This is a genomic window from Sphingomonas oleivorans (genome assembly GCF_003050615.1).
Lineage (GTDB): Bacteria > Pseudomonadota > Alphaproteobacteria > Sphingomonadales > Sphingomonadaceae > Sphingomonas_H > Sphingomonas_H oleivorans.
This window is the reverse complement of the sequence record NZ_NWBU01000010.1, coordinates 115,343-573,368: the sequence shown is the minus strand read 5'-3', so window position 1 is coordinate 573,368 and position 458,026 is coordinate 115,343. Positions and strand designations below refer to the sequence as shown.

At 65.5% G+C, this 458,026-nt stretch carries 402 protein-coding genes, 6 tRNA genes, 1 pseudogene and 1 riboswitch (2 of these 410 cut by a window edge); of the genes and pseudogenes, 211 read left to right on the top strand and 198 right to left on the bottom strand.

Going from position 1 to position 458,026, the window contains the following annotated elements:
• The 4 genes from CLG96_RS13965 to eno all read right to left on the bottom strand — a co-directional run.
• Positions 1–1,249, bottom strand: partial view of a pyruvate dehydrogenase complex E1 component subunit beta gene (locus tag CLG96_RS13965; RefSeq protein ID WP_107968555.1) — the 5' portion only. Its footprint begins 110 nt before the window's first position; 1,249 of the gene's 1,359 nt are visible here — the first part of the coding sequence; its start codon is at positions 1,247–1,249; the stop codon falls past the left edge of the window.
• Between the two features lie 38 nt (positions 1,250–1,287).
• A complete protein-coding gene (pdhA, locus tag CLG96_RS13960) occupies positions 1,288–2,361 on the bottom strand; it encodes a pyruvate dehydrogenase (acetyl-transferring) E1 component subunit alpha (RefSeq protein ID WP_107968554.1) in 1,074 nt (357 codons plus the stop codon).
• A gap of 87 nt (positions 2,362–2,448) precedes the next feature.
• Positions 2,449–2,850 (bottom strand): FtsB family cell division protein, encoded by a 402-nt coding sequence (locus tag CLG96_RS13955; RefSeq protein ID WP_107968553.1) that lies wholly within the window; start codon positions 2,848–2,850, stop codon positions 2,449–2,451.
• A gap of 6 nt (positions 2,851–2,856) precedes the next feature.
• Complete coding sequence (gene eno / locus CLG96_RS13950; RefSeq protein WP_107968552.1) at positions 2,857–4,140, bottom strand: phosphopyruvate hydratase; 1,284 nt, start codon at positions 4,138–4,140, stop codon at positions 2,857–2,859.
• 157 nt (positions 4,141–4,297) lie between these two features.
• Between eno and CLG96_RS13945 the strand changes: the two genes are divergently transcribed.
• The 6 genes from CLG96_RS13945 to CLG96_RS13920 all read left to right on the top strand — a co-directional run bounded on the left by CLG96_RS13945 (position 4,298) and on the right by CLG96_RS13920 (position 7,116).
• Positions 4,298–4,858 carry a hypothetical protein gene (locus CLG96_RS13945; RefSeq protein WP_107968551.1) on the top strand — a complete coding sequence of 187 codons (561 nt, stop codon included), beginning with the start codon at positions 4,298–4,300 and terminating at the stop codon, positions 4,856–4,858.
• A gap of 11 nt (positions 4,859–4,869) precedes the next feature.
• Entirely contained in the window at positions 4,870–5,217 is a 348-nt protein-coding gene (locus CLG96_RS13940; protein WP_133175404.1) for a phage holin family protein, read from the top strand.
• Positions 5,214–5,576, top strand: a complete 363-nt coding sequence (locus tag CLG96_RS13935) for a DUF3618 domain-containing protein (RefSeq protein WP_107968549.1) — start codon at positions 5,214–5,216, stop codon at positions 5,574–5,576. Before CLG96_RS13940 ends, CLG96_RS13935 begins: the two co-directional genes overlap by 4 nt.
• Complete coding sequence (locus CLG96_RS13930; protein WP_107968548.1) at positions 5,573–6,037, top strand: hypothetical protein; 465 nt, start codon at positions 5,573–5,575, stop codon at positions 6,035–6,037. Before CLG96_RS13935 ends, CLG96_RS13930 begins: the two co-directional genes overlap by 4 nt.
• 126 nt (positions 6,038–6,163) lie before the next feature.
• Positions 6,164–6,766: an MlaC/ttg2D family ABC transporter substrate-binding protein gene (locus CLG96_RS13925; RefSeq protein ID WP_243395781.1), complete on the top strand. Its 603-nt coding sequence runs from the start codon at positions 6,164–6,166 to the stop codon at positions 6,764–6,766.
• A gap of 104 nt (positions 6,767–6,870) precedes the next feature.
• Complete coding sequence (locus CLG96_RS13920; RefSeq protein ID WP_107968547.1) at positions 6,871–7,116, top strand: DUF4170 domain-containing protein; 246 nt, start codon at positions 6,871–6,873, stop codon at positions 7,114–7,116.
• Here the strand turns inward: CLG96_RS13920 and CLG96_RS13915 are convergent.
• The 4 genes from CLG96_RS13915 to carA form a co-directional block, all read right to left on the bottom strand.
• On the bottom strand, positions 7,101–7,727 hold the full coding sequence (locus CLG96_RS13915) for a rhomboid family intramembrane serine protease (protein WP_107968546.1): 627 nt from the start codon (positions 7,725–7,727) through the stop codon (positions 7,101–7,103). The two genes, CLG96_RS13920 and CLG96_RS13915, sit on opposite strands and share 16 nt — an antisense overlap.
• A 27-nt stretch (positions 7,728–7,754) precedes the next feature.
• Positions 7,755–8,231, bottom strand: coding sequence for a transcription elongation factor GreA (greA, locus tag CLG96_RS13910; protein WP_107968545.1), 477 nt, complete (start codon positions 8,229–8,231; stop codon positions 7,755–7,757).
• An 84-nt stretch (positions 8,232–8,315) separates the two neighbouring features.
• Positions 8,316–11,648 (bottom strand): carbamoyl-phosphate synthase large subunit, encoded by a 3,333-nt coding sequence (gene carB / locus CLG96_RS13905; RefSeq protein WP_107968544.1) that lies wholly within the window; start codon positions 11,646–11,648, stop codon positions 8,316–8,318.
• Positions 11,649–11,717: 69 nt separating this feature from the next.
• A complete protein-coding gene (carA, locus tag CLG96_RS13900; protein ID WP_107968811.1) occupies positions 11,718–12,890 on the bottom strand; it encodes a glutamine-hydrolyzing carbamoyl-phosphate synthase small subunit in 1,173 nt (390 codons plus the stop codon).
• 139 nt (positions 12,891–13,029) lie between these two features.
• Between carA and CLG96_RS13895 the strand changes: the two genes are divergently transcribed.
• The 5 genes from CLG96_RS13895 to CLG96_RS13875 all read left to right on the top strand — a co-directional run bounded on the left by CLG96_RS13895 (position 13,030) and on the right by CLG96_RS13875 (position 19,387).
• Positions 13,030–13,485, top strand: coding sequence for a GatB/YqeY domain-containing protein (locus CLG96_RS13895; protein WP_107968543.1), 456 nt, complete (start codon positions 13,030–13,032; stop codon positions 13,483–13,485).
• A gap of 96 nt (positions 13,486–13,581) precedes the next feature.
• Positions 13,582–15,423 (top strand): DNA primase, encoded by a 1,842-nt coding sequence (gene dnaG, locus CLG96_RS13890; RefSeq protein WP_107968542.1) that lies wholly within the window; start codon positions 13,582–13,584, stop codon positions 15,421–15,423.
• A gap of 16 nt (positions 15,424–15,439) precedes the next feature.
• A complete protein-coding gene (gene rpoD / locus CLG96_RS13885; protein ID WP_107968541.1) occupies positions 15,440–17,464 on the top strand; it encodes an RNA polymerase sigma factor RpoD in 2,025 nt (674 codons plus the stop codon).
• Between the two features lie 219 nt (positions 17,465–17,683).
• Positions 17,684–18,325 (top strand): DUF6975 family protein, encoded by a 642-nt coding sequence (locus CLG96_RS13880; RefSeq protein ID WP_243395779.1) that lies wholly within the window; start codon positions 17,684–17,686, stop codon positions 18,323–18,325.
• Positions 18,326–18,445: 120 nt separating this feature from the next.
• The gene (locus CLG96_RS13875; RefSeq protein WP_107968540.1) at positions 18,446–19,387 is read left to right on the top strand and encodes a DMT family transporter; all 942 of its coding nucleotides are present in this window, start codon (positions 18,446–18,448) and stop codon (positions 19,385–19,387) included.
• Here CLG96_RS13875 and CLG96_RS13870 read toward each other — a convergent pair.
• Positions 19,323–20,408 (bottom strand): anhydro-N-acetylmuramic acid kinase, encoded by a 1,086-nt coding sequence (locus CLG96_RS13870; RefSeq protein WP_165799662.1) that lies wholly within the window; start codon positions 20,406–20,408, stop codon positions 19,323–19,325. The two genes, CLG96_RS13875 and CLG96_RS13870, sit on opposite strands and share 65 nt — an antisense overlap.
• Before the next feature lie 56 nt (positions 20,409–20,464).
• On the opposite strand from CLG96_RS13870, the gene tyrS reads away from it, so the two are divergent.
• The gene (tyrS, locus tag CLG96_RS13865) at positions 20,465–21,691 is read left to right on the top strand and encodes a tyrosine--tRNA ligase (RefSeq protein WP_107968538.1); all 1,227 of its coding nucleotides are present in this window, start codon (positions 20,465–20,467) and stop codon (positions 21,689–21,691) included.
• Positions 21,692–21,736: 45 nt separating this feature from the next.
• On the opposite strand, the gene mdoH is transcribed toward tyrS, so the two are convergent.
• From mdoH to recG, 3 genes are all read right to left on the bottom strand, one after another.
• Positions 21,737–23,626, bottom strand: coding sequence for a glucans biosynthesis glucosyltransferase MdoH (mdoH, locus tag CLG96_RS13860; RefSeq protein WP_107968537.1), 1,890 nt, complete (start codon positions 23,624–23,626; stop codon positions 21,737–21,739).
• Positions 23,623–25,185 (bottom strand): OpgD/OpgG family glucan biosynthesis protein, encoded by a 1,563-nt coding sequence (locus CLG96_RS13855; protein WP_165799652.1) that lies wholly within the window; start codon positions 25,183–25,185, stop codon positions 23,623–23,625. Before CLG96_RS13855 ends, mdoH begins: the two co-directional genes overlap by 4 nt.
• Positions 25,186–25,326: 141 nt before the next feature.
• Entirely contained in the window at positions 25,327–27,387 is a 2,061-nt protein-coding gene (gene recG / locus CLG96_RS13850; protein WP_107968535.1) for an ATP-dependent DNA helicase RecG, read from the bottom strand.
• Between the two features lie 90 nt (positions 27,388–27,477).
• Here recG and CLG96_RS13845 point away from each other — a divergent pair, with 90 nt between their 5' ends.
• Entirely contained in the window at positions 27,478–27,744 is a 267-nt protein-coding gene (locus tag CLG96_RS13845) for an FAD assembly factor SdhE (RefSeq protein WP_107968534.1), read from the top strand.
• A gap of 21 nt (positions 27,745–27,765) precedes the next feature.
• A complete protein-coding gene (gene mfd, locus CLG96_RS13840; RefSeq protein WP_107968533.1) occupies positions 27,766–31,224 on the top strand; it encodes a transcription-repair coupling factor in 3,459 nt (1,152 codons plus the stop codon).
• A gap of 46 nt (positions 31,225–31,270) precedes the next feature.
• Here mfd and CLG96_RS13835 read toward each other — a convergent pair whose 3' ends face one another.
• Positions 31,271–32,083: an EAL domain-containing protein gene (locus CLG96_RS13835; protein ID WP_423828202.1), complete on the bottom strand. Its 813-nt coding sequence runs from the start codon at positions 32,081–32,083 to the stop codon at positions 31,271–31,273.
• A gap of 112 nt (positions 32,084–32,195) precedes the next feature.
• Between CLG96_RS13835 and moaA the strand changes: the two genes are divergently transcribed.
• The 6 genes from moaA (at position 32,196) to CLG96_RS13805 (ending at position 38,227) form a co-directional block, all read left to right on the top strand.
• Positions 32,196–33,215 carry a GTP 3',8-cyclase MoaA gene (moaA, locus tag CLG96_RS13830; protein ID WP_107968531.1) on the top strand — a complete coding sequence of 340 codons (1,020 nt, stop codon included), beginning with the start codon at positions 32,196–32,198 and terminating at the stop codon, positions 33,213–33,215.
• Positions 33,212–33,988, top strand: coding sequence for an NAD kinase (locus tag CLG96_RS13825; protein ID WP_107968530.1), 777 nt, complete (start codon positions 33,212–33,214; stop codon positions 33,986–33,988). Before moaA ends, CLG96_RS13825 begins: the two co-directional genes overlap by 4 nt.
• Positions 33,989–34,085: 97 nt before the next feature.
• Positions 34,086–34,160, top strand: a tRNA-Asn gene (locus CLG96_RS13820).
• Between the two features lie 123 nt (positions 34,161–34,283).
• Complete coding sequence (locus CLG96_RS13815; RefSeq protein ID WP_243395790.1) at positions 34,284–34,577, top strand: TrbC/VirB2 family type IV secretion system protein; 294 nt, start codon at positions 34,284–34,286, stop codon at positions 34,575–34,577.
• Positions 34,578–34,693: 116 nt separating this feature from the next.
• Positions 34,694–37,000 carry an MMPL family transporter gene (locus CLG96_RS13810; protein WP_207796693.1) on the top strand — a complete coding sequence of 769 codons (2,307 nt, stop codon included), beginning with the start codon at positions 34,694–34,696 and terminating at the stop codon, positions 36,998–37,000.
• Positions 37,001–37,393: 393 nt separating this feature from the next.
• Positions 37,394–38,227 (top strand): Cof-type HAD-IIB family hydrolase, encoded by an 834-nt coding sequence (locus CLG96_RS13805; RefSeq protein WP_107968528.1) that lies wholly within the window; start codon positions 37,394–37,396, stop codon positions 38,225–38,227.
• Positions 38,228–38,319: 92 nt separating this feature from the next.
• On the opposite strand, the gene CLG96_RS13800 is transcribed toward CLG96_RS13805, so the two are convergent.
• On the bottom strand, positions 38,320–38,616 hold the full coding sequence (locus CLG96_RS13800) for a putative quinol monooxygenase (protein WP_165799651.1): 297 nt from the start codon (positions 38,614–38,616) through the stop codon (positions 38,320–38,322).
• A gap of 113 nt (positions 38,617–38,729) precedes the next feature.
• Between CLG96_RS13800 and CLG96_RS13795 the strand changes: the two genes are divergently transcribed.
• Positions 38,730–39,263, top strand: a complete 534-nt coding sequence (locus tag CLG96_RS13795; RefSeq protein ID WP_107968526.1) for a VOC family protein — start codon at positions 38,730–38,732, stop codon at positions 39,261–39,263.
• On the top strand, positions 39,260–39,622 hold the full coding sequence (locus tag CLG96_RS13790; protein ID WP_107968525.1) for an EthD domain-containing protein: 363 nt from the start codon (positions 39,260–39,262) through the stop codon (positions 39,620–39,622). Before CLG96_RS13795 ends, CLG96_RS13790 begins: the two co-directional genes overlap by 4 nt.
• A gap of 96 nt (positions 39,623–39,718) precedes the next feature.
• On the opposite strand, the gene CLG96_RS13785 is transcribed toward CLG96_RS13790, so the two are convergent.
• Entirely contained in the window at positions 39,719–41,086 is a 1,368-nt protein-coding gene (locus CLG96_RS13785; protein WP_207796692.1) for a sugar porter family MFS transporter, read from the bottom strand.
• 677 nt (positions 41,087–41,763) lie between these two features.
• On the opposite strand from CLG96_RS13785, the gene CLG96_RS13780 reads away from it, so the two are divergent.
• Positions 41,764–44,184 carry a TonB-dependent receptor gene (locus CLG96_RS13780; RefSeq protein ID WP_207796691.1) on the top strand — a complete coding sequence of 807 codons (2,421 nt, stop codon included), beginning with the start codon at positions 41,764–41,766 and terminating at the stop codon, positions 44,182–44,184.
• A gap of 55 nt (positions 44,185–44,239) precedes the next feature.
• Positions 44,240–45,664, top strand: a complete 1,425-nt coding sequence (locus CLG96_RS13775; RefSeq protein ID WP_107968523.1) for a sulfatase family protein — start codon at positions 44,240–44,242, stop codon at positions 45,662–45,664.
• Between the two features lie 38 nt (positions 45,665–45,702).
• Here the strand turns inward: CLG96_RS13775 and CLG96_RS13770 are convergent, their stop codons facing one another.
• From CLG96_RS13770 to CLG96_RS13760, 3 genes are all read right to left on the bottom strand, one after another.
• Complete coding sequence (locus CLG96_RS13770; RefSeq protein WP_107968522.1) at positions 45,703–46,671, bottom strand: ABC transporter substrate-binding protein; 969 nt, start codon at positions 46,669–46,671, stop codon at positions 45,703–45,705.
• The gene (locus CLG96_RS13765; RefSeq protein WP_107968521.1) at positions 46,646–49,201 is read right to left on the bottom strand and encodes a TonB-dependent receptor plug domain-containing protein; all 2,556 of its coding nucleotides are present in this window, start codon (positions 49,199–49,201) and stop codon (positions 46,646–46,648) included. Before CLG96_RS13765 ends, CLG96_RS13770 begins: the two co-directional genes overlap by 26 nt.
• Before the next feature lie 341 nt (positions 49,202–49,542).
• Complete coding sequence (locus tag CLG96_RS13760) at positions 49,543–50,592, bottom strand: SDR family oxidoreductase (RefSeq protein WP_107968520.1); 1,050 nt, start codon at positions 50,590–50,592, stop codon at positions 49,543–49,545.
• A 103-nt stretch (positions 50,593–50,695) separates the two neighbouring features.
• Here CLG96_RS13760 and CLG96_RS13755 point away from each other — a divergent pair, with 103 nt between their 5' ends.
• Positions 50,696–51,586, top strand: a complete 891-nt coding sequence (locus CLG96_RS13755; protein WP_107968519.1) for a LysR family transcriptional regulator — start codon at positions 50,696–50,698, stop codon at positions 51,584–51,586.
• 9 nt (positions 51,587–51,595) lie between these two features.
• Here CLG96_RS13755 and CLG96_RS13750 read toward each other — a convergent pair whose 3' ends face one another.
• Positions 51,596–52,189 (bottom strand): TetR/AcrR family transcriptional regulator, encoded by a 594-nt coding sequence (locus tag CLG96_RS13750; RefSeq protein ID WP_107968518.1) that lies wholly within the window; start codon positions 52,187–52,189, stop codon positions 51,596–51,598.
• 88 nt (positions 52,190–52,277) lie between these two features.
• On the opposite strand from CLG96_RS13750, the gene CLG96_RS13745 reads away from it, so the two are divergent.
• A complete protein-coding gene (locus CLG96_RS13745) occupies positions 52,278–53,303 on the top strand; it encodes an SDR family oxidoreductase (protein ID WP_107968803.1) in 1,026 nt (341 codons plus the stop codon).
• A 153-nt stretch (positions 53,304–53,456) separates the two neighbouring features.
• On the opposite strand, the gene CLG96_RS13740 is transcribed toward CLG96_RS13745, so the two are convergent.
• Positions 53,457–54,389: a LysR family transcriptional regulator gene (locus tag CLG96_RS13740; protein WP_107968517.1), complete on the bottom strand. Its 933-nt coding sequence runs from the start codon at positions 54,387–54,389 to the stop codon at positions 53,457–53,459.
• A 92-nt stretch (positions 54,390–54,481) separates the two neighbouring features.
• Between CLG96_RS13740 and CLG96_RS13735 the strand changes: the two genes are divergently transcribed.
• Positions 54,482–55,498: a zinc-dependent alcohol dehydrogenase family protein gene (locus CLG96_RS13735; RefSeq protein WP_107968516.1), complete on the top strand. Its 1,017-nt coding sequence runs from the start codon at positions 54,482–54,484 to the stop codon at positions 55,496–55,498.
• A 98-nt stretch (positions 55,499–55,596) separates the two neighbouring features.
• Here CLG96_RS13735 and CLG96_RS13730 read toward each other — a convergent pair whose 3' ends face one another.
• From CLG96_RS13730 to aspS, 3 genes are all read right to left on the bottom strand, one after another.
• Complete coding sequence (locus CLG96_RS13730) at positions 55,597–55,797, bottom strand: DUF5818 domain-containing protein (protein WP_107968801.1); 201 nt, start codon at positions 55,795–55,797, stop codon at positions 55,597–55,599.
• 71 nt (positions 55,798–55,868) lie between these two features.
• Positions 55,869–56,651: a polyphosphate kinase 2 family protein gene (locus CLG96_RS13725; RefSeq protein ID WP_107968515.1), complete on the bottom strand. Its 783-nt coding sequence runs from the start codon at positions 56,649–56,651 to the stop codon at positions 55,869–55,871.
• 49 nt (positions 56,652–56,700) lie between these two features.
• On the bottom strand, positions 56,701–58,479 hold the full coding sequence (gene aspS, locus CLG96_RS13720; RefSeq protein WP_107968799.1) for an aspartate--tRNA ligase: 1,779 nt from the start codon (positions 58,477–58,479) through the stop codon (positions 56,701–56,703).
• A 98-nt stretch (positions 58,480–58,577) separates the two neighbouring features.
• On the opposite strand from aspS, the gene rnd reads away from it, so the two are divergent.
• Both rnd and CLG96_RS13710 read left to right on the top strand, forming a co-directional pair.
• Positions 58,578–59,750 (top strand): ribonuclease D, encoded by a 1,173-nt coding sequence (gene rnd, locus CLG96_RS13715; protein ID WP_107968514.1) that lies wholly within the window; start codon positions 58,578–58,580, stop codon positions 59,748–59,750.
• A gap of 5 nt (positions 59,751–59,755) precedes the next feature.
• Positions 59,756–60,070 carry an I78 family peptidase inhibitor gene (locus CLG96_RS13710; RefSeq protein ID WP_107968513.1) on the top strand — a complete coding sequence of 105 codons (315 nt, stop codon included), beginning with the start codon at positions 59,756–59,758 and terminating at the stop codon, positions 60,068–60,070.
• 26 nt (positions 60,071–60,096) lie between these two features.
• Here CLG96_RS13710 and CLG96_RS13705 read toward each other — a convergent pair whose 3' ends face one another.
• The 4 genes from CLG96_RS13705 to CLG96_RS13690 all read right to left on the bottom strand — a co-directional run bounded on the left by CLG96_RS13705 (position 60,097) and on the right by CLG96_RS13690 (position 65,746).
• Positions 60,097–61,596: a Ppx/GppA family phosphatase gene (locus tag CLG96_RS13705; protein WP_107968512.1), complete on the bottom strand. Its 1,500-nt coding sequence runs from the start codon at positions 61,594–61,596 to the stop codon at positions 60,097–60,099.
• A 79-nt stretch (positions 61,597–61,675) separates the two neighbouring features.
• Positions 61,676–63,859, bottom strand: coding sequence for an RNA degradosome polyphosphate kinase (locus CLG96_RS13700; RefSeq protein WP_107968511.1), 2,184 nt, complete (start codon positions 63,857–63,859; stop codon positions 61,676–61,678).
• Between the two features lie 10 nt (positions 63,860–63,869).
• Positions 63,870–64,490 (bottom strand): HdaA/DnaA family protein, encoded by a 621-nt coding sequence (locus tag CLG96_RS13695; protein ID WP_107968510.1) that lies wholly within the window; start codon positions 64,488–64,490, stop codon positions 63,870–63,872.
• Positions 64,487–65,746 carry a heavy-metal-associated domain-containing protein gene (locus CLG96_RS13690; protein ID WP_243395778.1) on the bottom strand — a complete coding sequence of 420 codons (1,260 nt, stop codon included), beginning with the start codon at positions 65,744–65,746 and terminating at the stop codon, positions 64,487–64,489. The genes CLG96_RS13695 and CLG96_RS13690 overlap by 4 nt, the downstream gene beginning before the upstream one ends.
• 60 nt (positions 65,747–65,806) lie before the next feature.
• Here CLG96_RS13690 and purM point away from each other — a divergent pair, with 60 nt between their 5' ends.
• From purM to CLG96_RS13675, 3 genes and pseudogenes are all read left to right on the top strand, one after another.
• Positions 65,807–66,913, top strand: a complete 1,107-nt coding sequence (gene purM / locus CLG96_RS13685) for a phosphoribosylformylglycinamidine cyclo-ligase (RefSeq protein WP_107968509.1) — start codon at positions 65,807–65,809, stop codon at positions 66,911–66,913.
• Positions 66,906–67,852: pseudogene (gene purN / locus CLG96_RS19365) on the top strand (phosphoribosylglycinamide formyltransferase). Before purM ends, purN begins: the two are co-directional and overlap by 8 nt.
• A gap of 43 nt (positions 67,853–67,895) precedes the next feature.
• Complete coding sequence (locus tag CLG96_RS13675) at positions 67,896–68,543, top strand: hypothetical protein (RefSeq protein WP_107968508.1); 648 nt, start codon at positions 67,896–67,898, stop codon at positions 68,541–68,543.
• A 60-nt stretch (positions 68,544–68,603) separates the two neighbouring features.
• Here the strand turns inward: CLG96_RS13675 and ndk are convergent, their stop codons facing one another.
• The 3 genes from ndk to CLG96_RS13660 form a co-directional block, all read right to left on the bottom strand.
• Complete coding sequence (gene ndk, locus CLG96_RS13670; protein WP_107968507.1) at positions 68,604–69,026, bottom strand: nucleoside-diphosphate kinase; 423 nt, start codon at positions 69,024–69,026, stop codon at positions 68,604–68,606.
• 95 nt (positions 69,027–69,121) lie between these two features.
• Positions 69,122–69,559: a DNA polymerase III subunit chi gene (locus tag CLG96_RS13665; protein ID WP_107968795.1), complete on the bottom strand. Its 438-nt coding sequence runs from the start codon at positions 69,557–69,559 to the stop codon at positions 69,122–69,124.
• Positions 69,560–69,645: 86 nt separating this feature from the next.
• Positions 69,646–71,133 carry a leucyl aminopeptidase gene (locus CLG96_RS13660; RefSeq protein ID WP_107968793.1) on the bottom strand — a complete coding sequence of 496 codons (1,488 nt, stop codon included), beginning with the start codon at positions 71,131–71,133 and terminating at the stop codon, positions 69,646–69,648.
• Positions 71,134–71,313: 180 nt separating this feature from the next.
• Here CLG96_RS13660 and CLG96_RS13655 point away from each other — a divergent pair, with 180 nt between their 5' ends.
• From CLG96_RS13655 to rsmA, 4 genes are all read left to right on the top strand, one after another.
• Positions 71,314–73,545 (top strand): LPS-assembly protein LptD, encoded by a 2,232-nt coding sequence (locus tag CLG96_RS13655; RefSeq protein ID WP_207796708.1) that lies wholly within the window; start codon positions 71,314–71,316, stop codon positions 73,543–73,545.
• A gap of 80 nt (positions 73,546–73,625) precedes the next feature.
• The gene (locus CLG96_RS13650) at positions 73,626–74,957 is read left to right on the top strand and encodes a peptidylprolyl isomerase (RefSeq protein WP_107968505.1); all 1,332 of its coding nucleotides are present in this window, start codon (positions 73,626–73,628) and stop codon (positions 74,955–74,957) included.
• 7 nt (positions 74,958–74,964) lie between these two features.
• Positions 74,965–75,981, top strand: a complete 1,017-nt coding sequence (pdxA, locus tag CLG96_RS13645) for a 4-hydroxythreonine-4-phosphate dehydrogenase PdxA (RefSeq protein WP_243395777.1) — start codon at positions 74,965–74,967, stop codon at positions 75,979–75,981.
• Positions 75,978–76,826, top strand: coding sequence for a 16S rRNA (adenine(1518)-N(6)/adenine(1519)-N(6))-dimethyltransferase RsmA (gene rsmA, locus CLG96_RS13640; RefSeq protein ID WP_107968503.1), 849 nt, complete (start codon positions 75,978–75,980; stop codon positions 76,824–76,826). Before pdxA ends, rsmA begins: the two co-directional genes overlap by 4 nt.
• 39 nt (positions 76,827–76,865) lie before the next feature.
• On the opposite strand, the gene CLG96_RS13635 is transcribed toward rsmA, so the two are convergent.
• The 5 genes from CLG96_RS13635 to CLG96_RS13615 form a co-directional block, all read right to left on the bottom strand.
• A complete protein-coding gene (locus CLG96_RS13635; RefSeq protein ID WP_107968502.1) occupies positions 76,866–77,381 on the bottom strand; it encodes a tetratricopeptide repeat protein in 516 nt (171 codons plus the stop codon).
• A gap of 35 nt (positions 77,382–77,416) precedes the next feature.
• Positions 77,417–78,598, bottom strand: a complete 1,182-nt coding sequence (locus CLG96_RS13630; RefSeq protein WP_107968501.1) for an RsmB/NOP family class I SAM-dependent RNA methyltransferase — start codon at positions 78,596–78,598, stop codon at positions 77,417–77,419.
• 46 nt (positions 78,599–78,644) lie between these two features.
• Positions 78,645–80,105, bottom strand: coding sequence for an IMP dehydrogenase (gene guaB, locus CLG96_RS13625; RefSeq protein WP_107968500.1), 1,461 nt, complete (start codon positions 80,103–80,105; stop codon positions 78,645–78,647).
• A gap of 61 nt (positions 80,106–80,166) precedes the next feature.
• Entirely contained in the window at positions 80,167–81,654 is a 1,488-nt protein-coding gene (locus CLG96_RS13620; RefSeq protein WP_133175402.1) for a M28 family peptidase, read from the bottom strand.
• Positions 81,655–81,775: 121 nt separating this feature from the next.
• Positions 81,776–83,362, bottom strand: coding sequence for a phosphoenolpyruvate carboxykinase (locus tag CLG96_RS13615; protein WP_207796707.1), 1,587 nt, complete (start codon positions 83,360–83,362; stop codon positions 81,776–81,778).
• Positions 83,363–83,606: 244 nt separating this feature from the next.
• Between CLG96_RS13615 and CLG96_RS13610 the strand changes: the two genes are divergently transcribed.
• From CLG96_RS13610 to CLG96_RS13580, 7 genes are all read left to right on the top strand, one after another.
• Positions 83,607–84,317 carry a response regulator transcription factor gene (locus CLG96_RS13610; RefSeq protein WP_107968497.1) on the top strand — a complete coding sequence of 237 codons (711 nt, stop codon included), beginning with the start codon at positions 83,607–83,609 and terminating at the stop codon, positions 84,315–84,317.
• The gene (locus tag CLG96_RS13605) at positions 84,286–85,857 is read left to right on the top strand and encodes a sensor histidine kinase (RefSeq protein ID WP_107968496.1); all 1,572 of its coding nucleotides are present in this window, start codon (positions 84,286–84,288) and stop codon (positions 85,855–85,857) included. The genes CLG96_RS13610 and CLG96_RS13605 overlap by 32 nt, the downstream gene beginning before the upstream one ends.
• Positions 85,854–86,306, top strand: a complete 453-nt coding sequence (locus tag CLG96_RS13600; protein WP_107968495.1) for an HPr kinase/phosphorylase — start codon at positions 85,854–85,856, stop codon at positions 86,304–86,306. Before CLG96_RS13605 ends, CLG96_RS13600 begins: the two co-directional genes overlap by 4 nt.
• Positions 86,303–87,256, top strand: coding sequence for an RNase adapter RapZ (rapZ, locus tag CLG96_RS13595; protein ID WP_107968494.1), 954 nt, complete (start codon positions 86,303–86,305; stop codon positions 87,254–87,256). The genes CLG96_RS13600 and rapZ overlap by 4 nt, the downstream gene beginning before the upstream one ends.
• A 4-nt stretch (positions 87,257–87,260) precedes the next feature.
• A complete protein-coding gene (locus tag CLG96_RS13590; protein WP_107968493.1) occupies positions 87,261–87,668 on the top strand; it encodes a PTS sugar transporter subunit IIA in 408 nt (135 codons plus the stop codon).
• Positions 87,665–87,937, top strand: a complete 273-nt coding sequence (locus CLG96_RS13585; protein WP_107968492.1) for an HPr family phosphocarrier protein — start codon at positions 87,665–87,667, stop codon at positions 87,935–87,937. Before CLG96_RS13590 ends, CLG96_RS13585 begins: the two co-directional genes overlap by 4 nt.
• A gap of 80 nt (positions 87,938–88,017) precedes the next feature.
• Positions 88,018–88,821: a TrmH family RNA methyltransferase gene (locus tag CLG96_RS13580; RefSeq protein ID WP_107968491.1), complete on the top strand. Its 804-nt coding sequence runs from the start codon at positions 88,018–88,020 to the stop codon at positions 88,819–88,821.
• Between the two features lie 50 nt (positions 88,822–88,871).
• Here CLG96_RS13580 and CLG96_RS13575 read toward each other — a convergent pair whose 3' ends face one another.
• Positions 88,872–89,300 carry a hypothetical protein gene (locus CLG96_RS13575; RefSeq protein WP_107968490.1) on the bottom strand — a complete coding sequence of 143 codons (429 nt, stop codon included), beginning with the start codon at positions 89,298–89,300 and terminating at the stop codon, positions 88,872–88,874.
• Between the two features lie 89 nt (positions 89,301–89,389).
• Positions 89,390–90,799: a DNA recombination protein RmuC gene (locus CLG96_RS13570; RefSeq protein ID WP_107968489.1), complete on the bottom strand. Its 1,410-nt coding sequence runs from the start codon at positions 90,797–90,799 to the stop codon at positions 89,390–89,392.
• 201 nt (positions 90,800–91,000) lie between these two features.
• Between CLG96_RS13570 and CLG96_RS13565 the strand changes: the two genes are divergently transcribed.
• The gene (locus tag CLG96_RS13565; protein WP_107968791.1) at positions 91,001–91,390 is read left to right on the top strand and encodes a four-helix bundle copper-binding protein; all 390 of its coding nucleotides are present in this window, start codon (positions 91,001–91,003) and stop codon (positions 91,388–91,390) included.
• A gap of 53 nt (positions 91,391–91,443) precedes the next feature.
• On the opposite strand, the gene def is transcribed toward CLG96_RS13565, so the two are convergent.
• Positions 91,444–91,977 carry a peptide deformylase gene (def, locus tag CLG96_RS13560; protein ID WP_107968488.1) on the bottom strand — a complete coding sequence of 178 codons (534 nt, stop codon included), beginning with the start codon at positions 91,975–91,977 and terminating at the stop codon, positions 91,444–91,446.
• A 70-nt stretch (positions 91,978–92,047) separates the two neighbouring features.
• On the bottom strand, positions 92,048–92,644 hold the full coding sequence (recR, locus tag CLG96_RS13555; protein ID WP_107968487.1) for a recombination mediator RecR: 597 nt from the start codon (positions 92,642–92,644) through the stop codon (positions 92,048–92,050).
• Between the two features lie 53 nt (positions 92,645–92,697).
• On the opposite strand from recR, the gene fmt reads away from it, so the two are divergent.
• Both fmt and truA read left to right on the top strand, forming a co-directional pair.
• Entirely contained in the window at positions 92,698–93,603 is a 906-nt protein-coding gene (gene fmt, locus CLG96_RS13550) for a methionyl-tRNA formyltransferase (RefSeq protein ID WP_107968486.1), read from the top strand.
• Positions 93,600–94,337, top strand: a complete 738-nt coding sequence (truA, locus tag CLG96_RS13545) for a tRNA pseudouridine(38-40) synthase TruA (RefSeq protein WP_107968485.1) — start codon at positions 93,600–93,602, stop codon at positions 94,335–94,337. The genes fmt and truA overlap by 4 nt, the downstream gene beginning before the upstream one ends.
• Before the next feature lie 7 nt (positions 94,338–94,344).
• Here the strand turns inward: truA and trxB are convergent, their stop codons facing one another.
• Both trxB and CLG96_RS13535 read right to left on the bottom strand, forming a co-directional pair.
• Positions 94,345–95,319, bottom strand: coding sequence for a thioredoxin-disulfide reductase (gene trxB / locus CLG96_RS13540; protein ID WP_107968484.1), 975 nt, complete (start codon positions 95,317–95,319; stop codon positions 94,345–94,347).
• A gap of 141 nt (positions 95,320–95,460) precedes the next feature.
• Positions 95,461–95,537, bottom strand: a tRNA-Met gene (locus CLG96_RS13535).
• A gap of 135 nt (positions 95,538–95,672) precedes the next feature.
• On the opposite strand from CLG96_RS13535, the gene CLG96_RS13530 reads away from it, so the two are divergent.
• Positions 95,673–96,908, top strand: a complete 1,236-nt coding sequence (locus CLG96_RS13530) for an NAD(P)/FAD-dependent oxidoreductase (RefSeq protein ID WP_423828201.1) — start codon at positions 95,673–95,675, stop codon at positions 96,906–96,908.
• A 66-nt stretch (positions 96,909–96,974) separates the two neighbouring features.
• Complete coding sequence (locus tag CLG96_RS13525) at positions 96,975–97,382, top strand: DUF3775 domain-containing protein (protein WP_107968482.1); 408 nt, start codon at positions 96,975–96,977, stop codon at positions 97,380–97,382.
• A gap of 14 nt (positions 97,383–97,396) precedes the next feature.
• Here CLG96_RS13525 and CLG96_RS13520 read toward each other — a convergent pair whose 3' ends face one another.
• The 4 genes from CLG96_RS13520 to CLG96_RS13505 all read right to left on the bottom strand — a co-directional run bounded on the left by CLG96_RS13520 (position 97,397) and on the right by CLG96_RS13505 (position 101,088).
• Positions 97,397–97,918 (bottom strand): 2'-5' RNA ligase family protein, encoded by a 522-nt coding sequence (locus CLG96_RS13520; RefSeq protein WP_243395776.1) that lies wholly within the window; start codon positions 97,916–97,918, stop codon positions 97,397–97,399.
• Positions 97,905–98,495 (bottom strand): PRC-barrel domain-containing protein, encoded by a 591-nt coding sequence (locus tag CLG96_RS13515; RefSeq protein WP_107968480.1) that lies wholly within the window; start codon positions 98,493–98,495, stop codon positions 97,905–97,907. The genes CLG96_RS13520 and CLG96_RS13515 overlap by 14 nt, the downstream gene beginning before the upstream one ends.
• A 93-nt stretch (positions 98,496–98,588) precedes the next feature.
• Positions 98,589–99,158, bottom strand: coding sequence for a nucleotidyltransferase family protein (locus CLG96_RS13510; RefSeq protein WP_107968479.1), 570 nt, complete (start codon positions 99,156–99,158; stop codon positions 98,589–98,591).
• A 7-nt stretch (positions 99,159–99,165) separates the two neighbouring features.
• Positions 99,166–101,088 (bottom strand): potassium transporter Kup, encoded by a 1,923-nt coding sequence (locus CLG96_RS13505; protein ID WP_207796690.1) that lies wholly within the window; start codon positions 101,086–101,088, stop codon positions 99,166–99,168.
• Between the two features lie 193 nt (positions 101,089–101,281).
• Between CLG96_RS13505 and ald the strand changes: the two genes are divergently transcribed.
• Positions 101,282–102,376, top strand: a complete 1,095-nt coding sequence (gene ald, locus CLG96_RS13500) for an alanine dehydrogenase (RefSeq protein ID WP_107968478.1) — start codon at positions 101,282–101,284, stop codon at positions 102,374–102,376.
• Between the two features lie 72 nt (positions 102,377–102,448).
• On the opposite strand, the gene CLG96_RS13495 is transcribed toward ald, so the two are convergent.
• The 8 genes from CLG96_RS13495 to ccmC all read right to left on the bottom strand — a co-directional run bounded on the left by CLG96_RS13495 (position 102,449) and on the right by ccmC (position 107,885).
• Entirely contained in the window at positions 102,449–103,039 is a 591-nt protein-coding gene (locus tag CLG96_RS13495; RefSeq protein WP_107968477.1) for an outer membrane protein, read from the bottom strand.
• A 103-nt stretch (positions 103,040–103,142) separates the two neighbouring features.
• On the bottom strand, positions 103,143–103,772 hold the full coding sequence (locus tag CLG96_RS13490) for a tetratricopeptide repeat protein (RefSeq protein ID WP_207796689.1): 630 nt from the start codon (positions 103,770–103,772) through the stop codon (positions 103,143–103,145).
• Positions 103,772–104,167, bottom strand: coding sequence for a cytochrome c-type biogenesis protein (locus CLG96_RS13485; protein ID WP_107968476.1), 396 nt, complete (start codon positions 104,165–104,167; stop codon positions 103,772–103,774). Before CLG96_RS13485 ends, CLG96_RS13490 begins: the two co-directional genes overlap by 1 nt.
• Positions 104,164–104,691 carry a DsbE family thiol:disulfide interchange protein gene (locus CLG96_RS13480; protein WP_107968475.1) on the bottom strand — a complete coding sequence of 176 codons (528 nt, stop codon included), beginning with the start codon at positions 104,689–104,691 and terminating at the stop codon, positions 104,164–104,166. The genes CLG96_RS13485 and CLG96_RS13480 overlap by 4 nt, the downstream gene beginning before the upstream one ends.
• The gene (locus CLG96_RS13475; protein WP_107968474.1) at positions 104,688–106,610 is read right to left on the bottom strand and encodes a heme lyase CcmF/NrfE family subunit; all 1,923 of its coding nucleotides are present in this window, start codon (positions 106,608–106,610) and stop codon (positions 104,688–104,690) included. Before CLG96_RS13475 ends, CLG96_RS13480 begins: the two co-directional genes overlap by 4 nt.
• Positions 106,607–107,041 carry a cytochrome c maturation protein CcmE gene (gene ccmE, locus CLG96_RS13470; RefSeq protein WP_107968473.1) on the bottom strand — a complete coding sequence of 145 codons (435 nt, stop codon included), beginning with the start codon at positions 107,039–107,041 and terminating at the stop codon, positions 106,607–106,609. The genes CLG96_RS13475 and ccmE overlap by 4 nt, the downstream gene beginning before the upstream one ends.
• Positions 107,038–107,169 (bottom strand): hypothetical protein, encoded by a 132-nt coding sequence (locus CLG96_RS19335; RefSeq protein WP_279330672.1) that lies wholly within the window; start codon positions 107,167–107,169, stop codon positions 107,038–107,040. Before CLG96_RS19335 ends, ccmE begins: the two co-directional genes overlap by 4 nt.
• Positions 107,166–107,885 (bottom strand): heme ABC transporter permease CcmC, encoded by a 720-nt coding sequence (ccmC, locus tag CLG96_RS13465; RefSeq protein ID WP_107968472.1) that lies wholly within the window; start codon positions 107,883–107,885, stop codon positions 107,166–107,168. The genes CLG96_RS19335 and ccmC overlap by 4 nt, the downstream gene beginning before the upstream one ends.
• Before the next feature lie 135 nt (positions 107,886–108,020).
• Between ccmC and CLG96_RS13460 the strand changes: the two genes are divergently transcribed.
• Entirely contained in the window at positions 108,021–108,953 is a 933-nt protein-coding gene (locus CLG96_RS13460) for a DMT family transporter (RefSeq protein ID WP_243395775.1), read from the top strand.
• 21 nt (positions 108,954–108,974) lie between these two features.
• On the opposite strand, the gene CLG96_RS13455 is transcribed toward CLG96_RS13460, so the two are convergent.
• Together CLG96_RS13455 and CLG96_RS13450 are read right to left on the bottom strand one after the other, a co-directional pair.
• Positions 108,975–110,024 (bottom strand): Glu/Leu/Phe/Val family dehydrogenase, encoded by a 1,050-nt coding sequence (locus CLG96_RS13455; RefSeq protein WP_107968470.1) that lies wholly within the window; start codon positions 110,022–110,024, stop codon positions 108,975–108,977.
• A 98-nt stretch (positions 110,025–110,122) separates the two neighbouring features.
• Positions 110,123–110,199, bottom strand: a tRNA-His gene (locus tag CLG96_RS13450).
• 229 nt (positions 110,200–110,428) lie between these two features.
• Here CLG96_RS13450 and CLG96_RS13445 point away from each other — a divergent pair.
• The 6 genes from CLG96_RS13445 to CLG96_RS13420 all read left to right on the top strand — a co-directional run bounded on the left by CLG96_RS13445 (position 110,429) and on the right by CLG96_RS13420 (position 115,077).
• Positions 110,429–110,707: a TFIIB-type zinc ribbon-containing protein gene (locus tag CLG96_RS13445; protein WP_207796688.1), complete on the top strand. Its 279-nt coding sequence runs from the start codon at positions 110,429–110,431 to the stop codon at positions 110,705–110,707.
• A 61-nt stretch (positions 110,708–110,768) separates the two neighbouring features.
• Positions 110,769–111,182, top strand: a complete 414-nt coding sequence (locus CLG96_RS13440) for an RrF2 family transcriptional regulator (RefSeq protein ID WP_107968468.1) — start codon at positions 110,769–110,771, stop codon at positions 111,180–111,182.
• An 80-nt stretch (positions 111,183–111,262) separates the two neighbouring features.
• A complete protein-coding gene (locus CLG96_RS13435) occupies positions 111,263–112,285 on the top strand; it encodes a sulfate ABC transporter substrate-binding protein (protein WP_165799648.1) in 1,023 nt (340 codons plus the stop codon).
• Between the two features lie 10 nt (positions 112,286–112,295).
• Positions 112,296–113,183 (top strand): sulfate ABC transporter permease subunit CysT, encoded by an 888-nt coding sequence (gene cysT, locus CLG96_RS13430; protein ID WP_243395774.1) that lies wholly within the window; start codon positions 112,296–112,298, stop codon positions 113,181–113,183.
• The gene (gene cysW, locus CLG96_RS13425; protein ID WP_107968465.1) at positions 113,183–114,031 is read left to right on the top strand and encodes a sulfate ABC transporter permease subunit CysW; all 849 of its coding nucleotides are present in this window, start codon (positions 113,183–113,185) and stop codon (positions 114,029–114,031) included. The genes cysT and cysW overlap by 1 nt, the downstream gene beginning before the upstream one ends.
• On the top strand, positions 114,031–115,077 hold the full coding sequence (locus CLG96_RS13420) for a sulfate/molybdate ABC transporter ATP-binding protein (RefSeq protein WP_107968464.1): 1,047 nt from the start codon (positions 114,031–114,033) through the stop codon (positions 115,075–115,077). The genes cysW and CLG96_RS13420 overlap by 1 nt, the downstream gene beginning before the upstream one ends.
• Positions 115,078–115,115: 38 nt before the next feature.
• On the opposite strand, the gene CLG96_RS13415 is transcribed toward CLG96_RS13420, so the two are convergent.
• The 4 genes from CLG96_RS13415 to lon form a co-directional block, all read right to left on the bottom strand.
• The gene (locus tag CLG96_RS13415) at positions 115,116–116,420 is read right to left on the bottom strand and encodes a polysaccharide pyruvyl transferase family protein (RefSeq protein ID WP_165799646.1); all 1,305 of its coding nucleotides are present in this window, start codon (positions 116,418–116,420) and stop codon (positions 115,116–115,118) included.
• 341 nt (positions 116,421–116,761) lie between these two features.
• A tRNA-Val gene (locus CLG96_RS13410) sits at positions 116,762–116,836 on the bottom strand.
• A gap of 150 nt (positions 116,837–116,986) precedes the next feature.
• Complete coding sequence (locus CLG96_RS13405) at positions 116,987–117,259, bottom strand: HU family DNA-binding protein (RefSeq protein ID WP_107968462.1); 273 nt, start codon at positions 117,257–117,259, stop codon at positions 116,987–116,989.
• A gap of 169 nt (positions 117,260–117,428) precedes the next feature.
• The gene (lon, locus tag CLG96_RS13400; protein WP_107968461.1) at positions 117,429–119,840 is read right to left on the bottom strand and encodes an endopeptidase La; all 2,412 of its coding nucleotides are present in this window, start codon (positions 119,838–119,840) and stop codon (positions 117,429–117,431) included.
• A gap of 164 nt (positions 119,841–120,004) precedes the next feature.
• Between lon and opgC the strand changes: the two genes are divergently transcribed.
• On the top strand, positions 120,005–121,171 hold the full coding sequence (gene opgC / locus CLG96_RS13395; protein ID WP_243395773.1) for an OpgC domain-containing protein: 1,167 nt from the start codon (positions 120,005–120,007) through the stop codon (positions 121,169–121,171).
• Between the two features lie 145 nt (positions 121,172–121,316).
• On the opposite strand, the gene clpX is transcribed toward opgC, so the two are convergent.
• From clpX to CLG96_RS13370, 5 genes are all read right to left on the bottom strand, one after another.
• Positions 121,317–122,588 (bottom strand): ATP-dependent Clp protease ATP-binding subunit ClpX, encoded by a 1,272-nt coding sequence (clpX, locus tag CLG96_RS13390; RefSeq protein ID WP_107968460.1) that lies wholly within the window; start codon positions 122,586–122,588, stop codon positions 121,317–121,319.
• 111 nt (positions 122,589–122,699) lie between these two features.
• Positions 122,700–123,353 (bottom strand): ATP-dependent Clp endopeptidase proteolytic subunit ClpP, encoded by a 654-nt coding sequence (clpP, locus tag CLG96_RS13385; RefSeq protein WP_107968459.1) that lies wholly within the window; start codon positions 123,351–123,353, stop codon positions 122,700–122,702.
• A gap of 122 nt (positions 123,354–123,475) precedes the next feature.
• Positions 123,476–124,447: a glycosyltransferase family 2 protein gene (locus CLG96_RS13380; RefSeq protein WP_107968458.1), complete on the bottom strand. Its 972-nt coding sequence runs from the start codon at positions 124,445–124,447 to the stop codon at positions 123,476–123,478.
• Between the two features lies 1 nt (position 124,448).
• Positions 124,449–126,044, bottom strand: a complete 1,596-nt coding sequence (gene tig, locus CLG96_RS13375; RefSeq protein ID WP_107968457.1) for a trigger factor — start codon at positions 126,042–126,044, stop codon at positions 124,449–124,451.
• Positions 126,045–126,102: 58 nt separating this feature from the next.
• Positions 126,103–126,187: transfer RNA gene (locus CLG96_RS13370), tRNA-Leu, on the bottom strand.
• Positions 126,188–126,305: 118 nt separating this feature from the next.
• On the opposite strand from CLG96_RS13370, the gene CLG96_RS13365 reads away from it, so the two are divergent.
• Positions 126,306–126,551 carry a hypothetical protein gene (locus CLG96_RS13365; protein WP_107968456.1) on the top strand — a complete coding sequence of 82 codons (246 nt, stop codon included), beginning with the start codon at positions 126,306–126,308 and terminating at the stop codon, positions 126,549–126,551.
• A gap of 40 nt (positions 126,552–126,591) precedes the next feature.
• On the opposite strand, the gene gatB is transcribed toward CLG96_RS13365, so the two are convergent.
• The 3 genes from gatB to gatC are packed head-to-tail and all read right to left on the bottom strand — an operon-like array spanning position 126,592 to position 129,846.
• Positions 126,592–128,076 carry an Asp-tRNA(Asn)/Glu-tRNA(Gln) amidotransferase subunit GatB gene (gatB, locus tag CLG96_RS13360; protein ID WP_107968455.1) on the bottom strand — a complete coding sequence of 495 codons (1,485 nt, stop codon included), beginning with the start codon at positions 128,074–128,076 and terminating at the stop codon, positions 126,592–126,594.
• 1 nt (position 128,077) lies between these two features.
• Positions 128,078–129,559, bottom strand: a complete 1,482-nt coding sequence (gene gatA / locus CLG96_RS13355) for an Asp-tRNA(Asn)/Glu-tRNA(Gln) amidotransferase subunit GatA (RefSeq protein ID WP_107968454.1) — start codon at positions 129,557–129,559, stop codon at positions 128,078–128,080.
• Positions 129,559–129,846, bottom strand: a complete 288-nt coding sequence (gene gatC, locus CLG96_RS13350; RefSeq protein ID WP_107968453.1) for an Asp-tRNA(Asn)/Glu-tRNA(Gln) amidotransferase subunit GatC — start codon at positions 129,844–129,846, stop codon at positions 129,559–129,561. Before gatC ends, gatA begins: the two co-directional genes overlap by 1 nt.
• Positions 129,847–130,028: 182 nt before the next feature.
• On the opposite strand from gatC, the gene CLG96_RS13345 reads away from it, so the two are divergent.
• The 5 genes from CLG96_RS13345 to CLG96_RS13325 all read left to right on the top strand — a co-directional run bounded on the left by CLG96_RS13345 (position 130,029) and on the right by CLG96_RS13325 (position 134,990).
• Positions 130,029–131,099, top strand: coding sequence for a DUF3089 domain-containing protein (locus CLG96_RS13345; RefSeq protein WP_207796687.1), 1,071 nt, complete (start codon positions 130,029–130,031; stop codon positions 131,097–131,099).
• Positions 131,096–131,560: a Holliday junction resolvase RuvX gene (ruvX, locus tag CLG96_RS13340; protein ID WP_107968451.1), complete on the top strand. Its 465-nt coding sequence runs from the start codon at positions 131,096–131,098 to the stop codon at positions 131,558–131,560. Before CLG96_RS13345 ends, ruvX begins: the two co-directional genes overlap by 4 nt.
• A 78-nt stretch (positions 131,561–131,638) precedes the next feature.
• A complete protein-coding gene (locus CLG96_RS13335) occupies positions 131,639–132,631 on the top strand; it encodes an aspartate carbamoyltransferase catalytic subunit (protein WP_107968450.1) in 993 nt (330 codons plus the stop codon).
• On the top strand, positions 132,628–133,851 hold the full coding sequence (locus CLG96_RS13330; RefSeq protein WP_107968449.1) for a dihydroorotase: 1,224 nt from the start codon (positions 132,628–132,630) through the stop codon (positions 133,849–133,851). Before CLG96_RS13335 ends, CLG96_RS13330 begins: the two co-directional genes overlap by 4 nt.
• Positions 133,852–133,952: 101 nt before the next feature.
• The gene (locus tag CLG96_RS13325) at positions 133,953–134,990 is read left to right on the top strand and encodes an SPOR domain-containing protein (protein ID WP_243395772.1); all 1,038 of its coding nucleotides are present in this window, start codon (positions 133,953–133,955) and stop codon (positions 134,988–134,990) included.
• Positions 134,991–135,108: 118 nt separating this feature from the next.
• Here the strand turns inward: CLG96_RS13325 and serB are convergent, their stop codons facing one another.
• Entirely contained in the window at positions 135,109–135,990 is an 882-nt protein-coding gene (serB, locus tag CLG96_RS13320; protein WP_107968448.1) for a phosphoserine phosphatase SerB, read from the bottom strand.
• Between serB and miaA the strand changes: the two genes are divergently transcribed.
• The 7 genes from miaA to CLG96_RS13285 all read left to right on the top strand — a co-directional run bounded on the left by miaA (position 135,983) and on the right by CLG96_RS13285 (position 143,462).
• A complete protein-coding gene (gene miaA, locus CLG96_RS13315) occupies positions 135,983–136,933 on the top strand; it encodes a tRNA (adenosine(37)-N6)-dimethylallyltransferase MiaA (protein WP_107968781.1) in 951 nt (316 codons plus the stop codon). The two genes, serB and miaA, sit on opposite strands and share 8 nt — an antisense overlap.
• Before the next feature lie 80 nt (positions 136,934–137,013).
• On the top strand, positions 137,014–138,774 hold the full coding sequence (locus tag CLG96_RS13310) for an acetolactate synthase 3 large subunit (RefSeq protein WP_107968447.1): 1,761 nt from the start codon (positions 137,014–137,016) through the stop codon (positions 138,772–138,774).
• Positions 138,775–138,870: 96 nt separating this feature from the next.
• A complete protein-coding gene (gene ilvN / locus CLG96_RS13305) occupies positions 138,871–139,386 on the top strand; it encodes an acetolactate synthase small subunit (protein WP_107968446.1) in 516 nt (171 codons plus the stop codon).
• A 111-nt stretch (positions 139,387–139,497) separates the two neighbouring features.
• Complete coding sequence (gene ilvC / locus CLG96_RS13300; protein WP_107968445.1) at positions 139,498–140,517, top strand: ketol-acid reductoisomerase; 1,020 nt, start codon at positions 139,498–139,500, stop codon at positions 140,515–140,517.
• Positions 140,518–140,613: 96 nt separating this feature from the next.
• Positions 140,614–141,237 (top strand): YceI family protein, encoded by a 624-nt coding sequence (locus CLG96_RS13295; protein WP_107968444.1) that lies wholly within the window; start codon positions 140,614–140,616, stop codon positions 141,235–141,237.
• 266 nt (positions 141,238–141,503) lie between these two features.
• Positions 141,504–143,042, top strand: coding sequence for a 2-isopropylmalate synthase (locus tag CLG96_RS13290; RefSeq protein WP_107968443.1), 1,539 nt, complete (start codon positions 141,504–141,506; stop codon positions 143,040–143,042).
• A 138-nt stretch (positions 143,043–143,180) separates the two neighbouring features.
• Positions 143,181–143,462 carry a hypothetical protein gene (locus tag CLG96_RS13285; protein WP_107968442.1) on the top strand — a complete coding sequence of 94 codons (282 nt, stop codon included), beginning with the start codon at positions 143,181–143,183 and terminating at the stop codon, positions 143,460–143,462.
• Between the two features lie 55 nt (positions 143,463–143,517).
• Here the strand turns inward: CLG96_RS13285 and CLG96_RS13280 are convergent, their stop codons facing one another.
• From CLG96_RS13280 to mutL, 4 genes are all read right to left on the bottom strand, one after another.
• Positions 143,518–144,801, bottom strand: a complete 1,284-nt coding sequence (locus CLG96_RS13280; RefSeq protein ID WP_107968441.1) for an aspartyl/asparaginyl beta-hydroxylase domain-containing protein — start codon at positions 144,799–144,801, stop codon at positions 143,518–143,520.
• 101 nt (positions 144,802–144,902) lie between these two features.
• Positions 144,903–145,328 carry an energy transducer TonB family protein gene (locus CLG96_RS13275; RefSeq protein ID WP_165799645.1) on the bottom strand — a complete coding sequence of 142 codons (426 nt, stop codon included), beginning with the start codon at positions 145,326–145,328 and terminating at the stop codon, positions 144,903–144,905.
• Between the two features lie 433 nt (positions 145,329–145,761).
• A complete protein-coding gene (locus CLG96_RS19330; protein WP_107968779.1) occupies positions 145,762–146,046 on the bottom strand; it encodes a response regulator transcription factor in 285 nt (94 codons plus the stop codon).
• A 419-nt stretch (positions 146,047–146,465) separates the two neighbouring features.
• Positions 146,466–148,244: a DNA mismatch repair endonuclease MutL gene (gene mutL / locus CLG96_RS13265; protein WP_107968439.1), complete on the bottom strand. Its 1,779-nt coding sequence runs from the start codon at positions 148,242–148,244 to the stop codon at positions 146,466–146,468.
• A 111-nt stretch (positions 148,245–148,355) separates the two neighbouring features.
• Here mutL and CLG96_RS13260 point away from each other — a divergent pair, with 111 nt between their 5' ends.
• The 6 genes from CLG96_RS13260 to CLG96_RS13235 all read left to right on the top strand — a co-directional run bounded on the left by CLG96_RS13260 (position 148,356) and on the right by CLG96_RS13235 (position 154,107).
• Positions 148,356–149,396, top strand: coding sequence for a rod shape-determining protein (locus CLG96_RS13260; RefSeq protein WP_107968438.1), 1,041 nt, complete (start codon positions 148,356–148,358; stop codon positions 149,394–149,396).
• Positions 149,397–149,415: 19 nt separating this feature from the next.
• Complete coding sequence (gene mreC, locus CLG96_RS13255; protein ID WP_107968437.1) at positions 149,416–150,300, top strand: rod shape-determining protein MreC; 885 nt, start codon at positions 149,416–149,418, stop codon at positions 150,298–150,300.
• Positions 150,297–150,809: a rod shape-determining protein MreD gene (locus CLG96_RS13250; RefSeq protein ID WP_107968436.1), complete on the top strand. Its 513-nt coding sequence runs from the start codon at positions 150,297–150,299 to the stop codon at positions 150,807–150,809. The genes mreC and CLG96_RS13250 overlap by 4 nt, the downstream gene beginning before the upstream one ends.
• Positions 150,810–150,820: 11 nt before the next feature.
• Complete coding sequence (gene mrdA, locus CLG96_RS13245) at positions 150,821–152,833, top strand: penicillin-binding protein 2 (RefSeq protein WP_107968777.1); 2,013 nt, start codon at positions 150,821–150,823, stop codon at positions 152,831–152,833.
• On the top strand, positions 152,830–153,936 hold the full coding sequence (rodA, locus tag CLG96_RS13240; protein ID WP_107968435.1) for a rod shape-determining protein RodA: 1,107 nt from the start codon (positions 152,830–152,832) through the stop codon (positions 153,934–153,936). The genes mrdA and rodA overlap by 4 nt, the downstream gene beginning before the upstream one ends.
• A 95-nt stretch (positions 153,937–154,031) precedes the next feature.
• Positions 154,032–154,107 (top strand) — tRNA-Lys (locus CLG96_RS13235).
• Between the two features lie 113 nt (positions 154,108–154,220).
• Here CLG96_RS13235 and CLG96_RS13230 read toward each other — a convergent pair.
• Positions 154,221–154,874, bottom strand: a complete 654-nt coding sequence (locus CLG96_RS13230) for a cation efflux transmembrane domain-containing protein (protein ID WP_107968434.1) — start codon at positions 154,872–154,874, stop codon at positions 154,221–154,223.
• Positions 154,875–154,943: 69 nt separating this feature from the next.
• On the opposite strand from CLG96_RS13230, the gene CLG96_RS13225 reads away from it, so the two are divergent.
• From CLG96_RS13225 to CLG96_RS13195, 7 genes are all read left to right on the top strand, one after another.
• On the top strand, positions 154,944–155,339 hold the full coding sequence (locus CLG96_RS13225) for a MerR family transcriptional regulator (protein ID WP_107968433.1): 396 nt from the start codon (positions 154,944–154,946) through the stop codon (positions 155,337–155,339).
• A 62-nt stretch (positions 155,340–155,401) separates the two neighbouring features.
• Positions 155,402–155,773, top strand: coding sequence for a hypothetical protein (locus CLG96_RS13220; protein WP_243395769.1), 372 nt, complete (start codon positions 155,402–155,404; stop codon positions 155,771–155,773).
• A gap of 70 nt (positions 155,774–155,843) precedes the next feature.
• Positions 155,844–156,110 (top strand): hypothetical protein, encoded by a 267-nt coding sequence (locus tag CLG96_RS13215; protein WP_107968431.1) that lies wholly within the window; start codon positions 155,844–155,846, stop codon positions 156,108–156,110.
• A 138-nt stretch (positions 156,111–156,248) separates the two neighbouring features.
• Positions 156,249–157,493 (top strand): TolC family protein, encoded by a 1,245-nt coding sequence (locus tag CLG96_RS13210; protein WP_107968430.1) that lies wholly within the window; start codon positions 156,249–156,251, stop codon positions 157,491–157,493.
• The gene (locus tag CLG96_RS13205; RefSeq protein WP_243395768.1) at positions 157,490–158,725 is read left to right on the top strand and encodes an efflux RND transporter periplasmic adaptor subunit; all 1,236 of its coding nucleotides are present in this window, start codon (positions 157,490–157,492) and stop codon (positions 158,723–158,725) included. Before CLG96_RS13210 ends, CLG96_RS13205 begins: the two co-directional genes overlap by 4 nt.
• On the top strand, positions 158,722–161,856 hold the full coding sequence (locus tag CLG96_RS13200) for an efflux RND transporter permease subunit (RefSeq protein ID WP_107968429.1): 3,135 nt from the start codon (positions 158,722–158,724) through the stop codon (positions 161,854–161,856). The genes CLG96_RS13205 and CLG96_RS13200 overlap by 4 nt, the downstream gene beginning before the upstream one ends.
• Entirely contained in the window at positions 161,853–162,227 is a 375-nt protein-coding gene (locus tag CLG96_RS13195) for a copper-binding protein (protein WP_243395767.1), read from the top strand. The genes CLG96_RS13200 and CLG96_RS13195 overlap by 4 nt, the downstream gene beginning before the upstream one ends.
• Before the next feature lie 242 nt (positions 162,228–162,469).
• On the opposite strand, the gene CLG96_RS13190 is transcribed toward CLG96_RS13195, so the two are convergent.
• The 4 genes from CLG96_RS13190 to CLG96_RS13175 are packed head-to-tail and all read right to left on the bottom strand — an operon-like array spanning position 162,470 to position 167,849.
• Complete coding sequence (locus tag CLG96_RS13190; protein WP_107968428.1) at positions 162,470–163,309, bottom strand: ComEC/Rec2 family competence protein; 840 nt, start codon at positions 163,307–163,309, stop codon at positions 162,470–162,472.
• Positions 163,296–164,537: a patatin-like phospholipase family protein gene (locus tag CLG96_RS13185; RefSeq protein ID WP_107968427.1), complete on the bottom strand. Its 1,242-nt coding sequence runs from the start codon at positions 164,535–164,537 to the stop codon at positions 163,296–163,298. Before CLG96_RS13185 ends, CLG96_RS13190 begins: the two co-directional genes overlap by 14 nt.
• The gene (locus CLG96_RS13180; protein WP_107968426.1) at positions 164,530–166,743 is read right to left on the bottom strand and encodes a Mov34/MPN/PAD-1 family protein; all 2,214 of its coding nucleotides are present in this window, start codon (positions 166,741–166,743) and stop codon (positions 164,530–164,532) included. Before CLG96_RS13180 ends, CLG96_RS13185 begins: the two co-directional genes overlap by 8 nt.
• Complete coding sequence (locus CLG96_RS13175) at positions 166,743–167,849, bottom strand: ComEC/Rec2 family competence protein (protein WP_107968425.1); 1,107 nt, start codon at positions 167,847–167,849, stop codon at positions 166,743–166,745. The genes CLG96_RS13180 and CLG96_RS13175 overlap by 1 nt, the downstream gene beginning before the upstream one ends.
• Positions 167,850–167,972: 123 nt before the next feature.
• Between CLG96_RS13175 and CLG96_RS13170 the strand changes: the two genes are divergently transcribed.
• Positions 167,973–168,887, top strand: a complete 915-nt coding sequence (locus tag CLG96_RS13170) for a BrxR family helix-turn-helix transcriptional regulator (RefSeq protein ID WP_107968424.1) — start codon at positions 167,973–167,975, stop codon at positions 168,885–168,887.
• Between the two features lie 173 nt (positions 168,888–169,060).
• On the opposite strand, the gene CLG96_RS13165 is transcribed toward CLG96_RS13170, so the two are convergent.
• A complete protein-coding gene (locus CLG96_RS13165; RefSeq protein ID WP_107968423.1) occupies positions 169,061–169,294 on the bottom strand; it encodes an AlpA family transcriptional regulator in 234 nt (77 codons plus the stop codon).
• Between the two features lie 50 nt (positions 169,295–169,344).
• Complete coding sequence (locus CLG96_RS13160; protein WP_107968422.1) at positions 169,345–169,806, bottom strand: transcriptional regulator; 462 nt, start codon at positions 169,804–169,806, stop codon at positions 169,345–169,347.
• 347 nt (positions 169,807–170,153) lie between these two features.
• Between CLG96_RS13160 and CLG96_RS13155 the strand changes: the two genes are divergently transcribed.
• Genes CLG96_RS13155 through CLG96_RS13070 form a run of 18 tightly spaced genes read left to right on the top strand, consistent with a single transcriptional unit; the run spans position 170,154 to position 188,140 of the window.
• Positions 170,154–170,483, top strand: coding sequence for a hypothetical protein (locus CLG96_RS13155; protein WP_107968421.1), 330 nt, complete (start codon positions 170,154–170,156; stop codon positions 170,481–170,483).
• A gap of 27 nt (positions 170,484–170,510) precedes the next feature.
• A complete protein-coding gene (gene traL, locus CLG96_RS13150; RefSeq protein ID WP_107968420.1) occupies positions 170,511–170,798 on the top strand; it encodes a type IV conjugative transfer system protein TraL in 288 nt (95 codons plus the stop codon).
• Between the two features lie 12 nt (positions 170,799–170,810).
• Complete coding sequence (locus tag CLG96_RS13145; RefSeq protein ID WP_107968419.1) at positions 170,811–171,383, top strand: type IV conjugative transfer system protein TraE; 573 nt, start codon at positions 170,811–170,813, stop codon at positions 171,381–171,383.
• Complete coding sequence (locus tag CLG96_RS13140) at positions 171,383–172,135, top strand: type-F conjugative transfer system secretin TraK (RefSeq protein WP_107968418.1); 753 nt, start codon at positions 171,383–171,385, stop codon at positions 172,133–172,135. The genes CLG96_RS13145 and CLG96_RS13140 overlap by 1 nt, the downstream gene beginning before the upstream one ends.
• On the top strand, positions 172,128–173,465 hold the full coding sequence (locus CLG96_RS13135; protein WP_107968417.1) for a TraB/TrbI/VirB10 family type IV secretion system protein: 1,338 nt from the start codon (positions 172,128–172,130) through the stop codon (positions 173,463–173,465). The genes CLG96_RS13140 and CLG96_RS13135 overlap by 8 nt, the downstream gene beginning before the upstream one ends.
• Positions 173,462–174,343, top strand: coding sequence for a DsbC family protein (locus CLG96_RS13130; protein WP_107968416.1), 882 nt, complete (start codon positions 173,462–173,464; stop codon positions 174,341–174,343). The genes CLG96_RS13135 and CLG96_RS13130 overlap by 4 nt, the downstream gene beginning before the upstream one ends.
• Positions 174,336–175,130, top strand: coding sequence for a conjugal transfer protein TraV (locus tag CLG96_RS13125; protein ID WP_107968415.1), 795 nt, complete (start codon positions 174,336–174,338; stop codon positions 175,128–175,130). The genes CLG96_RS13130 and CLG96_RS13125 overlap by 8 nt, the downstream gene beginning before the upstream one ends.
• Positions 175,130–177,676 carry a type IV secretion system protein TraC gene (traC, locus tag CLG96_RS13120; protein ID WP_107968414.1) on the top strand — a complete coding sequence of 849 codons (2,547 nt, stop codon included), beginning with the start codon at positions 175,130–175,132 and terminating at the stop codon, positions 177,674–177,676. Before CLG96_RS13125 ends, traC begins: the two co-directional genes overlap by 1 nt.
• Before the next feature lie 33 nt (positions 177,677–177,709).
• A complete protein-coding gene (locus tag CLG96_RS13115) occupies positions 177,710–178,105 on the top strand; it encodes a hypothetical protein (RefSeq protein WP_107968413.1) in 396 nt (131 codons plus the stop codon).
• Complete coding sequence (locus CLG96_RS13110) at positions 178,102–178,509, top strand: type-F conjugative transfer system protein TrbI (protein ID WP_107968412.1); 408 nt, start codon at positions 178,102–178,104, stop codon at positions 178,507–178,509. Before CLG96_RS13115 ends, CLG96_RS13110 begins: the two co-directional genes overlap by 4 nt.
• Entirely contained in the window at positions 178,496–179,020 is a 525-nt protein-coding gene (locus tag CLG96_RS13105; protein WP_107968411.1) for a S26 family signal peptidase, read from the top strand. The genes CLG96_RS13110 and CLG96_RS13105 overlap by 14 nt, the downstream gene beginning before the upstream one ends.
• Positions 179,021–179,022: 2 nt before the next feature.
• Positions 179,023–179,664 (top strand): type-F conjugative transfer system protein TraW, encoded by a 642-nt coding sequence (gene traW / locus CLG96_RS13100; protein WP_107968410.1) that lies wholly within the window; start codon positions 179,023–179,025, stop codon positions 179,662–179,664.
• A 59-nt stretch (positions 179,665–179,723) separates the two neighbouring features.
• On the top strand, positions 179,724–180,689 hold the full coding sequence (gene traU / locus CLG96_RS13095) for a conjugal transfer pilus assembly protein TraU (RefSeq protein ID WP_423828206.1): 966 nt from the start codon (positions 179,724–179,726) through the stop codon (positions 180,687–180,689).
• Positions 180,686–181,450 carry a type-F conjugative transfer system pilin assembly protein TrbC gene (trbC, locus tag CLG96_RS13090; protein WP_107968408.1) on the top strand — a complete coding sequence of 255 codons (765 nt, stop codon included), beginning with the start codon at positions 180,686–180,688 and terminating at the stop codon, positions 181,448–181,450. The genes traU and trbC overlap by 4 nt, the downstream gene beginning before the upstream one ends.
• Positions 181,451–181,464: 14 nt before the next feature.
• A complete protein-coding gene (locus CLG96_RS13085; protein ID WP_107968407.1) occupies positions 181,465–183,159 on the top strand; it encodes a conjugal transfer protein TraN in 1,695 nt (564 codons plus the stop codon).
• Complete coding sequence (locus CLG96_RS13080; protein WP_107968406.1) at positions 183,140–183,976, top strand: conjugal transfer protein TraF; 837 nt, start codon at positions 183,140–183,142, stop codon at positions 183,974–183,976. Before CLG96_RS13085 ends, CLG96_RS13080 begins: the two co-directional genes overlap by 20 nt.
• 1 nt (position 183,977) lies before the next feature.
• Complete coding sequence (locus tag CLG96_RS13075; RefSeq protein ID WP_107968405.1) at positions 183,978–185,402, top strand: conjugal transfer protein TraH; 1,425 nt, start codon at positions 183,978–183,980, stop codon at positions 185,400–185,402.
• A 35-nt stretch (positions 185,403–185,437) separates the two neighbouring features.
• On the top strand, positions 185,438–188,140 hold the full coding sequence (locus CLG96_RS13070) for a conjugal transfer protein TraG N-terminal domain-containing protein (RefSeq protein ID WP_107968404.1): 2,703 nt from the start codon (positions 185,438–185,440) through the stop codon (positions 188,138–188,140).
• A 4-nt stretch (positions 188,141–188,144) separates the two neighbouring features.
• Here CLG96_RS13070 and CLG96_RS13065 read toward each other — a convergent pair whose 3' ends face one another.
• From CLG96_RS13065 to CLG96_RS13020, 10 genes are all read right to left on the bottom strand, one after another.
• A complete protein-coding gene (locus CLG96_RS13065; protein ID WP_107968403.1) occupies positions 188,145–188,375 on the bottom strand; it encodes a hypothetical protein in 231 nt (76 codons plus the stop codon).
• 100 nt (positions 188,376–188,475) lie between these two features.
• Entirely contained in the window at positions 188,476–191,211 is a 2,736-nt protein-coding gene (locus CLG96_RS13060; RefSeq protein WP_165799644.1) for a DEAD/DEAH box helicase, read from the bottom strand.
• A complete protein-coding gene (locus tag CLG96_RS13055) occupies positions 191,150–198,358 on the bottom strand; it encodes a sacsin N-terminal ATP-binding-like domain-containing protein (protein WP_133175400.1) in 7,209 nt (2,402 codons plus the stop codon). The genes CLG96_RS13060 and CLG96_RS13055 overlap by 62 nt, the downstream gene beginning before the upstream one ends.
• Positions 198,359–198,421: 63 nt before the next feature.
• Complete coding sequence (brxL, locus tag CLG96_RS13050; protein WP_107968400.1) at positions 198,422–200,509, bottom strand: BREX system Lon protease-like protein BrxL; 2,088 nt, start codon at positions 200,507–200,509, stop codon at positions 198,422–198,424.
• Positions 200,510–200,520: 11 nt separating this feature from the next.
• Positions 200,521–203,028 (bottom strand): BREX-1 system phosphatase PglZ type A, encoded by a 2,508-nt coding sequence (gene pglZ, locus CLG96_RS13045; protein ID WP_107968399.1) that lies wholly within the window; start codon positions 203,026–203,028, stop codon positions 200,521–200,523.
• Positions 203,029–203,030: 2 nt separating this feature from the next.
• The gene (gene pglX, locus CLG96_RS13040) at positions 203,031–206,537 is read right to left on the bottom strand and encodes a BREX-1 system adenine-specific DNA-methyltransferase PglX (protein WP_107968398.1); all 3,507 of its coding nucleotides are present in this window, start codon (positions 206,535–206,537) and stop codon (positions 203,031–203,033) included.
• Positions 206,537–210,097, bottom strand: a complete 3,561-nt coding sequence (gene brxC, locus CLG96_RS13035) for a BREX system P-loop protein BrxC (protein WP_107968397.1) — start codon at positions 210,095–210,097, stop codon at positions 206,537–206,539. Before brxC ends, pglX begins: the two co-directional genes overlap by 1 nt.
• Positions 210,098–210,106: 9 nt before the next feature.
• Positions 210,107–210,718: a DUF1788 domain-containing protein gene (locus CLG96_RS13030; protein ID WP_107968396.1), complete on the bottom strand. Its 612-nt coding sequence runs from the start codon at positions 210,716–210,718 to the stop codon at positions 210,107–210,109.
• Positions 210,718–211,341, bottom strand: coding sequence for a DUF1819 family protein (locus CLG96_RS13025; RefSeq protein ID WP_243395766.1), 624 nt, complete (start codon positions 211,339–211,341; stop codon positions 210,718–210,720). The genes CLG96_RS13030 and CLG96_RS13025 overlap by 1 nt, the downstream gene beginning before the upstream one ends.
• Complete coding sequence (locus CLG96_RS13020; RefSeq protein WP_107968395.1) at positions 211,338–212,210, bottom strand: BrxR family helix-turn-helix transcriptional regulator; 873 nt, start codon at positions 212,208–212,210, stop codon at positions 211,338–211,340. Before CLG96_RS13020 ends, CLG96_RS13025 begins: the two co-directional genes overlap by 4 nt.
• A gap of 409 nt (positions 212,211–212,619) precedes the next feature.
• On the opposite strand from CLG96_RS13020, the gene CLG96_RS13010 reads away from it, so the two are divergent.
• The 4 genes from CLG96_RS13010 to CLG96_RS12995 are packed head-to-tail and all read left to right on the top strand — an operon-like array spanning position 212,620 to position 214,199.
• Complete coding sequence (locus tag CLG96_RS13010) at positions 212,620–213,264, top strand: S24 family peptidase (RefSeq protein WP_107968769.1); 645 nt, start codon at positions 212,620–212,622, stop codon at positions 213,262–213,264.
• 13 nt (positions 213,265–213,277) lie between these two features.
• Entirely contained in the window at positions 213,278–213,703 is a 426-nt protein-coding gene (locus CLG96_RS13005; RefSeq protein WP_207796686.1) for a thermonuclease family protein, read from the top strand.
• On the top strand, positions 213,694–214,002 hold the full coding sequence (locus CLG96_RS19195) for a DUF5818 domain-containing protein (protein ID WP_243395765.1): 309 nt from the start codon (positions 213,694–213,696) through the stop codon (positions 214,000–214,002). Before CLG96_RS13005 ends, CLG96_RS19195 begins: the two co-directional genes overlap by 10 nt.
• Positions 214,002–214,199 carry a DUF6961 family protein gene (locus CLG96_RS12995; RefSeq protein WP_107968392.1) on the top strand — a complete coding sequence of 66 codons (198 nt, stop codon included), beginning with the start codon at positions 214,002–214,004 and terminating at the stop codon, positions 214,197–214,199. Before CLG96_RS19195 ends, CLG96_RS12995 begins: the two co-directional genes overlap by 1 nt.
• A 24-nt stretch (positions 214,200–214,223) precedes the next feature.
• Here CLG96_RS12995 and CLG96_RS12990 read toward each other — a convergent pair whose 3' ends face one another.
• From CLG96_RS12990 to CLG96_RS12975, 4 genes are all read right to left on the bottom strand, one after another.
• The gene (locus CLG96_RS12990; RefSeq protein WP_107968391.1) at positions 214,224–214,463 is read right to left on the bottom strand and encodes a hypothetical protein; all 240 of its coding nucleotides are present in this window, start codon (positions 214,461–214,463) and stop codon (positions 214,224–214,226) included.
• Positions 214,464–214,532: 69 nt separating this feature from the next.
• The gene (gene mobF, locus CLG96_RS12985; protein ID WP_107968765.1) at positions 214,533–217,457 is read right to left on the bottom strand and encodes a MobF family relaxase; all 2,925 of its coding nucleotides are present in this window, start codon (positions 217,455–217,457) and stop codon (positions 214,533–214,535) included.
• A 37-nt stretch (positions 217,458–217,494) separates the two neighbouring features.
• Positions 217,495–219,864: a type IV secretion system DNA-binding domain-containing protein gene (locus CLG96_RS12980; RefSeq protein WP_107968390.1), complete on the bottom strand. Its 2,370-nt coding sequence runs from the start codon at positions 219,862–219,864 to the stop codon at positions 217,495–217,497.
• Positions 219,861–220,187, bottom strand: a complete 327-nt coding sequence (locus CLG96_RS12975; RefSeq protein ID WP_107968763.1) for a hypothetical protein — start codon at positions 220,185–220,187, stop codon at positions 219,861–219,863. The genes CLG96_RS12980 and CLG96_RS12975 overlap by 4 nt, the downstream gene beginning before the upstream one ends.
• A 450-nt stretch (positions 220,188–220,637) precedes the next feature.
• Between CLG96_RS12975 and CLG96_RS12970 the strand changes: the two genes are divergently transcribed.
• Entirely contained in the window at positions 220,638–220,832 is a 195-nt protein-coding gene (locus CLG96_RS12970) for a hypothetical protein (protein WP_107968389.1), read from the top strand.
• Positions 220,833–220,913: 81 nt separating this feature from the next.
• Here the strand turns inward: CLG96_RS12970 and CLG96_RS12965 are convergent, their stop codons facing one another.
• Positions 220,914–221,150 carry a hypothetical protein gene (locus tag CLG96_RS12965; RefSeq protein WP_107968388.1) on the bottom strand — a complete coding sequence of 79 codons (237 nt, stop codon included), beginning with the start codon at positions 221,148–221,150 and terminating at the stop codon, positions 220,914–220,916.
• A gap of 322 nt (positions 221,151–221,472) precedes the next feature.
• Between CLG96_RS12965 and CLG96_RS12960 the strand changes: the two genes are divergently transcribed.
• Complete coding sequence (locus CLG96_RS12960) at positions 221,473–221,703, top strand: DUF6437 family protein (protein WP_100865750.1); 231 nt, start codon at positions 221,473–221,475, stop codon at positions 221,701–221,703.
• A gap of 116 nt (positions 221,704–221,819) precedes the next feature.
• On the opposite strand, the gene CLG96_RS12955 is transcribed toward CLG96_RS12960, so the two are convergent.
• The 9 genes from CLG96_RS12955 to CLG96_RS12915 form a co-directional block, all read right to left on the bottom strand.
• A complete protein-coding gene (locus tag CLG96_RS12955) occupies positions 221,820–222,212 on the bottom strand; it encodes a single-stranded DNA-binding protein (RefSeq protein ID WP_107968387.1) in 393 nt (130 codons plus the stop codon).
• Positions 222,213–222,612: 400 nt separating this feature from the next.
• The gene (locus CLG96_RS12950) at positions 222,613–223,131 is read right to left on the bottom strand and encodes a hypothetical protein (RefSeq protein WP_107968386.1); all 519 of its coding nucleotides are present in this window, start codon (positions 223,129–223,131) and stop codon (positions 222,613–222,615) included.
• Positions 223,132–223,209: 78 nt separating this feature from the next.
• On the bottom strand, positions 223,210–223,479 hold the full coding sequence (locus CLG96_RS12945; protein ID WP_107968385.1) for a DUF5983 family protein: 270 nt from the start codon (positions 223,477–223,479) through the stop codon (positions 223,210–223,212).
• Positions 223,476–223,883, bottom strand: coding sequence for a DUF6915 family protein (locus CLG96_RS12940; protein WP_107968384.1), 408 nt, complete (start codon positions 223,881–223,883; stop codon positions 223,476–223,478). The genes CLG96_RS12945 and CLG96_RS12940 overlap by 4 nt, the downstream gene beginning before the upstream one ends.
• Positions 223,884–223,894: 11 nt before the next feature.
• Positions 223,895–224,371 carry a DUF6878 family protein gene (locus tag CLG96_RS12935; RefSeq protein ID WP_107968383.1) on the bottom strand — a complete coding sequence of 159 codons (477 nt, stop codon included), beginning with the start codon at positions 224,369–224,371 and terminating at the stop codon, positions 223,895–223,897.
• Positions 224,372–224,498: 127 nt separating this feature from the next.
• On the bottom strand, positions 224,499–225,452 hold the full coding sequence (locus CLG96_RS12930) for a DUF2493 domain-containing protein (RefSeq protein ID WP_107968382.1): 954 nt from the start codon (positions 225,450–225,452) through the stop codon (positions 224,499–224,501).
• Between the two features lie 295 nt (positions 225,453–225,747).
• A complete protein-coding gene (locus CLG96_RS12925) occupies positions 225,748–226,170 on the bottom strand; it encodes a hypothetical protein (protein WP_107968381.1) in 423 nt (140 codons plus the stop codon).
• 11 nt (positions 226,171–226,181) lie between these two features.
• Positions 226,182–227,120, bottom strand: coding sequence for an ArdC family protein (locus tag CLG96_RS12920; protein ID WP_107968380.1), 939 nt, complete (start codon positions 227,118–227,120; stop codon positions 226,182–226,184).
• Between the two features lie 154 nt (positions 227,121–227,274).
• Complete coding sequence (locus CLG96_RS12915; protein ID WP_107968379.1) at positions 227,275–229,284, bottom strand: ParB/RepB/Spo0J family partition protein; 2,010 nt, start codon at positions 229,282–229,284, stop codon at positions 227,275–227,277.
• Between the two features lie 456 nt (positions 229,285–229,740).
• Here CLG96_RS12915 and CLG96_RS12910 point away from each other — a divergent pair, with 456 nt between their 5' ends.
• Positions 229,741–231,483 carry a hypothetical protein gene (locus CLG96_RS12910; RefSeq protein WP_107968378.1) on the top strand — a complete coding sequence of 581 codons (1,743 nt, stop codon included), beginning with the start codon at positions 229,741–229,743 and terminating at the stop codon, positions 231,481–231,483.
• Between the two features lie 37 nt (positions 231,484–231,520).
• On the opposite strand, the gene CLG96_RS12905 is transcribed toward CLG96_RS12910, so the two are convergent.
• The 5 genes from CLG96_RS12905 to CLG96_RS12885 form a co-directional block, all read right to left on the bottom strand.
• Complete coding sequence (locus CLG96_RS12905) at positions 231,521–234,013, bottom strand: hypothetical protein (protein ID WP_133175399.1); 2,493 nt, start codon at positions 234,011–234,013, stop codon at positions 231,521–231,523.
• Between the two features lie 341 nt (positions 234,014–234,354).
• The gene (locus CLG96_RS12900) at positions 234,355–235,074 is read right to left on the bottom strand and encodes an RES family NAD+ phosphorylase (RefSeq protein WP_107968376.1); all 720 of its coding nucleotides are present in this window, start codon (positions 235,072–235,074) and stop codon (positions 234,355–234,357) included.
• Complete coding sequence (locus tag CLG96_RS12895) at positions 235,071–235,484, bottom strand: MbcA/ParS/Xre antitoxin family protein (protein ID WP_107968375.1); 414 nt, start codon at positions 235,482–235,484, stop codon at positions 235,071–235,073. Before CLG96_RS12895 ends, CLG96_RS12900 begins: the two co-directional genes overlap by 4 nt.
• A gap of 61 nt (positions 235,485–235,545) precedes the next feature.
• Positions 235,546–239,778 (bottom strand): strawberry notch-like NTP hydrolase domain-containing protein, encoded by a 4,233-nt coding sequence (locus CLG96_RS12890; protein WP_107968374.1) that lies wholly within the window; start codon positions 239,776–239,778, stop codon positions 235,546–235,548.
• A gap of 76 nt (positions 239,779–239,854) precedes the next feature.
• A complete protein-coding gene (locus CLG96_RS12885) occupies positions 239,855–240,751 on the bottom strand; it encodes a DUF7146 domain-containing protein (protein ID WP_107968373.1) in 897 nt (298 codons plus the stop codon).
• Between the two features lie 127 nt (positions 240,752–240,878).
• Here CLG96_RS12885 and CLG96_RS12880 point away from each other — a divergent pair, with 127 nt between their 5' ends.
• Together CLG96_RS12880 and CLG96_RS19360 are read left to right on the top strand one after the other, a co-directional pair.
• Positions 240,879–241,529 (top strand): lytic transglycosylase domain-containing protein, encoded by a 651-nt coding sequence (locus CLG96_RS12880; RefSeq protein ID WP_107968372.1) that lies wholly within the window; start codon positions 240,879–240,881, stop codon positions 241,527–241,529.
• Positions 241,432–241,752 (top strand): DUF5818 domain-containing protein, encoded by a 321-nt coding sequence (locus CLG96_RS19360; RefSeq protein WP_341476953.1) that lies wholly within the window; start codon positions 241,432–241,434, stop codon positions 241,750–241,752. Before CLG96_RS12880 ends, CLG96_RS19360 begins: the two co-directional genes overlap by 98 nt.
• On the opposite strand, the gene CLG96_RS12870 is transcribed toward CLG96_RS19360, so the two are convergent.
• A complete protein-coding gene (locus tag CLG96_RS12870) occupies positions 241,740–243,011 on the bottom strand; it encodes a tyrosine-type recombinase/integrase (RefSeq protein WP_100865734.1) in 1,272 nt (423 codons plus the stop codon). The two genes, CLG96_RS19360 and CLG96_RS12870, sit on opposite strands and share 13 nt — an antisense overlap.
• Positions 243,012–243,520: 509 nt before the next feature.
• Between CLG96_RS12870 and CLG96_RS12865 the strand changes: the two genes are divergently transcribed.
• Positions 243,521–243,928, top strand: a complete 408-nt coding sequence (locus CLG96_RS12865; RefSeq protein WP_107968370.1) for a PRC-barrel domain-containing protein — start codon at positions 243,521–243,523, stop codon at positions 243,926–243,928.
• Between the two features lie 380 nt (positions 243,929–244,308).
• Entirely contained in the window at positions 244,309–244,614 is a 306-nt protein-coding gene (locus tag CLG96_RS12860; protein WP_107968369.1) for an alkylphosphonate utilization protein, read from the top strand.
• Between the two features lie 94 nt (positions 244,615–244,708).
• Here the strand turns inward: CLG96_RS12860 and CLG96_RS12855 are convergent, their stop codons facing one another.
• Positions 244,709–245,950, bottom strand: coding sequence for an MFS transporter (locus tag CLG96_RS12855; protein WP_107968368.1), 1,242 nt, complete (start codon positions 245,948–245,950; stop codon positions 244,709–244,711).
• A gap of 114 nt (positions 245,951–246,064) precedes the next feature.
• Between CLG96_RS12855 and CLG96_RS12850 the strand changes: the two genes are divergently transcribed.
• Positions 246,065–246,523: a winged helix-turn-helix transcriptional regulator gene (locus CLG96_RS12850; RefSeq protein ID WP_107968367.1), complete on the top strand. Its 459-nt coding sequence runs from the start codon at positions 246,065–246,067 to the stop codon at positions 246,521–246,523.
• Between the two features lie 128 nt (positions 246,524–246,651).
• Positions 246,652–247,998: a pyridoxal phosphate-dependent decarboxylase family protein gene (locus tag CLG96_RS12845; protein ID WP_107968761.1), complete on the top strand. Its 1,347-nt coding sequence runs from the start codon at positions 246,652–246,654 to the stop codon at positions 247,996–247,998.
• Positions 247,999–248,161: 163 nt separating this feature from the next.
• Here CLG96_RS12845 and CLG96_RS12840 read toward each other — a convergent pair whose 3' ends face one another.
• Positions 248,162–249,067, bottom strand: a complete 906-nt coding sequence (locus tag CLG96_RS12840; protein WP_107968366.1) for a LysR family transcriptional regulator — start codon at positions 249,065–249,067, stop codon at positions 248,162–248,164.
• Between the two features lie 107 nt (positions 249,068–249,174).
• Here CLG96_RS12840 and CLG96_RS12835 point away from each other — a divergent pair, with 107 nt between their 5' ends.
• Both CLG96_RS12835 and CLG96_RS12830 read left to right on the top strand, forming a co-directional pair.
• Complete coding sequence (locus tag CLG96_RS12835) at positions 249,175–249,915, top strand: SDR family oxidoreductase (protein WP_107968365.1); 741 nt, start codon at positions 249,175–249,177, stop codon at positions 249,913–249,915.
• 78 nt (positions 249,916–249,993) lie between these two features.
• Positions 249,994–250,893, top strand: a complete 900-nt coding sequence (locus tag CLG96_RS12830) for an SDR family oxidoreductase (RefSeq protein ID WP_107968364.1) — start codon at positions 249,994–249,996, stop codon at positions 250,891–250,893.
• A 90-nt stretch (positions 250,894–250,983) separates the two neighbouring features.
• Here CLG96_RS12830 and CLG96_RS12825 read toward each other — a convergent pair whose 3' ends face one another.
• A complete protein-coding gene (locus CLG96_RS12825) occupies positions 250,984–252,528 on the bottom strand; it encodes an ABC transporter substrate-binding protein (protein ID WP_165799642.1) in 1,545 nt (514 codons plus the stop codon).
• Between the two features lie 341 nt (positions 252,529–252,869).
• Between CLG96_RS12825 and CLG96_RS18800 the strand changes: the two genes are divergently transcribed.
• The 3 genes from CLG96_RS18800 (at position 252,870) to CLG96_RS12815 (ending at position 256,362) form a co-directional block, all read left to right on the top strand.
• Positions 252,870–253,025: a hypothetical protein gene (locus tag CLG96_RS18800; protein WP_165799641.1), complete on the top strand. Its 156-nt coding sequence runs from the start codon at positions 252,870–252,872 to the stop codon at positions 253,023–253,025.
• 195 nt (positions 253,026–253,220) lie between these two features.
• On the top strand, positions 253,221–255,329 hold the full coding sequence (locus tag CLG96_RS12820) for a TonB-dependent siderophore receptor (RefSeq protein WP_107968362.1): 2,109 nt from the start codon (positions 253,221–253,223) through the stop codon (positions 255,327–255,329).
• 106 nt (positions 255,330–255,435) lie between these two features.
• A complete protein-coding gene (locus CLG96_RS12815; protein ID WP_107968361.1) occupies positions 255,436–256,362 on the top strand; it encodes a 2-hydroxyacid dehydrogenase in 927 nt (308 codons plus the stop codon).
• A gap of 64 nt (positions 256,363–256,426) precedes the next feature.
• Here the strand turns inward: CLG96_RS12815 and CLG96_RS12810 are convergent, their stop codons facing one another.
• The 8 genes from CLG96_RS12810 to CLG96_RS12775 all read right to left on the bottom strand — a co-directional run bounded on the left by CLG96_RS12810 (position 256,427) and on the right by CLG96_RS12775 (position 265,684).
• Positions 256,427–257,032: a hypothetical protein gene (locus tag CLG96_RS12810; RefSeq protein ID WP_107968360.1), complete on the bottom strand. Its 606-nt coding sequence runs from the start codon at positions 257,030–257,032 to the stop codon at positions 256,427–256,429.
• On the bottom strand, positions 257,029–257,754 hold the full coding sequence (locus CLG96_RS12805; RefSeq protein ID WP_107968759.1) for a HupE/UreJ family protein: 726 nt from the start codon (positions 257,752–257,754) through the stop codon (positions 257,029–257,031). Before CLG96_RS12805 ends, CLG96_RS12810 begins: the two co-directional genes overlap by 4 nt.
• A 62-nt stretch (positions 257,755–257,816) precedes the next feature.
• On the bottom strand, positions 257,817–258,197 hold the full coding sequence (locus CLG96_RS12800; RefSeq protein WP_107968359.1) for a hypothetical protein: 381 nt from the start codon (positions 258,195–258,197) through the stop codon (positions 257,817–257,819).
• Between the two features lie 34 nt (positions 258,198–258,231).
• A complete protein-coding gene (locus CLG96_RS12795) occupies positions 258,232–258,969 on the bottom strand; it encodes a DUF4198 domain-containing protein (protein ID WP_107968358.1) in 738 nt (245 codons plus the stop codon).
• Positions 258,970–259,234: 265 nt separating this feature from the next.
• Positions 259,235–261,550 (bottom strand): TonB-dependent receptor, encoded by a 2,316-nt coding sequence (locus tag CLG96_RS12790; protein WP_107968357.1) that lies wholly within the window; start codon positions 261,548–261,550, stop codon positions 259,235–259,237.
• A gap of 99 nt (positions 261,551–261,649) precedes the next feature.
• A complete protein-coding gene (locus CLG96_RS12785) occupies positions 261,650–263,212 on the bottom strand; it encodes a sulfatase family protein (RefSeq protein ID WP_107968356.1) in 1,563 nt (520 codons plus the stop codon).
• An 18-nt stretch (positions 263,213–263,230) separates the two neighbouring features.
• Complete coding sequence (locus tag CLG96_RS12780; RefSeq protein WP_107968355.1) at positions 263,231–264,487, bottom strand: MFS transporter; 1,257 nt, start codon at positions 264,485–264,487, stop codon at positions 263,231–263,233.
• A gap of 135 nt (positions 264,488–264,622) precedes the next feature.
• On the bottom strand, positions 264,623–265,684 hold the full coding sequence (locus CLG96_RS12775; RefSeq protein ID WP_107968354.1) for an LLM class flavin-dependent oxidoreductase: 1,062 nt from the start codon (positions 265,682–265,684) through the stop codon (positions 264,623–264,625).
• Positions 265,685–265,852: 168 nt separating this feature from the next.
• On the opposite strand from CLG96_RS12775, the gene CLG96_RS12770 reads away from it, so the two are divergent.
• Positions 265,853–266,938: a Gfo/Idh/MocA family protein gene (locus CLG96_RS12770; protein ID WP_207796685.1), complete on the top strand. Its 1,086-nt coding sequence runs from the start codon at positions 265,853–265,855 to the stop codon at positions 266,936–266,938.
• A 5-nt stretch (positions 266,939–266,943) separates the two neighbouring features.
• On the opposite strand, the gene CLG96_RS12765 is transcribed toward CLG96_RS12770, so the two are convergent.
• The gene (locus tag CLG96_RS12765) at positions 266,944–267,198 is read right to left on the bottom strand and encodes a hypothetical protein (RefSeq protein ID WP_107968755.1); all 255 of its coding nucleotides are present in this window, start codon (positions 267,196–267,198) and stop codon (positions 266,944–266,946) included.
• A gap of 227 nt (positions 267,199–267,425) precedes the next feature.
• Here CLG96_RS12765 and CLG96_RS12760 point away from each other — a divergent pair, with 227 nt between their 5' ends.
• On the top strand, positions 267,426–267,785 hold the full coding sequence (locus CLG96_RS12760; protein ID WP_107968353.1) for a DUF5335 family protein: 360 nt from the start codon (positions 267,426–267,428) through the stop codon (positions 267,783–267,785).
• A 55-nt stretch (positions 267,786–267,840) separates the two neighbouring features.
• Here the strand turns inward: CLG96_RS12760 and CLG96_RS12755 are convergent, their stop codons facing one another.
• From CLG96_RS12755 to CLG96_RS12745, 3 genes are all read right to left on the bottom strand, one after another.
• Positions 267,841–269,064, bottom strand: a complete 1,224-nt coding sequence (locus CLG96_RS12755; RefSeq protein WP_107968352.1) for a dipeptidase — start codon at positions 269,062–269,064, stop codon at positions 267,841–267,843.
• Positions 269,064–271,412 carry a TonB-dependent receptor domain-containing protein gene (locus CLG96_RS12750; RefSeq protein ID WP_107968351.1) on the bottom strand — a complete coding sequence of 783 codons (2,349 nt, stop codon included), beginning with the start codon at positions 271,410–271,412 and terminating at the stop codon, positions 269,064–269,066. Before CLG96_RS12750 ends, CLG96_RS12755 begins: the two co-directional genes overlap by 1 nt.
• Before the next feature lie 219 nt (positions 271,413–271,631).
• Complete coding sequence (locus CLG96_RS12745; protein WP_120308480.1) at positions 271,632–273,224, bottom strand: flavin monoamine oxidase family protein; 1,593 nt, start codon at positions 273,222–273,224, stop codon at positions 271,632–271,634.
• Positions 273,225–273,500: 276 nt separating this feature from the next.
• On the opposite strand from CLG96_RS12745, the gene CLG96_RS12740 reads away from it, so the two are divergent.
• Entirely contained in the window at positions 273,501–274,811 is a 1,311-nt protein-coding gene (locus tag CLG96_RS12740) for an MFS transporter (protein WP_107968349.1), read from the top strand.
• A gap of 22 nt (positions 274,812–274,833) precedes the next feature.
• Here CLG96_RS12740 and CLG96_RS12735 read toward each other — a convergent pair whose 3' ends face one another.
• Positions 274,834–276,306 (bottom strand): AMP-binding protein, encoded by a 1,473-nt coding sequence (locus CLG96_RS12735; RefSeq protein ID WP_107968348.1) that lies wholly within the window; start codon positions 276,304–276,306, stop codon positions 274,834–274,836.
• A complete protein-coding gene (locus CLG96_RS12730) occupies positions 276,303–276,905 on the bottom strand; it encodes a TetR/AcrR family transcriptional regulator (protein ID WP_107968347.1) in 603 nt (200 codons plus the stop codon). Before CLG96_RS12730 ends, CLG96_RS12735 begins: the two co-directional genes overlap by 4 nt.
• Before the next feature lie 144 nt (positions 276,906–277,049).
• Between CLG96_RS12730 and CLG96_RS12725 the strand changes: the two genes are divergently transcribed.
• From CLG96_RS12725 to CLG96_RS12715, 3 genes are all read left to right on the top strand, one after another.
• Positions 277,050–277,874 (top strand): alpha/beta fold hydrolase, encoded by an 825-nt coding sequence (locus CLG96_RS12725; RefSeq protein ID WP_107968346.1) that lies wholly within the window; start codon positions 277,050–277,052, stop codon positions 277,872–277,874.
• 12 nt (positions 277,875–277,886) lie between these two features.
• Positions 277,887–280,133, top strand: a complete 2,247-nt coding sequence (locus CLG96_RS12720) for a TonB-dependent receptor (RefSeq protein ID WP_107968345.1) — start codon at positions 277,887–277,889, stop codon at positions 280,131–280,133.
• A gap of 179 nt (positions 280,134–280,312) precedes the next feature.
• On the top strand, positions 280,313–281,527 hold the full coding sequence (locus tag CLG96_RS12715) for a spinster family MFS transporter (RefSeq protein WP_207796704.1): 1,215 nt from the start codon (positions 280,313–280,315) through the stop codon (positions 281,525–281,527).
• Here the strand turns inward: CLG96_RS12715 and CLG96_RS12710 are convergent, their stop codons facing one another.
• Both CLG96_RS12710 and CLG96_RS12705 read right to left on the bottom strand, forming a co-directional pair.
• Complete coding sequence (locus tag CLG96_RS12710) at positions 281,528–281,986, bottom strand: opioid growth factor receptor-related protein (protein WP_165799640.1); 459 nt, start codon at positions 281,984–281,986, stop codon at positions 281,528–281,530.
• An 81-nt stretch (positions 281,987–282,067) separates the two neighbouring features.
• The gene (locus tag CLG96_RS12705; protein WP_243395764.1) at positions 282,068–285,343 is read right to left on the bottom strand and encodes a TonB-dependent receptor; all 3,276 of its coding nucleotides are present in this window, start codon (positions 285,341–285,343) and stop codon (positions 282,068–282,070) included.
• Positions 285,344–285,563: 220 nt separating this feature from the next.
• Between CLG96_RS12705 and CLG96_RS12700 the strand changes: the two genes are divergently transcribed.
• The 5 genes from CLG96_RS12700 (at position 285,564) to CLG96_RS12680 (ending at position 290,370) form a co-directional block, all read left to right on the top strand.
• Complete coding sequence (locus CLG96_RS12700) at positions 285,564–286,241, top strand: DUF969 domain-containing protein (RefSeq protein ID WP_107968341.1); 678 nt, start codon at positions 285,564–285,566, stop codon at positions 286,239–286,241.
• Positions 286,238–287,176: a DUF979 domain-containing protein gene (locus CLG96_RS12695; RefSeq protein ID WP_107968340.1), complete on the top strand. Its 939-nt coding sequence runs from the start codon at positions 286,238–286,240 to the stop codon at positions 287,174–287,176. Before CLG96_RS12700 ends, CLG96_RS12695 begins: the two co-directional genes overlap by 4 nt.
• A complete protein-coding gene (locus CLG96_RS12690; RefSeq protein ID WP_107968339.1) occupies positions 287,173–288,174 on the top strand; it encodes a DUF2891 domain-containing protein in 1,002 nt (333 codons plus the stop codon). Before CLG96_RS12695 ends, CLG96_RS12690 begins: the two co-directional genes overlap by 4 nt.
• Positions 288,175–288,237: 63 nt before the next feature.
• Positions 288,238–289,344: a DNA polymerase IV gene (gene dinB, locus CLG96_RS12685; protein WP_107968338.1), complete on the top strand. Its 1,107-nt coding sequence runs from the start codon at positions 288,238–288,240 to the stop codon at positions 289,342–289,344.
• Between the two features lie 105 nt (positions 289,345–289,449).
• On the top strand, positions 289,450–290,370 hold the full coding sequence (locus tag CLG96_RS12680; protein WP_107968753.1) for a pirin family protein: 921 nt from the start codon (positions 289,450–289,452) through the stop codon (positions 290,368–290,370).
• Positions 290,371–290,393: 23 nt separating this feature from the next.
• Here CLG96_RS12680 and CLG96_RS12675 read toward each other — a convergent pair whose 3' ends face one another.
• Positions 290,394–291,110, bottom strand: a complete 717-nt coding sequence (locus CLG96_RS12675) for a glutathione binding-like protein (protein ID WP_107968337.1) — start codon at positions 291,108–291,110, stop codon at positions 290,394–290,396.
• 107 nt (positions 291,111–291,217) lie between these two features.
• Between CLG96_RS12675 and argE the strand changes: the two genes are divergently transcribed.
• Together argE and CLG96_RS12665 are read left to right on the top strand one after the other, a co-directional pair.
• Positions 291,218–292,375 (top strand): acetylornithine deacetylase, encoded by a 1,158-nt coding sequence (gene argE / locus CLG96_RS12670; RefSeq protein WP_107968336.1) that lies wholly within the window; start codon positions 291,218–291,220, stop codon positions 292,373–292,375.
• A gap of 75 nt (positions 292,376–292,450) precedes the next feature.
• Positions 292,451–294,106, top strand: a complete 1,656-nt coding sequence (locus CLG96_RS12665) for a M28 family metallopeptidase (RefSeq protein ID WP_207796703.1) — start codon at positions 292,451–292,453, stop codon at positions 294,104–294,106.
• A 205-nt stretch (positions 294,107–294,311) separates the two neighbouring features.
• On the opposite strand, the gene CLG96_RS12660 is transcribed toward CLG96_RS12665, so the two are convergent.
• The 4 genes from CLG96_RS12660 to CLG96_RS12645 all read right to left on the bottom strand — a co-directional run bounded on the left by CLG96_RS12660 (position 294,312) and on the right by CLG96_RS12645 (position 300,757).
• The gene (locus CLG96_RS12660) at positions 294,312–295,736 is read right to left on the bottom strand and encodes an efflux transporter outer membrane subunit (RefSeq protein ID WP_107968335.1); all 1,425 of its coding nucleotides are present in this window, start codon (positions 295,734–295,736) and stop codon (positions 294,312–294,314) included.
• An 11-nt stretch (positions 295,737–295,747) separates the two neighbouring features.
• On the bottom strand, positions 295,748–298,921 hold the full coding sequence (locus CLG96_RS12655) for an efflux RND transporter permease subunit (protein ID WP_107968334.1): 3,174 nt from the start codon (positions 298,919–298,921) through the stop codon (positions 295,748–295,750).
• A gap of 114 nt (positions 298,922–299,035) precedes the next feature.
• Positions 299,036–300,295, bottom strand: a complete 1,260-nt coding sequence (locus CLG96_RS12650) for an efflux RND transporter periplasmic adaptor subunit (RefSeq protein ID WP_480935823.1) — start codon at positions 300,293–300,295, stop codon at positions 299,036–299,038.
• Positions 300,296–300,322: 27 nt separating this feature from the next.
• Complete coding sequence (locus CLG96_RS12645) at positions 300,323–300,757, bottom strand: hypothetical protein (RefSeq protein WP_133175398.1); 435 nt, start codon at positions 300,755–300,757, stop codon at positions 300,323–300,325.
• A 153-nt stretch (positions 300,758–300,910) separates the two neighbouring features.
• On the opposite strand from CLG96_RS12645, the gene CLG96_RS12640 reads away from it, so the two are divergent.
• The 3 genes from CLG96_RS12640 (at position 300,911) to CLG96_RS12630 (ending at position 304,144) form a co-directional block, all read left to right on the top strand.
• Entirely contained in the window at positions 300,911–301,501 is a 591-nt protein-coding gene (locus CLG96_RS12640; RefSeq protein WP_107968748.1) for a TetR/AcrR family transcriptional regulator, read from the top strand.
• Positions 301,502–301,523: 22 nt separating this feature from the next.
• Positions 301,524–302,798, top strand: a complete 1,275-nt coding sequence (locus CLG96_RS12635) for an MFS transporter (RefSeq protein WP_107968331.1) — start codon at positions 301,524–301,526, stop codon at positions 302,796–302,798.
• Between the two features lie 68 nt (positions 302,799–302,866).
• A complete protein-coding gene (locus CLG96_RS12630; protein WP_107968330.1) occupies positions 302,867–304,144 on the top strand; it encodes an MFS transporter in 1,278 nt (425 codons plus the stop codon).
• On the opposite strand, the gene CLG96_RS12625 is transcribed toward CLG96_RS12630, so the two are convergent.
• Positions 304,101–305,003 carry an FkbM family methyltransferase gene (locus CLG96_RS12625; RefSeq protein ID WP_207796684.1) on the bottom strand — a complete coding sequence of 301 codons (903 nt, stop codon included), beginning with the start codon at positions 305,001–305,003 and terminating at the stop codon, positions 304,101–304,103. The genes CLG96_RS12630 and CLG96_RS12625 overlap by 44 nt on opposite strands.
• 60 nt (positions 305,004–305,063) lie before the next feature.
• On the bottom strand, positions 305,064–306,422 hold the full coding sequence (locus CLG96_RS12620; protein ID WP_165799639.1) for a lipopolysaccharide biosynthesis protein: 1,359 nt from the start codon (positions 306,420–306,422) through the stop codon (positions 305,064–305,066).
• A gap of 234 nt (positions 306,423–306,656) precedes the next feature.
• Between CLG96_RS12620 and CLG96_RS12615 the strand changes: the two genes are divergently transcribed.
• The 4 genes from CLG96_RS12615 to CLG96_RS12600 are packed head-to-tail and all read left to right on the top strand — an operon-like array spanning position 306,657 to position 311,570.
• Complete coding sequence (locus tag CLG96_RS12615; RefSeq protein WP_165799638.1) at positions 306,657–308,702, top strand: GumC family protein; 2,046 nt, start codon at positions 306,657–306,659, stop codon at positions 308,700–308,702.
• A complete protein-coding gene (locus CLG96_RS12610; RefSeq protein ID WP_107968328.1) occupies positions 308,693–309,418 on the top strand; it encodes a polysaccharide biosynthesis/export family protein in 726 nt (241 codons plus the stop codon). Before CLG96_RS12615 ends, CLG96_RS12610 begins: the two co-directional genes overlap by 10 nt.
• Entirely contained in the window at positions 309,418–310,215 is a 798-nt protein-coding gene (locus CLG96_RS12605; RefSeq protein ID WP_107968327.1) for a WecB/TagA/CpsF family glycosyltransferase, read from the top strand. The genes CLG96_RS12610 and CLG96_RS12605 overlap by 1 nt, the downstream gene beginning before the upstream one ends.
• Positions 310,212–311,570 carry a hypothetical protein gene (locus CLG96_RS12600; protein WP_107968326.1) on the top strand — a complete coding sequence of 453 codons (1,359 nt, stop codon included), beginning with the start codon at positions 310,212–310,214 and terminating at the stop codon, positions 311,568–311,570. Before CLG96_RS12605 ends, CLG96_RS12600 begins: the two co-directional genes overlap by 4 nt.
• Here CLG96_RS12600 and CLG96_RS12595 read toward each other — a convergent pair.
• The 6 genes from CLG96_RS12595 to CLG96_RS12570 form a co-directional block, all read right to left on the bottom strand.
• Entirely contained in the window at positions 311,542–312,255 is a 714-nt protein-coding gene (locus tag CLG96_RS12595) for an SIMPL domain-containing protein (RefSeq protein WP_107968325.1), read from the bottom strand. The genes CLG96_RS12600 and CLG96_RS12595 overlap by 29 nt on opposite strands.
• 51 nt (positions 312,256–312,306) lie before the next feature.
• Positions 312,307–313,878 carry an aminomethyl-transferring glycine dehydrogenase subunit GcvPB gene (gene gcvPB, locus CLG96_RS12590; protein ID WP_107968324.1) on the bottom strand — a complete coding sequence of 524 codons (1,572 nt, stop codon included), beginning with the start codon at positions 313,876–313,878 and terminating at the stop codon, positions 312,307–312,309.
• Positions 313,875–315,242: an aminomethyl-transferring glycine dehydrogenase subunit GcvPA gene (gcvPA, locus tag CLG96_RS12585; protein ID WP_107968323.1), complete on the bottom strand. Its 1,368-nt coding sequence runs from the start codon at positions 315,240–315,242 to the stop codon at positions 313,875–313,877. The genes gcvPB and gcvPA overlap by 4 nt, the downstream gene beginning before the upstream one ends.
• Positions 315,243–315,281: 39 nt before the next feature.
• Positions 315,282–315,653, bottom strand: coding sequence for a glycine cleavage system protein GcvH (gene gcvH, locus CLG96_RS12580; protein ID WP_107968322.1), 372 nt, complete (start codon positions 315,651–315,653; stop codon positions 315,282–315,284).
• Positions 315,650–316,762: a glycine cleavage system aminomethyltransferase GcvT gene (gene gcvT, locus CLG96_RS12575; protein ID WP_107968321.1), complete on the bottom strand. Its 1,113-nt coding sequence runs from the start codon at positions 316,760–316,762 to the stop codon at positions 315,650–315,652. Before gcvT ends, gcvH begins: the two co-directional genes overlap by 4 nt.
• Positions 316,763–316,953: 191 nt before the next feature.
• Positions 316,954–317,044: riboswitch (glycine riboswitch) on the bottom strand.
• Between the two features lie 121 nt (positions 317,045–317,165).
• Positions 317,166–317,825 carry a hypothetical protein gene (locus CLG96_RS12570; protein WP_107968320.1) on the bottom strand — a complete coding sequence of 220 codons (660 nt, stop codon included), beginning with the start codon at positions 317,823–317,825 and terminating at the stop codon, positions 317,166–317,168.
• Positions 317,826–317,936: 111 nt separating this feature from the next.
• Here CLG96_RS12570 and ispH point away from each other — a divergent pair, with 111 nt between their 5' ends.
• The 3 genes from ispH (at position 317,937) to rnhA (ending at position 320,429) form a co-directional block, all read left to right on the top strand.
• The gene (ispH, locus tag CLG96_RS12565) at positions 317,937–318,893 is read left to right on the top strand and encodes a 4-hydroxy-3-methylbut-2-enyl diphosphate reductase (protein WP_107968742.1); all 957 of its coding nucleotides are present in this window, start codon (positions 317,937–317,939) and stop codon (positions 318,891–318,893) included.
• 115 nt (positions 318,894–319,008) lie between these two features.
• Positions 319,009–319,968 (top strand): homoserine kinase, encoded by a 960-nt coding sequence (thrB, locus tag CLG96_RS12560; RefSeq protein WP_107968319.1) that lies wholly within the window; start codon positions 319,009–319,011, stop codon positions 319,966–319,968.
• Complete coding sequence (gene rnhA, locus CLG96_RS12555) at positions 319,965–320,429, top strand: ribonuclease HI (protein ID WP_107968318.1); 465 nt, start codon at positions 319,965–319,967, stop codon at positions 320,427–320,429. Before thrB ends, rnhA begins: the two co-directional genes overlap by 4 nt.
• A 21-nt stretch (positions 320,430–320,450) precedes the next feature.
• On the opposite strand, the gene CLG96_RS12550 is transcribed toward rnhA, so the two are convergent.
• The 6 genes from CLG96_RS12550 to CLG96_RS12525 form a co-directional block, all read right to left on the bottom strand.
• Positions 320,451–321,239, bottom strand: coding sequence for an SDR family NAD(P)-dependent oxidoreductase (locus CLG96_RS12550; RefSeq protein ID WP_107968740.1), 789 nt, complete (start codon positions 321,237–321,239; stop codon positions 320,451–320,453).
• A 105-nt stretch (positions 321,240–321,344) separates the two neighbouring features.
• Entirely contained in the window at positions 321,345–321,731 is a 387-nt protein-coding gene (locus CLG96_RS12545) for a glycine zipper 2TM domain-containing protein (RefSeq protein ID WP_107968317.1), read from the bottom strand.
• Between the two features lie 105 nt (positions 321,732–321,836).
• Positions 321,837–322,958, bottom strand: coding sequence for an NAD(P)/FAD-dependent oxidoreductase (locus CLG96_RS12540; RefSeq protein ID WP_243395763.1), 1,122 nt, complete (start codon positions 322,956–322,958; stop codon positions 321,837–321,839).
• Positions 322,959–323,038: 80 nt separating this feature from the next.
• A complete protein-coding gene (gene ppdK / locus CLG96_RS12535; protein ID WP_107968315.1) occupies positions 323,039–325,747 on the bottom strand; it encodes a pyruvate, phosphate dikinase in 2,709 nt (902 codons plus the stop codon).
• 3 nt (positions 325,748–325,750) lie between these two features.
• Positions 325,751–327,805, bottom strand: a complete 2,055-nt coding sequence (gene glyS / locus CLG96_RS12530) for a glycine--tRNA ligase subunit beta (protein WP_107968314.1) — start codon at positions 327,803–327,805, stop codon at positions 325,751–325,753.
• A gap of 2 nt (positions 327,806–327,807) precedes the next feature.
• Positions 327,808–328,686 carry a glycine--tRNA ligase subunit alpha gene (locus tag CLG96_RS12525; protein ID WP_107968313.1) on the bottom strand — a complete coding sequence of 293 codons (879 nt, stop codon included), beginning with the start codon at positions 328,684–328,686 and terminating at the stop codon, positions 327,808–327,810.
• Between the two features lie 111 nt (positions 328,687–328,797).
• Between CLG96_RS12525 and CLG96_RS12520 the strand changes: the two genes are divergently transcribed.
• The 4 genes from CLG96_RS12520 (at position 328,798) to ychF (ending at position 332,214) form a co-directional block, all read left to right on the top strand.
• A complete protein-coding gene (locus CLG96_RS12520) occupies positions 328,798–329,679 on the top strand; it encodes a TraB/GumN family protein (protein ID WP_107968312.1) in 882 nt (293 codons plus the stop codon).
• Between the two features lie 127 nt (positions 329,680–329,806).
• Complete coding sequence (locus CLG96_RS12515) at positions 329,807–330,427, top strand: 50S ribosomal protein L25/general stress protein Ctc (protein ID WP_107968311.1); 621 nt, start codon at positions 329,807–329,809, stop codon at positions 330,425–330,427.
• Between the two features lie 69 nt (positions 330,428–330,496).
• Positions 330,497–331,069, top strand: coding sequence for an aminoacyl-tRNA hydrolase (pth, locus tag CLG96_RS12510; RefSeq protein WP_107968310.1), 573 nt, complete (start codon positions 330,497–330,499; stop codon positions 331,067–331,069).
• A 44-nt stretch (positions 331,070–331,113) separates the two neighbouring features.
• Entirely contained in the window at positions 331,114–332,214 is a 1,101-nt protein-coding gene (gene ychF / locus CLG96_RS12505) for a redox-regulated ATPase YchF (protein WP_107968309.1), read from the top strand.
• 49 nt (positions 332,215–332,263) lie between these two features.
• On the opposite strand, the gene CLG96_RS12500 is transcribed toward ychF, so the two are convergent.
• Entirely contained in the window at positions 332,264–332,920 is a 657-nt protein-coding gene (locus CLG96_RS12500) for an arylesterase (RefSeq protein WP_243395762.1), read from the bottom strand.
• Between the two features lie 17 nt (positions 332,921–332,937).
• Between CLG96_RS12500 and CLG96_RS12495 the strand changes: the two genes are divergently transcribed.
• Both CLG96_RS12495 and CLG96_RS12490 read left to right on the top strand, forming a co-directional pair.
• A complete protein-coding gene (locus tag CLG96_RS12495) occupies positions 332,938–333,651 on the top strand; it encodes an ABC transporter ATP-binding protein (RefSeq protein WP_107968308.1) in 714 nt (237 codons plus the stop codon).
• Between the two features lie 2 nt (positions 333,652–333,653).
• Complete coding sequence (locus tag CLG96_RS12490; protein WP_107968307.1) at positions 333,654–336,176, top strand: ABC transporter permease; 2,523 nt, start codon at positions 333,654–333,656, stop codon at positions 336,174–336,176.
• 42 nt (positions 336,177–336,218) lie between these two features.
• Here the strand turns inward: CLG96_RS12490 and CLG96_RS12485 are convergent, their stop codons facing one another.
• Positions 336,219–337,802, bottom strand: coding sequence for a peptide chain release factor 3 (locus CLG96_RS12485; protein ID WP_107968306.1), 1,584 nt, complete (start codon positions 337,800–337,802; stop codon positions 336,219–336,221).
• Positions 337,803–337,910: 108 nt separating this feature from the next.
• Here CLG96_RS12485 and CLG96_RS12480 point away from each other — a divergent pair, with 108 nt between their 5' ends.
• From CLG96_RS12480 to CLG96_RS12470, 3 genes are all read left to right on the top strand, one after another.
• Positions 337,911–339,104, top strand: coding sequence for a BaiN/RdsA family NAD(P)/FAD-dependent oxidoreductase (locus CLG96_RS12480; protein WP_107968305.1), 1,194 nt, complete (start codon positions 337,911–337,913; stop codon positions 339,102–339,104).
• A gap of 90 nt (positions 339,105–339,194) precedes the next feature.
• Positions 339,195–340,883 carry a DEAD/DEAH box helicase gene (locus tag CLG96_RS12475; protein ID WP_107968304.1) on the top strand — a complete coding sequence of 563 codons (1,689 nt, stop codon included), beginning with the start codon at positions 339,195–339,197 and terminating at the stop codon, positions 340,881–340,883.
• Positions 340,876–341,352 carry a YaiI/YqxD family protein gene (locus tag CLG96_RS12470; protein WP_243395761.1) on the top strand — a complete coding sequence of 159 codons (477 nt, stop codon included), beginning with the start codon at positions 340,876–340,878 and terminating at the stop codon, positions 341,350–341,352. Before CLG96_RS12475 ends, CLG96_RS12470 begins: the two co-directional genes overlap by 8 nt.
• Positions 341,353–341,361: 9 nt before the next feature.
• On the opposite strand, the gene CLG96_RS12465 is transcribed toward CLG96_RS12470, so the two are convergent.
• Together CLG96_RS12465 and CLG96_RS12460 are read right to left on the bottom strand one after the other, a co-directional pair.
• The gene (locus CLG96_RS12465) at positions 341,362–343,236 is read right to left on the bottom strand and encodes an ABC-F family ATP-binding cassette domain-containing protein (RefSeq protein WP_107968303.1); all 1,875 of its coding nucleotides are present in this window, start codon (positions 343,234–343,236) and stop codon (positions 341,362–341,364) included.
• Positions 343,230–344,111 (bottom strand): ROK family protein, encoded by an 882-nt coding sequence (locus CLG96_RS12460; protein WP_107968734.1) that lies wholly within the window; start codon positions 344,109–344,111, stop codon positions 343,230–343,232. Before CLG96_RS12460 ends, CLG96_RS12465 begins: the two co-directional genes overlap by 7 nt.
• 182 nt (positions 344,112–344,293) lie before the next feature.
• Here CLG96_RS12460 and CLG96_RS12455 point away from each other — a divergent pair, with 182 nt between their 5' ends.
• The gene (locus CLG96_RS12455; RefSeq protein ID WP_207796682.1) at positions 344,294–345,262 is read left to right on the top strand and encodes a bile acid:sodium symporter; all 969 of its coding nucleotides are present in this window, start codon (positions 344,294–344,296) and stop codon (positions 345,260–345,262) included.
• Between the two features lie 101 nt (positions 345,263–345,363).
• Positions 345,364–347,301 carry an acetate--CoA ligase gene (gene acs, locus CLG96_RS12450; protein WP_107968302.1) on the top strand — a complete coding sequence of 646 codons (1,938 nt, stop codon included), beginning with the start codon at positions 345,364–345,366 and terminating at the stop codon, positions 347,299–347,301.
• A gap of 91 nt (positions 347,302–347,392) precedes the next feature.
• On the opposite strand, the gene CLG96_RS12445 is transcribed toward acs, so the two are convergent.
• On the bottom strand, positions 347,393–347,863 hold the full coding sequence (locus CLG96_RS12445) for a periplasmic heavy metal sensor (protein WP_107968301.1): 471 nt from the start codon (positions 347,861–347,863) through the stop codon (positions 347,393–347,395).
• A 36-nt stretch (positions 347,864–347,899) separates the two neighbouring features.
• Positions 347,900–348,802: a histone deacetylase family protein gene (locus tag CLG96_RS12440; RefSeq protein ID WP_107968300.1), complete on the bottom strand. Its 903-nt coding sequence runs from the start codon at positions 348,800–348,802 to the stop codon at positions 347,900–347,902.
• A 51-nt stretch (positions 348,803–348,853) separates the two neighbouring features.
• Between CLG96_RS12440 and CLG96_RS12435 the strand changes: the two genes are divergently transcribed.
• Genes CLG96_RS12435 through CLG96_RS12410 form a run of 6 tightly spaced genes read left to right on the top strand, consistent with a single transcriptional unit; the run spans position 348,854 to position 354,789 of the window.
• Positions 348,854–349,843 (top strand): alpha/beta hydrolase, encoded by a 990-nt coding sequence (locus tag CLG96_RS12435; RefSeq protein WP_107968299.1) that lies wholly within the window; start codon positions 348,854–348,856, stop codon positions 349,841–349,843.
• Between the two features lie 9 nt (positions 349,844–349,852).
• Complete coding sequence (locus tag CLG96_RS12430; RefSeq protein WP_107968298.1) at positions 349,853–350,326, top strand: RNA pyrophosphohydrolase; 474 nt, start codon at positions 349,853–349,855, stop codon at positions 350,324–350,326.
• 20 nt (positions 350,327–350,346) lie between these two features.
• On the top strand, positions 350,347–351,258 hold the full coding sequence (locus CLG96_RS12425; RefSeq protein WP_107968297.1) for a DUF481 domain-containing protein: 912 nt from the start codon (positions 350,347–350,349) through the stop codon (positions 351,256–351,258).
• A 52-nt stretch (positions 351,259–351,310) separates the two neighbouring features.
• Positions 351,311–352,519, top strand: coding sequence for a hydrolase (locus tag CLG96_RS12420; protein WP_107968296.1), 1,209 nt, complete (start codon positions 351,311–351,313; stop codon positions 352,517–352,519).
• Positions 352,516–353,529 carry an arginine N-succinyltransferase gene (locus CLG96_RS12415; RefSeq protein ID WP_107968295.1) on the top strand — a complete coding sequence of 338 codons (1,014 nt, stop codon included), beginning with the start codon at positions 352,516–352,518 and terminating at the stop codon, positions 353,527–353,529. The genes CLG96_RS12420 and CLG96_RS12415 overlap by 4 nt, the downstream gene beginning before the upstream one ends.
• 6 nt (positions 353,530–353,535) lie before the next feature.
• The gene (locus CLG96_RS12410; RefSeq protein WP_107968294.1) at positions 353,536–354,789 is read left to right on the top strand and encodes an N-succinylarginine dihydrolase; all 1,254 of its coding nucleotides are present in this window, start codon (positions 353,536–353,538) and stop codon (positions 354,787–354,789) included.
• Positions 354,790–354,795: 6 nt separating this feature from the next.
• On the opposite strand, the gene CLG96_RS12405 is transcribed toward CLG96_RS12410, so the two are convergent.
• Complete coding sequence (locus CLG96_RS12405) at positions 354,796–355,356, bottom strand: hemerythrin domain-containing protein (protein WP_107968293.1); 561 nt, start codon at positions 355,354–355,356, stop codon at positions 354,796–354,798.
• Positions 355,357–355,726: 370 nt separating this feature from the next.
• Between CLG96_RS12405 and CLG96_RS12400 the strand changes: the two genes are divergently transcribed.
• From CLG96_RS12400 to CLG96_RS12390, 3 genes are all read left to right on the top strand, one after another.
• On the top strand, positions 355,727–356,275 hold the full coding sequence (locus CLG96_RS12400) for a DUF4142 domain-containing protein (RefSeq protein WP_243395760.1): 549 nt from the start codon (positions 355,727–355,729) through the stop codon (positions 356,273–356,275).
• Between the two features lie 88 nt (positions 356,276–356,363).
• Positions 356,364–356,588 carry a hypothetical protein gene (locus tag CLG96_RS12395; protein WP_107968292.1) on the top strand — a complete coding sequence of 75 codons (225 nt, stop codon included), beginning with the start codon at positions 356,364–356,366 and terminating at the stop codon, positions 356,586–356,588.
• Between the two features lie 94 nt (positions 356,589–356,682).
• Positions 356,683–358,854 (top strand): primosomal protein N', encoded by a 2,172-nt coding sequence (locus CLG96_RS12390; RefSeq protein ID WP_107968291.1) that lies wholly within the window; start codon positions 356,683–356,685, stop codon positions 358,852–358,854.
• 44 nt (positions 358,855–358,898) lie between these two features.
• Here CLG96_RS12390 and ada read toward each other — a convergent pair whose 3' ends face one another.
• On the bottom strand, positions 358,899–359,936 hold the full coding sequence (ada, locus tag CLG96_RS12385; protein WP_107968729.1) for a bifunctional DNA-binding transcriptional regulator/O6-methylguanine-DNA methyltransferase Ada: 1,038 nt from the start codon (positions 359,934–359,936) through the stop codon (positions 358,899–358,901).
• 216 nt (positions 359,937–360,152) lie between these two features.
• On the opposite strand from ada, the gene CLG96_RS12380 reads away from it, so the two are divergent.
• The 6 genes from CLG96_RS12380 (at position 360,153) to CLG96_RS12355 (ending at position 365,196) form a co-directional block, all read left to right on the top strand.
• Positions 360,153–360,707: a F0F1 ATP synthase subunit delta gene (locus CLG96_RS12380; protein ID WP_107968727.1), complete on the top strand. Its 555-nt coding sequence runs from the start codon at positions 360,153–360,155 to the stop codon at positions 360,705–360,707.
• A 2-nt stretch (positions 360,708–360,709) separates the two neighbouring features.
• Entirely contained in the window at positions 360,710–362,239 is a 1,530-nt protein-coding gene (gene atpA / locus CLG96_RS12375) for a F0F1 ATP synthase subunit alpha (RefSeq protein WP_107968290.1), read from the top strand.
• Positions 362,240–362,361: 122 nt separating this feature from the next.
• Entirely contained in the window at positions 362,362–363,243 is an 882-nt protein-coding gene (locus tag CLG96_RS12370; RefSeq protein WP_107968289.1) for a F0F1 ATP synthase subunit gamma, read from the top strand.
• Positions 363,244–363,269: 26 nt separating this feature from the next.
• Entirely contained in the window at positions 363,270–364,733 is a 1,464-nt protein-coding gene (gene atpD, locus CLG96_RS12365; protein WP_107968288.1) for a F0F1 ATP synthase subunit beta, read from the top strand.
• Complete coding sequence (locus CLG96_RS12360; RefSeq protein ID WP_107968287.1) at positions 364,733–364,924, top strand: glutathione S-transferase; 192 nt, start codon at positions 364,733–364,735, stop codon at positions 364,922–364,924. The genes atpD and CLG96_RS12360 overlap by 1 nt, the downstream gene beginning before the upstream one ends.
• A 5-nt stretch (positions 364,925–364,929) precedes the next feature.
• Complete coding sequence (locus CLG96_RS12355; protein ID WP_107968286.1) at positions 364,930–365,196, top strand: ATP synthase F1 subunit epsilon; 267 nt, start codon at positions 364,930–364,932, stop codon at positions 365,194–365,196.
• A gap of 174 nt (positions 365,197–365,370) precedes the next feature.
• Here the strand turns inward: CLG96_RS12355 and CLG96_RS12350 are convergent, their stop codons facing one another.
• Complete coding sequence (locus CLG96_RS12350) at positions 365,371–365,538, bottom strand: hypothetical protein (protein ID WP_165799637.1); 168 nt, start codon at positions 365,536–365,538, stop codon at positions 365,371–365,373.
• 76 nt (positions 365,539–365,614) lie between these two features.
• Here CLG96_RS12350 and CLG96_RS12345 point away from each other — a divergent pair, with 76 nt between their 5' ends.
• From CLG96_RS12345 to CLG96_RS12335, 3 genes are all read left to right on the top strand, one after another.
• Complete coding sequence (locus CLG96_RS12345) at positions 365,615–366,457, top strand: class I SAM-dependent methyltransferase (RefSeq protein ID WP_107968284.1); 843 nt, start codon at positions 365,615–365,617, stop codon at positions 366,455–366,457.
• A 70-nt stretch (positions 366,458–366,527) separates the two neighbouring features.
• Complete coding sequence (locus CLG96_RS12340) at positions 366,528–366,875, top strand: GntR family transcriptional regulator (protein WP_107968283.1); 348 nt, start codon at positions 366,528–366,530, stop codon at positions 366,873–366,875.
• 61 nt (positions 366,876–366,936) lie between these two features.
• A complete protein-coding gene (locus CLG96_RS12335; protein ID WP_107968282.1) occupies positions 366,937–367,899 on the top strand; it encodes an L-threonylcarbamoyladenylate synthase in 963 nt (320 codons plus the stop codon).
• On the opposite strand, the gene msrA is transcribed toward CLG96_RS12335, so the two are convergent.
• Complete coding sequence (gene msrA, locus CLG96_RS12330) at positions 367,894–368,448, bottom strand: peptide-methionine (S)-S-oxide reductase MsrA (protein WP_107968281.1); 555 nt, start codon at positions 368,446–368,448, stop codon at positions 367,894–367,896. The two genes, CLG96_RS12335 and msrA, sit on opposite strands and share 6 nt — an antisense overlap.
• A gap of 157 nt (positions 368,449–368,605) precedes the next feature.
• Here msrA and CLG96_RS12325 point away from each other — a divergent pair, with 157 nt between their 5' ends.
• A complete protein-coding gene (locus tag CLG96_RS12325; RefSeq protein WP_107968280.1) occupies positions 368,606–369,595 on the top strand; it encodes a family 8 glycosyl hydrolase in 990 nt (329 codons plus the stop codon).
• A gap of 53 nt (positions 369,596–369,648) precedes the next feature.
• Positions 369,649–370,962 (top strand): UDP-glucose dehydrogenase family protein, encoded by a 1,314-nt coding sequence (locus CLG96_RS12320; RefSeq protein WP_107968279.1) that lies wholly within the window; start codon positions 369,649–369,651, stop codon positions 370,960–370,962.
• A gap of 211 nt (positions 370,963–371,173) precedes the next feature.
• Here CLG96_RS12320 and CLG96_RS12315 read toward each other — a convergent pair whose 3' ends face one another.
• Positions 371,174–371,380: a TOBE domain-containing protein gene (locus CLG96_RS12315; RefSeq protein WP_107968278.1), complete on the bottom strand. Its 207-nt coding sequence runs from the start codon at positions 371,378–371,380 to the stop codon at positions 371,174–371,176.
• A gap of 256 nt (positions 371,381–371,636) precedes the next feature.
• Between CLG96_RS12315 and CLG96_RS12310 the strand changes: the two genes are divergently transcribed.
• Positions 371,637–373,493: a DUF885 domain-containing protein gene (locus CLG96_RS12310; RefSeq protein WP_107968277.1), complete on the top strand. Its 1,857-nt coding sequence runs from the start codon at positions 371,637–371,639 to the stop codon at positions 373,491–373,493.
• Between the two features lie 13 nt (positions 373,494–373,506).
• On the opposite strand, the gene CLG96_RS12305 is transcribed toward CLG96_RS12310, so the two are convergent.
• Positions 373,507–374,448 (bottom strand): LysR family transcriptional regulator, encoded by a 942-nt coding sequence (locus tag CLG96_RS12305; RefSeq protein WP_207796681.1) that lies wholly within the window; start codon positions 374,446–374,448, stop codon positions 373,507–373,509.
• An 84-nt stretch (positions 374,449–374,532) separates the two neighbouring features.
• Between CLG96_RS12305 and CLG96_RS12300 the strand changes: the two genes are divergently transcribed.
• Entirely contained in the window at positions 374,533–375,153 is a 621-nt protein-coding gene (locus CLG96_RS12300; RefSeq protein ID WP_107968276.1) for an FMN-dependent NADH-azoreductase, read from the top strand.
• A 171-nt stretch (positions 375,154–375,324) separates the two neighbouring features.
• Here the strand turns inward: CLG96_RS12300 and CLG96_RS12295 are convergent, their stop codons facing one another.
• Positions 375,325–376,641, bottom strand: a complete 1,317-nt coding sequence (locus CLG96_RS12295; protein WP_107968275.1) for an NAD(P)/FAD-dependent oxidoreductase — start codon at positions 376,639–376,641, stop codon at positions 375,325–375,327.
• A 169-nt stretch (positions 376,642–376,810) separates the two neighbouring features.
• On the opposite strand from CLG96_RS12295, the gene CLG96_RS12290 reads away from it, so the two are divergent.
• From CLG96_RS12290 to CLG96_RS12265, 6 genes are all read left to right on the top strand, one after another.
• On the top strand, positions 376,811–377,212 hold the full coding sequence (locus tag CLG96_RS12290) for a hypothetical protein (protein ID WP_107968274.1): 402 nt from the start codon (positions 376,811–376,813) through the stop codon (positions 377,210–377,212).
• 32 nt (positions 377,213–377,244) lie between these two features.
• Complete coding sequence (locus CLG96_RS12285) at positions 377,245–377,442, top strand: hypothetical protein (RefSeq protein WP_107968273.1); 198 nt, start codon at positions 377,245–377,247, stop codon at positions 377,440–377,442.
• A gap of 28 nt (positions 377,443–377,470) precedes the next feature.
• Positions 377,471–377,896, top strand: a complete 426-nt coding sequence (locus CLG96_RS12280; RefSeq protein WP_107968272.1) for an OsmC family protein — start codon at positions 377,471–377,473, stop codon at positions 377,894–377,896.
• A gap of 40 nt (positions 377,897–377,936) precedes the next feature.
• Positions 377,937–378,323 carry an OsmC family protein gene (locus tag CLG96_RS12275; protein ID WP_107968271.1) on the top strand — a complete coding sequence of 129 codons (387 nt, stop codon included), beginning with the start codon at positions 377,937–377,939 and terminating at the stop codon, positions 378,321–378,323.
• Positions 378,324–378,342: 19 nt separating this feature from the next.
• Complete coding sequence (locus tag CLG96_RS12270) at positions 378,343–379,593, top strand: bifunctional alpha/beta hydrolase/OsmC family protein (protein ID WP_107968723.1); 1,251 nt, start codon at positions 378,343–378,345, stop codon at positions 379,591–379,593.
• A 71-nt stretch (positions 379,594–379,664) separates the two neighbouring features.
• Positions 379,665–380,909, top strand: a complete 1,245-nt coding sequence (locus CLG96_RS12265) for a multidrug effflux MFS transporter (protein ID WP_207796680.1) — start codon at positions 379,665–379,667, stop codon at positions 380,907–380,909.
• 20 nt (positions 380,910–380,929) lie between these two features.
• Here the strand turns inward: CLG96_RS12265 and CLG96_RS12260 are convergent, their stop codons facing one another.
• Both CLG96_RS12260 and CLG96_RS12255 read right to left on the bottom strand, forming a co-directional pair.
• Complete coding sequence (locus tag CLG96_RS12260) at positions 380,930–385,093, bottom strand: translocation/assembly module TamB domain-containing protein (RefSeq protein ID WP_107968270.1); 4,164 nt, start codon at positions 385,091–385,093, stop codon at positions 380,930–380,932.
• Complete coding sequence (locus CLG96_RS12255) at positions 385,093–387,084, bottom strand: autotransporter assembly complex protein TamA (RefSeq protein ID WP_107968719.1); 1,992 nt, start codon at positions 387,082–387,084, stop codon at positions 385,093–385,095. The genes CLG96_RS12260 and CLG96_RS12255 overlap by 1 nt, the downstream gene beginning before the upstream one ends.
• 149 nt (positions 387,085–387,233) lie before the next feature.
• Here CLG96_RS12255 and CLG96_RS12250 point away from each other — a divergent pair, with 149 nt between their 5' ends.
• Positions 387,234–387,416, top strand: a complete 183-nt coding sequence (locus CLG96_RS12250) for a hypothetical protein (RefSeq protein WP_107968717.1) — start codon at positions 387,234–387,236, stop codon at positions 387,414–387,416.
• 10 nt (positions 387,417–387,426) lie between these two features.
• Here CLG96_RS12250 and CLG96_RS12245 read toward each other — a convergent pair whose 3' ends face one another.
• Positions 387,427–388,113: a S24 family peptidase gene (locus tag CLG96_RS12245; RefSeq protein WP_107968269.1), complete on the bottom strand. Its 687-nt coding sequence runs from the start codon at positions 388,111–388,113 to the stop codon at positions 387,427–387,429.
• A gap of 90 nt (positions 388,114–388,203) precedes the next feature.
• Between CLG96_RS12245 and CLG96_RS12240 the strand changes: the two genes are divergently transcribed.
• Together CLG96_RS12240 and CLG96_RS12235 are read left to right on the top strand one after the other, a co-directional pair.
• The gene (locus tag CLG96_RS12240) at positions 388,204–388,404 is read left to right on the top strand and encodes a hypothetical protein (protein ID WP_107968268.1); all 201 of its coding nucleotides are present in this window, start codon (positions 388,204–388,206) and stop codon (positions 388,402–388,404) included.
• On the top strand, positions 388,404–388,688 hold the full coding sequence (locus CLG96_RS12235; RefSeq protein WP_107968267.1) for a hypothetical protein: 285 nt from the start codon (positions 388,404–388,406) through the stop codon (positions 388,686–388,688). Before CLG96_RS12240 ends, CLG96_RS12235 begins: the two co-directional genes overlap by 1 nt.
• An 18-nt stretch (positions 388,689–388,706) precedes the next feature.
• On the opposite strand, the gene CLG96_RS12230 is transcribed toward CLG96_RS12235, so the two are convergent.
• Complete coding sequence (locus CLG96_RS12230) at positions 388,707–389,294, bottom strand: type 1 glutamine amidotransferase domain-containing protein (RefSeq protein WP_107968266.1); 588 nt, start codon at positions 389,292–389,294, stop codon at positions 388,707–388,709.
• A gap of 124 nt (positions 389,295–389,418) precedes the next feature.
• On the opposite strand from CLG96_RS12230, the gene CLG96_RS12225 reads away from it, so the two are divergent.
• Positions 389,419–390,441, top strand: coding sequence for a DNA topoisomerase IB (locus CLG96_RS12225; protein ID WP_107968265.1), 1,023 nt, complete (start codon positions 389,419–389,421; stop codon positions 390,439–390,441).
• A gap of 5 nt (positions 390,442–390,446) precedes the next feature.
• Positions 390,447–391,622, top strand: coding sequence for a mechanosensitive ion channel family protein (locus CLG96_RS12220; RefSeq protein WP_107968264.1), 1,176 nt, complete (start codon positions 390,447–390,449; stop codon positions 391,620–391,622).
• Between the two features lie 52 nt (positions 391,623–391,674).
• Here CLG96_RS12220 and CLG96_RS12215 read toward each other — a convergent pair whose 3' ends face one another.
• The 3 genes from CLG96_RS12215 to CLG96_RS12205 form a co-directional block, all read right to left on the bottom strand.
• Entirely contained in the window at positions 391,675–394,692 is a 3,018-nt protein-coding gene (locus CLG96_RS12215; protein WP_107968263.1) for an L-glutamate gamma-semialdehyde dehydrogenase, read from the bottom strand.
• Between the two features lie 104 nt (positions 394,693–394,796).
• Positions 394,797–395,780, bottom strand: a complete 984-nt coding sequence (dgcA, locus tag CLG96_RS12210; RefSeq protein WP_107968262.1) for an N-acetyl-D-Glu racemase DgcA — start codon at positions 395,778–395,780, stop codon at positions 394,797–394,799.
• Positions 395,777–397,039, bottom strand: a complete 1,263-nt coding sequence (locus tag CLG96_RS12205) for a polyhydroxyalkanoate depolymerase (RefSeq protein WP_107968261.1) — start codon at positions 397,037–397,039, stop codon at positions 395,777–395,779. The genes dgcA and CLG96_RS12205 overlap by 4 nt, the downstream gene beginning before the upstream one ends.
• A 124-nt stretch (positions 397,040–397,163) precedes the next feature.
• On the opposite strand from CLG96_RS12205, the gene CLG96_RS12200 reads away from it, so the two are divergent.
• Positions 397,164–398,945, top strand: coding sequence for an ABC transporter transmembrane domain-containing protein (locus tag CLG96_RS12200; protein WP_107968260.1), 1,782 nt, complete (start codon positions 397,164–397,166; stop codon positions 398,943–398,945).
• Between the two features lie 24 nt (positions 398,946–398,969).
• On the opposite strand, the gene ligA is transcribed toward CLG96_RS12200, so the two are convergent.
• The 5 genes from ligA to CLG96_RS12175 all read right to left on the bottom strand — a co-directional run bounded on the left by ligA (position 398,970) and on the right by CLG96_RS12175 (position 406,235).
• Positions 398,970–401,069, bottom strand: a complete 2,100-nt coding sequence (ligA, locus tag CLG96_RS12195) for an NAD-dependent DNA ligase LigA (protein ID WP_107968259.1) — start codon at positions 401,067–401,069, stop codon at positions 398,970–398,972.
• 29 nt (positions 401,070–401,098) lie between these two features.
• Positions 401,099–402,760 carry a DNA repair protein RecN gene (recN, locus tag CLG96_RS12190; RefSeq protein WP_107968258.1) on the bottom strand — a complete coding sequence of 554 codons (1,662 nt, stop codon included), beginning with the start codon at positions 402,758–402,760 and terminating at the stop codon, positions 401,099–401,101.
• Positions 402,761–402,936: 176 nt separating this feature from the next.
• Complete coding sequence (locus CLG96_RS12185) at positions 402,937–403,638, bottom strand: glutamine amidotransferase (protein ID WP_107968257.1); 702 nt, start codon at positions 403,636–403,638, stop codon at positions 402,937–402,939.
• 168 nt (positions 403,639–403,806) lie between these two features.
• Positions 403,807–405,210, bottom strand: a complete 1,404-nt coding sequence (locus tag CLG96_RS12180; protein WP_107968256.1) for an NAD(P)H-dependent flavin oxidoreductase — start codon at positions 405,208–405,210, stop codon at positions 403,807–403,809.
• A 146-nt stretch (positions 405,211–405,356) separates the two neighbouring features.
• On the bottom strand, positions 405,357–406,235 hold the full coding sequence (locus CLG96_RS12175; protein WP_107968255.1) for an alpha/beta fold hydrolase: 879 nt from the start codon (positions 406,233–406,235) through the stop codon (positions 405,357–405,359).
• A gap of 55 nt (positions 406,236–406,290) precedes the next feature.
• On the opposite strand from CLG96_RS12175, the gene CLG96_RS12170 reads away from it, so the two are divergent.
• The 6 genes from CLG96_RS12170 to CLG96_RS12145 all read left to right on the top strand — a co-directional run bounded on the left by CLG96_RS12170 (position 406,291) and on the right by CLG96_RS12145 (position 411,723).
• Positions 406,291–407,691 (top strand): protein adenylyltransferase SelO family protein, encoded by a 1,401-nt coding sequence (locus tag CLG96_RS12170; RefSeq protein ID WP_107968254.1) that lies wholly within the window; start codon positions 406,291–406,293, stop codon positions 407,689–407,691.
• A gap of 114 nt (positions 407,692–407,805) precedes the next feature.
• Positions 407,806–408,594, top strand: a complete 789-nt coding sequence (gene cobA / locus CLG96_RS12165; RefSeq protein WP_107968253.1) for a uroporphyrinogen-III C-methyltransferase — start codon at positions 407,806–407,808, stop codon at positions 408,592–408,594.
• A 26-nt stretch (positions 408,595–408,620) separates the two neighbouring features.
• Positions 408,621–408,917, top strand: coding sequence for a DUF2849 domain-containing protein (locus CLG96_RS12160; RefSeq protein ID WP_107968715.1), 297 nt, complete (start codon positions 408,621–408,623; stop codon positions 408,915–408,917).
• A complete protein-coding gene (locus CLG96_RS12155; RefSeq protein ID WP_107968252.1) occupies positions 408,917–410,551 on the top strand; it encodes a nitrite/sulfite reductase in 1,635 nt (544 codons plus the stop codon). Before CLG96_RS12160 ends, CLG96_RS12155 begins: the two co-directional genes overlap by 1 nt.
• Complete coding sequence (locus CLG96_RS12150) at positions 410,544–410,969, top strand: DUF934 domain-containing protein (RefSeq protein ID WP_107968251.1); 426 nt, start codon at positions 410,544–410,546, stop codon at positions 410,967–410,969. The genes CLG96_RS12155 and CLG96_RS12150 overlap by 8 nt, the downstream gene beginning before the upstream one ends.
• Positions 410,962–411,723 (top strand): phosphoadenylyl-sulfate reductase, encoded by a 762-nt coding sequence (locus CLG96_RS12145; RefSeq protein WP_107968250.1) that lies wholly within the window; start codon positions 410,962–410,964, stop codon positions 411,721–411,723. Before CLG96_RS12150 ends, CLG96_RS12145 begins: the two co-directional genes overlap by 8 nt.
• Positions 411,724–411,917: 194 nt before the next feature.
• On the opposite strand, the gene CLG96_RS12140 is transcribed toward CLG96_RS12145, so the two are convergent.
• Positions 411,918–413,423, bottom strand: coding sequence for a replicative DNA helicase (locus CLG96_RS12140; protein WP_107968713.1), 1,506 nt, complete (start codon positions 413,421–413,423; stop codon positions 411,918–411,920).
• 170 nt (positions 413,424–413,593) lie between these two features.
• Here CLG96_RS12140 and CLG96_RS12135 point away from each other — a divergent pair, with 170 nt between their 5' ends.
• The 5 genes from CLG96_RS12135 (at position 413,594) to CLG96_RS12115 (ending at position 418,527) form a co-directional block, all read left to right on the top strand.
• Entirely contained in the window at positions 413,594–414,076 is a 483-nt protein-coding gene (locus CLG96_RS12135; RefSeq protein ID WP_107968249.1) for a UPF0262 family protein, read from the top strand.
• 10 nt (positions 414,077–414,086) lie between these two features.
• Entirely contained in the window at positions 414,087–414,539 is a 453-nt protein-coding gene (locus CLG96_RS12130) for a cytidine deaminase (RefSeq protein ID WP_107968248.1), read from the top strand.
• A gap of 90 nt (positions 414,540–414,629) precedes the next feature.
• Positions 414,630–415,184, top strand: coding sequence for a dCTP deaminase (dcd, locus tag CLG96_RS12125; protein WP_107968247.1), 555 nt, complete (start codon positions 414,630–414,632; stop codon positions 415,182–415,184).
• Between the two features lie 76 nt (positions 415,185–415,260).
• A complete protein-coding gene (locus tag CLG96_RS12120) occupies positions 415,261–416,568 on the top strand; it encodes an Nramp family divalent metal transporter (RefSeq protein WP_243395759.1) in 1,308 nt (435 codons plus the stop codon).
• Positions 416,569–416,871: 303 nt separating this feature from the next.
• A complete protein-coding gene (locus tag CLG96_RS12115; RefSeq protein ID WP_107968246.1) occupies positions 416,872–418,527 on the top strand; it encodes an ArnT family glycosyltransferase in 1,656 nt (551 codons plus the stop codon).
• A 66-nt stretch (positions 418,528–418,593) separates the two neighbouring features.
• Here the strand turns inward: CLG96_RS12115 and CLG96_RS12110 are convergent, their stop codons facing one another.
• Positions 418,594–420,861: a ribonuclease R family protein gene (locus CLG96_RS12110; protein ID WP_107968245.1), complete on the bottom strand. Its 2,268-nt coding sequence runs from the start codon at positions 420,859–420,861 to the stop codon at positions 418,594–418,596.
• A 106-nt stretch (positions 420,862–420,967) separates the two neighbouring features.
• Between CLG96_RS12110 and CLG96_RS12105 the strand changes: the two genes are divergently transcribed.
• Entirely contained in the window at positions 420,968–421,573 is a 606-nt protein-coding gene (locus CLG96_RS12105) for an NADPH-dependent FMN reductase (RefSeq protein ID WP_107968244.1), read from the top strand.
• A gap of 36 nt (positions 421,574–421,609) precedes the next feature.
• Here the strand turns inward: CLG96_RS12105 and CLG96_RS12100 are convergent, their stop codons facing one another.
• A complete protein-coding gene (locus tag CLG96_RS12100; RefSeq protein ID WP_107968243.1) occupies positions 421,610–422,584 on the bottom strand; it encodes a cation diffusion facilitator family transporter in 975 nt (324 codons plus the stop codon).
• A gap of 39 nt (positions 422,585–422,623) precedes the next feature.
• Between CLG96_RS12100 and CLG96_RS12095 the strand changes: the two genes are divergently transcribed.
• A complete protein-coding gene (locus tag CLG96_RS12095) occupies positions 422,624–422,950 on the top strand; it encodes a YnfA family protein (RefSeq protein WP_107968242.1) in 327 nt (108 codons plus the stop codon).
• A gap of 10 nt (positions 422,951–422,960) precedes the next feature.
• Here the strand turns inward: CLG96_RS12095 and CLG96_RS12090 are convergent, their stop codons facing one another.
• The 3 genes from CLG96_RS12090 to proS are packed head-to-tail and all read right to left on the bottom strand — an operon-like array spanning position 422,961 to position 426,233.
• Positions 422,961–423,632: an ABC transporter ATP-binding protein gene (locus CLG96_RS12090; protein ID WP_107968709.1), complete on the bottom strand. Its 672-nt coding sequence runs from the start codon at positions 423,630–423,632 to the stop codon at positions 422,961–422,963.
• Positions 423,633–423,639: 7 nt separating this feature from the next.
• Complete coding sequence (locus CLG96_RS12085) at positions 423,640–424,890, bottom strand: lipoprotein-releasing ABC transporter permease subunit (RefSeq protein ID WP_107968241.1); 1,251 nt, start codon at positions 424,888–424,890, stop codon at positions 423,640–423,642.
• Positions 424,891–424,910: 20 nt separating this feature from the next.
• Positions 424,911–426,233: a proline--tRNA ligase gene (gene proS, locus CLG96_RS12080; protein WP_107968240.1), complete on the bottom strand. Its 1,323-nt coding sequence runs from the start codon at positions 426,231–426,233 to the stop codon at positions 424,911–424,913.
• A gap of 425 nt (positions 426,234–426,658) precedes the next feature.
• Here proS and CLG96_RS12075 point away from each other — a divergent pair, with 425 nt between their 5' ends.
• Positions 426,659–427,852, top strand: coding sequence for a GGDEF domain-containing protein (locus CLG96_RS12075; RefSeq protein ID WP_107968239.1), 1,194 nt, complete (start codon positions 426,659–426,661; stop codon positions 427,850–427,852).
• Between the two features lie 293 nt (positions 427,853–428,145).
• Here the strand turns inward: CLG96_RS12075 and CLG96_RS12070 are convergent, their stop codons facing one another.
• The 3 genes from CLG96_RS12070 to tpiA form a co-directional block, all read right to left on the bottom strand.
• Entirely contained in the window at positions 428,146–429,780 is a 1,635-nt protein-coding gene (locus tag CLG96_RS12070; RefSeq protein WP_107968238.1) for a CTP synthase, read from the bottom strand.
• Between the two features lie 167 nt (positions 429,781–429,947).
• Positions 429,948–430,283: a preprotein translocase subunit SecG gene (gene secG, locus CLG96_RS12065; protein WP_107968237.1), complete on the bottom strand. Its 336-nt coding sequence runs from the start codon at positions 430,281–430,283 to the stop codon at positions 429,948–429,950.
• Between the two features lie 120 nt (positions 430,284–430,403).
• On the bottom strand, positions 430,404–431,156 hold the full coding sequence (gene tpiA, locus CLG96_RS12060) for a triose-phosphate isomerase (RefSeq protein WP_107968236.1): 753 nt from the start codon (positions 431,154–431,156) through the stop codon (positions 430,404–430,406).
• A gap of 146 nt (positions 431,157–431,302) precedes the next feature.
• On the opposite strand from tpiA, the gene CLG96_RS12055 reads away from it, so the two are divergent.
• Genes CLG96_RS12055 through trpD form a run of 5 tightly spaced genes read left to right on the top strand, consistent with a single transcriptional unit; the run spans position 431,303 to position 437,355 of the window.
• Positions 431,303–433,237 (top strand): peptidylprolyl isomerase, encoded by a 1,935-nt coding sequence (locus CLG96_RS12055; RefSeq protein WP_107968235.1) that lies wholly within the window; start codon positions 431,303–431,305, stop codon positions 433,235–433,237.
• A gap of 13 nt (positions 433,238–433,250) precedes the next feature.
• On the top strand, positions 433,251–434,762 hold the full coding sequence (gene trpE, locus CLG96_RS12050) for an anthranilate synthase component I (protein WP_107968234.1): 1,512 nt from the start codon (positions 433,251–433,253) through the stop codon (positions 434,760–434,762).
• Between the two features lie 9 nt (positions 434,763–434,771).
• Positions 434,772–435,755 (top strand): AEC family transporter, encoded by a 984-nt coding sequence (locus tag CLG96_RS12045; protein ID WP_107968233.1) that lies wholly within the window; start codon positions 434,772–434,774, stop codon positions 435,753–435,755.
• Positions 435,752–436,363 carry an anthranilate synthase component II gene (locus CLG96_RS12040; RefSeq protein ID WP_107968232.1) on the top strand — a complete coding sequence of 204 codons (612 nt, stop codon included), beginning with the start codon at positions 435,752–435,754 and terminating at the stop codon, positions 436,361–436,363. Before CLG96_RS12045 ends, CLG96_RS12040 begins: the two co-directional genes overlap by 4 nt.
• Entirely contained in the window at positions 436,360–437,355 is a 996-nt protein-coding gene (gene trpD, locus CLG96_RS12035) for an anthranilate phosphoribosyltransferase (RefSeq protein WP_107968231.1), read from the top strand. Before CLG96_RS12040 ends, trpD begins: the two co-directional genes overlap by 4 nt.
• 28 nt (positions 437,356–437,383) lie before the next feature.
• Here trpD and CLG96_RS12030 read toward each other — a convergent pair whose 3' ends face one another.
• From CLG96_RS12030 to CLG96_RS11980, 11 genes are all read right to left on the bottom strand, one after another.
• Entirely contained in the window at positions 437,384–437,809 is a 426-nt protein-coding gene (locus tag CLG96_RS12030; RefSeq protein ID WP_107968230.1) for an anthrone oxygenase family protein, read from the bottom strand.
• A gap of 81 nt (positions 437,810–437,890) precedes the next feature.
• On the bottom strand, positions 437,891–439,486 hold the full coding sequence (locus CLG96_RS12025) for a PAS domain-containing sensor histidine kinase (protein WP_107968229.1): 1,596 nt from the start codon (positions 439,484–439,486) through the stop codon (positions 437,891–437,893).
• 206 nt (positions 439,487–439,692) lie between these two features.
• A complete protein-coding gene (locus CLG96_RS12020) occupies positions 439,693–440,319 on the bottom strand; it encodes a molybdenum ABC transporter ATP-binding protein (protein ID WP_107968228.1) in 627 nt (208 codons plus the stop codon).
• A complete protein-coding gene (gene modB / locus CLG96_RS12015; protein ID WP_107968227.1) occupies positions 440,309–441,013 on the bottom strand; it encodes a molybdate ABC transporter permease subunit in 705 nt (234 codons plus the stop codon). The genes CLG96_RS12020 and modB overlap by 11 nt, the downstream gene beginning before the upstream one ends.
• 6 nt (positions 441,014–441,019) lie before the next feature.
• A complete protein-coding gene (gene modA / locus CLG96_RS12010) occupies positions 441,020–441,814 on the bottom strand; it encodes a molybdate ABC transporter substrate-binding protein (RefSeq protein WP_107968226.1) in 795 nt (264 codons plus the stop codon).
• A gap of 28 nt (positions 441,815–441,842) precedes the next feature.
• Positions 441,843–442,208 (bottom strand): winged helix-turn-helix domain-containing protein, encoded by a 366-nt coding sequence (locus tag CLG96_RS12005; RefSeq protein ID WP_107968707.1) that lies wholly within the window; start codon positions 442,206–442,208, stop codon positions 441,843–441,845.
• A 10-nt stretch (positions 442,209–442,218) separates the two neighbouring features.
• The gene (gene thiD / locus CLG96_RS12000) at positions 442,219–443,013 is read right to left on the bottom strand and encodes a bifunctional hydroxymethylpyrimidine kinase/phosphomethylpyrimidine kinase (RefSeq protein ID WP_107968705.1); all 795 of its coding nucleotides are present in this window, start codon (positions 443,011–443,013) and stop codon (positions 442,219–442,221) included.
• Positions 443,010–444,347, bottom strand: coding sequence for a phosphoglucosamine mutase (gene glmM / locus CLG96_RS11995; RefSeq protein ID WP_107968703.1), 1,338 nt, complete (start codon positions 444,345–444,347; stop codon positions 443,010–443,012). Before glmM ends, thiD begins: the two co-directional genes overlap by 4 nt.
• 110 nt (positions 444,348–444,457) lie before the next feature.
• Positions 444,458–444,913, bottom strand: a complete 456-nt coding sequence (locus CLG96_RS11990; protein ID WP_133175396.1) for a hypothetical protein — start codon at positions 444,911–444,913, stop codon at positions 444,458–444,460.
• Positions 444,910–445,416, bottom strand: coding sequence for a hypothetical protein (locus CLG96_RS11985; protein ID WP_107968224.1), 507 nt, complete (start codon positions 445,414–445,416; stop codon positions 444,910–444,912). Before CLG96_RS11985 ends, CLG96_RS11990 begins: the two co-directional genes overlap by 4 nt.
• Entirely contained in the window at positions 445,413–445,979 is a 567-nt protein-coding gene (locus tag CLG96_RS11980) for a hypothetical protein (RefSeq protein ID WP_107968223.1), read from the bottom strand. The genes CLG96_RS11985 and CLG96_RS11980 overlap by 4 nt, the downstream gene beginning before the upstream one ends.
• Before the next feature lie 208 nt (positions 445,980–446,187).
• On the opposite strand from CLG96_RS11980, the gene CLG96_RS11975 reads away from it, so the two are divergent.
• Positions 446,188–448,674 (top strand): PhoX family protein, encoded by a 2,487-nt coding sequence (locus CLG96_RS11975; protein ID WP_107968222.1) that lies wholly within the window; start codon positions 446,188–446,190, stop codon positions 448,672–448,674.
• 163 nt (positions 448,675–448,837) lie between these two features.
• On the opposite strand, the gene CLG96_RS11970 is transcribed toward CLG96_RS11975, so the two are convergent.
• The 3 genes from CLG96_RS11970 to CLG96_RS11960 are packed head-to-tail and all read right to left on the bottom strand — an operon-like array spanning position 448,838 to position 453,134.
• The gene (locus CLG96_RS11970; protein ID WP_107968221.1) at positions 448,838–450,127 is read right to left on the bottom strand and encodes an amidohydrolase family protein; all 1,290 of its coding nucleotides are present in this window, start codon (positions 450,125–450,127) and stop codon (positions 448,838–448,840) included.
• On the bottom strand, positions 450,124–451,527 hold the full coding sequence (locus CLG96_RS11965; protein ID WP_107968220.1) for an amidohydrolase: 1,404 nt from the start codon (positions 451,525–451,527) through the stop codon (positions 450,124–450,126). The genes CLG96_RS11970 and CLG96_RS11965 overlap by 4 nt, the downstream gene beginning before the upstream one ends.
• 23 nt (positions 451,528–451,550) lie before the next feature.
• Positions 451,551–453,134, bottom strand: a complete 1,584-nt coding sequence (locus tag CLG96_RS11960; RefSeq protein WP_107968701.1) for a peptide MFS transporter — start codon at positions 453,132–453,134, stop codon at positions 451,551–451,553.
• A gap of 129 nt (positions 453,135–453,263) precedes the next feature.
• Between CLG96_RS11960 and CLG96_RS11955 the strand changes: the two genes are divergently transcribed.
• The gene (locus CLG96_RS11955) at positions 453,264–453,845 is read left to right on the top strand and encodes a nitroreductase family protein (protein ID WP_107968699.1); all 582 of its coding nucleotides are present in this window, start codon (positions 453,264–453,266) and stop codon (positions 453,843–453,845) included.
• Between the two features lie 82 nt (positions 453,846–453,927).
• On the opposite strand, the gene phaR is transcribed toward CLG96_RS11955, so the two are convergent.
• Positions 453,928–454,500 carry a polyhydroxyalkanoate synthesis repressor PhaR gene (phaR, locus tag CLG96_RS11950; RefSeq protein ID WP_107968219.1) on the bottom strand — a complete coding sequence of 191 codons (573 nt, stop codon included), beginning with the start codon at positions 454,498–454,500 and terminating at the stop codon, positions 453,928–453,930.
• 127 nt (positions 454,501–454,627) lie between these two features.
• Here phaR and CLG96_RS11945 point away from each other — a divergent pair, with 127 nt between their 5' ends.
• Both CLG96_RS11945 and CLG96_RS11940 read left to right on the top strand, forming a co-directional pair.
• Positions 454,628–455,575, top strand: a complete 948-nt coding sequence (locus CLG96_RS11945) for an alpha/beta fold hydrolase (protein ID WP_243395757.1) — start codon at positions 454,628–454,630, stop codon at positions 455,573–455,575.
• A 70-nt stretch (positions 455,576–455,645) separates the two neighbouring features.
• A complete protein-coding gene (locus CLG96_RS11940) occupies positions 455,646–456,821 on the top strand; it encodes an acetyl-CoA C-acetyltransferase (protein WP_107968217.1) in 1,176 nt (391 codons plus the stop codon).
• Positions 456,822–456,901: 80 nt separating this feature from the next.
• Here CLG96_RS11940 and CLG96_RS11935 read toward each other — a convergent pair whose 3' ends face one another.
• Positions 456,902–457,447, bottom strand: coding sequence for a peroxiredoxin (locus tag CLG96_RS11935; protein ID WP_107968216.1), 546 nt, complete (start codon positions 457,445–457,447; stop codon positions 456,902–456,904).
• Positions 457,448–457,487: 40 nt separating this feature from the next.
• On the bottom strand, positions 457,488–458,026 hold the 3' portion of the coding sequence (locus CLG96_RS11930; protein WP_107968215.1) for an ABC transporter ATP-binding protein. Its footprint extends 223 nt past the window's final position; the window shows 539 of its 762 coding nt (coding positions 224–762); its start codon lies beyond the right edge, outside the window; its stop codon occupies positions 457,488–457,490.

Sequence of the window (458,026 nt, the reverse complement as noted above, 5' to 3'; positions counted from 1 at the left end):
GAAGCACCGGGGCGTCGAGATCATCGAAACCCTCCTCCATCGCGATCGCCGCGATTTCGGACGCGATCGAGCAGGTCGGCCAGCCTTCCTCGACGACGACCAGACGGTTCGTCTTGGCGAGGCTCTTGAGCACCGTCGCCTTGTCGAGCGGGCGCAGCGTGCGCAGATCGATCACCTCGGCATCGATGCCTTCCTCGGCGAGCCGGTTCGCGGCATCGAGCGAAACGCCCACGCCGATCGAATAGCTGACGATCGTCACATCCTTGCCGGGGCGGGCGATACGCGCCTTGCCGATCGGAAGAACATAATCCTCCTTGGTCGGCACGTCGAAGCTCTGCCCGTAGAGCAGCTCATTTTCGAGGAACACGACCGGATCGGGCGAGCGGATCGCGGCCTTGAGCAGGCCCTTGGCATCCGCCGCCGAATAAGGCGCGATCACGATCAGGCCAGGCACGGCGGCATACCAGGGGCCGTAATTCTGGCTGTGCTGCGCGCCGACGCGCGCCGCGGCGCCATTGGGCCCGCGGAACACGATCGGGCAGCGCATCTGGCCGCCGGACATATAATTGGTCTTGGCCGCCGAATTGATGATGTGGTCAATCGCCTGCATGGCGAAGTTGAACGTCATGAATTCGATGATCGGCCGGAGACCGCCCATCGCGGCGCCCGTGCCGATGCCGGCGAAGCCATATTCGGTGATCGGCGTGTCGATCACGCGCTTGTCGCCAAATTCGTCGAGCAGGCCCTGGGTGACCTTATAGGCGCCCTGATATTGCGCCACTTCCTCGCCCATCACGAAGACGCGCTCGTCCGCGCGCATCTCCTCGGCCATGGCGTCGCGCAGCGCTTCGCGCACGGTCTGCCGGATGGTCTCGCCTTCCTCGGCGTCCTCGACCACTTCTTCGACCTTCTCCACCACGGCCGCCACCGGCGCGACCGGCACCTCCTTGGGTGCAGTGACGGGCTCGGCCGGGATCGGCTTCGCCGCGGCAGGCTCCGCGGCTTCGCCGTCGCCCGCGATCAGCGCGATGACGGTGCCGACCTTCACATTGTCGGTGCCCTCCGGGATGACGATCTGGGAAACCGTACCTTCGTCGACGGCCTCGAATTCCATCGTCGCCTTGTCGGTTTCGATCTCGGCGAGCACGTCGCCGGACTTCACCTCATCGCCTTCCTTGACGAGCCATTTCGAAAGCGTGCCTTCCTCCATCGTCGGAGACAAGGCGGGCATCTTGAGTTCTACGGGCATGGATCTGCTCGACTTTCCTGGCAATGGCCGTCAGGCGATCAATAGGTGCCGACGAGAACGTCGGTGTAAAGCTCGGACAAGGCCGGCTCGGGCGACTGTTCGGCAAAGTCCGCGGACTCGGCGACGTCCTTGCGGATCGCCTTATCGAGCGCCTTCAGCTCGTCCTCGGTCACGCCGAGCGCCTCCAGCTCCTTCTTGAGCTGGTCGATCGGATCGGACTTGTCGCGCACCGACTGGACCTCGTCGCGCGAGCGATATTTCGCCGGATCGGACATGGAATGGCCGCGATAGCGATAGGTCTTGAGCTCGAGCAGCACCGGCCCCTTGCCGGCGCGGACCCATTCGAGCGCCGCCTCGGCCGCGCCGCGCACCGCGAGCACGTCCATCCCGTCCACCTGGAAACCGGGGATGCGGAAGCTCTCGCCACGACGATAGAGCTGATCCTCGGAGGAGGCACGGTTGACGCTGGTGCCCATGGCATATTGGTTGTTCTCGATCACGAAGATGATCGGGAGCTTCCACAGCTCGGCCATGTTGAAGGATTCGTAGACCTGGCCCTGGTTCGCAGCACCATCTCCGAAATAGGCGAGGCAAACGCCGCCATCCCCGGAATATTTATGCTTGAAGGCGAGGCCCGCGCCGAGCGACACCTGCGCGCCGACGATGCCATGGCCGCCATAAAAGCCATGCTCCACCGAGAACATGTGCATCGAGCCGCCCTTGCCGCGCGAGATGCCTGCCTCTCGGCCGGTGAGCTCGGCCATGATCACCCGGGGATCGATGCCGTAGGCGAGCATATGGCCATGATCGCGATAACCGGTGATGACCGAGTCCCTGCCGATCTGGAGCGCCGACTGCAGGCCGACGGCAACCGCCTCCTGGCCGATATAGAGGTGGCAGAAGCCGCCGATGAGGCCTAGCCCGTAAAGCTGCCCGGCCTTCTCCTCGAAGCGGCGGATCAGCAGCATCTGGCGATAGAATTCGAGCAGCTCTTCCTTGCTGCCCTGATAGCGCCCGGGTTCGGCGGGGCGTTCCCGATTGGGAAGGACGGCGAGCGCCGCATTATTAGGTGCTGTATTTTGCTTGGTACGGGGCTGTGCTGATCTGGCCAAGGTGACAGGCCTCCTTGTCGATTATGCTATGTGCGTTGATATAGCCACCGCGGATGCGATCCGGCAACGGCCACGTTAATACCTTGGTCAGTTTCGGGGGATGATCACCTCATCCGGCCGCACCTGACCCGTCTCACGCCGCACCAGTTCGTCCGCGAAATCGGGATCGACTCGGCGCGGATCGAGCAATGCGGCATGATGCGCCAACCGGTCGCGCTCGGCCTGAATCGTCCTGAGCTCGACGGTGCGCCTGGCGATTGCCTTCTGATAGTCGCCGAGCGACAATAATCCGTTGGGCCCCAGCAGCGCGAATCCCGCAAAATGGGCGATCACGAGCAGCGCCAGCGCAGGCGGCAGCGCGGAGCGGATCAGGGAGGCTGTGGAGCGACGATTCACGAGAACCAAGGAATCACCAAAAAACCACGAGTGCAAGGGAATTTCTGGCGACGACGCGATGTCGTGCGCGCCCCGGCCGAAACCGGGGCGCATGTCCGGTCAGAGCCCGACGTTGAATGCCGATCGACCCGCATAGCGCGCGATCGGCCCCAGTTCCTCCTCGATGCGGATGAGCTGGTTATATTTTGCGAGCCGGTCGGAGCGCGCGAGGCTGCCCGTCTTGATCTGCCCGCAATTGGTAGCGACGGCGAGGTCGGCGATGGTCGCATCCTCGGTCTCACCCGAACGGTGCGACATCACCGCCGTATAGCCCGCACGCTGCGCGGTGGCGACCGCCTCCAGCGTCTCGGAAAGCGTGCCGATCTGGTTGACCTTCACCAGCAGCGAATTGGCGAGGCCATCGGCAATGCCCTGGCGCAGCCGGGCCGGATTGGTGACGAACAGATCGTCGCCGACGAGCTGGACCTTGCCGCCGATCCGCTCGGTCAGCGTCTTCCAGCCGGCGAAATCATCCTCCGCCATGCCATCCTCGATCGAGACGATCGGATAGCGCGCGGCGAGATCGGCCAGATAGGCGGCCATTTCGTCGGGCGAGAGCGTGCGCCCCTCGCCTTCCAGATGATAGGCGCCGTCCTTGAAGAATTCGGTCGAGGCGCAGTCGAGCGCGAGCAGCACTTCCTCGCCCGGCTTGTATCCAGCGGCCTGGACCGACTCCATGATGAAGTCGAGCGCGGCCGGCGCGCTGGCGAGATTCGGCGCGAAGCCGCCCTCGTCGCCCACCGCGGTCGCCAGCCCCTTGTCGTGCAGCTTCTTCTTGAGCGTGTGGAAGATTTCGGAGCCCATGCGGACGGCGTCGAACAGGCTGTCCGCGCCCACCGGCATGATCATGAATTCCTGGAAGTCGATCGGATTGTCGGCATGGGCCCCGCCATTGATGATGTTCATCATCGGCACGGGCAGGACATGCGCGGACACGCCGCCGACATAGCGATAGAGCGGCAGGCTGCGCGCATCGGCCGCGGCGCGGGCGACCGCGAGGCTCACGCCCAGAATCGCATTGGCGCCGAGACGAGCCTTGTTGGGCGTGCCGTCCAGCTCGATCATGCGCGCGTCGATCTCGCCCTGATCCTCGGCCTCGAGGCCCAGCACCGCCTCGGAAATCTCGCCATTGACGGCATCGACCGCCTTGGAAACGCCCTTGCCGAGCCAGCGCGTCTTGTCGCCGTCGCGCAGCTCGACTGCTTCATAGGCGCCGGTCGATGCGCCGGACGGCACGGCGGCGCGGCCGAAGCTGCCATCCTCCAGGGTGACGTCCACCTCCACCGTCGGGTTGCCCCGGCTATCGATGATCTGGCGCGCGTGAACGTCAACGATCGCGGTCATAATTCCCCCCTTTTTGGGTTTCGCGGGTGACAGAATGTTTCGGGGCTCTATCCCTGCCGATAGCGTTACGCAATAATCCCGGCACGGCGATGGAACGCTTCCCCCGCAAGGGAGGTTGTTCCTTGTCCCCAAATCGTTTCTGCGGGAGATCGAACCCATGGCCCAATCTGATGAACCGCTGCCCGACGGCACCGACCATGTCGTAAACGGCGCCGGCGTGCGCAGTTCTGAGCCCGATCCGACGGGTGAGGCGGCCTCCGCCGGCGAGGGCGGCGCGCGCGAGAAGATCCGCGCAAAATTCGGGGAGAAGGCGGCCGATCTCAAGAGCCAGGCCGCCGACAAGGCGCGCGTCTATGCGCTTCAGGGCAAGGAAAAGGCGAGCAGCACGCTCGACGACGTGGTCAAGCTGGTGGACGATGCCGCCGCCGCGATCGACGAGAAGATCGGCCCGCAATATGGCGACTATGCCCGCCGCGCCTCCACTTCCATCGCCGGCTTCACCGAAACGCTGCGCGGCAAGGATGTCGACGAACTGTTCGACGATGCGCGCGAATTGGTGCGTAAAAGTCCGGCCGTAGCAATCGGCGCGGCCGCGGCGCTCGGCTTCGTCGTCGCCCGTATCATCAAGGCCGGCATGCCCGAGGCGGCTCCGTCCGAAAAACCCGACGGCAAGGCGCCGACGCTCGCCGCCAACGATCCCATCGTCCCGGTATCCTGACCTTGGACGTCATGGGGGAAAATGAGCAGCCCGAAGGGCTGCGCGACCTGTTCGCCGACGCGATCGACAGCGGCCGCACGCTCGTGCGTGCGGAAATCGCTTATTATCGGGCGAGCGCGCTGGCCAAGGTCGATCATGCCCGGCTGCCGCTGATCCTGCTCGTCGCGGCGGTGCTGATCATCCAGGCATCGCTCACCGCCCTGTTCGTGGGCCTGGGATTCGCCCTCGCCTTCCGCTTCGGCCCGTTCGGTGGGGGAATTGTCGCGGCGCTGCTCGGGCTGGCGCTCGCCGGGATATTGGCCCTGATCGCGAAGCGCCGCTTCGCCGCGGGATCGGCCATAGGGGACAAGAAGCGATGAACGACAATGACAGCAAGGCGCTTCGCGCCCGCGCGGAGGCCGACAGTGCGCGCACGCGGCTCGCCGGAACGCTGCATGAGATTCAGCAGCGGCTGAAACCCGGCACGCTCGCCGCAAATGCCTGGGACAGCCTGCGTGACAGCGGCACGACGCTCGCCGGCGAGACGGTGGGCCTCGTTCGCAAGCGCCCGCTCGCCACCGCGGGCCTCGTTGCCGGAGTCGCAGCCTTCTTCGCGCGAAAGCCACTGCTACGGCTCCTCTCGAATCGGCGGGCGATAGCGACGGGCGATGACAGCCTACCCGCCGAAACGCTGCCGGGAAGAAGCCACGGCATGCAGCATATAGGAGATAGATCATGACCAACCGGGTGACCGAGACGGCCGAACGCGCCACTTCCGCCGCAAGCGAGAAGCTGGGCACCGCTTATTCAGCCACGAAAGAGAAGACCGGCGCAACGCTCGATTCGGCACGGGCCCGCCTGTCGTCGGCGGCAGAGAGGACCGCATCGGGCATAGACAGCAACCCGGTGGCGGCGGTGATCGGCGGGTTGGCGGTCGGCGCGATCACCGGCGCGCTGCTGCCCCGCACGACGAAGGAGAAGGCGTTGCTGGGTCCGGTCGGCACACGGGTGAACGAGACTGCACGGGCCGCCGCCGCCGCCGCGCGCAGCGAGGGTGAGAAGAAGCTGGACGAGCTTGGTATCAATCGCGCGACGGCGCAGGAGCAGGCCAGAAAGCTCTTCTCAACCCTGTCCGAAGCCGCCGGCACGGCCGGGAGCGCCGCGCTCCACGCCGCTCGCGAGTCCAGGACAGCGCGCTGAAGCCGTCCTGCTTGTTCAAATCTTGTTAAGCGCATCCGGCGCAACCCGCCGCGCTGGGCCATCGTCTCGTCGCGCCGTCGCAGGCACGATATAGGGCCGGGCCATGACTGCCATGGAGAGATTGTCTTGACGTTCAGCCCCCGTCCCCTGCTCACTGCCGCAGCGCTCGTTCTGGCCGGCGTCGCGGCCCCGATGCTGGCGAGCCCCGCCGCGGCCGCGATCAATAATCAGGATCCCAGCAAATTCATCGAAACGCTGTCGAACGACGGATTCGCGGTGCTGCGCAACGGCAGCCGGGCTTCGGCCAAGGCGCAGTTCCGTACGATGCTTGCCCAGCATTTCGCGGTGGACGCGATCGGCGACCGGCTGATCCGCCGCTGGCTGCCCACCATCTCGCCGCAGCAGAAGGCGGCCTATAAGGCGGCTTTCCCCAATTATATCGTCGGCACCTATGCCGATCGCCTGTTCGAATATGCCGATGCCGATCTGCGTGTCGTGCGCGCCATGCCTCTCGGCGGCGGCGTGGAGGTGACGACGCAGGTGCTGAAGCCGGGCCAGCAGCCGGTGGTCGCGATCTGGTCGGTGGCCAAGGCCGGCAGCGGTTATAAAGTGACCAATCTCAAGGTCGCCGGCATCAATCTCGCCATCGCCCAGGCGGCGGATTTCGATGCGATCGTGCAGCGCAAGGGCTTCGACGCGCTCGTCGCGCAGATGAAGGCGCGGGGCTGAGCGCCAGACCGCGCCGAACCTACGAAAAAATGTTCCGGCCGGGCTGGTGTCGCCACTCCGGCCGGCGCATTTAGGGCCGCATTGCCAATGACAGGACTAGCCGGATGAGCAAGCTGCATCTCGTCTTCGGAGGGCGCGTGAAGGATCCCCGCACCCTCAATTTCGTCGATCTCACCAATCTCGACGTGGTTGGCTTCTACGATAATTATGCCGAGGCCGAGAAAGCATGGCGGGGTGCGGCGCAACGCACCGTGGACGATGCCGAGATGAAATATGTCGTGGTCCATCTCCACCGTCTGCTCCAGCCCGATCTGGAGCCCGACCTGACGGCCGTTCAGGCCCGGCGGTAACGCCAGAGCAGCAATGGCCGGGCCATCAGCAGCCCGGCCAGGAAGCCGCCAATATGGGCGGCGACCGCAATCGCCGCGCCGCTCTGGGCAGTGGCAAAGCCGACCAGCAATTGCACCCCGATCCAGCCGGCGGCGAGCCAGGCGATATGGAGCAGGCGGGCAAGCCCAGCATGGGCCACCGCCGGCCGCCGGCCGTAAAGCAGCGAATAAGCGCCGACCACAGCCGATATTGCGCCGCTCGCGCCCACCATCGGCACCGCCGATCCCGGATCGACCAGAAATTGCGCCGCCGCCGCGGCATAGGCGCCCGTCCCATAAAGGGCGATCACCCCCCTTGCGCCGAGCACGCCCTCGGTTGCCCTGCCGGCGAACCCCAGCACCGCCATGTTGAACAGCAGATGGAGCGCGCCAGCATGAAGCAGCGTCGCCGTCAGCGGGGTGAGCCAGATCGGAACCGCCCCGATCACCTGAACGGCGCCCGAGACCCGGCCGGGAATGAACCCGCCGGCCAGCGCCGCCAGTTCCCTATAGCCCGTCGTCGAGATCAGCAGCCAGACGACCGTGCTGGCGGCTACGAGCGCGATCGAGGCGCGCGGAGACGGCGATCGCATCGCTACTGGCCGAAAACGGTCAGGGCGTCAGATGAATTCGATCTGGGACACCACATAATAGCGATCGCCCGACGGCACCGTGACCTCGATCTCGTCATCCACCTTGCGGCCGATGAGCGCGCGGCCGAGCGGGCTGTTATAGGAAATCCGCCCGGACTTGGCGTCCGCCTCGGTCTGGCCGACGATCTGATATTTCACCGGATTGTCGTCCTCGTCGAGCAGGTGGACAGTCGCGCCGAACACCACCTTGTCGCCCGACAGCGTCGAAGGATCGATCACCACCGCGCGCGACAGCTTGTCCTCGATGTCGGCGATCATCGCCTCGATCTGGCCCTGGCGCTCCTTGGCGGCATGATATTCGGCATTTTCGGAAAGGTCGCCATGGGCGCGCGCTTCCTCGATCGCATCGATCACCTCGGGCCGTTCGGCTTTCAGCCGCGCCAGCTCGTCGGTGAGCATCCTCTGCCCTTCCGCCAGCATCGGCAGCTTGTCGACGGTTGCCATCCCCAAAAAACCTTTCGTCAAAAAGACGGACCCCAAGCGACCTCTCTGCGGAGAGGCCGCCCGCACCAATCCAAAATGTCGGGATCAGCCGTGCGAGGGAGAATAATATGACTGCAAGGCCCGCACTTCAAGCGGTCGTGTGCCCAGCGCGGCGATCGCCTGCACCGCAGCGACGCTTGCCGCCGCGGTCGTGAAGTAAGGCACCTTGTGCGCCAGCGCGGACGCGCGGATCGATTCCGAATCCTTCAGCGACTGCCAGCCTTCGGTGGTGTTGAAGATCAGCGCTATGTCGCCATCCTTGATCCGGTCGACGATGTGCGGCCGGCCCTGCGCAACCTTGTTCACCGTCTCCACTTCCAGCCCGCGCTCGCGCATATATTCGGCGGTTCCGCTGGTGGCGATGACGGTGAAGCCCAGCCCGATGAGGTCGCGCACTGCCGGCAGGACGACGCCCTTGTCGCTATCCTTCACCGATATGAAGACGATGCCGGAGGAAGGCAGGACGGTGCCCGCGCCGAGCTGTGCCTTGGCGAATGCGGTGGCGAAATCCCGGTCGATCCCCATCACTTCGCCGGTCGACTTCATCTCCGGTGACAGGACCGGATCGACCCCCGGAAATCTTCCCCAGGGGAAAACCGCTTCCTTCACCGCGATATGATCGACGTCGAGATCGATCTTCGGCAGTTCGGCCAGCTTCTCGCCCGCCATCACACGTGCCGCGATCTTCGCGATCGGGCTGCCGATCGCCTTGGCGACGAAGGGCACGGTGCGGCTGGCGCGGGGATTGACCTCGATCAGATAGACCTGCCCGTCCTTCACCGCGAACTGGATATTCATCAGCCCGCGCACGTTCAGCGCGCGCGCCAGCGCCTCGGTCTGCTTCTCGATCTCGGCGACGGTCTCGCGCGGCAAGCTGTAGGGCGGCAGCGAACAGGCGCTGTCGCCCGAATGGACGCCCGCCTCCTCGATATGCTGCAGCACGCCGGCCACCACCACATCGGTTCCGTCGCAGATCGCATCGACGTCCACCTCGACCGCGTCGCGCAGATATTGATCGATCAGGACGGGGCTGTCGCCCGAGACCTGCACCGCCGTCGCAATATAGGTTTCGAGCTGGGCCGGCGTCTCGACAATCTCCATCGCCCTTCCGCCCAGAACGTAGGAAGGGCGCATAAGTACCGGATATCCCACGCGTTCTGCGACAACCAGCGCCTCTTCCCGGCTGCGCGCTATGCCGTTTGCCGGCTGCCTCAGGTCCAGGCGGGAAACGAGCGCCGCGAAGCGCTCGCGATCCTCGGCCAGATCGATCGCATCGGGGCTGGTGCCCAGGATCGGGATACCCGCCTTCTCCAACTCGGCCGCCAACTTGAGCGGCGTCTGCCCGCCAAACTGGACGATTACGCCGACGAGCGTGCCCTTGGATTGTTCGACATGCAGGATTTCCAGCACGTCCTCGGTGGTCAGTGGCTCGAAATAGAGCCGGTCGGACGTGTCATAATCGGTCGAGACGGTCTCGGGATTGCAGTTGACCATGATCGTCTCATAACCCGCATCGCCGAGCGCGAAGCAGGCATGGCAGCAGCAATAGTCGAACTCGATACCCTGCCCGATCCGGTTCGGCCCGCCACCCAGGATCACGATCTTCTTTCGATCGGATGGCTGCGCCTCATTTTCGGGCTCGCCGAAAGCCGGCGCCTCATAGGTCGAATACATATAGGGCGTCTTCGCCTCGAATTCGGCTGCGCAGGTGTCGATCCGCTTGAAGACGGGGCGTACGCCCAGCCGATGGCGCAGTGCGCGCACCTCGGCCTCGGTCACGCCGCCGGTCATGGCGACCAGCGTGTCATGGATGATGCCGCGGCCCCGCGCCTGCTCGCGATCCAGCCCCCGCAGATTGGCCGAACGCAGCGCCAGCCAGGCGAGACGCTTGTCCGAAAAGCCCATTGCCTTCAGCCGGCGCAGGCCGGCCGCGTCGCGGGGCAGCCCGTCGCGCGAGACCTGCTCCTCGGCCGCCACGATCTCGGCCAGCCGCTCCAGAAACCAGGGATCATATTTGGCGATCCGGTGAATCTCGTCGACGGTGAAGCCCTCGCGCAGCGCCTGGGCAGCGACGAGCAGCCGGTCGGGCGTCGGCTCGGCAAGCGCGGCCTCGATCTCCGCGCGCGGCGCGCCAGCCAGCGCATCGACGCGGTTGAGCCCGGCAAGGCCCGTCTCCAGCCCGCGCAGCGCCTTTTGCAGGCTTTCATGGAAATTCCGACCGATCGCCATCACTTCGCCGACGCTCTTCATCGCCGTCGAGAGGTGATTGGCGGCGCCCTTGAACTTCTCGAAGGCGAAACGCGGGATCTTCGTCACGACATAATCGATCGTCGGCTCGAAGCTGGCGGGCGTCGCGCCGGTAATGTCATTGTCGATCTCGTCGAGCGTATAACCCACCGCCAGCTTGGCCGCGACCTTGGCGATCGGGAAGCCGGTGGCCTTGGACGCAAGCGCGGACGAACGCGACACGCGCGGGTTCATCTCGATCACGACCAGCCGGCCATCCTTCGGATTGACTGCGAACTGTACGTTCGAACCGCCTGTTTCCACGCCGATTTCACGCAGCACCGCGATCGACGCGTTGCGCATGATCTGATATTCCTTGTCGGTCAGCGTCAGCGCGGGAGCGACGGTGATGCTGTCGCCGGTATGCACGCCCATCGGATCGATATTCTCGATCGAGCAGATGATGATGGCATTGTCGTTCCTGTCACGGACGACCTCCATCTCATATTCTTTCCAGCCGAGCACCGACTCCTCGATCAGCACCTCGGTCGTGGGCGAGGCATCGAGCCCGCCGGTCACGATCTGGATGAATTCCTCGCGATTATAGGCGATGCCGCCGCCCGTACCGCCCATGGTGAAGCTCGGCCGGATGATCGCGGGCAGCCCGACATGGTCGAGCGCCTTCAGCGCCTCGTCCAGGCTGTGCGCCACGTCCGAGCGCGGGCTTTCCAGCCCGATCTTGTCCATCGCCTGCCGGAATTTCAGCCGGTCCTCGGCCTTGTCGATCGCCTCGGCGTCCGCGCCGATCATGACGCAGCCATATTTTTCCAGCGTCCCGTCCCGCGCGAGCGCCAGCGCCGTGTTCAGCGCGGTCTGCCCGCCCATCGTCGGCAGGACGGCATCGGGCCGCTCCTTCTCGATGATCTTGGCGACGATCTCGGGCGTGATCGGCTCGACATAGGTGGCGTCGGCCATGTCCGGATCGGTCATGATCGTCGCCGGGTTCGAGTTGACGAGGATGATGCGATAGCCTTCCTCGCGCAGCGCCTTGCACGCCTGCGTCCCCGAATAATCGAACTCGCACGCCTGACCGATGATGATCGGCCCCGCGCCGATGATGAGGATGGAGGAAATGTCGGTGCGTTTGGGCATGGTTTCAGGCCATCATCATTGGCCCCTCTCCCCGGCTGGGAAGAAGGTGCGAGGAACAAGGAAGCGCCATCAGGCCGCGGGCTTGAGCTGGGCCACGAACTGCTCGAACAGATAATGGCTGTCCTGCGGGCCGGGGCTGGCTTCGGGATGGTACTGGACGGAGAAAGCGGGCTTGTCGGTGAGGCGCAGGCCCGCAAGGCTGCCGTCGAACAGCGAGACGTGCGTCGGCTCGGCATTGGCGGGCAGGCTTTCGGCGTCCACCGCGAAGCCATGGTTCATGGACGTGATCTCGACCCGGCCATCCCCGGCGCGCTTCACGGGATGGTTCGCGCCGCGATGGCCCTGGTGCATCTTGTAGGTCCGGGCGCCGATCGCGAGGCCCAGCAACTGGTGGCCGAGGCAGATGCCGAAGAGCGGCGTGCCGACCTCGAGCAGCTTCTGGATCACGGGCACCGCATATTCGCCCGTCGCCGCCGGATCGCCGGGGCCGTTGGACAGGAACACGCCGTCGGGCCCATGCGCCATCACCTCCTCGAAGGTCGCGGTCGCGGGCACCACCGTCACGCGCGCGCCGGCGGCGACGAGATTGCGCAGGATGTTGCGCTTCAGGCCATAGTCGATCGCGACGACATGCGGGCCCTCCGGATTGGCCGAATGGGTGGCGTATCCCTGGCCCAGCGTCCAGAGGCCGTCATCCCACTTATAGCTCTGCGTCGCGGAGACCTCCTTGGCGAGGTCCATTCCCTCCAGGCCCGGCCATGCGCGCGCCTTCTCGATCAGCGCGGGAATGTCGAACTCGCCCTTGGGCGAATGGGCGATCACGCCGTTGGGCGCGCCCTGGATACGGATCGCGCGGGTGAGAGCGCGGGTGTCGACACCGGCCAGCCCGATCCGCCCATTGCTGCGCAGCCAGGCATCGAAATTCTGGGTGGAGCGGAAATTGGAGGGATCGGTCACATCCTCGCGCACGATGCAGCCCAGCGCATGCGGGTTGATCGCCTCGATATCCTCGGGGTTGGCGCCGACATTGCCGATATGCGGAAAGGTGAAGGTCACGATCTGCCCCGCATAGGAGGGATCGGTCATCACCTCCTGATAGCCGGTCATCGCGGTGTTGAAGCAGACCTCGCCGACGGCCTCGCCCTGGGCGCCGAAGCCCCGGCCCCAGATCAGCGAGCCATCCGCCAATACCAACACCCCGGTCGCTCCTTCGGGTGGACGCGCAGGGGTAATGTCGGCCACGGTCGGGCTCTCCTCTTGGTTCGTCGGAAGCTGGGTAAACGGCGGCGTCACTAGGTGGAGGGGCTGGCCGGGTCAATCTATTAAAAAAATATGGGCGGAGCTATTCTGTTCGCTTTCCCGGACCACCTGCCGAGGCTCCATGATTCGAGACGATATCAAGACGGCGCTCGTCGCCGCAATGAAGGCGCGCGACGCCGAGACGACTGCCGCCATCCGCCTGATCCAGGCCGCGATCAAGAATCGCGATATCGAGCTGCGCACCGCGACCGCCGCCGTCGACGACGATGTGCTGGTAACGGAAGTGCTGCAGAAGATGATCAAGCAGCGCCGCGAATCGATCGAAATGTATGAAAAGGGCGGCCGGCAGGAGCTGGCGGATGCGGAGCGGACGGAAGTCGCCGTGATCGAGCGCTTCCTGCCCGCGCAGATGAGCGAGGAGGAGGCCAAGGCCGCGATCGACGCGATCGCCACCGAGCTCGGCGCCGCCTCGGTCAAGGATATGGGCCGCGTCATGGCCGCGCTGAAGGAACGCCACGCCGGATCGATGGACATGGGCAAGGCGAGCGCGCTGGTGAAGGCCCGGCTGGCGGGCTGACCCGGCTTGCCTTTTCCGGCGGGCTGACCCGCCATGCGCTTTCATGTAGAGTATAATGTGCGTGCCTGATTCGCACCCAGCCAGAGGGCCCGCATCATTCTTCTCGCCCCCGCCTTTCTAGACGAGCTGCGCAATCGCACGCTGCTCTCGGCGCTGATCGGAAAATCCGTGAAGCTGCAGAAGGCAGGGCGCGAATATAAGGCCTGCTGCCCCTTCCATCAGGAAAAGTCGCCCAGCTTCTACGTCAATGACGAGAAGGGCTTCTATCACTGCTTCGGCTGCAGCGCGCATGGCGATGCGATCCGCTTCCTGACGGAGGCCAAGGGCCTGCCCTTCATGGATGCGGTGAAGGAACTGGCGAGTGCGGCCGGCATGCAGCTCCCCGCCCCCGACCGGCTCGCGGCCGAGAAGGCCGAGCGCGCCGCCGGGCTGCATGACGTGACGGAGGCCGCCGCCGCCTGGTTCACGACGCAGCTCGACGGCCTCAATGGCGGCGAGGCGCGCCTCTATCTCGAACGACGCGGCATCACCGCCGAGACCGCGCGCGCCTTCCGCATCGGCTTCGCTCCGGACGGGCGCAACCGTCTCGCGCCCGCTCTGCCCCATATCGACAAGGACAAGCTCGTCGAGGCGGGCCTGCTGATCCAGCCCGAGGGCGAGGGCCAGCCTTATGACCGCTTCCGCGGCCGGCTGATGATCCCGATCCGCGACCAGCGCGGCCGGGTGATCGCCTTTGGCGGGCGCATATTGGGCGCGGGCGAGCCCAAATATCTGAACTCGCCCGAAACCCCGCTGTTCGACAAGGGCCGCACCCTCTTCAATCTCGATCGCGCCGCACCCGCCAGCCGCAAGGCGGAGCGGATCATCGTCGTCGAGGGCTATCTCGACGTGATCGCGCTCGATCAGGCGGGGATCAGCGAGGTCGTCGCCCCGCTCGGCACCGCGCTCACCGAGGCGCAGCTCGAGCGGCTGTGGCGGCTCGCCGACGTGCCGATCCTCTGCTTCGACGGCGACAAGGCCGGGCAGAAGGCGGCGGTCCGCGCCGCGATCCGCGCGCTGCCCCTCGTCCAGCCCGGCCGCACGCTGCGTTTCGCGCTTCTCCCCGACGGGCAGGATCCGGACGATCTGGTCCGGTCCGGCGGCATCAAGGCGTTCGAGAAACTGCTGTCCGCTGCCATCTCGCTCGACGAGCTGATCTGGAACCATGAGCTGGCCGAATCCGGCCCGCTCGACACGCCGGAGGACCGCGCCGGCCTCGGCAAGCGGCTGCGCGATCATGCGCGCCTCATCTCCGACGATTTCCTCCAGAAACAATATCTGGGGGAATTCAACCGCAGGCTTTACGAACATTTCGATGCGCTGCGCGAGGGCCGCCGCGCGGCTCCGGCCCGGCGCAAGGCTGCCGTTGCGCCGATCCCGATCGAGCTTCGCCGCATCGCGGAACATGGCATCGATCGCGCGATGACCGCGCCCTCGATCCTCTATGGCCTTGCCCATCATCCGGGCATGATCGCGCGCCATGCCGAGACGTTCGGCCGTATGATCTTCGTCGATCTGGATCAGAAGCAGGCGCAGAAGACGATGCTGGAAAGCGCGCTCACCGTGTCGCCGCTTGACACGGAGCGACTCGAAACCATCTTAAAGCAGGAAGGCCAGGCGCCGTTTTTGGCCAAGGCGAAACGGTCGAACCATATTGCCTTTTCCTTCCTGCGCAGCAATGCGGATCGGGAACGGGCGGAACATGATCTTGGCGCAGTCATCGAGCAACTCGCGGCAGCATCGGAGATCAAGCTGGATCGAGCCGCCGTGGCCAGGCGTCTCGGCGACGTGACCGACACGGCGACCTTCGAGGAGCTTCTCAGGCTCCACGAGGAAGAGCGGAAATTAATGGGCGAATATGCCGCGCGTTCGTTGGGCGAAGATAGCGCGGCACATTAAGGATCAAGGTTAGCAGATGGCGAAGACGAACATGGGCGATGCGACGGAGAAGACGGACGGCGGCGATGCACCGCTGATCGATCTCAACGAAGCCTCCCTCAAGAAGCTGATCGCCCGCGCCAAGAAGCGCGGCTACATCACCATCGATCAGCTCAACGACGCGCTGCCCCAGGATCAGATGTCGTCCGAGCAGATCGAGGACGTCATGTCCGCGCTCAACGAGATGGGTGTGAACGTCGTCGAGAATGAGGATGCGGGCGAAGATGAGCAGGCGCAAGAGGATGACAGCGCCGACGAGGTAAGCGGCGACGAAGGCGAATCGGGCACCGTCCTCACCACCGTCGCCAAGAAGGAGACGGTCGATCGCACCGACGATCCCGTCCGCATGTATCTGCGCGAGATGGGCGCGGTGGAGCTTCTCTCCCGCGAGGGCGAGATTGCGATCGCCAAGCGCATCGAGGCCGGCCGCGACACGATGATCCTCGGCCTGTGCGAAAGCCCGATCACCTTCAACGCGATCATCGACTGGTCGACCGCGCTCAACGAGGGCACGATCCAGCTTCGCGAGATTCTCGATCTCGATGCCATGGTCTCCAAGGGCCCGACCGCCGAGCAGGTCGAGAGCGAGGAAGACGATAATGGCGAGATTTCCGAGCGGAGCGCCGGTCCATCCTTCAAGGATGAGGACGAGCCCGAGGAAGCGTCCGCCGACGAGGAGGATGAGCTGACCGAGCGGCGCGCGCCGCGTCCGTCCGACGATGAGGATGAGGACAACACCCTCTCGCTCGCCGCGATGGAGGAGCTGCTCAAGCCCGCCGCGATCGAGAAGTTCGCGATGATCACCTCGCTCTACGAGAAATTCTCGAAGGTCCAGGCGTCGCGCATCGCAGCGCTCGGCGTGGGCGATGATTTTCCGGCGGCCGACGAAGCCAAATATCAGAAGCTGCGCGAGGATCTCACCGCCGAGGTGGAGAGCGTCCAGTTCCACGGCGCCAAGATCGAATATCTGGTCGATCAACTCTATGCCTTCAACCGGCGCCTGACCACGCTGGGCGGCCAGATGCTGCGCCTTGCCGAGCGCCACAAAGTGCCGCGCAAATCCTTCCTCGAAGCCTATGTCGATCATGAGATGGAGGAAGGCTGGCTCGATCGGGTCGCCGGCATCGACAAGAAATGGGCCGCATTCGCCGCGGCCGAGGGCCGTGCCGTCGAGCGCATCCGCGCCGAGATCGGCGAGATCGCGCAGGCCACCGGCATGTCGCTCGGCGAGTTCCGCCGCATCGTGAACATGGTGCAGAAGGGCGAGCGCGAGGCGCGGATCGCGAAGAAGGAGATGGTGGAGGCCAATCTCCGCCTCGTCATCTCGATCGCGAAAAAATATACCAATCGCGGCCTTCAGTTCCTGGATCTCATCCAGGAAGGCAATATCGGCCTGATGAAGGCGGTCGATAAGTTCGAATATCGCCGCGGCTACAAGTTCAGCACCTATGCCACCTGGTGGATTCGTCAGGCGATCACCCGCTCGATCGCGGATCAGGCGCGCACCATCCGCATCCCGGTCCATATGATCGAGACGATCAACAAGCTGGTGCGCACCGGCCGCCAGTTCCTCCACGAGCATGGCCGCGAGGCCACGCCCGAGGATCTGGCCGAGCGTCTGTCCATGCCGCTCGAAAAGGTCCGCAAGGTGATGAAGATCGCCAAGGAGCCGATCAGCCTCGAAACGCCGATCGGCGACGAGGAGGACAGCCATCTGGGCGACTTCATCGAGGATAAGAACGCCATCATCCCCGTGGATGCGGCGATCCAGTCCAACCTGAAGGAAACGGTGACGCGCGTGCTGGCGTCGCTCACGCCGCGCGAAGAGCGCGTGCTGCGCATGCGCTTCGGCATCGGCATGAACACCGATCACACGCTGGAGGAAGTCGGCCAGCAATTTTCGGTGACGCGCGAACGCATCCGCCAGATCGAGGCGAAGGCGCTCCGCAAGCTCAAGCATCCCTCGCGCTCACGCAAGATGCGGAGCTTCCTCGACCAATAACCTCCCGTCGCCCCGGCAAAGGCCGGGGCCCATGCCTCTCTCCACGAGCGACAAGCTCCATGGAGAGAGGCATGGGCCGCGCGCAAAATCCCGACGCCTCGTCAACCATCCCTTTACGTGCCCGGATGTAAGGATTCGCCACGGATCGGTTCGTGGGGAGACAGTGCTCCCCGCCGGTCGATGGAGGTTGTAATGGCGTCGAGCGCAGTTGATACGAAAATGACCGGAATATCCGAGGCGCTCTCCCTGCTCGTCGCCCGGGACGGCAGCAAGCCCCGCCATCTCGAGATAAATCGCGCCGCCGACGTGCTCGGCAAGGCTGCCCGCGATCTGGCGGACGCCGCCCATTATCTGTGCATGCTCCATGGCCGCCGCCCCGGGCTGACCGATCTGGCGGCCAACCGGACGGAATCGCCCGATGCACATAATTGGCTGATGACCGTCTCGGCCGGCTTCGAGCATGAGCGCGCCTATCTCGCCCGCCTCACCGTTGCCGCGGGCCCCGTGCCCGCGACGCCTGGCCAGGCAGCCACCGATGCCGCAGTGCTCGGCCAGCGTCAGGCGCTTGAAATGCTCTTCCGCTCGGATCGACGCGGCTGCGCGCTCGGCGCCGCGCTGGGGCTGGTGCTGGACTGGCATGCCGTCCGCCCGCTGCTCGATGCGGTCGCCAAGCGTTTCGACGTGCGTGTCCCACCGATGATCCTGCCCGATACGATCTCGGCGACGGAGCTGGCGGAGCGGATCGCCGACACGCCCACGATCGAACGCGCCATGCTGTTCGGCGCGGCACAGATTCTCGCCCAGCATCGCGGCTTGTGGAACCTGCTGGAGGCACGCCGCGCCGCCCGCGAGCAACTTTAAGCACCATCTCGGGCGTTCGCCGACGCGGCGGGGCATTCCGCCGCGCTTCCTTTCGGCTATGAGCATGAAGAGCCGGACGGCCCCCGTCCGCGCCGCCATTCCATGGATTCGTGCCGCCCGATGAACAACGGTGTCCTTCTGGCCTTCCTGTCCTACAGCGCGTTCGCGCTCAGCGATGCTTCGGTGAAGCTTCTTGAAGGCACGCTCGATCCTTTCCAGGTCGCCTTCACGGGCGCGCTGCTGGGGCTGGCCGTGCTGCCCTTCATCCGACGGCCCGAAGATCGCTATGGCGACGTCTTCGCCACGTCGCGGCGCGATCTATGGCTGCTGCGCGCCGGCGCCGCCATGGTGGGAACGGTCTGCAGCGTGATCGCCTTCACCACTTTGCCCATGCCCGAGGCGTTCGTCCTGATCTTCCTGATGCCGCTGTTCGTCACCATCCTGTCCGTCCTCTTCCTCAAGGAACAGGTCGGCCCTTGGCGCTGGACGGCGGTGGTGCTTGGCTTTCTGGGCGTGCTCGTCGTGCTCCGGCCCGGCTTTCGCGATCTGCATGGCGGGCATCTCGCCGCCTTCGCCTGCGGCCTCGCAAGTGCCGCATCGGTCGTGGCGCTTCGCCATGCCCGTGTGAGCGACAAGCCCATTTCCCTTTTCGGCTCGGGCCTCGTCGGGTCGCTGGTCGGCAATGGCATTCTCATGCTGCCGGGCCTCGTCTTGCCCGACGGCAGGCAGATCATCTTCCTGCTCGGCTATGGCCTGCTCGCAGCACTCGGCCAGATGCTGCTGATCCTCGCCGCCCAGCGCGCGCCCGCAAGCCAGATCGCGCCGCCCCAATATAGCCAGATGGTCTGGGCGGTGGCGCTCAGCTATCTGCTCTTCGATCAGCCGGTGGACGTCGCCACCTTCATCGGCATCGCGATCATCATCGGCGCGGGGCTGCTCACCTGGGCGCGGGAACGGATCCGCTTCACTCGGATGGGAACGATGTGGCGTGGCCCGTTCAGGGCCGGTGGATATTCCCGCCCGCCAGCGGCGTCGCCACCCCCGTCGTACCCGGAAAGCTGATCGGCAGCCCCTCCAGCGTCCGCACCGCCATATAGGCGAAGCCCTGCGCCTCGGTCGCATCGCCGTCCCAGCCCAGCGCCTCGATCGGCTCCGCTTCCACGCCGCAGGCGCGCGACAGCATCGCCATCAGCGTCGCATTATGCCGCCCCCCGCCCGCGACGATCAGCCGCTTCGCCGGTTCCGGCAGCAGCTTGAGCCCCCGCGCCACGCTTTCCGCGGTAAAGGCCGTCAGCGTCGCCGCCCCGTCCGCCGGGGCGAGGCCCCTCACCGGCTCCAGCCCGAAATCCGCCCGGTCGAGCGACTTGGGCGGCGGCGCGTCGAACCAGCTATTGTCCAGCATCCGCGCCAGCACCGTGCGATCCACCGTCCCCGTCGCGGCGAACGCCCCCCCTGCATCGAAGCGCGCGCCCGTGCGCTCCGCCATCCAGTCGTCGATCAGCGCATTGGCCGGCCCCGTGTCGAAGGCGACGATCGCATCCCCCTCGCCGATCCAGCTCACATTCCCAACCCCGCCGAGGTTGAGCACCGCCACCGGCCTGGGCAGCCTCTCGGTCAAGGCGCGATGATAGACGGGGATCAGCGGCGCGCCCTGCCCGCCTGCAGCCACGTCCGCGATGCGGAACTGATCGACGACCATGATGCCCAGCGCCGTCGCCATCCCCGCTCCGTCGCCGATCTGCCAGGTCCATCCCCGATCGGGCCGGTGCGCGATCGTCTGGCCATGGAAACCCACCACGCCGATATCCGCCGCCGCCACGCCCGCTTGCGCCAGCAGCCGCTCCACCGCCGCGACATGAAGATGCGTCAGCATGGCCTCCGCCGCCCGGATCGTCGCATCCGCGCCCGGCCGCTCCATCCCCAGCGCGATCCGCGCCGCCTGCGCCAACAAGGCGCGCGTGGCATCGTCATAGGCATCCGAGCGGAAGGCGATCGGGCGCACCAGCGCCTGCCCGTCCGTCTCGATCAGCGCCGCATCGATCCCGTCGAGCGACGTGCCGGACATCAGCCCGACCGCCAACATGCTACCCATGCGCCCTACCCCATGCTAAGCGCGCGTCCCTCAATTAAGATGGCGCCATGACCGAATATCGATCCGATCTCCTCCGCCTACTCGATCAGCGCGGCTACATCCATCAGGTGACAGACCCGACAGCGCTCGATGCGCTGGCGTGCGAACAGGTCATTCCCGCCTATATCGGCTTCGATCCCACCGCGCCCTCGCTCCATGTCGGCAGCCTCGTCCAGATCATGATGCTCCGCCGGCTGCAGCAGGCGGGCCACAAGCCCGTCGTGCTGATGGGCGGCGGCACCGGCAAGATCGGCGATCCGAGCTTCAAGGACGAAGCGCGCAAGCTGATGACGGAAGAAATGATCGCGGCCAATGTCGCCTCGATCCGGCGCATCTTCGAACGTTTCCTCACCTTCGGCGAAGGGCCCACCGACGCGGTGATGCTCGACAATGCCGAATGGCTCGACCAACTCGAATATATCCCCTTCCTGCGCGATATCGGCCAGCATTTCTCGATCAACCGCATGCTGAGCTTCGATTCGGTGAAGCTCAGGCTGGATCGCGAACAGTCGCTCAGCTTCCTCGAATTCAACTATATGATCCTCCAGGGCTATGATTTCCTGGAGCTGTCGCGCCGCGCCGGCGTGCGGCTGCAGATGGGCGGATCGGATCAGTGGGGCAATATCGTCAACGGTATCGAGCTCACCCGCCGCAAGGACGGCCTCGAGGTGTTCGGCCTCACCACGCCGCTGCTCACCACGGCGGACGGGGTGAAGATGGGCAAGACCGTCTCGGGCGCGGTCTGGCTCCACGAGGATCAGCTTCCTGCTTATGATTATTGGCAATATTGGCGGAATACGGACGATCGCGACGTCATCCGCTTCCTGAAGCTCTTCACCGATCTTCCGCTCGACGAGATTGCGCGGCTGGAGACATTGGGCGGTGCGGAGATCAACGAGGCCAAGAAGCTGCTCGCCAATCTCGCCACCGCCATATGTCGCGGCGAGGATGCCGCGCGCGATGCGGCCGAAACCGCGCGCCGCACCTTCGAGGAAGGCGCCGTCGGCGAAGGGCTGCCCACGCTGTCCGTGCCCGAAGGGAGGATCGCGATCGTCGATGCGCTGGTCGGTCTCGGCCTCGTCGCGTCGAAGGGCGAGGCCCGCCGCCTGATCAAGGGCGGCGGCGCGCGCGTGGATGGCGAGAAAGTGTCGGACGAGGCGCTGGCCGTTCCCGTCGCCGAGGCTCCGGTCCGCATCTCCGCCGGCAAGAAGTCGCACGGCGTCCTGACGCGATAAAATCCCAGTCATTGCCCCTGCGTAGGCAGGGGCAATGACTGGGCCTCAAGCCATCCGATCGCCGCGCGCTGGCCGGCCGCTGATCCGCCGCCACAGCGCCTGCACCAGTGCTGCGGGCGAGAGCGGCTGTTCCGGCTCGCGGATCCGCAGCGCCGTCAGCTCCTCCGGCGTCACGAACAGCCCGTTGCGCGCCAGCTCCAGCCCCAGGTCGCGCCGCGCGCTGAGCATCGCCAGGAAAGGCGCGCCGATCAGCCCCGTCGCCACCGGCGCGATCCACATCAGCGAATGATTGGCCACCAGCGTGCCCAGCAGCAGCAGCACGCCCATCACCACATGCGTCCGATAGAAACGCCAGGCTTCGCTGAAGGACAAGGCCGCTACATCGCGCCGCTGCGCCTTCCATCCCGCCGTCCGCCCGCGCAATATGTCGAACAACATCATTGTTTGCGTCATCATCACCATCGGCGCCATCACGACGGCGAAGGGGATCTCGATCACGACGCTCGCCAGGATCCGCTCCGCACCGCCGAAGCGCGCGCGCCGGTTCGCGTCCATCAAGGTCCAGACGACCGACATCAGCTTCGGCCCGAACAGCAAGATAAGCGTGAAGCTGAACACCCAGGACAATTCCGGCGCGCTGATCCAGGCGCCGCTCTCGCCCGATTGCTGGATCACCCCCGCAATCAGCAGCATCAGCCACAGCGGCGAGGTCAGATAGGCGGACGCGCCCATCAGCAGTTGCAGCCGGTTCACCCAATGAAAGCCCTTGGCGTCGAGCAGGCGCAGATGCTGGAGATTGCCCTGACACCAGCGCCGGTCGCGGATCGCATGATCGATCGGCGAGGGAGGGAATTCCTCGAAACTCTCCTCCAGCTCGACCATATGCACCGCCCAGCCGCGCCGCCGCAGCATCGCCGCCTCGACCAGATCGTGGCTCAATATCGCGCCGCCCAGCGGCTCGCGCCCCGGCAGCGAAGGCAGCGCGCAGCATTGAGCGAATGCGTTCACGCGGATGATCGCATTATGCCCCCAGAAGCTCGCTTCGGAGCCCGACCACCACATCAGCCCGGCAGATGAGACGGGGCTGTAAAGACGCGCCGCAAATTGCTGCCACCGCGCGAAAAGCGTGCGGCATCCCGCGACCACGGGCATGGTCTGGAGCAGCGCCACGCCGGGGTTGCGCTCCATCGCCAGCGCCAGCCGCGCCATCGTCCGCCCACCCATCAGGCTGTCGGCGTCGAGCACGATCATATTTTCGTAAGCGCCGCCGAAACGGCCGATCCATTCGGCGATATTGCCGGGCTTGCGGCCGATATTGGCTGCGCGCAGCCGGTAATAGAGCGGCACCGCGCTTTCTTCGCGCAGCGCTCGATAGCCGGCATATTCCGCCCGGCGGATCAGCGGCTCGGTGCTGTCGCTCAGGATGAAGATGTCGAAACGGTCGGCGCAGCCGATCGCCTCGATCGATCGCATCATCTCGCGCAGCCGCGCCATCACGCCGCCCGCTTCCTCATTATGGATCGGCATCAGCACGGCGGTGCGCTGCGCGGGCTTGCCCCCTTCCGGCACCGGCAGTGTCTCATGCCCCTGTCCGGACAGCAGGCAGAGGAAGCCGGCCAGCGCCGAGGCGAAGGAAAAGGCGATCCAGCCGAACAGCGGCAGGAACAGCGCGATCAGCGTCATCTCGCGGAGCGTGAGCCCCTCATGCGCGGCGACGCCCGCGGTCGAGAAAAAGGCGATCAACGTGACCAGCAGCGTCGCTGCGATCAGCACCAGCCGGCGTCCCTCAATGTCCTGCGGCGAGGTGCGTGGAACGGGCACCGCCGGTGGGCTCGCGGCGAAGGACTGATCCGGCATGGCCAGCGGCACTTCGGACGGCAGGTCCGGACGCGATGGGATCCGACGGTTCGAAGCGAAAGGCACAGCAGCGGTCATGCGGTCCACCGGGTCAGCCAGTTTTCGGAAATGGATTGGCCGCCACGCTCCAGCATCAGCCGCAGTTCGGCCGCGCCGGAGGCCGGGGGCGCCAACTCGAAGCTCGCGCGCACCGCTTCCGCGCCAGCCCCGCCGCTGATCGCCTGAAGCCGCACGGGGGAAAGCACGCCCGCGCTCGTCGCTGCAACGGCGCGGATATCGGTCAGATCGCGCAAATTATCCCCCCGCTCGAAATCGATCGCATAATGGCGCCTGCCGTCCGGATGACTTCCGGCAAAGCTCGCGCCGGTCCTGGTCGCGACAACCCGGGCCGGCGGATTTGGTGTCGGGCTCCGATCGGTCCAATGGAGCCGGTAGCGCAGGCGCACCTCGTGGCCTGCCGTCCAGGGTTGCTCGGGCCGCCAGAAGGCGACGATATTGTCCGTCGTCTCATTGTCCGTAGGCAGTTCCAACAATTGGACGGTGCCGGCGCCCCAGGGCTCCAACGGTTCCACCCACAGGCTCGGCCGCTTCTCATATTGCACTTCCGCGTCGCTGAAATCCCTGAAGGAGCGGGCGCGTTGCATCAGTCCGAAGCCCCGTGGATTCACGTCCGCAAAAGCGCTCACCGTTACTTGCGTGGGGTTGGCGAGTGGCCGCCACAGCCGGTCGCCCGCGCCCGTCCACATCTCCAGCCCGTCCGAATCATGCACCGCCGGCCGGAAATCGTCGAAGCGGCGGCGGCTGCCGGGGCCGAACATGAACATGCTGCTCATCGGCGCGACACCCGCCACGCTGATCTCGTTCCGGGGATAGAGCCGCGCGTCGATATCGAAGGTCGTCGCCTGCCCCGTGCGGATCGTCATATGATAGGCGCCGGCGATGCTCGGACCGTCGAGCAGCGCATGAAGGATAACGGCGCCGCCGTCGCGCGACCGTTCCAGCCAGAAGCTGCGGAACAGCGGGAATTGCTCGGCCGGCCCGCCGCTGCCGATCGCGAGGCCACGCGCGGACAGGCCGTAAAGCTGGTTGCGGCCCAGGCTGCGGAAATAGCTCGCGCCCTGGAACACGGCGATCTCGTCGAACACGTCGGGACTGTTGATCGGCCCAAGGAAGCGCACGCCCGAAAAACCCAGCTCGGGGTCGCGCGGCATCGGCCGGTCGGGCGGATAGCTGAACTGCTTCGCATCGAAGCCGATCGGCCGCGCACGTCCATTCTCCACCGAAAACAGCGTCACGCGATCCAGGAAATATCCGCCCCGCATCATCGGTTCGGCAACGACCCGCCCGCCTTTCCACAGCAGATTCGCCCGGTCGAAGCGCAGCATGCGATATTCGTCATAGCTGAGATTGGTCATCTCCGGCGGCAGGCTTTTCGTCGGCGGCACATAGGGTTTGGCCGCCAGCGCGCGCGCCAGCCGGTCGACATTGTCAGGCGAGAAAGACTTGGCCTCGCCCAGCGGCAATCCCTGCGCACGCGCGGCAGAGGGGCCGAGCAGACCCAGTGCCGCGGCCGCAAGCAACAATTCCCGCCGGTCAAGTCCCGCGCGGTCGGATTCCTCGCCCAACGGCTGCACCACGTTGATCTGTTTCCTTTGATTGCGAAATATTTCAACTGTGAAATCATTTTCTAGCTGAACACAAGCTGTCCGGGCAGCCGAAATCGCCGCCGGACGGGATTCGGACGCGATGGGCCGAGCCCTTTTCTATCATCTTTGCTGTCAGCCGGATCGGAGCAGGCCTACCGCCGCATCCCGTTCGAATAGATAAAGCGCGGTCCGCGCCGCCACGCCGCGCGGCCCCTCCAGCCCGCCGTCGCGATCGACCAGCAGCCGCGCATCCGCCGTCGCCACCTCGATCAGCGCGGCCGTCCGCTCGGGCGAGGCGAGGCGGAACTGCGCCTCGCCGGACTGGCGCGTGCCCAATATCTCGCCCGCGCCCCGCAGCCGGAGATCCTCCTCCGCGATGCGGAAGCCGTCATTGGTCTCGCGCAGCAGAGCGAGCCGCGCGCGTGCCGTCTCGCCCAGCATGGGTCCGCGCAGCAGCAGGCAGATGGATCGCTGGTCGCCCCGTCCTACCCGTCCGCGCAGCTGATGGAGCTGGGCAAGGCCGAAGCGTTCCGCCCCCTCGACAATCATCAGCGTCGCATTGGGCACGTCCACGCCCACCTCGATCACCGTCGTCGCCACCAGCACGGCCGTCTCGCCACGCTGGAAGGCGGCCATCACCGCATCCTTTTCCGGCCCCTTCATCCGCCCATGAACGAGGCCCACCTTGTCGCCGAAGCGCGCCTTGAGCGCCGCCGCCCGCGCCTCCGCCGCCGCCTGGTCCGAAAGCTCGCTTTCCTCCACCAAGGGGCATACCCAATAGGCTTGCGCGCCCCTGCCGATATGCCGCCCGAGCGCGTCGACCACCTCATCGACCCGCTCGACCGACATCACCCGCGTCTCGATCGGCTGGCGCCCCGGCGGCATCTCGTCCAGCCGGCTGACATCCATCTCGCCATATCGGCTGAGCGTCAGCGTGCGCGGGATCGGCGTCGCGGTCATGGCGAGGAGATGCGGCGTGCGCTCCGCCTTGCTCGCCAGCATCATCCGTTGCGCGACGCCGAAGCGATGCTGCTCGTCGACCACGGCAAGCCCCAGATTGCGGTAGCTCACCCCTTCCTGGAAGATGGCGTGCGTGCCGACCAATATGTCGATCGATCCGTCGGCGAGCCCCATCAGTGTCGCCTCGCGCGCGCGGCCCTTGTCCCGCCCGGTCAGGATCGCGATCGAGACGGGCAGGCCCGCGAGCGTGCGGCCCAGCGTCTCATAATGCTGCCGCGCCAATATCTCGGTGGGCGCCAGCAGCGCGCCCTGCGCGCCCGCCTCCACCGCCGTCAGCAACGCCATCGTCGCCACCAGCGTCTTGCCCGCGCCGACATCGCCCTGGAGCAGCCTGAGCATCGGCGCCGGCTGGGCAAGATCGCCCTCTATCTCCGCGATCGCCCGCGCCTGCGCCCCCGTCGGCGCATAAGGCAGCCTCAGCCTTTCCCGCAGCCGCCCGTCGCCCCTGAGCGGCACGCCGCGCCTCCGCCGCGAGGAGGCCCGCACGAGCATCAGCGCCAATTGATTGGCGAACACCTCGTCATAGGCCAGCCGCTCGCACGCCTTCTCGTCCGCCGGATCGGCATGGACGCGCGTCAGCGCCTCGCGCCAGCCCGGCCAGCCGCGCGCCGCGATCAGGCTCGGCTCGATCCATTCGCCAAGCTCGGGCGCGCGCTCCAGCGCCTGCTGCGCCAATTGCCCCATCCGCTTGTTGCTCAGGCCCTCGGACAGCGCATAGACCGGCTCGCGCGCCGGCAGTGCGGCGGCTTCCTCGGGCGTCATCACGTCCGGATGGACGATCTGGAGCCATTGGTCATATTGCTCCAGCTTGCCCGATATGGCGCGCGCCTCGCCCAGCGGCAGCAGCTTCTTCACCCATCCCGAATTGCCGCCGAAGAAGACGAGGCTCAGCATATTGCCGTCCACATCCCTCGCCTGCACTCGGGCTGGGCTGCGCGCGCCCCCGCCGAAACGATAGTCGGTCGGCGTCACCACCGTTGTGATGATGCGGCCGATATCGGCCTGGTCGACCGTCTCGGCCCGTTTCCGATCGATCCACGACACGGGCAAATGAAAGACTATGTCCACCGCGCGCAGCAGCCCCAGCCGCTTGAGCGGCTTGGCAAGCCCCGGCCCGATGCCTTTCAGCACCTCGACTTCGGCGAACAGTGGATTGAGAATATCGGGACGCATAGCTAGATCGGCCGACATATAGCCCAGCCGACCGGCGCCGCCAGCGCCTGCCGGCCGATTTGCATTGTCCGGCCCGGATTGGAATTATCGATGGATCGCGAGACCCGCCTCAAACGCCTGCGCTTCCGCGCCTGGCATCGCGGAACGAAGGAAGCGGATCTGCTGATCGGCGGCTATTTCGATCAGGAATCCACCCGCTGGAGCGATGCGGAGATGGACTGGTTCGAAGCGCTCCTGTCCGAGGAGGATGTGGAGATCATGGCCTGGGCGCTCGGCACCATGGTCGTCCCGCCACGCTGGGAAGGCCCGATGATGCAGCGCCTGCGCACGCTCGACTATATTCCGATCGAACGCTGACCTGTTCCGCTGCATAGCCAAATGCCCGATCTCAATCGCATCCTGAAGGCCGATCGCCCGCTCACGCTTGCGGGCACGCCGGCCGGCTTCCTCCCCTGGCTGATGGCCGATCTCGCCCGCGCGGCGAAGGGCCGTGCCGTCTTCGTCGCCGCCGACGAGCAGGCGATGCGCGGGCTGGCCGATGCCGCCGCCTATTTCGCGCCCGAACTGGCGGTGATCCAGTTCCCCGCCTGGGATTGCCTGCCCTATGATCGCGCCTCGCCCTCGCTCCGCTCCACCTCGGAACGGCTGGCCGCGCTCCACACGCTCCAGAAGAAGCCGAAGGGCCCCGAGCTCCTCGTCACCACGATCAACGCCGTCACGCAGCGCACGCTCACCCCCTTCCGCATCCGCCAGCTCGCCGCCACGCTCGCCCCCGGCGAGCGGATCGACCGCGACGCGCTGGCCGAGCTGCTTCAGGCGAACGGCTATGTCCGCACCGATACGGTCGCGGATTCGGGCGAATATGCGGTGCGCGGCGGCATCGTCGATCTCTTCCCCGCCGGCGAAAGCCTGGCACTCCGCCTCGATTTCTTCGGCGACGAGATTGAAAGCGTCCGCCAGTTCGATCCGCAGGACCAGCGCACCGTCGGCCGCATCGAAGGCTTCACCCTCCTTCCCGCCTCCGAAGCGCTGCTCGATCCGGACGGAATAAAGCGCTTCCGCGGCCGCTATCGCGAGCATTTCGGCGCGACCGCGACAGGCGATCCGCTCTATCAGGCGATTTCGGAGGGGCGCCGCCTCGCCGGCATGGAACATTGGCTTCCCTTGCTGGAGGATCGGCTCGCCACCCTGTTCGATCATCTCTCGCCCGACGACATCATCGTCCGCGATTCGGGCACGGTCGGCGCGGCGGAAGCGCGGTTCGAGGCGATCGCCGACTATCATGGCAATCGCGTCCGCGCGAAATCGGCCGATCCGGGCAGCTACCGCCCGATCGAGCCGAAACTTCTTTATCTCGATCCGGCCGATTGGGAGACGGTCGTCGCCGATCGCCCGCTCCACATCACCACGCCATTCCACGAGCCCGAAAGCGCCTCCGTCCTCGATTTCGCGGTGGACGGCCCGCGCGATTTCGCGCCCGAACGGGCACAGGGCGTCAACATCTATGACGCGGTGGTCGATCATGTCCACGATCTGGGGCGGAGCGGCCGCAAGATCGTGCTGGCCAGCTATTCCGTCGGCGCGCGCGATCGTTTCCGCGGCCTGCTGATCGATCATGGTCTCGATCGCGCCATGCTGGCGGACAGCTGGCAGGATGCGCTCGGCAGCGCCTTCCAGCCCGGCTCGACCGCGCTTGCCGTCTTGCCGCTCGATCATGGCTTCACCACGCCCGACGTGGCGATGCTCACCGAGCAGGACATGCTCGGCGACCGTCTCGTCCGCCGCACCAGGCGCAAGAAATCCGCCGACGCCTTCCTTGCCGAGCTCGCCACGCTCAGCCCGGGCGATCTCGTCGTCCATAGCGATCATGGCATCGGCCGCTATGAGGGGCTGACCTCCATCCCCGTCGGCCAGTCCCCGCACGACTGCGTCGCGCTCACTTATTCAGGCGGCGACAAACTCTACGTCCCCGTCGAGAATATCGACGTCCTCTCCCGCTACGGCTCGGACGAGGGCGCCACGCTCGACAAGCTCGGCGGCGTCGCCTGGCAGGCGCGCAAGAGCCGGATGAAGGAGCGTATCCGCGAGATAGCGGGCGAGCTGATCGCCACCGCCGCCGAACGCGCGCTCCGCCCTGCCGAAGTCGCCCAGCCCGATGGCGGCTATAATGAATTCGTCGCCCGCTTCCCCTATCAGGAGACGGACGATCAGGATCGCGCCATCGGCGACGTGATCGAGGATCTGGGCCAGGGCCGGCCGATGGACCGGCTCGTCTGCGGCGATGTCGGCTTCGGCAAGACGGAAGTGGCGCTGCGTGCCGCGTTCGTCGCCGCCATGTCCGGCATGCAGGTCGCCATCGTTTGTCCCACGACGCTGCTCGCGCGCCAGCATTTCACCAATTTTGTCGAACGCTTCCAGGGCTTCCCCCTGAATGTCGGCCGCCTCTCCCGCCTCGTTCCCGCCGCCGAGGCGAAACGCACCAAGGATGGCCTCGCCGACGGCGCGATCGACGTGGTGGTCGGCACGCATGCGATCCTCGCCAAGGGTATCGAGTTCAAGCGGCTCGGCCTCGTCATCGTCGATGAGGAGCAGCGCTTCGGCGTCACCCACAAGGAAAGGCTGAAGGCGCTCAAGACCGACGTCCATATGCTGACGCTCACCGCCACGCCCATCCCGCGCACGCTGCAAATGGCGATGTCGGGCCTGCGCGAGCTGTCGGTCATCCAGACGCCCCCGGTCGATCGGCTGGCGGTGCGCACCTATGTCGCCCCCTGGGATCCGGTCGTGGTGCGCGAGGCGCTGCTGCGCGAACATTATCGCGGCGGCCAGAGCTTCTTCGTGACCCCGCGCATCAAGGACCTGCCCGATATCGAGGAGTTCCTGCGCAAGGAAGTGCCCGAGATCCGCTATGTCATCGCCCATGGCCAGATGGCGCCGTCGGAGGTCGAAGAGCGCATGTCCGCCTTCTACGACAAGAAGTTCGACGTGCTCGTCTCCACCACCATCGTCGAAAGCGGGCTCGACATTCCCAGTGCCAACACGCTGATCGTCAATCGCGCGGACAAGTTCGGCCTCGCCCAGCTCTACCAGATCCGCGGCCGCGTCGGCCGGTCCAAGACGCGCGCCTATGCCTATTTCACCACCTCGGATCGCAAGATCACCGAGACGGCGGAAAAGCGGCTCCACATCCTCCAGAATCTCGACACGCTCGGCGCCGGCTTCCAGCTCGCCAGCCATGATCTCGACATTCGCGGCGCCGGCAATCTGCTCGGCGACGAGCAGTCGGGCCATATCAAGGAAGTGGGCTTCGAACTCTACCAGTCGATGCTGGAGGAGGCGATCCTCGAGGCCAAGGCCGGTGGGCTGAAGAACGCGGGCCCACGCGAATCCTTCTCGCCGCAGATCAATGTGGATGCGCCGATCCTGCTGCCGGAGGAATATGTCCCCGATCTCGATCTGCGCATGGGCCTCTATCGCCGCATGAACGAGCTGGAGAATAAGCGCGAGATCGAGGCCTTCGCCGCCGAGCTGATCGACCGTTTCGGGCCGCTCCCCGATCCGACGCAGAATCTGCTTTCGGTGATCGAGACCAAGCTCAACTGCCGCAAGGCGCATGTCGCTAAGCTCGATCTCGGCCCGCGCGGCGCGCTCGTCGGCTTCCATAATGATCAGTTCCCGGATCTTCCGGGCCTGATCGCCTATGTCGAGCGGCTGAAGGGCACCGCCAAGCTCCGCCCGGACAGCAAGCTCGTCATCCAGCGCCCCTGGCCCGACCCCAAGGCCCGCCTCCACGGCGCGCTGCAACTCTCCAAGGGCCTGGCGAAGATATTGAGCTAGCCCGATATTGATCACCGTCGCCCCTGCGAAGGCAGGGATGACGGAGTTAATCTCGGACGGAAACCCCCGCCAGCACCAGCCGCTCCAGCTCCGCCTCGCCCACCGGCGGGGCGCATAGATAACCTTGATAATAATCGCATCCCGCCCTGGCGAGCTCGTCGCGCTGCGCCTCGGTCTCCACTCCCTCGGCGATCACGCGCAATCCAAGCGACCGCGCCATCTCGATCACGCCCAGCACCACGATCCTGTCCCGCGCCGAACCGACTATGTCCTGCGTCAGCCGCCGGTCGATCTTGAGATAGTCGAGCGGCAACGCCTTCAGATAGGCGAGGCTCGAATAGCCCGTCCCGAAATCGTCGATCGCGATGCGGAAGCCGTCGCGTCGCAGTGCCGCCAGCAGCATCGCCGCCGCATCCAGTTCCTCGATCATCTCGCTTTCGGTGATCTCCACCGTCACGCGCGACCGATCCAATCCGCTCTCCGCCGTCATTGCGGCGAAGCGTCCGGCGAAATCCGGCCGGGCAAGATCGGATGCGGTGACGTTCACCGCGATGCCCAGCGTGGCGAGCGCTTCCGGCCAGTGCCCTGCACGCCGCAGCGCCTTTTCCTGCACATGCGCGGAAAGCTGCGACAGATGATCGGATCGCGCGGCGGCGGCGAAGAGGGGATGCGCGCCCAGTTCCCCCAAAATCGGGTGATGCCAGCGCGCAAGCGCCTCCACGCCCACGATCCGCCCGCTCGCGATGCTCACCTGCGGCTGGAACAGCAGCTCTATCTCATCCTGCTCCAGCGCATGGCGCAGATCGCTCTCCAGCCGGCTCTCCACCGTGCGCCACGCGATATTACCTCGATCGATCAAGCCTACTCTCCCTCCGCCATGCCAAGAGGCTATTGGGCTCGGCGGGGAAGACAATCCGGATCCTCCTGGGGGTAGGCTTGCCCTGTCGCGGTCGCCATCCTAGCTTGTAGCCATGGCAGGCGCCCTTTTTCCCGCACGCAACACGTTGACGGACGGTTTCGGCCGGCGGATCAGCTATCTGCGCATCTCGGTCACGGATCGGTGCGATCTTCGCTGTCGCTATTGCATGGCGGAGGCGATGACCTTCCTGCCCAAAAGCGCGGTGCTTTCGCTGGAGGAGATTTCCGCGCTCGCCGACGCCTTCATCGCCCGCGGCGTGCGCAAGATCCGGCTTACCGGCGGGGAGCCGCTGGTGCGGCGCGGCGTGCCCGATCTTGCCCGCATGATCGGCCGCCATCTCGAAACCGGCGCGCTCGACGAGCTCACGCTCACCACCAACGGCACCCAGCTCGATCGCCAGGCCCAGGCGCTTTACGATGCCGGCGTGCGGCGCATCAATGTCAGCCTCGATAGCCGCGATCCCGATCGCTTTCGCTACATAACCCGTTGGGGCGACGTCGAAAAAGCCCTGGAAGGCATCGCTGCGGCCAAGGCCGCGGGCCTGCGCATCAAGATCAACATGGTGGCGCTCAAGGACTTCAACGAGGATGAGATCGAACCCATGCTCCGCTGGTGCGCCGGCGAGGGACATGACCTCACCTTGATCGAAACCATGCCGCTCGGCGCGATCGACGAGGATCGGGTCGACCGCTATCTCCCGCTCGACAAGGTACGCGCAGCCCTTGGGGAGAATCTCACCCTTACCGACATTCCGGAACGCACCGGCGGCCCCGCCCGCTATGCCCGGGTCGAGGAGCTCGGCAACCGCATCGGCTTCATCACGCCGCTCACCAATAATTTCTGCGACGGCTGCAACCGCGTCCGCATCACCGCATCCGGCCGGCTCTATATGTGCCTCGGCCATGACGATCGGGTGGACCTGCGCGCCGCGCTGCGCGAGGGCGGCCCCGCCGCGCTCGATGCCGCGCTCGATCAGGCGATGGCGCTGAAGCCGCTCCGTCACCGATTCGAAATCGACAAGCGCGATGCCGCCCCCGCCGTCGGGCGCCATATGAGCGTCACCGGCGGATGACCGGCGATCGCCGGCTCGCTCTAGCCGCCTCTCCCACCGAAGCCGCCCAGGCGGCCGCCACCGAATTGCGTGCCCGCTATGAATGGGTGCCGATCGAGCAGGCCAATATGGTCGTGGCGCTCGGCGGGGACGGCTTCCTGCTGCACACGCTCCATGCGATGCTCGATCGGCACCGCAACCTGCCGGTCTTCGGCATGAATCTCGGGACGGTCGGCTTCCTGATGAACGACTGGCGTCCCGACTTTCTCGAGAACCGGCTGGAACGCGCCAAGACCTTCTCCGTCGCTCCGCTGCGCATGGAGGCCGTCACGGTCGATGGCGAGACCATTGCCTGCGCCGCCATCAATGAAGTGTCCCTCCTCCGCGAGACGCGCCAGACGGCCCGGCTCGAAGTCGCCGTCGACGGCAGCATCGTCCTGCCCGAGCTCGTCTGCGACGGGGTGCTGGTCGCCACGCCTGCCGGCTCGACCGCCTATAATCTTTCCGCCCAGGGACCGATCCTGCCGCTCGATTCATCGATGATCGCGCTCACCCCGATCAGCCCCTTCCGCCCCCGCCGCTGGCGCGGCGCGATCCTGCCGGACCGCACCCGAATCACGTTTCGCGTGCTCGATCCGGTAAAGCGCCCGGTGAGCGCCGTCGCCGATCAGCGCGAAGTCCGCGATGTCGCGACGGTGGAGGTCGCGATCGACCGCAGCAATCCGCTGACCCTGCTGTTCGATCCCGAACATGCGCTGGATGACCGGATCACGCGGGAACAGTTCGCGATCTGAACGTGCAAAATTTCTTGGCAAAGGAAGTCTTGCCAGCCGCGCAAAGCCGCTGCTATAGGCGCGCCTCGCCCGACGGACAGAGCGGGTGAGACAGTGTTCCCCGGTAGCTCAGCGGTAGAGCATCCGACTGTTAATCGGACGGCCGATGGTTCGAATCCGTCCCGGGGAGCCATTTCAGTCCGAAACTGCGAACGCCGTGCGCCGCAGTTTCTACTCCAGGCTTTTCTCCGGACGCGACCAACGTCCGGAGAAGCCGGCTCCTAGATCCGACTATCCGAATCGCGTTCAGCGCCACATCCGCACGGCCGCCGCCATCGCGCTCGTCAGCCTCGCGCTGGCGCCCGCCGCCCACGCTTCCGGTTCCTCGATGCCGTGGGTAGCCCCGCTGCAATCGATCCTCGAATCCATCGAGGGACCGGTCGCCAAGATCATCGCCGTCATCATCATCACCGGCCTGACGCTCGCCTTCGGCGACACGTCCGGCGGCTTCCGGCGCCTGATCCAGATCGTCTTCGGTCTCAGCATCGCCTTCGCCGCCAGCTCGTTCTTCGTCAGCTTCTTCAGCTTCGGCGGCGGAGCACTCGTCTGATGGCGGGCCTCATCAAGAGCGGCTGCGACGTGCCGGGCTTCGCCCGCGCTCGGCGGTTGACATTGTACACCTCAAGTCTCTAGGTTGACGGCGTCAACTAGAGTGGACTGGCCTTGATGCGCAACATGCGTTCCCGTTCCGCTCCTCACGTGCCGGGGATGGCATTGATGTTTTCAAGCTTTGGACAATTCGCGTTTCGATTTCGGTGGCTCGTACTGCTTGCCACCGGGCTCTTCGTGGTATTCGCGCTCGTCTGGGGAAGTGGCGTTTTCGGCGTCCTGACCACCGGCGGCCTTGCTCCGGAAACGGCCGAGGTCAGCAGGGCCAATGACCTGCTAGATGAGCACTTCGGGCACCGGCCGGGTGATCCGGATGTCGTCGCGGTCTTCGATGATGAATCGGGCAGGCGCAGGGTGGACGATCCAGAGTTCGCCGGCCCCGTCCAGGACGCGCTGAGCGCCCTCCCGTCATCCCAGGTCATGTCAGTCGTCAGCTATTGGACGCCGGGGTTGACGCCCGAGCAACGCGCCAAACTCGTAAGCCCTGACCGGCACGCCACCTACGCAGTGCTCACGCTGCATGGCGAGGACGAATCGGCGCGCATGGAGGTCTATGGCGAAATCCAGCACCTCATAAAGGCCGGCGACGGCATCGCGACTTACTTGGGCGGCGGCCTGACCAGCATGTTCGAGCTGCAGCGAGAAGCTACGGCGAACTTGGCGACGGCGCAGGCGATATCGTTGCCGATCCTGCTGGTCCTGTTGGTCCTGTTCTACCGGGGGCTGGTGGCGGCGCTAATCCCGGTCGCTCTCGGTATGTTCGTGATCGTCGGATCGCTGGTGATGCTGCGCCTGCTTACCCTGTTTACCGATATTTCGATCTTCGCGCTGGAGATCGTCGTGTTGATAGGTCTGGGGCTTGCCGTAGACTACGGGCTCTTCATCGTCAGCCGGTTCCGCGAGGAGCTTGAGCGCGACGCCGGCGATGTTAAGGCTGCGGTGATCGCTACAACCGCCACCGCCGGGCGCACAGTCGCGATTTCAGGCCTGACCGTCATCAGCGGACTGAGCGCACTCTTCCTGTTTCCACAGCCCATCTCCCATTCCTTCGCGTTTGGTGGAATCAGCGTGGTCTTGCTCAACATCGTCGCGGCCGTGCTTGTGCTTCCCGCCGTGCTGGCCATCCTCGGACGTCGGGTGAATGCCGGCCGCATTCCGCTGCCGCGGTTCGGCCGCACCGGGCGTGGCCCGGCGGAGGGTGGCTGGGCATGGCTTGCCCGGGTGGTGGGCAGGCGGCCCGCCGTGTCGCTTCTGCTGGGCGTGCTGGCGCTGCTGGTCGCCGCCGCGCCGCTACTCGAACTGCGGCCAGGACTGACCAACCATCGCTACCTGCCCACCGACAGTCACAGCCAGGTCGTCGCGCGCTACACAGGCAGCGAGTTCCCGCAGCACGGCCCGGCAGGGATGGCTCTCGATGTTGCCGTCCGTGGATCGGTGGACCGGGAAGGCCTTGAAACATATCTGGCGCGCCTGGGCGATCTGCCCGGTGCCGCTGCGGCTCGCGTGCATTTGACCGATCCGGCGCTCACCTGGATCAAGGTCGATTATCGCGGCGAAGCCGATGATCCTGGTCCCTTGCAGCTCGTGCGCGACATTCGTGCGACCCAGCCGCCAGCCGGCGCCACTGTGCTCGTCGGCGGGTATGGCGGGGCTGCGATAAGCCTGGACAACAGCGCCGCCACGCTCGCGGCACTACCGGGAGCACTTGGCTTCATCGCCGTCGTGACGCTGATCCTGCTCGCTCTGGCCTTCCGCTCCGTGTGGGTCCCCATCAAAGCAGTCCTTTGTGCGTTCCTTTCGCTGGCGGCCTCGTTGGGCATTGTTGTCTGGGCTTTTCAGCAAGGCGGGCTTGCGGGATTGCTCGATTTTCAGGTCGTCGGCACCACCGACCTTTGGACACTTGGGCTGATTGTCACGATCGCCTTCGGGCTGGTCACCGACTACGAGATGTTCCTCGTCAGTCGAATTCGCGAAGCGTATCTAGCCACGGGCGACAACCGGCGCGCGGTCGCTGTGGGTTTGCAACAGACCGGATCGATTATCACCAGGGCTGCAATCCTGATGATCGTCGTGCTCGCCACAATGGGTCTGGCCGCGGGTTCGCTGTTCCTTATCACCTTCGGGATCGGCATGACGCTTTCGGTCGTTATCGACGCCACCATCGTCCGGTCGGTGATCGTCCCCGCGGCCATGCAACTGCTCGGCACCGCCAACTGGTGGGCGCCGCGGCCCCTGGCTTGGCTCAGCGACCGGCTCGGCCTTAGCGAAGGCGCCGGAACGCCGTCGCGCGCGGACGCCCAGGCCGGGGTTCAGCCCAGAGCATCGAAGTCTCTGGCGGTCAGGGCATCTGAGGAAAGAAGTTAGCAAGGGAGCCAGCCCGCTAGGTAATTCCGGGGCTTTGCAGCTGTGTCGTCCGCGCCGCGTGGACGAATATCAGTGTGCCGAACGGCCCCATGTCGAAATCCAGCATTGGAATGCTCAGGCGATGATCGGAGCCGCCCAATTCTTCTGGCGCCCTTACCGCCCATCTGATCGCTTCAGCATGTGAGCCGCCACCATGATGATCGCGGCGGTCGCCAGCCGACAAGAAGCCGACGGAAAGTGCTAATCGGCGGAGGCCGAGGCAAACAAGACGCCGGCTATGTTCCGTCGGATTGCAACCCACTTATCGGGACCATCTGGACGTCGGGCGCCCGGCGGACCTAAGCTCGACGCAAACCGCACTCATAGGCGCGGTCAGGAAGGAGATGGGCCATTATGGACGCAAGCCGGCAGGTTCCGATCAGGTTGATGGTTTCGGATGTGGACGGCACGCTGGTCCGCCCGGACAAGAGCATCGCCGAGGCGACGGTGGCTGCCGTCCGCCGGCTGGGCGCGGCGGGCGTGCCGATGACGCTGATCAGCGCCCGGCCACCGAGCGGCATGATCTGGATCGCCGAACTGCTGGGGATCGAGAGCACTCTGGGCGCCTTCAACGGCGGCACGCTGATCGCGCCCGATGGCCGGCTGCTGTCGGAAAGCCCGCTGGCCGAGCCCGTGTCGCGCGCCGCGGTCGAGCGGTTGGACCGACCGGGCGTGTCGATCTGGGTTTTTGCTGGCGGACACTGGTACGCCACGGACCCCAATGAGCCGCATATCCCGCGCGAGATCCGCTCGACATGCATTGATCCGATCATCATGTCGGACCTGTCCGGCATGCTGGCCCGCGCCGACAAGATTGTGGGCGTGAGCGACGATGATGCGCTGCTCGGCGGGATAGAGGCGGAATTGCAGGCGAGCTGGGGCGAACAGGCCACCATCGCCCGATCCCAACCTTATTATCTCGACATCACCCATCGCGCCGCGAACAAGGGCGACGGCGTCGCCGCGCTGGCTGCTGCTGCGGGCGTGGCGCTGGACGAGGTGGCGGTGATCGGCGACATGGCCAACGACCTGCCGATGTTCGCGCGCGCCGGACTGTCGATCGCCATGGGCCAGGCCCCCGATCGGGTCCGCCGCGCGGCGGATATCGTCACCGTTTCAAACGCCGAGGACGGCGTCGCCCATGCGATCGACCAGTTCGTGTTGCCCCGCATTGCGCGTGCCGCCTGAAGGCCGCGCCAGCGACGGCTGAACATCGTCATTCACCATCGGGCGCGCTCCCGTCATGGCCTCTTTCGAGGAAGGAGGACGAAAGCTGTCGATCACAGGGGGATCTCATCCAGCTGGACCACAATTGAGCTGCCGCCCCTGGCGCAGTTCTTCAGCCGATCGTTGAAGCTCCTGACATAATCGGCGTCCAGATGGCGCTGGAAGGCGGCATCATCGACATAGGCTTCATATATCGTGATGCGCTCGGGATGATCGGCCTCCCGATGCGGCACGAGCGCGAGGTTTCCCGGCTCGTTCCGGACATGGCGCGTCAGCTCCCGCACGATCGACAAGGTCTCCTCTTCCTTGCCTTCCGCAATTTCGAATGTCGCGATCATCCGCCGGGCCATGTGCGTCTCCTTGAAGATTGCGTGATCCGAACGATGACATGGCCCTTTTGTTGCATAGCTATGCAACCCGACCGGTGGCGAGTTGTTGAATGAGGGCATCAAGGGAGATTGCCATGCCATCAGCACCACGTGCCATCGACCATGTCGGATTGACGGTGCCCGATATTGAAGCGGCTACGCGCTTCCTCGCACAAGCCTTTGACGGCCGTCCCGTCTATGACGTGCAACCCATCGGCCAGCCGCCGATGGCGGGAGCGGAAACAGAACGGCAGCTCGGCCTGCCTAAGGGGGCGAAGATCATCCACATGCGTCTGATCCGCATTGGCGATGGTCCTTCGATCGAGCTGTTCCAGTTCGCCGATGCTCCACAATCCAGTCCGGCGGCGCTGCCGGACTTCGGCTTTCAGCATGTCGCGCTTTATGTCGACGACATCGACGCCGCGGCAAATCGGTTCGAAGCGGCCGGCGGCACGCTCCTGTCGCCGCCGCACCCGCTGGGCGGCGTGGAGGACCAGGGCCGCAATCGCGGAGTCTATGGCCGCGCGCCCTGGGGCTCGCTGTTCGAACTCATCAGCTATCCCGACGGGATCGCCTATCCCGGCGGCACGACACGCTGGACCCCGGCGCCGGAGGGAAAATCCGCATGATCAAGTTGACGATGTTCCTGAAACGCAATCCGGCGCTCGATCGCGAAGAATTTGTGCGCCACCATGTCGAGCGTCACGGTCCGCTGTTCCGATCGATCCCGGAGGCGAAGGAGCATGTGCTCCGCTACATTCAGACCCACCCGGTCGAGGACATGGGATCGGTGAAGCCGGCCGACTATGATGGCACGGCCGAAATCTGGTTCGACAGCGTCGCCGGCATGGATGCCGTGCTCGGCTCCGAAACCTACCGCAAAACGGTTTTCCCCGATGAGAAGAGTTTTCTCGATCATGATCATTGCCTGACGCTCGTCGGCACGGTCGAGGTCATGATCGGCGACACGGATCCTGCGGCGCCGTAATGGCCGATCGCCAAGACGGAGGATGCTGAAGAGGGCAACGGTCGAGATGCCATGCGGGGGCCTTGGCCCCGCATGGCATCTCGTTAATGGGCCCGTTCAGGCAGCCGCCCTGTCGATCGCGCTATGCCCCCTGGTCGGCCTGAACCTTCCGTTGCGCAGCGCCGTCTCGATATCCTCGAGGCTGGTGCCGGCCGTTTCCGGCACGAACCGCAAGACGAACAGGAAGGACAGCACATTCACGCCGGCATAGACCACCATGGTGCCGCCGAGGCCGATCGCATGGACCAGCGAAAGCGCAGTGCCCGTGACGATCAGGTTGCTGCCCCATAGCGTCGCGGCGTGAAGGCTGGTCGCCTGGCCGCGCATGGCGAGCGGGAACATCTCCGCACCCAACAGCCAGCCGCAGACCTGAATGCCGCCCGCGTTGAACATCATGAACAGCAGCAGGAACAGGATGGTCAGCCAACCCTGCCAGCCGCCACTCGCGCCCATCGCAAACATGGCGCTGAGGCCGATCAGGCTCAGCACCGATCCCGGAATCATGATCAGCATCAGCCTGCGCCGCCCGATACGATCGACGAAGAGGCAACCGAGCAGCGTCATCACCGCATAGACGATCGCGACGCCGAGGCTCGCCAGCAGCGCGGAGGAGGGGCCGAAGCCGACGTTCAGCAGGAAGGTCGGCGCATAATAGATCATCATCTCCAGCCCGCCGCATTGGGTGAAGAAGGCGACGCCCAGCGCTGCGATCAGCGCCGGCCGCACCCAGGGCTGGGCGATGCCGCGCCAGCCGCTCTCGCTATCGTCGGCGCTGCCGGTGACGGCGTGGATCTCGGTTATCTCGCGCCGGATGTCGCGCCGTGAGCTGCGCACGCGGCCCAGAAGCTCGAGCGCGGCGTCGAAGCCGACATTCTCGGCCGTCCAGCGCGGGCTGCCGGGCATGAAGAACATGGCGACGAACACGAAGGCCGCCGGAAGTGCTGCGACGACCACCATGGTGCGCCAGCTCCAGATATCCTGGAAAGCAAAGCCGACAATGTTCGCGAGCAGGATGCCCACGCCGATCGCCACGTTGAACATGGTGACAAGATTGCCCCGCCGATCCTGTGGGGCGAGCTCGGATATGTACATCGGCACGACCTGGGTCGATCCGCCCACCGCGAAGCCGAGGAAGCAGCGCGCGGCGATCAACAGGCCGACCGTCGGCGCCGCGAAACAGGCAATCGCTCCGAGCACGAACATCGCCGTCACGACCATCACGGTTCGGCGCCGGCCGATCCGTTCCGACAGCCAGCCCGTGCCAAGCGCGCCGATGACGGCGCCCGCAAGGATCGAGGCCGTGACGATTTCCTGCATCCGGTGATCGAGGGAGAATTCCCTCGTCATCGACAGCAGCGCGCCCGCGATGATTCCCGTATCGTAGCCGTAAAGGCCGCCGCACACCGCCGCGACGAGCGCGGCCAATCTGAGGACGCGATGGGCGCCCGGATCAATATCGATCGCAGCGACCTTTTTGGCGATCCAGCCTGGTTCAACGGAAGTTGGTTCCGCAGAAGCATTAAATCTCATCTCTTTGCGCGCTGTTGATTCAGTCAAAACACCGTCCCTGATAGTTGATCCAAATAGACACGAAGCATGCGTTCGCATATGCGCCTGCACGCATCAGATCCTCTCCCGATTTATTTATCACTGGACATCATATGTGCCACGCAACCTGATGGCGCGAGACATGAGATCGAAGGATCGTCCGTGCCCTATTTTCGACATCCTACCCTGCTTGTCAGAAGATTTGAAGGGCATCGCGAATTTTGGTGAATGTGGGCCCGCTGTCCCTCCATTCCACAGGGTGCAACCGGACTGAATCGGAGCCATTCCGCCGCCGGCATGTTCCTCGCGCCATAAAGCGTGACGGGTGCCAGCCTCGCCTCCCGATCTTGAGCGTCTGCAAAGATCAGCTTTAGCGGCGCAAATACGAAGCGTCTTTGTCTACCTCGAAAGTGGACTTAATCGGCCCTCACCCGGGAAGGGGCCGCATCGGCGGCGCGCGTGCAACGCGCATTTGTGGAAATTGGTTTGCGGGGGAAATGATGGGTCGCGTCCATTCTATCATCTTGGCGGGTGTTTCAGTCGTTGGTTTGGGAATGGCTGCCGCAGCCCATGCCGAAACGGCGCCGCAATCCGCCGGAGCCGGCTCGTCTGTTCCTACCGAACAGGCAGAGGCGGGCGCTTCCGAGATCGTCGTCACCGGCACGGCGCGGTCGAGCGGCGTGCGCAAGCTCGATGCCGGCTTTTCGATCACCACGGCGAGCGAGGAGGATATTCGCCGGATCGTGCCGCAAAGCACCGCCGATCTGCTGAAGATCGTGCCGGGCGTCTATGTCGAAACCAGCGGCGGCGTCGCCGGCGTCCATGTCGGCGTGCGCGGCTTTCCGCAAAATGGCGGCGGCGCCTTCGCCACCGTCCAGCTCGATGGCGCGCCGATCTTCCCGCCCAACACCCTGTCCTTTCTCGAAACCTTCAGCCTGTTTCGCATCGACGATACGGTGGAGCGGGTCGAGGTGCTGCGCGGCGGCCCCAATCCCGTCTTCTCGAACGGGCAGCCCGGCATCACCGTCAACTTCATCCAGAAGAAGGGCGGCAACACGCCCGAGGGCAGCGCGCGCGTCACGGTCGGCGCGGAGGGCCTGTTCCGCTATGACGGCTATGTCGGCGGGAAGGTCGCCGATGGCTGGTACGCCTCGCTCGGCGGCTTCTATCGGCTCAGCGACGGCATACGCGATACGCAATATCCGGCCGACAAAGGCGGCCAGGTCACGGCCACGCTCACCCGGCGCTGGGACGGGCTCGGCGAATTCAGCCTCTATGGACGCAAGGTGCATGATTCCAACGCCTTCTTCTCGGGCGCGCCGCTCCTTTCCAGCAACAATGGCGCCGATCTCTCGGTCTATCCCCATTTCGACCAGCGGCATGATGCGCTCGCGGGCCACGACATCCGCCGTCTCGACCTGGAAGTGACGCCCGGCGCCACGCCGGGACGGATCTCCCGCGATTATGGTGATGGACGTACGATCGACCTCAACCAGTTCGGCGGCAGCCTGGAACTGACGCCCGGCGATTGGACGATCAGCGACAAGTTCAGCTACACCGAGGGCTCGGCCGATGTCCGCGCGATCTTCACCGGCGCGGTGCCGACCACTCTCGGCGCCTATATCGGCAGCCGGCTCGCGGCGGGCAGCACCGTCGGCCGCGGCCCCGCCACGTCGGGCAGCGCCAGCTTCGCCACGTCCGGCGCGGCGATCGCCGACGCCAATCTCCCGGTGATCGTCGCCGGCCTTTGGTCGATCGACAAGGATATCGAATCCTTCACCAACGATGTCCGCCTGAGCCGGACGTTCGGCAGTCACACACTGACGGTCGGCAGCTATTTCGCCGCCTATTCGGTCGACGATCTCTGGTATCAGGGCAATAATGCCCTGCTCGCCTTCGAGCCGCATGCACGCCGCATCAACGTCACGCTCAATAATGGCGTGCCGCTGACGCGCGACGGCTTCGTCAGCGCCACGACCAATCAGGTCCGCGCTTCCTATGAAGGCCGCAACATCGCCGGCTTCCTGGCGGACGAATGGGAGGTAACGGACAGGCTGCGCATCGACGGCGGCATCCGCGTCGAACATTATAAGGCGGAAGGGACGATCGGCACCAGCCGGGCCGGCGTCGATCTCGATGGCAATCCCGTCACGCTCTACAATAATGGCGCGGTCGTGCTGGATGGCGGCAGCCGCGAGGTCGATTACAGCAAGACCAAGCTCTCCTACACCGCCGGGCTCAACTATCGCCTGGCGGATAATCTCAGTGCCTTCGGCCGGCTCAACTCGGGCTATAAATTCCCGCATTTCGACGATCTGCGCGAGGGCAGCCGCGTCGTGCAGAAGATCGATCAATATGAGATCGGGCTGAAGACCGCGCAGCGCGCCTTCGACGGATTCCTGACCTTCTTCTACAATGATTTCAAAGGGCAGACCTATTCGCAGCAGGTCGTGAATCCCACCAATGGCGCAATCACCACCGTCACCGCCATCGCCGGTTCACGCACCTATGGCGTCGAGCTCGAGGGCGCGGTTCGCCCGGTCCGCAACCTCGATCTGCGCTTCAACGGAACTTGGTTTCGTGGCCGCTTCCGCGATATCGAGGATGGCGTCGCCTCGGGCGTGCAGAATGGAAACAAGGTGCAGCGCCAGCCGACCGTGCAGCTGCGCGCGCAGCCCAGCTATCGCATTCCGGTCGGCCAGGGGGACATCACGCTCTTCGGAGCCTATAATTATGTCGGCAAACGCTTCTCCGATATCCAGAATCTTCAGCGCCTGCCCTCCTATCAGACGGTCGATCTCGGCGTGACCGCGAACTTCGATCCGATCGAGCTGCAGTTCACCGTCACCAACCTCACCGACGAGCTCGGCCTGACGGAGGGCAATGCGCGCATCATCGGCACCACCTCCGGATCCGTGATCGCGCGTTCGATTTTCGGCCGCGCCTACCAGCTCTCCGCACGCTACCGCTTCTGACCGGAAATGCCGCGGCCGGCCCGGTTCCGGTCGCGGCGCATCAAGGATCATATCGATGGATCGCCGTACCTTGCTCGCCACCGCCGCCGGCCTGATCGCCGGCAGCGCGCTTCCCGCCCCCGCATCGGCCGTGGCGGCGCCCGCCGGCGCGGGCCGGCGCAATGTCCTCCTGCTCATCGCCGACGATCAGGGGCTGGACGTCGGCTGCTACGGCACGGACGTGAAGACGCCGCATATCGACGCGCTGGCCCGGCGCGGCACACGCTTCAGCCAGGCCTATGCCGCCGTCTCGTCATGCAGCCCCAGCCGGTCGGTGCTCTATACCGGCCTCTATGCCCATTCGAACGGCATGTACGGCCTTGCCCATGACGTGCATAACCAATCGCTGCTCGATGGCGTCGAGACGCTGCCGCTGCTGCTGCGCAAGGCCGGCTATGCCACGGCGCTCGTCGGCAAGAAGCATGTCCGCCCCGATTCCGCCTTCGCTTATGATGCGGAGCTCGCGCCCGAACGCGGCGGTATCCGCGACGTGGCGTTCATCGCCAGCGAGGCGGCCCGTTTCGTGCGCGGCATCGGCGACCGGCCCTTCTTTCTGACGATCGGCTATAGCGATCCGCATCGCGCCGCGACCGATTATGGCAACAAGCCCTGGCCGAAGATCGATCGTGTCACCTATGATCCCGCCAGTATCCGGCTGCCCGCGCATCTGCCCGATCTGCCGGAGGTCCGCCGCGACGTCGCCGACTATTATGAATCGGTCAGCCGGCTCGACAGCGGCATCGGCCTGCTGCTCGACGAACTGAAGGCGGCCGGCCATGGCGATGACACGCTCATAATCTATCTCAGCGACAATGGCCGGCCCTTCCCCGGCGCGAAGACCAATCTCTACGATAGCGGGCTCCACCTGCCGCTCATCATCTCCGCACCGGGCGTCGGCCGCCCGGGCATCGTCAACGATGCGATGGTGAGCTGGATCGATATCGTGCCGACGATCCTGCAATGGACCGGCGCGCAGGGTCCCGGGCGCCCCCTTCCCGGCCGCTCGCTGCTCCCGCTATTGGGGCAGCGCAATGCCGCCGGCTGGGACGCGATCTACGCCTCGCATGAATTTCACGAGATCAGCGGCTATTATCCGATGCGTGCGATCCGCACGCGCACCCATGCCTATATCACCAATCTGGCGCATCCGCTCGATTATCCGATCGCGGGCGACGTCGCCTCCTCGCCGAGCTGGAAGGCGCTTCTGGCCCATCCCGAGGCGAAGCTCGGCCGCCGCACCCAGGCCGCCTATCTCAAGCGCCCCGCAGAAGAGCTTTACGATCTGCGCACCGATCCGGAGGAACTCGTCAATCTCGCCGGCACGGCCGAGGCACGGCCGATCCTGGAAGATCTGCGCGCGCGCCTGCTCAGCTGGCGCAAGGAGACGGCCGATCCCTGGCTTGCCGGCCAGACCTCGCCCTACGCGCATATCGGCGGCTGAAAGATGGATATTCAGAGCCGTATCCGGTGCATGCATGCTCATCCGCTCGGCAAGAGGCTGGCATCGATATAGGCTGCGATCTCGACGCGTTCGGGCAGGACGCCGTCGGCGTAGAAATTGTCCGCGACCTTCTGCAACGCGGCGCTGATCGCGGCATCGGGCGCGATCAGCGGCGGGTTCTGCCGGCGGACGACAAGGCGTATGATCTCGATCGGTACGCCCGTCCGCTCCGCATAGATGCGGGCATAGGCCTCGGGGTTCGCGCGGGCCCAGTCGTTCGCGGCCTTCTGCCGGACGAGATAATCGGCCAGCGCGCGGCGTTTGTCCCGGTCGGCGAGGGCCGCGTCGCCGGCAGCGAGCACGCCTATCCCCGAATTGATCCCGCGCCCGTCGCGCAGGATGCGCGCGCCGCGGCTCTCGGCGGTCGCCTGATAGATTCCGAAGGTCGCCCAAGCCTCGATCCGGCCCGAGGCGAAGGCAGCCGCCGCATCATTGGGCAGCATGAAGCCGATCCTGACCCGGGAGGGCGCAACGCCCGCCTCGCGCAGCGCGCCCAGCAGCAGATAATGCGAGATGCTGCCACGCGCGGAAGATATGATCACCTCCCTCCCGACGAGGTCCGCGACCTTGCGGATGGCAGACCCGGGAGGAAGGAGGATCGCAATATCGTCGGCGTCGCTGCGTGTCGCGGCGATGATCTTGAGGGGAGCCTTGCCGGCGATCGCCTGGATGACCGGAACGTCACCGGCAGGCGCGGTATCGACCGCACCTGCGGCGAGCGCCTCAAACAACGGAGCCGCACCGACGAAATTGGCCCATTCATAGCGGTAGGGCACACGCTCGAGCACGCCCGCCGCCTCGGCCTTGGCCCGGCTGAGACTGGCCTGATCGCCCAGCACCAGTTCGGTCGGCCCACCGATCCTCCGCGGTCCGCAAGCGTTGAGCCCGAACGCCGCGCAACCGGCCAGGAAGGCACGGCGATCAAAAGGCAAGGGAGAGACGTCCATAATAATAGCCTCCGCTCGGCGTGAAGGGCGAGGGACCATAATAGCCCTGCCCGGTCTGGGGATTGCCGGGGCCATTGGTTTCGGGCCTGACGTCGAAGAGGTTCGTCGCCCCCACCGACAGCGTGGCGAACTCCGTCACCTTTGCCGCCAGATTGGCATCGGTGATCCATTTGGCGCCGAAATGCCGGTCGTCGCCCGCGGCGGTGCGCTGCGTATATTTGCCGTAGCGCGTCGTCGAAAGGTTCAGCGCGAGGATGCCCTTTGTCCAGCTTCCCCCCAGCACCAGCTTGCTGTGCGGCTGCAGCACCTCGAGCTCGCCGATCTTGTCGCCCCCGAAGAAGACGGAGCCGGGCCCGAGGATCGACTTACCGGCCGTGTCGCGCAGTTCCGGCGGATTATCGAGCATGTCGGTGAGACTGGTCTTGCTGTAATTGAAGGCGAGGCTCAGCCCCAGCCGGCCGAGCGCGCCGAGTCCCGCCGAATAGTCCGCGACAAGATCAAGGCCCTTGGTTTCGCTGTCGACGGCGTTGATGAAATATTCGGCCTGCTCGATGTCCGACAAACCGTTGGCGGCCAGGATCGCGGTAACGCCGGGGCCAAAGAGCCGGCCGGTGCGCGCGATACGGTTCCTGATCGCCATATAATAGCCGTCCAGCGTGATATTGAGCCGCGGCGCGGGACGCAGCACGATGCCTAGGCCGGCATTCCAGCTCTTCTCCGCCTTCAACGGTTCCGCGCCGAGCAGCCTTCCGATCGGCGAATCCGCCGTCACCAGCTTGGCGACCGTGGGGCGCAACTCGGTCTGCCCGGTTTCGGGGTTGAGGAAGGAGGAAGTCCGCCCGTCGGTCTGGGCATAGGCGATCTGGGTGAGCGACGGGGCGCGGAAGCCGGTGCCCACCGTGCCGCGCACCGCCACCGCCTCGCTGAAATCGTAGCGCGAATTGAGCTTCAAGCCGATGGGACTGCCGGACCCGTCATCATAATGCTCGCCGCGCACCGCAAGGCCGACATACCAGGCCTCGGTCGGATAGAGGCCGAGGTCGATATAGCCGGCATAGAGGCGGCGGGTGATGTCCGCTTCGTCCTCGGGCGTGAGCACCACCGCCCCTTGCACGACGGGCGATGCGATGCGGCCGATATTCCAGTCATATTGCTGGTCGCCCGGCTTGAACGTGTAGGTAGCGGGCTCATAGGCCAGTGGATCGCCCGCGAAGGAGCGGAAGCGATCCAGCCTATATTCGAGCCCCGCCGAAATCTGGACCGGCTTGGCGAGACCAATGTCGAACTCGCGCGTGATATCGAGATTGTGCGTCCACTGGCGGAATTCGAAGCCGGCCAGATTGGGCCAATAGGTCGGCGTGGTCGGGCCGAGCGACGGGCGGATCGTCAGCTTGGAGAATTGATGATTGCGGTTCTTACCGAAGGAGCTGCTGAGATCCCAGTTCCATCCCGCAATCTCGCCCTTGCCGCCGAGCACGAACTGGAAATCATGCTCGGATGTGTTGTTGAGCGGAAAATAACCGTCGGGGAACAGCGCGGTGAAGTTGGCCGTGCTGTTCGGCCGGCGGAGATTGTTGCCGATCTGGGTATCCCGTTCGCCATAGGTGCCGAAGGAATAGAAAGTAAGATCGTCGCCGACGGGTAGCTCGGCATTATAACCGAGGTTGAATGCCTTGACCTCCGGATCGCCATTATGCGCACCGTCACGGTTCCATGCCGCATTGCGGGCATTCGCCTCGGCGATGTTGGCGAGAACCTGCTGCCTCGTCAGACCCGAGGTCGCCACGACCTGATCGACGGTGCGGCCGGCGGGCAGACCGTAGAGATTGGTGTCGGTCGCCAGCAGGTTCCACCATGCGCCGCCGCGCTTGCGCACGTCGCCGCTGATATGGAGAAAGCCGCCCTCCCCACCCAGCTTCGTGCCGTAATGCGCTTCGGCCTTCCAGCTTTCCTTGTCGCCGCTGCCGCCATAGAGGCTGCCATAAGTGACGGAGCCGCTTATGCCCTCGGCATGGCTGAGCTGGATGTTGACCACGCCCGCCACCGCATCGGTGCCATATTGCGCGGCCGCGGAATCTTTCAGAATTTCGATGCGCTCGATGCCGCTGGTCGGGATCAGATCGAGATCCACCGGGTTGACGCCGCTGGTGTCGCCGCCGCCATTGGTGATCAGCGATCCGTTATGGCGCCGCTTCCCGTTGATCAGCACCAGCGTATAGGCCGGGCCGAGGCCACGATTGGTGACCGGCCGCACGATCGAATTGACGCCGGCATGCGTCGCCCCGAAGTTGAACGAGGGCAGCAGCTTGGTAAGGGCCTCGCCGAATTCCGCAGCGCCTGTATGGTCCAGCTTCTCCGCACCGATCACGTCGATCGGTGCGGGGCTGTCGGCCACGGTACGCGGCGGACCGCCGCGTACGCCGGTGACGATGATCGTACCGGCATCATTCGCGCCATTGATCGAGGCGATCGTATCGGCAATCGGCGTGCCTTGAGCCGGTGCAGGCACCTCCTCCGCGCTGGCTGGCATCGACGCGGCAATGCCCAGGATAGCAGAGGTTAGGCCAGCATAGCGCAGACAATGCAGAAATTTACGTTGGGTATCGAGCAATTTATGTCCCCCGAAAACTGCCTGTCGCCAATCGGGGAACCCACGAACGTCGTATAATTAAAAGTTAGAATATATAGATTTGCCAATCAAATTCATGCCAGCAGACCTTCAGAGAAGCTTCGAAATATATATAGAATAGCTCGCCATCAGACTTTCTATCGCCTGATAAACACTTCCTATCGGTTCAATGACGGGAATGTGGACCGGGGTGCGATTCATGTCGGCATCTGTGACCGTCCCCTGTTTGGAGTGCCGCGCCGTCAGGGAAGCACGCGCTTTCGCTTGAGGCTGTCGATCGCGCCGAGAAGCGAGGCGGTCGAGTCCATCCGCTCGGTGAAACCATAGCGATAGATTTTATTGAGATCCGAGATCACATCGGTTTCCGTCCGGAAGATGAAGTCGCCAAAGCCCCAGCCGACGAGCGTGTCGAGATCGGTCTCGACGAGCTTGTGGCGCGTCGCGATTTCCCGCCACAGGGGCGCCTTGTCGGGCATGTGGCGCGGAAGGATCAGGGGAACCGGGGATGCCGTCTCCATGCAGAGATGCCGCGCCACGTCGCTCCACATCCGTTCCCAGCGGAAGGTGTCGCCATTGGTGATGTTGAAGGCTTCGCCCGAGGCCTTTTCGCTGATGGCGGCCCACCGGCTCGCGCGCGCGAGCAGCCCGGCATCGGTGCATTGGACGAGCTGGCCATAGGCCTTATCGGTCCCCGGAAAGCGCATCGGCAGGCCCAGCGCACGAGACAGTTCGGCGAAGACGCCGACCACCAGCGCGATATTCATCGGATTGCCGTAAATGTCGCCGACCACGACATCCGGGCGGAGCGCCACATAGTCCCAGCGGCTCTTTTCCGCGCGCGCCTTCAACTGCGCTTCCTGCGCGAGATACAGGTTGGGCGGCATATGCACCGGATCGCTCTCGCGCGCCGGCGTTTGCACCTTGGCGCCGAGATGAATGCCGTAAATCTTGTAGCCCTGGTAGATGACCACGCGCTGGAGCGGCGCCTTGGCCTGTTCCAGCGCGTCGAGGAGATTGCCCAGCATGCGGCCATTGCGTTCGGCCTCCACCGAAAGGTCCGGATCCGGGCTGAGCGCCGCGTAGAAGATATGCGTCGTATCGCGCGCGGCCTCGAGCGCCTTGGCCGTCGCCTCGCCATCGGTCAGGTCGGCCGAGATGGTCGGAATGCCTCCCGTGCCGCGCCGATCGAGGCCGCGCACCGTCCAGCCATCCCGTACGAGTTCCCCGGCAACGGCATTCCCGATGATCCCATTCGATCCGACGACGAGCGCAACACCCTTTACGTCCTTCATGTCCCTGCACCTCATTGCTGTTGCAGGGACTGTGTAATGCTCATCGCAATCCACAATAATCGCACATTAGCGCGATGAAGCCTTGCTATTATAGCAAGAGTGCATGGCCGACTCGCTTACCGACATGATCGTCTTCGCGCGCGTCGTCGCGGCCGGCAGCCTGTCGGCAGCCGCGCGCGAGCTGAACCTCTCGCTGACCGTGGCGAGCCGCCGCCTGGCGCGGCTCGAGGCAAGGCTCGGCGTGCGGCTGCTCAATCGCACGACGCGGTCGCTCGCGCTTACCGAGGAGGGGGCGATGTTCCATGCACGCGTCGTGCGCATCCTCGCCGATATCGATGAGGCGGAACTGGAAGCGACCCGGAGCAAGAGCATTGCCGCCGGCCTGCTGCGCATCACGTCGACGGTCAATTTCTCGCGCCTGCACCTGGCGCCGCTGCTCGCCGAATTCCAGGCGATGCATCCGGGGCTGCGCATAAGCCTCCATGCATCGGATACGGTCGTCGATATCGTCGAAGGCGGCTTCGATCTTGCGATCCGTTTCGGGGCGCTCGCCGATTCAAGCCTGATCGCGCAGCGTATCGCGCCCGATGCGCGCATCATCTGTGCCTCGCCCGCCTATCTCGATCGGCGCGGCCGACCCCAAAGCGTCGAAGATCTGATCACGCATGACTGCATCAGCTTCGGAGATCCGCCGGCCGGCGAATGGGCGTTCGCCGATGGATCCAGCGCCCGCCTGTCCGGCGCGCTTGTCACCAATACGGGCGAGGTCGCGCATGAATGGGCATTGCAGAGCGCCGGGCTGGTGCTCAAATCGGCCTGGTTCGTCCGCGACGACATAAAGGCAGGCCGGCTCGAAACCGTCCTGCCCCATCTTCCCCTGCCGGCCTCGCCCATTCACGCCGTCTATCCGCATAGCCGTCATCTGGCGGCGCGGGTCAGGCTATGCGTCGATTTTCTGGCCGAGCGACTGGAAGAGGCTTGGCAGACTGGCTGAGAGCAGCCCTCAATTGCCGGGATCGGATCCGAGGGCCGCACCCAGAATGTCCGCAAGCAAGCTGATGCGCCGCTCGAGCGCATCGAGGCCGTCACCCGCATATTTCATCCCGCTCACCGATACGAAGATCATGTCGGCAAGCGCGGGGGGCTTCGTCTTGACCCTATCGAGGATGATCTCCCCCGATGCTTCGGCCTGTTCGACCAGCTCGACGAGCAGCGCGAGGAGCTGCCGCTTCCCTTCGGCATTGATATCCGCCGCCAATGCCAGATTGGCATCGAACAGTTCCTGGCCATGAGGGCTTGAATGGATCGGCGCCATCATGCCGAGCATGAAGGCGCACAGCCCATCGCGCAGCCGTATGGCGAAGGAGGCGTTCCCGGAAAAGGCAGCCCGGGCGCGGTCGAGCGCATCGGCATGGAGCGCCGCCGTCACCGAGCGGAAGACATCCTCCTTATTGCTGAAATGAAGATAGAGCGCGGCCCGCGATACGCCCGCGGCATCCGCGATATCCTGCATCGACGTCTTCCTGAAGCCATAGCGCGAGACGGTAGCAAGCGCTGCCTCGATCAACTGTCGCCGCTTGGGATCGCGATCATTCATGCCCTCCCGTTGACACTCTGGACGGAGACTGTCAAACTGACAATATAGATCGAAAATGTCAGTCCGTCAGATCAAGGAAGGCAGCGACATGAGTGGGATCAACGCCAAGCCAAAAGTGCTCGTCACCGGGGTGACCGGATTTCTCGGCAGCCGGATTGCAGCCCTTCTCCTCGATCGGGGCTATGATGTGCGCGGATCGCTGCGCTCGATGGCGCGCGCAGACGAAATCGCGCGCGCGATCCGGTCGCAGCACGGCGCGAAGGATGGCGATCTCGATTTCGTCGAAGCCGATCTCATGCACGATGCGGGCTGGCACGAGGCGGCCGCCGGCTGCACCTATGCCATCCACGTCGCCTCGCCCTTTTCGTCCGCGTTGCCCAAGCATGAGGACGACATGATCGTGCCGGCGCGCGAGGGCGCGTTGCGGCTGTTGAAAGCGGCGAAGGATGCCGGCGTCCGGCGCGTCGTGCTCACCTCCTCGACCGCCGCCATCACCTATGGCACAGGCACGCCGCCCTATGACGAGGAGGATTGGAGCGACGTCGCCAATCCGCTCTGCACACCCTATTACAAGTCGAAGACCCTCGCGGAGCGGGCGGCCTGGGACTTTGCGCGCGCGAACGGGCTCGAGCTTGCGGTCATCAATCCCGGCCTCATTCTGGGCCCGATGATGGAGCGGGACTATAGCCCGTCGATCGAAGCCGTCCGCAAGCTGCTGAACGGTGCCTATCCCGGCACGCCGCGCTTCGCCTTTCCGATCGTCGACGTGCGCGACGTGGCCGAGGCGCATGTCCGCGCGATGACCGAGCCGGCGGCCGTGGGCGAGCGCTTCATCGTCGGCGGCCCTTCCTTATGGTTTCGCGAGATCGCAGCCATATTGCGGCAGGCCTATCCCGAACGGGCGCGCAAGATACCGAAGCGCGACCTGCCGGACTGGCTGATGCGGTTCGTCTCGCTCTTCGATCCGGTGGTGCGCGCGGTGATCGGCGATCTCGGCCGCGATGTGCGCGTCTCCGGCAACAAGGCGCGTTCGGTGCTGAAGCTCGAATATCGGCCGGTAGACCAGACCATCCGCGACACCGCCGCCAGCCTGATCGAACTGGGCCTTGCATGAGCCGGATTACCGGCTGCGCAGAGCTCACGAGCAGCGGCAAGAATTAGAGGCCCGAATCCTATAGCTCGCGTCCGGCGGAGCCCGAGAAGAACGGCTGATTTCTCGACTTAGTCGATGCGCTTGGCTCCCACTGATCAATGCATTCGAAATGCACTATCCTTGCTGCCAGGGCAGGTTCCGGGAAAGTCGTTCACTGATCCAGTGCGCGAACGCGCGGGTCTTGTTCGGAACATGACGCGACGAGGGGTGCACCACATAGATCGCGCCCTCGTCGGGAACAGGGAAGTCTTCGAGAATCCGCACCAAGCGCCCGTCGGCAAGTTCACGGCCCACGAGCCAGTCGGTTGCATAAAGCAATCCCCGTCCGGCGACGGCTGCCGGAACGAGCGCTTCCGCATCGTCCGAGATGAAAGGCCCGGCAACCGGCACCACGAGCTGCTTTGCGCCGGGCATCATAAATTCCCAAACATAAGGGTTCACCTTGCCGGAGAAGATCAGGCATTCGTACCGGCTGAGTTCCTCAGGCGAAGCGGGAACGCCCCGTCGCTGAAGATAGGCAGGCGATGCGCAGATCATTCGCTTTCGCTCCGCCAGCTTGCGCGCCACAAGCCGCGAGTCGGGCAGAACGCCCAGACGTATCGCCAGATCGAATCCTTCTCCGATCAGATCCACGAAGCGATTCGAGAAAGCGACGTCGAGCGTCACCCCCGGATAGGCCTCGAGAAAATCGGCCAGCATCGGCATCAGCCACATACGGCCGAAGCTTCCGGGCAAGGCCAGTCGCAAGCGCCCCCGAGGCTCGCCCTCCGTAAATCGGCCTGCCTCCCGACCAGCAGCCAACAGATTGTGCAGCAGCGGACGAACATGGCCAAGATAGACTTCGCCGGCCTCCGTCAGACTTACGCGGCGCGTGGAACGCTCGATCAGGCGAACCCCAAGGCCTTGTTCCAGAGCCTGGACACGTCGCGAGATGATGGTGGCATCGCGGTTGAGGCGATGGCCCGCGGCATTGAAGGAACCTTCCTCCGCAACGGCAATGAATGCGTGCAAAGCTTCAATATCGGGCAAAGCATCGAATTGCTGCATAGAACGCAGTTATGAGTTGTGGATTGCACCCATTCAATCATGTTTTTGCAGATGAGATAGTCCTGCGGTCATCAATTCCGAAGGAAAATACGATGCGTGCCCTCTCGTTACGCGGTCCATCGCTCGATGATCTAGCCGAAGTCGAACTGCCCGATCCGCCGCGGCCCGGCCATGGGCAGATCCTTGTCCGCATGCGGGCCGCGAGTCTCAATTTCATCGATCTCGCGGTTGCCACCGGGCAATATCCCGGTGTGACTTATCCCTTGGTGCCGGTTGCGGACGGTGCAGGAGAAGTCGTCGAGATCGGCGAGGGCGAGAGCGTCTCCGGCCTCAAGATCGGAGACCGCGTCGCGCTGCATCCGAAAGCGCTCTGGATCGCAGGACGCGGCACCGCTGAAAACGGCGCCGCGATGCGGGGATTGTCCCTTCCAGGCTCGCTGCGTGAAATCGCAACGGCCGACGCGGCTTCCGTCGTCAAGATAGCCGATCATCTTTCGTGGGAGGCAGCCGCGACCCTTCCGATAGCGGCGACGACCGCCTGGAACGCGCTTGCCGCCGCGGATGCCGGCCCGGGTGCGACGGTCGTCTTGCTTGGGACAGGCGGAGTTTCGATATTCGGGCTGCAACTCGCCAAGGCGCGGGGCGCCCGGGTGATCATCACCTCATCCTCCGACAGCAAGCTCGAACGGGCTCGCTCGCTCGGCGCGGACGAGACGATAAACTACGGTACGTCGCCGGATTGGGATGCCGAGGTCAAACGTCTGACAGCCGGCCGGGGCGCCGACCTCATCCTGGAAACTGTGGGCTCGGACACGTTCGCGCGATCGGTCGCCGCTGTCCGCCAGGGCGGTGTGATCTTCACGATCGGCTTCATCACCGGCACGACACTGGAACTGGATCTGATGCCGGTCATCGTCAAGGCGGTCCGGGTGCAGGGCAACAATACGGGGTCCGTCCAGGACTTCAGCCAGGCGATGCAGGCCATTGATGCGGCTCGCATCGAACCGGTCGTCGACCGGATATTCGGCATCGATGAAGTGGGCGAAGCCTATCGCCTCCTTTCCAGGGGCGGATTCTTCGGCAAAATCGCGATCCGTTTGGACTGGTAGGCAAAGCAATATATCGGCCGTGCAGCCCGGATAGCGGCCGAGGATCGCGACGCGCTGCGCGAGGACGGATCGGACGAGATCGTCGACACGTCCCCGGCTCAGCCCGGCTGCACGCCCTCCACATCGACCAGATCGGGACGGGACCGAATGCCGATGATCCGCACCCGTTTTCCGACCAGGTCGACGGGCACACGATGCATGTCGAGATGCCACAGGCCGCCCGCGTCGCGCTGAAGGACGAAGCCGCCGCCTTCCCTCAGCAGCAGGCCCGCCTCGTCAATGGCTTCGGCTTCGTCCATTTCCATTCCGGCCAGTCGTTCGATCGATCAGGACGAATGCGCCTCCGCCCGGATCCTGTCGAGAGGCAGGATCAATCGAGTCGCAGCCCCAATTCCTTCTCCGCCAGCGCCTTCAGCGCGGGATCGAGCGGCGGCGGCACCATCGGCACCGTCTGTTCGAGCCTGTCCGCGACATAAGTGAGCGCCGCGATGCGCGCAGCTTTCTCATTATTGCCGTCGATCGCCGTCCAGCGCGCGCCCGGCCTGTCCGTGCGGGCGAACATGTCGGCCATAGCGGCCAGATAATCCGCCCGCCGCGCCCGGTTGCGGAAATCGTCCGCTCCCGTCTTCCAGCGCTTCCAGGGATCGGTCAGGCGCTCCTTCAAGCGCTCGTCCTGCGTCTCCTGCGTCACATGGATGAAGAGCTTGATGAGCGTGATGCCCTGCGCGGCCAGATCCGCCTCGAAGGCGCTGATCTCGTCATATCCGGCCCGCCACTCGGCCTCAGTGGCAAATCCCTCCACCCGTTCGACCAGCACGCGCCCATACCAGCTCCGATCGAACACGCCGATCGCGCGCAGCGGCGGCAGGCGCCTGCGGAAGCGTTCCAGATAATGTTCCGCCTTCTCCGCCGGGGTAGGCGCCGAAATCGGCCAGACCTCGAAATGGCGCGGATCCCATTTGGCGGTGAGGCGCTGGATGATCCCGCCCTTGCCCGCCGCGTCCCACCCTTCGAACAGGATCAGCGCGCGGCGGTGATGGACGATATGGGCAACCTGGATATGCCGCAGCCGTTCCTGCAGCGCATCGAGCGCGGCACCATAGTCACCGCGGAAGCCGGCCCCCTTTTCATAGTCGCCGAGATCGATCGTCATTCCTTGCTCCCGTCGCCCCGGCCAAGCGGCCGGAGCGACATTAATGGAGCTAGGACTTGGACTGTTCCACGATACGGATGTTGAGCTCGCGCAACTGCTTGGCCATCACCGGCGAAGGCGCGTTCATCATCAGGTCTTCCGCCTTCTGGTTCATCGGGAAGACGACCACTTCGCGGATGTTCGGCTCGTCCGCCAGCAGCATGACGATACGGTCGATGCCCGGCGCCGATCCGCCATGCGGCGGCGCGCCGAACTTGAACGCGTTGATCATGCCGGAGAAGTCCTGATCGACCTGCTCCTTCGAATAGCCGGCGATCTCGAACGCCTTGTACATGATCTCCGGCTTGTGGTTCCGGATCGCGCCGGAGGAAAGCTCCACGCCGTTGCAGACGATGTCATACTGATAGGCGAGGATATCGAGCGGATCCTTGGTCTCCAGCGCCTCCAGCTCGCCCTGCGGCATCGAGAAGGGATTGTGGCTGAAGTCGATCTTCTTCGCTTCCTCGTCATATTCGAACATCGGGAAGTCGACGATCCAGCAGAATTTGAACACGCCCTGCTCGATCAGCCCCAGTTCCTCGCCGGTGCGCGTGCGCGCGGCACCCGCCAGCTTGGCTGCATCCAGTTCCTTGCCGGCGGCGAAGAACACGCCGTCGTCGGGGCCCAGGCCGAGCGCCGCGATCAGCTTGGCGGTCGCTTCCTCACCGAGATTCTTGGCGATCGGCCCGCCGGGCTCGCCCGACTTGATGTTGATATAGCCGAGGCCCGAATAGCCCTGGCCGCGTGCCCAATCATTCATGTCGTCGAAGAACTTCCGGCTCTTCGCCCCCGCGCCCGGCGCGGGGATGGCGCGGACGACGCCGCCGCCTTCCACGATCCGCGCGAAGATGCCGAAGCCCGATCCCCGGAAATGTTCGGTCACGTCCGAAATCTCGATCGGGTTGCGCAGGTCCGGCTTGTCCGATCCATAGCGCAGCATCGCGTCGCGATAGGCGATGCGCGGGAAAGGCGCCGGGGTGACGGCGCGGCCATTGGCGAATTCCTCGAACACGCCGTGCAGCACGGGCTCGATCGCGGCGAACACATCCTCCTGCGTGACGAAGCTCATCTCGAAATCGAGCTGGTAGAATTCGCCGGGGCTGCGGTCCGCGCGCGCATCCTCGTCACGGAAGCAGGGCGCGATCTGGAAATAGCGATCGAAGCCCGCCACCATCAGCAGCTGCTTGAACATCTGCGGCGCCTGCGGCAGCGCATAGAATTTGCCAGGATGGACGCGGCTCGGCACCAGATAGTCGCGCGCGCCTTCGGGCGAGGAGGCCGTCAGGATCGGCGTCTGGAACTCGGTGAAGCCCTGCCCGATCATCCGCTGGCGGATCGACGCGATCACGTTCGAGCGGAGCATGATATTCTTGTGCACGCGCTCGCGGCGCAGGTCGAGATAGCGGTAGCGCAGGCGAATATCCTCCGGATATTCGGCATCGCCCGCCACGGGCATCGGCAATTCCTGCGCGGCGGACTGCACGATCACCTCGCGAGCACGCACCTCGATCTGCCCGGTCGGCAGATTGGGGTTCACCACTTCGGCCGCGCGCGCGACGACATCGCCCGTGATCGTCACGACGGATTCGGTGCGGATCGATTCCAGCGTCCTGAACGCGTCGGAATCGATGTCGGTCACGATCTGGGTGATGCCATGATGGTCGCGCAGATCGACGAACAGCAGCCCGCCATGGTCGCGCTTGCGATGAACCCAGCCGGACAGGCGGACCTGGGCACCGACATTGGCGGCGCGAAGCTCCGAACAATTGTGCGTACGATAGGCGTGCATCAAAAAGGCTTTCAACTTTTTGTTGATTTTGGAAGGCGCCAGCGCTTCGCCATGCAACAGCGGCTTGTCAAGCGCAGCGGCCGGTCTATGGACCGCACATGAAGATTCATTCGCTCATCACCGACAGTCAGGCCCTGTCCGATCTCTGCGCCCGCCTTGCCCGCTCGCCCTTCGTCGCGGTCGATACCGAATTCATGCGCGAGAACACCTATTGGCCCGATCTCTGCCTGGTCCAGATTGCCGACGAGAATGAGGCCGCCGCGATCGACCCCAAGGCCAAGGGCATCGATCTTGCGCCGCTGCTCGATCTGCTGGTGAACAATGACGATGTGCTGAAGGTCGTCCATGCCGGCGGGCAGGATATCGAGATCATCCACAATCTCACGGGCAAGACGCCCTTTCCCCTGTTCGACACGCAGGTCGCGGCGATGGCGCTCGGCATGGGCGAGCAGGTCGGCTATTCGAACCTCGTCGAGAGCATGACCGGCGTGAAGCTGGACAAGGGCGCGCGCTTCACCGACTGGGCCCGCCGCCCGCTCGACAAGCGCCAGATCGACTATGCGATCGGCGACGTCACCCATCTCATCGCCATCTTCCCGCGCATGCTCGACAAGCTGCGCAAGACGGGGCGCGGCCAGTGGCTCGATCAGGAGATGGAGCGGCTGGGCGATTCCGCCAACTATGCCAATGTCCCCGAACTCGCCTGGACGCGCATCCGCCTGCCCAGCCGCAAGGCGGACGTGCTCGGCCGGCTGAAGGCGATCGCCGCCTGGCGGGAGCGCGAGGCGCGCAGCAAGAATCTGCCGCGCGGCCGCATCGTCAAGGACGAGACGCTGGCCGACATCGCCTCGCACCCACCCAAGGCGCAGGCCGATCTCTCCCGCATCCGGGGTCTTTCGGCCAGTTGGGCGCATAATGAAATCGGCGCGCGGCTGATCGAGGCGATCGAGAATGCCAGGCCGCTGCCCGATGCCGAAATGCCGGCGCGCGAGGATCGCAAGCCCGGCCTCGGCAAGGAAGGCGCACTCGTCGCGGATCTTCTCAAGCTCCTGCTCAAGGTGCGCTCCCGGGAAGCGGATGTCGCGCCGCGCCTGATCGCGCGCTCGGAGGAGCTGGAGGCGATCGCGGCCGGCCAGCGCGACGGGCTCCAGCTTCTCGAAGGCTGGCGCTACGATGTGTTCGGCAAGGATGCGCTGGCCCTGGTCGAAGGGCGTCTGGCGTTCAGCGTGCGTAAGGGTCGGATGGTTATGTCGGAGCTTTCGCCGGAGTGACCGACATGCGTAGGATCATCCTTTTCGCCCCCGCACTGCTTGCCGCCTGCGCATCGGCCGGGCCTCGCGATCCACTGCCGCCTGCGCCCGTTCCCGCTCCGGCGCCTCCACCGGCCGCCGCCTGCGATGCGACGAAGGCGCAAGCCTATGTCGGCAAGCCCGCCAATGTGCCGTTCATCGAAATGGCCCGCATCGCTGCCGGCGCGAAGACCGTGCGGCAGATCAGGCCCGGCACGGTCGTGACGATGGAATATCGCGCCGACCGGCTGAACGTGGAAATCGACAAGCGCGACAGGATAAAGGCCATACGCTGCGGCTGATCCTCCGCCGATCGATCAGGCCACCATCACACCATCAGCACGGGCCGCCGCCCGAAGGCGTTCGCCAGCGTCTTGTGCCGCCGCTCGACGGCCTCGCCGTAAAGCGCGACATCCTCCTCGGCGAGATGGAGCATCACGCCGCTCGCATCGATCGACAGGCGCGCGGCCGTCAGTGCCTCGGCCACGCCCCCGCTCAGCCGCTGGCCAAGTCGCATCGCATAGCCCCAGCGGTCCGCGCGGGCGCGCTCCTCGGGCGTGCACAGGCTGTCCACAATCTCCAGCGGGCCGCTATTGCCGCCGAAGCTGATCCACAGCGCCCGGCCCATCATCGCGCGTCCGGCCGCGTCGATCCCCACCCAATTGCCGTGCAGCGCCGTATCGAGGCCGCGTTCCGCCCGGAATTCAGGATGGGCGCGCCAGCCCACATCCGCCAGCAGGCAGGCGGCATGGCGCAGCCGGGCATGTTCGGGGCTCTCGTCGGGGAAGAGCGGCGCGATCCAGCGATCGAGCATGTCGCCATGCTCCGGGAAACGTCCCTGGCGGATGCCTTCCTCGCGCGTCGCGCAGATCAGTGGATCGAGACAGCGCACCTCGGGCGGCAGGCTCTGATGGAGCAGACCCTCGCGCAAGCCATAGGCCGAGACGATCATCCCGCTCGATCCGAGATGCTTCACCATCACGGCAAGGACTGCCGCCGCATCGCCCAATGTCGGGATGCGCGCGGAGGACATCCCGTTCACGGCGCGCAGCCGCCGCTTGTCGATATGGGCGAGCACGCGGACAAGCCGCAGCGCACGCTCCGGCGGCATGCGATAATGATGCACGATCGGCAACGGATAATCGGAAAGATGCATGTCGAGCCGTGCCAGCGCACGCCAGGATCCGCCGACCAGATAGAAGGGCAGCCCCTGCCCCGCCCCCTTCCAGCCCTGCTTTGCCAGTGCCTTGGCAACGAAGGTGCCGAGCGCGCCATGGCCCTTCCGGCGGATCGCGGCCACGCGCAGCACGCCCAGCGGGAAGGATGCCCGCTCGCCTACCTCGCCATTGCGGACGCGGATCAGTTCCAGGCTGCCGCCGCCCAGATCGCCGACGATGCCGTCCGCGCCCGGAATGCCGGCCAGCACGCCATAGCCGGCCATCGCCGCCTCTTCCTCGCCCGAAAGCAGTTCGACCTGGAGGCCGATAGCGGCAAGCCGGGCGAGAAATTCGCCCCCATTGGATGCGTCGCGCACCGCCGCCGTCGCCACGGTGCGGACGTTGCTGACATTCATGTCCTCAGTCAGCCGCTTGAAACGGCCGAGCGCCGACACCGCCCGCTCCATCGCGTCCCGGTCGAGCGCGCCGTCCTTGGCAAGGCCACGGCCGAGCCCGGCCATGATCTTCTCATTGAACAGGATGGAAGGGATGCGCGCCGGCCCGTCATAGATGACGAGGCGAATCGAATTGGATCCGATGTCGATGATGGCGACACGGCCGGGTTCCGGCGTGGCTGCATCCTGTTTGCGAAAAAGCGAGATCGCGGGCATCTGAATCCGGTAACTGGGCCTGCCCTTCAAAGGGGACAGGCCGCCTGTCTAGCGGCAAAGCCCCACGGCCGGAAGCCGCTTATGCTCCCGCGCCGCTCCGCCGCAGCGTAAGCGTCGGCACCGAACCGCTTCGCGCCAATGCCGCACCACGGCCCGAAAGCGAGGGATTGGTCATGAAATAGCGATGCAGGTTGAACGGCCGCTTGCCCGGCTTGATCCGCTCATATTCGCCATCGGGCAGCAGGCGCCAGCTCTGCTCGTCGTCGATCAGATTGGCGACCATCACCTGATCGAGCACCTGCGCATGGACGGTCGGATTCTCGATCGGCAGCAGATATTCCACGCGCCGGTCGAAATTGCGCGGCATCCAGTCCGCCGAGGAGATGAAGACCTTGGCATCCGGATTGGGCAGCGCGCAGCCATTGCCCACCGCGACGATCCGGCTATGCTCCAGGAAGCGGCCGATCACCGATTTGACGCGGATATTTTCCGAAAGATTGGGCACGCCCGGCCGAAGGCAGCATATGCCGCGCACGATCAGGTCGATCTGCACGCCCGCGGCACTCGCCCGGTACAATTTCTCGATGATGGTGGGATCGACCAGCGAATTCATCTTCGCCCAGATCGCCGCCTTCTTGCCCGCCCGCGCATTGTCGATCTCGCCGTCGATCAGGTCGCTCAGTCTCTCGCGCAGGCCATGCGGCGACATGGTCAGCATCTCGAGACGGGTCGGCTCGACATAGCCGGTAATGTAATTGAACAGCTGCGCCGCATCGTGCCCCGCGCGCGGATCGGCGGTGAAGAAGCTGAGGTCGGTATAGATCTTCGCTGTCACCGGATGATAATTGCCGGTGCCGAAGTGGCAGTAGGTGCGATAGCCGCCATTTTCGCGCCGCACGACCATCGAGACCTTGGCGTGCGTCTTCCAGTCGATGAAACCGTAGACGACCTGCACGCCCGCCCGTTCGAGCTGCGACGCCCACATCAGATTCTGTTCTTCGTCGAAGCGCGCCTTGAGCTCGACGACCGCCGTCACCGACTTACCCGCTTCCGCCGCATCGACCAATGCGCGGATCACCGCGGATTGCTTGCCGGCGCGATAGAGCGTCTGCTTGATCGCCACCACGTCCGGATCCTGCGCCGCCTGCCGCAGGAAGGCGAGCACCACGTCGAAGCTCTCATAGGGATGGTGGACGACGATGTCCTTGGACCGGATCGCCGCGAAACAATCCCCGCCATGCTCGCGGATCCGCTCCGGGAAGCGCGGGCTGAACAGCGGGAATTTCAGGTCCGGCCGATCTTCCTCGACCAGCTGCTCCAGATCGGCGATGCCGAGAAAACCCTCCGTCTCCGCGAAGAGCGCGTCGGAGCCTCCGATTTCGTCCTTCAACAGCGTTTCCAGCGCATCGGGCATGCGCTCGGCAATTTCGAGGCGGATGACGCGGCCCTTGCGGCGGCGCTTGATCGCCGAGCGGAAGTAGCGGACCAGATCCTCCGCCTCTTCCTCTATCTCGATGTCGCTGTCGCGGATGATGCGAAAGGCGCCATAGCCCTGCACTTCATACCCCGGGAACAATATGCCGGTGAAGCGGCGGATCAGCGTCTCGATCGCGACATAGCGCGCATCGCTCCCCGGCAGGCGCACGAAGCGCTTGAGCGTGGACGGCACCATCACCAGCTCGCGGATCGGCCGTCCGTCCGAAAGCCGCTTCAGATCGAAGATAAGGCTGAAGCCCTTGTTCGGAATGAAGGGAAAGGGATGCGCCGGATCGAGCGCCTGCGGCGTCAGCACCGGGAAGATCTGGTCGCGGAAATGGCCTTCCAGCCAGTCGGCGATGTCACCCTCTATCTCGTCGCGGCGGAGCACGTCGATGCCCGCTTCCTCCAGCTCCGCGCGCAAATCGAGCCACACGCGCTGCTGGTCCGCCATCAGCCGGTCGCCGCGCTCGGCGATGGCGGCGAGCTGCTGCGCCGGCGTCAGCCCGTCGGGCGAGCGGTCATTTATGTCTTGGAGCTGCTGGCCCTTCAGGCCGGCCACGCGGACCATGAAGAATTCGTCGAGATTATTGCCCGATATCGACAGGAAGCGCAGCCGCTCGAGCAGCGGATGGGCCGGGTTGCACGCTTCGTCCAGCACGCGCTGATTGAAGGCGAGCCAGGAAATCTCGCGGTTGAAATAGCGGTTGCGCGGCGCGATCGGCGCCGGCGGCACCTCATGCGTGTCCTCTACGAGTGATGCCGGGACGGGACTCGACTGATCCATGACCGCATTTCTACCCAATAGCTGATGAATCGTCGATGACTCCCGTTGCCGCCAGCGCCCTCCGCGCAAGCGGCACCGTCAGCCCCTGCCGACGCTGCAGCGCCAGCGCATCGAGCGCATCCACGGCGCGATGCACGCCCAGATAGCTGCGCTCGATGCGCGGCACGAGATAACGCACCAGATCGGGCGGCGGCGCCAGCCCGCGGGCGAGCAGCAGCTTTTCGATCAAGGCCCCGATCAGCGCGTCGTCCGGCGCGGCCACGGCGATATGCGGCGTGGCGGCAAGGCGCGAGCGAAGATCGGGCAGCTTCACCTCCCATTCGGGCGGCGGCGCGTCCGCGATGATCAGCAGCGGCCGGCGCGCGGATTGGGCACGGTTCCAGGCGTGGAAGATCTCTTCTTCCTCCGCCCGCTCGGCATTGTCGATCATCTCCCCGCCGGCCTTGGCGGTGAAGATGCGCGCGATCAGGCTGCGGCCGGACTTGCGCGGGCCCGTCAGCAACGTCGCCATGACCGGCCACAGCGCCCAATGATCGAGATGGCGGACGATCGGCCGATTGGCATCGGAAACGATATAGTCGCGCTCATCCTCGGCGGCCGGCCAGTCGAAGGGCAGCGCGAACTGACTCATCGCGGCGGCTGCCCCTGTGGCGGCGGTGGAGCGACGGACGGCGGAGAAGCAGCGGGCCGCGCCGGCCCCGATTCCGTCGAAACGCCGCGCACGTCGATGCCGCGCCCAGTGAGCAGCGAACGCAGCGTCGCCGCATCCGCCGTGAAGCTCACGCGGATCAGCGATATGCCGCCCAGCGCCATGCTGGTCGTGTTGGCGGAAGCGACGCCGGGCACGCCGCGCAGCGCCTGCTCGGCCTGGGTCAGCGCCGCCGCATCGGGTGTCGCCACCGCGACCGTGATCGTCGAAAGGCCGCCGACCGCCTCGATCACCGGCGCTTCCGCCATCGACTCCTGAATTGCCGCCTCGTCCACCGGCTCCTCGATCACCAGCGAGGGATCGGGTTCCAGCCGGCCTTCGCGCAGCGCCTGCGAATAGGCTTCGTCGATCCGCCGCACGCCTTCATCCAGCATGCGCGGCATCGCCTCGCTGCTGGCCGCGCGCAGCGAAAAGCTGGCGATCGGCCTCGCATCCGGCCCATGCAGCGCCGTGAAGCGCGCGGTCACCGGCCCACCCGGCCATTCGCGGCGAAGATGGACGACGGGCACGACGATATCCGCCGCGCCATATTGATCGAGCAGCATGCGCCACCAGCCGCGCCCCGGCCGCCGCGTCTGTGCCACGTTCAGGATCAGCGGATCGACGCCGCTGCCATGCGGGCGGACATAATCGATCGGGCTGCCCCCGGACCGGAAGCGCGCCCAGGCCTTCTGCCATTCGGTGCGCGACTCGAAGCTCTGCGGCGTGGCGCCCGACCACATCACCGGGATCACCAGCATCGGCGCCGAGCGCGCCACATTATTGGCACCTCCCAGCAACTGCCCTGCACGCGCCCGATCGAACAGCACGCCGAGCCGCGCAATATAGCGCGTCGGCCCGATCTGCTCATCCTCCACGACGATGCCGGCGACGATCGAGTCGAGCGTCGAATCGGGCAGGCCGGGCGCGGCCTCGGCCGGCTGGCCATTTGCGCGCGCCCAGAGCATCCGCCAGCCCTTGCGCTGCGCCAGCCGCCAGCCGGCCGTGCGCGCGGAATCGCTATCCCGTGCCGCCACGTCGACGGTGACGCCGCCCACCTCGAAATTTGTGCTGTTGTCGATCGGGGCCACGCCCCTCTCATTGCCCTCGATCTGGGCCATGACGGCGCCCGCGCCCAGCATCATGGTCGCGATCATGGCCAGCGGCAGGGGACGGAGCAGAGGAGGCAGCAGCTTCACGCGGGTCTTTTGGCGAGTTGGCCGTGGAAATCCAAGCCCGATATGAGTAGGCGGGGCCGCATGGTGAACAGCACACACAATGGCGAGCCCTATACCTATGCCAAGGCGGGGGTCTCGATCGCGGCGGGCAATGCCCTCGTCAAGGCCATCGCGCCGCTCGTCCGCGCCACCCGCCGGCCCGGCGCGGATGCGGAGATTGGCGGTTTCGGCGGTTTTTTCGACCTGAAGGCGGCGGGCTATGAAGATCCCCTGCTCGTCGCCGCCAATGACGGCGTCGGCACCAAGCTCAAGCTCGCGATCGACAGCGGCCGGCATGATGGGGTGGGAATCGATCTCGTCGCCATGTGCGCCAACGACCTGATCGTGCAGGGCGCCGAGCCGCTTTTCTTCCTCGATTATTTCGCCACCGGAAAGCTCGACAATGGCGTCGCCGAGGCGGTGATCGCGGGCATTGCCGAGGGCTGCCGCATCGCCGGTTGCGCGCTGATCGGGGGCGAGACGGCCGAGATGCCGGGCATGTATGCCGATGGCGACTATGATCTTGCCGGCTTCTGCGTCGGCGCGGTCGAGCGCGCCCAGGCGCTGACCGGCAATAAGGTAGCCGAAGGCGACATCATCCTCGGCCTCGCCTCCTCGGGCGTTCATTCGAACGGATTCTCGCTCGTCCGCCGGCTCGCCGCCGATCGCGGTTGGAAGCTCGATCGCCCGGCTTTGTTCGATCAGGACGTCCGCCTGATCGATGCGCTGCTCGAACCCACGCGAATCTATGTGAAGTCGCTCCTTCCGCTCGTCCGCGCCGGCAAGGTCTCGGCGCTCGCGCACATCACCGGCGGCGGCCTGCTCGAAAATATCCCCCGCGTCCTGCCCGGCGGGCTCCATGCCTCGGTGGATGCCGATGGCTGGCCCCAGCCGCGGCTGATGGCCTTCCTCCAGGCGCAGGGCAATATCGAGCCGGAGGAGATGGCGCGCACCTTCAACTGCGGCATCGGCATGGCCGTGGTCGTCCGCGAGGCGGATGCCGCCGAGATCGCCTCCGCGCTCGAGGCGGCGGGCGAGACGGTCTTCCGCATCGGCCGCATCGTCGCGGGCGAAAAGGGCTGCACCGTCTCGGGCTCCGCCGAGACGTGGAGCGCGCGCGGCCCCTGGACCGCGACGCATCATGGCTGAGAAGGCGCGTATCGGCGTCCTGATTTCGGGGCGCGGATCGAACATGGCATCGCTGATCGCCGCGAGCCATGCGGCCGACAGCCCCTATGAGGTGGTGTTCGTCGGATCGAACGTGCCCGAGGCCGCCGGGCTCGATCTGGCGCGCAGGGAGGGCATCGCCACCTGGGCCCGGTCCCACAAGGGAATGAAGCGCGCCGAATTCGATGCGCTGATGGATGCGGAGCTGCGCGCGGCAGGTGTCGAGACGATCGCGCTTGCCGGCTATATGCGCCTGCTCTCGCCCGAATTCATCGAAAGATGGCAGGGGCGCATCCTCAATATCCATCCCTCGCTGCTGCCCCTCTACAAGGGGCTCGACACCCATGCCCGCGCGATCGAGGCGGGCGATGCCAAGGCGGGCTGCTCGGTCCATATCGTCACGCCCGAGCTGGACGACGGCCCCGTCATCGCCCAGGCGGAAGTGCCGATCCTGCCCGGCGACACGGCCGCCGATCTCGCCGCCCGCGTGCTGATCGAGGAACATCGCCTCTATCCGGAGGCGCTCGCCCGCTTCGTGCGGGAAAGGATCGCGGCATGACGACGGCTCAGGCGCTTCTCGACCAGGTCTCGCGCCTCTGCCTCGCTCTGCCCGCCACCGCGACGAAGCTGTCGCACGGCACGCCGGCCTTCTCCGTCTCGGGAAAGATGTTCGTCTATTTCCTCGACGATCATCATGGCGACGGCATCACCTCCGTCTGCGTCAAGACGTCGGGACTGGAGGAACAGGCGATGCTGATCGAATCCGATCCCGATCTCTATTATCGGCCCGCCTATATCGGCCCCGCCGGCTGGGTCGGGCTGCGGCTCGATCATGGGCCGGTCGACTGGGATCATGTCGAGGATCGTATCCGGACGAGCTGGCGGCTCGCCGCCCCGCGCAAGCTGGCCGGGATGATCTGAAACGCCTATCTTCCTGCCTTCAGTCCGGGAGCAGCAGCCGTTCATGGCCCAGGAACAGACGCCCAGGCAACAGGCCGCCGAAGCCGCCGCGATCCGCCGCCGCTGGCTTACGCTCGGCGAGGTGCTGGCGGTCGCCGCAGTGGCGATTTCCGCCCTTACCTTCTGGAACAGCTATAGCGAACGCAGCAATGCCGAGGCGGAGCGCGACGCCAGCGCGCGCAAGGCCGATCGCGCTGCCGCGACGCTGTTGCTCCGGGGCACGCCCGCCCGGGATGGCGAGAGCATCGCCCTTGCGCCGCTCCGCGATGACCAGACGATCCAGAGCCAGACGATCCGTTTCCCCGGCGCGCTCGCGGTCGATCCGGTCGAGACGACCGGGAATGCGCGGATCGAAGGCGACTGGTTCGATAGCGCGCTGCGGAAAGCGCGCCGCGCCGCCGGGCGGAGCGAGGATAGCCAGGGCGACGAGCGCCTGCCGATCGCGATCGCCACCCGTTTCCTGGGCGGCGGTGCGCTGCACGAGGATATCGCGCTCTACGATATCGGCTATGTCGTGGAGGGGAGCTTCCTTGGCGGAAGCGAGGTCCGCCTGCGCGGCCTGTCGCTCATCGGGCGGGCGGACGCAAAATCCGTGCCCGCCCGCCTCGATGCGCTATGGAAGGCCCGGCATCCGAAGAGCGTCAGGCCGTAAGCGGCGCCTCATTCAGCGCGCTCATCTTGAGCGCCGAGCGTGAGGAACCTCTTTCAGCAATCAGCCGACAATTTCTTCCGGCTTGAAGAAATAGGCGATCTCGATCGCGGCATTTTCGAGCGAGTCCGAACCATGGACCGAATTGGCCTCGATCGATTCGGCGAATTCCTTGCGGATCGTGCCCGGCTCGGCATTGGCCGGGTTGGTGGCGCCCATCACTTCGCGATTCTTCAGGACGGCATTCTCGCCCTCCAGCACCTGCACGACCACCGGGCCGGAGATCATGAAGCTGACGAGATCGTTGAAGAAGGGCCGCTCCTTGTGCACCGCATAGAAGCCCTCGGCCTGCTCCTTGCTGAGCTGCAGGCGCTTGGACGCGACGACGCGCAGGCCGGCTTCCTCCAGCTTGGCGGTCACGGCGCCCGTCAGGTTGCGACGGGTGGCATCGGGCTTGATGATCGAAAAAGTGCGTTCGGTCGCCATGGCCGAGCGGTCTCCATATTGAAGTTGACAGGATCGGAAAGTGGCCGCGTCCCTAGCCGCTGGCGCTTTCATCCGCAAGCCGGCCCGGCACAGCATCAGGCGATCTGCTTCCAGCGCCCGTCCTCCTGCTTCCAGAAGCGCCGCTCGACATCCTCGCGACCGCCCAACGTCTTCCAGGCGGCGCGCGCCGCGCCGATCGTCGTGTCGTCGAAGAAATGAAAGGCGCGATCGAACGCCAGCGCCTCGTCCCGCCAGATGCCATCCACCAACGCGATCTGCCTGGCGCCATTGAGCGGATCGGGCGAGGTTCCGATCAGCACCGGCTGATCCGCCTCCCCACCCTGCCCGGCCCGGCCATGCGGCAGGAAGCTATCGGGCGCATAGTCCCACAGATAGGCGTCGAGCCTGCCCGCCACGCCCTCATCCCCGGCGACGACCAGCAGCCGGCCGCCATCGCTCAGGACGCGCTCGGCGATCCGCTGCACCACGCGCTCCACGGGGGTTGCGGCAAGGTGGTAGAAATCGACCTGCACCGCATCCCTCCGTCCGATGCCTCCCATCCCGGCGCCTGCCGGGACGGTCTTACGTCTCGAAGCCCCGGCGTCGCGCCGGGACGATCTCATTTCTCGAAATTGTCCGCCACCAAACGATCGAGCAGGCGCACGCCATAGCCGGTGGCGCCCTTGTCCCACAGCAGGCCCGGCTTTGCCGCCCAGACCATGCCGGCAATGTCGAGATGCGCCCAGCGGACGCCTTCCTCGATATAGCGCAGCAGGAATTGCGCCGCCGTGATCGATCCGCCCGGGCGGGGGCCGACATTCTTCATGTCCGCAATCTGCGATTCGATCAGCTTGTCATAGGGATCGCCGAGCGGCATCCGCCAGAGCTGGTCGCCCGTCTTGCGCCCTGCTGCGGTCAATTGGTCCGCCAGATCGTCGCTGTTCGAAAAGAGCCCGCCATATTCATGGCCGAGCGCGATGATCATCGCGCCCGTCAAGGTCGCCAGATCGACGATCGTCTTCGGCTTGAACCGCCGCTGGACCCAGGTGAGCGCGTCGCACAGGACAAGACGGCCTTCCGCGTCGGTGTTGATCACCTCCACCGTCTGGCCGGACATGGTGCTGACCACATCGCCCGGCCGCTGCGCCGTACCCGAAGGCATATTCTCGACCAGCCCGCAAATGCCGACGACATGCGCCCTGGCCTTGCGCGCGGCGAGCGCCTTGATCGCGCCCGCGACCGCGCCGGCCCCGCCCATGTCCCACTTCATATCCTCCATGCCGGCCGCCGGCTTGATGGAGATGCCGCCCGTGTCGAAGGTTACGCCCTTGCCGACGAAGGCGACGGGCTCGGCCTCGGCGCCGTCCGTACCGTCCCAGCGCAGGACAAGCAGCCGCGCCGGCCGCGCCGAGCCCTGCGACACGCCGAGCAAGGCACCCATGCCCGCCGCACGCATCTGGTCCTCGTCCAGAGTCTCGATCTGGACACCCAGCGCTTCCAGTTCGCGGCAACGCTCGACGAAGCTTTCAGGATAGATGATGTTGGCCGGCTCCGCGACCAGCATGCGCGTGAAGGCGACGCCTTCCGCCACCGCATCCTGCCGCGCCCAGGCGGCATCCGCCCTCTCGCCGCCGCCGACGATCACCAGTTCGGCGAGACTCGGCTTCGCCTTGGCGGGAAGCTTGGTGCGATAAATGTCGTGCCGCCAGGAACGGAGCTTCGCGCCGAGGCCGACGCGCGCCGCAAAATCGGCCGGATCGCCCAGCCCAAGCGCCGTAAGGTCTATCACCACCCGATTTTCGCCGGACGTCAGCAGCCGCGCGACCACCGCCGCACCGAGTTGCTCGGCGGCGGTCCCCTCGCCATTGGCCGCGGCACCCACGCCCGCGAACAGCACGCGCCGCGCGCCTTCCGCCTCGGGCACGAACAGTTCGAGGATCGATCCGGCCTCGCCGCCGAAGCGCGCCGCCGTGGCACTGCGCTTCGCAAGGTCGGCGGCGGCCTCATGGCCCGCCGGGAAACGACCGGCCGCCGCATCCGGCGAGGTTACGGGAAGGACGAGGACATGGGCTCCGCTCGGGCAGGCAGCAGCAAATTCGACCTTGATCAACGAAACACCTTTCAGGCTGTTATCGCCGCTATCTAGGCGCAGCTTTCGCCGCTTTCAAAAGATAAGGCGTGTCATCGTCTTGCCGAGGGCGATTGCAGGGCACGCCGCTGTGCGATAGGCGGTCCGTCGCGCAGCCGTGTATCGTGGGGCAATGTGAACAAGAACACACTTTTCCTGATGACGGCGCTGCCCCTCGCGCTGGTTGCGGCGTCCTCCGCCTTCGCCCAGCAGCTTGGCGACCGTCCCGCACCGCCGCCTACGCCCGATCAGGCCGGCCCGCCGCCGCCCGCCAGCGAAGAGGAAGTGACGTTCAGCGCCGGCAGCCTCGATTATGACAGCGAGGCGGATATCGTCACCGCGACGGGCGATGTGCGCATGCTCCGCGCCGGCTATCGGCTGCGCGCGGACAAGGTCATCTGGAATCGCAAGACAGCGCAGGTCCGCGCGGAGGGCAATGTCGCTGTCACCAGTCCCGGCGGCGATACGCTCTATGGCGACAGCGTCGATCTGACCGACACGCTGAAGGACGGCGTCGTCGAAAATCTCCTGCTCGTGCTGGAAGATGGCGGCCGGCTGGCGGCGCAACGGGCGACCCGCGCCAATGAGATCACAACGCTGGAGCGGGCGGCCTATACGCCCTGCGCCGTGGTCGATTCCGAAGGCTGTCCCAAGGAGCCGATCTGGAAGATCACGGCGGTGCGCGTGGTCCACAATCCGATCAAGCACCGCATATCCTATCGCGATACGCGTTTCAGCTTCATGGGCGTGCCGATCCTCTGGCTGCCGGGCTTCTCGCATCCGGATGGCAGCCAGCGGGGCGGCGCCTCCGGTCTCCTCATGCCGGACGTGCGGATCAGCCGCGTGAACGGCGCCGAGCTTTCGCTGCCTTATTATCTCCAGATCGCGCCCAATCGCGATCTGACGATCACGCCCCATGTCTACAGCAAGGTGAAGCCGGCGCTCGAAGCGCAATATCGCGAGCTGAATTCGCTCGGCGCCTATCAGGTCGGCGGCTTCATCACGCATGGCTCGCGCCTGCCGGCGACGCTGCAGGCCACGCCGGGCATGGACGGGGATCGCGGCATTCGCGCCTATTTCGACGCCAATGGCCGCTTCCAGCTCGATCCCGACTGGAGCATCACCGGCACTGCCCGCTATTCGACCGACCGGACCTTCCTGCGCCGCTACGATATTTCGGATGACGACCGGCTGCGTTCCGGCATCAATGCGGAGCGCATCACGCGGGACAGCTATCTGTCGATCGCCGGCTGGGCGGTGCAGACGCTGCGCGCCGGGGCGGATCAGGGCCAGCAGCCGATCGCGCTTCCCGCGATCGACTATCGCCGGCGATTCGATGATCCCTGGGCGGGCGGCCGCTTCGAGCTGCAGCTCAACAGCCTCGGCATATTGCGCACGGAAGGGCAGGATACGCAGCGCGCCTTCGCCGGCCTGCGCTGGGACATGCGCCGCTTCACGGGGCTGGGCCAGGAACTGACGCTGACCGGCTATGCCCGGGCCGACCTCTATCATACGAGCGATATTCTCGAGACCACGACGATCAGCTATCGCGGCGATGACGGCTGGTCGGGGCGCGGCATCGCGGCGCTGGCGGCGGACATACGCTGGCCCTTCGTCGGCGAGCTGCTCGGCGGCACGCAGCGCCTCACGCCGCGTTTCCAGCTCGTCGCCGCGCCGAACATCGCCAATCTGCGCGTGCCCAACGAGGATGCCCGCGCGGTCGATCTCGAGGATTCCAATCTCTTCGCGCTCAATCGCTTCCCCGGCTATGACAGGTGGGAAGATGGCAGCCGCGCCACCTATGGCGCCGAATGGGCCTTCGATCGCCCGCGCCTGTCGATCCGCGGCGTGATCGGCCAGAGCTACAGGCTGGCGGATCGGGAGATCATATTGCCGGCGGGCACGGGCCTGTCCGGCCGCTTCTCCGATATCGTCGGCCGCCTCACGCTGCGTTACGGCCGATTCGTCGAGCTGACCGAGCGCTTCCGCCTCGACAAGACCAGTCTCGCCGTCCGCCGCAACGAGGTCGACGCCACGATCGGCACACGCCGGACCTATGTCAGCCTCGGCTATCTCCGGCTCAACCGCGACATCGATCCGGCGATCGAGGATCTGCGCGATCGGGAGGAAATACGCCTCGGCGGCCGGCTCCAGCTCGCGCGCTACTGGTCGATCTTCGGCTCCACCGTCGTCGATCTGACGGGCCGGGGCGAGGATCCGCTGTCGCGGGCGGATGGCTATCAGCCGATTCGCAACCGGGTCGGCCTGCTCTATGCGGATGATTGTTTCGAGATGGGAGTCACCTGGCGGCGCGATTATGCGCAGACCGGCGACGCGCGGCGCGGCAGCACCTTCCTCCTGAGGCTGGCGCTCAAGAACATCGGCCGCTAAGCGTGCATTCAGCGATCCGGGCGTAGCATCGGCATCACAGGCAAGCGAAATCAGTGAACGGGATAGATGTGACAGTATCGATGTTCAGGAAGGGCCTGGCAAAGGCGGGTTTCGGGACCGCCGTCGCGCTCGGGGCGCTTTCGGCCATGGCGCCGGCGCAGACGAGCAGCGCCGACGGATTGAACCTGCCGTCTGACCTCACCATATTCGGCCATGCCGATCCGTCCGTCCGCAAGGCGACCGCGATCGTCAACGGCACGATCATCACCGATACCGACATCGATCAGCGCCTTGCCCTCGTGCTCGCCGCCAATGGCGGGCGGATCGAGGGCGAGGAGCGCGACCGGCTGAGGCTGCAGGTGCTGCGCAACCTGATCGACGAGACGCTCCAGATCCAGGAAGCCAAGGCGCACGAGATCACGATCACGCCTGCCGAGATCCAGCAGGCCTATGCCCGCGTCGCCGGCAACTTCAAGCGCAGCCCGACCGATTTCGCCGCCTATCTGCGCCAGCAGGGCTCGTCCGAAGCCTCGATGAAGCGGCAGATCGAGGGCGAGCTCGCCTGGCGCCGCCTGCTCAGCCGCCGAATCGAGCCTTTCGTGAACGTCGGCGAGGAAGAGGTGCGCGGCGTGATCGACCGGCTCAACGCGTCGAAGGGCGCGCAGGAATTCCGCATCGGCGAAATCTATCTTTCCTCGACGCCCGATACCAATGCGGAGACGCTCGCCAATGCCGAGCGCATCGTCCAGCAGGTGCGTCAGGGCGCATCCTTCGTCGCTTATGCCCGCCAATATTCGGAAGCCTCCACCGCGGCCGTCGGCGGCGATCTCGGCTGGGTCCGCGGCGAGCAGCTTCCCGAGCCGCTCGCCGCCGCCGCGCAGTCGCTCCAGGCCGGTCAGGTGAGCGATCCGATCGCGATCCCCGGTGGCTATTCGATCATCGCGCTGATCGACAAGCGGCAGGTGCTCACCGCCGATCCGCGCGATGCGCTGCTCAGCCTGAAGCAGCTTTCGATCAGCTTCCCGGCCGGCGCCACCCGCGCGCAGGTCACGCCCCGGGTCGAAGCCTTTGCCAATGCGGTGAAGGGCATTCAGGGCTGCGGCAAGGCCAATGACGTCGCCGCGAAGGTCGGCGCCGAAGTGGTCGATAATGATCAGATCAAGGTGCGCGATCTGCCTGCCCCGCTCCAGGAACTGCTGCTCAATCTCCAGATCGGCCAGGCGACGCAGCCCTTCGGCTCGCTCACCGACGGCATCCGCGCGCTCGTGCTGTGCGGCCGCGACGATCCGGAGGTCGCCACCGGCCCGTCCTTCGATCAGATCTATGCGCAGATCGAGGAAGAGCGCGTGAACCGTCGCGCGCGCCGCTATCTGCGCGATCTGCGTCGCGATGCGGTGGTCGACTATCGATGAAGGCGCGATGAGCCCCGCTCCGGCTGGTCCGGCCATCGCTCCCCTCGCCGTGGCGCTCGGCGATCCAGCCGGTATCGGGCCGGAGATCGTCGCCAGGGCCTGGGCCGCGCGCGCGGCGCATGGCCTTCGCCCCTTCTTCGCGGTCGGCGACATACGCTCGATCGAGGCGGTATGGGACGGGCCGATCGCCCGCATCTTCGATCCCGCCGAAGCAGCCACCCATTTCGCCGATGCCCTGCCGCTGATCCAGGTGGAGGATGCCGGGCCGATCGTGCCGGGCGAGCCCAATATGGCCGGCGCGCGCTGCTCGCTCGATGCGCTGGAGCTGGCGGTGGGCCTTGCGCGCTCGGGCGTCGCCGGCGGGCTGGTGACGGGCCCCGTCTCCAAGGCGCAGCTCTATTCGATCGGTTTCAACCATCCGGGGCAGACCGAATTCGTCGCCGAACGGTGCGGCGTTTCGCGCGACAATGTGGTGATGATGCTGGCGGGCCCCACGCTCCGCGCCGTACCGATCACCACCCATGTCGCGCTACGCGATGTGGCCAGGCTCCTCTCGGTCGATCTGATCGTCGCGAAGGCGCGCACGACCGAACGCGGCCTCATCCGCAATTTCGGCATAGAGCGGCCGCGCCTCGCCATGGCCGGCTTCAATCCCCATGCCGGCGAAAGCGGCGCGCTCGGCCGGGAGGAGATAGACATCATCGCCCCCGCGCTCGAACTGCTGCGCGCCGAGGGGATGAACATAATCGGCCCGCTCGCCGCCGACACGATGTTCCATCCCCGCGCCCGGGCCGAATATGATGCCGCACTCTGCCTCTATCATGATCAGGCGCTGATCCCGCTCAAGACGCTCCATTTCGATGAAGGCGTGAACATGACGCTCGGCCTGCCGATCGTGCGCACCGCGCCCGATCATGGCACCGCCTTTGCCATTGCCGGCAAGAACAAGGCCGAGCCCGGCGCGATGATCGCCGCGATCGCGCTGGCCGGCTCCTGCGCGGAAACACGCTGCCAGCCGTCATGACCGTCAATCGCCTGCGGGATCTCCCGCCGTTGCGCGAGGTGATCGCGCGCCACGGCCTCAGCGCGCAGAAGGCGCTCGGCCAGAATTTCCTGCTCGACGGCCAACTTCTCGACCGGATCGCGCGCGTCCCCGGCCCGCTCGCCGGAGAGACGGTCTATGAAGTCGGCCCCGGCCCCGGCGGACTCACCCGTGCGCTGCTCGGCGCGGGCGCGCGGGTGGTCGCGGTGGAGCGCGATCCGCGCTGTCTTGCGCCGCTGGGCGAACTGGCCGAGGCATCGGGCGGCCGGCTGCGCGTGATCGATGGCGACGCGCTCGCGGTGGACGAGCGCGCCGAGGCGGGCGAAGGCGCGCATATCGCGGCGAACCTGCCCTATAATGTCGGCACCGCGCTGTTCGTCCGCTGGCTGACGACGGTGGACTGGCCACCCTGGTGGCGCTCGCTGACGCTGATGTTCCAGAAGGAAGTGGCCGAGCGCATCGTCGCAAAACCCGGCAGCGCGGCCTATGGGCGGCTTGCCGTGCTCGCCCAATGGCGCGCCCGGCCGAGCATCGCCTTCACCGTCCATCGTTCGGCCTTCGTGCCGCCGCCCAAGGTGATGTCGGCGATCATCCATGTCGTGCCGGCGGAGGCGCCCGAGGGCGTGGCCGTCCGCACGATCGAGTCGCTCACCGCCGCCGCTTTCGGCCAGCGCCGCAAGATGCTCCGCCAGAGCCTGAAGGGCCTGCCCGGCGCGCTCGATGCGCTCGCCCAGACGGGCATCGATCCCGAGCGCCGCGCCGAAACGTTGAGCGTGGAGGAATATGTGGCGGTCGCGCGCGCGATGGAAGGCCGGCGCGCCGCCTGATCCGGCGCCCCGACCGAGAGCCGGAGCGACCGTTTCCTGTCAGGGCTTGGTCGTGGCCCCTTCGGACGCCTTGTCGCCCGCCTGCGCGGTCAGGACGGGCGGCGGCGGGCCCTTGGCGATCGCCGCGGCCAGCATCACCGCCTGCGGGCAATCGGCCTTGCAGAGCGACTTAACCTTGGCAAGATTGGCCTTGGCCCGCTCGACCGCGCCTTTCTGAACCATCGCCTCGCCTTGGCCGGCCAGCGCGGTCACATCATTGGGCTCGATCACCAGCGCCTCGCGATACATGCGGATCGCCTTGCCCGGCAGCGCCTGCGCCTGCGCCACCCGGCCGAGCGAGACGAAGGCCGCCCGGTTGCGCGGGTCGATCGCGAGCGCGGTTTCGAGAAGGTCATTGGCGGCGACGAGATCGCCTGAAGTGCGGGCGGATTCGGCCTGTTTCAGCAGGACCAGCGAGCGGGGATCGATCTGATCGTCGGGGCGCTGCCCCTGCACGCTGCTGGAAACGGCGGCAAGCGCCAGGGAAAGGGAAATGGCGACAGGCGAAAAACGCATCAACGTCTCCCACAAAGGGCTATGTCGACCTTCTATCATGGCCGTTTGAGACTAGCGACGAAAAAGCCGTCCGTACCGTCCCGTACTGGCGTAAGTAGTCGGCCCGCCCCGCGCGCACGCCCAGCCGCGACCAGCTCGGCTTCCGCCCGCCATTCGGGATACGCCGCCAGGAAGGCGTCGATCTGGTCCCGCCCCTCCTCGTCGAGCAGCGAACAGACCGCATAGACCAGCCGCCCGCCCGGCCTCACCAGCGGGGCCGCGATCGCGAGCACCTGGCGCTGCATCGCCTTCAGCCGGTCGAGCCGGGCCGGGGTCAGCCGCCAGCGCGCCTCCGGATTGCGCCGCCACGTGCCCGTGCCCGAGCAAGGCGCGTCCACCAGCACCACATCGGCCTTGCCCTCGAGATCGGCGAGCGCCCCCGCCTCCCGGCCCGGATCGAGCAACCGCGTCTCGATGCCGCCTGCTCCCGCCCGCTCCGCACGTGGCCCGAGCCGCGCCAGCCGCGCCCGATCGACGTCGCAGGCGATCAGCCGTCCTTCGCCACCCATCTCCGCCGCCAGCGCCAGCGTCTTGCCGCCCGCGCCCGCGCACAGATCGATAGCCGTCATTCCCGGCGCCGCATGGCAGGCCGCGGCGATGAGCTGGCTGCCCTCATCCTGTATCTCGACCAGCCCTTCGGCCCAGAGGGCGGAGGTCTCGATCGGAAAGCCCTCGGGCAGGCGCAACGCATCTTCGGACAAGGTACCCAGCCGCGCCTCGGGCAGCCGTTCCCGCACCATCGCGCGCGTCGCCTTCAGCCGGTTGACGCGCAGGTCGAGCGGCGCGCGATCGAGCAAGGCCGCCTGTTCGGCTCCGTCCAGCGCAGCCGACAGCCGCTCGACCAGCCAAGCCGGTGCCACGCCCGCTTCCGCCACCGGCTCGTCGGGCAGAACGGGCGTCGGCCCATGCGCCGATCCATCAAATAGATCAATAAGTTCCGGCCTATCCTTCGCAAGCCCCAGAAGGGCCGCGCGGCCGCTTGCGGGCCGTTCGCCCGCGCGCCGGATCGCGCCATAGATCAGGTCGCGCACCGCGCGCCGGTCCTTCGATCCGGCATAGCGCCGCGTCTTGAAATAACGGGCGATCAGCGTGTCCGCCGCCGCCCCGCCCTCACGCGACGCGGCGACGACCTGATCCAGCAACTCGATCGCGGCCTGAACGCGTGCCGCCGGCGTCATCTTTCCCCCAGCCCTTCATATCCGGAGAGAGGCAAGCTCCCCAAGTTCAGCCCAGGCTGGGATAATTGGGTGCCTCGCGCGTGATCGACACGTCATGGACATGGCTCTCGCGCAGGCCCGCATTGGTGATCCGCACGAAGCGGGCGCGCTTCTGCAGCTCCTCGATCGTCTTTGCGCCGGTATAGCCCATCGCCGCCTTCACGCCGCCGACGAGCTGATGGATCACATCCTTGGCCGGGCCCTTATAAGGCACCTGCCCCTCAATGCCTTCAGGCACCAGCTTGAGCTGGTCCTTGATCTCCTGCTGGAAATAGCGGTCCGCCGAGCCGCGCGACATCGCGCCCACACTTCCCATACCGCGATAGCTCTTGTACGCACGCCCTTGATAAAGAAAGGTTTCTCCCGGCGCCTCCTCGGTCCCGGCGAGAAGCGATCCGATCATCACGCCCGCGGCACCCGCCGCCAGCGCCTTGGCGAGATCGCCGGACGTGCGCAGGCCGCCATCCGCGATCACGGGAATGCCGGACTTCGCCGCCTCCGCCGCCGATTCCAGGATCGCCGTCAATTGCGGCACGCCCACGCCCGCCACAACGCGCGTGGTGCAGATCGATCCCGGCCCGATGCCGATCTTGATGCCGTCCGCGCCCGCATCGATCAGCGCGCGGGTCGCCTCGGCGGTCGCGACATTGCCCGCGATCACCTGCACCGTATTGGAAAGCTGCTTCACCCGCTCCACGGCCTTGGCGACATCGCTATTATGGCCGTGCGCGGTATCGATCACGATCAGGTCGCATTCCGCCTCGACCAGCGCCTCGGTGCGCGCGAAGCCCTTGTCCCCCACGGTCGTCGCCGCCGCCACGCGCAGCCGGCCCGACGCATCCTTGGTGGCGGAGGGATAGGTCACCGCCTTCTCGATATCCTTGACGGTGATGAGGCCGATACAGCGATAGGCCTCGTCCACCACCAGCAGCTTCTCGATCCGCCGCTGATGGAGCAGGCGCCGCGCCTCCTCGCTGCTCACGCCCGCAGGCACCGTCGCCAGATTCTGCCGCGTCATCAGCTCGGATACGGGCTGGGCCGGATTTTCCGCAAAGCGCACGTCGCGATTGGTGAGAATGCCGACCAGCTTGCCGTCCGCCTCCACGATCGGGATGCCCGAGATGCGATGGCGCTGCATCAGCTCCAGCGCGTCGGCCAGCGTCTGCGTCGGCGCCATGGTGATGGGATTGACCACCATACCCGATTCGTAACGCTTCACCGCACGGACCGCCGCCGCCTGCTCCTCCACGGTCAGGTTGCGGTGGAGCACGCCGAGGCCGCCGAGCTGCGCCATCACGATCGCCATGTCCGCCTCGGTCACCGTATCCATCGCGGAGGAGAGGATCGGGATGTTGAGCGAAATCGACTTGGTGATCTGGGTCCGCGTGTCGGCCTCGGTCGGAAGCACGTCGGAGGCGGCGGGCCGGAGGAGCACGTCGTCGAAGGTGAGACCGAGGCTGATATCCATGAGGCGAATCCGATAAGTTTTGCAGGATTCGAGGCTCTATAGGTGCGCCATCGCCGCCTTGCTAGCGCGAGACTGTCGGAAAACGCTCCGGATCCGCCAATAGCCGCCCAAGCATGACGAAGAAGGCGCCGTCTTCGGCGGCGCCGCCAAGCTCGATGCCCTTCCCGGCTTCATCCCCCGGCCCATGATAATCGCCGGCAAGAAAGCGGTTCAGCCGTTCCATATCGGCAAAAGCACTGCCCGGCATGATCGCCGGCACGCCTGCCTGTATCAGTGCCCAGCCGTCCTGCCGCTCGACCAGCATATTCTGCACCGTGCGCGTATCCGACGTCCGGCCGACCGCACGGGCTGCTGCGTCCACCAGCGGATCGAGCGGCGTCATGCCCCGGCCGATAGTGGCGATGGCCCTGCCCCTGGGCGCAACCGCGACCGTATCGAAATTGATCGCCGCCCTGATCGATCCCAGCGGCACGGGCGGGTCCCGGACGAAGGCGCGCGCGCCCAGCAGCCCCGATTCCTCGGCGGTGGTCGCCATGAACATCAGGCTTCGTCCCGGCCGCGGCGCTTGCGCCAGCAGCCGCGCCGTCTCCAGCATCAGCGCGACGCCGCTCGCATTGTCGACCGCGCCGTTGCAGATCCGGTCCTTCGTGCCCGCCGGCCGGCACAGGCCGAGATGATCCCAATGGGCGAGATAGAGGATCGCCTCATCGGGCCTCGTTGTTCCTGCCAGCCGGCCGATCACATTATGCGATTCGAAGCCATGCACCTCCGTTCGCACGTCGATCGCGACATGGCCGATCGGACGCGCCCGGAAATCGGCCGTACCTGCCTCGGCGACCAGCTTCATCGCCTCGCTTCCCGCCGCCGTCGCGATCCGGCTCCAGCCGAAATGGGATATCGCCCCCTGCAGGCCGGGCTCCGGCGCCTCGGCGGAGACGATCCGTCCGGCTTCATATTGCCTGCGCACCTCCGCCCAGGGCAGGCCCGCGGCCATCGGCACGATCAGCCCCGCCGCCCCCCGCCGCACCAGTTCCGCGCGACGCTCCGCCATGTTCGGCACCTCGCCCGCACCTTGCGGCTTGCCCGCCAGCAGCAGGACGATCGCGCCCTTCAGATCCACGCCATCGAGCGCCGCACCCGTCGCGAAGCCGGCGAAGATGAGGGGCGCGGAAGCAATGCGCGTCTCCGCCTCCCGGCCGATCAGGATCAGGTCGCCCGGATCGAGCACCACCGTCGTTCCGCCCAGCGATGCGGTCATGCCCGTCGAGACCGGCCGCCGCTCGACCAGCTTCACCGGCTGCAGCCAGCCGCCATCCTTCGCGCCGGGCTGGAGCCCGATCGCCTGCATCTGCTCGACGATATAGGCCACCGCCCGCTCGCCTCCCGCCGTGCCCGGCCGACGCCCCTCCATCGCATCGCCCGCGAGCGTGGCGATATGGCGCATCAGCGACGCCTCGCTGATCGGGGGCTCCGCATCCGCCGCGCCCGCCAGACAGGCGATCGCCAGCGCGATCTTCCCCATCAGCCGCCAGCCTCGCGCAATCTTCACTCGGCATCTCCCCTTTTGCGGGTGGGGAGATAAGCATGGCCGGCAGGGTCAAGTCATCAGCCGCAACGCAAAAAGGCGCGCCGGCCTCGACCGACGCGCCCTGCCCGAAGCCAAACCACTATCAGGCCGCGCGCGGCGCCGCCCGGCGGACGCCTTCGTCCACCTGATCCGCGAACTGGGCGAAATTGCAGATGAAGAGGCTCACCAGCCTGGCTGCCGTCGCATCATAAGCGGCCTTGTCCGCCCAGGTTCCGCGCGGATCGAGGATCACCGGATCCACGCCCGGCACGGCCACCGGTACCTTGAAGCCGAAATTGGGATCGATGCGAAATTCGGCATCGTTCAGCCTGCCGTCGAGCGCCGCGTTGAGCAATGCGCGCGTCACCTTGATCGGCATGCGATGGCCGGTGCCATAGGATCCGCCCGTCCAGCCGGTATTGATCAGCCAGCAATCGACCCCGCCCCTGGCGATCCGGCTCTTGAGCAGATTGCCATAGACCGAGGGGTGGCGCGGCATGAAGGGCGCGCCGAAGCAGGTGGAAAAGGTCGCCTCCGGCTCGGTCACGCCCATTTCGGTGCCCGCGACGCGCGCGGTATAGCCCGAAAGAAAATGGTACATCGCCTGATCCGGCGTCAGCTTGGCGATCGGCGGCATCACCCCATAGGCGTCCGCCGTCAGGAAGATCATATTCCTGGGCACCGGCCCGAGATTCTTCTCCGAGGCGTTGGGGATGAAATCGATCGGATAGGCGCCCCGGCTATTTTCGGCCAAAGTCGCATCGTCCAGATCGATCTCGCGCGTGTCCGGATCGATCATAACATTTTCGAGGATCGTCCCGAAACGCTTTGTCGTGGCATAGATTTCCGGTTCTGCCTCGGGCGAAAGATGGATCATCTTGGCGTAGCAACCGCCCTCGAAATTGAACACCGCCTCGTCCGACCAGCCATGCTCGTCATCGCCGATCAGCTTGCGGCTCGCATCGGCCGACAGCGTCGTCTTGCCCGTGCCGGACAGGCCGAAGAAGATCGCCGTATCGCCCTTCGGCCCGATATTGGCCGAGCAATGCATCGGCATCACGCCTTCGGCCGGCAGCTTGTAGTTCAATATGCCGAAAACGGCCTTCTTCATCTCGCCGGCATATTTGGTGCCGCCGATCAGGATCAGCCTCTCGCTGAAATTCACCGCGATCACGGTTTCGCTACGCGTGCCGTGCCGTTCCGGATTGGCACGAAAGCTCGGCAGGCAAATGAGCGTATAGTCCGGGAAAAACTCCTCCAGCGCCGAATCCTCGGGCCGCACGAGCATCGTGCGGACGAACAGGCTATGCCAGGCAAGTTCCGTGACGACGCGCACGCGCACGCGATAATCGGGCTGCGACCCGCCATAGAGATCCTGGGCGAACAGCGTGTCCTTGCTTGCCAGATGCGCGAGGAAATCCCGCTTCAATGCCGCGAAATGATCGGGCGACATCGCCTTGTTGATCTTGCCCCACCAGACCGTATCCTCCGTTTCCGCATCGCGAACGATGAACTTGTCGCTCGCCGATCGGCCGGTATGCCTGCCGGTCTTGACGACCAGCGGGCCGTCGCTGGCAAGGATGCCCTCGTCGCGCAGCAGCGCGATCTCCACGAGCGGCGCCGTGGGCAGGTTCCAATATAATGCGGCGGGAATATCGAACCCCTGCGCATCGAGCCCATGTTTCGGCATAGGGTTGGCCAAGGCTACTCTCCTATTTATATGAGTATTTAACCTTTACTATCATGGGCTTATATCACCCTCTCTCCAATGACATGGCATATAGGAATGGCCCCTGCCGGTCAAAGCGGCGCGGGAATGCACCGTCATGGCACGGTTCATCTTTTGCGGGCGCTTTATTGCCGGCCGGGGTTGCCTCGGCTAATCGCTCCTGGCCGCGTCGCCGCTCGCGCGCGGCCGCTTTGTAGGGGACGGCATGTCGGCATCCATCGCGCTCGTCGATGACGACCGCAATATCCTGACCTCGGTATCCATCGCGCTCCAGGCCGAAGGATTCACCGTGCGCGTCTATTCCGATGGGGAAACGGCGCTGAAGGCAATTATCGAAAATCCGCCCGATCTGGTGGTGCTCGATATCAAGATGCCGCGCATGGACGGAATGGAGCTGCTCCGCCGCCTACGCGAGAAGAGCGCCGTGCCCGCAATCTTCCTCACCTCCAAGGATGATGAGCTGGACGAGGCGCTCGGCCTCGCAATGGGGGCGGACGATTATATCACCAAGCCCTTTTCCCAGCGCCTGCTGATCGCCCGCATCCGCGCGATCCTGCGGCGCACCGAGGCGCGCGCCCAGCCCGAGCCCGATCCGTCCGAAGCACCGCCACCGGAAAAGATCGTACGCGGCCGGCTGTCGATGGATCCGGCACGCCATCGCGTCCAGTGGAACGGCGCGGATGTGACGCTTACCGTAACCGAATTCATGATCCTAGAGGCGCTCGCGCAGCGCCCCGGTTTCGTCAAATCGCGCGACCAGCTTATGGACGCCGCCTATCAGGACGATGTCTATGTCGACGACCGCACGATCGACAGTCACATCAAGCGCCTCCGCCGCAAGTTCCGGCAGGTGGACGGCGACTTCAAGGCGATCGAGACGCTCTATGGCGTGGGCTACCGTTTTTCGGAGGAGTGACGAGGGCGAGCTCGACTGGTCCGCCCGGCTCACGCTCACCGCGCGTATCCTCGCCGTCAACATCTTCGCGCTCGCGCTGCTTGCCGGCGGCTTCTTCTATCTCGACAGCTATCGTGCCCGGCTGGTCGACGAACGGCGCGAGCAGGCGGCGACCGAGGCGCGAATGGCGGCCGATGCGCTTGCGGCTGCCGCCCCCGACAAGCGGCCCGCGCTGGCATTCCGGCTCGGCCAGACAAACGGGACGCGCCTCCGCCTCTATGGCGCGGATGGCCGGCTGCGGCTGGACAGTTTCCGCCTCGGCCCGCCCGCTTATGTGCTGCGCGATCCGCGCACGGAGGCCTGGCAGCGCAAGGTCGCGCGCTTCCTCGATCGGGTGATCGACCGGGTGGTCGATGCGGAAAAGCCCACTTTGTTCGAGGAACCCGCCCGCGACCGGCTCGCTGCATGGCCCGAAGCGATGCTCGCGCGGCGGAGCGGATCCGTCCAGACCGCGCTCCGCCGCGCACCGGACCGGACACCGATGGTTTCCGCCGCCACGCCGCTTGCCGGTACGCGCGGCGAGATGCTGCTCCTCACGGGCAATGCGCGCGACGTGGTGCGCACCGTGCGCGCGGAACGTTTCTGGTTCGGCATCATCCTGCTCGTCGTCGGGCTCGTCTCGGTGCTGCTGTCCACCTATCTGGCGCGCACGATCGCGCGCCCGCTCCGCCGCCTCGCGCTCGCCGCGCATCGCGTCCGCCTCGGCCGCGCGCGCGAGGTGCAAGTGCCCCGCCTCCCCTCGCGCCGCGACGAGATCGGCACGCTCGCGCGCGCGCTTTCGGACATGAGCCAGGCGCTGCGCCAGCGGATCGACGCCACCGAGGCCTTCGCCGCCGATGTGGCGCATGAGCTCAAAAACCCGCTGGCCTCGCTCCGTTCCGCCGTCGACAGCCTCGATCTCGTCAAGGATCCGGAGCTCCAGAAGCAGCTCGTCGCCGTCATCCGCGACGATGTCCATCGGCTCGACCGGCTGATTACCGACATATCCGAAGCCTCCCGCCTCGATGCCGAACTGTCCCGTGCCCGGTTCGAGACGATCGATCTCGGCGCGGTGATCGAGGGGCTGATCGCCGCTCGCGAGGCGCGCGGGGTGCCGAACGGCGTGCGCCTCGCCTTCGCCCGGCCGCACAAGGGCGTAGCCGTGCTGTTCGGCGATGGATCGCGTCTCGCCCGCGTGATCGAAAATCTGGTGGACAACGCCATCTCCTTCTCGCCGCCCGGCGGGCTGGTGCAGATCGCCGCCACGCGCGACGGCGACGATGTCGTGCTCCGCGTCGATGATGAGGGGCCCGGCGTGCCCCCCGAGGCGCGCCAGGCGATCTTCAACCGTTTTCACAGCATTCGCCCCGATGGCGAGGCCTTCGGCCGGCACAGCGGCCTCGGCCTCGCCATCGCCAAGGCGATAGTCGAGGGCCATAACGGCACGATCCACGTCACCGACCGGGACAATGCGCCGAGCGGGGCGCGTTTCCTTATCCGCCTCCCGGCGGCGCAGAAATGAGCCTTTCGCAGCCTCCCGAGCTTCTCCACGCCAGCTGCGTCGCGATCCATGGCCGCGGCGTGCTGCTCCAGGGGCCATCGGGCGCCGGCAAGTCCGATCTGGCGCTGCGCCTGATCGATCGCGGCGCGCGTCTCGTCAGCGATGACTATACGCTCCTCCATCAGGAGGACGGGCGGCTGGTCGCCACCGCGCCGGACAATATCAAGGATCGGATCGAGGTGCGCGGCCTCGGCATCCTTGCCATGGCCGCGGCGGGCCCCGCCGCCGTGGCGCTGCTCGTGGCGCTCGACAGGACGGTGGCGCGCATGCCGCCCGAACCTTGCGAGACGCGGAACATCGCCGGGATCGACCTGCCGGTGATCGCGCTTGCGGCATTCGAGGCGTCCGCGCCGCTCAAGGTCGAACTAGCGCTCGACCTGTTCGGCCTGAAGGACGATAGTGACGCATGAGCGATCGTCCGGGCCGAGTCCTGCCCAAGCGCATATTGATCGTCACGGGCATGTCGGGTGCGGGCCGCACCACCGCGCTCAAGACATTCGAGGATCTGGGCTGGGAAGTGGTCGACAATCTTCCCCTGCCGCTGCTCGAACGGCTGCTCGGCAGCCCCGTCGCCGAGGGTGAGGAGGATCAGAGCCGGCCGCTCGCTTTCGGCGTATCCAGCCGCACCCGCGCCTTCGATGCCGAACGCATCGTCCGCAGCGTCGCGGCGCTGCGCGAGGAGCGCGGCTATGATATCGGCATACTCTTCTTCGATTGCGCCGGCGCGGTGCTCACCCGCCGCTATTCGGAGACGCGCCGCCGCCATCCGCTGGCGCTCGATCGTCCCGCCGCCGACGGCATTCGCCGCGAGCGCGAACTGTTCCGCCCGATCCGCGACGCCGCCGACTATCTGATCGACACCAGCGACACGAACAGCAATGCGCTCCAGGCCGAGCTGCGCCGCATCTTCGCAAGCGAGGATGCCGATTCGCCGACGCTCAACGTCATCTCCTTCGGCTTCTCCCGCGGCGTGCCGCGCCATGCCGATCTGGTTTTCGACATGCGATTCCTGCGCAATCCGCACTGGGATCCGCATCTTAGGCCGCAGACCGGGCTGGATCAGCCCGTTGCCGCCTATGTCGAGGAAGATTCGGCCTATTCCGAAGCGGTTACGCGGATCGAAAATCTCCTTCTTCTGTTGCTTCCGCGCTATGCCAGCGAAGGGAAATCCTATGTTACTATAGCCTTCGGCTGCACGGGCGGACGGCATCGTTCGGTGCGGGTTGCGGAAGACATTGCCGGGCGGTTGCGCAATGCGGCATTTTCGCCCACGGTCACGCATCGCGATCTCGCGCTCCAGACGCGGGACGCCAAGGAGGGAAGCCCTACAGGCGGTAGAGACCATGAGCGTATCGGGTGATTAGATGATCGGATTGGTGCTGGTGACGCATGGCCGTCTTGCGGCCGAATTCGTCACGGCAATGGAACATGTCGTTGGCCCACAGCAGGCGATCGAGGCGATCTGCATCGGCCCCGACGACGATATGGAGGCGCGCCGTGCCGATATCGCCCGCGCGGTCCGGGCGGTGGATAGTGGCACGGGCGTGATCCTGCTCACCGACCTGTTCGGCGGCACGCCTTCCAATCTCGCCATATCGCTCATGGAGCCGGGGCATATCGAGGTGATCGCCGGGGTCAATCTGCCGATGCTGATCAGGCTGGAGGGGGCACGCAAGATGATGAAGGTCAAGGCCGCCGTCGCCGCCGCGCGCGAGGCGGGCCGCAAATATATTTCTGTCGCATCCGAGGTTCTGGGAGAAGCCGCCGCATGAACCTGCTTTTCCGGAAGGTTCTCATCACCAACAAGCGCGGCCTCCATGCGCGCGCCAGCGCCAAGTTCGTCACCCTCGCCAGCGCCCAGAGCGCGATCGTCGAGGTGGAGAAGGACGGATCGAAGGTCGCCGGCACCTCCATCATGGGCCTGATGATGCTCGGCGCCGCCAAGGGCGACAGCGTCACGATCAGCGCGTCCGGCGACGGCGCGGACAAGGCGCTCGCAGCCCTTGTCGAGCTGGTCGAGGGCAAGTTCGGCGAGGATTGAGCCCGCCCCTCCGCTCCGCCCGCCTGTCGACAGTCGAAATTCCCGCTTCCCCTGGAATGACGAACCGCTAGACGGGCGCCATGCCCCGTGAGATCACCGCCTTTTCCAATCCCCTCGTCAAGCGCGTCCGCTCGCTTCGCGAAAAGCGCCATCGTCGCGAGGAGGGCCTGTTCCTCGCCGAAGGGCTGCGCATCCTGGCCGAGGCTGAAGAGGTAGGCATATTGCCCCTCTATCTCTTCTTCGCGGCCGATTCCGCCGAGCACCCACTCGTCCGCCGGCTGGTCGCGGCGGTCGAGAATTCAGGCGGCGAGGCGATCCAGACCAGCCGGGACATTCTCCACAAGCTGTCCGGCAAGGATAATCCGCAGACGGTGATCGGCGTCTATCGCCAGTTCGACACGGCGCTGTCGCGCATCGACCGGAGCGCCGCGGACATATGGATCGTCGCCCAGTCGCTGCGCGATCCCGGCAATCTCGGCACGATCCTGCGCACGGGCGACGCGGTCGGCGCGGGCGGGCTGATCCTGGTCGACGATTGCGTCGATCCCTTCTCGGTGGAGGCGGTGCGCGCCACCATGGGCGCGCTCTTCACCCAGAAGATCGCCGCCGCCCGCTGGCCCGAATTCCTGTCCTGGCTGCGCTCCGGCCCCGGCCAGCTCGTCGGCACCAGCCTCAAGGCCACCCACGACTATCGCGCCCCGCGCTACGAAACCCCCACCTTCATCCTCGTCGGCAACGAGGCGCAGGGCCTCCCGGCAGAATATGAAGCGGAATGCGACCTGCTCGTGAAAATGCCCATGCTCGGCCGCGCCGACAGCCTCAACGCCGCCGTCGCCACCTCCGTCATGGCCTATGAAGTGCTGAACCAGCGCCGCCCGCTCTGAGGGGGCCGTCCGACTTCGTCACTCCCGTGAAAGAGCGACCCTGCCGGCCTTCAAATGCCAAATCCGGGATGCGTCATCTGGCGCGGCTTACCCACGACCCAGACAAGCCCGTCAAATTCGTCCTGCAACGCTTTTCCTGCCTCGCAATAATGAAGCTGGGTACCGCTCGGGCAACCCAATGTCGGCAAATGCAGTCGCAGAAGCGTACGAGCCGCCTGGACGTCGATCGTATCGACATCGATCCCGCAGGATTCGATCTCCCTCGCCCCGTCGGGCTTCTTCGCACTCAATAATGAGCCGCCACCGCTGATATAGCCCAGGCCGACAAGCCTCAGCTCCGCGTCGATCGGATCTTCAAAGCGATGCCCACGCTCGATCGGCTCGAACGAGCCCGGCAGATAGATATAAACCAGCTCGGTATCGTCCAGCAGGTCCGGCTTTCCGACAAGCATCTGCCTGAACTTATCGAGCCAGCGCATAGAGCGTCTCCTCCGATCACCGCCAGGGCCAGCCCGGCCCTCCGCAGAGCATGATCGAACAGTAAACGGCTCAATGACAGCTGAACACCCTACTCCGCCGCTTCCGCCCGCCCCTGATCGGGCACGGGCAGCGCCATATCCCCATAGCGGGCCAGCGCATCGACCGGCGGGATCTCCTCGATCGCCCGCGCGCCCGTCTCGATATTGAGCTTCTGGAATTCGCGCCCCGTCACGAGCACGCGGCTCTCGAAGCTTGAGACGAACTTGTTGTAATTATTGACCGCCGTCGCAAGCCCACCGCCGACCGTCTTCAAATGCCCAGCCGCGACCGCGAGGCGATCATACATCAGCTTGCCGAGATCGCCGATCTTCTTGGCCTCGGCCGCCAGCCTCTCCTGCCGCCACACCGCCGCGACCGTCCGCGCGATCGCGATCAGGTTGGTCGGCGTCGCCAGGAGCACGCGCTTCTCGAAGGCGAAATCCCATAGCGTCGGATCATGTTCCAGCGCGGCAGACAGGAAGTGCTCGCCCGGCACGAACATGATCACATAGTCGGGCGCATCGGCGAACTGCGCCCAATAAGCCTTGGCGCCCAGCCCGTTGACATGCGCCTTCATCGCCGCCGCATGCGCCGAAAGCCCGCGCGCGCGTTCCGCCTCGTCCACCGCCGCAAAGGCATCCTGATAGGCGTTGAGCGACACTTTGGCATCGATCACCAGCGCCCGCCCGCCCGGCACGCGCACGATCGCATCGGGCCTGAGCCGTCCTTCCTCCACGCCGACGCTCACCTCGGTCTGAAAATCGGCATGTTCGGAAAGCCCGCAGGTTTCGAGCACATTTTTGAGCTGCTGCTCGCCCCAGCGGCCGCGCGCCTTGGGCGCCGAGCGCAGCGAATTGACCAGCTTCTGCGCCTCGCTGCGCACCGCCTCCTGCCCCGCCCGCATCGAATCGATCAGGCCGGTGAGATTGCCATAGGCCTCGCGCCGCTCCTGCTCGACGCGGGCGACGCCCTCCTCATAACGTTGCAGCCGCTCGGTCACCGGCTGGAGCAGCGCCTTCAATTCCAGGCCGCTCTTCTCCTCGGACTGGCGGAAGCGCGCATCGGCCCGCTCCAAAAAGGCCTTCTGCGCCTCGCCGAGCAGCTTCGCGCCGACCTCGCCGAACTGCTGCGACAGCGCCTCCTTCGCCTCGCGCAGCTCCGCCAGCCGCAGGCCATGCGCCTCCTCGCGCTCCTTCGCCCGGGCCCTTTCTTCCGCCAGCGCGCGCAGCGCTTCGTCCCGCTCGGCCGTCACCGCATCGAGCGTCGTTCTGAGCAGCCCGGCCGCCTTCGCCCGCTCCTCGGCCGCCGCGAACGCCGTTTCCGCGCCCCGCAGCCTTTCGTTCAGCCGGTCCCGCTCGCCGCGCAACAGCGCTCCGCTCCGGCCGAAGGCGAGCCATCCGCATAGCAGTCCGAACAGCAGCGCACCGAATATAGCGACAAGCGCCAGGCCAATATTCATTCTTCCAACCCTGAACGGAACAGAAAGCGAACCTAAACCCGCCCGCCATTCCTTTGCAAGCCATGCGCTGAACGGCCTGCCGCAGGAAGAAGATATGTGGAGCCCTATTATCGGATAGGCCGACGGACGACGAGCCCTTGGAACATGCCCCGCGCCCAGCCCGTTTGCCCGCTGAGGGACCGGCAACAGGAGGCCGCCACCATGTCCATTCACAAGATGATCGCCGCGCATCCCGATGTCGCAGGCAATCTCAACGAGGAGCTTGCGACCGCCGTCCGCCATGCGATGTTCTGCGCGATCATCTGCACCTCCTGCGCGGACGCCTGCTCGGCCGAGAAGATGGATATGGTCCAGTGCATCCGCAGCTGCATGGACTGTGCGGATATTTGCGACGCCACCGCGCGCGTCGCGACGCGCCGATCGGGCAGCAACGAGGCGGTCATCCGCTCCTTGCTGCAGACCTGTATCGAGACATGCGAAATCTGCGGCGCCGAATGCGAGACGCATGAACAGGCGCATTGCCAGCTCTGCGCCGAAATGTGCCGGGAATGCGCGACGGACTGCCGCAAGGCACTCGCGACGATCGATTGATCAGAGCAGTCTCCACGCGACCGCGCTCAGCCTGAGCGGTACGATCCGGCGGATCAGGCCGCGCGCCGGGCCTTGCGCGCCTTTTCCAGCTTCTTCAGCAGCATCTCGCGCTTCAGCCGCGAAAGATGATCGATGAAGAGTATGCCTTCCAGATGGTCCATCTCATGCTGGATGCAGGTGGCAAGCAGCCCTTCCAGCGCTTCCTCATGCTGGACGCCGTCACGATCGAGCCAACGGGCATGCACCCGGGCGGGGCGCTCCACCTCGGCGAACTGGTCCGGCACGGAGAGGCAGCCTTCATTATAGACCGACTGCTCCTCCGAAGGCTCGAACAGCTCCGGATTGATGAAGACGCGCGGATTGCGGACGGGCTTGCCCGTCTCGGGATCTTCCTCCTGCAGGTCGATCACCAGCACGCGCTTGGGCACGCCCACCTGGATCGCGGCAAGGCCGATGCCGGGCGCGTCATACATCGTCTCGAACATATCGTCGATCAACGTACGCAGCTCGTCATCGACCGCCTCGACGGGCTTCGACACGACACGCAGCCGGGGATCCGGCGCTTCGAGGATGGGCAATATGGCCATGCCTTGGAGCTAGGCAATCCAGCCCGAAAGTCAAGATTGGGACGCGGGGGATCCCGCTATCCGCTGCCGCCTAGACGACCGGCCGCCGCGCCCGCAGCGCCTGCGCCAGCGTGCCTTCGTCTAGATAATCCAGCTCGCCGCCGACCGGCAGGCCATGCGCAAGCTGCGTCACGCGCACCGGAAATCGCTCGATCCGGTCGGCGATATAATGGGCCGTCGTCTGCCCCTCCAGCGTGGCGTTCATCGCCAGCACCACCTCGTCGATGCCGCCCGCCGCGATCCGCCCGATCAGCGCGTCGATCGTCAGATCCTCGGGCCGTACCCCCTCCAGCGCGGAAAGCCGCCCGCCCAGCACATGGAAACGCCCCGGGAACAGCCGCGAACGATCGAGCGCCCACAGGTCCGACACATCCTCCACCACGCACAGCATCCGCGCGTCGCGGCGCGGATCGGCGCAGATGGAGCAGGGATCGGTCGTATCGACATTGCCGCAGGTGCAGCAGGTCGCCAGCCTTTCATTGACCGCGTCCAACGCGCGCAGCAGCGGCGCCATCGCCGCCTCGCGCTTCTTGAGGAGGTGCAGCACCGCGCGTCGCGCGGATCGCGGGCCCAGGCCCGGCAATCTTGCCAGCGCCTGCGTCAGCGCATCGATCTCGGAAGAAGCCATGCGCACCCGAATATGGGGTTGCACTATCGCTTGCCAAGCGTTTCAGAGAGCCGATGCGCCTAGCCTTCATGGGAACCCCCGATTTCGCCGTGCCGACGCTCGATGCCCTGGTCGATGCCGGGCATGAGATCGCCGCCGTCTACACCCAGCCGCCCCGCCCCGCCGGGCGCGGCAAAGCGCCGATGCCCTCCCCCGTGCAGCGCCGCGCCGAGGCGCTCGGGCTCGAGGTCCGCTCGCCCGTCTCGCTGCGCGATGCCGAGGCGCAGATCGCCTTCGCGGCACTCGATCTCGATGCCGCGATCGTCGCGGCCTATGGGCTGATCCTGCCCCGGCCGATCCTCGAGGCGCCGCGTTTCGGCTGTCTCAACGTCCATGGCTCGCTGCTGCCCCGCTGGCGCGGCGCGGCGCCCGTCCAGCGCGCGATCCTCGCCGGCGATGCGCTCACCGGCGTCACCATCATGCAGATGGAACGCGGCCTCGACACCGGCCCGATGCTCGCGACGGTCGAGACGCCGGTGGACGGCAAGACCGCAGGCGAACTCACCACCGAGCTCGCCGCATCCGGCGCGAAGCTGATGGCCGAAGTGCTGGCCGATCTTCCCGCCTATCCGCCCGTCATCCAGCCGGAGGAAGGCGTCACCTACGCTGCCAAGATCGACAAGGCCGAATCGCGCCTCGATTTCGCTGCCTCCGCCGCGCAGGTCGAGCGCCAGATCCGCGCCTTCAATCCCGCCCCCGGCGCCTGGTTCGAGCTTGCCGGCGAACGTTTCCGCGTCCATTCCGCCATCGCAACGGACGCGGATGGCGAGCCCGCCACGACGCTCGACGCGCATCTCACCATCGCCTGCGGCAAAGGCGCGATCCGCCCCCTGCTGATCCAGCGCGCCGGCCGGGGGATTATGACGCCCGCCGAGCTGCTGCGCGGCTATCCCATCCCCGCCGGCACCCGCCTCGCATGACCCGCTTTCGCCTGACGGTGGAATTTGACGGCCGCCCCTTCATGGGCTGGCAGCGGCAGGCGCATGGGCCCAGCGTCCAGCAGGCGATCGAGGATGCCGTCCATGCCGTCACGGGGGAGGATGTCGTCCTCCACGCCGCCGGCCGCACCGATGCCGGCGTCCACGCCACCGCCATGGCCGCCCATGTCGATATCGCCAAGGCGATCGCGCCCTTCCGCCTGATGGAAGCGCTCAATGCGAAGCTGAAGCCGAACCCGGTTGCCATCCTCGCCTGCGAGACCGTGCCCGAGGACTGGCATGCCCGCTTCTCCTGCATCGGCAGGCGCTATATCTATCGCATCATCAACCGCCGCCCGCCGCTCACGCTCGACGCCGGCCGCGCCTGGCGCATCGCCGCCCCCCTCGATGCCGATTCGATGCACGACGCCGCCCAGGCGCTGATCGGCCTGCACGACTTCACCACCTTCCGTTCGGTCCACTGCCAATCGGCGAGCCCGGTGAAAACGCTCGACCGGCTCGACGTACGCCGCATGGGCGATGCGATCGAGGTGGAGGCGGCCGCCCGCTCCTTCCTCCACCATCAGGTCCGCTCGATGGTCGGCTGCCTCGCGCTGGTCGGGCGGGGCCAGTGGAATGCCGCCGATCTCGTCGCCGCACGCGATGCGCGCGACCGGGCGGCGCTCGGTCTCAACGCGCCGCCCGAAGGGCTTTATTTTGTCGAGGCGCGCTACTGAGCGCGGATCATTCCGCCGCGCGGAGCTCGATCTGCTCGAAATCGGCCTCGGCGAGGAAGCGCTCGGCATCGAGCGCGGCCATGCAGCCCGTGCCCGCCGCCGTGATCGCCTGGCGATAGATTTTGTCCGCCACATCGCCGGCCGCGAAGACGCCCTCGACGCTGGTCCGCGTGCTGCCCGGCTCGACCTTCAGATAGCCTTCCTCGTCCATATCGAGCTTGCCCCGGAACAGCTCGGTCGCCGGATGATGGCCGATCGCGACGAAGCCGCCATCGACGTCCAGCCGCGAAATCTCGCCCGTCTGCGTGTCCTTGAGGTCGAGCGCGACCAGCCCCTCGGTGCCCGATCCGCCGACGAAGCGGTCGACCTCCTTGTTCCACTCGATCTTGATCCCGGGATGGGCGAACAGCCGCTCCTGCAGGATCTTTTCCGCGCGCAGCGAATCACGCCGATGGATCAGCGTCACCTCATGGCTGTGATTGGTGAGGTAGAGCGCCTCCTCGACCGCGGTATTGCCGCCGCCGATCACCGCCACCTTCTTGCCCCGGAAGAAGAAGCCGTCGCAGGTGGCGCAGGCGGAAACGCCCTGGCCGCGCAGCGCCGTCTCGCTGTCGAGCCCCAGCCATTTGGCCTGCGCGCCGGTCGCGATCACCAGCGTGTCGCCCGAATAGATGGTGCCGCTGTCGCCGATCAGCCGGAAGGGCCGCTCGGACAGGTCGACCTCGACGATCGTGTCGTACATCATCTGCGCGCCGACATGCTCGGCCTGCGCCTGCATTTCCTCCATCAGCCACGGGCCCTGGATCACGTCGCGAAAGCCCGGATAATTTTCGACGTCGGTCGTCGTCGTCAGCTGCCCGCCGGGCTGGAGCCCCTGCACCACGATCGGCGCAAGCCCGGCGCGCGCGCCATAAATGGCGGCGGACAGGCCGGCCGGGCCGGAACCGAGAATCAACATGCGGGTGGAATGGACGGCGGTCATTGAGCAACTCTCATCGAAATCTCTGCGTCCAGATAGGAGGGCCGATCCGCCACCGCAACATTGGCTGCGACAGGTCATGACGCGATGACCGGACACAATCCTGCGACAAAAGGGGAAATTCGCCTATCCGGGGCGTCGATATGGTAGCGGAGGAGGGACTTGAACCCCCGACACGCGGATTATGATTCCGCTGCTCTAACCAGCTGAGCTACTCCGCCCCGCCATATCATCCTGGCCGATCGTTTCGTTCGGCCGATGGGCGGGCGCTATAGCAGCGTTGCGCGACGGGTCAACTGGCGTGAGGCGATCGATCGCGATAAGGCCGCTCGCCAATGGGTTGGCAGGAGATCGGGGTGGGCAAGGATCGATACGACATAGTCATCGTCGGCGCGGGCCATGGCGGCGCGCAGGCGGCGCTGACGCTGCGCCAGCAGAAATTCGGGGGCAGCGTGGCGATCATCGGCGACGAGCCCGAGCCGCCCTATGAACGCCCGCCGCTTTCCAAGGACTATCTGTCGGGCGAAAAACCGTTCGAGCGCATCCTGATTCGGCCCGCGACCTTCTGGGCCGAGCGCAATGTGGAGCTGCTGCTCGGCCGCCGGGTCGTTTCGGTCGATCCGGTCGCGTATGAGGTCACGCTCGCGGACGGCGCGACCATCGGCTATGGCACGCTTATCTGGGCCACCGGCGGATCGCCCCGCAAGCTCGCCTGCAGCGGCCATGACCTGAAGGGCGTCCATTCCGTCCGCACGCGGGCGGATGTCGATCGGATGAAGGAGGAACTGCCGGGCACCGAGCGCGTCGTCGTGGTCGGCGGCGGCTATATCGGGCTTGAGGCGGCCGCGGTGCTCGTCAAGTTCGGCAAGAAGGTGACGGTGCTTGAGGCGCTCGACCGCGTCCTGGCGCGCGTCGCGGGCGAGCCGCTGTCGCGTTTCTACGAGGCAGAGCATCGCGCCCATGGCGTCGATATCCGCCTGGGCGTCACGGTCGAATGCATCGAGGAGAAGGATGGCGCGGCCTGCGGCGTGCGCCTCGGCGACGGCACGCTGCTTCCCGCCGAAATGGTGATCGTGGGCATCGGCATCATTCCCGCCGTGCAGCCGCTGCTCGAAGCAGGCGCGGCCGGCGGCAATGGCGTGGATGTGGACGAATATTGCCGCACCAGCCTGCCCGACATCTATGCGATCGGCGATTGCGCGATGCATGCCAATGATTTCGCCCGGGGCGCCCGCATCCGCCTCGAATCGGTGCAGAATGCGAATGATCAGGCGACGCTCGTCGCCCGTGCGATCTGCGGCAATGCCGCGCCCTATCATGCCGTGCCCTGGTTCTGGTCCAACCAATATGATCTGCGGCTGCAGACGGTCGGCCTGTCCAGCGGATATGATCGGATCGTGATGCGCGGCGACATCGCCACGCGCAGCTTCTCGCTCGTCTATCTGCGCGAAGGCAAGGTGATCGCGCTCGACTGCGTCAATGCGACCCGGGACTATGCGCAGGGCCGCGCGCTGGTCGCGGGCGGCGCGGCGCCGGACCCTGCCGGCCTCGCCGATCCGGAAACGCCGCTGAAAGCACTGATTCCGGCTTGAAGCCGCGGAACCCGCCGCCCCCTCCTCTCGTTCCGCGCCATGGAATGAGCCAGGAGGAGGCGGCAAATGGAACTCACGGTTTCGCTCGAGACGATCTGCCGGCTTATCGTGCGCGCCCGCGAGCTGGAGGCGCAGGTTCCCGCCATCCAGGCCGATGAGGAAGAGGATCCGACGGACGTGGACGACGAGTTCGCGGTGCTGGAGGATGAATCAAACGAGGCAGTCGAGGACGAGGTCTTCGCCTCGCTCGACGATCTGGGCGACGAGGAGATTGCCGAGGTGCTGGCCCTCGCCTGGATCGGGCGTGGAACCTATGACGCCTCCGAATGGGATGATGCGATCGAGGCCGCCAGCGATCCCGATTCGGAGGAGCCGATCGATCAGTTGCTCGAAATGGCCAGCCTTGCCGCCTATCTCGAAGCCGGCCTCGCCGCCTTCGACCTGAGCTGCGACGGCATCGGCCAGGTCGACTGAGGACGCAGGATCGTTCAACCGAACATGTGCCGGCTGAGCGCTTCCCAAGGGCCGTCACGATAGTGCCAGCACGCAAGCCCCGCGATCCCGATCGCACGCGGCCGGAAACCGGCGGCAAGCCTCCGATGAAGCAAGGTCGCCTGCGCGGCAGACGCCCTGTTCTGGATCGTGACATGCGGCCGCCAGCCGGCGCGATCCTGCGGCAGGAGCAACGATGCGAAGGCATCGGCCAAGCACGCGCGGATATCCGTAAGCCCCTCGCTCGAAACGCGCAGTGCCACGCCCCCGTCCAGCCGGATGAGGCCGCTGATCGTCGCCACCGGCAGACGCAGCCCGCGCGTCGCCTCGTTCAATCGTGCGCGCAGCTCGGGCCCGATCGAGGGCGGCAGATGATGGAACAGCGTCAGATGCGCCGGCACCCTGTTGCGTTCCGGCGGATAATGTGTGCGGCGCAGGCCATCGAGCCAGGCGAAATCCGCCGGTGCGAACAGGGCGGTGACGATGATGGGCGCGGGCATGCCTTCAGGAGAGCGCATCGGCCTCCTCCCGCCGGGCGGGCCAATGGCGCGGATCGAGCGGCCTGCGCGCCCGCAGCCGCGCCGCCGAAAGCCCCGTCTCGATCCTGCCGTCGCTGAGCGTCATCTCATTCCATCCGATGGCATGCAGCGTCTCGCCCAGCCCGGCGACACCGCCTTCGCGGACCACCACATAACTGATCCGCCCGTCTCCGCATTCCGCCATCGCGTCGATGACATGCGCGATCACATGCCCGTCCGGCCCGGCCACGGCCATCCCCTCCAGCCCGCTCAGCGGGAACAGAGCGGGCGCGGAGGCAGCACGGCTCCCTTCCGCCGCCGCCTTGCCGCCATCATCATAGCGCGCGCGCCGGCCGAGCCAGCGCCAGATGCCGATCATGTTGACCATGGCCAGGAAGGCGTTGCTCCACAGCAGATTCTGTTGGCCGCTCGCCATGGCGACGATGATCCAGGCGATCGATCCCAGGCTGAAGACGGCGAACCCCCAGCCCGTGACCCTCGGCCCCAGATTGGATGCCGTCATCATCGCCGCGATCATCGTCGTGACAGGCGCGACCCAGCCCGCAATATCCTCCATCCGACAGGCTCCATCCTGCTGCCTCCGGATAACGCCGTGGGCGATTCCACGATCCGGGCTGGGTCGCCGGACTTGGTCAGGCCCCGGACTTGATCAGAGACGGCGCATGCGGCGCGCGCGGATCAGCATGGCGCGCGAGTCGATATCGATCAGGCTGCCCGGGCCCGCCTTGGCCACGCCGAGCCGGAGCCCGGAAAGCAGCGTCCCCAGCCCTTTATCGCCGGCCAGATCGCGGGCGCGCCGCGCCACCTCCGTGCGCAGCAGCACCGGATGACCGGGTCGTCCGCCCGCTATGGGTCGCAGCGCATCCTGCCCCGCCGCCAGCCGCCAGCGCCGCGCATCGGCGACGAAGGGCATGTCCCCCAGATGGATCGTCACCTCGCGCTCGATCGGCCTCAGCGCGGCGATGCCCCGGCGCAGGCTGGCGGAGATGCCCTGCCGATGATCGGCGGCATGGACGATCGTGACGCCCGGCCCCCGCACGATCGCCGCGACGCGCGCCCGATCGGCCCCCGTCACAACGATCACCCGCCCTTGCGCGCCTGCGCGGGCCCGTTCGAGCGCATGGAGGAGAAGCGGCCGTTCCGCCAGCGGCGCGAGCAGTTTGTTGGCTCGTCCGAACCGGCGCGAGCTTCCCGCCGCGAGGAGGATCGCCGCGCGCAAGCGGCGATCAGATCTCGACTTGGCTGCCGAGCTCGACCACGCGGTTCGTCGGCAGGCGGAAAAATTCCATCGCGCTTTCGGCGTTGCGCAGCATCCAGGCGAACAGCTTTTCCCGCCACAGCGCCATTCCCGGCCGGGCCGAGGCGAGCAGCGTCTGCCGCGAGAGGAAGAAGCTCGTATCCATCATCTTGAATTCGGGGCCGCACTCGGTCGCCAGCGCCAGCGCCGCGGGCACGTCCGGATCCTCCATGAAGCCGTATCGCACGATCAGGCGATAGAAGCCCTGCCCCAGATCCTCGAGCTCGGTGCGCCGCTCGCTATCGACATAGGGCACATCCTCGATCTTCACGGTGAGCAGGATCACCCGCTCGTGCAGCACCTTGTTATGCTTCAGATTGTGGAGCAGCGCATGGGGCACGCCCTCGGCAGTGGAGGTCATGAACACCGCCGTGCCGGGCACGCGGGTCGCCGAATTGACCGCCGAACGCACGAACACCTGCACCGGCATCGCCACCTCGCGCATCCGCTCGATCATCAGCGCGCGGCCCTTGGCCCAGGTGGTGAGCAGGGTGAAGGCGATCAGGCCTATCAGCAGGGGAAACCAGCCGCCGTCGGGCACCTTGGTGAGGTTCGACGAGAAATAGAAGCCGTCCACCGTCAAGAACAGCAGGATCAGCCCGCCTGCGAGCAGCGGATGCCAGTTCCAGACGCGGAAGACGAGCACCGCGAGCATGAAGGTGCTGATGAACATCGTGCCCGTGACCGCGATGCCATAGGCCGCCGCCAGGTTCGACGATTCGCCGAACATCAGCACCAGCAGCATCACCATCACCATCAGGGCCCAGTTGACGCTGGTGATATAGATCTGCCCCGCCGCGGACGCGCTCGTATGATCGATGCGCAACCGCGGCATCAGGCCGAGCTGCACCGCCTGCTGCACGACGGAGAAGGCACCCGTAATCACCGCCTGGCTGGCGATGATCGTCGCCATCGTCGCCAGGATCACCAGCGGCAGCCGCCATTCGTCGGGCGCCAGAAAGTAGAAGGGATTTTCGGCGGCGGCCGGATTGTCGAGCAGCAACGCCCCCTGCCCCAGATAGTTCAGCATCAGGGCCGGGAACACCAGATAGAGCCACGCCATAGCGATCGGCCGGCGCCCGAAATGCCCCATATCAGCATAGAGCGCCTCTGCGCCTGTCACCGCCAGCACGACCGAGCCCAGCGCCAGGAAGGCGAGCGTCCCGTCCGCCTGGAAGAAGCGCACCGCCCAGATCGGGTTAAACGCCTGCAGCACGTCCGGCCGGGCGAAGATGTTCATCACGCCCAGGCCCGCCAGCGTGATGAAATAGACCAGCATGATCGGGCCGAAGAAGCGCCCAATCAACTCCGTCCCATGCGATTGCAGCAGGAACAGCCCGACCAGGATCATCACCGATACGGGCAGCACCAGCGGCGCGAAGCGCGGCTGGACGATTTCGAGGCCCTCGACCGCCGAGAGCACCGAGATGGCAGGCGTGATCATGCAGTCGCCGAAGAACAGCGCCGTCGCCAGCACGCCCAGCATCACCAGCCCGGCCGTCCAGCGCCCGCCGCCCGTGCGCCGCTGGATCAGCGCGAGCAGCGCGAGGCTGCCGCCTTCGCCCTTATTGTCGGCCCGCATGATCAGGAACACATATTTGATCGTCACGATCACGATCAGCGACCAGAAGATCAGGCTCAGCACGCCCAATATGTGGAGCTTGTCGACCGCAAGCGGATGATGGCCGACAAAGGTTTCCTTCACCGCATAAAGCGGGCTCGTGCCGATATCGCCATAGACGACGCCGACCGCACCCAGCGCCAGCTTGCCCAGCCCCATGGGCTTATGGCCATGGCTCGGTTCGATTATCGCCGGTTCCGCAATCGCGGCACCTGCCTCTGCGGTCGTCATCGGATGAAATGTCCTGCGTGGCGCACTGCCTGCCTAGGTGCTGCTTGCCTGCTCATTCGGTATCGCCCGTTCGCCCCCCGGCAATAGCGGCGCGCCAGTAGCACGCCGCCTGTTGTGCCGCAACAGGGCCCCCGGCGACAGCGCGGAAGCCGGGGGCTATAGCGCTCCGGATAACGCAATTGTGGAGGCATGGATGCGTGTAGGCGTGCCCAAGGAAATCAAGAATCATGAATATCGAGTCGGCCTGACGCCGGCTTCAGTGGCGGAACTAGTCGCCAGCGGCCATGAGGTCTTGGTCGAAACCCGCGCCGGCTGCGGAATCGACTTCGACGACTCGAACTATGTCGATGCGGGCGCCACCATCGTCGACACGCCGGCCGCGCTCTTCGCCGGCGCGGACATGATCGTGAAGGTCAAGGAGCCGCAGCCTTCCGAGATCGCGCTGCTGGAGCCGCGCCATATCCTTTTCACCTATCTCCATCTCGCGGCGGACAGGCCGCAGGCCGAAGGACTGATGAAATCGGGCGCCACCTGCATCGCCTATGAGACGGTCACATCGGCCAACCGCTCGCTGCCGCTGCTGAAGCCGATGTCGGAAGTGGCGGGACGCATGTCGATCCAGGTCGGCGCCCATTATCTGGAAAAGGAACAGGGCGGCCGCGGCATATTGCTCGGCGGCGTGCCCGGCGTGGCGCCGGCCAGGGTCGCGATATTGGGCGGCGGCGTAGCGGGGCTGAACGCCGCGCAGATGGCGGTCGGCCAGCGCGCGGACGTCACCATCTACGACATTTCCAACGACCGGCTGGCTGAGCTCGACACCTATTTCGGCAGCCAGATCAAGACCGCCTATGCCAGCAAGGCGGCGATCGCGGCGGCCGTGGCCGGCGCCCAGCTGGTGATCGGTGCGGTGCTCGTCCCCGGTGCCGCCGCGCCCAAGCTCGTGACGCGCGAGATGCTAAGAACGATGAAGCGCGGCTCGGTTATCGTCGATATCGCGATCGATCAGGGCGGCTGCTTCGAAACCTCGCGCCCGACGACGCATGCGGACCCCGTGTTCGAGGAGGAGGGCATCATTCATTATTGCGTCGCCAACATGCCCGGCGCGGTCGCCCGCACATCGGCCTTCGCGCTCAACAACGCCACCTTGCCCTTCGTCCTCAGGCTCGCCAATCTCGGTGCGGAGGCCGCGATGGCCGCCGACCCGCATCTGGCCAACGGCCTCAACGTCTCGGGCGGCAGGATCCGCCATCAGGCGGTAGCGAACGCGCTGGGCCTGCCGCTCGGCTGAGAGACGGCCGAAAGAAGAAACTCTGGACGGAGCCGCTGCCCCGTCCAGCGCCCTTGTTTCGGCCGCTCCGGCTTATTTGAAGCGGACGCCCGCGCCGAGCGACACCTTCTGCCGCGCCGAATTCGAACCATAGTTCGAATATTTATATTCGGCGCTGAGATAGAAAAGGTCGTTCAGCGAATATTCGGCACCGCCGCCGACCTGATAGCCGGTCGTGTTGTAATGATCGTAGAAGGGCTGGCCGCCGGCGGGATCGCCGCTGAAGCGCTTGCGCTGCTCGTTCGTCACATAGCCGGCCTTGCCATAGACCATCAGCTGCGGCGTCAGCACATAGCCCGCGCGTGCGGCGACGCCATATTCCTCGAAGCTCTTGCGCGCCACGGTGCCGCCGAGCACGCCCGGCGTGAAATTCTGGCCCGTGCCGCGCCAGAAGCTGCCCTCGGCGCCGATCACGACGCGATCGCCGACCAGACCGTCCCAACCGATGATGCCACCATAGCCGAGCGAATGATCATGATCGCCTTCCGAGTGGAAACGATCGAGACCGACCTGCGCCTCGCCGCGCAAGCCACGGAAACTGGTGCTGAATTGATCCTGCGCCAGCGCCGGAGCCGAGAAAGACGAAACAGCGGCGATCGCCGCGACAATGAAGGTTTTATGCATGGTTACTCCTAAGCAACGAGTTCGCGGCATATAGCTCACAAGGCGCGAGTCGGTTCCTCGCACACGCGAAAAAAGTCGCACTGTTGCAATTCGATCCCAGCGTTCAGGGTTGCTGCAACGCCAGCAGTCGCTCGGCAATGGCAAGCTTCAGCGCGACATCCCCCCGGAAGGGCGCGTCGGCGGGCGTCCGCTGCAGAAGCGAACGCCACATCGCTGCGGCGCGGTCGAGCTGCCCATTCTGGGCATAGGCAAGGCCGAGAAAATAGGGTGGCGCGGGATGGTCGGGATCGATCGCCGCCGCGCGATCGAAGGCCAGCTTGGCGGCCGGCGTGACCATCCCGTCGCCATAGACGAGCAGCGCGTTGCCGAGCCCGACCCATAGTTCCGCGCTCTTCGGATTGCGCCCGATCGCGCCCCGGATCACGCCCACCGCATAATCGGGCAGTCCCTGCCGCTGAAAGGCTTCCGCGGTCTCGAGCACCTGTGCGTTGCGGCCCATCCGCTCCATGAAAAGGCCGCGTTCCTGGGCGAAGATGCTGTCCGGCTGGCCGATGCCGGCACGTGGCGGGGTCGGCCTGCCGGCGAGCGTCGGGCTTCCCTGCCAGGCATAGCCCGCCAGCCCGATCATCAGCGCCGCGCCGAGCAGCTCCAGCGCGGCCCGGGGCGGCCGCGCGAATTTCGCCACCGCGACGAACACGGCCAGCGCCATGATGAGGATGATCGCGAAACCCATCAGCGCCGCCTCCGGAAACGTCCGCGCGCCAGCCAGATGCCGGCAAGGAGCAGCAGCGCGGGCGCCGCCCAGAGCGGCCATGTCGATCGGTCGAGCGGCGGATCGAAGCTCACCCAATTGCCGTAGCGCTGGATCAGCCAGGCGCGCACCTCGTCGGGCGTCTCGCCCGCCTGGATCTTCTCGCGCACCAGCGCGCGCATGTCGCCCGCCATGTCCGCGTCGCTGTCGGCGATCGACTGGCCCTGGCAGACGAGACAGCGCAGCCTGTGCATCAGCGCGCTCGCCTCGGCCTCCAGCTTCGGATCGGCAAGCTGCGTATCGGCAAGCGCGGCCTTGGGCATGTCCGCCAGCGTCGGGCTCGCCAAAGCGAGCAACAGGAAAAATGCCGCCTTCATCGTGCCGCCTCCAGCGCCGCGATGATCGCCGGCACATCTTCCGGCCTGATATCGCCGATATGCTGGTGACGGATCACGCCCCGCCCGTCGATGATGAAGCTTTCGGGGACGCCGGACGAACCCAACGCGATCTGCACCCGGCTCTGCTTGTCGCCGCCGATCCGCGCATAAGGATTGCCCCAGCGCTTGAGGAAGTTCGCCACATCCTCCGGCCGGTCGCGAATGGCGATCGCGTCAATCTGGACGCCCGCCTGCTTCAGCGCCATGAGCTGCGGCGCTTCCGCCACGCAGGGCACGCACCAGCTCGCGAAGATGTTGAGCAGCCGCGGCTTGCCCTTGGCCAGATCGGCGCTCGCAAGGCCGGGCTGGCCGGGCAGCGCCCCGGGCAGCGCGAAATCGGGCAGCTTCTGCCCCACCAGCCGCGAGCTGATCACCTGCTCGGGCGAACGGTTCAGCCCGAAGGCGAACATGGCGACGAAGATCGCGAAGACCAGCAGCGGCGCCCAGATGATCGCCCTTTTCATGCGAACGCCTCCTGCCCATGCGCGCGCCGCTCGCGCCGCACCCGGCCGATCAGCGACAGGAGCCCGCCCAGAGCCACCATCGCGCCCCCCAGCCAGATCAAGGTTACGAACGGCTTCCACCACAGGCGGAGCTGCCAGCGCCCCTCCTCGTCCGCCTTGCCGACGACGACATAGAGCTGCCCGTCGAACACGGTGTGGATCGCCGCCTCATTGGTCTCGGTCGGCGGCGACCAGAAGGCGCGCGCCTGCGGCTTGAGCAGCGTCTCCCGCCCGTTCCGGGTCGCGGTCAGCGTCGCCTCGACCGCGGTCCAGTTGGGCCCGACCACCGGCTCCACGCCGTCGAAGCGGATCGTATAAGGGCCGACGCGATGCGTCTCGCCGAGCCGGGCCGCGACCAGCCTCTCCCTGGTGAAGGCGCTGTCCGAAGCCATGCCGGCCAGGCTGACCGCGATCCCCAGATGCGCGATCACCATGCCCCAGATGAAGAGCGGCGTCCGGCGCAGATTGCGCTTCCACAAGGGCGCTATGCTCGCCGCCGCCACGCCGCCCGCGAGGATCAGCCCGAGGAGCGGCAGCATCCCGATCGAGGGCGCGAGGGCCAGCAGCGCCGCAAGCGCCCCCGCCACCAGCAGCGCCGGCAAGGCGAGCCGCTTCGCCACGGCCATCGCCTCGTCCCGCCGCCAGCGCATCAGCGGCCCCGCCGCCATCACCGCGACCATGACGAGCGCCAGCGGACCCGCCGCGGCATTGAAATAAGGCGGCCCCACCGAAAGCTTCTCGCCCGACAGCGCCTCGGCCATCAGCGGATAGAGCGTGCCCACCAGCACGATGCCGAGGATCGCGGACAGGAGCAGGTTGTTGACCACCAGCGCGCCTTCGCGGCTCACCACGTCGAAACGCGAGCCTTCCTTCACCGTGCCTACGCGCAGCCCGAACAGGGCCAGCGCGCCGCCGATATAGAGCGTCAGCAGGGCGAGGATGAAGGCGCCGCGCGTCGGATCGACCGCGAAGCTGTGCACGCTCGTCAATATGCCGGAGCGGACGAGGAAGGTGCCGACCATGCTCATCGAGAAGGCGACCACCGCCAGCATCACCGTCCACGCGCGCAGGCCGTCGCGCGTCGCCAGCACCGTCACCGAATGGAGCAGCGCGGTCGCCGCCAGCCAGGGCATCAACGAGGCATTCTCGACCGGATCCCAGAACCACCAGCCGCCCCAGCCCAGCTCATAATAGGCCCAGTAGCTGCCCGCCGTGATGCCGAGCGTCAGCATGATCCATGCCGCCAGCACCCAGGGCCGCATCGCCCGCGCGAAGGCCGGGCCCACGTCGCGCGTCACCAGCGCGCCCACCGCGAAGGAAAAGGCGACCGACAGGCCGACATAGCCGAGATAGAGCGTCGGCGGATGGAAGGCGAGGCCGGGATCCTGGAGCAGCGGATTGAGCCCCTGCCCCTCCGCCGGCGCCGGATCGAGCCTGGCGAAGGGATTGGAGGCGAAGAGCAGGAAGGCGTAGAAGCCGAGCCCGATCGCCGCCTGCGCCGCGAGCGTCGCGATCAGCGTGCGTTCGGGCAGCCTTTTCTCGAACAGCGAAACCGCCCCGCCGGCGAGCGACAGGATCGTCACCCACATCAGCATCGAGCCTTCATGATTTCCCCAGGCGCCCGCGAAACGGTAGAGCCAGGGCTTGGCCGAATGATCGTTCGCCGCCACCAGCGCGACCGACAGGTCGACCCGCAGGAACAGCAGGATCAGCAGCGCGAAGGCAAGGCAGGCCAGCGCCGCCTGCACCAGCGCCACGGGCCGCACCGCCGGCAGCAGCGTGTCGCCCCCTTGCCTCAGCCCCATCGCGCCCAGCGCGAATTGCAGCGCCGCCAACGCCGCCGCGAGCCATAAGGCCGCCAGCCCTGCTTCCGCTATCACTTCTTCAGGCTTTCCGATCTGTGCATCTCGCCCGCCATCTGCGGCGGCATGTAGCGCTCGTCATGCTTGGCGAGAATATTGTCCGCGACGAAGCCGCCGCCCGGCTCGAACCGCCCTTCGGCCACCACGCCCGAATCCTCCTTGAACAGGTCGGGCACGATCCCCTTGAAGCGCACCGGCACGGCCTCAGCCCCGTCCGTCACGACGAAGCGGATCGTTACCCCGTCCGCCTCACGCCGGATCGACCCCTTCTGCACCATGCCGCCCAGCCGCACGGCCACGCCCGGCCGCACATGATCGCGCGCCGCGTCGCTCGGCGTATAGAAATAGGCCGCCTGGTCCTTGAGCGCGGACATTGCGAGCAGGCCCGCCCCGATAATCGCCACCAGCGCGATGAGCGCCAGCGACAGCCGCTGATGCTTCGCCTTCATCGTCTTTTCGTCACCGCTTCCGCGCGCGCCTCGGCCTTGCGCATCGCCGCGAAGCTGTAGGCCAATATCCCGCCCGTGCCCCCGAGCGCGATCGCATAGGCGGCGATGATGAATGCCCAATGGGTCATGCCGCCGCCATCCGCTTCAGCCGCGCCTCGACCTTCGCCTCGGCGAGCAACGTGCGCATCCGTATCAGCACGATCGCGGCGAAGAGCAGGGTGAAGCCCAGCATCGCGATCGGCAGCGGCCAGAGGATCGACATGTCGATGGCGGACCCTTTCAGCGTGATGCTCTGCCCCTGGTGGAGCGTGCGCCACCACAGCACCGAATAATGGATGACCGGGATGTTGACCGCGCCGACCAGGCCGAAGATCGCGGCGATGCGGCTACCCTGCTGGCCACGCTCGTCATCCGCGCCCGCCAGCGCCAGATAGGCGATATAGAGGAAGAACAGCACCAGCATGGAGGTCAGCCGCCCATCCCATTCCCACCATGTGCCCCAGGTCGGCCGCCCCCAGATCGATCCGGTGGCGAGGCAGATGGCGGTGAAGAGCGCGCCCGGCACCGCGATCGCCCGCGCCGCCACGCCCGCCAGCGGATGGCGCCAGACAAGCTGCATCAGGCTCGCGGCGGCGATCCCGCTCCAGCCGGCCATGCCCAGCCAGGCGGCCGGCACATGGACGTACATGATGCGCACGCTCTCGCCCTGCAGATAGTCCGCCGGCGTCAGCATCAGGCCGCTTGCCAGCGCTGCGGCGAGGAGCAGCGCGCCGGTCCAGCCCAGCCATGGCGTCAGTGGCCGGGCGATAGCCAGAAAACGATTTGGATTGGCAAAGATGTGCATTGTCGGTGGCGCTCATAAACGAGCTTGCCCGCCGAAGAAAGCCGCCAGCGCTTGCGACATCATCCATATCCCGGCAAAGCCCGCCGGCGCCGTTCCATGGCGGCCGAGGCCCATGCCCTTGCCGGGGGAAGAGAGATGACCGACCGACCGAGCGCCCCGCCGCTACGGGACAATATCATGCGCGGCATCGCGCTGCGCTGCGGTGCGGCCGCCTGCTTCTCGCTGATGTCGGCCCTGCTCAAGCTGGCGAGCCGCGACGGCGTGGGCGCGCCGGAAATGCTCTTCTATCGCGCGCTGTTCGGCTTGCCGGTGGTGCTGGCCTGGGTCCTGATGGGGCCGGGCCTCGGCGCGCTCAGGACGCAACGCCCGCTTGCCCATCTCGGCCGCTCGGTGCTCGGCATCTCGTCCATCATGTGCACCTTCCAGGCGCTGATCCTGCTGCCGCTCGCCGATGCCACGACGATCGGCTTCACCGCGCCGATCTTCGCCACCATCCTTTCCGCCCTGTTCCTCGCCGAGCGGATCGGGCGCCATCGCTGGCTGGCGGTCGCCGCCGGGTTCGCGGGCGTCGCGATCGTGATGCGGCCAGGCGGCAGCGGGCATGAGGTGCCGCTGATCGGAGTGGGCATCGGCCTGCTCGCAGCGCTCGGCACGGCGGGCGTCACCATCACGCTGCGCCAGATCGGCACCACGGAAAATGTCGCCGCGATCGTCTTCTGGTTCTTCTTCTGCTCGGTGGTCGTCGGCGCAGCGCTGCTGCCCTTCTTCGGCCGGGCGCACGCGCCGCTCACCTGGCTGCTGCTGGCGCTGGGCGGGGTCGCCGGCGGGCTGATGCAGCTATTGATGACGGCCTCGCTGCGGGCCGCGCCGGTATCGGTGCTGTCGCCCTTCGATTATCTCCAGATCGTCGGCACCATCCTGCTCGGCTGGCTCTTCTGGCATCAGGGGCCATCGATCAACACGCTGGCAGGCGCAGCGCTGATCGCGTCGAGCGGCTTCTATACCGTCTGGCGCGAGCATCGCCTGCGCCGCGACAGGCCCGTGCCCGCGACCCAGCCGGTCACCTAGCCCCGCCTCGACCGACCGCGCTCAGGCCCGGCCGATCAGCCGCATCGCGATCCGGTCCGCCACGGTCGCGGCGGGATCGCCGGTCGCGACGCTCTCGTCCCACACCTGCTCCAGCCGCGCGGGGATATGCGCGATCCGTGCCTCCACCTCGGCGCGGTCGCCCTGACCGAGATATTCCAGCCCGACATTGATGATGCCGCCGGCGTTGATGACATAATCGGGCGCATAAAGAATGCCGCGCGCATGCAGCCGGTCGCCATCGGCCAGGGTCGCGAGCTGATTGTTCGCGCCGCCCGCCACCACCGGCGTCTTCAGCGCCGCAATCGACTGCGCATCGAGGATTGCGCCCAGGGCGCAGGGGCTCACCACATCCGCCTCGACGCCGAGTATCTCCGACGCCGCGACCGTCTGCGCGCCCAGCTCGGCCGCCAGCCTTTCGGCACGGCCGCGATCCATGTCCGCCAGGGTCAGCTTCGCGCCATCCGCCGCCAGCAGCCGAGCAAGCCCGCCGCCGACGCTGCCCACGCCCTGGATCGCGACATGCACGCCCGCGGCACTCTCCTTGCCCAGCGCCCGCCTGATCGCGGCGCGCACGCCCAGGAACACGCCCTTCGCCGTGTAAGGGCCCGGATCGCCGCCGGCCCGGCCCTCGCCCACCGGCAGGCCCGAGACATATTTGGTCTCGCGCGCGATCGCGACCAGATCCTCGACCGACATGCCGACATCCTCGGCCGTCACATAGCGTCCGCCCAGACTATCCACCGCGCGTCCGAAGGCGGCCAGCAGCTCCGGCGTCTTGCGCCGCACGGCATCGGCCAGGATCACACCCTTGCCCCCGCCCATCGGCAGGCCGGCCATGGCATTTTTGAAGCTCATGCCGCGCGACAGGCGCAGCGCGTCGGTGATCGCATCGACGCGATCGGCATAATGCCAGAAGCGCACGCCCCCGGCCGCCGGCCCCAGCGCCGTCGAATGGATCGCGACGACCGCCGTCAGCCCCGCCGCGGGATCGCGGAACAGGTGCAGCCCCTCATGATCGTCGAAATCGCTATACTCCCAGGGCGAGGTCATCGGCCGAATCCTCAAGAAATAATATTGCCGATCCGGGCAATATTATTTTTACCGGCGCTTATCCAGCCAGAAAGGAAGGGGCCCCGCACCGAGAAGGATGGGGCGATCGACGGGGATTGAACCCGCAACCTCCGGTACCACAAACCGGCGCTCTAACCAATTGAGCTACGATCGCCATATCGCGATGGGCGCCGCGCTCCATAGTGGCGGGACGACCCAAAGGTCAAGCGTTCCCCGCGCATTGCAGTTCCGAAAGCGGATCCTAAATTCACCGGACGGACGGGGCCCCTTCCGGCCGGCTGCGCGAAGCCTGCGATATCGGGCCGCACCGAGCCCTGTTCCGAACCCTGTTCGATGCCGGCATCTTCCCCTCCCCGGCACCGATCCAGATGGAGTAGCGTGGGATGACGAAGCCATCCATGTCCTGTCCGGTCTGTGCCGTGCCCCTGGTGATGAGCGAGCGCCAGGGCATCGAGATCGATTATTGCCCGCAATGCCGCGGCGTCTGGCTCGATCGCGGCGAGCTCGACAAGATCATCGATCGATCGCAGCATCAATCCGCCCCGCCGCAGCCCGCCGGCCATGCGGCAGGTGGTTACGGCCACGCACCATATGGTGGCTATTCTCAACCGGCCGGCTACAAGAAGCGCAAGAAGTCGTTTCTCGAGGAGCTGTTCGATTGATGCCCCCCGTGCATCGCCGGATCGCTTGCGGGGGCGCATGGCTTGAGGATGATGATTTTCCGTGCTGTCCCAACGAACCCGCTATGCGTTGCGCGCCCTCCAGCATCTCGCCGATCGTTATGGGCAGGGGCCGGTGCAGCTTCCGGAAATCGCCGAAAAGCAGAATATTCCCGCCAAATTCCTGACCGTGATCCTGTCCGAGCTGAAGCGCGCCGGCTATGTCGAGACGCTGCGCGGCAAGGAAGGCGGCTATTGGCTCGCCCGCTCGCCCGATACGATCACCTATGGCGACATCGTCCGCCTCACGCGCGGTTCGCTGGCGCTCACGCCCTGCGCCAGCCGATTCAATTACCGCCCCTGCGAGAATTGCGTGGACGAGGCCGAATGCCGCCTGCGCGAGGTGATGATCGCGGTGCGCGACGAAACCGCCAATGTGCTCGATCGTATCAGCCTGTCCGCCAAAGCCGCGCTTTGAGCCGGGCAAGAGAAGTTGCGGCCCAAAAGTCGATTTAGCCGATAGACATGCCGGCACGAATCGACCGCGCGGAGACAAGAATGAAACGACCGACAGCGATAGTGACGACCATGGCGCTCGCCCTTGCGGTGGCGGGCTGCTCCAAGCCGTCGGGCGAGGCGGCCGGCTCCGTCACGCTGCTCAATGTGAGCTATGATCCCACGCGCGAGCTCTACAAGGAGATCAATCCCGCCTTCGCCCAGGAGTGGAAGGCGAAGACGGGCCAGACCGTCTCCTTCCGCATGAGCCATGGCGGATCGGGCAAGCAGGCGCGCGCCATCGCCGATGGACTGGAGGCCGATGTCGCGACCCTCGCGCTTGCCTATGACATCGACCTGCTGGCGGAGAGAAAGCTGCTGCCCGCCGAATGGCAGGCGCGGCTGCCGGACAATAGCGCGCCTTATTATTCGACGATCGTCTTCCTCGTCCGCAAGGGCAATCCCAAGGGGATCAAGGACTGGGGTGATCTGGTGAAGCCCGGCATCAAGGTCGTCACCCCCAATCCCAAGACGTCCGGCGGCGCCCGCTGGAACTATCTCGCCGCCTGGGCCTATGGCCGCAAGGCGAGCGGTTCCGAAGCCGGCGCGCGCGATTATGTCACCCGATTGTTCCGCAACGTGCCGGTGCTCGATTCGGGCGCGCGCGGCGCCACCACCACCTTTGCCGAACGCGGCATTGGCGATGTGCTGCTTGCCTGGGAGAATGAGGCGCTGCTCGCCCAGAAGGAGCTTGGCGTGGGCAAGTTCGAGCTGGTCGCTCCCTCGCTTTCGATCCTCGCCGAACCACCGGTCGCAGTGGTGGATGCGAATGTCGCGAAACATAAGACGGCCGATGCGGCGAAGGCCTATCTCGACTATCTCTACACACCCAAAGCACAGGAGATCATCGCGAAGAACGGCTATCGCCCGCGCAATCCGGAAGTCGCCGCCCGCTATGCCGACACCTTCCCCAAGCTGACGCTGGCCACGATTGACGGCGATTTCGGCGGCTGGAAAAAGGCCCAGGCCGAACATTTCGCCGATGGCGGCACGTTCGATGCGGTTTTCGCACAAGCCAAGAGATAGGATGGTCCAGGTGAACGGGGGCACGGTCGCGCTCGGCGGCCAGCAGATTGACAGATCGATCGCTCCGCGCGCCGCGCGGCGGCGGCGCTCGGTCATGCCCGGTTTCGGGCTGACCTTCGGCTTCAGCCTCTTCTATCTCTGCCTGATCGTGCTGATCCCGCTGTCGGCCGTGTTCGTGAAGACGGCAGGCATGGGCCTCGACCGCTTCTTCGACGTCGCCTTCTCCGAACGGGTCGTCGCCTCCTACAGGCTGAGCTTCGGCGCGGCCTTCGTGGCGGCCGGCGTGAACGCGATATTCGGCCTGCTCATCGCCTGGGTGCTGGTGCGCTACGATTTTCCGGGCAAGCGCGTCGTCAGCGCGATGGTCGATCTGCCCTTCGCGCTGCCCACCGCCGTCGCCGGCATCGCGCTCACCGCGCTCTATGCCGATACCGGCTGGGTCGGCCAATATATCGAGCCGCTGGGGGTCAAGGTCGCCTATACGCCGCTCGGCGTGGTCGTCGCGCTGATCTTCATCGGCCTGCCCTTCGTCGTCCGCTCGGTCGAGCCCGTGCTGGACGATCTGGGCGCGGATGTGGAGGAAGCCGCAGCGGCGCTGGGCGCGAGCCGCCTCAAGACATTCCGCCGCGTGATCCTTCCCGCGATCGCGCCGGCGCTCCTCACCGGCTTCGCGCTCGCCTTCGCGCGCGGCATCGGCGAATATGGATCGGTGATCTTCATCGCCGGCAACATGCCCTTCCAGAGCGAGATCGCGCCGCTGATGATCGTCACCCAGCTCGAACAATATGATTATCAGGGCGCCACCGCGATCGCCGCGGTGATGCTCATCGCCTCCTTCCTGCTCCTGCTCTTGATCAACCTGATCCAGATCTGGAGCCGCCGGCGGATGGAAGGCTGATGGCAAAGCACGCCCGCCGCGCCACCGCCGAATCGCCGATCGCGCGCATCGCGCTGATCGGCGTCGCGCTCGTCTTCCTGTTCCTCTTCCTGCTGCTGCCGCTGCTCGCCGTCTTCGCCGAGGCGCTGCGCAACGGCCTCCAGCCTTTCCTGGAGGCGATCGTCGAGCCCGATGCCTGGTCGGCGATCCGGCTCACCCTGATCGTCGCCGCCATCTCCGTGCCGCTCAACATCGTCTTCGGCATTGCCGCGGCCTGGGCGATCACCAAGTTCGATTTTCCCGGCAAGGGCATATTGATCACCCTGATCGACCTGCCCTTCTCCGTCTCGCCCGTGGTCGCGGGCCTGATCTATGTGCTGATGTTCGGCGCGTCGGGCTGGTTCGGTCCCTGGCTGCAGGAACATGATATCGAGATCGTGTTCGCGGTGCCCGGCATCGTCCTCGCCTCCGTCTTCGTCACCTTCCCCTTCGTCGCGCGCGAGCTCATTCCGCTGATGGCCGAACAGGGCCGCGACGACGAGGAAGCGGCTTTGTCGCTCGGCGCGTCCGGCTGGCAGACCTTCTGGCATGTCACCTTGCCCAACATACGCTGGGGCCTGCTTTATGGCGTGCTCCTCTGCAATGCGCGCGCCATGGGCGAATTCGGCGCCGTTTCGGTCGTCTCCGGCCATATCCGGGGAGAGACGAACACGATGCCGCTCCATGTCGAGATCCTCTACAACGAATATAATTTCGTCGCCGCCTTCGCCGTCGCCTCGCTGCTCGCGATGCTGGCGCTGGTCACGCTGGTGCTGAAGAGCATCCTCGAATGGCGCTTCGATTATCACCGCACAGGAACGGGCCACTAATGGGCATCACGCTTTCCGGAATCTCCAAGAAATTCGATGCCTTCACCGCGCTCGGCAATATCGATCTGGAGGTGCGCCCCGGCGAATTTCTCGCGCTGCTCGGCCCCTCCGGCTCGGGCAAGACGACGCTCTTGCGCATCATCGCCGGCCTCGAATTCGCCGATAGCGGCACCGTCGCCTTCGATGGCCAGGATGTCAGCCATCTTCCCGTCGCGGATCGGCAGGTGGGCTTCGTCTTCCAGCAATATGCGCTGTTCAAGCATATGACGGTGGCGGACAATGTCGCCTTCGGCCTGAACGTGAAGAAGCGCCGCGACCGCCCGTCGCGGCAGGAGATCCAGGCCAGGGTCGCCGAGTTGCTCGATCTCGTCCAGCTCGGCGCGCTGGGCGGCCGCTATCCGGCGCAGCTTTCCGGCGGCCAGCGGCAGCGCGTGGCCCTGGCCCGCGCGCTCGCGGTGGGGCCCCGCATCCTCCTCCTCGATGAGCCGTTCGGCGCGCTCGACGCCAAGGTCCGCAAGGATCTGCGCCGCTGGCTGCGCGAGCTGCACGATCGGATGGGGCTCACCTCCATCTTCGTCACCCATGATCAGGAAGAGGCGCTGGAACTGGCCGATCGCGTCGTCGTGATGGATCATGGCCGCATCGAGCAGATCGCCGAGCCGCATGACGTCTATGCGCAGCCCGCCTCGGCCTTCGTCTATGATTTCGTCGGCGAATCGAATCGCCTTCCGGTCACCATCGCGGGCGGCGCGGTCCGCTTCGGCGATCGGGAGCTTCAGGTCGGAAGCGACGGCCTTGCCGACGGCCCGGCGACCTTGTTCTTCCGCCCGCATGAGGCGGTGATCGTGCCGGACGGCCCTGCCCTGCCCGCCATCGTGTCGCTCGCCCGGCCGAAACATGGCGTGACGCGCATCGAGGCGCAGGTCGATGGCCTGCCGCATCCGCTGGAGATCGACGTGGCGGGCGCAAATCCTCCCAAGGTGGGCGACAGCATCGCCGTCGCGCCCACGCGCAGCCGCCTCTTCCCGCATCCGATGGCCGACTGAACGTCCCGCCCCCTGCGGCGGCATCGGAATGGCGACCGTCAAATGGCCTCGCTCACTCTCGGCCTGGCAAGATAGAAGAGCCGCTCATAGGCCCCGTGTATCCGCTGAACCTGGAGCGCGAGCGCCTTGGCGCCGACATTCGAAAGAGTGCCGCGATCCAGCAATGCCTGCTCGACATGCGTGGAAAGCCTTTTCCACCAGCCGGCGTGGGCAAGATTGTCTGTCGGAATCGAATAGTTCATCTGCTCGAAGATGGCCGTCAGCTTGAAGACCGACGGCTCGATGCTGATCACCGGGGTGCCTTCGCACAGCGCCAGAATGGATGCGTGCAGGCGGCTGCTGACCAGAACGCCCATTCGCCCGTAAAAGCCACGCAGTTCCCTGTAGGTCGGCTGGCGCTCGATGACGATCCCGCCATGGCGGGCGGCGAACTGGTGCGCGAGCTCCAGATCATGGTTCATGGCGTTGGACAGATAGACGAACTCCCGACCGAGCGTCTTGATGCGCGCGAAGAAGTCATCCCACTCGTCCTGGCCCCGCATCGCCTCGAGCCCGTTGATCGAGATGCCGATCGCGCCTTCGGGGATGGCGTCCGCCGGAGCGATCTTGATCGCGTCGGGGATGGACGCAAGAAACACCAGGTCGGGCGATTCATGAATCCGCCCAGCCTCGACACCAAGCTTTAAGGCCTCCTGCACCGACTGTGCATCCCGCACACCGACATAGTCGGCGTTGCAATAGACGTGCTTAACGAGTTCGCGCAGGCGTGGATCGCTGATCTCGATGCTGTGGTTTATGATCGCGGTCCGCTTGCCGAGGCGCTGCGCGATTCTCAGGATCAGCAGCAGCCGGAACGTCTGATCCGGATTGCCGGTGGGGTGAAACTCGCCCGCCGGGTTCCACACAAGGAGGTCTGACCATCGGCAGGTGTCGAACGTTCGCGCGACCTCGTCGCGACCGATCAGGCCCAGCCGCGCCAGATTTTGCCGGAGCGCGATGGCGCGCTTGATCTGGCGCAGGCGCCCGGTGAGCTCCTTCGCGGTCTGATCCAGCCTGACGAGGCGCTCGTCCGCCAGCGGTGCCAGATTGGGTTGCGGCGATGGGGAGAAGCGCGCGAGCAAGCGGTCGGCCAACGCGTCAAATGCCTGGATCAAGCTGCCGCCGCCTGCCTGGAGGTGGGCAATCTTAAGATGCTCGAAGAAGCGCGGATAACGGTCCATCGCGCGGATTTCCGCGTTGGGAAGTTCGCGTTTGAAGAAATTGATCAACTCGATCGACAGAGCCTCATTGCCAGCATTCTGCGTGGACATCCGAGTGATTAACGCGACCTTGGATATAGGCATACGCGAGCTTCCTCCTCCACTGTATCTCCTACGTTGCAATCCATTCATGCTATGTTGCAACGGCGGAACGACCATGTATCCGGATCGTTAATGATTATCAGCGAAAGAAGATCCGCCATCGGATGCTGATTTCGCAAGCCATCAGACATCAAGGCTCGAAAAGTCCATGCGGCCTCAGATGCAGCTCAAGAAGAACTGCAAATCAGCCGCGATAACGCCTGCACGCCATCCCGGCTGACCCTACGCCCTTTTGGACCTTTGATAGTACGTCTGAACGACCCGATCACTGTGGATGGCGGCGGCTCAGAATGGAAAAGTCCAATAAATTCAGGAAGGAAGCGTGGTGGGCGCGGCAAGGATTGAACTTGCGACCCCTGCGGTGTGAACACAGTGCTCTACCACTGAGCTACGCGCCCACGCTTCGCTTGGGCCGAGCCCGAAGGCCCGGGAAGAAAATCGGCCGCTCGTGGCGAAGCGGCCGGTGGAGGAGGCGATTATCCGGTTGGCATGGGCCTGTCCAGCCCCCGCGCACGATTTTACCGCCATCTCCATATGGATTGCCCGATCTAGTTGATCAGATCCTTGAGGCCCTTGCCGGGCTTGAACTTCGGCTGTGCCGAAGCCTTGATGTCCATCGGCTCGCCCGTGCGCGGATTGCGGCCGGTGGATGCCTTGCGCTGGCCCACGAGAAAGGTACCGAATCCGACCAGGCGAACCTCGTCGCCGGATTTCAGCGCCGAACCGATCGTCTCGAAAACGGCCTCGACGGCCTTGCCCGCATCGCCCTTGGCGAGCCCCGTGGCCTCGGCCACCGCAGCGATAAGCTCCTGCTTGTTCATACCCCTCTTAGCCCCTGTATGATGCATGTTCGGGAGTCGCGGCCACAGCCGTGGTGCATGTAGAGCCCGGCATCGGGGCTCCTGTCAAAAGTAAAGAGGGTTACCAACGTCGAAACGAGCCGATTCGTCGCGATTCGGGATCGCGACGAATCGGAAAGTCTAATCGGGATCAGTGCCGGATGGCCGGCTCCGCCGCCTCGCCGCCGCGATGCACCGGCTGAGCGGCGAGCTCGTCGGCCTCGGTCCAGTCGATCGGCGCGAGCGGCCCGGCCAGCGCCAGCGCCAGCACCTCGTCGACATGTGCCACGGGCACGATCTTCAGCCCCTCGAGCGTGTTCGCGGGGATATCGGCCAGATCCTTTTCATTCTCCTTGGGGATGAGCACGGTGGTGATGCCGCCGCGCAGCGCCGCGAGCAGCTTCTCCTTGAGGCCGCCGATCGGCAGGACGCGGCCGCGCAACGTCACCTCGCCCGTCATCGCCACCTCGCGCCGGACCGGCACGCCGGTCAGCGTCGAGATGATCGCGGTCACCATGCCGATGCCCGCCGAGGGACCATCCTTGGGAACCGCGCCTTCGGGCAGGTGGATATGCACATCCTTGCGCGCGAACAGGCTGGGCTTGACGCCATAACCCGGCGCGCGCGCCTTCACGAAGGAGAAGGCGGCCTGCACCGATTCCTGCATCACCTCGCCGAGCTTGCCCGTCGTCTTCACCTGCCCCTTGCCAGGCACGGTCACCGCCTCGATGGTCAGCAGCTCGCCGCCCACCTCGGTCCAGGCGAGGCCGGTAACGGCACCGATCTGGTCCTCCTCCTCGCTCACGCCGAAGCGATATTTGCGCACGCCCGCAAATTCGGAGAGATTTTCCGGGGTGATGGTGACGGTCTCCGCCTTGCCCTCCAAGATGCGGCGCAGGCTCTTGCGCGCGAGCTTGGCGATCTCCCGCTCCAGCGTACGCACGCCAGCCTCGCGAGTATAATAGCGGATCAGGTCGCGCAGCCCCCCGTCAGTCAGCACGAACTCGTCTGGCTTCAGGCCATGCGCCTCGATCTGCTTTTCGAGGAGATGCGACTTGGCGATCTCGACCTTCTCATCCTCCGTATACCCCTCAAGCCGGATGATCTCCATGCGGTCGAGCAGCGGCTGCGGCAGGTTGAGCGAATTGGCCGTCGTCACGAACATGATGTCCGAAAGATCGACGTCGATCTCCAGATAATGGTCCTGGAATTTCGCATTCTGCTCCGGATCGAGCACCTCGAGCAGCGCGGAGGCCGGATCGCCGCGGAAATCCTGGCCCAGCTTGTCGATCTCGTCGAGCAGGAACAGCGGGTTGGACGTGCCGGCCTTCTTCAGGTTGGACACGATCTTGCCCGGCAGCGAGCCGATATAGGTCCGCCGGTGCCCGCGAATCTCGGCCTCGTCGCGCACGCCGCCCAGCGACTGGCGCACGAACTCGCGCCCCGTCGCCTTGGCGATCGAGCGGCCGAGCGAGGTCTTGCCCACGCCCGGCGGGCCGACCAGGCACAGGATCGGACCCTTCAGCTTGTTGGTCCGCGCCTGCACCGCGAGATATTCGACGATCCGTTCCTTGACCTTCTCCAGCCCATAATGGTCCGCGTCGAGCACCCTCTGCGCTTCGGCGATATCCTTCTTTAGCTTGCTCTTCTTGCCCCAGGGCAACCCCAGCAGCACGTCGAGATAGTTGCGCACGACCGTCGCCTCGGCGGACATCGGCGCCATGGTGCGCAGCTTCTTAAGCTCGGTCGTCGCCTTTGCGCGGGCTTCCTTGGACAGTTTCAGCTTGGTGATCTTGGCGGTGAGATCGGCGATCTCGTCGCCGCCCTCCTCGCTTTCCGTGCCCAGCTCACGCTGGATCGCCTTCAGCTGCTCGTTGAGATAATATTCGCGCTGCGTCTTCTCCATCTGGCGCTTGACGCGGCTGCGGATCTTCTTCTCCACCTGCAGCACGCCCAGCTCGCCCTCCATGAAGGCGAAGGACATTTCCAGCCGCTTCACGGGATCGAGCTCGACGAGCAGCGCCTGCTTGTCGGCGACCTTGATGTTGATATTGGCGGAAACCGCGTCGGCCAGACGCGAGGGATCGTCGATATCGGCGAGCTGCGTCGCCGTCTCCGCCGGCATCTTCTTGTTCAGCCGGGCATAATTTTCGAACTGATCGATCACCGAGCGCATCAGCGCGGCAATCTCATTGCCCTGTGTGCCGCCCCGATCGACCAGCTTCTCCTCGATCAGCGACACGTTCGCGGCAAGATGCGGCCCGCTCGTGTCGAGCTCGCCCAGCGTCGCGCGCTGCTTGCCTTCCACCAGCACGCGCACCGTGCCGTCCGGCAGCTTGAGCAGCTGCAGCACCGTCGCGACCACACCCAGATCATAAAGTGCCTGCGCATCCGGATCGTCCTCCGCCGGATCGAGCTGCGAGACGAGGAATATCGTCTTGTCCGCCGCCATGGCGCTTTCCAGCGCCGCCACGGATTTGTCGCGGCCCACGAAGAGCGGCACGATCATCTGCGGGAACACGACGATGTCGCGCAACGGCAGGACGGGAAGCTTGTCGGTCATGGATACTCCGTACAGCACGGGGGTTATGCCCGTGCCCTTCTTAACCTATATGGGGTGTAGTCGCTCGACGATCAATGTAAGCGACTGGCAATGTAAGCGACGGTGCGGCGATCAGACACCGTTCGCCATTGCGTTGCGCACCGCACCATGCGAACCGCGCGGTCATGCCTAAAGCCATGGCCGCGCCCGAGGGGCCCGATCAGATGAATGAAATTCCCGCCCGCCGTCCGCGGGATCAGGCGATCGACATTCTGCGCGGTCTGGCGCTGCTGACGATCACGGTGAACCATCTCACCGGCATCGTCGTACGCGGAGGCATGCGCGAGCCGGTCTTCCCCACTCTGTCGCATTGGGGCTTCTCCAGCGCGGCGGAGATTTTCTTCCTGCTTTCCGGCTATCTGGTCGGCGCCGTCTATCTTTCGGCCAATCGGCAGCACGGGCTGGAAGGCTTCACGCGCAAAATCTATGCCCGCGCGGGCAAGCTTTATCTCTATAATCTGCTGCTGTTCCTGCTCGTCCTGCCGATCTGCTGGATGTCGCCGCTGCTCGCCCGGCTGAGCTTCTTCGAATATTTCATCGCCGGCGGCCCGCTGGCCTTCGCCGGCTTCTTGATCGGCTATATCCAGCCTTATTGCCTGGAAATCCTCGCCGTCTACACGCTGCTGATGCTCACGGCGCCGCTCTTCGCCTGGCTGCTGCTGCGGCGGCCGGCGCTGGCGATAGGCGCCTCGGTGACGCTTTACGCCGTGGCCTATCATTATCCCTGGCTGCGTCCGCCGGGCGGCATGCCCGCGGGCGAATGGAAATGGAATTTCGGGCCCGGCTCCTGGCAATTGCTCTTCTTCGGCGCGCTCGCCGCCGGGCGCTTCGCGCTGCTCGACCGCGTCCGCCGCGCCTTCGTCGCTGATCGCCGCTGGCTGATCGCGGCCTTCGCGCTGTTCGCAGGGCTGACTATGCTGTTCGTCGCGCAGGAGCCGTTCGGTTTCCAGGTCTGGGGCCAGAGCAAGGTGCGCGTCGGGCCGGCGCGCGTCATCCATGTCCTGTCGGTCTGCCTGCTCGTGCTGGGTCTGCTATGGCGCATGCCCTGGCTCCAGTCGCTGCGCGCGAGCCGCTATGTCGCGGCGGTGGGCTCGGCCTCGCTGCAATGTTTTCTGGCAAGCGTGGTGATCAGCTATCTGGCGGGCTTCATCTGGATCGAGCTGACGCGCAACCATGCCGCCTATCTGCTGCTGTGCGGCGCGAGCCTTGTGGCGCTGCTGCTCTTCGCCCAGGGCCATCGCCAGCTCCGCGCGCTGCTCGCCTCGCCCCGGACGGCGGCACAGACGGCCTGACTCTCCGGACCGGCTTTCGACAGGCCCGGGGCTCCGGCCATAGCAAAACCCCCGCCGGTTCGGGACCGGCGGGGGCTGGATTGCGACAGATATTAGGACAATCAATTGGAGGCCGGAGGGCAGGCAACGCCCCCCGCCGCCGGGATCAGGCCGCGTCGCCGGCCTTTTCCTTGCCCTTCTTGGCGAAGACCTTGATCGGCTCCTTGCGGCCCTCGACCACATCCTTGTCGATCACGATCTCGTCCACGCCGTCGAGCGTCGGCAGGTCGAACATCGTATCGAGCAGCATGGCTTCGAGGATCGAGCGGAGGCCGCGCGCGCCGGTCTTGCGCACGATCGCCCTGCGCGCAACCGCGACAAGCGCCTCTTCGGTGAAGACCAGCTTTACGCCCTCCATCTCGAACAGCTTCTGATACTGCTTCACCAGCGCGTTCTTGGGCTCGGCGAGGATCTTCACCAGCGCCGCCTCGTCCAGATCCTCCAGCGTCGCGATGACGGGAAGACGGCCGACAAATTCCGGGATCAGGCCGAACTTCAGCAGATCCTCGGGCTCGCATTGGCGCAGCACCTCGCCCGTGCGCCGCTCCTCGGGCGCAGCGACATAGGCGCCGAAGCCGATCGACTTGCCCTGCAGGCGATCCGCGATGATCCGCTCCAGGCCGGAAAAGGCACCGCCGCAGATGAACAGGATGTTGGTCGTGTCCACCTGCAGGAATTCCTGCTGCGGATGTTTGCGCCCGCCCTGCGGCGGCACGCTCGCGGTCGTGCCTTCCATCAGCTTCAGGAGCGCCTGCTGCACGCCTTCGCCCGATACGTCGCGGGTGATGGAGGGATTGTCCGCCTTGCGGCTGATCTTGTCGATCTCGTCGATATAGACGATGCCGCGCTGCGCCCGCTCGACATTATAGTCGGATGCCTGGAGCAGCTTGAGGATGATATTCTCCACATCCTCGCCGACATAGCCCGCCTCGGTGAGCGTCGTCGCGTCCGCCATGGTGAAGGGCACGTCGAACGTCTTGGCGAGCGTCTGGGCGAGCAAAGTCTTGCCGCAGCCCGTGGGCCCGACCAGCAGGATGTTGGACTTTGCGAGCTCCACATCCGCGCCCTTGGCGCCGAAATTGAGCCGCTTGTAATGATTGTGGACCGCCACCGAGAGCACGCGCTTGGCCTGCCCCTGGCCGATCACATAATCATTCAGCACCGCGCAGATTTCCTGCGGCGACGGCACGCCCCCATCCTTGCGGCTCACCAGCGCGGACTTCGTCTCCTCGCGGATGATGTCGTTGCACAGCTCCACGCATTCGTCGCAGATGAAGACGGTCGGGCCGGCGATGAGCTTGCGCACCTCATGCTGCGACTTCCCGCAGAAGGAGCAGTAGAGCGTGCTCTTCGAATCACCGCCGCTGAGTTTTGTCATATCTCTCTTTTCCTTCGGCCAATCCCTGGCCGCTGTCCTGCGGGGTCATCCTAGACCCCTGCTTCCCGGGCCGGCAATGGCCTATCTGCCACGGCCGGCCGCAGAAAAGCTTTAGGCCGCCTGGGCCTCGTCGGCCGGCACCGGCCGCTTTTCGAACACCTCGTCGACGAGACCGAAGGCCTTGGCCTCCTCCGCCTCGAGGAATTTGTCGCGATCCATCGCCTTTTCGATCACGTCGATCGGCTGGCCGGTATATTGCGCATAGAGCGTGTTCATCCGGTGGCGGATACGCAATATTTCCTTGGCCTGGATCTCGATGTCGCTCGCCATGCCCTGCGCGCCGCCGGACGGCTGGTGGATCATGATCCGGGCGTTGGTGAGCGCCACGCGCATGCCCGGCTCGCCGGCCGCGAGCAGGAAGCTGCCCATCGACGCCGCCTGGCCGATGCAGACCGTGCCGACGCGCGGCCGGATATACTGCATCGTGTCATGGATCGCCATGCCCGCCGTGACGACCCCGCCCGGCGAGTTGATGTACATGAAGATGTCCTTCTTCGGATTTTCCGACTCGAGGAACAGCAGCTGCGCCGTGATCAGCGAGGCCATATGGTCCTCGACCGGCCCCACCACGAAGATGATCCGCTCGCGCAGCAGGCGCGAATAAATGTCGAAGCTACGCTCGCCGCGGTTCGACTGCTCGATGACGATGGGAACCAGCCCGGCGGCGACGTCGCTGGCATAACGATGATCGGAATCGAACTGCATGGGGAATAACTGTCCTTTCACCCTCTTAGATGCCCAACATCGGCCTTTGATCTGGTGAGTTCAAGGGGCCACGCCCTCTTGTCCTCCTGCGCCGTCCCGAACGCGGATATGGCGGGAACGGTTCAGTCCGCCCCGATCCCGGGCAGCGCCAGATAAGCCAGCCGCCGCATTTCCCGCCGCCCGCGCACCACCGTATCCAGGATCAGTCCGCAGAAGAGGTTGAGCGAGGCGAGGATCATCAGGCCCGTCGAAAGGATCGCGGTCGGCATGCGCGGCACCAGGCCCGTTTTGGCATAGGTCACGCCAAGCGGGATGGCGAGCAGCACCGCAATGCCCGCCAGCAGCGCGCCGATCGTGCCGAAGAACAGCACCGGCCGCTCGATCCGGAAAAGCAGCGCGATCGTCCGTAATATGCGCCATCCGTCGCGCCAGGTCGACAGCTTGGATGCGGAGCCTTCGGGCCGCGCGCCATAGGCGGTCACCAGCTCGCCCACCGGCATGCGCAGCTCCAGCGCATGGACGCTGATCTCCGTCTCTATCTCGAACCCGGTCGAAAGCACCGGGAAGCTCTTCACGAAGCGCCGCGAAAAGACGCGATAGCCGGACAAGATGTCGCTGAACGTCCGCCCGAAGATCCGCGCGAGAATGCCCGTCAGCAAGGCATTGCCGAAACGATGCCCCCGCCGATAGGCATGATCGACCTCGGACGCACGCGCGCCCACCACCATGTCGAGCCGCTCGTCGATCAGCTGGCGCACCAGCGCCGGGGCGGCGTCCGCATCATAGGTCGCGTCGCCATCGGCCATCACATAGATGTCGGCTTCCACATCGGCGAACATGCGGCGGACGACATGGCCCTTGCCCTGCATCCGCTCGCTGCGCACGATCGCACCGGCAGCGCGCGCGACCGCGACCGTCCGGTCGCTGCTGTTATTGTCATAGACATAGACGGTCGCCATCGGCAGCGCCGCCCGGAACGCCGCGACCGTGGGCCCGATCGCGACCTCCTCATTATGGCATGGCAGGATCACCGCCACGCGAAGCGCGCCCGGCAGCGGCAGAATGTCCGCCCCTGCCGGACGCGCTACGTTCATCTCAGCCCTCGCCGCCCTCGGCCTCGACCTTCTTCTTGGCCGGGGCCTTCTTCTTCGGCGCCGGCTTCTCGGCGGCCTCCGCAGGCGCGGCCTCGGCGGCCTCGACCTTCTTCTTGGCCGGGGCCTTCTTCTTCGGCGCGGGCTTCTCGGCGGCCTCGGCCTCTACCGGCGCGGCATGGTCATGACCATGGTCATGGTCGTGCGCATGATCATGGCCATGATCATGGTTGCAGTCGGGCCCATGGACGTGCGGCTTGGGCGAGCCGTCATCCTCGGCCTCGATCGCGGCTTCCAGCTCCTCGCGGGTCACGGCGCGATCGGAAATCTCCGCCTTGCCGAACAGGAAATCGACCACCTTATCCTCATAGAGCGGCGCGCGGAGCTGGGCGGCCGCCATCGGATCCTGCTGGATATATTGCAGGAAGCGCTCGCGATCCTTCGGGTTGTACTGCTGCGCCGCCTGGAGCGCGAGGCGCTGCATTTCCTGGGCGCTCACCTCGACGCCATTCTGCTGGCCGATCTCGGAGAGGAGCAGGCCCAGCCGCACGCGGCGCTCGGCGATCTTGCGATAATCCTCGCGATCCTTCTCCATCTCGGCGCGCGCGGCTTCGGGATCGGCCTCATGGCTCGCCTCATGCTCGAGCTGCGACCAGATCTGGCCGAACTCGGCCTCGACCATCGACGGCGGCACGGGGAAATCATGGCTGGAGGCGAGCTGGTCGAGCAGCTTGCGCTTCATATAGGTGCGGGTGAGGCCGTTCAGCTCCTGCTCGATCTGGCCCTTGATCAGGCCGCGGAGCTGCTCGAGGCTCTCAAGGCCGAGATTCTTCGCGAAATCCTCGTCGATCGCCGCTTCCTGCGGCACCTTCACCTCGGTGATCTTCACCTCGAAGGTGGCGGGCTTACCCTTGAGGCTCTCGACATTGTAATCGTCCGGGAAGGTGACGTTGAGGAGCTTCTCCTCGCCCACCTTCACGCCTTCGAGCTGCGCCTCGAAGCCGGGGATCAGGCGGCCCGAGCCGAGCTCGACCGACATGCCCTCGCCCGTGCCGCCCTCGAAGGCGACGCCGTCGACCTTGCCGACGAAATCCATCACGACCAAGTCGCCCTCGACCGCCGGATGGCCTTCCATCGCCGGCTCGAAACGCTTCTGGCTGGCGGCGAAGCGGGCGATCTGCTCGTCGACCTGCGCCTCTTCCGGCTCGACCGTCAGCCGCTCCAGCTTCAGCCCTTCGATCTGCGGGGCCGGCACGTCGGGCAGCACTTCGAGCGAGACCTTCAGCTCGGCATCCTTGCCCGCCTCATAGCCTTCGACCAGTTCGACCGCGGGCTGCATCGCCGGGCGCAGGCCCTTCTCGGCCAGCAGCGCCTGCACGGAATCGCGCACCGCGCTGTTCAGCGCTTCCTGCTCGAGCGCAGGCCCATGCAGCTTCTTGATGAGATTCGCCGGCACCTTGCCGGGGCGGAAGCCGGGCAGGCGGACATTGGGGGCCGCCTGCTTCACTTCGGCGTCGATGCGCCCGCTAATGTCCGTGGCGGGAATCGTCAGCGTGTAGGCGCGCTTCAGCCCCTCATTCAGCGTCTCGACAGTCTGCATCGGTCTCGAACTTTCTTTTGCCGGAATTTCGTTGGGCCGCTCCGCAGCTTGCGGAGCCTGGTGCGGGCGAAGGGACTCGAACCCCCACATCTTGCGATACTGGAACCTAAATCCAGCGCGTCTACCAGTTCCGCCACGCCCGCTTCAGGCCCGGTCGGCGGGCTCTATAGCAAGAGAGCACCAAAGGGCAAGGCATCGCCCGATTTCGGCGGAGCCGGATCGCCGCCGGATCGTTGAAAATGGGAAAAGGAGATGCGCCCCATGGCCACCACCCCCGATCCCCATCCCGATTCCCCGCCTTCGGCCCCTTCGGATACGCCCGAACAGATCAGCCCCGTCACCGAGCCCGGCCGCGAGAGCGTCGAGGATATTCCCCCGATCCCGCCGGACGTGGACGATTTCGAAAAGCCGATCCCGCCCGCCTGCCAGCATTCGCCGCTCGAAGATCCGGGCAGCCCGGGCGGCACCGCCGGCACGGGCGGCACCTTCCGCGAGCAGGACCGCTGATCCCGAATGATCCAGGCGAAGCCCGGATCGATTCGATCGTTCAGGCGAGCGCCTTCTTGAGCAGCTCGTTCACCACCGCCGGATTGGCCTTGCCGCCCATCGCCTTCATCGTCTGGCCAACGAAGAAGCCGAACAGCTTATCCTTGCCGCCGCGATAATCGGCCACCTTGTCGGCATTGGCCGCCATCACCTGGGCGATCGCCGCCTCGATCGCGCCGGTGTCGCTGGTCTGCTTGAGCCCGCGCTCCTCCACGATCTTCGCCGGATCGTCGCCGGTTTCGATCATGATCTCGAACACCTGCTTGGCGAGCGTGCCCGAAAGCGTGCCGTCCGCGACGAGGCCGAGCAGCTCCGCGCCCTGCGCCGGCGTCACCGGGCTTTCACCTATGCTTTTGCCCAGCCGATTGAGCGCGCCGAACAGGTCCGACGTCAGCCAGTTGGACGCAGCCTTCGCCACCTCCGCCTCGGGCTTGCCGGTCGCGGCCAGCAGCGCCTCGAACCAGCGCGCCGTCTCGACATCCGCGGTGATCACCGAGGCGGCATAAGCGGAAAGGCCGAGCGGCCCTTCATAGCGCGCACGCTTGGCATCGGGCAGCTCGGGCAGGCTCGCCTCGCATTCGGCGACGAATTCCTCCGAAAGCTCGAGCGGCAGCAGATCCGGATCGGGGAAGTAGCGATAGTCATGCGCATCTTCCTTGGAGCGCAGCGAGCGCGTCTCGATCTTGTCCGGATCGAACAGGCGGGTTTCCTGGACGATCGTGCCGCCGCTCTCGATCACGTCGACCTGACGCGTCGCCTCATATTCGATCGCGGCCTGCACGAAGCGCACCGAATTGACATTCTTGATCTCGCAGCGCGTGCCGAACGGCTCACCCGGCTTGCGCACCGAGACATTGACGTCGGCACGCATCGAGCCCTGCTCCATATTGCCGTCGCAGGAGCCGACATAGCGCAGGATCGATCTGAGCTTGCGGACATAAGCCCCTGCTTCTGCCGGAGAACGCATGTCCGGCTTGGACACGATCTCCATCAGCGCCACGCCCGACCGGTTGAGATCGACATAGGAGCGCGTCGGATGCTGGTCATGCATCAGCTTGCCCGCATCCTGCTCGATATGGATGCGCTCGATGCCAACCGTCTTGGGCTCGGCAATGCCCGCTTTCTCGTCCGCATCGATCAGCAGCGATCCCTCGCCCACGATCGGATGATAGAGCTGCGAGATCTGATAGCCCTGCGGCAGATCGGCATAAAAATAATTCTTCCGGTCGAAGCGCGACCAGCGATTGATCTGCGCGCCCAGCGCCATGCCGGTGCGCACCGCCTGCCGCACGCATTCGCCGTTCGGCACGGGCAGCATGCCGGGCATGGCCGCGTCGATCAGGCTCACCTGCGTGTTGGGTTCCGCGCCGAATTCGGTCGATGCGCCGGAAAAGAGCTTGGCCCTGGTCGCGATCTGGGCATGGACCTCCAGCCCGATCACGACTTCCCATTCGCCCGTCGCGCCCTGAATACGATAGCTGCTCATCTTACCACCATTTCTCCGCGCGCGCGGTGAAGCCGGCCCGTTCCTCGATCGCGAGACCGGCATTCAGCACGCCCTGCTCGTCGAGCGGCCTGCCGATGATCTGCAGCCCCAGCGGCAGCCCCGTCGCATCGAGCCCGCCCGGCACCGACATGGCCGGAAGGCCCGCAAGGCTCGCCGGAACGGTGAACACGTCGTTGAGATACATGGACAGCGGATCCGCCACCTTCTCGCCAAGCGCGAAGGCGGCCGACGGCGCGGTCGGCGTCAGCAGCAGGTCGCACGCTTCCCAGGCGCGCTCGAAATCGCGCGCGATCAGCGCGCGCACCTTCTGCGCCTTGGTATAATAAGCGTCGTAGAAACCGGCGGAGAGCACATAGGTGCCGATCAGGATGCGCCGCTTCACCTCCGCGCCGAAGCCCGCGGAGCGCGTCGCCGCATACATGTCGGCCAGGCTCGCGCCTTCGGGCAGCTCGCGCACGCCATAACGCACGCCATCATAGCGGGCGAGGTTCGACGAAGCCTCGGCCGGCGCGATAATATAATAGGTCGGCAGCGCATATTTGGTGTGCGGCAACGAGACCTCGACGATCTCGGCGCCTGCATCCTTCATGAAGCGGATGCCGCTTTCCCACAGTGCCTCGATCTCCGCGGGCATGCCTTCCACCCGATATTCCTTGGGAATACCGACGCGCTTGCCCTTGAGATCGCTCGACAATCCCGCTTCCCACTGCGGCACGGGCAAATCCAGCGAGGTGGAGTCCTTGGGATCGAATCCGCTCATCGCCTCGAGCAATATGGCGCAGTCGCGCACGTCGCGCGCCATCGGCCCGGCCTGATCGAGCGAGGAGGCGAAGGCCACCACGCCCCAGCGCGAGCAGCGGCCATAGGTCGGCTTGATGCCCGAAATGCCGGTGAAGGCCGCCGGCTGGCGGATCGAGCCGCCCGTATCCGTGCCTGTCGCACCCGGCGCCAGCCGCGCTGCGATCGCCGAGGAGGAACCGCCCGAGGAGCCGCCCGGGGCAAGCGGCGCGTTGCCGCCGTCATTGCGCCGCCACGGGCTCAGCACATGGCCGTAGGCGCTCGTCTCGTTGGAAGACCCCATGGCGAACTGGTCCATGTTGAGCTTGCCCAACATGCCCGCGCCCGCGCCGAACAGCTTGGCCGTCACGGTCGATTCATAGGTCGGCGTGAAGCCTTCCAATATGTGGCTCGCCGCCGTCGTCTGATAGCCGGCGGTGCAGAACAGGTCCTTGATGCCCAGTGGCACGCCCGAAAGCGCGCGCAACTCGCCGGTCGCACGCCCGCGATCGGCCGCTTCCGCCGCTTCGATCGCATGTTCCGGCGTTTCGACCAGGAAAGCGTTGAGCTTCCGCCCTGCCGTCACCGAGGCGTTGAACGCATCCGCCACTTCCCGCGCGGAGAAATCGCCAGCGCGAAAGCCGTCGCGGATCGCCGCGACACCCAGATCAGTCAAATCCGTCACTATTCGATCACCTTCGGCACCGCAAAAAAGCCTAGCTCGGCCTGCGGCGCATTTTTGAGGACCCCGTCGCGATCGTCGCCATCGGTCACGACGTCGTCGCGCAGGCGCAGATGATTGGGAATCACGGCGGCGAGCGGCGCCACGCCATCCGTATCCACCTCGCCCAATTGCTCGATCCAGCCGAGAATATTGTTGAGTTCAGGCACCATAGCCTCGATTTCGCGGTCGCTTATGGCGATCCGCGCGAGGCTGGCGATCTTGCGGACGGTATTTGCATCGACAGACATGGAGCGCGGCTAGCACCCGCGCCTTCCCGCTTCAAGGCCGCCGCATTCCATCGCACGGCCATTGCCTTTCGCCCCCGCGCCACGCATGGTTGATCCGTGTGATCGCTGTTAATGTTGCATTGCACAAAAGGGGAGTATGCGTGTGGGCCCGTCCTTTTCTTGAACCTAAAGCGGGACTGATCATGCTCGTACTCGCCGCCACGATCGGCTGGAATTTGTTTCAGGACCAGATCCTGCGCGCCACCTTCGTGCCGAGCGTCGGATTCGCACCGCCGCCGCCGGATACGGCGCCCGATTATACGCGCCCCGCAGCCTGGCTGTCGCGGCCCGACCTGCCGGACGATCCCGCGCGCTTCGTGCCGGAGGGCTTTGCCCGCGCCGAACAGCCGGATGTCGCCGTCTTCTATGTGGCGCCCACCACCTATCTTCGCCGCGACCGATGGAATGCGCCGCTCGACGATGCGCAGACCAATGATCGGCAGCGTATCTTCGCCTCTTCGCAGGCCAGCGCCTTCAACGGAATGGGCGCGATCTGGGCGCCGCGCTATCGCCAGGCGACAATGGGCGCCTTCCTCACCGACGGGGAAAGCGCCGCGCAGGCGCTCGATTTCGCCTATGGCGACGTGCTCCGTGCCTTCGACGCCTTCCTCGCCTCAATCCCCGCCTCGCGGCCGATCCTGCTTGCCGGCCACAGCCAGGGCTCGCTCCATCTGATCCGGCTGATGCAGGAGCGGATCGCCGGACAGCCAATCGCGCGGCGCATCGTCGCCGCCTATCTGGTCGGCTGGCCCATCTCGATCGAGGCGGACCTGCCCGCACTCGGCCTGCCGGCCTGCACCGGGCCCGGCCAGGCCGGCTGCGTCATTTCCTGGCAGAGCTTCGCCGATCCCGCCGATCCGCGCATGATCCGCGAATATTATGATGCCAGCACCGGCCTCACCGGCCGGTCCCGCCGCGGCACCGAGATGCTCTGCACCAATCCGCTCACCGGCGCGCCGCACACCGCGGCGCTGGCGACCGCCAATCGCGGCTCCCTGGTGCCCCGCCCGGGCGCCGAAGAGGTGAATTTCACCCGCGGCCTCGTCCCGGCGCGGTGCGATTCCTCCGGCCTGCTGCTGATCGGGCGGGAACCGGCCGGATATGGCCGCTATGTGCTGCCCGGCCGCAACTATCATGTCTTCGACTATGCCCTTTTCTGGGCCAATATCCGCGTCGACGCCCAAGCCCGCGCCGCGACCTTCCTCAAACGATGATCGCCGGCAACAGATCCGCCTTCGCCGCCGCCCTTCCCGCCGGCGGCCGGCTCGCCGGGCTCGATGTCGGTACCAAGACGATCGGCGTCGCGCTGTGCGATGCCGGCTGGACGATCGCAAGCCCGGCCGAAACGATCGCGCGCCGGAAATTCTCGGTCGATCTCGCCCGGCTGAAGGAGATTTTCGCGAAGGAAGCGGTCAAGGGGATCGTCATCGGCCTGCCGCTCAATCTGGACGGCAGCGATTCCCCGCGCACCCAGTCGACCCGCGCCTTCGCGCGCAACCTCGTGCCGCTCGGCCTGCCGATCCTGCTGTGGGACGAGCGCTGGTCCACCGCCGCCGTCACGCGCACGCTATTGGAGGCCGATGCCAGCCGCGCGCGCCGTGCCGAGCTCGTCGACAAGATGGCCGCCAGCTACATATTGCAAGGCGCGATCGACGCGCTGGCCATGGCCCGATAGCAGGCTCGCCGCCCGGCCGCGCGCCGGGATGGTGAAGAGGCGATTGCGTCCGCCCCTGCACCCGACTATCCCGCCGCCATGCCAGACGCAGCCGCCCCCCGCCCCTCGCCCGACCGGCCCGTCGACCATGTTTTTCCCCATCGCCATCTGACCGGCATTTACGGGCTGAAGCCCTGGGAAATCAGCTTCCTGCTGGACGAGGCGGAACAATGGGTCGCGCTCAATCGCGGGCGCACCAAGCATGACGACCGGCTCGCCGGCCTCACCCAGATCAACGCCTTCTTCGAAAACAGCACCCGCACCCTCCTTTCCTTCGAGATTGCGGGCAAGCGGCTGGGCGCGGACGTGGTCAACATGGCCGTCGCCCAATCCAGCGTGAAGAAGGGCGAGACGCTGATCGACACCGCCGTCACGCTGAACGCGATGCGCGCCGATGTGATCGTCATCCGCCATGAAGCGTCGGGCGCGGTGCAGCTCATCGCCGACAAGGTCGATTGTCCCGTGCTCAATGCCGGCGATGGCCGCCACGAGCATCCGACGCAGGCGCTGCTCGATGCGCTCACCATCCGCCGCCGCAAGGGACGGATCGAGGGGCTAACGGTCGCCATTTGCGGCGATGTGCTCCACAGCCGCGTCGCCCGCTCGAACATAATCGCACTGACGGCGCTCGGTGCCACGGTCCGCGTCGTCGGCCCTCCTACCCTCATTCCCGCCGCGATCGAGCGGATGGGCGTCGAACGCTTCACCGATTTCGATGCCGGGCTGGAAGGTGCCGACGTGGTGATGATGCTCCGCCTCCAGCGCGAGCGTATGGCGGGCGGCTTCGTCCCCTCGCCGCGCGAATATCATGCGCTCTACGGCCTCACGCCCGAACGGCTTGCCCGCGCCGCGCCCGATGCGCTGGTGATGCATCCCGGCCCGATGAATCGCGGCGTCGAAATCGCCTCCTCCGTCGCCGACGATGTCGAGCGTTCCGCCATCACCGAGCAGGTGGAAATGGGCGTCGCCGTCCGCATGGCCTGTCTCGACGTGCTGACCCGCGGCCGGCGCGGCGTGGAGGGCTGGGCATGAAGCCGCTCGCCATTATCGGCGGCCGCATCGTCGATCCCGCCGGTGCCCTGATCGAAGGCGGCATCCTCGTCGTCGACCGCCGCATCGCCGCCATCGGTCATTTCGACCTGCCGGCCGAGGCCAGCGTGATCGAGGCGAAGGGCGCGCTGGTGGCGCCGGGCCTGGTCGATCTCGGCGCCTTCGCGATCGACATGCGCGCTTTTGCCGCAGGGGGTATCACGCGCGCCGCGCTGATGCCCGATCAGTCGCCGCCGCTCGACAATTCCGCGCTCGTCCAGCGCGCGGCCGCCGCCGGCAAGCCGGACGTATGGATCCATCCGCTCGCCGCCGCCACGCGCGGGCTCGAAGGACATGAGCTTGCCGAGATCGGCCTGATGAAGGCCGCCGGCGCCTGCGCGGTCGCCACGGGGCGCGGCTGGATCGCCGATTCGGGCGTGATGCACCGGCTTCTTTCCTATGCCGGCGCGCTCGGCATCACCGTCATTTCCCATGCCGAAGATGCGGGGCTCACCGCCCATGCCGTCGCCACGTCGGGCGAGACGGCGACACGCCTCGGCCTCGCTTCCGCGCCGGCGATCGCGGAGGCCATGGCGGTCGCGCGCGATCTGGCGCTGGTCGAGGATACGGGCGCGCGGCTCCATTTCCGTCAGGTCACGACGGCGCGCGCGCTCGATCTGATCCGCGCGGCCAAGCTGCGCGGCCTGCCCGTCACCTGCGGCATCAGCCCGGCGCATCTCTTCCTGTCGGATATGGCGGTCACGGGCTTCCGCACCTTCGCCCGCCTCTCGCCGCCGCTGCGCGACGAGGCCGATCGCCTCGCCTGCCTCGCGGCGATCGCGGACGGCACGATCGACGTCATCTGTTCCGCCCATGATCCGCAGGGGCCCGAGGCCAAGCGCCTGCCCTTCGCCGATGCGGAGCCGGGCATGGCGGGCGCGGAAACGCTGCTTGCCCTGTCGCTCGGCCTGGTGCGCGACCATCTGATCGATCTGTCGCGCCTGTTCGCGCTCCTCTCCTTCAATCCGGCGCGGCTGCTCGGCATCCCCGGGGGCACGCTGGCGGTGGGCGCGGAGGCGGACCTGATCCTGGTCGATCCCGATGCGCCCTGGCGGATCGATGCGGATCGCATGGCGGGCGCCGCCGGCAACACCCCCTTCGATTCGCTTCCCGTGCAGGGCCGCGTGCTCCGCACGATCAAAGGTGGTCAGCCGGTCGGCTGACGGGCGAGAGCGGCCAGCCGGTCGGCTGAATAGGGATATCGGCGGGCAAGAGGGCGCGATATAGCCATGTCCCGGGGGATGAATCCGGGGGAAGGATCAGGGTGAGGAACAGGGCGATATTGGCGGCGGCGCTCGGGCTGGCGCTCATCGGCGCCTCCGCCCGGGCCGGCGTGCAGCAGGGCAATGATGCCTGGTATGCCGGCGACCATGCCCGCGCCGTGATCGAATGGCGCGCTGCTGCCGAGGCGGGCGATGCCGAGGCCCAATATAATCTCGCCCAGGCCTATAAGCTCGGCCAGGGCGTCACCATGAACATGAAGCTCGCGCAGCTATGGTATCGCAAGGCCGCGCTCCAGGGCCATCAGCAGGCCGAGGATAATCTCGGCCTGCTGATGTTCCGCCAGGGCGATCGCGAGGGCGCGATGCAGTGGATCCGCAAATCCGCCGCCCGGGGCGAGCCGCGCGCGCTCTATGTGATGGGCACCGCCCATTTCAACGGCGATCTGCTGCCCAAGGACTGGCCCCGCGCCTATGCGCTGATGCGCCGCGCCGCCGCCGCCGGCCTGCCCCAGGCGCAGGCCAGCCTCGCCCAGATCGAAACCCATATCTCCGCCGATCAGCGCGCGCAGGGCATCGCGCTGGAAGCCACCATTACGCCACGGCAGCCCGCCGCCACCTATGCCGCCGCGACACCGCCCCAGCCCGCACCCCAATCCGCGCCGGCGCCTGTCGAGACGGCCGCCGCCCTGGTCGCGCCCCAACCCCGGCTTCAGCCGGTCATCCCATCGGTCATCGCGCCCGTTCCCGAACCCGCCGCCGTCCGGCCGGCAGCGTCCCCGAAAGCACCGGGCGCCGCGCCCGATCCGGCGCCGGCACGCGCGGTCGAGGCGGCATCGCGCCCGGTGGGCGGCGATTGGCGCGTGCAGCTCGGCGCCTTCGGCAGCGTCGATGGCGCGCGCAACGCCTGGGCGGGGCTGTCCGCCCGGATCGCCGCGCTCAAGGGGCTGAGCTTCCAGACGCAGAAGGCCGGCACGATGAACCGTCTCCAGGCGGGCGGCCTCGCCAGCAAGGCGGAGGCCGAGCGCGTCTGCCGTGCCGTCGCCGCCGCCAAGGCCCCCTGCTTCCCCGTCGCGCCCTGATCCGGGGACCTTTATACCGTCTCCGGAAAGCTTTCACCTTTCCGGAGAGTGGGTGACGCTCAAGCGCCGCGCGGGCTGATAGCGTCTCCGGAAGGGTCGAACCGTCCCGGAATCGCCATCATTCCACCCAATCCCTGCGCGCATAGCCCTGCGCATAGAGCAATGCGGTCAGGTCGCCATGCTGGATGCGCGCATCGGCGGCGGCGGCTGTTTTGGGCTTGGCATGATAGGCGATGCCCAGCCCCGCCGCCTCGATCATCGGAATATCGTTCGCGCCGTCGCCTACCGCCATCGTCTGGGACGGATCCAGCCCCAGCGCGGCCGCTTCGGCAAGCAGCGTCTCGCGCTTGGTGGCGGCCCCCACGATCGGCCGCGCCACCGTGCCCGCCAGCCGGCCGGCATCCAGCTCCAGCAGGTTGGAAATGGCCCGGTCGAACCCGATTTCTGCCGCCACCCGATCCGCAAAGGCGGTGAAGCCGCCCGATACGAGCACGGATCGCGCGCCCTTCGCCTTCATCGTGCGGATCAGCGGCTTGGCGCCCGCCATGATCGTGACGCGCTCGGCATGGCAGCGGTCGATGACGGCCGCGTCCAGCCCCTTGAGCAGCGCCACCCGCGCATCGAGCGCGCCCTCGAAATCCAGTTCGCCGCGCATCGCCCGTTCGGTGATCTCGGCGATCTCAGGCTTGATCCCGGCATAATCGGCGAGCTCGTCGATACATTCGATCGTGATCATGGTCGAATCCATGTCCGCCACGATCAGCTTCTTGGCCCGGCCCGCCTCGGGCTGGACCACCACATCGACGGAGGGGAGCAGCCCCTCCAGCGCCGCGCGCGCGGCCGCCACGTCGATCCGGCCGAAGGGTAGGTCCGCCGCCACGCCCTCATCGATCCAGCGCGCCGCGCCGGGCACGCCGCCCACGCCGGCTATGGCGTCGCGCGCCATGTCGATATCGGCCGCAGCCAGGCTTTCAGATGCTATGAGCGTCGCAATGAACATGAAAAATTCCCCAGGCCTTCCGCCGGTGGCGCTTATTGCGGGGCCGACGGCCAGCGGCAAGTCGGCTCTCGCGCTTCGCCTCGCCGAAATGGCGAACGGCATGATCATCAATGCCGATGCGTCGCAGCTTTACGCCGATCTGCGCATCCTTTCGGCGCGGCCCTCGCCCGAAGAGGAAGCCCGCGCGCCCCATCGCCTGTTCGGCTATCGCGACGGCGCCACGCCCTGTTCCGCCGCGGACTGGGCCGCCGACGCCCGCATGAGCCTGATCGAGGCGCAGAATGTGGGCCGCCTCCCCATCCTCGTCGGCGGCACCGGCCTCTATCTGCGCACGCTGCTCGACGGGATCGCGCCGGTGCCCGAAATCGATCCGGATATCCGCGCCGCCGTCCGCGCGCTCCCCGTGGCGGAAGCGCATGCCGCCCTCGCCCGGGAGGATGCCGCCACCGCCGCCCGCCTGCGCCCCACCGACACGAGCCGCGTCGCTCGCGCGCTCGAGGTGATCCGCTCCACCGGCCGGCCGCTCGCCGCCTGGCAGGAGGAACGCAGCGGCGGCATCGGCGATCATGTACGGCTGATCCCCACGATCCTCTTACCCCCGCGAGACTGGCTTTATGCGCGCTGCGACGCTCGCTTCGCCGCCATGCTGGACGAAGGCGCCATCGCCGAGGTGGAGGCGCTGCTCGCCCGCCGGCTCGATCCCGCTCTGCCCGTGATGCGCGCGATCGGCGTGCCCGAAATCGCCGCCTGGCTTGCCGGCGAGACGGATCGCACCACAATGATCGACCGTGCCGCCACCGCCACGCGGCGCTATGCCAAGCGGCAATATACCTGGTTCGCGCATCAGCCGCCGGAAGGCTGGCCGCGCCATCGCGACGCAGTCGATCAAAGGCGCATCGATGAATTAGCAATTTTATTACAACAACAGGCGTTGACAGGTTAGTTTATTGTCTCTAGCGACACCAGCCTCCTGTGGGGCTAAAAGCCTCCGACGACATATGCGGATAGAATAAGGCAAGTATCATGGTCACCGAACGGACGGGTGCGGACATATTGATCGAGACGCTGGCCGATCTCGGCGTCGAGGTCGTGTTCGGCTATCCGGGCGGCGCGGTGCTGCCCATTTACGACGCGCTGTTCCGCCAGAAGAAGATTCGCCACATCCTCGTCCGCCAGGAAGGGGGGGCCGCGCACGCGGCGGAGGGCTATGCCCGTTCCACCGGCAAGCCCGGCGTCGTCCTCGTCACCTCAGGCCCCGGCGCCACCAATGCCGTCACCGGCATTGCCGATGCGCTGATGGATTCGATCCCGATGGTCGTCATCACCGGCCAGGTGCCGACCGCGTTGATCGGATCGGATGCCTTTCAGGAAGCCGACACAATCGGCATCACGCGTCACTGCACCAAGCATAATTATCTGGTGAAGGATCCGGCGAAGCTCGCCGACATCGTCCATGAGGCCTTCCATATCGCCACGTCGGGCCGCCCCGGCCCGGTGCTGATCGATCTGCCCAAGGACGTCCAGGTCGCGACCGCCACCTATCGCAAGCCGGCCGCCTCCGGCGCACCGCGCCAGCACAAAAGCTATCGCCCGCAGGTCAAGCCCGATGCGGCGCTGATCGAGGCGGCGGTCGAGATGATCGCGGCGGCCGAACGCCCGATCCTCTATACGGGCGGCGGCATCATCAATTCGGGCCCGGGCGCCAGCCAGATGCTGCGCGAGCTCGCCCGCATCACGGGCGCGCCCGTCACCTCCACGCTGATGGGCCTGGGCGCTTTCCCTGCCTCCTCGGGCCAGTGGCTCGGCATGCTCGGCATGCACGGCACCTATGAAGCGAATATGGCGATGAACCGCGCCGACCTGATCGTGGCGCTCGGCGCGCGCTTCGACGATCGCGTCACCGGCCGGCTCGATGCCTTCAGCCCGAAATCGAAGAAGATCCACATCGATATCGATCGGTCCTCGCTCAACAAGACGGTCCGGGTCGATCTGCCCATCGTCGGCGATGTCGGCCGCGCGATGGAAGATATCATCAAGCTGTGGAAGGGCCGCGCTCATGCGCCCGCCAATCTCCAGCCCTGGTTCGCCCAGATCGATGAATGGCGCGCGAAAAAATCGCTCTCCTTCCCCGAATCGCGCGAGGAGATCATGCCGCAGCACGCGATCCGGCGGCTGTACGAGGCGACCCATGCGAGAAAGCCGATCATCAGCACCGAGGTCGGCCAGCATCAGATGTGGGCCGCCCAGCATTTCGATTTCGAGCAGCCGAACAAATGGCTGACGTCGGGCGGCCTCGGCACGATGGGCTATGGCCTGCCCGCCGCGATCGGCGCGCAGATCGGCAATCCCGATGCGCTGGTGATCGATATCGCTGGCGAGGCGTCGATCCTGATGAACATCCAGGAAATGTCGACCGCGACCCAATATCGCCTGCCGGTCAAGGTGTTCATCCTCAACAATGAATATATGGGCATGGTCCGCCAGTGGCAGGACCTCACTTATTCGGGCCGCCATTCGGAAAGCTATAGCGAGGCGCTGCCCGATTTTGTGAAGCTCGCCGAAGCCTATGGGTGGAAGGGGCTGCGCATCGAGAATGTCGATGCGCTCGACGACGGCATATCCGAGATGCTGGCCTATGACGGGCCGGTAATGGTCGATTGCCGCGTGGCCAAGCTCGCCAACTGCTTCCCGATGATCCCATCGGGGGCCGCCCATACCGAGATGATCCTCCAGGCCAACGAAGTCTCCGGCGAGATGGACGACGAGGCCAAAGCGCTGGTCTGATCCTTCGATTATCGTTCAACTACGCTCTGCCGAGCCTGCCGAAGGGCGTTTCCGCCCGCTTCGACCGGCCCGGCCCCGAGCGCGAAAGATTAAGGCATGCACATCAAGACCGAAGCCATCGAGCGCCACACGCTCGCCGTCACCGTCGAGAACGAGCCAGGCATCCTCGCCCGGATCGCCGGCATGTTCTCGGCGCGCGGCTATAATATCGAAAGCCTGACGGTGGCGGACGTGACGGAGGATGCGTCGATCAGCCGCATCACCATCGTCACCAAGGGCCCACCCGCCGTGATCGAGCAGGTGGTGGCGCAGCTCGACCGGCTCGTCCCCGTCCACAAGGTCATCGACCTGACGGAGCTCGGCCCCCATGTCGAGCGCGAGCTGGCGCTGGTGAAGGTCGCGGGCGCGGGCGATCATCGCATCGAGGCCCTGCGCCTGGCCGAGGTCTATCGCGCCCGCGTGGTCGATGCGACCATCTCCAGCTTCGTCTTCGAAGTGACCGGCGGTACCGAGAAGATCGACAAATTCCTCGAGCTGATGCGCGAGGTCGGCCTGGTCGAGGTGGCGCGCACGGGCGTCGCCGCCATCGCACGCGGCAGGCAAGTGATCTGAACCAAGCAGGTGGCTGCCCCTCGACAGGCAAAGCGAACGGGCGTTCCCACCATCACTCATCATTCAGGCTGAGCCCGTCGAAGCCAGCCATATAGTCAGGGACCAAATGAAATGCGGGTTTATTACGATCGCGATGCGGATATCGGCCTGATCAAGACCAAGAAGGTCGCGATCGTCGGCTATGGCAGCCAGGGCCATGCCCATGCGCAGAATCTGCGCGACAGCGGCGTGTCCGAAGTGGCGATCGCGCTGCGCCCCGGCTCGCCCACCGCGAAGAAGGCCGAGGAGGCCGGCTTCAAGGTGCTCTCCAACGCCGAAGCCGCCGCCTGGGCCGATATCGTCATGATCCTCGCGCCCGACGAGCATCAGGCCGCGATCTACGAAAATGATCTGCGCGACAATCTGAAGCCCGGCGCGGCGCTTGCCTTCGCCCATGGCCTCAATGTCCATTTCGGCCTGATCGAGCCGCGTCCCGATCTCGACGTGTTCATGATCGCGCCCAAGGGCCCGGGCCATACGGTGCGCGGCGAATATGTGAAGGGCGGCGGCGTCCCCTGCCTGATCGCGATCGCGCAGGATGCGTCGGGCAATGCGCATGACGTTGCCCTCTCCTACGCCTCGGCGGTCGGCGGCGGCCGTTCGGGCGTGATCGAAACGACCTTCAAGGAAGAGTGCGAGACCGACCTGTTCGGCGAGCAGGCGGTGCTCTGCGGCGGCCTCACCCATCTCATCCAGGCGGGTTTCGAAACGCTGGTCGAGGCCGGCTATGCGCCCGAAATGGCCTATTTCGAATGCCTCCACGAAGTGAAGCTGATCGTCGACCTGATGTATGAGGGCGGCATCGCCAACATGCGCTATTCGATCTCGAACACCGCCGAATATGGCGACATCCACACCGGCCCGCGCGTCATCACCGCCGAGACCAAGGCCGAGATGAAGCGCGTGCTGGAGGACATCCAGGCCGGCCGCTTCGTCAAGCGCTTCATCCTCGACAACCGCGCCGGCCAGCCCGAGCTCAAGGCCAGCCGCAAGCTCGCCGCCGAGCATCCGATCGAGAAGGTCGGCGCGGAACTGCGCGCGATGATGCCCTGGATCGCCAAGAACAAGCTGGTCGACAAGGCGAAGAATTGACACCGTTACGGAAACGCACCGTTTCCTGAACGGGGTTTGACAGGAAGGATAGGCGGGCCCAGCTTCCGCCTGTCCTTCTTTCCCCCGGAGCCTGCCATGCGCAACCTGCTGATTGCCGCCGCCCTTGCGACCACCGCCGTCGCCATTCCCGTCATCGCCCAGAATATGCCGACGGAAGCGCCCGGCAAGGCCGATCCGGCGCTGGTGAAGGCAGGCACCTACAGCATCGATCCGAGCCATGCGCAGATCGGCTTCACCGTCCGCCATTTCGGCTTCAATGATTATTTCGGCCTGTTCGGCAGCCCGAAGGGCACGCTGACGCTCGATCCTGCCAATCCCGCCAAGGCTGCCGTCTCGGTGGAAATCCCGCTGAGCGCCATCGCCACCAGCAGCGAGGGGCTGACCACGCATCTCAAGAAGCCCGAATTTTTCGATGTCGAGAAATTCCCGACCGCGACCTTCAAGTCGACCAGCGTCGCCGTCTCCGGCACCAGCGCGAAGATCGCCGGCACTCTGACGATCAAGGGCGTCACCAAGCCCGTCACGCTCGACGCGCAGTTCGTCGGCGCGGGAACCAACCCCTTCAACAAGAAGGACACGATCGGCTTCAGCGCCACCACCAAGCTGAAGCGCAGCGATTTCGGCGTCAGCTATGGCATACCGCTGGTCACCGACGAGGTGGATCTGAAGATCAGCGTCGCCTTCGAAAAACAGGCCTGACGCCTGGAACTGGTGGGCCTATCATCTGCATAAGACAGGGCCCACCCCTCGCTCGATTTGAAAATCGGTTCAAACGGCTGGACTTCCGCCGGCATATGGCGTTATGGGCGGTGCCATGCAGTCGCACCGCGGCCTTCTCCTGCTTCGACTTACGCGCCCTTAGGCGCGCGATGTCGGCTGGGCCCATTTCGGGGCATTTGAGACACGGCGCCTAAGGGGTTAGCGACCACCCGAACAGGCAAATCCCGCGAAACGGAGCGGAAACCGTGACCGATACTATCCTGATCTTCGACACTACCCTGCGCGATGGCGAGCAGTCTCCCGGCTGCTCGATGAACCTCGAGGAGAAGCTGCAGGTCGCAGCCCAGCTCGAAACGCTCGGCGTCGACATCATCGAGGCCGGATTCGCCATCGCCAGCCCCGGCGATTTCGAGGCGGTGAGCGAGGTCGCCCGCCAGGCGAAGCGCGCCACCATCGCCAGCCTCGCCCGCGCCGCCGCGCCGGATATCGAGCGCGCCTGGGAAGCCGTGCGCCATGCGGTGGCGCCGCGCATCCATACCTTCATCGCCACCTCGCCGCTCCATATGCGCGTCAAGCTCAACAAGACGCCGGAAGAGGTGCTGGAGGCGATCGAGCGTTCGGTCGGCCTCGCGCGCAATCTCTGCCCCGATGTCGAATGGTCGGCGGAAGACGCCACCCGCTCGGAGCCCGATTTCCTCGCCCGCGCGATCGAAACCGCGATCCGCGCCGGCGCGCGCACGATCAACCTACCCGATACTGTCGGCTATGCCACGCCCGAAACCTATGGCGCGATGTTCCGCGACATGATTTCGCGCGTGCCCAATGCGGATCAGGCGATCTTCTCCACCCATTGCCACAATGATCTGGGCCTCGCCGTCGCCAACACCCTGTCCGCGGTGATGGCGGGCGCGCGCCAGGTCGAATCGACGATCAACGGCATCGGCGAGCGCGCCGGCAATGCCGCGGTCGAGGAAATCGCCATGGCGCTCAAGGTCCGCCATGATGTGATGCCCGTGCGCACCAACATCGTCTCGACCGAGATCACCCGCGCCTCGCGCCTCGTCTCGGCCGTCACCGGCTTCCAGGTGCAGCCCAACAAGGCGATCGTCGGCGCCAACGCCTTCGCGCATGAAAGCGGCATCCATCAGGACGGCATGCTCAAGGATGCCTCCACCTACGAGATCATGACGCCCGAGAGCGTCGGCGTGAACACGTCCAATCTCGTCATGGGCAAGCATTCGGGCCGCGCCGCCTTCCGCCAGAAGCTGGAGGAGCTGGGCTATGCGCTGGGCGACAATGCCTTCCAGGACGCCTTCGCCCGCTTCAAGGCGCTGGCCGACGCCAAGAAGCAGATTTTCGACGACGACATCATCGCGCTGGTCGATGACGAGGTGCTGCGCGGTCATGACCGTATCCAGGTCAGGGAAGTCGAAATCTATTGCGGCTCGAACGGCCCCCAGCGCGCGATCCTGACGCTGGAGGTGGATGGCGAGGAAAAGACGGTCACGGCGCGCGGCAACGGCCCCGTGGACGCGCTGTTCAACGCCATCCGCCTGATCGTGCCGCACGATGCCTCGGTGCTCGAACGCTATGAGGTCCATGCCATCACCGGCGGCACGGACGCGCAGGCCGAGGTTTCGGTGCTCCTTTCCGAAGATGGCCGCACCGCGCGCGGCCGCGGCGCGCATCATGACACGATGGTCGCCTCCGCGCGCGCCTATGTGAACGCGCTCAACAAGCTGCTGGTGAAGCGCGGCCGCGCGCCCGTCGCGGCGGCGGGCTGAATCCTGCCCCTCTCCCCTCCGGGGGAGAGGGAGGAACGCCGGCTCTCGCACCTGCCTGCACGATGAACGGGGGCCTCACAGCCGGTTCAGACGGGGGGAAACATCTTGCGCATCCCGCTAGCAGAAGGATGAAGCGAGATGCGTACCCTGTTCTCCGCCATTCTTGCCGCCGCCGCCATTGCCGGCGCGGCCGTTCCCCTCGCCGCGCCCGCTGAGGCGCATGACCGTTATGAGGATTATCGCTATCGCGACTGGCAGCGCGATCGCGATCATGACCGGCGCTATTATGCCCGCCACGGCCATCGCGACTGGGATCGATGGGATCGCTGGGAACGTCGCCATGCCTGGGAGCGCCACCGCGCCTATCTCCATGATCGCGACCGCTATTATCGCCAGCGCTATTATCATTATGGCTATTAAGGCTTGATCAGGGCCCGGGCGGAACCATCCACTTCTGCCCGGCCAGCTTTGCGCATCAGAGCGAGTGAAGCGGTTCAGGATTATGCCCGCTGGCATCCGCCGTCGCATAGAAGGCACGCAGCATAGCGCGCTCCGCTTCACTCAGATGGGGATTCCACACGTCGAGGATCAGCACGGCGCGGATCTCGTCGCTGTCGTTCCATGCCTCATGCTCGATCGTATCGTCGAAGGCGAAAGCCTCGCCCATCCGCCATTGCCGCGTTTCCCCGCCAACGCGGAAGCCGCATCCCTCGGGTACGATCAGCGGCAGATGAATCACCGCTCGGATGTTGGTGACACCAGTATGTGGCGGAATGCGCGTTCTCGGCCGCAGCACGGAGAAGAAGGCGTTGGGCGCGCGCCCGGGAAGCAGACTTCGTGGAACAGCATCCAGCGCGGTAGCAGTCTCCGGACAACGCGCGCAGGCCTCTTCGATGCGTAAGCCGAACTGCCAGAGATGAAAAGCGCTCCATTTGGTAGAATGGTCGAGTTCACTCCATTTGTTGGGTGCGATGCCAGGCTGCTGGGCGACATAGGGTGCGAAACCCTTCTCGCCCGTCATGAGCAAATGTTCCAGCTCGGCCCGGATCCGATCGGTCGCCGCTTCCAGTGAGCCAAGCCAAGGGAAATGGCGCCGCTCGAAAAATTCGTCGGCCGGCAGGAAAGGGAAATGCAGACCGGCGCACTGATTGAGGAAGATGGAGCGCCGCCCGAGCAGATGATCGATACAGGCGTCGAACCGGCGGAGTTCGGCTCCATCCAGCTCCCGGCGCGCCTCGGTCAGCCCGACCTTGATCGTCGTGGCGAAGAGTCGCCCTCGCGTCTCGACGAAATTCCTTGCCCGCGCCAGCAACGCTTCCAATGGCGCGGTAATCTGGCCCAGCGAAGGTGCCATCGCCAGCGCCGCCTGCCACATCTGCGTCGCCTGCGCATCTTCGGAGAGCCGCTCGTGCAGTTCCGCCTTCCGCACGAGCGCCATGAACATATAGGGATCGAGTTTCAGCGCGCGCTCCAAGCTCGCCCGCTCGGCCTCGTCGTCACCCAGCGCACGCTGCGCCTTGGCAAGGTTCAGCCACAGTGCCGGGGCGGAAGGATCGGCTTCTGCGGCACGCGCCGTCAGCACCACCGCCCGCGCCACATCTCCGGCGCCCAGCGCCAATATTCCCAGCGAATTGAGTGCCTGCGGCTGTTCCGGCGCGATCTCCAACACCGCCTCATAATGGCGGGTCGCAACAGTCAGCTGGCCAGCGCGCTGCGCCGCCCCTGCGGCAGCAAGCAGCCGCACGACTTCCCCATCCATTCCCTTGTCGCCCCCACGATCTGACAAGGCGATGCTGCCGCACTTCCCATGTATCTGTAAATATGATCAGGTCATATAACTGTAAGAAATTACCTATCCACTCATCGCTGATCCATCGGCACGAGCGCGACTCGAACGCCGCCGCCCGCCGGATCGGCCAGCCCCAGAACCTCCACCTCTGCCCGCGCCCTGCGCCGCAGCTCGGCCAGCTTGCGCGCCGTCTCCCGGTCGTCCTGCGTGGCGAAGAGGATCGCCGCCTCATATTTCTGGTCGGCCGATACGCCCGCAGGCAAGGGATGAAGCGTCGTGATCTTGCGCACCGCCCGCATCGCGGCGGCATCCAGATCCCGCGCGCCGGACGATTTGCGGATCGCCACCTCACTCGGCCGGCCATCGGGACCGCCCAGGAAGGACACATGGACAATGCCCTCGCTATAGGGCGCACCACCCAGTGGCCTGGGATAGGAGAGATGCCGATCCAGATCCTCTTCCACCCGCTCTATCCAGTTGGCCAGGTCGGGCTCCACGAGCTCCGCCGACGTGCCGGGCGGCTGCGCTGTCGATGGCGCGAATAAAAACAACCATGCCGCAGCAAGTGGCACCGCCAATCCCGATTTCCCTGGCATGATCCAAACTCCCGTCACCGAAGCCTGACGGGTCGACAGCCAAAGCGGGCCCTGGATTGTCCCGACCGCTTATCCATTTGGGCGACGAACATCAGGCTGCCGATGCCGTCGCGCGCCTTCTAATTTTCCCGGAACGAAGCGACCATAACATATATGGCCATCGCGCGGACGCTATTCTCGGCCATGATGGCGAGACGAGGTTCAGGAACTTACAGCAAGCTGTCCCACATAAAGCCCTGTCACTAAGAGCGCCCGGAGATCATGAAGATCTCAGGGCGCCTGGCATTTCAACAATATTGCTTCTGATGACCGGGGCACTTGCCCCCGCCGCCGTTCAAAGACGAGCGTCGGTGATGATGCCGGCGCTCAGCGCCATGGCGACGAGATGCGTCCGATTCTTGGCCCGCAATTTGAGTCTCGCCTGATCGATATGCTTCTCGACCGTACGTGGGGCAATTTCGAGGCTGATCGCGGCCTCCTTGGCCGACATGCCCGAAGCAACAAGGTTGATGATCGACCTTTCGCGTGGAGTCAGAACCGGATCTGGAAGAGAGCTAGCAGTCAATTTCCTACACCCCTCTATTGTCGGAAGCTGCTGCCGGCCGCGGCTTCCTGCCATGGTTTTTTGCCTTATCCCCCCCTGGGTGCTGGCAGAGCCATCTATTACATGTCCAATTATTCGGTTCAAGCGAACTTATTGAAAAGTGAAGGAAAGAGATCGGTACAAACCAGGCCCAAACCGCCCCCTCAAAATAATATCCCGTGAAAAGCCGAGCTATTTCCGCCGATCGGGCTAAAACCATGCAGAAATACCTAAGTAATATTACGCCTTAGATCGTAATATTTTGTAACATATCGAGAAGGCAAACTTCCATCGGCAGGCGCATCGCCACATCCGTGGACAGCCATCGCTGATAAGCGCCCATCCGGCCGGTTTCTGACCTTCCATTTAACGGAACAGGCGACGAATGTCCCGAACATTCCACCCGACTTGCGCCGCATCCCCGATTCACGAAATAGCAAGCCCGGCGACCGCCCCTATTTCCGCCCGAACAGCTTTTCGATGTCGCCATGGCCGAGCTTCACCCAGGTCGGGCGGCCATGGTTGCACTGGCCGCTATGCGGCGTCACTTCCATCTCGCGCAGCAGCGCATTCATCTCCGCGACCGAAAGGATGCGGCCCGCGCGGACCGAGCCATGGCAGGCCATGGTCGCCGCGACATGATCCAGCCGCTCCTTGAGCGACAAGGCCTGGTCGTAGGCGGCGAGCTCGTCGGCCAGGTCCGTCACCAGCCCCCTGGCATCGCCCTGCCCCAACAGCGCCGGGGTCGCGCGCACCAGCATCGCCTTGGGCCCGAAGCGCTCCAGCTCGAGCCCCATCTCGGCCAGCTCGGCGATGCGCGCCTCCAGCCGGTCGCAGGCCGGCTCGTCCAGCTCCACCACCTCGGGCAGCAGCAATGCCTGCCGTGCGACGCCGCCATCGGCCATGGCGCGCCGCATCCGTTCCAGCACCAGCCTTTCATGCGCCGCATGCTGATCGACCAGCACCAGCCCATCCTCGGCCTCCGCGACGATATAGGTCGCCGCCACCTGCCCGCGCGCCACGCCGAGCGGATGGCGGGTCGAAACGGGCACGGGGGCCGCCGCCGGCTCGGCCCGCGCCATGGGCGGCGGCGCATAAGCGGGGCGCTGATCCCACACGCTTTGCTGCACGCTTTGACGGACGGGCGCCGCGACCGCGCCTCCACCCCCGCTATAGGTCATGGCCGGCTGCTCGATCGGCTCGCTCCGCCAATTGCCGAGCGAGCCGACCGCTACATTCTGCACCGATCGATGCCCCGCCCCGTCGAGCGCCGCGCGCAGGCCGCCCACGATCAGCCCACGCACCAGCCCCGGATCGCGGAAACGCACCTCCGTCTTGGCGGGATGGACATTGACGTCGAGCTGATCGCCCGGAAGCTCGATGAACAGCGCCACCACCGGATGCCGGTCCCGCGCCAGCAGGTCCTGATAGGCGCCCCGAAGCGCACCGATCAGCAGCCGGTCCTTCACCGGCCGGCCATTGACGAACAGATATTGATGGTCCGCCACGCCGCGGTTGAAGGTGGGCAGCCCCGCCACGCCGCCGAGCCGGACATCCTCGCGGCTATAGTCCAGCGCCACGCTATTCTCGGCGAGCGCCCGGTCGGTCAGCGCCGCCACCCGTTCGGCACGCGTCTCGCCCGGCTGCACGGCGAGCGCGCGGCGCCCCTCATGCTCCAGCGTGAAGCCGATCTCCGGCCGGGCCATGGCGAGCCGCCGCACCACATCCAGGCAGGCGGCATATTCCACCCGCCCGGATCGCAAGAATTTGGCGCGCGCCGGAACCTTGCCGAACAGCGCCTCCATCCGGATGCGCGTGCCGGGGGGCAGCGCCGCCGGCCCCTCCTCCTCCAGCCGGCCATTGTCGACCGTCCGGCGCCAGCCATCCGCGCCGCGCACCCGGCTCTCGACGGTCAGCCGCGCGACACTCGCGATCGAGGGCAGCGCTTCACCGCGAAAACCGAGCGTCTGGACGGCCTCGATCGCGTCGTCGGGCAGCTTGGAGGTGGCGTGCCGCTCCAGCGCGAGCGCGATTTCGGCGGGCGCCATGCCGCAGCCGTCGTCGATCACCTCAATGCCCGATATACCCCCGCCGGCAAGGCGTACCGCGATCCGTTCGGCGCCCGCATCGATCGCATTTTCAACCAGTTCCTTGAGCGCGCTGGCGGGCCTTTCGACCACTTCGCCCGCGGCGATGCGATTAACCAGATGCTCGGGCAGCCTGCGTATTGACATGCCCCCTGCTCTAGCCCAATCGGCGGCATCCCGCGACCCCGACAAGCATCTCCTTCGGCATGAGAATATGGCGCTCGGGCGCGGCGCATGTAGAGCGAGACGAGCAGGCACATGGCATTCACGCGTTGGTTCAAATTCATGTCTCACGACATGGCGATCGATCTCGGCACGGCGAACACCGTCGTCTATGTTCGCGGTCGTGGCATCGTATTGAATGAGCCGTCCGTGGTCGCGATCGAAACGATCGACGGCGTGAAGAAGGTCCGCGCGGTCGGCGAGGATGCCAAGCTGATGATGGGCAAGACGCCGCATCATATCGAGGCAATCCGCCCGATGCGCGATGGCGTTATCGCGGACATCGACGTCGCCGAGCAGATGATCAAGCATTTCATCCAGAAGGTGCACGGGCCGCGCCGCTTCGCGCGCTGGCCCGAAATCGTGATCTGTGTGCCTTCGGGTTCCACCAAGGTGGAGCGCCGCGCGATCCGCGATGCCGCCTCCAATGCGGGCGCGAGCCAGGTGTGGCTGATCGAGGAGCCGATGGCCGCCGCGATCGGCGCCGACATGCCCGTCACCGAGCCGGTCGGATCGATGGTGGTCGATATTGGCGGCGGCACGACCGAGGTCGCGGTCCTGTCGCTGCGCGGCCTGGCCTATACCACCAGCGTCCGCGTCGGCGGCGACAAGATGGACGAGGCGATCGCCTCCTATGTCCGCCGCAACCATAATCTGCTGATCGGCGAGGCGACGGCCGAGCGGATCAAGCAGGAGGTCGGCATCGCCCAGATGCCGGTGGACGGCAAGGGCCTCGTCATCCATATCAAGGGACGTGACCTCGTCAACGGCGTGCCCAAGGAGATAGCGATCACCCAGGCGCAGATCGCCGAGGCGCTGAGCGAGCCCGTCTCCGCCATCGTCGAGGGCGTGCGCATCGCGCTCGAAAATACCGCGCCGGAGCTTGCCGCCGACATTGTCGACCAGGGCATCGTCCTTACCGGCGGCGGCGCGCTCCTGTCCGGCATAGACGAGGTGCTGCGCGAGGCCACGGGCCTTCCCGTCACCGTCGCCGACGATCCGCTGACCTGCGTCGCGCTCGGCACGGGCCGGGCGCTGGAAGATCCGATCTTCCGCGGCGTGCTGCAAACGGCCTGACCGGAGGAACGCCCACGCCATGGCGCCGTCCCGACACCGGCGTCGAGGATTTTCCCGCCGGGTCCAGTACACGCTCTTCGCGGGCTATGTCGTGGCCGTTGTCGGCGTCGTCGTCGCGGCCGCACTGATCCTGATCGCGCGCTTCGATCCGCTGGCCTTCTCGGCGCTTCGTGGACTGGTTCTCGATGCCGGCGCGCCCGTCTCGGCGGCCGGGCGCAGCGTCGTGCGCGGCGGCGAGACGGTGAGCGAGGAGATCGGCGCCTATTTCAACGCCGCCGCGCAGAACCGCGCGCTGCGGCAGGAACTTGCCGTCGCCCGCCGCAAGCTCGTCGCCGCGCGCGCGGTGCAATATGAAAATGCCCGGCTGAAGCGGATCCTGCACCTGACGGACAATGGCCGGCCGCCGGTCGCGGTCGCCCGGCTGATCGGATCGGATGCGGCGGGCCATCGCCGCTTCGCGACGCTCTCGGCCGGCTCCTCCAGCGGCGTCCGCCCCGGCCTGCCGGTGCGTGGCGCCGATGGGCTGATCGGCCGCATCTTCGAAACCGGCCGCTTCGCCTCGCGCGTGCTCCTGCTCACCGACGGGGGCAGCACCGTGCCCGTCCGCGTCGCACGCAGCGGCCAGCCCGCGCTCGCCATCGGCCGGGGCGATGGCGGGCTCGACCTGCGCGCGCTGGCATCGGGGGGCCGCCCCTTCCAGAAGGGCGATCTGGTCGTCACTTCCGGCACGGGCGGCATCTATGCGCCCAATCTGCCCGTCGCCGTTGTCGTCAACGTCGATCGCGAGCTGGCCGTCGCCCGGCCGGTCGCCGATCCCGCGCGGCTCGATTTCGCGATCGTCGATCCGGTGTTCCAGATCCCCCTGCCCCCGCCCTCCGATCCGCTGCACCGGGACGCCCCATGAACCGTATCGACGATCTGTGGGACGATCGGCTGTTCGTTACACGGGCGCGGGCAGTACCGATCGTCAGCACGATCGCGGGATCGGCGACGGCGCTGCTGCCGATGGTGGCGCAGACGCCCGCGCTCCCGCCCTTCGGCCTGCTGATGCTGCTCGGCTGGCGCCTGTTGCGGCCGGAAATGTGGCAGGCCTGGGTTGCGTTGCCGCTCGGACTGGCCGACGATCTGATCGGCGGTCAGCCGCTCGGCAGCGCCATGGCACTCTGGACGTTATGCTTCCTGATGTTGGATATCGTCGATAACCGCCTCGTCTGGCGGGACTATTGGGTGGATTGGCTCGTGGCGGCGATCGCCATCATCTTCTGCATCTGGGGCGGCTGGAGCATCGCGCGCTTCACCGGCGGCGGCGGCGCGATCTTCACCATCGGGCCGCAGATCGCCATGTCGGTCTTCTGCTTTCCCGCCATCGTCCGGATCTGCGCGGCGCTCGATCATTGGCGGCTGTCGCGATGAAGATTGTCCCGATGAAGCGTCCGAGCCGGCTGGTCACCGCCCAATCGCAGGCATTCAGCTTCACCCGCAGGGCATTTGTGCTCGGTGCCGCGCAGGGCGCCGTCGCCACGCTGCTGGCCGGGCGCATGGCCTGGCTCTCAATTGCGGAAAATGAGCGCTACCAGATGCTGTCCGAAAGCAATCGGGTGCAGCTCACGCTCGTTCCGCCCCGGCGCGGCTGGATCGTCGATCGCCATGGCAAGCCGATCGCGATCAACCGCACCAGCTTCCGCGTCGATCTGATCCCCGATCGGCTGCGCGATCCGGACCGGATCATCGCCGAGCTGCGCCAGCTCCTCGCGCTCACCGCCGAAGATGTCGAGCGCATCCGCGAGGGCTTGGCGAAGGCCGCCGGCTATCAGCCCGTGCCGGTGCTCGAAAATATGGATTATGAACGGTTCGCGGCGGTCAGCGTCCGTCAGGCCGAGCTGCCCGGCGTGGCGCCGGCGAGCGGCAATGCCCGCTATTATCCCGCCGGTTCCGCCGTCGGCCATCTGGTCGGCTATGTCGGCCCCGCATCGGCCGCCGATTATGAAAAGACGCGCGATCCGCTGTTCATCACGCCTGGCTTCAAGGTCGGCAAGGAAGGCCTCGAAAAGACGATGGAGCCCTGGCTCAGGGGCACCGCCGGCGCCAAGCGCACCGAGGTGACCGCACGGGGCCGGTTGGTGCGCGAGCTCACCACCCGGCCCGAGGTAGTCGGCAATACGCTCCAGCTCACCATCGATGCGGGGCTGCAGGAATATGCCGCCCGCCGCCTCGGCGACAATAGCGGCTCAGTGGTGGTGATCGATACCGAAACGGGCGGCATCCTCACAATGGCCTCGATGCCGGCCTATGATCCCAACAGCTTCTCGGACGGGATCAGCCATTCCGAATGGCAGATGCTGTCGGGAAATGATCATATCCCCTTGATGAACAAGGTGATGCAGGGTCTTTATCCGCCCGGCTCGACGGTCAAGCCCGCGACCGCGCTCGCCGTGCTGGAAGCCGGCATCGATCCTGCCGAGACCGTGCTGTGCACCGGCAGCTACCGGCTCGGAACGGGCCTGTTCCACTGTCACAAGCGCGGCGGGCACGGCCATCTGAACCTCAACGGCGCGATCGCCCAGAGCTGCGACATATATTTCTACACGATGGGCCGGCGCATCGGCATCGATCGCATCGCCGCGGTCGCGCGCAAGCTCGGCCTCGGCTCCTCCTTCCCCCTGCCCGTCCCGTCGCAACGTTATGGCACGGTGCCGGATACGGAATGGAAGCAACGGAAATATAAGGCGGACTGGACGGTCGCCGACACGCTCAACGCGACGATCGGCCAGGGCTATATGCTCGCCAATCCGCTCCAGCTCGCGGTGATGGCGGCGCGTATCGCCAGCGGCCGGGCACTGTCCCCCCGGCTCATCGCCAACCGCCGCTATCCGCCGCAGGGCGACCCGCTCGATATCGATCCCGAGCATCTGGCGATGATCCGCCAGGCGATGAGCGACGTCGTCAATGGCGCCGGCACCGCCGGACGCAGCCGCCTGCCGGTCGAAGGCGTGCTGATGGCGGGCAAGACGGGCACCGCGCAGGTCCGCCGCATCACCCGCGCCGAACGCGCGCGGGGCGGCAAGTTCGGCGGCATGGGCGTGCCCTGGAAATATCGCGACCATGCGCTGTTCATCTGCTTCGCGCCGGTCGAAAATCCGCGTTATGCCGCCGCCGTGGTGATCGAACATGGCATTTCGGGCTCGGGCACCGCCGGGCCGATCGCACGCGACGTGCTCACCTATCTCTACGACCCCGCCAAGGCGATGGCGACGCTCGCCGCGCTGGAGGAGGAATGGGGCGGCGATATCGCCACGCGCATGCGCGTCGAGGCCGATCGCTGGCGCGCGGAAAGGAGCGCGCCGCCGCCCCCCGCCCCCGTCGAGGCGTCGGCACCCGCCGACAAGTCCGCATCCCCCACACCCGCGCCTGGCGCCGATAGCGAGCCCCGCGAATGAGCCGCCATACCTCCCTCGTGCCCGCGCCGCTCGCCCAGATTCCCTGGCGGGTGATCCTGCTCGTCTCGGCGATCAGCGGCTTCGGCCTCGTCGTGCTCTATTCGGCGGCGGGCGGCAGCCTGAAGCCCTGGGCCTGGTCGCAGGGAATAAGGTTCGTCTTCTTCCTCGGCATCGCCCTCCTGATATCGCGCGTGCGGGAGGATCAGCTCAAGGCCGTCTCCTTTCCGCTCTATGCGATATTGATCGTGCTGCTGATCGCGGTGGAGATGTTCGGCTTCGTCGGCGGCGGCAGCCGGCGCTGGCTCGATCTCGGCTTCATCCGGCTCCAGCCGTCCGAATTCATGAAGCTCGCCATCATCCTCGTCCTCGCCCGCTTCTACGACATGCTGCCCGCCGGCGAGATCCGCCGCTGGAGCGCGATCTGGCCGGCCGCGATCCTGATCGGCCTGCCCTTCATGCTGGTGATGACCCAACCCGATCTCGGCACCTCGCTGATGATCGTCGCAGGCGGCATGACGGTGATGTTCCTGGCGGGCCTGCCGCTTCGCCTGTTCATCGGCGGGGCCGCGGCGCTGGGCGCGGCCCTGCCGATCGCGCTCAGCATGATGCACGAATATCAGCGCAACCGGGTCGAGATATTCCTCAATCCGGAAAGCGACCCGCTCGGCACCGGCTATCATATCATCCAGTCCAAGATCGCGATCGGATCGGGCGGCATTTTCGGCAAGGGCTTCCTACGCGGCACGCAGAGCCATCTCGACTATCTGCCCGAAGGCCATACCGATTTCGTCTTCGCGACGATGGCGGAGGAATGGGGTCTGGTCGGCGGCGTGGGGCTGATCATCGCCTTCTTCCTCGTCGTGCGCTGGGGCATGCAGGTGGCGAATTGCTCGCGGACGCGCTTCGGCCGCCTTGCCGCGGCGGGGCTTACCACCACCATCTTCTTCTATGTCGCGATCAATCTGATGATGGTGATGGGGCTGGCGCCGGTCGTCGGCATCCCGCTTCCCCTGGTTTCCTTCGGCGGGTCGGCGATGATGACGGTCCTTTTCTGCCTCGGCATGCTGATGGCGCTGGACCGCGCAGCGAAGGAGCGGAAATAAAATTTTCAAATGGCTGTTTACATCGGCCGCGAGCCGGGGTAACCGGCGCCCCTCGCTTCGGAACGCCACCATCAAGGCGCTTCGGAAAGGGATGTGGACGCATAGCTCAGTTGGTAGAGCAGCTGACTCTTAATCAGCGGGTCCTAGGTTCGAGCCCTAGTGCGTCCACCATTTTCTCTATATATTTCAACGTGTTGTAAGGCCTCATTAAAGGCCTCCGATTGACCGATTGAGCTCTAGGTAGCTCTCTAGGTAGCAGGTCAGCCGAATCCGAAATTTTTCCGTCATCCGCAAAATTTCTGCGCATAGGCCTCGATCCGCGCCTCCCTCAATTCGCCCTGCGCCTGCCTGACAATTTGCCAACCGCCGCCGATACCCAACAGGGCCATCACAAGAGCGACCAAAAGATCGGGGATACCGTTCTCTGTCCAGAACCCCGCTACTCCGGCTCCGATCACCAACAGATTGTTGATCGCGTCGTTGCGCGAGCAGATCCAGACAGAGCGCATGTTCGCGTCGCCCGTTCGATAGCGAAATAGCATCAGGGCAACCGCGACATTGACCAACAGCGCGATGGCCCCAACCATGCCCATTGCCACCGGATCGGGTGTGGAACCGTGGATCAGTCCCCAAACTGCCCAAGCCAGCACGCCCAGGCCAAAGGCAAGGATAGTCAAGCCCTTGAGCAAGGCGGTTCGTGCGCGCCAGGCAAGAGCCATGCCCGCAACACCCAAGCTGATCGCGTAGTTGGCCGCATCCCCGAGAAAATCGAGGGCATCGGCTTGGAGTGAACGCGAGTGTGCCGCGATGCCGGCGATGCTCTCGATGAGAAACATCGCCACGTTGAGGCCTAACGCGATCCATAGCACGTTGCGCCAGCGGGGATTGTTGAGCGTACCCCTGTTCCCGCAAGCGCGGGCACAGCATTCGTCGGCCATCCGGGTTGCTCCTTGGAAATTCCGAGTCGCCCATCTATATGCACCCTGTAGCGACTACAGGGTCAAGTCATGAAGATCGGTGAACTGGCCGTTGCCACCGGGACCAAGGTCGAGACTGTCCGCTTCTACGAGAAATCCGGCCTTCTTCCGCCGGCTGGGCGCACGAGCGGTAACTATCGCAGCTATGGCGATGACCATCTACGGCGGCTGTCCTTCATCCGCCGGGCTCGCGATCTTGGCTTTTCACTCGACGATGTCCGCGAGCTTCTCACCCTCGCAGATGACCGGGACAAATCTTGCGGCGCGGTAGATACAATCGCTAGCGGGCATCTTGCCGCTGTCGAACGGAAGATCGTGGACCTCACCCTGATGCGCGACGAACTGCGTCGCATAATCGGCAGTTGCCGACAGGGGACGGTCGGCGACTGCAAGATCATCGAGACGCTTGGGCCTCAGATTTCATAGCGGGAATGGCAGGGCCTGCCCAAGGAATTGACAGTAGCCCATTGCAAGCCGAAAGAAGTCACGTGAAGCGCTGGTTCTCTCTGCTGATGCTCGTTGGAGCACTGCTTGGCCTAATGGGCCAGGAAGCGGCGTTCGCGCATGTCATGCCGGTCGAGAAGGCCGAGCAAGTGGTTGCCGTCGCACAGATGAGCCCCGAATGCGCGGAGATGATGGGGCTCGCGAAGCAGAAGCCACAGTCCGGGAAGCCCTGTGAGGGCATGACGCCTGACTGCATCACCAAGATGGGGTGCGCCGTACCGGTGGCGCTGTTGCCGCCCCTGGCATCCGACTCAGCACCGGAATTTCGTGCCATGATCCCGGGACTCGCCCCGGCAGCGCCTTTGATCGGACGCAATTTCGGCCCCGAGCCTGAACCACCCGCCCGCCTTGGCTGAACCCAAGTAGCGCGCAGCGGACCCAGATGTCCGTCTTGCGCCTCAATTCAGTTCAACCAAGGAATTTCACATGAAGACGATTCTTACGCTCGCCGCCTTTGCGGCGGCACTCGCTACCGCATCCGTTGCTTCGGCGCATGAAAATGCCTCGGGCCATTGGGAGTGGCGGACTCAGCCCACGTTCGGGCCAAAGTCGACCGGCCCATCGCGCCTTCGCGTTTGGGTCAAGGGCGCAGAAACCAGCATGGCCAATTGCGACTGCGCCATGATGAAGGCCGACCATGCCAGCTGCATGATGGACATGCGCGGCAAGAGCGGTGCGCCATCGGCCGGCTAAGGCAATTGCCTGGCCGATAGCGATAAACACAAAGGCCAGGCGCGTGGCGCCGGCGGAGTATGCCCACCTTCGCCGGCGCCCGTTTATCCGGAGCCTTTCTCGCACATCGGTCCTGGCCCTGCCGATCAGGAGATCCTCATGAGAATGATTATTCTGGCGCCGCTGCTCGCGGCGATCCCGGGTGCTGCGCTGGCCGAGCCGCTGACTTTTGATGCGGCGCTCCAGCGGGCCGCGCGTGAAGCGCCGTCGCTCCAGGCAAACGAGGCGGGCGTCGATGCCACACGTTCGGCCGCGATTGCCGCCGGCCGCTTGCCCGACCCCACGCTTGACCTTGGCGTTCAGGGATTTCCGGTTTCTGGTCCCAACGCCGGGAGCTTCAACCGCGACGACTTTACCATGACGACCATCGGTCTCAGCCAGCAATTTCCCAATCCTGCCAAGCGCCGCGCCCAGCGCGAACGTGCACAAGCCGACATCGGCATTGCCGAGGCAGGGGCTGCGGCCGAGGCGCAGAATGTCCGTCTCGAGACCGCGCTTGCCTGGGTCGATCTCTATTACGCGAAGCGACGTCTCGCACAGCTGCAACGGCTCGACGCGAGCCTCAGCGAACTTCAGGCGACGGTATCGGCTAGGCTGGCGTCGGGCTCAGCGCGGCCCAGCGCGGCACTCGAGCCGGATCAGTTGCGCGGCGCGGTCAACGACCGGCGCAGCGACCTCGCCGCCGAAGTTACCAAGGCGCAGGCCAGGCTGGCGCGCTTTACTGGCGATCTCCAGGCCGATGTCTCGGGTGATCCACCCATGCTTGAAGTGGATCGTGCACAGCTGGCGGCGAGGCTTGGGGGGCTGCCGCGCTTGCAGGCCCTCGATGCCGAGACGAGAGCGGCGGACGCGGAAACCGAACTTGCTCGCGCCGACAAGCGTCCCGACTGGCGGGTCAGCACCTCCTATGGTCGCCGAGACCCCGCATTTGGCGATCTTGTGTCGGTCGGTGTCAGCATCGACCTGCCGCTCTTTGCCAGGCGCCGCCAGGATCCGAAAATCGCCGCGCGAGCGAGCGAAGCTGAACGGGCGCGGCTGATGCGTGCGGCCGGGGAACGCGAACTCGCCGCCGCGCTCAATGGCGATCTTGCCGACCATGCCATGCACCATCAGCGCCTCATGAATGCGCGGAATACGCTGGTACCGCTCGCCAAGCACCGGGCCGAGCTCGACATGGCAAGCTATGCTGCCGGCAAGCTCGACCTCGGCAGCGCGCTGCTCTCGTCGCTGGCACTGGCCGAAGCCGAAGTCGATGCATTGGCACGCGAGGCCGATGTCGCACGCGACACGATCCGTATCAATTTTACCTATGGGCCAATTACGGATGGGGGAACGCGGCCATGATGATGAACGCGAAGAACACCGCGCGCTGGGGCGTCGGAGCATTGACGATCGCATTGGTCGCAGGTGGCGGCGGCTATTGGCTGGGCCAACGCGGGGGGCCTGCGAGCGAAGCTGAATCGACCCAATCGGGGCGGAAGATCCTTTACTGGTACGATCCAATGGTGCCGGCCGAGCACTACGACAATCCCAATTCGCTTTCGTCGATGGGGATGAAGACCATCCCCAAATATGCCGATGAAGCGCCTGCCGCGAACGCGGCGCCGGGAATCAGCATCGATCCGACCGCGCGGCAGAACCTCGGGCTGCGCGTGGCGACCGCAGAGATCGGCAGCCTGCCCTCGACGCTCACGGTCACCGGCACGATCGACTTCAACCAGCGCAATGTGGCGATCGTTCAGGCACGCTCGGGTGGGTTCGTGACGCGCGTCTATGGCCGGGCGCCGGGCGACGTGATCGGCGCGGGCGCACCTATCACCGATCTGCAACTGCCCGAATGGGGCGGCGCGCAAGGAGAGTTTCTCGCAGTCAAACGGCTCAACAAGCCCGAGCTTGCCGCCGCCGCGCGTCAGCGATTGCGGCTGATGGGCATGTCCGACGGTCTGATTTCGCAAGTCGAACGCACCGGGCGCACCAGCGGCACAGTGACGATCACCTCGCCGATCTCAGGCGTGATCCAGACACTTGACGCTCGCGTGGGCGTGACGCTCGCCCAAGGCCAGACACTGGCGCAAGTCACAGGGATCGGTACGGTGTGGCTGAACGCCGCTGTACCCGAAGCACAAGGCTGGACCGTAAGGATTGGCCAGAGTGTGAACGCCACGCTTGCCGCCTTTCCCGGCGAGACTTTCACCGGGCGGGTAATCGCGATCCTACCCACAACGCAGCCCGAAAGCCGCACGTTGACCGTGCGGATCGAACTCGCCAATCGCCGCGGGCGGCTCCGCCCCGGCATGTTCGCTAGTGTCGCACTGGGCGGCGATCAGAAGCAGGCCCTCCTCATCCCAAGCGAGGCGGTGATCCGCACCGGCGCGCGCACCCTCGTTATGCTCGCGCTTGATAGCGGCCGTTACCGCCCCGCCGAAGTCCGCGCGGGCCGCGAAGGCGGCGGGAAGACTGAGATTCTGCAAGGGCTCAGTGCCGGCGAGAAGGTTGTGGCTTCGGGTCAGTTTCTGCTCGATTCCGAAGCGAGCCTGACCGGAATCGCGGCGCGGCCTTTGGAGGGCGGCAAGTGATCGCCAGCATCATTCGGGCCTCGGTGCGAGCCCGCGGCCTCGTGATCGCCGCCGCCCTGGTGCTCACGGCAATCGGGGTGGCAGCAATCAGGACCACGCCGGTCGATGCGCTCCCAGACCTGTCCGACGTGCAGGTAATCATCCGCACGACTTATCCCGGCCAGGCGCCGCAGATCGTCGAGAACCAGGTCACCTATCCGATCACCTCGACCATGCTCTCGGTCCCCGGTGCACGGGTTGTGCGCGGTTATTCCTTTGTCGGCGATAGCTTCGTCTATGTGCTGTTCGACGACGGCACCGATCTCTACTGGGCGCGAAGCCGCGTCCTCGAATATCTGAGCCAGGTGCAAAACCGCCTGCCCGAAGGGGCGAAAGCCTCGCTCGGCCCCGATGCAACCGGTGTGGGCTGGATCTACGAATATGCGCTGGTCGATAGGACTGGTGGGCACGATCTAGCGCAATTACGCTCGATCCAGGACTGGTTCCTGCGCTTCGAATTGAAGACCGTGCCCGGAGTCGCCGAGGTCGCCAGCATCGGAGGCATGGTCAAGCAGTACCAAGTCGTGGTCGATCCACAGAAGCTCGTGGCTTACGGCGTCACTGCCGATCAAGTTGCGGAAGCATTGAAGCGCGCCAATCAGGAAACGGGAGGCGCGAGCGTCGAAATGGCCGGCGCCGAATATACCGTGCGCGCCAGCGGTTACCTCAAAACCCTCGACGACTTCCGCGCCGTGCCCATCCGCACCGCAGCGGGCGGCATCCCCGTGACCTTGGGCGAGGTCGCAAACGTCCAGATCGGACCGGAGATGCGGCGCGGCATCGCAGAACTGAACGGCGAAGGCGAGGTTGCCGGCGGCGTCATCGTCATGCGCCAGGGCCAGAACGCGCGTGCGGTGATCGACGGCGTCAGGACAAAGCTTGAGGAACTCAGGAAGAGCCTGCCGCCGGGCGTCGAGATCGTCCCGACCTACGACCGTTCGGGGCTAATCGAGCGCGCGGTCGAGAACCTCAACCACAAGCTCATCGAGGAGTTCGTCATTGTCGCGCTCGTCTGCGCGCTGTTCCTCTGGCACGCGCGCTCGGCGCTGGTGGCGATCCTGACCCTGCCGCTCGGCATATTGATCGCCTTCATCGTCATGCGGCTGCAGGGGCTCAACGCGAACATCTTGTCATTGGGCGGCATCGCAATTGCCATCGGCGCGATGGTCGACGCGGCCGTGGTGATGATCGAGAATGCCCACAAGCATCTCGAACGCTGGCACGACGCCAATCCCGAAAGCGAACCCGATTTGCCAACGCGCTGGCTGATCGTCACCCTTGCCGCCGAGGAAGTCGGCCCGGCGTTGTTCCTGAGCCTCCTCATCATCACCTTCTCCTTCCTGCCCATTTTCACACTCCAGGGGCAGGAAGGTCGCCTGTTCGCGCCGCTTGCCTTCACCAAAACCTATGCGATGGCGGCGGCCGCGTTCCTCTCGATCACGCTGATCCCGGTGCTGATGGGGCTGCTGATCCGGGGGCGCATCCCAAGCGAGGAAGCGAATCCCATCAATCGTTGGCTGGCGCGAGTCTACCGGCCGGCAATCGACTGGGTGCTCAAGCGGCCCAAACAGACGCTGCTGATCGCCACGCTGATCTTTGCCACCACCCTCTGGCCGATGTCCCGGATCGGCGGTGAGTTCCTGCCGCAGATGAACGAGGGCGACCTGCTCTACATGCCCTCGGCGCTGCCGGGCCTCTCCCCGGCGGAGGCCGGCCGACTGCTCCAGCAGACAGATCGGCTGATCAAGACCGCGCCCGAGGTCGAAAGTGTCTTCGGCAAGGCTGGCCGCGCCGACAGCGCGACGGATCCCGCTCCGCTCGAAATGTTCGAGACGACGATTCGCTTCAAACCCCGCGACCAGTGGCGGCCGGGCATGACGCCCGAAAAGTTGGTCGAGGAGCTCGACGCGCGGGTGAAGGTGCCGGGCCTCGCCAATTTCTGGATCCCGCCGATCCGCAATCGCATCGATATGCTCGCCACCGGAATCAAGAGCCCGGTCGGAATCAAGGTAGCAGGTTCCAACCTTGCCGAGATCGACCGCGCGGCGAGGCAGATCGAGCAGGTGGTGAAGGTTGTGCCCGGCGTAGCCTCCGCCCTCGCCGAGCGGCTGACTGGCGGTCGTTACATTGATGTCGATGTCGACCGCGCTGCCGCGGGCCGCTACGGCCTCAATGTCGCGGACGTCCGGGCGGTGGTTTCCGGCGCGATCGGCGGCGATACCATCGGTCAGACGGTCGAAGGGCTAGCTCGCTATCCGATCAGCGTGCGGTATCCACGAGAGGTGCGCGACAGTCCGGACAAGCTCGCGAGCCTCCCGGTGCTGACACCCTCAGGCCAGCAGATCACGCTCGGCACGGTAGCCTCGGTCCGGGTCAGCGACGGCCCGCCGATGCTCAGAAGCGAAAACGGCCGGCCGGTCACCTGGATCTATGTCGACGGCCGCGACCGCGACATGCAGACGCTGGTTAGCGACATCAGCCAGGCGATCGCGCGCGAGATCAAACTCCCACCCGGCGTGAGCGTCTCCTATACCGGTCAGTATGAGTTTTTCGTCCGTGCCAAGGAACGGATGAAGCTCGTCATCCCGGTGACGCTCGCGATCATCTTCGCGCTGCTGTACTTGACCTTCCGCCGCTGGGACGAAGCGCTCTTGATCATGGGCACGCTGCCTTTCGCACTGACCGGCGGACTGTGGCTGCTCTACTTGCTCGGCTACAATCAGTCGGTGGCAAGCGCGGTCGGGTTCATCGCACTTGCCGGCGTCGCTGCTGAGTTCGGCGTAGTGATGCTGATCTATCTGAAGCAGGCACTGGAAGCGCGCGAAGATGGCGACGTCGCTGCAGCGGTACGCGAAGGCGCGCTATTGCGCGTGCGGCCCAAGGCGATGACGGTTGCGGTGATCCTCGCCGGCCTGTTTCCGATCCTAGTCGGTGGCGGCACCGGCTCGGAAGTCATGAGCCGCATCGCCGCCCCGATGGTTGGCGGCATGCTGACCGCACCGCTGTTGTCGATGCTCATCATTCCCGCAGCCTATCTGCTGATGCGGCGCAAATCCCAATCCCACGTTCAACCCGAAGGAGAAGTGAAGTGAAGAAATGCCTCATGATTGCGTCGAGCCTTGCCCTGGTGGCTTCGCTAGCCGCCTGCAAGAAGGAAGCCGAAGCGCCCAAACCCGCTGAAAGTTCCACCACCAATACTGGCAGCATGTCCGAGATGCCGATGGCGACCGAAATGAAGCACGGCAAGGGTGTCGGGACCGTGACCGAGATCGACGCGGCAAAGGGCATGGTGACCCTCGATCACGGCGACATAGCGGAACTTCAGTGGCCTGCCATGAAAATGGGCTTTGCCATCAAGCCGGAACTGCTCGTGGGCCTCAAGGTCGGCGACAAGGTCAGTTTCGAGATTGACTGGGATGGCAAGGCCGGAACGGTCACCAAAGTCGAGAAGGTCGGCTCCTGAGCCCTACCTTCATGATGAACGGAGATGCTGGGGCGTGGTTGCGTGTGGACGGAGCCACGCCCCGGCACTTTGGACGCTGGGGCGACCTGTCTATATCGTTTCGGCCTGTGCTCAGCCACAATGCCGCTAGGCGTTCTCTAGGTCGCAAATGATAAATTTGCCTCAGGCTGAGATTGTCCAACCGAGACAGGGCAGAATTCGATGACGTCTGCTTCAAGACCCACCCGTCAAATTGGGCCGGCCTAACCGGTGCTCAATAACGCCATCTGTCCTGGTCGGATTGTAAACGTGATGCGACCGTCACGCCGCGTAGTGAAAACCCGGCGCTGCTGACCGCAGAAATCAATTCCCTGTGCGTGACGGCGATAATCAGCAATCGTCTCTTGGGTGGCATATTGGATACCTCCGTCCGAAATGACCACAATCTCCGGTGACAGTCCAGTCCAATCGAAAAGTTCACGGCAATAGCCATTGTGTCGGCCATGGTGGGAAGCAACGAATACAGTGATGCCTTTACGCATTTCGGCAATAAAGTCCCGGCGCTGGAGCAGGCGGTGCCATCCGGCCACCTCCATGTCACCGGCAAACAAAATTGAGAACCCCGGCAAGTGCCCGGCAGCCGGCCAACGCATCGCCATGACCAGGCTGAGATTGTTCTCGTCAACGAAGTCGCCGGGATAGTCACTATAGAAGCATTGATATGTCATCCCGTCATAGTTGGGCCATCGAGTGACGCTCGACCCGAAATCGCATGTCATGTCGGCGAGCGCTTGAATGCCCGCACCCATGCCGCCGCTCGATTTGAGGTCATAGAGGTCGTTCCCAAGAACCGTCGGATTTCGCGTGAGGATACCGATCGACGCCGCGCGGCGGACATTCACCAGATCGCTGGCATGATCTTCATCATAGTTGGTTATGACCAGCTCATCGAGATGCCGGATGTTTCTTGCGCCCAGCATCCTGGACGGACGCCATCCGGTGCCGCCATTGTGACCGCAATCGACCAGCATATGGGCACCCGAATCGCTGGAAAGGAGCGAGCACTGGCCATGCTCGACGTCGAATATTTCAAGCGTCGCCATCCCCCCCACTCTTCTCGGATGGCCGGCTTTGGTTGCTGCTGTCGAGTTTGGCCATGAAGCTCGACCAATGCTCGGTCAACAATGCGTGTGTGACCTGTTCGCCGCGCTTTACGAGCCTCTCAATCCACTCGTCCGGCATGGCGGAAAAATCGGTCGGGTAGCCGGCGACCTCGTCGGCGCTGATAAAATCGGATGGAGGGCAGGCAAGCCGCTCATCCTTTTGCCCCAAATATGGGTGCAGGAAGTCGTCGATCGCTCCCATAGCCTTGAGATCAAACAGGCGCTTGATGGCGAAATTCTGCGCGCGGGCAAAAATGCTCTCGAAAGCAGCTGTGAGGCGGGCAGCAGCCAAGGATGGGGCCGGCGCAGCTTCGAGCCCATAGCCGGCTCGACAGGCGATGATCCGGGAATATTGGCTAACGTGGAAGCTGATCGAAGCGTCACGATCGGGCCAAAGCGGAGCAAGGCCGAGATTGTCGTAGACGCCGCCATCGGTGAGGATCACCCGTCTCTTCGACACAGCTCCGTCCTTTGACGTAAAACTGATCCGGCGATCGATCGCGGGAAGCGCAAGAGGATAGGCTGCAGAAGCCGATACAGCATCGGCAATCTCGATGTCGTCCGGAGACGCAGATCCGAACCGCCATGAAGCAACCTGATCGGCGGCAAAATAGAACGCTGACTTGGTCTGCAGTTCGCAGGCGACGATAATGAGCTTCGGACGATCGGAACGTAGGGTGGAAAGCGGATCCCCTGCAAATATCGAACTGAATACCTTTCCCAAAATCGTCGTTCTGCTGGCGCGCCTGCGGATCAACGACTGCCTCAGCCAGCTGATCCGGGTTCTGGCTTTGATGTGAAAAAGTGCCAAGAGCCGGTTGACCAGGAATGCGATCAAGCGGTCGCCTGCGATCACCAAGAAGTAGACGAGCGCCTTCGCGCCCTCGGCGGTACTGAGCATCTTCCAAATCGCCGGACGCACGAATCCTCGCCGAAGGAGCGTACGCACCTTGGCCTCGAACGCACCAAAATCGCCGGGCGTATGACAGTAGAGCGCTCCGAGCACGCTGCCGCCCGAGACGGAAGAGATGACGGTGATCCTGTCGAGCAGGCCGGCATCGAGAAGCGCGCGCAGGCATCCAAGATGAAAAGCCATGGCGCGCGAGCCCCCGCCGGACAAGGCCAAGGCAATCCCGGTTCTAGCCACCGTTGAATCGCCGTTAGCCATGCCGCATCGCTCCTTCGCCGACGCGCCAAGAATGCCAGCCTGCCCGGATCCAGGTCTCGGGCGCGCCGCAAATCGCCATCACATAGGGAGCACCCGTCGGATCGAGATGCGTTTCCAGATGCTTGAAGACCACCTCATCGTCGTCGCTTGGCTCGACCTTGGCTCCGTCGGGGTGGCTGTGCCATTCCCCTACATAGACGATCGAGCCGGCTGATCGCGCCTCGATCCCTTCGACAAGTGGCTTCAGGTGTTTGGCGCCGCGGATGAAATAGGTCGGCGATTGCCGGCTGTCGGGTGGGGCCGGAAGCGCCGCCACGACGTGCAGCACCCGCCTTGAAAGGTCGAAGCTGCCAAGCAGCACGCCACCTGTTTCGTTTGGCGCACGCTGTTCTCGCAGACGCCGCATCGTCTCAATCACTGCCTCTGAAACGGTGACCCTAAAATCGTCGAACTCATGCCGCCGAACCGGCCTGAGATTGAGTTCCATAGGCGTCACGGCCCCTGACCCGGCCTCCAGGCGCCAAATCAATGCGACTGCCTGCTCTTCTTCCAGTAGCGAAAGCAGGCGCCCCGCAGCGATTCCGCTCAGGGCCTGAACTTGCCAGGGGGGCAATGGACGGGTCAGATCCTGGCAAGCATTTGCATAGCGCACCATGTCAGTGCGAGCGGACGCGAGATGGTCAGCGAGAAGTGGATCGGTTCCGGCGCAGAGGAAGTAATATGCCTCGATCTCGTCGAGACGAAGGGCACGCGCCTTGTCTTCCGCGAGAACCACCAGGTCTCGCCCATCTGGACCGAAGAAGAAACTTGCGGCCCGAGCGATTTCGGCGTTGTCGGACACCGCGCCCAGAACGGAAGGTGACGCACTGAAATCGACGGTGAGGTCGGCGGCCCCCACGGCTTCGCGCACTGCCTCAACAGCGGCCCCGGGGGCCAGGAAGTTCGCCCGAATATGCGTGTCTCCGCCTTCGGCAAGACAGGTGTCGAGCAGTAGGGCTGTGGTTTCCGCCTTGGGGAAGCCCGTCATGGCATCGGGGTGAATCTGCCGGACCAGATTGTGGGGCAGATTGATATCGCTGTCGATTACGGTCCATTTGCCGATGCCGGCATGCTTCGTGTTGAGCATCACATTGGAGCCAATTGCGCCGGCGCCAATCCCGACGAGGGAAACGCCCCGATCGGCCGGGTTGCCAGCGTATAGGCGAGCCGTCGCGTGGTCCAAGCGTTGAACGACACGCCAGCCATAGAGGGCAATCTCACTGAGATTTTCAACGGGGGCTTTGGTCAGCAGGCGCCCAAAGCGCCCCGTGTCGGGATCCCGTTCGACAAGACCGAGCCTCTGAGCCAGCGATTCGATCTTCTCGGTCGGACTGAACGCCCAATGCTCCCACGCTTCGACCTCGCCATCCGCGGTCCTGCGTTTTGGGATCGAAATGAGCAGTACGATCACTCTATCACCCTGAGGCAATTGCTCAAACAGCCACGCCTCCAGCGTCCCGAGCAGGTCACGCCCCATTTCCCCGACAAGATCGTGCAACCTCTGCAGATCCCGGGGCCGGTGATGTAGAGCGCCGTGAACCTGCGGCTCGACTTCGAGAGAGAAAATGGCGAACGGAACCGGTCGACAGCCATTTTTTCGCGGACGCGCATCGAGAACCGCCGTGAGCCGATCCTCATCATCCTCCACGACGACACCGTGCCATTCCGTCGGCGGATGACCTGGCGGAACTACCAGCGTGCTCGAAGTTGCGAGGATCATCGGTTCTAGGGGCTGATCCGGATTATGAAGTTCCCCGCTGGCAGTGCGTGAGAACCAGTCACGTATCCGCTCGATCAGGCGCTGGGCCGTGAGGTTACGGCTCAGGTCATGCCAGTTCTCTTCCCAAATGCAGAGGCAACGGCCATCACCGCTCGGCTCATAGTTCGTATGGACAAGATCGAGAGGAAAGTCGGCGCGCTGCGAAAAGACCGATGGCGGACCATCGACCCTGACCGGGAAGACGAGACGGACGGGCTCGATGTCGCTGATGGCAACCGCCCTATCCTGAACCAGTTCGGGCTCGATCAGCAGGTCGACAATGTCGCTGTCGCCGGAGAAATCGAGCGCCGCGATACGAGCAAACGGGTAATCGACGCTGCCCTCGATATATTTGATCAAAGCGACGACGCGCGGGGAACGCGGCGCCGGCTTGCCGCCGTTCTCCATCAGCCGGCGCGCGGCGCAGCGCCACCAATGATGGCAGCCGAGCCCCCTGCCAGTTTCTTCACGCTATAACCCTTGCTTCCAATCTCGATCGTGAGCGGCTTCGGACTCTTTTGGCTCGGATGTTGCATCGTGACGAGAAACTGCCCGCCTAGCTCACTGGCGACGCCCTTGTAGTAATTGGCGGCCTGCCGGTGCGGGGGCTGGTCACTGTCATCATTGTCCGGGATCGGCGAACTGGTGGATACTAGCAGGCCGCCGTCCTGGCCCTGCTCCTCGTAAAGCCACCGGAGGCGCTCGACAGGCTCTGTCTTTTCGTCGCCTTTGTCCGGGCCCAGGGATAGGTAGCTCGAGTGGTGGGGTACGTTGTTGATGTCCCACATCAAGCGCTCGTCGTTGCCGTGCTTGCGGGTGACGCGAACGATGTCGTCGATCACTTCATGCGGGCAATCCGCCGAGAGAATGAGGCGCGTGAGGCGTTCGTCGACCTTGAACGTTGCCTGCATGAAGATCGCAGTATCATTCCGCTTGTAGGTATCGTCGTCACAATGATCGGCGAAGGGAGCCAGAACGAAGAACTCCACGCCGTCAGCGGCTTGGTTGAATTCGGGGCAGAGCGTGCCGGCGTCACTGATGAGGTTGCGCCGCTTGGCCGGATCGACCCCGCGTTCCTTGAGAAAATCATCGAGCGCGTCGGGCCGGCCGAAGACCCGGATGCCCTCCCCCTTTTCGACGAAGCGATACCGCGCCTCGGTGCGAAGCGTACGCGCCTGGCCCTTCACGCCCTCCTCGAGGATGGCCGTCGCCGGCACCCACATCGTCTTGATCTTGATCCGGTCGTCGCTCTGATATTTCTCGGCGTGCTGAAGCCAGAACACCTCCTTCGCCCGATTGCAATGATCGGTGTCGAGGTGCGTGAACGCCACGACATCGATCTCCTTGTCGCCATTCAAGCGGTCCCGGATCTCCTTCTCAAGATCGCAGCGCTTGTCGTCCTTGTCGTCAGGATTGTGCATGTCGGCAAAATCGAACAGGACCCGCCGGCCGTTCGCGAGCTCGATGAAGCATGTGTCAGCATTGCCGATTGGAAAGAAGGTAACAGCCGGCATTCGAAACTCCCTGGAGTCAGAGCGGCGAAGGCTTTCGATCGGGCGACAGGACGAACATGCCCCCCTTTCCCCTCGTCAAAAAACCTATATGTGTCGGGTAACCCGAGCGTTCAAGGATAGCCGATGGAAAAAAGTGAGCAGGATGGATCGACCCTCCGTTGGAGCATCGCGCAGCGGTTGGAGTTCATCGAATTCCGGCTGATTTGGGAGGGCCGGATCAACCGGGCCGACATCAGTGAACGGTTTGGCGTCACTGTTCAGCAGGCGACCGCTGACCTGCAACACTATGAGAAAATAGCACCAGAAAATCTCCGCTACGACCGCAATGCGAAGACGTTCGTTCCGGGCACGGGTTTCGAACCCCAGTTCCTTAAGCCGCTGGCCGACCGCCCGCTCCTCCAGCTGGCGGCGATCGGCACCGGATCAGTGGAGCCGCAGGAGACCTGGTTCTCGGAGTTACCCCCAATCGGCGTCGCGCCAATTCCCCGTCGGAGCGTTCTGACGACAACTGTGCGCTGGATCCTTGAAGCGATCCGCACTCGATCGGCGATCGACATCGAGTACCAGTCCGTAAAGCGCCCTGCGGCCATAAAACGCAGCATCAGTCCCCATGCGCTGGGCCATGATGGCACACGCTGGCATGCGCGCGCCTGGTGTCCAAAGAACCGGTGCTTCCGCGATTTCGTGCTCTCGCGAATGACCCAGATGGGTTCGCTCTCACCATCGACGGTCGATCCGGAACTGGACTTCGAGTGGACCACGGAGATCGAACTTGTCCTCGTGCCTAATCCCGAGCTCGGCGAAGGCCCCCGCAGGTCGCTAGCCAAGGAATACAACATGGCCCGCGGCCGCTTGCACTTGCCCGTGCGCGCCGCAATGGCCTTTTATGCGGTGCAGCATTTGAATCTCGATCTCACTCTGGACCCAGCGCGGCAACAGCTGGTGCTACTGAACAAAGGCGAGGTCGATGCGGCCTGTGCAGATGCTAGAGGCCGGACATTAGCAGGATTGAGGGAAGCAGGGCATCTTCTGGACTGATTGGCGGCCATGATCCAGCGATCGAGATTGCGGCGGTCATCGCGGCGCTTGTTCGAGGCTTGGTGATAAACGTAGGCGCGAGACGTCCGGTTGCATGAACGGTGGTCGGGACCATCGCTCTGGGGGGCGACCGGGAGGGTCTGGAAGTGCAGGAATCCAAAAATTCACCGACTTTAGGAAGTGACTTCGGCAATCCAAGCATTGATCTCTGCTTCGACCCACACGGCGCATTTCGGGCCAAGTGATCGCGATTTCGGGAACCTGCCTTCGCTCATGCGCTGATAGATGGCGGAGCGCTTCATTCCGACCCGAGCCATAACCTCTGGCAAGCGCAGAAGCCGGGCAGGCGAAGGCACCGCCTCGTCACAGGGGCCAGGGGAAACTTTGTTCTGGGGCGCAGCGGTCATTGGTCATTCCTGTTGTCATGAAAGCTCGGTCCCCTCCGAGGCGGTTTGGATCAACGTGGCAGCGACATCGCAATGTCGCGGTTGGCAAAATCGTCGATGTGCTTCGCCAGCATGCGCGCGACAAGTTGCGAGGTGCCATTCGCCCAACGCGGCCTCAAATCAGCGATCCTGCGTCCCAGAGTTCGCTCAAGGTGGACTGGCAGTGCGCTAAAGAATTCCTCCAAAAACTCGCCCATCTCGCTGCGCATCCACTCGCACGCGAGGTCCTCCTGCCCCGTCAGAGCAAGGATCATGCTCGCCCGTGGGAAGGCGCCACAAACGACAAGAATGCACGCTGCTTCATCGAGCCCGATCGGTCGTTCGCCACGCATTACACGCAGCAAAGTCTCCCTGTGCATGCCGACCTCTCGCGCGATCTGGTGCCTCGGCTTGTCGGCTGCTTCGACAGCGTGCGCCAGGATTCGGGCGAGACTGTCGTTTGCCTGACCGTTGGCGGATGGGGTTTGATGCATGGCTGATTCTCCTCATTGATAGCGATGAGTCGCAGCCATATCCCGGCCACTCCCATGTAGGAAAATGAAAAGAACACATAAGGAACATCTCGTTTATAGGCGAATCGGTCTCAGACCTCGAGTCGTCGGCGATCGACGCGGGTAAGGCTGGAAAACTCCGTCACAATCTAACGGAATATCCGCTGTTTTCAGCCAAACACGCCGACAACATCAAATCGATCCGTCCATATTCTTCCGCCAAGAGGCAGGTTGAACGCGCCGGCCTTTCCTACAACGATTTCCTAGATGCATGTGGAACACACAGCGAACGAAAGACGCTGTGTTCACCCCTCCAGACGGAGCTCCATATGCAGTCCCTCACCCTCCCCCGGCGCATCGGTGCCAATGGCCTCGGCAAGGCCATCAATCTTGCCATTCCCGTTGCCTTGGCCGCACTCGCCGCCAGCGCTGCCTATGCCGGCGCCGACACGACCTTCACCCCGGCGCTGACCAAGTTCACGGACTTTCTCGAAGGCTCGGGCGGCAAGATCATCACCGTCCTCAGCCTCGCGGGCGGCCTGATCGGCCTCGCTTCGGGGCGCTTCTCGCTCGGGCAGGTCGCGGTTCCGGTCGGTGTCGGCATCGGCGTCGGCACGGGTGTCCCGATCGTCACTTCGGTCGTGACCGCGGTCATCTGACGGTCGGGCACGGGAAGGCGCGTCGTCATGACGGACCCCTACATCATTCCCCGTCGGCTCGACGATCCAGAGCTCATCGGCTTCTGGACCATCGACGAGTTTGCCGGGATGATTGTCCCCTTCACCTGGGGAATCCTCAGCCAGCATATCTTCATCGGCATTGTTGTCGCCTTCGGCGCCTGGTTCGCGCTGCGAAAGGCAAAAGCAGGACGCGCCAGCTCCTGGGTAGCCCATGCCGCATATTGGTATCTGCCGGCCGGATTTCTGGGCCTGAGGTCGACGCCGCCTTCCCACTGCCGCCTGCTTGCCGGTTGAGGGGAGAGACCCATGTTTGCCGACATTTCGCATGAACGTCAGCAGTCCCTGCTGCGCCAACGCAACCTCCTGGCGCTGACCAGCACTGGTCTCGGCCTGGCACTGGTCGTCGCGACAAGCCTTGCCGCGACCCGCGACCGCGAGGTCGTGCTGCTCCCGACGCTGCCCAAGCAACTGACCGTAACCAGCGCAGGCGTTCAGGCCGATTATCTCGAACTCGTTACCCGCGACACCGCACTCGTTCTCCTGAACCGGAGCCCCGAGGGTCTCGACTATTGGATGAACGAAATCCTGAAGCTCGCCGATCCCGGCAGCTACGGGAGCCTCAAGGCTGACCTGGTTCGCATCGTCGAGGAACAGCGCGGCTCGGATGTCACCCAGGCTTTCGTCATTCGCTCGATGACGGTGGATCCGAAGGGGCTGACGTCCGAGGTGAGCGGAACGCTCAAGACCTTTGTTGGCGCGCAGGTCATCGCCAGTGACGAGCGCCGGTTCCGCTTCAACTGGACCTATCGCGGGCTGCGCCTCGCACTCTCGGGCTTCGTCCAGCTTCCCCCACAAGACAAGTCCAAGGAGGCCAAGTGATGGCTCATCGATCCCGCAGGACAAGGGCCTTGGCTCTTGCCTTCGCGCCCATGGCGGCATTCATCGCCGATCCCGCATTTGCCGATCAGTTCAAGCAGGCCGCCGACGGCGCCGGCATCGACTGCTCCGTCTCGGCTCACGAACTGACCCGGTTCGCTTTGGTCGATGATCAGTTCGCCAGCGTCTCGAAGATCTCTACGGGCACGCCGTACAACGATTTCGCGGTCACCAATGAACCGCTGCGCGGCGACATCTACGTGTCGGTCCCAGAGACCTACGCGGCGAGGTCAATCAGCTTCTTTGCCACGACCAAGAAGGGGTTCGTCTACAAGATCGCCTGCCGCATCGAGAGCATCCCTGCGGCGCAGATTTTCATCACGAACCCTGCGATCGCGAAGAGCGATGCCGCGCGCTGGGAAAGCGAAACGCCGTTCTCCACCAGTGCGGTGCGCCTGGTCCAGGCCATGGCCAATGACCGGACGATCGAAGGCTTCGAAGTGCGGCAATCGTCGGCCCTGCCGGCACGGGTCGGCAATCTCGAGATCCAGCTCGTCGCCGACTATCGCGGCGCAAGCCTCGCCGGAAAGGTCATCCGCGTCACCAACCGCGGCGGCAAAAGCCTTACCCTCAGCGCGAGCGATCTCGCCCCTAAGGACACCCTCGCAGTTTCGATCGCCAACCCGGTGCTCGAACCCGGCACCAGCACGACGGCCTTCGTGGTCGGCGCGAATGGGGAGAGCAGCCATGACTGACACCCAAGACCAACCGGCGCCCCTGCAGGCCGAGCCTGCTTCGCCATCGGAAGTGACCGGACTCAACGCCCGCACTGCACGGCGACAGAAGCTACTCCTTGGCTCCCTCGGCGCGATTGCTCTGGTCGGCGGGAGCTGGTTCATCCTGGGCGGCGACGACAAGGCGAAGTCCAGCGATCCCAATGCGGCCCAGACCATCGAAACGGCAGGCCTCGTCAACCGCGACCTTTCGCAGCGCGAATTTGTCGCGACCTATGGGAACCGCCTCGACGCGGTGACGCGCGAGCAGAAGGCTCTCAAGGATGCGGCGGTCCCCCGCACCGAAGTCGAAGCCCAACTTGCTGCCCTCAAATCCGAGAACCAGGCGATGCGGGTCGATGGCCAGGCGGCGATCGATGCGATCTCGGCCGAGAATGCGGACCTCAAGTCCCGGCTTTCCGCCCAGCCCGCTGCCCCGGCGGCGACACCGCCTGCACCGGCTTATGGCCCGCAGGCAGGTGGCTATGACGCGCGAGGCCGCACAACGACGCCGCCGCAGGCGGGCGCCGGCACTTCGGTTGGCGGAGAGGCGATGGCCCCTTCTCCCGGTGAAGTGAAGCTGATGAGCTTTACCTCGGAGAAGGCAAACACAGGCGGCTTGAAGGCGGCAAGGCCAGATGCTCCGCCGGTCGTGGTCGAGGATTCGCCCGACTATCTGCCGCCCAACTCCTACGCATCAGCCCGCGTGATCGTTGGGGTTGATGCTTCGGCCGGCGTTGCCAGCCAGACCGACCCGCTTCCTGTTGTCCTCAGGATTACGGGACCTGCCCGCTCGGTCCTGCAGAACGGCAAGATGCTCACAACCCGCATCCAGGGCTGTGTGGTCAATGGCGCGGCGCGCGGCGATCTCTCATCGGAGAAGGTCTATGTGAAGCTGGCGCGCATGACCTGCGACCAGCCCGGTGGGCGTGTGGCCGTCTCCGAGGTCAAGGGCTTCATCAGCTTTGCCGGCAAGTCCGGCGTGCGTGGGCGCGTCGTCAGCCGTGAAGGCAGTCTTGTCAGCCAGGCGCTTCTCGCCGGGATCATCGGCGGGTTCGGCCGGGGCTTCTCCGCCAACTCGAACAGCGTCTTTTCCGGGGTCACCACCAATCCCGACGGCAGTCGCTCCAAACTTTCCGCCGGAGACATTGTCGGTGGCGGGCTCGGCCAGGGCGCGGCGGACGCGGCCGATACGGTCAGCAAATATCTGATCGAGCGAGCCGAACAATACCAGCCCGTCGTCGAGATGCCGACCGGCATCGATGTCGAAATCGTCTTTCTGGACGGCGTTTACGTGAGGAATTCCCGATGATTGAAGCCCCCAAGCAACGGACAAGCCGTTGGCTGCGTCCGGCCGCAGGCATTGCCGCCCTCATTACCCTGTCTGCTGCCACCGGCTGGGGCGTGGCCAGTCTCGCCTCGACGGCAAGCGGCCCAGACACCGCCAAGGTGCGAGCAGCGCTCAAGCTGCGCCTGCCCAAGACGCCGATCGACGCGATCAACTGCAAAGGCCTTGGCGGCCTATGCGAAGTCGCTTCGAAGTCGACGCTCTTCTACGTCGATCGGGCGGCCAAATATCTCGTCATCGGGCGGGTTTATGACATGGAGGCGCGCCAGGACCTGACGGCAGCCCGGTTGCTGGCGCTCAATCCCGACCTGCTCGCCGCAGGTGCCGCCCGGCGCCCGGGCGACGAGGATGCGCCTCCTCCACAGCGCGCAAGCATGCCGACCCGGGTTCCGTTGGCCGGGCTGCCCGCCAACGGCGCGATTAGCTGGGGACCGGCGGGCGGCCCCAGAGTGGTTGTCTTCTCCGACTTCCACTGCGGCTACTGCAAGAAGCTCGAAGCCGAGCTGAAGGCGATCGGCGCACGGGTCGAGGAAAGGCCGATTTCAATCTTCGGCGCGGAAAGCCGAAAGGATGCCGAGCGCGTGATCTGCTCGGCCCGGCCCGAAGTCGCGCTGCACATGGCCTATTCAGGGCTGGCACTCGCCAACCCCAAGCCCTGCGACACAAGCGGGCTCGATGCCAACGAGGCATTCGCCAAGGCCCACGGCTTTGGCGGCACCCCGGTCATCGTCCGGCCATCCGACGGCGCCGTCCTCGAAGGTTTCCGCCCTGCGGCTGCGCTGCGGGCATTCCTGAGCGGCACCGCTGCTCTCTCGATCACAAAGGACAAAACTCATGGCTAATCCCCTGCGCCTTCTCGCCTGCGCCTGCCTTGCGGCCCTGGTCAGCGGCTGCGCGACCTTCGGCACCAATGTCGAAGGGGACTTCACCTGCCGCGCGCCCAAGGGCGATTGCGCGCCCTCCCACGTGATCGATGCGCGTGCCACCGCTGTGGTCGAGGATGGCGCCGTACCGCATGACCTCGCCCGTGTCCGGGCCGGGGTTGCAGGCGGGGACACCACACGCACGGCCGAGCGCACCCTCAAGATCGTGTTTCCGGCGCATGTCGATGAGGCGGGGACGCTTCACGATGAAGCCGTCGCCTGGACTGTTATCGAAAATCCGCGTTGGGCCGCGGAACTGCGGCGCAAGGTGGGCGAGGAAACCGCTCCGCCGCTGATGCGCCAGTTGCGGCGCCAGCTCAAATCAGCTCAGCAAAAGGCTGACGCGGCGAGCGTAGAACCCGCGCAGAACGCGGATGCAGCACAGGACGATGCGGCACCGCTCGTAGGGGCCGATCCCCTACCCCAATCCTCGCCCTTTTCGCTTGCCGCCCCGCCCAACCTAGATTCCCCCGTTGCCTCGCCGCTGGCCCTCCCCTCCACGGCGCGCGAGGCCGTAGCCGGTGCCAAGGCACCGGCGGTCGAGGGGTTCGACATGTCTCCTCCCCCGCATGATCGGACCCCTCGGCCTCTTGGGCAGGCTGCATCGCCAACCTTCCCAAGCATCGAGGCCATCCAGGCGGCGATCGCCAAGCACTCCGCGGCCAAGACCACCGAGCCCGCCGCACCCAACAAGGATCACAAGTGATGGCCGAGAAGCTGAAGTCGATTATCGACCGCGTGCTCTCCGGCCTGCTTGGCGATGCCGAACATGCCGAGAAGGACCGTCCGCACCTCATGTTGGACATGCTGTCGGACTGGCTGCCCTATCGTGTCTACGACCCGCATAGCCGGCTCTATTTCAACGCACGGTCGAAGGGCTTCATCCTCTCGGTGACGCCGCTGATCGGGGCCGACGAACGTACAGGCGAAATCCTCGGCCAGTTCTTTTCCGAAGGGCTTCCGGCGGGCGCCTGCCTCCAGGTGCTGCACCTCGCCAGCCCCCGGATCAGCCGGATTGTCGCGCCATGGTTCGCGCCGCGTTATATTCAGGGCGGCGTCTATGAGGCGATCGCCCGGCACCGGGCAAAGCGGCTTTACGGGCTCGTCTGGCAGTCGGGTTCCGCAGATGCGCCCTTCCATGCCCGCCACCATCAGGTGATCGTGTCGGTCGGCGTTCCCGCTTCCAAGGCAACCAGCAACGAGGAGCTCAAGCAGACCCGCGACGGCCTCATCGCGATGCTGAAGTCCCTGAACCTCGGCGTTGCCGAAGTGGGACCGCAAGAACTCATCGGCGTGATCGACGACCTGACTTCGCCGACGACCGCGCCGCAAGACGATGCGGTTCCCTACAATCCCAACGATCCGATTGCCGCGCAGGCCATCCGCCACGACATCGAACTCGTCGTGCACGAAGACCGGATGCAGCTCAGGACCGAGCGTTTCCGTGCGACAGGCAAGATCAATGACGGCGTTCCCGAGATCGGCACCGTCTACCCCGATGCCTTCGACGTCAGGCATTTTGCGTCACGGAACATGCCGCAGCGCTGGGCGCCGTGGGAGTGCGCGCGACTGATCGGCGATCTCTTCACCGACAAGCTGCGTTTTCCCTGTCCCACCGCGACCATGCTCTGCCTCGTCTATCCCGACCAGGAAGCCGCTGCGGCGAAAGCGGGGTTCAAGTTCATGCGCACGACCAGCCTGGCGGGCACACGCAGCGCCCGCTTCCTGCCGCGGATCGGCGAGCAGGCTGCCGAGTGGCAGCACGTTCAGTCCGAACTCCAGGAAGGCCGCCGGCTTGTCCGGGTCTTCTACGGTCTCACGACCTTCTCGCCGCTGGGCCATGGCGACCGGCACGAGCGGGCGATCAAGTCGATCTACAAGGCGGCAGGCTGGGACCTTGCCGACGAGCGTTATCTTCAAGTCCAGGGTCTGCTCGCCGCCATGCCGCTGACATTGGCCGATGGCCTCGGCGCAGACATGGAGCGCCTGAAACGCTTCAAGACCGTGCTGTCGACGACGGCCGCCAACATCGCCCCGATGCAGGGGGAATATCTGGGGAGCACCCACCCGCACCTGCTGTTCGTCGGCCGCCGCGGCCAGCCTTTCTTCTGGTCGCCGTTCGAGAACGAAGCGGGCAACCACAATGTCGCGATCTGCGGCAAGTCAGGTTCGGGCAAGTCGGTGCTGCTCCAGGAAATGTGCGCGGCGCTGCGCGGAGCCGGCGCGCAGGTGGTGGTCATCGACGATGGCCGCAGCTTCGAGCATTCGGTCAAGCTTCAGGGCGGACGATTTGTCGAGTTCACGATGAAGGCAGGGTTTTGCCTCAATCCGTTCTCGATGATCGATGTCGTCCGCGCCGAGGAGGACGAGGACTACCGTCTCGACTGCTTTGGCATGATCAAGGCAATCGTGGGCCAGATGGCCCGGCACAGTGCGAAGCTCACCGACACCGAACGCGGCCTCATCGACCGGGCGGTCAATACCGTCTGGAACGAACATGGCGCCGACGCGAGCATCACCAGCGTGGGCGACGCTCTGGCTGCGCGCGGCACTGAGGCTGCCGGCAATCTCGCCACTGCCCTCGCCCCCTTCACGGCAGGGGGCACTTACGGTGCCTTCTTCGAAGGTCAGGCGAGCCTCGACCTCGATGCGGACTTCACGGTGTTCGAGATGTCGGATCTTGCGAGCCGCGAGGAACTGCGCGCCGTCGTCCTGTCCGCCATCATGTTCATGACCAGCCAGGCGATGACCCGCAGCCCGCGCTCGACACGTAAGCTGCTGCTGATCGACGAGGCCTGGTCGATGTTGAAGGGCGGCTCGATGGGTGAGTTCGTCGAGACCTATGCCCGCACCTGCCGCAAATATGGTGGCGCGCTTGCGACCGCCACCCAGTCGCTCAACGACTACTACAAGTCCGATGGCGCCACGGCCGCACTCGAGAACAGCGACTGGATGCTGATCCTCCAGCAGAAGCCCGAGACCATCGCTGATTTCAAGGCGTCGAAACGTCTAGACATGGACGACCGTACCGAGACCTTGATCCGCAGCCTCAAGCGCTCGGGCAGCGACTATTCGGAGGTCTTCATCAAGGGGCCGGAGACCGAGGCCATCGGCCGGCTCGTGCTCGATGATTACTCGGCGACACTCTTCTCAAGTTCGCCCCAGACCTTTGCCGCGATCGATGCGGAGATTGCCCGCGGCCACCAGCTCGCCGACGCGATCGAGCGGATCGCCTTCGCCAATCGCACCTGAAACTTCATCTCCCAATCAAGGATTCCCGTTTTCATGCCTCTCCATGTCGTCACCCCCTTCGACCGGGCACAGGATGCCCCGCTGGACGAAGATCTCGACCTTCCGCCCGGCAAAACCTGGCGCCACCACGCCGCTGACACCTGCTACATTCTCGTGAAGGCGGGCGGCTTTCTAGGCTCGACCTATCTGATGACGCTCGGCCTGCCGCTGCTGTTCTTCCTGATGATTTCGGGCGGCAGCATGGATCTCTTGTTCGCGCAAATCGCCAATCTCGCGGACCGCTTTCTGTCCGCCGACCCCGTTCGGCAGTCCAGCTTCGTCGAAGAGCTCAAGTTCGCAGCCGTAGGTCTCGCCACGCTGATCGCGATCTGGCGCATGCCGCGCTTTCTCAACGAGATCGCCGAAGGACTCCGGGAGGAAAAGCTGTGAAGAACATTCTGGCAACATCAAGCATTTCGAGGCGGTTTTCGGGGCTCAACCTAACTGCGATTGCGCTTGCGTTGAGCATGCTCGGTTCAACCCTCTGGGGAGTCTGGGCGACCCAATCACTCCTCGATCTGCGGAAGCGCGAGGTCGTGACGGTGCAACTGAGCCGCATCATGGGCGACTTCATCGAAGCCGAAGCTCGCACCGGGCGGCCGCCGGAAGAAACCAAGCAGCGGGTGCAAGCCTACCTCCAGGCGGTCGAGGCGTCCGTCCAGCGCCTGGCGCACGACGGACGCACGGTCCTGGTCGCCGAAGCCGTGGTTGCCGGCAGCACCCCGGACCTCACCGAAACCGTGCGCATCGATGTCGAGCGCCGGATGGGAGCCATTCCCGATGCGCGCCGCTGATATCCTGTTCCGATCATCCACGTCGCGGCGCCTGGCGCTCTGGGGTGGGCTTGGCACTGCCACGCTGGCGCTCTCGTCGCTCGCTGCCTTTGGCCAAGACCATGCGCTGATGATCAACGCAAGCCCGAGCCTGCCCTATTGGGCCATCTGGCTCGATCGCGGTGCCACTCCTCAGCGCGGCGAGATCATCCTGTTCGATCCGCCGGCCTCGCCCCTGCTCGAAAAGCATTTCGGCAAGGAGCCGAAGCCCTTCGGCAAGCGTGTCAGCGGCGTGCCTGGCGACATCGTAACCCAGAACGACCGCGCCTTCTTCGTCAATGGCAAGCTGGTCGCCAAGGCAAAGCTCAACAGCCGCCTCGGCGAAGCGCTGGCGCTCGGCCCCACCGGCGCAGTGCCCAAGGGCTGCTACTTCGTGACGACCGAGCACAAGGACGGCTTCGACAGCCGTTATGCCGCCATTGGCTGGATCTGCCGCAAGCGCATCCTCGGTGTGGGGAGGCCCATCCTGTGAAGATGCGCACCCTCCCCATCTGCGCAACCGCGCTGGCGCTTATCGTCGCCGCCCAAGCATCGGCCCGTGATTACGGTCAGCAGGGCACGGTCTGGCCGGTGATCGAGCCCGACCTGCTTCAGCAGATTCATGCTCGCCTCCAGCATCTGGAAGCGACCGGCGAGACCGCGCGGCTTAACGAGGAACTGAAGCGACGCACGATCGCGCGGGTCAATCGGCCCGAGCCCGTCGCCGGCATCACATCGGCATCTGCAACGCGCGTCTGGCGCTTCGATCCAACGATCACGGTCGAGCGTGACATTGCCGACGACAAGGGCCGGGTCATCATTACTGCGGGCACGCGGGTTAATCCACTCGATACAGTCCCGCTGCGTCAGTCCCTTGTCTTTCTCGACGGCGATGACCCGGCCCAACTCGCCTGGGCGGCGCAGCGCTATGGGGCCACACGCGCAAAACTCATCCTGGTTCGCGGAGCCCCGCTTGAACTCATGAAGGCCCGCCAGCGCCGCTTCTATTTCGACCAGGGCGGCAACCTCGTGAAGCACTTCGGCATTCGCGCCGTGCCCGCAACGGTCGAACAGCAAGGCCGCGCCCTCGTCATCACCGAGGCACCCATCAAGCCGCAGGAGCGGTCACCATCATGAAACCGAAACGAAGCCTTTTTGCATGGTTTTGCAGCGCATTGTTGCTCGGCAGCGTGAGCATGATGGCCAGCACGCCTGCCCAGGCTTCGGCCGGACCTGGTCGCTGCACGGGCAAGTTCGTCAACCCGATCACCGACATCTGCTGGTCGTGCCTGTTTCCCATCTCGATCGGGGGCCTGAAGATCTGGCCTTCGAGCCGACCGGACACGGGCAACCCTGCCCTCCCGGTCTGCCTTTGCGGTCTCAGACCCGGCATCGCCATGGGATTCTGGGAGCCGGTCCGGCTCGCCGATGTCAGCATGAAGCCGTGGTGCTTCGTCAATCTTGGCGGGATGAAGCTCGATCCGGGTTTCGACATCGGCTTCAAATCGATGGCCGGACCCTCGGCCGTCGGCGGCGCGACCCAGTACAACTCGCAGTGGCACGTCCACTGGTACGCCTATCCGCTGATCTACTGGATGGAGATCGTCGCGGATTTCCTGTGCCTTGAGTCCGGTTCGATCGACATCCTCTACATCACCGAGATCGATCCGCTGTGGCAGGACAGCGAACTCACCGCGATCATCAATCCCGAGGCCGTGCTCTTCGCCAATCCGCTGGCGCTGGCGGCCTGCGCTGCCGATTGCGTTGCGGCCACCGCCAAGCTGCCGACCGACGAACTGTTCTGGTGCGCCGGCTGCCAGGGGACGATGTATCCGCTGAACGGCAATGTCTCGGCCACAATCGGCCACGTTCAGGCCTCGCGCCTGGCACTCGCCCGCTTCTCCTACAAGCTCCACCGCGAACTGGTGTCCTGGGGAACGATGGGCAGCAAGGGGCTTTGCGGCAAGTACCTGATGCCGGTGATGCGCAAGCAGCAATACCGCTTCCAAGCCACCAATCCCAATCCGCAGACCAAGGGTCGCTATGCCTGCGCACCCATTGGCGCTTCCACCACCTTCATGTCGGCAGGTCAGGTCTATCCCGCCATCGGCGAGGACATGGGCTATCTGGTCTGGCGCAAGCGGAACTGTTGCGCGCTATGAAAACTCTTCCCCATCTTGCCGTAATCGCGTGCTTTGCAGGCGCGGCTGCTTTCGCTGGCGCCGCTGCCCAAACCGCTGGCTCCGACCTCGATCTCGAGGCCATCCGTGCGCGGGCGGCCATGCAGGCTGGCGAAGCCGATGCCCTGGCGGCCAGCGCGCGAGCGCGCGCTGAAAAGCTGGCAGACGAGGCCAAGGCGAGCGCGGCAAGCGCCGAGGCTCATGGCAAGCGCTACGTCAGCGAAGCGGCGAAAGCCAAGCGGCCCGGCCGCGACAGCACCTTCGATTTCGACAAGATGCTCGCCGATGCCAGCACCATGACGAGCGAGAACATGGGCCAGGCGCCGCGGTTCATCGCCTTTGCCAGCACCTCGATGCCGCCTGCCGCACTTCGCGCGATGATCGACGATGTCGCCCGCGCTGGCGGCGTGGTGGTGTTTCGCGGGCTGCCGCAAAACAGCGCCAAGGCTCTGACGGCCGCGCTTTCGAAAGTCGCGAAGCCGGGCGAGCAGCTTGACGGCGTAGGGATCGATCCGCGGCTATTTCGCGCTTTCGGGATCGAGGCAGTCCCTGCCTATGTCGTCACCAGCAGCGACTTTGACCTGTGCGACGGCTTCGACTGCGTGGGTCCTCTCCCACCGCACGACCGCATGATCGGCAATGTGACCGCAGGGTACGCGCTGGAGACCTTTGCGCGCGGCGGCGGCCCCGGAGCGCTGCTCGCCGCCCAGCACCTTGTCCGCCTCGAACGAGCGCCTCAGTGAAAAGGTTATGGCCCATGAAACGGCTTCTTCTCGTCCTCGCCTGCCTCACTTTTGCCGGGCCGCTGCATGCCCAGACCACGACCGATGCGGCAAAGGCGGACGGCAAGTCCTTCGGCCGTGACAAGGCCGCAGCGGCCCAGGGTGCAGCAACCACAAATCCCGATGCGAGCCGCATTCCCAATTTCGGCGGCGTGCCGGGACAGTCGGGCTATTTTGACGACCCCGACCGGATGAGCCGGGAGGCCGCCAGCCAGACTTCTACGAGCACCGGGTACAGGACCATGCGGGACTCCATGGACCGGCGCGCCCGCTTCGCGCCGCAGGACCTCGACGCCGCGATCGCACGCAGCAAGGTCATCAGCGAAGACCCGCTCTCCTATACCAGCGGAATGGGCATCGGCGGCACGCAAGGCCGCTGCGTACCACTGCCTCCGGGGTCCGGATCTGCGGGACGCTACATGGCCACCTGCAACACGGGATATACCGCAACGCAGGAAACCAGGACTTGCCCGGTCACGCTGACCGCCAAGGTCGAGCAGCGGCAGGTCTATGGCTACTTCTGTGTCCGGGGACCGGGCGTAGATCCCACGAGCATCTATAATTGCAATCATTACCCAGCACCCCAGTGCAAAGTCACATCTTCCTTCGCGCTGGGTTGCATCCCTTTTGGCGGCTGCTTTCCGGACATTTACATTGATCAGGTCAGTTGCTCACCGGCTGTCGATGGAGCGACACCGACCAGTGTGACCGGCGAGAATGTCGTCACGACGACCCGCGACGAAAGCCAGTGCGCCGGGCTTGCCGCTGACAGCACCTGTCAGCAGGACACCGAGACCTGCACCGACAGCGATCCAGTCACCCGGATCGTCGATGGCGTTGCCGTCACCCAGCCGTGCTGGGCCTGGTCGCGCAGCTACGCCTGCGCGAAGTTCACGCAGGCACAGGATTGCCAGACGCTCGAGACCACGCCGGGCTGCAATCTGGTCCGCGAAGACTGCCTGACCGACGAGCCCTGCCGGACCTGGGAGCGGGTCTATGATTGTCCAGTCCCAGATCAGCCTGCGAACACCAATCAGTTCATCTGCGATGGCGATGTCTACTGCATCGATGGGTCGTGCGAGACGATCCAGCGCGAGGCCAATGACGAGTTCAAGGATGCCGCCGTCGCCTTGAACGCGATGAACCAGGCACGCCGCGAATTCGATCCCGACAATCTCACCCTGTTCAAGGGAACGCGCGAGACCTGCTCATCAAAGGTCTTCGGCGTGCTCAACTGCTGCAAGGGCAAGGGCTTCCCGCTTATTCCGGGAATCCAGTTGCTTGTGGCGCTGGGCTGTAGCCGCGAGGAGATGCTGCTCCATCAGAAGGACGCGCAAGGCCTGTGCGCCTACGTCGGGACCTACTGCTCTTCCTCCTTCCTCGGCGTGTGCCTGACCAAACGAAAGGTCTACTGCTGCTTTGAATCCAAGCTCTCGCGGATCCTGCAGGAGCAAGGCCGCCAGCAACTGAACAAGCCCTGGGGCAAGCCCAAGACCGAGCAGTGCCTCGGCTTCACAATCGACGAGTTTGCCCGGCTCGACCTCTCGAAAATGGATTTCAGCGAGGTCTACGCCGAGTTCACGGATGCCGCCCGCCTGCCTGACGAATTGCAGGCAACCCAAGAAATCCAGCAGAAGATCGAGGATTATTATGCCCGCGCACGCCAGTAAGGCGAGCCGGCGGCTTTTGGCAGCCTGTCTCGCCATCACCGCCTCCAGTTCGTTCATTGCCGCCCCGGCGGGTGCCGAGGAGCCGCCGCTTGTCACGACCGATGACAGGCAGGATAGCTTCTACTGCGCGGAGCGCCGGCTCGGATACTGGTTCTATTGCGCCAGACCGAAACCGCTCGAGCACGACAAGGCAGTTCAGGCCCCGGTCGTGAGCGCGACAAGCCAGCTCGACGCGGTCACGGCCGAGCTTCGCGAACTCAAGGCCAGGGCAATCATGGAGCCGACGCCGGCCAATGTAACGGCCTATATCCGTTTCCAACGCGAGCAACTCGACCGGGCATCGCTCTTCAGCGATGTCTGGCAGCGCGCCATCTGGCAGGATCCGGACCTCGACTATACCTTGCAGAGGCCGGTTTCGACGCTCGGCAAGCGCCAATGGCAGGATGCACGCGGCGCGGAGCGCAATGCTGTCATGGCGCACCTGTCCGAGCGCTACGGGCTGTTCTATTTCTTCGCCCAGAGCTGCGGCGCCTGTGAGGTGATGTCGCCGATCGTGCAAAGCGTCGCCACGACCTGGCATATCACCGTACGCGCGATCTCGACCGATGGGGGCCCCTCACGGCACTTCCCGACCTACACGGTCGAGACCAACCAGCGGAGCCGCATGGGGCTCGAGCCCAAGATCACCCCGGCCGTCGTGCTGTGGGATGCCGCCAAGGGTCAGGCGATTCCGATCGGTTACGGCGTGATGTCCGCCGACGAGCTTCAGGACCGCATCTATCTCCTCACATCGAAGGAAGCCGGACGTGACTACTAGGATGAACCGCGTCATCGCCGCGATCGTCGCGGCCACCCTCCCCCTCGCTAGCGTCTCCGCCGACGTCGGCAGTTCGATGGATTCGTTCCTCAACGATGTCGGCGGCGCGGCGAACGTCAACGGCCCGACCGCGTTCCAGGGGCAGTCGGCGGGCTATTATAGCCTTGGCAACATCTGGACGCGCTTCCCGCAGAAGACGACCAATATCGCGAACCTGCAACTGCCACGCGCCCGCGCCGGCTGCGGCGGCATCGACATCTTTGCGGGCTCCTTCAGCTTCATCAACGCGAGCGAGATCGTCGCCATGCTGAAGGCGGTCGCGAACAACGCCGTCGGCTTTGCCTTCAGCCTGGCGATCGACACGGTCTGCCCCGAGTGCTCGAAGATCATGCAGGAGTTCAGCCAGAAGGCTCAGCTCATGAACAATCTCAATATCAACAGCTGCGAGCTGGCCCAAGGTCTGGTGGGCGGAATCTGGCCCAAGGGCGATCTCGCCGACAAGGCGATCTGCGAGGCGATCGGCAATTCGGAGGGGATTTTCACTGACTATGCGGCCGCCAAGCACGGCTGCGGGACCAAAGGCCAGCGCGCCAGTACCACCGCCCAGGGCGCAGGGAAGTATGACGACGTCAACACGGGCGTCGCGCGCAACTACACCTGGACCATCCTTAAGAAGTCCGCGTTCTTCTCGCCGAACGGCACGTTCGACCAGGAGCTTGCCGAATACGCCATGACGCTCCTCGGCACGATCATCTATGTGCCGCCCAAGGATGACGAGCCGGGCAAGTTCGTGCCGATCGTCGGGGAATCCTCATCCACTCTCGTGACGTCGCTGCTCGATGGCACGAGCGGCAGCAATGTCCTGATCTTTCATTGCGACGAGCCCGACAAGTGCCTTGATCCGGGGTTCAAGTCGCTGAGCCTGCCGGCCTCGAAGGCCCTGCGGCCGCGTGTCTCCGCGCTCATCGCCGGCATGGTCCAGGCGATCCGCGACGATACGGCAATCACCGAGGCGCAGAAGGAACTGCTGCAGGTCTCGTCGGCGCCGCTCTACAAGATCCTGACGGTGCAGGCGGCCTATGGCCGCGGCATGCCGACTGATGATCGTGAGACCTTGGCCGAAATCGCAAGCGTCGATCTGCTGTTTGCCGTTCTCGACCGCATCGTCGGGGAGGCCGGCCGCTCGATGTCGGGCTTCATCGGCGCGGACGAGGCGAAGATCGCCATGTGGCAGGGTCAGGTCAACGTGGTGCGCCAGGCGCTCGCCGACCGGCAGGCGAACACGCACCTCAAGGTCAACGCGATCATGCAGATCATCGAGAAGACGGCGTTCATCGAGAACGTCCTCGCAGCCTCCCTGTCTCCGGGCATGGCCGCCTCGCTCGACTGGTCGCGCGGCGTCCAGAACCGCGCCCTCACCCACTGATTCCCCAGAGCGCATACCCAAGCGGGACACGAGACATGGTTGAAATCTTCACGGTCGGCGGCGGCGATTATCTGGTGAACGTGTTTCAGGCGGTCGCGGCCTGGACCGGCAATGGCGGTTACAAGAGCCTGCTTCAGGTCGTCATGGTAATGGGCCTCGGCCTGTCCGCCCTCACGCTCGCCTTCAATCAGGACTGGCGCGCCTGGATCAACTGGTTCCTGGGCGCGACCCTGATTTACTCCTGCCTGATGGTGCCGCGTCTCGACGTCCATGTGACCGACCGGCTCAACCCCGGTCTTGCTCCGGCCAATGTCAGCAATGTGCCCTTGGGTCTCGCGCTCATGGCGAGCTTCACCAGCCAGGTGGGCGATTATCTCACCGGCTCGGCCGAGGTCGTGTTCGGCCTACCCGGCGATCTCAATTACTCCAAGAACGGCATGATCTATGGCGCCAGGCTCTATGACGCCACGCGTTCGCTACGCATCTCCGATCCCGAATTTGCCGCCAACCTCGACGAGCATTTCCGGCAATGCGTCTTCTACGACGTGCTGCTCGGCCGCTATTCGATGAAGCAGCTCGCCGAATCCAACGACATTTGGGCAACGATCGCACCGGGCAGTCAGGCCCGGGCACAGCGCTTCCTGACCCGCGATGCGACCTCGGGCCAGGTAACCTCGAGCATCGTGACCTGCCGGGAAGCCTATGATGCGCTGAACAATCAGTGGGCGGGCCTTGTCGACGACATAGGCACCGTTTTCGGCCGCCAGCTCTATCCCAACCAGACAGCTGCGCTCGCCAAGGCCAAACTGTTCGCAGACCTGCCCGTGGCCTACCAGTATCTGAGCGGCGTCTCGGCCAATGCGACCGAAATTTTCAAGCAGACGCTGACGATCAACGCGATGAGCCAGGCGATGCATTCGATGGCCGGCGGCAGCGGGGCGTCGAGTGTCGACGTCTATTCCCAGACGCGCGCCGACATCCAGACCGAGCGCACCTATAACTCGATCGCCAGCAACGCGATGAAGTGGGTGCCGCTCCTGAACATCGTCCTGACGGTTCTGTTCTACGCCCTCTTTCCGGTCCTCTTTCCGCTGTTCCTGCTGCCCAAGAGCGGCCCGGTCGCCCTGAAGGGTTATATCACCGGCTTCTTCTATCTCGCCGCCTGGGGGCCGCTCTTCGTGATCCTGCACATGATGCTGATGTACAAGGGCGCCACCGACATGACCGCGGTCGCCGGATCCAATGGCCTCAGTCTTGCGAGCTTCACCGGCATGGCCGACGTCAACAGCGATATCGGGCTTCTGGCAGGTTACCTCATAGCCTCGGTGCCCTTTCTCGCCGGCGGGGTCGCCAAGGGCGCGATGGCTATTTCGCACCACGCGACCAGCTATCTCAATCCGAGCCAGAATGCCGCCGAAGAGGCCGCGCGCGAGGCAAGCACCGGCAACGTCGCGCTCGGGAATACGAGCTTCGAGAACTCGACCGTACTGACCCGGCAATTCGCGCAGGGGATGATCGCGCCGAGCTTTACCTATGGCGCCGCTCAGACCCGAACCTTCAGCGAGACAGGCTCGATGACCACGAGCTTTCCCGAAGGCAGCTACGACCAAATCCCGAACTCGAGCTACCCCTTCACGCCGAGCTTGGGCCAGGAGTTCACCGCGCGCCTGTCAACAATGGCATCGCAGGCTCGTTCGAACAGCGAGAGCTATGCGAATGTCGCGACGGAATCGACCGCCAGCGCTGTGACAAGGTTCCGGGAATTGAGAGATCAGTTCAGCCGCGGCTCGGCTTTCGAAAGCGCAACCGGCACGTCCAACTCCGACAGCATCCAGACCGCCTTCAGCGAGGTCGATCAGGCCTCCACCAATCTGCAACGGCAGTTCGGTCTCTCGCGCAGGGCAGCGGACGACATCACCGTAGCTTGGTTCTTGAACGGGGAAGCTGGCGCGAGCGCTGGCGTGACGAACGGAGTCGCTTCCGCCAACATCGGCGCCAAGGGCGGGAGAAACCAGGCGTGGACCGACAGCGACATTGGCATTGCGTCGGAGGACCGCTCGCGGATCTTCGGCAGCTTGGCCCAGATGTCCGACAGCAGGAATTGGTCGAGTACCCGCGACGGTTTCGTTCGATCAGTCAGCACCTCTAGCAGCTCCTCAATTTCAAGCTCGGCAAGCGGCATGAACGCGTCCCTCACCGAAGCGCAAAGCTACAGCCGCGAGGCAAGGCGCGCCGAGGAACTTGCTAACCGCCTCGAAAGCCAAGCATCGTTCTTCAAGGGCAACAGCGCGGCGGGAAGCCTCAATCTGTCCCAAGCCTACCGTGAATGGGGATTGGCCGAGATCGAACGCAACCGAGACTTCTACGGCAATGTTCGGTTCGACGACGTGACCTTCCAGCTCAGCCCTGAAGGCCAAGCGTTGCAGGCCAAGTTCATTGAAGGTTATGCCGAGCAGCTTCGCGACGGGATCGAAGATCGCCTGGTCCTGGCCCCCGGACAGCCCGTGTCCCGTCCGGCTATCTCTGGCGCCGGATCAGTACGCGGGCGCGCGCAGACTGGCGGAGGGGGCTCTGGCACAGTGCCACAGGTGGACGCCGGCAATATCCATGATGAGGTTCAGAGGGCTCAGGCTGCCGGTCGCCAGAAGATCAGCGGATCACGAGGACGTCTGGATGCCGTCACAAAGGGAGCACAGGGCGCAAGTGCTGAGGCCGCCGATGATGTCAAAGAGTGGTGAAGCGTCAGCCCTTCAAGGCATCCCAATAGAGCACAAAGCCAGCGAAGATCGCGAGCAAAAGGAGGACTACAACCGTCAGGGCTCGCGACCACGGATCGGCCCATGACTTCTTGATCCGATATTCCATCAGGCGATTGTCACGGATCGCCTGATCGATTTCAGACAGCCCTTCCCACTTCTGGGACCGATGTTGCTCGGCAGTTTCGAAGTCAAACTTGGTCATGATCGCATTCATCTCGATTCTCCTCGGAACATAGCAGAAACAAGGGCTCAAGCCAGAAAAACATGGCCCACGAGACAACGCGCAGCCTCTCCTCAGAAATCGGAGATGGCTGTCATGTGCCGGCGTCCTGATCCGGTAGGAGCATGATCTCACTACGGATGCCGGGGCGGGTCATCATGTCGGCGACAGCCGGCAAGCTTTCCGACATCGCCGAGAGAAGATCCGCCTCCAGAGCCTTCAGTTGCTCGCCGTTCACGGAAGGCGGCTTGGGATTGTCCGCTCGTCCCAACGCGTTGAGCATTTGCAGAACTTCCCAATCTCGCAGGACATGGGTCTGGCCTTCCTGATCGCGCCATGCCCCCAACACAATCCTGGTGACCGAATGGTCCTGGCCGGTGATTTGGTCCTCGACCGACGCAATGAGTAAGGGAGCAGATAAGCGTAGGCAGGTCGCCAAAGTGCTTTGCAGGCTCGCTCCCTCCTTCAAAGCACGATCGAAAAGCGTGTGCCCCACCCCCACAAGACGCGTTGGCCCTTCGCGGTTGCCCAAGCGGGCGTTGCGATCGAACAGCAACCCCTTGTACCGATCGTGCATGGCGTAATCTTCAACGACCCATTTCTCAGGTGTCAGAACATCGAGCCCGTCGTCCCTCCGGAACACGCGCCGGCCATGGGATTCCATCATCATCGCGAAGAAGCGCTCGAGGTCGGGAAGATCGACTTGCGGCAGGTTTCGTCCGACTTGGGCAAAATCGAAGCGCGTCACATTCCCGAGCATCGTTTTGACCTTATCGACCAGATCTTCTCCGCCGATGGTGGCGGATTCCCGGTCAAACCACTGGCCGAGGCTTTCGCGCGATTGCGTCTGCCCAGCCGCAAAAATCTTCTCAAATGCGCTCGGTCCGGTCATGCCGATGACGAGCTGACTGATGTCTTCTCGCTCGTCCATGGCTTCATCGAGCGCGCGCTGAATTCGTTCCAGCTTGGCATTGAGCAGATCCCATATTCTCGCTTCGACCGTATCCGGATTGCGCAGAATGAACACCTGAACAGGCCTGGTCTGACCATAGCGAGACAGCCGACCAACGCGTTGATGCAGGCGCATTGGATTCCACGGCATGTCGACATGGACGAGAGTCGCACAACGCTCTTGAAGATCGATACCTTCGCCGGCCGCTTCGGTTGAGACAAGAAAGCGGATGGTGCCTTGGTTGAACGCTTCTGCGGCCGTGTCGCGCGACCAGCTCTTTGGCCCTCGCGACCCGTCTGCCTTGTTGATCTCCTCCAAGCGCTCATCACCGTTGATGAATGCACAGCAGCCGTAACCAAAACGGGCGTGCAGGGCATCTACGACTAAAGCCTGGGTGGCCTTGTATTCAGTGAAGAGGAGTACGGGCTCGCCGGCAGGCAATTCGCGGTCGATCAGATCAACCAGACGTTCGATTTTGCGCTCCTGCGCGATCGGTTCCGCCAATTCGAGTAACTCGTCCAGCCTCGCGATCTCGCCCTCCATCAGTTCGGCAAGCATTTTGCTCCATGCTTCTTCGTCGGCTCGGGCGCGATCATCCAATGTCTCGTCTTCGTCTCCCTCCGTTATGGTCGGAGACGGGGCGCGTGCCTGCGCGGCAACGTCCGCCAGCTTCGCCCGGCGCTTCGTCAGAGCACTGCGAATTGCCGCGATAGAACTGGCAGCCAGCTTTTGCAGCGCAATGAGCAAGAGCATCCGCGCTGACTGTGCCCGGCCATCGAGGGTCGACGCATAAGCTCGCCCATCAATGATGAAAGCACTCAGTGTTTCATAAAAGGCGCGTTCCTCCGGACTGAAAGCGTATTCTCGCGTTTCCACCGTGACCGGAGTGAAGAGGCGATTGCCTTTGAGGTCCGTAACCGTCGCCTTGTTATTGCGGATCATGACTTCGGGAAGCTTTGCCAACTGCTCGTCGATGTCATGGTCGGGTCCGAACTGACCCGGATCGAGCAGGCTGAGCAGGGAAAGAAAGCCATAGTCCTTTCCGCGGTGCGGCGTGCCGGTGAAGAGCAGAAGCGAGCGGATCTTCTGCCGTTCCTCGAGCGCGCGCAGGAGCTGGAAGGAAAGGGTTTCTCCCATCCGTTCATCGGCGTGAAGATGATGCGCCTCATCGACCACTACCGCATCCCAAGGGTCAGCGGAAAGGAAGCGGCTGCCTTCCGATCGGCCATCGGCAACTTCACGCCGCAGGGTGTGGACAGATGCGACCACCATGTTCGCCGTATCCCAGAAATCCACCGCCGGCGTATCAACCGAGCGGTCATAGACCTGGAGGCGGATATCGAACATCTGACGCAGCCGCTTCTGCCATTGGGGCACCAGTTTCGCAGGCGCCAACACCAGTAGACGGCGGATCTGCGCCCGTGCCACCAAAGGCATGAGCACAAGGCCCGCCTCTATGGTCTTTCCCAGCCCCACATCGTCGGCCACCAGCCAACGGAAGGGGAACGTACGGTTGACCTTGTGACAGACCCAGAGTTGATGCGGGAGCAGCTGGACGCGTGATCTTGAAAAGACGCCCCACTGATCGTTCACCGACCGGATCGCCATGGCGCTAGCGCGCATCAAAGTTTCTGAACTTTCATCGAACGTGCCGGTCGAAAGTGCCTGATCGAGCGACCGAGCAAGCGTGAGTTCGGTGCGCAGGACCTGCTGGATCGTTGCGCCGAAACGAGCAACGACGAATTCACCCGCATCTGCAATCACATGACCGACGCCGTGGCGTGGGTGATTGACCCTTGTGTCGGCGGCCAGTGCTTCAGGCATCGTCATCTTCGGCATCGTCCCAATTGCTGTCTGGCCATTCTTCAACGTCTGCATCGTTAAGGATCGACACGAGGTCATCGCGGTGTTTGGCAAGTGTGATCACGTGCAATGGCAAGTCACCATCGCCATCAAAATGAGCGGCATCACCAATAAAACGCTCGACTGCTCCATGCAGGGCGCGTCCCTCGTCAATGCCACGCTCGAACTGGCCCATGCCGAGCGTGTAGGCGAGACGGCGGACGCGTTCGGCCGCACTCCAGCCATAAGGCATGATCTGCTCGGATTGAGCCTGCGAATAGATGCCCTTGCGACCCAATTCGCGCACAAGCCAGTTTGCGCCAATGCCAAGCGATCTTGCCAGAGGCGCTGCTTCAATACCCATGCGAGCGGCAACGTGGGAGAATGCCGGCCGCAAGTGCCCGCGCAGGCTGATATCCCCCTCTTGGGCAACCACCGCCGGTAATTTCATGAATAGCCTTTGGTAGCTCTCAAGATGCCGCGCGACCATGCACAGGTCCGGAAGGCATCGGCGCCACAGCAGGTAGCTCTCATCCGCATCCGGATCGCTCCAGGCTCGCAGGCGCTCGACGAAAGGCTTCAGTTCCTCGTCGCACGGATCGATTGTCGCGAGTTCGTGCCACCAGCCATCCTGGATCGCCTTGGCGACAAACTGCCGGGACTGAGCCGGTTTAATCCTCCCCAGCGTCTGAAACGTTGCGAGCGAGAGCATGGTAAACCAAGCGGGCTTATCCCCGTCAGCCAGGGATGTGGAGGAAAAGTCTTCAGGATACACGGCTCGATCATAGGCATCGCGCAGATCGCCGTGATTGTCGTGCCACCATTGCGCGATCCCGGAGAGCGCCTGCTCAGCATCGGGTTGCCAAGAGCTGGTCGGATCGGTCGGTATTGAAGCGAAGCTGAAGGAATAGCCAAGCTTGGCGAGCAATCGGTTTTTTTCATCCTGCTGCAGTCCGGCGAGCAGAGGGGAGTTCGCCAGTTCGTCCACCGCGGGGAGCCACTTTGCCGCGCTCGCCAATTGAGCAACAGTCCGATCATCCGCGCCGACCAAATAGCGGATGAAGGCTTGCTGGCGCGCAGCGCTGTCACCGGCACTCTCAGCCCATTTCTCCCAGACATTCGGCGTATGGCCTGCCTGCTCACGTGCGAAGGCGGCGAGGTCAAAGGCAGCGCCTGCGTAGTTCGAAGCCAGGCGCCCCGAAGGAGGCGCGAAGGCCGCCCTCTCTTGTTCATCGCTATTGCCCTGCGGAAATGCCAACAACCGGATGGACTGCCAACTTCCATCTTCGGCAAGCCAGTGCCGCTCGCGCAGGAACTTGCGGAATTCCGATTCTTCCTCGCCGGTCATGGCGAGCGACACGGCTTCCGCGCAAAGGCAGGCAAGACTTTCCGCTAGCGCGCAGTCTATGCCCTCGGCTCCAGCTAGCGCTTCGGCCAATGTGACGGCATCCAAGCGTTGCCCCGAAGGTAGCCCGACAGATCTCAGCAGCTGCCCCGTTTCCTCGGTGACGACTGCCTTCTTGAATTCCTCTTGGGCGAGCAAATCCGAGATCGCGACTTGAGCATCGCGATCGGCCAGCGCTCCCGACAAGCGCCATTTGACATCAGCCGCGCGCGTCGCACCACCAAATGCCAAATGCACTAAGGGACGTTCCGCCCATAGCCGTGCAAGGCCTTGACCTGACTTGTGCAGTGACTGTTCGGATCCCTGGCTTGCCAAGTCTTGCGCAAAAAGCTGGACGAGCTTACGCCAGAAATCGTCGCGCCCTTCCGGATCCAAGCCTGTAGCGCGCGCGAAGCTTGCCCAGTCGGCAAGGCAAAAGTCATAAAAGGCCATGAGCCGCGGCCCAAGGGCAAGTCCAAGCCGGGCAAAGCGGCTATCCTTCTCGTCGGCCGTACCGGACAATTGGGTACGACCGGGATCGACCGGAAAGCGGCCTTCCAACAGCCAGACTCCCCGGCGACGTTCGCCGACAAGCGGAACAAGATGCCAGAACTGCGGCACATCGCTCGGGAAGGCATGTGGCCCATTGCACCCAAAGGGCAGAAAGAGCCGGAAATCGTTCCCCAAATCGAAGCGCAATACGCGGCGAGTGCCATCGATTGCCAGCCAGCTTACGCCATCAACCAGCCGATGCTCCTCGTGTCGGAACACCTTCTCGTCCTCTGGGCGTGCCACTTCGATGGACGCATCCTGACCGAGCGCGGCCAAGAACGGAGCTGCCTCCCGAAACGCTTCCCATGCCTCGAGCGCCTCGCCTGCTCGACCAGGTATCACCGGAATTTCAATGAGGGTCGCTTTGCGCCCCCTGTCATGGAATGGGGCGATCGTCCTGCTCCCCCCTTCCCAGTCGGCAGGGATCATACCGCCCAGGATACGGATGGCTATGCCACCGCTGGCAAGCCGAACTTCGTCGGCGAGCATGTGCACGGTCTTGAAGCCAAGGCCGAAGCGACCGGTTACCGTATCTCCATCCTTGGCCGAGTGATTGATGGCGAGCATATTCGAAAGGTCGCGGCGATGCCCTTCTTCTTCGGCCTTGATGGGGTCACTCCCGGGCTGATTGACTGGTCGCCCCCAATGGATCACCCGCAAACACGTAATCATTTGATCGCCATCGGCGATGGCTTCTACGCGAAAGCGTCCGTTACCGTGCCACTGTGCCTGGGCATCGACAGCATTCTGGTACAGTTCGAACAGCACGCGATGTGGGGCATAGCCCATCTCGTCGATCTTCTGGCGGGTGGCTTCGAGGAGTTCCCTCGCTCCCTCGTCCGACTGCGCGGCGGCCCAAAGTGCGCTGCGCGCCTTGTCGCGGCCGCGAGGCGCATCGCGATGGTAGTCATTCACTGCGGCGCGCATCACAGGTCCGGTCTTGATGCCGGCCAGGCGATCGTGGAGGACCTCCTGCAATTCCGCGCAAGTGTCTTCAAGTGTGCGCTGATCGCTGGCAAAATAGCTGGCCAAAAGCTCGGACAGTGCCGCCTTGTGACGCTCGAAGCCGAGCATCAGCGCAATGGCCAGTTTTCTGACAAACTGATCCAATAACTGCCGTGCCTCGGCCTCATCGGATGGTGAAACCGGTCCGATCACAAGATCATAGACGTGCCGATAGCCCGCCTGGTCGCGCTCAATTCCTCGCGGAATACAATCCAGCAGCAGCGCGTCGTCTTTGCCCGACAGGGGCACAGTGCAATCCGAGCCAGCCACTGACGGCACGGTGACCTGCCCGTTGTCCGGCAACTCCACTGCGAAGCGCAGTTCGGCAAGACGCTCCCTATTGGCATGGGCCATGCCGCGTTGTTCGTCGGCCAACCTGTCGAGATCATCGCAAATGCGGTGGAACGAGCGTTGGCCTTCCCACTTGACGGCGAGGGACTGGATTTGCTCATCCCGGCCCAGCATGGCCAGAGCCAGCAGAATGCCATCATGCACATCGTACTGGCTGAGCGGCGAGAAGGCGCGTTCGATACCCTCAAGCCAGTCTGCCGCAGCAGGTTTCGTCATCGGGAGGAACGACGGCGCCTGCTCCTCAAGCTGATCGAGTTTATCCGCGTATTCACGCGCAAGCAGCGCCGAAGGCTCAATTCCCGCTGTGCTAAGCGCGACGCTGTCTGCCCTCCCGAAACCACCTGCTTCGGTCGAAACAAGCAGATCTGCAGGAAGATAGCTGGACCTATTGGTCAAAACAGCCAGGTTTCGGCCGAATGCTGCGCGGTAAAGTCGCCGTGCCGCTTCAGCATTTGTGCCGAGCCCGTTCAGACCAGCCATTGCATTCATTTGCGCAACGATGCCCGCCAGAGGGGGGGCATTGAGAACTTCGGCCATTCCTGCAACGACCGCATCCGCCATGCCGTCGCGCAAGGCCGCTGAGATCAAAGGCCACGATTCCGCATCGAGCTCGGCATTCGAGCTCGCCAACCTCGCCAATTCGTCAAGATGCTCGACGACATCGAGGCACAAACCGGTTGCACCGTGGTCAGCGGCAAGGCGTGCGGCCAAGAGAAATGACTTGGATCGATCGGGTTGCAGGCGCCCTAAGTGCCGTTGCACATCTTCCTCGCGCAGGCAGCCAGGCAGTGTGCTGGCAAACAGAAGTCCGCCTTGGGTGAGGATCAGATCCTCGAGCGCTTGTTCCGCGTCCAGGGGTAGGTCGAGAACATTGGTTGGTGTCCAAGCCTTCCCACCCGCCGCGATCCAGGCGGTCTGACGAAGCGCATCGATCAGGTCATCGGGCAGATGCTCGATTGCGCCCAATGCTGTAGCAATTTCCGAGGTGAAGCGTTCGGGGTTTGGCGCCGCCAATGCCGTGCGGACCGCCGCTTCAGGCCCCCAACGCGCGATAAGCCTGTTCTGGACCGCCGCTGCTGGCGAATCTCCCCATAGCTCGACCAAACGGGTAAAAGGTAAGAGTGCGGGCGCGATATCCGAAGCGCGACCGCGGAACAGGTCAGTGGCTGGAAGCAGACTTTCGTGCCCAATGGATCGGTGCAACGGCAGCGTTTTCAGAACATCGTCATCGATTCCCGATTTGAGCAATGCCATGGCCTTGGAATCGTCCATCGACCGCATGGCGCCGGCACTCTGTGCATCCTGAAGCCAGCCGCCCAATTCGGTGAGATCGATCCGACGCAGCCCGATGCGGTCGCGCAGCGCCTTTTTCAGTTCTGCCGTCGTAGCGGAGGCAACGAGGCGATCTTCCCTGTCCTGCAACAGCTCTTGGACCAAATCGTCGAGTATCCCGCCGAGCTCATCCAGTTCGATTAGACTGACATGCGAAGGTAGAACCGGATCGCGCGCAACAAGTCGGCGCAATTCATCGCGAGGGGCATCGGCACCGAGCAGCTCCGCGAGCTCTCCACACTTGCCAGGATCCCCAAAACTTTCAGCCTGCCTCAAGACCGCCAAGAGGCATTCCGTCTTCTTCGCCGAAGCCAGATCCCCAAGACCGCCATCCTTCAAGCGGACTTGGTAGACTTCGGGTGCCGCGACCGCACTAGCGAGCACGAGGAGCTCCCGATTCGGTGCCGCATCGAACAGCAAGCCTCTGCGCTTCAAACCCGCGATGGCGCCCAGAGATAACCGAACGTCCGCTTCGTCTTGCATCAACCGCGCGGGGATAACCTGCAATTCGCTACCCCGGCGATCCGCAGCCAGTGTCTCGAGAGAGGGGCCGTTACGCAACAAATGCGATATCAGGGCCGAAGCTTCCTGCGCTACAGCCCCTCGAGCTGAAAGGAAGGGCTCCGCAGCCGCCAATAATTCTATCGTCTCGCTTAGCCCCAACTGCCGAGACATCGCCCCGCCCTGCTCAGCCCAAGCTGCCTTGACCGGAATGCTAGTTCCCGCTGCCGCCAGCGCTCGAAGAAGTTCCCGATTTTCTACGCTGGGAGGAAGGACAAGGATACGATCCTGCGGCAGGCGGCGAACCAGCGGTTTAAGCTTCTCGGCACTGGCGAGACTTTGGTCGACCAAGGCGATGGCGCTGCGGCAGGTTTCGGCCAACGCCGCCCGTGCTGCTTCGCCGGGCTGCGCCGCTTCGAGGACCGCCGCCAGAGTTTCGGCCACTTGCCCTTTCTGGAAAGCAGCGGGGCCGGCGAGGCGCACCAAGTTAGCGAGCTGCGCATCGGGCCAGCGCGGATCGGCATCAGCCAACACTGTGCCGAAAGCCAGGACGATCCCGTTCTCGCGGCACCAGTCTTCAAGTCCGGGAAAGGCGGCTTTGAGGCGGGCCAGCGACGTCGCATCACCCCGCATTACCGGACGCAGCGAGGCGCCAGAGCAGACCTGCCAGCTTTCCGCCCGATCACCCGGCCAGCTCCGGGCAAGCGCCTTGCCCTGGCAAGCCTCAGCGCGGTGATCATTCCACCATGGAGTGCGCTGCAAAGCACGGATCAGCGCATGACGCTCTGCGTCGCCAGGTAATTCGGGCAAGGCATCCGCCATTGCATCGAGCAGCAGCGGTAGCGCCGCCTCGCGGCGTAGCGCCTGGTTCCAGCGGGTCTCGATATGATCGTCGTCGCGCAGTTTGCGCCGGTCGCTGGACACGAAGAAATAGCCGTGCACCAGCAGATCGATATTGTCGGAACCGCGTTCGAGCGGCTCGGCGAACAGAGGTGCGCCCAACGGCAAGTACACCGCGTTACGCAACCGCAACTGGCCCGTCCCCTCACGGGCGACCGAACGGCACAGGATCACTGCCCCGTGCGGATTGGCCTTGGGAGGAATGAGCTTCCCGTGGATGTCGAACACTTTGTCCCATCCATCCACCTTCAGCAGCTGCGCGGCTTGCCCATCAGGTTTCCATTGCTGGCGGCCGCTGAAGGTCAGTTCGAAACCTGCGCCAACAACTTGGCCGCCGATATTCGGCGCGACGCTCTCCACACCCGGGCCAGATAGGCGCCGTGCGCCGTTACGCATCGAAATTCTGCGCCCCTCGCCTGCGATCGGGATGATCTCCACGCTTTCCAGATTGCGCAGGCAGCACAAGGTTGCGGCCAGTTCCTCACCATCGAGGATATCGGCGATGGCGCTGTCGGGTTGCCAGTTCATGTCCGACAGGCACAAGGCCGGCCCGGGACGCAGATCCGCTGTGCGCAGCGGCAGGAACAGCGCCATGCCCTGCTTCATCCCAAGCGCCGATGCCTTATCGAGCAGCATCTTCCCTTCGGCGTGGGAAAGTTGCGGCCAGTCGCGATGCGCGGCATCAGCTTCGGCCACCTGATCCCATGGGTTCATAATCAGCGTTTGTGTTCGGCCGTCGCGGTCTTCCACCCGGCCAAGCGCGATGAAGGCGTCGCACAGGTGATAGACTGATTTCTGACCCAGACCGAAACGCCCCACCGCCGAGCGTTCATCCGCCTTGCTGCCGCCGCTGGCGCGTGTAATCGCGTCCATATGCCGGGCGAACACCTTGCCGTCATTGGCGACGATCAGCCCAGGTGCTCGTAGCAAAGGATTGACGGCATCATCAAACCCGGCGTGACCGGCAACAACCATGCGGCTTGCCCCGGCATCTTCGGCGTTCTGAAGCAGCTCCTTGAAAATGGTGAAGCCCGAGGCATAGCCCTCGCGCAGGATCTGCTGGAGACGCAGAATATCCGTCTCAGCTGAATGGACAAGGCCGCTAGACCTTATGTCCATACTACCCCGCTCTGCAGCAAAAGCGTCAGCGTCGGCCACGTTCCCCCCTAGGAAATGAAACTCTACAACGTAATATCGCCCTACCGGCTATCAGGCGACAACTCATATACCTTTCGATTTCAGGTAAATGATCTCAAATGCCTTCACTGACCTAAACTGTTGAAGGCGGTTAGAGAAACTAAAGGCATCATTCATCTCGTACTGCTGGAAAATGTCGAGTCCACGATCGAGAGCAATTTTCCAGCCCGTATCAGTTACAATATGGCGCGCATGAATCGTGTTTGTCTCGTCAAATTCCCACGTGAAGCGGATCCCTGCACCGTCGCACGACGAAGCAATCGCCGACAGGTTTTCTTCTTGCTTCTCGGGCCGGATTCCATCGAGGCAAGTAATCAAGTGCACATCGACCTCGTCGGCCGGTGATTGGGTTTTCGCTATCGTCTCAACAAGCTCCATAACGTTGCGGATCTGGTAAAACGCGCGGACGTACGGATCTGTGATGGTGATCTTTTGAGCCCCGGCGAGGTAGGGGCCAAACAGCCCATCGAAAGTCACGCCCTTCTGGTTTTCCGCAAAGGTGAAGTGGCCTTCGCTCGGGCCCTCCGGCTTTGCCGTTGCCAATGTGTCAGCTTTCGGTGTCAGGCTGCTACGGTCATTGCCGGTTGAAGGCATGCCCACTGTTTCAATGCCAGCCTGCCCAGGTCCATCGGACTCTTGCGCGCGCCGGTAATAGAAGCTGGGGAACTCGGTTTCCTCGAGGGTCGCGACCTTGACCTTTTCGCCGCCCTTCCGGGTGAATGAAAAGTCGACCTCGGGATAGGTCGTGTCGATACGCATGAGCTGATCCTTGACACGCTTGCGCCCCTCCAACGCGAGCCTCAAGACCTCTTCAATCTCGTCCGGGGTCACGTCCCCATGCGGGAAGAGCAGCTTCATGAAACCGGAAAATGTCTTGTGAACCCCATCCCGATCGCGTGTGGAAATATCCGGGGAGAGATCGAAGTGCGCTCGATATCGGTCGGAATAGTCATCGTTGCGAAGATGGCGAAGAATCTCCGCAAGATAGTCGACAACGAAGCCATATCCGTCAGAGAACATCTCACCGCGAATAACGCCCACCTCCCAGCCAGGGATGTAGGTGTGCAGGCGATCGATGAACGCGGAATCGTAGTACTTGTCGGGAAGCTCATCGAACAGGTCTGTGTTCTTGAGCATGTAGGGAACCGTGTGCTTCGTGTTACCCACGAAGACCATCGATGCCTCGGCCCCCAGCGGCTCTACGCCACGGGAAAAGGTCTTGTTGGCCATGTAGTTCTTGAGAATGTCGACAAGCGCCTTGTCCACCTTCTTCTGTTTGCCCGCAAACTCGTCGAGCGCCACGACATCCCAGTAACCGACAAGACCGATTTTGCCTGAGCTGTTGTTGACGAACAGCTTTGGCACGGTGACTTCGCCACCTGATACGAGGATTCCGTGCGGCGAAAACTCCGAGAAGATGTGAGACTTGCCTGTGCCCTTGGGTCCCAACTCAATCAGGTTGTAGTTGCGCTCCACAAAGGGGATGAGACGCATCAGCTGGATCAGTTTTGACCGGCGGCCAAACATGTCTGGGTTGAAGCCAACAGTCTGGAACAGAAGGTCGATCCACTCATCAGTGGTGAACGTCTTGCGAGCCTCGAGATACGCATCATAATCAAACTGAGATAGCTGGATCGGCTTCATGGACCCGAGGATCCATGGCGTGACGTTCTTGTCCTCGGTGTAATCGTACTCGATATCGGCAATGCACCACACTCCTCCGACAAGGAGCTTGGGGTGGGTCTTGACGGTCCCGGAATCGATGAGGACCTTCGAAATTCCGAGGTTGGCGAAGCTGGCCTCGTAAGCATCGCTCTTGTCGTTCAATGCCACACTGATCCGATCAATGATCTTCCAACGCCCCTTCTCTCGGATGTTGGATTTGATCAGGCCGGCTTCATTGCGGTGCACATAGTGCTTGCGCAAAATCTCGCGCACGGTCTCGATCCCCGACTGGATCGAGGCCTCATCATTGGTCGCGCAATATTGTCCTAGAAGGTACTCGAGAACGTAGGTCGGGACGATGGCGTTGCCTTTGACAGCCTTCACCAGATCCTTCCGCACGACGAGGCCGGGGAAGCGTTCATTGATCTTGTCGTCCAGCGCGGTCATGCCCCTGCCTCTCAGAAATCGAAATCGTTCGTGAAACTGCGCCGCAGGACATAGCGAGCGCTCCGGTATTCTCGAAAATGCGATGTGTCGCCGTGCTGTTCTTCAAGCTTCAGGGTGACCTCCTGGCCATTGAACGCATCAGCCTTCCTCGACATCAGGAAACGCACCTGGTGTTCACGCTCCCTGGGATTATCCGACCTGAAATCGAAGGTGAGGTCGTGGCTGTCCGAGATCAGTTCGCCGGTGGCGGAGTAGATGCCGGCGCGCAGGCGCCGCGGCCGTGTTTTCTCTGTGGCCGCATCCAGCTGGTAGAGCCGCACGGAAATCTGGCCTGACGTGATCACCTGGCTCGTGCTGGCCGTGATCTCCACTTCGACCTGCGAAGTATCGCTTTGCCGCGACTTGTTGATCCGCAGGACCGGCACGACCACTTCTTGCAAGGTTGCGCCGCCATGAACGAAGCGGCTGCCAGACCCCTTCAGGCGAAGCCGATTAATGGACTTGGGGACAAGCATCTCAACTTCACCCTCCAATCCAGCAGACACGGCGTCGAAGTGCCGCAAGCCGGGTTGCGCCTTGAGGCCATGCCCCAGAACAAACCGCCGGTTCCGGAACAGGATAGCGTCGCCAGCGACCTCTGCGCCGGAAAAGTCGCTCTCCTCAATGGGCCGATGCTGGTAGATGAAGCCATGATCCGCGGTAATCAGCAGGCTGGTCGCGTTGGCCGAAGTCAGCTTCTTGATGAGCTGCACCATGGCCTCAAGCGTATCCTCGGCCGCATCAAAGACATGCTCCTCGGTTGCCGGCTTATCGCCAATGGCATCAATCCGATTGTGATAGACGTAGATCACGTCGTGATCGCGGAACATTGCCCGACACTCGTCCTTGGGCATTGCTATCAGTTCATCGGCCATCAACGCCGTGGTTCGGTCGCCCTCCCGTCCGCGCGCTAGGATCTTTTTGCGGTTTTCGAGGCCAAGCGAACTCTGTCCGTCGACGATGGCGGTGCTGGTGTCGTTATCGGCGATTTGCAGATCACGATTGGGAAGCAACGATGCCATACCGAGCTGCGTATAGGTGGGCAGCGATCCGAGCATAGCCTCCAGATCAGCATCGTACTTGTCGAGTTCACGCACCCGACCGAGGAGCTCGTCGGCAATTTCGTACCGCATGGCGTCGGAGATGATGACGCAGATCTTCTGACCCTTGCGCCGATACTCCCCAACATGCGTCTGATAGAAGTCACGCTGGCGAACGATGCCCGGCACGTCCCATGCCGCTGCGGCATCGATATGAACCTGCCAGGCATCGTTGAGCCTCAGCAGGTAGCTGTTCACGTAGTGGTTCTCGACCTGCTCGAACAGCTCGGCCATGAGGCTGGCCTGGGCTGACCGCTGCATGTGGCGGATGAATTTGCGATAGAGCTGGTCGATCCTGAACCATGTGGTGGTATACCGGCTCACACCCTCCGCCAGGCCGACCATCCCCAGATTGACCTGGGACAGCGCAAACTGGAACTCCGACGCGAAGCCCACCGCTTCATAGAGGTCCTTGAAGCGCTCATACCAATGGCTTTGGCGGCGCTGCCTGATCCATCCCGCCACATCCCCGTTGGCCAGCGTCTTTGCCGCTACGCCGCGCACCAGCGCTACGATGATCGCGCGATCTACATCCTCGAAGGTGTCGAGTTCCATCAGTTCTCGGAAATCGCGCGCAGTCAGGTCGTCACGGATCGGCAAAATCTCCGCATAATCCGCCGACAGCTTCTCGAAGGCGACCGCGTTGTGGCGATTATTCTTCCAGCGCTTGAAGAAGACCAAGGCCTCAGGCGAAAGCTGCGGGGTGCCGCCAAGGCCGGCCGAGTGAGCTGACTTGAACAGCGTGATGGCAAGGTCGCTTACGCTCGGATTGGGCGCATGATAATTGAATTGCCGCCCAGTCTGCTGCCACAAGAAGTCGGCCAGCTTGACGCGCTCAATCAGCTTGATCGCATCGTCGCTCTCATTGGCCAATTCGGCCAAGAGCTGCTCGACGACCTCATCGAAACCAGCCCCTTCCCCAGCCTTGACGCAGACGACCAGCATCTTGAGCTTGATCGCCTCAAGCCGATCATCGCCGCGCACCATGGCGCGCAACTGTTCGAGCCGTCGCCCGGATCGGAAGAACTCCTCGTGCCCGCGCACGACCCCTTCCATCTCCAGCCCGAGCCCCAGTTCGGTCAGCCAGAGCGCGGCTTGGTCAGCCTTGAAGGCTCCTTGGGCTAGCTGGACGTCGAGTAGCCAGTTATCGATGCGATCAGGCTCAGCACCTTCCCGGTAGATGAGGAATCGTTGCTCCGGCTCTTCGCGCAGGATTCGGTGCTTCACCCCGAATTCGTTGTTGGCGAGCGCAATCTTCTCGATGCCTTCCAACTGGAGGGCATCGAACGTGGCGCGAAGCTCTCGCGCCGTATCAGTCCAGAAAACGATCCGATGCCGATCGAACGCCGCCTCAAGACCTTTTGCGATGCGGTCATTCATGCTCAGTCATCCGCATCCGAAAGGCCCTTGATCGGCTTCAGCGCCGCGCCAAATTTCGGGTAGTTGGCCTTCACCCCGTCGTCGAGGTCGACCTCGATCTTCTGCGTGGCCAGCGGGTAAAGCACATCGCGCTCATAGCCATCGAGCTCCTCAATCACCTTGGTAACCTCGCCCACCTCCTTCAGCGCCTTGGTGCGCTGTGCGGGTGTGGCCTCGGTACTGACGCTCAGCGTCTCAAGGCCCTTGCGGTGCGCTTCGAGCTTGTTGCGGAATTCGCGCAGGTAATCATTCAGCACGACGCTCACGGTGTCAGGCCGATAGCGGTGCATGTAGATCAGCGCCTGAAAGCTACCTTTCGGGCTGGAGAACATCCAGTAGATGGGACGCTTCTTGTACCGTTTCACATGATCGTTGAAGAAGTCGCGCGTGAAGTACCGGCGCAGGTCCTTGCCCAGCGATTCCTCGATGAATGCGAGGTTCTCCGCGAAACGCTCGTCGCCAAAGGTGACGCGGAGGAACTTGCGAAAGCGTTCGGTGATGTCATCGGCGAACCAGTCGCCCTCCAGCACTGGGATCACGTTGTCGGCATCCACCTCGAAGCTAGGCTGTGGCACGCGAGCAAGATATTCGGCTAGACCTTCACCTTGATTGGCCAGTATCATGCCAGGCGCATCGAGGCTGTAGCGCCCGAACATGCAGCCCACTGCGTAGCTGAGGAATTCGGATATCGTGTCGGTTCGCAGGCGGGCTTCTCGGTCACTTGCAGTGCCCCTCAGCCCATAACGATAAGCGGGATTACAGGTGAGTGTGATCTCTCCGACAGGCACTTCACCGGTGAGTTCGTCTTGCAGCCCGTAGGCATCGATGAAGATGCGGTTGTTCTCTCCCTCTAGCCGCTGCATCTCGTCCGTCATAACCTGCCATTGGGCGCGCTGGCGGACATAAGTGGCCTCCAGTGTCTCGGCCCGGTGTCCGGACGATAGCAGCGGGAGTGTGGAGAAATCCCATGAGGTTTCAGCAGCGTCCCAATCGGCACGCGCTATCGCCGTCGCCTTTCGCGGTATAGATAATGCCGAGTCTTCGAGGTCAACGATCGGCAGTTTCCCAATCGCACCTTCGCTATAGTCCACAGTTGGAGACAGGGCAGAGATCAATTTGTCGACGACTGATGAGTTAAGGAAACCAAGGACATTATAGATCTTAGGCTTATCGGCTATCGGAGAGGCCGACCCTTTGCTCTCAAATGCAAAATGATCAGGCAGAAGTCGCGCTGAAAATGACCCTATGGTCAAACTTGACCATGTAACACCGCCCACAAAAAAATATTGCGTATTCTGAGGACGTGAGCGCAGCTTCCCATTATCGTCTTTGAAATTTCTGATCTCAGTTCCATCATTTTGCCAGTTTAATACGAAATCACAATTTCCATACCATCGGCGAAATTGCCCGCCCTTTGTACATGGGAACCATTTTTTCTCTGCCAAATCCGTCGTAATAAGGTTCTCGATCAGGGCAGATTTTCCATATCCCACTTCGTGCCAAAGCCGCAGGAAGCGATCGTTCTCTCCAGTTTTGATACCCTGTTTCGGCGGCGCAATGGTCGAGAGAGGCAAACCGCGCTCAAATGCTTCAATGGCGTTATCGCTCAGCCAGTAAGCTATAGGCGCGCCGGGAATCTGATTAAGCGATTCCTGTTTCGTTTGGTATGCGCCAAAGGCAGAGTCGTGGAATAATGCTTCAATCTGATCATTGCTTCTAACAAGTGAGAACTTCTCGAAAAGGCGCCTCGCGAGAAAATGGCGTCCTTCCTGATTTAGTGCATTATGCACAATGAATGCCACCGACCCGAAGTCGGCCCCGAAGACGCCACGACCCAAGTGGATGAGCGACCCCAGTTTTTGGCCAAGCAACAGTCTAGATCTAAGTTCACCATATGAAGCAAGAAACATCCATGACGGAAGATTGATCATACCCCATGTACCTTCAGGTACGGTGAGTAAGCGGCACCTATCCATAAAGGCTGTCATTAAATCAGAGCAGCTATCAGGAAACACGTTTTCGAGCCACTCAGCAAGAAACGGATTAAGTCCTTTCACGCCAGCATACGGTGGGTTGGCGACCACGACACTATATTTCGGAGAAAGAGCTTCAGCCATCTCCAGCACTTTCAGAACACGTTCCTGTATCTCGCGGAGCAGCAGGTCGCCTCCGAAATCCCTCAATCTCACAGCGCGGGCAACCTCAGCGGGATCGCGCAGCTTTGGAACTATCAGTGAGCCAAAATTTTTGGCCTGCTCGAACTGCCCAAGAGTCTCGCGGAACTCAGTGGTGAACAGATCACGCCCGACCACGTTTGCAGCATCCTGCATCTCGGAATGCGTAAAGCGCACATCCTGCATCACGCACACATTCGGCTGCACGCGTAACTTGAGGAACTTCCGTCGCCCTAGCTTCGCTGCCGCCTTCATCGCAAGCGCGAAGGCCGCCAACGCGCCGGCGCGATCATCAAGCTCTATCCCGTGCAGGTTGCGACTGAGGATCAGGTCTGGGATTTCAGTCGCCTCGTAACCTTCCTCCTCATAGATCGCGTAGAGCAGGTCGAAGGCGTAAGTCAGCATATGCCCGGAGCCGCAGGCCGGATCGCAGATGCGGATATCCTCGGGTTTGCCGATCCGCAGGAAGTCCGTCTCCGGCTCTTCCTGCGCGATGTAGTAATCCATCTGCCCGGCCAGTTCCGATCCCGGCCGGTTCAGCAGCCAGAGCCGCCCCAGCGAATTCTCCACCAGGTAACGAACGATCCAGTGCGGGGTGAACAGCTGGGTGGCGGCCGGGATGTTCTCGGCCGTGATCTTCTTGTTTTTCTTGAGGCCGGCAAAGACCTCATCCTTCTTCTCCGAGATGTAGAACTGATAGAGCCAGCCAATGATCTCAACGTCTTGGCAGGCATCCTCCGACATCACGGCCCGTGCCTTGGCGAGCAGACTGTCGGCAGACAGCAGGTCTTCCGGCAACAAGAGCTCGGTGTAATCCGCAATCTTCTCGAACATGAAGGGCATGACCGCATGCCACTGGTTACAGGCGGCAACCAACAGCAGGCGATAGGCCTCGCCCTGGGCATCGGCCGAAGGCGTGCGCCCGTCCAGCAGGGCGGCCACCTTCTCCCGCACCGCCGGGGACACCTCTTCATCGATGTGTCCCGCGGCAGCTTCCGCCAAGGTCTCCGGCCGCGTCTGTCCCTCGGCGGGCGATACGACCTTCAACCGCGTATAGCCGTTCGCATCCATGAAGCGCAGGGCGGTGAAGCGGTTGAACCAGGTATAGGCGACCCGTTCGACGACCTGCTCGCGGTCCGTCCGGGCGATCTCCGCTTCCAGTTCTGCAACGGCTTTCGGCTGCTCACGCCGCGCGGCACTCTGCTCCGCCAACACGAGGTTCAGGCGCGTGGATACTTGCGCCTTAAGCGTGCGGCGGGCTTCCTGCGCGAAGGGTTTCAGCTTCGACGTATCCATTAAACGGTGATCCTCTTGCCGCTGCGGATCTCGGTAAGCAGCGTTTCGCGATAGGATTTAAGATAGGCGTCCACGTCTGCCTCATCGGCCAGGGCAGCGGTGCGGAAAGAAACCTTGAGGTTCGCGATTGAGACATACTCAACCTTCGGCGCGACAGGCGGGGCTCCGGAGAAGCCGCCAGCAGGAGACGCGCTAACCTTGCTGTCGGGATTTTGAGCACTGTCGCCGGGCTCAGGATGGGTCATTGGCGGCTGCTTGGCGCTTTCGAGTTTGCCCAGCAGCTCGGGGAATGTTGTGGACGTGAAGTGCGCGGTCCTTTCGCGGATCACTGCGATCAAAGATGCCGCGCGCACTGCTTCGAGCAACTTATCGCATACCCGGCAGACATCATCGGGGACAGACGGAAGCCCGCTTTGAGTAGAGGTAGCCTCGATATGCCCGATACGCTGTTCGATATCCTTAACCGCCACCTCACGCTCGATCGCGACAAGCCGCTCGATCTGCAGCCGCAGCCCATCAAGCTGCACCTTCACCTGCTGGATGGAGTTGCCCTTGTAGCAGGATGGATCCGCGAGCGCCGACTGGATGGTGGCCGCCTCTCCACCGCTGACGTAGCTCAAATTGTCCGCATTCCGAGACAGGAAGTCCCGCGCCTCGTCATAGATCTTGCATTGTGCGCCGCCCATAAACCGCAGCAAGGGATCGATCACCTGCTCCTTGGCATCGAGCAGCGCGTCTTCGTGCTGTGGTAGGTCGGTGAAGTACCAGCCATAAGGCTTGCCCTCGGCTTCGCGCAGCTTGGCAATCACCGGGGAAACCGCAGCGACGAACGGGTAATCCCGGGCCTTCCCCTCGAGGTCGACCAACGCCTTGGTGAGCCCGGCTATCGCCTCCCCAGTCTCTTTGCCAAGCGCCTTGCCGTCCGATGCCGCCGGCGGCTTGTCGAACATTTCACGGTAGAATTCCCGCAGTGCGCGAACCTGTCCGGCGGTAAATTCGACCTGCAAGTCGAGCACGATGTTGGCTAGGGCGTGGGAGTTCTTCAGAGCACGCTCCAGGGCATCACCTTCGAGCGGTGCCCCATCCGATCGAGCCTCCAGCTTGCCGTGGGAAAACAGGCTCGCGACCGTGCAAAGAACCGCCGCATTGGGCCAGCCATAGGGCTTGATTTCGAACCGCTCCGCGATGGCCTTCACGGTGGTCCTGACACCAGTGCGTGCGTTCGATTGCGTGAAGTTCAGGATTTCCTGCTCCGCTTCGGTGAGATTGCTACCGCCGGGGATCAAGGATCCATCGCTATTCTGGCGCAGATACCGACCGATATCCCCTTCGGAATAGGTGGCGCCGCGAAGCATCGGTAGATTGGTGTAGACCTTGTCGACCAGCGCCTGGAATGCACGCCGCACAAGCACCTGGGGATCTTCGCCCCGAATATCCAGCTCCTCGCCTCGAACGAACAGCTGAGCTTCGGAAACGAGCGTGCGCGCGCGCGTTGTCAGATCCCGATGCCGGTTGGCATTTTGCTGCCCCTTTTCACTGATGATCCGTTCAATCGAGGGCTGCGGTGAGGTGGCGCGGGCCTGACGAACGTATTTGTCAGTCTTGCGGAACATCATTAGGTCGCGAGCAAAGCGATCATCGGCCTTGAGCAGGATAACCAGTTCATCGCTGGACATGCTCGCCATGCGAGCCGCTTCGGGCTTCCCGGCATTTTCATGGAACGGCGTAACGATGTTGATGCCCAGCTCGTAGTCCCTGCCCTGGAGGCGATCGTCGAGCTTTCGGGCAAACGCGTAGTCGTGCTGTGCTACATCATGCCGCATCTTGCGGTCGCGGACGACCGCATCAAAAATCAGCGCCTCCAGCTCCTTTGCGATCTCCGTGCTGTCGACCTCGACGTTCTTGATTTCCTGCTCGATATCTTTTTCTTCATCGGTCAGGAATTCAAACAGATCGCCATTGCGCTGAATGTAGGTGTTCTGCTCGAGAAGGCTTAGGGCTTCCTCCACCCGTCGCTTGAGAGCTGTTTCGTCCTCATCAAACTTTTCCCGCATCAGGATCGCGATGTTGCGAGCTGTTGGCTTGAAGGACTTTTCGTACTTGACCAGGAACAGTGCCTTCAACACCCGGGTCGCAAACTGGTCCCCAAGGTTGCGCTCGGCGATCTGGATCGACTGCTGAACGCTGGATTTGAGGGCCGTCCGTATCCCCTCAAACATCAAGTCGAACGTCGCAATTCGGCCGAGCTCGAGGTCGGAGAGGTGGACAGCCACCTCCTGAAACACACCGAGCATGGAACGCTCGCCAACGGAACTGTGGCGCCCTTCGAAGGCATTGTGCTGCGATAGCCCCTGAATGGCCATCTGGAACAGCTCATACTGGTACGGGATGAACGGGTAGCTATGGATGAAGTGGTCCCGGTCGGCGAAATTCTTGAGTGCGCGTGATCCATCAGCGAAGTCGAACAGGGTCCGCAGATTATTGGCCTCGCGCCGGTAGAGGTCGGCGAGGCTCTCAACGCCAGACTCGGTCTTTTTGAGCAGACGCTTCTGGATAACCTCGGCCACGTCGGCACTGTTCAAGGGCATCCGGTTCGCAAAGCGTGCCTGGATCTTGGAGAAGTCATTCTCCTGGCGCTCATCCATGTCGCCAATCACCGCATTCATATCCTGCTGGGCCGTCACAATAATCCACGCCCTGCCGCGGCATTTGGTGTTCAGACTTTCCGCGATGGTCTGAAGATTGGTCATCAGCTTGACGTTGTCGGCGATAAACTGACCAACCTCGTCCACGAAGAAGTTCAGGCGGAAGTCCTTGCCCTCAGCGTCGACATATGCCTTCACCTTGTCGGCGAAATCCTCGATCGAAACCTTGAAGTCCGACCGGTACTTGTTGAGGATGCCCGTAGCTTCCGCGGGGGCCGCGCCAGTAGATTTTGCATAGGCTTTGGCAATGTTGGCACCTTCCAGCAGATGCTGCTCACGACCGCGCTCCCAAGATTTTCCCGCGACAGCTTGGTAGGCTTCCCTGAATGCTCCGTAGACACCACGGCTGTCCAAATCTCTCTCGAACTGCGCGATGTAGGCTTGCTTGCCATAGTAACCGCAAGTTTCGTCGAACACCTTCTGGAAAACCGACAGCAACGCATCGATCTGATCCTTCGAGATGACGTCAGCCTTCTGGTCGATGTTGAACAGGATGCTCTTGGAAGGGATCGACACCGCGCGCTTGAGATCCGCTGAGAGGATCTCATCATCGACGCATTTCTCCTTGAACACCTCAAAGGCGAGCGCCCCGCCAACCTCGCGGTTCTCGAGCAGCATGGCCAGCATCTTGAGGAGGTGCGATTTACCTGATCCGAAAAAGCCCGAAATCCAGGCGCCGTTCGCGGTCGTATAGTTGTTGTAGGCGTCGAGGAACCGCTCGATCTGCTTCTTGATCTCGTTCGTGAGGACATATTCCTCAAGCTCAATGCGCAAGCTGGCATCGTCATCGGCCTTGATAACGCCTTCAATCGGTCGGTCGACAGGCTTTTCAAATATATCGCGCAGGATGGTCATGCAGCCCCCTCAGACCTCGTAATTGAAGATGTTGAATGCACGGTAGTATTTGTCGTCGTGCATGATACCGAACAGATCCAGGGAAGCGCCGCTTGCGAGCGCGTGCGTGTAGCTTCCAGGAAAAAACATAACAGTTGGCTTGTCTTTAGCGGTGCTCTGAAGATTGTTCAGAACATTGTGCGATCGAATGTAGGGATAGACCTCGCCGACACCGGACAGGAGCAGAACGTCGAACTCGTTTGCTTCGAGCACCCGGGCAATCTCTGGGATCAGGTGCTGCTCTGGATCCAGCACATTCTGCAGTAGTTCCTTGAGCTCATCCTTCGTGAAACCAGCCTCCTGCTCGATCAACTGATCCCAAATGCCACGCTCCTGCAGCATCCCTACGGACAGATTATAAAGGTTGATGTCGAGGGCGCTCACGCCGCGGTCGGCCAGCAGTTTGACCAACTGCGCCCGGACCACTTCCATCTCCACGGCGTCGTCGGCCGGAAATGGGCAGATAAAGAACGGAACCTCATTCCCGAGGCCCTGCTTCTTTAGAAAGCGAGGGCTGGCAATGACCTCCAGCAGGTGCTCCTGGCGCTCTCGCGGCGACATGGTGTTGGTGTCTCGTGCCATTAGTCGCCTTTCTGCCCGGCGGGTTCGGCGCCAGGGAAAAATCGGATCTCTTTCGGGTCAGATGCCGAAATTAGATTGGTGAAAACGGGTGAGAGCAAAGCACGACAAATGTGGTCGTCCTTACTCAGGATGCCCCCCTCCCTCATCAACCGGAAAAGGACCTGGCGCAGCTTCTCCCTTGTTGAGACACTGATCTGTTCGAGGTCTGGCTCCCATTCGGCCTTCGCGGCATAAAAGGCGTCGAAGTCGTCATAGGTGAGATGCGTGCGAAAGCTCAGGAACCGCTCTGAGACAAGCTCAGTGGCAAATTCCCCGATAAACCGATAACCCCGACACAACGCGAGCCAGAGAACAGAAAGTTGGTTGTGATACTCGCCATGGGCGAGCAGTTCCATCTCTTCAGGCCGCAACACCTCGAGCCGATTGGCAATCTCGCGAACCGAGCGCGTCACCGACGATTGTTTCTTAAACGGAATCACCGCCTGCTCGGAGGCGACCCTTTTTACCGCACTCCAGTCGCCCAGTTCCTGAAATAGACGCGCGATGGCGACGCTCTCGTTGAGGAAAAGACCGCCTGTGCCAAACGACATCCGGTAGTTTTGGGGCTTCCCACGGTCGTTCATGAGCGAGCGTCCGTACCTGCGGATGACAGCACTTCAGCCGCATTCAGCAGGATAATTTGCTGATCCTGCGGGCGGCGCGCTGATGGATCGGTGTCGAGTCCAAGCCGCTTGAGCGCGTAGTACAGCAGAGCCCGCTTAGTCGGGATCGTGGCTTTGCCGTCAACCATCCCGTAGTCGAGCTCGATCGCCTTGCGTTGCGCTACACTCAATTCGGGATGCGGAGCGATGAACAAATCGACGCTCTCCTGCCAATTGTGATCTCCGGTGGCAGGCACGTCTGACGCGCGGCTTGAACGCGCCTCAGCAATGCGCGACAGCACGAAATCCTTGAACACGCCGCTCCGATCGCAGTGCGCGCGCGCGTGCCATCGAAAGCCGTCGAACACCAAAGCGTGCGGCGCGATCCAGCGCCAGGACGGCTCAGGCGATGACATCGATTGGTAGAATACCTCGATCTCCTCTTTGCGCTTGATGGCGGTCACGACGGCCCTGAGTATCGGTGCAGAAACGCCGCGCGCCGGTGTGGGGGCGCATGCGAAGTTGGGCACACTTCCGATCCAGGCATCATCGGGGGCAACAATGCCGTCGGCGATCGACCTGATTTGGGAGAGATATCTCTCCGCGTCGGGCTTATGGAAGATCGGCTTGAAGGCAGAGTTTCGCACATATGTGCGAGCGCTCTTGTCGTAGACCATATTTGCTTCGGCCAAGCCGAGATATCTGTTGAGATCGGCAGAAGCCTGATTGATCGATACGCCGAAGGCTTCAATGAGATCGCTGCGATTTACGTGGCCTTCCCAGAACAACCGGAATTCGATGAATTCCAGCCTGTTCTCAACCCCACGTCGCAATCCTGAATCGCCATCCATGCCCCGAAGCCCCCAAGAAACATGGTCTGACCAGTTTCTGTGTGGACACACCTACTGTATGGACTGGGAGAGGGCAATGCGAAACTACCGGCCCGCTTCGTGAGATTTATCCGAGCATGCCAATGCAAACCCTTCTGCTGTCAAGAGAAAATTCGAGACTTTTTGCTTGGTTCGCCTCCTGGGCTGGCGGCCATCCCTAAGATCTTGAACAAACCGAGGGTCAGCTACCACTGCCCTCCCGAACGTGCTGGCGGAGGTGCCGGTACGAACCAAATACGTCTCAATCTGCTCCAGTAGCTCCATCGCCTTCGACTCGCTTTGCGCTTGCGTTCTTGTTATGTTCCTACTAGGAAGGCTTCCTAGAGTCTAGGATCGAATTTCCTAGATGGATGCGATAGGACTGCCAGCGATGGAAGACGCACGTAGAGCCCTGGACGAGCTGATCCAGAAGCGAGGGGTCAATTACTCCTCGATATCGCGCCTCCTGGGACGCAATGCCGCCTATATCCAGCAGTACATCCGGCGCGGCAGCCCCAGGCAGCTGGACGAACAGGATCGCGCGGTGCTCGCCCGTTTCTTTGGTGTCGATGAGAAGGTTCTCGGCGCCCCGGAACGGCGTTCTGGACCCGTTGTCGAACTGGTCCATGTGCCGGTTCTCGCGGTCGAGGCCTCCGCCGGTCACGGTGCGCTCGCTGAAATGGAAGCCAAATGCGCCCAATTCGGATTCGATGAAAAATGGCTGCGACGGCTGACGGCCAGCAAGGCGACGAACCTGTCGATCATCGCGGTTCATGGAGACTCGATGGAGCCCACCTTGCATGACGGCGACGAAGTGATGGTCGATCTTGGCGACGGCCAATCGCGCCTGCGCGACGGAATTTACGTGATGCGCATGGATGACATGCTCAGCGTCAAGCGTGTGGCGATCGAACCGCAAGGCAAGCGGGTCTCGGTGCTGAGCGACAATCCCGCCTATCCCAGTTGGCGCGGTCTCGAAAAGCGCACCATCAATATCGTCGGCCGCGTTCTCTGGTTCGGCCGAGCGCTGCGCTAGGCTGACCATCCCGATGCTTGTCATTCTTGCCGCCTCGATTGTCGCCGCCGGGCAGACCTTCACTTGCACGCCCACCCATGTCTGGGACGGCGATGGCCCCGTCTGGTGCGCAGAGGGACCGCATCTGCGCATCGCGGGGATCGCGGCGCGCGAAATGGACGGCACATGCCGCTCCAACCAGCCCTGCCCCTCTGCCTCGGCGGTAGAAGCCCGTGATGCGCTGGTAGGCCTGCTGGGCGGGCCGCGCGGCAACATCCCGACAGGTCATGTCGTCATTCGAGGTCCGAGGCTGACATGCCGCTCCGAAGGGTCTGCCGGAGGCAGCAGGACAGCCGCCTGGTGCCGCCTGCCTTCGGGCGCCGATCTCTCCTGCGCCATGATCCGCACGGGGACGGTTCTTCGCTGGGATCGCTATTGGAAGGGGCCGGCGTGCCGCTAAGCGCCGACCTGCATCTCACCGGATACCTGGAGGAAGGACCATATGGCCTGCTTCTTCGTAGTGGCGGCGGCGTATGGGAACTGGATGCGCGACGCCCGTCGCGTCGTCTGATCGGCTGCGAAGTCGAAGTCACGGGCCAGCGTGCCGGGTTCAACGGGATCGTCTGCGATCAGATTTGGCCGGCAGGACAGCCCCGCCCTCGCCGGCTCAGGCTCAACATCGAATATCTGCTGACCGCAGCATTCGTGGGCTACGGCTTCATAGCCTTGCTCCTCGGCCTCGCCGGACATTTTCGCTGATGCTCAGCGAGTGGGAACTCTGGGCTTGTGCCAATCAGGTGCTGACGACGCATGGCGACAAGGCCCCGCTCCATGTCGCCGAACAGATTGGCGCCCTGGCGCTGGCCGGCGACGAGGCAGGCATCCAAACCTGGCAGGCTATCGCCCGACGGATTGCGCAGTTGACCGGAAAAGACGGCGATACACCGCTGCAATGAGCGGAGCATCACGCAACACGCGGCTTACCCGATCGGCGCCAGGTCGCCCGGAAACAGGCAGGGCTGAATTCCGCCACTGGCATAGCCCTCACCCTCGATGACGAAGCCACGCATCCTCTCGACCAGATGCCGCGCAAGATCGACACGGGCGCTGCGCTGCGCGCGTGGATCATCGGCGTTCAGACCAGCGAGCGTCGGCTCGGGCGCCACGGCGAGCGCAACTTCAAGATGGGTCAGCAGGACATCGTCAGCGATTCGGGACATGGCCACAATGAGAACAAATATAGAACTTAGAGTCAATCGGCTGCATGCGGATAGATGCGGAAAGCCCGGTTAGATTCCGATCTCGAAAGGCTTGGTGAGCGAGCGGTCCAGTTCCGGCGGTTCGCGCGCGGGTGCCGGCACCCGGTCCTTCGCCTGGCCTCGCGCAGCGGCATCGCGCAGGAGATCGACGGTCTCGAGAGCCGAGCGCTTCATGCCCGGATTGCGTTCGACCGCCGCCTCGAGCTTGCCGGCGTTATCGAGGAACAGCGTCAAACCGTCGCGCAAGCGGGTGACCGTCACCAGGAAGGTCTGCTGGTTCGCCAGATTACGCTCGCGGCTGTCCATGACCGCGATCCCCCGATCGGAAGTCAGGCCCTGTGCCATATGGGCATTGAGTGCATAGGCGAGATCGAGCCGTTCGAGCATCGGATCATCGCGCCCCAGCGTGTGCTCGGCCCCAAGCGAGGTCTTCACCGAGACGGATTTGCTGTCGATGGCGGTGATGCGCGCCTGATCGGCATTGAGGAGGCCACGCTTGTGGTCGGTCTCGGTCCAACGGATCCGGTCGCCCGCATGGATGTCGAGCGTGCGGACTTCGAACAGGCGCAGCGGATCCTGCTCGCCTTGCGGCCGCAACTGGCCGGGCCGGAACTCGAAGCGGCGGCCACGCTCGTTCTCGAGGCTGACCCGCTCCCGCGCTATGTCGGTTTCGACCACCCGATAGCGCCCTGGCCGCAGACCCTGGGCTCGCTGGCGCCGGTCGACCTCGACCACCGTGCCGGCTGCGTAGCTGCGTGCATAGCGCAGTTCCTCGCGCGTCACGTTGATGCGCGAGAGGGTTCCGAGCCGCATCGACCCTGGCCCCAGTTCGCCATTGGCCTTCAAGCCGGTCTGGACGGCCTCGTTGACCTCACCGCGTAGCGCCCGACCCGAAGCATAAATCGACGTCGTCTCGCGCTCCGCCGCCGACAGTGAGAGCCAAGCCGCCGCCGCTTCGACGGCAGCCCCATTTCCGGCTTCCACGACATGGGTTCCCAGATGCCGCAGGGCCTCGTCGATATGACCGCCCTGGGCCGCATATTGGGCGTCGCGCAGCGCCTTCTCTCTAGCGCGGAGGTTGACGCTCATGATTGCGGTTTCGACGCCCGCCTGCTGCATGACGTCGAAGGGTTTCCCGGCATCAACCGCGCCAAGCTGCTTTCTGTCGCCGATGCTGGCGAAGCGGTCCAGTTCCAGCAGATTAGCCAGACGAACGAGTTTCTCCTTGTCGGCATTGCCGACCATCGAGGCTTCGTCGAGCAGTACGACGGTGCCACGCATCGCGGCCTTTGCCTCCGCTACCCGCAATGGGTCGGCCCCTTCGAGCAGGTCTCGATGCTGACGCAGGAAGCGCGACACCGTCATCGAGGGAATGCCGGTTTCACGCTCGAGCATCTGGACCAGCGTGTTCTGCACCGCGAGGCCGAGCACGGCCCTGCCTTCCTCGCGCAGCACATCGGCAACCGGTTTCAGGACGGTGCTCTTGCCGGCGCCGGCGACACCCTGGATCGCGACGATCCGGTTGTGCGAGGCCAGCAACAGGCGTCCCGCTCCTTCCTGGCCCGGGTTCAGCGTCATGCCGTATTTGAGCTGGGAGAGTGCCTGCAGCCGCTCCCCGGCAACATCGGGCGGGACGATCGCGGGAGCGAGGCCGCGCCCGCTTTCGACGGCGGCAATGATGCGCTGTTCAAGGCCGAGCGCATCGCGGGTCGTGACAAGGTCGCGATCGGCGCCCTTGCCCTTCAGGAGGTGCCCCTGGCGCAGCAACTGGTCGACACGGTTCTCGATTTCCATGATCGATGTGGGCAGCGCGAAACCGAGCGCCGCGCGGAATATATCGGCGCGCGTGAAGGCCGCCTCACGCTCGCCGAGGTGGCGGATGGCGGAGGCAACAGCATGGACCGCGGCAATCTGCTCCGGTGTCCGGTTACCCATCCGCGCGGGCAGTAGCGGGTCGCTGTCCCTGAGGCCGAGACGGGTCGCGAAGGCTGCGGCAAGCGCGCTGCTTTGCCGCACGAGCCGGAGAGCCGCCTGTCCAAAACCAGCGACGTTGCCGATGTCGTGCGCCGCGCGCGCGTTGGCCCGGGCGATCACCTGTGCGGGATCGAAACCAAGCCTGGCTGCGGCCTCTCCCCACTGCCGCGCAAGCGCGTCGCGATCCACGATCCGGCCTTTCTCCGCTCGTGTCATGAGGTTTGCGACATTGCGTGCCGCAAGACCCTTTCCCTCCATCGTGGCAAGCCGATCGAGGATTTCCGCGCGCCGGGAACTGAAAGCGTCGCGAATGGCTTTGGGAACGCCCACGGCCTCGAAATTGCCGTGCTTGCCATATTCGCCGACCTCATAGCCGAGCTTTTCGACCGCCAGCCGAAAGCGCGCCATGGTCATCGCGTTGAGCAAGGTATTGTGCTCCCAGAGCTTGTCGTTGCGGAGCGCCCGCCACTTGCCGTCTGGCCCCTGCGTCACATTGGCAACGACCGCATGAAAGTGCGCATTGGGCTCCTGGTTGCGGTTCGTGTCGTGCTGAAACAGACCCACGACGAGATTGCCCGTCGTGACGACCCGCTCCTTGCCACGCACCTCCATCCGCGTCTCCGCGAGGTTCTTCTCGGCCCAGAACAGAGTCTCCCTGACCGCTGCGGCATAGACATCGAGGATGCGCTTGTCCCCGCCGACGAGCGCGAGGATAGACCAGCTTTTGGGCATCGAGAAAGTGAGATCCGTGCCCGCACGATGAACGCGATTATCGCTGCCGACGCGGCTCCCGTCTGGCAGCAATCCCTTCAACACAGCCTCGAACTGCTTCGCCTCGATTGGCCCACGCAGGCCAAGTCTGTCGGCGCCCTTGCCGAGCCATTCGCCCGATCGGTCGGCATCGGCGCGCGTGTAGTAATTGTCGGCGGCGAAGTAATTGGCAGCGCCGCCGGCGGTGCGGACATTGGCTACAGAGAGCATGATGCCCAACCCGTCCGTGCGGCGCCTAGCTCACGCATCACAGTTCCAGATCGCCGAGATCGGGACCTTCGCGTGACGGGGTATCGCGCTCAGGCAATCCGTCCTCGACCATCAGCCGACGGGCCTCTGGCTCACCGGTTCGACCTGCCGCCTTGTCGGAATCGGATGGCCGGCTTGCCGGTGCCTTTGCCGGTGGAGCATCCGGCCGGCCGGCTTCTCTCGCGTCCCTTTCGGGATCGCTCTCGGCGGTGGTCCGATCGCTGCGAGATCCTAGTCCCGTGGGAGACGCAATCGGGATTGGCGCGGCATCCGATGACGCCTTCGCGCCCCTTGTCTTCTCGCCCGGTTGGGCGGCGCGGGAAGGCTTGTCTGTAGGATCATTCGCTCGCGCACGATCGGCTTTCTTCAAGCCTTCCTGTGTCGTCGGCGTGCGATCGCTGGCGTCCGGATCAAGCGCGAGAACACCCTGTTTGGGAACAACCGGCTTGCCCACGCCGTCGTCGTTGGAAGACGGATGCTCGGCAGCGGCAGAGGTTGATGGATGGGACGAGACACCGGCGGGTGTCTCGCGGCGAAACGAGGCGGCGACAGGACGCTCCTCGGCCCGCCCGATGAAGGTCTCCGCCAACCTCGGCCGACTTATCGGCTTCAACCTCACGGGAGCAGCCGGGAAGCCGTCGGGGAATTTGATGTACCCCGAAAGCCGGGACAGGTTCATCAGCTGGTCGGGCAGCAGCAGCGGCTCGATATGCTTGCGCGGCGTCAGGCTGACTGCATCTCGGGCGTTGTTGTAGCCGTAGGTGTAGCCCTCCTCCATGTCCCGGACCTGACGGTGGCCGATAAAATCCGAGCACCAGGTCGCCGTCTCGCGGTCCGCCGTGCCGAGGATCAGTTTGGTGCGGGCCAGCGACGACAAGGTCATCGCCATGTTCTCGCCGTAGACCTCCTTGAGCTTGGCGTAGGCGTGCAACCCCAGGACAATCGCGCCGCCGAAATTGCGCGCGGTCTGGAGCCCTTTCTCAAGCGCCGGAAGCCTGTGCAGCGCTCCCAGCTCGTCGACGAAAAACCAGCACTTGAGGTCCCGGGTTCGTGGGCCAGTCATCAACGTGTTCATTGCCATGTCGAGCCAGAGCGTGAGCAACTGCGCGCAAACGCTCATGTCGACATAGCGCGCCGAGATGAACACGACCGAGCCCTTGCGATCGTCGTCATGACAGTCGTTCTCGATCCACTGGCGAACCGAGAAGTGCCTCCCCGAAGTCGGGAGGAGCTTGAGCGCCTTGGCGTTCACGTTGAACACGGCACGGATCGATTCCGCCATGCGGGCCGCTTCCGGCGCGGTTAGCGGATCGGCGATCGTGCCGCGCATCATGGCATGGACGCGCGACAGATCGGCGGTCATCAATTCGCGCGCGAGCGCCTCGTTCGTACCCCTGCCTTCGGCGACCAGCTTGAGACAGAACTCGACGAACAGCGCACGGGCAGCGATCACCCAGAACTGAGCTTCCCCGCCGCCATCATGCGGGACAAGCGCTTCGGCAGCGGCCCAGAACTCACCCTCTATGCGGCATTCGTCGAACAGGCTCCACTGCGGGCAGCGGGCGTCGAGGGGATTGAGGATGGTGTCCCGATGGCCCTCGTGAAAATGCTCGATGTACGCACCGGTGAGATCGAAGACGACGCAGCGTTGCCCTTTCGCCCGGGCCTCGGCCAGCATGTCCGACATGGCGACGGTCTTGCCCATTCCGGTCGTGCCGATGAGCATCGCGTGGCTCTGTTCGAGACGCCAGGGATAGATGACCGTGGCGAGGTGCGATGGCTGGTAGGGAAATGCCCGGGCCAGTTCGCGCGGGGTACACAGGCGCCATTTCCACCCGAGCGTTTCCGACAATTCACGGGCACGCTCGCGCCGGTTGTGATCACGCAATTCGTCGACGAGTTCGGGAAGCGTGACAAGCATTGCGCCGCGCTCGTGCTTGCGCTCCTTGGAGCGGCTGCCGAACCGCGCGGCAAACCAGTAAAACAACGCGAAACTGGGCACGAGAAACAGCGCCGATCGCACAAGCGCGGCGCCGAGCAAATCGAGCATATGCTCCCAGGCGCGAACCACAGGCGGGAAGGTGTCGAGCATCGCGATGGGGAATTGAATGGATCCGCCAAACGCCGTTTCGAGTGCGATCTTCTTGGTCGGATCGAACTCCATAAAGCCGTAAAATGCGGCATAGGCCCGCATCCAGACGAGATAGACTTCCTGGTCGGTCAGACCTGTCGAAAGCGTCCACCACGAGGTCCATGCGATAACGATGGCAGCGATGATCAACGGCCCCTTGAGGCCGGCTGCGAACATGAAGCTGAAGTGTCCGAGGAGCTGACTGCCGCGGGTGAAATTGACGAGGTTGCGTTTCATGAGACGCCTCCCTCACCGGTGGCCCCGGCCACACCGATCTCCTTGCACTTGCGGGCGTAGGCCTGGTGCGCCCGTTCGCGCAAACCATGGTCGGCATGTCCCGCGAGGAGTGCATCCACACCGACCATCAGGAAGACAGACTGACGCGAAATGCGCTCGACGGTGGCGCTGAAACGGGAGGTGAGTTCTTCCTCCGCGCAGGCATTGGCGAGCAGCGAGCGAACCCATTCGCTCATGCTGATCCCCTTGGCTTTGGCGGCTTTGCGGATCAGCGAACTGAGCTCGCTGGAGATGTAAACCTGGAGACAGATTGGCCGTGTCATGCACGGACTCCTTGTGGTCAGGAGCCCGGTGCGCACTGCGAAAGGCAATGCAGGGTCTAAGTCATTCATAAGAACATGTCAAGAACATAAAGAGGCGCGCGTTTCCGTGGGTTGCGCCGGGAGATGCGGTCACTTCCACGTAAGGCGAAGGGGCCAAGTCATATCTGACGGAGAAGCTGCCCGTTTCGATTTTGAGCAAAAATAAACGTATTTTCAGTGATATGCCTGCAAAATCCACGGCGACCTGTCGCGTACGGTGTGCCCCCTGTTCCCCGCTTTTTGGAGTAGGACCAGCAAGCTGATCCGACCTATCCCGCATCCCCAAGGAACGATCTTCCGGCGGAATGGAAGCGCCATCCTGCACGTGAAGGATTGGCCTGATCGACACTGGGCGAGATGCGGAATCCGGGGTATGATCGCGGACGACTTCCATCGTAATGGAGAGCGACAATGGCCAGCGTGACCTTGTCCGCGACACCAAAGGGCAACGGGTTCCAGGCGACCGTCAGCTATGACGGCTGGGTCTCGATCAGCTCGGCAGAGACCTACTCGACGATGGCCGAGGCGATCTCGGCGGCGGCGATCAAGATGCTCGACATGCCCGAGAGACTCGAGGCAATGGACCGCGAGGACCAGACGGTCTGATCCTCGCCTGGCGCCGCGATCCGGTCGCCGAGCATAAGAAAAGGAGGAAGCCCGGTGCGGACTTCCTCCTTTCGAATGTGCTCAAGCTTCGTCGCTCAGCTTGCTCGGTACGGTATCGATAACCCGGTCCAGCATCCCGGCCGGAAGTGCGCCGTAATCGCCCTCGTCGACCGCGATGTAGCCTGCCTCGTCATCGGTCAGGACGTACTGCGTGAAGTAGCTGTGAAAGGACCGGGCATGGGCCTGATCCAGCGCGGCAACGAAGGCCACCTGATCGGCCTGGAAAATACCGTGGGCAATGTTCATCGAAACGTACATGTCTTACCTCCTGATGTTCGATGCGTCGCATCAGGAGCTGCGAGGATGTGGGCGACGGGCCGGGTCAGGGACCGCGCGGCACGCGCGGCCGCGAAGCGGCGATGGGGGTCACGATTTTTTCGGGCTTGCCCGGAAAAATGGTGGGGCCCCGTCGTCCTTGACGCGGCCCCAAAGCCTACATCACCATCGGACTTCTGCGAGAGAGACCTCATCCAACCTCTGCAGGGATGAGCAAGGTCAGCGGAAAAACCAATTTCCTACACTCTGGCCGCCTGACATTATCGGCTGCGGAGGGGACCCACGGCCACCGAAAGGAACACTGATGGCCAGGTCCAAACCGAGTGCTCGGGATGCACTCAAGAAGCTGCGCGAACAGCGTCTCGAACTCGACGCGCAGGAGGTCCGGCTTCGCGATGAAGCCGCAACCGAACTCGGCAAGCTGCTCGTTGAATGCGGCGCCGAGACGATCGAACCGGCGCAACTCAAGCGGGTCGTTCAGGCGTCGATGGCGCTCGGGATCGATGAAACCCTCAAGCGCCTGGCGGCGAAGTAGTCGGTCACCCGCGGCGGCGCGCGGGCTCGATGCCCCGCGTCGCCGCCAACGCCGGCAAGCACAAAATAAGGCCCCGATGGCGTGTGCCACCGGGGCCTTGTCGTGGAACATGACGATCAGTCCTCGTCGATGTCGGGCGCACCTTCATTGCTGTTCGAGCGGCCGCCCTTGGTGAGGAAGTCGACCTTGTCGGCGATGATCTCGCAGCCGTAGCGCTTGGTGCCGCTCTGGTCTTCCCACTGCGTGTAGTGGATGCGGCCCTCGATCGTCACCAGCTGGCCCTTGGTGCAGTATTTGGCGACGTTCTGGCCGAGCCCGTTGAAGCAGGTGACGCGGTGGAATTCGCTGTCTTTGACGGTGTAGCCGTTCTCGTCCTTGAAGGTCTTGCCGTCCTTGCGGGCGGGCCGGTCGGTCACAACCGAAATCGAAGTGATGCTGGTTCCGCCCTGAGTGGTGCGGGCTTCGGGATCGCGGGCGATGCGGCCGACGAGGATAACGAGATTGGTCATGGGTCTTCTCCTGATCGAGCATCCGGGACCATCCCGGCTGCGAACCAAGTGAAGAAGCGGCCAACGGCGATACGCACCGGAGGGGAACCCGGAGCTGGTTCGGGTGGTGCGGGCAGCCGGGCGCAGCCCGGCAACACGGCCGGACTTGGTCCGGGTTGCGTCTCGTCCGGGGGCTGATTCAAGGGACGGTTCGCGAAGGAGACGGGTTGTCCGGGATGGTTGGTCGGGAGAACCTGACCTGCCATTGAACATGTCCTTGCCGCTTCGCCATGGTCCTTTCCGCTCACGGCGGTCCAGCGTCAGATTGCGATGCGCACCGGCAGTTTTTCCAGCAGGCAACTCTGCTTTCGAAACGGCACCGCCTAGAGCGGCATCCCTGACGATTGCTGCTCGGGCATAGTCAGGAATCGCCATGGCTGAACTCCCCGTTGGCCCGAGCGTCCTTGTAGAAGCGGTCGAACAGCGTGTGGGTCGATTCCGACCGTATTGTGCTGGATGTGATCAGCATGGCGAGACCGCCAAAACCATCGGGCCGCATCTTGGAACAGGTGAACGCCATGGTGACCGTCAGATCCTGGAGATCGGGCGCTCGGCGCACGATGTCCTGCAGCACGTCGGGCCAGAGGTCTCCGGCCATGTCGAGTTCGAATTCCTCGTCGCCTTGGATCGCGTCAGTGTGCTCATCGCGTAGTTTGGCGACCAAACGGCTCGAGGCATGATCGGTAGCGTCCAGAGCCTCGCGCACCTCCTTCGGATCAAAGAAGATGAGGTCGCTCGCGCCGTCTTCGCTGAAATAATAGGCAATGCCGTTCTCAACGTCCTCGTCAAAAACTTGGCTCAAGAACATGGCTTCGATCGGCAGGATTGCCGAAACCGGGATCACCGGATCGACGACGGTGGGGGTGTAGTAGTCAGCCATTGAAAGTCTCCAGACGTGCGAAAACCCGGCGCGATGGCCGGGCTCAGTGGGTTGAAAAGGCGGAAAAGTTGTGGCTGGCTAATCCCAGTCGAAGGTCTGCAAGCCGTCGATCTCGTCCGCATCGCAGTCGAAGTTGACATATTCCGCACCGAGCGATCGGGCTTGTGCCATGATCGCCATGAGGTCGGGGGGCACACCGTCGCCGGGTTCTTCGCTGGCCCAGACGAACCAGCCATAGGGTGTGGGCGAGGCGACCACGTCCGTCCGGTCGATATAGGCGCGGGCGGCTTGTGAGAGATGCGCCGTCGAGCAGTCGAGGAAGAGGCGCAGCGGATAGGCGACAATCATGGCCGGCTTCCCGCAACGAGCGCCACGACAGGTTGTGGTGCAGGATCGCCCGACGCAAACGGATCAACATCGCGGTGGATCGGCTGCGCACGGCCCATCCAGGGTTCGGGCCGGATACAGCGCACCCAGTCGGCAAAGCTCGGGATGAAGCCGAGATCCTCGCGGACATGTTGTTCGCCGATCAGGCGTACTGGCACGACGCGCCCGGACGACACCGTGATCGTTGCACCGAAGAAGCGTTCGAGCATGAAGATGCCCTCGGCATGATGGCGCAGCGCACGGTGTCGAAAATCGGCTGTGATCGCCTTCGATTCATCGAACCATTGATGAAGCGCGAGATAATCCTCAGGCCCACCGCCCCATTTGCGCACCGAGGAAAGCGCATGATGATAACAATGTCCCATCGATGCCTCCCTCACCACTCGTGGCCGGAAAATTCGGTGGTCTCGACCCGCTCGTTGTAGTCAAGCCTGATCGCGTTCCCAGCGACGTCGAAGCTGAACTCGCCATAGGCGCCCTCGTTGATTTCCCAGCCGTCATGGGTCTCCTCGAGCAAGTCGTAAGCGAACTGCTCGATCGCATCGTGCAGCCGCAGGTTCCGGCTCTCGAAGCCAGAGCCGTCCCAGGATGGCGTGCTGATCTCGGCTTCAGTGACGGGCATATCGACGACTACGCCATCGGCAAACGCCGAGACGTCCTCGATCTGCCCGGAATCGCCCGACCCATCGAATGTGACAATGACATAGGCGATACCAGCAGCCGCCAGCGCGGCGAGGATCGCGGCCTTGTTGCGCGGCCGAACCTCGTCGGCGAGGCGGTTGCGTTCGGCGTGCTGTGCTTCGATTTGGGCCCAGACAATGGCCGCATCGATGCGTTGACCCGTATCGGTCATAGGTGTGTCCTCCTGTGACGGATACCTGACGGCCACTCCGCCAGGTCCAAAACCGCAGGCGCGCCCCTCTCCTCTGCCCAGATTACGCCAGCGCCATCGGGGCGCTGGCGCAACGGCTAATCGGCCTTCAATTGGGCGAATGGGCTCCCGACTTGGGGCTGGTGCCGAGCGGACCGCGGCGATCGACGACGGTGATGCGGCGCGTCTTGGCTTCGATGACCAGGCGTTCGAGGACGCCATTGCCCGGAAAGGCGACGACGTACCTCGGATCGAGCGAAAGCATGCGCTCATTGCGCTTGAAGCCCGCGCGGGCGCCAAGCCGCATGTCGAGCGAGAAGGTCACCTGGGGGATGTCTCGCCGCTCGGCCCAGCTCGACGCCAGGCGATCGACGCCCTTGGTATCGCCGCCATGGATCAGCACCATGTCGGGAACGCGGTCGCGAACCTTGTCGAGGGTCGCCCAGACATTGTTGGCGAAGGTGAGTGCGTCGGCTTCGCTGGGATGACGGGTGCGTCCGCCAGCAAACACGACCGGCGTGCCCTCGGGCATCGCCGCGCGGCGCTTGGCCTCGGCCCGGGCGCGCAGGAAATCACGCCCCTCGACCAGCGCCGAGGTCAGCATCGCGCCGTGGTTGAAACGCGAACTCGACACCGGCTTCCAGGACGAACCGAATTCGTTGAGATAAAGGCTTGCCGCGATCTCTCGCATCTCTTCGAGCGCCAGCATGGCGGCTTCGGCGCATTGCGCACGCTCGACCTGGGTTTCAAGTTCGTGGGTCTGGATTTCGGAGCCATCGGCAGTGGCGACGAGCGCCCGAACTTCGTCGGTGGCGCGGTCGAGCGCGGTCGATTTGCGCTCGGCGGAGCGGTGGAACAGGTTGACGAAGGCCCAGCCAAGATCCTCGGCGTCGGCCTCGAGCGCGGTCCCGGAAACGAGCGCGAAGAGATCGGACCAGACCGCTTCGAGCGTCTGAAGGACGGCTTCGCGAACCGGAAAATCGCTGCTCGAAATTGGGGCGGGACCGATCGAAAATCCGGCGAGATCGAGACCGGCGAGCGGGTCGGCAAAACTGGCATGCATGGGCGTGTCCTCCTGATTGGCGTGAGGCTGACGCGGACCGCTCTTGGCTGCGCCAGCGAGAGCCCATCAGGGCCAGCTTTGGGCGGACACGCGCACCGGAGGGAAACCCGCTTGGACAGGCTGGCGCGGGCAGGCCGTGTCCCGCAGGGACCGGTCAACACGGGCCTGGCCAAGCCGGGTTGCGCGGGCGCCGCCGGCTGGCCCAGGGCCTCTCTCGCATGGTGCGAGCCATGAGTTGCGCTGTCCCGCCAGGATCGGAAGGCGCTATGCAAACGAAGCCTCGACCGGCCCGGTCTCAGGCGGCACGCTTGCGGTAAACGCCCTCGCCGTCCGACATATGTCCGAGGCAATCGTAGTCGCCGAACAGCGCGTCGAAGCGGGGCGCGATCTGGCGAATCCAATGCTGCGCCCGGGGGCTCCGGGCGCTACGCCATTCAGCGTCCCAATAGGCCCCGTCATCGCGTTCAACGACCCATACGGCAACGAGACCGCCGTAGACCGAGACCCCGAAGTCGGCGAACGCATTGCGCCGGAGGATCCGGTCCTCACGGCCACGCCAGCCATCGTGGGCTTCAAACGACGGAAAGGCTTTAGCAGCGCGCTCGCTGAGGTCCGCGCGCAGCCACTCATATTCGAAGTCCCAGTCCCCTTCGTCATCGACTTCAAGCAGGGTGAACGCGACGATCGCGCCGCTGGGATAGCTGACCGATCGGCCCATGGTGTCCTCCGTCAGGCTGCGAGTGCGACATCTTCGGGTTCATCGGCGACATCTGCGATCGCTCGCCCCCCGAGCTTCAGCAGCAGGCTGGAGGCTTCCTCGGCCTTGGCCGCGGCGGTGAGAATTGCGCGGTCGTCTTCGCGCAGGAGCTTCAGCCAATGCTCGATGTAACTCGCGTGACTGTCGAGATGTGTCACCGGCAGACCGAGTTGGGCCCCGAGCATCGCACTTGAGAGTTCGGCAACCAGTTCCTCGGCGGCATAGGCCGCCGTGCCGAAGCGGTTCTTGAGATCGCGCGCCAGGCGGCTGGAATGACCGGTCCAGTGCGACAACTCGTGGGCGAGAGTCGCGTAGTAGTGGTCAAAACCGGAGAACAGGCTGGCTGGCGGCATGGTCACTCGGTCAGGGGTTGGCTCGTAGTAGGCCTCGCAGCCCTGGTGGCGCAGATTGACGGGGATCGCGGCAAAGTAGGCGTCGAGCTCGGCCTCGCGCCCCTCGGGCTCGACCAAATCGAGCGTGATGGCTGGATGAAACCGCTCGGGCAGACCTTCGACCTGATCGGCGTTGAACACCGGATAGGCCTTCAGAACACGGCGCGCCTCGTCGCTCTTCTCGCCGGTATCGGGCGCTTCGACCTCCTTGGTGTAGCTCTTGTAGAAAATGGCGAAGGTCGACTTCTCACCCTTGCGGACCTGGGCGCCGAGGGTTTTGGCCTGATTGTAGGTCATCCAGTAAGGCGAGGCGTAGCCGCACATGTCGGCGACCATCCACAGCCAGAATACGTTCATGCCGCGATAGGGAATGCCGCAAGCGCGCAAGGGCCGCGACACGGGCACGCCGCGCCAGGGCTGCACCCACGGCTTGGTCCCGGCTTCAAGCCGCGCGATGATCTCCTGGGTGATGCGGGTCGCGGGAGATAATCCGGCGGGCGAGGGTTTGCGATAAGCCATGAGGGCTCTCCTGATGTGGCCTGCCGGCAGGTTCGCCGGTCAGTTCCGCTCAGCATCGAGCTGCCTCCGCTCTCTTCCCAAAAAGGAAGCGGCACCTTGGGCAAAGCCAAGGGACCGCTTCGGAGGGGCGAGTGGCCTGCCTGTCAGGAGGAGGTCAGGCAGCCAGCTCGCGGGGGGGCTGATTGTCGTCGTTGGCGCCTTCGGCGCTCGCGACGGCTTCGCCGGTGGACTCGGGGATCTGCGCATTGTCCGCTTCGACCTCGACGGTCGCGGCGCCGGCAAAGCGCATGACCTCGGGCACCCAGGCGAGCGCGCGTTCGCGGACCTCGACTTCGGTGATGTAGGTCCCACCGAAGACGCGCTCGGCGCTCATCGCGAGATCACCCTTCTTGACCGAGACGAACCGGCTCGACATGTCCGGACCACCAACCGCAGCCAGCGCGTCGAGGATCACCGCCTTCGACACCCGGTCGAAGTAGTTCGCCGCAGTCGGGCGCCACCAAGCGGCCATGTCGATGCCGATGAGGGTGGCCAGATGATCGTGGAAGTCGATCCTGCGCTCGCCGGCCATGTTGAGACTTGCTTCCAGGGTGCGACCGACGACGTGACCGAGCCAAGCGGCACGGGCGTCATCGGAAAGCGCCCGGAACCGGTCGAACCGCTCCGACACGTCCGCGCCGCCACGCCAGTTCTCGTCGAGGCCTGACTTGAACTCGGCGAGCGAGGCGCTTGCCGCGGCATCCTTTGCCTCAAACCCGATGATCGGGCCGGCAGGTGTGCCGCCCCGCAGTGTCGTTGCCGAACGCGCCCGGTAGTCGAGGGTATCGGCGTCGGCGAGCGTGAAGACCATCAGGTCGAGCGCAAGACCGGGATCGGACGCGACATGGAGCGCAAGGACATCGCGGCGCTGCATCGCGAGTTCATCGATAAGGCGCTTCGACAGCGCCGCGCGGCGCTTGCCCTCCCCGGCTTCGCCCGACACGATCTCGACCGCGTCATCGTTTCCGCCGTCGACCTCCCGTTCGCCGTAGAACACCGGCTGGAGCACCGGCGTGCCATCGCGCGACAGTACGAGGATCATCCCTGCCTCGGACTTGAGTTCGGGCGCGATCACCGGCGGACGAGCCCGGATATCCTGACACTCGCGTTCGATCGCCTCGATCGCCGCTTCGGCCGCGGCCACGGCTTCCTCGGCACTGTCCTCATCTTCGAGGATCGCGGCATGTTCGTCATAGGAGTTGTCGAGTTCATCGAGCCGAGCGAGTTCGGCTTCGGTGAGTGGTGCGGGTTCGGCCGGGAGCCGGACCAAGCCCTCGATGAGGTCATGACTGGCGTAGGGATCGAGCGTCGGTTTGATCCACGCGAGGCCCTGTTCTTCGGCGAGGACCTTGGCCTGTTCCTCCATCTTCGCCGCGGCGAGGGTCTCCAGCAACGCAACATCGGCCCAGGCTTCGCTGTCCTCGTCATCGAACAGCTCGCGCTCGATCAGGCCACCGGCGACGATATAGGCATCGCGCCCAACGAGCCGAGCACGGGGGTCGCTGCCACGGACCGTGCCCGAGAGCACCATGCGGCGGATCGAGTCCGGGTTCGGGGCATAGTAGCCGGTCGAGACCTGCTCGAAGACCCGAGCCTGGATCGCCTGGTCCGAAGTGGCGCCGTATGCCTTGGCGAGGTCGAGCGTGATTTCGCCCGAAGCCAGCGCCTCGAACACGACCGGCGCGAGCTTGGCGAGGCGCAGGCGACCTTCGACGAAACGGACTGTCAGGCCGAAGCGGCGCGCCACATCCTCGATCGAGGCGCCCGCCTCGATCAGCGATGCGAAGGCCTGGGCCTCGTCGGCCGGATTCATCGCCAGGCGATGGAAGTTCTCCGCCAGGCTTGTCTCGATGGCGCCTTCGGCGGTGTCTTCGAGCACGAGGCAGGTCACTTCGTGGTCCTTGGGCAGGACCTTGTCGTCCGCCAGAGCCAGCATCGCCTTGCGGCGGCGCTCGCCGGCCTCAACCTCGAACTTGCCCTTAGCGCCCGGGCGCACGATGAGGTTCTGCAGCAGCCCGCGGGCGGCAATGCTGGCCTTGAGCTCGGCGTCGGCCGCCGGGTCGTTATGGCGGCGGACATTTCGCGGCGAAGGAACCAGCTTGTTCAGCGGGATCGTCTTGATCATGGCACATACTCCTGATTGCGAGCCCAGCGCATCGACCATCGACGCCCAACCGGCTCAATCAGGGCAAAGCCTCCTCCCCTCTCATGTCTGCAGGGGCGTCGTTTCCGGACTGGCCGCTTCAGACCATGCATCGCAAGAAGCAGACAATAGTTAGCTGCGGTATTCGGTGTATCTTGCCCACTGCAAGGTAGTGTCCCAATGCCCGACATAAGCGGCTCCACCACAAAGTGATGGCGATTACGGTTGTGCTGTCATCTAGCCGGACTCAGCGTGTGCCGTTTCTTCGGGCGACATGAGCTTAGAGAACGGGTGGTAAGGGACGGGGAACGTCGCTCTCATCAATTCTGCAAAGGCCATAATTGAATTGACAGTGCCACCGCTGTTCACTCAACTCTTGCGGGACGAGGCAGGGGGGGACGCCAAGTGATAGCAGATAGAGATCGATCCTCGGCGACGGTGTCGTTTGGTGAGATATTCGCCGCGGACCAAGGTCTCGGTCCCTATTTCGAGCGATGTGCCGATACGCTTTTTAGCCGAAACATTGTGCTTCTCCTGACTGCCAAGCCGGGCATCGATTTGGAACTCGGCAGTGCGGAAGATTGGCAAGAATTCGAGACGAGGTACCTTCGCTCCGGCAATACAGGAGAGACCGATCGTGCGCGCGCCGAGATGTTGGCCGACACCCTTGGCATCGCGTTCGGAAACTTCGTCCGTCTCCTGGACGATATCGTGGCCTCGACACTTTCCGCGGTGCGTTGCGACCTTCGTATGCTAAGCCCCGCGGCACAACTGTTGCGCTTGTACGAGCCAGGCGAGGCCTATGCCCTCATTCCCGCAAGCGCCGGAGAGGATGCGTTCATCAAACCGAGGCGGGGTTGGCCGTGGAAGGCACCGCTTGCGGTAGGCACGGACAACGAAGCGGAACTGGCTGTTACTCCTGCCCTGTTTCCACGCTTCATATTGAACGTCCCGGAGCCCCTGTTCGGGCGCGACCGCGAAGAATTCGAAGCGCACGCGGATTTCGAGCCGGATGCAACATCCTGGGCCCAGTTTCGAAACCTGGCGACCGTTCAGCCCTGGATCAAGCTCGATCTTGCGGGCTTGTCCGGCAACTTCTGGGAAGATGAGGAGCGTGTCGCCCTGGTGTTGCGCTTTCGCAACCCGCTACATCTCGAAACGGATCCCACTGAGAACCCGCCCTATCATTTCAACCGGGAGAACTTTCTCGACGCTTATTTGGATTCGGAAGATCGCGTGCTGATGCGCGGCAAGCTTTCGTTGCGAGCCCGGGTCCGGCAGGAGCAGCGCCGGGCACTCGTGCAGTTCCGGGAGGACCGTCCGGATCTGTCCGCTGGAGGCCGGATCGTCAGAAGCGAATGGGAACGCCGGATTCAAAGCGAATATTTCGGCGACACCATGCCTTCACTCGATCAGCTTTCCGCGATCGCGCGCTTCGGATATACGGGCGGCGCACCCTTGCCTGAGGCACGCCGGCTTCTTCAGAAGCTGATCGATCTTGGCCTGCATGATCGGCGCAATAATCTCTATCTCACGCACGACCTGACAATCTATCAGGAACGCAGGCGAACGAACCTCCAGCTCGATACGCTGCTGGATGTGCGGCAGCGGCTCGCAAATTGGGAACAGCTTGCTGGCACGATGAATCCGGTACCGCCCAATCTCGACCGGCTGATCACGCACGTTCGGGCACAGGTTTCGCGCTTGACCGACGTTGCCGCCATTCTGGTCAAATATGGTTTCCGGCGCATGATTTCGGCAGAAGCAATCCTGATTTCGCAAGACCGGTGGTGTGTCTATGAGCCTGGCGCCTATGCAGCGGGGCAATGGCCTACCGGTTTCGATCAACCAGGCGAGCGAGGCCGAGGCATCCGGATTGAAGCCGAGCTCGACCAGAATTCATCGGACCAGGTCCAGCTATCGATTGAGGCGATCCAGGCGCTCATCGATCAAGGGACCGGAGATATCCCCGCGCTCATCCGTGAAAAGGGGATCGTGAAGGCGTTCCAGGACGACTTGCTGGCGGACGTCAAGTCGACGGTCGAATTGCAGCGCGATCGCCTGGCCGGGTCGGGTTACACCGAGATCTCAGGCATGCCTTTTTCCAAAAACGCCGTTGCGCAAGCTTTCATCGCGCATGGCCAGGGCGGCTTCCGCCGTGGCCATCGTTACTGGATCTAAAAGTCTGCACACGCCATTCAACCCAAACTAACTGCCTCTAGAACTCCCCGACCTGCTTGAGCATCGACGGCGCGTGCGATTGCAGGGCCGAACCCGATTTAGGCCCGAAGCTTGGATGGCGGTCGGAACGGAACTGGAAAACGAAGTAAGGAGGAATGCAAACACCCCTTGTATCGTTTCGGTTGATCCACGCAGTATCGGGCTGTTTCTGGCCATATTGGTCAGGGTCGTAAGGCGAGCCGATGATCCGCTTCCACGGATTCGTCGGCGATGCATCCTGCAGTCGTTTGAGCCGCTCGCGAAACATGCGTTCGGTCTCGAGCTTCGGTCGGGGACTGGTAGGCGCGACGCAGATATAGTCGTCGCGGCAAGGATTGCCGATATCGCAGGCTCTCATGCCGGCATAGGAGGTGAAATATTCAAAGCATGTCTTCAGATTGAAATCCTCGTAACCCGGCGAGCCAAGGCGCACCATGCAGTCGTTGAACCCCGAGGACGCGACCATGCCGCAGGTCGATTCGCCTGGGAGGTCCTGGCACTCGGACAGGCGCAACATACCCGAGGGAAAGCCACCGCTCAGCCTGTCGCGCCGCATCGAATAGCATTCCGCTTTCGGTCGGGTGCCGTCGGCACACTCCGCAAGCATCTTGCGGTAAGGATCGCCGCGCAAACCGACATAGAATTCCTGGTGGCTGGCATAATAGGAATTGCCGTTGGGGCCAGTAGGAGGGAAGAATTTGGGATCGATCGTCGTCTTGCGCTCGTCAAATGTGTCGAGTCCGAACACGCGTTTCAGGTAGTTCGTTTCCGACGGCGCGATTTCGGGTCCAAAGCGGACATAGACATCGTGACCAAAGCCAGTCGTCGAAACCTTCCCCAGTTGCATATGGTCGCCGATTTCAAAACGTTTGTCCGGAACGCACGTGCCGATGCCCTTCGCGTTGTCCGACTGGAACAGACCCTGGCAGGCAAGGCCCGATTGGCACGACCATTGCCGCTTGCTGGCCGCAGACGTCGCATTGGGTATCGAGCAGGCAGCACCCCATCCCCCCACATAGGCAGTACCCTTAAAGTCAGCCGAGAACCTGTCGTCGGGCCGCGCGCTGTACGACACGGCCAGCGCCGCTTTGGGAATGGCCCCATCGGCACTCTTCGCAATCGCCCGGACGATTTCCATCCGCCGCGGCTGGTCCGCATAGAATTGGGGCGAGCCCGCGAGATAGACTGCGTTTGCCGCGTAATTTTCTTGGGTGTCGGCTGAATCGAGCCCTGGAAAATGGAAGCCGGCAATCGCGCGTGCCTGATGGCAGCCGGAACAGGTCGTGTCGTTCAGCCTTTGCCGGAAATCGTCCGCATTGCCGATATGCTCGAGCGTCACGCCCGCGGCGCGGGCGTTGTCCATCGCCTTGCCGATCTCGGCATCTGAAATGACCTGCTCGCGCGCAATCTCGCTTGCAGGACGATCGGAGACGATAGCGGCGTTCCAGTAGGGCTGGTTGGAAGACCGATGCTGTCCGCCGGGCGAAACAGAGATTGCGCGCAGCGAAAGGACGTTGAGCTCTTGCGGTACATCGAGTGTGCCGCGGTCGATCTCTTCGACGACCCCGGGCTTTTGCAGATAGTCGACCAGCGCAGCACGGCGCCCACGCTTCACGTTGCAAATTTGCGGGTCATCGTCCGCGTCGCAGAGTAGAGCATGGCGATTGATCTCGTTGGGCAGCGTGCTCGGTTGAAAAGCACGCTCGAGGGGATTCCAGCGGAAGACCCGAATGAGATATGTCGCTTCCGATCCGAAATCCGTCGTGTCGATGCTCCCAGGCTTGCGATAGGTCTGCATATTGAGCTCGAGGCGAGCGATGTTCCCGCCCTTAATGTGCGCAAGCGGCCCTGACTTCGACACGAGATAGTTAGCGAAAGCGGCCGGCTTCATCGTGCGTTCCTTGGACATCGCATCGAGCCAGCGTTGAGCGGATTCCTTGCAATGAAGCGTCCCGACAGCCGCCGGGAAGACGAGGTTCATCGTGACGGGCAAGCGTGAGAGGCTGTACGCAAACCGGTAGATGAGGCTGATCTCACCGCATGCGCTCTCGCGCTGCGATGCATGAAATTGACGATCCATGCGGTTGATGATGCCAACCAGCTGGACGCGACTGTCAGTGCTTGTGAGGAAAAGCGGGTCGAGCTGGTCGGGAGGGCTTCCTGCCGCGACGCGGATGTTCGAAATGTCGTCACGAACCGTCTCAACGATCGACCGCGTCTCGGCCCGTTCGACAAAGGGGTTCTTGCCCGGCAAGCCCGCTGCCTTGATCTCGTAGAGTTCGCTGCGCATCAGATGCAGGAAGCTCAGAGGACCCTCGCACTGGGCATCGGGGCAATCCAGGGCCGCAATCACATCTGGTGCGGCGAAGAACGGCCCCTCCATCCTGGGGTTCGCGAACTCAACTGCCGAGGACATGCTGCTCGACTGCAAGCCGATGGCTGCAAGTAATGCGACCAGCAGCGTCGCTGCGCTCCACCCCCACCGCTGCATGTGCCCCTCCCCACACAATCTGCCTCAGACGATGCTGTCTCGCCTGGAATGAAAGCACAAGGACAAAAGCAGGCGGATTGGAGAAGAATGACGCTACATCTTTCTATCCGGAACTTTTGTGTCGGCTGATCAAACAATCTCTGCGAATTTGAAAAAGGCTCGACCGCGAACGGCCGGGCCTGAGGTAAAGTCAGGTGCCCTCACGGCGTAACGTTGTCACCGCGCGATCTTGTTGGCAGGCAGCCGTCGGGATGACGACTAGATGATGCGACCGCCCCAGTTGGGGGCGCGAAGCGGCCAAACAGCTCCCTCTCTTTCAACCGGATCAATATGGTTTAGGTTCAGGCGGTATGAACCACACGAAAGACCGCGCCCGTCCCCGCGTCGCGCACCAGATCGACGCGCGTCCCGTCCCAATGATAGTCGAGATGGCGTCCCTGGACGGGTTCTGATGCGCAGTCAGGGTAGAACAGTCCTACACATTCCCCTCCGGGATGCCGGATGCTCGGATAGACCATGCCATCGGCCCCACCCGCTTTAAGGGCTGCTGCAAGCCTCTGGGACGCCACATAGCTGTCGGGATCAAGGGCTGGATTGGCGGGCTCGGCTCCTCTCAGGTCGTGCAGGTCGGCACTGACCGAAAGAACGATCTCCCGGAATTGAGAAGTCCAACCGGACTCTTCGGCGGTGCTGGCCATGAACCGGGCATGGTGATGGATGGTTTCGAAGAGAGCGGTTTCGAAGGCATTTCCGACATAGAGAACGCCATAGCTGCCATCGGTGAAGCGGCTTGGCCGGTCCGTGCTGACATGGGTGAACGGCGCCATCAGATAAGACGCACCGTTTCCGCCTACCCGCCGGTCCGCTGGCACAAGGTCCAGATTGCCGATGGTCGCCATGATCCGGGGATTGGTCTTTTGCTCTGCCGAGATCAGCAGCGGCCAATCAGCGGGGTCGGCGATGTCCTCGAACAGGTCGATCGGCGGAAAGGCGCTGCGGAGGATCCGGACAGCGCCTTTCCACTCAACATGGGAAACAGGGCCTTGCTCTGGAGCCGTCACCAGCCACCGCGCTCGGCGTCGAGGTAGCGGCGCACGCGCATGATGTCGGTGAGTTCACCGCCGAGCATGACATCAAGTGCGCTCGATCCGGCGAAGGCGCTATTTCCTGCCTTAATCCAGGCATAACCGCGCTGAGCATCCGAAAAGACGATCCGTAGCGCCTTGTGAATGCCCATCAAGTTGGAAAGGCGAGCCGCGCCATCACGCGAGACCCGGCCGGCTCCTTCAGCCTTCCAGCGCCGATAGGAGCGCACCGGCATATCAAGCAGCGTCGCCGCCTGCTCGTCGGTAAGTTCCCACTTGCCAAAGAGGCTGAGAACCGCCCTGAACATAGCGGCAGCCTCGTCCTGGGTAATCGGATCCGGACGAAACGCCGGAGCAGCAGTATCAACGGGTTGCAAAGCTAGCATGACAAGTCTCCATATGGCACTATATATTCCATTGGTTGCCATTTGGCAATATGCTTCTTAGCTACTGGCCAAGCCGCGCGAGGATACCCGCAGCGCCTGTCGTCGGCACGAACAGCCGCGTCTGATAGCGGATGATCTCGGTAAAACAGCCTTGCGCCTTGTACCAGTCAAGCCGCGCCGCCGACCAACCTGCAAGCTCGAGCCGCTGAGCCCCGTTGACCAGGCTGCGCTTGAGGGTGAGCGCCTCGCGGGCCATGACCTGCATCGGCCGGCCACCGGTGAGCACAGCGTCGACGATCTGCTCGGCCGAGAACGCGTGTTCGTCCTCCAGACCCAGGGCCTGGCAGAGTTCGGGAACGCAGTGGAGCGGCACTTCGCGACCCAGTAGCGAGCGCCCGTCGCGAGCTGAGATCCGACTGACCCGAACATAGTCGGAAGGGAGCTTGTCCCAGACCGGCAGCAGCAGCCCAGTCGCGAGATGCAGTCGTTCGCGCTTATGGCTCGCAGCGGCTTCACCGACCTCAGCTTGCCAGAGGCGGCAAAACTCGGCGAAATCGACTGGCTCCCAGTTGCTTTCCTCAAGCTGCTCGGCGGTTAGATGACCGTGCTTCAAGGGCCGGACCAGTTCGAAGCGGGCAACCCGCGTGCCGTCGTCGGCAAGCAGGCTGCGTGCCGGAACCAATAGCCCAATCCGGCCCGAGCGGGCATTGCGCAGTAACTGCTGGCGCTCGCCCGAGAGACCGTAGAGCTCTTCAAGCCGCGCGAGACCCAAGGGCTTCAGCGCTCGGGCGATCTCGAGTTCGAGAAGGTGCGTGGTCGCGCCCGAGAGCGCATCGGTGCGCAGCAGGGTGTCGGAGAGCACCTCAAAGTGCTCGACCGCGATGGTCTCGACCCCGAGTTCGAGCGTGCCCGCCTGCCGGGCGGCATCGATCCGCGCTTCAACGAGTCCAAGGAACTCGTCGAAGATGCCGTTCTGCAGGGCGATCGGCAGCGCGAGTATGCGGTTGAGCCAGCGCTGGATCGACGGCAGGTCATCGACCATCGATCCGTCAGGGCCTTCGATCCTGAGCCCGGTCAGTTCCTCGAACCGCGCAAGGCTCACTGCGTCGAGCTTGCCGGTGAACAGCAAGCCGAACCAGCGGTGAAGCGCCTCCTTGGCATAGGAGCTTTCGAGATTGTCGGCGGGATCGAACAGGTTCTGCCCCCCGGTCTGACGTTGACCGCGGGTTAGCGCGCCGAGGCTGTCGAGGCGCCGGGCGATCGTCGAGATGAACCGCCGCTCGCCGCGCACATCGGTGGTGACGGGACGGAACAGCGGCGCCGAGGCCTGGTTGGTGCGGTTGGTCCGCCCGAGTCCCTGGATGGCGGCATCGGCGCGCCAGCCCGGCTCAAGCAGGAAATGGACGCGGCGCGCCTGGTTCTTCGCCGCAAGGTCGGCATGATAGCTGCGGCCCGTACCGCCGGCGTCAGAGAAGACCAGAACCTTCTTCGAGCCGTCCATGAACGCCTGTGTCTCGGCGACATTGGCACCGGGGCTACGGGATTGAAGCTGCTGGCGCCCGTCGCGTCCGACGATCAGCCGACGGGTTCGCCCGGTGACCTCAGCTACCTGATCGGTCCCGAACCGCTCGATGATCGCATCGAGCGCGGTGGCGATCGGCGGCAACGCGCAGAGTTGCTCGATCATTCGGTCGCGCGCGTCGAGCGCCGAGCGGCACAGCACCGGGGCGCCAGCATCGTCGACCATCGGCTCGGAGCGCGGATTGCCGTTCTCGTCCTTGAATACCGCCATCAACCGCACCGGAAAGCTCTTGGTGAGGTAGTCGATCACGTATTCGCGGGGAGAAAGGTCGATCTCAAGCGCTTCACGTTCGGCATCGGTAAGGTCGGCGAGGCGGCGATCGAGCATGGCCTCCGCAGTCGAGACGAGCTGCACCACCACGGCATTGCCTTCGGCAAGTGTCGTATCGATTGCCGGTAGCAGGCTCGGCAACTTCATCGAGAGCAGCAATTGCGCAAAGAACCGCTGCTTGGTGCCCTCGAAAATCGAGAGCGCCGCCGCCTTGGCCCCTGAGTTCAGGGTGTCTCCGCTGTCGGCATCGACAATCCGGGTCGCCTCCAGAGCATCGCGCAGGTTGGCATGGATGATCGCCCAGGCCTCGGCATAGGCGTCGTAGACCGCGATCTGGTCAGCGGTCAGGCAATGTTCGAGGATCTCATATTCGACCCCGGCGAAAGACAGCGCCCGCGCGGTGTAAAGCCCGAGCGACTTGAGATCGCGCGCGACGAGTTCCATTGCGGCAATGCCGCCATCGCGGATGTCGGCCACAAAAGCCTCCCGGTTTGCGAAGGCGGTTTCCGGTCCCCAGAGGCCAAGGCGGATCGCATAGGCGAGATTGTTGACGTCTGACGCCCCGGTTGCCGAGGCATAGAGCACGCGGGCGCGCGGCAGCAGGTTCTGAAGCCGCACTCCGGCAACGCCTTGCTCCGATCCCTTGACCTTCCCGCGTGAGCCTTCGCCGCCCGCGGCGTTGGCCATGGCGTGGGCTTCGTCGAAGACGATCACCCCGTCGAAGTCGTCACCCGACCATTCGAGGATCTGCTCGAGCCGGGTCGCATCGCTGCGGCCTGAGCGAAGGGTCGGATAGGTGACGAAGAGGATGCCCTCGCGCATCCCGACCGGGACCCCGAGCTTCCATTGCCCGAGCGGCTGGACGTCGATCGGCAGGCCCCCAAGTGCGCTCCAGTCGCGGCGCGCGTCTTCGAGCAGCGCTTCGTTCTTTGAAATCCAGATATGGCGGCGCTCGCCCCTCACCCAGCGATCGAGGATGACCGAGGCGACCTGCCGGCCCTTGCCCGCCCCGGTCCCGTCGCCAAGGAAGTAGCCCATCCGGTAGGTCCGGCCCTCGGCGCTCGCCTTCAGCACGCAGCCCTTGTCGTCGGGCTCGAACCTTCCCGAGAGATCGCGAGAATGGGCGTTCACGGCATAGATCAGGGTCTCGGTCTGCGCGGCGGAGAGAACGCCTTTGGCGATAAGATCGGAAGGCAGCTGCGGCACCGCTTCGGGCACCGGCGCGGTGATCGAGCCCATCGCGACCGATTCCACCAGTGGCGTCGGATGTTCGACTGCGCCGGTGATCGCGATGCGGCTCGGCCGGTAGGGCAGATAATGCCCGACCTGCTCGGCGATCGGCGCGGGCTCATCGAGCGGTTGGTAAGCCAGCGGCTGGATCGACGGCGCGGCCGCGATGGGCCGAACCGCGAGCGGGACCGGTTTGCTCGGCCGTGCGACGAGCCGCAGCGGGAGCACCGGTCTTTGGGCGATGATCGGCTCAGCGACCTGCCCCGTGCGATCGGGCAAAAGGCCGACCAGGAAGCAGAGCTCGGCAAAGTTCACCGGCTTGGCGATGACCGGACTATCGCCGCCATCGACCTTGTCGAGCACCAAGAGCCGGGTGGTGATCGAGGTGCCCTGCTTGACGAAACCGAGCTCGATCGCGGCGTTGAGCCGCAGCGCCACCGGGCCGGTGATCCCGGCAAGGAAGCGCGGTAGGTCGAACCATTCGGGCATCACCGCGACGAGGCGACCGCCGGGGAGCAGCCGCTTCCAGGCCGAGCGTAGGTGCCGCGCACCGGTGCGTCCGTCGTGGCCGCGCTCAATACCGTGCGAATAGGGAGGGTTCATCAACACCACGCTCGGCGCGATATTGGGCGAGAGCAGCTCGTCGATCAGCTCGCCATCGTATCCCGTCACCGTGGCTTCTGGGAACAGTGCTCCAAGGCATTCACGACGGAGCGGTGAGATCTCATTGAGCGCGAGGCGCGCGCCTGCCTTAGCCGCCCAAATGCCCAGCATCCCAGTCCCGGCCGAGGGTTCGAGCGCCAATTCTCCAGCAGAAATCCCGCAGGCCCGGGCCGCGAGCCAGGCGATGCGGGGCGGCGTTGCGAACTGTTGCCATTCGATCTGCTCGTCGCTGCGAGTGGTCTGGCTCGGCACCAGCGCTTCCAAGCGAGAAAAGGTCCGATCGGCCAATTCAGGCGACACAGCGGTGACGAGCTCGGACTTGTCAGCCAAGAATAGCACCTGGGCCAATTCGAGCGCGGCATGGGCATCTCGCACCGACCAGCGGCCTTCGGCATCGCTGCCGCCGAAATGCTCGCGCATTGTGGCGTTCAGCACGGCGCGGGAGATAGCCTGATCGGCACCGATCCGGGCAGCCAACGACCTTGCCGCGGCCAGAACCTGCGGTTCGGCGGGGATGGTAAAGGCGAGAGCGGGAGAAGCATGGGACATTGGAAACCTCCTGACGAGGCCCAAGTCCGTCTGGGGGCCTCAAAAGGCCCCAAGCCCCCTCTCCTCTCTGCTTGGCTCAAGCCGCCGCGCGAATCCGGCGCATCAGCACGTCGTTCCAGTCGTCGCCGGGTCGCTCGGGCCGCCGGGTGACGATCCGGCGCCCCTTGCAGGCATAGGCTTCACGCGCGCGCTCCTCGGCGAGGAGTCCACCGGCGTCGTTGTCAACGAAGAGATGCAGCTCGCGCACCGATTCCGGGATCGTGACCAGGCCGAACCGCTCGTTGCCCAGCGTCGCCCAGCAGGAAATGTCGAACATCTGCATCGCCGAAAGCGCGGACTCGTTGCCCTCGGCGATTCCGAGCCTGCCATCGCGCGGATATGCCAGACGTACGGCTCCCGAGCCCGGACTTCCGAGTGAGCGCTTGGGCTGCTCAAATGAGGCGAGGCGGTCACTGTCGGGATCGAGGAACGTCCGGTTCAGCGCCAGGATACCGGCGTCGTTGCGTACCGCTGCCACCAAGGCCGGTAGGAACCGCACCGCGCCTTTCGGCCCCAGCGGCATGTGCGGATGAAAGCGCAGGTCGGAAGATGAGATCGTAATGCCTCGCGCGGCAAGGTAGCGCTCGGCCGGGCTGCCTACGAGTAGCGAGGCCTCGCGCCACAGTCTCAGCGCGTTGCGGTCAGCGATTTCGTGACGCGGCGCGGCTGCAACCGGGCCGCCCGTCCCGTCGAACAGGTCCGAGATTCGCACCCCAAGCTTGGCCATGCCCTGCATGACTGCCTCGTTGGTGCAGCCGGCGAAGCAATGGACCAGGATCGCGCGCTTGCCGAGCGTGATGCTGAGCGAGGGGGTGCGGTCAGCGTGGGCTGGGCAGCAACACATACCGCGCGAGCGCGACCAGGTCCCGCTCAGCGCCTCGACGATCTTACGAGCGCGGGCTTCGAGCGTTTCTCGACCTTGAATCTGGGACATGGGGCATCTCCATCATGACATGCCTCCACCCGCGCAGCCTCCGCTCTGCGCTGCTGCCAATGCGTTTTCCTACATGGTGTGTTCTATATATGTTCTCACTCGATTCGGCCATAGAAGGAATCGAGATATGAGACTGAGATGGGCAACGATCACAGCGGCGCTGGCGGGATTGGCGTTCGTCGTCCCGGCTCAGGCGCAGGAGGAAATGGCTGCTGCTGCACCTGAGCTGCGACCTGACGGCTTCCGCATTGCCGAGGGGTCGAACGGTTTCCAGCTGGTGGAGCATGGGATTTGGCGCCAGCCCCTAGCCGCTTCGTCAGGGGCTCCGGTTCTCGAAGCGGGCCGGACCTACCTTCCCTATCGTTATGTAAATCCCGAAGCTGGCGGGCCCTCAGGCTTTCGACGGGCAAGCTACCTTCCCCATGTTTATGCTGCTGAGGCTCAATATTCGCTGCCGAGTGGTCTTCTCGACGCCCTGGTATGGACGGAATCGCGGTATAATCCTCTGGCGATCAGCAAGGCTGGCGCCGCCGGCCTGGGTCAGCTGATGCCGGGGACCGCCCGCGACCTTGGCGTTTCCAATCGCTTCGATCCAATGGCCAACATCTTCGGTGCGGCGCGGTATCTCCGCCAGATGCTCGACAAGTTCGGGGTAGTGCATCTGGCCCTCGCTGCCTACAATGCAGGCCCTGGCGCCGTCGAGCGAGCCGGCGGTATCCCACGCAATGGCGAGACACCGGCCTATGTGCGCGACGTGCTGCGTCATTGGCGCTTTTGAGCAGGGGGTAGTTGTGAGTTCCGGTCGAATACGCGTGTCGGGAATGCTGAGCCGCGGACGACGCGGAATGATCCTGACCACGAAATCGGACGAGGTTTGGATCGTCGAAAGCGAGGAAGTTGCCGATGATCTCATCGGTTCGAACGTGACTGTTGAAGGCGTCGTTGCAGGCATGGATCGTCTACGCGCCGACTGGATTGGCGCGGACAGTCATCCTTCCTGATTCTGGGGCGGATATTTCGCGACGAGTTGGAGAAGCTCCCTGCCCCACAGTGCGAGAGCTTCGCGCTTCTCATTGGTGTACTGATGCCGATGATAAACCCCGGCGACACCGGCCATTGCCGAGCCCGACTGATGATTGAGAACAGCTTCAGAAACGACCAGCGGTATTCCAAGCCTCTGCAGCCCAGTTGCCACTGTCCGGCGAATGTCATGCATGGTGAAATGACCGGCATCATAGCCAAGCTTCTCATCCACGCTTGCCCTAATCCGCTTCCAGGCCTTTGACAGCCCACTGACACTGTTTGTGTTGGTGACCTTGGATGCCAATAGAATTTGCGACTGCTTGTGGGCGTCGTCAGGAGCAATCCCCGCGGCCGCGAAGATGTCGGTGACGACTGTGAGTGCCTGGGCGGACAGCGGCACGACATTCGCCTTGCCGTTTTTCGCTCTGTCTCCAGGGACGGTCCAAACCTTCGCCTTGAAATCGAACTCGTCGCAAGTGGCGTCGAGCACCTCTCCCCGGCGCTGGGCTGTGAGAACAAGCATTTGCACGAGATGACCGAACGGATAGCCATCCTCGACAGCGGCTTGCCACAATGCGGCGAGCTCTCGATCGCTGAGTACGCGGTCGCGAGGCTCACTTCGCTTCGGACGCCATGCATCCCGGCAAGGATTGGCTGGCAAATGCTCGAGTCTGGTGAGTGCCCAAGTGTAGAAAGTTGAAAGATGGCGATACACGATGCGCGCCATCGTCAGGGTTTCCTTGCCCCGCTCGAAGGCGATCTTCTCGACAAAGCGGCTCACGTCGCTTCGAGTGATGGAATCCGCGAGACGGTCACCCAGCTCGGGTTCGATGTACTTCCGGAAAACCCGGTCGAACTCCTTCGCGCTCCGTTTTTTACCCTCGATCTGCTGAGACAGATAAATCTCGTAGAGCTCAGCGACCGTCCCGACGCCCTTCGATCCCTTCCTCTTCGCGCCTGGCTTTCTGGCGATGTTCTTGCCCTGCTCAACATCGACCAGAAGGTCTCGCGCCTTCCGCCGAGCATTGGCAAGAGTGAAGCTCGGGCCATGTCGGCCGATCGTGACATTCAACCATTTGCCTTGAACGCGCTTGCGCAAGATGTACGTCTTGATGCCGCTTGCACCCATCCGAAGCCGGAGCCCGGTCACGATGCCATCAGCAAGCTCAATTTGCCCGGTGGCAGGAGCCTTCAAGCCTGCGATCCGAGCATCCGTCAAACCAACTTTGTTCGCCATATGTACCTGCTACCTTAGGTAGCTTTTGATACTGGATACTGGCGAACATTTCAAGAACAATACGGACTATGAATCGCAGATTTCCGCCATTTTTGGACCCATGCGGATGCGCTAGGACCCTCTGATTGCAGCTCTTAATCAGCGGGTCCTAGGTTCGAGCCCTAGTGCGTCCACCACTTCCCTCCCTAAAAACAGAGCTTTAGCCGAAGGCTGAGCTTTGCTTTCCGACTTATTCCGACACACATTCCGACAATCTTACTTTGTTCTCGCCTCCTCCAAGGCGCTTAGCGAGGTGATATGCCCCCGCCGTACAGCGGCGATCCTACGCACCTTTCAATGCAGCTCACCAATCATGCGTGCTCGCCGCGCGGAGCCAGGCATCGGGGATCGCTCGGCCTGAAGTGACCCGCCTGATACTTTCCATCGGCATGGCGCCCGATCCATCGCGGCCGAGGCAGGAACTGACATGTTTTCGGACCGTTGAACGCTCCCCAGCTCCGGAGGCCCCCATGCCCACCGATGCCCCGTCCGCCCCTCCCCCATCCGCCCCTTCCCATGCGACGAAACCGACGAGCCGGCTTGTCGCCTCCGATCGGGTGGAGGGTGCCGCCGTTTATGCGCGCGACGGCCACAAGCTCGGCACCGTTCGCAGCTTCATCATCGACAGGATAAGCGGCCAGATCGTCTTCGTGGTGATGTCGGTCGGCGGCTTTCTGGGGCTTGGCCAAAAATATCATCCGCTTCCCTGGGATATGCTCGCCTATGACGAGTTCAAGGATGGATATGTGATCAATTTCGATCTGGACATGCTGCACGGAAGCCCAAGCTACAGGCCCGACGACGCCCCCGAATTCGACGAAGCTTATGGGCAGCGTATCGCCACTTATTATATGCCTTCAAGAAAAGCCGATTACTGAAACTCGCTTTCGGCGTGAAATCTATTTCCGCCGACCATGGGCCGACATGCCCCGCGAGATATGCAAGGATCGCGCCCTGTCTTGTTGGCGCGCATCGGCATGAGATAATGGCGGACATCGGATCTATTCTCGATCCTTATCGCCCCTGCCGCGCCATTTCGACGAGATAGCTTGCCATTTGCTTGTCGACGTCGTGATCGGCGGCATAGAGACGCTCGTCGCCGCGATCGATGAGGGACGGCCCGGCGACGGCCCGCACCTTCCTGGTCGCGGAGCGATTTGCCCGGAGGCGAATTCGCTCTACGGAGCCGCGAGACGTGCGCAGCGACCGAAAGCGTCGGTCGGCAGCGGCGGGAAGGAACGCATCGGGAGGTCAGGCCATGAGCGGCGACGACGATTATATTTATGACGAGGCGACGGGCGACTGGATCAGTGCGGCGGACGCGGCCGCGCAGACAGGTGGCGCGTCGGGCGTCGAAGTGCGTGATGCGGTCGGCAATCTGCTCGCCGATGGCGACAGCGTGACCTTGATCAAGGATCTGAAGGTCAAGGGCGCGAACCAGACATTGAAACGCGGCACTCTCATCAAATCGATCCGGCTGACCGGCGACAGCCAGGAAATCGACTGCCGCTATGAGGGGATCAAGGGCCTGGTGCTGCGCGCGGAGTTCGTGAAGAAGCGCTGAAGCGCCGCGAACCTATCGCGCGATCATGGCAGCAGGGCGATGTGCGGGATATTGCTCCATGAGGGTCGGCACCGGCATGAGGTCCGAACCCGGCTCAGCCGCTCCCGGCCGTGCCGCTCCGCAAGGCCGCGCTGCTGCCCATGGCCTGTGTCAGAGCCCAGATTATCAGGGCGGTCGCGCTGAAACTCGCGCCGAGCAGCGAGACGCCGCCCCAGCCGGCATGGGCATAGGCCGCGGTGGACGCGATGGCGCCGGCCGCGCTGCCGATCGAGTAGAACAGCATATAGCCGCCGACGAGCCGGCTGCGTGCGCCCGGATACAAAGCGAAGATGATGCTCTGATTGGTGACATGGACCGCCTGGACCGCAAGGTCGAGCAGCAGCACGCCGAGCAGCAGCGCCGGGATCGATAGGGGCAGGAGCATGATCAAGCCCCAGGACGCGAGCAGGAGCGCGAGCGACAGGCCCGTCGTCCATTGCCCCAGCCCGCGATCCGCGAGCCGGCCCGCTCCGCCGGCGGCAAGCGCCCCGGCCACGCCGACAAGGCCGAACAGGCCGATCTCGCTGTGCGACAGCGAATATGGCGGCGCACTCAGCGGCAGCACCAGCGCCGTCCAGAAGCTGCTGAAGGTCGCGAAAATCAGGAGCGCAAGGACCCCGCGCACCAGCAGCAGCGGATCGCGCAAGAACAAGCCGGGGATGGAACGAAGAATGGCGAAATAGCCTTCGGAGGCTCCAGCCGGGGCCTGACGGGGCAGGATCCGAAGGAGGATGCCGGCCATGGCGAGCGTCAGCACGGCCGAGCTCAGATAAACGGCCCGCCAGCCGCCAAGATCGGCGAGGACGCCGGAAACGAAGCGGGCGGCGAGGATGCCGATCACGACGCCGCTCGTGACCATGCCCACCGCCCTGCCACGCTCGGTCGGCGCGGCCAGCGTCGCGGCGAAGGCGACGAGCAGCTGGATCATCACCGCGAGCAGCCCCACGGCCACCATGCCGGCGAACAACATGCCCGCCGTCCGCGCCCCCGCCACCACGAGCAGCGCGATCCCCGACAAGACGGCCTGCCCGGCAATAAGCCGCCGGCGGTCGAGAAGGTCGCCGAGCGGCACGATGAAGATCAGGCCAAGCGCATAGCCGATCTGCGTCAGCGTGACGACAAGGCCGATCGCGGCAGGGTCGATCCCGAAATCGCGCGCCATCGCGTCGAGGAGCGGCTGGGCATAATAGATGTTGGCGACGGCAAGGCCGCAGGCGATGGCGAAGATCAGCGTCCTGCCTTTCGTCAGCCCGTCGTGCCGCCGATCCGATCGGCCGCCACCCTCGCTAGTCTTCATCCTGTCGCCCCTCCGCCATGGCATAGAAGTTCCATGATGAAACCAGTTGCGGCGCAGCCGGTCTAGTTCTAATATAGAACCAAATTGCAGCTCGATCGACGGAGCAGGAGAGCCATGGTGAAGCGTGTCAGCCTGGCGGGCGCGGATTGCCCGGTAGCGCGGGCGCTGGATGTGATCGGCGACTGGTGGTCGCTGCTGATCATCCGCGACGCCTTCGATGGCGTCCGCCGTTTCGGCGAGTTCCAGACGGGCCTGGGCATCGCCAAGGGCATGCTGGCGATGCGACTGCGCGATCTGATCGAGCGCGGCGTGCTGGAGACGGCGCCGGCCTCCGACGGCAGCGCCTATCGGGAATATATTCTGACCGAGAAGGGCCGATCACTTTTCCTCGTCATCGTCGCGCTGCGCCAATGGGGTGAGGATCATCTCTATCGCCCTGGCGAGCGGCATTCCGTCCTGGTCGATACGGCAAAAGGCGATGCTGTCGCCCGTCTCGAACTGCGTTCGGGTGACGGACGCGTGCTCGGCTGGAACGAGACGCGCGTCCGGAAAGTCGGCGAAGAGGCAGGCTGATCCACGAAGGACCTCGAATTCGCTCCAGCGAACGGCACGACCAGCAATCGCACGACCAGTAATCGCACGACCAGTAATCGACGGTGAACGCCGTCCCCGCCATCAAGCAGCCGAAGGGAATAATCGCCATGCAGGAACGCGAATTGATTGCCGAGGCGGATGCGCGCGCACGCCATTATCTCGATGGCATCGACGGCCGTCCGCCTTTCCCGCCTGCTACCGCGCGCGACGGGCTGGCGGTCTTTTCCGAGGATCTGCCCCAGCAGGGCATCGACGCCGCCGAAACCCTCCGGATGCTCGACATCCATGGCTCGCCCGCGACGACGGCATCGAACGGCCCGCGCTATTTTGGGTTCGTAATTGGGGCGGCACTGCCGGCTGCTGCGGCGGCCGAGCGGCTGATGCTGGCCTGGGACCAATGTGCCTCCTCCTATGACACTTCGCCGGTCGCCGCGACGATCGAGAAGGTTGCGGGGCGCTGGCTCCTCGACGCTCTCGATCTGCCGCGCGACAGCGCCGTCGGCTTCGGCACCAGTGCGACCGCCTGCACGCTCTCCTGCCTGTCGGCGGCGCGGCGCACGCTGCTCGCGCGCCTCGGATGGGATTTCGACCAAGACGGCCTGTTCGGCGCGCCGGAAATCAAGGTCGTGGTGTCCGAGACGGTGCATGTCACCGTGCGCAAGGCCCTGCGCCTCCTCGGCTTCGGCATGGCCCGCCTGATCGTGGCGCCGGTCGATCCCTACGGCCGCGTCGATCCGGCCCGGCTGCCCGCGCTGGACGATCGCACCATCCTCTGCCTCCAGGCGGGCGAGGTGAATACGGGCGAGTTCGATCCCTTTGCCGCGCTGATCCCGGTCGCGCGCGCAGCGGGCGCATGGGTGCATGTGGACGGCGCCTTCGGCCTCTGGGCGCGGGCATCGTCGCGGCGCGCGCTGACCGAGGGCGTCGAGCATGCCGACAGTTGGACGACGGACGGGCATAAATGGCTGAACACGCCCTATGACGGTGCGGTCGCCATCTGCCGGGACGCGGATGCCCTGGCACAGGCCATGAACAGCGATGCCGCCTATGCGACAGCGTCGAAGGACGCCCAGAAGAATTTGATGTTGGAATTCTCGCGCCGCGCGCGCGGCATTCCGATCTGGGCGGCGCTGCGTACGCTCGGGCGGAACGGTGTTGCGGAACTGGTGGACCGGCATTGCGAGGAGGCCGCCTATCTGGCCGGGCGTCTTCGCGAAGGCGGTCTGGACGTGCTCAACCGGGTGGTTCTCAATCAGGTGCTGGTGCGGTGCGGGGATGATGAGAAAACGGCGCGAGTTCGTCAGGCCGTGCTCGATTCCGGCGATGGCTGGTTTGGTACCTCGATCTGGCAGGGGCGGCCCGCTTTCCGCCTCAGCCTGTCCTCCTGGCGCACGACGCATTCGGATGTGGCGAGATTGGCCGACAGGCTCGTTTCTGCTGCTGCCGGCGCATGATGACAAGCGCGCATCGTGCGAGCCCATAAAGCGCGAATTGGCCCTCAGCCGTCGGAGAGCGAGCCGCCCGAAGAGAATGGCGGACCTTGGCCGATCGCGTCGTCGATCGCCCAGGGGCCGCCCCAAAATGCCCTTCCTGGTCGCTTAGCCTCATATCAGGGCCTCATATCGGCGACGCATTTTCCTTCCCGGCAAATTGCCTTGCCACCCATTCGATGAAGACGCGCACGCGCGGGGAGAGTTGGCGACTGCGCGGATAGAGCAGCGATACCGGACTGGGCGTCGGCGGGCTTTCGGCCAATATCTCGACCAGAATACCCCGGTCCAGATCGTCCTGCACATGATAGCGCGGCACCTGGATCAGCCCGAAGCCGAGCCGCGCGGCCGCGACCGAGCTTTCGCCCGCCGCAACCGATAGCGTCGCCGGCAGCATGATCTCGCGCACCCTATCGCCGACCGCAAATTCCAGCGGCAGCAATCCTCCCGTTCGGCTGGACCGGAAACCGATCATCCGATGGCCATCGAGATCGTCCACGCTTGCCGGCATGCCATATTTCTTCACATAGCCCGGACTGGCGCAGGTCACTTCGGCCAGCATCCCGACACGGCGCGCGACCATGTCGCTGTCGGGCAGCGCACCGACCCGCAGCACGCAATCGATCCCCTCGCGCACCAGATCGACCAGGCGATCGCCCTCCCCCATGAAAAGCTCGATCTCGGGATAGTCGTCGAGAAAGGAGGGCAGATCCGGCAGCAGGAAATGGCGCGCAAGCGTTCCGTGCACGTCGATCCGCAGCATGCCCTTGGGCTTGGCGCCGCCGAACGCGCTCTCGGCATCCTCCAGGTCGGCGATCAGCGCCAGACAGCGGCGATAATAGGCCTCCCCATCGAGCGTCGGCCTCACATGGCGCGTGGTGCGCTGGAGCAATCGGACACCGAGGCGCAGCTCCAGCTCCTTGATGGCATCGGTCGCCGTCGAGCGCGGCAGGCCGATATCCTGCGCGGCCAGCGTGAAGCTCCGCCGCTCCACGATCCGCGTAAACAGGCGCATTGCGTCGAAACGATCCATTATCCGCTAATCCGAATTATCATGTCGGATTATGGGTGATTATCCGCTGATAGAAAAGGTCCATCTCCTGCGCATCCGGTCAACCGGACCAATGCAGGAGAACGACCATGAACACGCAGCACAATCGGACAGCCATCGTCACCGGCGCATCGCGCGGCATCGGCGCCGCCATCGCGCGGCGGCTCGCCAGCGACGGCTTCGCCGTCATCGTCAACTATGCGGGCAGTGCCGGTGCGGCCGAAAAGCTGGTCCATGAGATCGAGACCGCCGGCGGCCGCGCCATCACCGCCCAGGCCGACGTCAGCGATGCAGACGCCGTCGCGCGGATGTTCAATGCGGCGGAGGCGATCTTTGGCGGTGTGGATGTGCTGGTCAACAATGCCGGCATCATGAAGCTCGCGCCGATCGGCGACAGCGACGACGCGCTGTTCGACAGCCAGATCGCGATCAACCTCAAGGGCACGTTCAACGCGCTGCGCGAAGCGGCCAGGCGGCTGCGCGACGGCGGCCGCATCGTCAACTTCTCGACCAGCATCGTTGGGCTGCGGCTTGAAAATTACGGCGTCTATGCCGCCACCAAGGCCGCGGTCGAAACGCTGACGGCGATCCTGTCGAAGGAACTGCGCGGCCGGTCGATTACGGTCAATGCGGTCGCCCCCGGGCCGACCGCAACCGCCCTGTTCCTCGACGGCAAGTCGCCCGAACTGATCGAGCGCATGGCGAAGATGAACCCGCTGGAACGCCTCGGCATGCCCGAAGACATTGCGGCGGCGGTCGCCTTCCTGGCCAGCCCAGATGGCGGCTGGATCAACGGCCAGGTGCTGCGCGCCAATGGCGGCATGATCTGATCACATCCTGAGACCCCGATGCGCTCCGCTTCGTCGGAGCGCATCCCCCCAGACGCCACATGCTCAAGGGAATTTGTCATGAACCAGGTCATCATCGTCACCGGCGCATCCAGCGGCTTCGGCGCTCTGGCGTCGCGCGCGCTCGCCCAGGCCGGCCACACCGTCTATGCCGGCATGCGCGCCACCGAGGGACGCAACGCGCCCCAGGTCGAGAAGGCGAGACAATATGCCGCCGAACATGGCGTCGATCTCCGCGCGGTGGAGCTTGACGTCCAGTCGGACGCTTCGGTCGAAGCGGGTATCGCCCAGGTGGTCGCCGAATGCGGCCGGCTGGATGTGATCATCCACAATGCCGGCCACATGTCCTTCGGCCCCGCCGAAGCCTTCACGCCCGAACAGTTTGCCGAGCTTTACGACATCAACGTGCTGAGCACCCAGCGGGTGAACCGCGCGGCCCTTCCCCAACTGCGCAGGCAGGGCAAGGGCCTCGTCCTCTGGATCTCCTCCAGCAGCGCACGGGGCGGCACCCCGCCCTATCTCTCGCCCTATTTCGCGGCGAAGGCGGCGATGGACTCGCTTGCAGTATCCTATGCGGGGGAAGTGGCGCGCTGGGGGATAGAGACGTCTATCATCGTGCCGGGTGCCTTCACCAAGGGCACCAACCATTTCACCCATGCCGGCGCGCCTGCCGACGCGGCGCGTGCGGCAGAATATGCGAACGGCCCTACCACCGACATAACGGATGTCGCCCTGAAGGGGCTGGCCGCGCTCGAGCCCGCCGATGCCGATGTCTCCGATGTTGCCCGCGCGATCGTCGATGTGGTCGGCATGCCCTTCGGCAAGCGCCCGTTCCGCGTCCATGTCGATCCGTCCCAGGACGGCGCCGAAATCGTCAACGCCATGGCCGATCGGGTGCGCTCGGAACTGCTCCGGCGCATCGGCCTGGAAGATCTGCTCTCGCCCCGCGCGAACGGCTGAAGCCCGAGGCGCCGGCAGATCGGCCAGGCCGGCGCCCGGGCCAGCCATCGGCATCCGGGCGCCGATCGGGCGGACGCGACATGGACTGCCTTATGCGTCCTCCAGCCAGACATGCTCGGCGAAGCCGAAACCCATCAGCCCGCCATTGGGCATCGGCTTGAGCCCCTTGACGCGGGGGCTGTGCGCATCGAGCGAGGAAAGGAACAAGGGAATGCCGATCCCCGCTTCCTCGTGGATCATGCGCTGCATGTCGCTATAGATTTCCTTGCGCAGCTTTTGATCGGTCAGCCCGCGCGCTTCGATCAGCAGCCGGTCGAACCGTTCATTGCGCCAGCCCGATTCATTCCAGGGCGCATCCGATCTGAAGAATTGGGTGAAGACCGTATCGACCGTGGGGCGCGAATTCACATTGCCGAAGCCGATCGGCACCTTCATCCAGCTCGACGACCAATAGCCGTCGGCCGGCACCCGGCGCGTGTCGAGCGTGATGCCGGCGCGTGCCGCCGCAGCCTGCATCAGCACCGCCATATCCTCCGACTTTTCCGCCGCCGGCGAGGTGATGATCGGCACCGTCGCACCCGCGAGCCCGGCCTTGCGGAAGTGGAAGCGGGCGCGCTCGGGATCGAAGGCGCGCTGGGGCAGGCCGGGATCGAAATAGGGGCTGCTCGGCGGCACCGGATGATCGTTGGCGATGCGTGCATAGCCGCGAAAGATCGCATTGCGCATCGTCTCGCGGTCCATCAGCGACTTCATGCCGAGGACGAAGTCCCGATTGCGTCCCAGCGCGCTGTCGAGCCGCATGATGAGGTTGGTGTAGCCGCTGCCCTTCGATTCGAAGATCTCATAGCCCTGACGGACGACCTGCTTGGTGATGCGCGGATTGATCCCGTTGACGAGATCGACATCGCCCGACATCAGCGCGTTGAGCCGCGCGCTCTCGTCGGCAATCGAGAATAGCTCGACCTCGCCGAGCCGCACCGGGCCGCGCCAATAATCCTCGTTGCGCACCCCGATCGAGCGGACGCCCGGATTGAATTCCGCGCAGCGGAACGGGCCGGTGCCGTTGGCGGTGCGGAAGTCGCGCGTGCCGTCGCGGATGATCAGGAAAGAAGGAATGGCCAGCAGCACCGGCAGGTCGGCATTGGCGCTGCCGAGCGTGATCCTGACCGCGTCGGGACCGAATGCGCTCACATCCTCGAACTGGTTGGCGAAGGCACGCCCCTGCGAGGCGACCGCCGGATCGGCGTGGCGGCGCAGCGAATAGACGACATCCGCCGGCGTCAGCGGGCTGCCGTCATGGAAGCGCACATCGCGCCGCAGCTTGACGATCCAGACGCGTGCGTCCTTCGTCTCCATCGCTTCGGCGAGCGCGGGCTCCGCCTCCGATCGCGCGTTGAGGCGGGTGAGCCCATTATAAAAGCTGGCGCAGCGGCAATAGTCGATCGCCACGGCCTGCTTGGCCGGATCGAGCGTGTCGGCGGTCGAGCTGACGGCCGTGGCAACCCGGATACGGCCGCCTTTCACGGGGGGACGCGTCGCCGGAAGTCCGCATCCGCCAAGCGTTGCAAGGCCGGCGCCGGCGATCAGGCCCATCGCGCCACGGCGATCGATCAGCAGATCCTGCTTCCGGTTCATTGCCCCCATCCCTCGCCGGCGATGCGCCCGGCTTCGACGAGCAGGGCGGCGGCATGCGCCATCATGATGGACGGACATAAGCGGTTTACAGGGTCGATACCGTCTCCGGCCATGATCTGTCTTCCCCTTATATCGGCCGATCGCCGGCCTACATCGACAATGTCTCTGAAACTTCCGGCATTATGCGCGGCCTTTTTGGATCTCCTGCGGTCTCATCTGCCATTTTGACCCGATCGGACCGCATGGACGCGCTGCGTTCAATTCGAGTAGCTGCAATCCATGCGCATGGCCCTGCCGTGCGGACCTGCCTCTTATGTCCGGCGGCCGGATCAAGGGGACCGATGCCCGATTTCGATGGCATATGGCAGCAAGCCGCGATGGCCCGCGCAAAATGGCGATGCCTGATCGAGAATCGCGCAGCATCGCAAAGCCCGGAGATGGACGAGATCCTCTGTAGCGGCGCAATATTTGCTAATTTTCGCGCCAACGAGACATAATACTGCCAAAAGGCGGCACTTCGCTCAAAAATTGCGCTGCGGCGCGGCCATCATCCCTGCATGAGTCAATAAGAAGCTCCGGACGCTAAGAAGTCTGAGCCAGAAATGTTGCAGAATTAAGATCGAGAGCGGAATAATCCGCCATCGGGAACGCAGGGCGAGCAATATAACGGGCTTCATACGGGGAACTAAATCATGAATTATGTAGCCGCGCTGCGAAGCGCACTGTGCTGCGGCATTGCCAGCCTTGTTTTCACCCTGCCCTCTGCACCGGCATGGGCGGAAGAGGCGGAACCCGCCACGGGAGATATTCTCGTCACCGGCCAGCGTCAGGCCTATCGTGGCGATGTCGCGCTCAAGGACATGCCGCAGGCGGTGTCGATCATCGACAGCACGCTGCTCAAGGATGCGGGCATCACCCGCCTGGATACCGCGCTCGATCTGTCTGCCGGCATCGCGCGGCAGAATAATTATGGTGGCATGTGGGATGCCTTCGCCATTCGCGGCTTCGCCGGCGACGAGAATTTCCCCGGCGGCTTCCTGATCAACGGCTTCAACGCCGGGCGCAACTATAGCGGCCCGCGCGACGCCAGCAATGTCGAGCGGATCGAGGTGCTCAAGGGCCCGAACTCCGCCCTGTTCGGCCGCGGCGAGCCCGGCGGCACGATCAATATCGTAACCAAAAAGCCCCAGTTCGACACCGAAGGCTATGTCAGCGTCTCGGGCGGCAGCTACAACAGCTGGCGCGGCGAAGGCGATGTGACGACGCCGATCAGCGACAAGGTCGCGGTGCGCGTCAACGGCGCCTATGAGAAGGGCGACAGCTTCCGCGACACGATCGAGTATGAAAAGTACACGGTCACGCCCTCCATCCTCGCCAAGCTGGACGACGACACCAGCATTTCCTACGAATTCGAATATGTCCACAACAAGACGCCCTTCGACCGCGGCGTCGTCGCCGTCGACGGAAAGCTGGGCGCGATCCCGATCAGCCGTTTCCTCGGCGAGCCGGGCGACGGGCCGATGACGATCAAGTCGCGCAGCCACCAGCTCCAGTTCCAGCACGACCTGTCGAAAGACTGGGGCTTCCTGATCGGCGCCAGCTATCGCACCAGCGATTTCTCCGGCTTCGGCACCGAGGCGCTGCCCGCCGCCTATGTCACCGGCACGCAGCAAACCGTCCGCCGCCGCCGCCTGTTCCGCGACCATGCCACCGACAATATCACCATCCGTGGCGAGCTGAGCGGCACGGTGGAGACCGGCAGCCTCGTTCACCATATCGTGCTGGGCGCCGACTGGGACAGCTTCGAGCATGACGTACTCCAGCAGCGCGCCAACTCGACCGCGGCCAAACCGAACGCGATCAACATCTACAACCCCGTCTATGGCAATCTGCCCGCCCTCTCGCGCTTCCGCAGCGAGCTGGACAAGCAGGAAAATTGGGGCGTCTACCTGATGGATCAGGTGGATCTCATGGATCGCGTCAAGCTGCGCTTCGGCGGCCGCTACGACAGCTTCAACCAGGACTATCGCTTCCGCTACACCAATGTCATCACCGACCAGGCGGTGACGAAATTCAGCCCGCAGGCCGGTATCGTGTTCGAGGCGACCGACACGCTCTCCTTCTACGGCAGCTATGGCCGGGGCTTCCGTCCGAACAGCGGCGCCGGGGCAACGGGAGCGGCTTTCAGCCCGGAAACCTCGCGCTCCTATGAGGTGGGTGCCAAGTACAGCTCGCCGGGCGGCCGCATCACCAGCACGCTCGCGCTCTTCTCGATGAAGAAGAACAACATCCTGACCGCCGACCTCGCCAATCCCAGCTTCTCGGCGGCGATCGGCGAAGCCAAGAGCAAGGGTGTCGAATTCGATCTCACCGGCAAGCTGCCCGCCGGCTTCAAGCTCTGGCTCAGCTACTCCTATATCGATGCCGAAGTGGCCAAGGACATTGTCGACCGCGATTTCGGCCGCAACATTCCTGCCGGATCGCGCCTGCTCAACGTGCCGAAGCATAGCGGCAATGTGATGCTGATGAAGGATATCCCGATCGGCGACATGGAGCTGACGCTCGGCGGCGGCGTCCAATATGTCGGCACCCGGCTGGGTGAGTTCGGCACGCAGTTCGAGCTGCCGGATTATACGCTCGCCCGCCTGACGGCCGCCCTCGCGCTCACCGACAATATCAAGGTGCATGGCGAGGTGAACAATCTGTTCGACGAGGACCATTATACCGCCTCCTACTCGCCGAACTGGGTGAACCCGGGCATGCCGCGCAACTTCAAGGTGCGGCTGACCTACAGCTTCTAAGGCTGGCAGCTTCTAAGGCTGAACCTTCCAAGGCTGGATAAGGGGCGGCGGATCGAAGGGTCCGTCGCCCTTTTCACTTCATGAAATTTCATCGACAAGGGGCGATATGAGCCTTCTTTACCGGGCGGATCCGCAGCGCGGCCGACAATGGCAAGCCTTGTTCGCCGCCGAGGCGCCCGACATCGCCTTCCATCTCTGGCCCGACATGGGCGATCCGGCCGCGATCCGCTATCTCGCCGCCTGGGCGCCGCCCGCCGAGACCTTCGCCGAACTGCCCGCGCTCGAAGTGGTCTTTTCGATCGGCGCCGGCATCGATCAGCTCGATCTCAGCCGCATTCCGGGCCATGTCCGGGTCGTCCGCATGGTCGAGCCCGGCATCGTTTCGGGCATGACCGAATATGCCTGCCTCGCCGTGCTGAGCCTGCATCGCCACATGCCCCATTATCGGGCCGCCCAGCAGGAAGCGCGTTGGGCGCCGCTGCGGCTGGTGCCGGCGGCCGAGCGGCGGGTGGGCGTCATGGGGCTGGGCCAGCTCGGCCGGGCTACGCTCGCCGCGCTTCGCCCCTTCGGCTTTCCGCTGGCCGGCTGGAGCCGGTCGCCGCATGATATTCCCGGCGTCCAATGCTTTGCGGGCGAGGACGGGCTGAACGCCTTCCTCGCGCGAACCGACATATTGCTGTGCATGCTGCCGCTGACGGAGGAGACGCGCGGCATATTGAGCCGCGACCTCTTCGCCCGCCTGCCGGAGGGCGCGATGCTGGTCAATGCCGGACGCGGCGGCCATCTCGTCGAAGCCGATCTTCTGGCGGCGCTCGACGAGGGACGCCTATCCTCGGCGATGCTCGACGTGCTCGAGCAGGAGCCGGCCGCGCCCGACCATCCCTTCTGGCGCGATTCCAGGATCGTCATCACCCCGCATGTCGGCGCGATGACCCAGGCGGACAGCGCCGCGCGGATGCTTATCGCCAATATCCGCGCGCACCGCGCCGGCCGCCCCATGACGGGCGAGATCGCCCGCACGCTGGGTTATTGAGCCAAATGAAAACGCCACCGCAAGCAAGGCTGCGGTGGCGTCGGTCATGCGGAATGGCTGAGGCTTATTCGGCCGGCGGCTCGAACAGCTCGGTGTAGAAGCCGCTGGTCTTGATCCTGATGGTGACGGGCGTTTCGCCGCGATTGCGCCAGTACCAGCCATGGGTGCCGTCGAAGGGCGCGGTGAACGCGCCCTGCGCCTCGCTCAGATCCTTCTGCTTCCAATAGGTCGAGAATTCGCCCTCGGGCCCATGCGTCGGCTCGCCATGCATGTCCATGCGGACCGGCCCGGTCGATTGCCAGCGGAAGACGAAATGATCGCCCGTCTTCATCCGCGCCTTGACCTCGATGCCGCTATGGGGAGCAAGCGTCAGCACCTTCTCGTCCGAACGCAGCGGCGTCGCCTTGGCGATGCTGGCCTGGTTCTGCTCGGGGATGGGAGCTGCCGCCGCGGCCGGAACCGCGGGCGTGTCGGCTCCCTCATCCGCTTCGCCGCCAGCCATGCGCGTGAGGCCGAGCGCGCCGCCGATCCCGGTCGGATCGATGCCATATTCGGCGGGCAGGACGAACAGGGTGACGATCGCCGCGCCCGCCGCCAGCGCCGCAAGCGAGGCGCGCGCAAGGGTGCGGGGCGAGGTCTGATAGGGAAGGCTGGAGGGGACCGTGCTCATAGCGTCTGCTCCGTGAAAAAGCCGGCGAGCTGATAGCCGGTGAGGACGATGCCGGCGCACATCAATGCGCCGTTGGCGATGACGACGCTGCGCCCGAAGCTGGCGCTGCGCCGCCACGCCGTCATGAGGATGAGAATGAGGCTGAGCGCCATGAACTGGCCCATCTCGACGCCGACATTGAAGCTGACGAGATTGGTGAACAGCCCGTCGCGCGACACCACCAGATCCTGCAGCTTGGTGGCGAGGCCGAAGCCATGGAAAAAGCCGAAGATCAGCACCGCCGCCTTCTGGTTGGGCTGGACGCCGATCAGCGTCGGGAAGGCGCCGAGATTGTCGAGCGCCTTATAGACCACCGACAGGCCGATGATCGCGTCGACGAGATAGGCGTTGGCGTGAATGTTGAACATCACGCCGGCGAGCAAGGTCGTGCTGTGCCCGATCGCGAACAGCGTCACATATTTGCCGACGTCCTTCAGCCGATAGAGGAAGAAGATGACGCCGAACAGGAAGAGGAGATGATCATATCCCGTCACCATATGCTTGGCGCCGAGATAGATATAAGGGATGATGTTCACCCCGGGATTGTTCTGGATGAACGCTTTATCGCCTTCCGCCACGCCATGGGCGAGCGCCTCTCCGGCGGAGCCGGCCATGACTGCGAACGCCGCAAGCGTTAGAAAGGCGCGGCCGAATGTTCCGGCCGCGGTGATGGAACGACCCATGGCCTGCCCCCCGAAAGAGCGGAGCCCCCCGTGGCCGATGCCGCGGAAGGCTCCTTTCATGCTTATTTGACCGCGAAGGTGGCGCCCGAACGGGCCTGGCTCTGCTTGTCGATGACCATGACCGCAACGCTGGCGCCCTTGGGGAGCTTCACGCCCTTGGCCTCGAACTTGTTGGCGCCGGCGGGCGTCATCGCCACATCCTGCTTCTTGCCGGCCGCGGTGATGCTGAGCTTCGCCGTCATCGCGGCGCTGTTCACCGGCTCGTCATCCTCGCTGACATAGAGGGCGGCGCCGGCCGGGGTGACGGCCAGCTCGAACAGCGTCTCGCCCACCATCTGCACCTGGCCGCCATGCTGGGGCTTCATATTGCCATGCGCCAGCGCCGGCTGCGCGCCGATCGCGAGGAGCGAGGCAAGAGCGAGCGAAAGAACCGACTTCTTCATCACATATCTCCTGAATGCGTGAGCCTTCGACGGCTCATTCCGGCGCATGCGCCAGGGTGAAGGCGAGCGTGGCGGTATGCTCGATCCGATCATATTTCTTCGGATTGTCCGAAGGGCCGTCATAGACGGCGCGGATCACGTTCAGCCCCTGGTTGCGCACCGGCAGCGTCACCGTGCCGTCGGCACCGGTCTTGACCTCGGTCGCATCGGGATCGTTGATCATGTCGTTGATCAGCCGTGCGCCCGCCACCGGCTTGCCGTTATAGAGCACCTTATAGGTGAGCGGCGTGCCGAGCTTCTCCGGGATCGTGCCGGCCGGAACAATCTGGAGCGCCTGGCCGGGCAGAGCCGGGATCGGCCCGCTGAGCGGCCCCTGGATGGTGACGGCATATTTCACCGTCTTTTCGGCAAGCTCGGCGCCGGGCATCTCGTCCCGCCCCTTCTTCTCGAACTCGCCGCCCGCCATGCGCGACCAGGTGCCGTTCTGGAGGATAGCGGCGACCAGCGTCGGCTGCGCCTCCGTATCGACGAGCAGGATCGGGCCCGCGACGCGCAGCGAGGCCGGAATGGGCTGGTAGGTGGCATCATAAGCGGTGACGCTTTCCACCAGCGGCTGGCGCTTCACGGCATCGAGATCGTCGGCGCCAATGCCATAGATCAGCGCCAGCTGCTTCGAACGCTGGGCGAACCAGATGCCATGGGCATCGGCCTGGGCAAGCGGGATCATGCCTACCAGCAGCGTGGCAGCGATGAAGCGGGAAATCTTCTTCATGATGTCGGTCCCCTTTTCGGTCGGGCAAGCCCTGTTCCTGTTAGGCAACCGTAAGCGGGGACGGCCGAACAATACGCTTTTCTTGTCGTCGGGCCGGCATGATCACCTGCCGGTCGCGTCATGATACAGCATGACCCACCATTTCTCTTGGCAGGGCCGAAAGCCTCCAAAACCGCTGGCGATGGATGGCCGGCGCCGAAACGCATTGCCCGGCGCGAGCATTGTCCGAATGGAGCGGGGCCAAGGCCCCGCTCCATTCGATCGATCAAAAGTCGATGCTGGCGTTCACACCGAAATAACGGTCATTGTCCCGCGGCACGAAACGCGACACGCCCGCCACCGCGCCATAGCCGATGAACGGCGAATAATGTTTGTCGGCGATATTCTTGACGATACCGCGGATCTGCCAGCCATCGTCGCTCACCAGGCCGATCGACGCATTCCACAGCCCATAGCCGGATTGGACGGTGTCGGGGGTCTGGGTGATCGAATATTGGGTCTTGCTCTTATAGCTATAGTCGCTGTTGAGCTCGAGGCCGAGCGCGCCGCCGATCGGGATCGTGTAAGTCCCGTCGACATGGAATTTCCATTTCGGTGCGAAGGGCAAAGGCTGGCCGTTGACGAAGGGCTCGCCGCTCGCATCGGCGCAGGTGCCGGCCACGGCGCTCGCCGGGCAGAGGAAATTGTCGATGCGCGCCTTGGTATAAGCGAAGGAGAAGCCGAGCGAGAGGCTGTTCGTCGGGCGGAGCGCAAGATCGCCCTCCACGCCGCGCGATGAAACCTTGCCGGCATTGATCAGGCGCGTGATCAGGCTGTTGAGATAGCTATCCTGGAAATTCGCCTGAAAGCCGTCGAACTTGATGAGATAGGCGGCGAGATTGAATGTCAGGAGCCGATCGAGCGCGCTTCCCTTCAGGCCGATCTCATAGCTGTCCGACGTCTCCGGCGCGAGCGGATTGACGTCGAAATTCTGCATGTTGAAGAAGACGTTATAGGCTGGCCCCTTATAGCCGCGCGAATAGGTGGCATAGCTGTTGATCCGCTCGGCCAGGTCATATTGCAGGCCCAGCCGCAGGCTGTAATCCGTTTCCTTCGTATCGCCCGCGCTGGCGAAGGAAGGGCGGATGCCGGCGACGCCCGTGGCCGTGGTCGCCACGCGCGCATGGCGATAGGCCAGGTCGTCATGGATGAGCCGCGCGCCGACGATGCCGCGGAAATCCTCGGTGAAGTTCAGGTTCGCTTCGCCGAAGACCGAATAATTGTTCAGCCGCACCCGATAATCGGCAACGCCATTATCGGCCACCGGCGCGCCCGCGACGATCCGGGTGACGTCGCGGCGATAGGTCTCGTTCGTGATGGTACGGAAATAATAGAGGCCGAGCACATAGTCGACGAAGCCGCCCTTGGGCGACGTCAGCCGCAATTCCTGCGAGACCTGATCGGAATCGACGAGGCCCAGATCCTCGCCCTGCGCGATCGCCGGCGTGACGGTGGCGACCGAATCCCAATCCTGATGCTGGCGGTTCTTCCACTCGCGATAGGCGGTGATCGATGTGAGCTGATGCTCGCCCAGCTCCAGCTCGGCGGTGAGCGACGTGCCATAATTGCGGTCGCGCACGCTAGCGTCGAAGCTGGAGCGGACCTTGCGGTTGTTGGCCGACGGCACGATCCCGTCGGCCGCCAGGATCGCGGCGAAGGCGGGATTGGGCGTGACGGCGCCGCTCGGGAAGGCGACCCGATCGGTGCTGACGAACAGGCCGGTCGGCACATCCTCGATCGTCCGCACATAATCGGCGGCGAGCGTGAGCGTCAGGCTTTCGGTCGGCCGGGCGAGCAGCTTTCCGCGTATCCCGCGCCGCTTATAGCCGTTGATCGTGTGGCCGTTGGCGAGATTTTCGACATTGCCGTCATAGCCGCCGAGCAGCCCCGTCAGCGAGAAGAGCAGATCATTCGCCAGTGGCCCCGATGCGCCGAGCTTCAGCCGATATTCGTCGCCCTCATAATAGGCCGCCTGCGCATTGAACCGCAGCGTTTCGGTCGGGCGGGTGCTGACGATGTTGATCACGCCGGCCGAGGCATTCTTGCCGAACAGCGTTCCCTGCGGCCCGCGCAGCACCTCCACCCGCTCGATATCGAGCAGGTCGAGCGTCGACTGGCCCGGACGGGCAAGGACGACGCCGTCGATAACGGTCGCGACCGAAGGCTCCACGCCCGGCGATGTCGTGATCGTACCGATGCCGCGGACGAAGACGGAACGATCCTTGTTCGATGAACCGGCACGGAAATCCACCGTCGGCACGATCGCCGAAATATCCTGGAGCGTGTTGATATTCTTCTCCGCAAGCGCATCGCCATCGAGCGCGGTGATCGCGATCGGCACGTCGGCGAGCGACTCTTCGCGAAAGCGGGCGGTGACGACGATTTCCTGGCCGTCGCCGCCATTGGCCGAGGCAGCGACGGAATCGGCCGCCGCCTGCTGGGCGAAGGCCGGCGTCGCGGCAAGGGCCGCCGCGGCGACACCCGTCAGCAACAGGCCGTGGAGCGGGCGCGCGAACGCACGTCCGGAAACGATGTGGATCATGTTCCCCCCAATATTTTGGAATGCGGCTCGCTGATTAGTCTATCAATGAGATAGAGAAAGATAGATTTGCTTTCCCGCCCGATTGCCTCGCTCTCGGGGTCAGCGCGCGAGGCGCTTCAGAAGGTCGGCGGGAAATGGCGCAAGGCCGGCGGCACCGGCATTGCGCAATATATTCCGCTCGCCGGCATCGCGCGGCAGCGGGATCTGGAGCCCGCCCGTCGCCTCCAGCGTGTCGAACAGCTTGGCGTTCAGCCGTTCCACGATCGCCTCATGGCCAGGCGAGAAGATCAGATTGGTCGATTCCAGCGGATCTTCCTGCAGGTCGTACAGCTCGTCTATGTCCCAGACGCCGTGGAAATGGATATATTTGTACCGATCCTCGCGAATGGCGTGCACGGTCGGCGTCTGCGGAAAGTTCCGCTCCCAATAATATTCGTAGAGGAGCGATTCCCGCCACGCGACCTTCTCGCCCGCCAGCAGCGGCGCCAGATCGCGCCCTTCCATCCAGCCTGGCGCCTCCAGCCCGGCGACGCCGAGCAGCCATGGCGCGATGTCGAGATTGGCGACGACCTCGTCGACGACCGTTCCACCCGCAAACAGCGCCGGGCAGCGCGCCACCATCGGGATGCGCATCGATTCCTCATAGGCGGTGCGCTTGTCGATCAGGCCATGCTCGCCGAACATGAAGCCATTGTCGCTCATATAGAGGATCAGCGTCTCGTCGAGCTCGCCGCGCGCCTCGAGATGCTCGACGATCCGGCCTATCCCCTCGTCGACAGAGAGGAAGGTCTCCATATAGCGCTTATAATAATCGCCGATGTCGAGATCGGCATGATAGGCGAAATCGACGCCGTGCCAGCTGTTGCGCTGGTTCTCCACCCACATGGGCCGATCCTTCACGCCGGCCGTCATGGTTTCGGGATAGCGGAAGCTGGCGCCGTCATAGCGGCCGAGGTGGCGCGGCGCGGGATAGAATTCCGCATGCACCGCCTTGTGCGCGAGGAACAGCATGAACGGCTTCTCGCGTGTCCGGCTTTCCAGCCAGTCGAGCGCGAAGTCATTGAGAATGTCGGTCAGATAGCCGTCCTGCTCGATCCGCTCGCCATCGACATTGAGGCCGTCGCCATTGGGCCAATAATCGCCCTGCCCCTTGAAGCTCACCCAGCGGTCGAAGCCCGGCTGGGGATCATCGCCTTCCAGCCCCATATGCCATTTGCCGATGAACGCCGTCTCATAGCCCGCCGCCTGGAGATATTCGGGAAAGAAGACGAGGCCGGGCGCGATCGGATGATTATTGTCCACCACGCGATGCTGATGCGCATAAAGGCCCGTGAAGATCGTCGCACGGCTGGGCGAGCATAGCGCGGTGGTGACGAAGGCGTTGCGGAAATGCGCGCCCTCGCGCGCCAGCCGATCGAGCACGGGCGTGCGGACGAAATCCTGCGTGCCCATGAAGCCCATCGCATCGTATCGATGATCGTCGGTCAGGATCACGATGATGTTGCGCGGCTTGCCCCCTGCCCTGCGCGGCAGCGCAAGATCGGCCGTGCGCGTCTCGAAGGCGGGCGTGGCGGGCTCGCCCGCGGCCGGCCAGGAGAAGGCGGCGTGCGGCCGCCCGGGGCCATCGCTCGCCAGCAGGACGCCGCGCCGTTCCGTTTCCATCGATAACCTCTTTCCTTGTCAGCAGGCCGCCGCCGCGAGGGCGGGATTGGCGGCAGCCCTTGCGCGCCGCCGCCCCGGGAGAAGCAGCCTGATCCAGCCCAGAGCGAGCAGATAGGAAATCGCCGCGAACAGGAAGAGCGGCAGATAGCCCAGGCCGGCGGCCAGGATCAGGCCGGCGATCTTGGCGATCGCCATGCCGCCCAGATTGCCGCAAAAGGCGCCGAAGCTGGTGACGCGGCCGACCTTCGCGCGCGGCGTCACATCCGCGATCAGCGCGAACAATGTGGTGGAAAAGCCCTGATGCCCGGCAAGCGCCAGAGCGAGCAGCAGCACCGCCGGCCAATAGCCGCCGATGAACAGCGCCAGCGGCACCGGCAGGACAAGGAGCGCCGAGGCGAGCATCGCGCCCTCGCGAACGCGCAGGACGCCATGGCCAGCCCGGATCGCACGCGTCGCGGCATAGCCCACGACCAGCGAACCCAACGCCGCGCCACTATAAGCAATGGCGAGCGGCGGCCCGAGCTCGGTGCCCGAAAGCCCATATTGGCGGTGGAAGAAATCGGGCATCCAGAACAGCATCAGCCACCATGTCGCGTCCGAAAGCACCTTGGCGATCGCGATCGCCCATGTCCGCCGCTCCTTCAGGATCGGGCCATAGGCCGGCGCATCATCGGCAGCGGTCGCGCTGTCCCGCGCGGGCGCGTCGAATTTCAATCCCCGCGTGACGAGGAACCAGCAGGCCGCCCAGACGAAGCCGAGCGCACCCGCAATGACGAAAGCCGCCCGCCAGCCATAGGCAAGCGCCACCAGCGGGATGGCGAGCGGCGCCAATATCGCGCCGATGCTGCCCACCGCGTTGGACAGGCCGAATCCGGTCGAACGCAGACTGGGCGGAAAGATGGTGGCGATGGTCTTGATGCCGGACGGCGTTCCCATCGCCTCCGTTCCGCCCAACAGCGCGCGCACGAGGATGAACTGGCCCATCGTCCGCGCCCAGCCATGCGCGATGGCGGCAAGGCTCCAGGCGACAACGCCCAGCGGGTTCGCCCATTTGACGCCCAGCCGGTCGACGATCCATCCCGTCGCCAGAAAGGCGAAGGCGGCCGCGCCCTGGAACCATGCTGCGAGCGTGCCATAATCATCGTCGCTCCAGCCGAGATCGGCCGCGATGGTCGGCTTGAGCACGGCGATGATCTGCCGGTCGACAAGGTTGAGGATGCCAGCGCTGAGCACCAGCGCGAACAGCAGCCAGCGGCGTGCAGGCGAGAGGGTCACGCCGTCACATCCCGCCCGCGCGGCAGACGCCGCCCGCCATAGTGAGTGCCTGCCCTCTTCATGGGGAAGAGCTTAGAAAGAGGCTTGCGGCGCGCCTACAGAGTTTTTCTATCAGCCGAGTTGAGAAACTATTGCTCAGCCGAGCGGGCCATGATCGATCCTCGGCAGGACGTGGCGCGCGAACAGGTCGGCCTCCGCCGCATGGGGATAGCCGGACAGGATGAAGGCCTCGATCCCCTCCGCGCGATAGGCTTGCAGCTTGGCGAGCACCTGATCCGGATCGCCGACGATCGCCGCGCCGCAGCCCGAGCGCGCCCGGCCGATGCCCGTCCACAGATTATCCTCGACATAGCCTTCGTTCCCCGCCGCCTCGCGCAGCTCGGCCTGGCGGCGGACGCCGGCCGACTGGCTGTCGAGCGACTTGGCCCGGATCGCGGCGCCCGCCGCCTCGTCCAGCCGGGAAAGCAGCCGGTCGGCGGCGGCGCGCGCCTCCGCCTCGGTCTCGCGCACGACGACATGGACGCGATAGCCGAAGCGCAGCGTGCGGCCATGCCGCGTCGCGCGCGTCCGCAGATCGGCGATGGTGTCGCGCACCGCCTCCATCCGGTCCGGCCACATCAGATAGACGTCGCAGCCCTGCGCCGCCGCCTCGCGCGCATCCTCGGAAAGGCCGCCGAAATAGAATTGCGGGCAGCGCCCCGAAACGGTGGAGACGCGCGGCGGATCGAGCTTCAGCTTCCAGAAGTCGCCATCATGGTCGATCGGCTTGCCGTCGAGCAGCGCACGCAGGATCGCCATCGCCTCGATCGTGCGGGCATAGCGCGGCCCGCTCGCCAGCGTCTCGCCCGGAAGATCGCTGGAGATGATGTTGACCGCCAGCCGTCCGCCCAGGATCCGGTCGATCGTCGCGATCTGACGCGCCAGCTGCGGCGGCCAGCTCTCGCCGATGCGCACCGCCATCAGCAGCCGGATACGCCGCACCAGCGTCGCGATCGCCGCGGCAAAGGCGGTGGTGTCGATGCCCAGCGCATAGCCGGACGGCAGCAGGATATTGTCGAATCCGCCGCTCTCGGCCTGCAGGACGATGTCGCGGCAATGTTCCCAACTCGATCGCAGCGCCGGGTCCGGAATGCCGAGAAATTCATAATCATCGTCGCAAAGTGCTGAAAACCAGCTGATTTCGCATGCGCCGCTCATGGCAGCCCTTCCCCCGATCGGAATGTCGCGCCCGGCTAGCACCGCGTCTGCGCCGCGCACAACCAAGAGGTCGTTGTCGGTCGCGAACCGCAAATGCCCTTGCCCGCATGGCCCGCTTCGGCAACTAGCCGCCGCTCCACGATGGTTCAGCATGGAGGGAGGACGCCGATGGGAGACATGATCCGCTATGGCGTGGTCGGCACGGGCATGATGGGGTGCGAGCATATCCGCAACATCCGCCTGCTGCCCGGCGCGCGCATCACCGCGATCGCCGATCCGGTCGAAACCTCGCTCGGCTGGGCCGATAGCTCGCTCGGCGGCGAGACGCCGGCGTGCTTCCGCTCGGCCGAGGAACTGGCCGAAAAGGGCGAGGTCGATGCCGTCATCGTGGCGTCACCCAATTACAGCCATCGTACGGTGCTCGAGCCGCTGTTCGATCGCGGCCTCGCCATATTGTGCGAAAAGCCGCTGGCGACGACGATCGAGGATGCGCGCTGGATCGTCGCGCGCGCCGATCGCCATGCGGCGCCCTTCTGGACCGGCATGGAATATCGCTACATGCCGCCGGTCGCGCGTTTCATCGAGCAGGTCCGCGCCGGCCGTGTCGGCCGGCTCCGCATGCTGGCGATGCGCGAGCACCGTTTTCCCTTCCTCGTCAAGGTCGGCGACTGGAACCGCTTCGCGCGCAACACGGGCGGCACGATGGTCGAGAAATGCTGCCATTTCTTCGATCTCATGCGGCTGATCACCGAATCCGAGGCGGTGCGCGTCTATTGCTCGGGCGGGCAGGATGTGAACCATCTCGACGAACGCTATGACGGCGAGACGCCGGACATCATCGACAACAGCTATACCGTCGTCGATTTCGCGAACGGCGTCCGCGCCTGCCTCGATCTCAGCATGTTCGCCGATGGCGTGGAGCATGAGGCGGAGATTTCGGCGACGGGCGACCGGGCCCGGCTCGACGTGCTCGTCCCGCCCGGCGACATCATCTTCTCCCCTCGCGTGCCGCGCGAAGAGGCCAAGCGGGTCGAGCGCGAGCATGTCGCCGTGGATGCGGCCGCCATGGCGGCAGGCTCGCATCATGGCGCCACCTTCCATCAGCATGCGGCCTTCGCCCGCGCCATCCGTGGCGAAGGGCCGGTCGAGGTCACCGCCCTGGACGGCCTCAAGGCGGTCGCCATCGGCATGGCCGCGGAGATCAGCGCGCGCGAGCATCGCATGGTTGAGATGCGCGAGCTTGGCTGCGACTGAACGGGTCAGGCCGGCTGCTGCTCCTTGAGGGCCGCCCGGATCATCCGTTCCCAGATCGCCACATCGCCCACCGCCGCCATCGCCCGATCCGGCTCGCGCATCGTCCGCAGGACGGCAACGGCATCATCCACATGGGCGGGCCATTGCGCATCGACCAGCGCCGCCGCCGAAGGATCGCATCCCTCGGCATTGGCGCTCAGGCGCTGCCCGGCCAGCACGCGCGCGATACGCTCGATCACATTGACGGTGGAAATATTCATCGCCTGGTCCTCCCAATCGCAACCCGGACGATAAACTGACGATAGGGATTGGCGTTGCGTCCCCGTGACGGCATCGGCGCGCACCATCACGGGACCGACGGACCTCCGCGCTTTCGCGGCGAAGCGCGGCCGATCCTGATCCAGATTAGCGAGCCGGCGCGACACTCCGCCTAAATAACGGGAAAATGGCCGGACGCGGCACGATCCGGCCGAGGAGGAGAGAGTCGATGGCGGTCCGCACGTTGGAAAAGGCCGAATGGCAGCATTACTTCGATCGCGTGGCGAGGGCGTTGCGCGCCCGCCGGGCGACCGTGGAGCTCGTTTCGCTGCCGCTCGGCGACCAGCGGCTCGCCAATCGCCGGCCCGTGATCGGCATCAGCTATGAGCCCCGCGACGGCGTGCTCGAAATCGCCCTCGAAGGCATCGATCATCTGATTCCCAGGCCCCAGCGCATCCATGTCGAGGAAGAAGCGCTGTCGCTCTCGAGCATCGAGATCGTCGATCATGACGGCACGCGCGAGATCGTGACCTTCAGCGATCCGCTGATGCTGCCGCCGCCTGAAAGCGCCCACACCGCCGAGCAGTGAGCGCGGGGCCGTTCCGGCGGCGCCCCTCACTTCGCCGCCATCACTTCGCCCCCGATCACTTCGCCTTGGCCGCCTCCACCGCGCGCAGCACGCGCAGCACATTCCCGCTCCAGATCTTCTGGAGATCGGCTTCGGTATAGCCCGCCACGAGCAGCGCCGCGCTGATCCGGGGAATGTCGACCACATCCTCCAGCCCCTCGACGCCGCCGCCGCCGTCCCAGTCGAGCCCGATGCCGACATGATCGACGCCGACCAGCTTCAGCGCATGCAGCATATGCTTCATGAAGGCATCGAAATCAGGCTTCGATCCCGGATAGCGCGCCAGTATCGCATCGCGCTCGCGCACCAGTTCCGCGACGCGATCGGGCGTCATGTCATGGCGGTTGCCCATCTTTGCGTAGAGCGCCTTCAGCGCCGCGTCGCGTTCCGGATTTTCGGGCAGCTTGGCGACATAGCCGGCATAGGCGTTCATCTGGATCACCCCGCCCTTGGCCGCGAGCGCGATCAGCCGCGCATCGTCCACATTGCGGGGATGGTCATAGACCGCCTTGCAGCCCGAATGGGACAGGATCACCGGCGTCGTCGAAAGCGCCAGCATCTGATCCAGCACCGCATCCGACGCATGGCTCGCATCGAGGATGATGCCCAGCCGGTTCGCCTCCGCCACGAAACGGCGTCCGAGCGGGCTCAGGCCGTTCCATTCGGGGCCCTTGGGATCGGTCGAGCTGTCGCCGAAATCATTGTTGAGGAAATGGACCGGGCTCATCATCCGCACGCCCAGTTCATGGAAAGTCGTCATCAGCCCCAGATCGGCGGACAGCGGATAGCTGTTCTCGATGCTCTGATAGACGACCACCTTGCCTTTGGCGGCGATGCGCACGGCATCGTCGGCGGTGAAGGCGAGCTCGACCTTGTCCGAAAGCCGCGCCGCCATCTCGCGTATTTCGACCGCACGGATCAGCGCCGCGTCGCGCGCGGCGGCGGTCGCCTCCGGCGTGCGCGGCCCCTGCGGCGTATAGATTGCGAAAAAGCCGCCATCGAGCCCGCCCGCCTTCATCCGGGGCAGATCCACCTGCCCGAAATCGCGCGACAGGCTGTGCCCCTCGGCAAAATCCCAGCCCGGCCGCGAGAAATTGGCGGGCGTGTCGAGATGCGTGTCGAACGTCAGGACCCGCTCATGGATCGCCCTCGCCTTTCCGCTCACCTCGGGCGTCGCGGCCGGCACGGGTGCCGCCAGGATCGCGATCCCGGCGGCGAAGGCTATGGAGTTGAGATGCATCAGATTTCGCCCCGGATGCTGATCTGGAAGGTCCGGTCGGGCCCCGGCCGATAGGTGGCAGGGCTGTTGGTGGTCGTGCTGATCGTGCCGAGATAATCCTTGTTGAAGATATTATCGACGTTGAAGCGCAGCTTGACCGACTTCAGCGGGCCGAAGCTCAATCCATCGCCGATATCGACATAAGCATTGGCGATGACATAATCGCCGATCTTCTCGCTATTCACGAAATTGCTGTAGCGGCTGCTCAGATAACGGGCCGAGACATTGGCGACGATCCAGTCCGCCGGCTCGACCGTCATGCCCGCCTGCACCAGCCATTTGGCATTGTCCGGCACCCTTTTGCCCTTGATGGCGAAGGTCGAATAATTGTCCTGAAACTTGGCGATATTATAGGTCGCATTGGCGTTGAAATAGACCGCGCCGTCCAGGATCCGCGGCTTGAGGACGCCGCTCAGCTCCGCGCCATAGGATTTCACGCCGCCGACATTCTGGTAGAAAGTCTCGGTCGTCGTCGATCCCGGCACCGGCGATGCGAAGGATTGCAGCCGGTTGTCGAACTGGGTGTAGAATAGCGCGAGCGCGGCGTTGAAGGTCGGCCGGTTGGTGCGGACGCCTGCCTCATAATTTTTGGACGTCTCCGCCGCGGGGCCCGGCACGATCGGGCTCGCCGCCGAGAAGATATCGTCCGCGCCGCGCGGCAACGCCATATTCTCCGCATAGGAAGCGAAGATCTGCTCCTGCGGCGTCACATTATAGACCAGCCCCGCCTGCGGCAGGAAATGATCCTTCCACTGATCGGTCAGGCGCGGTGTGCGCCGGTTGATATAGTCCGCCGGGTTGCGATAGCCGCGTATCTTGTAATCGATGTTGAGCGACTTGAAGCCCAGCTCGATCTTCAGCCGCTCCTCGTCGAAAGCGAGCACGGTCTTGGCGAAGAGCTGCAGCGTCTCGCGGCTGGAGCGATAATCGCGCTGGAGATGCACCGGCTCGCCCAGCAGCGGCGCGCCGTCCGGATTGCCGTCCTGATGGTTATAGCGCGCCTGGGTGCGATGATAATCGTCATTCTCGCCCCAGAATCCCGCCTGCAGGATATGGGGCCCGAAATGATAGGTGCCGTGCGCGGTGACGCCGACGCGCGATCCTTCGATCGTCGACAGGCCATATTGCAGCCCCTTGGGCGCGAACAGGCCGGGGACGATGTCCTTCTGGGCAGTATAGGCGCTTGGCGCTCCCCCCTGCCGAGGCGGCAAGCCTAGCGACGTTGAATAGGCTTCGGGCGAGACGCCATAGCCCTTCTTATCCTCATAATAGCCCGTCACCGAGAAATCGAAGCTGTCGGTCGGCGCGAAATTGCCCGTCAGGCTATAGAGATAGTCGGTGCGCGAATTGATCGCCTGTTTGAAATATTGATTATAGAGGCTGTTCGAATATCGGATGCCGGGCACCGTCACCGATAGGTTCGGTACCGTCCCCAGATAGGCGAAATAGCGCCCCTTCCGGCCGAACGGATCGGGCGTCGGCGTCGTGCCCTTATATTGGGCAATGCTGATCGCCGGGGAATCATAGTCGAAATAGTCGTTGTAGAGGAAGCTCGCGGTCACGTCCGAACGATCGTCAATCTCGTAGCGGATCTTTGCCTCGACATGTTCGCGATCGATCGTGCCCGGCCCGCGCCACACATCCGCATCGAGCTTCGAATAGCTGGCATAGGCCGAAAGCCCGCCATGCTCGCCCGTGTCGACGCGCACGAAGCTGCGGCGGAAATCGTCGCTGCCGAAGGTCTGCTGCGCGATCAGGCCCAGATCGTCGGCCGGCTGGGTCGTGATATATTGCACGATCGGCCCGAGCGAGGCGTAGCTCGGCAGCGAAACATCGCCCGCGCCCTGGCTCGCCGTCACCCGCTGGAGATTCTCATTCTCGACATAGCGGAAGATCGGACTGCCGCCGAACTGGTCGCTGCGCCCCATCGGCACGCCATCGAGCACGAAGCCGATCTGCTGGAAGTTGAAGGCGCGGACGAACACCGAATTGCCGAATTCATAGAGGCCGAGCGCATCGTTCGCCTGCACGTTGAAGCCGGGCAGCCCTTCGAGCATCTTCAGGCCCGAAATGCCCGCCGGCGCAGAAAGCAGCGCCTCGCGCGTGATCGATATGGTGTTGCTCGTCTGGTCGGTGCCGATCGCGACGGACGCGTCCGACACGCGGCGGCCGGTCACGACCAATATAGTGTCCTCATCCTCGGCAGGCGCAGCCGGAGCGGCGGCACTCTCAGCGAAGCCTGCGGACGGCGTCAGGCAGATGGCGAGTGCAGCGGCCGAAATGGCGGCCTGATGGCGAATGGACAGCATAGAATCCCCCCTTGTTCGGAATGAAATCCTCTCCATGCTGCTTTCCGGGCTTTTACCGCTGCGCCTTTGGCGCATGTCGGCTACGCCCCTTGATTTTCCGTCTTCCCCCGCGAAGACGCGCCGCCTTGCAGAGCGGCCCCTTTTGCTAGGCCGCGGTTCGTCGCAGCCGCAACAAACATAAACTTCCCGCGCCGGAAGCCGGCGCGGGAAGCCTTTGCCTCAGCCTCTCGCCGCCTTGCGGCTGGGCGCTGCGGCCATGCGCGCCGCGAGCGCGGAGACGACGCCCTGCGCGGACTGGATGCCGCCTTCCTGCCAGCCCGGCGTCTGGCTCAGCGCCGCGCTCGCGAAATAGACGCGGCCGTCGGGCTTGTGCAGCAGGCGGAAGGGCTCGGTATCGATATGGCCTTCCTGCCGTCCGCTTACGCCGGCATACCAGTTCGGCCAGGGCCCCAGGCTGTAGGGGATCTTGTGCCAGTTGACGACGAGCGGATTGACGAGATCCGCGCCATGGCCCGGATGCAGCCGCTCGACCGCAGCGCGCGACATGGCGATCTGCTCGGCAAGCGGCCGCTGCTCGAACTTCGCGGCCACCTCGCCCGAGCTGTAGCAGGCGAGCAGCATGCCGCGATCGCTGTGCAGCTTCGCGCTCGGATACCAGATCAGCGAGGTCTCACCGCCGACGAAGGAGATGCCGCCATAGATCTGCTCCTTCTCCCAGAAGCGCGGCGATTCAAACGCGACCTTGTTCGAATGGTCATAGACCACGCCCGCGATCGCCTGCGCCACGGGCTTGCTGAAATTGGCGTCGATCTTGGCCAGCACCGGGAAGGGGATGGTGCAGATCACATAATCGGCCTTGATCGCGCTGGTGGCGCCGCTCTTGCGATCGCGCCACATCACTTCCACGCCCGAGGCGCCGTTGCGGATCTTCTGCACGTCGGCGTTGCGCACGACCTTCTTGCGCAGAGCCCGCTCGAAGCCGACGGGAAGCTGGTCCATGCCGCCGACCGGCTGGAACATCGTCGCCTGCATGTAGATATTGTCCTCGAACAGCGTCATCGGAAGCTGTTCGTTGGCGAGCAGGTGCTTGAGATCCATCGGCGCATTGGGCGAATCGAACGCGCCGATATCGGCACCCGGCAGCGTCTTGAAGCCGGCGCGCAGGCTGCCCGTATAGGCACCGTTCGGATCGAGATCGCCATAGAGGTTGAGGAAGGGCAGCAGCTTGGCCTTGTCCTCGGCGGTCAGCGCCTGGTCGAGCGAGCCCTGGTTGATCGCCTTGGCGAGCAGTTCGGCAATATGGCCGCGCAGGTCGTTCGACGCCTGGCGCATCTGGAGGCGATCGCCACTCTTGCCCTGGATGAAGGCGCTGCGGCTGGAATTGACCTCGACTTCCATCGGCACGCCCAACTTCTTGGCATAGCCGAGATAGCCCTGATGATGGCTCGGGATGCGCGCCGGGCCGGCGTTGAAATAGATGCCATCCGAATAGCTTGCGGTCTGGTCCGCCTCGCCGATCATCTCGATCTTGTCGCCGTCGCGCACCGTCCAGGCGCGCCCGCCGACGCGATCGCGCGCCTCGAGCACCGTCACGTCGAAGCCCGCCTGCTCCAGCTCATAGGCGGCGACCATTCCGGAGATGCCCGCTCCCAGCACCACCACGCTCGTGCCCGCGCCGAAATCCTTGGGAAGCGGCGTCAATCCTTCCGCATGGGCGGTGGACATCAGGCCCAATGCCTGCATCGCGCCATAGGCAGCGCCCACCCCGCCCATCATGCCGATCCGGCCGAGCAGTTTACGACGAGTAATCATCCGGGACCCCTTCTTCCCGGCGATCGAAACATCCGATCACCGGCACATGTCATCATGCGACGCACTCCCCGCGCGCCGGTCCCATCCTGCAAAGCTGTGCCGCTGTTAGCCGCGGTTGACATCGTTATAACGAAGCACACGGCACGATCCGCCATAGGGCACGTACCCCGGCTCGCTTGTTCGTTATGGGCTGGGTAAGGATCATCTTTCGGGGCAGCTGTCCAGCGCCGAAATGATAGTCCTACTTAGGTAAAAGAGTTTCAGGGAGTATCCGGGATGCAGGCCACGAGCGCCATCGACCTGTCCGGCGAGCGCGATCGCCGCCACCGCCTCCGCTCGATCATCGGCGGCTCCACCGGCAATCTCGTCGAATGGTATGACTGGTATGTCTATTCGGCCTTCACCCTCTATTTCGCGCCGGCCTTCTTTCCGGTGGGCGACCAGACGGCACAGTTGCTGAACGCCGCCGCCATCTTCGCGGTCGGCTTCCTGATGCGACCGATCGGGGCGTGGATCATGGGCATCTATGCCGATCGGCGTGGCCGCAAGGCGGGGCTTACCCTGTCCGTCACGCTGATGTGCCTGGGCTCGCTGATCATCGCGGTGACGCCCGGCTATGCCATGATCGGCTGGGCGGCGCCCGCGCTGCTCGTGCTCGCGCGGCTGATGCAGGGCCTGAGCGTCGGCGGCGAATATGGCGCGAGCGCCACCTATCTCAGCGAAATGGCGGGCCGCAACCGGCGCGGTTTCTTCTCCAGCTTCCAATATGTCACTTTGATCTCGGGCCAGCTGATCGCGCTCTGCGTGCTGCTGATCCTGCAGGCATCGCTGTCCGAAGCCGCGCTGGAAAGCTGGGGCTGGCGCATTCCCTTCGCGATCGGCGGGATGCTCGCCATCGCCGTCTTCTATCTCCGCCGCGGCCTCGCCGAAACGGAAAGCTACAAGAATGCAGCCATCTCCGACGCGCCCAAATCGAGCGGCTGGGCGCTCTTCACCCGCTATCCCGCCCAGGCCTTCACCGTCGTGGCGTTGACCGCGGGCGGCACGCTCGCCTTCTACGCCTACTCCACCTACATGCAGAAATTCCTGGTCAACACCTCCGGCTTCGGGCGCGAGACGGCGACCGAGATCAGCGCCGCCGCGCTCTTCCTCTACATGCTGCTCCAGCCCGTAGCCGGCGCGCTTTCCGACCGGATCGGCCGCAAGCCGCTGATGGTCGGCTTCGGCCTGTTCGGCCTCCTCTGCACCGTGCCGATCTTCTCGACGCTGGAAACGGTGCGCAGCCCCTATGCCGCCTTCGCGCTGGTATTCGGCGCGCTGATCATCGTCACGGGCTATACCTCGATCAACGCGGTGGTGAAGGCGGAGCTTTTCCCGGCGCATATCCGCGCGCTGGGCGTGGCGCTGCCCTATGCGCTCGCCAACACCATCTTCGGCGGCACGGCCGAATATGTCGCTTTATGGTTCAAGAGCCAGGGGCTGGAAAGCGGCTTCTACTGGTATGTGACGGGGATGATCGGCATCTCGCTGATCGTCTATCTGCGCATGCGCGACACGCGCGACCACAGCCTGATCCACGAAGATTGAGGAGCGGATTGAGAAGCGGGCGTCAGAGCGCATCCTCGACCAGCAGCCTTTTCTCCACCTTGCCCGCCGCGTTGCGGGGCAGCCGGGCGACGAAGCCGAAATCGCGCGGTACCTTATAGGCCGCCAGCCGCTCGCGGCAGAAGCGCGCCAGCGCGTCCACCGTCACGGGCGCGCGCGCCACCACATAGGCATGGCCCACCTCGCCCCAGATCGGATCGGGGGCGCCCACCACCGCCGCCTCCACCACCGCCGGGTGGCGCAGCAGCACCGCCTCCACCTCGGCCGGATAGACATTCTCGCCGCCGGACACGAACATCTCCTTGGCGCGGCCCACGACATAATGGAAACCATCCGCATCGCGCCGCGCCAGATCGCCCGATTTCAGCCATCCGTCGGGGGAAAAGGCCGCCGCCGTCGCTTCCGGCTGGCGCCAATAGCCGGGCGTCACGCTGGCGCCCGCAAACCATATCTCGCCCACCTCGCCCGGCCCCACGTCCCGCCCGCCCGATACCAGCCGCGCCTGGAGCAGGAGCTGCGTCTTGCCGACCGATCCGATCCGGTGCGGCGCATTGGCGCGGTCCATCACGAAGGCGGTGGGCCCCGTCTCCGTCATCCCCATGCCGTTGCACAGGATCAGGCCGCGCTCCAGCCAGCGCCGCTGCAACGCCTCCGGCAAGGCTCCGCCGCCCGATCCGAAGAAGCGCACGCGCGAAAGATCCGCCGCCGCGAAACCCGGCTGGTCGCTCAGCGCCTGATAGATGGTTGGCACGCCGAACATGCTCGTCACGCGCCCGCCCGCCAGCGTGCGCAAGGTCGCGCCCGCCTCGAAATCGCCCAATATCACGCGCCCCCCGGCGAACAGCGTCGGCAGCGCGTAGAGATTGATCCCTGCCGTATGGAAGAGCGGCAATATGGCGAGCGTCACCTCATCCTCGCCAAGCCCGATCGCGGTGCGCACATTCACATGATTGGCCTGCGCCATGCCATAGGTCTGGATCACGCCCTTGGGCCGGCCGGTCGTGCCGGAAGTGTAGAGCAGATACCAGCATTCGTCCGCCCCCGAGAGCCGGGGGCCGAGCCCCTCCCCACTCCCTTGAAGATAGTCGCCGTCGAGGCTGCGCAGCCTCACCCCGTCCGGCACGGCCGCCCGCGCCGCTTGCACCAGCCCCGCCTCATGGAACAGCAGCATGGGCTCGCAATCGGCGATCACGGCGGCGAGCTCGGGCGTCGCCAGCCGCCAGTTGAGCGGCACCATGATCGCGCCCAGCCGCGCGCAGGCGAAGAGCAGCTCGAAAAATTCGATCCGGTTGTGCGCCAGCATCGCCACCCGGTCGCCCGCGCGGACGCCCTCGCGCGCCAGCATCGCGGCGGCGCGTCCCGCCGCCCGATCGAGCGCGCCATAGCTGGTCTCGCGCCCATCCCGCTGCATTTCGAAGGCGATGCGCTCCGGCGTCAGCTCCGCCCGTCGTGCGAGCGGATCCGGCAGCATCGTCATGCCGCCCCCCTGCGCGGCGCAAGGCCATGCGCGATCAGCGCGCCCGCCGCTTCCGCCACCTCCGCCGGCGACATATCCTCGCCCCACACGCCATAGCGCATGCCCAGGAACACGCTCATTCCCACCAGCGCCCAGGCGCGCACCTCATCCTGCCCCTCGCTGATCTCGCCCCGGCCGGATGCGGCGCGCAGGCCGTCGCGATAGGCTTCGATGAACACGCGATAATGTTCGCGATAGACATCCTCGGCGACGAACTGCGATTCCTCGATGATGCGGTAGAGCGCCTTATGGCGCCGGACGAAGCCGATATAGGCTTCCAGCCCGCGTCGCTCCGCCGTCAGCCGGTCGGTCACGCCCCGCAGCTCATGCGCGATATGGTAGCGCACGGCATGGCTCATGTCGCGCACCAGCGCGCGGAACAGCGCCTCCTTGCCCTCGAAATAGGTATAGAAGCTGCCGAGCGCGACGCCCGCCCGCTGGGTGATGCTCGTGATCGCGGCGTCGTGATAGCCCCGCTCGCCAAATTCGGCGGCGGCGGCATCGAGCAGCCGCCGCATCGTCCTGCGGCCGCGCTCCGTCTTGGGTGTCCTGTCAGTCATCCTCTGTCGATCTTCTGCCGCGCCGGCAAGGCGGGATCAAGCGGCCCCATAGTTGAACATTGACTCGGTTTTCGGGATGAGCGAATATGACCTCCGAAAACGAGACCGGGACGACGATCCCGGATCCGGTTCAGGGGAACGAGGATGCCGATCTTCACCTCGAGTGACGGCGCGGCGATCGTCTATGACGATGAGGGGCACGGCCCTCCGCTGCTTTGCCTGCACGGGCTCAATGCCCATGCCGGCTTCTATGCGCCCCAGCGCGATGCGCTGGTCGATCGCTTTCGCATCATCCGGCCGGATTTCCGGGGCCATGGCCGGACGGCCGCCAGCGGCGAGTTGACGGTCGAGCGCCTCGCCGCCGACGTCACCGAGCTTGTTCAGGCGCTCGATCTGCGCGACGCGATCGGCATCGGCTGGTCGCTCGGCGCGATGGTGCTGTGGCATGTGCTGCTCGGGCCCGCGGCCCCCGCCTTCGCCGGTGCGATCACGATCGACATGGGCCCCAAGGTGCTCGACGAGGGCGACTGGCATCTCGGCCTGATCGACGAAAGCCTGCGCGTCGGCGAGGCGGACGAGGATGCCGCCGCGCGCGGCCGCCGCATCGCCAATGCCATCGTCGCCAAGGGGCTGGGGGAAGAGCGCGCGCCGCTCATCGCCCAAATGGCGGCGGAGATTGCCACGGTCGATCTGGATGCCGTCGCCGCGATCAACCGCTCGCTCGTCGCGCAGGATCTGCGCGACCGCCTCGCCGAAATCCGCACGCCGATGCGCATCGCTTATGGCGCGCGGAGCCAATATTATGCGCCCGAAACCAGCCATTTCCTTGGACGAGCGCTGCCGCAGGCACGCGCCGTCGCCTTCCCCCGCTCCGGCCATGCGCCCCAGCTCGAGGAGCCCGAAGCCTTTAATCGCATGATAATCGATTTCGCGGCCGACCTGCCGGTGAATGCAGGCGGCCAGTCTTGAGGGAGGACTGCCATGAAACATATCAAAAGCAGAAAGCTGCTGCTCGCCGGATCGGCCCTTCTGGGGCTCGCCTCCCCGGCCGCCGCGCTGGCCCAGCAGGCCGAAACTGAAACCGCCCCAGCCCCGGAACAGGCGACCGGCGCGGATGCCGCGCTGATCGGCGCCGAGATCATCGTCACCGCGCGCCGCCGCGAGGAAAGGCTGCAGGACGTTCCCGTCGCCATTTCCGCCTTTTCAGGCACCGCGCTCCAGAATCAGGGCGCGATCGACATCACCTCGCTCCAGCAGCAGACGCCCAACCTCACGCTCCAGATCGCGCGCGGATCGAACAGCACGCTGATCGCCTTCATCCGCGGCATCGGCCAGCAGGATCCGGTATGGGGCTTCGAACCCGGCGTCGGCCTCTATGTCGACGATGTCTATGTCGCGCGCCCCCAGGGCGCCGTGCTCGACATTTTCGACATCGATCGGGTGGAGGTGCTGCGCGGGCCGCAGGGCACGCTCTATGGCCGCAACACGATCGGCGGCGCGATCAAATATGTCACCAAGCGGCTCGGCAATGATTTCGAGGCGAAGGTGCGCGGCGCCTATGGCAGCTATGATCAGCGCGATCTGATCGGCTCGGTCACGGTGCCGATCAGCGACATATTGTCCGTCGGCGGCGCGGTCGCCTGGTACAAGCGCGACGGCTTCGGCGAGAATCTCACCACCGGCGCCGAACATTATAACAAGGATGTGCTCGCCGGCCGCCTCTCGGCCGAGCTCACGCCGTCCGACGCGCTCTTCATCCGCATCGCCGCCGACAAGACGGTCGACAAGTCGAACCCGCGCCACGGCCATCGCGAGCTCGGCAACGGCACCGCGCTCGGCGCGCCGCTGGAGGATGTCTATGACACGCGCGCCGGCATCGGCGACGACAATAAGGTCGTGACCCAGGGCATTTCCGGCACGATCGAGTTAGAGGCATCGGATGCGCTGACGCTCAAATCGATCACCGCCTATCGCAAGGGCCATACCGATACCGTCATCGATTTCGATGGCCTGCCCCAGCCGATCCTGGACATACCCTCCTTCTACAAGGACCATCAGTTCACGCAGGAATTCCAGGCGCTGATCACGGCGGACCGGCTCCAAGGCGTGATCGGCCTCTATTATCTCGACAATTCGGCCGAAGGCGCGTTCGATACGGTGATCGGCAACGCCAATCTCACGACGCTCACCAGCGGTCAGGTCGATACGCGCAGCTATGCCGCGTTCGGCGACATCAGCTATGATCTCACCGATCATTTCTCCGTCTCGCTCGGCGGCCGCTACACGCGCGACAAGCGCGAGGGCACGGTGTTCCGCGCCGACTATCTCGGCCTGCGCAGCCCGATCTTCGGCCGGCCGACGGCGACGCCCTTCCGCATCCGCACCAACTACACCAACGATCGTACCGATTCGAAATTCACGCCGCGGATCAGCCTGCGCTATGAGCCGACCGACGACATCATGGCCTATGCCTCCTACAATAAGGGCTTCAAGTCGGGCGGCTTCGATCCGCGCGGCGATGCGATCTTCACGCCGGATACGGTCAACGGCTATGCGCCGGAAACGGTCGATGCCTATGAGGTGGGCCTGAAGGGCGCCTTCCTCGATCGGACCTTCTTCCTCAACGCCGCCGGCTTCTATTCCGATTATAAGAACCAGCAGGTCACGACCCAGTTCGTTTCCGGCACCACGGTGGTGAGTTCGGTCGACAATGCCGGCGCCTCGCGCATCTGGGGCCTGGAGCTGGAAGGCCGGGCGGTCGCCTCGCCCGAACTGTCGGTCAGCTTCGCTTATGGCTATACCAACGCCAAATTCAGGGAATTTCTGACGCTCAATCCCGCCACGCTGCGCGTCGAGGATCTTGCCGACAGCCGAGTGTTCCAGAACACGCCGGAACATAATATCAATGTCAGCCTGAACTATGCGAAGGATCTGGGCGGCGCGGGCACGCTCGCCCTCACGCCCTCGCTCTCCTATCGCAGCGACTATTCGCTGTTCGAGGTGCCGAACCGCGTGCTCGATCAGGACGGCTATGAGCTGGTCGACATGAGCATCGTCTGGACGTCGGACGACAAGCGCTTCCAGATCGGCGCGCATGGCCGCAACCTGACCGACAAGAAATATCGCGTCGGCGGCTACAACTTCCCGGGCGCGCTCACCGGCAATTCGATCATCGGCTTCTATGGCCCGCCGCGCACCTTCACCGTCACCGGCGAAGTGCGTTTCTGACGATGCAACCGCCTCCTTCCTCCGTCACCCCAGCAAAGGCTGGGGTCCCTCCTTTCTCTCCGCTAGAGAGCGAGCCTCGTGGGACGCCGGCCTCCGCTGGCGTGACGGCAGGAAGGGGCAATGAAGTGAGCAGCGCAGCCGCACCGGAATCCAAATCCTATCGCGCCGTCGTGCTGGCGATGCTGCTCCTGGTCTACACCTTCAACTTCATCGACCGGCAGATCATCGGCGTCCTCGCAATCCCGATCAAGACCGAGCTGGGACTCAGCGACACCCAGCTCGGCGCGCTTGGCGGCCTCGCCTTCGCGCTCTTCTACACCGCGCTCGGCATTCCGATCGCCTGGGCCGCCGATCGCCGCAGCCGCACCTGGATCATGACGGTGTCGCTCGCGCTATGGAGCGCGTTCACCGCGCTGTGCGGCGTAGCGGGCAATTTCTGGCAGCTTTTTCTCTGCCGGCTCGGCGTCGGCGTCGGCGAAGCGGGCGGCGTCGCCCCGGCCTATGCGCTGATCTCGGACTATTTCCCCCGCGAAAGCCGCGCCCGCGCGCTCGCCTTCTACAGTTTCGGCATCCCGATCGGCTCGGCGCTCGGTATCTTCCTTGGCGGCTGGATCGCCTCCAGCGTCGATTGGCGCACCGCCTTTCTCACCGTCGGCCTCGCCGGCGTCGTGCTGGCGCCCCTCTTCCGCCTGGTCGTGCGCGAGCCCATGCGGGGCCGCTACGATCCCCCCGCCGCGCGCACCGAGCCCGCCGCGCTCGGCGAGGTCATGGCCACGCTCGCGCGCAAGCCCGCCTTCTGGCTGCTCGCCTTCGGCGCCTCATCCAGCTCGACGGTGGGCTATGGCCTGATCTTCTGGCTCCCCTCCTTTTTCGGGCGCAGCTTCGGGCTCAAGCTGTTCGACCTGTCGCTCTTCTACGGATCGATCATCTTCATCGGCGGGATGGTCGGCGTCTGGTGCGGCGGCTGGCTGGGCGACCGGCTCGGCAGCAGGGATCCCAAATATTATGCCCTCGTCCCCGCCAGCGCCTTCGTGATCGCGGTGCCGCTCTATGTGGCAGGCGTCATGGCGCCGGCCAAGGAACTGGCCTTCCTGCTGTTCCTCGTGCCACAGGCGCTGGCCCTGATGTGGCTGGGCCCCGTTCTTTCCGCCATCCAGCATCTCGTGCCGCCCAACATGCGCGCGACCGCATCGGCCAGCTTCCTGTTCATAAACAATCTGATCGGTATCGGCTTCGGCACGCTCTTCTTCGGCCTGGTGTCCGATGCGCTGGCCGCGCGCTTCGGGGATCAGTCGCTGCGCTATGCGATATTGATCGGCCTCGGCTTCTATCTGATCGCCGCCGCCCTGCTCGCGCTCGCCTCGCGCCATCTGGCGAAGGACTGGCATCGCTGATCAGGCAGCGCTCCAATAGTCCAGGCTCGTTGCGCTGATAGACGCGCCCGCCTGCGCCACCCGCGCCATGATCGCGTCGCGGAACCGATCCGCCGCGCTATCGCCCAGGATCAGCCGCAGGCTGCGGATGATCCGGCTGATGCGCAGATGGTTATGATCGTGCGGCACCAGCCAATGGTCATTGTCCCTATAGAAACGCAGCATCCGCGCTGCCGCCTGCTCCATCCGCTCCCGCGCCGCAGGCGATGCCGCCAGCTCCGCCCGATCCGCTTCCGTCAGCACGGGCGATCCCGGCACCGCCCGGCTCGGCTCGGGCAGCGGAAACAGCCATTGGATAAAGTCATGATGCTGCTCGATCGCCACGTCGGGCCAGCCGATTATCTCCGCATGCGTCCGCCCGGCGGCGTCGGTCCCGCCGTCGAAAAAGGCACGGAGCGGAAAAGAAAAGGGCGGTGTCATGCCTGTGCATGAACCGCCCTTCCCCATTTTGGATGCGTGAGATGGTCCGGGGCGGCTTTCCCGCTGCCCCGGACCAGCCGATCAGAACTCGAACTTCGCGCCCAGACGGACGCCCCAGAGCGAGAATCGCGCCTGATTGATCAGCGCCGGATTGGTGAAGCTCGAATAGCGATACTGGGTGCAGTTGCTGCCCGCCTGCTTCGCGCAGGCCACGTTCACCACCGTGGCGAGCTGCTGGGCGCTGAGGTTGGTCTGGCGCAGCGAGCCCCAATCCTTGTCGATGAAGTTCAGCACATTTTCCAGGTCCGCGAACAGCTTGACACGCGCCTGACGCCATGCGGGCACCGGAATTTCCTGATCGACGTGCAGGTCGACCTTGAAATAATTGGGCGAACGCTGGGTGTTCTTGGGGATGATGCGACCCTGATATTTCGACAGGCCGTTCGACTGGATAAAGTTCTGCAGCGCGGTGAAGGTGGCCGTGCTGTCATAGGTCACCAGCGGATCGGCGGTTTCGCTCGCGACATTCGGTACATAGAGCAGATGGCGGTTGCTCGTGCCCACCACGCCGAACACGCTCGAACGGCCGTTCGTGAGGACGGGGTCGTTCATGGTCAGGCTGTAGGGCCGGCCCGAACGCAGCTCGCCGAACAGGCTGACGCGCGTCTTATAGTCGCCGAAGAAGGCATGATCATAGTCGATGTTGAACTTGAACGAGTGCCGGATCTGATAGTCCGACGTTCCCGCCGCGGCGAAGTTCGGATCGACCATCGCCGTATTGCCATAGATGCCCGAAGCCGTCGTGCCGCTGTTCAGCGGATTGACGTCCTCAATATCCTGGAAGGTGTAGCTCGCGCCGATATTCAGGTCGAAGTCGAAGCGCTTGTCGAAGCGCGCGACCGCGACCAGGCTGTGGCCCGCCTTGGTGTTGTACAGGAAAAGGTCGGAATTGGCGCCCACCGCCGTGCTGTAGCGCGGCCGGCCGTCCGGCATCGTGCCGATCCTGACGGCGCGCAGGTCGGTATAGCTGGGCGCATTGTTGGTCTGGCCATAATAGACGTCAGCACCGAGATTCCAGCCATCACCGAGCGGACCGAGATCGGCCGCATAATCGGCCGAAAGGCTCCACTTCCAGGTGGATTGCAGCTTGTAATCCGGATCCTGCGAGTTGGTGCTGGTGCTGGCCAGCGCAGCCGTGTTCGTCCGCAGATAATCCTGGACGAGCGGATTGATGGTCTTTCCATCGACATTATCGAGTGCTGCGGAGCAGAGCGCCGGCGAAAGCGCCGCCCGCGTGCTCGTGTCGATGCAGCCCGTCGCCGTCCGCTGGAAGCCGATGGCATTGCCCAGCACGCCCGCCTGGGTGAAGCTGTTGGAGAGCAGCACGTCCGGGGAGCCGCCCGCGAAGAGGCCAACGCCGCCGCGCAGCGTCAGCGCGTCGGTCGCCTGCCAAGTCAGGCCAAGGCGCGGCTGGAAGATATATTTGCCCTTGATCGTGGCATTGTTGCGGAAGCCGTAGCGCTGCAGGAAGAAGCGGTTGAGCGGCGGCGTCGACTGCGAACCATAAAGGTCGATGCGGCCGCCATAGGTCAGGTTGAAGCGGGACGTGACGTCCCAGCTATCCTGAAGCGCAAACAGATAGGATGAATAGCCGTAATTGGCGGCCACATCCTGCAGGTCGCCGGTGATCGATCCCTGAAGCGCCAGCGTATTGGCCCGGCGGTTCTGAAAGTCGCTGACGGAATCGAAATAATAGGTGCCGAGCGCATCGCGCACGAACAGGTTGGTCACATCGAAGAAATTATAGCCGGCGATGAACTTGAAGGTATGATCCCCCATGCTCAGCCGCGCGGTGATGTCGCCGCCATAATTTTTCGTCTTGAGCAGATTGGCCTGCTGGAACTGACCCGTGCCGAAGAAGATGCGCGCAGCACCCGGCGACGCGCTGCTGCCCTGCGAGCAGCTGATGAGCGCGGCACCGACGCCGGAAACGGGGTTGTTCGGATCGGTGCAGACCTGGAACTGGCCGAAGCCCGGCGCGCCGAAGGGCGCGGGAAGGATCGACGATTCGCGATAGACCAGCCGCGTTTCCGTGCTGAAATCGTCCGACCAGTCGGAATTGAGCTGGAAAGTGCCGGCATCCACCTCTTCCGGCCGGTAGAAGGCGATCGAACGGAGGCCGATCGCGGGAGAGGCCGCTCTCGTATCGTTGCTGTTGGGGCTGCCGACACCGCCCTCATTGTGGATATAGGTGAAGGAGGCGCGCTGCCCGTCCACCACGTTCCAGTCGAGCTTGACCGTATATTTCTCGTCGCTCTCGACCGAGTTGCTGAAGACGCCGAGCGGATCATAGCCATAGACGCTGTTGGAGATCCCGGTCACCTGATCGACCGTGGCCTGGCTCAGCCCCGGCACAGGATTGGCCGATCCGGCAAGGCCCACGTCGATCGGCTGGCTTTCGTCCAGCTTCTCATAGGAAATGGCGAAGAACAGCTTGTCCTTGATGATCGGCCCCGACAGGAAGCCGCCATAGTTTTTGCTGTCGAAATTCAGCGAGACGGAGCGGTCGCGCGTACGATCGCCGGTCAGGCTGTCGTCGGTATAGGTATAGAAAGCCGATCCGCTGAAATCATTATTACCCGAACGCAGCACGACGTTGATCGCGCCGCCCTGGAAATCGCCTTCCGACACGTCATAGGGCGCAATCTTCACCGAAAGCTGCTCGATCGCGTCCAGCGGCACGGGGCCGCGCGCCGTCGGCAGGCCGCCATTGTTCAGGCCGAAATTGTCAGAGAAGCGCACGCCGTCGACGGAGAATTTGTTGAGACGGCCATTCTGACCGGCAATCTCCAGGGAACGGCCATTGGTGGGATCGAGGCTGGCGAAGGGGCTGCGCCGCGCGACGTCGCGTATGTCGCGCGCGATCGAGGCCACGCCTTCAATGCCCTCGCGGCTGATCGAGGTGATCGGCCCGGACGAAAGCTCCGTCGCGCCCGACTTCGATGCCGTGACGAGGATCTCCTCGCCCGTCTCCAGCGCGATCGGCAGGCGCAGCGGCTGGCCGGCGGTAAGCTGGATGTCCGAAATCGTCGTGTCGCCGAAGCCGGTCGCGCTGACGGAGACGGTGAAGGGGCCGCCCACGCGCAGGCCCGACAAAGCGAAGCTGCCGTCGCCGCCGGTCGTGGCGGTCGCGGTGGTGCCCGAAGGAAGATGCTTCACGGTGACGACAGCGCCGCTCACGGCCGCGTCCGCCGCGGTCACGACACCACGGATCGAGGATGTCGTCTCCTGCGCATAGGCCGCAGAACAAACGAGCGCGAGCGCGACAGCCGCGCTCCCCTGAAGATAGCTACGCATTGAAATCCCCCGTTTTCAGGTCCGGTCTTCCCTGAACCAGGCCCTATCAAGGCATAATTGCCTAGGTAATAAAAGCCTTAATGAGGCTTCTGCCGCACTGCGACGCAAAAGTCGTTGCGGTGCGGCAACGGCGCAACTGTCCGCGCGCGCATGCTCGACAAGGGCCGCGCAGCGTGGAAAATCTCCGCCGCGTGGGGCATCGGGACGGGGGAACCGGATAGTGACGAACTGGCTGCTCCTTTCCGGAATCGCCGTCGTCGTGATCGGCTTCCTGCTCAGGCTCAATCCGCTGCCCGTCGTGGCCGCCGCCGCGCTCGTCACCGGCCTTTCGGCGGGGCTCGATCCGGTCGCAATCGTCTCCGCCTTCGGCAGGGCGTTCAATGACAATCGCTATGTCAACCTGATCTGGATCGTGCTGCCCGTCATCGGCCTGCTCGAACGATATGGCCTGCAGCAGCGCGCCGGCGCGCTGATCGCGCGGCTCAGGGGCGCCACCGCCGGCCGCCTGCTGCTCGCCTATCTGATCATCCGCCAGGGGTTCGCCGCACTCGGCCTCACCTCGATCGCCGGCCATGCCCAGACGGTGCGGCCGCTGGTAGCCCCCATGGCCGAGGCCGCCGCCGCGCGCGAACGGCCCCTGCTCGACAGGGACAGCCGCGACAGGGTCCGCGCCTTCGCTGCCGCCACCGACAATGTCGGCCTCTTCTTCGGAGAGGATATTTTCGTCGCGATCGGATCGATCCTGCTGATCGTCGGCTTCTTCGCGCAGAATGGCATCACGCTCGCACCGCTCCAGCTCTCGCTCTGGGCGATCCCCAGCGCGATCCTCGCCCTGCTGATCCATGGCACGCGGCTGTTGATGCTCGATCGGCGGCTGGGCGGACCGGGCGGGCGATGATCACGCTTTCCTGGCTCTATGCCTTTGCCGGCCTGATCTTCGCCGCCTATGCGGTGCTGAGCGCGCGCGACCGCACCAATGGCAAGCGGTTCGGCAATGCCGCCTTCTGGGCGCTGCTCGCGCTCAGCTTCCTGGGTGGCGACCGGCTCGGCGATCTTGGCAATGGCCTGCTCCTCCTCTGCCTCGTCGGCCTTGCCGGCTTCGGCGCGCTGGGACGCGGCCTACCGCGCACGACCGGCCCGGAAGAGCGCGAGGCGCTATCCGCCCGGCACGGAAACCGCCTCTTCCTGCCCGCGCTGGTCATTCCGGCCAGCACGCTCGCCGGCACGCTGCTGCTGAAGGACAGCGGCCTGTTCGATCCGAAGCAGGTCACGCTGCTGTCGCTCGGCATGGGCGTCGTCATCGCGCTCATCGTCGCATGCATCTGGCTGCGCCCGCCGCCGCTCGCCGCGCTGGAGGAAGGGCGGAGGCTGATGGATTCGATCGGCTGGGCGGCGATCCTGCCCCAGATGCTGGCGGCGCTCGGGGCGGTCTTCGCGCTCGCCGGCGTCGGCGAGGTGGTCGGCGGGCTCGCCGGGCGCATCCTGCCCGATGGCAATCTCTTCGCCGCCGTCGCCATCTATGCGCTGGGCATGGCGCTCTTTACCATCGTCATGGGCAATGCCTTCGCGGCCTTCCCGGTGATGACCGCGGCGGTCGGCCTGCCGATCCTGATCCGCGGCCATGGCGGCGATCCGGCGGTCGTCGCCGCGATCGGCATGCTGTCCGGCTTTTGCGGCACGCTGATGACGCCGATGGCGGCCAATTTCAACATCGTGCCCGTCGCCCTTCTCGAGCTCGGGAACAGAAATGCCGTCATCAAGGCGCAGCTCGGCACGGCGCTTCCGCTGCTCGCTGCCAATCTCCTCCTAATCTATCTGCTGGCCTTCCGATGATCCCTGCCCCGCCCCATGCGCTCGATCCCGCCACCGCGCAGCGCTTCGCGCGCATCGCGCTCGGCCATGTCACGCGCCAATATCCGCACAAGCTCGATCATGTCATGGCGGAGCCCCAGGATGTGCGCGCGCCGGCGGAACTCCACCCGATCTTCTTCGGCAGCTTCGATTGGCATAGCTGCGTCCATGGCTATTGGCTGCTGCTCCGCCTGCTCCGCCGCTTTCCGGACATTGCCGCCGCCGCCGACATCCGCCGCCTCGCCAATGCCATGCTGACGCCTGAAAAGGCGCTTGCCGAACGCGCCTATCTCGATCGTCCCGCCTCGGCCGGCTTCGAGCGGCCCTATGGCTGGGCCTGGCTGCTCGCGCTCCATGGGGAGGCGGCGCGGCACGATGCCGGATGGGCCGATGCGCTCGCCCCGCTCGCGCGCGCCTTCGCCGATCGCTTCCTCGCCTTCCTGCCGAAGCTCAGCTATCCGATCCGCACCGGCACCCATTTCAACACCGCCTTCGCGCTGATCCTCGCGCTCGAATGGGCGGAGGAGCGCGATCCTGCGCTGACCGCCATGATCCGCGCCCGCGCATGCGACTATTTCGCCGCCGATCGCGCCTGCCCCGGCTGGGAACCGGGGGGAGACGAATTTCTCTCCTCCGCGCTCGTCGAAGCCTTGTGCATGCGCCGGGTGCTGCCGCCGGCCGAATTCCGCATCTGGTTCGCCGATTTCCTTCCCGATCTGGCGCGGGGCGAGCCCGCCACCCTCTTCACCCCCGCCTTCGTCTCGGATCGGTCGGACGGGAAGATCGCCCATCTCGACGGCTTCAACTTCAGCCGCGCCTGGTGCTGGCGCGCCATCGCCGATGCGCTCGATCCCAGGCTGGCGGAAAGAGCATGCCGCGCCGCGGCTCATCATCTCGAAGCCAGCCTGGCTTATGTCGCGGGCGATTATATGGGCGAACATTGGCTCGCCACCTTCGCCACGCTCGCGCTGGAAGCCTGAGGACCTCCTCTCCGTTCCGGACGCCGCCTCCCACGGTTCCCGTTCCGTTCCTATAATGGCCCCATGCGAATCGCGCCGCCGCCCGCCCCTGCCGCTCCCGAGCCGCCGCCGCTCCGCAAGATCATCCATATCGACATGGATGCCTTTTACGCCTCGGTCGAGCAGCGCGACGATCCCGCGCTCCGCGGCCGGCCCGTCGCGGTCGGCGGCGCGGGCGAACGGGGCGTGGTCGCCGCGGCCAGCTATGAGGCGCGCGCCTTCGGCGTCCGGTCCGCCATGCCGTCCAGCACGGCGAAGCGGCGCTGCCCCGATCTCCTCTTCGTGCCGCCCCGCTTCGACGTCTATCGCGCCGTCTCGCGCCAGATCCACGCCATCTTCGCCGAATATACGCCGCTCATCGAGCCGCTCTCGCTCGACGAGGCCTATCTCGACGTCACCGCCGATCTTCAGGGCATCGGCTCCGCCACCGCCATCGCCCGGGATATCCGCGCGCGCATCCGCGCCGAAACCGGGCTCACCGCCTCGGCCGGCGTCTCCTACAACAAGTTCCTCGCCAAGATCGCCTCGGATCAGAACAAGCCCGACGGGCTGTGCGTCATCACGCCGCGCCGGGGCGAGGCGTTCGTCGCCACCCTCCCCGTCGCGCGCTTCCATGGCGTCGGCCCGGTCACGGCCGCCCGGATGGCACGGCTCGGCATCCTCACGGGCGCGGACCTGCGCCAACGCAGCCTTACCTTCCTTCGCGCCGAATTCGGCAAGTCCGCCGATTATTACCATATGGCCGCGCACGGCCGCGACGACCGCCCCGTCCGCCCCGATCGCGAGCGCAAGTCGGTCGGCGCCGAACGCACCTTCGACCGCGACCTGACCGACGAGGCGGAGCTGCTCGCCGCGCTCGATCCCATAGTGGACGCGGTCTGCGCCCGCATCGAGCGCGCGGGTGCCGCGGGACGCACCGTCACGCTCAAGGTCAAATATGCGGATTTCCGCCAGATCACGCGCGCGCGCAGCTTTGCCGCCCCTGTCTCCGACCGCGCCTCGATCGCCGCCGCCGGCACGCTCCTCCTCCGCGCGCTCTGCCCCGTGCCCAGGGGCGTGAGGCTGCTCGGCCTCACTCTGTCCGCCCTGGAAGAAGGAGAGCCCACCAACCAGCTCGGCCTGGCCCTTTAGATCGGGCGAGGACATGCCCAAATCCGAAACGATGCCTTTCCTTCCTGGGCGTTTCGGCGCCCACTGAAATCTCTATCCTGATGCCCAAGCGACAGGAGACGGATGATGTCGGTAATGCCAAGCGAAATGGACGGGATCGAGATGGTGATCCTGCCCCCGGTGCGTGATCTGGGCGACGGCTTTCAGGTCCGTCGCGCACTTCCTTCGGCCAAGCGCCGCATGGTCGGCCCCTTCATCTTCTTCGATCAGATGGGCCCCACTTTGTTCGACACGGGCGAGGGGCTCGATGTCCGCCCCCATCCCCATATCGGCCTCGCCACCGTCACCTATCTGCTCGAAGGCGAGATATTGCACCGCGACAGCGTCGGCAGCGTGCAGCCGATCCGCCCGGGCGCGGTCAACTGGATGACGGCCGGCAGCGGCATCGTCCATTCCGAACGCACGGCGCCGGACATGCGCGCTGCCGGCGGCCCGCTCTTCGGCCTGCAGACCTGGGTCGCGCTGCCCACTGCGCTGGAGGAGAGTGCCCCCTCCTTCATCCATCATCCCGCCGACGCGCTGCCGCTGATCGAGGAGGAAGGACGCAGCATCAAGCTGATCGCGGGCACGATGCTCGGCCAGGCTTCGCCCGTGAAGACCGCCTCCGACATGATCTATGCCGATGTGGCGCTCGATCATGGCGCCCGCTTCCGCGTCGAGACCGACCATATCGAGCGTGCTCTTTATGTGATCTCGGGCGCGATCGAGGTCGAGGGGCAGACGGGCGCCTTCGAGATGAACCAACTCGTCGTGCTGAAGCCCGGCGCGGAGATCCTGCTCCGGGCGCGGGGCGCCACCCGGCTGATGCTCGTCGGCGGCGAGCCCTTGCCCGAGAAGCGTCACATCTACTGGAATTTCGTCTCCAGCTCGGCCGATCGGATCGAGCAGGCAAAGGAGGATTGGCGCGCCCGCCGCTTTGCCGACGTCCCCGGCGAGACGGAGTTCATCCCCCTCCCCGAGGAACCGAAGCCGGTCCGTTATCCGTAACGGGCGCGCGCAGGGCCGGCCGCTCAGCCGGCCTTGCGCTCCTCCGTCGCGGCCGCCGTCTGGCCGAACAATATCTTGCGCTCCTCCTCGCTGCGGATGCCGGGCGTAGGATTGACCTTCTTGCCCAGCTCATAGGCCCGGGTCGTCGCCGGACGCGCCGCGATCGTATCGAACCAGCGCTTCACATGCGGGAAGTCCTCGAGCGACTGACCCTGCGCCTCATGCGGCACGATCCAGGGATAGATCGCCATGTCCGCGATCGAATATTCCTCGCCGGCCACGAAGCCGCGATCCGCGAGCCGCCGGTTGAGCACGCCATAGAGCCGGTTGGTCTCGTTGACGTAACGAGTGATGGCGTAAGGGAGCTTCTCGGGCGCATAGTTGCGGAAATGATGGTTCTGCCCGGCCATCGGCCCCAGCCCACCCATCTGCCAGAACAGCCATTGCAGCGTCTCCGCCCGGCCAACCGGATCCCCCGCGATGAACCTGCCGCTCTTCTCCGCCAGATAGAGCAGGATCGCGCCGGATTCGAACAGCGAGATGGGATCGCCCCCGCCCGCAGGCGCATGATCGACGATCGCGGGCATGCGGTTGTTGGGCGCGATCTTCAGAAAATCGGGATCGAACTGCTCGCCCTTGCCGATATTCACAGGAAACAGGCGATATTCGAGCCCCGTTTCCTCCAGGAACAACGTCACCTTATGGCCGTTCGGCGTGGGCCAATAGTGCAGATCAATCATAATCCAATCTCCTCATGAGCAGCTGATCGAGATAAAGTGGGACTTCATGGCTTCAATATTCGGCGGATCGTTTCTCGCCCGCCAGCTGTTCGAACGAGGTTTTTCCCATGGCGCCCGATCCCGCCACGCTCGCGCTGCTCGCCGATCTCATCGCCTTCGATACCGTCTCGGCGCGCAGCAACCGGGCGCTGATCGATCATGCCGCCGCCTGGCTCGCCACACGCGGCATCACGGCCGAGGTGCTGCCATCGGAAGATGGAGAAAAGGCCAGCCTCTGGGCCACGATCGGTCCGCATGTGGATGGCGGCATCGTCCTTTCCGGCCATAGCGACGTCGTGCCCGTCGAAGGACAGGACTGGTCGAGCGATCCCTTCCGGCTGGACATACGCGACGGCCGCGCCTTCGGCCGGGGCGTGGCGGACATGAAGGGCTTCATCGCCTGCGCGCTTTCCGCCGCCGCGCGCCTCAACGATGCGCCGCTTAAGCGCCCCATCCATGTCGCGCTCACTTATGACGAGGAGGTCGGCTGCATCGGCGCGCCCAAGCTGCTCGACTGGCTTTCGCGGCAGGCACCGCGCCCCGCCATCGCCTTCATCGGCGAGCCCACATCGATGCAGGTGGTGAATGCGCATAAGGGCATAGTCGTCGCGCGCACCGATATTCGCGGGGTCGAGGCGCATTCCAGCCTCGCCCATCAGGGCGTCAGCGCCATCGGCCTCGCCGCCCGCGCCATCACGCTCCTCCAGCGCATCGAGGCCGAGCTTGCCGTACAGGTGCGGGATGCGCGGTTCGAACCCGATCGCACCACCATCTCGGTCAACCGCATCGGCGGCGGCACGGCGGCCAACATCCTCGCCGGCCATGCCTGGTTCGAATGGGATATACGCTCCATCCCCGGCGTCGATGTACCGGCCACGCTCGCCCGCTTCCGACAGGCGCTTGAGGAGGAGGTAATCGCCCCCGCCCGCGCGCTCCACCCCGGTGTCTCGGCCGCCACCCTGATTGTCGCCGACGCGCCTGCGCTTGCGCCCGAAGAAGATGGCGCCGCCGAAGCGCTCGCCACCCGCCTGCTCGGCACCAACCGGGCCGTCGCCGTCCCCTATGCCGCCGAGGCCGGCCAGTTCCAGCGCGCGGGCCTTTCGACCGTGATCGTCGGCCCCGGCTCGATCGAGCAGGCGCACAAGGCGGACGAATATGCCAGCCTCGATCAGCTCGCCCGCTGCGAGCAGTTTCTCGACCGGCTGGGTGCGGAGCTCAGCCGCTGAACGATCCGCCCCGCGACGATATCCGTAACGATTTGTATGGGGGGCGCCTGCTGGGCTAGGGCATTGGGCATGTCCATGTTGCGCTTGCCCCTTCTCGCCGCCACCGCCCTGTTCTCCGGCACGGCGATGGCTGAGCCCGCCAATCCGATTGATCCGGCCCGCCTCTCCGCCATCGTCAGGACGCTCGCCTCCGAAGAGTTTGAAGGCCGCGCCCCCGGCACAGCGGGCGAGACGAAGACGATCGACTATCTTTCCCGCCAATTCGCCGCGCTCGGCCTTGAGCCCGGCGGCGAAAATGGCGGCTGGACGCAGACGGTGCCGCTCGTCCGCACGCAGATCGGTGCGCCCGCCGCGATGCGCGCCACGCAAGGCGGCAAGGCCCGTCGGCTCGTCCAGTCGCGCGACATCTATGTCAGCACCGTGCGCAACGTCGATCGCGTCGCCATCCGCAACGCGCCGATCGTCTTCGTCGGCTATGGTGTCACCGCGCCCGAACGGAAATGGGACGATTTCAAGGGCGCCGATCTCAAGGGCAAGATCGCCCTCTTCCTCGTCAACGATCCCGATTTCGAGGCCGCACCTACCGATCCCGTCGCGGGCCGCTTCGGCGGCCGGACGATGACCTATTATGGCCGCTGGACCTACAAATATGAGGAAGCCGCCCGGCGCGGCGCGATCGGGGCGCTGATCGTCCATGAGGCGGCCGGTGCCGGCTATGGCTGGGATACGGTGATCGCTCCCGGCGGCGGCAATTATGATATCGTCCGCGCCCCCGGCGCACCGGAACGCGCAGCCCTTCAGGGCTGGCTCGATCGCACCGCCGCCGCCGATCTGCTGCGCGGCGCCGGCCTCGACCTCGAGACGCTGAAGGCGCAGGCCCGCCGCGCCGATTTCCGCCCCGTCGAGCTCAAGGCCACGCGCTTCACCGCCGATCTTCCCGTCACCGCCAGCCGCATCGACAGCCATAATGTGCTGGCGAAGCTTCCCGGCACGAAGCATCCCGACGAAACGATCATGTTCGCCGGCCATTGGGATGCCTATGGCATCGGCAAGCCGGATGCGCAGGGCCGCACCGTCCGTGCCGGCGCCAATGACGATGCGCTTGGGCTGGCCGGCGTGCTGGAGCTGGCGCGCGTCTTCGCTGCCGGCCCGCGCCCCGAGCGCACGCTCGTCTTCGCCGCCTGGACGGCGGAGGAGCGCGGCCTGCTCGGCTCCGAGGCCTATGGCGAAAAGCCGCTCTATCCCCTGGAAAAGACCGTCGCGAACCTGACCCTCGATGTCCTCCAGACGGCCGGCCCGGCGCGCGACGTGATCCTGATCGGTAAGGGACAGGGCAGGCTCGAGGATGATCTCGCCCGTGCCGCCGCCGCGCAGGGCCGCACCGTCTCGCCCGAGGCGCTGCCCGAACGCGGCCTCTTCTACCGCGCCGATCATTTCTCGCTCGCACGGCGCGGCGTGCCGGTGCTGCTGCTGATGGCATTGGGTGGCGGGGCCGACCTGGTGGAGGGCGGCCGCGCGGCGGGCGACAAATGGCTCGCCGACTATATGGCCTGCTATCATCAGCCCTGCGACGCCTGGTCCCCCGATTGGGATCTGAGAGGCGCCGCCGCCGATGTCGCCCTGTTCCACAGCATCGCCAGCGACCTCGCAAATTCCCGTCGCTGGCCGGACTGGCACGAAAGCTCCGAATTCAGGGCGATACGCAACGCAACTGCTACAAAAAGACAGTGAAGTTTTCGATCGTCGTCCCCGGCACAGGGCTCCCATCAAACTACTGCTTTGATGAGAGCCCGGTGCCGGGGCCCATGTCTCTTTCCACAAACAGCACCCTCGGTGGAAAGAGACATGGATCCCAGCCCCCGGGCCCCATCGAAATGCGATTTTGATGGGGCCCGGCGCTGGGATAGCGAGGGTAGTGAGCCGGGGGGAAAGCAGCTCAACCGGCCCTCGCCGCCTCCTGCCATCCGCCGCCGAGCGCGCGGAACAAATCGATCTGCGCCGTCGCGATGCGCGCGTCGGATGCCGCCAGATCCGCTTCGGCTGCGGCAAGCGTACGTTCCGCATCGAGCACCGTCAGCGAATCCACCTTGCCCTCGCGCAGCTGCACACGGCTGATCCGCGCCGCCGTCTCCGCCGCATTGCGTGCCGAGGCGAGCTCGGTGCGGCGCTGCAGCTCATGGCTGTAGCGCGACAGCGCCGTCTCCGTTTCCTCCAGCGCGCGCAGCACCGTCCCGTCGAAGCGGGCGAGCGCGGCGGCGGTGGATGCCTCCGACGCCGCCACGCGGGCACGCGCCGTCTCCTGATTGGGGAAGTTCCAGCTTAGCAGCGGCCCCAACAGCCAGCGCAGCGGCCCCGCGCCGAACATGTCGCTGAGCGAGGTGCCCGTCGATCCGATCGATCCGCCGAAGCTGATCCGGGGATAAAGGTCGGCGGTCGCCACCCCGATCCGCGCCGTTTCCGCCGCCAGCCGGCGCTCGGCCGCGCGCACGTCGGGCCGCCGCGCGAGCAGCGCGCGCCCGTCGCCCACCGGGATCGGCTGATCCAGCCTGAGCGTCGCGCGTCGCGCGCCCGCCTCCGCCGGCAGGTCGGCCGGCGTCCGCCCGGTCAGCGTCGCCAGCCGGAACAGCGCGGCATCCCGCTCGGCGCGGAGCGGCGGCAAGGTCGCGCGCTGCTGGTCGCGCAGCGCCACCACGCGCGACACCTCCAGCCGCGTGCCACGCCCCGCCTCGAACTGACGATTGGTGAGGTCCAGCGTCTGCTCGACCAGCGCCACCGTGCGTTCCGCCACCGCCAGCCGCTCGGCGGCGGCCCCGGCATCGGCATAGGCGCGCGCCGTCTCGGCCGCGACCGCGACACGCGCCACGTCGCGCGCCGCTTCCTCGGCCGCCACATCGCCGCGCGCCGCCTCGATCGAGCGGCTGACCCGGCCGAACAGGTCCACCTCATAGGAAATGGAAAGGCCCGCATCGTACAGCCAGTCCTCGCGCTCGATGCCGGGTTGCCGCTGGATGGCAGACCGCCGCCCATAAGTGCCGCTCGCATCGATCTGCGTCTGCGGCAGCCGCCCCGCCCCCGCCTCGCGCAGCAGCGCACGGGCGCGGGTGAGATTGGCGGTCGCCACCGCTAGGTCGCGGTTCGCGGCGAAGGCATCCGCGATCAGCCCGTCGAGCACGGGATCGCGGTAGAGCCGCCACCATTGATTGTCCGTCTCAGCGGTGCTGACGGCCGGGCTCGCGCTGCCGATGAACGGCCGGGCGGCGCTGGAAGGGGTTTCGGGCCGCTTATAGTCGGGCCCCACGCCGCCCGCGCAGGCGGCGAGCGCCAGCAGGCTGACGAGCCCCATGGATCGCAACAGCTTCATCGCTCTTTTCCTCATTCGGCGGGCTGCAGGGTGGTGCCTTCGGACGCGGCCCGGCGCCTGCGGCCGAGCCGTTCCGCGAGCGTGCGGCAGGCCACGTAGAAGACGGGGGTGAAGACGAGGCCGAAGAAGGTCACGCCGATCATCCCGAAGAAGACGGCCGTGCCCAGCGCCTGCCTCAGCTCCGCGCCCGCGCCCGTCGCGATCACCAGCGGCACCACGCCCAGGATGAAGGCGAAGCTGGTCATCAGGATCGGCCGCAGCCGGGCGCGCGCCGCCTGCACCGCCGCCTCGACGATGCTGGCGCCCGTCTCCTCCGCCTGCTTGGCGAATTCGACGATCAGGATGGCGTTCTTCGCGGCCAGGCCGATCAGCACGATAAGACCGATCTGCGTCAGGATATTATTGTCCATGCCACGCAGGTTCACGCCCGCCATCGCCGCCAGCAGGCACATCGGCACGATCAGGATGATCGACAGCGGCAGCATCAGGCTTTCAAACTGCGCCGCCAGCACCAGGAAGACGAACACCACCGCCATGCCGAAAACGATCGCGGCCGCATTGCCCGCCGCCTTCTGCTGGAAGGCGATGTCCGTCCATTCGCCGCTGAAGCCCGGCGGCAGATCCTCCGCCAGCCGCTCCATCGTCGCGATCGACTGGCCGGTCGAATAGCCCGGCGCCGTCTCGCCATCCACCTCGACCGCGGGGAAGAGGTTGTAGCGCGTCACGCGATAGGGCCCGGTCTTGTCCTCGAAGGTCGCGACCGCGCCGACCGGCACCATCTGGCCCGAGTTGGAACGCGTCTTGAGCTGTGCGATGTCCGAAGGATCATCGCGGAAGGGCGCGTCGGCCTGCGCGGTCACGCGGAAGGTGCGGCCGAGCAGGTTGAAGTCGTTGACATAAGCCGATCCGAGATAGACCTCCAGCGCCTCGAACACGCGCGACGGCGGCACGCCCAGCATATCGGCCTTGGCGCGGTCGATATCGGCATAGACGCGCGGCGTCGCGGTGTTGAACAGCGTATAGACCTGGGTCAGCCCCTCCGCCTTGTTGGCCCCGCCGATCAGCCCGCGCGCGGCCTGCTCCAGCGCCTGATAGCCCTGGGCGTTACGGTCCTGCACCATCATCCGATAGCCGCCGCCATTGCCGATGCCCTGGATGACGGGCGGCGGAATGACGAACACCAGCGCCTCGTCCACCTCGGCCACCGCCTTGCGCATGTCGGCGATGATCGCCGCCTCGCTGCGCCCCGTTTCCGCACGCTCCTCATAAGGCTTGAAGGTGATATAGGCCGCCGCCGAGTTGGACGCCTGCGTCTGGGACGCGCCGTCGAAGCCGGAGAACATCACCGCCGCCTCGGTGCCGGGCACCTGCAGCAGCTTCTGCGTCACGCGACGGAGCAGCGCGTCGGTCCGCTCGATCGAGGTTCCGGGCGGAAGCTGGAAGGCGGCGAGCGCATAATTCTGGTCCTGCGCCGGCACGAAGCCCGCCGGCGTCGCCCAGAACAGCGCCACGGTCGCCCCGATCAGCCCGCCATAGATGGCGAGCATCCGCTTGGGCCGCCGCACGAGAAGCCGGGTGGCATTGCCATACCAGATGCTGAGCCTATCGAAGCCGCGGTTGAAGCGGTCGGCCGCGACAAACAGGATCCGTCGCCAGCCGCGCGCCGGCGCCTCCTCCGCCTTGGGGCGGAGCAGCAGCGCCGCGAGCGCGGGCGAGAGAGTGAGCGACAGGATCAGCGAGATGATCGTCGCCGTCGTGATCGTCACCGCGAACTGGCGGTAGAACTGGCCCGAAATGCCCGTGAGGAAGACGGTCGGCACGAACACCGCGCACAGCACCAGCACGATCGCGACAAGTGCTGTCGAAACCTCGTCCATCGAACGATGCGCCGCCTCTCTGGGCGACAGGCCATGCTCCAGATTGCGCTCGACATTCTCGACCACGACGATCGCGTCGTCGACGACGATGCCGATGGCGAGCACCAGCCCGAACAGCGACAATGTGTTCAGCGAATAGCCGAGCCCCGCCAGCACCGCGAAGGTGCCGATCAGCGACACGGGGATCGCGATCACCGGAATGATCGCCGCGCGCCAGCTCTGAAGGAAGACGAGGATGACGATGACGACGAGCACCACCGCCTCGAACAAAGTGTGCTGGACGGCGCTGATCGATTCACTGATGAACTCGGTCGGGTTCCACACGACACGATATTCGAGGCCCTTGGGGAATTTGGCGGACGCCGCCTTGAGCTCGCTCAAAATCCCCGTGGCGGCGGCGAGCGCATTGGTGCCCGGCCGCTGGGTGATGCCCATGATGATCGAGTCCGTGCCCGACAGATAGGCGTTCACGCCATAATCGGCCGCACCCAGCTCGACGCGCGCGACGTCGGACAGGCGGGTGATGCGCCCCTCGGCATCGGTCTTGATGACGATCTTCGCAAATTCCTCGGGGCTGCGGAAGCGGCCCTGCGTCTCGACATTGAGCTGATAGGCGCTGCCCGTGTCGAAGGGCGGCTGGCCGACCGTGCCGGCGGCGACCTGGACATTCTGGCCACGCAGCGCGGCGACGATCTCGCCCGCCGTCAGCCCGAGCGTGGAGGCGCGGCCCGGATCGATCCAGACGCGCATCGCATAGTCGCGCGCGCCGAACACCTGAACGTCGCCGACGCCGTCGACGCGGGTCAACCGGTCCCGGATCTGGGTCAGCACATAGTTGGAGACATAGGAACGGTCGAGCGAGCCGTCGGGCGACAGCACATTGACCGCCATCAGCCAGGATGGCGATGTCTTGCGCACCACCACGCCCAGACGCCGCACTTCCTCGGGCAGGCGCGGCTCGGCGAGCGCGACGCGGTTCTGCACGAGCACCTGCGCGGTATCGAGATTGGTGCCCAGCTTGAAGGTGACGGTGACGGTGATCCGGCCGTCGCCGGTCGACTGGGACGACATATAGAGCATGTCGTCGACGCCGTTGATTTCCTGCTCCAGCGGCGCGGCGACGGTATCCGCCACCGTTTCGGCCGAGGCGCCGGGATAGCTTGCGCTCACCGTCACGGTCGGCGGCACGACATCGGGATATTGCGAAACGGGCAGCCCGAAATAGGCGAAGGCGCCGACGATCGTGATGATCACCGCGATCACGCCCGCGAAGATGGGCCGTTTGATGAAGACGTGGCTGAGGCGCATGGGTTGCTTCCCTCTTTCCGCCCGCCGGAGACGCGTCCGCCCTTCGCCCGCCGCGAGGGGCGGCAGGCGTCGGCTTCCGGACGGTCAGCCCCGGCGGGCTGAGATTATGTTCGTTCAGCTTGCGGCGGCGAGCGTCGCCTGCGAGGCGGCGGGCGCCGAATAGCTGCGTTCCGCAGGCTCCTTGCCCGGGGCGGTGATGGGCGTTTCACGCGCCTGCACCTTCGCCCCCGGCGCCGCATATTGCACGCCCGACACGACCACCCGATCGCCGGCCGCGAGGCCCGACCGGATCGCGCGCAGCGTGCCCACCCGCGGCCCGATCTCGACCGGCTTCACCGTGATCAGGTCGTCCTTGCCGACGACATAGACGACCTTGCGCGCCTGATCGGTCTGGATCGCCGCGTCGGGCACCAGCAGCGCCGGCCGCGACGCGCCGGAGGCGAGCCGCATATTGCCGAACATGCCGGGGGTCAGGAAATAATCGGGGTTGGAGACGACCGCGCGGCCGCGCACCGTGCCCGATCCCTGATCGATCGCATTGTCGGTGAAGTCCACCTTGCCCTTCCAGCTATAGGCGGTCTCATCCTGCAAGCGTATCTCCGCCTCCTGCGGCGCGCCCTGCCGATCCTTGTCGCGCTGCGACTTCAGGTAGAGCGCCTCGGATCCGTCGAAGCTGAAATAAATGGGATCGAGCGCGAGCACGGTGGTCAGCATCGACTGATTGGCCGAAACCAGATTGCCCACGTCCACGCGCCGATCGGAAATGCGGCCCGTCACCGGCGCGCGCACCCGGGTGAATTCCATGTCCAGCGCCCGCGCCTGCACCTGGGCGCGCGCCGCTTCCACCGCGGCCGCGGCCGAGCGGACGGCCGCACGCGCGGAATCCACTTCCTCCTGGCTGATCGCTTCGGCCGCGATCAGCCGGTCGGCGCGAGCCATTTCGGTGCGCGCCAGCGCCAGCGCCGTTTCCGCGCTGCCCTGCCGGGCACGGGCCTCCGCCAGCGCCGCCGCGAAGGGGCGCGGATCGATCACGAACAGAAGCTGTCCCTTGCGGACGATATCGCCATCACGAAAATGGATCGATTCCAACGCGCCGGACACGCGCGGCTTGATCTCCACCGCCTGGCTCGCCTCGAACCGGCCGACATAATCATCCCATTCGAGGATCGACTGGCTGAGCGGCCGGCTCACCGTCACCGCCGGGATTGGCGGCGGCGCGTCGGCACGCGCGTCCGTGCCGAACAGCGATCGGAGCGCGATGAAAAGCAGCGTCGCGAGGCCGGCCGCCAGCGCGAGCAGGCCCCAGCGGCGCCTGCGCCCACGAGCAATCTCCGCATCCTCCGGATTGGCCTGGATCTGGGCGTGAAGCATGATCTTGTCCCTGTTGCGATACGGCGAGGTTCAGGCGATGCCGGGCAGGCCGCGCTCGATGCCGCCATCGGCGAAATGACTGCGCAGCACGCGCAGCTGATTGATGGTGAAGCCATGGCCGAGAAAGGTCTCGACCTCCTCGGCCGATATGGCGCGCGGCCGGTGGCGTGCGAGCGAGGCGAAGCGGCGCAGCCCTTCCAGGCGCGGATCGGCGAGCGGCGTTTCGGGCTCCATCCCGAACAGCGTCGCCACCAGCCGGCCCAGCCGCCCCAACGGGGCCGCTCCCCGCACCAGCGGCGCGCGGCCCGCCAGATGGATCACCTTGCGCTCCAGCGCGGAGAAGATGGTGTCGATCGTATCGACGAAGATGCGACGGCGCGCCGGCCGGGCGCCGACCGGATCGAGGTCAGCGACGCCGAACAGCCCATCCTCCAAATTGCCTCCAAAGGATCTGTAAGCCATCATTCACCTCGACTCGCATAAAAATGTAACAGACTGGTACGTCTCGCTTGTGCGCTACGTACCGTTCTGTTACATCCTGTCAAGCAGGAAACGAGGACAATGGAGAAGATGCACGATACGAAGGCGCGGAAAGCGAAGTGCGGCAGCGGGAAAAACATGGGTTGCAGCGACAAGAAAACGGCGGCGCAGCGTGTTTTTGAGACGGCGCAGGGTCTTTTTTACCAACGGGGAATCCGCGCGGTCGGCGTGGACGAGATCGTGGCCCAGGCGGGCGTCACCAAGCCCAGCCTGTATCGCAGCTTCGCGTCCAAGGACGATCTCGTCACCGCCTGTCTCAACAAATATGTCGAGGAGGCGCATGCCGCGCTCGATGCCCGCGTGGCGGCGGTAGGCGATGATCCGCGCGAAAAGCTGCGCGCCTATGTCGCCTTCTTTGCGGAAAAGATCGCCCAGCCCGATTATCGCGGCTGCGCGCTTTCCAATGCCGCCGTCGAATTTCCCGAGCCCGGCCATCCCGGCCGCTGCGTGATGGAAGCCTCCAAGACCCGCTCGCGCGATCAGCTCAGCATGCTCGCCCGGCAATTGCCGACGCGGGATCCGGATGCGCTCGCGGACAATATCCTGCTGCTGATCGAAGGCGCGCAGAGCAGCCATCATGTCTTCGGCAGCCAGGGCCCCGCCCAGGCGATCGTGAAGGGGGCCGATGCGCTGATCGAAGCCTTCACCACGGGTGACATGGCAAGCTGAACGACACAAAAAGGGGAATAAGATGGTGAAGATCGCCGGGGCGCGGCCTTTTGGCCGCAATTATGCCTGGGTCGTAGCCGGCGTCACCTTCCTCTCGCTGCTCGCCGCCGCCGGCCTGCGCTCGGCGCCCAGCGTGCTGATGACACCGCTCCAGTCGAGCCTTGGCTGGGATCGGGCGACCCTGTCGGCGGCGGCCGCGATCGGCATCTTCCTATATGGCCTGGTCGGCCCCTTCGCTGCCGCGCTGATGCAGACGCTCGGCATCCGCCGCACGCTGCTCCTTGGTCTGTCGCTGATGGCCGCTTCCACCGCGCTCAGCCTCTTCATGACCGAGCCCTGGCATTATCTCCTCAGTTGGGGCTTGCTCTCGGGCCTGGGCAGCGGCGCGGTGGCGATGGTGCTCGGCGCCGCAATCGTCAATCGCTGGTTCGAGTCCCATCGCGGGCTCGTCATGGGCATGCTGGGCGCCAGCACGGCGACGGGCTCGCTCCTCTTCCTGCCCGTTCTCGCCAAGCTCAGCGAGGGCGGATGGCGGCCCGTCGTGATCGCCGTCGCGCTCGTCTCGGCGCTGCTCGTGCCGATCGTGGCGCTGCTCCTGCCCGAACGCCCCTCGGACATCGGCCTTCTCCCCTATGGCGCGATCGAGGCGAAGCCCGCCGTCCCCGCCGGCCGTCCGGCGGATGCCGTCCGGCTGGCCTTGGGCACCCTCGTCCGCGCGGCGCGCACGCCCGTCTTCTGGCTGCTGTTCGGCACCTTCTTCATCTGCGGCCTCACCACCAACGGGCTGGTCGGCACGCATCTCATTTCCTACTGTGGCGACAATGGCTTGGCCGCGGTCCAGGCGGCCGGGCTACTGGCGCTGATGGGCCTGTTCGATCTGATCGGCACCACCGCGTCCGGCTGGCTCACCGATCGCTATGATCCGCGCAAGCTGCTGTTCGTCTATTATGGCCTGCGCGGCCTGTCGCTGGTGGCACTGCCCTTCAGCGGCTTCGACATCATCAGCCTGTCGATCTTCGCCATATTCTACGGGCTGGACTGGATCGCCACCGTACCGCCCACGCTGCGTCTTGCCACCGATGCCTTCGGCGATCGCGAGGCGCCGATCGTCTTCGGCTGGGTACTCACCGGCCATCAGCTCGGCGCCGCCGTCGCCGCCTTCGGCGCGGGCTGGCTGCGCGAGGCGAGCGGCAGCTATATGGGCGCGTTCGTCCTCGCCGGCCTGATCGGCGTCGGCGCCGGCTTCGCGGCTCTCGCCATCGCCCCCGGGCGCAGGCTCGATCCCGCCCAGGCTTGACCCCGCCCGGACTTGACCCCGCCCTGCAGGAACGCCATGCCCCGCCGCTCGATTCCCGGGGGCGTCACATGTCTGAACGAGCATCTCTAACGGCGGCGGCATCGCCCCGCCGGATCCTGCTGGCCAGCCTGGTCGGCACGGCGGTCGAATTTTACGACTTCTATATCTACGCCACCGCCGCCTCGCTCGTCTTCGGCCCGCTCTTCTTCCCGGCCTCCTCGTCCTCGGCACAGCTCCTCGCCGCCTATGCCAGCCTCGGCCTCGCCTTCGTCGCGCGTCCGCTCGGCTCGATCATCTTCGGCCATTATGGCGACCGCATCGGCCGCAAGTCGACGCTCGTCGCCTCGCTGCTCATCATGGGCGGATCGACGATGCTGATCGCCTTCCTGCCGACCTATCAGACGGCGGGCTGGGTCGCCCCGCTGCTGCTCTGCCTGCTGCGCTGCGGCCAGGGCTTCGGGCTCGGCGGCGAATGGGGCGGTGCTGCCCTCCTCGCGGTCGAGAACGCCCCGCCCGGCTGGCGCGCGCGCTACGGCATGTTCCCGCAGCTCGGCGCGCCCGTCGGCTTCATCGCCGCCAATGGCCTGTTCCTACTGCTCGGGCTCATCCTCACGCCCGATCAGTTCCAGGCCTGGGGCTGGCGCCTGCCCTTCCTCGCCAGCATTCTCCTGGTCGGTCTCGGCCTGTGGGTCCGGCTGAAGCTCAGCGAGACGCCCGACTTCGCCGCCGCGCTCGCCGAAGCGCCGCCGCCGCGCGTGCCGCTCGCCGAGCTATTCCGCTTCCATCTGTGGCCGACGATCGGCGGCACGTTCGCGGTCGTCGCCTGCTTCGCCCTCTTCTATCTCTCGACCGCCTTCGCGCTGGGCTATGGCACCACGGTGCTCGGCGTTCCGCGCGCGCAGTTCCTCGCGCTCCAGCTCTTCGCCATATTGTTCATGGCAGGCGGCATCGTCTGGGCCGGCTATCTCGGCGATCGTTTCGACGCGCGCCGCGTGCTGATGGCGGGCTGCCTCGGCACGATCCCGCTCGGCCTGCTGATGGCGCCGCTGATGGGCGGCGGCTCGATCGCGCTGACCGGCCTGTTCCTCAGCCTGGCGCTGCTGCTGATGGGTTTCGTCTATGGCCCGCTCGGCGCCTGGCTGCCCAGCCTCTTTCCGGCGCGGGTGCGCTATACGGGCGCATCGATGGCGTTCAACGTCGGCGGCATATTGGGGGGCGCGCTCTCGCCGATGATCGCCCAGGCGCTGTCCCAGAAAGGCGGCCTGCTGCCCGTCGGCCTCTATCTCGCCGCCGCGGCGCTGATCAGCTTCCTGGCGATGCTTCCGCTCGGCCGCATCCGGCACTGATCCGGCTCGCGGCTTCCGGATGAACGGCGAGGATATTGCAGAAATCGCCGGGCGCTACGTCGATCGGCCGGAAATCGCCGTCGATCAGCCGGAAGAAGCGATAGCCGATCCCTTCCAGCAGCGCCCAGGAGGTTTCGGCCGAACCACCCTCGCCCCCGGCGTTCAGATAGGCGTTGCATTCGAACAGCACCGCTGGCTTCAGCCGCGCAAGGCTTTCGAGCCCGCCGCGGAGCACCATCGGCTCGGCGCCCTCCACGTCGATCTTGACGAGATCGAGCCGGGTGAGGCCCAGATCCTCGACCAGCCTGTCCAGCCGCCGCGTCTTCACGCGCTCGCCCGCTTCGGCCCGTGCATTGGCGATCAGCGAAAAGGCCTGCGGATCGTCGCCCAGCGGCACATGATGGAGCAGCGCCTCGCCATCCGTATCGGATGCCGCCTCGCGCAGCATCGTCACATGGCCGAACCCGTTAAGCTCCACATTGCGCTGCAGCCGCAGATAGGCCTCATGCCCCGGCTCCAGCGCGATCACCTTTCCCGTCGAACCGACCAGGCGCGCGGCCTTGACCGTATAGAGGCCAATATTGGCACCCACGTCGAGGAAGATGTCGCCTGGCCCCAGCAGCCGGTGCAGCTCATGCAGATCGGGCTCCACCCGATCGCGCAGCAGATAGGCCGAAACGGTCGTGTAGCGCAGATCGGCCGGCACGCGCAGTCTCTCGCCGCCTTTCGTCAGCGGGAATATCGGCTCCCGGCCCAGCGCCACCATGCCGGTCAGCGCCACCGCACGGCCGATCACGGCTACCGGATCGGCACGGAAAGCGGGCTCCGCGAGCAGCTTGGAGATGCGACGCATGAACATGGATGATCCCTTCGACTGACCGTGCCTTGCCTCCTCCCTAAGCAAGCAAGGTTAATCAGTTCACAATGCCGAAGGGAAAGATGCCGCCGTCACCGCCTCGCCCGCTGCCTCCTGCCGCCGCCGCATTTCGGGCAGGAGCCGCCGGACGGCGAGCGCGCTGCCGATCGCGGTGATCGCCCAGGCCGCCATGCTGGCTACCGCCCCGCCAAGCGCCCCGAAAGCCGGGATCAGCGCGAGGCACAGGCTTATGCAGACCGCAAGCTGCACCAGCATCAGCCGGCGCAGCACATCGCCATGGCCGGTCATCGCCAGCAGCACATCCTGGCAGGGCAGCAGGCAGAAGAGCAATTGGCCGAAGGCGAGGATCCACAGCACGCGCACCGACATGTCCGACGCGCTGCCGAGCAGTTGCAGCAGGGGATAGGCGCCGAGCAGCATCGCCGCGATCATCGGCAGGCAGACCGCCATTGATATCGACCGTATCTGCCTGTCCACCTTACGCAACCGCGCGAATTCGCCGCGCCGATAATGGCGCGCATAGGCCGGCGCCACGATCGCGCCGATGCTGAGCACGACGGTGGAAACGAGCATCGAGAGCCGGTTGGCGATGCTGAATTCGCTCACCTCCAGCGGCGCCGCGAACCGGCCGAGGACAAGGATGGGCAGCGACAGCAACCCCGCCTGCCCCAGCTCGACGATGAACAGCGGCCGCGCGCTCGCCCACAGGCTCGGCAGCGGCTCGGGCGCCATGTCGGGCGCCGGCTCGCCGTCCGTCATGCGGCGCCATTCCCGCGCGATCAGGGCAATGCCCAGCAGGCAGCTCAGCGCGAAGGCGCCGCCATAAGCGAGCAGCAGCCGGTCGAGATCGTCCGCGCCCAGCATCAGCGCGCCGAGCGACAGCACCGGCACCAGCGCATTCATCACAAGCTGCGCCATCGCCCCGCGATCGAGCCCGATCAGCAGATAGGCGCAGGCAAAGGCCAGATTGTTGAGCGGGACGATCAGCGCGGCGAGACGCAGCGCGCGTTCGAGCTCCGGGTGGCGGAACAGCAGATGCGCGATCGGCCCGGCCGCCAGCGACAGAAGCAGCGCCACCAGCAGGCTCGCGCCCAATATGGCTGCCGTCCCCATAATCGCCTTGCGCCGGGCGGCGACGCTTTGTCCCACGGCGAGCTCCGCCGCGACATGGCGGGTCAGCGGCTTTTCCAGCCCCATACGCGCGAATGTGGCCGTGAAATGAACGATGCTCAGGCACAGGAAGAAACGGCCGGACGCATCACCCCCCAACAGCCGCGCCGCAAGCGCATAGAGGCCGAACTTGCTCACCGCCTCCAATGCCCGCGTGGCAAGCGACAGGATGATCCCCAAGCCTCGCTCCGACAGGGCGGTGATGATCTTCGCCAGCAACTGCGCATCCATGCGGGAGCCGCCGGGGCGGCGGGAAAGGCCCCTTATCATCATCATTCGATCGCGATGACCAGCCTTGTTTCGGGCCCGCCACGCGGATTGCGCAGGAATGATTTGTTTACCACGCCATGGAATAGGAGGCGCATCGCCCGTCATGGGGCAATCGAACGGAGTTCCCGTCCGGGGGTATCGCAGATCGTGGAATTCGGCGGAGGACAAACGGCAGAGGCGACATCCGGACGCGCCATGAACGGCGCGCTGTCGCTGCGCGATATCCTCGTCCAGGCCTTCTACAATCGCTGGATCATCGCCACCTGCCTGCTCTTCGGCCTGTTCGTGGGATTGCTCGGCGCGGTCCTCAGCCCCAGCTACTTCACCGCCGAAAGCCTGCTGCTGATCCGCACCGATGCGGGCATGGCGCCCCAGAGCATCGCAGCCCCCGGCGAGGCCCCCTCCGCCGATGCGGTGAAGCGCATATTGGAATCGGACATCCGCATCCTCCAGAGCGAGCCCGTGCTCCGCGCCACGATCGAGCGGCTCGGCATCGTGCCCGCGACAGGCGAGGAGAGCGGCCGCCGCACGGTCCGCGCGGTGGAGGAGTTCCGCAGGAAGCTGCACGTCACGGTTCAGCCCGATACCAACATCATCCGCATCGCCTATGAGAATCGCGACCGGGCAACCGCGATCCGCGCGGTCGCCATGCTCGTCCAGGTCTATGGCGACCAGCGCTCGGGCGCCTATCTCAACAAGGCCGGCCAGGCGCAGGAACGCGAAATCCGGCGCTATGCCGACGATCTGCGCTCGATCGAAACGCAGATCCAGGATGTCCGCGCCCATGCGGACGTGCTGGACATCAGGCAGGATATCGAGCTGGCGAGCAATCGCCTCGACGGGCTCGGCCTGCGCGCCAGCCAGTCGCGCGAGCGGCTGAGCGCGGTCGAGGCCGAGCTGGCGGCCGCTGCCGGCGAGCTTTCGCGCACGCCCGCGCAGGTGCTCGACAGCCGGGAATCGACCAATGCGCGGGCGAATGACGAGGCGCGCAACACGCTCTTGCGCCTCAAGCTCGATCGGCAGCATCTGCTGGAACAATATACGCCCGAATGGCCGGGCCTGCGCGAGCTGGACAGGCGCATTGCGGCCGCCGAGGAGCAGCTCACCGCCAATGGCGAGGCGCGTTCCATGAGCGAACGCTTCGTGCGCAATCCCATCGTCGATCAGCTCCGTGGGCGCATGGCCGCGCTGCGCATGGAACGCCAGGCGCTGCTCCGCCAGCTCGCCGATCTCGATCGGCAGATGCGCGAGGCCGGGGGCAAGGCCGGCCAGCTTCGCACCGCCGATCAGGAGCTGCGCGATCTTCAGCGCACCCGCGACGTGATAGAGAATATCTATCGCCAGCTCTCGCTGAGCCAGGCCGGCACCAAGCTCCAGAACGATACGGTAGACGACAGCAGCAGCAGCGTCCGTATCGTCCAGCCCGCGACCGCCCCCACCCGCCCGAGCAGCCAGGCGATCACCTTCCTCATCGCCGGAATCCTGCTCGGCATCGTCGGCGCGGTCATCGCCAGCGGCGTCGCCACGCTGATCCGCCAGGTGTTCATCACGCCGCGCGAGGCGGAACGCGCGCTCCGCCTGCCCGCGCTGGCGGACGTGCCCAGGGATCAATCCAATTTCCGCAAGGAAGCGGGCCGCGCGGCGGTGCAGCCGCTCACCTCCTATCTGATGGACGGGATGATCGACGATCGGCCGCTCAAGATCGTGCGCATCGCCGGCACCGATCCCGACGAGCGCTCCGGCCTCGCGCTCGCCATCGCCCGCTGCATGGCCGGCCACCACAGGCAGGGGACGCTGCTGCTCGATCTCAGCCGGGAAGGCCATCTGCGCCAGCCCCTGAGCGAGGAACGCGCGACCGGGCATATCCCGCTCGGCGGGACGGACGTGCCGCTGGCGGAAAGCGAGATCGAGCTTCTGTGGATGATCGTCGAAGGCGGTCAGGCCGCGCTACGCGACAGCCGCATCGGGCTGGCCGATCTGCGTAGCTTCATGGATCATGCCCGCGCCGTGTTCGATCGTATCGTCATCATCGGCGATGATGACGACCGGGGCCAATATCTCACGCGCCGCAATTATCGGCTGGCCGACGCCAATCTCCTGATCGTCCGCGCGGAACGCACGCGCGCGCCCGCCATACAGCAGCTTCGCGACACGATATTGGCGGCAGGCGGCGACCTGCTCGGCTTCGTCTACACCGGGCGGAAATATCATATTCCGGGAAGGATCTATCGATGGTTGTGACGCGTGGGGCCCTGCTCCCGGCGCTGATGCTGCTGCTGGCGGCCTGCTCGACCACCCAGTCGATCCGCCCGCGCGAGAGCGAGCCGGCTGGCTTCGCGCCCTGGAGCGACCTTCCCCCCGTCTATCGGCTGGGCGCAGGCGACAGGATCAAGGTCGATTATCTCCTTACCCCCGAAATGGCCGAGGAAGCCGTAATCGGGCCGGACGGCTATATCGGCCTGCGCGCGGCGGGCCGCGTGCCGGCGCAAAATCACAGCATCCCCGAATTGCAGGCGCTGATCGAACAGGCATCGCGCCGCATGCTGCGCAATCCGATCGTCACCGCGAGCGTGGTCGAGGCGCGTTCGGCACGCGTGATCGTCGGCGGCGCGGTGCGGACGCCGGGCGTCTATCCCCTTCCGTCACGCGCCTCGACCCTGGAAATGGTCGTCCAGGCCGGCGGCTTTCAGGCGGAAAGCCGGATGAATCAGGTGGTGGTGATCCGCCCCCGCCCCGGCGAGCGCGCGATGCTGCGCACGGTGGACCTGCGCCGCTTCATCTCCACCGGCGATCAGGCGGACAGCATCGCGCTCGCCCCCGGCGACATCATCTTCGTGCCGCGCAGCCGCATCGCGGAGGTGAACCTCTGGATCGAGGAGAATATCAACCGGCTGCTGCCCTTCACCCGCTCGTTCAACTATAATATCGGCCGTACCGTCGGCAATCTCGGCCAGTGATGCGGCCTCCGCCCGCCGATCGTCCGGACCGCCGCTGGTTCCTCGGGGTCGAATTCACGCCGCTCACGATCGATGCGGCGGTAAGGCGGATCGTCGGCCGCGATCCCGGCGCCCCCTTCGCCTATGTGGTGACGCCCAATGCGCAGCATGCCGTCGCCGCCTGGCACGGGGATATGCGCTTCGCAGCACCTCAGCGCTCCGCCTGGCTGCGGCTCAACGACAGCGCGATCCTGAATCTCCTCTCGCGCCGCCTGTTCCATGACGCGCTGGCACTCGCCCCCGGCAGCGACCTTACCGCCGCGCTGTTCGCCGGGCCGATCTCGCCCGAGGATCGGCTGACGATCATCGGCGGCAGCGCGGAGATGGAACGCCGCCTGCGCGACCGCTTCGGCATGCGCCATATCGCGCGCCACGATCCGCCGATGGGCTTCATCCACGATCCTGCCGAGGTCGAACGCTGCGTGGCGTTCGTCCTTGCCAATCCGGCCCGCTATATCTTCTTCGCGGTGGGCGCCCCCCAATCCGAGATGGTGGCGCTCGAAGTGCATCGGCGCGGCGACGCGGCCGGCGTGGGGCTGTGCATCGGCAGCTCGCTCAATTTCCTCACCGGCCTCGTGCCGCGCGCACCGCGCGCCTTCCGCCGCGCCAATCTGGAATGGCTGTACCGCCTCGGCCGCAACCCGATCGGCCATGCGCGGCGCGTGTTCATCGAATCCGTGCCGATCCTCGCCATCGCCGCCAGGGCCCGCATGATGGCGGACCAGGATCGGGCGCATCGCGGAAAATTGGCAGCATGATCCATCCGCCGGCGCGCCACGGCATGGTGATCGCCCCCGTGCGCGGGCGCATCATCGGTCGGCCGGTCCCCGCCCCGCGCGAGCGGACGCAGGCCGCGCCCGGCGCGGGGCGCGGCTGGCAATTCCCGCTCATGCTCCTCATCCTGATGATGTTCGGGCAGAGCTTCCAATATGTGAACGACTTTCCCCCGCTCTATCTGCTGACCAAGGCATGGCCGCTGCTGATGCTGCCCGTCGCGGCATGGGCGGTGATGCGGGTCGACCTGCCCTATCGCCCGCTGCTGCTCATTACGCTCTTCTGGACGATGGCGATCACGCCCTTCGTCGGTGTCGTCATGCTGGGCAACACGATCGTCGGCGCGATCGCCTCCACCGCCAAGGTCTGGGCGCTCGGCACGGGCTTCGCCATGGCGGGGCTGCTCGCCTGCTTCCGCCCGGACCCGGCGACGCTCCGCCGGGGCATTTTATGGCTCGGCGCCATCAGTTTCGCTGCCTTCCCCCTCCTCTGGGCGGTGATACCCGAGCAATATTATCATCGCGGCATCGCCGAGACGAAGCTCTTCCTGTGGGACGAGGATCGAGGCCTGCGCCTCTATGTACCGATGTTCTTCGGCATGCTCACCCTCTTCTTCACCGCCCGATCCTGCTGGGAACGACCGCAGGCCTGGAAGCTGCTGCTCGTCGCCTTCTTCTTCCTGGTGATGGTCACGCTCTACAAGCAGCGCATGCCGATTTTGGGCGCGGCGCTCGTGATCCTCATCGGCGCGGCGCTGAGCGCCGGGCGCTGGCGCACAGCCGCGCTCGTCGGGCTCGGCGCAATGGGTGCGCTGGCGGCGATACCGCTCTCCTTCTATCTCCGGTCGGACAATGTCGCGCGCCAGCTCGGCGGCTCGCTCACGACGCGGCAGGCGGAGATCGAGGCCGCCATCGCTTTTCTCGACGATCGTCCGCTGCGCTGGCTGATCGGCGCGGGCAGCGCGACGCGGATCGGGGACACCAGCCTCGCCGATATCGTCGGCGCGCGCCTCTTCTTCCTCGCGGATATCGGCTGGCTGGGCGTGATCTTCGAATATGGCGCGATCGGCGCCGCAATCCTGCTCGCGCTGCTGCTATCGGGGCTCAGGCTCGCTTGGGCGGCGGCGAAGGTCGGCGGGCCGTTCGCAGCGGCGCTGTTCGACTATATTCTCTATTTCCTGATCAGCTCGCCCGTCACGCCCGTCGTCTTCGCCCCGGGCGAGCTAATGTTCTGCATGGCGCTCGCACATTATCTGCGCCGGCGCCATGCGGAGGAGATGCCATCCCCCTCGCTCCCCACACGCATCCGGTTCAGTTCAGATAGAAATCGATCGTGGTGACGACGCGCACCTTCTGGAACGGGCTGTCATTGCCCGATCCGGCATTTTCCCCATAGCGCGCGCCGACCGAGAAATAGCCCTGCGTCGCCTGCTTGATCGCACCCACCGAAGCGCCCGAATCCTTGGCGAACTGCTCGGCGCCGGCGCGTGCATCCTTGGTCGCCGCCGCGATCATCGCGGGCTTGATGTCGTTGAGCTTGGTGAAGCTGTAGACCATGCCCGATCCATCCTCGAGCGCCACGCCCTGGCGGACGAGCCGCGCCTGCTGGGCAAAGGCGCGCCGCGCCTGCATCACCTTGGTCGTCCGCAACTGGAGCCGCTGGCGAATGGTGGTGATGAGCTGGCCCTGATTATTGGTATATTGGTTGACGTTGACGCCAGCGACCTGGATCTCGTTGTCGGCAAAGCCATTGGCCCGGAGCAGCGCAAGGATCGTCGCCGTGTTCCGATCGATCTGCGCCTGAAGGCCGGTGAGGTCCGTGCCCGTCGCCGAATAAGCGAGCGTCCATGTCGCCAGATCGGCGGTGACGTTGCGTTCGGCCAGGCCTCGCATCGTCACCGATCGATCCGCATGGCGCGCCCGGACAAGCCCATTGCCCAAGAGATAGCCGCCGACGATCAGCCCGATCGCAAGGATCAGCGCGGCGATGATCGCGGTCGTGCGATCGTTGCGAATATCGGCCATAACCTCTCCCGTCTTCTGTCGTCCCCGGATTTGGCCGGGGCGACGGGAAAGCTATGCCGCCGCGGCTGAACCGCCGCTTGCCGGCTCCTTCCAGACGAGCACGGGCTTGCGCGCTGCCGCCGTCTCGTCGAGCCGGCGGCGCGGCGCATGGACCGGCGCGGCTTTGAGCGCGGGATCGCCCGCCTTCGCCCGCTCCGCCACCGAACGCAGCGCGCCGATGAACTGGTCGAGCGCGGCCTTGCTCTCCGTCTCGGTCGGCTCGACGAGCATCGCGCCATGGACGACCAGCGGGAAATACATGGTCATCGGATGGAAGCCCTCGTCGATCAGGCCCTTGGCGACGTCCAGCGTGGTAAAGCCCTGCGCCAGCCCCTCGTCCGAGAACAGCGCCTCGTGCATGCACGGCCCGCTCGCGCCGAAGGGCGCATCGAGCACATCCTCGAGGCTGCGCAGCACATAATTGGCGTTGAGCACTGCATCGCCTGAAACCTGCCTGAGCCCATCCGCGCCATGGCTGAGCATATAGGCGGCGGCACGGGTGAACATGCCCATCTGGCCATGAAAGGCGACCATCCGGCCGAAGCTGTCGGCATGATGCTCGCCCGCCGTCTCCTCCTCGACGAGATGATAATGATCGCCATCCTTCTCGACGAAGGGCAGCGGGGCGAAGGGCGCCAGCGCCTCGGAAAAGACCACCGGGCCGGAACCCGGCCCGCCGCCGCCATGCGGGGTGGAGAAGGTCTTGTGCAGGTTGATGTGCATCGCATCGATGCCGAGATCGCCCGGGCGGACGCGACCGACGATCGCGTTGAAATTGGCGCCGTCGCAATAGACGAAGCCGCCCGCCGCATGCACCGCGTCCGAAATCGCGCTCATGTCGCGTTCGAACAGGCCGCAGGTGTTCGGGTTGGTGATCATCACGCCCGCCACGTCCGGCCCCAGCCGCGCCTTCAGCGCTTCCAGATCGACGCGGCCTTCGGCGGTCGCCGGGATATTCTCCACCGCATAGCCGCAAAAGGCCGCGGTCGCCGGATTGGTCCCATGCGCGCTTTCGGGAACAAGGATCACCTTGCGCGCATCGCCCCGCGCCTCGAGCGCCGACCGGATCGCGAGCAGGCCACACAGCTCGCCATGCGCGCCCGCCTTGGGGCTCATCGCCACCGCCGCCATGCCGGTCAGCCTCACCAGCCATTCGCCGACGAGGTGGATCAGCGCATAGGCGCCCTGCACCGTCTCCTGCGGCTGGAGCGGATGAATGTCCGCAAAGCCCGGTAGCCGCGCCATCTTCTCGTTGAGGCGCGGATTATGCTTCATCGTGCAGGATCCGAGCGGAAACAGCCCGAGATCAATGGCATAATTCTGCCTGCTGAGACGCGTATAATGGCGCACCACCTCCGGCTCGGACAGGCCGGGAAGGCTGATCGGCGCCTCGCGCTCCAGCCCGCCGAGGCGCGAGGCTATCTTGGGCGCTTCCGGCAGATCGACGCCGGTGCGGTCGGACGCGCCGATCTCGAAGATCAGCGCCTCTTCGAGCATCAGCCCCTTATTGCCGGTGAAGCTATCGACATTCGCCGGAGCCGCGGTTTCCGGCCGCGTCACCCGGCCTTCGCTGTTCATGCTCATGCCAGTGCCTCCTCGAGCGCTTCGGCAAGTTCGTCGACATCGTCCGCCTCGACCGTCTCGGTAACGGCCACGACAAGGCCATTGGCCAGCGCCGCGACGCCTGGATAGAGGCGGCCGAGCGACACGCCGCCGAGAATGCCGTCCTCTGCCAGCGCACGCACGATCGGCCGCGCTTCCTTGCTGAGACGCAATGTGAATTCGTTAAAGAAGGTGCCGTTGACCAGCTCCACGCCCGGCACCCGCACCAGCCGCTCGGCCGCGGCGACCGCCTTGGCATGGTTGAGCGCCGCCAGATCGCGCAGCCCCTTTTCGCCCAACAGGCTCAGATGGATGCTGAAGGCTAGCGCGCAAAGCCCTGAGTTGGTGCAGATATTGCTCGTCGCCTTCTCGCGCCGGATATGCTGCTCGCGCGTCGAAAGCGTCAGCACGAAGCCGCGCTGCCCGCTGGCGTCGACCGTCTCGCCGCACAGGCGGCCCGGCATCTGCCGCACATATTTGTCGCGCGTCGCGAACAGGCCGACATAGGGCCCGCCGAACTGGAGGCCGACGCCGAGCGACTGGCCCTCGCCCACGACAATGTCCGCGCCCATCTCGCCGGGCGAGCGGATCGCGCCGAGCGCCACCGGCTCGGTGACGACAGCGATCAGCAGCGCGCCCTTCTCATGCGCCCGCGCGGCAAGCTCGGACAGGTCCGCGACATGGCCGAGAATGTTCGGATTCTGCACGACCACGCAGCTCGTATCGCCATCGATCGCGGCGATCAGCCTGTCCAGATCATTGCCCGGCGCGCCGTCTGTCAGGTCGGGAATGGAGGTTTCCAGCACGTCGCCGGTGAACTTCGCCATCGTCGTGGCGACCGACACATAATGGGGATGGAGCCCCGCCGAGAGCAGCGCCTTGCCGCGCCGCGTGATCCGCCTGGCCATGACGATCGCCTCCCAGGCGGCGGTCGATCCGTCATACATGGAGGCATTGGCCACATCGCAGCCATAGAGGCGCGCCACCTGCGTCTGGAATTCGAACAGCGCCTGCAGCGTGCCCTGCGCGATTTCCGGCTGATAGGGAGTATAGCTGGTCAGGAATTCGCCGCGCTGGATCAGATGATCGACGCTCGCCGGCACATGATGGCGATAGGCGCCCGCCCCCAGGAAGAAGGGCCCCTCGCCCGCCACCAGATTGCGCCCGGCAAGCGCGCGCAATTGCCGCTCCACCGCGATTTCCGAAGCATGGTTCGGAAGCCCTTCTATCGGCCCGGAAAGCCGCGCCGCCTCAGGCACGTCGGCAAAGAGATCGTCGATCGTCTCCGCGCCGATCACGCCCAGCATCTCGCGGCGATCGGCATCGGTGAGGGGAAGATAGCGCATCAGCAGATATTCCTGAATGGCGGGGCGATGGAGCGGCCGTTACAGCCCGTCGACGAACGTCTTGTAGGCGTCCGCGTCCATCAGCCCGTCCAACTCGGACGGATTGGACAGGGTCAGCTTGAAGAACCAGCCTTCGCCCTCGGGCGCGGTGTTGACCAGCGCCGGATCGGCCTCGAGCGCGGCATTGCCCTCGATCACCTCGCCCGAAACCGGCGCATAGACGTCGGACGCGGCCTTCACCGATTCGACCACCGCGGCTTCCTTGCCCTTCTCCACCGCCGTGCCGGCGGCCGGCACCTCGACGAACACGACGTCGCCAAGCTGCGACTGGGCATAATCGGTGATGCCGACGGTCGCGGACGTGCCCTCGACCGAAATCCACTCATGATCCTTGGTGAAATAGAGGCTCATTTGCTGCTTCCCTGGCGATGATAACGGTGGGGGAGGAAGGGCATCGGCGTCACCGTGCCCGTGAAGATCTTGCCGCGCTGCTCGATCGCGATCGTGCTGCCCGGAACCGCCGAGACGGCGGGGACATAGGCCATGGCGATCGGCTTCTGAAGGCTGGGCGAAAAGCCGCCGCTGGTGATCTTGCCGTCCGGCTGCACCACCGCGCCCTCGCGCACCGGCTGGCGCCCCTCGATGATGAGCCCGACGCGCTTGAATGCGGATCCCGCCGCGCGCTCGGCGAGGATGCGCTGGGCACCGGGGAAGCCTCCCTCCTCGCGCCGCCGCTTGGAGATGGCGAAGCCCAGATCGGCGGAGATCGGCGTCGTCTCTGGATCGAGATCATGGCCGTAGAGCGGCAACCCGGCCTCGAGCCTGAGCGAATCGCGTGCGCCGAGGCCGATCGGCTTCACCTCGGGCTGGTCCGCCAGCAGCGTGGCGACCTGCTCGGCCGCCTCGGCGGGAATGGAAATCTCGAAACCGTCCTCGCCCGTATAGCCCGAGCGGCTGATCCAGGCGGGCACGCCCGCGATGGCGAAGGCGCCGGCGGTCATGAAGCTCAGCGCCTCCACGCCCGGCACGAGTCGCGCGAGCGCATCCACCGCCTTCGGCCCCTGAAGCGCCAGCAGCGCCTGCTCGTCCATATGGTTGAGCGTCAGTTCCTCGGGCAGATGCTCATGGATATGGGCGATGTCGTCGATCTTGGTGGCACCGTTGACGACGAGATAGAAGTCGTCCGCACGGCGCGTCACCATCAGGTCGTCGAGAATGCCGCCTTCATCCGATAGCAGCAGCGAATAGCGCATCCGCCCTTCGCGCAGGCCCTTGATGTCGCCCGGCAGCAGCGCCTCGAGCGCCGCGTCCGCGCCTTCGCCGGACACCAGCAGCTGGCCCATATGGCTGACGTCGAACAGCCCGGCGGATTCGCGCGTCCAGAGATGTTCGGCGATGATGCCTTCATATTGGATCGGCATGCTGTAGCCCGCGAAGGGCACCATTCGGGCGCCATGCGCGCGATGCCATGCATCGAGCGGCAGCAGCACCTCCGGCTCCTGGAAATCCTCGTCGCTCAAGCCGGCCTCCTTGACAGTCTTCGGGTGGTGAGGACGAAATCATGCCGGGGGCCGAGCCCCGATGATGATCCGTCACCCCCTCTGTCACGGAACCTGAGAGCTTTCGCGGGAGAGCGGCCATGCGGCCCGCCCGCTTACCCCTTCGGTGGAGCGACGACGTTGCCGCCGTGCCCGCTTTCCAGAGCGTCGGATATGATCGCGCGGTCCTTTTGCCTGAGAGATTCCGGGGCGGTTGCTCCTTCGGCGGCCGGCTTTGGGCCGGCGCTCTCCCTCGCGATCATCCGGCGGTTGCCCGCCGGCGACATGACCGCCTTGGCCCGGCCGCCCTACGGAGTCAATCGCCCTTGGAAATCAGCGCCGCGCGAGACGGCAAATAGTCGGCCGGGCAGGCCGGCCCACAGGCTCAGCGCGTCGCATTATAGGCGAGCTGATCGTTGGTGAGCTGGAAGCCGACAAGCAGTTCGAAGCTCGCCTCCTGCACGGCCGCGCGCACGGTGGGATCGGCCATCGGATCGATCGAGGCATCGGGGTCGGTCGGCTTGCGCTTACGGTTGATCTTCGCCTCGACCTCCGGCGGGATCGTCGCAGCCGCGCGCGAGATGCTGGCGGTCGCCGTGGCGCCGGTCGATGCGCGAAGCTGCCCATCCTCGAAACGCAGCGCCACGCGGCCGATCTGCTTCGACATGATCCGCGTGCCGCCACGCATCACCGTCGCGAAATAGGGCAGGATCACCTCGCGCGCGCCGCTCGCGCTCGCGCGGCGCGCCTGTATCTCGAAGGTCGCATTGGCGACGAGTTGATCGCCCGTCTCGGTGCAGGTGGAGCGCAGATTGGTGATCGTCGCCGACACGTCCAGCGCGCGCGCATCGCGGCTCTGGGGAATGGAAAAGAGCGTGACGTCGCCCGTATAGGCCGGGATCGCCACCGCCGGACAGGCCGAACGGGTGACGCGAACGCCGCCCGTCTCGTCGAACTGATTGTCGGTGGCGCAGGCGGTGAGCGGCAGTGCCAACAGGCAGGCCAGGGACTTTACGGAAACGCTCTTCAGGCTCTGCACGGACATGTCCTCGGCTGCTGGCTCGGATATTGGGACGGAGCGGGAAGATGCTCCGGTGATGCACGGGATCATAGGAAGCGCCTTCCGCGCAGGCAAGCAATCGCGTAGATGGGCGCCATGGCCGAGACAGACATTCTGCCGCCGCTCACCCTGCTGATCGCGGCACCGCGCGGCTTTTGCGCGGGCGTGGACCGCGCGATCCGCATCGTCGAGCTCACGCTCCAAAAATATGGCGCGCCCGTCTATGTGCGCCACGAGATCGTCCATAACCGCTTCGTGGTGGACAATCTGAAGGCCAAGGGCGCGATCTTCGTCGAGGAACTGGACGAGGTGCCCGATGGCGTGCCGGTGGTCTTTTCCGCCCATGGCGTGCCCAAGGCGGTGCCGGCCAAGGCCGAGGCGCGTGGGCTGAACTATCTCGACGCCACCTGCCCGCTCGTCTCCAAGGTCCATCGCCAGGCCGAGCGGCTGGTGGAGGCCGGGCGGCACATATTGTTCATCGGCCACAAGGGCCATCCGGAGGTGGTGGGCACGTTCGGCCAGGTTCCCGAAGGCGGCATGACGCTGATCGAGACGGCCGCCGATGCCGAGGCGGTCCAACCGGCCGATCCCGAAAATCTCGCCTTCCTGACGCAGACCACGCTGTCGGTGGACGATACGGCCGAGACGGTGGCGGTGCTCAGGCGGCGCTTCCCCTCGATGGCAGCACCGCGCGGGGAGGATATCTGCTACGCCACGTCCAATCGCCAGGCAGCGGTCAAGGCGATCGCCCAGGCCTGCGACGCGATGCTGGTGATCGGCGCGCCCAATTCGTCCAATTCGCTGCGGCTGGCCGAGGTGGCCGAACGGAGCGGGATCAAGGCACAGCTCATCCAGCGCGCCGGGGAGATCGACTTCGCCTGGCTGGAGGGGGTTACGACGCTCGGCATCACGGCGGGCGCCTCGGCGCCCGAAATTCTCGTCCGCGAGGTGGTCGATCTCCTCGCCACCCGCTTCACCATCGACGAGCGCGAGGTAGAGCACACCGCTGAGAATATGGTCTTCAAGCTGCCCCGCAGCCTCGAAGCGGCATAAATCCTCTTGTATCGCCGCCCTGAACTTGTTTCAGGGGCCACGACGCCGCGGGCCATGGCCGCGCGGGATCGGTCGATGCCGGAACGGGTTCGGCATCACGGGCAAGGGACTGATTTTGGCCGTTTATACGCAGGTTTCCGCCGAGGAGATGGGAGCGCTCCTCGCGCGCTATGACGCGGGCGAGCTCGTCTCGGCCAAGGGCATCGCCGAAGGTGTCGAGAACAGCAATTATCTGGTCGATACGACGCGCGACCGCTTCATCCTGACGCTCTACGAAAAGCGGGTCGATGCGGCCGATCTGCCCTTCTTCATGGCGCTGCTCGATCATCTGGCGGATGCCGGCCTGCCCGTGCCCCGCGCGCTGAAGGATCGCGCCGGCGTCCAGATCACCAGCGTCGCGGACCGGCCCGCCTGCCTGATCGAATTTCTGACGGGCGTTTCCGTCAGCCATCCGACCGCAGCCCAGGCGCACGCCGCCGGCGTCGCGCTCGGCCGGATGCATGCCGCGCTCGGCAGCTTCACGCAGGAACGGCCGAACAGCCTCGGCCCGGAGGGTTGGCGCGATCTCGCGGCGCGCTGCGGCGGCGATCTCGACGCGATATTGCCGGGCCTCAGCGCACGCGTCGCGGAAGAGCTGGCGCTGCTCGAAGCTGAATGGCCGCATCATCTGCCCCGCTCGGTCATCCATGCGGATCTCTTTCCGGACAATGTGCTGATGCTGGGCGACGACGTGACCGGCATCATCGACTTCTACTTCGCCTGCACCGAGATACGCGCCTGGGACGTGGCGGTGACGCATGCCGCCTGGTGCTTCGAAAATGACGGGACGGGCTTCCACCCGGATCGCGCCGCCGCGCTGATCGGAGGCTATGACGAGAGCTTCGGCCTGTCGGAGGAGGAGCGCGCCGCCTTCCCGCTGCTTGCGCGTGGCGCTGCGCTGCGCTTCCTGCTCACCCGTGCCTGGGACTGGCTCAACACGCCGGCGGACGCGCTGGTGACGCGCAAGGACCCGCTCGCCTTTCTCCGCCGCCTCGATTTCTATGCCGGGGCCACTTCGCAGGAACTCGGCCTGTGAACGAGCTCACCCATGTCGAGATCGCGACCGACGGCGCGTGCAAGGGCAATCCCGGCCCCGGCGGCTGGGGCGCGATAATCCGCGCCGGCACGGCCGAGAAGGAGCTTTCGGGGGGCGAGCCCGCCACCACCAACAACCGCATGGAGCTGACCGCCGCGATCCGCGCGCTCGAGGCACTCAAGCGCCCCTGCCGCGTGACGCTGTCCACCGACAGCAAATATGTGATGGATGGCCTCACCAAATGGATTCACGGCTGGCAGAAAAATGGCTGGCGGACGGCCGCGCGCCAGCCGGTCAAGAATGCCGATCTGTGGCAGGCGCTGCTCGCCGCGGCGGCCCCGCACCGCATCAACTGGGTGTGGGTGAAGGGCCATGCCGGCCATCCCGACAATGAACGCGCCGATCGCCTCGCAAGCGCGGCCGCGATGGAGGTGGGGCGGCGCCCGGTCGCCGGACACTGACCAGCACCGCCCGATACTCCGTCAGGGCATCATCTGCCCGCCATTCACATGCAATATCTGGCCGGTGATATAGCCGCTCATCGAGGGAGACGAGAGGAAGAGGATCGCGCCCGCGCAATCCTCCGGCGTGCCGATCCGGCCGAGATGGACCATCTTCTTCATCGCCTCCATCCGCTCCGGCGGCGTCGCGGCGTGGAAGGGCGTGCCGATCACGCCGGGCGCGATCGCATTCACCCTGATATTCCTGGCGGCAAGATCGCGCGCCAGATGGCGCGTGAGATTGTGAATATAGGCCTTGGCGCAGGCATAGAGGCCCGATCCCGGCCCGCCGCCGTCATTGCCGGCGATCGAGCCGAGATTGACGATCGCGCCGGCACCGCTCCGCTCCAGAAAGGGCGCAGCCGCCTGTGCGGCCTCTATCACCGATTTCACGTTGAGCGCCATCACCCGATCGTAAAGCGCATCGTCCCAGGCGCCGAACAGGCGACGCTCGCATAGCGAGCCGGCATTGTTGACGAGCACGTCCAGCCCGTCCAGCGCGGCTGCGGCGGCCTCCACCAGCCTGGCCCCCTCGCCCGTCACGCCCAGATCGGCGGAGAGCAGGATGGCGCTGCCGCCTTCACCCGCAATCTCCTCCTGCAGGGCGCGCGCCGAGGCTTCGCTGCTATTATAATGGATCGCGACACGCGCGCCCTTCCGCGCGAAGGCGCGCGCCGCAGCGGCGCCGATGCCGCTGCTCGCGCCGGTGATGAGAACGGCCTTACCACCAAGATCCGTTTCAGCTCCTCCCTGATTGATGGGAAGGAACATGCCGGCCCGGATGATGAGATACAATGGCGCGCTCGGCCCGAAGCGGACGCACGAAAAAGGGGCTCCCGAAGGAACCCCTTTTCCCATCGATTCAGGATGATCGATTTAGCAGGGGCGGCCATCCGACTTGTCGATCGCCTGGCCGGCCAGCGCGCCGACGCCCGCGCCGATCACCGCACCCAAGGTCCTGTCGCCCCGGCCCGCGACCTGATGGCCAAGGAGGCCGCCCGCGATGCCGCCGATGGCGAGGCCACCATTGCCCTTGTCGCGGCAGCGCCGCTCGCCGCGATAATAGCCGCGGCCGCGATTATAATAGCGATCGTCATGGCGATAGGCGGAGCGCTGATAGCCATAATCGCCCCGATCGCTATAATAATCTCGATCGCCATAATAACGATGCGAGGCATAGCTCCGGTCATGCGCCGCGGCGGGCGCGCTGGCGGCAATTGCGGCAAGCGAAAGGGCGGCGGTCGTCAGGAACTTGGCAAGCATTTCGATACTCCCTTCACCGAGACTTGGCGTCGATGGGGAGCTTATGAGTGATTCGCATTGTCGGCTGGCTGAACGGCGCTGTTAACCTTTGTTCAGAAATTGAAATCATCCGAAACGCGCCGGGCTGTACCGCTCCGAATCGATGGTGCGGACCATCTCCGGAGCCGCACGGCCCAGCAGCAGCGCCGCGCCCAGCATCGCGGCGGCGGGCGCGGTCTGGATGCCGAAGCCGCCCTGCCCCGCGAACCAGAAGAAGCCGGGCACCTTTCCGTCGAAACCATAGACGGGCGCGCGATCCGGCGCGAAGCTGCGCAGCCCCGCCCAGGCCCGCTCCCGCCTCATGACATGCCAATCGACGACCTGCTCGAGCCGATCGATCGCCAGCGCCACGTCCAGCTCCTCGGACGCCACATCCTGCGGCGGCACCGGCGTCTCGTCATGCGGCGACAGCCATAGCCGCCCCCCGGCCTCGGGCTTGAAATAAAATCGGCCGGCCGCATCCATCACCAGCGGCATCGCCGGATCCGCAAGCGGATCGACCGCGAGCTGAACGATGGTGCGGCGGTGCGGCGCGATCGCGATCCCGCTCGCGCCGGCCAGCTTCGCCACCGGGCTCGCCCAGGCGCCCGCCGCGTTCACGACCAGCGATGCCTCCACCGCGCCCGCGCGCGTCTCGATCCGCCAGCCGGCCCCTGCCCGCCCGATCGCCATCACCTCGGCATCGCACATCAGCACAGTGCCCGATCGCCGCGCGGCCGCCAGATAGAAGGCGTGGAGCCCGGCCACGTCGATATCCCGGCAAGTCGGCTCGGCAAGGCCGACATCCCAGCCGGCGCGCAATCCGGGCACCAGCGCTTCCAGCCCGGCCCGGTCGACCGGATCGAGCCTCACCCGACCGGCAAATTCCTGCGCCATCGCATCGAGCGCCGCCTGCCCTGCCTCGTCCTGCGCCACATGCAGCGCGCCCCGGGCATGAAGGAATCCACGCTCCGTGAGCCACGGCCCCGACGCGCTTGTCAGCGGCTGGACGGCGGGGCCGCCATAGGTTTCGGACCAGAAGGCCGCCGAACGCCCCGTGCTGTGATAGCCTGGCCGCGCCTCCGCCTCGATCAGCAGCACGCGCGCGGCCCCGCCTATCTCGGCGGCGAGGCTCGCGCCCGCCATGCCGGCGCCCACGATCGCGATATCGGCGCGCATCGGCGCAGCGGCTTCAGGGGGCAGACTCATCGGCGCTGGTTAGGATCTGGCAAGCCGCCACGTCTACAGCATTCGATCGTGGCGACCGCCTGATGCCGGCCTTTCGTCCCTCAGCCCTGCTTCAACGCCGCCTGCGCCGCCGCCAGCCGGGCGATCGGCACGCGATAGGGCGAGGCGGAGACATAATCGAGCCCCGTCGCCTCGCAAAAAGCGATCGAGGCGGGATCGCCGCCATGCTCGCCGCAAATGCCGAGCTTGAGCTTCTCGCGGGTCTTGCGGCCGCGTTCTGCGCCGATCCGGATCAACTCGCCCACGCCTTCCACATCCAGGCTGACGAACGGATCCTTGGCGTAGATGCCCTTATCGACATAGGCTGTCAGGAAGCGGCCGGCATCGTCGCGGCTCACGCCCAGCGTAGTCTGGGTGAGGTCGTTGGTGCCGAAGGAGAAGAATTCGGCCAGCTCGGCAATCTCGCCGGCCTTGAGCGCCGCGCGCGGCAACTCGATCATCGTGCCGACCAGATATTCGAGGCGACGGCCCTTCTCGGCGAAGACGGCCTCGGCCGCCGCGTCGATCACCGCCTTCATCAGCTCCAGCTCGCGCCTCGTGGCGACGAGCGGCACCATCACCTCGGGGATCGGCGCCTCGCCCGTCTTTTCCGCCACCTCGATCGCCGCCTCGAAAATGGCGCGCGCCTGCATTTCGTAGATTTCGGGATAGGTGACGCCGAGGCGACAGCCGCGATGGCCGAGCATCGGATTGAATTCATGCAGCTCCGCTGCGCGGCGCTTGAGCGCCTCCACGCCCACGCCCGCCGCCTCGGCCACCTCCTCGAACTCCTCCTCGGCGTGGGGCAGGAATTCGTGCAACGGCGGATCGAGCAGGCGGATCGTCACGGGAAGCCCCGCCATGATCTCGAAAATCTCGGCGAAATCGCTCCGCTGCTCAGGCAGCAGCTTGGCGAGTGCGGCGCGGCGGCCCTTCTCATCCTCGGCGAGGATCATCTGGCGAACGGCCGTGATGCGACCCGCGTCGAAGAACATATGCTCGGTGCGGCACAGGCCCACGCCTTCCGCGCCGAAGCTGCGCGCCGTCTGGCAATCCTTCGGCGTCTCCGCATTGGCGCGGACCTTGAGGCGGCGCACCTTGTCCGCCCAGACCATCAGCGTGCCGAAATCGCCCGCCAGCTCCGGCTCGACGGTCGCCACCTCGCCGATCATCAGCTCGCCGGTCGATCCGTCGATCGTGATCGTCTCGCCTTCCTTCACCTCGCGTCCGCCGACGCGGAACAGCCTCGCCCCGGCGTCGATCGCCAGCGATCCGACGCCAGACACGCAAGGGCGGCCCATGCCGCGCGCCACCACCGCCGCATGGCTGGTCATGCCGCCGCGCGCGGTCAATATGCCCTTGGCGGCATGCATGCCGTGAATATCCTCAGGGCTCGTCTCGACACGCACCAGGATTACGGCATGGCCCAGCTCGGCGCGCTTTTCGGCCGTATCCGCATCGAATATAGCGATGCCCGAGGCCGCGCCCGGCGAGGCGGGCAGCCCTTTGGCAACCACGTCGCGCGGTGCATCGGGATCGAGCGTCGGGTGGAGCAATTGATCGAGCGCCGCGGGATCGACACGGGCGACCGCTTCCTCCTGCGTGATCAGCCCTTCCTCGGCCATGTCCACCGCAATCTTGAGCGCGGCCTTGGCAGTGCGCTTGCCCGAACGCGTCTGGAGCATCCACAGCGTGCCCTGCTGCACGGTGAACTCGATATCCTGCATGTCGCGATAATGCGTCTCGAGCAGGTCGAACACCTTGGCAAGCTCGGCATAGACCTCCGGCATCGCCTCTTCCATCGAGGCCAGCCGGGCGCCCGCCGCCTCGCGCGCGGCGCGGGTCAGATATTGCGGCGTGCGAATGCCCGCCACCACATCCTCACCCTGCGCATTGATCAGGAATTCGCCATAATAAGCGCGTTCGCCGGTCGCCGGATCGCGCGTGAAGGCCACGCCCGTCGCCGATGTGTCGCCCATATTGCCGAACACCATGGCCTGCACATTGACGGCCGTGCCCCAGTCGCCCGGAATGTCGTTGAGCCGACGATAGACCTTCGCCCGCTCCGACTGCCAGGATCCGAACACCGCGCCCACCGCGCCCCACAACTGCTCATGCACGTCCTGCGGAAAGGGCTTGCCCCATTGTTCCTCGACGATCACCTTATATTGGCCGACGAGCGCCTCCCAATCGGCCGCCGAAAGCTCGGTGTCGAGCGTGAAGCCCTTATCCTCCTTGGCGATCTCCAGCGCTTCCTCGAACGCGCCATGGTCGAGCCCGAGCACCACGTCCGAATACATGTGGATGAAGCGGCGATAGCTGTCCCAGGCGAAGCGCGCATCACCCGAAGCCGTGGCCAGGCCCGCCACCGTCTCGTCATTGAGGCCGAGATTGAGGACGGTATCCATCATCCCCGGCATCGACGCCCGCGCGCCCGAGCGGACCGAGACGAGCAGCGGATCGGCCGCATCGCCGAATCGCTTGCCCGTAATCCCCTCGATATGGGCGATGCCGTCGGCCACCTCGGCCTTCAGGCTCTCGGGAAAACGCTGCCCTTCCGCATAATAGCGGCCGCACATGGCGGTGGAGATGGTGAAGCCCGGCGGCACAGGCAGGCCGATCGAGGCCATTTCCGCAAGATTGGCGCCCTTGCCGCCAAGGAGGTTGCGGTCGCCCTTGCCCCCATCCGAGACGCCCCCGCCGAACCGATAGACGTAGCGCACATCCGCGCCGCTTGCCGCCGTCTCATCCGCCACAGGAGCGCTCGCCATGGGTCATCCCTCTATTTTATAGAAATCCGCCACCTTGTGCATCGCAACCCGGATCCGTTCAAGCAGAGCGAGCCGGCGCGCCCGCTTGGCCGCATCGGCGTCGTTCACCGTCACCTGATCGAAGAAAGCATCGATCGGCCCGCGCAGCGTCGCCAGCGCCGCCATAGCGCCTTCGAAATCCTCGCGCTCGACCGCGGCGGCGGCCCGTGGCTCCGCCGCGTCCAGCGCCGCCACCAGCGCCGCCTCGGCCGGCTCCAGCTCCGCCGCGCCGGGATCTACGTAGGTAGAAATCCCCCCGTCCTTCTTCTCCTCGATACGGAGGATATTGGCCGCGCGCCTATATCCGGCGAGCAGATTCGCCCCGTCCGCCGTCTCCACATAGGCCTGCAACGCCTTCACCCGCGCAAGCAGCCGGACGAGATCATCCTCCCCGCCCAGCGCGAACACCGCGTCGATCAGGTCATGCCGCACGCCCGCCTCGCGCTGCTGAACTTTCAAGCGATCGGCGAAGAAATCGAGCAGCTCGGCCGTATCCGCCTTCTCGCCCAGCCCTTCGGCCGCCTTCTCGAACAAGGGCAGCAGGTTCAGTCGCGTGCCATTGACGATGATCGTCTGGATCGTCTGCAAGGCGGCGCGGCGCAGCGCGAACGGATCCTTGGAGCCTGTCGGCTTGATCCCGCGCGAGAAGAAGGCGACCAGCGTATCGATCCGGTCGGCCAGCGCGACGCAGGCCGGGATGCAGCCTTCCACCGCCGGCACATATTGCTGCTGCAGGGCGGAGACGATGCCCGGCTTCTCCCCCGCCTTGGCCGCATAATAGCTGCCCATCACGCCCTGAAGCTCAGGGAACTCGCCGACCATGCCGGTCGCCAGATCGGCCTTGGCGAGCAGGCCCGCCCGCTCGGCCGTAGCCGGGTCGCGTTCCGGGAAATGACGCTCGCAAATATGGGCGGAAAGGGCCGCGATGCGGTCCGCCTTGGCACGCAGCGTCCCCATGCCCTCATAGAAGAGCATCGATTCCAGCTTCGGCAGGAAATCGTCCAGCCGATGCTTCAGATCCTGCTCCCAGAAGAATTTGGCGTCGGACAGCCGCGCCGCCAGCACCTTCTGGTTGCCGGCGACGATCGCGGCCCCGCCATCCTCCGCCTCGATATTGGCGGTGCAGATGAAATTGGGCGCGAGCTTCCCCTCGCCGTCGAGCAGCGCGAAATATTTCTGGTTGGTCCGCATGGTGAGCTGAATCACCTCGCGCGGCACATCCAGGAAGGCCGGGTCGAACGAGCCCAGCAGCGGCACCGGCCATTCGGTCAGCCCCGCATTTTCCGCCACCAACCCCTCGTCGGGCGCGACCGTCAGCCCTGCCGCCTCCGCCGCGCGCGCAGCACCATCGGCGATGATCTGGCGGCGCTCGGCGGACGACAGGATCACATGGCAGGCGCGCAGCTTCGCCTCATAATCGGCCGCACTGCCGATGGTGACGATGCCCGGATGGTGGAAGCGATGGCCCACCGTCGTCGCGCCGCTCTCGATCCCGTCGATCGCGAAAGGCACCACCTCCTCGCCCAGCAGCGCCACGATGCCCTTCAGCGGCCGCACCCAGCGCAGCGAGGAGGTGCTGAGCGAGGGTGCACCCCAGCGCATCGATTTCGGCCAGGGAAAGGCGCGCACGATCGCGGGCACGGCTTCGGCCAGCACCTCCGCCGTCGCCCGGCCGGGCTTTTCGATGATCGCGAAGAGCACGGCATTGCCCTTGGCATCCGCCCGCTCGACGAGTTGGTCGCGCCTGAGCCCGCTTTTCTTGAGGAAGCCCGCCAGCGCCTGTTCGGGCGCATCGGCACGCGGCCCCTTTATTTCTTCGCTCACTGCCTCGGTCGCGAGCGGCAGGCCGCGCGCGATCAGCGCCAGACGGCGCGGCGTGGCGAAGCTCTCGATCGCCTCGGCCTTGAGGCCCGCCTTGGCGATCTCCGCCTCGAGCAAGGACTGCAAATCCTTGCACGCTTTCTCCTGCATCCGCGCAGGAATTTCCTCGGAGAGAAGTTCGAGCAGGAAATCGGCCATGATCAAGCCTCCCACCCATTATGCGCCATCCAGGCGGCACAGCAGCCCTTGGCGAGCTCGCGCACGCGGCCGATATAGGCCTGCCGTTCGGCAACCGAGATCACGCCGCGCGCCTGCAGCGTGTTGAAGATATGGCTCGCCTTGATCGTCTGGTCATAGGCCGGCAGCGGCAGCGGCTTGTCCCGCTCCAAGAGCGCCTTGCACTCCTCGGCCGCATCCCTGAACCATTGGAACAGCGTCTCGGTGTTCGCCGCCTCGAAATTATAGGCGCTGAACTGCCGCTCATTTTCGAGGAACACGTCGCCATAGGTCACGCCCTCGTCGTTGAAGGCGAGGTCATAGACATTGTCGACGCCCTGGATGTAGGTCGCCAGCCGCTCCAGCCCATAGGTCAGCTCGCCCGCCACCGGCTTGCAGTCGAAGCCACCGACCTGCTGGAAATAGGTGAACTGCGTCACCTCCATCCCGTCGCACCACACTTCCCAGCCCAGCCCCCAGGCGCCGAGCGTGGGATTTTCCCAATCATCCTCGACGAAGCGTATGTCATGCTTCAGCGGATCGATGCCGATCGCGGCGAGCGAATTCAGGTAAAGCTGCTGCAGATCGGGCGGCGAAGGCTTCAATATCACCTGATATTGATAATAATGGCCGAGGCGATTGGGATTTTCGCCATAGCGGCCATCGGTCGGCCGGCGCGAAGGCTGGACATAGGCCGCCTTCCACGGATTGGGGCCCAGCGCGCGGAGCGTCGTCGCCGGATGGGATGTGCCCGCGCCCATCTCCACATCATAGGGCTGGAGGATCACGCAGCCCTGCGCGCTCCAATAATCATGCAGGGTGAGGATCAGCTTCTGGAAGCTGAGCGGCTTTTGCGCAGCCACGATCTTTACGTCTTTCGCCGGTTGAGAAGTGGCGCGCGGTTTGGCGCGTCGGCGCGGACGGGTCAAGCAATCCGTCTTTCACGGACGACCAAAGCCGTATAGGCCGGCGGGATGAAGCTCGCCCTGGCCGTTGCGGCACTGTTCCTCGCCGCCTGCGCCCCCGCCCAATCGCCCACCGTCCCGCCCGCAGGCAGGCCCGCGCTGTGGAAGCTGGCGGATGAGGATACGACCATCTGGCTGTTCGGCACCATCCATGTGCTGCCGCCCGCCTATGGCTGGCGCGATACGACGATCGACGGCGCGATCGACGGTGCGGATGGCCTCGTCATCGAAACCGTGCTGGACGATGATCCCGCGAAGCTCGGCCGGATCATCGCGACGATCGGCCGCTCGGCCGGCCTGCCGCCGCTTGCCGATCGGGTGACGCCGGACCAGCGTGCCGCGCTCGCCCAGATCGTCGCGCGCAGCGGCATCCCGCTCGCTCTGCTCGACGGGATGGAAACATGGGCCGCCGCACTCGCGCTGACGGCTGCCGCGCTGCGCGACATCGGCGTCGCCGGCAGCGATGGGGTCGAGCCGCAGCTTACCGCCCGCTTCCGCGCGGCGAACAAGCCGGTCGAGGGGCTGGAGACGCCCGAACAGCAGCTCGGCTTCTTCGATACGCTGCCGGAAAAGGCCCAGCGCGCCTTTCTCGGCGCGATGCTCGACGATCCGAATGCCGCCCGTGCCGAATTCGAGGCGATGCTCGCCGCCTGGACGCGTGGCGACGAACAGGCGATCGCCGCCACCTTCGACGAGGAATTCGTCGATTCCGCCGATCTGCGCACAGCATTGCTCGATCGCCGCAACGCCAATTGGGCCGATTGGCTCGTCCGTCGCCTCGATCGGCCCGGTACGTTGTTCGTCGCGGTCGGCGCCGGCCATCTCGCCGGCAAGGGATCGGTCCAGGCGTTGCTTGGAGCCAAGGGATTGAAGGTGGTGCGCGTCCAATAGCGCCCCAGCTCCGCCGCGAAGCGCCGCGCTTGCCCTGATCCCCGCTCTCCGCTATGGGCCGCGCTTCCCGCCGGGTCATCCCTGGAGGCTGGCGGGCTCATTCAACCAAGCGAACTGGAGACATGATATGAGCGAGACGCTCACCCTGTCGGCCGAGACGCGCGAACGGGCAGGCAAGGGAGCCTCCCGTGCCCAGCGTCGCGAAGGCCGCGTCCCCGCCGTGATCTACGGCAACAAGCAGGAACCCATCTCGATCCACGTCGAGGAAAAGACGCTGAACAAGCTGCTCCACACGGGGCACTTCTTCAACAGCGTCGTGCTGATCGACGGGCTCGGCGGTTCGATCCGCACCCTGCCCAAGGACGTCCAGTTCCATCCCGTGACCGATCGTCCGCTCCATGTCGATTTCCTGCGCATCGGCGAGCATAGCAAGGTGCATGTGAACGTGCCCGTGGTGTTCACCGACGAAGCCGCGTCGCCCGGCATCAAGCGTGGCGGCGTGCTCAACATCGTCGCGCATGAGCTGGAGCTCGTCGTCGACGCCGCCGAGATCCCGGGCGAGATCAGCGTCTCGCTGAAGGGCCTCGACGTGGGCGACACCATCCATATCGGCAACATCGTGCTGCCCAAGGGCGCCGAAGCCGCGACCACGGATGCGGACTTCACCATCGCCACGATCGTCGCGCCGTCCGCTCTGAAGAGCGTCGAGGGCGAGGCCGAGGCGGGCGAAGCAACGCCGGAAGCCTAAGCTTCCCATCTCCACTTTTGCCGTCGCCCGGCCTTCGCCGGGCGGCGGCAAAAGCAATGAAACGAAATCATGCAGCTCTGGGTCGGCCTCGGCAATCCGGGGGCGCAATATGCGCTCCATCGGCATAATGTCGGCTTCATGGTGCTGGACGCCATTGCCGAAACGCACGGCTTCGATCCGTGGAAGAAGCAGTTTCAGGGCTGGTCCGCCATGGGCCGGATCGGCGGCGAACGCATCCTGCTGCTGAAACCCGCCACCTTCATGAACGACAGCGGCCGTGCCGTCGGCGAGGCGATGCGCTTCTACAAGCTCGACGAAAGCGCGGTCACCGCATTTCATGACGAGCTCGATCTCGCCCCCTTCAAGGTCAAGGTAAAGACGGGCGGGGGTGCTGCCGGCCATAATGGCCTGCGCTCGATGGACGCGCATATCGGCAATGCCTATCGCCGCGTGCGGCTCGGCATCGGCCATCCCGGCCACAAGGATCGCGTGACCGGCCATGTGCTTGGAAATTATGCCAAGGCGGAGATGGACGATCTGGCCGACATGCTCGGCGCCGTCGCCGCCGAGGCGCCCCGCCTCGCCCAGGGCGACGATGCGCGCTTCATGAACGAGGTGGCGCTCAGGCTTCGAACAGATTAACGCCCGCTCCTCTAAGCGCGAGAGAGTTCACAAAAGGAAAGATCATGGGTTTCCGCTGCGGCATCGTCGGCCTTCCGAACGTCGGCAAGTCCACCCTCTTCAACGCGCTGACCGAGACCGCCGCGGCGCAGGCGGCCAATTATCCCTTCTGCACGATCGAGCCCAATGTCGGCCAGGTCGCCGTGCCCGATCCGCGCCTCGCCGCGCTCGCCGAAATCGCCGGCTCGCAGAAGATCATCGAGACGCAGCTCGCCTTCGTCGACATTGCCGGCCTCGTGCGCGGCGCGTCCAAGGGCGAAGGCCTCGGCAACCAGTTCCTCGCCAATATCCGCGAGGTGGACGCGATCGTCCACGTCCTGCGCTGCTTCGAGGATGGCGACGTCACCCATGTCGAGGGCAAGGTCGATCCGATCGCGGACGCTGAGACGGTCGAGACCGAGCTGATGCTCGCCGATCTCGAATCGCTCGAAAAGCGCGTTCCCGCCTTCGCCAAAAAGGCTGCGCAGGGCGACAAGGAGGCCAAGGCGGCCGCCTCCGTGCTCGGCCAGGCGCTCGATCTTCTCCGCGACGGCAAGCCCGCGCGCCTGACGCAGCCCAAGGATGATGACGAGGCCCGCATCTTCCAGCAGGCCCAGCTCCTCACCTCCAAGCCCGTCCTCTATGTCTGCAATGTCGATGAGAGCGCGGCGGCCGAGGGCAATGAACTTTCCGCCCGCGTCTTCGCTAAGGCGGAGGCGGAAGGCGCCAAGGCGGTGATCGTCTCCGCCGCGATCGAGGCGGAGATTTCGACGATGGACCCGGCCGATCGCGGCGAATTCCTGTCCGATCTCGGCCTTACCGAGACCGGCCTCGCCCGCGTGATCCGCGCCGGCTATGATCTGCTCCACCTCCTCACTTTCTTCACCGTCGGCCCCAAGGAAGCCCGCGCCTGGACGATCGAGCGCGGCGCCAAGGCGCCCCAGGCGGCGGGCGCGATCCACAGCGATTTCGAGCGCGGCTTCATCCGCGCGGAAACGATCGCCTATCCCGATTATGTCGCCTGCAAGGGCGAGGCCGGCGCGCGCGACGCGGGCAAGCTGCGTTCGGAAGGCAAGGATTATATCGTCCAGGACGGCGACGTGATGCTGTTCCGCTTCAACGTCTGATCCCGCCCGCAAGACAGCGGGAGGCTGGGCAGCGGAAGGCTGGGCGCTCCTATTTCGCGCCCAGCCCGGCCTTTACCTGCGGCAATATGCCCTTCACGATCACGGCCACGCCGCGCATATTGGGATGCATGCGATCGCCGATATGCATGCCCGGCTGGCCGGTCACGCCGTTCAGGAAGAAGGGATAGAGGCGCACATTGTAGCGTCGCGCCAGCGCCGGATAGATGGAGTCGAACCGCCGGCGATAATCCGCGCCCAGATTGGGCGAGGCGAGCATTCCCGCCAGCAGCACCGGGATCTTGCGCCGCTGGAGCTCGGCCAGGATCGCTTCCAGATTGGCCCGCGCCTGTTCCGGCGGCAGGCCGCGCAGCATGTCGTTGGCACCGAGCTCGACGATCGCCAGATCCGGCTTCAACTTGAGCCCGGTCAGCACCCAGCCGAGCCGCGCCTTGCCGCCCGCCGTTGTATCGCCCGAAACGCCCGCATTATGGACGCGCGCGGCAATGCCGTCGCGCCTGAGCGCCGCCTGCAGCTGATCGGCAAAGCCCTGCCCCGGCTTCAGCCCATAGCCCGCCGTCAGGCTGTCGCCGAACGCCAGCACCAGCTTTTCCGCCGCCACCGCCGGCACCGCGCCGGCAAGGGCGAAAAAAGCGGCCGCATGGACAAGCAGCCGCCTCGCCCCATATGCAGTTGGAAAGCCTTTCACCCGGAACCTCCACCTCGATGACATTCCCCCATATTGCGATCGATGCCCGCAATGTCACCCTCGCGCTCGGCCGTGGCCCGGCGCGGGTCGAGATATTGAAGGGCGTCTCGCTCGCCGTCTCCTCGGGCGACAGCGTGGCGCTGCTCGGCCCCTCCGGATCGGGCAAATCCTCGCTGATGGCGGTGCTTTCGGGGCTGGAACGCGCCACGTCGGGCGCGATCCGCGTGGCCGATGCCGATTTCGGCGCGCTCGACGAAGATGGGCTGGCGCTTGCTCGCCGGGGCCGGATCGGCATCGTCCTCCAGGCCTTCCACCTGCTCCCCACCATGACGGCGCTCGAAAATGTCGCCGTCCCGCTCGAGCTTTCGGGCGAGGCGGATGCCTTCGCTCGCGCCGCCGCCGAGCTGGAAGCGGTCGGCCTCGGCCATCGCCTGGGCCATTATCCCGCCCAGCTTTCGGGCGGCGAGCAGCAGCGCGTCGCCATCGCGCGTGCGACCGCGCCGCGCCCCCGCATCCTCTTCGCCGATGAGCCGACCGGCAATCTCGATGCAGCCACCGGCGAATCGATCATGGACCTGCTCTTCGCCCGCCAGGGCGAGACGGGCGCCACGCTGCTGATGATCACCCATGACCGCGCGCTTGCCGCGCGCTGCGCCCGCGTGGTCGAGCTGAAGGACGGGCTGATCGTCAGCGATACGGCATCGCCCGCGCTGCGCGCCGGAAGGGGTTGAGCATGGGCACGGCCAGCGGAACGGGCCGGGGCGGCCTCGCCTTGCGGCTCGCACTGCGCGATCTGCGCGGCGGGCTGACGGGCCTGCGCCTGCTCGCCATCTGCCTGTTCCTCGGCGTCGCAGCGCTCGCGGCGGTCGGCAGCCTCTCCGCCTCGATCGTCACCGCGCTCGGCCTGCAGGGCCAGGCGATCCTCGGCGGCGACGTCCGCTTCGAGATCGCCCAGCGTGACGCGACGCCGGAAGAACAGGCCGCCTTCGCCGCCATGGGCAAGGCCTCGAAGGTCATCCGCATGCGCGCCATGGCCGCGCGCGCCGACGGGCAGGAATCGGTCCTTGCCGAATTGAAGGCGGTCGATAACGCTTGGCCGCTCTATGGCAGGCTTGGTCTCGCCTCGGGCGCGCGCGCCCCGCGCCCCGCCGGAAAGGGCATCGCCATCGCCCCCGCGCTCGCCGATCGCCTCCGCATCGGCATCGGCGATCCCATCCATATCGGCGAGACGCGCTTCACCGTGACGGGCCTGATCGCGGACGAGCCCGACCGGATCGGATCGGGCTTCACGCTCGGCCCCACCGCGCTGGTCGACATGGCGGGTCTCGGCGCCACCGGCCTGATCCAGCCCGGCAGCCTCTATCGCGTCCAATATCGCGTGGCGCTTCCCCCCTCCGCCGATCCCGCGGCGGTGATTGCCCGCTTCGAGCGGCAATTCCCCGGCGCCGGCTGGGAGGCGCGCGACCGGACCAACGGCTCGCCCGGTACGCGCCGCTTCATCGAGCGGCTGGGCCAGTTCCTCTCGCTCGTCGGGCTCACCGCGCTGGTCGTCGCCGGCATCGGTGTCGGCAATGGCGTCGCGAGCTGGCTCGACGGCAAGCGGGGCGGCATCGCCACGCTGAAGGCGCTCGGCGCATCCTCGGCCACCATCTTCCGCATCTATCTGATCCAGATCCTGCTCGTCGCGGGCGCGGGGATCGCCGCTGGGTTGCTGGTCGGCGCGCTCGTCCCCTTCGCCGTCGCGGCCATAGCCGGCGATGCGCTGCCCGTGCCGCCCGAACTCGGCCTATATCCCAAGCCGCTTGCCATCGCCGCCGCCTATGGCCTGCTCGTCGCCACCGCCTTCGCGCTCGCCCCCTTGGCCCGCGCGCGCAGCGTTCCGGCAGCCTCGCTGTTCCGCGGCGGGATCATGCCCTCCGGCCGGCCCACCCTCCCCGTGCTGCTGGCCATGACCGCGCTCGCGCTCGCCATCGCCGGGCTCGCGATCGGCACGGCGCGCGAACCGCTGTTCGCCGCCCTCTTCGTCGCCGCCTCCATGCTGCTGCTCGGCCTGCTCACCGCGATCGGCGCCGCGATCCGGGCCATCGCCGCCCGCCTGCCGCGTCCGCGCCGTCCGCTGCCGCGCCTCGCGCTTGCCAATCTCCACCGTCCTGCCGCGCAGACGACCCGCCTCGTCATCGCGCTCGGCCTTGGCCTCACCCTCTTCACCGCGCTCGCGGTGATCGAGACCAACCTGTCCGGCCAGCTCCAGCGCACCGTGCCGAACAAGGCGCCGAGCTTCTTCATCCTCGACATCCCCGCGCCCGAGCTCGATCGCTTCAAGACGCTGGTGAACCGCACCGCGCCGGGCGCGGAGGTCGTCACCGTCCCCTCGCTGCGCGGGCCCGTCGTGGCGCTCGGCGACCGGCGCGTGGCGGAAATGAAGAATGTTCCCGAAGGCGCCTGGATCCTGCGCGGCGATCGTGGCCTTACCTATGCCGCCACGCTTCCCGAAGGCAGCCGCGTCGTCGAGGGCAAATGGTGGCCCGCCGACTATGCCGGCCCGCCACTCGTCTCGCTCGACGTGGAGGCCGCGCGCCTGCTCAACCTGAAGATCGGCGACAGGATCACCGTCTCGGTCCTCGGCGTGGAGATAGAGGCGACGATCGCTTCGCTACGCGAGATTGCCTGGGACACGATGGGCTTCAACTTCGTCCTGATCTTCTCGCCCGGCACGCTGGAAGGTGCGCCGCACAGCATGATGGCTACGGTCGCCATGGCGCCCGAGCGCGAATCCGCGCTCAATCGGGCGGTCACCAGCGCTTTTCCCTCCGTCTCGCTGATCCGGGTGAAGGAAGTGATCGCCACCGTCGCCGATCTCCTCTCCCAACTGTCCGTCGCGGTGCGCGCCGCCGCCTCGGTCGCGGTCGCGGCCGGGATCGCGGTGCTGATCGGCGCCATCGCCGCCGCGCGCCGCGCGCGCATCTATGATGCGGTTCTGCTCAAGCTGCTGGGCGCCACGCGGCGCCAGGTGCTCGCCGTGCAGGCGATGGAATATGCGCTGCTGAGCCTGGTCGTATCCCTGCTCGCGCTCGCCTTCGGCACGGCGGCGGGCTGGTATGTTGTGCGCTATGTGCTCGATCTGGAATGGGCGCCGGACTGGTGGATCGTCCTCGCCACGCTCGGGATCGGCGCGCTGCTGACGATGGCGATCGGCCTCGCCGGATCGCTCCCCGCGCTCGCAGCGCGCCCGGCAAGGGCACTGCGCGAACTGTAACTCCCGTCGCCCCTGCCTGCGCCGGGGCGACGGCGAGGAACGTTAGCGCCGATCCTTCGTCGCGGTGAACCTCACCGCCGGATGCCGCCCGGCGATATAGTTGATCTCCCACCCATCCTTGGCCATGAACACGGGCGCGCCATCGCGATCCTCGGCCATCGCCCCGCGATGCAGCCCGACAAATTCGTCGAGCGCCTTGGGATCGTCGGCCGAAATCCAGCGCGCCGTCTCCCAGGGCGAAGGCTCGAAGCTCGCATCCACCTTATATTCCGCCTGAAGCCGCGAGATCAGCACGTCGAGCTGGAGCTGCCCCACCACGCCCACGATCCATTGCGATCCGATCGAGGGGTGGAACACCTGCATGATCCCTTCCTCCGCCATGTCGTTGAGCGCGTTGCGGAGCTGCTTGGTCTTGGTCGGATCGGCGAGCCTGATGCGCCGCAATATTTCCGGTGCGAAATTGGGCAGCCCCGTGAAGCGCAGCGCCTCGCCCTCGGTCAGCGTATCGCCCACGCGCAGCGTGCCATGATTGGGAATGCCGATGATGTCGCCCGGAAAGGCCTCGTCCGCCAGCTCGCGATTCTGCGCGAAGAACAGGATCGGCGAATGGACCGCGATCGTCTTGCCCGTGCCGACCTGCGCCAGCTTCATGCCGCGCCGGAACTTGCCCGAGCACATCCGCATGAAGGCCACGCGGTCGCGATGCTGCGGGTTCATGTTCGCCTGCACCTTGAAGATGAAGCCCGCCACCTGGTCTTCGTCGGGGTCCACCTCGCGCGGCTCGGCCGGCTGCGGACGCGGGGACGGCGCAAATTGCGCCAGCGCGTCAATCAGCTGCTCCACCCCGAAATCCTTGAGCGCCGAGCCGAAATAGACCGGCGTCAGGTCGCCATGGCGATAGGCCGCCTCGTCGAACGATGCATAGCCGGCCATGGCCAGCTCCGCCTCCTCGCGCAGATGAGCGAGACCGTCGGCCGAAACCAGCGGCTCAAGCTTCGCATCGTCCAGCCCCGAAAGCTGCACCGAATCGCCCTCGAACGCGCCCGTCGCGTCCGCCGCGGGCCGGTGGAGTCGGTCGCGCGCCAAATCGTAAATCCCCTCGAACGTGCCGCCCATGCCGACGGGCCAGCTCATCGGCGCCACGTCGAGCGCCAGCGCGTCGGCAATCTCGTCGAGCAGCGCGAAAGGCTCGCGCCCTTCCCGGTCCACCTTGTTGACGAAGGTGATGATCGGCACGGAACGCAGCCGGCACACCTCGAACAATTTGCGCGTCTGCGCCTCGATGCCGCGCGCCGCGTCGATCACCATCACGGCGGAATCGACCGCCGTCAGCGTACGATAGGTGTCCTCGGAGAAATCCTCATGCCCCGGCGTGTCGAGCAGATTGAAGGTCACGCCCCCGCGCTCGAACGTCATCACCGAGGAAGTGACGGAAATGCCGCGCTGCTGCTCGATCTTCATCCAGTCGGATCGGGCGCGCCGATTCGCGCCGCGCGCCTTCACCTCGCCCGCCAGATGGATCGCGCCGCCGAACAGCAGCAACTTTTCGGTCAGCGTGGTCTTGCCGGCGTCGGGGTGGGAGATGATCGCGAAGGTGCGACGTTCGGGTCGGTTGGGATTGCTCATGATTGCCGCGCCCGATAGCAGCCCGCATCCTCCGCGTCATCCCGGCGAAATAGGCCCGGACGGCAGCTTTTTCTGGCATGGCGCGACGCGGCCGGGCATGGGCCGCCAATGACCCATCATGACGCGACCCATTATGACGCGATCATCCTCGGCGCGGGTGCTGCCGGCCTGATGTGCGCCGCCACCGCCGGCCAGCGCGGCCGCCGCGTACTGCTCCTCGATCATCTCGATCGTGCGGGCGCAAAGATACTCATCTCCGGCGGCGGCCGCTGCAATTTCACCAACCTCGACGGCGACAAAGCGGAACGCTTCCTTTGCGCCAATCCCCATTTCGCTCGCTCCGCGCTCGGCCGCTATGGCCCCGCCGATTTCCTCGCGCTGATCGAGGCGCATGGCATCGCCTGGCATGAGAAGACGCTCGGCCAGCTCTTCTGCGACGGCTCCGCGCGCCAGATCGTCGCCATGCTGCTCGAGGAATGCGACAAGGGCGAGGTCGATATCCGCCTCTCCACCCGCATCGCCGCCGTCTCGAAGCCGGACGGGAATTTCGCCGTCGAAACGCCACGCGAAACTTTCACCGCGCCCCGCCTCATCATCGCCACCGGCGGGCCTTCCATTCCGAAAATGGGCGCGACCGGCTTTGCCTATGACGTCGCCCGCCGCTTCGGCCTCAAGGTCGTCGAGCCCCGCCCCGCGCTCGTGCCCTTGACCTTGGGCCCGGAGGATCGGCTGTTCGAAAGCCTCTCCGGCGTCGCCGTCGACAGCATCGCCGCGCACGGTCGCACGACCTTCCGCGAAGCCTCCCTCTTCACGCATCGCGGCCTTTCGGGCCCCGCCATTCTCCAGATCAGCAGCTATTGGCGGAAAGGCGAAGGCATCACGCTGGACCTGCTGCCCGATGCGGACGCCGCAGCGCTCCTCATCGCCGCCAAGAAGGAGCGCCCCCGGGCCGAACCACGCACCATTCTCGCCCAGCATCTCCCTCAGCGCCTAGCCGAGGCGATCGCGGAGCGGCTCGCGCTCGCCGGCCGCATGGCGGACCTGCCGGATCGCATTCTCGCCGCCACCGGGGCAAGGCTCAACGCCTGGCCGTTCGTTCCTACCGGCTCCGAAGGATTTGCAAAAGCAGAGGTGACGATCGGCGGCGTCGACACCGCCGGCCTGTCCCAGAAGACGCTGGAGGCAGGCAAGGTTCCCGGCCTTCATTTCATCGGCGAGGCGGTCGACGTCACCGGCTGGCTCGGCGGCTATAATTTCCAATGGGCCTGGGCGAGCGGCGTGGCGGCGGGACAGGCGCTTTGATCCGAGGTGGCATTGATCGTCGATTGTCGCTAAGAGACACGCGAAAGCACCGGCCCGCGGCCGCGTCCCTCCCCAGCGAGATCGAATAAAATGCCATTTTCCTCCCTGCCCCGGCCGATTGCCGAGGCACTTGCCGACCGCGGCTATGCCACGCCCACGCCCGTCCAAGCGCAGGTGATCGAGGCGGACGCGCATATGCGCGACCTGCTCGTCTCGGCCCAGACGGGCTCCGGCAAGACGGTCGCCTATGCGCTGGCGATCGCGGAAAATCTGCTGGAGGGCGCGGAGTTTCTCGCTCCGCCCACCGAGCCGATGGCGCTGATCATCGCTCCCACACGCGAGCTTGCGCTCCAGGTCCAGCGCGAGCTGATCTGGCTCTATGCCAAGACGGGCGCGCGCATCGTCTCCTGCGTCGGCGGCATGGATGTGCGCCGCGAACAGCGCAATCTCGCCAATGGCGCGCATATCATCGTCGGCACGCCCGGCCGCCTACGCGACCATCTCGAGCGCGGCCATCTCCTCTCCCAGTCGCTCCGTGCGGTCGTGCTCGACGAGGCGGACGAAATGCTCGATCTCGGCTTCCGCGAGGATCTCGAGGAAATATTGGACGCGACCCCGCCCGAGCGCCGCACGCTGCTCTTCTCGGCGACGATGCCCAAGCCGATCGCTGCGCTCGCCAAGCGCTATCAGCGTGATGCGCTGCGCATCATCACCACCTCGGAACGGGCTCAGCATAGCGATATCGATTATCGTGCAGTGGCCGTAGCCCCCGCCGATATCGAGCATGCCGTCGTCAACATATTGCGCTTTCACGAGGCGAATGGCGCGATGATCTTCTGCGCCACGCGCGAGAATGTCCGCCGCCTCCACGCAGCGCTGTCGGAACGTGGCTTCCATGCCGTTGCGCTGTCCGGCGAGCTTTCGCAGAATGAGCGCAACCATGCGCTCCAGGCGCTGCGCGATCGCCGCGCCCGCGTCTGCGTCGCCACCGATGTCGCCGCGCGCGGCATTGACCTGCCCGATCTCGGCCTCGTCATCCATGCCGAGCTGCCGATCGATCCCGAAACGCTCCAGCATCGCTCGGGCCGTACGGGCCGCGCGGGGCGCAAGGGCATTTGCGTGCTGATCGCGCCCTATCCGCGCCGCCGCCATGCCGAACGGCTGATGCGCGCCGCGAACGTCAATGCGCAATGGGAAGCCGTTCCCTCGCCCCAGGATATCCGTATCCGCGATCAGGAAAGGCTGATCGAGACGCTCACCCTCGGCGAAAATTCGGACGAAGATCTCGAAACCGCCGCCAAGCTGCTGGAAACGCTCGATCCGCAGCAGATCGCTGCCGCTTTCGCGCGAATGCACCGCACCACTCTTCCCGCGCCCGAGGAGCTGTTCGACGCAGGCCCACCGCCGCGCGACGAGGGGCCCCGCGCGGGCTTCGAGGATACGATGTGGTTCCGCCTCAATGTCGGCCGCAACGGCAATGCCGATCCGCGCTGGCTGCTGCCTTTGCTCTGCCGTCGCGGTCACATCACCAAGCGCGAGGTCGGCGCGATCCGCATCCTCGCCACCGAAACGCGCTTCGAAATCCCGCGCGCCATCTCCGCCAAATTCGCCGCCGCGCTCAAGCGCACCGCGGGCGAAGAAGATGGTGTGACGATCGAACCCGCCGACGGTCCTCCGCCCCCGCAGGAGCGCGGCGCCCCGCGCGGCCCCAAGCGTCCGGGCGCCCCCCGCCCGCCTCACCGCCATCAGCCGAGGCCATATAAGGGCCGGCGTGGATGAGCGGCTGCCGGTGACGCTCCGCATCCTCGTCGATGCCGATGCCTGTCCGGTCAAGGATGAGGTCTACCGCGTCGCGCTGCGCTATGCCGTGCCGGTGCGGATCGTCGCCAACCAGTTCATCCGTCTGCCGGCCGATCCGCTGATCGAGCGCGTCCTCGTCGATTCCGGCTTCGATGCGGCGGACGATTGGATCGCCGCCGAAGCCTCGCCCGCCACCATTGTCGTCACCGCGGACATATTGCTCGCCGATCGCTGCGTGAAGGCGGGCGCCACCGTGCTCGGCGCCAATGGCCGGCCCTTCACCGCCGCCTCCATCGGCCAGGCGGTCGCCACCCGCGCGCTGATGGCGGACCTGCGCGCCATGGGCGATGTCACCGGTGGCCCCGCGCCCTTCTCCAAGGCCGATCGTTCGCGCTTCCTCTCCGCGCTGGATGAAGCGATCGTCCGGCTGCGGCGTACCGGCAGCTAAGCGGCCCGCTCAGGCCGCCATCGCCTCCTCCAGCGCCTCGCTCGCTTCCAGCCAGCGCGCCTCCGCCGCCTCGAGCGCCTTTTCGACCTTCCCCCGCGCCTGCATCAGCTCGGTCATGGTAAGATTCGCATAGGCAGGCTGGGCACTTTTGGGGTCGAACATCGCCAGATCGATCGCCGAACGCTGCGCGGTGAGCTTCGCCATCTCCTCCTCCGCCGCCTTCACCGCCTTTCGTAGCCCCTGGCTCTTCTCCCGCGCCGCGGCGGCCGCGCGCCGGTCGTCCTTGGCATTGCTCTTCGCGGGCTTCGGCTTGGCCGTATCGCCGCCCTTGCCCAGCACCATGTCGGTATAATCATCGAGCGTGCCGGCGAATTCCTGCGCCGTGCCGCCATCGACCAGCACCAGCCGGTCCGCCGTCAGCTCCAGCATGTGCCGGTCATGGCTCACCACCACCACCGCGCCCGAATAATCGTTGAGCGCCTGCACCAGCGCCTCGCGCGCATCGACGTCGAGATGGTTGGTCGGCTCGTCGAGGATCAGCATATGGGGCGCATCGCGCGTGATCAGCGCCAGCGCGAGCCGCGCCCGCTCGCCACCGGACAGGCTTCCCACCTTCTGCGTCGCCCTGTCGCCCGAAAAGCCGAAGCGGCCGAGCTGCGCGCGCACCGCCGCCGGGGTCGCGCCCTTCATCTGGCGCGCCATATGCTCGAGCGGCGTGTCACCCCCGTCCAGCTCCTCCACCTGATATTGGGTGAAATAGCCGACGCGCATCTTGCCCGATGCCGTCATCTCCCCTTCCTTGGGCGCAAGCTGCGCCGCGAGTAGGCGTGCGAGCGTCGTCTTGCCATTGCCGTTGCGGCCGAGCAGCGCCACCCGATCATCCGGATCGAGCCTGAGGTTCAGCCGCGACAGCACGGTCCGCTCGCCATAGCCCACCGCCGCCATGTCGAGCGTCACCAGCGGCGGGCGAAGCTCGTCGGGGCTCGGAAAGGCGAAGGAGAGCGTCGGATCCTCCGTCGCCGCCGCGATCGGCGCCATCTTGGCGAGCGCCTTCACCCGGCTCTGTGCCTGCTTGGCCTTGCTTGCCTTGGCGCGCCAGCGATCGACGAAGGCCTGCAGCCGCTGCCGTTCCGCCATCTGCTTCTCGCGCGCTGCCGATTGCTGCGCCAGCCGCTCGGCGCGCTGCCGCTCGAACGCGTCATAGCCGCCCGGATAAAGCGTCACCTTACCCTGTTCGAGGTGCAGGATATGATCGACGACATTGTTGAGCAGGTCGCGCTCATGGCTGATCACGATCATCGTCGCGCGATAGCCTTTGAGGAAATTCTCCAGCCACAGCGTCGCTTCCAGATCGAGATGGTTGGATGGCTCGTCGAGCAGCAGCAGGTCCGGCTCCGAAAAGAGCAGCGCCGCCAGGGCCACGCGCATCTTCCAGCCGCCCGAATAGCTGTCGAGCGGCCGGCCCTGCATCTCCTCGTCGAAGCCGAGGCCGACGAGGATGCGCGCCGCACGCGCCGGCGCGGTATAGGCGTCGATCGCGCCCAGCCGCTCATGGATCTCGCCCAGCCGGTCGGGATCGACGCAGGTCTCCGCCTCCGCCAGCAGCGCGGCGCGCTCCGTATCGGCGGCGAGCACCGTCTCGAACGGGGTCGCGTCGCCCGCCGGCGCTTCCTGCGCGATATAGCCGATCCTGGCGTCGCGCGGCATCTCGATCGATCCCTCGTCCATCTCGCCGAGGCCGCATATCGCCTTCATCAGCGTGGATTTGCCTGCCCCGTTGCGGCCGATCAGGCCGACACGGGATTTCGGCGGCAAGGCGGCCGTCGCGCGATCGAGAATCGTGCGGCCGCCAAGCCGCACGGTGACGCCAGAGATATTCAGCATGCCCGCGCGATAGCATGCCGAGCGTGCTCGGCAAGCACCAGCGCGCCCGCTATCCCCGATCGCTCGCCCAAGCCCGTCGGCACGATCAGCGGCGCAATCTCCCCGAAATAGCCGCCGCCGATCGCTTCGGCCGCCACGCGCACCCGATCGAGCAGCCCCGGCGTACCCATCACGCCGCCGCCCAGCACGATCCGCTGCGGCGCCAGCATCGCCACGGTGCTGACGCACAGATGCGCGATGTAGAAGGCCTCGATCTCATGCGCCGGATGATCCTGCGGCAGTTCGGAAAGCGATTGCCCCCAGCGCGCCAGGATCGCCGGCCCGCTCGCCATCCCCTCGTAACAGTCGCCATGAAAGGGGCAGGCGCCGGCAAAATAGTCATCGGCATGGCGCGGCGGTCGGCCATGGCCCATTTCCGGATGGCCCCGACCATGGATCGGCGCCCCGCCGACAATCGCCCCGCCGCCGATCCCCGTCCCGATGGTGAAATAGACCGCTGTGTCGCAGCCCCGCGCCGCGCCCCAGCGCGCCTCGCCCAAAATCGCGCCGTTCACGTCGGTATCGAAGCCCACCGGCCGGCCGAATTCGGCGAAGGCCCCGGCAATATCCGCCCCGCTCCAGCCCGGCTTGGGCGTCTTGCAGATCCGTCCCCAGCTCGGCGAGACGGGATCGAGATCGACCGGCCCGAAGCTTGCTATGCCGAACGCCTCGACCGGCGCCTGCTCGCGGAAGAATTGCACTGCCCGGCCGAGCGTCTCCTCCGGCGTGGTCGTGGGAATACGCAGCTGCGCGCGAATATCATCCGGCCCCGTCGCGATTGCGCAGACGAACTTCGTGCCCCCCGCCTCGATGCAACCGTAAAGTTCATTGTCCATCGCGCAATCCATCCTCCTTATTCCTTTCATATCGACGGGGCCAATCGGCCGCCTTCATGCCCTCCACATGGACGCCAGCAAAGCCCCCCGTCTGTCCGGGGCCGGAAAGGAAGTAAGGAATTAAAGCAAAAAAGGGCCGTCCACCCCTTCCCTTCCGCCGCGGCCCCTGCCATCCGGCGATCATGCCTACCTTGCTGCGCCGCCTTCTTCCCGATCCCTTCATCCTCGCGCTCCTCGCCACCGTCGCGCTGGCGAGCATCCTTCCCGCACGTGGGGGCGGCGCCGATCTGGTCGATGTGCTGGCGACGATCGCGATCGTCCTGCTCTTCTTCCTCCATGGCGCGAAGCTCCCGCGCGAGGCGGTGCTGGCGGGGCTGAAGCATTGGCGGCTGCATCTGACGATCCTCGCCTTCACCTTTCTCGCCTTCCCGCTGATGGGCCTCGCCGCATCGCGCCTCTTCCCCGGCCTGATGCCGCCCGCGCTGTGGACGGGCATCCTCTTCCTCTGCGCGCTGCCCTCGACGGTGCAGTCCTCGATCGCCTTCACCTCGCTCGCGCGGGGCAATGTGCCCGCCGCCATCGCGTCCGCCTCCGCCTCGCAGATCATGGGCATATTCCTCACCCCCCCGATCGTCGGCCTGCTCGCATCGGCCCATGGCGGCACGATCGAGTTCGGCAGCGTCAGCGGCATCCTGCTCCAGCTGCTGCTCCCTTTCCTGGCCGGTCATCTGCTGCGCCCCTGGATCGGCCGCTGGGTCGACGCGAACAAGAAATATATTTCCTACAGCGATCGCAGCGCGATCCTGATCTCGGTCTACAGTGCCTTCTCCGCGGCGGTGATCGAGGGAATATGGAGCCGCCTGCCGCTGCCGTCGCTCGCCCTCCTCTTCCTCGTCTGCGCCGTGCTGCTCGCGATCATGCTGACGCTCACCCAGCTCGGCACGAAGCTGCTCGGCTTCGCGCGGGAGGACCGCATCACCGCCATCTTCTGCGGCACCAAGAAATCGATCGTCACGGGCGTTCCGATGGCGCGCGTGCTGTTCGCCGGGCCGGACATGGGGCTCGTCCTGCTGCCGGTGATGATCTTCCACCAGATGCAGCTGATGGCCTGCGCATGGCTGGCGCGCCGTTGGGGTAATCGCACAGATTGACCAGAGGGCCCGACATGGTCCAGCATCATCCCTGATCCGCTTCGCATCAGCGGAGCGGCAGCCTCCACCAAAAGGAGGCGCTGCAAGGATGAGAGGCCTGAATGACCGACCTGTTTCCCGTTCCCCCCGAATGGGCCGCGCGGGCACGCATCGATGCCGCCCATTATGCCGATCTCTACGCCCGTTCGCTTGATGACGCCCACGCCTTCTGGCTCGAACAAGCCGAACGGCTGGACTGGATCGAAAAGCCGACGCGCACCAACGAAAGCTCCTTCGCCGAAGCCGAATTCGGCGTGAAATGGTTCGCGGACGGCCGGCTCAACGTCACCGCCAACTGCATCGACCGGCATCTGGCGGAACGGGGCGACGCCACCGCCATTCTCTGGGAGCCGGACGATCCCGCCGAACAGCCCCGCCGCTTCACCTATGCCGAGCTCCATGCCGAGGTCTGCCGCTTCGCCAATGTGCTGAAGGCCGAGGGCGTGCGGAAGGGCGATCGCGTCACAATCTATCTGCCGATGATCCCAGAGGCCGCCTTCGCGCTGCTCGCCTGCGCGCGGATCGGCGCGATCCATTCGGTGGTGTTCGCCGGCTTCTCGCCCGAGGCGCTCGCCGGCCGGATCGAGGATTGCGATTCCACGGTCGTCATCACCGCCGATTACGGCCGGCGCGGCGGCAGGAAGATCCCGCTCAAGGCCAATGTCGACAAGGCCGCGGCGCATCACTGCCCGTCGATCGCCAAGATCATCGTGGTCAAGGCCACGGGCGATGCCGTCGACATGCGGGACGGCCGCGACATCTGGTATCATGATGCCGCCGCACTCTTCTCCACCGACTGCCCGGCCGAGCCGATGGCGGCGGAAGACCCGCTGTTCATCCTCTACACCTCGGGATCGACGGGAAAGCCGAAGGGCGTGCTCCACACGTCGGGCGGCTATCTCCTCTGGGCGTCGCTCACGCATGAGACGGTGTTCGATTATCGCCCCGGCCAAGTCTATTGGTGCGCGGCCGACGTCGGCTGGGTCACGGGGCACAGCTATATCGTCTATGGCCCGCTCGCCAACGGCGCCACGACGCTGATGTTCGAAGGCGTGCCCAACTGGCCCGATGCCTCGCGCATCTGGCAGGTCGTCGATCGCCATCAGGTCGAGATACTCTATACCGCGCCCACCGCGCTGCGCGCGCTGATGAAGGAAGGCGATGATTTCGTTGCCCGCACCTCGCGCAAGAGCCTGCGCCTGCTCGGCACGGTCGGCGAGCCGATCAATCCGGAGGCATGGCGCTGGTATCATGATGTGGTGGGCGAAGGCCGCTGCCCAATCGTCGATACATGGTGGCAAACGGAAACGGGCGGGCACATGATCACCCCGCTGCCCGGCGCGACGGCGCTCAAGCCCGGTTCCGCCACCGCCCCTTTTTTCGGGGTCGAGCCCAAGCTGCTCGATCCGGAGGGCCGCGAACTGACGGGCGCTGCGGAAGGCAATCTCGTCATCGCCCGCTCATGGCCCGGCCAGATGCGCACCGTCTGGGGCGATCATGAGCGTTTCTTCCAGACCTATTTCACCACCTATCCCGGCTATTACACCACGGGAGACGGCGCGCGGCGCGACGAGGATGGTTATTGGTGGATCACCGGCCGGGTCGATGACGTGATCAACGTCTCGGGCCATCGCATGGGCACGGCAGAGGTGGAATCGGCGCTCGTCCTCCATCCCAAGGTGGCCGAGGCGGCGGTCGTCGGCTTCCCCCACGACATCAAGGGCCAGGGCATCTACGCCTATGTGACGCTCAATGCCGGCGAGGAGCCCGACGAGGATCTGCGCAAGACGCTGGTCGCCTGGGTGCGCGAGGAGATCGGGCCGATCGCCACGCCCGATGCGATCCAGTTCGCCCCCGGCCTGCCCAAGACGCGCTCGGGCAAGATCATGCGCCGCATCCTGCGCAAGATCGCCGAAAATGAGCTGGGCGCGCTCGGCGACACCTCCACCCTCGCCGATCCTTCGGTGGTGGACGATCTGGTCGCACACCGGGTGGGCTGAGATCCGCTCCGGCGCTGGAAAGCCGCGCTCAGCTTGAGCCCGTCGAAGAGTAGCGAGACTCCCGACGGGCGCGATCCAGGCGAAGGTCGATCTAGCGGCCCACCGCCGGCTGCGTCCCCGCCGGCCTCGGCACGCCCGTGGCGCCGGGCATGCGCAGCGCGCGCAGGAAAGGCCCGCGATCGGCCTCCGGCAGTTCCTTCAGCAGCGCCAGCACCCGGCCGCTCGTCCGCGCGCGCGCCTCGTCCTGCAGCGTCTCTTCCTGTCGCATCAGCGCTTCGATCTGGGCGATGTCGATCGTCGGCTGGGCGATCGCCGCCTGAAACTGGGCATTCAGCTCGCTGCGCCGCCTCGCGAGCACCCCAATCTCCGGATCGGCCTGCCCCATGATACGCTGGACGACCGCATTGCCCGCATCGGACAGGCCCGCGATGCGCGCCACGCGCCGCACCGGCGCGGGTGCCGGTCCGGACTGGACGGCCTCATTCGCCGGCGGCGTGCCCGGCGCGGCGATGGCGACGCCGGCATTCAGCGCCAGAAAAAGAGCGGCAAAGCGTGTGATCATGATGCTGTCGGCTCCAGGCTCCCCTGCGCTGCTCCTCTACGCCCGGAAACGTTCGTCCGCCAGCGCCAGCATCGTCGCCACATGGCGCCGCGCCACCGCCATGCGGTCCGCGCCATAGCCGCCGCCCAGCACGCTCGCGAGCGGCAGGCTGCGCCGCCGCACCTCGGCCATCACATAGCGGTCGCGCATCTCCAGCCCCGCATCGCTCAGCGCCAGCCGGCCCAGCTGGTCCTCCACATGCGGATCGACGCCCGCCTGATAGAGGATCAGGTCCGGCCGGAAATCGTCCATCACGCCCGGCAGCACGTCGCCGAGCGCGGCGAGATAGTCCGCATCCCCCGTTCCGTCCACCAGCGCGACGTCCAGCGAGGAAATCGCCTTGCGCGCCGGAAAATTCTTCTCGGCATGGATCGAAAGCGTGAAGACATCCTCGCGCCCCGCCATCAGCGCCGCCGTGCCGTCGCCCTGATGCACGTCGAGGTCGAGGATCAATATGCGCCGCGCATCGCCTTGCGCGATCAGCCGGTTGGTTGCGATCGCGAGGTCGTTGAAGATGCAATAGCCCGCGCCCGTGTCGCGCAGCGCATGATGGCTCCCGCCCGCGCTGTTCGCGGCATAGCCATGCGCGATCGCGAGCTTCGCCGCCAGCCATGTTCCGCCCGGCGATAGCTGCGCGCGCAGCGCCACCCGCGCCGTGACGGGAAAGCCGATCCGCCTTTCCTTCTCGCGCGGCACGGCAAGGCCGATCACCTGCTCCACATAGGCCGGATCATGCACCGCCTCGATCCATTCGCGCGGGCAGGGCTCGGGCACATGTTCGGCAAAGGTGACACCCGTCTCGCGCAGCGCCGTCATCACCAGCCCATATTTGTCGAACGCGAAGCCGCTGCCCGGCGGAGGCGGTGAGACATAGTAGGGGTGATGGACGACATGCAGCACTTGATCCGGCACCCTATCTGATGGATCGGACATGGGAAATCAGGAGCCGTCATGACCGAGCCGTTTGTCCGCACGCCCTATATCCGGCCCGATGTGAAGGTCTTCGTCGATTATCTGAATGCCGTCTCAAGCCCCGGGACGCATGAGCTCGGCGCAATCGAGGCGCGGCGCATGATGGCGGCGATGCGCCCGCTGATCGATCTTCCGACCGGAAAGCTCGCGCTGATCCGCAACCTCGCCGCGCCCGGGCCGGATGGCAGGCCCATCCCGCTCCGCCTCTATGACAGCCGCGCGGCGCGGGCGCCGGGCCCCGTGCTGGTCTTCTTCCATGGCGGCGGCTGGGTACTTGGCGACCTCGACACGCATGAGCCGCTCTGCGCGGAAATCGCCCGCATGCTCGACATTCCCGTGATCGCGGTCGATTATCGCCTCGCGCCCGAGCATCGCTGGCCCGCCGCGCCCGATGATTGCGAGGCCGCCGCCCGCTGGATCGCCGCCGCCCCGGCCGAGCTGGAACGCGCCGTCACCGGCCTCGTCCTCGCGGGCGACAGCGCCGGCGGCACGCTCACGATCGTCACCGCGCTGGCACTGCGCGACGTGCCCGCCGCCGTCCCCGTGCTCGCCCAATGGCCAATCTATCCCGCCGTGGATGCCGCGCGGAAGTTCGCCTCCTTCGATCTGTTCGGCCAGGGCTATGTCCTCTCGCGCGAGACGATGGACTGGTATCACGAAAATTATGCCGCCGATCTCGATCATTGGCGTGGCGCGCCGATCCGGGGGGATCAGGGCGGCATGCCGCCCACGCTGGTGCTCACCGCCTCGCTCGATCCGCTGCGCGACCATGGCCGCACCTATGCCGCCGCCACGATCGCGGCGGGCGTCCCCACAATCTTCCGCGAAGCCGCCGGCACGGTCCACGGCTTCCTCAACCTGCGCCGCGCCATTCCTTCGTCACAGCAGGATCTGGCGGGCGCGCTCGCCACGCTGAAGGCGATGATCGCGGAAGCCGAAACCACCCGCCCGGCCCCGGCCGGTGCCTGAGGAGAAATCATGACGATCGACCTGCCCTATCGCGCCGCCGCCGGCATCATGCTGCTCAATTCCGAAAACAAGGTGTTCGTCGCCCAACGCCTCGATACGACGCTGGAGGCATGGCAGATGCCCCAGGGCGGCCTCGACGATGGCGAGGATGCGAAAGCCGGCGCGCTGCGCGAGTTGGAGGAGGAGACCGGCATTGCTCCCTCGCTGGTCGAGATCATCGCCGTGGCGCCGGAGGAGCTGCTTTACGATCTTCCCGCCGATCTCGTCGGAAAACTCTGGAAGGGACGTTATCGCGGCCAGCGCCAGCGCTGGTTTCTCTGCCGTTTCCTCGGCCGCGACGAGGATATCGACCTCAATACGGCGCATCCCGAATTCCGCGCCTGGCGCTGGGCCGAACCGTGCGAGCTTCCCGACATGATTGTGCCCTTCAAGCGCAAGCTTTATGAAAATGTGCTACATATATTCGCGCACCTAATCCGCTGAAACGATCCGGGAATCCTGCTTTGAAGTTCTGGTTTTCCGCCGTGCCGCCGCTCCTTCTCGCGGCCCCCGCGCATGCCCAGCTTGCCGAGCCGGTCCGCGCGATGATCGAATCCGCCTACAGCACGGGCAATGACGCGACGATCGCCGCCGTCGTCTCCACCGCCAAGCAGACCAATCCGGATGACATTGCCGAGATCAACCGCATGGCCGCCGGCTATGCCGCGCTGCTCGAAAATGTCCGGCTGAAGGAGCGGGAGGCAAACGAAGCGCGCATCGCCGCTGCCGGATTCCTGGAGATATGGAAGGGCGAGGTCGAGTTCGGCGCCTCGCGCGCCACCGGCAACACGCGCAATCTCGGCGTTTACGGCGCCGCCAACCTCACCCGCGATGCGCTGCAATGGCGCCAGAAGCTCAATGCCCGCGTCGAGATCCAGACCACCAATGGCGAGACGACCACTGAGCGCGCGCTGCTCGCCTATCAGCCCAATTACAAGTTCGACGAGCGGCTCTACGTCTATGGCATCGGCCAATATGAGCATGATCGCTTCCTCGGCTATACGGATCGCTACACGCTCGGCGCCGGGATCGGCTACAGTCTGATCCAGAAGCCGCGGCTCAAGATGGATTTCGAAGGCGGCCCCGCCATCCGTCACACCAAGTTCGTCGAGACGGGCGGACAGACGACACCCGCCGCGCGCGCCTCGGTCGTGACGAAATGGACGATCACGCCGACGCTGATCCTCGCCCAGTCGGCGTCGCTCTATATCGAGAAGGAGAATAGCAACGCATCCGCCACCGCCTCGCTCGACACCAAGCTGCTCGGCGCGCTCAAGGCCCGCTTCTCCTACAATGTCCTCCATGAGCGCGACGCGCTGGAAAGCCGCAAGGAAACGGATACGGTCAGCCGCGCCACGCTCGTCTACAGCTTCTGATGCCATGCCGCAGGGGATACCCCGCCCGCATCGTCCCCGCTAGGATCGTTCGATGACGATCCCGCTTTCCGCGGAGATGGCCGTGCTGGAGCGCGCCGCCTCCGCCCCGATGCTCGAACAGGTGACCGGCTGGTCCGCCGTCAACAGCGGCTCGCGCAACCTCCCCGGCCTCGCGCGCATGGCCGATCTGCTTGCCGATGCCTTTTCCGTCCTGCCCGGCGAGATTGCGCTCCATGATCCCGCGCCCGTCGAGACGATCAGCACCGCCGGCACGGCCGAGCCCGTCGAGCATGGCCGCAATCTTCACCTCGTCGTCCGGCCGGATGCGCCCGTCCAGCTCCTCCTCACCGGCCATATGGACACGGTCTTCGGCCCCGATCATTCCTTCCAGACGCCGTCCCGCCGCGCGGACGGCACGCTGAACGGCCCTGGCGTAGCGGACATGAAGGGCGGGCTCGCGCTGATGCTCGCAGCCCTCCGCGCGGTCGAAGCCTCGCCGCTCGCCTCTCGCCTCGGCTATGAAGTCGTCATCAACAGCGACGAGGAGGTCGGTTCCCCCGGCTCCGCGCCGCTCCTCGCCCGGGCCGCGCGGGGCAAGGCCGCGGCACTCACCTACGAGCCCGCTTTGCCCGACGGCACGCTCGCAGGCGCGCGTCCCGGCAGCGGCAATTTCTCGATCGTCATCGAAGGCCGCGCCGCCCATGCCGGCCGCAATCCGGAGGAAGGCCGCAACGCCATCGTCGCCGCCGCCGATCTGGTGCTCCGCCTCGCCCGCGCCGCCGGCCCGCGCCTCTCGGTCAATCCTGCAAAGATCGACGGCGGCGGGCCGAACAATGTCGTGCCCGCGCACGCCATAGTCCGCGTCAACATGCGCCCCTTCACGCCCGAGGAGGAGGTCCGCGCGCGTGCCCATCTCGACGCCGCCGTCGCCATGGTCGCGGCAGAGCATCAGCTACGCATCCATGTCCATGGCGGCTTCGGACGGCCACCCAAGCCGCTCGATCCCGCCGCCCAGCGTCTGTTCGGCCTCGTCCGGCGCTGTGGTGCGGAACTGGGCCTCGACATCGCATGGCGCGCCACCGGCGGCGTCTGCGACGGCAATAATATCGCGGCCCAGGGCGTGCCCGTGGTCGATACGATGGGCGCGCGCGGCGGCGCCATTCACAGTGCGGAGGAATTTCTGATCGTCGAAAGCCTGCCCGAGCGCGCCAAGCTTTCCGCGCTCGTCCTGCTCCGCCTCGCCGAGGGCGGCCGTCCATGAGCGCCTTTGTCCGTCCCTCCCGCCTCGACGATCTCGAGCCGCTTTATGAGATGGCGAAGCTCACCGGCGGCGGCTTCACCAACCTGCCCCCCGATCGCCCCGCGCTGGAGGCCAAGCTCGCTTGCTCGGCCGAGGCCTTCGCCAAGGCGGAGGATATGCCGGGCGACGATCTCTATCTGCTGATCCTGGAAGATGGCGCCACCGGCCGGGTCGTCGGCACCGCGCAGATCTTCTCCCGCGTCGGCATGCGCTGGCCCTTCTACAGCTATCGCCTCGGCACGCTCAGCCAGGCATCAAAGGAATTGAACCGCACTTTCCGTGCGGAGATGCTGACGCTCGTCACCGATCTGGAGGGCTGTTCGGAAGTGGGCGGCCTCTTCCTCCACCCGCGCGAGCGCGCCGGGGGGCTCGGCCTGCTGCTCGCGCGCAGCCGCTACCTCTTCATCCGCCAGCATCGCGCCCGTTTCGCCGATCGCGTGATCGCCGAGCTGCGCGGCGTGATCGACGAGGCCGGCGGCTCGCCCTTCTGGGAAGGGCTGGCCGGCAAATTCTTCGGCATGAGCTTCCAGCAGGCGGACGAGTTCAATGCGGTGAACGGCCATCAGTTCATCGCCGATCTCATGCCCAAACATCCCATCTATACCGCCATGCTCCCGGAAAGCGCGCGCGCGGTGATCGGCCGCCCGCACCCCACCGGGCGCGCCGCGATGCGGATGCTCGAAAATGAAGGCTTCTCGCACGATGCCTATGTCGACATTTTCGACGGCGGCCCCACAATGGCGGTGCAGACCGACCGCATCCGCACCATCGCCGAATCGCGCGAGGCGGTGCTGACCGGCATAGACGGGCGCGGCGGAGCCCGCGTGATAGCCGCCGCCGGTCGTCTCGCCGATTTCCGCGCCAGCTATGCCCAGCTAAGCGAGGATGAAGACAGCGTCACGATCGATCGCGACGCGGCCGTCCTCCTCTCCGTCTCCGCCGGGGACCCTATCCTCCATGTCGCGCGCTGAACCGCAATGACGCTCATCGAGATCAATTTCGACGGCATCGTCGGCCCCAGCCATAATTATGCCGGGCTTAGCCTCGGCAATCTCGCTGCGACCGGCAATGCCGGAAGCCCCTCCCATCCCCGTGCCGCCGCGCTTCAGGGCCTTGCCAAGATGCGCGCAAACATGGTGCTCGGCCTGCCCCAGGGGCTGTTCCTGCCCCATCGCCGCCCGGACGAGGCCTGGCTGGCACGCCTCGCCACCCGCGCGCGCGATGCCGATCCGCTGTTGCTCGCCAATGCGCTTTCGGCCTCGCCCATGTGGGCCGCCAATGCCGCGACCGTCTCGCCCGCGCCGGACACGGCCGACGGCCGCTGCCACCTGACCGTCGCCAATCTCATGACCATGGCGCATCGCAGCCATGAATGGCCCGAAACGCTGGCCCAGCTCCGCCTGGCCTTCGCCGATGCGCGCCATTTCGCCGTCCACCCGCCCGTGCCCGCGCCCTTCGGGGATGAAGGGGCTGCCAATCATATGCGCCTCGCCCCCGGCCATGGCGCGCCGGGGGTGGAAATCTTCGTCTACGGCCTGTCCGGCGGCCCCTTCCCCGCACGCCAGCACCTTCAAGCGAGCCGCGCCGTCGCCCGTCGCCACACTCTCGATCCCGCGCGCACGCTCTTCGCCGCCCAGTCGGAGGAGGTGATCGCCGCCGGTGCCTTCCATAATGATGTGGTCGCCGTCGCCAACGGCACCGTCCTCTTCACGCATGAACGCGCCTTCGCCGACCGTGAGGGCCTTTATGCGGATCTTCGCCGGCTGCTGCCCGAAGTCGATATCGTCGAGGTTCCCGCCGATCGCGTCAGCCTCGCCGATGCGATCCGCAGCTATGTGTTCAACGCGCAGCTCGTAACGCTCCCCGGCGGCGAGGCCGCGCTGATCCTCCCTACCGAGGCGCGCGACACGCCCGCCGTCTGGTCCTGGCTGCAGGAAATGGTCGCCGGAAACGGCCCGATCCGCCGGCTGGAGCTGGTCGACGTTCGCGAATCCATGGCCAATGGCGGGGGCCCAGCCTGCCTGCGGCTGCGCGTCGTCGCCGACCCCGCCACGGTCGACTCCCGCTTCCTGCTCGACGAGGCGAAGCTCGCCCGCATCGAGGATATTGTCGCGCACCACTGGCCCGAGACGATCACGCCCGAAATGCTGCCCGATCCCGCGCTATGGCGCAGTATCGAAACGGCCCGCGCGGCGTTGCTCCACGCGCTCGACCTCGCCGAGCTCGCCTGACCCGTCTCAGGCGAGCTTGATCCCTTCCCGGTTGACCGCCCGGCTCAGCGCCCTGTTCTCCTCGACGGAAAGCCGCGCCTTCAGCCTGGGGAAGACCTCATTCTCCTCCTCGCGCATATGCTGCTCGATCATGCCGCGGAATTCCCGCACCATGGGCAGCCAGCGCGAATGGCTCTTGGGCATGATCTCCAGATCGTAGAGATATTGCTTCACATAGCCATGTTCGTGGTTGAGATGGTCCGCCGCCTCCTTCTGGCCATTGTCGCGCAGCGAGGCATAGACGGCATTCTCCTCCTCGATCGTATGCTTGGTCAGCGCATGCTTGAGCTGCATCAGCAGCGTCGCGCGCTTGGTGACCTGCATGTCGTCGCTCGCCTCCAGCCTGTCGAATATCGCCAGCGCCGCCTTATGCTCGGCGACGAGCGCATCGGCCCAGTCGCCCGCCATCATGGCCGGCGCCTGGACGACGGCCTTGCGGACGAAATTGGCGGCAAGCCCCGCCACCATCCCGGCGGCGGCGCCGATGGCGAGATTCTTCTGGTCGTGCCTGCTAGCGATCAGGTTCATTTCCGGCCTCCCATAGTCAGGATGTGCATGATGGGTGAGCAGCTTTGTCCTGCGGCTAAACTCACGGGCGCCGCTTCCGCTCCCGCTGTCCCGACCCGGATTTCACGCATCCCGTCCAGGCTGCTCCGCCGATGACTGCCGCCATATCCGCCGGGGGCGCCGGTTGATCCTTATTTTCACGAGCCAGATCGATACTAAGAAATTTCCCTGACAAAGCCGTCAAATATCGCCATTATCCGATTGTTTTCTTACTTCTTTTTTCTCGTCTCTGAATCAGCACAAGCCCCCATGGCGGGAGCTTCGCATGGCCGATCGGCGTTGTTGCCGCCGCACGGATCCCGCCACCTGGCCCCTCGATGGGAAAAAAGCCATGCAGACAAGCTATCGCCCCCTCCTCGCCATCGCCGCCCTCCTTTCCGCCACGGCCCCGCTTTCCGCCATGGCACCGCGTCCCGCCACGCCACCGCCTTCGGCCGAAACGGATCGGACGCGCCTCACTGCAGCTGCCTATGTCAAGGCGGCAGGCGCCGCCGACCTCTATGAACGCCAGTCGAGCGAGCTGGTGCTGCAGAGCACCGCCAATGCGGGGATCAGGAATTTCGCCCAGACGATGATCACCGATCATGCACGCACCAGCGCCGATCTGAACGCCGCCGCCACTGCCGCCGGGATGACGGTTCCCCCGCCCACGCTCGATGAGCGAAAGACCGAGATGATCGAGGCGCTCTCCGCCGCCAGCGGCAGCGCGCGTGACCGCCTCTATCTGGAACAGCAGAGGCTCGCGCATAATGAGGCGCTGGCGCTCCACCAGCGCTACAGCACTTCCGGCACCGATCCGCGCCTCCGCGCCGCCGCCGCCAAGACGGTGCCGGTCATCGAGCATCATATCGAGCTGCTCCGCGAGCTTACCACCAGATGAGCATTCAGGCGCCGTTCCGGGCCAGCCTCCCCCCGGAACGGCGCCCCTCCCTTCTTCGTTCTCCTTCCAACTATCGAAGGAGAGCAGGATGGAAGAAGCACGTGCCGGCCAGCATCCCCTGGCCGAGGATCATATTGCCGATGACAAAACCCAGTCGCGCACGCTGCCGCTCAGCGGCCATGCACGCGGCGGTGCCGGCGCCACCGCGCAGGATCTCGCCCTGCTGCGCGATGCCGAACATAATGCCGAACGCTCCAACCGCCTGATGAAGCGGGCCGGCTTCGGCGATCATAAGGGCGTCGAAGGTTTCTGATCCTGCCCGGAAAGGAGATGGCGGCGGCAGGCCCGATCCCACAAATCCGCCGCACCTTTCCCTTTCGCCCTCCGCCACCCTAATTAAGGACGCGATGAACAAGCGTGCCCGCGTCCTCCTGCTCAATGCCGCCCTCGGGCCGCTCGACTATCGCGTCGATCGCGAGCATGAGGTCGAGCCCGGCAGCATCGTGCTCGCCCCGCTCGGCCCCCGCCAGCTTGCCGGCGTGGTGTGGGAGCCGGAACGCATGCCGTCCGATGCGGAGGTGGGCGACAATCGCCTGCGCCCGCTCGCCGGCGTCTATGATCTTCCCCCGCTGGGCGCGCCGCTCCGCCGGCTGATCGAATGGACCGCGGACTATTATCTCGCCGCCCCCGCCGCCGTGCTGCGCATGGCGCTCGCCTCGGCCTCCGCGCTCGACGGCAGCCGCACCATCATCGAATATCGCGCGACCGGCCATGTTCCGCCCCGTCTCACCCCCCAGCGCGCGCAGGCGCTGGAGCGGATCGGCGAGCGGCAGGGACTGGTGCGCGAACTCGCGACCATCGCCGACGTGTCGGAGGGCGTGATCCGCGGCCTCGTCAAGGCGGGCGCGATCGAGGCGGTCGAGGTCCGCGTCGACGATCCCTTCCCCGTCCCCGATCCGGCCCATGCCCCGCCCGAGCTTTCGCTCGAGCAGCATGCCGCCGCCGCCGCACTGGCCGATGCGGTCGAGAAGCGTGAATTCGCGCCCATATTGCTCGACGGCGTCACCGGATCGGGCAAGACCGAGGTTTATTTCGAGGCCGTCGCCGCCGCCATCCGCTCGGGCCGGCAGACGCTCGTCCTCCTCCCCGAAATCGCGCTCACCGAGCCTTTCCTCAAGCGCTTCGCCGCGCGCTTCGGCCATGTGCCCGTCGCCTGGCACAGCGATCTGCGCCAGTCCCAGCGTCGCCGCGCCTGGCGCGCGATCGCGAGCGGGGAGGCGCTGGTCACGGTCGGCGCGCGCTCCGCTTTGTTCCTGCCCTATCGCGATCTCGGCCTGATCGTCGTCGACGAGGCGCATGAGACGAGCTTCAAGCAGGAAGATGGCGTGATGTACCATGCCCGCGACGTCGCCGTGATGCGCGGCGCGTTCGAGCATATCCCCGTTATCCTCGCCTCCGCCACGCCCGCGATCGAGACGCGGCAGATGGTGGCGCAGGGCCGCTATCGCGAACTCAAGCTGCCCGGCCGCTACGGTCCCGCCACCATGCCCGATATCGAGGCGCTGGACTTGATCGCCACGCCCCCGCCGCGCGGCCGCTGGCTCGCGCCCAAGCTGGTGGAAGCGCTTGGCCAGAATCTCGAAAAGGGCGAACAGTCGCTCCTCTTCCTCAACCGGCGCGGCTATGCCCCGCTCACGCTCTGCCGCGCCTGCGGCCACCGCTTCCAATGCCCGAACTGTACCGCCTGGATGGTCGAGCATCGCCTCGTCCGGCGCTTGCAGTGCCATCATTGCGGCCATCTCATGCTACCGCCGGCCGAATGCCCCGAATGCAAGGCGGAGGACAGCCTCGTCGCCTGCGGCCCCGGCGTCGAGCGCATCGCCGACGAGGTCGCGCTGCTCTTTCCTCAGGCGCGCGCCGCGATCGTCACCTCGGATACGCTCTGGTCCCCCGCCAAGGCCGCCGAATTCGTCAACCGCATGGAAGGGGGCGAAATAGACATAGTCATCGGCACGCAGCTCGTGACGAAGGGCTATCATTTCCCCAATCTCACGCTGGTCGGCGTGGTCGATGCCGATCTCGGCCTCCAGGGCGGCGATCTGCGCGCCGCCGAGCGCAGCTTCCAGCAGATCGCGCAGGTCGCCGGCCGCGCCGGCCGTGGCGTCAAACCCGGCCGCGTCTTCATCCAGACGCACGAGCCCGGCGCGCCCGTGATCCAGGCGCTCGTCTCGGGCGACGCCGAAAGCTTCTACGCGGCCGAGACGGAGGCCCGCCGCATGGCCGGAGCCCCGCCCTTCGGCCGCTATGCCGGCATCATCGTCAGCTCGGAAAAATTGGAGGAAGCGGTCGAGACCGCCCGTCTGATCGGCCGTACCGCGCCGAATGTCGAGGAGATGCAGGTCTATGGCCCCGCGCCCGCCCCGCTCGCCATGCTGCGCGGCCGCCACCGCCAGCGCCTGCTCGTCCACGCCCGTCGCGCGCTCGATGTGCAGAATGTCATCCGTGACTGGCTGGGTGGCCTCGAATGGCCCCGCAACGTCCGCGTCGCGGTCGACGTCGATCCTTATTCCTTTCTCTAACCTCAAATCATCGCCCCTGCTTCCGCAGGGACGACAGGAACAACCTACCCCCGCTCCCGCCGCAGCAGCTCGCGCTTAATCGGCAGGCCATAGGCATAGCCGCCGAGCGTTCCGTCGCCCCGCTGCGCGCGATGGCAGGGGATCAGCACCGCCACCTGATTGGCACCGCAGGCAGATCCTGCTGCCCGCGCCGCACCCGGCTTGCCCGCCTTCGCTGCCAGCGCGGCATAGCTCAGCGTCTCGCCCGCCGGGATGCGCGCCAGCTCGCGCCACACCGCTTCCTGAAACGCCGTGCCCTTCACGTCGAGCGGCAGCGCATGCGCCCGCTCCGGCGCCTCGACCGCCGCCACAGTCTCGGCCAGCAGCTCCGCCAGCACCTCGCCCCCCGGCTCGATCGTCGCGTTCGGAAAACGCTCGGTCAGCGCCTCGACACCTTCGTCGAACGAAAGCCGGCATATGCCACGCTCGGTCGCCGCCACCAGCATCGGCCCGAAGCTGGTCGGCGTTACCGCCCAGCGGATCGTGACGCCACGTCCTCCGTCGCGCCAGGCCGACGGCGTCATGCCCAGCCGGTTGCCCGCGTCCGCATAAAATCGTCCCGGGCCCGAATAGCCCGCCTCATAAACCGCCTCGGTCACGCTGCCCTTCTCCTTCAACGCCTTTTCCGCGCGCCTGGCCCTGAGGCCGCGCGCATAGGCGGCCGGGGTCACGCCCGTCGCCCGCTTGAACAATCGATGGAAATGATGCGGGGCATAGCCCGCCGCCGCCGCCACTTCCTCAAGCGAGGGAGATTCTTCCGCCTGCTCGATGAAGGCGAAGGCACGCGCCAGCCCTTCCTCGTCGCGCGCCGCCTCATCCGGCCGGCAGCGCAGGCACGGCCTTAACCCCTCCTCCCTGGCCGCCGCCCCATCGGCGAAGAATCGCACATTCTCCCGCCGGGGATGTCGTGCAGCGCAGGAAGGGCGGCAATAGATTCCGGTCGTCAGCACGCCCGTCACGAAGCGTCCATCCTGCGATCGGTCCCGCGCCAGCACGGCACGCCAGGCCGCATCCCCGTCTATTTGCGAATCGAATATCGTCATGGCGCGAAGATGGGCCCGCCCTTTCTCCGACGCATCCCGCCAATTGCGTTCAAAGCGCGCCCTTTCCTCCGGGCGGATATCGCCATCATCGCGCCCGCCATTGCTTGCATCGCGCACCCGCCCCTGCTAACCGGCCGGCGACCGACGCAAATGGCCTCCCTCGGGGGGTTCTTTTGCCGCACCGGCGATAATCGATTCTTGGGGGATATGACGCGCGTGGAGATTTCCGGCGGCATTCAGGCAAGCCTGGCGGGGCGCTATGCGACCGCGCTGTTCGAGCTCGCCCGCGACGAGAAAGAGCTCGAATCGGTAAGCGACAGCCTCGCTCTGCTCAAGCTCGCGCTCGAACAGTCCGATGAGTTCCGTCGCCTCACCACCAGCCCGCTGGTGAGCCGCGAGGAAGCCGGCAATGCCGTCGCTGCCGCGGCCGGCTCGCTGGAGATCGATCCCATCGCCGCGAAATTCCTCGGCGTGCTCGCCGCGAACCGCCGCCTCTCCCAGCTCGGCGCCGTGATCCGCGCCTTCAATGCCCTCGTCGCGCAATATCGCGGCGAGACGACGGCGGAAGTCACCTCCGCCCACCCGCTTTCGGACGATCAGGTCGCCAGCCTCCGCGCGAAGCTCAAGGAGCAGCTTCGCCGCGACGTGGCGATCGACCTGAATGTCGATCCCGCCATCCTCGGCGGCCTGATCGTCAAGGTCGGCTCGCGCCAGGTTGACGGATCGATCCGCACCAAATTGAACATGCTCGCGAATGCGATGAAAGGCTGAACATGGAAATCCGCGCCGCAGAAATCTCCAAGGTCATCCGCGACCAGATCGCCAGCTTCGGCACCGAAGCGCAGGTCTCCGAGGTCGGCCAGGTTCTCTCCGTTGGTGACGGCATCGCCCGCATCCATGGCCTCGACAATGTCCAGGCCGGCGAGATGGTCGAATTCGCCAATGGCATCAAGGGCATGGCCCTCAACCTCGAGGCTGACAATGTCGGCGTCGTGATCTTCGGCACCGATGCCGAGATCCGCGAGGGCGACACCGTCCGCCGCACCGGCACCATCGTCGACGTGCCCGTCGGCAAGGGCCTGCTCGGCCGCGTGGTCGACGGCCTCGGCAATCCGATCGACGGCAAGGGCCCGATCGAATATAGCGAGCGTCGCCGCGTCGAGGTGAAGGCGCCCGGCATCATCCCCAGGAAGTCGGTGCATGAGCCGGTGCAGACGGGTCTCAAGGCGCTCGACGCGCTCGTCCCCGTCGGCCGCGGCCAGCGCGAGCTGATCATCGGCGACCGCCAGACCGGCAAGACCGCCGTCGCGATCGACACCTTCATCAACCAGAAGCATGCCCATCAGGGCGGCGACGAGTCGAAGAAGCTCTACTGCATCTATGTCGCGGTCGGGCAGAAGCGCTCCACCGTGGCGCAGATCGTCCGCCAGCTCGAGGAAAATGGCGCGATGGAATATTCCATCGTCGTCGCCGCGACCGCATCCGAGCCCGCCCCGCTCCAGTTCCTCGCGCCCTATACCGGCTGCGCGATGGGCGAATATTTCCGCGACAACGGCATGCATGCCGTGATCGTCTATGACGATCTGTCCAAGCAGGCGGTGGCCTATCGCCAGATGTCGCTGCTGCTGCGCCGTCCGCCGGGCCGCGAAGCCTATCCGGGCGACGTCTTCTATCTCCACTCGCGCCTGCTCGAGCGCGCCGCCAAGCTCAACGATGCGAACGGCAATGGCTCGCTCACCGCGCTGCCGATCATCGAGACGCAGGCCGGCGACGTGTCCGCCTATATCCCGACCAACGTGATCTCGATCACGGACGGCCAGATCTTCCTCGAGACCGATCTTTTCTATCAGGGCGTCCGTCCCGCCATCAATGTCGGCCTGTCGGTCAGCCGCGTCGGCTCCGCCGCGCAGACCAAGGCGATGAAGAAGGTCGCCGGCTCGATCAAGCTGGAGCTCGCCCAGTATCGCGAAATGGCCGCCTTCGCGCAGTTCGGCTCGGATCTCGACGCCTCGACGCAGAAGCTGCTCAACCGCGGCGCGCGACTGACCGAGCTGCTGAAGCAGCCGCAGTTCAATCCGCTGCCCTTCGAGGAGCAGGTGGCCTCAATCTTCGCGGGCACCAACGGCTATCTCGATACGATCCCCGTTTCGGACGTGACGCGCTACGAGGCGGCCATGCTCGCCGATCTGCGCGCCAACCATGCCGATCTGCTCGGCCTGATCCGCGACAGCAAGGATCTGGGTGACGAGGCCAAGACCAAGCTCAAGGCCGCGCTCGACAGCTTCGCCAAGACGTTCGCGTAAACCACAACCGTCGCTCCCGCGCAGGCGGGGCCCATGTCTCGCGCCCCAAGCGATGAGTTCGTGGATAGGACAATAGGCTCCTGCCTCCGCAGGAGCGACGGGAAGAGAAGAGACAGGGAAGAATGCCCAGCCTCAAGAGCCTCAAGGTCCGCATCACCTCGGTGAAGTCGACCCAGAAGATCACCAAGGCGATGAAGATGGTCGCCGCCGCCAAGCTGCGCCGCGCGCAGATGGCTGCCGAGGCCGGGCGCCCCTATGCCGAGCGGCTGTCGGCCGTCATGGCGGGCCTCGCGTCGCGCGTCGCGATCGGCCCGGGCAGCCCGCCGCTGATCGCGGGCACCGGGAACGACCAGGTCCATCTGCTGGTGGTCGCCACCTCCGAGCGCGGCCTTGCCGGCGCGTTCAACACCAACATCGTCCGCGCCGCCCGCCGCAAGGCGGAGGAGCTTCTCGCCCAGGGCAAAACGGTCAAATTCTACCTGATCGGCAAGAAGGGCCGCGCGGTCATCCAGCGCCTCTATCCCGGCAAGATCGTCCATCAGGTCGATCAGAGCCATATCAAGAACATCGCCTTCACCGACGCGCTCGAGGTCAGCCGCGACATTCTCGCCCGCTTCGAGGCGGGCGAGTTCGATGTGGCGCACCTCTTCTATGCCCGCTTCCGTTCCGCGCTGGTGCAGGAGCCGACCGAGCAGCAGATCATCCCGGTGAAGCTTCCCACGGTCGCCGAAGGCGGTGCCGCCGTCTCCGCGACGGTCGAATATGAGCCCGACGAGGAAGCGATCCTGGGGCAGCTCCTGCCGCGCAACGTCGCCGTCCAGCTCTTCCGCGCGATGCTCGAAAATGCCGCGTCCGAACAGGGCAGCCGCATGACCGCGATGGACAATGCGACGCGCAACGCCGGCGACATGATCAACAAGCTGACGATCCAGTATAACCGCACCCGTCAGGCCGCGATCACCACCGAACTCGTCGAAATCATCTCGGGCGCCGAAGCGCTCTAACGAACCCGGAAGGCAAGGGAAATACCATGGCCACCCAGCCCAGCATCTCCTTCGGCACGAACAATGTCGGCCGTATCAGCCAGGTCATCGGCGCCGTCGTCGACGTGATCTTCGAGGATCAGCTTCCCGCGATCCTCTCGGCGCTGGAGACGTCGAACAACGGCAACCGCCTCGTGCTCGAGGTCGCCCAGCATCTTGGCGAGAACACCGTCCGCACGATCGCGATGGATTCGACCGAAGGGCTCACCCGTGGCCAGGAAGTGCTCGACACCGGTTCGCAGATCCGCGTGCCCGTCGGCCCGGCGACGCTCGGCCGCATCCTCAACGTCATCGGCGAGCCGATCGACGAGCGCGGCCCGGTCCAGACCGAACTCACCGCCCCGATCCACAATGTCGCGCCCGAATTTGTCGAGCAGTCGACCGAGACCGCGATCCTCGTCACCGGCATCAAGGTGATCGACCTCCTCGCCCCTTATGCGAAGGGCGGCAAGATCGGCCTGTTCGGCGGCGCGGGCGTGGGCAAGACCGTGCTCATCCAGGAGCTGATCAACAATATCGCCAAGGGCCATGGCGGCACCTCCGTCTTCGCCGGCGTCGGCGAGCGCACCCGCGAGGGCAATGATCTCTATCATGAGTTCCTCGATGCGGGCGTCATCGCCAAGGATGCCGACGGCAATGCCATTTCCGAAGGGTCCAAGGTCGCGCTCGTCTATGGTCAGATGAACGAGCCGCCGGGCGCCCGCGCGCGCGTCGCGCTCTCGGGCCTCACGATCGCCGAATATTTCCGCGATCAGGAGGGCCAGGACGTGCTCTTCTTCGTCGACAATATCTTCCGCTTCACCCAGGCGGGCTCGGAAGTGTCGGCGCTGCTCGGCCGCATCCCCTCGGCCGTGGGCTATCAGCCGACGCTGTCGACCGACATGGGTGCGCTGCAGGAACGCATCACCTCCACCAACAAGGGTTCGATCACGTCCGTGCAGGCGATCTACGTGCCCGCCGACGACTTGACCGATCCGGCGCCGGCCACCTCCTTCGCCCATCTTGACGCGACGACCGTGCTCAACCGCGCGATCTCGGAACTCGGCATCTATCCGGCGGTCGATCCGCTCGACTCCACCTCGCGCGTGCTCGAGCCGCGCATCGTCGGCCAGGAACATTATGAGACGGCCCGCGCCGTCCAGGCGATCCTGCAGAAGTACAAGTCGCTGCAGGACATCATCGCCATCCTCGGCATGGACGAGCTGTCGGAAGAGGATAAGCTGACGGTCGCGCGCGCGCGCAAGATCCAGCGCTTCCTGTCGCAGCCCTTCCATGTCGCCGAGGTCTTCACCGGCATCTCCGGCAAGTTCGTCCAGATCGAGGACACGGTGAAGAGCTTCAAGGCGATCGTGAACGGCGAATATGATCACCTCCCCGAAGCGGCCTTCTATATGGTCGGCGGCATCGAGGAAGCGGTCGAAAAGGCCAAGAAGCTCGCCGAAGCGGCCTGATGCACGGGGGCCTGCGCATCGAGGATGCGGTCAACCGGGTCTGTCCCTGGTCGGGTGATCCGATCGGCGCGGATTCCTTGACCCTCTATCGGGGGCAGGTCGTCGGCTTCTGCAACACGGGCTGCCGCGACAAGTTCGAAAAGGCCATAGGCGCTTTCGATCGGGCGATAGACGGCGGCACACAGGAATAGATGTGATGGCAGACCTCCACTTCGAACTCGTCACGCCGGAAAAGCTGCTCCGCTCGGAGGACGTTCATATGGTCGTCGTCCCCGGCACGGAGGGCGATTTCGCGGTGCTCGCGGGCCATGCGCCCTTCATGTCGGTGATCCGCAACGGCGATCTGACGATCTATTCCGGGCCGAACACGGTCACGGGCCGCATCCATGTCGAAGGCGGCTTCGCGGAAGTGAACGGAAAGGGCCTGACGGTCCTTGCCGAACAGGCGACCGAAGCCGCCTGAGCCCGCTTCATTCCGAACCAAGAAAGGCGCGGCCTCCCCCGGAAGCCGCGCCTTTCTTTTTCTCCAAATCATTTTTCCACGCCATGCCAGCGAAGGCTGGCATCCCTCCACGCCCTCCACCCAGGACGGCTTATGGGCTCCCGCCTCCGCAGGAGCGACGAAATGCGCGCGCGCCTAATCCCCGTGCAACGCCAGCACCACCAGCAGCACCGCCACGAACAGCGCCGCAAGCTGCACCGCCGGCCAGGGCACCCAGCCCACCCGGTCCAGATCCCTGCGCGCATGCCGCCGCCGCTCGGCCAATGCCGCCGCCAGCGCGCTTGCCGCGGCGAGGCCTGCCATTATCCATAGCGTCGTCGCTTGCATCCTCGTCCGTCGCTCCGCAAAAGATGGCACGCTCATCCATCGGAGAGATGCCTTGCGCCAGCCCTTTTTCCTCGCCGCCCTGCTCGCCTCCGCCGCGCTTCCCGCGGCCCTTGCTTCGGCCCAGGCCGATCCCCATGCGGCGCATGCGGGCCATGGCGCCCGTTCGGCGCATCAGGCGCTCGCTGCGGCAATTGCCGATCCCCGGCGCAGCGAGGCCAATCGCGCGCGCGACCGCTATCGGCATCCAATGGAAACGCTCCGCTTCTTCGAAGTCGAGCCGGGCCAGACGATCGCCGAATTCTATCCCGGTGGCGGCTGGTATAGCGAAATCCTTGCGCCCTTCGTGAAGGGCAAGGGCCGCTATGTCGCCATCGCCCCCGCCTCGCCCAGGGGGCAGGAAGCCGCTGCGAAGCTGCTGGCGGACAGGAAGGACTGGTTCGGCGAGACCATGCTCACCGCGCTCGATACCGGCGCCAGCTCGATCGGCATCAACGGCACGGTCGATCGCCTGCTCACCTTCCGCAACATCCATAATCTGCTGATGGCCGGCGGAGACGTGCCGCAAAACAGCTTCAAAGCCTTCTATGCCGCGCTCAAGCCGGGCGGCATCCTTGGCGTGGTCGATCATCGCCTGCCCGAGACGAGCGACAGCGCGCTCGAGAAGAGCAGCGGCTATATCAAGCGCTCCACCGTCATCCGCCTTGCCGAGGCGGCCGGCTTCAAATTCGTCGGCGAGTCGCCCGTCAACGCCAATCCCAAGGATACGCATGACTGGCCCGAAGGCGTCTGGACGCTTCCTCCGACGCTCCGGCTGGGCGAGACCGACAAGGCCAAATATCTGGCGATCGGCGAAAGCGACCGCATGACGCTGAAGTTCGTCAAGCCCGCGACATGAGGCCCCGAAAAGACGACGGACGGCCCAGCTTTTCCTTGACGCGACGCACTGTCTTATTACAGTGTAACGCATGAGCGGTTCGGAACGTCCTGTCTATCTCCGCCTGCGCGATCTGATCGCCGAGGCGATACTCGATGGCCGCATTCGGGATGGTGATCCCCTGCCCTCGGTCCGCGCCTTCGCCGCCGAGCAGGGGGCCAACCCCCTCACCGTCGCCAAGGCCTATCAGAGCTTTCAGGAGGACGGCTTCGTCACCGTGCGTCGCGGCGTGGGCATGTTCGTCGTGCCCGGCGCCACCGAGCGACTGCGCAGCAGCGCGCGCGCGCGCTTCCTTCAGGAGGAATGGCCGCGTGTCGCGGCACAGATCCGTCGCCTCGCCCTCGATCCGGCCGATCTGCTCGATCGCGTCACGAGCTGAGGGCCTTTCCAGGCCTTCTCCCGAGCTTGCTTCCGTGCCCCGCGCCCGATAGCGCCGGGGCATGATCGAAACCCGCGTCCTTTCCTATGACGCCGCCGCTATTGCCGAGGCTGCCGCGCTGATCGCCGCGGGCCGTGTCGTCGCGATCCCGACCGAGACGGTCTATGGCCTCGCTGCGGACGCGACCTCCGGTGAAGCGGTTGCTGCGATCTATGCTGCCAAGGGCCGGCCGTCCTTCAATCCGCTGATCGTCCATGTTGCGGATATGGACGCCGCCCGCGCGCTCGCCCGCTTCGATGCCGTATCCGAAGCGCTTGCCGCCGCCTTCTGGCCCGGGCCGTTGACGCTGGTGCTGCCGCTCGCGCCGGGATCGCCGATCGCCTCGCTCGCCACCGCTGGCCTGTCCACCGTCGCGCTGCGCTTCCCCGCCCATCCCGCGATGCGCGATCTGATCGCGGCGTCCGGCCGTCCGCTTGCGGCACCCTCCGCCAATGCCAGCGGCACGATCAGCCCCAGCCGCGCCGCGCATGTCGTCCGCTCGCTCGGGGGCCGCATTCCGCTCGTGATCGACGCCGGTCCCACCACGCTCGGACTCGAATCGACCATCGTCGCGGCCGCGCCCGATCGGCTCCGCCTGCTGCGCCCCGGCCCCCTCACCGCCGAGGCCCTGTCCGCACGCACCGGCCTGCCCGTCACGGGCGCCGGCGGGGAAATCGAGGCGCCCGGCCAGCTTGCCGGCCATTATGCCCCGTCCAAGCCGCTCCGCCTCGATGCCGTTTCGGCACGCGACGGCGAATGGCTGATCGGTTTCGGCGCGGTTGCGGGCGACGCCACCCTCTCTCCTTCCGCCGATCCGGTCGAGGCCGCCGCGCGTCTGTTCGATCTGCTGCATCAGGCGGATGCCTCCTCCGCTCCCGCCATCGCGGTCGCGCCCATCCCCGGAACCGGCCTCGGCGCCGCGATCAACGATCGCCTGCGCCGCGCCAGCTACGGATCCGGAACGAATGGCGTCACCCCCTCATAGGGGGTAACGGCCATCTCCCCCCTTCAGCCGCGCCGCATAGCTTTTGCGGAACTTGACGAGCTTCGGCGCCACCACCGCCATGCAATAGGGATTGGCCGATCCTTCCCGCGCAAAATATTCCTGATGATAATCCTCGGCAGGATACCAGTCCGTCAGCGGCTCGATCGTCGTCACCACCGGCCTGTCATGCTCCGCCTGCGCCCGGCCGATCGCGGCGCGCGCCGCGGTTTCCTGCTCCGGCGAATGGGGGAAGATCGCCGATCGATATTGGGTGCCGATATCATTGCCCTGCCGGTTGAGCTGGGTCGGATCGTGGACATGGAAGAATATGTCCAGCAGATCATCATAGCCGATCACTGCCGGATCATAATGGATGCGAATCGCCTCGGCATGGCCGGTGTCGCCGCCGCACACCTGCTTGTAGGTCGGATTCGCCACATGCCCGCCGATATAGCCGCTTTCGACGCTGCTCACGCCGAGCACATCGTCGAACACCGCCTCGACACACCAGAAGCATCCTCCGGCAAGCGTCGCTGTCTCTTCGGCCATTATTCTTCCTTTTCGCTGATCGGACGGCAAGAGATAGGAAGAAGGTTTGACGATGCAATCGCCATGCTTTTGTGAAAATCCCATATTTCGCTCGCGCAAAATCCAGTCTAGCTTGCTGTTCATCCGCCGAACTTTTCAGGATAGCTGAGCGCCCTGCATGAAATTCGATCGACGGACGATGATGCTGGGCGCCGGGATGGCCATGGCTTCTGCCTGTGCCATGGCCCGCGACGTGGAACAGACGCCGTGGGAAAGCTGGAAGGAGCGCTTCATAGCCCCCGAGGGACGGGTGGTGGATACGGGCAACGGCGGCATCAGCCATAGCGAGGGCCAGGGCTATGGCATGCTCTTCGCCGAGGCGGCGGACGACCGCGCCACCTTCGACCGACTCTGGGGCTGGACCAACGCCACCCTGTCCCGACCCGATGTGCGGCTCTTCTCCTGGCGCTACGATCCCGCAGCGCTACCGCCGGTCAACGATCCCAATAACGCCACCGATGGCGACATATTGATCGGCTGGGCCTTGATGCGCGCGGCCAGACGCTGGCACGTCCAGGAATATGAGACGGCAAGCCAGCAGATCCGCGTCGCGATCGGCACCCGGCTCACCGTGCCGGTCTTCGGACGCACGGCGCTGCTGCCCGGGCTGGCCGGCTTCTATATCGGCCAGAAGGCCACGCTCAACCTGGCCTATTATGTCTGGCCCGCGCTCGATGCCTTCGCCAAAGCCGATCCCGAAGGCCCTTGGGCCAGCCTGATCCAGCATGGCGAGCAATTGCTGCGCGAATCGCGCTTCGGCTTTGCCGGCCTGCCCACCGACTGGATCGATATCGATCCCTTCGGCCCGCCCCGCCCGGCGGCGGGGAGGCCCGCCACCTTCGGCTTCGATGCGATCCGCATTCCGCTCTATCTCGCAATGTCGAAGCGCAGGCAGATGCTGGCGCCCTATGCCGGCTTCTGGCGCGATCCTGCCATGCGCCCCGCATGGATCGATGTCTTCACGGGAGCGCAAGCACCCTATAGCCTGTCTACTGGCGGGCAGGCGATCGCCCGGGTCGCCCTCGGCAAATCACTTGTTTCCACTTCCATCGGCCCCAACGACGATTACTATTCCTCCACCCTGCTCCTCCTCGCTTCCATGGTCTGACATCCGTCAGGACATGGAAGCGAGGAAAGCTTATCGAAGGACCTTGAAGACCTATGCGCATCACGATGATCGGCACCGGATATGTCGGCCTTGTTTCCGGTGCGTGCTTTTCTGACTTCGGACATGATGTGATCTGCGTTGATAAGGATGTCCGCAAGATCGAGGCACTCGAGAAGGGGGTAATGCCGATCTACGAGCCGGGGCTCGATGCCCTGGTCGAGAGCAATGTGCGCGCCGGGCGGCTGTCCTTCACCACCGATCTGGCGCCTGCTGTGGCCGATGCGGACGCGGTGTTCATCGCGGTCGGCACGCCGTCGCGGCGCGGCGACGGCCATGCCGATCTGAGCTATGTCTTCGCCGCGACGCGCGAGATCGCCGCGGCGGTGACCAAGCCGACCGTGATCGTCACCAAGTCGACCGTGCCGGTCGGCACCGGCGACGAGGTGGAGCGGATCCTGCGCGAGGTGCAGCCGGACATCACCACCTATGTCGTCTCCAATCCCGAATTCCTGCGCGAGGGCGCAGCGATCGAGGATTTCAAGCGGCCCGACCGGATCGTCGTCGGCACCGACGAGGAAGCCGCCCGCGCGGTGATGCAGGAAATCTATCGTCCGCTCTATCTCAACCAGGCGCCGCTGCTGTTCACCGGCCGGCGGACGAGCGAGCTCATCAAATATGCCGCCAACGCCTTCCTCGCGACCAAGATCACCTTCATCAACGAGATGGCGGATCTGTGCGAGATGGTCGGCGCGGATGTGAAGGACGTGTCGCGCGGCATCGGTCTCGACAATCGCATCGGCTCCAAATTCCTCCATGCCGGGCCGGGCTATGGCGGCTCCTGCTTCCCCAAGGACACGCTTGCGCTGCTCAAGACGGCGGAAGATTTCCAGTCGCCGGTGCGGATCGTCGAGGCGGTCGTGCAGGTCAATGACGCGCGCAAGCGGGCGATGGGCCGCAAGGTCATCAAGGCGATGGGCGGCGACGCCCGGGGCAAGACCGTCGCGGTCTTGGGCCTGACCTTCAAGCCGAACACGGACGACATGCGCGACGCGCCGGCGATCGCGGTGATCCAGGCCTTGCAGGATGCGGGAGCCGTCGTGCGCGCCTATGACCCCGAGGGCGTCGAGCAGGCACGCCCGCTGCTGAGCAATGTCGACTTCGTCGCCAATGCCTATGAGGCCGCCGACGGCGCGGACGCGCTCGTGATCGTCACCGAATGGGACGAGTTCCGCGCGCTCGACCTCAAGCGGCTCGCGGGCATTCTCACCAGCCCCATCCTCGTCGACCTGCGCAACATCTATCCCCCCGAGGAAGTCTCCCGCGCCGGCCTCAGCTATCATGGCATCGGACGGGCAAGCGTCGCCTAGAGCATTTTCAAGTCAGGCGGAATCGCCTGACGACTCGGAAAATGCGGGAAACACAGGAGAATTGGAGCATGTGTGACTGGATCTAATCACACATGCTCCAAGCTCGCCATCCCAGCAAAAACCGGCATTGCCCGCCTCCTCCGGATCGCGGGCAATGCCGGCCTTCATAGGATGTTTCGCGCAGTGGGCGAGGACAGCGCTCCCGCCGGCGCTACTTTCCGATCAGCACGTCGCTCGCCTTGATGAGAACCGTCACCTGATCGCCCACGGCGAGGCCGAGATCGGCTACCGCCTCCTGCGTGATGTTGGAGGTGATGACGTTGCCGCCGCCAATGTCCACCTTGATCGTCGCATTCACCGCGCCCGGGGCGAGCGACATGACGACACCTGTGATCTGGTTGCGCGCGCTGATCTTCATCGCTTTCGTCCATGCCGCTCTGGCTGTCATGGCCATATAGCATATGCGGAGCGTGCGCTCATCATCCCCCGTCGCGGCGCGAAAGGCAGATGGCGATCAATCCGGGTAAATCGCCCTATCCATCTGCAGGCGGGCGAGTGGAACCAAAGTCCCCGGCAAGATGAGCGCGCGGCCATTGATGCCGTTGCACCTCTTCGCAGCACATGACACTAAGCTGCGCCATCGGCCGGTCTTCCGGCAGGGGGAGACAATATTGATGCGACAGGTGAATCGGCGCCATTTCCTCGCGACGACAGGCAGCGTCCTCGCGCTGCGCACCATCCCCGGCTGGGCGGCAACGGCCGCGACCGCACCCGCCACGGATGACAGGGCGCTGGAGCGCCTGCTCGCAGGCATCGCCGAGGAACTGCTCGTCGAATATCCAGAAAACGCCACTGCGCTCGGGCTCGACAAGGGTGATCGGGCCCGGCTCAAGTCGAGCCTCACCGATCGCTCGCCCGAAGGCAATAGCCGCCGCGCTGCCACGGCCGCCGCGCGCCTTGCCCGGCTCAATGCGGTCGATCGCAGCCGGCTCGGCACGGCCGCGACGCTCGACCTCGATGTCGTCCGCACCGCACATGAGCTGGTCGTGGAGGGCTATCGCTTTCCCTTCGGCGACGTCGCCGGGCTGAACCAAAATTGGTCCTATCGGAACACCCCTTATGCGGTAAGTCAGGGCACGGGCGCCTTCGCCGAAATTCCGGACCTGCTCGACAGCCTGCACATCGTCGAGACGAGCGCCGATGCGGACGCCTATCTGGCCCGGCTCGAAGCCTATGCCGCCGCGATCGACGGGGAGACGGCGCGGCTCGCGCATGACGGGTCGATCGGCGTCGTCGCCCCTTCCTTCCTGCTCGACAAGACGCTCAGGCAAATGACGGCCGCGCGCGCCCTGCCCGTCGCCCAATGGAATATCGTCACCTCGCTGGCCCGGCGCAGCGCGGCACTTGCCGGTGATCATGGCCGCCGCGCCGCAGCGATCGCGACCGAGAAGGTCGCCCCCGCGCTCGACCGGCAGATTGCCGAGCTGACGCGGCTTCGCACGCGCGCGACCGGGGATGCGGGCGTCTGGAAGCTGCCCGACGGCGATGCTTATTATGCCTGGGCGCTGCGTGCCGGCACCACCAGCCGGCTGACGCCCGAGGAAGTCCATCAGCTCGGCCTGGAGCAGCTTCGCGCGCTTTCCGCGCGGATGGATCCGCTGCTGCGCGCGCAGGGCCTGACCAAAGGCACTGTCGGCGAACGCATGGCCGCGCTCGGCAAGGATAAGCGCTTCCTCTATCCCAATACCGATGCCGGCCGCGCGGAGATACTCGCCTATCTCAACGGCCGCGTCGCGGACATGCGCCAGCGCCTGCCGCGCGCCTTCGCCACGCGCGTTCGCGGCGATCTCGTCATCAAGCGCGTTCCGCCCGAAATTCAGGATGGCATGCCCGGCGGCTATGCCGCGGCCGGCGCGATCGACGGCAGCACGCCGGGCAATTATTATATCAACCTGCGCGATACGGCGAACTGGCCGCGCTATTCGCTGCCTACCCTCACCTATCATGAGGGCATTCCGGGCCATATCTGGCAGGGCGAATATAGCTACAGGCTGCCGCTCATCCGCTCGCTGCTCGCCTTCAACGCCTATTCCGAAGGCTGGGCGCTCTATGCCGAGCAGCTCGCCGACGAGCTCGACGCCTATGAGGATGATCCGATGGGCAAGCTCGGCTATCTCCAGTCGCTATCCTATCGCGCCTGCCGCCTCGTCGTGGACAGCGGGCTTCACGCCAAGCGCTGGACCCGCGATCGGGCGATCCAGTGGTTCGCCGCCACCAACGGCTCGCCCGTCGACGATGTCAGCAGCGAGGTCGATCGCTACTGCGCCTGGCCCGGCCAGGCCTGCGGCTACAAGGTCGGCCATAGCGAGATCAACCGCCTGCGCGACAAGGCGCGCGCCGCGCTCGGCCCGCGCTATGATCTGCGCGCATTCGACGATGCGGTGGTGAAAGCCGGCGGCGTGCCCCTGACCCTGCTCGAACAGATTATCGACGCGCATATCGCGGCGCGGAAGGGCAAGGGAAAAATATAGGGTCGCCATCGGGTCAATCCCGCGCGCAGGGATCCCAGGCGGGCGTCGGCCCGAAGCTTCTTGCCAGATGCTCGACGAGCGCGCGCACGCGCGCGGTCGTCGCACGCCCCGGCGGCATGATCGCATAGAGGCCGGCCTCCTCGAGCGGACAGTCGCCGAGCACGGTTTCCAGGCTGCCGTCGATCAGGCCCCTGGAGGCGATGAAGCTCGGCAGGAGGGCGATGCCCAGGCCCGCGCGCGCCGCCTCGCGCAACGCATCGCCATTATTGGCCCGCAGCCGGCCCGCCACGCGCACCCTTTCCCAACGCCCGTCGACACGGAAGCGCCATTCGCCCGTGGAATTGCTGTTGGTGTAGAACAGCACGTCATGCTTCGCGAGCTCGCGCGGGTGCGAAGGCCGCCCCCGCGCGTCGAGATAGGCCGGACTCGCCACCATCACCGCGCGCACGGGCGCCAGCTTGCGCGCGATCAGGCTGCTGTCGGGCAAGTTCCCGATCCGCACCGCGAGATCGAAATGCTCGGCCAGCAGATCCACCCTGCGATCCTCCAGCGCGACATCCAGCTCGACGCGCGGGTGGCGCGTCATGAATTCGGCCAGCACGGACGAAAGATGATCCACGCCGAAGCTGATCGGCGCGGTCAGCCGGATCGTGCCCGCCACTTCCGATGTCGCCTCGGCCACGGCTTCGTGCGCCGCCTCCAGATCGCCCAATATCGCCACCAGCCGGCGATGATAGTCGCTGCCGATATCGGTGGGCTCGGTGCCGCGCGCGCTCCGCGTCAACAGCCGGGCGCCGAGCTTCTCCTCCAGCCGCGCGACACGGCGGCTGACGATCGATTTGGATACGCCCAGCCGGTCGCCCGCGCGCGCGAAGCTGCCGCTTTCGACCACCCAGGCAAAGGCGAGGACATCGACGAGATCGATCGGGGATCGTTCCATAATCTGCAACACCATGGTTCAAGCCGCTTGGCTTCGCGCAACGCTAACACTGTTCTATCCCTGCGTCACGACATCAACCCGATCAGGGAGTTCAGGACCATGGGCAGCATTCTCGTCATCAAGAGCAGCGCCGGCGGCGCGGCATCCGTTTCCAACAAGCTGGTGGACCAGCTCGTCGCGCGGCTGCAGGCCGAACGGCCGGAGCTGAAGGTCGTCGAGCGCGATCTCGACCGTGAGCCCGTGCCGCATCTGAGCTCGGCAACGATGGCCGGTATCGGCCGTCCCGCGCCGGAGACCGAGGCGGCCAAGCCGACGCGCGCACTTTCCGACGCGTTGGTCGCCGAATTGCAGGAAGCGGAGATCCTCGTGATCGGCGCGCCCATGTATAATTTCGGCATCGCTTCCACGCTCAAGAGTTGGTTCGATCATGTGCTGCGTGCGGGCGTGACCTTCCAATATGGCCCGAACGGCCCCGAAGGGCTCGTCGCCGCGAAACCGGTGATCGTGATCGAAACGCGCGGCGGCGCCTATAGCGAGGGACCGGCTGCCGTGCTCGACAGCCAGGAACCGCATCTGCGCACGATGCTGGGCTTCATGGGCCTCCGCGACGTCGATTTCGTCCGGGTCGAGAAGCTCGCCATGGCAGCGCAGGAGCAGATCGCGGCGGCCGTCGAGCGGATCGGCGCCCTCCGTCCGGGCGCGCTCGCCAAGGCCGCCTGACCCGTCGAGGCGGGCCGTTTTCCGCAACACTCCCCCCGGTTGCGCAAGACGGCCCGCCTCGCCTCCTCATCCGATCCTATGCCGGAGCGCATAGGAGAATTGTAGAACAGGGTGAATTTCACCCGACCGCGCCCTGGCTGAGCGCGGTGCTTCAGGGCTGACGGACGTCGCTTAATGGAGCTTCAGTCGCGGCCGGATGATGGCGTTCACCCGCCCGATGAGGAGCAGCGCCGTGCCCTTGACCCATCCGTGGATGGCGAGAAGGTGCATGCGATAGAGCGATGTATAGACGAAGCGCGCCAGCCGTCCCTCGACCGCCATTCGCCCGCCGACCAGATTGCCCATCAGGCTGCCGACCGTCTGGAAACGGCTGAGCGATACCAGCGAGCCATGATCATGATAGACGAACGGCTTGAGCGGCTTGCCTGCCATCATCCGTTCGAGATTGTGCAGCACGCTCGTGGCCATCTGATGCGCCGCCTGCGCGCGCGGCGGGACGGGGCGCTCGCTGCCGGGCAGCAGGCAGGAGCAGCAATCGCCCATGGCGAAGATGCGATCGTCGCGGCTGGTCTGCAACGTCGGCCGCACGACGAGCTGGAAGGCCCGGTTCGTCTCCAGCCCCCCGATCCCGTCAAGCACCTCCGCGCCGCGCACGCCCGCGGCCCAGACCTTGAGGTCGCTTTTGATCCGCTCGCCCGATCGCGTCACGATCTCGTCGGCAGTCGCTTCCGTCACCGCCGTTCCCGTCAGCACGCGCACGCCGAGCGCCTCCAGCTCGTGCTGCGCCGCCTCGGCCAGCCGCTCGGGCAATGCCGGCAGGATGCGCGGTCCCGCCTCGATCAGCGTCACCTTGAGGCGGCTCTCGTCGAAAATCTCAAGGCCATAATAGCGCAGCGCCGAGGCCGAATTGTAAAGCTCGGCCGCAAGCTCCACGCCCGTGGCGCCGCCGCCGACGATCGAAATCCGCACATATTCGTCCGCGGACGGATCCGCGGTCATCGCCCGCGACACGCGCAGGCAATGGTTGAGCAGCTTGTTGCGGAAACGATCGGCCTGGGCCCGGCTGTCCAGGAAGATGCAATTTTCGCGCACGCCCGGCGTGCCGAAATCATTGGTCACCGATCCGATCGCGATGACGAGATAGTCATAGCGAATCTCATGCCGACCGATCAGCTCGCTGCCATCCTCGTCGAGCACCGGCGCGAGAATGATCTTGCGCGCCTCGCGGTCGATGCTGTCCAGCGCGCCGTAGAAATAGCGATAGCCCCAACGATGGCAGTGGCTGCGATACCCAACCTCGTCCAGATTGGCGTCGAGCGATCCCGCCGCCACCTCATGCAGCAGCGGTTTCCAGATATGGGTGCGGTTACGGTCCACCAGGATGATGTCGTGGCGCTTGCGGCCATATTTTGCGCCAAGCCGCCGCGCCAGCTCGAGGCCGCCGGCCCCGCCCCCGACAATGACGATCTGGGTCTTCTTCGCTGTCATCCTGCGGCGTCTCCACCATTTCGGCCGGGAACAGCCGCATATTCATACCTTGGTATAGACGGGTCAGACCATCTGGCGAGCCGCGCGAACCTCCGTAGGGATATCCACACCGCGCGCCCTCGCGCATCATGCCCTCGTCACGGTCCACCCATAGGGGAAGGGCGAAGCGATGAGCAAGGCGCTGCTTCTTTATTATTCGAGCTACGGCCCTGCCGAAACGCAGCCCCGGGAAATTGCGCGAAAGGTGGGTTTCAGATTCGATCGGGGTTTCGCAACGGACGGCGCCGGCCATATGCCCCGGACGGCACCTGCCAGCCGGTCCGCACGGGCGGCGGCTTCATCGGGCAGCCGCGCGAGGCCAGCAGGCGGGCTCGCGATAGCGCTGCTCTGCCTCCCCCCGCTGATCGCAACGACGATCCTTGCCGCACAATATCTGGACGATTGGCTGGCCGGGCTGGTGCTGGGCTCCGTCATCTTCGTCAGCCTGGTTCCGCTGCTCGCGCCGCTGATCGCCGCTTCCTCCCGTTCCGGGGCCGCGCGCCCCGGCCGCTATCCGCGCCATCTCGACTAGCCCGCAGCCGCCCGCAAGAGGAGATCCGCTCCATGTCGCAGCTCATGATCCTGGCATCGAGCCTTGCCCGGGCGGGGCTGGCGCGCGATCGGATCCGCCCGAGGCTGAACGCGGCGGTTCCGCTTTTCTTCATCCTTCTCCGTTTCAGCCCCGAGGAGGCCTTGCTGCTCAGGGGCACATTTGATCTGATCTGGCGCAGCGGGCGGATCGGCCCGCTGCGCTTCCGCTGAAACCCGTTTTCAATCCAAGGAGCGATATATGAAGACCTATGGTTCGGCCGCCTGGCAAGGCGGCATCAAGGACGGCAAAGGCGCGATTTCCACCAAGAGCGGCGCGCTCGATGCCTATCCCTATGGCTTTGCCAGCCGCTTCGAGGGAAAGCCCGGCACCAATCCCGAGGAGCTGATCGGCGGCGCCCATGCCGGCTGCTTCACCATGGCGCTGTCGCTGATCCTCGGCGAAGCGCAGCTCGTCGCCGAACATATGGAGACGAAGGCGGAGGTGACGCTCGATCAGGTCGATGGCGGCTTCGCCATCACCTCCGTCCATCTCACGCTCCAGGCCAAGATTCCCGGCGCGGACGACGCCACCTTTCAGGCGCTCGCGGCGAAGGCGAAGGCCGGCTGCCCCGTGTCCAAGCTGCTGAAGGCCGAAATCACGCTCGACGCGACGCTGCTTCCCTGACAGTTTCGCGGCCGGTTCGGGGCCCTATAGGAACAGAGCGATGGCGCATGTGAAGTCCAGCATCGGCAGCGAAGGCTATGCGGTCGAGATAGCGGCCGGACATCACATGCTCCACGCCGACGAGCCCGCCAGCCGCGGCGGCGCGGATAGCGGGCCTGCACCCTATGACCTGCTGCTGTCCGCGCTTGGCGCCTGCACCGCGATCACGCTGCGCATGTATGCGGATCGCAAGGGCTGGCCGATCGAGGGTCTGACGGTCGATCTGCATATGGCACGCGACGATGCCGGCATGCGGATCGAGCGCCTGCTGCATTTCACGGGCGACATCGCCGATGACAGACGCGCCCGGCTCGCCGAGATTGCGGAGCGCACGCCCGTCACGCTGACGCTGAAATCGGGCATAGAGATCCGCACCACCCTTGCCTGACATAGCCGGAAGCCGCGCCATGCCCACCCGTCGTTTCGATTTCCAAAGTCCCGCCGGCCACGGCCTGTCAGGCCGGCTGGAATCGCCGGAAGGGCCCGTCCGCGCCTGGGCGCTGTTCGCCCATTGCTTCACCTGCACCAAGGATTCGCTGGCCGCCGTCCGTATCGCGCGCGCGCTTGGGCAGCGTGGGATCGGCGTGCTGCGCTTTGATTTCACCGGCCTCGGCGAAAGCGGCGGCGCCTTCGCCGACACGAGCTTCAGCGGCGATGTGCGCGATCTGGTTGCGGCCGGCCAGGCGATGGAACAGGCCGGCATGGCGCCGTCGCTGCTCATCGGCCACAGCCTGGGCGGCACGGCCGCGCTCGCGGCGGCGGACATGCTGCCATCGGTGCGCGCCATCGCCACGATCGGCGCGCCGTTCGACGTCGCCCATATCGCCCTGCAACTGGGCAAGGAGGGCCTCGCCGCGATCGAGACCCATGGCGAGGCCGAGGTCCATCTCGGCGGCCGGCCCTTCACGCTCAGGGGCGCCTTTCTGGAGGATCTCGACCGCCATGATCAGGGCGCGCGCATCGCCGGGCTGAAGCGCGCGCTGCTGATCCTCCATGCGCCCACCGACATGGTCGTCGGCATCGACAATGCGACACGCATCTTTACCGCCGCGCGCCATCCCAAGAGTTTCGTGTCGCTGCACGATGCCGATCATCTGCTCACCCGCGCGCGCGATGCCGATTATGCCGCCGACATGATCGCCGCCTGGGCATCGCGCTACCTGCCGGCGGCGGAGAAGGAGACGCGGAGCAGCGACCAAGAAGGCGATGTCGTGGCCGAGGAAACGGGCGCCGGCCGTTATCAGGTGCAGATCCGGGCAGGCGGCATCCGCTTTCTCGCCGACGAGCCCGAAAGCGTCGGCGGCCTCGGATCGGGGCCCACCCCCTATGATCTCCTCTCCGCTGCGCTCGCCGCCTGCACGACGATGACGCTGCGCATGTATGCCGATCGCAAGGGCTGGCCGGTGGCCCGCATCCGCACGGCCGTCGGCCATGTCAAGCGACGCGGCATCGAGCCGGCGGACCTGTTCACCCGCCGCATCGCCGTCGATGGCGCGCTCGACGATGCCGAGCGCGCCCGGCTGCTGGAAATGGCCGATCGCTGCCCGGTTCACCGCACATTGACCTCGGCCTCCGCGATCGAAACCGAACCAGGCGAGGCTCCTGCCCCCGCCGAAAATATCTCTGCCCATGCCCGGGATATGCTCGGAACGCTTTGACTTGCTGCACTGCGGCGACTGGCCTATCGCGCTGTCGAGCCCAAGGGGCGTCCCGCACGAGAGATTCCGAGATGAACGAAGCCCCCGCGCGCCTCGCCGGCGCCCATGATCCCGGCATGGGCTTCCGCGAATTTGTCGGCCTCATCGCCGCATTGATGGCGATCACGGCGCTCGGCATCGATTCGATGCTGCCCGCGCTCCCGCAAATGGGATCGGCACTCGGCATCGCCTCGGAAAATCAGCGGCAATGGATCATCGCTGCCTATATGCTGGGGCTCGGCAGCGCGCAGCTCGCCTATGGCCCGCTCGCCGATCGCTTCGGCCGCAAGCCGGTGCTGATCGCGGGCCTGTCGCTCTTCACGCTGTTCAGCATTCTCGCCGGCTTCGCCACCAATTTCGAAACGATCGTCATCGCGCGCGCGCTCCAAGGCATCGGTGCCGCCGCCCCGCGCGTGCTGGCCGTATCGGTGGTGCGCGATTGCTATTCGGGGCGACAGATGGCGCGGGTGATGTCGCTCTCCTTCATCATCTTCCTCGCCGTGCCGATCCTTGCGCCCAGCATCGGCCAGATCATCCTGTTCCTGGCGCCATGGCCCTATATCTTCTTCTTCCTCGCGACCTTCGGCGCGATGGTGGTGCTCTGGGCGGCGCTCCGCATGCGCGAGACGCTCCATCCCGAGCATCGCCGGCCCATCGCCCCGGCGCAGGTGCTCGCCGCGACGCGGATCGTGCTCGGCCAGCGCATCTCGCTCGGCTATTCGCTCGCCGTCACCTGCCTGTTCGGCGCGCTGATGGGCTTCATCAATTCGGTGCAGCAGATCTTCGCGGACGTGTTCCATGCCGAACGGCTGTTCACCCTGATCTTCGCCCTGGCCGCGTCCTTCATGGGCATCGCCTCCTTCGTGAACGCACGCTTCGTCGAGCATTTGGGCACACGTCTCCTATCTCATGGCGCGCTGGTCGGTTTCGTGCTGGTCGCGCTGCTGCACGGCCTCTGCGCCATGCTGGGGTTGGAGACGATCTGGTCCTTCGCGCTGCTCCAATGCGCCCAGATGTTCTGCTTCGGCCTCGTCACCTCCAATTTCAGCGCGATGGCGATGGAGCCGGTCGGCCATGTCGCGGGCACGGCCTCCTCGGTGCAGGGTTTCATGTCCACGGTCGGCGGTGCGCTGATCGGCATCGTCATCGGCCAGAAATTCGATGGCACGACCGTGCCGGTGACGATGGGCTTCCTGCTGGTCGGCATCGCAGCGCTGCTGATCGTGATGCTCACGGAGAAGGGCAGGCTCTTCCGCCCGCATGTCCAGCCGGCCTGATCGTCAATCTCGATACAATCTCAATAATCGCGCGACACGCGCATGTTCACGCTTTGCCGGCCGATCGTGGAAATGCTGGACAGGATCGAAAGCCAGCGTGTGATCTGAAATTCGATGCGCGTCGCGGAATAGCCGGCGCCGTCGGTGATCAGCTCCACATAGGTCCGCCGGTTGAGATATTTGCCCGCTGCGACGGACGTGCCCTGCCCCGTGGCCACATCCGCCGGCAGGATGCGCAGCCGGTCCAGCCCCGCCGCGCGACGCACTACGTTGATCGGGTTCAGCCCCGTGCCGTTGCCGCGCAGCGAGGATACTGCCGCCGCCAATTGCAACGCCTCGGGCGCGGAAAGCTGCGTGATCGACGTGCCGAACAGCAGGCGCGAAAGCAGCTCGTCCTCGGGCAGCGATGGCACGCTCTCAAAGGCGATATCCGGCTTCTGCCCCGTTCCCGTCACATGGATGGTGGCGCTCAAGCCCCGGATGCTCGCCTGCGCCACGATGTCGAGCACCGGATCGGGCGGGGTTTCGCCCTGGAAGCGGATCTGCCCGCGCTCGAGATCGAAGCGCCGCCCGGCAAATTCATATCCGCCGCGCATCAGGTCCGCCCGCCCGGTGATGGCCGGATCGGTCGCGGTGCCGCGAATATTGATGTCCGCGCGCCATTCGCTGTCGAGGCCAAGCCCCGTCACATCCAGCCGCGAGCGCGCGACCGCATGGACGTCGAGCCGCCAGGGCGCCGCCGGCCGCATATCCCCCGCCTCGTCCACCGGCCGGTTGATCTCGGTCACCGCCAGGCGCGGCACGGCGGTGGCGGCGGCACTCCCCAGGCGGAAGCGCGCCTGGTTGAGGCGCAGGTCGCCGCCGATCACGCCGCCCGCCCCGTCCGAACGGATGGTGAGCGGCCCGGTGATGGTGGCACCGATATCGTCGCGGTTGAGCGCGAGCGCATTCACCGCGTCGAACTGCAAATCCATGCCGAAGCCGTGCGCGGCGGAGAGATCGAATGTGCCGCGCCCGCGCACCGTGCCGCCGCCCGGCGTGGTGCCGGCCATGTCGTCCATCACGAGGCGCGATCCGTTGAAACGGCCTCTCGCCCGGATATTCTCGACGATCGTGCCGGTGACGGCACTTTCCATCCGTGCCGCGCTCGACCGCACGGAGCCGCGGATCAGCGGATCAGACAGCGTGCCGGTCATGTCCGCGCCCACCGCCACCGGCCCGGAAAGATCGATCGTCTCGACGCCCGTCAGCCGCCACAACGTATCCGCCGGGCCGCCATAGCGAAGCTGCGCGAAGAGCGGTGCCGCCATCAGCCGCGAAACGATGTCCGCGCCCGGCCCGAGCGGAGAGAGCCGCGCCTGCGCCCGCCCGATCGTCCGCCCGCCGCTCGCGACCACCGCGCGCGCCGCCGCCCCGCGCCCGTTGAGCACGGCAGCGACTGCGGCATCAACCGGGCGGGAGGAGAGCACCAGCCCCGCGCGCGAAAGCCCCCGCACGGTCAGGTCCGCCCGGCCCGTCGGCGCGCCGTCCGGTCCGGCCTGCGCATAGGTCAGCCGCCCGCTCGCCATGCCGCTGAGGCCCAGTCCCGGATAGCCCATGTCGAGCACGGAGAGCGGCATGCGCTCAAGACTTGCCGCCAGCTCATTGGGCCCCTCGCCGAACCGGCCGGAGAGCGTTGCGCCGCCGCCCGAATAGGTCATTCTTGTCGGCGCCAGCCGCCAGCCGCCGCCGTCGCGCGTCAGCACCGCCGGCTCCACCAGCCGGGCCGGCCGCCGGTCGATCGTCCCCTCGCCCGTCAGCGATAGCCGGTCCGGCGTCACCTGCAGCGCCGTTTTCAGGTCGAAGGCCCGCCCGCGCGATCCGGCGATCGTCGCCTCGATCGCGCCCGTGCCGGCGCGCAGCCGCGCCGTCGCCGCCAGCCGGGCGAGGCTGAGCGCGCCGCGCTGCAGCCCCTGCGCATTCACGCGCCCCTCGATCGACGTGCCCGCCGGATCGAGCAGAACAACCCCATCGATCGCGCCACGCCGCACCATGATGTTCGGCCCGGCACGAAAGGTCGCGCCATTGACGGCGAGATGCGTCTCGATCCGCTGCATGTCGCCCGCCGGCGAGAAGAGCAGCCGCCCGTCGATCCCGCCGCCCGCCACGTCGAGTGCACCGGTGAAGCCGCCCGGATCGGATCGAAGCTGTCCGCTCGCCCGCGCGCCGGACAGGTCAAGCGCCGCAATGTCCAGCACCGCGGGCGCATTGCGGGGCATCAATATGCGCCCGCCCCCGGTGAAGGGCCCGAGATAGCTGTTGCCCGCCGTGCGATAGGCGAAGCCCTCGGGCGTCGGATCGAGATTGAGCGCCATCTCCGTCACGCCCAGCGCGTCCACCGGCCGGGCGAGCAGCAGATCCACCTTGGGCCGCGCGATATTGCCGTCGAGCGCGATGCGGAAATCGCCATAGCGGCCCTGCCGGCCGCTGCCCTGGAGCTGGAATGTCCCGTCGCGCCGCCTGAGGCCCGATCCGGTGACGCGGATCTCGGGGCCCGTCAGCACCAGCCCTGCAAAATGCAGCACCCCGTCCGGCCCGCGCGTCAGCCGCGTGTCGATCCGCGGCAACCCGCCCGCCAGCGAGCGCAGAAAGCCATTGTCCAGCCGCCGGACCCAGGCCCGGCCATGCCCCGCAACGCTCGTCCCGCGCCCACCCGGCCCGGGAACGACGCGCAAATCCGTCGTCACATCGACAACGCCCAGCCCCGGTATCAGATAGCGGGTCAGCCCGCCCGAAACGGTCACGTCATAGCGTCCCGTGACGAGATCGACGAGCAGCGACAGCCGCCCCTTGAGCTTGTCCGAATCGAGCCGCATCGCTTCGCCCGTCAGCCTGCGCGCGGTGATATGGAGCAGGCCGTCGACTTGCAGATTGGCGAGTATGCCGCCCGCCACATCGCCCACCCCCGTCACCCGCCGCGCGGTAAAGCGCACCGGCAGCGCGAAGGGCGATCCCATCAGCCGACCCCGCCCGCTCGCGCGCGCGCCCTCGAAGCCGGTCGTGCCGAAGGCGAAGCGCGGTACCGCGATCGCATAATCATAGCTGGCCGTCGCGAAGGGCCCGTCGAGCGTCGCCGTCAGCTGGATGTCCCGCCCGCTCATATTGGAGAAAAGCGCCTCCGGACGAAGCAGTCGCGCATCCAGCCGCATCCCCTCAAATGCGCTCTCGGCCAGATCGAGCACGCCCGCCGCCTGCACGTCCATCGCCTCCGAACGCAGCGATAGCCTGCCGTCCAGTCGCCGCTCGGCAAAGGCCGCCTCGCCCTTCACCGCAATCGAGGGTGCGGTCAGTCGATGCAGCTTGCCCTGCATGATCTCGGATGGCGCCAGCCGTCCGTCGAGCAGATAGCGTCCGTCGCGCACGCCCAGCGCCAGATCGATCACCCGCCGGCCCGAAACATTGGCCAGCGCCTTGCCGTCCCACGCGCGCCAGCGCCCCTTGCCCGTCACCAGCGCCGCGATCGGCCGCTTCGTGCCGATGATCCCGCCGATCACGCCGCCCGCCGGCGCCCTCATCCGCGCTTCCAGATCGAAACGGTCGCGATCCGGCTCGGCATCGAGCAGCAGCGCCAGCCGATCGCCCGCCATGCTCCGTACCGTCAGGTCGACCAGCGCACGCCCCCGCCGCACATTCGCCCGGCCCGCAATCCGCGCGCTCCGCTCGTGCCCGGCGACCGCCGCGCCCAGGATCAGGCGATCGATGCGCAGCCGGTCGATGCGAATGTCGAAGGATGGCAGGGTCGGCCCGCCCGTGCGCCTCAGCTTGGGCAAATGATGCAGAATCAGCAGGTCGGAGGTGAGGCTGCGTATCTCCAGCCGATTGGCGAGCCATGCGCCGGGCCGCCAGTCGAGCGCCCCCTCGGGCGCTTCCAGGAAAAGGCCCTGATTGTCATAGAGACGCAAGTCGCGCAGTGTCGCCCGATCCCAGATCGATCCATCGATCCGGCCGATGCGGATGCGTAACCCCGATGCGGGCCTGAGCGCCGCGATACGATCGGTGAGGAAGCGATGCCCCGGGCCCGTGTCGATCGCCCAGACCAGGAAAGCCAGGAGCCCCAGCAGCGCCAATATCGCACTCGCCAGCCATTTCAGCAGGCGTCGCCACCAGCGCCGCCGAGGCTGGACGGGAAGCACCGTCTTCTCCATCAGAAGGCTTGGCCCAGCGAGACATAGACGGCGATGCGCGAATCGCCCGGGCGACGGTTGAGCGGCGTGCCGACATCCACCCGGATCGGCCCGAAGCTCGTATGGTAACGCACGCCCAGCCCCGCGCCGTAGCGCAAATTGGTCAGCGCCGGCAGAGGCGAGGTGTAGAGATTGCCCGCATCGATGAAGGGCACGATCCCGAAATCGCCGAAGCGCACCCGCGCCTCCAGCGCGAATTCGGCCAGGCTGCGTCCGCCCACCGGATCGCCATTGGCATCCTTCGGCCCGATATCCTGATAGCCATAGCCGCGCACCGATCCGCCGCCGCCCGAATAGAAGCGGCGGGATGGCGCGATGCGATCGCGGCTGGCGCCGACGATCGATCCCAGCCGCACGCGCCCGGCAATCGTCACGCCCTCGCGCATCGGCAGATAGGCGCTGCCGTCAAGCTGGACGCGAGCATAGCCGAAGGGGCTGTTCTGAAACGACACTTCGGGCGAAACGCGCCCCGCAAGCCGCCAGCCGCGCGTCGGATCGAGCAGATTGTCCGATCCGTCATAGGCAAGGTTCGTCGGCAGCGCGCCGATCACGAAGGTCCGCCGCCGGGCGAGCCCCGTCGATCGTTCGGTGTCGCGCTCATCGGAAGTCAGCAGCTCGGCGCCCAGCGACCAGGTCCAGTTCTTCTGCCAGATGATGTTGGTCTGCCGCTCCAGCCCGGCGGCGAGCGTGAAGGTGCGCGCGTCATAGGCGTTCAGATTAGTGTGGCTCGCCACCAGCTGAGCGGTCAGCACCTGATCGCGATCACGGAAATTGCTGCGCCTCAGGCTCGCGCCCAGAAGCTGTTCGCGCGTGCCCGCCACGCCGCGAAACGTCACCGCGCCTTCGGGCTTGATCAGATTGCGATGCTGCCAGCTCACTTCCGCACGGATGCCCTCGCCGGTGCCATAGCCCAGTTCGCCCGCGATCGTCCGCTTGGGCGCGGGCTCCAGCCGCACGGCGATGTCGACCACGCCCGGCTCCGCCGCCGGAACGGGCGTGATCCGCACCGAGGAGACGAGGCTGGTCGCGATCAGCGCACGGCGGAAATCCTCGATCAGCGCCGCATCATAGTCCGTACCGGGGCGGAAACGGGCGATGATGGCGAGATGCTCGGGCGTGAAGATCGGCTTGCCATGCGTCACGATCCGCCCGAACCGCGCCGCTCCGCCGGGATCGACATCCATCGTCAGCATTGCCGTGCGCGTATCATGGTCCACCGTCACCTGCGGCTCGCCGACCCGCGCGAAGGGAAAGCCCTGCTGCCCCAGCTCCTCCTTCAGCCTCGCCTGCCCCCCGGCCACCGCGTCCGCATTCACCGGATCGCCCGGCGCCACGCCGAACGTGCGGCGCAATCCTTCCGCCTTGGCGCCCGTCTTCTCGACCCCCTCCAGCGACACGGAAGAGAAATTATAGACGGGCCCCGGCTCCACGCCCAGCGACACGGTCAGGCTGTCGCCCGCGCCCGCCTCCACCCCGGTCGTCACTTCCGCAGCATAATGGCCATAGGCGCGCAGCAGATCGCGCAGCAGCGTCTCGTCCTCGCGCGCACGCCGGTCGATCTGCGCGGTGTTGGCGGGCTTGTCCTCCCCGGCCTTCAGGGTCGAAAGCTCGTTGAAACGGGTGCGCAGGCTGTCGGGAAGGCCCTGAAGCCCCGATAATATCACCTGATAGCGTAGCGCGCGGCCTTCCGCATTTTGCGGCTCGGTCGGGCTGCCCGGGCGCGCCGGCACGCCGGGCGGCGCCTCGGCCCCCGAAACATCCGGCCAGTCGACCCCCAGATCGGGCAAGGGCGTGAGCGGCGCATCCGGATCGAGGGAATCGCCGTCGGCATCCGGAAGGGGCTGGTCCGTCACAGGCGGCGCATCCTGCGCGTCCGCCGGCATGGTGAGGAGCAATGCCGCCGCGATCGCCGTCAATGTCCGGAAGGGAGAACGCAGGGGCACCGGGAACATGATGGCCATGCCTAGCGGCACGCCACGCCCTTCGCCAGCAGGCAAAGACGGGGGAGCAGGCCGAATCCGACGAATTGCGAAGAATGTTGCAGCGCTTCCAGGGCCCGCGCCATCTGGCGCTGGCAGGTGGCCGGTGGCAAGGAGCCGGCATGGCCAGCCCTTCCACGCCCCCTACCCGTGCCCATGGCATCTTCATCGCGCTGGGCGCGCTTGCCGGCGCCTTCATCGGCATCTTCCTGGGCCAGCCGTCGGCCGGCCTGCTGATCGGCCTCGGCCTGGGCGTCGCTTTCGCGCTCGCGCTATGGCTGTTCGATCGCAGCCGGGAACGGTAGCACCAAGGCCCTATCCCACCCGCCTGCCGGCCCACACCACCCGGCCGATCACCGCCATGCGCCGCGGATCATAATCGGGCCAGGCGGGCGATCGGGGATTATCGCTCAATATCGCCGTCCTGCCCCCCGGCAGGTTCAGCGCCAGCCGCTTGACGATCAGCGCCTCCTCGACACGGATCACATAGATTCCGTCGCGCAGCCGCTCCGCCGCGTCGCTACGGTCCACCAATATATGGTCCCCGTCGGCAAGCGTCGGCTCCATCGAATCGCCTTTCACGCGGATGATCGAAAGCCCGGCGAAGCTGCCGCCCGCAAGCTCGCGCAACCATTGACCGGGGAAAGCCATTTCGGTGCGCGCGCGTTCATCCTCCGCCATGCCGCCCGGCCCCGCCGAAGCGCCGATCTCCAGCACGGGCACCAGCACCAGATCGGCCTCGCGCCGCGCGCGCGGTGCACTGGCGGACACCAGCCGCAGCCGTGCCCCTTCGTCCTCCGGCCCGCCGAGCAGGCTTTCGGGCACGGCCAGATAATCCGCCAGCAGCTTCCTGTCCGCCTCCGCCAGCAGTTTCGGGCTGCCGCGCTTCACATATTGCTGAAGATAGGCCGCGTTGCGGCCGATCAGGCGCGACAGCGAGGCATAATCCTCCCCCCGCTCGGCGACGAGCCTTGCCAATGCAACACGGGGATCCTCGGCCATGGCCGTTCCTAGCGATAGGAAATTTCCTAGACAAGTAGGAAATCAGACGAGATTAATAGAACATATCATGAACAGTCAGGGAGTCGCGCGGTGCATCTCTTGTCGTTGATCGAACGCTATCTCCGGGCAAGCGGAACGCCCGCCACGCGCTTCGGGCGCGAGGCGGTGGGCGATCCCCGCTTCGTCCTGGATCTGCGCAACGGGCGGGAGCCGCGCCCCGCGACCGTCAGCCGCGTCATCGCCTATCTCACGCTGCGCCAGCAGGGGCTCGAAGGCCGGAGGCGCATCTGATGCGCGATGCCCAGTCCGCCCTCCTCCGCGCCATCGCGGCCGAAGCCGGCCCCGGCCTCCTCGTCCGCGAGGCGCACAGCACGCCTTGGGCCAGCGCCACCTTCACCGGCGCACGCCATCGCCTTTCCTTGCTGCTGGAACATCCGGCCACCGACCTTGCTGCCCGGCTGGAAGGCATGAGCGCACTTGCCGGCCATCTCCTGGCCGACATCGCCGTCAGCGCGCAGGAAGGCCCCGACGGCACCCGCCTCGCCATCGAAGCGCTGACGATCGAGGATAGATAGAAGCCCGAGCGCGGCGATTCACTCCACGCGGCTCTGCTCGTCCGCGCTCAGTTCGTGAATTTCCTCCTGCTCCTCAATCGCCAGGATCAGCGCCTCGGTGAAGGCGGGAATGTCGGCCGGCTTGCGGCTGGTGATCAGATTGCCGTCCACCTGCACTTCCTGATCCACCACATTCGCCCCCGCATTGGCGAGATCGGTGCGGATGGATGGCCAGGAGGTCAGCGTGCGCCCCTCGATCACGTCGGCCTCGGCGAGCAACCATGGCCCGTGGCAGATCGCCGCCACCGGCTTCCTGGCCGACACGAAGTCGCGCACGATGCGCAGCGCCTCCTGATCCAGCCGCATCTTGTCCGGATTGGAGACACCGCCTGGGATCAGCAGCGCGTCATATTCGGAGACATCGACATCGGCGAGCGTCAGGTCCGGCGTGATCGTCTGCGCCTTGTTGATGTCATGCTCCATGCCCTGGATGGGATCGGTCTTCTGCGATGCGAGCAGAACGGTAGCACCTGCGTCCATCAGCGTCTCGCGTGGCTGGAACAATTCGGACTGCTCGAAACCATCCGTGGCGATGATCAGCACCTTGGCTTCAGCGATATCGGTCATATCGAACGGGCTCCTCAATCCCTGGGGGTTTGCCTTCCCTGAACGGCGACTGCGACGCCGCGTTCCGGAACGAAGCGGGGAAACGTGTCGTTCACCGGCCAGCATGACAGGAGCCTTTCGCCCGATGACGGCCGCGAAAATCCATTATGTGGACGATAGCCAGCCCGGCATCAGCCGCCGGCGCGCCGGCCGCGGCTGGGCCTATTTCGATCCCCGGGGACAGCGGATCAGGGATCGGGCGGAAATAGACCGGCTGAATGCCATCGCCCTGCCGCCCGCCTATCGCAACGCCTGGTTCTGCCCGGATCCCTGCGGCCATATCCAGGCGACGGGCTATGACGAGAAGGGCCGCAAACAATATCGCTACCATGCCGAATTCCGCGCCGTGCAGGAGGCGGAGAAATTTGATCGCTGCGCCGATTTCGGCCGTGCCCTTCCCCGGCTCCGCGCGCGGGTCGAGGCCGATCTGGCGGGGCGTGGGCTCGGTCATGACATGGTCGTCGCCGCGATCGTCCGCCTGCTCGATCTCGGCCGGGTCCGCATCGGCAACGAAGCCTATGCCAAGGCGAACCGGAGCTTCGGCGCGACCACGCTGCGCAGCCGCCATGCCACGGTCAGCGGCGCCAGGGTGAAGCTCGAATATCTCGGCAAGTCGGGCAGGATGCAGCGGCTTACCATCCAGGACAGCCGATTGAGCCGCATCGTCCGCCGCTGCCAGGATCTGCCCGGCCAGAAGCTCTTCCAATATCTCGACGAGCATGGCGAGGCGCATCCGATCGGCTCGTCGGAGGTCAACGCCTATATACGCGATGCGACCGGCGGCGATTTCACCGCCAAGCATTTCCGCACCTGGGGGGCGAGCGTGCTGGCCTTCCGCCACATCGTCGAGGCGGCCGGGCACGGGCGGCCGTCGCTCAAGGCGATGCTCGAGCCCGTTGCCGCGGCACTGGGCAACACGCCGGCGATCAGCCGCAAATCCTATGTCCATCCCGCGCTCATCGAGCTGTGCCGCACGGGCGACGGATCGCGCATTTGTGACTTGAAGCTGCCGCGCGCCACGAAATATCTGTCCTCGCACGAGCGAGCCCTGATCGGGTTCCTCGATGTCCTGGCCGCCATGGCCGATAAACCAGCCGAGGCCGCCTAACCTCTATGACCAACACCACTGACGCCGCCCGACAGGCGGACCCGCTCCTCGCGTCCGCCGCCAATCTCCGCGATTTCTGGAATCAAGCCACGCTCTGGCTCGCCGGCCATTATCTCCAGATCCTCATCGCGATCGGCATCGGCATCGCCATCGTCCTGATCCTGCTCGGCATCCGCTCCTTCGGCCTGCGCCTGTGCGCGCGCGACGCGGGCTTCAGCCATTGGCCGACGACGATCGGCCGCGCCATCTCGCTCACCCATATCTGGTTCATGGTCGCCTTCGCCGCCAAGCTGGTGGACGGCTATGCCGCCCCGCCCCGCGCGGTCGCGGACACGATCAACATCTTCTTCACCATCGCCGCGGCGCTCCAGGCCGCGATCTGGGCGCGCGAGCTGATCCTCGGCATCGTCGAGCATCGCGCGGGCGATACGGACAATGGCACGCTCGGCAGCGCGATCGGCATCATCCGGCTGCTCGTCACGGTCGTGCTGTTCACGATCGCGGGCGTGCTAATCCTCGACAATCTGGGCGTCAACGTCACCGGCCTGATCGCCGGCCTCGGCATCGGCGGCATCGCCATCGGCCTCGCGGCCAAGGGCATTTTCGACGATCTCTTTTCGGCGCTGTCGATCATCTTCGACAAGCCTTTCCGGCGCGGCGATTCGGTGCGCTGGGATTCCACCTCGGGCACTGTCGAGGCGATCGGCCTCAAGACGACGCGCGTTCGCGCACTCACCGGCGAGGAAGTGGTGATCTCCAACACCAACCTCCTCAATAAGGAGCTGCACAATATGGCGCGGCTCGCGCGCCGCCGCCATGTTCTGACGCTCGGCGTCACCTATCAGACGCCGCCCGAGGTCTGCGCGCGCATCCCCACGCTCGCGCGCGAGATCGTCGAGGCGCATGACAAGTGCAAGCTGGTCCGCTGCGGCATGACCAACTTCAACAGCTCGAGCCTCGATTTCGAGCTTCAGTTCGATGTGATGTCAGAGATTTATGAGGAGATATTCGAGGCCCGTCACAAGGTCTGCATCGCCATATTGAAGCGCTTCAATGCGGAGGGGATCGACTTTGCCTATCCCACCCAGACGAGCTTCACCGCCGCCCCCGACGGCCGCTTCGTCCTGCCCTATGCCGCAGAGACGCGCCCGATCCACGGCCATGAGCAAAGGGGCGGCTGATTTCCCCTTCCCCTCATCCCTGCAAAGACAGGGATGAGGGTGAAAGCAGTTCTCAGAACCCGATATCGTCGAGCGAGAGCAAGCTCGCATTGCCGCCGGCCGAGGTCGTGTCCGTCGAAGTCACCCGCTCTGCCGCGAAGCGATGCAGATAATTCGGCCCGCCCGCCTTCGGCCCGGTGCCCGATAGCCCTTCCCCGCCAAAGGGCTGCGATCCGACGATGGCACCGATCATCGATCGGTTGACATAGAGGTTGCCGACCCGCGCCAGCGCCTCCACCGTCTCCGCCGCGCGCGCGATGCGGCTGTGGAGCCCCATGGTGAGCCCGAAGCCCGACGCATTGACCCGCGCCACCGTCTCGTCCAGCGCGCCCGCCTCCCAGGTCGCGACATGCAGGATCGGGCCGAACCATTCCTGGCGAAGCTCCTCGATCGCGCCCAGCCGGATCACGGTCGGCGGCACGAACAGGCCCTGACGCGGCACCTCCACCGTCTTCACCCAATTGGCCCGCATGCTCTCGCGATAGGCCATCAGCCGATCATAAGCCGGCCGGTCGATCACCGGGCCGATATCGGTTGCCGGATCGGCGGGATCGCCCACCACCAGCGTATCCATCGCGCCCGCCAGCATCTCCAGCGTCCGCCCGGCTATATCCTCCTGAAGCAGCAGCAGCCTGAGCGCCGAGCAACGCTGCCCCGCCGAACGAAAGGCGGAGGTCACGACATCGGCCACCACCTGTTCGGGCAGCGCCGTAGAATCGACCAGCATCGCATTGATTCCGCCCGTTTCCGCAATCAGCGGCACAAGCGGCCGGCTTTCTTCCTCCAGCAGCGAGCGGGCGATGCGCCTGGCGGTCGCGGTCGATCCGGTGAAGGCGACGCCCGCGATCCGCGCATCCGCCACCAGCGCCGCGCCCGTATCCGGCCCACCCGTCAGCAGCAGCAGCGCATCCGCTGGCACGCCCGCCAGATGGGCAAGCTCCACCGCGCGCGCGGCGATGCGCGGCGTCTGCGGCGCGGGCTTGGCGACCACGCTGTTGCCCGCCACCAGCGCCGCCGCCACTTGCCCCAGGAAGATCGCCAGCGGGAAGTTCCAGGGCGCGATGCAGGCCCATGCGCCGCGCCCTTCATGGCGCAGCACATTGCGCTCGCCCGTCGGCCCGGGCAGCTCCACGGGCGCCAGGCCCGTCCGCGCCTGCACCGCATAATAGCGACAGAAATCAACCGCCTCGCGCACTTCGCCGAGCGCATCGGGGATGGTCTTGCCCGCTTCCTGCACCGCGATCGCCATCAGCTCGCCGCGATGCGCCTCGAGCAGATCGGCTAGCCGCTCGAGGATCGCCGCGCGCTTGGCGAGCGGCGTCGCGGACCAGCCCGCAAAGCCGGATACAGCCCGCGTGACCACGCCCGCCACATCGTCATGGCCCTGTGCCTCCTGCCCCGTCACGCGCGCATGACGGATGTCGGAGGCGACGCCGGCCAATATCTCCCGATCCTGAAGATCAATCCCTATGCTGTTCTTCCGCGCCGCCCCGAACAGGTCGGCCGGAAGCGGGATGGAGGGATGCCGGCTGCCGCGCACCGCCGCGATCTTCTCCGCCGGATCGGCGAGCAGCTGCTCGTCGGACAGCCGCTCGTCGGCGAGCTGGTGGACGAAGCTCGAATTGGCGCCATTTTCCAGCAGGCGCCGCACCAGATAGGCCAGCAGGTCGCGATGACCTCCCACGGGTGCATAGATACGGCATCTATAGCCCTGTTCGCGAACGAGTTTCTCATAAAGCCCCTCGCCCATGCCGTGCAGCCGCTGAAACTCGAAATCGCGGCTCGCGCCCGCCCATTCGAGGATCGTCGCCACCGTCAGCGCATTATGGCTGGCAAAGGCGGGATAGATGTTGGGTGCGGCCAGCATATCCTTCGCGCAGGCGAGATAGGAGACGTCGGTCGCCGCCTTGCGCGTGAACAGCGGATAGTCGGAAAGCCCCGCCTCCTGCGTGCGCTTCACCTCGCTGTCCCAATAGGCGCCCTTGACGAGACGCACCGCGATGCGCCGTCCGGTCGCCGCCCCCAGCGCATCCGCCCATCCGATCGTCGGCCGCGCGCGCTTGCCATAGGCCTGCACCGCCATGCCGAACCCGTCCCAGCCCTTGAGCGCCGGCAGCCCGGCCACCGCGCGGATGATGTCCAGGCTCATCTCCAGCCGCTCGGATTCCTCGGCATCGACGGTCAGGCCGATCCCCGCTTCCGCCGCCTGGATGCTCAGCGCCTCCAGCATTTCGGTGAGCGCGGGCACCGATTTGCGCCACTGCGCCACCTCATAGCGCGGATGAAGCGCGGAAAGCTTGACCGAGATGGAATGGCGCGCCTCGACGCCCCCGCTTTTCCCCGCCGCCGCGCGGCCCACGGCAGCGATCGCATCGACATAGGCGCGATAATAACGTTCCGCGTCGGGATAGGTGCGCGCAGCCTCGCCCAGCATGTCGAAGCTGGCGGTGAAGCCGCGATTCTCGCGCCTGTCCATCCGGCCGATCGCCTCGTCGATGGTGCGGCCCATCACGAATATCTCGCCCATCATCCGCATGGCCGCACCCACCGCCTGCCGCACGAAGGGCTCGCCCGCGCGCGCGATCAGCCGCTTGAGCGCACCCGCCTGCCCGCTGTCGCTCACCAGCGCGCGGCCGATCACCAGGCCCCAGGTCGCGGTGTTGACCAAGCTCGAATGGGATTTTCCGCGATGCGCGCGCCAATCCGCATCGCCCAGCTTGTCGGCGATCAGAAGGTCCGCCGTCTCGGGATCGGGCACGCGCAGAAAGGCTTCGGCGAGCGAGAGCAGCGCCACGCCCTCCGAGCTGTTCAGCCGATATTCCTGCAGGAACTGGTTCACCCATCCTTCGCGCTGCGCCACGCGAAGATCGGCGAGCAGGTCGAGCGCATGGCCGACCACGCGGGCGCGCGTGCCCGAATCGAGTGTCGCGTCGGGCAGCAGGCGCGCCAGCACCTCGGGCTCGGGCGCGCGGTGCAGCGCCCGCAATTCGGCCAGCAATTCAGGGCGTATGGCGGAAGAATCGATCGTCATTCATGGTCTCCGGCGGCGCCCGCCGATCCATGTCGGGGGCGTCCATCATGGCGCCCCTATAGGCTGTCCCGTTCCGAAATGAAGGTGGACCGAAAAGGCGAAACTCAGCCGCCCCAGAAGCCGGGGTCGTGCGGCATCATCGTGCCGCCGTCGAAGCGGAAGCCACCCGGCCGATCCTTGGCCAGCAGCAGCGGCCCGTCCAGATCCACCCAGCGCGCCTGCTGCGCCAACAGGAAGGCCGGCGCCACGCCGAGCGAGGTGGAAAGCATGCAGCCGACCATGATCTCCAGCCCCGCGGCCCGCGCCTCGGCAGCGAGCGCCAGCCCTTCGGTCAGCCCGCCGGCCTTGTCGAGCTTGATGTTGATCGCCTCATATCGACCGATGCAGCGGGCGAGGTCGCTCCGGTCCTGGCAGCTTTCGTCGGCGCAGAGCGGGATGGGCGATGTCACGCCGTCGAGCAGATGATCCTGCCCGGCTTTCACCGGCTGCTCGATCAACTCGACGCCATAGCGAACGAGCGCCGTAGCCTCGGCCTCCACGTCGCGTCCGGTCCAGGCCTCGTTGGCATCGACGATCAGCCGCGCCTCAGGCGCGCCTCGGCGGACCGCCGCCACCCGCTCGATATCGCCCTCGCCCGCCAGCTTCAGCTTGAGCAGCGGATAGCGCCCACCCGCCTTGCGCGCATCCGCCTCCATCCGCTCAGGGTCACCGAGCGATATGGTGAAGGCGGTCGTCACCGCGTGCGGCAGCTCAAGTCCCGCCGCGCGCCAGGCCGGCCGGCCGCTCCGCTTCGCATCCAAGTCCCATAGCGCGCAATCCACCGCATTGCGCGCGGCGCCCTTCCCCAGGATATTGCGGAGAAGCGATCTATCTTCCGGCACCATGCCTAGCGCCGTAACGATCTGCTCAATCTGCTCCGCCGTCTCGCCATGATAATAGATGGCGGTCGCCTCGCCCCGCCCGACGACGCCCTCCGCCGCGGCCTCGACCAGCAGCGTGTCGACATGCGTCTTAGCACCGCGCGATATGGTGAAGGCGCCCGCCACCGGCCAGCGCTCGACCCGGGCGGTCAGCCTGATGCCGCTCATCCCGTGACGACGGTCGTCCCGAGCGCCTGGATCACGGCAGGCTGGTGCGTCAATATCCAGTCTTCCAGCACGGGCGCGATCATCTCGCGCCAGCGGCGGCCGTTGAAAATGCCATAATGACCAACGCCTTCGGCCAGATAATATTTCTTCAGCTTCTCCGGCAGCGCCGTGGAAATGGTCAGCGCGGCCCTGGTCTGGCCGAGTCCCGAAATATCGTCGCGCTCGCCTTCGATCGCGAGGATCGGCACATCCTTGATCTGCGCCGGATCGACGCGGTGCCCGCGATGCATCAATTCCCCCTTGGGCAATGCATGGCGCTGGAACACCTGATCGATCGTCTGCAGATAGAATTCGGCCGGCATGTCGCAGACGGCGCGATATTCTTCGTAGAAAGCCTTGGTCGCTGCCGCGCTCTCCTCATCGCCTTCCACCAGATGCTTGAACATCGTCCAGTGGCTGATGAGATGATTGCCGAGATTCATCGCCATGAAGCCGGTAAGCTGCAGAAAACCGGGATAAACCCGCCGGCCCGCGCCCGGATAATAAAAAGGCACGGCCACGATCACATTCTGCTCGAACCAACCGAGCGGCCGCTGCGTGGCGATGGTGTTCACGTCGGTCGGCGCTTCACGCGTGTCGATCGGCCCACCCATCAGGGTCAGCGTCGCCGGACGTGCCGGATTGCCTGCCTCGCACATTCGCGCGGTCGCCGCATAGACCGGCACCGCCGGCTGGCAGACCGCCAGCACATGCGTGCCTGGCCCGATATGCTCCAGGAACTGGACGACATAATCGATATAGTCGTCGAGATCGAAGCGCCCCTCGGAAAGCGGCACCAGCCGGGCGTCGCACCAGTCGGTAATATAGACGTCATGCCGCGGCAGCAGCCGCTCGACCGTCCCGCGCAGGAGAGTCGCATAATGGCCCGACATCGGCGCCACGATCAGCAGCTTGGGTTGCCCCTCGGGCGCGCCAGGGCGGCTGAAGTGCAGCAGCTGGCCGAACGGCTTGCGCAGGACGACTTCCTGGATCACGGGCACGCGCACGCCGCGAATGACCGTCTCGACGAAACCGAAGGCGGGTTTGCCATGAGTCGCGGCCGCGTGGGCAAAAACATTGAGCCCGGACGCGAGCAACGGTGCCGCCGCAGTATAGGCAAGCGGATTCACCGGATTCTGCATCCATTCGGACCCAACCCCTGCCATCGCGCTGGCGCCGGCGAGAAGCGACCGCTGAAACTCATAGGCATCGTACAGCACGGCAGGACTCCCTGTGATACGCATATAGCGCTCTGCCGGATTGCAGCAACGCCACGCGCCATGCTCGAAGAAAGAACCTTTGGCGAGTTGAGCCGTTCCAACCTGCCTGCTAGACGGCCGGCCCATGGCTGAAACGAGCCCCCCTACCCCCGCCTCCGGACGGAATATCGGCAATATTCTGCTGATCTGGCGCTTCGCTGCGCGCTATCCCGGCCGCATCCTGCTCGCGGCGCTTGCCATGCTGCTCGCCGCGGGCGCCACGCTGGCGATCCCGCAGCGGCTGCAGCGGATCATCGATCGCGGCTTTACCGGCGGCGGGACGGACGAGGTCGCGCCCTATTTCCATTATCTGCTGATGATCGTGGTCGTGCTGGCGATCGCGACGGCACTGCGTTTCTATTTCGTCTCCTGGCTGGGCGAGCGTGTCGTCGCCGATGTCCGCACCGCCGTACAGCGCAACCTGCTGACGCTCGCGCCACGTTTCTTCGAGGAGAATCGTCCCTCCGAAATCGCCTCGCGGCTGACGGCGGACACGTCGATCATCGAGCAGATCGTCGGCACCACCATTTCGGTCGCCGCGCGCAATCTGGTGATGGGCATTGGCGGGATCGTCTATCTCTTCACGCTGGCGCCAAAGCTCACGGCAATGCTGTTGCTCGGCATACCCGTGATCGTCCTGCCGATCGTGTTCGCCGGCCGCCGGCTGCGCGCCGTTTCGCGGCAAAGCCAGGACCGCATCGCCGATGTCGGCGCGATGACGGCGGAGACGCTCGGCGCGATGAAGATCGTGCAGGCATTCGGCCAGGAGGAGCGCGAGGCCGGTCGCTTCGCCAAGGCGGTCGAGACGGCATTCGGCACGGCGCGCCGGCGGATCGCGCTGCGCGCGGGCATGACGTCGATCGTCATCCTGCTCGTCTTCGGCGCGATCACGATGGTGATGTGGCAGGGCGTGGTCGATGTGGCGGCCGGCCGGCTGACGGGCGGCAAGATCGCCGCCTTCATGCTGACGGGGGCGCTGGTCGCGGGCGCGTTCGGCGCGCTGACCGAGGTTTATGGCGATCTGCTGCGCGGTGCCGGCGCCGCCGGCCGTCTTGCCGAGCTGCTGGTCGAGGTGCCGGATATCGCCCCTCCGGCCAATCCGGTGCCGCTGCCCGATCCGGGGCGCGGCGCGCTCAGCTTCGAACAGGTCGAATTTCGTTATCCCACCCGGCCGGACGTGGCCGCGCTCGACGATTTCACCCTGTCCATCGATCCCGGCGAGATGGTGGCGATCGTCGGCCCCTCGGGTGCCGGCAAATCCACCCTCTTCCAGCTCGCCCAGCGCTTCTACGATCCCCAGGCGGGCAGCGTCAGGATCGACGGCGTGGCGCTGACCGATGCCGATCCCGCCGCGATCCGCGCGCGCATCGCGATGGTGCCACAGGAGACCGTGATATTCGCCGCCTCCGCGCGGGACAATCTGCGCTATGGCCGCTGGGAAGCGGATGATGCGGAGCTCTGGGCCGCGGCCGAGGCCGCCAATGCCGCCACCTTCCTGCGCGCCCTGCCGGAAGGGCTCGATACCTATCTCGGCGAAGGCGGCGCGCGCCTTTCCGGCGGCCAGCGCCAGCGCCTCGCCATCGCCCGCGCGCTGTTGCGCGATGCGCCGCTGCTGCTGCTCGACGAGGCGACCTCAGCGCTCGATGCGGAGTCGGAACGGCTGGTGCAGCGCGCGCTCGATCGGCTGATGCAGGGCCGCACGACGGTCGTCATCGCGCATCGTCTCGCCACCGTGCGCGCCGCCGACCGGATTATCGTGATGGATCATGGCCGGATCGTCGAACAGGGCCGCCATGACGAGCTGGTGGCGCAGGGCGGCCTTTATTCGCGCCTCGCCCGGCTCCAGTTCGAGGGCGAGGCCGCCTGAGGATCCGGGCGAAGCCGGCTGTCTTCAGCCGGCCGCGGCGACGATCGCGTTCCAGGCCGCCTCGTCGATCACTTCGATGCCGAGGTCGGCCGCCTGCTTGAGCTTCGAGCCTGCGCCCGGCCCCGCGACCACCAGATCTGTCTTCTTCGAGACGGAGCCCGCCGCCTTGGCACCAAGCGCCTCCGCCTGCGCCTTGGCCTCGTCTCGGCTCATCGTCTCGAGCTTGCCGGTGAAGACCACGGTCTTGCCGGAAACGGGCGAGGCGTGGGTTTCGAAGATGACCGGCTGGACATCGACCTGGGCGAGCAGATCGGCGAGCACCTCGCGATTATGCGGCTCGGCGAAGAAGTCGACCAGCGCCTGGGCGACCTCGCCGCCGACATTGGCCGTGTCGACGATCGCCGCCATCTCCTTGGCGACGCGCTGGGCGAATTTGGCCTCCGGCTCCGCGAGCACGGGCGCCATCGCGTCCCGCCGGGCAACGGCCGCGTCGAGCATCGCGGTCAGCGCCTCCCAGGTCGAATAGCGGCGGGCGAGATCGCGCGCCGTCACCTCGCCGACATGGCGGATGCCGAGCGCGAAGAGGAAGCGGTCGAGCGGCGGCTGGCGGCGTGCATCGATCGCGGCGAGGAGATTGGCGACCGAGGTTTCCGCCCAGCGCTCGCGATTGATCAGCGCCTCGCGCTTTTCGTGGAGGCGGAAGATGTCGGCGGGCGAATGAATCAGGCCGTCGCGGAAGAAACCCTCGATATGGACGAGGCCCAGCCCTTCTATGTCGAGCGCATAGCGCGAGACGAAGTGGCGAAGCCGCTCGACGCGCTGGGCGGGGCAGATCAGGCCGCCGGTACAGCGATAGACGACGCCGTCCACCTCGCGTTCCGCCGCCGAATGGCATTCGGGGCATTCGTGCGGGAAGAGATAGGGTTCGCGCGCCGCGTCGGGCGTGAGATTCTGGACGATCTGGGGGATGACGTCGCCGGCGCGCTGGATCAGGACGCGATCGCCGATGCGCAGGCCGAGCCGCTCAATCTCGTCGGCATTGTGGAGCGTGGCGTTGGTGACGGTGACGCCGCCGACATTGACCGGCTCCAGCCGGGCGACGGGCGTGAGCGCGCCGGTGCGCCCGACCTGAATGTCGATCGCGGTGAGGACGGTTTCGGCGCGTTCGGCAGGAAATTTATGCGCAATCGCCCAACGCGGCGCGCGGGCGACTTGCCCTAGGCGGCGCTGCCAGTCGAGCCGATCGACCTTGTAGACGACGCCGTCGATATCGAAGGGGAGATCCGCACGGCGGGCCTCGATGGCGCGATAATGGCTGAGTAGGTCGTTATGGCCGTTGACGCGGGTGAGATCGGGCGAGATGGGCAGGCCCCGATCAGAAATCCATTGCATTACAGAAAATTGCGTTTCCGCCGGAAGATCGGACACCTCGCCCCAGCCATGCGCGAAGAAGCGCAGGGGACGCGATGCGGTGATGGCGGGATCGAGCTGGCGGAGCGAGCCCGCCGCGGCGTTGCGGGGATTGGCGAAGATTTTGCCCTTCGCCTCCGCCTGACGGGCATTGAGCGCGAGAAAATCGGCCTTGGCCATATAGACCTCGCCGCGAACCTCGAACACGTCCGGCACCGCGCCGGGGAGCGTGCGGGGAATGTCCGCAATGGTGGAGACATTGGCGGTGACATCCTCGCCCGTCTGGCCGTCGCCGCGCGTGGCGGCGCAGACGAGGCGGCCGCGCTCATATCGCAGCGAGCAGGACAGGCCATCGATCTTGGGCTCGGCGGTGAGCGCCACTTCCGCATCGTCGGGCAGGTTGAGGAAGCGGCGGACGCGGCCGATGAATTCCTCCACCTCCTCATCGGAAAAGGCGTTGTCGAGGCTGAGCATCGGCCGGGCATGCGGCACCTTGGCGAGACGGCCGCTGGGCGCGGCGCCGACCAGACGGCTCGGCGAATCGGTGCGGACGAGATGCGGGAAACGCGCCTCCAGCTCCGCATTGGCGCGAACCAGCGCATCATATTCGGCGTCCGAAATCTCGGGCGCATCCTGATCATGATAAAGCTGGTTGTGGCGCGCGATTTCAGCGGCAAGACGGGCGAGTTCGGCGGCAGCTTCGATGTCGGTCATTTCTCTCATTTCTTGGGCGTATCGGCCGGTCAGGCAGCCTCGAGCAGACGCCGGGCCTGGGCACGCGCCTCATCGGTGACTTCGGCGCCGGACAGCATGCGGGCAATCTCCTCGCGGCGCTCGACGGCATCGAGGGCGTGGACGCCGGTGCGCGTGACGAGCCCGTCATGGCTCTTGGCGATCAGCCAGTGGCGGTCGGCGCGGGCGGCGACCTGCGGACTATGCGTGACGACGAGGATCTGGGCGCGGGCCGAGAGGCGGGCAAGCCGCTCGCCGATGGCACTGGCGACCGCGCCGCCGACGCCGCGATCAATCTCGTCGAAGATCATCGTGGCCGCCCCGCCCTCCTCTGCCAGCGCCACCTTGAGCGCGAGGATGAAACGCGAAAGTTCGCCACCGCTGGCGATCTTGACGAGCGGAGCGAAGGGCGCGCCGGGATTGGTGGAGATTTCGAATTCGACACGATCGCGCCCCGTGCCGCTCCATTGCGGCTCGGCCAGCGGCTCGACGATGGTGCGGAAGCGCGCGGCATCGAGCTTGAGCGGCGCAAGCTCCGCCTTCACCGCCGCATCGAGGCGGACGGCCGCCATCTGGCGCGCGGCGCTGAGCGTCGCGGCTTCCTCCTCATAAGCGGCGCGGGCAGCGCGGGCCTCGGCTTCCAGCGCGGCAATCCCCTCCCCGCCCGCATCGATGAGCGCGAGGCGCTGGGCGAGCTCCTCGGTGAGCGCGGCGAGCTGATCGGGATCGACGCGATGCTTGCGGGCGAGCGCGCGCAGATCGAACAGCCGCGTCTCGACCGCCTCCAGCCGGGCCGGATCGAAGGCCAGCGCGCGCGATGCCTCGCCCAGCCGGTCCTCGGCCTCGGCGGCCTCGATCACCGCGCGGTCGAGCGCTGCCAGCGCCTCGGCGAGCGCGGGATGCTCGGCCGCGATGCGATCGAGCCGGCGCGCGGCCTGACGAAGCTGGGCAAGGCCCCCCTCCGATCCTTCGAGATGGCCGGACACGGCCTCGAGATCGTCCGACAGGCGTGCGCCCTTCTGCATGGCGGCGCGCTCGGCGGCGAGCTCCGCTTCCTCGCCGGGCTCGGCGGCAAAGGCGGACAGCTCGGCCACCGCATGATCGAGCCATTCGCGATCGCGCGCGGCATTTTCCAGATCCTCGCGCGCACTTTCCAGCCGCGTCTCGGCCTCGCGCCAGGCACGGTGGGCGGAGGCGGCAGCATCGGTCGAGATACGGCCGAAGGCGTCGAGCAGCGCGCGATGGCCGCGCGGATTGAGCAGGCCACGATCATCATGCTGGCCATGGATTTCGACGAGATAGCTGCCGAGCTCGCGCAGCAGCGCAGCCGACGCCGGCTGATCGTTGACGAAGGCGCGACTGCCGCCATCGGCCTTGACGATGCGGCGGACGACGAGCGGCTCGCCGGGCTCGGCATCCAGGCCATTTTCGGCGAGAAGCGATGCGACCGCATGATCGGCCGGAAGATCGAAGCTGGCGGTGACGACCGATTGGGATGCGCCCTGGCGGACGAGCCCGCTGTCCGCGCGCGCGCCGAGCGCGAGGCCGAGCGAATCGAGCAGGATCGACTTGCCCGCGCCCGTCTCGCCCGTCAACGCGCCGAGACCGGATGCGAATTCCAGGTCGAGCGCTTCGATGAGCACGACATCGCGAATGGCGAGAGCGGTCAGCATGGCCAAGCTCTAGCCGATCATTTGGGGGAGTTGAACCGGGGCGGCCGCCCCAAGTGAATCGTCGCCCCTTGCCCCCAATGGCCGTCGTCCCTGCGGAGGCGGGGGCCCATGCCTCTATTCACTGGGGTCACGCTCGTGGCGAGAGCGATAGACCTCTATCTCCACGACGGAAGAATTTAGTTGCGAATCCCCGCCAGCCATTCGGTGATCATCGTCCGGCCATAAGTGATCGTCACCGGCCCCTGCGTACAATAATCTGCGCGGATCGCATCGGCATGAGTGCCGGCTTCGGCAAGATAATCGTCCGAATTTTCCAGCCAGGCCTCGATACGCGGATCCTCGCCCATTTCGGGGTGGCATTGCAGCGCGAGCAGATTGGCGCCGCGGCGGAAGGCCTGATGCACATATTTGTCGCTGGAGGCGAGCAATTCCGCGCCGTCGGGCAGGTCGAATGTATCGCCATGCCAGTGGAGCACGGGCACGCCGTCGAGATGGCGCAGCGGCGAATCGAGCCCGGCGGCATTGATGCTGATCGGCGCGAAGCCAACCTCCTTGACCGGCCCGGGATAGACATGGCTACCCATGGCAGCGGCGATCATCTGGCTGCCGAGGCAGACGCCGAGCGTGGGACGATCGGCGGCGATGCGATCGGCAAGCCGCTCAATCTCATGCGCGATCCAGGGATAGGCCTCGCGCTCATAGACGCCCATCGGGCCGCCCATCATCACGACCAGATCGGGCGAACACATGTCGAGCGTGGGAAAGGCCGGATCGGTGACGTCGATCCGATCGATGACATAGCCCGCTTCCTCCACCGGACGGCGGAAGGCGGCGATTCCTTCATAGGGGGTATGGCGAATGACGAGGGCGCGCTTCATGGGCGAAGCAGATTAGCCGATCATCCGCATTAATGAAGGTTAGAGATTCTTTTTCGGGCGAAAGATGGCAGCGCTCGCGATTTTGCCGGCCACCGCACTCAGGGGCGAGCGCGAACAATCGATCAATATTGCCGTCGCCCCTGCGCAAGGCAGGGGCGACGGTGGAGATCAGTCGCCCGTCAGAATGCGGTCGATAAGCTGCTTCACGCTGGGCACGAAGCCGTTGGAATAGAAGGGATCCTGCTTGAAGCGATAGGCGGCGTGGCCGGCGAACATCAGATTCTGGTCGATCGGCCCGCCATGCGCGATGTCCTGCAGCGTCTTCTGGATGCAGAAGCTGCGCGGATCGGCGAGGCGCCCGGTGCTGTTGCCTTCCATATCCGCCCAGGAGGAGAAGCTGCACTGGCTGAGACAGCCCATGCAATCCGCCTGATCCTTGCGGATCGTCTTCATCTCCTCGGGCGTCACGAAGACGAGCGTATTATCCGGCGTCTTGAGCGCGGAGGTGAAGCCCAGGCCATACCATTCGCGCGCGCGCAGCAGATCGCCGCGCGTGACCCAGAAGCTCTTGCCCTTCACGCCGACATCGAGCTGATATTGATGATCGCCCGCCGCTTCGCCGGAAAAGGCGATCTGCCGTTCCGAGCGCGCTTCCAGATTGCGCAGGAAGGGATTGCGCACGGCGGAGGAATAGAAACCCGTCGGCGAGAAGCGATGGAGCAGGATATCGCCTTCGTCGAGCTGCGTCAGATGCGTCTTCCAATCCTGCGGAATCGGGCTTTCCTGCGTCAGCAGCGGCCGCGTGCCGAACTGGAAGGCGATGGTGCCGAGCTCCGGATTGTCGATCCAGTCATTCCATTCGCGCAGGAACCAGACGCCGCCGGCCATGACGATCGGCACATCATCCGAAATACCGCCCTCGCGCATCGTTTCGCGCAGCGCCTTGACGCGGGGATAGGGATCCTCGGGCTTCAGCGGATCTTCGGCATTGGACAGGCCATTATGCCCGCCCGCACGCCACGGATCCTCATAGACCACCGCCGCAAGCCATTCGGACGCCTTGGAATAGGCCCGCTTCCATAGCGCGCGGAAGGCGCGGCCGGAACTGACGATCGGGAGATAATGGACATTGTAGGAGGCCGCGATCTCCGACAGACGATAGGGCATGCCGGCACCGCAGGTGACGCCCGCGACGAGGCCGCGCGTGCGTTCCAGCACGCCATGAAGCACGCGCTGCGCGCCGCCCATTTCCCACAGCACGTTGATGTTGATGGCACCCTTGCCGCCGGCAATCTCGAAGGCGCGCTTCACCTGCTGGACGGCGCCCTCGATCGCATATTCGATCAGTTCCTCATGCCGCTCACGCCGCGTGAGCGCGCGATAAACCTGGGGGATGATCCTGCCATCGGCATCATAGCTGTCGGCATTGACGGCCGAAACCGTGCCGATACCACCGGCCGCGGCCCAGGCGCCCGAACTCGCATGGTTCGAAACCGCCACGCCCTTGCCGCCCTCGATCAACGGCCAGACCTCTCGCCCACCATATAGGATCGGGCGCACACCCTTGAACAATCATCCCTCCGTCGGAAACCCGGGGCGCCATATAGGGGCTAACGCGCCGGAATGCGCGCGAAAAGCGATACCTACCCCCAAACACCCTCTTTTCGCCGCAATCCCCCATCATCCCCCCGATGCCGGGCGGGGGCAAGACGGAAAGATCAAATGGCCCGTTCGATCCGGTCGAGCAGCCGGTCGATCGCCGCGCGGCAGGGCGGCTCGTCGAGCGTGGGCGCATGACCGACCGCGGGCACCGTCAGATAATCCATCAGCGGCAGGCGGCGCACCATCTCGCTCGCCGTCTCCTCGCTCAGCACGTCGGACAGGGCGCCGCGGACGAGCAGCGAGGGCACGCCTTCCAGGCTCTGCAGCGCGGGCCACAGGTCCATCGCCGCATCGCCGGGCAGGCGGAAGGGCTCCGCGATCTTCATGTCATAATCGAGCACGATCTTGCCCGAGGAGGTGAGCCGGCACAGCCGCTTCGCCATGACCAGCCAGTCCTCCAGCGCATATTCGGGATAGGATGCGCCCTGCACCTCGGCGAGCGCGCGCGCGGCATGGACCCAGGTGGGCCAGCTCCCGCTCCGGCCGACATAGCTGCGAATGCGCGTGAGGCCGGCAATCTCCAGCACGGGGCCGATATCGTTGAGCAGTGCGCCCGCCAGCCGCCCCGGGCCGGTGGCGGACAACAGCATGGCGAGCATGCCGCCGAGCGAGGTGCCGAAGACGATGAAATGGCCAAGGCCGAGCGTGTCGATCAGCGCCTCGACATCCTGAAGATAGGTGAGCGGTACATAGCTCATCGGATCCTTGGCATAGGCGCTCTCGCCGCGCCCGCGCTGCTCGACGACGATCAGCCGCCAGCTTCCGGCCAGGCGATCGGCGACATCGGCGAAATCGCGCACATTGCGCGTGAGGCCGGGCAGGCAGAGGATCGGCGGCTTGTCCGACGGGCCCGGATAATCGCGATAATGGAGGCGAAGCCCGTCCTTGGACCACCAATAACCATCCGTCCAGCGCGCCTCCAATATCGTCACCATGCCCGCGTCACCCCCATGCTTGCGTCTCCCGGCCCAGTCGCCCCATATCGCCGCGATGGCGACGCCCCCGCAAGCCGGCTCTTACCGGCCCTCCAAAATCATCCTGCAACTTGACGGCGCGATCTATGATCCGGTGGAGGCAGCGCGCTTCCCCCAGCACAGGCTGCGCTTCCGCAATGACCGCTGGGCGGAGACGGTGGGCCTCGCCGGCCTGTCGGACGAGCAATGGATCGGCCATTTCGGCCGCTTCGAGCCGCTGCCGGACAATCTGCCGCAGCCCTTGGCGCTGCGTTACCATGGCCATCAGTTCCGCGTGTACAATCCCGACATCGGCGACGGGCGCGGCTTCCTCTTCGCACAACTGAAGGATGGGCGGGACCGGCTGCTCGATCTCGGCACCAAGGGATCGGGGCAGACGCCCTATAGTCGCTTCGGCGACGGACGACTGACGCTCAAGGGCGGCGTACGCGAGGTGCTGGCGACCGAGATGCTCGAGGCGCTGGGCGTCGAGACGTCCAAGAGCTTCTCGCTGATCGAGACGGGCGAAGAGCTCCAGCGCGGCGACGAGCCCTCCCCCACCCGTTCCTCCGTGCTGGTGCGGTTGAGCCACGGCCATATCCGCATCGGCACCTTCCAGCGCCTCGCCACCATCCGCGACGAAGCGACGATGCGGCAGCTCACCGCCTATGTGCTTGAACAATATTTCGGCGAGGCGGCGGGGGACGAGCCGGAGGCGCGGCTATTGGGCCATGTCGTCAAGGGCACCGCGCGGCTGGCGGCTTCCTATATGGCGGCGGGCTTCGTCCATGGCGTGCTCAACAGCGACAATATCAACGTCACCGCCGAAAGCTTCGATTATGGGCCATGGCGCTTCACGCCACTATGGGACGGGGGCTTCACCGCCGCCTATTTCGACCATCAGGGCCTCTATGCCTTCGGCCGGCAGGCGCAGGCGATCCATTGGGACGTGGTGCAGCTCGCCATCGCGCTGAGGCTGGTGGCAAGCGCAGAGGCGCTGGCGCCGGTGCTGGACGAATTTCCGGCGCGTTACGAGGATGCGTTCCGCGATGCGATCTTCGCGCGGCTGGGCATCGCGCCCAGGGGAGAGGCGGAGGATCTGGCGCTGCTCCAGGCGATCGATGGCGCGCTCGGCACGGGCATGGTGGAGATAGACCGTTTCTTCTTCGACTGGGCAGGCGGACGTCGGCGCGGTCCCTCGCCTGCCGACAGCGCCTATGCAACGCCGCAGTTTGCGGAGTTTGTGGCGGCGGTGGAACAGTTCCGGCCGATGCGCGCGCTCGATCATGATTATTGGCGGGACGAGGCGCCCTGCTCGATGCATATCGACGAGGTGGAGGCGATCTGGGCGCCGATCGCGGAGGGCGACGACTGGAGCCATTTCGAGGCGAAGGTGGCGGCGGTCAGACGGATGGGTGCGGCGATGGGTGGCGGCTGATCCGTCGCCCCTGCCCCCGAAGGGGCAATGGCGACGAGGGAACGAAAGTTCTCCTAACCCGTCGCAAAGCAAGCTTCGGTTGCGCCGCGATACGCGGGCGACCATCTGGGGCGCATGGCCACATTGCTCGATCCCCATGCGCGCGGGCGCGTGATTCTCGTCGGCGCCGGCCCGGGCGATCCCGGGCTGCTGACCTTGCGCGCGGTCGAGGCGCTCAAGAGCGCGGACGTGGTGGTGCATGACGGGCTGGTCGATCCGCGCGTGCTGGATCATGCCCCGGCCCATGCGCAGCGCATCTCGGTCGCCAAGCAGCGCGACCACCATACGCTGCCGCAGGATGCGATCAACGCGCTGATCATCGCCCATGTGAAGGCAGGATCGATCGTCGTGCGGCTCAAAGGCGGCGATCCGTTCGTCTTCGGGCGCGGCGGCGAAGAGGTGGAGGCGGTGCGCGCGGCAGGCCTCCGGGTCGATGTCGTCCCCGGCGTTTCGGCGGCGCTCGGCTGCGCTGCGGAGGCGATGCTGCCGCTGACGCATCGCGAATGGTCGAGCGCGGTGAGCTTCGTCGCGGGGCAGTGCGCGGGGCTCGGCGAGCAGAGCTGGGCGGGCCTTGCCGGCCATGGCCGCACGCTCGTAATCTATATGGGCGTTGCCTGTGCGCAGCTTATCGCGGACAAGCTGGTGGCCGAGGGCGTGGCGCCGGACATGCCGGTGGCGGTGCTGGAACGCGGCACGCTGGAAGGCAGCCGGGCGATGCGCACGCTGCTGGCCGATCTGGGCGACATGGTGCGCCGCGAGCGCGTCACGAGCCCGGCGATCATCGTCGTGGGCGAGGTCGTTCTGCTTTCGGACGCCGATAATCGCTTGGCAACGCTCGCCGCACAGGCCAGTGCGCTGGCATGAGGGCAAGCGACATGGAGTTCGAGACAGTGAGGATCGTGACGGGGAACGATCTGGCCACGGGTGACGTGACATGGTGGACCGGCAGGGGCTGGTCCCGCCACATCGCCGACGCGGTCGATGCCGGCGCGGAAGCAGAGGCGGTCGCCGCGCGCGAGGAAGCGGCACGCCATGTGAACGTGCCCTATGTGATCGAGGCGAAGGCGACGCCGGACGGCCCCCGCCCCGCCCATATCAAGGACCGCATCCGCGCTTATGGGCCGACCGTGCGCCCCGATCTTTCGATCGCGCCGGCGGATGAAGGCGCTGCGGAACGGGTGCTCTGATGTACAAATATGACGAATATGACCAGTCGATCGTCGAGGCGCGCGTGGAGGAATTCCGCGAGCAGGCCGAGCGCCGCCTGTCGGGCGAGCTGAGCGAGGATCAGTTCAAGCCGCTGAGGCTGATGAACGGCCTCTATCTCCAGCTCCACGCCTATATGCTGCGCATCGCCATTCCTTATGGCACGCTTTCCAGCCGGCAGATGCGGATGCTGGCGCACATCGCGCGCAAATATGACCGCGACTATGGACATTTCACCACGCGCCAGAACCTCCAGTACAACTGGATCAAGCTGGAGGATGCGGCCGACATATTGGCCGAGCTTGCCACCGTCGAGATGCATGCCATCCAGACGAGCGGCAACTGCATCCGCAACATCTCGTCCGACCAGTTCGCCGGCGCCGCCGCCGACGAGGTGACGGACCCGCGCCCCTGGGCCGAGCTGCTGCGCCAGTGGAGCACCTTTCACCCCGAATTCACCTATCTGCCGCGCAAGTTCAAAATTGCGGTGATCGCGTCGGAGGAGGATCGCGCGGCGGTGAAGCTGCACGATATCGGCCTGCAGATCCGGCGCAACGAGGCGGGCGAAGTCGGCTTCCGCGTGTTCGTGGGCGGCGGCATGGGCCGCACGCCGATGATCGCGCCGCTGATCCGCGACTTCCTGCCGAAAGAAGATTTCCTAAGCTATATGGAAGCCTGCCTGCGCGTCTATAATCGCTATGGCCGGCGCGATAATATGTACAAGGCACGGATCAAGATATTGATCCACGAGTTGGGCGCGGACGAATATCGCCGTCAGGTGGAGGAAGAATTCCTCCATGTGAAGACGCTCGGCCTCGATCCGCCCGCGGGCGAGTTCGAGCGGATCGCGGCCTTCTTCGCGCCGCCGGCCTATGAGACGGGCCTGCCCGACGAGATTGATCTCAGCGATCCCGATTTCGCCTCTTGGGTGGAGCAGAATGTCCATGCCCACAAGCAGCCGGGCCATGCGATCGTCACGATCAGCCTGAAGCCGGTCGGCGGCATTCCGGGCGACGCATCCTCCGCGCAGATGGATCTGATGGCGGACCTCGCCGAGCAATATAGTTTCGACGAGCTGCGCGTGACGCATGCGCAGAATATCGTGCTGCCGCATGTCGCCAAGCGCGATCTCCACACCATCTGGAAGAAGCTCGACGCGGCGGGGCTCGCCACCCCCAATCTCGATCTGGTGAGCGATATCATCGCCTGCCCGGGGCTCGATTATTGCAGCCTCGCCAATGCGCGCTCGATCCCGGTCGCGCAGAAGATCGCCCAGCGCTTCGCCAGCCTCGACCGGCAGCGCGACCTGGGCGAGGTGAAGCTCAAGATTTCCGGCTGCATCAACGCCTGCGGGCATCATCATGCGGGCCATATCGGCATCTTGGGCGTCGACCGGAAAGGCGAGGAGAATTACCAGCTCTCCTTCGGCGGATCGGGGGCCGAGGATACCAGCATCGCCAAGATCATCGGCCCCGGATTTTCCGAGGACGGCGTGGTCGACGCCGTGGAGAAGGCGCTGGAAACCTATCGCGAACTGCGCACCGAGGGCGAACGCTTCCTCGATACCTATCGGCGCGTCGGCCTCGCGCCCTTCAAGGAGGCGATCTATGGGTGACGCGATCCGGTTCCGCGACGACGAGCCGCATGAGGAGCCCGCCGTCACGCTCGACGCCTTTCTCGGCCAGAGCAACGCCACCGCCGTGCGGCTGGAGCCGGACGAGGATGCGCGCGCGCTGCTGCCGCATCTCGACCGGCTGTCGCTGATCGAGGTGGCCTTCCCCAAATTCCGCGACGGGCGCGGCTATTCGGCCGCGCGCATCCTGCGCGAGGCAGGCTATACGGGCGAGCTGCGCGCGGCGGGCGACGTTCTGCTCGACCAGATCGTTCCCATGCGGCGCTGCGGCTTCGATTCCTTCGCGCCCGAAACCACGCTCGACCTCGAAGCGGTCGAGCGCGCGCTCTATCGCTATGACTATGTCTATCAGAAGACGGTCGACATCAGGCCACCCGTCTGGAGGATCCGCAATGGCTGAAGCCGCCCGCGCGCTCGACATCATCGATACCGCCCCCGCCTTCGGGCCGGAGGATGCGGCCGCGCTCGAGGCGCGCTTCGCAGGCGTGGGCGCGTCGGAGATGCTGCGCGAGCTGCTGACGGGCGAGCTTGGCGGGCACACGGCGCTCGTCTCCTCCTTCGGCACCGAATCCGCGGTGCTGCTGCATCTGGTGACGTCGATCGACAAGGCGGTGCCGGTGATCTTCGTCAACACGCAGAAGATGTTCGGCGAGACGCTGGCCTATCGCGACGAGCTGGCCGAGCGGCTGGGCGTGCTGGACCTGCGCGTCTATCGTCCCGATCCGCGCGTGCTGGCGGCGAAGGACCAGACCGGCCTGCGCTGGTCCTATGATCCCGACGGATGCTGCGAAATCCGCAAGGTGGAGCCGCTGGCGCGCGCGCTTTCGGGCTTCGACGCCTGGATTTCGGGGCGCAAGGGCTTCCAGTCGGGCACGCGCAAGGCGCTGCCCCGCTTCGAGATCGAGGACGGCCGGCTCAAGATCAATCCGCTCGCGGACTGGAGCAAGGCCGATCTCGACGCCTATTTCGCGGAACATGAGCTGCCGCGCCATCCGCTGGAGGCGCGCGGCTATCTCTCGATCGGCTGCGCGCCCTGCACCAGCGTGGTGAAGCCGGGCGAGGATCCGCGCGCCGGCCGCTGGCGCGGCTGGGACAAGGTGGAATGCGGCATCCATTCCGTCATTCCCGGCCCAGGGGATGAGCCGGCTTTCTGAGGGGGTGGAGTTTCGCCCGGAGCGTTCTCCACCGGACCGCGCTCACCCTGAGCTTGTCGAAGGGTGCCGAGACTCACCCGACAGGCTCGATACAGGCTTTGACAAGCTCAGCCTGAGCGGTGTTTCAGTCAACCCTTCTGGGCCCGTCGCCCTTTGCCTCCGCAGGGGCGACGGGAGAATAGCGGCGGTCAGCTTTAATCCAGATCGCGCGCCCAGCCGTCGTCGGCCAGGTCGCTGAACTTGGTCGTTTCCTTGTCGAAATGGAGCGGCACATTGCCCGTGGCGCCGTGGCGCTGCTTGGCGATGATGGCGAGCGCCCGGCCCTGAATCTCCATGTCCTTGCGCATCCACTCGGCATATTTCTCCGCCTCGATCGAGTTGGAGTCGGTGGGCTTGGGCGGCTCCTTGAACGAGTGATAATAATCCTCGCGATAGACGAACATCACGATATCCGCGTCCTGCTCGATCGAGCCGGATTCGCGAAGGTCCGACAGGACGGGCCGCTTGTCCTCGCGCTGCTCGACCGCACGGCTGAGCTGGGAGAGCGCGATCACGGGGACGTGCAGCTCCTTGGCGAGCGTCTTGAGGCCACGGCTGATCTCCGAAATTTCCTGCACGCGATTTTCGCCCGCCGCCTTGCCCGAGCCGGACAGGAGCTGGAGATAATCGACGATGATGAGGTCGATGCCGCGCTGCCGCTTCAAGCGCCGCGCGCGGGTGCGCAGCGCGGCGACGGTGAGCCCCGGCGTGTCGTCGATATAGAAAGGCAGCGTCTCAAGCTCGGCAGACGCGCGGGCGAGATTGCGGAAATCCTGCTGGTTGATCTTGCCCATGCGGAGCTTTTCGGAGCTGATGCCCGATTGCTCGGCAAGGATACGCGTGGCGAGCTGATCGGCGGACATTTCGAGGCTGAAAAAGGCCACGCCCGCGCCGAGCGACTTGCCCTCTTCTATCCCGTCCTCGCGATCGCGCACGAGCCGCTTGGCTGCGTTGAAGCCGATATTGGTGGCAAGCGAGGTCTTGCCCATGCCGGGACGGCCGGCGAGGATGATGAGGTCGGAGCGGTGGAGGCCGCCCATCCGCTTGTTGAGTCCTTCGAGGCCCGTGGTGATGCCCGAGACGCCGCCGCCGCTGTTGAGCGCGCGCTCGACCGACTTGACCGCGAGCGAGGCGGCCTGGGCGAAGCTCTTGACGCTGCCCTGCTCACCCCCTTCCTCGGCGACGCGATAGAGGGCGACCTCCGCCTCCTCGATCTGCGTCTTGGGATCGACCGAGTCGCTGGTGTCGCTCGCTTTCTCGACCATCGTCCGGCCGACCGCGATCAGCTCGCGGAGAAGCGCCAGATCATAGATTTGCGTCGCGAAATCGCGCGCGCCGATCAGCGCCGCGCCCGATCCGGTGAGCTTGGCGAGATAGGCGGGGCCGCCCAGCTCCTTCATTTCCGCATCCGCCTCGAACATCGGCCGGAGCGTCACCGGATTGGCGATCATGTTGCGATCGATCGCCTTCAATATCGCCTCATAGATGCGGCCATGGAGCGGCTGGTGAAAATGCTCGGGCCTGAGCTTCACCTGCACATCCTCGGCGATGCGATTGTCGATCATCAGCGCGCCGAGAAGGGCTGCTTCGGCCTCCACATTGTGCGGCAGGGCGGGCGGTTCACCGGGCGAGGGCGGCGTGATTCGTACGAGTTCGGCCATGGCGCCATGATGGACCTTCGCGGCCCGATCCTCAAATCCGCTCGTCGCCCGGCCGTGGATCAAGCTGTGGATTGTTCCGGGAGCGACTGTTGGCAACGCCCCCTTCCCGGCGCCCTTTCCCGCTTCCGGCCTTTGCTTATCGCCCCGGCTCGGATAACGACCCAGGCGATATGGCCGATCCGCGCATCATAGCCGTCGAGCTCGACGAGCGGACCATCATCTGGCGCAATGCCGATGTGGAGCAGGAGCGGCGCATCGCTATATTCGACCTGCTGGAAGGCAATTATTTCGCACCCCGGCGCGCCTATGCGGGGGGCTATGACGGGCCCTACAAGGTTAAGCTGCGCGTCGAGGAAGGGCGGCTGGCGATCGACATCGCGACCGAGGACGACCAGCTCCTGGAGACGATCATCCTCGGCCTCGCCAGCTTCCGCCGGGCGATCAAGGATTATTTCGCGATCTGCGACAGCTATTTCCAGGCGATCCGCCAGGCGAGCGCGCAGCAGATCGAGACGATCGACATGGCCCGGCGCGGTATCCACAATAATGCGGCCGAACTGCTGATCGAGCGACTGGAAGGGAAGATAGAGGTGGATTTCGATACCGCGCGGCGGCTCTTCACGCTCATCTGCGTGCTGCATATCCGTGGCTGAGCCCGTCTCCATGGAGGATGTCGCAGGCCGCGTGCTGATCGATCATGCGCGCGAGGCCGCCCGCAACGCGCACGCGCCCTATTCGCGCTTCGGCGTGGGCGCGGCGCTGCTGCTCGCCGATGGGACGATCGTCGCCGGCGCCAATTTCGAAAATGCCAGCTACGGCCTGTCGCTCTGCGCCGAGACGGTGGCGCTCGCCACCGCCAATGCCGCCGGCCGCTTCCGCGACGTGGTGGCGATCGGGGTGACAGGCGGCATGATCGGGCCCGACGGCATCATGGGCGACGCGCCCGTGCGCCCCTGCGGCCGATGCCGCCAGATATTGAACGAGGCGGCGCAGATGGGCGGGCGCGACATCGTCGTCCATTGCGGATCGGCGGACGGGACGGTGGTGGAACGGCATCTCGTCTCGGAGCTGCTGCCCTTCGCCTTCGGCCCGGCCGATCTGGGGATAAGCGGTTGAGCTTGATGATACATCCCCGGAGCGGCTAGGCAGCGGGCCGCAATGTTGGCCCCCGAAGCGGCTTCGGGGTGACGGGGAGTAGAAAGACGAATGTCGATCATGTCGGACCGCTGGATCCGCGAGCGTGCGCTCAAGGACGGGATGATCGAGCCCTTCGTCGAAAGCCAGCGGCGCGAAGGCTGCATCAGCTATGGCCTCTCCTCCTACGGCTATGACGCGCGCGTGGCGGATGAGTTCAAGATCTTCACCAATGTCGATTCGGCGACGGTCGATCCCAAGGATTTCGCGGCCAACAGCTTCGTCGACCGGCGGACCGACGTGTGCGTGATCCCGCCCAACAGCTTCGCGCTCGCTCGTACGGTCGAATATTTCCGCGTGCCCAACGACGTGCTGGTGATCTGCCTCGGCAAATCCACCTATGCGCGCTGCGGCATCATCGTGAATGTGACGCCCTTGGAGCCCGGCTGGGAAGGCCATGTGACGCTCGAATTTTCGAACACCACGCCGCTTCCGGCCAAAATCTATGCGAATGAGGGCGCGTGCCAGTTCCTCTTCCTCCAGGGCAACGAGCCCTGCGAGACGAGCTATGCCGACCGGGCGGGCAAATATATGGGCCAGCGCGGGGTGACGTTGCCGCGGCTGTGACCCTTGGCGGTCGGCTGAACCAACGCGGCTCATGGCAGTTGTGACCTGACCGTCCTCCTGCCGCTCGTGAGGCTTCATGATCGATCAGCTTCGCGAACCGCTCGATAGCGAATATGAGATAGAGGCGGAGCGCGGCAGGGCCGGCATTCTCCGCATCGTCGGCTCCGGCGTCATAACGGGAGCCGCGGACGACGATCCCTCGGCGATCGGCACCTATGCCAGCGCCGGCGCGCGCTTTGGCCTCGGCATCCTCTGGATCGCGCCCGTCCTGCTGCCGATGATGTGTGTGGTGGTCTATCTCTCGGCGAAGATCGGGCAGGTCTATGGCAAGGGCCTTTTCGCCTGCATCCGGGACCAGTTCCCCCGATGGGTGCTGCTTCCGATGGTCATGCTCGCCTTCGTCGGCAATATCATCGAGGCTGCGGCCGATCTCGGCGGCATCGGTGCAGCGTTGAATCTGCTCATTCCGGCACCGATCCCGTTGATCGTCATCGCCACGGCAGCCATCATCTATGTGATCCAATATTTCGGATCCTATAGCCTCATCCGCAGCATCTTTCGCTGGCTCGCCCTCATTCTCTTCGCCTATGTGATCGCAGCGATCATGGCCAGGCCCGATCCGATCGAGGTGATCCGCAACACGCTCATACCGCGCGTCCGGTTCGATGCCGAGTTTCTGTCGATCGTGGTCGCGTGCATCGGCACCTCGTTATCCGCCTATATTTACACCTGGCAGTCGAACCAGGAGGTCGAGGAGGAGATCGCGATGGGCCGCCGCCAGCTATGGCAGCGCAAGGGCGCAAGCCGTAGCGAAATGAAGCGGATGAGCCGCGACGTGCTGATCGGCATGATCTTCTCGAACATCATTCTCTACTTCATCATTCTTGCCACGGGCGTGACGCTGCACCCGGCGGGCGAGACGGAGATAGAAACGGCCGCACAGGCGGCAGTCGCGCTCCGGCCCCTGGCCGGGGATGCGGCGACCTATCTGTTCGCGGCCGGCGTGGTGGGCGTGGGCTTTCTGGCGGTTCCCGTGATGACGATCGGAGCGGCCTATGATGTCGTCCAGGGGCTGGGCAGAGAAGCGAGCCTTCATGATCGGCCGAGCGAGAATAAGTTCTTCTACCTGATAATCGCGGCCGTCACGCTGCTGGCAGTCGGGCTGAATTTCCTCGGCTTCAATCCGATGAAGGCGCTTGTCTGGTCCGGGATCGTGCAGGGCTTTTCCGTGCCGCCGCTCCTGTTGCTGATGATGCTGCTCACCAACAAACGGCAGGTCATGGGAGTGCGCGCGAACGGGCGCTGGACCAACATATTGGGCTGGACCACGACATTCGTGACCTTCCTGGCGATGTTCTGCCTGGTGGCGACATGGTTCGCCTGATGCCGGGCAGGACTGCGTTGAAAGCGTAACGTCGTCATGGATTGGATCCGCCGTCGGCGATCGATGGCGGAACGACCATTATTCCGGATCGAGACGGACCTAGCCAATTTCCGGTTTCGACTGGGAGCTATCCTGCGGGCACTGCGATGCAAGTTCAGGTTGCGGTTCCGGGCGCCGCCTTTGCGGTGACGCCCGGAAATCCGCGACGGAAGGAGACGTGGTTGCGATGAGGCACATGACGCGGATCGGGTTTTGCATCGAGTGGCGCTAGGCAGGAACGGCTTATTCCGAGACGCTGCCCGAATGAACGATCATGCCGCATCCTGGCCCCATGCCGCCCCAGTCACGCTAGCTGCTCGCAGGGCGAGACATCGGATCGCCGTCGGATGGCTGGGCGCCGGCTGGGTGATCCTGCTGATCCTCGCGGTGGCGACGCCGATCAACCATGACGAAGATCAGTATCTTGCCGCGGCGCTGCTCACGAAGAGCGGCCATCCCTTCATCGACTTCCTCTATCTGCAAACGCCGCTCCAGCCCTATCTGACGGCGCCGCTGGTGGGATTGGTCGAGGGCTGGAACCTGCTCGTCCTGCGGCTGGCGACCGCGACGGCGGGCGCGCTGCTGATGCTCGCGCTCTATTCCACGGCAATATTTGCCGGCGCCAGCGCTTCGGCAGCCCGGCTGGGCGCGCTCGCAATGGCCTGCTGCCATATCTTCCTCTTCTCGGCGGGCGTGGTGCGCAACGACATGCTCCCCGCTCTGTTCGCGGGCGTGGCCATGGTCGCGGGCGTGGCGGCGCTGCGCGGGCGTGGCGACGGCTATATATTATGGGCGCTTGCGGGGCTGGCGCTCGGCGCCGCGACGAGCACCAAGCTCAGCTATGCGATACCGGCGGCGGCGACCGGCGCCTTCCTGCTCTGCCGCTGGTGGGTGGAGCGTCGCGATCCCGTCTCCTGGCGCGCCTTTGCGGGCTTCGCCATCGGCGGCCTGGCGGGGCTGCTGCCGACGATGACGGCATTCACCGCCGCGCCGTCCGGTTTTCTCTATGGCGTGCTCGAATATGGAGCGACGGCGCCTTTCGAATGGTATGCGCTGAATGGCGCAGGCGACCGGCTGCTGCCGACGGCGAAGGCGCTGGACAGCCTCCTGGTGCTTGCCCGAGGGCCGGCGCTGCTGGCGCTGCTGCTGGTCGTCGGCGACATGTATCGGAGACAGGCGCAGGGCCGCGCGACGCCTCCGGCGCTCCGCTTCCTGGAAGTGCTGACGATCGCCGGGCTGATCGCCGGCCTGATGCCGACACCCACCTGGCGGCAATATTTCCTGCCGATGCTGGCGCCGCTCTTCGCGCGGGCGGCGCTGGTGCCCCTTCCGAAGGGAAATATGCGGCGGATAGGGACGACGCTGGCACTGATCCTCGCGGTCGTGGGGAGCTTGAAACACGCAAAATATCTGGGCCATGCCGCTTCGAGCGGCGAATGGAACATATTGACGCTCAGCCGGCAGGCGCATTGGATCGGACGCGAAGTGCACGCTACCGGCGCCGGGGGGCCTATCGCCACCCTCTCGCCCCATCTGATGATCGACAGCGGCCTGCCGCTCATGCCCGAATTCGCGACCGGCCCCTTCGCCTATCGCACCGGCGACAGGATCGATCGGGAGCGACAGTTGGGACTCGTCATGACAAGCCCGAGCGGAGTGGCGCAGCGGCTCGACTGCGCGGCGCCGGCGGCGATCATCACGGGCCTGGAAAGCCACCATCATATCGACCGCATCGGGCTTGATACACCGTTGCGCCGCTATGCGCAGGCGCATGGCTATCGCCTGCTGCGTTATCCCGGCAGCGAAGCGGAGCTTTACGTCCGAGCCCGGAAAGCCGACGCGAAACCTGGTGCCGGTTGCGGGCCTTCGCAGGGGCAAGGATTTAATTGCACTGGATGCGCTCCAACGGGACCGACCTAAGCGAGGGATTGTTGGATGAAGGCGGCCTTTCCCACCGTGTAATCGGCGCGATTGGCCTTCCGTCCCTCACCGTCCCTTATGCCTTATCCCCGGCGGCCGGCCCCGGCGGCCCATGATCCGACGGCCCTTGCCGCCGCGCCGCATCGGCATGTGGTTGGCGCCTTCGGGGAGTTCGAAGAGCAGGCTGCCCGTGATCGGATTGGCTTCGGCGAGGCGGAGCCGGAGCTTCTGGCCGGGGGCGTAGACGTCGCCCGACTGCTCGCCGATCAGCGATTGGCTCGCCTCGTCATAGCGGAAATGTTCGGCGCCGAGCGTCGAGACGGGGACGAGGCCGTCACCGCCCAGCCCCTCCACCGTCGCGAAGAAGCCGAAATTCTTGACGCCCGTGATCCGCGTGTCGAGCACGTCGCCGACATGGGTGGCGAGATAGGCGGCGACATAGCGGTCGATCGTCTCGCGCTCCGCCTCCATCGCGCGGCGCTCGGCCTGGCTGATCGTCTCGCCCAGGCGCGGCATGTTGGCGGCATCGTCGGCGCTGAGCGCGGTCACGGGCGGCGCCTTCGGTCCGCCTTTCGCGCCCTTCACCACCGGCTTGCCGAGATCGAGCCCGTAGGCGGCGACCAGCGCGCGATGGACAAGCAGATCGGCATAGCGGCGGATCGGGCTGGTGAAATGGGCATAGCTCGCGAGCGCGAGGCCGAAATGGCCCTCGTTCGCGGGCGCATAATAGGCCTGGGTCTGAGTGCGCAGCACCTGCTCCATGATGCGCGGCCGATCGTCGCTGTCGCCGAGCCGGCCCAATATCTGGTTGAAGGTGACGGGGCGGACGACCTGCCCCAGCGCGAATTCGATCCCGAACGTCTTGAGATAATCCTTGAGCGCGACGAGCTTGTCGCGGCTCGGCGGCTCGTGGACGCGGTACATTATGGGCGCCTTCTTCGCCTCCAGTGCTTTCGCGGCGGCGACATTGGCGGCGATCATATAATCCTCGATCAGCCGATGCGCGTCGAGCCGCTCGCGCGGGGCAACGGAGAGAATGCGGCCCTTCTCGTCCAGCACCACGCGCCGCTCGGGCAGGTCGAGATCGAGCGGCGCGCGGGCATCGCGCGCCTTCGAAAGCACACCCCAGCAGGCCCAGAGGGGTTTCAGCGCCACATCGGCAAGCGGATGTTCGAGCGTGCCGTCGATCGCGGCCTGCGCATCCTCATAGGCGATATTGGCAGCGATGCGGACGAGCGCGCGGGTGAAACGCCAGCCGGTGAGCTTGCCGTCCTTCGAGATTGTGAGGTGGCAGGCCATCGCCGCCCGGTCCTCGCCCTGCTTGAGCGAGCATATGTCGGCGGAAAGCGCCTCGGGCAGCATCGGCACGACGCGATCGGGGAAATAGACGCTGTTGCCGCGCTTCCGCGCCTCGCGGTCGAGCTGGCTCGTGGGGCGGACATAGAAGCTGACGTCCGCAATGGCGACGATCGCGCGATAGCCGCCGGCATTGGCGGGATCCTCGTCGGGCGCGGCCCAGACGGCATCGTCATGGTCGCGCGCATCGGCCGGATCGATCGCGACGATGGGCAGGTGACGAAGATCCTCCCGCCCCTCGCCCAGCTCCAGCCGGGCGAAGGTCTCCGCTTCCTCCAGCATATCCTCCGAAAAGCGGTCGGGAATGCCGAATTTGTGGATCGCGATCAGGCTGAAGCTGCGCGGCTGGAAGGGATCGCCGAGCCGTTCGCTGATCCGCGCGGTGATGCGCGGCGGCCGGCCGGCCTTTTCGGCGAGGACGAGATCGCCCGGCCCTGCCCCGCCCGCGTCGGACACCATCAGGTCGCGCTTCTCGCGCTTGTCGACGGGCTTCAGCCATAGCCGGTCACCTTCCTGATGGAGGATGCCGAGCACCAGTTCCTCGCCGCGCGCGAGCCGCTTCATCGGATGCGCGATCCAGCCGCGCCCGGCCTCCTCGGTGCGCGCGAGAATGCGGTCGCCCACGCCGAGCGCGCTGCCGCGCCGGCTGCGCTCCATCACGCGCAGCTTCGGCGGGGGATTGTCCGAATGCCAGCTTTCCGGCGTGGCGAGCGCCTGGCCGTCGTCCGCGATGTCGACGATGCGCAGCACCGTCACCTTGGGCACGCCGCCCATTTTGTGGAAGGCGCGGCCGGGGGCCGAATCGATCAGCCCCTCGTCCGCCATGTCCTTCAACAGCGCCTTGAGCGCGATCTTGTCCGCGCCGTGCAGGCCAAAGGCGCGAGCAATCTCCCGCTTTCCAGCGGGCGTGTCGCTGCTGGTGATGAAATCGAGGATCTGCTGGCGGCTCGGCAGGCCGGGGGCATTTTTGCGAGGCATTCGCTTAGATAAAGGCGATGTTGGCGAACGTCACCCCGATCTTCGTTGCGGGTGACGCGCGGCCTGTGGCAAGCGCCTCCCTCCCATCCCCGGAAGAGAGCATGTGATGACGGACAGCGCGGCCAAGCCCTTCATCGTCGGCATCGGCGGCACGGCGACATCCGGTTCGTCGACCGAGCAGGCATTGACGCTGGCGCTCGCGGCCGCCGAACGGGCGGGCGCGGAGGTGAAGCTGTTCGGTGGGGAGGTGCTCGCGGCGCTGCCCCATTATCTCACCCCCGGCTGGAACGAATCGGAGGAAGGCCGCGCGCTCGTCTCCGCGATCCGCCAGGCGGACGGGGTGATCATCGCCAGCCCCGGCTATCACGGCTCGATCTCCGGCATGGTCAAGAATGCGATCGACTATGTGGAGGAGACGGCGAAGGACGAGCGCGTCTATCTGGACGGCGTGCCGGTGGGCCTGATCGCGACCGCCTATGGCTGGCAGGCGACGGGCAGCACGCTCGCCACGCTGCGCTCGATCGTCCATGCGCTGCGCGGCTGGCCGACGCCACTGGGCGCCGCGATCAACACGTCGGGCCGCATCTTCCATGACGGGACGTGCGATGATCCCGCCGCCGCCGCGCAGCTTGACCTGGTCGGGCGGCAGGTGGTGCAGTTCGCCCGGCTGCGGCTCAGCGATCCGAGCGTGACGGAGACGGGCGCGAGCTGAGGGCTGTTCTTCCCGTCGCCCCTGCGACGGAAGGCTTCAGCAGTCGCCCACCGGGCAATCCTGGCCCGTTTCCACCTGCAAGGTCGCATGGCTGATGCGGAAGCGCGTCTCCAGCCCGTGCGCGGCTTCCTCCAGGAAACGGTCGCCGGGAAAGCCGGCGGGCATCAGCAGATGGGCGGTGAGCGCGGTCTCGGTGGTGCTCATCGGCCAGATATGGACATGGTGGACGTCCACTACACCGGGCAGGGTGCCGAGATGCGCCGTCACTTGTGCCGGGTCGATGCCCGGCGGCACGCCCTGCAAGGACATGGCCAGAGATTCGCGGAACAGGCCCCATGTGCCAAGCAGGATCACCGCGACGATGGCGAGACTGGTCGCCGGATCGATCCATTTGGCGCCCGTCCACAGCGTCGCCAGCCCCGCCAGCACGACGCCCGCCGAGACGAGCGCATCCGCCGCCATGTGGAGGAAGGCGCCGCGAATATTGATGTCGCCCCGCCGCCCGCGCGCGAAGAGCAGCGCCGTGCCGAGATTGATCGCGATGCCGAGCGCTGCGACGAAGATCACCGTCCGGCCCTGCACCTCGGCCGGTGCGCCGAAACGCTGGATCGCCTCCAGCGTGATTCCGCCGCAGGCGAGGATCAGGAACAGGGCATTGAACAGCGCGGCCAGGATCGAGGAACTGCGCAAACCATAAGTGAAGCGCGTGCTCGGCGCCCGGCGGGACAGCGCATAGGCGACCCAGGCGATGACGAGGCCCAGCACGTCCGATAGATTATGCCCCGCGTCCGCCAGCAATGCGACCGAGTTGGCGAGGAAGCCATAGACCGCCTCGACGATCACGAAGGCGAGATTGAAGCCGATCCCGAGCGCGAAGGCGCGGCCGAAGCCCGTGGGCGCATGATTATGGCCGTGACCGTGAGCATGGCCGTGATGATGGTGGTGATGGCCATGATGGTGGCCATGCGAATGGCCATGCCCGTGGGAATGATCGTTCACTCTGTCCCCCATTTCTTGCCTTCGCGGCCATCGGACGCCAGCGTGGCGCCGATGATCCGATCCTTCCTCGTCTACGCCATCGCCGCCTTCGCGGAAATCGCCGGCTGCTTCGCCTTCTGGGGATGGACCCGGCTCGGCAAGCCAATCTGGTGGCTGCTGCCCGGTGGTGCTGCGCTCGCGCTCTTCGCCTGGACGCTGAGCTGGAGCCCGGCCAGCGCCGCCGGCCGCGCATTCGCCGCCTATGGCGGGGTCTATATCGCCGCCTCGCTGCTCTGGCTATGGACAGTGGAGGGCGTGCGGCCGGACCGCTGGGATGCCGCCGGCGTGGGGCTCAGCCTCGCGGGCGCGGCCATCATCCTGTTCGCACCACGCGGCTGAGGCCGCCGGATCAGACGAGCACGCCTTCGGACAGGCGCACCACCCGGTCCATCTTCGCCGCCAGCCGCTCATTATGCGTCGCGATCAGTGCCGCCGATCCCTCGCCGCGCACCAGGCGCAGGAATTCGGCAAGCACCACCTCCGCCGTCGCCTCGTCCAGATTGCCGGTGGGCTCGTCCGCCAGCACCAGCGCCGGCCGATTGGCGAGCGCGCGGGCGACGGCCACGCGCTGCTGCTCGCCGCCCGAAAGCTGGCTCGGCCGATGCGTCAGCCGATGGCCGAGGCCGAGCGCGGTGAGCAGGCGCGTGGCACGCGCGCGCGCATCGGCCGCGCCCGCGCCGCGAATGAGCTGCGGCAGGACGACATTCTCGGCCGCGTCGAAATCGGGCAGAAGATGATGGAATTGATAGACGAAGCCGAGCGCGTCGCGGCGTACGCGCGTACGCCCGTCATTATCGAGCTTCGCGGCTTCCTCGCCCGCGATGCGGATCGATCCCTCGAAGCCGCCCTCGAGCAGGCCGACCGCCTGGAGCAATGTCGACTTGCCCGAGCCGGAGGGGCCGAGCAGCGCCACGATCTCGCCCGCGCTAATGCGAAGGTTCACGCCGCGCAGCACCTCGATCGTCGCATCGCCCTGGCGGAAGGCACGGCGCAGGCCGGTAACGGCGAGCACGTCGGGCACGGGCGCCTTATTCATAGCGCAGCACCTGCACCGGATCGGTGCTCGCCGCCTTGAAGGCGGGATAGAGGGTGGCGAGGAAGGACAGGCCGAGCGCCATGGCGACGATCGCCGCCACCTCGATCGGATCGGTCTTGGCGGGGAGCTCGGTCAGGAAGCGGATCGACGGATCCCACAGATTCTGGCCGGTCACGATCTGGACGAAATTGATCACCGGCTGGCGGAAGAAGAGCAGCACGAAGCCGAGCAGCAGCCCCGCGACCGTGCCCAGCGCGCCGATCGTGACGCCCACCGTCATGAACACCTTGATGAGGCCCGCGCGCGTCGCGCCCATTGTCCGCAATATCGCGATGTCCCGCGTCTTGGAACGCACCAGCATGATGAGCGAGGAGAGGATGTTGAACACCGCGACGAGGATGATGATCGAAAGCACGACGAACATCGACACGCGCTCGACCGCCAGCGCCTCGAACAGCGAGGCGTTCATCGATCGCCAGTCGCGCACCTCGCCCTGGCCGGAGATGCGCGGCACGAGCGGCGCCAATATCTGGCCGACCTTGTCCGCATCCACCGTCTGCACCTCGACCATGCCGACCGAATCGCCCATCATCAGCAAGGTCTGCGCATCCTGGAGCGGCAGGATGATGAACGCCTTGTCATAGTCATAAAGGCCGACCTCGAAGATGGCGGCGACCCGATAGCTCACGATGCGCGGCACCGTGCCGAAGGGCGTCGTCTGCCCCTGCGGGCTGATCAGGCTGATCTGGCCGCCGACCGTGACGCCCAGCGCCTCGGCAAGCCGCGCGCCGATCGCGACATTCTCCGATCCCGGCACCAGCTCCGCCAGCCGTCCGGCGACCACCTTGTCGCGGATGATCCGATTGCCGCGTATGTCCTCCACGCGCATGCCGCGCACCAGCACGCCTTCGACGCGGCCGTCATAGCTCGCCATCAGCGGCTGCTCGATCAGCGGAGTGGCCTCGGTCACGCCCGGCGTGCGCTTCGCCTCCGCCACGATCGCCTGCCAGTCGGGCAGGCGCCCGCCATAGCCCTGCACCACGGCATGGCCGTTCAGCCCGACAAACTTGTCGAACAGCTCCGCGCGGAAACCGTTCATCACGCTCATCACCACGATCAGCGCGGCGACGCCCAGCATCACCGCGAACAGGCTGATCGAGGCGACGAGGAAGATGAACCCCTCCCCCTTGCCCGGCAGCAAATAGCGCCGGGCGATCATGCGTTCGTAGCGGGAGAGGATCATCGCAGCAGCCCTTCAGGCGATCAGCCGGCCAGCCTCGCCAGCGCATCATCGATCGAAAGCTCGACCTTCTCGCCGCTCGCGCGGTTCTTGAGCTCGACGACGCCGCGCTCGAGCCCCTTGGGGCCGATAACGATCTGCCAGGGCAGGCCGATCAGGTCCATCGTCGCGAATTTCGCCCCGCCCCGTTCGTCGCGATCGTCATAGAGCGTCTCGACGCCCGCGGCATTGAGCTTCGCATAGAGGTCGTCGGCAGCAGCCGCGCATTTGGCATCGTCCGCGCGCATGTTGATGAGGCCGACCTTGTAGGGCGCCACCGCCTCCGGCCAGATGATGCCGTTCGCATCATGGCTCGCCTCGATGATCGCACCCATCAGGCGCGAGACGCCGATGCCGTAGCTGCCCATTTGCGGCACGACGGGCTGGCCGTCCGGACCCTGCACGCTCATTCCCATGGCGGCCGAATATTTGGTGCCGAAGAAGAAGATATGGCCGACCTCGATGCCGCGCCCCTGGCGCCGCCGCATTTCCGGCACCGCATCCCAGCGCGCGGGCTCATGCGTCTCGTCGGTGGCGGCGTACATGCCGCTCACCTGATCGAACAGGCGCTTGAGATCGGCTTCATTGCCATAATCGAGTTCGGACTGCTGCCAGTCGAACTGATCGAAATCGGAATCGTAGAAGACCTCGCTCTCGCCCGTCGGCGCGAGGACGATGAATTCATGGCTCAGATCGCCGCCAATGGGGCCGCTCGCCGCCTTCATCGGCACCGCCTTGACGCCGAGCCGCTGGAAGGTGCGCAGATAGGCGAGAAGCTGCGTATAATAGCTCAGCCGCGCGCCGGCCTCGTCCAGATCGAAGGAATAGGCGTCCTTCATCAGAAATTCGCGGCCGCGCATCACGCCGAAGCGCGGGCGCACCTCGTCGCGGAACTTCCACTGAATATGATAGAGCGTGCGCGGCAGGTCGCGATAGCTCCGGACCGAATCCCGGAAGATGGCGGTGATCATCTCCTCATTGGTGGGGCCATAGAGCATCTCGCGCTCATGCCGGTCGCGGATGCGGAGCATTTCCGGGCCATAGGCATCGTAACGGCCGGATTCGCGCCAGAGATCGGCGGACTGGAGCGTCGGCATGAGCAGCTCGACCGCGCCCGCCCGATCCTGCTCCTCGCGCACGATCTGCTCGATCTTCCTCAGCACGCGCAGGCCGAGCGGTAGCCAGGCATAGATGCCGGCCGCCGTCTGCCGGATCAGGCCCGCGCGGAGCATGAGCTTATGGCTGACGATCTGGGCGTCGGCGGGCGATTCCTTGGCGACGGGCAGGAAATATCGGGAAAGACGCATGGTGCTCCGGGGATCCGAACTTTTGTCGGCAAGCCTAGTAGGCGTCCCGTCGCCAAGGGGCAACCGCGACAGGGCTGTTGCGCTGAAGGCACAGCGCCCGACTTTCGCGCAGCGCGGCCTTGAACGCCGATGACAAGCGGCCCCGCGAGGGCTACGCATCTCTACGAAACATAGGCCCAAGGCCATGGTTCAGGGAGGCTCAGGCCCCGCGCGCCGTTGGGGGAAAGGGAGGCGGCGCAGCGTGCGGGCCGGGCCAAAAAACAAAGGGGGCTGACGAGCGATCGTCACGCAGGCGCCCGGGCTGGAAAAACGGCCCGGGCGTTTGTTTTTTTCCAAAGCCACCATCGCGTATCGTATCCGGCGTTAACCAATAATTCGGCTTATCCCGGCATGGTTCCGGCATAGGCCGACCAGAACGAGCTGTGATGGCGTTCGATCCGCTTACCTTGATTACCGCCCTCATCCTCGTGCTGTGCGCGGTGGGCGTGCAGATGCTGCTGCTGTGGCGGCGGCAGCGGCGGCAGATTCCGGCGCTCGGCTGGTGGGGCGCGGCATTTCTGATCGCGGCGCTGGGCTTCATATTGCTGCTGGGATGGCCGGCCAAATCCACCATGCTCGGCCGCGTGCTCGCCAATGCCATCATGCTTTTCGGCATGGGCTGCTCCTACACGGCGGCGCGCGTGCTGAACGGCCGGGAGGCCAGGCTCGTCCCGATGCTGGCGGGCGGGCTCTTCTGGCTCGGCCTATGCCTGCTGCTGGAGCCTCCGCCGGAAATCAGGATGGCGACGGCATCGATCCTGTCGGGCAGCTATAATTTCATCACCGCACGCGAATTGTGGCGCGGCGCCCTGCCCCAGCTCCGCTCGCAACGCGCCGCCGCGATCGCCTGCGCGCTGCATGGCGGCTTTTTCGTCCTGCGCCTGATCCTGGGGCCGACGCTCAATCCCGGCCTCCGCTGGATCGAGACGGCGGCGAGCCTCTGGGGGACGGTGATGGCGATAGAGGCGATCATCTATGTCTCGGTCTTCAGCTTTCTCGCCGCGTCGATGACGCGCGAGCGCATATCGTTCGACCATGAACGCGCGGCGCTGGAAGATCCGCTGACGGGCATCGGCAACCGCCGCGCCTTCGACCTGAAGGCCCCGGACATATTCGCGCGCGACCGCCGCCTCGGCCGATGCAGCGCGCTGCTGCTGTTCGACCTCGATCATTTCAAGCGCATCAACGATACGCACGGCCATGATGCGGGCAACCGGCTGCTCGTCCATTTCACCGAGACGGCGGCCAGGCTGTTGCGGCAGGACGATCTTTTCTGCCGCATCGGGGGCGAGGAATTCGTGCTCGTACTCGGCAATGCGGGTGCCGGGGAGGCGCGGTTCATCGCCGAACGGGTGCGCGACGCCTTCGCGCAATCATCGGTGCAGATCGGCGATCGAGCAATCGCCACTACAGTCAGCGTCGGCATCGCCGAGGCGGGCCCGGATGCAAATCTGGCCGAGCTGCTGTCGCGGGCCGATGCCGGCCTCTATGCCGCCAAGGCGCGGGGCCGCAATCGCGTCGTGAACATGGCCTGCATCGGCGAGCCATGCCCCCAGCCCGGCGAGCCGGCTGTCGCCTGACGCCCACGGCACCGGCTCCGGCCTCATACGTTTCCTAAGGGCCAAGGAGACGATGATGGCCAGCCATCCCCCGACACCCGAAACCCCCGCCGACGCGCCCGACGAGGAGCCCGAGCCCGTCCCGCTCGACCCCATCCCGCCGCCGCCCTCCGATCCGGTGGTTGGCGTGCGTTCGCTGGGCAGGAACAATTCCCCATCCTTGGGCAGGCAGGGATCCATGTCTCTCCTCGCTGGAGGATAGAGACAGGGTCCCCGGCCTTCGCCGGGGCGATGGTGTTAGAAGGGGTGAGACGTCAGACCAGCCGGCTCTGCCGCACCGCCGCCTCGACGAAGCTCGCGAACAGCGGATGCGGATCGAAGGGCTTGCTCTTCAGTTCCGGGTGGAACTGGACGCCGACGAACCAGGGATGATCCGGCCGCTCGACGATCTCGGGTAGCGTGCCATCCGGCGACATGCCGGAAAAGACGAGCCCGCCCTTTTCCAGCGCATCGCGATAGCGGGCATTCACCTCATAGCGATGACGATGCCGTTCCGAGATTGCGGTGCCGCCATAGATTGAGGCGACATGACTGTTGCCGGACAGCGCCGCATCATAGGCGCCGAGCCGCATCGTGCCGCCCAGGTCGCCGCCTTCCTCGCGCTTCTGCAGTCCCTCGGCCGTCATCCATTCGGTGATGAGGCCGACGACCGGCTCGCTGGTGGGGCCGAATTCGGTGGTGGAAGCTTCGGCAATCCCGGCCGTATTGCGGGCGCCTTCGATGCACGCCATCTGCATGCCGAGGCAGATGCCGAAATAGGGCACCTTGCGCTCGCGCGCGAATTTCACGGACGCGATCTTGCCTTCGGAACCGCGCTCGCCAAAGCCGCCGGGGACGAGGATCGCATGAAGCGGCTCGAGGTTCGCGACCAGCTCCGCCTCGTCCTTCTCGAACAGCTCGGCATCGAGCCAGCGGATATTGACCTTCACCCGATTGGCGATTCCGCCATGGATCAGCGCTTCCTGAAGCGACTTATAGGCATCGGGCAGGCCGACATATTTGCCGACCACGCCGATCGTCACCTCGCCTTCCGGATTTTCCAGCCGGTCGACGATCGTCTCCCAGCGGCCGAGATCGGGCTTCGGCCCCGGCTCCAGGCCGAAGGCACGCAGCACCGCCTCGTCCAAACCCTCGCCATGATAGTTCAGCGGCACGCCATAGATGGTCCGGGCATCGAGCGCGGGGATCACGGCATCGACGGGCACGTTGCAGAAGAGCGCGATCTTGGCGCGCTCGCTCGCCGGCAACGGCCGTTCGCAGCGGCAGACGAGCACGTCCGGCTGGATGCCGAGCGAGGTGAGGTCGCGCACGCTATGCTGCGTCGGCTTGGTCTTCAGCTCGCCCGCCGCCGCGATATAGGGCACCAGCGTCAGATGGACGAAGACGCTGTTGTTGCGGCCGAGATCGTTCCGAAGCTGGCGGATCGCCTCCATGAAGGGCAGCGATTCGATGTCGCCCACCGTGCCGCCAATCTCGCACAGCACGAAATCGACATCGTCGCTGTCCGCGCGCGCGAATTCCTTGATCGCGTCGGTGACGTGCGGGATCACCTGCACGGTTGCACCCAGATAGTCGCCGCGCCGTTCCTTGGCGATGATCGACTGATAGATGCGGCCCGAGGTGATATTGTCCGACTGGCGCGAGGAAACGCCGGTGAACCGCTCATAATGGCCGAGATCGAGGTCCGTCTCCGCCCCGTCGTCCGTCACATAGACTTCGCCATGCTGATAGGGGCTCATCGTCCCCGGATCGACGTTCAGATAAGGATCGAACTTGCGAATGCGGACCTTATGTCCGCGGGCTTGAAGGAGGGCCGCCAGCGAAGCCGCCATAAGCCCCTTGCCGAGCGACGAGACCACGCCGCCGGTGATGAAAATGAACCGCGCCATGGGAGGATGGGCTTAACCGCGAGAGGGAGGAAAGGGCAAGGTCACGAATCCGGGGCCTTTGCAAAAATATGGGGATAAGGCGCGCAGAAACGGGTCGTCACCCCCGGACGAGGCCGGGAACGCCCGCATTCAGCACTCGAAAAAGGCGATTCCGGCCGGGGCCGGACTTACTGCGCCAGCGGCACCGCGCCATTATCGGCCGGAGCCGGCATAGCGGGCGCAGCCGGCGCCTGCGGCGCGGGCTTGCGGGCGAGCGAGGTGTCGATCGTGCGCGGCGAACGCTCCACGGCGGCGAGGCCGGCGAGCAGGATGCTCAAGAGCACGAAGATGGTGGCGAGGACCGAGGTGGCGCGCGTCAGGAAATCGGCGGCGCCACGCGCGCTCATCAAGCCCGAGGGGCTGCCGCTGCTGGCGAGCCCGCCCCCTTCCGAACGCTGCATCAGTATGACCGCGACGAGGCCGGCCGCGACGAGGGCATGGACGATGAGCAGGAAGGTGAACATTGCAGCCGGTCTTTCAAACTATCCGTCACCCCGGCCAGAGCCGGAGTCCATGCACCAGCCCATGCCGATGCGACGCCAAAACAGGTTCGCGCGGGGCTCTATACAATCCTGCGGTCGGGTTCAACCGATCGCGGCAGCTGCCGCTTCGACGATCGGCACGAACTGATCCGCCGTCAGGCTGGCGCCGCCCACCAGCACGCCGTCCACATCCGCCACGGACAATATGTCGGCGGCATTTTCGGGCTTCACCGATCCGCCATAGACGATGCGCACCCTCTCCCCCGCCCGGCCGAGCAAGTCGATCAGCTTGGCGCGGATGATCGCATGGATTTCCGCCACGTCCGCCAGCGAGGGGGTGCGCCCCGTGCCGATCGCCCAAATGGGCTCATAGCTGATGACCAGCGTAACCTCCGTCGCTTCGGGCGGGACGGAGCCGTCGAGATGGTTGCTGACGACGATGCCGGCATGGCCCGCATCGCGCTGCGCCTCCGTCTCGCCGACGCAGACGATGGCGATGAGCCCCGCCGCGATCGCCGCGCGCGCCTTGGCCTGCACGTCGGCGTCCGTCTCATGCTGATCCGCGCGGCGCTCGCTATGGCCAACAATGACGTAAGCGGCGCCGATCTCCTTCAGCATGCCCGCAGCGACGCAGCCGGTATGCGCGCCCCTGGCGGCATGGTGGCAATCCTGCCCGCCGAAGATGAGGTCGGGCGCGCGTGCCACCGCCGCCGGAATGAGCGTGAAGGGCGGGCAGACCAGCACGTCGATCCCGGCATGCGCTCCGGCGGCCACCGCGATCGCGTCCAGCTCGGCCAGCGCCGCGAGCGATCCATTCATCTTCCAGTTGCCGGCCACCAGCTTGCGCAATGCCATCGCACATTCCCTCCGCCCATCTTGGATTTACGCCGGGTCTAGCAAGGCCCGCCCCCTTCGCCAACCGCAGCGCGGCTTGATGCGGGGTGGCCACCCTTCTATGGCAGCCCCGACACTTTCCTTTTCACTGCTCGACGGGCCACCCCATGATTTCCTTCTTCCGCCGCGCGCTATCCTCCTGGCTGGTGCTCGGCCTGCTCGGCCTTATCATGGTCGCCTTCATCATTACCGGGGTGAACACTCCCGGCGCATTATCCGGCAACACGCCCACGGGCGAGGAAATCGCGCGCATCGGCCGCGAGCCGATCCATTCGGCCGAGATCTCCAGCCGCGCCCAGCTGGAAGTGCAGCAGGCGCGCCAGCAGCAGCCGGACCTGACCATGGCGCGCTATATCGCGTCGGGCGCCTATGAGCGCATCGTCGACCAGTCGATCATGGGCCGCGCGCTGGAAATATGGGCGCGCAAGCAGGGCATCGGCGCCAGCGACCGGGTAGTGGATGGCGAGATCGCCAGCATCCCCGCCTTTTCCGGCCCGACCGGCCAGTTCGATCCGCAGGTGATGAACGCGATCCTGGCGCAGCAACGGACCACCGAGGCGCAACTGCGCAAGGACGTCGCCTCCGATATCGTGCGCCGGCAGGTGCTGATCCCGGTCGCAAGCGCGGTGCGCGCGCCCAACGGGCTCGTCACCCCTTATGCCTCGCTGTTGCTCGAGACGCGCAATGGCGAGGTCGGGCTGGTGCCAGCGCAGCTCATGGCAGGCGGCCCCGCCCCTGCCCCGGCCGAGATCAGCGCCTGGTATAATCGCAACATTCAGCGCTACACCCTGCCCGAGCGCCGCGTGATCCGCTACGCGCTGTTCGGCCGCGACAAGGTCGCGGGCACCACCCCGCCGAGCGAGGTGGAGATCGCCGCCGCCTACAAGCAGGATGCCGCCCTCTATGCGGCGAGCGAGACGCGCAGCCTGTCGCAGGTGATCCTGCCCGACGAGGCTGCCGCCAAGGCTTTCGCCGCAAAGGTGAAGGCGGGCACGCCCTTCGCCACGGCCGCCCAGGCCGCCGGCTTCGGGCCAAGCGACATCGCGCTCGGATCGCCCACCCGCCAGGAACTTTCGCGCACAGCTTCGCCCGAGGTCGCGGCGGCCGCCTATGCGGCGCCGTCGGGTGGCACGACCAATCCGGTCAAGACCGAGCTCGGCTGGCACATCATCCATGTCGATGCGATCAAGGCGAGCCCGGCCCGCCCGCTTTCCGCCGTGCGCGGCGAGATTGCCGCCCGGCTGGCGAAGAAGAAGGCCGATGACGCGCTGTCCGCGCTCGTCACCCGCATCGAGGATGCGATCGGCAATGGCGCGACCTTCGACGAGGTGGTGCAGCAGCAGAAGCTGACCATCGTCACCACGCCGCCCGTCCTCGCCAATGGCATTGCGCCGGACATGCCGGCATGGCAGCCCCCCGCCGAGCTTCAGCCGCTGCTCAGGACCGCGTTCGAGGGCAACCCGGACGACGATCCCACCGTCGAGACGGTGGGCGCGGACCAGCGTTATGCGCTGCTCGACCTGAGCCAGGTGCTGCCGGCGGCCCCCATTCCGCTCGCCAAGGCGCGCGACGCGGTGGCACGCGATCTCCTCGCCAAGCGCGCCTTCGATCGCGCCCGCGCGGTCGCCCAGGCGATCGTCGCCAAGGCCAATGCGGGCATGCCGCTGGCCAAGGCGATCAAGGAAGCCGATCCGAAGCTGCCTGCGCCCCAGCCTGCCGGCGGCCGCCAGATCGATATCGCGCGGAGCGGCCAGCAGGTGCCGCCGCCGCTCGCGCGCATGTTCAGCATGACGCCGGGCAAAACCGAGCTCATCCCCGTGCCCGGCGATCAGGGCTTCTACATCGTCCGGCTCGCGGGCGTCGTGCAAGGCGATGCGAGCAAGATGCCCCAGCTGATCGAGATGACGCGGCGCGAATTCTCGCAGTCGGTGGCGGAGGAATATGTCGGCCAGTTCGCCAATGCGGCGCGGGCGAAGCTGGGCGTGAAGCGCAACGAGGCGGCCATCGCCAAGCTGCGCAGCCAGCTCGCCAGCGGCCAGTGACGGGCAGAGGACGGTGAACCCGGATCAGGACGCCCGCGCCGCGGCCACGCTTCGCGACGGCAAGCCCTCGCTCGTCTGGCGGCGCCAGATCACCGACACGGACACGCCGGTCGCCGCCGCGCTCAAGCTGATCGAGCCGGGCCGGGGCGATTTCCTGCTCGAGTCGGTGGAAGGTGGCGCGACGCGCGGCCGCTACACGCTGCTCGGCCTCGCCCCCGACCTGATGTTCCGCGCCGAGGGGCGCCGGGCCGAGATCAACCGCGACTGGCTGGTCGATCGCGACGCCTTCGTCGATGCCGGGCAGGACGCGCTTTCCGCAATGCGCGCGCTGGTCCAGTCCTGCCGGATGGACGTGCCGGAGGGGCTGCCCTCCGCGCTCGCCTGCCTCGTCGGCTATTTCGCCTATGAGACGGTCGGCCTGGTCGAGAAGCTGCCGCGCCCCGCGCCCAATCCGCTCGAATTGCCGGACATGCTGTTCGTCCGGCCGACGCTGATCCTGATCTTCGACCGGCTGGCGGATGCGCTGTTCCTGGTGGCGCCCGTCTGGCCCGATGGCAGGATGGAAGCGGACGCCGCCGTCGCGCGCGCGCTGGAGCGGATCGAGACCGCCGCCGCGCGGCTCGCCGCACCCCTTCCCGCGCCCGCCCGCCCGGCCGAGGCGCCTGCGCCCATCGATCCCCAGCCGCAGCTTCCGCCCGGCCGCTATCGCGAGATGGTGCTGGCGGCGAAGGATTATATCGCGGCGGGCGATATCTTTCAGGTCGTGCTGGCGCAGCGTTTCGCGGCCCCCTTCACCCTGCCGCCCTTCGATCTCTATCGCGCGCTCCGGCGGATCAACCCCTCGCCTTTCCTCTATTATCTCGACCTGCCGGGCTTCTCGCTGATCGGCTCCAGCCCCGAGATTTTGGTGCGCGCGCGCGACGGGGAAGTCACGATCCGGCCAATCGCCGGCACGCGACCGCGCGGGCGGACGACGGCGGAGGATGCACACAACCGCGACAGCCTGCTCGCCGATCCCAAGGAACGGGCCGAACATCTGATGCTGCTCGATCTCGGCCGCAACGATGTCGGCCGCGTCGCCGCCCCCGGAACGGTGGAGGTGACGGACAGCTACACGGTCGAATATTACAGCCACGTCATGCATCTCGTCTCGAACGTGGTCGGCCGGCTCGATCCGAAGAAGGATGCGCTGGATGCGCTGTTCGCCGGCTTTCCGGCGGGCACCGTCTCGGGCGCGCCCAAAGTCCGCGCCTGCGAGGTCATCGCCGAGCTGGAGCCGGAGACGCGCGGCGCCTATGCCGGCGGCGTCGGCTATTTCTCGCCGGACGGATCGATGGATAGCTGCATCGTGCTGCGCACCGCGGTGGTGAAGGACGGGATGATGCACGTCCAGGCCGGCGCCGGCATCGTCGCGGACAGCGACCCCGCTTATGAGCAGCGCGAATGCGAGGCGAAAGCCGGCGCGCTGATCGCCGCCGCACGCGAGGCGGTCGAGCGGGCGGCGGACGCGGGCTACGGGCAGTAGCGGCCCGGAATGGCGCTCGTCCTCGGCATAGTCGCCCCGGTTTTCGGCCTGATCCTCGCGGGATGGCTGGTGGGGCGAAAGGGCCTGTTCGGGGACGGCGCCGTCGCCAGCCTCAATCGCTTCGTCGTCTGGCTGGCGCTGCCTGCGCTGATCTTCCGCGTGCTGGCCGAAGCGCATTGGAGCGCGCTGTGGCAGCCGGGCTTCATCGCCGCCTTTGTCGGTGGCATCGCCGCGACCTTCCTGCTGTCCGTCCTGCTCGGCGGGCGCGATCGGCCGCTCGCCGAAACCAGCCTCGACGCGCTTTCGGCCAGCTATGCCAACACCGCCTTCATGGGCATTCCGCTCTGCGTCGCGACGATGGGCGCGGTGGGGCTACCGGCGGCGGTGCTGGCCTCGATCCTCACCGTCTGCCTGCTCTTCGCCTTTTCGATCATGCTGGTCGAATATGATCTGCATCGCGGCCGGGGGATCGGCGCCACCATCGCGCGCGTCGCGGCATCGCTGGCGCGCAATCCGCTGCTCGTCGCGCCCGTGCTCGGCACCGCCTGGGCGATGACGGGCGTTCCGCTGCCTGGCCCGGTGCATGAATTCACCAATATGCTGGGTGCGGCGGCGACACCCTGCGCGCTGGTGACGCTGGGGCTGTTCCTGGCGGAAGGCAGCCGTCCTCCGGCCGCACCCGGCCGGGTCGGCCTGCTGATCGCGCTCAAGCTGCTGATCCAGCCGGCGGTGACGGCGCTGCTTGTCCTGTTCGTCTTCACCGTGCCGCCGCTCTGGGCCCGCGCCGCGATCCTGCTCGCGGCGCTGCCGACGGGCACCGGCCCCTTCATGCTCGCCCAGCTCTATCGCCACGACGTGGCGGTCACCTCGCGCGCCATATTGATCTCGACCATCTGCTCGCTCGTCACCGCCTCGCTGCTGCTCGCCATGATGGCGCCGGGCACGAACGGCCCTTTCCCGGAAGGGCCGCGCGCGATACATGCGGGACCATGATCCTCGTCATCGACAATTATGACAGCTTCACCTGGAACCTGGTTCATTATCTGCAGGAACTGGGCGCCGAGGTGGAGGTCGTCCGCAACGACGCGATCGGCGTCGGCCAGGCCATGTCGAGCGGGGCGGACGCCTTCCTGATCTCGCCCGGCCCCTGCACGCCCAACGAGGCCGGAATCTCGCTCGATCTGGTCGCGGCCTGCGCGGAGCAGAAGCGCCCGCTGTTCGGCGTCTGCCTCGGCCATCAGGCGATCGGCCAGCATTTCGGTGGCAAGGTCGTGCGCGCGGCCGAGCTGATGCATGGCAAGACCTGCCCCGTATATCATGACGGAACGGGCATCTTCGTCGGCATCCCCTCGCCCTTCACCGCGACGCGATACCATTCGCTGATCGTGCCGGAGGAAGGGCTGCCCGCCGATCTGATCGTCAACGCCCGCGCGCCCGACGGCACGGTGATGGGCTTCCGCCACGCCACGCTGCCGATCCATGGCGTGCAGTTCCACCCGGAAAGCATCGCTACCGAACATGGTCATGCCATGCTCGCCAATTTCATGACGGTGGCAGGGATAGAGGTGAAGGCGATCGCCCGCCTGAAGGAACAGGCGTGACGGAGATCGCGCTCCTCCCCGATCCGACGACGCCGCTCGATCATCAGACGGCCGAGGCCGCGTTCGAGGATATTCTTGACGGCAAGGTGCCCGACGAGGCGATCGCCGCCTTTCTGACGGCGATGACGGTGCGCGACGAGACGAGCGTGGAGATCGCCGCCGCCGCGCGCGTGCTGCGCCACCGCATGATCCCGGTGAGGGCGCCGGCCGGAGCGATCGACGTGTGCGGCACGGGCGGGGACGGCGCGCACAGCCTGAACATCTCGACGGCGGTGGCGATCGTCGTCGCGGCCGCCGGCGTTCCCGTCGCCAAGCATGGCAATCGCGCCGCATCGAGCAAGGCGGGCGCCGCCGATACGCTGGAGGCGCTCGGCCTCGATCTCGACCGCGCCTCGGCCCGCGCGGAGGAGAGCCTGAACGAGTTCGGCATCGCCTTCCTCTTCGCGCAGAAACATCATCCGGCGCTCGGGCGGCTGGCGCCCATCCGCCGCGCGATCGGCCGGCGGACGATCTTCAACCTGCTGGGTCCGCTCGCCAATCCCGCCCACGTCACGCGCCAGCTCATCGGTGTCGCGCGGGTGGACTATATCGGCACGGTGGCGGACGCGATGCGCCTGCTCGGCAGCGAATCGGCGATGGTCGTCGCGGGCGAGGAGAGCCTCGACGAGCTTTCGATCGCCGGCCCCAGCCGCGCCGTCCGCATCGGCGCTTGCGGGGATGGCCCGGAACGGATCACGCCCGAGGATGCCGGTCTCGCCCGCCACGGGCTGGACGCGATCAGGGGCGGCGACGCGGCCTATAATGCGGCGGCGCTCCACCGGCTGCTGCTAGGCGAGCACGGCGCCTATCGCGACGCCGTCCTGCTGAACGCTGCCGCGGCGCTCGTGGTCGCCGGCCCTGCCCGCGACTTGCAGGACGGCGCGGAGGAAGCTGCCGAGACGATCGACAAGGGCCTCGCCAAGGCGCTGCTCGACTGCTGGATCAGATTTTAAGTGACTTATTGTCGCCGTCTGAAGGCGCCTACAAGGCCGCGACAAGGAAGAGGACGACCGCCACAAGGCCGAGCAGGCTCCGTCCGCCATGGAGCAGTCCCCAGCGACGAATGAGACGCCGCGTCTCCGCCGAAGCCTGCTGGGGCGCTATGGCCTCCAGCTTCCGGTTGGTCGGCATGATCGCGAGCATCGTATAGGGCCAGTTGGCGAGAATGATCAGCGCGCCCGCCAGCCAGAGCGGCCGCGCGCTCTCCCACCAGGCAAGGACGCCGAGCAGGGCGGCGATCATCGCCAGCGGCGCCTGCATCGCGAAGCCGCGCTTATAGGCCGGCTTCCATTCTGCAAGCAGAGCCTCGTCATCGAGGTGCAGCCGAGCGGGCTGCTCCGCCACATTTATGTAGATGGCGGCACCCGTGAAGAGCGCCGCGACTATCAGCGCCAGCAGCCCGAACATTCGCTCGCTCCCATCAGCCCGACCGCCTTTCTGATGTTCCGGCGCCGACATCAAAATCCCCCGACACGACGCGACCGCCGATCAGGCCGTCCGATCACGCTTTTCCGAAAGCCGGCCGAGAAGGACGGCGAGCAATCCTTCCAGCGAATAAGGCTTCTGCAGAAGCTCGAACCCATGGCTGCCTTCCCTGGCGATCACATGGCTGTAGCCGCTGGTAAGCACCACGGGCAGGTCGGGCCAGCGGCGGCGAATCTCCAGCCCCAGATCGATCCCGTTAAGGCCGGGCATCACGACATCCGAAAAGACGAGGTTGAACTCCTGGCGCCGCGCATCGAGTATCTCCAGCGCGTCTTGCGCCGACGTAGCCCAGGTTACCGACTGGCCGAGCTCCGTCAGCAATCCGAATGCGAACTGGCCCACCATTCCATTATCTTCGACCAGAAGGATGGAGGCGCTGGCGGGCTGCCCCGGTTCGGCGATGGGCGACTGGCTTTCAGCCGATGACGATGCCGCCCCCTGTTTCGAGCTGCGCGGAAGATAAAGGGTGAAGGTCGTGCCTTTGCCGAGGTGACTGGCGGCGTCGATCTCGCCGCCCGATTGCTTGGCGAAGCCATAGACCTGGCTGAGGCCGAGGCCCGTGCCCTTATTGATCTCCTTTGTGGTGAAGAAGGGCTCGAAGATACGCTTCAGCGTCTCGGCATCCATGCCTATCCCATCATCCTCGACCGAAACGGCAAGGAAGGCGCCCTTGGCAGGCGCATGCGAGCGGACATCCGGCACGCCATCGGCATTGCGCGCCCTGATCTTAAGCTCTCCCCCGCCGGGCATGGCGTCGCGGGCGTTGATCACCATGTTCAATATGGCCGTGTCGAACTGAGTGGGATCTGCCTCGACCCATCCGATATCGTCGGCCACGTCAACCTCCATCTTGATCGTGGAGCCGATAGTGGTCGAAATGATATGTTCCAGGCCTCTGATGCGCGCGGCGACGTCGAACAATTCGGGGCGCAGCGGCTGCCGACGCGTGAACGCCAGCAATTGCGTCGTCAGCAAGGTGGCGCGGTCGGCGGTTTCGGCGATTGCGTCAATATATCGCGCGCGCTTCTCGTCACTGAGACCGGGCATGCGCAGCAGATCGACCGATGAGCGGATGACGGTCAGCAGATTGTTGAAATCATGTGCCACGCCGCCGGTGAGACGGCCGACCGCCTCCATCTTCTGCGCCTGCGCCAGCGCCTCGCGGGCCTTGTCTATTTCCTGCTGGGCCTTGCGGCGCTCGGTGATGTCGCGCGTGACCTTGGCGAAACCGATCAGCTCGCCATTTTCCGTAATCACGGGATCGATGACGACGGAGGTCCAGAAGCGGCTGCCATCCTTGCGCACGCGCCAGCCTTCGGCCTCGAACCTGCCTTCGCGCGCCGCGATCTGCAGCGCACGCTCGGGCAAGCCGGCTGCACGATCCTCTTCCGTGTAGAATCGCGAGAAGTGCTGGCCAAGAATCTCCTTGGCGGAATAGCCCTTGAAATGCTGCGCGCCGGTGTTCCAGCTACATACATGACCCGCCGGGTCCAGCAGATAGATGGCATAATCCTTGACCGCATTGATGAGCAGCTGAAAGCGCTGATCTCCGCTCAATAGCTCCAGGCCAGGCCGGCTGTGCGGTGCAGGATCGGTCATCAGCGGCTTTCCTGTCCAAGTTTATGGGAAGAAGCGCAATGGCTTCAACATGCCCGCCCCGATCAAGGAGCTGTCGCCATTCCCTGCCCGACTATCCTGGTCGCCGTCCAGCTATTGAATTCAAGCGAATAAACGCGGGGCTCACACTATTCGGGCCCGATCAGCCATGCGGCAGGCAACTTGCGCGCTCCCGCCCCTTACCCGCCCTACCGCTCCACCGCAACAATGGTCGTCGCCAGCCGCTCGACCTCGGCGCGGTCGTGGCTGACATAGAGGATGGGCAAGGCAAGCTCGTCGCGCACCCGCTCGATTACGCCCATTATCTCCTCGCGCCGCGCCACATCGAGCGAGGCGAGCGGCTCGTCCATTAGCAGGAAGCGGGGGCTGGAGAGCAGCGCGCGGCCGATCGCGACGCGCTGCGCCTCGCCGCCCGACAGGGTGCGCGGCCAGCGGTCGAGAAGCGTGCCGATGCCGAGAAAGTCCGTCACCTCCTCCAGCCCCATCAGCCGCCGGCCCCGGGGCGCCAGCCGCTGACCGTAGAGCAGGTTGGTGCGCACCCGCATATGCGGGAAAAGCCGCCCGTCCTGAAAGACATAACCCGCCCGCCGCCGCTCGGGCGGCAGGTCGATGCCCTCGTCCGCGTCGAACAAGGTCTCGCCATCGACGATGATGCGCCCCCATTCCGGGCGGAGCAGGCCGGCCACCATGTTGAGCAGGCTCGTCTTGCCCGCGCCCGACGGGCCGAACAGCGCGGTCAGCCCGCTTTTGCTGCGGAAGGATGCACCCAGCCGCGCCTCGCCCAGCCGCAGCCCGACCGAAACGTCAAAGGACATGGCCGCCCCCAAATCCCCTTGCCGCCCCCCGCCGCGCCAGCGCTTCGGACAGGATCAGCGCCGCCAGCGACAGCAGCACCGATATGATGGCGAGCCGCGTCACCGCCCCTTCCGATCCCGGCACCTGCAGCGCGGAATAGATGGCGATGGGGAGCGTCCGCGTCTCGCCGGGAATGTTGGAGACGAAGGTGATCGTCGCCCCAAATTCCCCGATCGACCGGGCGAAGCCCAGCACCAGCCCGGCAACGATCCCCGGGACGGAAAGCGGCAGCGTGATCGTCGCGAAGCTATGCCACCGCCCTGCCCCCAATGTCCGCGCGGCGCCCTCCAGCCGGCGGTCGACCGCCTCGATCGACAGGCGGATCGCGCGCACCATCATCGGCAGCGCCATCACCGCCGCCGCGAGCGCCGCCCCCGTCCAGCGGAACATGAATGTGAATCCGAGCCAGCGTTCCAGCCACGCCCCCGCCGGCCCCGTCCGGCCGAACAGGATGAGGAGCAGCCAGCCCGTCACCACCGGCGGCAGCACCAGCGGCAGATGCACCAGCCCGTCGAGCAGAAATTTGCCCGGAAAGCGCCCACGCGCCAGCGCCCAGGCGAGCGCGAAGGCGATCGGCAGCACCGCGAGCACCGCGACGCCGCTCACCTTGAGCGACAGCCGCACGATTTCCCATTCCTCGGGCGAGAGCAGCATCGGGGCTCAGCGCGCGGTGAAGCCATAGCGCGCGAAAACCGCCTTGCCGGCGCGCGAGATCAGGAAACGGCGGAATCCCTCGGCCTCCGCGCTCGTCACCGTCTTGAGCAGCGCCACCGGATAGGTGATCGGCGGATGGCTGTCTGGCGGGAAGACGCCGACGATCCGCACCGCCTTCGATGCCTTGGCATCGGTCGCATAGACGATCCCGAACGGTGCCTCGCCCCGCTCCACCAGCGCCAGCGCCGCGCGTACATTCTCGGCCTGCGCCACCTTGCCTTGCACCGAAGGCCAGACGCCGAGCGCCGTCAGCGCCGCCTTGCCATATTTGCCCGCCGGCACCGCATCGGGATCGGCCATCGCCAACCGCCCCGTGCCGAGCGCGCGGGCGAGCGGGAAGCCCTTGCGGATCGCGATCGCCTGTCGGCTTCCCGCCGGCGCCACCAGCACCAGCCGGTTGGCGAGGAAGGAGATGCGCGTTTCCGGCCGGATCAACCCCTTGGCCGCAACCGCGTCCATCCAGGGCTCGTCCGCCGAGATGAACATATCCGCCGGCGCCCCCGCCTCGATCTGCCGCGCCAACGCCGAGGACGCGGCGAAAGACAATATCGGCCGCTCATGCCTGCGTGCCGCCCAGGCATCCGCCGCCGCGTTGAGCGATTCCTGAAGGCTCGCCGCCGCCAGCACGAGCGGCGGCTTCGCCTGTACGGGCAGGCCGATGCCCAGCACCGCGAGCAGGATCAGCAGATGGGCCAGAAGGCGGTGCAAGATGGTTCTCCCTGTATCGCTATGCACCGTCATATACAGCGATGCGACGACGACGCCAGCCTCAGCGTGGGATGGGCAGCAGCATCGCCTTCAGCGCGTCGAGCTCCGGACATTCCGCCGCCGCCGCAATGCGCTGCTCGATCGCGCGATAGGATTCGAGCACCCGGCGCCCCGTCTCGGTCAGCGCCGCGCCGCCGCCCTTGCTGCCGCCCGCCGCCGCCTCGACCAGCGGCTCGGCCCAGCAGCGGTTCATCACATCGACGAGCAGCCAGGTGCGCCGGTAGCTCATCCCCAGCACGCGGCCGGCGGCGGAGATGGAGCCATGTTCCGCGATCGCCTCGAGCAACGCCGCCTTGCCCGGGCCTATAGCGATCTCGCTGCCCAAGAAGAGCTGCGCCTTGAGCTTCAGGAAGAAGGGATCGGCCATGATCGGCGCCTCAATCGAAATGCGCCCGGCCCAGCGCATGGCCCATCGGCCCATGGCCCGCGCCGAAGCCCGGTGCAGCGATCAGCGCCGCACGCACATAATCCCGCGCGATGCCGACCGCCTTTTCGATTGGCAGCCCTGCCCCCAGCCCGGTCGCGATCCCGCTCGCCAAGGTGCAGCCGGTGCCATGGCTGTGGCGCGTCTCGATCCGCTCGCCTTCCCAGCGCGTCACGCCTTCGGCAGTCATAAGCATGTCCACCAGCCTGTCGCCCGGCAGATGCCCGCCCTTGGCGAGCAGTGCACGCTTATGCTGCGCCGCCAGCATTGCTGCCGCTGCCTCGACCTCGGCAACGGTGCGGATCGTCCGACCGGACAATATTTCCAGCTCGGGCAGGTTGGGCGTCGTCACCGTCGCTATCGTCATCAGCCGCGCAAAGGCCGCCACCGTCGCCGCGTCCGCCAGCCGCGCACCGCTCGTCGCGACCATCACCGGATCGAAGACGATCGGCACATCGCCCAGCCGCGCGAGCCGCGTCGCCAGCGCGTCCGCGGTCTCCGCCGATCCGATCATCCCGATCTTGACCGCATCCACGCCGATGTCGCCAGCCACCGCGTCGATCTGCGCCAGCACCATATCCGTCGGCACGGGCAGCATAGCGGAGACGCCCAGCGAATTCTGCGCGGTGACAGCGGTGATCGCAGTCATCGCATGGCCGCCGAACATGGTGACGGTCTTGATATCCGCCTGGATCCCTGCCCCGCCGCCACTATCCGATCCGGCGACGATCAGCACACGGGGGATCATGCCGCGCGCTTCACCGCCGCGCATATCTCGTCGACGACCGCGCCCACCAGCTGCTCATCCTCGCCTTCCGCCATCACGCGGATCAAGGGCTCGGTGCCAGACTTGCGGATCACCAGCCGGCCCGTGCCGTTGAGCTTCGCCTCCGCATCCGCGATCGCAGCCTTCACTTTCTCATCCTCCAGCGGCTGCCCGCCCGCGAAGCGGACATTCTTCAGCAGCTGCGGCAGCGGATCGAACTGGTGCAGCAGCTCGCTCGCCGGCCGGCCACTCTCAACCAGCTCGGCCAGCACCTGCAATGCCGCGATCAGCCCGTCGCCCGTGGTGGCATGATCGGTCAGGATGATATGGCCCGATTGCTCGCCGCCGACATTATAGCCGCCGGCACGCATCGCCTCGACGACATAGCGATCGCCGACGGCGGTGCGGATCAGTTGCAGTCCCTGGCCGCCGAGGAATCGCTCCAGCCCCAGATTGGACATGACGGTGGCGACGATCCCGCCGCCCTTGAGCATCGCGCGACGGCCCCAGGAGGCACCGATCAGCGCCATGAGCTGGTCGCCATCCACCACCTGCCCCTTGTCGTCGACGACGATCAGCCGGTCCGCATCGCCATCGAGCGCAATGCCGATATCGGCACGCGTCTCCACCACCTTGGCGCACAACGCCGCCGGATCGGTCGATCCGCAGCGCTCATTGATGTTGATGCCGTTGGGCGACACGCCGAGCGCGATCACCTCGCCGCCCAGCTCCCACAAGGCCTCGGGCGCCACCTTGTACGCCGCGCCGTTCGCGCAATCGACGACGATGCGCAGCCCATCGAGCCGCAGATGCTCGGGGAAGCTCGATTTCACCGCATGGATATAGCGTCCCTGCGCATCGTCCACGCGCCGCGCGCGGCCGATCTCGGCGGAAGGGGCGAGGCTCGGCGTCGCCTCCAGCGCCGCCTCAATCTCCGCCTCGTCCGCGTCGGACAGCTTATATCCGTCCGGCCCGAACAGCTTGATGCCATTGTCCGCGAAGGGATTGTGGCTCGCGGAGATCATCACGCCCAGATCCGCGCGCATCGATCGCGCCAGCATCGCCACCGCCGGCGTCGGCATCGGCCCCACCAGCACCACATCCATGCCGACGCTGGTAAAGCCCGCCACCAGCGCCGATTCCATCATATAGCCCGAAAGCCGCGTATCCTTGCCGATCACGACGCGGTGGCGATGCCGCCCGCGCAGGAAATGCGCGCCGGCCGCCTGGCCCACGCGCATCGCTATCTCCGCCGTCATCGGCGTCTGGTTGGTCCGTCCACGAATGCCGTCCGTGCCGAAATATTTGCGTGCCATCGTCCTCGAGCCGGTTCCATCATGCTGAACAGGCAGCATTGCCATTGCGGCCGGAATAGCCCGAAGCGACGCCGGGAGCATCACGAAATGTAGCGCTTTGCGCTATAGTGTCAGGACGCGGAAGGCAGGTTCACCCGCGCCCGCTCGGCACCCCGCACGAACAGCGCCGCATCCGCCGCGAGCGCCTCCAGCCGCCAGCCCTGGAAACTTTCCCCCACGCGAAGGATCTGCGTGCCGCCTGACGGGGTGCGGACCAGCACGACCGCATCGTTCGGCAGCCGGCCGACGATCCCCGCCACTTCCGGCACGCCCTCCACATCGCCGGAGGGGATATCGTCACCAAGCTCCGAACCGGAATCCGATGGGACGGCGCGAGGCGCGAAGAGCGCGCGGCCGGACGCCGCCTCGAACGGCATCGCCGCCCGGATCGCGATCGGCGGCGGGACGGACGCGGACGCGGCGGCGGGAGGCCGATCGCCCTCCGCCAGCAGCCAGGCCGGGCCCGCGACCGCCGCCAGCGCCGCTCCGACAAGCGCCATGTACCGGGCCGGAAGGCGCGGGATCATTCGGCCGCCTGCCATATCGCGATCGCCTGCCCCTCGAAACGGATTGCCGGCGCCGCCTCGCGCGCACGCTCCATCCGCCATTCGCCGAAGCGGATCGCGGGGCGCCCGCCCTCGACGGCCGTGATGAAGCGGAGCATCGCCGCCTCGGGCCCGGACAATAGGATATGTGCACGCGCCATGGCCGATCCGCCATCCGGCCCCCGGCGCTCCTCCAACCGCTCGATCAGCACACCCGCGCGCGTCGCAGCCTCGCGCAACCTTTCCCGCAACGCCCGATCCGCCGCCGCCTGATCCGGAACGGAGAGATATTGGCCCGGCGCGGCGAGCCGGACGGGCGGCAAAGCCGGCCGCGTAGCGATCCGCTCGACCGCTTCGCGCCGCGCACGCGCCGCATCGAGCATATCGAGCGCGGGGCGAGTGAGCTGGACGAATGCCGCCCATCCGCCCGCCACAAGCAGCAGCGGCAGCAGCGGGCGCGCCCTGCGGAGCAGCGCCGCCTTCATGACGCATCCGCCTTAAGCGTAACGCGCACTCCATCGTCCGCATCCGTCTGCCCGATCATGCGAAAGGTGCCGAGCAGCGGATCACCCTGTAGGGCCAGACGCAGCGCATCGGGATCGGCGCAATCGATCTCGGCACCGATCGCGCCCTTGCCATCCCGGGAGAGCGCGTTGATCCGCGCATCGGCGGGCAGCGCCTGCGCCAGCCGCTCGATCGTCTCGGCGACAGTCGGCCGCGCCATTAGCGGGGCGAGCATTGCGCGCGCACGGGCGCCCTCCCGCGCCGCCGCCACCGCCGCGATCTTGACTGCCGCACGCCGCTCGACCTCCAGCCGCGCCGCATCATTCGCCGCCGCCAGCATATGCGCGCCGAGGAAGGTCGCGATGGGGATCGTCGCAAGAAGGGCCGAGGGCCAGAGCACATGCCGGGTACCAGCGTTCAGCAAGGCGCCGATCGCGACCGGCGGGCTCCGCTTCGTCTGGCCGCGCCTGGCCAGCCACCCGCGCAGCGCCCGCGCGACATGGTCGAACAGGCTCGGGCCGGGCTGCCGATCCTCCAAATTCATCCCCCTCGATCGGGCTTCGCTGGCTGGGCTTGGAATCACGCCGCTCGTCCGTATTTCGTCCGGCGTGCCATTTGCGCCATTCGGTTACAGGATTAAGACAGATTTAATTTGATCCGCCGAGTCACAAAAGAGTCAAGGCCCCACAATAACGCTCCGCCCCGTTCAAGAAAGTGCAAGCTCTCACTAGCCAATCGGGGGGATAGACAACATGGCCGATTCCGAGATGATTCCCGGCGGATATTCCGACGGGAATGTGGATACCAACCGCTCGAACAATCCGACGCTCGAAAGCATCGTCGAGAAGCGCTATTCGCGTCGCCAGACCTTGTTCGGCGGCATGACCGCGACCGCCGCCGCGCTGTTCCTTTCGGCCTGCGGCGAGGACAAGGATGAGGCCCCCATCGTCGATTCGGGCGGCGCGCGCTCCACGAGCTCGGGCAAGCTCGTCACGCTGAAGGGCAGCGCGACCGATGCCAAGGGCAGCATCACCAGCTCCGCCTGGACGCAGGTTTCCGGTCCTTCCGTCACCTTCCTCAGCAATAGCGGCGACACCGCTACCTTCATCGCACCCAGCGTCGCCAGTTCGACCGACTTCGTCTTCCACTTCGCCGCGCAGGACAATGGCGGCAACACCACGACGGCCGACAGCACCGTCACCGTCGCCCCCGGCAAGCTCGACTTCACCGCCGTCCCGAAGAATCTGAACGATATCGTGACGGTGCCCGCCGGTTATAGCGTGACCGTGCTTTATCGCCTGGGCGATCCGATCACCGCCGCGACGCCTGCCTATGCCAATAACGGCACCGACGGCAATTTCGCGCAGCGCGCGGGCGACCATCATGACGGCATGACCTATTTCGGCCTTGCCGCGACCGGCAATGCCCGCGACGACCTCAGCAGCACGCGCGGCCTGCTCGCGATCAATCATGAGAATATCACGCAGCGCTATCTCCATCCGAACGGCCCCACCGGTACGGGCACCGGCCAGTCCCGCCCGGAAGCCGAGGCGATCAAGGAAATCGAGGCGCATGGGATGAGCGTCATCGAGATCGCGCGTGGTGCTACCGGCTGGAGCTATGTCCAAGGTTCCGCGCTCAATCGCCGCATCACGCCGCTCACGCCCATGGTCTTCAACGGCCCGGTGCGCGGCAGTACCCAGCTTCGCACCCGCTTCTCGCCCGATGGCACGCAAGGCCGCGGCACGATCAACAATTGCGCCAACGGCACCATGCCCTGGGGCAGCTATCTCACCTGCGAGGAGAATTGGGTCGGCTATTTCCGGCGCGGCGGGACAGATAATGCGGCGCGCGGCGGCGCCACCGCCAAGTCCGTAATCTCGCTCAACCGCTATGGATCGAGCCAGGGCGCGTCGGGCAATTATGGCTGGAGCACGGTCTCGCCGGCCGATCCGACCAATAGCGGCTTTGCGCGCTGGAACGTGTCGGTGGACCCGCTGGCGCCGGCCGATGGCACGGGCGATTTCCGCAACGAAATCAACCAATATGGCTGGGTGGTCGAGGTCGATCCCTATGATCCCACCTCGACGCCGCGCAAGCGCACCGCGCTTGGCCGCATGAACCATGAAGGCTGCTGGCCGTCGAAGATGGTCGAGGGCCGCAAGCCCGCTTTCTACATGGGCGACGATGCGCGCGGCGAATATCTCTACAAGTTCGTCTCGAACACGCCCTGGGTCGCGGCCGATGCCAACAATACCAACCGCCTCGCGATGGGCGATAAATATCTCGATGCGGGCACGCTCTATGTCGCGCGCTTCGACGCGACCGGCCAGGGCGTATGGCTGCCGCTCGTCTTCGGCCAGGGTTCGCTGACCCCGTCCAACGCCGCCTATCCCTTCGCGGATCAGGCCGACGTGCTGATCAATGCCCGGCTCGCCGCCGACGCGGTCGGCGCGACCAAGATGGACCGTCCGGAATGGACCACGGTCAATCCCAAGACGGGTGAGATGTATCTCACGCTCACCAACAACAATGCCAGCGTTCGTCCGCTCAACGGCACGGACGCCGCCAATCCGCGCCACTATAACGACCCGAAGGACACGACGGCGCAGCGTGGCAACCCCAACGGCCATATCCTCCGCCTGCGCGAGACCGGCGACAGCAGCGAGGCGACCACGTTCCAGTGGGACATCTATACCTTCGGTGCGGGCGCAGATCTGGATGCGACCAACATCAACATCTCCGGGCTCGACGCCAGCAACGACTTCTCCAGCCCCGATGGCCTGTGGTTCTCGCGCCCGACCAATCCGGGCGGCCTCGTCAATCCGCTGATGTGGATCCAGACGGACGACGGCGCCTATACCGACGTCACCAACTGCATGATGCTCGCCGCAATGCCGGGCGTGGTCGGTGACGGCGGCGTGAAGACCATCACCAATACCGGCGCGGACGGCAGCACCAGCAGCCAGCAGACCTTCGCCGGCAAGGCGCCGGGATCGAACCTGCGCCGCTTCCTGGTGGGGCCGAAGGAATGCGAGATCACCGGCATCGATTCGACGCCGGACGGCCGCACCCTCTTCGTCAACATCCAGCATCCCGGCGAGGATGTGGGGACCAACTTCCCCACCAGCTTCTCCAGCAACTGGCCGGCGAGCCAGACCAGTTCCAGCGCGGTGTCCCGCCCGCGCTCGGCGACGATCATCATCACCAAGGATGATGGCGGCGTCGTCGGCCTCTGATAATCCCCGACCCCCACAAGACTGGAAGGCCCGCCCCGGCGGGCCTTCTTTTTTGCCTTCAGGTCATGACCATCGCCATTCCGACGAAGGCAGGAAGACGGGCCTGCATTGAACCACCGCGCTCAGCCTGAGCGCCGGATAATGCAGGCGGAAGCGCCCTATCCTACCACTCATAAGCCTTGGGCAGCGCGCCCTCGGGCGCCTGACGGAAACGGTCGCGCAGCTTGGTCTGGCGGTTTTCGAGCGGCTGTTCGACGCCGTCGATCATCACCAGCGTCGGCGCGGACGACAGCTCGAGCGGATCACCGTCCCAGACGACGATATCGGCGCGCAGGCCGGGCTTGAGCGAGCCGATCTCGCTGCCCAGTCCCACCGCTTCGGCCGGCTTCGACGTGATCGTCGCCAGCGCCGCGCCCCAATCGAGCCCCGACGCACCCGGAACGCGCGTCAGCCCGACGAGATTGCCCGCATATTGCTTGATCAGCCGCGCCTGCCGCGCCTCATCATCATTGATCATGCCGATCGAGACATTGACGCCCGCCGCCTTCAGCCGGCCGATATTCGACTGGGTCGCCGCCAGCGACTCGAAAGACGCCGGAAGATCGGCGAGCGCGGAGGCAATCACGGGCACCTTCGCCGCCGCGATCTGCGGCGCCACCGTCCAGCCCTCGCTCGCGCCGACCAATACCAGCTTGAGCTTCGGGAACTCGCGGGCAAGCTCCAGCGTGCGCAGGATATCGCTCGCGCGCTCGACATGGATGAGGAGCGGCACCGTCCCGTTCACGATCGGCACCAGCGCCTGCGCATCGAGCCGCGTCAGTTGCCGCTCGAAGCCATCGTCGCTTGCCCCACGCGCCATCGCCTGCGCTTCCATGAGCGCGTTGCGGAAGGCGACATGCGCCGCGGCCCGGCTGCCGCCGCTGGAGAGCGCGCCGGCCTCGCCAAATTCCATGAACTGGAAGGCGCGCGGCCGCATCACCGCATCGGCATCCGCACCCAGATCGATGATCGCGCCCTGGCCGGCAAAGATCGACTTGCCCGGCGCGGGTGCGACCACCGCGCGGGTCACGCCCTCGGCGCGATTGACCGCGATCGGGCCCGCCTTGGGATTCACCGCGGGCGCCACGTCGATCGCAGCGGAAAAGGGCGATCCGTCCGCCTCCGAATCGTCGGTCTGGGACACGCCGTCCACCTCGACGATGCCGATCCGCGTGAAGCCCGCGACCAGCCCCGGCGAGACCCATTTGCCCGCCGCATCGATCCGCCGCGCACCCGCCGGCACCGCGACGCCGCTGCCGGCCGCCACGATGCGCCCGTCGCGGATCAGCACCGTGCCATTGTCGATCGGTTGCGATCCGTCGCCGATGGCGATCCTGCCGCCGGTGATCGCGATCGTCTCGGCCGAAAGCGGAGACGCGATCAGCGCGGCCGCACAGAGAAGGAGGCGCTTCATTTCACATCTCCCTCGCCCGGCTGGCCCAGCTCGAAATCGGATACGGGCCTCCGCTTCGGATCATTGGCGTCATAGAGGAGCGCACCGTCCACCCACACTTTCTCGGGCCGCGTGTAGACGCTCAGCGGATTGCCGTTCCACAGCACGATATCGGCCATCTTGCCGGGCTTCAGGCTGCCCGTCTTGTCGGCGATGCCCAGCGCCTTGGCGGGGCCGATCGCGAGCCAGGTCCAGGCTTCCTCGTCGGACACGTTGATGCCGATCCGCCGGCCGTCCGCCAGCGTCTTGGCCACTTCCTGGTTGAGCCGCTGAATGCCGTTGGCGTCGTCCGAATGGATCATCGCGCAGGCGCCCGCCTTGTGGAGCAGCGGGAGATTTTCGTTCACCGCGTCATAGGACTCCATCTTGAAGCCCCACCAGTCCGCCCAGACGGCGGAACAGACGCCGTTCGCCTTCAGAAGATCGGCGATCTTGTAGCTTTCCACCGCATGGTGAAAGGCCGTGACCTTATATCCGAACTCCTTGGCCATATCCATGACGATGGCCATCTCGTCCGCGCGATAGCAGTGATTGTGGACGAGTATCTCGCCCTTCAGTACGCCCATCAGCGTGTCCATCTGAATATCGCGCGCGGGCGGCTCACCGCCCTTCTCGGCATATTTGTCCCATTTGGCCATATAGTCCTTGGCCTTGAGCCAGGTCGCGCGATCGGTGGCGACATTGCCCATGCGCGTGCCGGGCGGCTGGTTCTTGCTGCCATAGACGCGCTTGGGATTTTCGCCGCACGCCATTTTGAGGCCATAGGGCGCGCCGGGGAACTTCATCCCCTGCATCGTGCGCGCATAGACATTTTTGAGCGTGACCGAACGGCCGCCGAACAGATTGGCCGAGCCGGGCAGGATCTGCAGCGTGGTGACGCCGCCATTGACGAGCGCGCGGCTGAAGCCCGGATCCTGCGGCCAGACGCTATGTTCGGCCCAGACCTGCGGGGTGACGGGGCTCGTCATCTCATTGCCGTCGGACAGCGCCTGCACCTGGGGGCTGGGATAGTCGCCCAGATGGCTGTGCACGTCGATCACGCCGGGCGTGACCCATTTGCCGCGCCCGTCGATCACCATGGCGCCCGCCGGCGCCTCCACCGACGCGCCGAGCGACACCACCTTGCCGTCCGCGAACAGGATCGATCCATTGTCGATCCGCCCGCCCTCGCCATCATAGATGGTAACGTTCGTCACCAGCGTCGGCACGCCCGGATAGGAATGATAGGTCGATGGATAAGGATCCATCGCGAAGAGCGGCCCCTTGGGCGGCGGGGCGGAGGATGCCGATTTGGGCTTTTCCGCCTGGCCGCACGCCGCCAGCGCGAGCAAGGCCGCGCCCCCCAATAGTTTACGCAACATCGGTTCCCCCCTGAAGAATGGGCTTATCGGGTTTCGCGCTCCGTATGCATGCCGGGTGCCTGCGGCTCGCCAATCTGCTCCTGCCCCGCGAGCAGCGGATCGTCCTTGCCCAACGTGTCGAGATGCATCAGCCTCTTGAACAGGGGCGAGATCAGGATCACGGCGACGCCCGTCGCCACCGCGATCCAGCCGACGGTCGAATAGACGCTGGTCACCCCCTCTGGCCCCACATTCTCGCCGGCGCCCGTGGCCTGGGCGATCAATCCCGCGGTGAAATTGCCCGCGGACGTGGCGAAGAACCAGGTGCCCATGATCAGACCCACCATCTGCGGCAGCGCCATCTTGGTCATGGCGGAAAGACCGACGGGCGAGAGGCAAATCTCACCCATCGTGTGCAGCAGATAGATCAGGAAGATGAAGATCACCGGCGTCAGCTCGCCTTCCGACGCCATCGCGCCCGCGACGAGCACAAGGAAACCCGCACCGAGCTGGATCATGGCCAGGCCGAACTTGGCCGGCGTCGAAGGCTCCAGATTGTGCCGGCCGAGCACCGTCCAGAGCCAGGCGAAGAGCGGCGCCAGCAGCACGATGTAGATCGAGTTGATTGATTGGAACATGGAAGCCGGAATTTCGACGCCGAAGATCGTCCGATCCACCTGCCGGTCGGTATAGACGTTGAGCGACGAACCCGCCTGTTCGAACAAGGCCCAGAACAGTACCGAGAGAACGATCAGGAACAGCGCCGCGAAGATACGATCGCGGTCCACCGGCGCCAGCTTCGTCGTCGAACTATAGAGGATGTAGCAAACCAGCAACGCCCCCGACAGGCCGAGCAGCCAGCCCACCAGTTCCTGATATTGCACGAGCTGCCAGCAGATGACGACTGCCGCGATGCCGCCGAGATAGATGATCCATTCGCGATTGAGGCCGAACAGCTTCTCCTTCAGCCTCTCCGGTACCGGCGGCTCGCCACGGCCGAGCAGAGCGGGCTTGCCCCAGATGAAGACCAGCAGGCCGAGCAGCATGCCCACGCCCGCAGCGCCAAAGCCGTAGGACCAGCCGTAGCGCTGACCGAGAAAGCCCGCGATGAGCGGGCCCAGCGCGCCGCCTACGTTGATGCCCATGTAAAAGATGGTGAATGCGGGATCGCGCCGTGGATCGTTGCGCGGATAAAGCGATCCCACGATCGTCGAGATATTCGCCTTCAGGAAGCCGACACCGACGACGATGAAGCCCAGTCCGAGATAGAAAATCGAGAGATAGATGCCCGCCTGTCCGCGTTCGCCTTCAAAGCCCAGCAGGAAATGGCCCAGAGTCAACAATATCGCGCCATAGAGCACGGCCTTGCGCGCGCCCAGCCAGCGGTCCGCCAGATTCCCGCCGATCACCGGCGTGATATAGGCCAGCGCCGTATAGGCGCCGTAGATCATATAGGCTCGGGTGTCGGTGAAACCGAAATGGTCGATGAGGTACAGCACCAGCAAGGCGCGCATTCCGTAATAGGAAAATCGCTCCCACATTTCGGTGAAGAACAGCACGAGCAGGCCGCGCGGGTGGCCGAGAAAGGTCTTGCCCTTCACGGTGAAATCATGGGTAGTGGTTGCCATCAGGCGCATTGCTCCGCGCAGAATTGGATGTTGCCGGGCAGCCCGGCGCGATTGCGGGGCAGACTAGCGCTTTGATTGCGCGTGTGAAGAAGATTGTTGCGCGTCGATGACGCTGGTACCGCGATGGCCATGTTCAACGATCGCTCCTCGCCCGCCGCCCTTCTCGCCACCCGCCGCTCCGGCAAGCCGCGCGACATGGTCGCGCCGGGGCCGGACGAGGCGCAGCTCCGACGCATCCTCCAGGTCGCGATCCGCACGCCCGATCATGGCAAGCTCGCCCCCTGGCGCTTTCTGATCGTGCCCGCGGAACGGCGGGACGCGCTCGCCGCGCTGCTGCGCGCCGCCTATCTGGAGGAGAAGCCCGGGGCCGGCCGGCTGGAGCTGGAGGCGATGGACCAGTTCGCCCGGCAGGCGCCGACGCTCGTCATCGCCTTCGCTGCACCCGACAAGGGGAGCCATATTCCGGTCTGGGAGCAGGAGCTTTCCGCCGGCGCCGCCTGCATGAACCTGCTGACCGCCGCCCATGCCGAAGGCTTCGTCGCCAGCTGGCTGACCGGCTGGGCCAGCTATTCCGCCGCTGTCCACCGCGCGCTCGGCGCGAAGGAAGAGGAGCGCATCGCCGGCTTCATCTTCATCGGCACGCCCAGCCGCGAGCTGGAGGAGCGCCCACGCCCCGACTATGACTCGGTCGTGTCGGTCTGGCAGGGCTAGAGCCGAGCTTTCCGAACATCGGTCCGCCATCCCTGCAAGAACAGGAATGGCGGATCAATCCTGACCCAGCGCCGCCCGGAGCTTACTGCACCAGCTTGTCGATCTTCGACTGGAGGCTGGCGAGCTGTTCCTTGAGCGCGGCGAGATCGTCGCTGCTCGGGGCAGTCGCGGGTGCGGCAGGTGCCGCCGGCTTGGCCGTGGCCGTGCCGGGAATCCCCTTGAACGCCGCCGCCGCCGCTTCCAACATGTCCATGTTGCGCTTGGCGATCTCTGCGAAGGGACCGCCGGCGAAGGCGCCCTCCATCGCCGCGCGGAACTGGTTCTGGTTCCGGCGGAAGGCATCCATCGACGCCTCCAGATATTGCGGAACCATCGACTGCATGGAATCGCCGTAGAGCGAGATCAGCTGCCGCAGGAAGCTCACCGGCAACATCGTCTGCCCGCGATTCTCCTCCTCCATTATTATCTGGGTTAGGACATTATGGGTGATGTCCTCCTCGCTTTTCGCGTCGATCACCTTGAAGTCGCGCCCCTCGCGCGTCATCTGGGCGAGATGCTCGAGCGTGATGTAACTCGACGTTTCGGTGTTATAAAGACGGCGGTTCGCATATTTCTTGATTATAACCGAACCGGAGCCATCAGACGTCTTGGCCATGCCGCATACCTCTCCTCTCGATGCTGCGAGTTTAGCACCATCCCATGACGCGCCGCAACACAGGCCGCGTCCGCTCCCTCTTTTCCTGGACTTGCTGCGCAACGAAACTGCGGAAAATCCGGATCGGATGCGCGCCGCTTTGAAGGGCCTGCGCGCCTATCAGAATGCGCCCCGCCCACCCCGCCCGCCCGCCATGCCGGTCGTCGCCGAAGCCGGCCGGGCGCGGCTGCGCGACTATGGCGGAGAAGGGCCGCCGATCGTCTTCGTTCCCTCGCTGATAAACCCGCCCAATGTGCTCGATCTGACGCCGGAGAAGAGCCTGCTCCGCTGGCTCGCCACGCAGGGCGTCCGCCCGCTGCTGGTCGATTGGGGCGATCCGGGCGCGGAGGATCGCAACATGTCGGTCGCGGGCCATGTCGAGCAATTGCTGCTGCCGATGCTCGACGCGCTGGGCGAGCCCGCCACGCTCGCCGGCTATTGCGTAGGCGGCACGATGGCGCTGGCCGCCGCCGCGCGGGCTCCGGTCCGCTCGCTCGTGCTTCTCGCGACGCCCTGGCATTTTTCCGGCTTCCCGGAGGGCGCGCGCAGCTTCCTCGCCGATCTGTGGGAGCGGGCCGCGCCGCTTGCCGATCATCTCGGCCTGCTGCCGATCGAGGTGCTCCAGACCAGCTTCTGGCAGCTCGACCGGACGCGCACCATCGCCAAGTTCGAAGGCTTTTCAACCGTCGATCCGGACAGCGACACGGCGCGCGGCTTCGTGGCGCTGGAGGATTGGGCAAGCGACGGCCCCCCGCTCACCTACGCTGCAGGCCGCGAGCTGATCGAGGATTTCTTCACTGCCGATCTTCCCGGCCGCAGCGAATGGCAGGTAGGCGGCGCGCCAGTCGATCCTGCGGCCTTGTCTTGCCCGGTGCTGAATATCATCTCCTCGAAAGACCGGATCGTGCCGGCGGCCAGCGCCCCCCAGCTTGGAGAGCGGAAAATGCTCGATCTCGGCCATGTCGGCATGGTTGTCGGCAGCCGCGCGCGCACCAGCCTGTGGGAACCGCTGGCCCATTGGCTTTTACGTTCGTGAATTTGCTGATAGGCGCAGGGGAAACAGAGCCGTTAGCCATGAACACGGATCGACCCTAGGAGCAGAGACAATGTCTGACATCGTCATCACCGGAGCGAAGCGTACCCCCGTCGGCAGCTTCATGGGCGCGTTCGGCGCGACACCCGCGCATGAGCTGGGCCGCGTCGCGATCGAGGCCGCGCTCGCCCAGGCGGGAGTCGAGGCGGCCGAGGTGGACGAGGTCATTCTCGGCCAGGTGCTCACCGCCGGCCAGGGCCAGAATCCGGCCCGTCAGGCGGCGGTCAATGCCGGCATCCCGCAGGAGGCGACCGCGATCGGCATCAACCAGCTTTGCGGCTCCGGCCTGCGCGCGGTGGCGCTCGCGGCGCAGGCGATCCGGCTGGGCGATTCCTCGATCGTCGTCGCGGGCGGGCAGGAAAGCATGTCGATGGCGCCCCATGCGCAGTATCTGCGCGGAGGCGCGAAGATGGGCGCGATCAGCCTGTTCGATACGATGCTGGCGGACGGGCTGACCGACGCCTTCCACAATTATCATATGGGCATCACGGCCGAGAATCTGGCCGAACGCTATCAGGTCACCCGCTCCGATCAGGACGAGTTCGCCGTCGCCAGCCAGAACAAGGCCGAGGCGGCCCGCGCCTCCGGCCGGTTCAAGGACGAAATCGCGCCCGTCACGATCAAGACCCGCAAGGGCGAGACGATCGTCGTCGAGGACGAATATATCCGCGCCGGGGTGACGATCGACAGCATTTCGGGCCTGCGCCCCGCCTTCAAGAAGGATGGCAGCGTCACCGCCGCCAATGCCAGCGGCCTCAATGACGGCGCCGCCGCAGTGGTGCTTATGACCGCGGACGAGGCGGCCAAGCGCGGCGCGCCGATCCTCGGCCGCATCGCATCCTGGGCGACCGCGGGCGTCGATCCCGCCTATATGGGCATCGGCCCTGTGCCGGCGAGCCGCCGCGCGCTGGCCAAGGCGGGCTGGACGGTCGCCGATCTGGATCTGATCGAGGCCAATGAGGCCTTCGCCGCGCAGGCGCTGTCGGTCGGCAAGGAGCTCGGCTGGAATGGCGAGATCGTCAATGTGAATGGCGGCGCCATCGCCATCGGCCATCCGATCGGCGCGAGCGGTGCGCGTATCCTCAACACGCTTCTCTATGAAATGGCCAAGCGCGACGCGAAGAAGGGACTCGCCACGCTGTGCATCGGCGGCGGCATGGGCATCGCCATGTGCATCGAGCGAGCATGATCCCGACGATCCGGCACTGATCCGGCTTCGGTCCATGGAAAGAGCTGCCCCCTTGCGGGGGCGGCTTTTTCTTTGCCGGATCAATCCTGCTTTCTCGGATGCGCCTTCAGCCAGGCGATCACCTTTTCGGGCGCGCTCTCGCCATAGGGATCATTGTCCACACCATCGTCATTGATACCCGGCTCCTCGAACCATCCGACGATCCGGCCGTCATCGACCACCATCGCATAGCGCCAGCTCCGCTCGCCGAAGCCGAGATGGTCCTTGCGCACGAGCATCCCCATCCGCCGGGTGAAATCGCCCGATCCGTCGGGCAGCAGCTTGACCTTCGAAAGATGGAGCGACTTGCCCCATTGATACATTACGAAGGCGTCGTTGACCGACAGGCAGTAGACCTCGTCCGCCCCCGCCGCGCGCAGATCGTCATAGCTGCGTTCATAGGCCGGGCATTGTTCGACCGTGCAGGTGGGCGTGAAGGCGCCCGGCAGCGCGAACAGCACCACCCGCCGCCCCCTGAAGAGATCGGCCGTGTCCACATCCTGCCAGCGGAAAGGATTGGGACCGCCCACGCTCTCGTCGCGGACACGGGTTTTCAACGTGACATGGGGGACTGGCCGTCCGAGCATCTGCGCCTCCTCGCTCGAGGGTAAGCGCGGACGGGAAGCTTCAGCTTATCGGCCCGTCCGCGCGGCCCTGAACGAACTGATCCACATAGGGGTTGCCTGAATCGTAAAGCCGATCGCGCGGACCACGCCAGATGATCTTGCCCTGATAGAGCATCGCCACGCGGTGCGCGATCTTGCGCGCGGACGCCATGTCATGCGTGATCGTCAGCGCCGTCACCCCCAGATCCTCGACCAGGCTGACGATCAGGTCGTTGATCACGTCCGCGCGGATCGGATCGAGCCCGGTGGTGGGCTCGTCGAAGAAGATGATCTCGGGCCGGGGCGCGATCGCGCGGGCGAGCGCCACGCGCTTCTGCATGCCGCCTGAAAGCTCGCTGGGGCGGAGGTCGAGTATCTTCGCGTCGAGGCCGACCCGCTCCAGATTTTCCTCGGCGATCATGCGCATCCGCGCCGCATCGCGATGATGCCCCTGTGTCAGCGCGAAGGTCACGTTGCGCCAGATGGGCAGCGAATCGAACAGCGCACTACCCTGGAACAACATGCCGAACTTGGCCCTCAGCCGCTCCAGCTCCTTGCCAC

What these genes read in the sequence shown, in the direction of transcription:
- CLG96_RS13930 (WP_107968548.1), top strand. Translation starts at nt 5,573, where the DNA reads ATGACCAACCGGGTGACCGAGACGGCCGAACGCGCCACTTCCGCCGCA.
- CLG96_RS12005 (WP_107968707.1), bottom strand. Translation starts at nt 442,208, where the DNA reads ATGGCCGATCCCTTCTTCCTGAAGCTCAAGGCGCAGCTCTTCTTGGGC.
- CLG96_RS12870 (WP_100865734.1), bottom strand. Translation starts at nt 243,011, where the DNA reads ATGGCGAACAAAGTTGGTTTGACGGATGCTCGGATCGCAGGCTTGAAG.
- CLG96_RS12370 (WP_107968289.1), top strand. Translation starts at nt 362,362, where the DNA reads ATGCCCAGCCTCAAGAGCCTCAAGGTCCGCATCACCTCGGTGAAGTCG.
- ychF (WP_107968309.1), top strand. Translation starts at nt 331,114, where the DNA reads ATGGGTTTCCGCTGCGGCATCGTCGGCCTTCCGAACGTCGGCAAGTCC.
- CLG96_RS12730 (WP_107968347.1), bottom strand. Translation starts at nt 276,905, where the DNA reads ATGACTGACAGGACACCCAAGACGGAGCGCGGCCGCAGGACGATGCGG.
- CLG96_RS13585 (WP_107968492.1), top strand. Translation starts at nt 87,665, where the DNA reads ATGAACCTGCTTTTCCGGAAGGTTCTCATCACCAACAAGCGCGGCCTC.
- CLG96_RS12765 (WP_107968755.1), bottom strand. Translation starts at nt 267,198, where the DNA reads ATGAATATTTCCACCGTCAATGTGATCGAGCGTATCGCGCGCGTGCTG.
- CLG96_RS12115 (WP_107968246.1), top strand. Translation starts at nt 416,872, where the DNA reads ATGAACGATCATGCCGCATCCTGGCCCCATGCCGCCCCAGTCACGCTA.
- ispH (WP_107968742.1), top strand. Translation starts at nt 317,937, where the DNA reads ATGGCCGAGACAGACATTCTGCCGCCGCTCACCCTGCTGATCGCGGCA.
- CLG96_RS12880 (WP_107968372.1), top strand. Translation starts at nt 240,879, where the DNA reads ATGAGACTGAGATGGGCAACGATCACAGCGGCGCTGGCGGGATTGGCG.
- greA (WP_107968545.1), bottom strand. Translation starts at nt 8,231, where the DNA reads ATGGCAACCGTCGACAAGCTGCCGATGCTGGCGGAAGGGCAGAGGATG.
- serB (WP_107968448.1), bottom strand. Translation starts at nt 135,990, where the DNA reads ATGTTCATTGCGACGCTCATAGCATCTGAAAGCCTGGCTGCGGCCGAT.
- CLG96_RS12290 (WP_107968274.1), top strand. Translation starts at nt 376,811, where the DNA reads ATGAGCAAGGCGCTGCTTCTTTATTATTCGAGCTACGGCCCTGCCGAA.
- secG (WP_107968237.1), bottom strand. Translation starts at nt 430,283, where the DNA reads ATGTTCACCTTCCTGCTCATCGTCCATGCCCTCGTCGCGGCCGGCCTC.
- CLG96_RS12850 (WP_107968367.1), top strand. Translation starts at nt 246,065, where the DNA reads ATGGTGAAGCGTGTCAGCCTGGCGGGCGCGGATTGCCCGGTAGCGCGG.
- CLG96_RS12120 (WP_243395759.1), top strand. Translation starts at nt 415,261, where the DNA reads ATGATCGATCAGCTTCGCGAACCGCTCGATAGCGAATATGAGATAGAG.
- CLG96_RS12960 (WP_100865750.1), top strand. Translation starts at nt 221,473, where the DNA reads ATGGCCAGGTCCAAACCGAGTGCTCGGGATGCACTCAAGAAGCTGCGC.
- CLG96_RS13795 (WP_107968526.1), top strand. Translation starts at nt 38,730, where the DNA reads ATGCCATCAGCACCACGTGCCATCGACCATGTCGGATTGACGGTGCCC.
- CLG96_RS13635 (WP_107968502.1), bottom strand. Translation starts at nt 77,381, where the DNA reads ATGCGTTTTTCGCCTGTCGCCATTTCCCTTTCCCTGGCGCTTGCCGCC.
- CLG96_RS12485 (WP_107968306.1), bottom strand. Translation starts at nt 337,802, where the DNA reads ATGAGCAATCCCAACCGACCCGAACGTCGCACCTTCGCGATCATCTCC.
- CLG96_RS11960 (WP_107968701.1), bottom strand. Translation starts at nt 453,134, where the DNA reads ATGGCAACCACTACCCATGATTTCACCGTGAAGGGCAAGACCTTTCTC.
- CLG96_RS13445 (WP_207796688.1), top strand. Translation starts at nt 110,429, where the DNA reads ATGACGAAGCCATCCATGTCCTGTCCGGTCTGTGCCGTGCCCCTGGTG.
- CLG96_RS12340 (WP_107968283.1), top strand. Translation starts at nt 366,528, where the DNA reads ATGAGCGGTTCGGAACGTCCTGTCTATCTCCGCCTGCGCGATCTGATC.
- CLG96_RS13205 (WP_243395768.1), top strand. Translation starts at nt 157,490, where the DNA reads ATGATGATGAACGCGAAGAACACCGCGCGCTGGGGCGTCGGAGCATTG.
- recG (WP_107968535.1), bottom strand. Translation starts at nt 27,387, where the DNA reads ATGCGTCCCGATATTCTCAATCCACTGTTCGCCGAAGTCGAGGTGCTG.
- pdxA (WP_243395777.1), top strand. Translation starts at nt 74,965, where the DNA reads ATGAGCCCCGCTCCGGCTGGTCCGGCCATCGCTCCCCTCGCCGTGGCG.
- CLG96_RS12355 (WP_107968286.1), top strand. Translation starts at nt 364,930, where the DNA reads ATGGCAGACCTCCACTTCGAACTCGTCACGCCGGAAAAGCTGCTCCGC.
- thiD (WP_107968705.1), bottom strand. Translation starts at nt 443,013, where the DNA reads ATGATCCCCCGTGTGCTGATCGTCGCCGGATCGGATAGTGGCGGCGGG.
- CLG96_RS13745 (WP_107968803.1), top strand. Translation starts at nt 52,278, where the DNA reads ATGAGTGGGATCAACGCCAAGCCAAAAGTGCTCGTCACCGGGGTGACC.
- CLG96_RS13160 (WP_107968422.1), bottom strand. Translation starts at nt 169,806, where the DNA reads ATGCATCAAACCCCATCCGCCAACGGTCAGGCAAACGACAGTCTCGCC.
- modA (WP_107968226.1), bottom strand. Translation starts at nt 441,814, where the DNA reads ATGACGGTGCATAGCGATACAGGGAGAACCATCTTGCACCGCCTTCTG.
- CLG96_RS12200 (WP_107968260.1), top strand. Translation starts at nt 397,164, where the DNA reads ATGGCTGAAACGAGCCCCCCTACCCCCGCCTCCGGACGGAATATCGGC.
- CLG96_RS13480 (WP_107968475.1), bottom strand. Translation starts at nt 104,691, where the DNA reads ATGAAAAGGGCGATCATCTGGGCGCCGCTGCTGGTCTTCGCGATCTTC.
- CLG96_RS12830 (WP_107968364.1), top strand. Translation starts at nt 249,994, where the DNA reads ATGAACCAGGTCATCATCGTCACCGGCGCATCCAGCGGCTTCGGCGCT.
- CLG96_RS13295 (WP_107968444.1), top strand. Translation starts at nt 140,614, where the DNA reads ATGCGCAACCTGCTGATTGCCGCCGCCCTTGCGACCACCGCCGTCGCC.
- CLG96_RS11970 (WP_107968221.1), bottom strand. Translation starts at nt 450,127, where the DNA reads ATGAAGCGCCTCCTTCTCTGTGCGGCCGCGCTGATCGCGTCTCCGCTT.
- fmt (WP_107968486.1), top strand. Translation starts at nt 92,698, where the DNA reads ATGCGCCTAGCCTTCATGGGAACCCCCGATTTCGCCGTGCCGACGCTC.
- CLG96_RS11975 (WP_107968222.1), top strand. Translation starts at nt 446,188, where the DNA reads ATGGCCGATTCCGAGATGATTCCCGGCGGATATTCCGACGGGAATGTG.
- CLG96_RS11935 (WP_107968216.1), bottom strand. Translation starts at nt 457,447, where the DNA reads ATGCTCGGACGGCCAGTCCCCCATGTCACGTTGAAAACCCGTGTCCGC.
- atpD (WP_107968288.1), top strand. Translation starts at nt 363,270, where the DNA reads ATGGCCACCCAGCCCAGCATCTCCTTCGGCACGAACAATGTCGGCCGT.
- CLG96_RS13750 (WP_107968518.1), bottom strand. Translation starts at nt 52,189, where the DNA reads ATGAATGATCGCGATCCCAAGCGGCGACAGTTGATCGAGGCAGCGCTT.
- acs (WP_107968302.1), top strand. Translation starts at nt 345,364, where the DNA reads ATGACCGACCTGTTTCCCGTTCCCCCCGAATGGGCCGCGCGGGCACGC.
- CLG96_RS13940 (WP_133175404.1), top strand. Translation starts at nt 4,870, where the DNA reads ATGGGGGAAAATGAGCAGCCCGAAGGGCTGCGCGACCTGTTCGCCGAC.
- CLG96_RS13875 (WP_107968540.1), top strand. Translation starts at nt 18,446, where the DNA reads ATGAACAACGGTGTCCTTCTGGCCTTCCTGTCCTACAGCGCGTTCGCG.
- CLG96_RS13525 (WP_107968482.1), top strand. Translation starts at nt 96,975, where the DNA reads ATGGAACTCACGGTTTCGCTCGAGACGATCTGCCGGCTTATCGTGCGC.
- CLG96_RS12835 (WP_107968365.1), top strand. Translation starts at nt 249,175, where the DNA reads ATGAACACGCAGCACAATCGGACAGCCATCGTCACCGGCGCATCGCGC.
- CLG96_RS13570 (WP_107968489.1), bottom strand. Translation starts at nt 90,799, where the DNA reads ATGAATATTGGCCTGGCGCTTGTCGCTATATTCGGTGCGCTGCTGTTC.
- ndk (WP_107968507.1), bottom strand. Translation starts at nt 69,026, where the DNA reads ATGGCGACCGAACGCACTTTTTCGATCATCAAGCCCGATGCCACCCGT.
- CLG96_RS12255 (WP_107968719.1), bottom strand. Translation starts at nt 387,084, where the DNA reads ATGTTCCCGGTGCCCCTGCGTTCTCCCTTCCGGACATTGACGGCGATC.
- CLG96_RS12390 (WP_107968291.1), top strand. Translation starts at nt 356,683, where the DNA reads ATGAACAAGCGTGCCCGCGTCCTCCTGCTCAATGCCGCCCTCGGGCCG.
- CLG96_RS12260 (WP_107968270.1), bottom strand. Translation starts at nt 385,093, where the DNA reads ATGGAGAAGACGGTGCTTCCCGTCCAGCCTCGGCGGCGCTGGTGGCGA.
- CLG96_RS12695 (WP_107968340.1), top strand. Translation starts at nt 286,238, where the DNA reads ATGATCACGCTTTCCTGGCTCTATGCCTTTGCCGGCCTGATCTTCGCC.
- CLG96_RS12490 (WP_107968307.1), top strand. Translation starts at nt 333,654, where the DNA reads ATGGGCACGGCCAGCGGAACGGGCCGGGGCGGCCTCGCCTTGCGGCTC.
- argE (WP_107968336.1), top strand. Translation starts at nt 291,218, where the DNA reads ATGGCGCCCGATCCCGCCACGCTCGCGCTGCTCGCCGATCTCATCGCC.
- CLG96_RS12600 (WP_107968326.1), top strand. Translation starts at nt 310,212, where the DNA reads ATGATCCATCCGCCGGCGCGCCACGGCATGGTGATCGCCCCCGTGCGC.
- CLG96_RS12245 (WP_107968269.1), bottom strand. Translation starts at nt 388,113, where the DNA reads ATGGCCGAGGATCCCCGTGTTGCATTGGCAAGGCTCGTCGCCGAGCGG.
- CLG96_RS13285 (WP_107968442.1), top strand. Translation starts at nt 143,181, where the DNA reads ATGCGTACCCTGTTCTCCGCCATTCTTGCCGCCGCCGCCATTGCCGGC.
- rodA (WP_107968435.1), top strand. Translation starts at nt 152,830, where the DNA reads ATGAGCCGCCATACCTCCCTCGTGCCCGCGCCGCTCGCCCAGATTCCC.
- CLG96_RS13845 (WP_107968534.1), top strand. Translation starts at nt 27,478, where the DNA reads ATGGATCGCGAGACCCGCCTCAAACGCCTGCGCTTCCGCGCCTGGCAT.
- CLG96_RS13825 (WP_107968530.1), top strand. Translation starts at nt 33,212, where the DNA reads ATGACCGGCGATCGCCGGCTCGCTCTAGCCGCCTCTCCCACCGAAGCC.
- CLG96_RS12185 (WP_107968257.1), bottom strand. Translation starts at nt 403,638, where the DNA reads ATGAAGCGCGCCCTCGTCATTCGCCATACCCCCTATGAAGGAATCGCC.
- CLG96_RS13705 (WP_107968512.1), bottom strand. Translation starts at nt 61,596, where the DNA reads ATGCCCGCGATCTCGCTTTTTCGCAAACAGGATGCAGCCACGCCGGAA.
- CLG96_RS12130 (WP_107968248.1), top strand. Translation starts at nt 414,087, where the DNA reads ATGGAGGATGTCGCAGGCCGCGTGCTGATCGATCATGCGCGCGAGGCC.
- CLG96_RS13330 (WP_107968449.1), top strand. Translation starts at nt 132,628, where the DNA reads ATGAAGCCGCTCGCCATTATCGGCGGCCGCATCGTCGATCCCGCCGGT.
- CLG96_RS12310 (WP_107968277.1), top strand. Translation starts at nt 371,637, where the DNA reads ATGCGACAGGTGAATCGGCGCCATTTCCTCGCGACGACAGGCAGCGTC.
- CLG96_RS12715 (WP_207796704.1), top strand. Translation starts at nt 280,313, where the DNA reads ATGCTGCTCCTGGTCTACACCTTCAACTTCATCGACCGGCAGATCATC.
- ald (WP_107968478.1), top strand. Translation starts at nt 101,282, where the DNA reads ATGCGTGTAGGCGTGCCCAAGGAAATCAAGAATCATGAATATCGAGTC.
- CLG96_RS13190 (WP_107968428.1), bottom strand. Translation starts at nt 163,309, where the DNA reads ATGGCGACGCTTGAAATATTCGACGTCGAGCATGGCCAGTGCTCGCTC.
- CLG96_RS13180 (WP_107968426.1), bottom strand. Translation starts at nt 166,743, where the DNA reads ATGGAGAACGGCGGCAAGCCGGCGCCGCGTTCCCCGCGCGTCGTCGCT.
- CLG96_RS12860 (WP_107968369.1), top strand. Translation starts at nt 244,309, where the DNA reads ATGAGCGGCGACGACGATTATATTTATGACGAGGCGACGGGCGACTGG.
- pth (WP_107968310.1), top strand. Translation starts at nt 330,497, where the DNA reads ATGCAGCTCTGGGTCGGCCTCGGCAATCCGGGGGCGCAATATGCGCTC.
- CLG96_RS12055 (WP_107968235.1), top strand. Translation starts at nt 431,303, where the DNA reads ATGATTTCCTTCTTCCGCCGCGCGCTATCCTCCTGGCTGGTGCTCGGC.
- CLG96_RS12075 (WP_107968239.1), top strand. Translation starts at nt 426,659, where the DNA reads ATGGCGTTCGATCCGCTTACCTTGATTACCGCCCTCATCCTCGTGCTG.
- CLG96_RS13225 (WP_107968433.1), top strand. Translation starts at nt 154,944, where the DNA reads ATGAAGATCGGTGAACTGGCCGTTGCCACCGGGACCAAGGTCGAGACT.
- CLG96_RS12140 (WP_107968713.1), bottom strand. Translation starts at nt 413,423, where the DNA reads ATGGCCGAACTCGTACGAATCACGCCGCCCTCGCCCGGTGAACCGCCC.
- CLG96_RS12435 (WP_107968299.1), top strand. Translation starts at nt 348,854, where the DNA reads ATGACCGAGCCGTTTGTCCGCACGCCCTATATCCGGCCCGATGTGAAG.
- guaB (WP_107968500.1), bottom strand. Translation starts at nt 80,105, where the DNA reads ATGGATATCAGCCTCGGTCTCACCTTCGACGACGTGCTCCTCCGGCCC.
- CLG96_RS12995 (WP_107968392.1), top strand. Translation starts at nt 214,002, where the DNA reads ATGCTCAGCGAGTGGGAACTCTGGGCTTGTGCCAATCAGGTGCTGACG.
- CLG96_RS12675 (WP_107968337.1), bottom strand. Translation starts at nt 291,110, where the DNA reads ATGATTGATCTGCACTATTGGCCCACGCCGAACGGCCATAAGGTGACG.
- CLG96_RS13170 (WP_107968424.1), top strand. Translation starts at nt 167,973, where the DNA reads ATGGAAAAAAGTGAGCAGGATGGATCGACCCTCCGTTGGAGCATCGCG.
- CLG96_RS12970 (WP_107968389.1), top strand. Translation starts at nt 220,638, where the DNA reads ATGGCCAGCGTGACCTTGTCCGCGACACCAAAGGGCAACGGGTTCCAG.
- CLG96_RS12905 (WP_133175399.1), bottom strand. Translation starts at nt 234,013, where the DNA reads ATGCAGCGGTGGGGGTGGAGCGCAGCGACGCTGCTGGTCGCATTACTT.
- CLG96_RS12315 (WP_107968278.1), bottom strand. Translation starts at nt 371,380, where the DNA reads ATGAAGATCAGCGCGCGCAACCAGATCACAGGTGTCGTCATGTCGCTC.
- CLG96_RS12445 (WP_107968301.1), bottom strand. Translation starts at nt 347,863, where the DNA reads ATGATCACACGCTTTGCCGCTCTTTTTCTGGCGCTGAATGCCGGCGTC.
- CLG96_RS12705 (WP_243395764.1), bottom strand. Translation starts at nt 285,343, where the DNA reads ATGCGTAGCTATCTTCAGGGGAGCGCGGCTGTCGCGCTCGCGCTCGTT.
- mreC (WP_107968437.1), top strand. Translation starts at nt 149,416, where the DNA reads ATGGCGCCGTCCCGACACCGGCGTCGAGGATTTTCCCGCCGGGTCCAG.
- CLG96_RS13915 (WP_107968546.1), bottom strand. Translation starts at nt 7,727, where the DNA reads ATGCGATCGCCGTCTCCGCGCGCCTCGATCGCGCTCGTAGCCGCCAGC.
- CLG96_RS13590 (WP_107968493.1), top strand. Translation starts at nt 87,261, where the DNA reads ATGATCGGATTGGTGCTGGTGACGCATGGCCGTCTTGCGGCCGAATTC.
- CLG96_RS13755 (WP_107968519.1), top strand. Translation starts at nt 50,696, where the DNA reads ATGGCCGACTCGCTTACCGACATGATCGTCTTCGCGCGCGTCGTCGCG.
- CLG96_RS12270 (WP_107968723.1), top strand. Translation starts at nt 378,343, where the DNA reads ATGCCCACCCGTCGTTTCGATTTCCAAAGTCCCGCCGGCCACGGCCTG.
- CLG96_RS12980 (WP_107968390.1), bottom strand. Translation starts at nt 219,864, where the DNA reads ATGAAACGCAACCTCGTCAATTTCACCCGCGGCAGTCAGCTCCTCGGA.
- traC (WP_107968414.1), top strand. Translation starts at nt 175,130, where the DNA reads ATGGCCGAGAAGCTGAAGTCGATTATCGACCGCGTGCTCTCCGGCCTG.
- CLG96_RS12110 (WP_107968245.1), bottom strand. Translation starts at nt 420,861, where the DNA reads ATGCCTCGCAAAAATGCCCCCGGCCTGCCGAGCCGCCAGCAGATCCTC.
- CLG96_RS13615 (WP_207796707.1), bottom strand. Translation starts at nt 83,362, where the DNA reads ATGCCGAAACATGGGCTCGATGCGCAGGGGTTCGATATTCCCGCCGCA.
- CLG96_RS12975 (WP_107968763.1), bottom strand. Translation starts at nt 220,187, where the DNA reads ATGACACGGCCAATCTGTCTCCAGGTTTACATCTCCAGCGAGCTCAGT.
- CLG96_RS13335 (WP_107968450.1), top strand. Translation starts at nt 131,639, where the DNA reads ATGCCAGACGCAGCCGCCCCCCGCCCCTCGCCCGACCGGCCCGTCGAC.
- CLG96_RS13730 (WP_107968801.1), bottom strand. Translation starts at nt 55,797, where the DNA reads ATGGACGAAGCCGAAGCCATTGACGAGGCGGGCCTGCTGCTGAGGGAA.
- CLG96_RS12625 (WP_207796684.1), bottom strand. Translation starts at nt 305,003, where the DNA reads ATGTTCATGCGTCGCATCTCCAAGCTGCTCGCGGAGCCCGCTTTCCGT.
- CLG96_RS12950 (WP_107968386.1), bottom strand. Translation starts at nt 223,131, where the DNA reads ATGGCTGACTACTACACCCCCACCGTCGTCGATCCGGTGATCCCGGTT.
- CLG96_RS13775 (WP_107968523.1), top strand. Translation starts at nt 44,240, where the DNA reads ATGGATCGCCGTACCTTGCTCGCCACCGCCGCCGGCCTGATCGCCGGC.
- CLG96_RS13800 (WP_165799651.1), bottom strand. Translation starts at nt 38,616, where the DNA reads ATGGCCCGGCGGATGATCGCGACATTCGAAATTGCGGAAGGCAAGGAA.
- CLG96_RS12775 (WP_107968354.1), bottom strand. Translation starts at nt 265,684, where the DNA reads ATGAGCGGCGCATGCGAAATCAGCTGGTTTTCAGCACTTTGCGACGAT.
- CLG96_RS11985 (WP_107968224.1), bottom strand. Translation starts at nt 445,416, where the DNA reads ATGAAGGCGGCGCTGCTCCGCAGGGCGCGCCCGCTGCTGCCGCTGCTG.
- CLG96_RS13515 (WP_107968480.1), bottom strand. Translation starts at nt 98,495, where the DNA reads ATGGAGGATATTGCGGGCTGGGTCGCGCCTGTCACGACGATGATCGCG.
- CLG96_RS12285 (WP_107968273.1), top strand. Translation starts at nt 377,245, where the DNA reads ATGTCGCAGCTCATGATCCTGGCATCGAGCCTTGCCCGGGCGGGGCTG.
- CLG96_RS13230 (WP_107968434.1), bottom strand. Translation starts at nt 154,874, where the DNA reads ATGGCCGACGAATGCTGTGCCCGCGCTTGCGGGAACAGGGGTACGCTC.
- proS (WP_107968240.1), bottom strand. Translation starts at nt 426,233, where the DNA reads ATGCGTCTTTCCCGATATTTCCTGCCCGTCGCCAAGGAATCGCCCGCC.
- CLG96_RS13420 (WP_107968464.1), top strand. Translation starts at nt 114,031, where the DNA reads ATGGGCATCACGCTTTCCGGAATCTCCAAGAAATTCGATGCCTTCACC.
- CLG96_RS13805 (WP_107968528.1), top strand. Translation starts at nt 37,394, where the DNA reads ATGGACGCAAGCCGGCAGGTTCCGATCAGGTTGATGGTTTCGGATGTG.
- CLG96_RS13165 (WP_107968423.1), bottom strand. Translation starts at nt 169,294, where the DNA reads ATGACCGCTGCGCCCCAGAACAAAGTTTCCCCTGGCCCCTGTGACGAG.
- CLG96_RS13380 (WP_107968458.1), bottom strand. Translation starts at nt 124,447, where the DNA reads ATGAACGTAGCGCGTCCGGCAGGGGCGGACATTCTGCCGCTGCCGGGC.
- CLG96_RS12040 (WP_107968232.1), top strand. Translation starts at nt 435,752, where the DNA reads ATGATCCTCGTCATCGACAATTATGACAGCTTCACCTGGAACCTGGTT.
- CLG96_RS12320 (WP_107968279.1), top strand. Translation starts at nt 369,649, where the DNA reads ATGCGCATCACGATGATCGGCACCGGATATGTCGGCCTTGTTTCCGGT.
- CLG96_RS12105 (WP_107968244.1), top strand. Translation starts at nt 420,968, where the DNA reads ATGACGGACAGCGCGGCCAAGCCCTTCATCGTCGGCATCGGCGGCACG.
- CLG96_RS13345 (WP_207796687.1), top strand. Translation starts at nt 130,029, where the DNA reads ATGCTCGTACTCGCCGCCACGATCGGCTGGAATTTGTTTCAGGACCAG.
- CLG96_RS12430 (WP_107968298.1), top strand. Translation starts at nt 349,853, where the DNA reads ATGACGATCGACCTGCCCTATCGCGCCGCCGCCGGCATCATGCTGCTC.
- CLG96_RS13935 (WP_107968549.1), top strand. Translation starts at nt 5,214, where the DNA reads ATGAACGACAATGACAGCAAGGCGCTTCGCGCCCGCGCGGAGGCCGAC.
- CLG96_RS12965 (WP_107968388.1), bottom strand. Translation starts at nt 221,150, where the DNA reads ATGTACGTTTCGATGAACATTGCCCACGGTATTTTCCAGGCCGATCAG.
- CLG96_RS12820 (WP_107968362.1), top strand. Translation starts at nt 253,221, where the DNA reads ATGAATTATGTAGCCGCGCTGCGAAGCGCACTGTGCTGCGGCATTGCC.
- rapZ (WP_107968494.1), top strand. Translation starts at nt 86,303, where the DNA reads ATGAGCGATCGTCCGGGCCGAGTCCTGCCCAAGCGCATATTGATCGTC.
- CLG96_RS13600 (WP_107968495.1), top strand. Translation starts at nt 85,854, where the DNA reads ATGAGCCTTTCGCAGCCTCCCGAGCTTCTCCACGCCAGCTGCGTCGCG.
- CLG96_RS13580 (WP_107968491.1), top strand. Translation starts at nt 88,018, where the DNA reads ATGCCCCGTGAGATCACCGCCTTTTCCAATCCCCTCGTCAAGCGCGTC.
- tpiA (WP_107968236.1), bottom strand. Translation starts at nt 431,156, where the DNA reads ATGGCATTGCGCAAGCTGGTGGCCGGCAACTGGAAGATGAATGGATCG.
- CLG96_RS13760 (WP_107968520.1), bottom strand. Translation starts at nt 50,592, where the DNA reads ATGAAGGACGTAAAGGGTGTTGCGCTCGTCGTCGGATCGAATGGGATC.
- mutL (WP_107968439.1), bottom strand. Translation starts at nt 148,244, where the DNA reads ATGTCAATACGCAGGCTGCCCGAGCATCTGGTTAATCGCATCGCCGCG.
- CLG96_RS12795 (WP_107968358.1), bottom strand. Translation starts at nt 258,969, where the DNA reads ATGAAGAAGATTTCCCGCTTCATCGCTGCCACGCTGCTGGTAGGCATG.
- CLG96_RS13260 (WP_107968438.1), top strand. Translation starts at nt 148,356, where the DNA reads ATGGCATTCACGCGTTGGTTCAAATTCATGTCTCACGACATGGCGATC.
- CLG96_RS13085 (WP_107968407.1), top strand. Translation starts at nt 181,465, where the DNA reads ATGAAACGGCTTCTTCTCGTCCTCGCCTGCCTCACTTTTGCCGGGCCG.
- CLG96_RS13130 (WP_107968416.1), top strand. Translation starts at nt 173,462, where the DNA reads ATGATTGAAGCCCCCAAGCAACGGACAAGCCGTTGGCTGCGTCCGGCC.
- ppdK (WP_107968315.1), bottom strand. Translation starts at nt 325,747, where the DNA reads ATGGCGAGCGCTCCTGTGGCGGATGAGACGGCGGCAAGCGGCGCGGAT.
- CLG96_RS12100 (WP_107968243.1), bottom strand. Translation starts at nt 422,584, where the DNA reads ATGGGGGACAGAGTGAACGATCATTCCCACGGGCATGGCCATTCGCAT.
- CLG96_RS13695 (WP_107968510.1), bottom strand. Translation starts at nt 64,490, where the DNA reads ATGAGTCAGTTCGCGCTGCCCTTCGACTGGCCGGCCGCCGAGGATGAG.
- CLG96_RS13025 (WP_243395766.1), bottom strand. Translation starts at nt 211,341, where the DNA reads ATGAACGACCGTGGGAAGCCCCAAAACTACCGGATGTCGTTTGGCACA.
- CLG96_RS12135 (WP_107968249.1), top strand. Translation starts at nt 413,594, where the DNA reads ATGGCCGATCCGCGCATCATAGCCGTCGAGCTCGACGAGCGGACCATC.
- CLG96_RS12025 (WP_107968229.1), bottom strand. Translation starts at nt 439,486, where the DNA reads ATGACCGATCCTGCACCGCACAGCCGGCCTGGCCTGGAGCTATTGAGC.
- CLG96_RS12325 (WP_107968280.1), top strand. Translation starts at nt 368,606, where the DNA reads ATGAAATTCGATCGACGGACGATGATGCTGGGCGCCGGGATGGCCATG.
- CLG96_RS12755 (WP_107968352.1), bottom strand. Translation starts at nt 269,064, where the DNA reads ATGCATCTCAACTCCATAGCCTTCGCCGCCGGGATCGCGATCCTGGCG.
- pglX (WP_107968398.1), bottom strand. Translation starts at nt 206,537, where the DNA reads ATGGATACGTCGAAGCTGAAACCCTTCGCGCAGGAAGCCCGCCGCACG.
- CLG96_RS12660 (WP_107968335.1), bottom strand. Translation starts at nt 295,736, where the DNA reads ATGAAGCTGTTGCGATCCATGGGGCTCGTCAGCCTGCTGGCGCTCGCC.
- CLG96_RS12720 (WP_107968345.1), top strand. Translation starts at nt 277,887, where the DNA reads ATGAAACATATCAAAAGCAGAAAGCTGCTGCTCGCCGGATCGGCCCTT.
- CLG96_RS11955 (WP_107968699.1), top strand. Translation starts at nt 453,264, where the DNA reads ATGTTCAACGATCGCTCCTCGCCCGCCGCCCTTCTCGCCACCCGCCGC.
- moaA (WP_107968531.1), top strand. Translation starts at nt 32,196, where the DNA reads ATGGCAGGCGCCCTTTTTCCCGCACGCAACACGTTGACGGACGGTTTC.
- mdoH (WP_107968537.1), bottom strand. Translation starts at nt 23,626, where the DNA reads ATGACCGCTGCTGTGCCTTTCGCTTCGAACCGTCGGATCCCATCGCGT.
- ada (WP_107968729.1), bottom strand. Translation starts at nt 359,936, where the DNA reads ATGACGATATTCGATTCGCAAATAGACGGGGATGCGGCCTGGCGTGCC.
- CLG96_RS12275 (WP_107968271.1), top strand. Translation starts at nt 377,937, where the DNA reads ATGGCGCATGTGAAGTCCAGCATCGGCAGCGAAGGCTATGCGGTCGAG.
- CLG96_RS13155 (WP_107968421.1), top strand. Translation starts at nt 170,154, where the DNA reads ATGCAGTCCCTCACCCTCCCCCGGCGCATCGGTGCCAATGGCCTCGGC.
- CLG96_RS11990 (WP_133175396.1), bottom strand. Translation starts at nt 444,913, where the DNA reads ATGATCCCGCGCCTTCCGGCCCGGTACATGGCGCTTGTCGGAGCGGCG.
- CLG96_RS12740 (WP_107968349.1), top strand. Translation starts at nt 273,501, where the DNA reads ATGCAGGCCACGAGCGCCATCGACCTGTCCGGCGAGCGCGATCGCCGC.
- CLG96_RS13810 (WP_207796693.1), top strand. Translation starts at nt 34,694, where the DNA reads ATGCGCAACATGCGTTCCCGTTCCGCTCCTCACGTGCCGGGGATGGCA.
- CLG96_RS13215 (WP_107968431.1), top strand. Translation starts at nt 155,844, where the DNA reads ATGAAGACGATTCTTACGCTCGCCGCCTTTGCGGCGGCACTCGCTACC.
- CLG96_RS12475 (WP_107968304.1), top strand. Translation starts at nt 339,195, where the DNA reads ATGCCATTTTCCTCCCTGCCCCGGCCGATTGCCGAGGCACTTGCCGAC.
- lon (WP_107968461.1), bottom strand. Translation starts at nt 119,840, where the DNA reads ATGACCGACAAGCTTCCCGTCCTGCCGTTGCGCGACATCGTCGTGTTC.
- CLG96_RS11940 (WP_107968217.1), top strand. Translation starts at nt 455,646, where the DNA reads ATGTCTGACATCGTCATCACCGGAGCGAAGCGTACCCCCGTCGGCAGC.
- CLG96_RS13140 (WP_107968418.1), top strand. Translation starts at nt 171,383, where the DNA reads ATGGCTCATCGATCCCGCAGGACAAGGGCCTTGGCTCTTGCCTTCGCG.
- CLG96_RS13080 (WP_107968406.1), top strand. Translation starts at nt 183,140, where the DNA reads ATGCCCGCGCACGCCAGTAAGGCGAGCCGGCGGCTTTTGGCAGCCTGT.
- CLG96_RS12940 (WP_107968384.1), bottom strand. Translation starts at nt 223,883, where the DNA reads ATGGGACATTGTTATCATCATGCGCTTTCCTCGGTGCGCAAATGGGGC.
- mfd (WP_107968533.1), top strand. Translation starts at nt 27,766, where the DNA reads ATGCCCGATCTCAATCGCATCCTGAAGGCCGATCGCCCGCTCACGCTT.
- CLG96_RS12865 (WP_107968370.1), top strand. Translation starts at nt 243,521, where the DNA reads ATGCCCACCGATGCCCCGTCCGCCCCTCCCCCATCCGCCCCTTCCCAT.
- CLG96_RS12420 (WP_107968296.1), top strand. Translation starts at nt 351,311, where the DNA reads ATGACGATCCCGCTTTCCGCGGAGATGGCCGTGCTGGAGCGCGCCGCC.
- CLG96_RS13415 (WP_165799646.1), bottom strand. Translation starts at nt 116,420, where the DNA reads ATGCCTATATCCAAGGTCGCGTTAATCACTCGGATGTCCACGCAGAAT.
- CLG96_RS13250 (WP_107968436.1), top strand. Translation starts at nt 150,297, where the DNA reads ATGAACCGTATCGACGATCTGTGGGACGATCGGCTGTTCGTTACACGG.
- CLG96_RS12840 (WP_107968366.1), bottom strand. Translation starts at nt 249,067, where the DNA reads ATGGATCGTTTCGACGCAATGCGCCTGTTTACGCGGATCGTGGAGCGG.
- CLG96_RS12925 (WP_107968381.1), bottom strand. Translation starts at nt 226,170, where the DNA reads ATGGGCCGATCGGTCAGCTATCCCAGCGGCGCGATCGTCGCGTTCACC.
- CLG96_RS12250 (WP_107968717.1), top strand. Translation starts at nt 387,234, where the DNA reads ATGGCCAGCCCTTCCACGCCCCCTACCCGTGCCCATGGCATCTTCATC.
- CLG96_RS13490 (WP_207796689.1), bottom strand. Translation starts at nt 103,772, where the DNA reads ATGGGTTTCGCGATCATCCTCATCATGGCGCTGGCCGTGTTCGTCGCG.
- dcd (WP_107968247.1), top strand. Translation starts at nt 414,630, where the DNA reads ATGTCGATCATGTCGGACCGCTGGATCCGCGAGCGTGCGCTCAAGGAC.
- atpA (WP_107968290.1), top strand. Translation starts at nt 360,710, where the DNA reads ATGGAAATCCGCGCCGCAGAAATCTCCAAGGTCATCCGCGACCAGATC.
- CLG96_RS13675 (WP_107968508.1), top strand. Translation starts at nt 67,896, where the DNA reads ATGGCCCAGGAACAGACGCCCAGGCAACAGGCCGCCGAAGCCGCCGCG.
- def (WP_107968488.1), bottom strand. Translation starts at nt 91,977, where the DNA reads ATGGCCATATTGCCCATCCTCGAAGCGCCGGATCCCCGGCTGCGTGTC.
- CLG96_RS19335 (WP_279330672.1), bottom strand. Translation starts at nt 107,169, where the DNA reads ATGACCCATTGGGCATTCATCATCGCCGCCTATGCGATCGCGCTCGGG.
- CLG96_RS11980 (WP_107968223.1), bottom strand. Translation starts at nt 445,979, where the DNA reads ATGAATTTGGAGGATCGGCAGCCCGGCCCGAGCCTGTTCGACCATGTC.
- CLG96_RS12825 (WP_165799642.1), bottom strand. Translation starts at nt 252,528, where the DNA reads ATGAACCGGAAGCAGGATCTGCTGATCGATCGCCGTGGCGCGATGGGC.
- CLG96_RS13610 (WP_107968497.1), top strand. Translation starts at nt 83,607, where the DNA reads ATGTCGGCATCCATCGCGCTCGTCGATGACGACCGCAATATCCTGACC.
- CLG96_RS12610 (WP_107968328.1), top strand. Translation starts at nt 308,693, where the DNA reads ATGGTTGTGACGCGTGGGGCCCTGCTCCCGGCGCTGATGCTGCTGCTG.
- gatB (WP_107968455.1), bottom strand. Translation starts at nt 128,076, where the DNA reads ATGAGCAGCTATCGTATTCAGGGCGCGACGGGCGAATGGGAAGTCGTG.
- glmM (WP_107968703.1), bottom strand. Translation starts at nt 444,347, where the DNA reads ATGGCACGCAAATATTTCGGCACGGACGGCATTCGTGGACGGACCAAC.
- CLG96_RS13870 (WP_165799662.1), bottom strand. Translation starts at nt 20,408, where the DNA reads ATGTTGGCGGTCGGGCTGATGTCCGGCACGTCGCTCGACGGGATCGAT.
- CLG96_RS12770 (WP_207796685.1), top strand. Translation starts at nt 265,853, where the DNA reads ATGGGAGACATGATCCGCTATGGCGTGGTCGGCACGGGCATGATGGGG.
- CLG96_RS12400 (WP_243395760.1), top strand. Translation starts at nt 355,727, where the DNA reads ATGCAGACAAGCTATCGCCCCCTCCTCGCCATCGCCGCCCTCCTTTCC.
- CLG96_RS13185 (WP_107968427.1), bottom strand. Translation starts at nt 164,537, where the DNA reads ATGGCTAACGGCGATTCAACGGTGGCTAGAACCGGGATTGCCTTGGCC.
- modB (WP_107968227.1), bottom strand. Translation starts at nt 441,013, where the DNA reads ATGCTGCTCTCGCCCGAGGAATGGGAAATCGTGCGGCTGTCGCTCAAG.
- CLG96_RS12550 (WP_107968740.1), bottom strand. Translation starts at nt 321,239, where the DNA reads ATGTTCCTTCCCATCAATCAGGGAGGAGCTGAAACGGATCTTGGTGGT.
- CLG96_RS13725 (WP_107968515.1), bottom strand. Translation starts at nt 56,651, where the DNA reads ATGACGATCGATCTCGGCGACTATGAAAAGGGGGCCGGCTTCCGCGGT.
- CLG96_RS12455 (WP_207796682.1), top strand. Translation starts at nt 344,294, where the DNA reads ATGCCTACCTTGCTGCGCCGCCTTCTTCCCGATCCCTTCATCCTCGCG.
- CLG96_RS12750 (WP_107968351.1), bottom strand. Translation starts at nt 271,412, where the DNA reads ATGCTGTCCATTCGCCATCAGGCCGCCATTTCGGCCGCTGCACTCGCC.
- CLG96_RS12145 (WP_107968250.1), top strand. Translation starts at nt 410,962, where the DNA reads ATGGCTGAAGCCGCCCGCGCGCTCGACATCATCGATACCGCCCCCGCC.
- pglZ (WP_107968399.1), bottom strand. Translation starts at nt 203,028, where the DNA reads ATGAATGACCGCATCGCAAAAGGTCTTGAGGCGGCGTTCGATCGGCAT.
- CLG96_RS12070 (WP_107968238.1), bottom strand. Translation starts at nt 429,780, where the DNA reads ATGGCGCGGTTCATTTTCATCACCGGCGGCGTGGTCTCGTCGCTCGGC.
- CLG96_RS12785 (WP_107968356.1), bottom strand. Translation starts at nt 263,212, where the DNA reads ATGGAAACGGAACGGCGCGGCGTCCTGCTGGCGAGCGATGGCCCCGGG.
- CLG96_RS13005 (WP_207796686.1), top strand. Translation starts at nt 213,278, where the DNA reads ATGCTTGTCATTCTTGCCGCCTCGATTGTCGCCGCCGGGCAGACCTTC.
- CLG96_RS13650 (WP_107968505.1), top strand. Translation starts at nt 73,626, where the DNA reads ATGTTCAGGAAGGGCCTGGCAAAGGCGGGTTTCGGGACCGCCGTCGCG.
- CLG96_RS12410 (WP_107968294.1), top strand. Translation starts at nt 353,536, where the DNA reads ATGACGCTCATCGAGATCAATTTCGACGGCATCGTCGGCCCCAGCCAT.
- rsmA (WP_107968503.1), top strand. Translation starts at nt 75,978, where the DNA reads ATGACCGTCAATCGCCTGCGGGATCTCCCGCCGTTGCGCGAGGTGATC.
- gcvPB (WP_107968324.1), bottom strand. Translation starts at nt 313,878, where the DNA reads ATGAGCATGAACAGCGAAGGCCGGGTGACGCGGCCGGAAACCGCGGCT.
- CLG96_RS12810 (WP_107968360.1), bottom strand. Translation starts at nt 257,032, where the DNA reads ATGAGCACGGTCCCCTCCAGCCTTCCCTATCAGACCTCGCCCCGCACC.
- CLG96_RS12635 (WP_107968331.1), top strand. Translation starts at nt 301,524, where the DNA reads ATGGTGAAGATCGCCGGGGCGCGGCCTTTTGGCCGCAATTATGCCTGG.
- CLG96_RS12745 (WP_120308480.1), bottom strand. Translation starts at nt 273,224, where the DNA reads ATGATTACTCGTCGTAAACTGCTCGGCCGGATCGGCATGATGGGCGGG.
- rpoD (WP_107968541.1), top strand. Translation starts at nt 15,440, where the DNA reads ATGGCGAAGACGAACATGGGCGATGCGACGGAGAAGACGGACGGCGGC.
- CLG96_RS12955 (WP_107968387.1), bottom strand. Translation starts at nt 222,212, where the DNA reads ATGACCAATCTCGTTATCCTCGTCGGCCGCATCGCCCGCGATCCCGAA.
- tig (WP_107968457.1), bottom strand. Translation starts at nt 126,044, where the DNA reads ATGCAGACTGTCGAGACGCTGAATGAGGGGCTGAAGCGCGCCTACACG.
- CLG96_RS13460 (WP_243395775.1), top strand. Translation starts at nt 108,021, where the DNA reads ATGACCGACCGACCGAGCGCCCCGCCGCTACGGGACAATATCATGCGC.
- CLG96_RS12235 (WP_107968267.1), top strand. Translation starts at nt 388,404, where the DNA reads ATGCGCGATGCCCAGTCCGCCCTCCTCCGCGCCATCGCGGCCGAAGCC.
- recR (WP_107968487.1), bottom strand. Translation starts at nt 92,644, where the DNA reads ATGGCTTCTTCCGAGATCGATGCGCTGACGCAGGCGCTGGCAAGATTG.
- CLG96_RS13010 (WP_107968769.1), top strand. Translation starts at nt 212,620, where the DNA reads ATGGAAGACGCACGTAGAGCCCTGGACGAGCTGATCCAGAAGCGAGGG.
- CLG96_RS12800 (WP_107968359.1), bottom strand. Translation starts at nt 258,197, where the DNA reads ATGAAGAAGTCGGTTCTTTCGCTCGCTCTTGCCTCGCTCCTCGCGATC.
- CLG96_RS12615 (WP_165799638.1), top strand. Translation starts at nt 306,657, where the DNA reads ATGAACGGCGCGCTGTCGCTGCGCGATATCCTCGTCCAGGCCTTCTAC.
- CLG96_RS13495 (WP_107968477.1), bottom strand. Translation starts at nt 103,039, where the DNA reads ATGCATAAAACCTTCATTGTCGCGGCGATCGCCGCTGTTTCGTCTTTC.
- gatC (WP_107968453.1), bottom strand. Translation starts at nt 129,846, where the DNA reads ATGTCTGTCGATGCAAATACCGTCCGCAAGATCGCCAGCCTCGCGCGG.
- CLG96_RS12885 (WP_107968373.1), bottom strand. Translation starts at nt 240,751, where the DNA reads ATGTCCCAGATTCAAGGTCGAGAAACGCTCGAAGCCCGCGCTCGTAAG.
- CLG96_RS13075 (WP_107968405.1), top strand. Translation starts at nt 183,978, where the DNA reads ATGAACCGCGTCATCGCCGCGATCGTCGCGGCCACCCTCCCCCTCGCT.
- CLG96_RS11965 (WP_107968220.1), bottom strand. Translation starts at nt 451,527, where the DNA reads ATGTTGCGTAAACTATTGGGGGGCGCGGCCTTGCTCGCGCTGGCGGCG.
- CLG96_RS12930 (WP_107968382.1), bottom strand. Translation starts at nt 225,452, where the DNA reads ATGCATGCCAGTTTTGCCGACCCGCTCGCCGGTCTCGATCTCGCCGGA.
- CLG96_RS12665 (WP_207796703.1), top strand. Translation starts at nt 292,451, where the DNA reads ATGTTGCGCTTGCCCCTTCTCGCCGCCACCGCCCTGTTCTCCGGCACG.
- CLG96_RS12655 (WP_107968334.1), bottom strand. Translation starts at nt 298,921, where the DNA reads ATGCGCCTCAGCCACGTCTTCATCAAACGGCCCATCTTCGCGGGCGTG.
- eno (WP_107968552.1), bottom strand. Translation starts at nt 4,140, where the DNA reads ATGACCGCGATCGTTGACGTTCACGCGCGCCAGATCATCGATAGCCGG.
- CLG96_RS12690 (WP_107968339.1), top strand. Translation starts at nt 287,173, where the DNA reads ATGATCCCTGCCCCGCCCCATGCGCTCGATCCCGCCACCGCGCAGCGC.
- CLG96_RS12300 (WP_107968276.1), top strand. Translation starts at nt 374,533, where the DNA reads ATGGGCAGCATTCTCGTCATCAAGAGCAGCGCCGGCGGCGCGGCATCC.
- opgC (WP_243395773.1), top strand. Translation starts at nt 120,005, where the DNA reads ATGCCTAAAGCCATGGCCGCGCCCGAGGGGCCCGATCAGATGAATGAA.
- ilvC (WP_107968445.1), top strand. Translation starts at nt 139,498, where the DNA reads ATGCGGGTTTATTACGATCGCGATGCGGATATCGGCCTGATCAAGACC.
- CLG96_RS13895 (WP_107968543.1), top strand. Translation starts at nt 13,030, where the DNA reads ATGATTCGAGACGATATCAAGACGGCGCTCGTCGCCGCAATGAAGGCG.
- CLG96_RS13575 (WP_107968490.1), bottom strand. Translation starts at nt 89,300, where the DNA reads ATGCGCTGGCTCGATAAGTTCAGGCAGATGCTTGTCGGAAAGCCGGAC.
- CLG96_RS12725 (WP_107968346.1), top strand. Translation starts at nt 277,050, where the DNA reads ATGCCGATCTTCACCTCGAGTGACGGCGCGGCGATCGTCTATGACGAT.
- brxC (WP_107968397.1), bottom strand. Translation starts at nt 210,097, where the DNA reads ATGACCATCCTGCGCGATATATTTGAAAAGCCTGTCGACCGACCGATT.
- CLG96_RS13765 (WP_107968521.1), bottom strand. Translation starts at nt 49,201, where the DNA reads ATGCCAGCCAGCGCGGAGGAGGTGCCTGCACCGGCTCAAGGCACGCCG.
- CLG96_RS13145 (WP_107968419.1), top strand. Translation starts at nt 170,811, where the DNA reads ATGTTTGCCGACATTTCGCATGAACGTCAGCAGTCCCTGCTGCGCCAA.
- CLG96_RS12220 (WP_107968264.1), top strand. Translation starts at nt 390,447, where the DNA reads ATGACCAACACCACTGACGCCGCCCGACAGGCGGACCCGCTCCTCGCG.
- CLG96_RS13455 (WP_107968470.1), bottom strand. Translation starts at nt 110,024, where the DNA reads ATGACCTCGCCCTGGGAGTATAGCGATTTCGACGATCATGAGGGGCTG.
- CLG96_RS13740 (WP_107968517.1), bottom strand. Translation starts at nt 54,389, where the DNA reads ATGCAGCAATTCGATGCTTTGCCCGATATTGAAGCTTTGCACGCATTC.
- CLG96_RS13065 (WP_107968403.1), bottom strand. Translation starts at nt 188,375, where the DNA reads ATGAATGCGATCATGACCAAGTTTGACTTCGAAACTGCCGAGCAACAT.
- CLG96_RS13505 (WP_207796690.1), bottom strand. Translation starts at nt 101,088, where the DNA reads ATGACGACCGCAGAGGCAGGTGCCGCGATTGCGGAACCGGCGATAATC.
- cobA (WP_107968253.1), top strand. Translation starts at nt 407,806, where the DNA reads ATGGCCACATTGCTCGATCCCCATGCGCGCGGGCGCGTGATTCTCGTC.
- CLG96_RS12415 (WP_107968295.1), top strand. Translation starts at nt 352,516, where the DNA reads ATGAGCGCCTTTGTCCGTCCCTCCCGCCTCGACGATCTCGAGCCGCTT.
- rnd (WP_107968514.1), top strand. Translation starts at nt 58,578, where the DNA reads ATGAAGATTCATTCGCTCATCACCGACAGTCAGGCCCTGTCCGATCTC.
- CLG96_RS12805 (WP_107968759.1), bottom strand. Translation starts at nt 257,754, where the DNA reads ATGGGTCGTTCCATCACCGCGGCCGGAACATTCGGCCGCGCCTTTCTA.
- CLG96_RS13630 (WP_107968501.1), bottom strand. Translation starts at nt 78,598, where the DNA reads ATGACGCCGGCGGCACGCGTTCAGGCCGCGATCGAGTTGCTGGATCAG.
- CLG96_RS13700 (WP_107968511.1), bottom strand. Translation starts at nt 63,859, where the DNA reads ATGGATCAGTCGAGTCCCGTCCCGGCATCACTCGTAGAGGACACGCAT.
- CLG96_RS12605 (WP_107968327.1), top strand. Translation starts at nt 309,418, where the DNA reads ATGCGGCCTCCGCCCGCCGATCGTCCGGACCGCCGCTGGTTCCTCGGG.
- CLG96_RS12280 (WP_107968272.1), top strand. Translation starts at nt 377,471, where the DNA reads ATGAAGACCTATGGTTCGGCCGCCTGGCAAGGCGGCATCAAGGACGGC.
- glyS (WP_107968314.1), bottom strand. Translation starts at nt 327,805, where the DNA reads ATGGCCGATTTCCTGCTCGAACTTCTCTCCGAGGAAATTCCTGCGCGG.
- CLG96_RS12640 (WP_107968748.1), top strand. Translation starts at nt 300,911, where the DNA reads ATGGGTTGCAGCGACAAGAAAACGGCGGCGCAGCGTGTTTTTGAGACG.
- CLG96_RS13520 (WP_243395776.1), bottom strand. Translation starts at nt 97,918, where the DNA reads ATGCGCTCTCCTGAAGGCATGCCCGCGCCCATCATCGTCACCGCCCTG.
- ccmE (WP_107968473.1), bottom strand. Translation starts at nt 107,041, where the DNA reads ATGAAGGCGAAGCATCAGCGGCTGTCGCTGGCGCTCATCGCGCTGGTG.
- purM (WP_107968509.1), top strand. Translation starts at nt 65,807, where the DNA reads ATGGTGAACAGCACACACAATGGCGAGCCCTATACCTATGCCAAGGCG.
- CLG96_RS12815 (WP_107968361.1), top strand. Translation starts at nt 255,436, where the DNA reads ATGAGCCTTCTTTACCGGGCGGATCCGCAGCGCGGCCGACAATGGCAA.
- CLG96_RS12935 (WP_107968383.1), bottom strand. Translation starts at nt 224,371, where the DNA reads ATGACCGATACGGGTCAACGCATCGATGCGGCCATTGTCTGGGCCCAA.
- clpP (WP_107968459.1), bottom strand. Translation starts at nt 123,353, where the DNA reads ATGCAGTTCGATTCCGATCATCGTTATGCCAGCGACGTCGCCGCCGGG.
- CLG96_RS12630 (WP_107968330.1), top strand. Translation starts at nt 302,867, where the DNA reads ATGTCTGAACGAGCATCTCTAACGGCGGCGGCATCGCCCCGCCGGATC.
- trxB (WP_107968484.1), bottom strand. Translation starts at nt 95,319, where the DNA reads ATGACCGCCGTCCATTCCACCCGCATGTTGATTCTCGGTTCCGGCCCG.
- CLG96_RS13485 (WP_107968476.1), bottom strand. Translation starts at nt 104,167, where the DNA reads ATGAAGGCGGCATTTTTCCTGTTGCTCGCTTTGGCGAGCCCGACGCTG.
- CLG96_RS12645 (WP_133175398.1), bottom strand. Translation starts at nt 300,757, where the DNA reads ATGATGGCTTACAGATCCTTTGGAGGCAATTTGGAGGATGGGCTGTTC.
- CLG96_RS12335 (WP_107968282.1), top strand. Translation starts at nt 366,937, where the DNA reads ATGATCGAAACCCGCGTCCTTTCCTATGACGCCGCCGCTATTGCCGAG.
- CLG96_RS13920 (WP_107968547.1), top strand. Translation starts at nt 6,871, where the DNA reads ATGAGCAAGCTGCATCTCGTCTTCGGAGGGCGCGTGAAGGATCCCCGC.
- CLG96_RS12460 (WP_107968734.1), bottom strand. Translation starts at nt 344,111, where the DNA reads ATGGACAATGAACTTTACGGTTGCATCGAGGCGGGGGGCACGAAGTTC.
- CLG96_RS12465 (WP_107968303.1), bottom strand. Translation starts at nt 343,236, where the DNA reads ATGCTGAATATCTCTGGCGTCACCGTGCGGCTTGGCGGCCGCACGATT.
- aspS (WP_107968799.1), bottom strand. Translation starts at nt 58,479, where the DNA reads ATGCACGCCTATCGTACGCACAATTGTTCGGAGCTTCGCGCCGCCAAT.
- ruvX (WP_107968451.1), top strand. Translation starts at nt 131,096, where the DNA reads ATGATCGCCGGCAACAGATCCGCCTTCGCCGCCGCCCTTCCCGCCGGC.
- CLG96_RS12890 (WP_107968374.1), bottom strand. Translation starts at nt 239,778, where the DNA reads ATGTCCCATGCTTCTCCCGCTCTCGCCTTTACCATCCCCGCCGAACCG.
- gcvPA (WP_107968323.1), bottom strand. Translation starts at nt 315,242, where the DNA reads ATGCGCTATCTTCCCCTCACCGATGCCGATCGCCGCGAGATGCTGGGC.
- cysW (WP_107968465.1), top strand. Translation starts at nt 113,183, where the DNA reads ATGGCAAAGCACGCCCGCCGCGCCACCGCCGAATCGCCGATCGCGCGC.
- CLG96_RS13125 (WP_107968415.1), top strand. Translation starts at nt 174,336, where the DNA reads ATGGCTAATCCCCTGCGCCTTCTCGCCTGCGCCTGCCTTGCGGCCCTG.
- CLG96_RS13115 (WP_107968413.1), top strand. Translation starts at nt 177,710, where the DNA reads ATGCCTCTCCATGTCGTCACCCCCTTCGACCGGGCACAGGATGCCCCG.
- gcvH (WP_107968322.1), bottom strand. Translation starts at nt 315,653, where the DNA reads ATGAGCCTCTATTTCACCAAGGATCATGAGTGGATTTCGGTCGAGGGC.
- CLG96_RS12085 (WP_107968241.1), bottom strand. Translation starts at nt 424,890, where the DNA reads ATGATCCTCTCCCGCTACGAACGCATGATCGCCCGGCGCTATTTGCTG.
- CLG96_RS13880 (WP_243395779.1), top strand. Translation starts at nt 17,684, where the DNA reads ATGACCGGAATATCCGAGGCGCTCTCCCTGCTCGTCGCCCGGGACGGC.
- CLG96_RS12495 (WP_107968308.1), top strand. Translation starts at nt 332,938, where the DNA reads ATGACATTCCCCCATATTGCGATCGATGCCCGCAATGTCACCCTCGCG.
- CLG96_RS12350 (WP_165799637.1), bottom strand. Translation starts at nt 365,538, where the DNA reads ATGGCAGGCCTCGCCGCGGCAAGCGCGCTGGCGGCGGCATTGGCCGAG.
- CLG96_RS12990 (WP_107968391.1), bottom strand. Translation starts at nt 214,463, where the DNA reads ATGTCCCGAATCGCTGACGATGTCCTGCTGACCCATCTTGAAGTTGCG.
- traU (WP_423828206.1), top strand. Translation starts at nt 179,724, where the DNA reads ATGATGGCCAGCACGCCTGCCCAGGCTTCGGCCGGACCTGGTCGCTGC.
- phaR (WP_107968219.1), bottom strand. Translation starts at nt 454,500, where the DNA reads ATGGCCAAGACGTCTGATGGCTCCGGTTCGGTTATAATCAAGAAATAT.
- CLG96_RS13105 (WP_107968411.1), top strand. Translation starts at nt 178,496, where the DNA reads ATGCGCGCCGCTGATATCCTGTTCCGATCATCCACGTCGCGGCGCCTG.
- ligA (WP_107968259.1), bottom strand. Translation starts at nt 401,069, where the DNA reads ATGACCGACATCGAAGCTGCCGCCGAACTCGCCCGTCTTGCCGCTGAA.
- CLG96_RS12545 (WP_107968317.1), bottom strand. Translation starts at nt 321,731, where the DNA reads ATGCTTGCCAAGTTCCTGACGACCGCCGCCCTTTCGCTTGCCGCAATT.
- CLG96_RS12895 (WP_107968375.1), bottom strand. Translation starts at nt 235,484, where the DNA reads ATGCTAGCTTTGCAACCCGTTGATACTGCTGCTCCGGCGTTTCGTCCG.
- CLG96_RS12515 (WP_107968311.1), top strand. Translation starts at nt 329,807, where the DNA reads ATGAGCGAGACGCTCACCCTGTCGGCCGAGACGCGCGAACGGGCAGGC.
- dinB (WP_107968338.1), top strand. Translation starts at nt 288,238, where the DNA reads ATGCGAATCGCGCCGCCGCCCGCCCCTGCCGCTCCCGAGCCGCCGCCG.
- CLG96_RS12215 (WP_107968263.1), bottom strand. Translation starts at nt 394,692, where the DNA reads ATGACGATCGATTCTTCCGCCATACGCCCTGAATTGCTGGCCGAATTG.
- CLG96_RS13405 (WP_107968462.1), bottom strand. Translation starts at nt 117,259, where the DNA reads ATGAACAAGCAGGAGCTTATCGCTGCGGTGGCCGAGGCCACGGGGCTC.
- CLG96_RS12170 (WP_107968254.1), top strand. Translation starts at nt 406,291, where the DNA reads ATGGCGACGCCCCCGCAAGCCGGCTCTTACCGGCCCTCCAAAATCATC.
- CLG96_RS12230 (WP_107968266.1), bottom strand. Translation starts at nt 389,294, where the DNA reads ATGACCGATATCGCTGAAGCCAAGGTGCTGATCATCGCCACGGATGGT.
- CLG96_RS12395 (WP_107968292.1), top strand. Translation starts at nt 356,364, where the DNA reads ATGGAAGAAGCACGTGCCGGCCAGCATCCCCTGGCCGAGGATCATATT.
- CLG96_RS13770 (WP_107968522.1), bottom strand. Translation starts at nt 46,671, where the DNA reads ATGGACGTCTCTCCCTTGCCTTTTGATCGCCGTGCCTTCCTGGCCGGT.
- CLG96_RS12570 (WP_107968320.1), bottom strand. Translation starts at nt 317,825, where the DNA reads ATGTCCGTGCAGAGCCTGAAGAGCGTTTCCGTAAAGTCCCTGGCCTGC.
- trbC (WP_107968408.1), top strand. Translation starts at nt 180,686, where the DNA reads ATGAAAACTCTTCCCCATCTTGCCGTAATCGCGTGCTTTGCAGGCGCG.
- CLG96_RS12225 (WP_107968265.1), top strand. Translation starts at nt 389,419, where the DNA reads ATGACGGCCGCGAAAATCCATTATGTGGACGATAGCCAGCCCGGCATC.
- CLG96_RS13780 (WP_207796691.1), top strand. Translation starts at nt 41,764, where the DNA reads ATGGCTGCCGCAGCCCATGCCGAAACGGCGCCGCAATCCGCCGGAGCC.
- CLG96_RS12920 (WP_107968380.1), bottom strand. Translation starts at nt 227,120, where the DNA reads ATGGCTTATCGCAAACCCTCGCCCGCCGGATTATCTCCCGCGACCCGC.
- CLG96_RS12295 (WP_107968275.1), bottom strand. Translation starts at nt 376,641, where the DNA reads ATGACAGCGAAGAAGACCCAGATCGTCATTGTCGGGGGCGGGGCCGGC.
- CLG96_RS12095 (WP_107968242.1), top strand. Translation starts at nt 422,624, where the DNA reads ATGATCCGATCCTTCCTCGTCTACGCCATCGCCGCCTTCGCGGAAATC.
- CLG96_RS13710 (WP_107968513.1), top strand. Translation starts at nt 59,756, where the DNA reads ATGCGTAGGATCATCCTTTTCGCCCCCGCACTGCTTGCCGCCTGCGCA.
- miaA (WP_107968781.1), top strand. Translation starts at nt 135,983, where the DNA reads ATGAACATGAAAAATTCCCCAGGCCTTCCGCCGGTGGCGCTTATTGCG.
- CLG96_RS12155 (WP_107968252.1), top strand. Translation starts at nt 408,917, where the DNA reads ATGTACAAATATGACGAATATGACCAGTCGATCGTCGAGGCGCGCGTG.
- CLG96_RS13955 (WP_107968553.1), bottom strand. Translation starts at nt 2,850, where the DNA reads ATGCGCCCCGGTTTCGGCCGGGGCGCGCACGACATCGCGTCGTCGCCA.
- CLG96_RS18800 (WP_165799641.1), top strand. Translation starts at nt 252,870, where the DNA reads ATGCCCGATTTCGATGGCATATGGCAGCAAGCCGCGATGGCCCGCGCA.
- CLG96_RS13365 (WP_107968456.1), top strand. Translation starts at nt 126,306, where the DNA reads ATGGCCACCACCCCCGATCCCCATCCCGATTCCCCGCCTTCGGCCCCT.
- CLG96_RS13135 (WP_107968417.1), top strand. Translation starts at nt 172,128, where the DNA reads ATGACTGACACCCAAGACCAACCGGCGCCCCTGCAGGCCGAGCCTGCT.
- CLG96_RS13565 (WP_107968791.1), top strand. Translation starts at nt 91,001, where the DNA reads ATGTCCATTCACAAGATGATCGCCGCGCATCCCGATGTCGCAGGCAAT.
- msrA (WP_107968281.1), bottom strand. Translation starts at nt 368,448, where the DNA reads ATGGCCGAAGAGACAGCGACGCTTGCCGGAGGATGCTTCTGGTGTGTC.
- CLG96_RS13790 (WP_107968525.1), top strand. Translation starts at nt 39,260, where the DNA reads ATGATCAAGTTGACGATGTTCCTGAAACGCAATCCGGCGCTCGATCGC.
- CLG96_RS12790 (WP_107968357.1), bottom strand. Translation starts at nt 261,550, where the DNA reads ATGATCCACATCGTTTCCGGACGTGCGTTCGCGCGCCCGCTCCACGGC.
- CLG96_RS13070 (WP_107968404.1), top strand. Translation starts at nt 185,438, where the DNA reads ATGGTTGAAATCTTCACGGTCGGCGGCGGCGATTATCTGGTGAACGTG.
- mrdA (WP_107968777.1), top strand. Translation starts at nt 150,821, where the DNA reads ATGAAGCGTCCGAGCCGGCTGGTCACCGCCCAATCGCAGGCATTCAGC.
- truA (WP_107968485.1), top strand. Translation starts at nt 93,600, where the DNA reads ATGACCCGCTTTCGCCTGACGGTGGAATTTGACGGCCGCCCCTTCATG.
- CLG96_RS13210 (WP_107968430.1), top strand. Translation starts at nt 156,249, where the DNA reads ATGAGAATGATTATTCTGGCGCCGCTGCTCGCGGCGATCCCGGGTGCT.
- traW (WP_107968410.1), top strand. Translation starts at nt 179,023, where the DNA reads ATGCGCACCCTCCCCATCTGCGCAACCGCGCTGGCGCTTATCGTCGCC.
- traL (WP_107968420.1), top strand. Translation starts at nt 170,511, where the DNA reads ATGACGGACCCCTACATCATTCCCCGTCGGCTCGACGATCCAGAGCTC.
- CLG96_RS19360 (WP_341476953.1), top strand. Translation starts at nt 241,432, where the DNA reads ATGCAGGCCCTGGCGCCGTCGAGCGAGCCGGCGGTATCCCACGCAATG.
- CLG96_RS19330 (WP_107968779.1), bottom strand. Translation starts at nt 146,046, where the DNA reads ATGGCAGGAAGCCGCGGCCGGCAGCAGCTTCCGACAATAGAGGGGTGT.
- recN (WP_107968258.1), bottom strand. Translation starts at nt 402,760, where the DNA reads ATGCTGACCGCTCTCGCCATTCGCGATGTCGTGCTCATCGAAGCGCTC.
- CLG96_RS12405 (WP_107968293.1), bottom strand. Translation starts at nt 355,356, where the DNA reads ATGAACCTGATCGCTAGCAGGCACGACCAGAAGAATCTCGCCATCGGC.
- CLG96_RS12855 (WP_107968368.1), bottom strand. Translation starts at nt 245,950, where the DNA reads ATGAAGACTAGCGAGGGTGGCGGCCGATCGGATCGGCGGCACGACGGG.
- CLG96_RS13435 (WP_165799648.1), top strand. Translation starts at nt 111,263, where the DNA reads ATGAAACGACCGACAGCGATAGTGACGACCATGGCGCTCGCCCTTGCG.
- CLG96_RS12945 (WP_107968385.1), bottom strand. Translation starts at nt 223,479, where the DNA reads ATGATTGTCGCCTATCCGCTGCGCCTCTTCCTCGACTGCTCGACGGCG.
- CLG96_RS13655 (WP_207796708.1), top strand. Translation starts at nt 71,314, where the DNA reads ATGACGGCGCTGCCCCTCGCGCTGGTTGCGGCGTCCTCCGCCTTCGCC.
- CLG96_RS12760 (WP_107968353.1), top strand. Translation starts at nt 267,426, where the DNA reads ATGGCGGTCCGCACGTTGGAAAAGGCCGAATGGCAGCATTACTTCGAT.
- dgcA (WP_107968262.1), bottom strand. Translation starts at nt 395,780, where the DNA reads ATGAGCGGCATCAGGCTGACCGCCCGGGTCGAGCGCTGGCCGGTGGCG.
- CLG96_RS12030 (WP_107968230.1), bottom strand. Translation starts at nt 437,809, where the DNA reads ATGTTCGGGCTGCTGGCGCTGATAGTCGCGGCGCTCTTCACGGGTGCC.
- CLG96_RS13605 (WP_107968496.1), top strand. Translation starts at nt 84,286, where the DNA reads ATGGCGTGGGCTACCGTTTTTCGGAGGAGTGACGAGGGCGAGCTCGAC.
- ilvN (WP_107968446.1), top strand. Translation starts at nt 138,871, where the DNA reads ATGCACATCAAGACCGAAGCCATCGAGCGCCACACGCTCGCCGTCACC.
- CLG96_RS13735 (WP_107968516.1), top strand. Translation starts at nt 54,482, where the DNA reads ATGCGTGCCCTCTCGTTACGCGGTCCATCGCTCGATGATCTAGCCGAA.
- CLG96_RS13280 (WP_107968441.1), bottom strand. Translation starts at nt 144,801, where the DNA reads ATGGATGGGGAAGTCGTGCGGCTGCTTGCTGCCGCAGGGGCGGCGCAG.
- tyrS (WP_107968538.1), top strand. Translation starts at nt 20,465, where the DNA reads ATGACCGAATATCGATCCGATCTCCTCCGCCTACTCGATCAGCGCGGC.
- CLG96_RS11945 (WP_243395757.1), top strand. Translation starts at nt 454,628, where the DNA reads ATGCGCGCCGCTTTGAAGGGCCTGCGCGCCTATCAGAATGCGCCCCGC.
- CLG96_RS12150 (WP_107968251.1), top strand. Translation starts at nt 410,544, where the DNA reads ATGGGTGACGCGATCCGGTTCCGCGACGACGAGCCGCATGAGGAGCCC.
- CLG96_RS12175 (WP_107968255.1), bottom strand. Translation starts at nt 406,235, where the DNA reads ATGGTGACGATATTGGAGGCGCGCTGGACGGATGGTTATTGGTGGTCC.
- brxL (WP_107968400.1), bottom strand. Translation starts at nt 200,509, where the DNA reads ATGACCGCGCTGGACGACAAGATCAATGAACGCTTCCCCGGCCTCGTC.
- CLG96_RS12710 (WP_165799640.1), bottom strand. Translation starts at nt 281,986, where the DNA reads ATGACACCGCCCTTTTCTTTTCCGCTCCGTGCCTTTTTCGACGGCGGG.
- carB (WP_107968544.1), bottom strand. Translation starts at nt 11,648, where the DNA reads ATGCCCAAACGCACCGACATTTCCTCCATCCTCATCATCGGCGCGGGG.
- clpX (WP_107968460.1), bottom strand. Translation starts at nt 122,588, where the DNA reads ATGACAAAACTCAGCGGCGGTGATTCGAAGAGCACGCTCTACTGCTCC.
- CLG96_RS12680 (WP_107968753.1), top strand. Translation starts at nt 289,450, where the DNA reads ATGTCGGTAATGCCAAGCGAAATGGACGGGATCGAGATGGTGATCCTG.
- CLG96_RS13175 (WP_107968425.1), bottom strand. Translation starts at nt 167,849, where the DNA reads ATGCCGGCTGTTACCTTCTTTCCAATCGGCAATGCTGACACATGCTTC.
- CLG96_RS12540 (WP_243395763.1), bottom strand. Translation starts at nt 322,958, where the DNA reads ATGAGTCTGCCCCCTGAAGCCGCTGCGCCGATGCGCGCCGATATCGCG.
- CLG96_RS13020 (WP_107968395.1), bottom strand. Translation starts at nt 212,210, where the DNA reads ATGGATGGCGATTCAGGATTGCGACGTGGGGTTGAGAACAGGCTGGAA.
- CLG96_RS12520 (WP_107968312.1), top strand. Translation starts at nt 328,798, where the DNA reads ATGAAGCTCGCCCTGGCCGTTGCGGCACTGTTCCTCGCCGCCTGCGCC.
- CLG96_RS12595 (WP_107968325.1), bottom strand. Translation starts at nt 312,255, where the DNA reads ATGGCCGATATTCGCAACGATCGCACGACCGCGATCATCGCCGCGCTG.
- CLG96_RS13060 (WP_165799644.1), bottom strand. Translation starts at nt 191,211, where the DNA reads ATGCAGACGTTGAAGAATGGCCAGACAGCAATTGGGACGATGCCGAAG.
- CLG96_RS12360 (WP_107968287.1), top strand. Translation starts at nt 364,733, where the DNA reads ATGCACGGGGGCCTGCGCATCGAGGATGCGGTCAACCGGGTCTGTCCC.
- CLG96_RS12480 (WP_107968305.1), top strand. Translation starts at nt 337,911, where the DNA reads ATGACCCATCATGACGCGACCCATTATGACGCGATCATCCTCGGCGCG.
- mobF (WP_107968765.1), bottom strand. Translation starts at nt 217,457, where the DNA reads ATGCTCTCTGTAGCCAATGTCCGCACCGCCGGCGGCGCTGCCAATTAC.
- CLG96_RS12735 (WP_107968348.1), bottom strand. Translation starts at nt 276,306, where the DNA reads ATGACGATGCTGCCGGATCCGCTCGCACGACGGGCGGAGCTGACGCCG.
- CLG96_RS13945 (WP_107968551.1), top strand. Translation starts at nt 4,298, where the DNA reads ATGGCCCAATCTGATGAACCGCTGCCCGACGGCACCGACCATGTCGTA.
- CLG96_RS12305 (WP_207796681.1), bottom strand. Translation starts at nt 374,448, where the DNA reads ATGGTGTTGCAGATTATGGAACGATCCCCGATCGATCTCGTCGATGTC.
- CLG96_RS12045 (WP_107968233.1), top strand. Translation starts at nt 434,772, where the DNA reads ATGGCGCTCGTCCTCGGCATAGTCGCCCCGGTTTTCGGCCTGATCCTC.
- CLG96_RS12845 (WP_107968761.1), top strand. Translation starts at nt 246,652, where the DNA reads ATGCAGGAACGCGAATTGATTGCCGAGGCGGATGCGCGCGCACGCCAT.
- CLG96_RS12915 (WP_107968379.1), bottom strand. Translation starts at nt 229,284, where the DNA reads ATGATCAAGACGATCCCGCTGAACAAGCTGGTTCCTTCGCCGCGAAAT.
- CLG96_RS12620 (WP_165799639.1), bottom strand. Translation starts at nt 306,422, where the DNA reads ATGGATGCGCAGTTGCTGGCGAAGATCATCACCGCCCTGTCGGAGCGA.
- ccmC (WP_107968472.1), bottom strand. Translation starts at nt 107,885, where the DNA reads ATGCACATCTTTGCCAATCCAAATCGTTTTCTGGCTATCGCCCGGCCA.
- CLG96_RS12020 (WP_107968228.1), bottom strand. Translation starts at nt 440,319, where the DNA reads ATGTCCTTTGACGTTTCGGTCGGGCTGCGGCTGGGCGAGGCGCGGCTG.
- CLG96_RS12265 (WP_207796680.1), top strand. Translation starts at nt 379,665, where the DNA reads ATGAACGAAGCCCCCGCGCGCCTCGCCGGCGCCCATGATCCCGGCATG.
- CLG96_RS13030 (WP_107968396.1), bottom strand. Translation starts at nt 210,718, where the DNA reads ATGGCACGAGACACCAACACCATGTCGCCGCGAGAGCGCCAGGAGCAC.
- CLG96_RS13310 (WP_107968447.1), top strand. Translation starts at nt 137,014, where the DNA reads ATGGTCACCGAACGGACGGGTGCGGACATATTGATCGAGACGCTGGCC.